Source organism: Rhodanobacter soli, assembly GCF_040548735.1.
GTDB classification, from domain to species: Bacteria; Pseudomonadota; Gammaproteobacteria; order Xanthomonadales; family Rhodanobacteraceae; genus Rhodanobacter; species Rhodanobacter soli_A.
The window spans coordinates 1,351,174-1,812,546 of sequence record NZ_JBEPSD010000001.1 but is presented as its reverse complement, the minus strand read 5'-3'; the positions used below and the strand labels follow the sequence as shown (position 1 = coordinate 1,812,546).

Sequence of the window (461,373 nt, the reverse complement as noted above, 5' to 3'; positions counted from 1 at the left end):
ACCTGCGACGTGCGGTGCACGCGCGCCTGGTCGACGCGCCGCTGACCTCGCTGGCAGATGCGACATCCGCGGAAATCGCCAACGTCCTCACCCACAATGTCGAGCTCATCGTGCAGGGCTTCAGCGCCCTGCAGCAGTTGCTGATCGCCGCCGTCAGTGCCGCCGTCAGCCTGGGTTTCGCGTTCTGGGTCTCGCCGCCGCTGATGCTGGCGGCGCCGGTACTGGTGGCGCTGGGGCTGCTGGCGTCGCGCGCCTACGGCCGCGAGCAATCGATGGTCGCTCGCCAGTACGTCGTCGACATGACCCGGCTGTTCTGGCACAGCGAGGATTTCCCGCGGCGCCTGCGCCACGTCCGCTCGTTCGAGCGCGAGGCGGCGGAGAAGGCGAGCTACGGTGCCATTTCCGCCCGGTTGTGCCACGGCTACCGGCGCCAGCTGGAGCTGGTGGCGTCCGGACGGCTGATGCTCGAACTGCTGGCGGCGGCCGGGATCGCCGCATTGTTCGTGCTCGCGCATCGCTGGCACGGGGTCGAGCAGTCCGCGCTGATCGCGGTGTGCCTGCTGCTCGGGCGCCTGCTGCCCTACCTGGTGACGACGCGGCAGAGCTTCCAGCAGCTGCGCTCGGCGGCGCCGGCCTTCGAGCTGTGGCAGCGCTACGTGAGCCTAGCGCCGGTGCACCCGTCCGCGGCGCGGTCAGGCGCCGGCGCTTCAGGCGCTGCGCTGCACATCGAGCGGATGCGGTTGACGCCGCCGCCCAGCGGGCTCGAAGTCGGCGAACTGGTGCTGGCGCCCGGCGAGCTCACCTTGATCTGCGGCGACTCCGGCATCGGCAAGAGCAGCCTGGTCGACGTGCTGGCCGGCATGATGGCGCCCGAGGTTTTCGTGGCGCGCCGCGACGGCCGGCCGCTCGATTTCGACGCGTACCGCGAGCTGGTGCGCCACGGCGCCTACGTCAGCCAGAACGTGCGGCCGTGGCAGCATTCCGTGCGCGAATGCCTGCTGTGGGCAGCGCCCGACGCCACCGACGCGATGTTGCGCAGCGCGCTGGTCGATGTCGGCCTCGACAAGCGGCTGGCCGATTCGCCGCACGGGCTGGATACCGCACTGCACAGCGCGTCGAGCCGGCTTTCCGGCGGCGAACTGCAGCGGCTGCTGCTGGCCCAGGTCATCCTGCGCCGGCCGTTCCTGGCCGTGCTGGACGAAACCACCAGCGCACTCGATGCCGCCTCCGAGACCGCGGTTCTCGCGACGATCAGGCGCCGCCTGCCGCAGACCATCCTGATCGCCGTCTCGCACCGGCCCGGCGTGGCCGCGATCGCCGACCAGCGCCTGACCATCGGCAACGACCTCGTCGCCACGGTGGCCGGAAGACCGGCCTGTGCTGCGGTGGTGGCCGGTTCAGCCGGGCGCTTCGAATAGGCATCGCCGGCAGTTGCTCTTCATTTTGAAGCGCCGCCGCCTCATTTTTGCGGCGGCTTGAGCAGCAGCGGCACGAACTCGCCCACGGCCGCTGCCAGCAGTTCGCGATCCAGATCCGGTTCACGGGTTTCCCGCACCTTCAGTCCCTCGACCAGGCATTGCAGAAGCAAGGCGCGAGGCGGGGCCACCTCGGCGGGCAATCCCTGTCCGCCGGTGTCGCGGGGGCGGGTCAGCCATTCGATCAGGCCCGCACGCAGGGTGGTGTCGAACTCGTCCAGCGCCGCTGCCACCGTGGGGTCGCGGGTGGCTTCTGCGGAGATCTCCAGCAGCAGCGCCGCGTTCATGCCGTGCTCCCGGTGGGCGTTGGCCGTGCCGTAGCGCGCCGCGATTTCCGCCGGCAGATCGACCTTCCGGTTGAGGCTGAGGTCGTCGCGCAGCAATTCCAGTTGCTGTTGCACGATCGCCAGGATGATCGCGTTCTTGTTCTCGAAGTAGCGGTAGATGAGTCCCGCGCTCATGCCGGCGGTCTCGGCGATGCTGGCCATGCTCGCGCCGTGGAAGCCGTGCTCGATGAAGCATTGCTGCGCGGCGAGCAGGATGCGTTCGCGTTGCACCTCGATGCGGGCTTCGGTCTTGTTGCTGCGGGGTTTTTCGTTCATCGTTCCTTACTCGTTCCAGCCGCCTCCGAGCACCCGGTACAGCGCGATCCGGTTGGTCTGCTCAGCCAGTTGCACGGCCACCATGCCACTTTGCGCAGCGTACAGTGTCCGCTGCGCATCCAATTGCGTCAGATAGCTGTCGCGGCCGGCCAGGTAACGCGCTTTCGACAGCGCCTCCGCCTGCGTGGCGGCCTCGACCAGGGCCTGCTGGGATTGTCGCTGGCGGGCGAGGGTGGTGGTCAAGGCCAGTGCGTCTGCCACTTCGCGAAAGCCGGCCTGGATGGATTTCTCGTACTGCGCCAGCGCGATATCACGATCGACCTTGGCCACCCCGAGACGGGCGCGAAGCCGCCCGCCCTGGAAGATCGGCAGGTTGATGCTGGGGGCGAAGCTCCAGACATGGGTGCCGCTTTCGAACAGGCCCGACAGTTCGCCACTGGCGGATCCAATGCTGCCGGTCAAGGTGATTGAGGGGAAGAACGCGGCGCGTGCCGCACCGATGTTGGCGTTGGCGGCGAGCAACTGGTGTTCGGCTGCCTGCACGTCCGGGCGCCGGAGCAGCACGTCCGAGGGCAGCCCCGCCGGCAATGGTGCCAGGCCGGTGATCCCGCTGGACATGCCGCCGGGCAGCAGGGCCGTTTCCACCGGTGCCCCAACCAGCAGGTTCAGTGCGTTCGTGTCCTGCGCGACTTGCCCGGTATGCCGGTCGACGTCGGTGCGAGCCGCCTCGACTTGGGTGCGCACCTGGCTGACGTCCAGTGCGGACGCCGAGCCGGTCTGGTGGCGCTTTTCGGCAAGGTGCAGTGACTTCTCGTGGGCCTCGAGCGTCGCCTGGGCCAGCTGCAGCAGCTCCTGGTCCGCGGCCAGCGTCAGGTAGGCGTTGGCGACCTCGGCGATCAGGCTCAGTTGCGCGGCGCGCCGGGTTTCCTCCTGCGCGAGATAACCCTGCAGGGCAGCCTCGCTCAGGTTGCGCACGCGGCCGAACAGGTCGAGTTCGAACGCGGCCAGGCCGACGCCGGCGGTGTAGGTCTGCGATACCGGGATGTCGCCGCCGGTGCGCTCGAGCGTGGCGCTGGCGCCCAGCGAGGGCAGACGGTCCGCGCGCTGGATGCGGTACTGCGCCCGTGCACGTTCGACATTGAGCACGGCGACGCGAAGGTCGCGGTTGTTGGCCAGCGCGCGGGCGACGAGTTCCGCCAGGTGGGGGTCGACGAAGAAATCGCGCCAGCCGATATCGGCCGCCTGCGCCTCATGTGCTGGCGAAGAGGTCGTGCCGGAAGCCTCCGTGACATCGGCCGTGGTTGCCGTGGTGCTGGGTGGCAGCGGCCATTCCAGCGGAGTCCGTGAGTCGGCCGTGGGGAGCGGCGGCACCAGCGTGGCACAGCCGCCGGCGAATACCGCAACGGCCAGCGCGAGCGAGGTCAGGATGGGCTTGCTCATGGGGTCGGTGCTCCAACGGAGGTGGTGGCTTCCGAGGGCTGTTTCTTTCCGCCGAATACGCGCTGCACCACCACGAAGAACAGCGGAATGAAGAACACGCCGAGCAGGGTGCCGACGGCCATGCCGCCCAGCACGCCCGTGCCGATCGCGCGCTGCGCACCGGAGCCGGCGCCAGCAGCGATGGCCAACGGCAAGACGCCGAGGCCGAAGGCCAGCGAGGTCATGATGATCGGGCGCAGGCGGTCGCGGACCGCGTGCATGGTGGCGGCGATCAGCTCCATGCCGCTTTCCAGGTTGGCCTTGGCGAACTCGACGATCAGGATCGCGTTCTTGCTGGTCAGGCCCACCGTGGTGAGCATCGCCACCTGGAAGTACACGTCGCGTTCCATCCCCGCCAGCGTGTTCGCCAGCGTCGCGCCGAGAATGCCCAGCGGGGCGACCAGCAGCACCGCGGTCGGCACCGTCCAGCTCTCGTACAGCGCGGCCAGACACAGGAACACGATCATCAGCGACAGCGTGTACAGCAGCGGGGTCTGCGAACCAGCCTGGCGCTCCTGGTAGGAGAGCGCGGTCCACTCGATGCCGAAGCCGGGTGGCAGTTCGCTCACGATCCGCTCGATCTCGGCCATCGCATCGCCCGAGGACACGCCCGGCGCGCCCTGACCCTGGATTTCCATCGCCGGCACGCCGTTGTAGCGCTCCAGGCGCGGCGAACCGTATTCCCAGTGCGAGCCGGCGAAGGCCGTGAACGGCACCATCTCGCCCTGCGCGTTCTTCACCGACCAGCGCCTGAAGTCCTCCGGCACCATGCGGGATTCCTGTTCCGCCTGCAGGTAGACGCGCTTGACGCGGCCGCGGTCGATGAAGTCGTCGATGTACTGCCCGCCCCAGGCGGTGGCGAGGGTGGCGTTGATGGCGTCCATTGTCAGGCCCTGCGCCACGGCCTTCTCCTTGTCGACGTCGACGCGCAGTTGCGGGGTGTCTTCCTGGCCGTTGGGACGCACCGCCACCAGCAGCTTGCTCTGCGCCGCGGCGCCGAGCAGCTGGTTGCGCGCGGCCAGCAGCGCCTCGTGGCCATGGTTGGCGTTGTCCTTGAGGAAGAACGCGAAACCCTCGGCCGTGCCCAGTTCCGGCATGGCTGGCGGTGCGAACACGAAGGCCATCGCGTCCTTGATCTGCATCAGCGCCCCCATGCCACGACTGGCCACGGCGTCCGCGTGCAGTTCCGGCGCGGTGCGCTCGCTCCAGTCCTTGAGCTTGATGAAGGCCATGCCGTTGTTCTGGCCCATGCCGGCGAAGCTGAAACCCTGCACGCTGAAGACGGACTCGACGGCGCCCTTCTCGTTCTGCAGGAAGTGGTTCTCGATCTTCTCGATCGACGCCATCGTGCGCTCCTGGGTCGCGCCGGTCGGCGTCTGCACCAGCGAGAACAGCACGCCTTGATCCTCGCCCGGCAGGAACGAGCTGGGCAGGCGCACGAACAGCACGCCCATCACCACCACCATGGCGGCGAAGATCGCCATGAACCGTTTGGGCCGGGCCAGGATACCGTTCACGCCGCGCTGGTAGTTGCCGCTGGTGCGGTCGAAACCGCGGTTGAACCAGCCGAAGAACCGGCCCGATAAGCCCTTGTGGGCCACGTGGTGCTCGCCCTTCTTCAGCGGCTTGAGCATGGTCGCGCACAGCGCCGGGGTCAGCACGATCGCCACCAGCACCGACAACGCCATCGCCGAGACGATCGTCGCCGAGAACTGCCGGTAGATGATGCCGGTCGAGCCCGACATGAACGCCATCGGCACGAACACCGCCGACAGCACCAGGCCGATGCCGACCAGCGCGCCGGTGATCTGGCTCATCGACTTGCGCGTGGCCTCCAGCGGGGAAAGCCCCTCCTCGGCCATGATGCGTTCGACGTTCTCGACCACGACGATGGCGTCGTCCACCAGCAGGCCGATCGCCAGCACCATCGCGAACATCGTCAGCATGTTGATGGAAAAGCCCAGCGCGGCGAGCACGCCGAAGGTACCCAGCAGCACCACCGGCACCGCGATCGTCGGGATCAGGGTGGCGCGGAAATTCTGCAGGAACAGGTACATCACCAGGAACACCAGCACGATCGCCTCGAGCAGGGTATGGACGACATTCTTGATCGACACCTTGACGAACGGCGTGGTGTCGAACGGCGTCACCACCTGCATGCCGTGCGGGAAATTGGGCCGCAGTTCGTCGACGGCCTTTTGCACGCCCGCAGCGGTATCCAGCGCGTTGGCGCCGGTGGCCATCGAGATGGCCAGGCCCGACGCGGGCTTGCCGTTGTAGCGCGTGATGAAGTCGTAGGTTTCCGCACCCATCTCCACCCGGGCGATGTCGCCGAGCTTGAGTACCGAACCGTCGCCGTTGCTGCGCACGAGGATGTCGCGGAATTGTTCGGGGGTCTGCAGGCGGTCCTGCGCAGAGATGGTGGCGTTGAGTTGCTGGCCCTTGACCGCCGGAGTGCCGCCGAGCTGGCCCAGCGAGACCTGCGCGTTCTGCGCGCGGATGGCGGCGATGACCTCGTTGGTGGACAGCCGGTAGGTATCCAGCTTGGCCGGGTCCAGCCAGATGCGCATCGCGTATTTCGCGCCGAACACCTGGATGTTGCCGACGCCCGGCACGCGGCTGAGCGGATCGAGCAGGTTGCTGCCGACGTAGTCGTCGATGTCCTCCTTGGACATGCTGCCGTCCTCGGACACGAAGCCGAGCACCTGCAGGAAGCCCGAGCTGGACTTGGCCACGTTGATGCCCTGGCGCTGCACTTCCTGCGGCATCAGCGGCATCGCCAGCTGCAGCTTGTTCTGCACCTGCACCTGCGCGGTATCCGGATCGGTGCCGTTGTCGAAGGTCAGGGTGATCGTGGCCATGCCGTTGGACGAGCTGTTGGCCGAGAAATAGATCAGGCCGTCCAGGCCCTTCATGTTCTGCTCGATGATCTGGGTCACCGAGTCCTCGACCACCTTGGCCGAGGCGCCGGGGTAGGTGGCGCGGATTTCGACCGTGGGCGGCGCGATAGTCGGATACATCGACACCGGCAGGGTGAAGACGGCCAGGCCGCCGGCCAGCATGATGATGATCGCGATGACCCAGGCGAAGACGGGTCGGTCAATGAAGAAGCGTGCCATGGGGGTGCGCTCCTTAGTGGCTGCCGGCCGCGGTGGCGGCAGGCTCGGCTGTGGTGGCTACGGGCGTATTGCCCTTGGCCGGTTGCGCGGTGGAGGCGCCAGCCTCGGTGGCCTGCACGGGCGTGCCCGGCCTGACCTTCTGCAGTCCCTCGACGATGACACGGTCGCCGGCGGCCACGCCGCCATCGACCAGCCACTTGTCGCCGATGGTCTGGCTGACCTGCACCGGACGGACTTCCACCTTGCCGTCCTTGCCCACCAGCATCACGGAGGTGTTGCCCTTGGGGTCGCGCGCAATGCCCTGCTGCGGCACCAGGATGGCATTGTGGCGCTGGCCATTGCCGACCACCGCGCGCACGTACATGCCCGGCAGGAGCACGTCGTCCGGGTTGGGCACGACCACGCGCAGCGCGAAGCTGCCGGTGGACGGATCGACGGTCACTTCGGAGAAGGCGAGCTTGCCTTCGTGCGAGTACTCGCTGCCGTCTTCGAGAAGAATCTTCACCGGCAGTCCTTCCGTACTGCCCAGTGCGCCGGAAGCCAGGCCCTTGCGCAGGGCCAGCAGCTCGCTGCTGGACTGGGTGAGGTCCACGTAGATCGGGTCGAGCTGCTGCACGGTGGCCAATGCAGATGCCTGGCCCGCGTTTACCAGCGCGCCCTGGGTCACCGTGGATTTGCCGATGCGGCCGCTGATGGGCGCGGTGATGCGGGCATAGCCGAGCGTCACGCCGGTACCGTCGACCACGGCCTGGGCCGCCTTCACGTCGGCCTCGGCCTGGCGCAGTGCAGCCTGGGCGTTGTCGTTGTCCTGCTTGCTGATGGCATCGACCTTGACCAGGTCGGCGCTGCGCTGTGCATGCAGCCGCGCGGTGACCAGCGTTGCCTGAGCACGGGCCAACGAGGCGCGGGCGCTGTTGTTGTCGGCGCGGTAACTAGCGTCGTCGATCTGGTAGAGCTGCTGCCCCTCCTTGACCTCACCGCCTTCGGTGAACAGCCGTTTGCGGATGATGCCGGAGACCTGAGGGCGGACCTCGGCCACGGCGAACGGCGTGGTGCGTCCGGGCAGTTCGCGGGTCAGGGTCACCGGCGCGGACGCCAGGGTGACCACGGTGACGGGGACGGCCACGTCCTGCTGGGGGGGTGCTTTGCCGGCACATGCGGAGAGAAGCAGGGAGGCGGCGATGGCAAATGGAGCCAGGCGTTTGAGACGGGGAGTCATTGGCTGATCCAAGGGGGAATTGGGGTTGCGAATTGTAAAAGAATGAACGATCATTCTTTTATTGTCAAGCGGCTGGGTGCCGGCCGCGTCACCGTGCCGCGAGTACGACAGCATCTTTGTCCAAGGGACGCCGGTCCCTTAGTCACTAGTTCGGCGTGGCCTCGGGGACCCCAAGCTCCCTTTGGCAGGCTGGATCGTTCACTGGCTCAGACCCCAAAACACCAATGTTTGAACAGGGCGGCGAATCCCATTGTTTGAGCATTTGGTATGAACATTGGTGTTCAGATCACGCTGAAGAGCCGTCCGTCCGCTGGATTGGCACCAATTTGCACCAAGACGAGACATTGTCCATGATGGTGCAATGAGCGACCTGGCGTGGCGGACGTGGGCGGAGCAGATGGCGACCGGGCTGGCCCTGGTCGACGCGGACTTGCGCCTGCGCTGGCTCAACCCCGCGCTGATCGAATGCCTGGCGCTGGGCTTCCGCAGCGTGGCGGGGCAGCCGCTGGGGCTGCTGCTGGACGACGCGGACGAAGGCATGGCGCAGGCCGCGAAGGTGCTGGCGGAGCAGCGGCCGGCGCACTGGCGCGGGGTGGCGCTGGCCGCGGCCGATGGCCGCGAGATCGGCGCGGACATCGCGCTGCAGCCGTTTGGCGATGGCTTGCTGCTGGAGGTGCACGTGCTGGCCGAGCCGCCGTCGACCGGTTCGCCGCTGTCGGCCACGCTGCGCGGCTTCGCGCACGAGGTGAAGAACCCGCTGGCCGGCCTGCGCGGTGCCGCGCAACTGCTGCAGCGCCGGGTCGACAACGAGGACCTGCAGGCGCTGGCCGGGATGATCATCGACGAGGCCGACCGGCTCGGCGCGCTGGCGAACCGCCTGCTGCATCACGATGGCGCGCCGCAGCTCGGCCCGGTGAACATCCATCGCCTGCTGGAACGGTTGTGCGACCTGCTGCTGGCCGAACCCGCGCCACCGCAGCTGCATCACGACTACGACCCCAGCGTGCCGGACCTGCACGGCGACGCGGACCGCCTGCAACAGGTGCTATTGAACCTTGCGCGCAACGCGTTGGAAGCCGGCGCGCGCACGCTCACCTTGCGCACGCGGGTCGAGCACGGCGCGCGCGTCGGCGAGCGGATGCTGCGCATGGCGCTGCGGGTCGACGTGATCGACGATGGCGCCGGCGTGCCCGTGGCGCTGCGCGACACGCTGTTCCAGCCGCTGGTGTCCGGCCGCGCCGACGGCAGCGGCCTCGGCCTGGCGCTGTCGCGCGAGATCGCCCACGAACACGGTGGCGAGTTGCGCTATGCCAGTCGCCCCGGCCACACGGTGTTCTCGCTGTACCTGCCACTGGAGCGCACGCATGACTGAAGAAATCTGGATCGTCGACGACGACCGCGGCGTGCGCTTCGTGCTGGCCGAGGCGCTGCGCGATGCCGGGCTCGCGGTGCGCGAGTTCGATGCGGTGGCGGGTGTGCGCGCGGCACTGCGTGAAGCGCGTCCCGCGCTGCTGCTCACCGACGTGCGCATGCCGGGCGAGGATGGGCTGGGCCTGCTTGGCGAGCTGCAGGCGCAGGGCATCGGCCCGGTGATCGTGATGAGCGCGTACACCGACGTGGCCACCGCGGCGGCGGCGTACCGTTCTGGTGCGGTCGATTACCTGGCCAAGCCGTTCGACCTCGACCAGGCGGTGGCGGCGGTGCAGCGTGCGCTGGCCAGCGTGGCCGCACCGACGATGGCTGCCGGCCACGCGCTCGCGCCGAACCATGCGTTGCTCGGCGAGAGCGCGCCGATGCGCGAGGTGTTCCGGCTGATCGGCCGCGTCGCCGCCAGCGACCTCAACGTGCTGGTCACCGGCGAAACCGGCACCGGCAAGGAACTGGTGGCGCGCGCGTTGCACGAGGAAAGCGCGCGTCGCGACCGGCCCTTCGTGGCGCTGAACACCGCGGCGATCCCCAGCGAACTGCTGGAGAGCGAACTGTTCGGCCACGAGGCCGGCGCCTTCACCGGCGCCACCCGCCGTGTCGCCGGCCGCTTCGAGCAGGCCGAAGGCGGCACGCTGTTCCTCGACGAGATCGGCGACATGCCGCTGGCACTGCAGACGCGCCTGCTGCGCGTGCTGGCCGGCGGCGAGTTCTATCGTGTGGGCGGGCGCGAGCTGATCCGCTGCAACGTGCGCATCGTCGCCGCCACCCATCAGGACCTGGCCACGCGCGTCGCCGCCGGCCTGTTCCGCGCCGACCTGATGCACCGGCTCGACGTGGTGCGCATCGAACTGCCGCCGCTGCGCACCCGCCGCAGCGACATCCCGCTGCTGGCCCGGCACTTCCTCGCCGCCACCGCGCAGGAGCTGAAACTTCCGCCGAAGCGTTTTTCCAAGGCTGCGCTGAAACTGGTCGCCCAGCGCGACTATCCGGGCAACGTGCGCGAGCTGGAAAACCTGTGCCGACGGCTGGCGGTGATTGCGCCCGGCAGCGAGATCCTGCCGGGCGACCTCGGCAGCAGCACGGACAGCATGCGCGGCGGCGAGTGGACCGACGCGCTGCGCGACTGGGCCGTGCAGGCGCTGGCCGACGGCGAGGCGGACATCCACGCGCGCGCCCGCGCGGCGCTCGACCAGACCTTGCTCAATGTGGCCCTGCAGGCGAACGACGGCCACCGCCAGAACGCGGCGCAAGCGCTGGGTGTGGGGCGCAACACGCTGACCCGCAAGCTGGGCGCCTCACGCACACGGCGCAGCTGAGTCCCCGCGCGTCTTGCGCTTCACCTGTCTCGCGGCCTCTCCCGCAGGGGGCCGGGCGTCAGCCGAGCACGATGCGCAGCCGGTGCGTCCCGCCGTCATCGGCCAGCGGCACGTCCTCGTCGGCGGCCAGCGTTTGGCCGTCCAATTCGGTCTGTGCCACGCCGCGGCAGACCCGATGCGGGTTCTCCACCTCGATCTCGTAGCAGGTGACGCGCTGTCCGCTGCGGTGGCGGTAGCTGAGCCGGAAGCCCGGCCAGTCCTTCGGAATGCACGGCTCGATGCGCAGCCGGTCGCCGCGCAGCCGGAAGCCGAGCACGGCCTCCAGTCCGGCGCGGTACAGCCACGCGGCGGAGCCGGTGTACCAGGTCCAGCCGCCGCGGCCGATGTGCGGCGCGACGGAGTAGATATCGGCGCAGGCAACATAGGGTTCGACCTTGTAGCGCTCCACCGCGGCGGGGCTGTCGGCGTGGCGGATCGGATTGAGCAGGTCGAACAGGCCGCCGGCGCGGTCGCCGTCGCCAAGGCCGGCCCAGGCGAAGATCGACCACACCGCACCGTGCGTGTATTGGCCGCCGTTCTCGCGCACGCCGGGCGGGTAGCCCTTGATGTAGCCGGGGTTCTCCCGGCTGTGGTCGAACGGCGGGGTGAACAGGCAGTGGATCCGGTTCGGGTGATCGACCAGCAGGCGGTCGACCGCGGCCATGGCCTGCGTGGCGTGTTCGCGGTCGCTGCTGCCGGCCAGCACGCTCCAGGATTGTGCGATGGTGTCGATGCGGCATTCGTCGCTTTCGTGCGAGCCGAGTGGCGCGCCGTCGTCGTAGTAGCCTCGGCGATACCATTGGCCGTCCCACGCGCGTTCCAGCGCGGCACGCAGATCGTCGGCATGGCCGCGCCAGCGCTGCGCGCGCGCGTTCTCGCCGCGTCGTTCGGCGTACGGCGCCAGCGCGGCGATCGTGGCGAGCAGGAACCAGCCCAGCCAGCTGCTCTCGCCGCGACCTCCGGCGCCGACCGCGTTCATGCCGTCGTTCCAGTCGCCGGTGCCGATCAGCGGCAAGCCGTGCGCGCCGCGGGCGAGGCTGCTGTCGATCGCGAGCGCGCAATGCTCGTACACGCTGGCTAGCCGGTCGGAGAATCCGGGTTGGAAGAACGTGTCGGTGGCGCCGTCGGGAATCGGCTGGCCGGCGAGGAACGGCAGCACCTCGTCCAGCACGGCCGCGTCGCCGCTCACCTCGACGTAATGCATGGCCACGTACGCCAGCCACAGGCGGTCGTCGCTGACCTTGGTGCGGATGCCCTGACCGCCCGGCGGCAGCCACCAGTGCTGCACGTCGCCTTCGACGAACTGACGGCCGGCGGCACGCAGCAGGTGTTCGCGGGCGAGATCGGGGCGGCTCACGCACAGCGCCATCACGTCCTGCAGCTGGTCGCGGAAACCGTAGGCGCCGCTAGCCTGGTAGTAGGCGGTGCGTGCCCACAGCCGGCAGCTGGCGACCTGGTACAGCAGCCAGTCGTTGAGCAGGATGTCCATCGCGCGATCGGGCGTACGCACCTGCACGGCGTCGAGCAGGCCATTCCATTGCGCGGCGATCTCGACGAGCACGCCATCGATATCGGCCGCGCGATATTTCTCGACCAGCGCCTGCGCCGCGCTGTCGTCGGCGGCCTCGCCGAGCAGGAGCCGCAGGTCGAGTTGCGTGCCCGGCGGTAGTTCGATGCGCACCTGCAGTGCGCCGCAAGGCTCCAGTCCGGCACCGAGGCGGCCGGACAGCGGCGTGCCGTCGCGCAGCGCGAGCGGCTGCGCGACCGTGCCGAGCGGCCCCAGGAATTCATGGCGGTCGCCGGTCATCGAATGCGCGGGCCCGGCCAGGTCGATGAACGCCACGCGGTCGCCGAAGTCGGGCCGCCAGCGGTTGTGCGCGAACAAGGCGCCGGTGCGCTCGTCGCGCGACGTGATCACGAACGGTGCCGGCGTGCTGCCGTTCGCGCCCAGCGCCCATGCGACATAGTGGGTTACCGACAGCCGCCGCGTGCGCGGCGAGCGATTGCACAGGCGCAATCGCGACAGCTTGAGCGGATCGTCCGTCGGCACGCACTGCAGCAGCTCCAGTTCGATGCCGTGTACGTCGTTCTCGAAGCGCGTCCAGCCCTTGCCGTGGGTGGCCGTGTAGTGCGCGCCGGCCACGCGGATCGGCAGCGCGGTGGCGCTCCACAGCACGCCGGTGTCCTCGTCGCGCAGGTACAGCACGTCGTGCGGGCTGTCGCTGACCGGGTCGTTCGGCCACGGCGTCAGCGGATTCTGCTGGCTGTTGAGCGACCACGCATAGCCGCCGCCTTCGGCCGACAGCATGCAGCCAAACGCGGGGTTGGCCATCACGTTCACCCACGGCGCGGGCGTGGGGCGCTGCCCGTCGAGTTCGATCCGGTAAGCGCGGCCGCCATCGACGAAGCCGCCGTGGCCGTTGGCGAACTCCGGCGCATCGGCGCTGGCGGTGACGGCCTCCGCCATGGCGGTCGCGCGGATCGCCGCCGGCGCGGCGAAGGCGGGTGACGATCCGGCCGCGGCCTGCGCCGGCGGCGCCTCGTCCAGCACCACGCGCGCCACCGTCAGCAGGCCGTGGCGCAAATCCTCGCCGATCGCGTCGTCGCGCAACGCGAACAGTTCGGCCTTGGGCAGCTGGTCGTCGGTTTTCAGGCGCGCCTGCTGCGCACTCACCAGCGGATCGAGCGCGGCCTGCCGCACCTCGCCGGCGGCCTGCAGCAGCACCACGTCGACGGCGAATTGCTGGCTGCGCCAATGCTGCTGTGCCTGCAGCACCTCGTTCACGCGCGACAGGTCGTCGGCCTCGCCGAGGCGCAGCAGGATGATCGGCCGGTCGCCGGAGATGCCGGCGGACCACAGCACCGGCGCGCCGCCGTGGCCGCGTGCCAGCACGTCGGGTGCCGCGCGCTGGCACGGATCGTTGTACAGCAGCGCGCTTATCCAGCGGGCGGATCGCGCCGCCTGCGCGGCACCGATGCCGATCTGGGCGCACTCGGCTTCGGCATGTTGGCCCGCGCTGTCGAACAGCCGCGCGGCAGCGCCCGGATCGCCGAGTTGCGTGGTCAGGGCCAAGGCGCCGTCGCGCGAATCGGCCAGTCGCGTCCACAGCAGCAGGGTCACGCTGCTGTCCGGCGCCAGCGTGAAGCGCCGACGCAGGCTGAACACCGGGTCGAGCACGCAGCCGACGGTATTCGACAGCGCGGCGCCCGGCTGCATCGCCTGCGCATGGCGCAGCGTGCGCAGGCGGCCGAGGAAGCGGGCGCGGTCGGTTTCGCATTCGCCGGCATCACCGCCATCCTCCCCGGCGATCTGCAGCGCCTGCGCGGCCCACACTTCGGCCTCGCTGCTGTCGCGCCGCCGCCGCGTGGCCAGCAGCATGTCGCGTGTGGCGTCCCATTCGGTCTGCACGAACATCTTGGAGAACGCCGGGTGCGCGTTGTCGGCGCCGATCGGGCCGAGCACCAGCTCGGCGTACGAAGTCAGCGACAGCATGCGTGTGCGGTCGCCGTGGTTGCTCAAGGTGAGCCGGCGCAGTTCGATGTCGGCTTCCGCGGCCACCGCCACTTCCAGCACGCTGTGCACGCTGTGGTGGCGCCGGCTGAAACGGGCGCGCCCCGCGTCGAACGCGACCGCATCGTCCGGCGTGCGGTTGCCGTACGGCTGCTGGCTGGCCGACCACGTTTCGCCGCCATCCTCGTCGCGCAGCAGCAGGTAGCTGCCCCAGCCGTCGCCGACCGGATCCTCGCGCCAGCGCGTCACGGCCAGGCCGCGCCAGCGGCTGAAGCCGGAGCCGTTCGCACCCAGCATCACGCTGTAGCGACCGTTGGACAGCAGGCAGCGCTGCTCCGCATCGATGCTGCGGGAGGAAGGCGATGACATGGCGACTCCTGTCGACGAAAACCCCAGCGTGCGCCGGGTGAAGCATAGGCGGCGTCAACCCGCGCTTCACCATGCCGCGGAGTAGGATGCATGCGGCATCCATCGGGCGGCGATCCGGCGCCGACGGCGCGGCGACGTATTCCGTGCCCGGGCTGCCCTCACCGCGACAGGCCACGACGAGATCCATGCGTTCCCACCCGCCCAGTCATCCGCTCGAATCCGGCACGCAGCTGCAGCACCTGCAGAACAAGGCGTTCGCCTACTTCCAGTACGAGACGAACCTGCAGAACGGCTTGGTCTCCGACAAGACCGCGCCGGACTGGCCGGCCAGCATCGCCGCGACCGGGCTGGCGCTGAGCTGCTACCCGGTGGCGGTCGAACGCGGCCTGATGAGCCGCCGTACGGCGATCAAGCGCACGCTCGCCGCGCTGCGCTTCTTCCGCGACAGCCCGCAGGGCACCGAACCCGACGCCAGCGGCTACCGCGGCTTCTATTACCACTTCCTCGACATGCAGACCGGCCGGCGCGCATGGCAGTGCGAACTGTCCACGGTGGACAGCGCCTTCCTGTTCGCCGGCATGCTGACCGCCGCCGCGTACTTCGACGACGACACCGCCGAGCAGAAGGAAATCCGCGACACGGCGAACTTCCTCTACCAGCGCGCCGACTGGCCGTGGGCGCAGGCCGCCGACGGCACCATCGGCCACGGCTGGCACCCGGAAAGCGGTTTCATCCCGCATCGCTGGCAGGGCTACGACGAAGGCCTGCTGCTGTACGTGCTGGCGCTCGGCTCGCCCACCCATGCGCTGCCGCCGAGTGCCTATGCGGCCTGGTCGTCCACCTACGAGTGGAAGCGTTGCTACGACATCGACTACCTGTACTGCGGCCCGCTGTTCACCCACCAGCTGTCGCAGGTGTGGATCGACTTTCGCGGCATCCGCGACGCGTTCATGCGCGACAAGGGCATCGACTACTTCGAGAACAGCCGGCGCGCCACTCTGGTCCAGCAGCGCTATGCGACGGACAACCCGCTCGGTTTCACCGGCTATTGCGACCATTGCTGGGGCATCACCGCAAGCGATGGTCCCGGTCCGGCGACACTGAAGATCGACGGCATCGAGCGCCAGTTCCACGACTACGTCGGCCGCGGCGCGCCGTATGGCGTCGACGACGGCACGCTGGCGCCGTGGGCGGTGGTGGCGTCGCTGCCGTTCGCGCCGGAAATCGTGCTGCCGACGGTGCACCACTTCATCCACACGCTGCAGCTGCACGACGCGCATCCCTACGGTTTCAAGGCCAGCTTCAACCAGACCTGGGTCGACAAGCCCGGCCAGCCGCTGGGCGGCTGGGTGTCGCCGTACTGCTTCGGCCTCAACCTCGGCCCGATCGTGCTGATGGTGGAGAACCATCGCAGCGGCATGCTGTGGGAGCTGATGCGCGGCTGCCGCTGGATCGTCGACGGCCTGCGCCGCGCCGGCTTCGACGGCGGCTGGCTGGATGCCGGCAAGCGGCACGCATGAACACGACAACCTTTCCCGTTACGGAGTGAACACGATGGAACTTGGCATGGTGGGTCTCGGGCGCATGGGCGCCAACATGGCGGAGCGCCTGGTGAAAGGCGGCCACAAGGTCAGCGGTTTCGACCCGAACGCGGACGCGCGCAAGGCGGCCGAAGCGAACGGCATCGCGCCGGCGGCCTCGCTGGAAGCGCTGGCCAAGGCGTTGCCGGCGCCGCGCGTACTGTGGCTGATGGTGCCGGCTGGCAAGATCACCGACGACACCGTCAACACCTTGCTGCCGCTGCTGGCCAAGGGCGACACCGTGATCGACGGCGGCAATTCCAACTACAAGGACACGCTGCGCCGCGCGCAGCTGTATGCCGGTCACGGCCTGGGCTACGTCGACTGCGGCACCAGCGGCGGCGTGTGGGGCCTCAAGGAGGGCTACAGCATGATGATCGGCGGCGACGCGAAAACCGTCGAGGCGCTGCGGCCGATCTTCGAGACGCTGGCGCCGGCGAAGGACCAGGGCTGGGGCCGGGTCGGCCCGGCTGGTTCCGGCCATTACACCAAGATGGTCCACAACGGCATCGAGTACGGGATGATGCAGGCCTACGCCGAGGGCTTCTCGATCCTCAAGCACAAGGAGGAGTTCGGCCTCGACCTGCACCAGGTCGGCGAGATCTGGCGCACCGGCAGCGTGGTGCGCTCCTGGCTGCTCGACCTCGCCACCGACGCGCTCGGCAAGAACCCGAACATGGACGGCATCGCGCCCTACGTCGTCGATTCCGGCGAAGGCCGCTGGACCGTGGACGCCGCGCTGGAACTCAACGTCTCCGCTCCGGTGATCACGCTGTCGCTGATGGAACGCTTCCGCTCGCGCGACGACGATTCCTTCGCCGACAAGCTGTTGTCGTCGCTGCGCAACGAGTTTGGCGGGCATGCGATCAAGAAGGAGTAATCGGAGCTGCGCGCGGATGCCTCGATGCTCTTGTAGGAACCCGCTTGCGGGCGATGCTTCTGTTGCGGCTTCAGAGCGAAGAGCTTTCTCTTGTGCGCGTCCAAAAGAGATGTAACCAAGAAAAAACGACACCCCGCTTGGTGCTTGCCTGGCATCGGGCAACCGCTCCTGTGTTGCCTCAACTCCGGCATCCATGCCGATGCCGCGCTACGCGGCCTGTCGACCACGATTCACCGCCGCACAGGGGTCCCGGGTAGAGCCGCGGGCCATCCTGGCCCGCATTCGGTATGCAACCGTTGCGCGGCTGCGAGAGTTAGAGAGCCAAGGTGCCCAACACTCAATCGAGAATGTTGTCTTGCGCTGCTACGAGGGTCTGCTATCGGCCAAGAGAGCCGGTCGCGCACGGACGATTGCGACCGCGGGATGGGTTTGTTGCAAGAATCCGGATCCGGTAAAAACAACCCCCGTTTGCCGGGGGTTGTTCTGGAACGGCTACGGGTGCTGCGTCCTCAGGATTGCCGTTGCTCGCGCCGGCGCAGCTTGATGAAGCCGCCGATCAACAGCACGCCCAAGCCGAACATGCCGAGCGCAGCCGGTTCGGGAACTGCAGCTACAAGTGTAAAGCTCTGGTCGGCCCCCGTTCCCCACGTCCATGTATACGTGCCGGGCGTCACGCCGAGACTGGCGAAGTTTGCGTTGTAATAGGTTGAGGTGCCCAACAGGGCGTCCTCGGAAACGTAGCCGGAAGGCACCCAAAGGTTCGTAATACCGTAATATGAGGAAGAGCCGATGATTCCGACCGTGTCACCGGTATTGACGTCGCCACCCACAATGGTGCCGCTCCCGAAACTCGTGGGTCCCACGAAACCGGTGTAGGTGTCAAGAGCTACATTCGATTGCGACCCAGTCATCGCAAACCCGGAGGATGGCCACAGGGTGGCTCCTCCCGTGAAAGTTCCGTACTCAAATGTCAGGCCGGCCAGCTCAATGGCCCCGCTGCCTGTGGCGACTACATTCGTTCCTTGCTGTACAAGCTTGACGACATACGGCGTTGCATTCGCTGCGCAGGGTGTCAACGCGATGGCCGTCAGCAACGCAAGGCTTGGCGACACAAACCGCTTCAAAGACACGGTCAAGAAATTGCTCATTGGATTTTCTCCTGAGAGTAGGCGTCCCCTACGAGCAGCTCCGGAGCATTTTTCGCGCCATTGTGTTAATCGCCGATTATTCAACTGGTTGCTATTTCACCCATCTTCCAGATAGCTGAAAAGTGTAAAATATTTCAACACGTTTCAGAGTCGTAGACCCACTCGCAGATAGACCACTGCCTTGTTGCGCGTCAGTTCAATTCTGGCCGGTCGGCCGCAACTGCCGGTATCCATCACAAAAGTTAATAGCGTCTCGACGCTTCGCACGGGGTTCGGCCATGGGCTGAACGCTGTCGACTGGCCGGTTTTGGGTCGACGTGCGACGCCGAGGTACGATCCGAGGGGCTACAACAACTCCCCCTGCGGCGGCGCGTAACTCAACCTCCCATCCACGATCCGCGCCGGCGACGTATACGGATGCACCGTCGTGTGCGTGGCATCGACGATGTGGATCACCTCGATCCCGCGCAGTTTCAACACGTCGGCAATGATCGAGCGGTGGCAGCGCCACCACACCGCTTCGGCGCACATCAGCGCGGTGCGCTTGCTGGCGGCCAGCTCCAGCAACTCGGCGAGGCCTTCGGCGAATTCCACGGTGGCGGTGTAATCGGCGTAGCCCTGGAACGAGGCGTTGCGCCATGCGGTGTTCGGCGAACCCGGTTGCACCTTGCGGCGGCCGCCGAGCTTGGGGATCCATTGGTAGGCGATGCCGTGCGCGGGCAGCGTGACGGCCAGCGCGTCGCTGGCGAAATGCGGGTAACGACGCGAGCCGGGGAAGCGCCGCACGTCGGCGATCGCCTCGATGCGGTACTCGGCGAGCAGGTCGAGGAACTCCTCCAGCGCGCGGGTCGAGTGGCCGATGGTCCAGATCGTGGCGGGAGCGTCGGGCATCTCAGTCGATCTTGTGCAGCGCGGCGCCCTTGTGCATGGCGACATGGTCGGTCTTGTCGCTCTTGATCTCGTACTGCGGATCGGCCTCGCTGCAGTGGCGCGTGTGGCCTTTGTAGTCCGTGTCGCGCGTATGCACCTTGATGATCTTGCCGGTCACGTGGCCGGCTTCCGAATTCCAGCGCACGTGATCGCCGACCTTGAAGGGGTGGCTCATGGTGGCTCCTGTGTTGGCAAGCATGGATGCCAATTGAAACAGGTCATGTGTTCAGATCAGGTGGACCCGGATGGGTCGAACAGGTGCGATGGTCGACCCAACCCATCGTTCCAAGTCACTCTGTGCGAATCGCGACCACGGGCGGCACCTTGGCGGCATAGCGTGCCGGCCCCCATACGGCCAGCTGACCGAGCAGCCACAACAGCAGCGCACCCAGTAGTGGCACGTAGAGCGGCATGTGCGGCAGTGGATAGAAGACTTTCATCAAGCCGAGATTCGTCAAGACCGCAAGCAAGACCCCAAGCACGATGCCACCGCCGACGATCAGGAAATTCTCGGCATGGAAGTAGCGCAGAATGTCGCCGGTTGTTGCGCCGAGCGAACGGCGGATACCGATCTGCTTGCGTCTCTGGCTGACCCAGAAACTGCTCAGCCCGACAATGCCGCCTGCGGTAGCCAACAGCAGCAACCCGCTGATGATGCCCATCAGCATGGCCAGGCTATGGTCGGTGGCATAGGCACGTTCACGTGCCTGGGCCATGGTGACGACGCCGTCCTTAGGGTCGAGGATGCGTACGCCACCACGCGCCTGCAGCGCCTTCAGTGCGGCGGCAATCACCGGCTTCATGTCGGTAGCGTCGGCACGCAGCAGATACCACACGCCGTCGGGGTCGACGTAATGCGCGGGGACCAGCACGCTATCGCCATCGGAGGATCGGGTTATGCTGATGGGCCCCTGCAGGCTGGCGAGAATACCCACGATGCGGGTAGGCCCGCCCGGGAAGTAAACCGTCTTGCCCAGGGCTGATTCATCGGGAAACAGCTTGTCGGCCAAGCTGCGCGTGATGATGATGCCAGGCGGGGAGATCTTGTCGTTGGGGCCGAAGGTGGTGATTTCATCCGGTCGAAAATTGCGTCCTTCCACCAGCGATATGCCCAGCGTATTGATCGTGTGTTCGTCGGCCGCATAGATCATGGCGAAAGGCCCGCGCGCCTTCTGGTCCGGCTTGAGCTTCGGCCTTACGGATATGTAGCTGCCATCGCCTGCCAGTGGATACCCGTAACTGGAAAATGCATCTCGCACGCCCGGCACGCGCCGCAGGGTATCGAGGTCAGTACGGATGTTCGCGTCGATCTGGGTGGCATTCTGACCGATCGTCCAGCCGTTGCGGATAACGAAAATATGGGCTTCGTCCGTCCCGGTGGGGCGAGACAGATGGACGATGCGCGTCGCCACGATAAAGAGTGCGTTGGATGTCACCGCCAGCGTCAGCGCCACCTGCAGCACGATGAGCGCGGTGGCCACCTTGTGCCGGCCCAGTGCAGCCATGATGGGGCGCAGCTGCATCAATGCCCTGGTCAATGCCATGACGGGAACCTCAATGGTTGATCTTGATTTGCCAGGCGGGCTGGGTCTGCGCTGCTCGCCATGTGGGGTACAGGGCGGAAACCACTGTGGCAGCCACCGCCAACAGCACGGTCAGTGCGATCAGTGAGGCATCAGCGTGTACGAGGCGCGCAATCTTTGGCTCGAAAAGTCTCCCCACGCCCCACAGGCCAAGCAGCGTCAGCGCCACACCGACCAGGCCGCCGACGAAGCCCATGGTGGCCCCTTCGATCAGGAACTGCCGGTAGATGGCGGCTCGCGATGCGCCAAGTGCGCGGCGAATGCCGATCTCCGGTGCCCGCCGCATGAAGCGGGCGAGCATGAGCCCGATCACGTTGACCAGCACAATCAGCAGAAAGCTGGCAGAGACCAGCATGGACAAGCTCGATGTCCTGGGTGTGACCTCCAGGTACGTCATTCAGTCCGTCAGGTTGCGCAGGCGTATGTTGGGCGCCCACGAGAATCGCCCGAGGCGTTGCTGCTCCCCGGCATAGTGGCGCAGGTATTCGCGGTAGCGATCCGCGTCGGCAGACGTTGCAAGCTCCACCCAGGCGTCGATCCAAGCGCATTCACTGGTCAGGCGGGCATCCCAGCGGGAGGTATCGTAGACCCCCGACTCCGTAGGGCAGCCGCTATAGGTTGTGCTGTCCTTCTGCATGGCGATCCCGCGGGTGAACGGGATATAGATATCCCCCGCGTCATCGAATCCGGTGTTGTCAGAAGTGCCGAGATCAAAGAAGCGTGGCTTGGGGTTCCAGTCCTCCAGCACGCCGGCGATCCTGAAGATATGGCCATCCAGACGAATTGCCTGCCCGACACTGTTTTGGCCGCCAAACAGCTTGTCGTTCAAGCGTCGACTGATGACCACCACGGTGGCGCGCTGCACATCGTCATTCGCGGTCCATCCGCCACCAAAGCGAAAAGGCACATCGAACATGGCGAAGAAATCGGCGGTCACCGCATCGCCACTCATCGACATGGTAGGCGTCGATCCATCATCTGATTCCACCTGCCATGTTGCGGGATAGAGCAACGTTTGCCGGCTGGCCTTGTGGCTCTGCCACAGCGCCATCGCATCGACGTAACTCAGCGTAGGAGGTGGTTCGTTCTGCCAGATGTGGGACGGGCCAAAGTTGTCGACCTGCGGCACGTAAAGCCGCGCGGACTTGGCGGGGAGCGGATCACTCGTGGTCGCACGGAACACGGCATAGGACACCATGCAGGCCGCCACCCCGAACGCCAGCAGCACGATCACCAGCGCCGTCAAAGCCTTGCTTCGTCCACTGCTTCGCAGCGCCAACGCAACGTAATACCCCCACATGAGGCCCCCTATGGCGTCACCCGAATAGTCGACAAATGTTCAGATCTGTCGATCCAAACAATACCTGACCTCATACCGGCTCAATACGTTGACCGATGGTGCAGGGTATATCCACCACGGCGTTGCCGCGTTGCCTGTCGAACGGATCGAGGCGCCAAGTTTCATCACCTGCCATCCGCGGTGATAAAAGTCGTCGTTATGGGGTTGCCGAGTTTGGCGGCTGCGTGCGTTCAGCCGAGCCGCAGCAACTTTCTTACCGCTGGCAGATTGCGCCGGCTGATCTCGGGGCTGAGTTCGCTGCCGTCGAGGCGGGCCAGTACGCGGCCGTCGGCGAGGGTCTTGAGGCCGAGCAGGCGCGGCGGGGGGACGAGGCAGTTGCGGTGCAGGCGGATCAGTTGGTCGGGGTAGGTCTCTTCCAGCTGGCGCAGGGATTCCTCGATCAGCAGTTCGCCGCGGCGGTGTTGCACCACCACGTACTTCTCGTCGGCGAGCAGGCAGATCACTTCGTCCAGTGCGATGCGCACCTGTTCGCCGCGCAGGCGGCCGTGCAGGTACGCGACCGGTTCGCGCGGGGCATCGGCGAGGCGGCGTCGCGCGCGTTGCAGCGCATCGCGCAGGCGTTCGAGCCGTACCGGTTTCAACAGGTAATCGGCCGCGCCGAGCTCGAACGCCACCAGTGCATGCGCTTCGTAGGCGGTGCAGAAGATCACCTGCGGCCGCGCGCGGCCGGCCAGGCGCTGCGCCAGCGCCACGCCGTCGATGCCGGGCATGTTGATGTCGAGCAGCAAGGCGTCCGGCTGCAGTTCGCCGAGCGCGGCGAGTGCGGCTTCACCATCGCCGACGTTGCCGATGACCTCCACGTCGGCACATTCGCCAAGCAGCGCGGCCATGCGCGCGCGCGCCAGCGGCTCGTCGTCGACGATCAGCACGCGCATCAGGCGGATCCTCCCGGCAACTGCAGCAGCACCACGAAGCGGTCGCCCTGCGCGCCGGCCTGCACCTTCGCCAGCGGACCGTAGCGATAGGCGACACGCTGGCGCACGCTGTGCAGGCCATGCCCGTTGCCGGCGGCGGGCGGGGTGGCCGGCAGCGGGTTGATGATCTCGATGCGCACGCCACCGCCGTCGCGCTGGCCGCGCAGGATCACCTCGCCGCCTTCGCGCAGCGGCTGGACGCCGTGGCGCACCGCGTTCTCCACCAGCGGCTGCAGCAGCAGGCGCGGCAGCGGGAAATCGGCGGGCAGGTCGTGCAGGTCGCGGCGCAGGCGCAGGCGCGCGCCCAGGCGCAACTGCTCGATCGCCAGGTAGCGTTCGACCAGCGCAAGCTCCTCGCCCAGCGTACCGTCGTCGGTGTCGTGCTGGCCCAGGGCGGCGCGGAACAGTTCGGAGAGGTCCTCCACCGTGCGTTCCGCGGCGTCGGGATCGACCCGGATCAGCGCCGCCACGGTATTCATGCTGTTGAACAGGAAGTGCGGGCGGATGCGCGCCTGCAACGCCTCGACCTGGGCGCGGGTGACTGCCGCCAGCCGTGCCTGCCACTGCGCCAGCACGTAGAAATAGCGCAGCATGGCGGCGCCGAGCAGGGCAGCGATCAGCACGTTGTCACGCACGAACACGGGCAGGCTGCTGCGCACCAGATGCATCTGCAAGGCGCCGTCGAACCAGTGCGCCACGGCGCTGGCGACCAGCACCAGCAGCAGGATCAGCAGCCACACGCCGACATACGGCAGGTGACCCGGCAGGCGTTGCAGCCATGGCCGCAGCATGCACAGCGTCACCGCCACCACCATTCCCAGCAAGGTCACGAACAGCATGCCGACGCTGTAGGCGGACCAGTCGCGCGGGTCGTCCCGTGCCAGCCACATCATGGTCACCGTCAGCGCGCCCACCACGAGCAGCGCGAACAGCGCGGGCAGCCGACAGAAGTCCGGCAGCGGGCTGTGTTCAGTGCGGCCGCGCGGGCTGCGGCGGGGCGTGGGTTCGCGCATGCCGGCAAGTATGCCGCAGCGCGGTCGCGCTTACGCCAGTCGTCGGCCCAGCCAGTGACGCAGGTCGCCGATCTCCTCGGCGCAGACCGCGTGGGCCATCGGGTAGGTGTGCCAGTCCACCGCATGACCCAGCGCCTGCAGCGCATCGCGCGAGTCGATACCACGCTGCAGCACCACCACCGGATCGGCGCTGCCGTGGCCCCAGAAGATCGGCGTGGCCGCATTCGCGGCGCTGCGTTCGGCGGCGAGCGTGGCGGCGATGGGCAGGTAGGTCGACAGCGCAATGATGCCGGCCAGCTTTTCCGCGTGGCGCAGGCCTGCGGATAGCGCGATCGCGCCGCCCTGCGAGAAGCCGGCGAGGAAGATCCGCTCGCTCGGCACGCCGCGCTCGTGTTCGCGCGCGATCAGCGCCTCGGTGGCGGCGATCGACGCGCGGATGCCGGCTTCGTCCTGCCGCGCGTGCGCGTCGAAGCCGATGATGTCGTACCACGCGCGCATCGACATGCCGTTGTTGATCGTCACCGGCCGCACCGGCGCATGCGGAAACACGAAACGCAACGCCGGCCACGCCGGGTCCACCAGCTCCGGCACGATCGGCGCGAAGTCGTTGCCGTCCGCGCCGAGGCCGTGCAGCCAGAGGATGCTGTAACGCGGGTGGGCGGCGGTTTCGTGTTCGACGGTGGGCAGGGTCATGCGGTACTCGGTGGAATCAGGGAGCGCTGATGATAGTGGCGACGGCACCCGGCTGTAGCGGGCTGTCCAGCGCAACCAGTTGCTCCGATGGAAGCTGGATGCCTGGTTGGGCGGCTTCGGCGTCGGCAGCGGCAGTTTCCTTGCGCACGGCTTCACGCAAGATTTTGACTTGCTCCGGAGTGAGTATTTGATCTCTCAAAGTGAAATTGATCGGTATGCGCACTTGCGTCGCTATCGGCTGACCGTCGGCCTGTTCCGGAATGAAATGCCAGGTCCTGGCGATCTTCAGTGCGGCATTCTTGAATGACGCCGACACCGGCCATTCCGCAAATCGGTCGCTCACCGTCATGTCGGCCAGGCGGCCGTCGGGTTGCACGGTAGCGTTGAGGATAACGAATGCAGCCTGACGCTTGTGCACCGCCTCCCGGGGATATGGGGGTTGCCTGCCGGCCCTATCGAATTTGGGGCCGTTGCCGGCGAAGCGGATGTGCAAGTCGTATTGGCCGCTCGCGTTCGGCAACGCCTGCAACTTGGCGTAGATGAACGTGTGTGCGGATACCGGTTGGCCATTGCGTGTGGCCGGTACGAATTGCCATTGCTTCACCGCGGAAGTCAGTACTGCGGCGATCGATGCTGGTACGTTCTGCTCGACTTGGATAGCGGTGACATGTCCTGTGGTATCTACATCGGCGCCGATCGCGTAAGCCTGTTCGCGCGACTCGGCTGCCCGGGCCGCCAAGGAACCGGTCAACAGAAGCATGCCTGCACAAAGCATGACGTTTTTCATCGCAACACCCTCCCTAGTGAACGCCGGTGCCCCCGCACCGCGCGAGCGAGCATCATGCCGCAGGGGCGGCGCACTGGGTAGCCCGCGCACCGTCACTGCATTTACGGCATGACGTCCAACCCCAGCTCGTGCGCGAAGAAGGTCAGCCCAATCGCGGTGTCGCCGACGCGTTGGCTGAACGGGGCGCCGACGCCGTGGCCGGCGTTCATGCGGGTCAGCAGCAGGATCGGCCGCGTCGACGCGCTGGCGTTCTGCAGCGCGGCGGCGAACTTGCGCGATTGCCACGGTGCCACCCGCGGATCGTTTTCGCCGGTGGTGAGCAGCACCGCCGGGTAGGCGGTGTTCGCCTGCACGTGCTGCAGCGGCGAGTAGGCCAGGGTGGCCTTGAACTGCGCCGGGTCCGCGATGCTGCCGTATTCGGGGATGTTGTACGGGCCGTTGGCGAAGTCGGTCTCGTGGCGCAGCATGTCGTAGATGCCGACGCGCGCCACCACCGCGCGGTAGTCGCCGGGGTGCTGCACGATCTGCGTGCCCATCAGCAGGCCGCCATTGCTGCCGCCGAGGATGCCCAGGTGCGCGCGGTCGGTCCAGCGTGCGTCGATCAGCGCCAGCGCGGCGGCGTGGAAGTCGTCGAACACGTTCTGCTTGTCGAGCTTTTGTCCTTGCGCATGCCACTGCTGGCCGTTCTCGTTGCCGCCGCGGATGTTGGCGTAGGCGAGCACGCCGCCGTGTTCCAGCCACGCCAGGTTGGAACCGATGAAGCCCGGCTTGATCGGGATGTCGAAACCGCCGTAGCTGTACAGGATGGTGGGCCGCGCGCCGTTCGGGGTGGTGCCCGGCAGCGACAGCACGGTCACCGGAATCTTGGTGCCGTCCTTCGAGGTACCGTCGATGCGCTGCACGACGACTTTCGAATAGTCGGCCGCGGGCTTCACCTCGAACACGGTTTTCAGGCTGCCGCTGCGGCCGTCGTATTCGGCCCAGCGCGCGGGCGTGGTCCAGCCGCTGTAGCTGATCAGCGCCTTGTCCTGGCCGGATTCGGAAGCGATCTCGCCGATGCCGATGCCGTGTTCCGGCAGCGGCAGCCGGCGCACGAACTTCGCGTCGGCGCCGTACTGCTCGACCCACCAGTTCGGGCCCCAACTGCGCACCACCAGGAAGCCGTCGCCGAGCGGGGCGATCTGCTGGATCGCACCCTCGCGCTCGGCCAGCACCGGCACGGCCTTGCCGTCGTCGCCAATGGCCACGATCCGGCCGCGCGGCGCGTCCCGGAATGACGCGACAAACAGACGTCCATTCACCCATGCAGCCGTGCGCACGTTCGCGCCGCGGTCGAGCGCGCGCCGGAAGCTTCCGCCGCGCTGCAGGAAAACCTCGGCCGGGCCGCCGTCGCCGTCGTAGGCGAGCACCGCGGCCTGCGCCGTGGCCGGCGCGTTCACCAGCACGTATTCGGCGGTCTTCGAGTAGCCCTTGCCGAACACCACGGTATCCGCGGTGGCGGCCTGGCCCAGCGCGTGGTGCACCAAGGTGGCGTGGAACTGCTCCACCGCCTGGCCGACGGCCGGCGGCGCGAAGCGCACGTAGCTGAAGCCGCGCTCGTCGGCATCCCAGGCCAGGCCCTGCGGCGTGGTGCCGCCGCCGGCCCAGGGCAGGGTGTCGGGCAGGGTCTTGCCGCTGTGCACGTCGAGCACGCGGATGGTGGTCAGCTCGCTGCCGCCCTCGGCGGTGCCGTAGGCAAGGTAGCGCCCATGCGGCGACGGCCAGTAGGCGGTGATCGCGGTGCCGTCGTTGCCGGCGTTCGGATCCACCAGCACTTTCGCCGCACCGTCAGGCCACGCCTGCGCGATCAGCACCGGCTGCGGCTGCGGCGGGGTCTGCTGCAGGTAAAACAGCGTGCCGCCGGCCAGCGTCGGGTCGGAGCGCGTGGTCGAGGTGATCGCAAGTTGCTGCACTCGCGCGGTGAGCACCTTGCCTTGCGGCATCGCCGCCAAAGCGGCTTCGGTGTACGCGTTCTGCGCGGCGGTCCACTGCCGCACCGCCGGGTCGGCCGGATCCTCCAGCCAGCGGTACGGGTCGGCCACGCTGACGCCGTGGAACTCGCTGGATGCAGGATGCCGCGGCGTGGGCGGCGGCAGCGGCTGCGGCTCGCCGATCAGCGCGACTTCGCGCGGCGGCTTCGACGAGGAGTCCACCGGCGGCAGCTGGGCCGCGGCGGCGCTGCCGGCGGCGAGCAGCAGGGTGGCTATGAGGGGAGCGAGGCGCATGGTGGGGATTCCATGGGGAAGACGTAGAAGCAAGGAGAGTAGCAACGCGCCGCCGCCATTGCAGCCGTCGACCTCTGACTTTGGGCAGGGGCACCCGCGTGCCAGCGGCATGCTCGGTTATGCTGGTCTTTTTGCCCGGGGAAGAATCCATGCGCCGATTGCTGCTTGCCGCCCTCGTAGCCTTCACCGCCGCGCCGGCTGTCGCCGCGTCGGCATCGACGCCACTCGACCTGGAAACCGTGATGGCCAACCCCGACTGGATCGGCCAGGCGGTGGAATCGCCGTATTGGAGCGTGGACGGGCGCAGCGTGTACTACTCGCTGAAGCGCGACGGCAGCCCGCTGCGTGACCTGTACCGGGTCGACCCGGCAACGGGGCAGAGCGTGAAGCTCGACCCGGCCGCGCTGGCGCAGGCCGACGGCCCGGCGGTATTCGACCGCGCACACAAGCATGCCGCCTTCATCCTGCACGGCGACGTGTTCGTGGTGGACCTGGCCAGCGGCCGGCGCAGCCAGGTCACGCGCACGCCACAGGACGAATCTGCGCCGCGCTTTTCCGCCGACGGCCGCGCCCTGCAGTTCCGCGACGGCAACGATTGGTACAGCCATGACCTGGCCAGCGGCGTCACTGCGCCCGTGGCGGTACTGAAGTTCGCCGACGATCCGCAGGCGAAGCAGCCGGACGCGCTGGGCGAGCGGCAGCTGGAGCTGTTCAAGACGCTGCGCCAGATCAAGGCCGACAGGCAGGCCCGGCGCGACGAGGACAAGGCGCTGGCCGCCGCCGATCCGGGTCGCGCGCCGCTGCCGTTCTTCCTCGGCGACAAGATCACCCCGGTCGACAGCGAACTATCGCCGGACGGCCGCTGGCTGCTGCTGGTCACCGCGCCGAAAGGCCACGAGGAGGGCAAGGCGCCGGAAGTCACCCATTACGTCACCGACTCCGGCTACGCCGAGCAGAAGGAGACCCGCGTGTACGTGGGCCGCAAGGACCCGGCGCCGCAATCGCTGCTGCTGCTCGACCTGGCCAATCGCCAGTCGTACCCGCTGGCCGCCGACACGCTGCCCGGCATCAAGGACGATCCGCTGAAGGAGCTGCGCGCGCGCGCCGTCGCCGCGCTGCAGAAGGCCGGCAAGGCCGACCAGGCCAAGGCGCTGAAGGCGCCCGAACAGCGCGCCGTGCGCATCATCTCCAGCGCCGATGACGGCGGTGGCGGCGGCATTGTGTGGAGCGACGACGGCCGCAACCTCGCCATCCAGTTGCGCGCGATCGACAACAAGGATCGCTGGATCGCCAGCGTGGACTTCACGAAGCACGCGCTGGTCAACCAGCAGCGGCTCACCGACCACGCCTGGATCAACTGGAACTTCAACGATTTCGGCTGGCTCAAGGATGGCCGCACGCTGTGGTACCTGAGCGAGCAGACCGGCTGGTCGCAGCTCTACGTCAAGCCGCTCGACGGCAAGGCGAAGGCGCTGACCGCCGGCAAGTTCGAGGTGAGCCACCCGCAGCTCAGCGAGGACGGCCAGTGGTTCTACCTGCGCACGAACCAGGTGGCGCCGTACAGCTACGACGTCTATCGCGTGCCGTCCGCCGGCGGCGAGCTGGCGCGCGTGACGAACTACCAGGGCATGGACGACTTCGCCCTGTCGCCCGATGGCACGCGACTCGCCGTGCTGCATTCCTCGCCGTACGTGCTGCCGCAGTTGGCCGTCCAGCCGTCCGCCGGCGGCACGCCGCGCGAGCTGACCAATACCATGAAGGCCGCGTTCAGCGCGCGCGACTGGATCGCACCGAAGATCGTCGAGGTGAAGTCCAGCCACGGCGCCGGCAGCATCTGGGCGAAGTACTACGGCCCGGCGGGCGAGGATTCGTCGCCGAAGCCGGCGGTGATCTTCGTGCACGGCGCCGGCTACCTGCAGAACGTCACGCTGTCGTGGTCGAACTACTTCCGCGAGCAGCTGTTCCACAACCTGCTGGTGCAGCAGGGTTACGTGGTGCTGGACATGGACTACCGCGCCTCCGAGGGCTACGGCCGCGACTGGCGCACCGCGATCTACCGCCAGATGGGCCACCCGGAACTGGAGGACCTGCTCGACGGCAAGGCGTGGCTGGTGAAGCACCACCACGTCGATCCGCAGCGCGTGGGCATCTACGGCGGCAGCTACGGCGGCTTCATGACCGAGATGGCACTGCTGCGCGCGCCGGGCCAATTCGCGGCCGGCGCCGCGTTGCGCCCGGTCAGCGACTGGACGCTGTACAACCACGAATACACCTCGGACATCCTCAACGACCCGCAGCTCGATCCGGAAGCCTATGCGGCCAGTTCGCCGATCGAATACGCGGAAAAACTGCAGGACCCGCTGCTGATCCAGCACGGCCTGATCGACGACAACGTGCTCGCCGAGGACTCGATCCGCCTGTACCAGCGCTTCATCGAACTGCACAAGAAGAACTTCTGGATGTCGCTGTACCCGCTGGAACGCCACGGCTTCGTGCACGCCGATTCGTGGTACGACGAGTACCGCCGCATCGACGAGCTGTTCGAGACGTACGTGAAGCCGGTGAAGGAAGCCACGACGCACTGACTCGCGCGCCATCGACGCCCGTGCAGGCACACACTGTTGCTCCTGCACGCGGTCGCCCGGGAACAAATCGACTGGATGGTTGCCTTGACGGTTCGCACGGCATAGCCTTCGCACACCGCTGCGTTTCGGCCCAGTCACACGGAATGTGGAGTGCGCATGGAAATTACCCCTGGTCAGGATTTCGTGTTCGCGGCCACCGTGGCGCTTCCGCTTCCTGCCGTTGCCTGGTTGGCCGGCGATCCACTGTTCGCGGGCGCCTGGTATTACCTCGCCGCTTCTGCCGCGGCGATCGGCTTGGCGGCGGTTATCTGATCAACCAGGGGATCGTCTGCAACACGGTGATGTGATGCGGACCACTTTCCTGGCCGATCCGGTGACGGAGCGGAGCCTGCTATAGCGGCTACGCGCGATGCGGCCTTACGATTCAAAGGGGGAAAACATGCGCAAGTGGCTGTGGGGTTTCGTGGCGTGCTGCCTGCTGCTGGCCGGTTGCGCCAAGCCGTTGCCGCCGGACAGGCTCGCCTATGCGGGGCAGTGGCGTTCGTCGACGATGAGTCTGCTGATCACCGAGAGCGGCAACGTGAACTACAAGCGGGTGGATGGCGGCGTGAGCAAGTCCGTCAACGGTCCGCTGCAGGCGTTCGAGGGCGACAATTTTGTGGTGGGCATCGGCCCGGTCAAGACCACCTTCGTGGTTTCGATGCCGCCGCACGAGGACGGCGGCGCGTGGAAGATGACGGTCGACGGGGTGGAGCTGACCAAGGTGCCGCCGGGCGAGTGAGCCGGCATAAAAAAACGGCCGCAGCGGGATCGGTTCGATCCAGCGCTGCGACCGGGGGACCGGCAGCATGCAAGGTCGCGGTAGGACGACCTTGCAACCTCGAGGGGAGAGAGTTGCTGCCGGGTTACTTGGCGACCAGGGTGCCGGTCATGCCAGGGTGGAACTTGCAGAAGAACGCGAACGAACCGGCCTTGGCCGTGGTGCGCACGGTGGCACCGGGTTTCAGGTCGATGTCGAAGCTGCCGTCGCGGGCGGTGGCGCTGTGTTCGAAGATGTCGTGATTGACCCATTCGATGATGTCACCGGCGCGTACGCCGGTGGGCATCGGACCAAACACCATCTTGTCGAGCACGATCACGTGCACGGTCCGTGCTTGCGTGGTCGCGGACGCCGTGGCCGGGGTGGCCGCGAATGCCGGCGCGAGGCCCCAGCCAAGAATCAGCAAGCCGGCGACCAGAATCGTGCTGCGGAACATGGTGCGCTCCTTACTTCAGGCTGGCAGCCAGGTGCTCGGCGTGCATCTGGTGTTCGTGGAACAGCTTCGATCCGGTTTCCAGCAGCGACTTCAGCTCCGCGTTCTGCGTGGCCGGAATCAGCGTGCCGTCGAGTGCGGCCAGCACGGCCTTGTGGAACGCCACTTCGTTGGCGGCATAGGCCTTGTCGTAGGCGGCGCCGCTGAGCGCGGCCAGCTTGGTCTGTTCGGCGGCGGCGCCCTTGGCCAGCGACTGGCTGGTGGCGTTGTCGGCCGGGGTGACGCCCAGTTTCTTGGCCAGCGCCAGCGCTTGGTCGTTCACGGCGGCGTGGTCGCGCGCCATTTCCTTGGCGAACTCGATCACCGCCTTGTTGTGCGACTTGCTCAGCGCCTGCTTGGCGGCGGTGACGTCGATCGCGCCGGCGGTGTAGGCGATGTGGGCGATCTGTGCGTCGTTGATCGCGGGGGCGGCCGGCGCCTGCTGGGCGTGCACGCTGGCGAGGGAGCCGAGGCCGAGCGCGAGGACGAGGGCGAACAGGGGCTTGTTCATGAGCAGTGTCTCCTTGGAATGGACGAAGGGCGAGCGAAGCTTGCCGGTGCCCATGAGATGCAGCAGCGGCGCACAGGTTCCGGCGAGTGCGCGGAGTGCAGCGGGAACCTCGAACGCGGCGCCTGCGTCGGATCAGCTGTCACCCCAGCGAAACCTCTCCCATGCTCGAACTCGATCAAACCATCGCTTCAACTGCTGCGCCGATGCCGGCCGGCGAAACTCCCCGCCCCACGCGTGCCGAGGCGGAAGCTGCCGTGCGCACGCTGATCCGCTGGGCCGGCGACGAACCCGCGCGCGAAGGCTTGCTGGCCACGCCGGCGCGCGTGGTGCGTGCGTACGAGGAATGGTTCGCCGGCTACCGGCAGGACCCGGCCGGCCTGCTTAGCCGCACCTTCGGCGAAGTCGGCGGCTACGACGAGTTGGTCATCCTGCGCGACATCCCGCTGCAGTCGACCTGCGAACACCATATGGCGGCGATCCGCGGCGTGGTGCATATCGCCTACCTGCCGAACCAGCGCGTGGTCGGCATCTCCAAGCTGGCGCGGCTGGTCGAGGCGTTCGGCCGGCGCCTGCAGATCCAGGAGCGGCTCACCGTGGAGATCGCCGATACCCTGGCCCAGGTGCTGCACCCGCGCGGCGTGGCGGTGATCGTGCAGGCCAGCCACGAATGCCTGTCCTCGCGCGGCGTGCGCCTGCACGGCGTGTCGATGCAGACCCGGCGCCTGCTCGGCGAATTTGCGCAGGAACCGCGCCGCACCGAGATCCTGGCCACGCTGGCCGGCTGACCCGGGAACCTCGGGCCACCTCGCAGCATCGGATCAGGTGTAAAAGGAGAAAGCCATGTCAGCCCATGCCCATGTTGCACCCGTCGATTACGCCGCGCTGGACGACCACGCGCTGGTGGCGCAGGTCCGCGACGGCCATCGCGAGGCGTTCCGCCACATCATGCAGCGCTGCAACCAGCGGCTGTTCCGCGTCGCGCGTGCGGTGATTGGCGAGGATTCGGAAGCGGAAGACGTGCTGCAGGAATCGTATATGCGTGCCTATCACAAGCTGGATTCGTTCCGTGGCGACTCGACGTTGCTGACCTGGCTGACCAGCATCGTGCTGAACGAGGCGCGCGGCCGGCTGCGCAAGCGCCACACCATGGTCGGCCTGGAGCAGGTCGACGCGGCGGCGGACGATACCCACCAGATCATCCAGTTCCCCTCGAAATTCGGCAGCGAGGATCCGGCGGTGTCCGCCGCCCGCGCACAGATCCGCCACCTGCTCGAACACGCCATTGACGAACTGCCCGAATCATTCCGCACCGTCTACATGATGCGCGAAGTCGAGGAATGCTCGGTCGAGGAGACCGCCAGCCTGCTGGCGATCAAGCCGGAGACGGTGAAGACCCGCCTGCACCGCGCGCGCCGGCTATTGCGCACGTCGCTGCAGGGCACCCTGGCCGCGACCATGAGCGAGGCGTTCCCGTTCATGGGCCAGCGCTGCGCCCGCGTCGCCGACGCGGTGATGGCGCGGCTGGAGGCCGAAACGGCGTAAGGCGTCTTTCAAGCGGCACGCTGGCGCCGCAGCCAGTTCGCCGCCAGCAGCAGCCACGCCAGGATCAGCGCGATCACCAGCCGCTGTTCCAGCCCGCGCGGCATGCCGTGCCACAGCGCATCCACCCAGATCCCCGCGAAGCAGGCCAGCGCCAGCGCGAACGCCGGCGCGAAGCGCGAACGCCAGCGCGGGTTGGCGCGCAGCCACCACGACTGCAACAGCATCGCCACGCTGACGCACAGGAACGCCGTCTGTGCCGCGATGCCGTGCACGAAGCCTTCCAGCGTGGGCGCGCGGCCGGGCAGGTTACTGTGCGCCAGCGCGGTCGCGCACAGGCCGACGCCGGCGCAGACGAACAGCAACCATGGCGCCGCGCTGCGGCGTCCGTCCCGCAACGCAAGGTAGTAACCCGCGCCAAGCGCGGCCAGCGCCGACGCCAGCACGATGTATGCCGCCTGCAGCCAGTGGCCGTAGGCATCCAGCAGGTAGAAGCTGAGCGGGGCGTCCATCCAGTCCAGGTCGCTGCGCAGTACCTGCACGGCCACGGCGACGATGCTGAAGACCAGCAGGCCGGCCAGCGCGATGTTGCCGAGCGCGCGGCTGGTCGAGGCGTTGGGATGCGCGGACGGATCTGGGTTGTCCATGGACCTCACCTGGTGGCGGTTGAGTCGCTCGCGTGGAGATGGCGGCGGCGCGGTCAGCGGGGCGCCGCTGCATCTGGCGAACGGATCCGCTGCAGGCGGTCGGCCAGCGTGGCGCGCGACAACTCGCCGATGTGCATGTCGCGCAGGCGACCGTCGGTATCGAGGAACAAGGTGGTCGGGTAGCCGCGGGCGTTGTAGTGGTTCGACAGCTGCAGGTTGCCGTCGATCAGCACGTTGTCCAGCGCCAGCCGCTGCACCTGCATGAACTGCTTCACCGCGGCCGCCGATTCGCCCTGGTCGGCGAACACGAAGCGGATCTGCGGCATCGCCCGCTGCGCCTCGGCCAGCACCGGCATCTCGCGCCGGCACGGACCGCACCAGGTCGCCCACAGGTTGATCACGGTGGGCTGGCCGCGCAGCTTTTCCAGGGCCACGTCGCGGCCGTCCAGGTCGCTCAGCAGCAGGGCCGGCAAGCCGGGATGGGTGGTCGTGCTCAGCTTGTACGCGACCAGTCCGGCGAACGCCCATGCCGCGATGCCGACGGTCACACCGGCAGCCAGCGGTCGACGCAGTGATGGCTTGCGCCAGCCGATCAGCAACGCCGCCACGACCAGCCCGAGCGCACCGGCGATCGGATCGAAACCGCCGTCGCGGATGTTCAGCATGCTGCTCGGCTGCTGCACGTACTGCGGCCACCAGCCGGTTACGTAAGCGGCACGCGCGCCGAGCAGGCCGAGGCCGAGCGTCAGGTACAACGCATTGCCGGCGTCGGCGTAGCCGCGCCTGGCCAGAAAGCCGGCGGTGGCGAGCGCGGCAATGATGCCGAACAGCAGCGCCAGCAGGGCCGACGAGAGGGCCAGCGGTCCGATATTCAAGTGTTTCCATCCTTGCCGGTGAGGACTCGCGCCGATGGCGCGAACATATGCAAGGGGGAACCTTACCCGGTATCGCGCGGCCAGGCCGTCGTCAGTCCGCCCGGCGCAAGCCGGCTGCCTCGCGCGCCAGCAACTCGATGCCGGCCCAGTCGCCGGCGGCGAGCTTGTCGGCGGGAGTGAGCCAGGAGCCGCCGACGCAGAGCACGTTCGGCAGGGCGAGGAAGTCGGGTGCGCTGCTCAGGCTGATGCCGCCGGTGGGGCAGAAGCGGATCTGCGGCAGCGGGCTGGCCCAGGCGCCGAGCAGCTTGGTGCCGCCGGCCGGCACCGCGGGGAAAAACTTCAGGTGGCGATAGCCGCGTTCGAGCAGGGCCATCGCCTCGCTGGCGGTGGCCACGCCGGGCAGCAGCGGCAGTTCGCTGTCGTCGGCCGCGTCGAGCAGGCGCGGCGAGGTGCCGGGCGACACGGCGAAGCGGGCGCCGGCCTGCAGCGCGGCCTGCAGGTCGCGCGCGGTGAGCGCGGTGCCGCAGCCGACGACGGCGCCTTCCACCTCGGCGGCGATCGCACGGATCGCCTCCAGTGCGGCGCTCGTGCGCAGGGTGACCTCGATCGTCGGAATGCCGCCGGCGACCAGCGCGCGCGCCATCGGCACCGCGGCCTTCGCGTCGTCGATGATCACCACCGGGATCACCGGCGCCAGCCGCATGAGGGTTTCGACTTGCTGCTGCTTCTGTTCGATGAGGCTGGTCACGTGAGGCTCCGTCTTTTTGGCTCCTCCCCCTGCGCGCAGGGGGAGGCTGGGAGGGGTTGCTCGGGCTGGCGGTGAGATCAAGAGCACCCCACCCCGACCCTCCCCTGCACAGCAGGGGAGGGAGTAGAGCTACAGCACGCCGGCGCCGAGATCGGCGTTGGCGGCGGCCTGGCGGAACAGCCCGAACAGTTCGCGGCCCATGCCGCTGTGTTCGCGGGAAAGGTCGGCGACATGTGGCAGGCGCGCGTCCAGTTCGTGTGCTTCGAGCAGGACGTCCAGACGTCCATTCGCCGCATCCAGCCGGATCATGTCGCCGTCGCGGATCTTCGCGATGTTGCCGCCGGCGACCGCCTCGGGCGTGACGTGGATCGCCGCCGGCACGCGGCCGGAGGCGCCGGACATGCGCCCGTCGGTGAGCAGGGCGATGCGGTGGCCGCGATCCTGCAGCAGCGCCAGCGTGGGGGTGAGCTTGTGCAGCTCGGGCATGCCGTTCGCGCGCGGGCCCTGGAAGCGCACCACCGCCACGAAGTCGCGATTCAGCTCGCCGCGCTTGAATGCGCCGGCCACCTCGTCCTGATCGTCGAACACGATCGCTGGCGCCTCGATCAGCAGGCGATCGTCCGGCACGGAGGAGACCTTGATCACCGCGCGGCCGAGGTTGCCCTCGAGCATGCGCAGGCCGCCGTCGGCGCGGAACGGTTCGTCGGTGCCGCGCAGCACGCCGCGGTTGCCGCTCTGCTTCGATACGGGCTGCCAGTGCAGCGTGTCGGCGTCGTCGAGATGCGGGATTTGCGCATAGCCTTCCAGGCCGGTGCCGAAGATGGTCTGCACGTCGCCGTGCAGCAGGCCGGCACCGAGCAGCTGGTCGATCAGGAAGGCCATGCCGCCGGCGGCGTGGAACTGATTCACGTCGGCGTAGCCGTTCGGGTACACGCGCGCCAGCAGCGGGATCACGCCGGACAGCGCGTCGAAGTCGTCCCAGCGCAGCGCGATGCCGGCCGCATGCGCGATCGCCACCAGGTGCAGCAGGTGGTTGGTGGAGCCGCCGGTGGCGTGCAGGCCGATCACGCCGTTGATGATCGCGCGCTCGTCGATGATGTGGCCGAGCGGCAGGAAGGCGTCGCCCAGCGCGCTGTGCGCGGCGACGCGGCGCACCACCTCGGCGGTGAGCGCGTCGCGCAGCGGCGTGTCCGGCGCGGTGAAGCTGGCGCCGGGCAGGTGCAGGCCCATGATCTCCATCAGCATCTGGTTGGAGTTGGCGGTGCCGTAGAAGGTGCAGGTGCCGGCGGTGTGGTACGAGGCCGCTTCGGCTTCCAGCAGCTCGGCCTTGCTCGCCTTGCCGTCGGCATAGGCCTGGCGCACCTTCGACTTCTGCTCGTTCGGGATGCCGCTGGGCATCGGCCCCGACGGCACGAACGCGCCGGGAAGATGGCCGAAGCTCAAGGCACCGATCAGCAGGCCGGGCACGATCTTGTCGCAGATGCCGAGGAACAGCGCGCCGTCGAACATGTCGTGCGACAGCGCCACCGCGGTGGCCATCGCCACCAGGTCGCGCGAGAACAGCGACAGCTGCATGCCGGGTCGGCCTTGCGTGATGCCGTCGCACATCGCCGGCACGCCGCCGGCGACCTGGGCGGTGAAGCCGGCGTCGCGCGCGACCTGGCGGATCAACGACGGATAACGCTCGTACGGCTGGTGCGCCGACAGCATGTCGTTGTAGGCGGTGACGATGGCGAGGTTGGCGCGCCGGCCGCTGCGCAGCGCGGCTTTGTCCTCGCTGCCGCAGGCGGCGAAGCCGTGCGCCAGGTTGCCGCAGGACAGGTGCTCGCGCTGCGGCCCGCTGCGGTCGATCGCGTCGATCCGCCTGAGGTAGGCCGCGCGGGTCTCGCGGCTGCGCTCGCGCAGGCGTTCGGTGACTTCGGCGACAACGGGGTGCAGCGTGGTCATGATTCAAATCCAGAAGTGAGTGGAGAGGAGCGAGAAGTGAGCGGGGGCGCAAGTGGTCGGTGCATTCCTCTCACCTCTCACTCCTCGTCGCTCGCTTCTCGCCTTCATGGGCACCAGTACACCGCCACCGGCACGCGTTGCTGGGTCAGCACCGCGCGCACCGGGTAGTCCCGTGCGGCGCCGAGGCCGAGCCGCGCGTCGGCAAGCAGGTCGCGTTTCTTCTCGCCGGCCACCAGCAGGTACAGCGCGCGCGTTTCCAGCAGCGTCGGCAGGCTCAGCGTGATGCGCGGTTCGCCAGCGCCGGGCGCATGCATCGGCAGCACACGGGCGCGGCCGTCCAGATCCAGTGCCTCGGCCAGGTGGTCGCCGCCGGGGAAGAACGAGGCGGTGTGGCCGTCGTCGCCCATGCCCAGCACCACGGCGTCGAACGGCAGCGGCAGCGCGTCGATGCGCGCGTTGGCGCTGGCCCGCCCGGTTTCGGGGGTGGCGTCGCCGGTGTACAGCGGAATGAACTGCGCAGCGCCGGCGGCGTGCTGCAGCAGCAGCGACTTCACCAGCCGTGCATTCGAACGTTCGTCGGTGTCCGCCACCCAGCGTTCGTCGACCAGGGTCACCTGGACCCTGGCCCAATCGAGTTTCTCGCGCGACAGGCGGGCGAAGAAATCCTTCGGCGTGCTGCCGCCGGAAACCGCCAGCACGGCGTGGCCGCGTTCGGCCAATCCGCTGCGCAGGCGTTCGGCGACGCGTTCGGCCAATGCCATGGCCTGCGCGCGGCAATCGGTGAAGCTGTGCGTGGTGACGTTCAGATGGGTGGTCATGGCAGCTGTCGCGACGGGTCAGGTGTGGCCGCGCGCATCGTGGGGAAGGGAGCGCCAGTCTGCCGCACGCAACGGCGCGGTCGGGTGAAGCGCCGGTAAACGCGGCCTACTCACTGTCCTCGTTCCAGGTGCGGCCATCGCGCTCGATCAGCGCCACGGCGGCGCTCGGGCCCCAGCTGCCGGCGGTGTATGGCCGCGGCGCCTCGCCGCTGTCGGCCCAGGCGGCCAGGATCGGGCCGGCCCAGCGCCATGCCGCTTCCACTTCGTCGCGGCGCATGAACAGGGTGGGGTTGCCGCGCACCACGTCGAGCAGCAGGCGTTCGTACGCATCCGGCTGCTGCACGCCGAACGCCTCGGCGAAGCTCATGTCCAGCGGCACATGGCGCAGGCGCAGGCCGCCGGGGCCGGGGTGCTTGATGGTCAGCCACAGTTTCACGCCTTCGTCCGGCTGCAGCCGCAGCACCAGCCGGTTTTGCGACAAGGTGCCGGCGTCGGGGCTGAAGATCGAGTGCGGCACCGGCTTGAAGGTCACCACGATCTCCGACACCCGGCTCGGCAGCCGCTTGCCGGTGCGCAGGTAGAACGGCACGCCGGCCCAGCGCCAGTTCGCGATCTCCGCCTTCAGCGCCACGAAGGTCTCGGTGTTCGACTTGCTGTTGCCCAGCTCATCCGGATAGCCCGGCACGCTGGCGCCCTCGGCCACGCCGGCGCGGTACTGGCCGCGCACGGTGAGTTGGGCGGCATTGCTGTCGTCGATGGGCTTCAGCGAGTGCAGCACCTTCAGTTTCTCGTCGCGTACCGCGTCGGGCGCCAGCGACGACGGCGGCTCCATCGCCACCATGCACAGCAGCTGCAGCATGTGGTTCTGCACCATGTCGCGCAGCGCGCCGGCACGGTCGTAGTAGGCGCCGCGATGGCCGACGCCGAGGGTTTCGGCCACGGTGATCTGCACGTGGTCGATGTGCCCGGCGTTCCACAGCGGCTCGAACAGCGCGTTGCCGAAGCGCAGCACCAGCAGGTTCTGCACGGTCTCCTTGCCGAGGTAGTGGTCGATGCGGAAGGTCTGCGATTCGTTGAAGACCTTGCCGACCGCATCGTTGATCTGGTTCGCGCTGGCCAGGTCGCGCCCGATCGGTTTCTCCAGCACCACCCGCGAGGCGCCTTCGTTGAGCTTGTACTGGCCCAGCCGGTTGCAGATGTCGACGAACAGTTCCGGCGAAGTGGACAGGTAGAACACGCGGATATGGTCGGGCCGGTTGCCGATGAGGGCGGCGAAATCGTCCCAGCCCTCGTCCTTGCGCGCGTCCAGCGGGCGGTAGAACACCTGCTGCAGGAACACGTCGAGCTGCGCCGCCGCGCACACGCCGATCAGCGCTTCACGCAGCTGCGCGCGGTAGCCGTCGTCGTCCAGCGCCTCGCGGGCGATGCCGACGATGCGGCTGCTGGCCGGGATCTGGCCGTCGAGGAAGCGGTGGAACAGGGCCGGCAGAAGCTTGCGCACGGCGAGATCGCCGGTGCCGCCGAAGATCACCAGGTCGAACGGTTCGACCGATTGGGAGGAAGCAGTCACGCGAACACCTCAGACGATGCCGAATGGCGGGCAGGGCCGGATGGCGCGATACCCGGGTTTTGTCGATGGTACCAGTGAAATACCAGATCGACTACGGGTCTGCATACGAATTCATCGACAGCCCCACGACCTCATTCCCCATACGCAAGCAGGGCAGCGACCTCGGGCTGCCGGGGATGCCTGACCCTGCTTGCACGGGGAGACGACAAGACAAGTCGTTCCGTGGCGCCTCGCCTTTCCGGATGCCGGCCCGGGCACGACTTTCGAGCGGGGCCAGAGGCGGGCTTGCGGCCAGTGGTTCGCTATTGGTATCGTTCGCCGCATGGAAGCTGCCCTCGCCAACGAATACCGCCGGATCTGCCGCGATCCGGCCACGCATCAGCCGCTGGCCTACCTGCGCCTGCGCCGGGCGATCCGCAACATCGTCGAGCACCGCGACATCGAGCCGGGCCAGGCGCTGCCCAGCGAGCGCGACCTGTCGCAGGCGCTGAAGCTGTCGCGGGTGACGGTGCGCAAGGCGATCGCCGGCCTGGTCGAGGAAGGCCTGCTGACCCAGCGCCATGGCGCCGGCACCTTCATCGCCGAGCGCATCGTCAAGCCGATGTCGCGGCTGACCAGCTTCACCGAGGACCTGCGCGAGCGCGGCCTGTCGCCGCGTTCCGAGTTTTTCGAGCGCGGCATCGGCGAGGTGACGCCGGAGGAATCGATGGCGCTGAACCTGTCGCCCGGCTCGCTGGTGGTGCGCCTGCACCGCGTGCGCTACGGCCAGGACGAACCGCTGGCGATCGAGCGCAGCGTGGTGCCGGCCAGCGTGCTGCCCGATCCGCTGCTGGTGCACGACTCGCTGTACGAGGCGCTGGAGAAGCTCAACGCGCGCCCGCGCCGTGCACTGCAGCGGCTGCGCGCGGTATCGCTGAACGCGCAGCAGGCGCGGCTGCTGCACGTCAACGTGGGCAGTGCGGGGCTGAGCATCGAGCGGCGCAGTTTTCTGGACGACGGCCGCGTGGTCGAGTTCACCTGTTCCTGGTATCGCGGCGACATCTACGATTTCGTCGCCGAACTGCAGACCGACTGAAGGATCGATATGGACCCCCGCGACACCTTGATGTACCAGGAGGCGCACGAGTCTGCCGCGGTGGTCGCGCGCCAGTTCGCCGCGAACGAGGCGGTGGTGAGTGCGCTGGCGCGGGAGCTGCGCGCGCAGCCGCCGCGCTTCATCGTCACCTGCGCGCGCGGCAGCTCCGACCACGCCGCGGCGTATGCGAAGTACGTGTTCGAGACCCAGCTGGGCATCGCCACCGCGTCGGCGTCGCCGTCGGTCACCTCGGTCTATGCGGCCGAGCAGCAGTGGCAGGGCGCGCTGTTCATCGCGATCTCGCAATCGGGCAAGAGTCCCGACCTGTTGCGCAATGCGCAGGCGGCGAAGATCGCCGGTGCGCGCGTGGTGGCACTGGTGAATGTCGAGGATTCGCCGCTGGCGGCGCTGGCCGACACGGTGATCCCGCTGCACGCGGGGTCGGAGCGCAGCGTGGCGGCGACCAAGAGCTACATCGCCGCGCTGGCCGCGGTGCTGCACCTGTGCGCGCGCTGGCGCGGCGACGTCGAGCTGGGCGCCGCTCTGCAGGCGCTGCCGGATGCGCTGCGCAGCGGCTGGGATGCGGACTGGTCGGCGCTGAGCGAAGGCCTCGTCCATGCACACAACCTGTTCGTGGTCGGTCGCGGCTACGGCCTCGGCATCGCGCTGGAGGCGGCGCTGAAGTTCAAGGAAACCTGCGGCCTGCACGCCGAGGCGTTCAGTGCCGCCGAGGTGAAGCATGGCCCGATGGCCCTGGTTGGTCCCGACTTCCCGGTGCTGTGCTTCGCCCAGGACGACGACACCCTGGCCGGCACGCTGGCCGTGGCCGACGAGTTCCGCGGCCGCGGCGCACAGGTGTTCGTGGCCGCACCCGGCCGCCACGGCAGCGGCATGCTGCCGGTGCCGAGCGGGTTGCCTGCGCTATGCACGCCGCTGCTGATCATCCAGAGCTTCTATCGCGCCGCCAGTGCCTTGTCGCTACGCCGTGGCTTCAACCCCGACGTGCCGCCGCACCTCAACAAGGTGACCGAGACGGTCTAGGGAATCGCCATGACTACCGCCCTCACCCACGCCCGCGTGCTCGCCGCCGACGGCTGGCACGACGATCTTGCCGTGCTGCTGGAGGGCGAGCGCATCGTCGACCTGCTGCCGCCTGACGATCCGCGCGTGCGTGACGCGCATCAGCACGACCTGCACGGCGCGATGCTCGTGCCCGGCTTCATCGACGTGCAGGTCAACGGCGGCGGTGGCGTGCTGTTCAACGAGGCGCCCACGGTGGAAACGTTGCGCCGGATCGGCGCCGCGCATCGGCGCTTCGGCACCACCGGCTTCCTGCCGACCCTGATCAGCGACCGCGTGGAGGTGATGCGCGCGGCGCTGGCCGCGGTGGAGCAGGCGCTGGCCGAGGGCGTGCCGGGCGTGCTCGGCATCCACCTGGAAGGCCCGTACCTGGCGGCGGCACGCAAGGGCGTGCACGACCCGAAATACTTCCACGCGCCGGGCAGCGACGAGCTGGCGCTGCTGTGCGCGTCGCACCGCGGCGTGCGCCTGCTCACGCTGGCGCCGGACCAGGTGCCGCTGGCCAGCATCGGTGCGCTGGCCGGCGCCGGGCTGATCGTCTGCGCCGGGCACACCGCAGCCGATTACGAGACGATCCGGGCCGCGCTCGCGGCCGGGGTGCGCGGCTTCACCCACCTGTTCAACGCGATGACCCCGTTCGGCAGCCGCGAGCCGGGCGTGGTCGGCGCCGCGCTGGAGGATGCCGACAGCTGGTGCGGCATCATCGTCGACGGCCATCACGTGCATCCGGCCAGCCTGCGCGTGGCGATCGCCGCCAAGCCGCGCGGCAAGATGCTGCTGGTCACCGACGCGATGCCGCCGGTCGGCGCGGATCGTCCCGACTACGTGCTCAATGGCGAAACGATCGTCGTGCGAGACGGCGTCTGCCAGACCGCGCAAGGCGTGCTGGCCGGCTCCGCGCTGGACATGGCCAGCGCGGTGCGCAATGCGGTGCAGCTGCTTGGCTTGCCGCTGGAGGAAGCGGTACGCATGGCCAGCACCTACCCGGCCGAGTTCCTCGGTCTCGGCGAAAGCCACGGCCGCATCGCCCCGGGCTATCGCGCCGACCTGGTGGTGCTTGATGACGACTACGTTGTTCTGCGAAGTTGGATAGGCGGAAGCCCGGAATAGAACGCCATTACGCGGTGCAAAGCCCGAATAGGCGCCGGGTGCAAATTCCCTCCCGCGTCGCTCGCAGAATGTTCAGTCGACGCTCACGCCATAGCCAGCAAGTGCTTGCTGCAGCGGACTCAACTGGGCTGTGTAGCGGCGCCACTGACCAAGGGTGTGGGAGTGAATCGCTTCGCGAACCTGGACACTGCTGGGAGTTGCCACGGGCGCGACGTTGCGCTCTGGATGCAGGCAGCTCTCTTCCATTTCCAGCCCGCAGTGGAGCAATACCTGATGAAGGGTCGTTGCTGGGTCAGTGACCAGCGAAGTATATGAAACGTCGAGCATGACGCTTGGCAAGATGGTCCGCCAATGGTTCGTCAGGCGTACATACTCACCGTAATAGTGCGCAAGGGCATGCTGATCGTAGCAATAGGAGGATGCCATGCCGAACATCACTTTGAGATTGGACCAGCAAACATCCATCGGATCGCGCGTCAGGTGCAGTATCCGCGCCTGCGGCAATGCGCGTCGGATGAACGGCACCATTCGCACGTTGATGGGTAGCTTGTCGATGTAGTACTTGTGCCCCTGTGCCCGCCATTGGGTTTGCTTCAGGTAGCGAGCGCCTAGCTCGGCGAAGTCCACCTCTTCACAGCGGCTGATAGCCGCCAACATGCCTTCCGTGCCCCCGGGCGCAACGTCGGTCACCCAATGGAACTGCCGCTGGAAATCCAGGATCTCACCAGCGGAAACCACGTCCGAGTGACCGGAAAGCATATGGTCGAGCAAAGTCGTTCCCGAGCGGGGCATTCCAACGATGAAAATGGGAATCGGGCCATCGAACCGAGGTACTTGGGTGGCTGTAACCGGAGCGAGCACGTCGGCGCCATGGATCAACGCCTCGGTCAGCGCACTCTCGCCTGCTCTGTCATAGGGATTTATCTCACGCATCAGTACATTGCTGCGCTCCAGTGCAGCCCATGCTTCCTCCTGATGACCCAGGTCGTCATGTACCTTGAAGATCGCCGATTCGAATTCGGCGCGGGCAAACCTGTCGCGGATAGTGATACTGTCCGTCGCCATACCGGCCAGTGAGCCACGAAAGAGTTCAAGATGATTTGACTCCAACGTCTGCTTGCGCAGATTGGCGAGAATGACTGCCGAGTCGCCATGGCGTGGCCAGCGCTGCAGGCATGCCAGCAACACGCTCTCGGCCTCGGCTATCCTGCCCGTGAACTGGTGCAGCATGGCATTGAGATAGTATTCGCTGCTTGTCGTGACACCCAGCGCCACGGCCCGATCCATCGATGTTCGCGCTGCGGATATCTCCCCGAGCATCCAGTGCAGATGAGCCTGCTCGCTGAGCACTTCTGCCGGAGGGTCGGGCGCGCGTTGGAGGTGTGCCAGGCACGCGCGCGCGCCCTGGATTTCGCCATTGATCGACAGATGCCATGCCAGATGGATGATTGTCGGGGCGTCGTTAGGCAGCATCGGCACCGCCTGCAGCAGCTGCGAAGTGGCAGCGCGCATGCGACCTTGTTGGAGAATCACGGCGGCAAGCTCGATACGTAACGGAACGTTTTGCGGCTCACTCTGCAAGAGTGATTCGAGTGCTTTCTGCGCCGCTGTCCACTGCTTGCTGTCAATGAACTCTCGGATTTGTCGAAAAAACGTGGCGCTCGAGACGGAGGTATGGGTGACGTTCATGGGTGTTCCCGGAGGCTGCTCGAATCGACGAATGTAATCCCCAGGCAATCAGATTGCGGCATCGGTTCCAGCAATGGGTGATCGCGGTTCTCCGGTTCAGTGCCATTGCCCATACTGCGGGGTGGCAACGATCCGTGTTGTGGTAGTGGACTCGGTGGCCACATTAAAAAGCCACCGACCCGAAGGTCGGTGGCTTGGTTAGGCCACTTGCAGCCGCTGTCAGCTATCAGTAGTCGTACTGGACCGACAGACGCACCGTGCGCGGCGGCTGCCAATAGATCCCGTCGCCGTAGCTGTTGTTGACGAAGACGGTATTGACACCATCGAATGCACTTTCACCCGCTGCGTCCGTCTGGATCGGCCGCTGCTGGTTCAGTGCGTTGATCACGTCCAGGTTGAAGCCCAGCTTGTGATCGGCAAACGCCGGCGCGTAGTGCACGCCGAGGTTGACCTGCTCGGTCCACGGGGTGTGGCCAGCCTTGCCCGGCGGGATGCGAACACCATGGCACCAGTGGTAGTTGCCGCTGCCGCCGTTGTTGTAGCCGGTCGGGTCGCCGACGCCATCGGTGCCGTAGTAACCCAGGCATTCCTTCGGCGTACCGGACTGGGCCAACAGCGTGCCGGAGACCAGCCATTCAGGGGTGATCTGGTAGGCGCCGCGGAATCGGATCTGGTGCTTGCGTACATTGGCCAGATCGCCGTCCTGGCCGTCCATCAGCTGCCAGCTGTCCCAGTCCTCGGTCTTGGATACGTCGCCCTGGCCGAAGTCGGAGCGCACCTGGCCCTCGGTGTTGCCGAAGCCGCGGCTCCAGGTGTAATCGAGGCGAGCCATCCACTTGCCGTCGAACGGATGCTCCAGGTACAGGTTCAGCGAGCCGATCTTGCGCCGGACGCTATTGATGTAGCCCCAGTCCTTCTGGGTCATCGACACGGTCATGCTGCTGCTGGTGGCGTTCTGCGAGGTCACCAGCATGGTGTTGGTCAGGCCGGGGTTGATCAGGCGGCAGTAGGAGGCGCCGTACAGTGAATTGTAGTAGTCGGCATCAGGATTGTTGGGGTCGACCTTGGCGGGGTCCACGCCCATGGCGATCATCTTGTTGGCGATCTGCCCCGGCTGGCACTCGTCGTCGATCGCCGTCTTCAGGTCGCGCCACATGGCCTTGGCGCCATAGGTCCACTCGTCGTTGAGCTTCTTGTCGAAGCCGGCGATGAACTCATCCACGTACTCCGGCTTCAGGTTGCGCGCGGTGACCTGCTGCGGGTCCTTGGGCAGGCCGTATTCGCCATCCGGCGACGTGGGATCGGCCAGTGGTGCCACGCCCGTCGGCACGCCGTTCGCGTCGATGCCGGTATAGGTGAAGTACTGGGTGAGGTAGGTCGACCGGTTCGCCGCACGCTCGGCCGCGTTGTCCGGCAGCGCGAGGTAGTAGCGGCCCACGTTGCCGTAGATCTTGAACGAGGAGTCGCCATTCACGTCCCAGCTGGCGCCGATGCGGGGCTCCCACTGGTTCTTCTCGTCGACGAACGCCTTGCCCACGTCGTTGTAGTTGGTGAAATGGTCGTTGCGGATACCGATGTTCAGCAGCACGTTGGAACTGACCTGCCAGTCATCCTGCAGGTAGTAGGCCTTCTGGGTCATCGTCATACTGGTGGCCCAGCCGATGGTGCGCTTCTGCACGCGGCCGTTGGGGTACGTGGTGGAGACAGGTGCGTAGCGCCAGTAGTAGTTCACCGCCGGGTTGAACGGATTCTGGTTGTCCGGGCCCTGGTTCTTGGCCCCGTAGCTCATGTTGTCGATACCGACGGCGAGGTCGTGATCGCCCAGCTTGTAGTCGAAGTCGACGCGCAGGCCGTGGGTGCTGTTGCTCGCCTTCGGCGAGGTCCAGGTGGTATTGCCCTGGGCGTTGACGATGCCGTTCGGCCCCGTACCCGGCGGCAGGAAGGCCGGGTTCTGGTTGTAGGGGCGCGAGATGAACGGCAGCGGGCTGGTGTTGCCGTAGACGACCGGATCCTGGAAGTGGGCCTTGCCGTACAGGATGCTCAGCGTGGCCGAGTCGGTGATGTAGCTGGTGAAGTGGCCCAGGTAGAACTGCGCGTTGTCCTTGGTCACATCGTTGTTGTTGGAGAATGCCCCGGACTTCAGCGTGCTGTTGTCGAATTGATAAGTCTTGCCCGCACCGTTGGACTGGTTCTGTTTCAGCGCCGTCAGTTCCAGGACGTTGCTGTCGGTGATGTTCCAGTCCAGCTTGCCGTAGAACTTGGTGTTCTTGTCACGCAGATACTGGACCTTCTGGTTGGCCGCCGATTCCACGTTGGTGATCTGGTCCTTGGTGGTCTCGGCTGCCAGGAACATGAACAGCTTGTCCTGGATCAGCGGACCGCCGACGTAGGCGGAGTAGGTTGTTTCCCACTGCTTATTGTCGTTGCGGTACTGGTTGAGCGTACCCGGCTTGCTTGGATCTTCCAGCTGGTAATGCGTGTAGCCATCCGGGCTGTTCGGGTTGACCACGTCCGCCGGAATCGCCGGATTGCCATAGCGGTTGTTGACCGGGGTTGCCTCGAGGAATCGCGGCTGCCAGACCACCTGGGCACCGAAGTGCCATTCGTTGGTGCCGCGCTTGCCGAGCTGGTTGATCACGCCACCGTCGGAGCGACCGTACTTGGCGCTGTAGCCGCCGGTCAGGGTTTCCTGCTGGTCGATCGCACCATAGGGCAGCGCAAAGCCGCCCAGGTTCTTGTACGGCTCGCCGGTGTTGTAGCCGTTCACGTAGTAGGCGTTCTCGGACACGCTCGAGCCGCCGAAGGCGACTGCGTTGCCGAAGAAGCCGCTGCCCTTCACCGTACCCGGAGCGAGGAGAGCGATGGATTCCGCGTTGCGGCTGATCGGCAGTTTCCGCAGGTCGGCGGCGGTGATGACCGTGCTCGAACTGACGCTGGAGACGTCGATGGCAGGCAGCGCATTGGCCGAGACGGTCACCGCGCTCAGCGACGTCGTTTCGGCGCTGAACGTGACGGCAGTGCCGGCGCCGGGCGCCAAGGACACCTTGCGCGAATCAACGACGGCGCCGTCCTTCTTGAGCGTGACCGTATAGACGCCGACCGGCACGTTGCTGATCTGGAAACGCCCCGAGCTGTCGACAGCCACCTCGCGCGTCAGGCCAGACGCGTTGCTGGCGCTGACGGTTTCGCCCGCGGCTGCCGGCGCCTGGCCGAATATGGAACCCGTGGTGGACTGTGCCATGGCGACACCGCCAAGGCTCATGCTCAGCGCCACCGCGAGAGCGGTGTGGCGCCACCTCGGATTGTGGATTTTGTTATGACTGCTCATTGGTAACGAATCTCCCCAGAGTGAAAGGCCCGAAGGCCAAGTGACGTAATTCGATCAGTTCATCGATAAGCAAGCCGGATGCGTGCTGGCAGCCGCCAATTGTTCCGTCAACCAGGCATAGAGCCTCATGCCTCGCCCTGTATCCACGACATCCAGCAGCTTGCTATCCGAACATAAAGCGACATAAATACTGACGTCAACAAAATCTTTATGATTATCACCAATTAGTAAGAAGTTACGATTTTTGACTCCGTGATCGGTAATAATTTGCGATTATTGTTTCCTTGATTCTCGTTTTAGGATGGAGCATTCGATAATGCTGTCGGTAATCAGAACAATTGGGGGTGATCGCCTGAAAACGCCCTTTTAACGGGGGTTCGATTTGCGTGAACTTCATGCCGGCGGTAGAGTTGCGCGGTTCAGGTGTCCCGACGGCGCGTTGCCGGAAGGATGAAACGGGAAGCCGGTGCGTGGTGTGCGATCACACTGCAAGGCCGGCGCTGCCCCCGCAACGGTAAGCGAGATCACGAGCGGCGAACGCCACTGTGCATGGCACGGGAAGGCGCCGTTCAAGGCATGCGGACGACCGCGCGCCACTCGCCAGCCCGGAGACCGGCCCGAACGATTCCTGGTGGCTCGCGGTGGGCGAGGCCGAACCACGTGTCGGTCGATCCCGCCTGCCCGTCGTTCCGTCTTCCTTCCCCGCTTGCCGTCAGCTCATTGAACACATGAGCCGTGCGCGGGTGCGCGGCGTAGAGGAACGAACATGATGAAGAAGTCCCTGCTGGCAGCGGCGCTGCTCAGTTGCACGGTGGCCGCGCAGGCCGCCGACCAGAGCGATGCATCGGCGCTGGCGCCGGTGATCGTCACCGCCACGCGCACCGCGATCACCGCCGACGAGGCGCTGTCGTCGGTCAGCGTGATCACCCGTGCCGACATCGAGCGGCTGCAGCCGCTGTCGGTGCCGGATCTGCTGGCCGGGCTACCCGGAATGAGCTTCGCCAACACCGGCGGTTACGGCCAGCAGACTTCGTTGTTCATGCGCGGCACCAATTCCACCCATACCTTGCTGCTGGTCGATGGCGTGCGGGTGGCTTCGGTCAGCGCCGGGTTGGCGGCGTTCGAGCAGATTCCGGTCGAGCAGATCGAGCGCATCGAGATCGTGCGCGGTCCGCGCTCGAGCCTGTACGGCGCCGACGCGATCGGTGGAGTGATCCAGATCTTCACCCGCCGGGGTACGCGCGATGGCGGCCTGCAGCCCTCGTTCAGCGTGACCACCGGCAGCAACAACCTGCTGCGCGGCCAGGCCGGACTGTCCGGCGGCAGCGAGCACGCCTGGTACAACCTCGGCGTCGGCGCGCAGTACACCCGCGGCATCAATGCCTGCCGCATCGGCGCCGGCGTGGTGTTCGCCGGCTGCTTCACCGACGAGCCGGACCGTGACGCCTACCGCAACAAGAACCTCAGCGCCAGCGGCGGCTACCGCTGGGACGACGGCGCCGAACTCACCGGCACCTGGCTGCGCAGCCTCGGCGAGATCCATTTCGACGGCAGCTACCAGAACCGCAGCCGCACCCTGCAGCAGGTCGCCGGCAGCACTTTCAGCTTCAATCCGCTGGAAGCGTGGAAGACGACGCTGAGCGTGGGCCAGAACCTGGACCGCTACGACAACTACGAGAACCGGGACTTCGTCGGCTACATCTACTCGCGGCGCAACCAGGCGTCGTGGCAGAACGACCTGAGCGTGGCCAGCAACCAGCTGCTGACCCTGGGCGTCGACTGGCAGGGCGAGCACATCGACAGCGACACCGGCTTCCTCGCCAGCCGCCGCAACAATACCGGCGGCTACGTGCAGTACCAGGGCACGTTCGGCCGCAACGAAGTGCAGCTGTCGGCGCGGCGCGACCACAACGGCCAGTTCGGCAACCACAACACCGGCGCTGCGGCGTGGGGCTACCGCTTCGAGCATGGCCTGCGCCTGTCCGCCAGCTACGGCAGCGCGTTCCATGCGCCCACCTTCAACGACCTGTACTACCCGTACGGCAGCGGCAATCCGGACCTGAAGCCGGAAAAATCGCGCAGCGCCGAACTGGGCCTGAGCCAACAGCAGGGCACGTGGAACTGGGCGTTGAACGCCTACCAGACCCGCATCGACCAGTTGATCGCGCTGGACAGCAACTACTTCCCGTCCAATATCAGCAAGGCGCGCATCCGCGGCGTGGAAGGACAGTTCGGCGCGAACCTCGCCGGCTGGCGGCTGCAGGCCTACCTGGGCTGGCTGCAGCCGCGCAACGAGGACGGTGGGATCAACGACGGCCGCACCCTGCCGCGCCGGCCCGGACGCACCGCACGAGTGGACCTGGACCGGCGCTTCGGCGCATTCGGCGTCGGCGCCACCGTCAACGCGGCCGGGCGCAGCTACGACGATGCGGCCAACCGCCATCCGCTGGGTGGCTACGCCAGCACCGACCTGCGCGCCAGCTGGCATTTCGCGCCGGACTGGCAGGTCGAGGCGCGGCTGGCGAACGTGTTCGACCGCCACTACGAGACCGTCTGGTACTTCAACCAGCCCGGCCGCAGCGCGTTCCTGACCCTGCGCTACAGTCCCGCCGGACGCTGATCCCGATGCCGTGCATGCAGGAGCCCGACAGCGGGTTTCTGCATGCGGGTGGACTTCAGGCACATACACAAGGACTGCGACAACTGGCATAACGTCGGCATGAATGGAACACCCGCAACGTCCCTGGCCGCGCCCCCGGCGCTCCCGCCATGCTTGCGCACCAGGGAGGCCGCTTGAACATCTTCGCACCGCTGGTCCGCCGGCCCGTTGGCACCTCATTGCTTGCGCTCGGGCTGATGCTGGCCGGGCTGTGGTCGTATCTGCTGCTCGGCGTGGCGGCGTTTCCGTCGATCGAGTTCCCCGGCGTGGCGGTGTTTGCGCAGATGCCCGGCGCCAGTGCGCAGACCATGGCCTCGACCGTGGTGGCGCCGCTGGAACGCCATCTCGGGCGCATCCCCGGGGTGCGGCAGATGTCCTCCAGCGCCAGCGAGGGCGGCGCGCAGATCCAGGTCCTGTTCAACATGGACCGCAGTGCCGACAAGGCCGCGCGCGACGTGCAGGCGGCGATCAACGCGGCGGCGCCGGACCTGCCGACCGGCCTGCCGCCGCCCGGATACTTCAAGTTCGACACCTCGCAGATCCCGGTGCTGCTGGTCTCGCTGACCTCCGCCAGTCTGCCGCCGGACCGGCTGTACGACCTCACCGACACCTTGCTGAAGCCGGCGGTGGCGCAGATCCCCGGCGTGGCCCAGGTGCAGGTGAGCGGCGGCACGCCGCATGCGGTACGCATCGTGCTGAACACCAGCGCGCTGGTGGGCATGGGCATCACCGCCAACGACGTGGCGAATGCGCTGCGCGCCGCCAACGTCACCTCGCCACAGGGCACGCTCAGCAACGGCGTCACGCGCATGACGGTGAGCGCCAACGACGCGCTGCACACGGCGCAGGATTTCGCCGCGCTGGTGGTCGCCAGCCACAACGGCGTACCGGTGCGGCTGGCCGACGTGGCCACGATCAGCAGCGGCCAGGAAGACAAGTACGCCGCGGCGTGGTTCAACGGCCAGCGCGCGGTGGTGATGCAGATCAACAAGCGGCCGGAGGCCAACGCGGTGGCCACCGTGATGGCGATCCGTGCGCGCTTGCCCGAACTGCGCGGGCTGCTTCCGGCCGACGCGACGATCACTCCGATCTTCGACTTCACCCCGACCACCCTGTCGGCGCTGCACGAGGTGGAGGTGGCGCTGCTGATGGGCATCGTGATGGTGGCGTTGGTGATGCTGGTGTTCCTGCGCCGGCTGCGGCCCACCGTGATCGCGATGTTCAGCGTGCCGCTGTCGCTGGCCGGCGCGTTCGTGGCGATGTGGATGCTCGGCTTCACCCTCAACATCTTCTCGCTGGTGGCGCTGGTGCTGTGCGTGGGTTTCGTGGTGGACGACGCGATCGTGGTGATCGAGAACATCGTGCGCCACATGGAGCGCGGCGAGCCGCCGCTGCAGGCCGCGCTGCATGGCGTGCGCGAGATCGGCTTCACGGTGATCTCGATCACGCTGTCGCTGATCGCGGTGTTCGGGCCGATGGTGTTCGGCAACAACATGTTCACCATGCTGATGCGCGAGTTCTCGGTGACCCTGATCGCCACCATCGTGATCTCGGCGCTGGTCTCGCTGACGCTCACCCCGGCGCTGTGCGGCGCCTGGCTGGCGCACGAACCCGCGGGCTCGCGCACGCCGGGGCGGCTGGAGCGCCTGGCCGAGCGTTTCGACAACGGCATGCTGCGCATCTACGAGCGCGCGCTGGACTGGGCGATGCACCATCGCCGGATCATGCGCTGGCAGCCGCTGATCCTGCTGGCGCTCACCATCGGCCTGGCGGTCGTGGTGGTGATGACCGCCGGCGGTGGCCTGATGCCGAAGGAGGACACCGGCCTGCTGCAGGTGAGCATCACCGCCGACGCCAACATCTCGCCCACCCTGCTGGCCAGGCGCACGCAGGAGGTGGCGGCGAAGGTCCAGGCCGATCCGGCGGTGCGCGACGTCTCCACCTTCCTCGGCGGCAACAACGCGGGCGGCGCGGTCGGCAACCAGTCCAGCCTGTTCGTCGACCTGAGGCCGCTTGGCGACCGGCCCGGCGACCGCCACGTCGCGGCGCAGGCGGTGGTCGACCGGCTGGACAAGTATTTCAAGAACGTGCCGGACCTGGACGTGTCGCTCAGCGTCAACCAGTTCATCGGCGGTGGTGGCGGCGGTGGCGGCGGCAAGGGGCAATATGCGTTCCAGCTCAGCAGCCTGGACGGCACGCCGCTGCAGCAGCCCACCCTGAAGCTGGCGCGGGTGATGCGCGGCATGAAGCAGTTCCGCAACGTCAGCACCAGCTTCGACAGCATCGGCAAGCAGCAGATGCTGCAGGTGGACCGCAGCGCCGCCGCGCGGCTGCACGTGAGCCTGGCCCAGGTGGACACGGCGCTGGCGAACGCGTTCAGCCAGACGCCGGTCTCCACCATCTACTCGGACATCAACCAGTACCACGTGGTGATCACCGCCAGCAGCGCCGAGTCACTGAGCCCGGCCACCCTGCTCAATACCTATGTGCGCAATTCGCAGGGGCAGATGATCCCGCTGTCCGCGCTGGCAAGGATCCAGCCGCACATCGCACCGGCCACCGTCAACCACGACGACCAGCTCGAATCGGCCGCGATCAACTACAACCTGGCCAAGGGCATCACCCAGGCGGATGGCCTGAAGCTGGTCGACCAGGCGATGTTCGCCGCGCAGCTGCCGCCCGGCGTGCAGAAGAAGTATTCCGGCGACAACAAGAACCTGGTCGATGCGCTGAACAACGCGCTGGTCATGCTGCTGGCGGTGATCCTGGTGATGTACGTAGTGCTGGGCATCCTGTACGAGAGCCTGATCCACCCGCTGACCATCCTTTCCACCCTGCCGGCCGCCGGCATGGGCGCGTTCCTGGCGATGCTGGTCACGCATACCCAGCTGACCCTGATGTCGGTGATCGCGATCCTGATGCTGATCGGCATCGTCAAGAAGAACGCGATCCTGATGGTCGACTTCGCCCTGGTCGCCGAACGCGACCGCGGCATGCCGCCACCGCAGGCGATCCGCGAGGCGGCGCTGGTGCGCTTCCGCCCGATCACCATGACCACCCTGGTCGCGATGGGCGCGGCGCTGCCGCTGGCGATCGGCTTCGGCTACGGTTCGGAGATGCGCCAACCGCTCGGCATCGCCATCCTCGGCGGCCTGTTCGTGTCGCAGCTGCTGACCTTGCTGAGCACGCCGGCGATCTACCTGTGGCAGCACGACCACCGCCAGCGCAAGGCCGCGCGGCGTCAGCTGCGGGCCGAGATCAAACGCCAGCGGATACTGCAGCAGCAGATGCCGGCCTTGCCGAAATAGTCGCGGCGGCCACCCCCTGTCTTCCGGCAGGGTGTGGACTTCAGGCACATACGTCGGGACGTGCCAAAGGGCATAAAGTGGGCATGAACGGAACTCTTGCCCTATCCTCGCCATCCCTGCGCTGCTGCAGTCTGCGTCCGCACCGGTGGACGGAAGCACCATGAACATCTTCGCCCCGCTCATCCGCCGCCCGGTCGGCACCTCGCTGCTCGCGCTCGGCCTGATGCTGGCCGGGCTGTGGGCGTACCTGCTGCTCGGCGTGGCCGCGCTGCCGTCGCTGGATTTTCCCGGCGTCTACGTGGTGGCCAGCCAGCCCGGCGCCAGTGCGCAGACCATGGCGAACACCGTGCTGGCGCCGCTGGAACGGCACCTGGGGCGCATTCCCGGAGTCGACGAGATGTACGGCAACGCCAGCGAGGGCCAGGCTTCGGTGATGGTGCGCTTCACCTTCGACCGCACCGCCGACAGCGCCGCGCGCGACGTGCAGGCGGCGATCAATGCGGCTGCGGTCGACTTGCCCAGCGGCATGCCGTCGCCGCCGCAGTACTTCAAGTTCGACACCGCGCAGATCCCGATCCTGTTCCTCACGCTGACTTCGACCGGCCTGCCGCAGGACCAGCTGTTCGACCTCGCCGACACCATGCTGAAGCCCGCCGTGGCGCAGATCGACGGCGTGGCGCAGGTGCAGGTGTTCGGCGGCACGCCGCATGCGGTGCGGATCGAGCTGGACAACAACGCGCTGGCGGCGAAGGGCCTCACCACCAACGACGTGGCCAACGCGCTGCGCGCGGCCAACGTCACCTCACCGCAGGGCACGCTGAGCAACGGCCGCACGCAGATGACGGTGAGCGCCAGCGACGGCCTGCAGACGCCGGCCGAGTTCGCGCGCCTGCTGATCTCGGTGAAGAACGGCACCCCGGTGCGGCTGTCCGACGTGGCGCGGGTCTACGGCGGCCAGCAGGACGAGTACCAGGCGGCCTGGTTCAACGACGCGCGCGCGGTCGGCCTGCAGATCAGCAAGCGGCCGGAGGCGAACGCGGTGGCCACGGTGGAGGCGATCCGCGCCAGGCTGCCGCAACTGCGCGCCTCGCTGCCGCAAAACGTGACGATGACGCCGGTGTTCGACCTCACCCAGACCACCAAGTCCGCGCTGCACGAGGTGCAGGTGGCGCTGTTGATCTCGATCGTGATGGTGGTGCTGGTGATGCTGGTGTTCCTGCGCCGGCTGCGCCCGACCCTGATCGCCACGCTGAGCGTACCGCTGTCGCTGGCCGGCGCGTTCGTGGTGATGTGGACGCTCGGCTACACGCTCAACACGCTGTCGCTGGTGGCGCTGGTGCTGTGCATCGGCTTCGTGGTGGACGACGCGATCGTGGTGATCGAGAACATCGTGCGCCACATGGAGCGCGGCGAGCCGCCGATGCAGGCAGCGCTCGCCGGCGTGCGCGAGATCGGCTTCACGGTGATCTCGATCACCTTGTCGCTGGTGGCGGTGTTCGCGCCGCTGCTGTTCGGCAACAACATGCTGGTGATGCTGCTGCGCGAGTTTTCGGTGACCCTGACCGCGGCGGTGGTGATCTCCGCGCTGGTCTCGCTGACGCTGACGCCGGCGCTGTGCGCCTACCTGCTGACCCACGAGCCGGAGCGCAGCAAGCCGCCCGGGCGGATCGAGCGGGCGGTGGAGAATTTCGACCGCAACCTGCTGCGCATCTACGCGCGTGCGCTGGACTGGGCGATGCACCATCGCCGGATCATGCGCTGGCAGCCGCTGACCCTGCTCATCCTGACCTTCGCGCTCGGCTTCGCGGTGGCCAAGACCGCCGGCGGCACCTTCATGCCGGACGAGGACACCGGCCAGCTGCAGGTCGACATCAATGCCGACGCCAACATCTCCCCGGCGCAGATGACCGAGCGCACGCTGGCCGTGGCGAAGATCATGCAGGCCGATCCGGCCGTGCTCGACCAGCTGACCATGCTCGGCCGCGATGGCGGCGGCGGTGGCGCGGTGGGCAACAGTGCGCAGATGTTCGTCGACCTGAAGCCGCATGGCAGTGGGCCGGGCCAGCGCGACGAAGGCATCAAGCAGGTGGTCGAGCGCCTGTCGAAGCAGTACGACAAGATGCCCGGCGTGAAGGTCTCGGTCAGCGCCGCGCAGTTCCTCGGTGGCGGCGGCAGCGGCGACGGCGGTGGCCAGTACGAGTTCCAGCTGATCAGCACCAACGGCGACGACCTGCAGCCGTGGGCGCTGAAGATGGTGCGGCAGCTGCGCACCATCAAGGAATTCCGCGACGTCGGCAGCAACTTCGACCAGGTCGGCAAGCAGCAGCTGCTGAAGATCGACCGCGAGGCGGCCGGGCGTCTGCACGTGGGCATCGGCACGATCGACTCGGCGCTGTACAACGCGTTCGGCCAGCGCCAGGTGTCGCAGATCTATTCCGACATCAACCAGTACTCGGTGGTGCTCAGCACCGGCGCGGCGCAGAGCGTGAGCCCGGAGTCGCTGTTGAACGTGCGCGTGCGCAACGAGCAGGGCCGGATGATCCCGCTGTCCGCGCTGGCGACGATCGAGCCGGACATCAGCCCGCTGCGCGTGCGCCACCACAACCAGCTGGAAGCCGCCACGATCAGCTACAACCTGGCCAAGGACGTCACCCAGGATGTCGGCGTGAAGCTGGTCGAGCAGGCCGCCTATGCGGCCAAGCTGCCGGCCGGCATGCGGGTGGATTTCACCGGCGCCAACCAGCGCCTGAAGCAGGCCCAGTCCAACGGCATGGTGCTGCTGCTCGGCTCGATCCTGGCGATGTACATCGTGCTGGGCATCCTGTACGAAAGCCTCGGCCATCCGCTGACCATCCTGTCCACCTTGCCGGCGGCCGGCGCCGGCGCGTTCCTGGCGATGCTGGTGACCCAGACGCAGATCTCGATGATGGCGATCATCGCGATCCTGATGCTGATCGGCATCGTCAAGAAGAACGCGATCCTGATGGTCGACTTCGCCTTGGTCGCCGAACGCGAGCGAGGATTGTCCGCGCCCGAGGCGATCCGCGAAGCCGCGCTGGTGCGCTTCCGCCCGATCACCATGACCACGCTGGTCGCGATGGGCGCGGCGCTGCCACTGGCGATCGGCTTCGGCATCGGCTCGGAAATGCGCCAGCCGCTGGGCATCGCCATCGTCGGCGGCCTGCTGGTGTCACAGCTGCTGACCCTGCTCAGCACGCCGGCGATCTACCTGTGGAATTACGACCGCAAGATCCGCAAGGCCGCGCGCCGCGAGCGTCGGGCCGAGAAGAAGCGGCTCAAGGAGCTCGGCAAGCCTCAGGCCGCGTAGCGATGCGGCTGGTGTGAATGGAAGAGGCGGAGGTAGTTGCACGAGACAACTACCTCCGTCCTTTGTATCCACGACGACGACGGTGGGCTTAGAAAGCCACGTTCAGGCGCGCCGACAGCATCTGCGCCTTGTCGCGTTGGCCCATCTCGTAGTCGTAGCCGAACTTCAGCGTCGTATGCGCCGACAGTGTTGCATCCAGCCCGACACCGAGCAGGCCGCTGTAGCGCGACAGGCCGATGCCGACCAGCGGCTGCCATTGCTCCAGACCAACAAAGCTGGCGTTGAACACGTCGCCATGCGAGGCCAGGGTGCGCTGCCACTGCGCACGCGCGCTGAAGCCCACGGCGCGACCGCCGTCCAGGTTCCAGTGACGGCCAGCGCGCACGCCGAGGCCCGCCTGCCAGCGATCCAGCGTCTGCGCGTTGCTGCGCAGGCCAAAGCCGCCGGCGCCCTGTTCGGCGAAGCCGCCGCGATCGATGCGCGCGTACTGCACGTTGACGAATGGCGTGACGTGGCTGTCGCCACGGCCGAAGTGCAGCCCGCTCTCGCCGTAGGCCACGTTGTAGTTGCCGTTGTACTGGGTCCGCACGCCTTGCACGCTGTCGCCCAGCAGGATCTGCCGACTGACATCCTGCTCGAAATGGCCGAAGCCGACGCGACCCTGCGTGTACCAGTTTCCGTTGAGCCAGCCCGCGTACATCATGCCTTCGGTGCTGCGGCTGTTGTCGTGGTCGAAGCTCTGGTTCAGCCGCTGCTGGCCCCGGCTCTGGCCAAACGCGTAGCCGGCCACGCCGGAATGGCCGATCTGGCGGTCGCTGCCGACCAGCCAGCCGTTCAACTGGAAGCCGACGCCATCGAAGCCGGCGCGCGCCATGTCGCCACCGATGCTGAGGTTGCGCATCCACATGCCGAAGCCGGTGCCCTTGTCGAGCAGGTTGTCGAAGCGATCCGACAACGCGCGGCTGGACGCATCGATGGCCTGGAAGGTCAGCGCCGCGCTGGCGGCGTGCAACCCGCCGGACAGGCTTTGCAGCGAGGCCTGCGCGGCCAGCAGGGTAGGCGACTGCTGGAACTGGCCGGCGGCATGCAGGAAGTCACCCGACACATCGGTGAGATTGCCGGCTGCGATCTTGTCGTCCAGCTGCTCGAAGGCGCCTTGCACGCGCTGTGCGCTGCCGAAGGAGGCAGGGGTGTAGCTCACGCCCTGGCCCGCGGCCGCCGTGGTCACGTTGAGGCCGGTGGTGTCCAGCCACACGCTGTTGGCGTCGTAGTTGATGGTGGTGGCGGTGAACACCACGCCGGCGCCCTTGACCAACTGGTCGAAGGTACCGGTGACGCCGCCGGCTGCCGTAAGTACGTCAGTGTGAGTGTTGCTTACATAGCCACTGTCGGCGCCGGTCACCTCCAGCGTTCCCCCGCTGAGGGTGGCGGTGCCGGTTACATCGAGCTTGCTGCCCAGGCTGACGGCCAATGTGCCAGTGGACGATTGCGAATAGTTGCCCGCTGTCGAATTTCCACCGTGAACAGCCACCGTGCCAGCATTGGAAAGAGTTCCCGCTACACCGGGCGCAGCATCCAGTGTGCCGGCTAGGCCAACGTCGACTATGCCGGAGAGCACCTTTGTTGCCTGCAATCGCCCTCCGTTGATATGGGTTTGGACGACTGATGAAAAATCGTTGCTGTCAATAAGCCAGGTGCCGGCGCCCTCCTTCATGAGGGTTCCGGCAAATATGGTGAGGCCGGTCACGCCATTGGAATAAAGCTCCGGCTGCACACTGTCGCCGTCCAAGGTCAGGGTCGACTGAGCATTCGTGCCCATCAAGAGGTCGCCTTGAATCGAGCCGCCGGCGGTTAGCGTGACATGGTTGGCAGCATCAGGATGCAGCTGAACGTTGCCGATGATGTTGCCGGTATTGACCAAATTCAGCGAGTGGTCCAGGCCGGCTCCAGGATCGTAGATGTCTTTGGCAACGAAAATAGCGCAGGTGCCAAAATTCGAGCAGTCGCCACTCTGTGTACCGTTGGCCTCTATGGTCGAGCCGAGCCCGTTATTCACCACGCCGCCATATTGGAGCGATATAGCAATCGAAGTGCCGGTAATCGTACTGCCGTCAAGGTTATTCACGACACCAGGATTGCCTGAGATTCCGACTGCACCGAACGGACCGGAGGCGCTGATTGCGCTATTCCCTTGGTTTGTAACCGAACCCCCATGTTCCATTACAACGCCGGAGCTTCCGCTGATCGTACTCCCATGGCTATTGGTCACTGTGCCGTCGCTATACATGTTGATAGCCATGCCACTGCTTTCAATAATGGCGCCGTTGGTATTGATGACACTGCCCTGGCCGATATAGAAATCCAATCCCGTACCGCCGCCGTTGGCTTTGATGATGGCGCCATCGTTGACTACGTTTCCGCCTTGCGTCAGCCGCAGGGCAAAACCGTAAAGGCCGTTGCCACTGATGATGCCACCACTTTCATTGACTACCGTGCCGCTGCTGAACAGATGGATACCGGTTCCCCCCCCTTCTATAAGGCCACCAAGGCGGTTGGTAACGGTAATCGAGGAACCAGCCAAAAACAGACCTGTGCCTTGGGAACTGGTGATGCTTCCACCATCGTTGCTCACCGTGATCGTGTCGCCGCCTGAAACGACAACGCCGTCAGAGGTTCCGCTGATGGTGCTTCCAGCCCCGTTGCGGACGATAGCGCCGTCGTGCAGGAGCAACCCCACTGCGCCGCCCGCAATGCTGCCGCCGTCGTGGTTAAGGACCGTTGCAGCGCCAGCTTGGGATTCCACCGGAGCGCTGTCCAGTTTGTCGACAATAGCTCCTGCATTGTCCAGTGTTGCGCCATTGTTCAATAGGACGTGATTGCCCAGCGACACACCACTGTTGACCGTGAGCGTGGCGTTTTTACCAGTGCTGTTATCCACCGTGAGGCTGCCGGTACCAACGGCGCCGTCCGAGACGAGTTCCAGTGTGCCACCTTGCACGGTGGTGCCACCTGTATATGTGTTGACTCCAGAAAGGATCAGTATGCCCTGGCCGGCTTGTTCCAGTGAGCCGCTGCCGCTGACGACGCCGTTGAAGGTCACGTTGTCGCTGCGGTTGAACACCAGCGATCCGTTGTCGATCACGTTGCCGGTGATCGAGCCGGCGGTGCCCCCGTTGCCAAGCTGCAACGTGCCTTGGCTGATCGTGGTGTCACCGGTGTAGGTGTTGGCACCCGTGAGGATCAGCGACCCTGCGCCGGCCTGCACCAACGAACCGCTGCCGCTGACGATGCCGTTGAAGGTCACGTTGTCGCTGCGGTTGAACACCAGCGATCCGTTGTCGATCACGTTGCCGGTGATCGAGCCGGTGGTGCCCCCGTTGCCAAGCTGCAACGTGCCTTGGCTGATCGTGGTGCCACCGGTGTAGGTGTTGGCACCCGTGAGGATCAGCGACCCTGCGCCGGCCTGCCCCAACGAACCGCCGCCGCTGACAATGCCGCTGAAGGTCACGTCGTCGCTGCGGTTGAATACCAGCGAGCCGTTGTTCGTCACATTGCCGATGACCGAACCGGACGTCCCGCCATTACCGAGTTGCAGCGTGCCGCGGCTGATCGTGGTGCCGCCGGTGTACGTGTTGGCACCGGTCAGGATCAACGTGCCCCTGCCGGCCTGCTCCAACGAACCGGTGCCGCTGACAATGCCGCTGAAGGTCACGTCGTCGCTGCGGTTGAATACCAGCGAGCCGTTGTTCGTCACATTGCCGATGACCGAACCGGACGTCCCGCCATTACCGAGTTGCAGCGTGCCGCGGTTGATCGTGGTGCCGCCGGTGTATGTGTTGGCGCCCGTGAGGATCAGCGACCCCGTACCGGCTTGCATCAGCGAACCGGCGCCGCTGACGATACCGTTGAAGGTCACGTTATCGCTGCGGTTGAATACCAGGGATCCATTGTCGATCACGTTGCCGGTGATCGAACCGGCGGTGCCACCATTGCCGATCTGCAACGTGCCGGCACTGATCGTGGTGTCGCCGGTGTAAGTGTTGGTGCCCGTCAGGATCAGAGCACCCGTGCCGGCCTGTTCCAGCGAGCCCTTGCCGCTGACGATGCCGTTGAAGGTCACGTTGTCGCTGCGGTTGAACACCAACAACGCGTTGTTCGTTACATTGCCGGTGATCGAACCGGTAGTGCCGCCATTGCCGATCCGCAATACGCCCTGGTTGATCGTGGTGCCGCCGGTATAAGTATTCGTGCCGGTCAACATCAGCGTGCCGGTACCGCCCTTGATGAGGTCGATCGAGTCGCCGATATCGTCGGACAATACGGTGAGATCGTTGGAACCGACGACGATCTCGCCGCCGGTAAAACCAGTGCTGCCTGCCGGTGGTGGTGTGGGTGATGTGGGTCTGACGTTTGCGCCACCCCCACCACCACAGCCCGATAGTCCAAGTGCCAGCGTCACGGCAAAAGCTATCGCATGCGGCTTAAGCCAGCCGCCGCCGATCCCGTGAATCGGCACGCCCATCCCTTGCAAATTTTCCATGTGCTTCCCCCTGAAGTCGCAATATCCTGCCGCAAGCATTATCGGAATGCCATGCGCGCTGCGGCAGATTCAGGTTTCGGGGTACGGGGCCTCCGGCAATCCTGCGGCACGACGCGTCGGTTTGTTCGTTCCGTGCGATCGTCGCCAGCTTCGGCAGGTGCATGCACACGTCCTTCGGCCACGCGGCGATCAGCGTGATGACGGGAGGACGGAGAGAATCAATCAGCCGGCTGATCTCGGCCGTCTACGACATCAGCGGCTGGAATGCCAGCTACAACTTCCGCGGCCCGCTGACCGGCGAAACCATGCAGCTCACCAGCCGGTCGACCAAGGCGCTGGCCTGCGGCCACGCCCCCGGCTTTACACCCCGCGCGGACTTGCTAAGGTTGAGCCCTTTCCAACGAAGGGACCGCCCATGCGTCTGCGCCCGGCTGCCTTGCTCGCCCCGCTCGTCCTGCTGACCGTGCTGTCATCGCCGCCGCTGGCCGCCGCCGAACTGACCATACCGCCGATTCCGTACCACCAGCGCACCCTGCCGAACGGCTTGCAGGTGATCAGTGTGGAGGATCACGCCAGCCCCAATGTGGCCGTGCAGATGTGGTACCACGTCGGCTCGAAGGACGACCCGCAGGGGCGCTCCGGCTTTGCGCATCTGTTCGAGCACCTGATGTTCAAGAGCACGAAGCACATGCACGCCGAGCAGTTCGACCGGCTCACCGAGGACGTCGGCGGCGCCAACAACGCCTCCACCGGCGACGACGTCACCAACTATTTCGAGGTGGTGCCGAGCAACCACCTGCAGACCCTGCTGTGGGCCGAGGCCGAGCGGCTGTCCAACCTCAACGTGGACGAGGCGAACTTCAAGTCCGAGCGCGCGGTGGTGGAGGAGGAGTACCGCCAGAGCGTGCTGGCCAACCCGTACGGCAAGCTGTTCAACGCGATCGACCCGAAGTCGTACGCCGTGCATCCGTACAAGCGCCCGACCATCGGCAGCATCGAGGACCTGGAGGCGGCCACGTTGCCGGACGTGATCGCGTTCCACAAGACCTTCTACCGGCCGGACAACGCCACCTTGATCGTCGCCGGCGATTTCGACCCGGAGCAGCTGGACGCCTGGGTCGACCAGTACTTCGGTTGGATCCCGAAACCGGCCACGCCGATCCCGCAGGTCACCGCACAGGAGCCCAAGCGCAAGAAGAACCTGCGCTACACCGTCACCAGCGAGACCGCGCCGCTGCCCGCGGTGGCGATCACCTGGCTGCTGCCGCCGGCATCCGACACGGCAGACAGCATCCCGCTGCAGGTCGCCGCCGCACTGCTGTCGCAGGGCGATTCCTCGCGGCTATACCAGTCGCTGGTGTATCGCCACCAGGTCGCCCAGCAGGCCGGCGCAGATGCTGACGGCCGGGTCGGTCCGGGCCTGTTCACCGCCTACGCGATCCTCGCCAGTGGCCATCAGCCGGCCGAGGCGGAGAAGCTGCTGCACGAGGAAATCATCTGGCTGGCGACCCAGCCGATCCCCGCCGCGGAACTGGACAAGGTGAAGACCCAGTTGCTGACCGGCGAGCTGAAGCAGCGCCAGACCGCGCAGGGCCTGGCGTTCGCGCTGGGCCAGGCGGCGCTGATCGACGGCAATCCGGAACACGTCAATACCGACCTGGCCGCGTTGCAGAAAGTCACCGAACAGGACGTGCACCGCGTGCTGCAGAAGTACGTCACCGGCGCGCACAGCGTCACCATCGACTACCTGCCGCAGGCTGCCAAAGGAGAAGTGAAATGAGTCGCCGGATGCATGCCTGCCGTTTGGCCGTCTTTACGGCCACCATTATCGCTTCAAGCATCGCCGCGGCGGCCGACTTTCCGGCCACGCCGCCGGCGCCCGGTCCCGCGCCGCAGCTGAGCGTGCCGACACCGTCGGCGCAAACCCTGGCGAACGGGTTGCAGGTGGTCAGCGTGCGTCGCGCCGGTCTGCCGCTGGTCACCGCGCAGCTGGTGCTGCGCAGCGGCGGCGAGATGGATCCGCCGCCGCTGGCCGGCCTGGCCGACCTCACCGCGAGCCTGCTGACCAAGGGCGCCGCCGGCAAGACCGCGCCGCAGATCGCCGCCGCCGCCGAGGCGCTGGGCGGTTCGCTGGATGCCGCGGCCGGCTGGGACGAAAGCGCGGTCGGCATCACCGTGACCACGCCGAAGTTGTCGCAGGCGCTGGGCCTGCTGGCGGAAGTGGTGCGCCAGCCGGACTTCAGTGCGGCCGAGTTGAAACGGGCGCAGGCGCAGGCGATCGACGACCTGCGCCTGATGCTGAGCCGGCCCACCGCGCTGGCTTCGCTGGCGGCCAGCCGCGGCGTGTTCGGCGACGGCGCCTACGGCCATTCGCGCGGCGGCACGCCGGCCTCGATCGCGCGGATCGGCCGCGCCGACGTGCAACGGCTGCATGCGGCGCTGTACCGGCCGGACAACGCGATCCTGATCCTCGCCGGCGACATCACCCCGGCGCAAGCGCAGCAGCTGGCGCAGGCAAGCTTCGGCGACTGGCCGAAGCCGGCCACGCCGTTGCCGGCGCGGCCGGCGGGCAAGGCCGCCAGTCAGCTGCCCGCGGTCCTGCTGATCGATCAGCGCGGCGCCGGCCAGGCCGGCGTGGTCGCGGCACATGCGGCGCCGTCGCGCGGCGATGACGGCTACTACGTGGGCACGGTCGCCAACGCGGTGCTCGGTGGCTCGTACTCGGCGCGCCTGAATGAGGAAATCCGCATCAAGCGCGGCCTGTCCTACGGCGCCAACAGCCGGCTGCAGCCCTTGCGCGACGCCGGCCTGTGGCTGGCCTCGGCGCAGACCAAGAACCCGTCCGCGGCGTCGGTGGTCGAGTTGATGCTGGGCGAGTTCAAGCGGCTGGGCAGCACGCGGGTTTCCGCCGACGAACTGGCCGCGCGCAAGGCCACACTGATCGGCGGCTACGGCCGCAGCCTGGAAACCACCAGCGGACTGGCCGAACAGGTCGGCGAGCTGGCGGTGTACGGCGTGCCGCTCGACGAGATCGGCCGGTACATCGCGCAGGTGCAGGCGGTGACGCCGAAGCAGATCGAGAAGTACGCGGACAAGCATCTGGATGCCGGCGCCAGCACGGTGGTGGTGGTCGGCGACGCCGCGCAGTTCGCCGCGGACATCCGCAAGGCGCATCCGCAGGCCGCGCTGCTGGAGTCGACCGCGCTGGACCTGGATAGCCCGACCTTGCAACCGGCGGGCAGCAGAAAATAACCGTCTTGACCGTGTCATCACCGAACCCCGGCCATCGTGCCGGGGTTTTTACATCGCGGGGGCAACAATCTGTTGCCGAAATCGCACCAAGAAGGGGGCTTCGCCCGGCATCGGTCATTTTGTAAACTGTGCGGTACATAAAAATGCCCCCACCGCGAGGTTGCCCCATGTCCCTTCGTCCCCTCATCCGCAGCGCACTCGTACTGACCTTGGTCACCGCGGCGTTGCCGGCGGCTGCCACCCGGTTCGAAGTACAGGCCGGGCGCAGCAACTCGAACGGCCACAGTGCGAACACTGCCTTCGTCGAGGCGGTGTTCGCACCGCAGCCGCTCGGCCAGACCCGCTTCACCTGGTCACCGGACGTCTCTCTCGGCTGGATCGACGGTCGCCACGTGGCGACCGACAACAGCCGTTACACAACACGTGACTCGGTAGCGCTGCTTGCCGCCGGCGCACGCTTCCATCTCGGCGGGACCGGTGACTGGTACCAGCCGCTGTTCCTCAGCGAACAACTCGCCGTCACCAACCGCGCCACCCACGCGCTTTCCAGCCACTACCAGTTCGTCAGCACGCTGGGCTGGCAGGCGAAGCATTTCAGCGTGGCGATCCGGCACATTTCCAATGGCGGCCTGCACCGTCCGAACACCGGCGAGACCATGGCGCTGGTCGGCTTCGCCTTCGACATCTGACACTTGCTCAACCGCGGACAAGACAACGGCCCTGAACGGGGCCGTTGTCTTGTCCGGTGCATGCCGGCCGCTTCAGTGGCCGCCGGCGGCCGGTCTGGCCTTCGGCGTGAACGGCGGCCTGGCCAGCCAGATCACGAGGACCAGGGCGATGAAGATCCAGCCCAGCGCGTGGAATACCTCGTTGAACGAGATCTGGTAGCCCTGCTGGGTGATCATGTTGTTGATGATGCTGCCGGAAACCTGCTGGTCGCCCTGGCCGAGCTGGGTCATCGCCGTCTGCGCGGTCGGGCTGTAGGCGGTGATGTGCTCGGCCAGCTGTTCGTGGTGGGTCACCGCGCGGCGCTCCCACAGCAAGGTGGTGAGCGATGCGGAGAAGCTGCCGCCCAGCGTGCGCAGGAAGGTGGCCAGGCCGGAGCCGGACGCGATCTCGTTCTGCTGCAGGTCCGACAGCAGGATGGTCAGCACCGGCATGAAGAACAGCGCCACGCCCAGGCCCTGCCACAGCTGCACCATCGCCACGTGGTAGAAGTCGATGCCGATGAAGAAATCCGAGCGCATGAAGCAGGTCAGGCCCATCACCACGAATGCCGCCGCGGCCAGCAGCCGCAGATCCATGCGCGGCCCGTACTTGCCGACGACGAAGGTCAGCAGCACCGGGATGATGCCCAGCGGTGCGCTGGCGTAGCCGGCCCAGATCGAGGTGTAGCCGAGGTTGCGCTGCAACCACAGCGGCACCATCAGCGCGATCGCGAAGAACGCCGCGTAACCGAGGACCAATGCAATCGTGCCGACGGTGAAGTTGCGGTGGCGGAACAGCTTCAGGTCGACGATGGGATCCTTGTCGGTCAATTCCCAGATCAGGAAGATCGCGATGCTGATCGCCGAGACGATGCTGGTGACGATGATGAAGGTGGAGTTGAACCAGTCCTCGTCGTTGCCCTTGTCCAGCACGATCTGCAGCGCCCCCACGCCGATGATCAGGGTGATCAGGCCGACGTAGTCGATCTTCGGCCGCTCGGTCTTCTCCACTTTCCCGCGCAGCTGGTTCGCCACCACCATGCTGGCGAAGATGCCGATCGGCACGTTGATGAAGAAGATCCACGGCCATGAATAGTTGTCGGTGATCCAGCCGCCGAGGATCGGGCCGGCGATAGGCGCCACCACCGTGACCATCGCCAGCAGCGCCAGCGCCATGCCGCGCTTGGCCGGCGGGTAGATGCCGATCAGCAGGCTCTGCGTGATCGGGTACATCGGCCCGGCCACCGCGCCCTGCAGCGCGCGGAACAGGATCAGCATGCCCATGCTCTGCGAGATGCCGCACAGGAACGAGGTCAGCGCGAACAGCAGCGTGCAGGCGGTGAACAGGCGTACCTCGCCGAAGCGGCGGGTGAGGAAGCCGGTCAGCGGCAGCGCGATCGCCATGCTCACCGCGAACGAGGTGATCACCCAGGTGCTCTGGTTGCTGCTGACGCCGAGGTTGCCGGCGATGGTCGGCAACGACACGTTCGCGATCGTGGTGTCCAGCACCTGCATGAACGTGGCCAGCGACAGACCGATCGTGCTCAGGGCCAGGTTGGGTGGGCGGAATTCGGTGGTCATCGGGATCGGTCGGTGAGTGGGTCCGTCTTGCTCCTCCCCCTGCCATGCAGGGGGAGGTCGGGAGGGGGTTGGGCTCTTGACTCAAGATCAAGAGCGGACCCCTCCCCAACCCTCCCCTGCAAGCAGGGGAGGGAGCTGCTGGTGGTTACCTGCCGCCGGCCATGTTGGCGTGGACGATCTGCGTGATCGCCGCGTCGGCCTTGGCCAGCTGCTGCTTGTACACGTCGGTGCTGAAGGCCGGCTGGGTCGGCGACTGCCGGGCCAGGGTCGGGCCGCTCTGATCGTGCAGGCTGACATCGACGGTCAGCGACATGCCCAGCCGCAGCGGGTGCTTGTCCAGCTGGGTCGGGTCGTCGAACACGATGCGCACCGGAATGCGCTGCACGATCTTGATCCAGTTGCCGGTGGCGTTCTGCGCCGGCAGCAGCGAGAACGCGCTGCCGGTGCCGACGCCAAGGCTCTGCACCTTGCCCTTGTATTCCACCGCGGTGCCGTAGACGTCGGATTCGATCGTCACCGGCTGGCCGATGCGCATGTGGGTGAGCTGGGTTTCCTTGAAGTTCGCGTCCACCCACACGCCGTGCAGCGGCACCACCGCCATCAAGGCGGCGCCGGGCTGCACGCGCTGGCCGACCTGCACCGAGCGTTTGGCCACATAGCCGTCCACCGGCGCGATCAGAGTGGCGCGTACGTCGTTGAGGAAGGCGGCGCGCAGGCGGGCCGAAGCGGCCTGCACGTCCGGGTGCGAGGCGACCACGGTGTCGTCGACCAGCACCTTGCTGGTCTGGTACTGCTGCTGCGCCGCGATCAGCGCGCTCTCGGCGCTGGTCAGCGCGTCGCTGGCGTGCGACAGCTCCTCGGCCGAGATCGCGCCGGACTTCGCCAGCGCCACGCGCCGGTTGTAGTCGGCGCGCGCCTTGTCCACCGCGGTCTTGCGCGCGGCCACGTCGGCCTGGGCGCCGTTCACGCTGGAATACAGGCCGCGCACCTTGCGCACGGTGTTGGCGAGGTTCGCCTTCGCCTCGGCCAGCGCCACGTCGGCGTCGCTCGGGTCGAGCTGCACCAGTACGTCGCCGGCATGCACGAGGTCGCCGTCATCGGCGCCGATGCTGACCACGGTACCGGGCACCTGCGGAGTGATCTGCACCACGTTGCCGTTGACGTAGGCATCGTCGGTGCCCTCGTACCAGCGGCCGTCGAGGAAATACCACAGCGCCCAGCCGATCACGGCGAGCACGACCACGATGCCGAGCAGGCGCAGCAGCAGCCCGCGCGGGTTCTTCTTCGGCGCCGTCGTGTTCGGCGCGGCCGTATTCGGCGAGGGAGCGGCCGCCGTGCTTTCGGCCGCGGTTGGATTCTGGCTGGACATGGGGCTGCCTCAGGAACGTGATGGGGTGGAAGACGGGGTGTCGGCCTGCGGCTGGAAACCGCCGCCGAGGGCCTGGATCAGCTGCACCGAAAGATCGACCTGCTGCGCTTCGAGCGCGGCGGTGCCGCGCTCGGCGGCGAGCAGCTGCTGGCGCACGCTGAGCGCTTCCAGGTAGCTGCCGACGCCGGCCTTGTAGCGCTGCTCGGCCAGCTGCCAGGCCTGCAGGGCGGCATCCTGCGCGCGCTGTTGCGCGTCGATCTGCTGCTGCAGCGACTGCAGTGCGGACAAATCATCGGCGACCTGGTTGAGTGCGCCGACCAGGGTCTGGTTGTACTGCGCCACGGCGAGGTCGTATTGCGCATCCTTGCCGGACAAGTTCGCGCGCAACCTGCCGCCGTCGAAAATCGGCAGGCTGAGCGACGGCCCGAACTGGTAGAACCGCCCCGGCAGGCTGAACGAGTTGCCGCCGCCCATGCTGATCACGCCGGCCATCGCGCCGATGCTGATGTTCGGCAGGAATTCGGTCTTCGCCGCCTTGATGTCCTTGCCGGCGGCCTCGACGCGCCAGCGCGCGGCGACCAGGTCGGCGCGGTGGCCGACCAGATCCAGCGGCAGGTTGGACGGCACCGCCAGTTCGGCCGGTCGCAGCAACTGCGGCCGGGCGATCTGCAGCCCGCGATCCGGACCCTTGCCCAGCAGTACCGACAGCGACGAGCGCGCGGCATCGACCGCGCGGCTGGCCAGCGCCACCTGCTGCTCGGCGCTGGCCACTTCCGCATCGCCTTGCTTGAGCTGGATCTGGTTGTCGATGCCGGCGGCGACGCGCTGGCGGGTCAGTTCACGCGACTGGTTCGCGCGCTTCAGCTCACCGGCGGCCAGGTCCTGCTGGGTGAACGCGTAGCCAAGCTGCGCATAGGCGCGGGCGACGTTGCTGGAAAGTTCGATGCGTGCGGCGCGGGCATCGACCTCGGCGGCGCGCGCCTGGCCCACCGCGGCTTCCCACGCGGCGCGCTTGCCGCCCCACAGGTCCAGATCCCACTTGAAGCTGGCGTAGCCGTACTTGGCCATCGCGAAATGCGCCTTGTCGCCGAGCAGCGCGGCCGGCGGCCGGGCACCGGCGACCGCGGCGCCGCCATTCACGCTGGGTCCGCGTGCGGCATCGGCGATGCCCGCCTCGGCTTGCGCCGCGCGGGCGCGCGCATCGGCGACGCCGAGACCGGGGTTGTCCCGCAGCGCTTCGCCGATCAGCGCGTCCAGCTGTGGATCGCCCAGCCCGCTCCACCAGTCGGTGGATGGCCACGCGGCCGCGGACAGATGGGCGAGGCTGCGTTCGGCCTTCAGCGTGGCCGGATCGATCGGCGTGCCGTCCGGGTGCAGGCCGCCGCTGCTGACGCAACCGGCCAATGCGAGGGTCAGGGCGGCGGCAGCCGCAAGTAGATGCAGACGCATGGAAAGGTCCAGGGTGGAAAGGGTCAGTTCTTGTCGCGAAGCGCGTGCAGCACGCGCTCCAGGTACTCGTGCAGTTGTGCCTGTTCGGCTTCGTCCAGCGAGCGTTGGGCCGCCGCCAGCACGCGCTCGTTGCAGCCGGTCAGCTCCTGCCACAGCGCGTTGCCGGCGTCGGTCAGCTCGATCCGCAACGCGCGGCGATCCTGCTCATGCGGGCGACGGCGCAGGTAGCCCTTGCGTTCGAGCTGGTCGAGCTGGCGGGTCATCGCGCCGCCGTCCAGTTCGACCGAACGGGCCAGCTCGCTGGCCGACATCGGACCGAGCCGGGCCAGCCGCTTGAGGATCAGGAACTGGGTGAAGCGCAGGTCGAGGTGTTTGGCCGCCAGCTCCGCCTCCATCGCGCGCACGATCTCCGCGCGCACCAGACCAAGCAGGATGCCCAGGCTTTCCTTGGGGGTGGTGAAAGCAAGCGATTCGGTGTTCATGGCCGCGCATTCTATTGCCCAAAGTATATTTGTCAAGGCAAATATATGCTGGCATGCATTTGCTTTGGCAAGATGTCAGGCAGCGCGCATCCGATGGGCTTGCAGTTCGTCGTGCACCAGCGCGCGCAACGCCGGGTCGCGGATGGTGAACAGTTCGAACACGCCCAGCGCCTGCAGGGTCGGCAGTTGCGCCAGCAGGCGAGGTTCGGCTTCGCGGCGCACCGATTCCGGGGTGGCCGGATCCAGCATCAACTGGGCGTGCACCACGAAATCGGTGAGCGCATCGGTGCGCGAGGCGTGAACAGGGGTGGGGACGGGGAGTAACGACATGTCGGTCTCCTGCATGGATTGACACAAGGACGTTTGCGCGCAGCGCGCTGTGACAGGCTGTTGCAGTACGGGCTGGCGGCTGGGAAGGTGCGCCGCGGACTGGCTGACCGCATCGCCGACGTCACGGTCACGTGCGGGCACATGACTTGGGGGACAGGCGACGGTAGGTCGCTGCCGCTAGGATGGGAAGGCAGTCCCCACTGCTGGTACTCCCACTACCACCCGGGCATGTCCATGAGCACATCCATGCAACGCACCGAGCTGAAAGCCTTCCTGCGCGCGCGCCGCGCCGCGCTCACGCCCGAGGCGGCCGGCCTGCCGCGCGGGCCGCGCCGGCTGACGCCGGGCCTGCGTCGCGAGGAGGTGGCGACGCTGGCCCAGGTCGGCGTCACCTGGTACACGTGGCTGGAGCAGGGCCGTGCGATCAACGTGTCGGCCGCGGCGTTGACGCGGATCGCGCGCGCGTTGTCGCTGTCGCCGACCGACGAAGCCTACCTGTTCGCGCTGATGGGGCTGACCCGCACCGACGTGCCGGAACACCACTTCAACCTGCCGCCGGTGATGCACGAGGTGCTGGACCTGTACCAGGCGCCGGCCTTCGTGCTGGACACGGTGTTCAACGTGCTGGCGTGGAACCGCATGGCCGAATGCCTGTACGACTTCGGCGATTTCAGCGGGCCGTTCGCCGACAACCACCTGTGGAACGCGTTCATGAACCCGGCGCGCCGCCGCTTGTATCCGGATTTCGAGAACGGCGCGCTGAACCTGCTTGGGATATTCCGCATGAACCAGGCAGCGCACCCGGAAGATCCGCGCTTCCACCAGCTGATCGAGGCGCTGAACGCGGCCAGCCCGGAGTTCGTCGAGCTGTGGCAGCGCTGCCACACTGCACCGCTGAGCGCGATCACGGTGCCGTTCTTCCATCCCGAGTTCGGCGACCTCAGCATCCACTCGATGCGCCTGCCGATCCGCGACAGCGACCACGTCGACCGCGCCACCGCGTTCTTCTTCGCACCGGCGAATGCCGCGACCGCCGCAAGTTTTGCGCGCGTGGCCCGGCGCCTCGCCGCGGAGCAGGCCACGCAACCGGCATGACGCGGCAACCGGTCGCGCAGGGGCGATAATCCCCACCTTCGTACCCACAGGAAGCATGACCATGCACCCCTACCTCGGCGCCTTGTGCGGTGGCGTGCTGATCGGTCTCGCGGCGGTGCTGCTGATGGCGGCCCTCGGTCGCATCGCCGGCGTCAGCGGCATCGCCAGCGGCCTGGTCGTGGGCGGCGCGAGTGACCGCACGTGGCGGTTGGCCTTTGTGCTGGGTCTGCTGGCCGGGCCGCTGCTGCTGTGGTGGCTGCGCGGCGACAGCGGCATCGGCGCACCGCAGGTGGGGCTGCCGTGGATGGCGCTGGCCGGCTTGCTGGTCGGCATCGGCACGCGGCTCGGCGGAGGCTGCACCAGCGGGCATGGCGTCTGCGGCATCGCGCGGTTGTCGCCGCGTTCATTGCTGGCGACCGCCGTCTTCATGGCGTTCGGCATCGCCACCGTATTCGTGTTGCGGCACCTGCTGGGAGTAGGCGCATGAGAGCGTGGATCGCGTTCGTCGCCGGGCTGCTGTTCGGTCTCGGCCTCAGCCTCGGCGGCATGACCCAGCCGGCCGTGGTGCTCGGCTTCCTGGACATTTTCGGCGCGTGGGATCCGCGCCTGGTCTTCGTGATGGCCGGCGCCGTGCTGACCACCGCGGTCGGCTACCGGCTGCTGCTGCGGCGCCCGCGCCCGTTGCTGGTCGAACGGTTCCAGTGGCCCGTGTCGCGCCGCATCGACGCCCGGCTGGTGGGCGGCGCCGCCCTGTTCGGCATCGGCTGGGGCATCGCCGGCTACTGTCCCGGCCCGGCGCTGGCCTCGCTCGGCGCCGGCGCGCCCGCGCTGCTGGTACTGGTGGCCTGCATGATCGCGGGCTGGTGGCTGGCCGCGCGCCTGTTGCCTCCCGCCGGAGGACACTGAGATGCATCGCCCCGAGGTGCAGGCATTCTTCGACGAAGCCAGCCATACCTTCAGCTACGTGGCGTGGGACCCGACCACGGGCAGGGCGGCGGTATTCGACAGCGTGCTCGACTACGACGCCGCGTCCGGGCGCACCGGTCACGCCTCGGCCGATGCGCTGATCGCGTTCGTGCGGGCGCAGGGGTTCGGCGTGGACTGGGTGATCGACACCCACGTGCACGCCGACCACCTGTCGGCGGCGCCGTACGTGCAGGCGCAACTGGGCGGCCGGCTGGGCATCGGCGAGCACATCCGCGAGGTGCAGGACACGTTCGGCCAGCTGTTCAACGCGGGCCCCGGCTTCAGGCGCGACGGCAGCCAGTTCGACCACCTGTTCAAGGACGGCGAGCGCTACATGATCGGCGGCATCGAAGCGGTGGCGATGCACACGCCCGGCCACACGCCGGCGTGCATGACCCACCGGGTCGGCGACGCGGCCTTCGTCGGCGATACCTTGTTCATGCCCGACTACGGCACCGCGCGCTGCGATTTCCCCGGCGGCGACGCGCGCACGCTGTACCGCTCGATCCAGCGCATTTTCTCATTGCCGCAGGAAACCCGGGTGTTCCTCTGCCACGACTACAAGCCCGCCGGCCGCGACGTGTTCGCGCACGAAACCACGGTCGGCGCCGAGCGTCGCGACAACATCCACGTGCATGACGGCATCGGCGAAGACGACTTCGTGCGCATGCGCAACGCGCGCGACGCCAGTCTGGCGGTGCCGGCGCTGCTCCTGCCGGCGGTGCAGGTGAACATGCGCGCGGGCCAGCTGCCGCCGGCCGAGGACAACGGCGTGCGCTACCTGAAGATTCCGCTGGATGCGTTTTGAGCGGGCGTCGATGCGGCGGCAGCCTGACGGCCTGCCGTCGTCGGAGTGACCGATGATCTACGTCCTGCTCAGCGTGCTGTGCAGCGTGCTCGTGTCGGTGCTGCTGAAACTGGCGCGGCGCGCCGATATCGACGTGGGCCAGGCGATCGCCTGGAACTACGTGGTGACCAGCGTGCTCACCGCGTTGCTGCTGCAGCCTACGCCGGCGAGCCTGCGCGAACCCGGTGTGCCGTGGCTGGCGCTCGCGGCGCTGGGCATCCTGCTGCCGACGATCTTCCTGGCGCTGGCAGCGTCGGTGCGGCATGCCGGCATCGTGCGCAGCGATGCGGCACAGCGATTGTCGCTGCTGCTATCGCTGCTGGCCGCGTTCGCGCTGTTCGGCGAACAGCTCACGGCGCCCAAGGGCATCGGCATCGCGCTGGGCCTGCTCGCCCTGCTGTGCATGGTCTGGCGCAGCGGGCATGGCACGGCGGAGCGCGGCACCGCCGGCTGGCTGTATCCGCTGCTGGTGTTCGCCGGTTTCGGCGTGATCGACATCCTGTTCAAGCGTGTGGCGCAGGCCGGCGTGCCGCTGGGCGCATCGCTGCAGGCGATGTTCGCACTGGCCCTGCTGGTCGCGTTCGCGCTGCAGCTGTGGCGGCGCATGCAGGGTCAAGCCCGCTTCACCGCGCGCAGCGCGCTGGCCGGCTTGCTGCTCGGGCTGGCCAACTTCGGCAATATCCTGTTCTACCTGCGCGGCCATCGCGCCCTGCCGCAGCATCCCGCGCTGGTGTTCGCCAGCATGAACCTCGGCGTGGTGGCGCTGGGCGCGCTGGTCGGCCTGCTGCTGTTCCATGAGCGGCTGAGCCGGCTCAACCTCGCCGGCGTGGCGCTGGCGCTGCTGGCGATCGGGGTGATCGCGCGCGGCTGATCGTCCGGCGGCAGTGACTTCCGGGCTATGAAATCCCGTCGTCGTGGCGCCTATGCTGCGGTTTCCCGGGGCGAAGCTGCCTCAGTCATCGAGGATCGCCCATGCGCAAGCTTCTCCTCACCGCGGCGCTTGCCGCGCTGCTGCTCAGCTCCGCCGCGATTGCCGGGCCGGACAAGAAGGATGACAAGAGCAAGCCGGAGCCGAAGTCCGACGCAGCGCTGGTCGAGCCGCAAGCGTCGAACAGCGAGGGTTCGGTATCGGTCGAGGGGCATCGCGTCGACTACAAGGCGGTGGCCGGCACGCTGGTGCTGCATGGCAGCGGCGACAAGGAGGACGAGCCGCAGGTCAGCATGTTCTACGTGGCGTACTTCAAGAAAGGCGTGGCGGCGACGAAGCGGCCGGTCACCTTCATCTACAACGGCGGCCCCGGCTCGGCCACGGTGTGGCTGCACATGGGCGCGTTCGGGCCCAGGCGCGTGGTCACCAGCGACGACGGCCACACGCCGGCGGCGCCGTACGGGCTGGTCAAAAACGATTACAGCCTGCTCGATGCTTCCGACCTGGTGTTCATCGACGCGCCCGGCGCCGGCTTCAGCCGGCTGATCGCGGATGACGGGGACAAGGACAAGCGCGACGAGCAAATGAAGGAACGCAAGAAGGCGATCTACGGCGTCGACGGCGACGGCCATGCCTTCGCGCAGTTCATCACCCGGTTTTTGTCGAAGTACGACCGCTGGAATTCGCCGAAGTACCTGTTCGGCGAAAGCTACGGCACCACCCGCTCGGCGGTGCTGGCGAACATCCTGGAGAACGAGGACAGCGTCGATCTCAACGGGGTGATCCTGCTCTCGCAGATCCTCAGCTTCGACACCAGCATCGACGGGCCGGAGTTCAATCCCGGCATCGACCTGCCGTACGAACTGGCGCTGCCGACCTTCGCCGCCACCGCGTTCTACCACCACAAGCTGCCGCAGCAGCCGGCCGCACTGGAGCCGTTCCTGCGCGAGGTGGAGCAATACGCGATGGGCGACTACGCGCAGGCATTGATGGCCGGCTCGCGCCTGGACGATGCGCGCAAGCAGGCGGTGGCGCAGAAGCTGCACGAGTACACCGGCCTGCCGGTGGCCTACCTGCTGAAAGCGGACCTGCGCGTGACCGGCGGCATGTTCGAACACGAGTTGCAGACGGACGGCGACATCACCACCGGCCGGCTGGACAGCCGCTTCTCCGGCCCGGCGATCGATCCGCTGAGCAAGGACTCCGAATACGATCCGCAATCCTCGGCGATCAGTTCGGCCTACGTGGCCGCCTTCAACGACTACGTGCGGCGCGACCTGAAGTTCGGCCAGGGCCGGCAGTACCGGCTGTTCGCCGACATCAAGCACTGGGATTTCTCGCACAAGGCGCCCGGCGTGCACGGCGAGGCGTTGCAATCGTCGACCAACGTGATGCCGGACCTGGCCATGGCGATGAAGACCAATCCCAACCTGAAGGTCTATCTCCACGGCGGCTACTACGACCTGGCCACGCCGTACTTCGCCGCCGACTACGAGATGCACCACCTGCCGATCCCGGCCAGCCTGGAACGCAACATCAGCTATGCGTGGTACCCGTCCGGGCACATGGTGTATGCGCACGAGGCGTCGTTGAAGCAGCTGCACGACAACGTGGCCCGCTTCATCGGAGAGACCGACAACGTCAAGTAGCCGGCTTGCGCCTTCCGCCGGCGCCGCGTCCGGACGGTGCGGCGTGCCGTGGCGCGGTGGAGCCGCGTACCACCAGCTCCGGGCTGAAACCCTCGTTGCGGCTGTCGATCGGCTCGCCGTTGGCTTCGCGCTGCAGGTCGCCGATCAGCCGCTGCGCGGCGTGCCGCGCGATGTCCTCGGTGGCCTGGCGTGCGGTGGTCAGCGCGGGCCACGACTGCTTGGAGAACGGGCTGTCCTCGAAGCCGGCGATGGAGAGTTCGTACGGCACGTTGATGCCGTCCGAATGCGCCGCAGCGAGTACGCCGGCGGCGATCTCGTCGTTGGAACCGAAGATCGCGCTGGGGCGGTCCTTCAGCGCCAGCAGTTTGCGCGCGCCGCGGAAGCCGTCGTCGAAGGTGTAGTCGCCGGTCACGATCAGCTTGCGGTCGAGCGCGATGCCGTAGTCCTTCAGCGCGTCCTCGTAGCCCTGGTAGCGCTCGACGCTGGAGCGGTGCCCGCTGCCGCCCCACAGGAAGCCGATGCGCTGGTGGCCGAGCTGGATCAGGTGCTCGGTGATCGCGTAGGCGGCATCGCGGTCGTCGACGTAGACGCAGGGCGAGCCGTCCTGCGGGTCCTTGCGCGCGGAGATGATCCGGATGAACGGGACCTTCGCCGCACTCAGCGCGTGGATCAGCGCCGGCTGCTCGGACATCGGCGGCGCCAGCACCAGCCCGGCCAGCCGCGAGCGGTGCACCAGCTCGCGCAGTTCCTCGGCCAGCTTCGGCGAGGACGAGTCGCACGGATGGATCTGCAGGCCGAAGCCGTTGCTGCGGCACGCCGACAGCACGCCGCGCTGCAGGTTGATGATGTAGTGGGCGTTCGGGTTGTCGTAGACCAGGCCGATCGCGTAGGCACGCGTGCTGCGCAGGCTGCGCGCGGACGGGTCGGGCTGGTAGCCGAGCGCGTCGATCTCGCGCTGCACCTTCTCGCGCGTGCGCGCGTGCACCGAAGGCTCGTTGTTGATCACGCGCGAGACGGTCTTCAGCGAGACGCCGGCCCGTTCTGCGACATCCTTGATGGTGGCGCTGCGCACCCGCTGAACCTCGTGTATCGAAAGGGTTGATCGCCGGTCGCGCCATCGTGCCGGCGGCGCCGCACGCGTCGGTGCGGCGGCGTGTGCATCCTAGCTCAGTTCACTGCGCCTGGTGCTGGCCGACCCGGTGGCCGGCCAGTCCGTAGTACAGGATGTACAGGTAGCACGGCACCATCAGCAGCGCGAACGCGAGCTGGAAATCGACGTGCTGCTTCAGGTGCACGAACAGCTGCGGCACCACCGCGCCGCCGGCGATCGCCATGATCAACAGCGCCGAGCCGCGTTCGGTGAGGCTGCCCAGGCCCTTGATCGCCAGCGGGAAGATCGCCGGCCACATCATCGCGTTGGCGAAGCCGAGCGCGGCGACGAAGCCGACCGAGACGTAGCCCTGGCTGAGGTAGGCGCCGACCGAGAACAGCACGCCGAGCACCGCCGAGATCGCCAGGTAGCGCTGCTGCGAGACGAAGCGCGGGATCAGCAGCAGGCCGGCGACGTAGCCGATCAGCATGCCGCTGAGGGTGAATGCGGTGAAGATCTTGGTGCGCTCCAACGGCAGGTGGAAGCCGGCGCCGTAGGTGCCGATCGCATCGCCGGCCATCACCTCCACGCCGACGTAGAGGAACAGGCACAGCACGCCCAGCCACAGGTGCGGGAAGCTGAAGATGCTGCCGTGCTTGTGCCCGATCGCCCGTTCGCTGTTCGCGCCGTCGGGCCGGATTTCCGGCAGCGACGAACGCGCGATCCAGATCGCCAGCAGCACCAGCAGGCCGGCCATGACCATGTACGGCAGGTGCACCTTGCCGGCGAACGCGTTGAGCAGGGCTTCGCGCGCTGCCGGCGTCGGCGCCGCTTCGACCTGCTCGCCGAACGTGCTGATGCCGCTGAGCACCAGTGCGCCGAACGCGAACGGGGCGATCACGCCGGCGGCCTTGTTGCAGATGCCCATGAACGCGATGCGCTGCGCCGCACTGTCGATCGGCCCGAGGATGCTGATGTACGGGTTCGACGCGGTCTGCAGCAGCGACAACCCGGCGCCGATCACGAACAACCCGGTCAGCGCGCCGGCGAACTCGCGCCAGCTGACGAACTGGCCGAACAGCACCGCGCCGATCGCCATCACGAACAGGCCCAGCGCCATGCCCTTCTTCATGCCGGTGCGGCGCAGGATCAGCGAGGCGGGCAGCGAGAACACCAGGTACGACACGTAGAACGCCGACGGCACCAGGAAGGCGTAGACGTCCTCGACCTGGAACGCCAGCTTGACGAAGGTGATCAGCGGCCCGTTGAGCCAGGTGACGAAGCCGAAGATGAAGAACAGCAGGCCGATGATCAGCATCGGGCCGAGGTGGGTGCGATCGGACGGCGCTGCCGCCAGCGTGGTTGCCATGGATGGTTCTCCCCGGAGTCGCCGTGCCGCACCGGTCGGGTGACCGGGACAGGCAGGAATGTCTCTTTAATTGCCGAAAAGTGCAACGTTGTCAATCCATCGGCTGGGTCGGTCCTCGATGCGCGGTCGTGGCCGCGGCTTTCGCACCGCCATTGCGAGCCATCATTGTGGCGCCGCAGCAGACCGCGCCATGGCTGCACGATGGCCCATGCATGCGCCGTACAAAGCCATCTACGCGGCTTCGTGAGGAACGGCTCAGGAGTGTCATGGCAGTTATGCTGCGTCGCCACATCGAATGTCCGGGAAATTGTGGCGGACCCGGTTGACAACGTTGTCATTTCGACAGCAGACTCCGCCCGAATCAGGCCGTACCCGGCTCGTGCCAGCACGGTCGGTTCGGGGAGTCACCGGCCACGGGAGAACGCAGTGGGGGAAGTTGCAAACCAGCGTCATGCGGCGGCAGCGTCGGCGACGGCCGTTGCCGAGGCATCGGCAACGAACGGGGCCGGTGCGTCAGGACCGGGTCCGCAGCAGCCGTTCCTGGCCGCCGACGTCGGCGGCACGCATGCGCGCATCGGCCTGGTCGTCGGCAACGCGAACGGCCGCCGCCCGGTCAGCGTGCTGCACTACCACCGCTACGGCTGCGCCGACTGGTCCAGCCTCACCGCGATGCTGCAGGATTTCGTCGCGCAGCTGGCGAGCACGCCGCATGCGGCGCTGCGCGGCGAGCTGCGTCATTGCGCGGTGGCCTGCGCCGGCTACGTGCTGGACGACGCGATCGTCAACGGCAACCTGCCGTGGCCGGTGTCGATCCGCGACATTCGCGACGGCCTCGGCATCCAGCGGCTGGCGGTGATCAACGATTTCGAGGCGGTTGCCTACGCCACCCAGTTCATCGCGGCCGACGAGACCCGGCCGATCATCGAGACCGCGCAACCGGCGGCCAGCGGGCCGGCGTTGGTGATGGGGCCGGGCACCGGTCTGGGTTCGGCGGTGTTGCTGCCGGGCCATCCGCGCGCGCAGGTGCTGGCCACCGAGGCGGGCCAGGTGTCGCTGGCGCCGGGCAACGAGCGCGAGATCGAGATCCTGCGCCTGTTCCGCCGCGAGCGTGCGCACGTGTCGTTCGAGGATGCGCTGTCCGGCCCTGGCCTGCTGAAACTCTACGGCGCGCTGTGCGAACTGCAAGGCAGCCCTTCGCGCCTGCTGACCCCGGCCGAAATCACCGCCGCCGCTCTGGACGGCAGCGATGGCGCCGCGGTGGAGGCGCTGGAAGTGTTCTGCGGTCTGCTCGGCAGTTTCGTGGGCGACCTGGTGCTGCTGTACGGCGCCCGCGGCGGAGTCTACCTGGCCGGCGGGATCCTGCCGCAGATCCAGCCGTTCCTGCTGTCCAGCAGCTTCGCCGAACGCTATTTCAACAAGGGCGTGATGCGCGCCTATCTGCAGCAGGTTCCAGTACGACTGATCGAGCACGGCCAGCTTGGTGTCATTGGCGCCGCAGGCTGGTTTCTGGATGAGCGTCCAGGAGAGTGAGATGAATGCCATCCGGCGACATGGCGCCAAGCCAAACCACTACACAACGTCCGCGACCGTCGTCATGCCGGTCTTGATTCGAGCCAGCCTCTGAGGGGAGGAGATCATGAATTACCACAAGACATTGCTAGCCGCGAGCATCATCACCGGTCTGTGCGTATCCGGTGCGATCTATGCGCAGGACAACCAGGCGAATACCGACAACCAATCCAGCCAGGACCAGGCGAAGGAGAAGCAGGCCAGGACCCTGAGCACGGTGATCGTCACCGGCATCCGCAACAGCGAGGCCGAGTCGTTGGCGCTGAAGAAGGATGCGGCCTCGCACGTCGAGGTCGTCACCGCCGAGGACATCGGCAAACTGCCGGCCAAGAACGTGGCCGACACGCTGCAGCGCCTGCCCGGCGTCAACATCAGTTCGTCCAGCGCGAGCGAGGGCGGCTTCGACGAGAGCGATCGCGTCAGCCTGCGCGGCACCGCGCCGAGCCTCACCCAGACCCTGGTCAACGGCCACGGCGTGGGCACCGGCGACTGGTTCGTGCTGAGCCAGGTACAGACCGTGGGCCGCAGCGTCAGCTACACCTTGCTGCCGTCGGAGATCGTCAGCCAGGTGGTGGTGCACAAGACCTCCGAGGCCAGCATCGTCGAAGGCGGCAGCGCCGGTTCGGTGGACATCATCACCCGCAAGCCGCTGGAGTTCGCCAAGCCGGTCACGGCCGAAGCCTCGATCGGTGGTGTGTATTCGGATCTTCCCGGCGACACCAAACCGCAGTTCAGCGGCCTGTTCAACTGGAAGAACGACGCCAACACCGTCGGCGTGCTGGTGCAGGGCTTCTACGAGAAGCGCAGCCTGCAGCGCAACGGCCAGGAGGTGGTGGGCGGTTACCTGCCCACGACGGTCGGCGGCAACACTGTCTATTACCCGAACGAAATCGGCGCGGTGCTGTTCACCCAGCAGCGCGAGCGCAAGGGCGGCGTGATCGACTTCCAGATCAAGCCGACCGACAACCTCACGCTCGACCTCAACGGCTTCTACTCCAAGCTCAAGGCCGACAACTACAACCGCAACTACATGATGTGGGCCAGCAGCGCGCTGGCGAACGGCGGCGTGCTCACCGCCAACTCGATCCAGAACAACGTGGTCACCAGCGGCTCGATCGCCGGCGGCACCGGCGCCTACGGCGTGTACGACCAGATCTCGCGCCCCGGTGCGGCTTCCGAGTCGAAGTACCTCACGCTTAGCGCGAACTGGCGCGCCACCGACCATCTCACCTTCACCGGCCAGATCGGCACCACCCGCGGTACCGGCAGCAGCCCGACCCAGGACGTGATCGAGCTGGGCACTGCCGGCGGCGCCGGCGCCAGCTGGGACATGCGCGGCCTCGGCAAGCCGATCAACTGGACGCTGGGTGGCGACAACACCTCGCCATCGGGCATCCTGCCGGCAGCCGGCTGGATCTTCGGCGGCCAGGGCATCAAGGTGAAGGACAAGGAGGACTGGGCGCAGTTCGACGGCGAGCTCAACTTCGACGACGGCGCGATCACCTCGCTGCAGTTTGGCGCCCGCTACGCCAAGCACACGCGCGAGAACCCGTTCGAGGTCGCGCAGGGCCCGAACTGGGCCTCCGACTGGCAGAATCCGGCCGCCTACCCGACCGGCACCTACAGCAGCTATCCGGGCGGTTTCAACGGCTCGCTCGGCGGCAGCTTCCCCGGTCCGATCTGGTACTGGACGCCGGCCCAGCTGGCGCAGATCGACGCGCAGTTCGCCAACCGCGATCCGGTCTCGCGCTTCTACTTCAACGACGTCTACAAGGTCGAGGAGAAGGATTCGGCCGCCTATGTGCAGCTGAACTTCGATTCCGGCATCGCCAGCGGCAACGTCGGCGTGCGCTACGTGCAGACCAAGGAGAACATCGGCTACACCAGCACGGCGCCCGATGCGGAAGCGACCACGGTCACCGGCCCGATCACCGGCTCGGCCTTCGGCGACTATTACTGGAACACGTACAAGCACGACTACGGCAAGTTCCTGCCCAGCGCCAACCTCAAGCTCGCCGTCACCGACGACCTGCTGCTGCGCTTCGCCGCGTCGCAGACCATGACCCGTCCGGACTACTCGGCGCTGGCGGGCTACGTGTCGGCCGATGACCTTACCCACACCGGCAGCGGCGGCAATCCGCAGCTCAAGCCGCTGATCTCGAGCAACTTCGATGCCGCCGTGGAGTGGTACTTCGCGCCGCGCGGCCTGCTGTCGGCCGGCGTGTACGCGATGAACCTGAAGGACTACGTCAACTTCGGCAACGAGGTGCGCACCTTCAAGGACATGCAGGCATCCGCCGCCGCGGGCACCGACGTGTTCAACAACTACCTGATCAGCGTGCCGCGCAACGTCAACGGCCAGGTCCGCGGCGTGGAGCTGAACTACATCCAGCCGATCGGCGACAACTTCGGCGTGCAGGCCAACTACACCTACGCCGACGGCCATGCCACGGGCGACAAGCCGCTGCAGGGCACCTCGAAGAACACCTACAACCTCTCCGGCTACTTCGAGAACAAGCGGTTCAACGCCCGCATCAGCTACACCTACCGCTCGCAGTTCTATGCCGGCGTGAGCCGCACCGACACCTACTTCCAGCAGGGCATCGGCAACCTCGCCGCGTCGTTCGGCGTGCAGCTCACCGACTGGATGTCGCTGTCGCTGGATGGGATGAACCTCAACAAGCCCAAGCTGAAGTACTACACCCAGAACGCGGCCTACGGGAAACAGCCGTATGCGTTCTACGACAACGGCCGCCAGTACTACCTGAGCCTGCGCTTCAAGCTCTGAACCGTTTCACCATGACGCGAGCCATGGACGGCTTCGCACTTCTCCCCAACGCGGGCCCGGGCAAAAGTTGTCGGGCCCGTTTTTTTGCTAGCGTGGTGCACGCACCGCCACGGAGATTGCCGATGACACGCCGCTTGATCCTGCTGGGCTGGGCAGCCATGGCGATGGGACTGGCCGGGTCCGCCCATGCCGCCGCACCGCCGGTGCCGTTGCTGCCGTTGCCGGCGCAACTGCGCGTCGACGCCGGCCATTTCACGGTCGACGCGCACACGCCGGTCGTGCTCGCCGACGACGCGGCCTCGACCCGGCGCACGGGCGCCTGGCTGGTCGACCTGGTCGCGCGCACGCGCGGCCTGCGCCTGCCGCTGAAACACGGCGCGGCCACGGCGCATGCGATCGTGCTGCGGATCGACCCGGCGGCGCCGGTGGCGAACCGCGAAGGCTACGCGCTGGACGTCACGCCGGAAGGCATGCGCATCAGCGCGCGCGATGCCGCCGGCCTGTTCTACGGCGCGGTGACCGCATGGCAATTGCTCACGCCGGATGCGCAGCATGGCGCGGTGCAGGTGCCTGCGCTGTCCATCCGCGACCAGCCGCGCTTCGCCTGGCGCGGGCTGATGCTGGATTCCGTGCGGCATTTCCAGACGGTCGACGAGATCGAGCGCCTGCTCGAGCAGATGGCCCAGCACAAGCTCAACACCTTCCACTGGCATCTTACCGACGACCAGGGCTGGCGCATCGAGATCAAGCGCTACCCCGAGCTCACCCGCGTCGGCGCGTGGCGCACGCCGCCGGATGCCGGGCACGACGGCGAGCCGCAGCGCTACGGCGGCTTCTACACCCAGGACGACATCCGCCGCGTGGTGGCCTATGCCGCCGCACGCCACATCACCATCGTGCCGGAGATCGACATGCCCGGCCACGCGCAGGCCGCGGTGGCCGCGTATCCGCGGCTCGGTGTCACCGGCAGGCAACCCGGGGTTTCCACCGACTGGGGCGTGAACCCCTGGCTCTACAACGTCGACGACGACACCTTCACCTTCATCGACAACGTGCTCGACGAAGTGATGGCGTTGTTCCCGTCGACCTACATCCACGTCGGCGGCGACGAGGCGATCAAGGATCAGTGGCAGGCCTCGCCCGCGGTGCAGGCGAAGATGCGCGCGCTGGGCATCACCAGCGAGGACGCGTTGCAGGGCTGGTTCATCGACCGTGTCGGCCAGTACCTCGACAAGCACGGTCGCAAGCTGATCGGCTGGGACGAGATCCTCGAAGGCGACAACCTGCCCGCCGACGCCACCGTGATGTCCTGGCGCGGCACCGACGGTGCGATCAAGGCCGCGCTGCTCGGCCACGACGTGGTGCTGTCGCCCGCGCCGGGCCTGTACTTCGACCACGTGCAAGGCGGCCTTGCCGACGAGTACGCCGGCCGCCTCGGCGTGGAATCGCTGAAGGATGTATACGCCTTCCAGGCCGTGCCCGGCGTGCTGAGCGCCACGCAGGCGAAGCATGTGCTGGGCGTGCAGGCCAACCTGTGGACCGAGCACATGCCCACGTTCGGCCACGTCGAGCACGCTGCCTTCCCGCGGCTGGACGCGCTCAGCGAAGTGGCCTGGTCGCCGCCCGGCGCGAACCACTGGCCGGGCTTCCTGGCCCGCCTGCCGGCCCAGCTCGGGCGTTACCGTGCCCAGCACGTCAACGTCGCCGACAGCGCCTTCGCGGTGGACATCGCCACCGACCGCAACCTGGCGCTGGCCACCGGCAAGGCCACGGTGACGCTGTCGAATCAGACGGACTTCGGCACCCTCCATTACACGCTGGACGGCAGCGCACCCACGCCTGCCTCGCCGCGCTACACCGCGCCGTTCAACGTGACCCTGCCGATCCGCGTGCGCGCCGCCAGCTTCGCCGCCGACGGCAGCCGGCTCGCCGCGCCGCGCGAACGCGTGCTGGATCGCGCCGCCCTGCTCAGCTTGCCCGGCAGCACCTTGCCGAACTGCCCCGGCAGCGATTTCCGCCTGCGCCTGCAGCCCATGCCCGACGCGAAGGGTACCCAGCCGGCGTACGCGGTGAACGTGTTCGACGCCTGCCAGCTACTTCCGGCCATCTGGATGGATGGTGTCACGGCGATCCATGTCGATGCGGTGCGCCTGCCGCGCAACTTCGCGCTGGCGCACGAGCAGAAGCTGGTGGTATCGCGACAGCACGCCACGCCGTTCGGCGAACTGGTGGTGCATGCCGACCAATGCGACGGGCCCGTGCTGGCCAGCATGCCCTTGCCCGATCCCGCGCGCAGCGCGCGCAACTTCACACTGACCGCAGCGTTGCCGGCGCAACAGGGAGAACATGCGCTGTGCCTGATCTACACCGCGCCGATCGACGGGCCGCTGTATGCGATCGGCAGCGTGGCGTTGGAGCCATGAGTTCCGAATGGCGAGCGAGTCACACTGCTCCCTCCCCTGCGCAGCAGGGGAGGGTTGGGGTGGGGTTCGCTTTTGATCTTTCCGGCGACCCTGAGCTACCCCCTCCCTACCTCCCCCTTGCAGGGGGAGGGATCACGGCGCTTTTGCGCTTTCTTACAGCATGAAGCGCCTCGCCTCCCTCGACGCCCTGCGCGGCTGCACCGTGGCGGCGATGCTGCTGGTCAACGATCCGGGCGACTGGAGCCATGTCTACGCACCCTTGGAACACTCGGCCTGGAACGGCTGCACGCCGACCGACCTGGTCTTTCCGTTCTTCCTGTTCGTGGTCGGCGTGTCGGTGGCGCTGGCGATCCTGCCGCGGCTGGAGCAGGGCGCTTCGCCGGCCGCGTTGACCCGCGCCGCGATGTGGCGTGCCTTGCGCATCCTCGCGCTGGGCGTGGCGATCAATGTTGTGGCGGCGTGGCTGCTGCCGCACGCGCACCTGCGTTTCCCTGGCGTGCTGCAGCGGATCGCGCTGTGCTTCGCCGGGGTGGCGCTGTTCGCGGTCTACACGAAATCGCGCACGCAGTGGCTGGCGATCGCGGCGTTGCTGCTCGGTTACTGGGGATTGCTCCTGCTCGGCGGTTCGCTGGAGCCGTGGGCGAACATCGCCAGCCGTGTCGACAGCGCGGTATTCGGCCGCTTCGTCTACCTGATCGATCCGGCGACCGGTCGCGGTCACGATCCGGAAGGTCTGCTCGGCACGTTGCCGTCATTGGCCAGCACCTTGCTGGGTCTGCGCGCCGGTTGCTGGCTGCGCCGCGAAAAATTCCGGGCGCTGCTGCTGGCCGGCATCGCCTGCCTGCTGCTTGGCGCGTTGTGGTCGCTGTGGCTGCCGTTGAACAAGAACCTGTGGACGCCGTCGTTCGTGCTGTGGACGGCCGGCTGGGCCACGCTGGCGCTGCTGGCTTTCCACTGGCTGATCGATCGGCGCGGCTGGCCCGCGCTGGGCCGACGCTTCGGCGTCAACGCGATCGCCGCCTACGCCGGCTCCGAGCTGATGCAGATCCTGCTGCCCGCGCTGGGCTGGCAGGAGCCGATCTACCAGCACCTGTTCGCCGGCTGGATGACGCCGTGGTTCGGGCCATACGCGCCGTCGCTGGCGTTCGCCGCAGCCTTCGTGATGCTGTGGTGGTTGATCGTGTGGGCGATGGATCGGCGCGGCGTCCATTTCAAGCTCTAGCGACGCCGGCGCCCCGCAAGCAGCCCATGCCGTCAGCGTGCGGCGGCCGGCATTTCCGGCAGCGAGGGCGGATAACGCAGCAGGGCATGCTTTGCCAGCTGGGTGTCGGCAGCCGACAACTCGACCAGCGCGGCGGGCTTGCCGCCGACCAGCGCCGCGATCGGCACGCCGTCGCGGTACAGTACGCGCGAACCGGCCAGCGCCGGCACCTTGTCGCCGATCAGCACGGTGCCGACCAGGTTCAGCGGGTCGCTGCCGCTGAGGCAGACCAGTTCGCCGTCGTCGGCGCGCTGACGTATCGCGCGCAACGGTGCGATCGCCTCGGGCAGGGCGAACTGCTCGCCGACCAGGCCTTCGACGAAGCGCCCGCCGCGGATTTCGCCGCGCGCCTCCAGCCGGTGGTACACGCGCAGCAGTTCGCGCCACGACGGCAGCCACGGCGCTTCGCGCTCCAGCAGTTTCCAGAACACCACGCCGTAGCGGCGCAGCAGGGTGCGGGCGATGTGCTCGATCGCGTCGGGATCAAGAGCTTCACCCCCTCCCGGCCTCCCCCTGCGCGCAGGGGGAGGGGCAAGAGCGGCGCCTGTACTCCCTCCCCTGCTTGCCCGCAAAGGACTTCCTTCGGTCGCAGGGGAGGGTTGGGGAGGGGGGCTCTTGGTACGTGCGAGCGACCAACGCCCCGCATCCTCGATGCCGCCGAACTGGTGCCGGCGCAACCGCCGGTGCCGCGCGCCGTCGCGCTTCGCTGCGGGCAGCAGCAACGCGCGCAGGCCGGCGAAGCTGTCCGCGCTGACCCGGCCGGCAGCGACCAGCTCGCCCAGCGCATCCTCCAGTTCAGTGCGCAGAAGGTGGGCGATATCCAGCAGTTCGTCGAAGAACAATGCGCCGTGTTCGCGCAGCGCGTCAGCGACGGCCTGCGCGCGCGAGGACAGCAGGATCTCTTGCGGGTCGCACGCTACAACAGACGTCCAGACGGCCATTCCACGGCGTGGCAGCAGCACGATCGGCGTGCTGCGCACCGGGCCGCCGCCACCACCGCTGCCGGTGCGCAGGCGCGCCCAGCCGATCCGACCGGCGCGGCACAGCTCGTCCAGCCAGTGGATCGAGTAGTCCTCGACGCGCGCTGGCAGAATCTCCGATTCCCACGCGCCGGCCGCGGCCTCGTAGCCTTCCAGCTGCGCCAGCGTGGCCACCAGCGCGTCCGGCCCGCTCAGCCGGGTCGTCGCCGACACGTGCTGCCAGTCGAACAGGAAGCGCATCAGCGCGCGCCGGCTGACCGGCTCGATCTCGCGGCGCAGCCGGCCGATGGTGTAGCGGTGGATGCGCGCCAGCAGGTGCCGCTCGCACCACTCGGTGTCGCTGGCGTCGGCGGTGAAGCGGCCCTGCATCACGTAGCCTTCGGACTGCAGCCGCAGCAGCGCCTGCTCGACTTCGCCGGCGTCGGCGTGGATGGATTGCGTCAACCCGTTCGCGGTGACCGGGCCGAGCCCGCCGAGGCGATGGCGCACCAGTTCCCGCAGCGCGTCCTCGCGCGTCCAGGACTGCGCGGCGTATTCGGCGGGTGCGGCGATCGGCGGCTGCATCGGGGCGGCGGGATGCAGTACCTGCCACAGCGGCAGCTGCTCGGCAGACGTCCACACGTCGCCGAGCCGGGTGGCGCGCTTCGCCTTCGCCAGCGCCTGCAGCCGCTCGTTCCAGCCGGGGTTGGCGGCGGCTTCATCGGCGGTGACGAAACCCAGCAAGGTCAGCGCCTCGTGCATCTCGTCGGCGTCGCGTACCTGTGGCCAGGCTTCTTCGCGTACCGCGGCGATCGCGTCGGGGTCGAGCCGGCCCAGATCGTCGGCGCTGTCGGCGTCGTTCCAGCGACGGGTCTGCACGGCCTGGGTGCGGCGCTCCTCCAGCGGCGCGTCGTCGAGGAAGGCGTACGGGGCAGCGTTCAATACTTCGGCGGCGAGCGGGCTGGGTGCGGTGAGGTCGCGCGCCACGATGGCGATCTCGCCGGCTTCGAGCTTGCGCAGGATCGCCAGCAACCCATCCATGTCCATCGCCTCGCGCAGGCAATCATGCATGGTCTGGTTGACCAGCGGGTGATCCGGCACCTCGCGTTCGCCCACGATGTTTTCCAGGCAGGCGACCTGGTCGGGAAAGACCGCGGCGAGAAGGTCCTCGCTCTTCATGCGCTGCAGCGGCGGCGGCGTCTTCTTGCCGCCGGTGAAGCGTGGCAGCGCGAGCGCGGTCACCGCATTCCAGCGCCAGCGCGCGGGGAACAGCGGCGCATCGAGCAGCGCCTGCACCAGCACGTGCTCGGCGGTGTTCGAGTGCAGGTAGTGCGCCACTTCCTCCAGCGGAAAGCTGTGGCTGGTCGACAGCGACAACACGATCGCATCCTCGGTCGCCGCCGCCTGCAGTTCGAAGTTGAACTGGCGGCAGAAGCGCTTGCGCAGCGCCAGTCCCCACGCGCGGTTGATGCGGCTGCCCCACGGCGTATGGATCACCAGCTGGGTGCCGCCGGACTCGTCGAAGAAGCGCTCCAGCACCAGCGTGCGCTGGCTCGGCAGCACGCCGAGCGCAGCCTTGGCACGGGCGAGGTATTCGACGAGTTGCTGGGCGGCGGGGTCGGGGAGGCCGAGGGTGTTCCGAAGCCATTCGAGCGCGGCCTCTTTGCTCCCCTCTCCCTTCGGGAGAGGGGTTGGGGGTGAGGGTACGCTCGGAGCGTGGGAGTTCATGGCTTCGCCCGAACCCTCACCCCCACCCCTCTCACCCGCAAGGGGACTCCCTGACGGTCGCCGGGGGGAGAGGGGCTCAAGCAAGGCGGAAATTTCCTCGCGCAGGCGCGACACGCCGAACGACAACTCGTCGCTGCGCCCCGGCGCCTCGCCCAGCCAGAACGGAATGCTCGGTGGCGCGCCGTGCGCGTCCTCCACACGCAACCGGTCGCGCTCGACGCGCTGGATACGGTAGCTGGTGTTGCCGAGCTGGAAGATGTCGCCGGCCATGCTCTCGACCGCGAAGTCCTCGTTCACCGTGCCCACGATGATGGCCTGCGGTTCCAGCACCACCTTGTAGTCGGCGGTGTCGGGAATGGTGCCGCCGGAGGTCAGCGCGGTGAGACGTGCGCTGCGTCGTGGGCGCAGCTGCCGGTTCACCGCGTCGCGATGGATGTAGGCCGCGCGCGGCCCTTGGCGGGTGGTGAAGCCTTCGGCCAGCATGCGCACCACCGCGTCGAAATCGGCGCGCGCGAGATCGCGGTACGGATACGCGCGGCACACCAGCGCGTACAGCGCGTCCTCGTCCCACTCGGCGCAGGCGACTTCGGCGACGATCTGCTGCGCCAGCACGTCGAGCGGCTGCGGCGGCATCACCAGCGCGTCCAGCTCGCCGCGGCGCACGCAGTCGAGCAGGGCGGTGCATTCGATCAGGTCGTCGCGGGTGGCCGGGAACAGCCGCGCCTTCGGCGTGCCGTCGATGCTGTGGCCGGAGCGGCCCGCGCGCTGCAGGAAGGCGGCGATCGAGCGCGGCGAACCGAGCTGGCAGACCAGGTCGACCTCGCCGATGTCGATGCCCAGCTCCAGCGACGCGGTCGCCACCAGCACCGCCAGCTCGCCGCGCTTGAGCCGCTGCTCCGCATCCAGCCGCAGCTCCTTCGCCAGGCTGCCGTGATGCGCTGCCACGACTTCCTTGCCCAGCCGCTCGGACAAATGTCGCGCCGCGCGCTCGGCCATGCGCCGCGTGTTGACGAAGACCAGGGTGGTGCGGTGCGCCTGCACCAGCTGGGCGAGGCGATCGTAGACCAGCTCCCAGCTGTCGTTCGACATCACCGCTTCCAGCGGCACCGGCGGCACTTCGATGGCGAGGTCGCGCGGGCGGGCGTGGCCCACGTCGATGATCGTTGCTGTGCTCCCTCCCCTGCTCGCAGGGGAGGGTTGGGGTGGGGTGCTCTTTGCTTCATCAAGATCAAGAGCTTTACCCCCTCCCAACATCCCACTGCTAGCAGGGGGAGGAGCAAGAGCGGCGTTCTCGCCGGCACCGACCAAAAAGTCGGCGACCATCTCGATGGGCTTCTGCGTCGCCGACAAGCCGATCCGCAGCAGGCGCCGCTGGCACAGCGACTCCAGCCGCTCCAGCGACAACGCCAGATGCGAACCGCGCTTGCTGCCGGCGATGGCGTGGATCTCGTCGACGATCACCGAGCGCACGCCGGACAACATGGAACGGCCCGAGGCCGAGTCCAGCAGCACGTACAGCGACTCCGGCGTGGTCACCAGGATGTGCGGCGGCTGCTTGCGCAGCAGGTTGCGTTCGACCTGCGGGGTGTCGCCGGTGCGCACGGCGGTGCGGATCGCCACGTCGGGCAGGCCGAGCTTTTCGAGCTCGGCGCGGATGCCTTCCAGCGGCGCTTCGAGGTTGATGTGGATGTCGTTCGACAAGGCCTTCAGCGGCGACACGTAGACCACCGTGGTGGCATCGGCCAGCACGCCGCCATGCGCGACGCCCTCGCGCACCAGCGTGTCGATCGCGGCGAGGAAGGCGGTGAGCGTCTTGCCCGAGCCGGTCGGCGCGGCGACCAGGGTGTGCTGGCCGGCGCGGATCGACGGCCACGCGGCGGCCTGCGCCGCGGTGGGCGCGGGAAAGGCGGCGCGGAACCAGTTCGCGACGGCGGGGTGGAAATCTTGCAGTGGCATGTATTCGGGCCCGCAAGGACAGGGCAAGGGACGCATCTTAGATGGGGACGGATCGGGTTGCTGGCAATGGATCGGGACCCGGCGCTTTCGCCGCCGCCACCCTTGTATGACAATACGGCTACGTACCGTTGCCTTTCCAACTGGGGAAAACCTGATGTCCGTCGCCCGCCCGCCGCGTTCCGCCGTGCTTGCCTTGTCGATCACGCTCGCTCTTGGTCTGCCGGTTTCCGCCGTGCTGGCGCAGGAAGCGGCCACGCCGGCCAAGACGCCGGCGACCAAGACCACCGAGCTGCAGACGGTGAACGTCACCGCCTCGAAGCGGGTGGAGAACATGCAGAAGGTGCCGATGGCGCTGACCGTGCTGACGCCGGACAAGCTGGAGGCGTTCGGCCAGTCCGGCGACACCGTGCTGCAGCTGGCCTCGCGCGCGCCCAGCGTGTACGCCGAGACGTCCTACGGCCGCGAGTTCCCGCGCTTCTACATCCGCGGCCTGGGCAACAGCGATTTCGACCTCAACGCCTCGCAGCCGGTGTCGATGGTGTACGACGACATCGTGCAGGAGAACCCGATCCTGAAAGGCTTCCCGCTGTTCGACCTGGCTCAGGTCGAGGTGCTGCGCGGCCCGCAGGGCACGCTGTTCGGGCGCAACTCGCCGGCCGGTGTGATCAAGTTCGAGTCGGTGCGCCCGAGCCAGGAGACCAGCGGCTACGCCCGCGTCTCCTACGGCTCGCTCGGTACCGCCAACGCCGAAGCGGCACTGGGCGGCGCGCTGGGTGGGCACTGGTCCGGCCGCATCTCCGCGCTGGCGCAGCACCGCGACGGCTGGATCGACAACACCTTCACCGGCCAGAAGAACGTGCTGGGCGGCTACAACGACCGCGCCGTGCGGCTGCAGGCGCTGTACGAGAACGGCGGCTTCAGCGCGCTGATCAACGGCCACGCGCGTTGGCTGGACGGCAGCGCGATGGTCAACCGCGCCAATGCGATCGAACTGGGCGATCCCAGCTTCGTGCCCGGCTTCGACCGCGACAAGGTCTCGCAGGACGGCCGCAACAAGCAGCACCTGTTCAGCTGGGGCAGCAACCTGCACTTGGCGTGGAACCTGGGCGACACCACCTTCACCTCGATCACCGGGCTGGAGCGCGCCACCACCTACAGCCTCGGCGACGTCGACGGCGGCTACGGCGCGAGCTTCCACCCGCCGATGGGCCCGGGCTTCATCCCGTTCCCGGCCGAGACCGCCGACGCGCTGCCGCACGATCGCCAGATCACCCAGGAATTCCGCCTCGCCAGCAACGGGCAGGACAAGCTCAACTGGCAGGTCGGCACCTACTATTTCGACGAAGACATCGCGATCAGCAACTTCGACTACGCCACCTTCAACAACCACGCCCTGGACGGCTACGCCACGCAGACCCAGCGCACCAAGGCGTGGGCGGTGTTCGGCTCGGCCAACTACCAGCTCGCCGACGATTTCGAGGTGCGCGCCGGCGCGCGCTGGTCGCACGACTCGCGCGACTTCAAGGTGGACCGGGTGATGTCGCCGATCGGCGGCGGCCCGCTGCTGCAGACCGCGCAGCCGCACGACGCGCGCTGGAGCGGCGACCTCACCGGCACCTGGACGCTCAGCCCGAACGTCAACGTGTACGCACGCATCGCCAACGGCTTCCGCGCGCCCAGCGTGCAGGGCCGCGTGCTGTTCGCCGACTTCATCTCGCAGGCGAAGCCCGAGACGATCACCAGCTACGAGCTGGGCGTGAAGACCACCGGCATGGACAACCACGTGCGCTTCAATGCGGACGTCTATACGTTCAACATGCACAACCAGCAGCTCACCGCGGTGGGTGGCGACATCAACGTGACGCGCCTGCTGAACGCCAGCAAGACCCAGGGCTACGGCGCCGAGTTCGACCTGGAAGCCTACCTCACGCCGAACTTCGTGCTCACCGCCGGCGGCAGCTACAACCACACCGAGCTGAAGGACCCGAACCTGGCGGTGGCCGTGTGCGGCTCCGGCTGCACCATCCTCGACCCGCTCAGCGCCAACGGCAACGCGCTGGTCTACGGCAACACCCTGCCGAATGCGCCGAAGTGGATCGGCACGCTCACCGCGCGCTACGGCATCCCGTACGGCGACAGCGGCGAGTTCTTCGTCTACACCGACTGGAACTACCGCAGCGAGGTGAACTTCTTCCTGTACGACTCGGCCGAGTTCAAGGGCAAGCCGCTGCTGGAAGGCGGCGTGCGGCTCGGCTACAACTGGGACTACGGCCGCCGCGAGATCGCCCTGTACGGCCGCAACATCACCGACAAGCAGGCGATCACCGGCGCGATCGACTTCAACAACCGCACCGCGTTCGTCAACGACCCGCGCATCATCGGCGTGGAATTCCGCGCCGAGCTGTAAGGGCCCGTTCAGGACCTGCCCGTGCCCCGCGCGGCGGGGCATGGGCATCCCGCCCGCGCCGCGCCCTGCGCATGCCATGCAAGCGGCGCGCGGTCATGCCAAGATGCATGCCGGCCGCTGCTCGCGAGGATGCCGAGGGGAGTCCGCGGGTGGCCGCCTCGGCTTGGGGCAAAGGAAACCTATGCGTACACGGTGCGAGGGAGCGATCCGCCGGCTCGGCATGCTGGTGCTGCTGTCCGGCCTGGGCTTGGCGGGCGTGTCGGCGGCACGGGCGGCCAGCCTTGATCCCGCGATGCTGCCAAAGATCCAGGCCGCCACCTTCGAGGTGGTGCAGGCCAAGCCGACCAGCGATCCGCTGACCTACGAGAGGCCGCTGCCGCTGGATCTGCTGCCTTACCAGGAGCGTACCGACAAGTACTATTCCATCGGCACGGCGTTCGCGATCGGCCACAACCGCTATGTCACCGCTGCCCACGTGCTGCTGGCCGGGGCGGACAGCCTGTGGGGGCCGCCCGAGCTGCGCGACGCCACCGGCCGCGTGTACCCCATCGGCAAGATCGAGAAATTTTCGCTGGGCAAGGATTTCGTGGTGTTCACGCTGGCGCAGCCGCCGGCGGGCGACGCGGCGCTGGAGATCGACGCCACTCCGGCGCTCAACCAGGTGGTCTACGCGGTCGGCAACGCGCTGGGCACCGGCGTGGTGATCCGCGACGGCCTGTACACCTCCGACACGCCGGAGCAGCAGGACGGCGCCTGGAAGTGGATGCGCTTCTCCGCCGCCGCCTCGCCCGGCAACAGCGGCGGCCCGCTGCTGGACAAGGACGGCAAGCTGATCGGCGTGGTGCTGATGAAGTCGGCCAACGAGAACCTCAACTACGCGCTGCCGATCCGCGAGGTGCTGGACGCACCGGCCGGCCGGGCCGTCATGGAGTCGCGCCTCTCCTACCAGCTCGACCTGTTCGACACGATCCAGAACGGCCAGCTCAAGGCGCAGTTCGCGCTGCCCGCCGGCCTGGGCGATTTCTACCACGAATTCCAGTCGCGCATGGACACCAACAGCGATGCGCAGCTGAAGGCGCTGCTCGCCAAGGAGTCCGCCAACCTGTTCCCGAACGGCGCGGGCTCGGCACGCCTGCTGCACCAGCAGACGCAACTGAACGGCTTTCCCACGCTGATCGTGCGCGGCAGCGACGGCGAATGGCAGCGTGTCGGCGAGCAGACGCGGTCTTTCGCGCTGGACGGCAATGGCTACGTGGCCACCGGCGGGGTCGCGCGCAACGGACTGGTCCGCCTGCGCCGGCCCGACGGGATGGCCGCGGCGACGTTCTACGGCGACGCGAAGTCGCGCATGGACCTGCTGGCGCGAACCGGCATGTTCCAGCGCGCGGTCGCCGGCGAGAAGGTGAAGATCACCTCGCTGGGCAAGCCCGTCCGCGAATCGACCCACATCGACCGCTGGCAGCGATCCTGGCGCATCGGTGTGTGGCCGCTGCCTTATGCGAACGCCTTCGTGGTGACGTACTCGCTCCTGGTGCCGGACGGCAGCGTGATGCTGGTGCGCTTTGCGCCGCCCGCCCACGAACACGACACGATGCTGGACCTGGACGAGATCAGCAGCTTCGTCTACGTCACCTACCAGGGCACCCTCACGCAGTGGAAGGATTTCCTCGGCAACCCGGCACTGCAGCCGGCCACGTTGAAGGACATCCGCATCGACTTCGACTACGACCGCCGCTTCAGCTACGCCTCGCCGCGGGTGGCGTTCTCCTATCCGTCCACCCTGCAGCCGGTCAAGCCGGACAACCTGCTGTGGCTCGGCTTCCGCTTCTTCCTGGACGACGGCAAGCCGGTGTGGGACGTGGGCGACGTGGACATCTGGAAGGACTCGGCCTCCGACGACCACAACAATGTCAACGTCCAGCGCTACGCCGCCCCGCCGCCCGGGCTGGACGAGGACCTGAGCAGCCGTTGGCGCAAGCTGGCGGAACGGCAATATCCCTACAATGCCGTGGCGCGCTACGAGAACGACCTGATGATGATCAATGCCGTGGTCGCCCCGGCCGGCGCGGCCGGCCAGCCGTCCACGGTGCTGTACACCGCCTTCTACGGCACCGCGGGCACCCAGCCCCAGGCCGATATGAAAGGCAAGCTCGACCTGCTGACGAAGGACATGCGGGTCACGGAACATTGATGGATGCACAGGCGCGGATCCCGGCCAACCGGAATCCGCGCCGGCCCATACGGCAGGCGCGGCGGCGCCGGACCAGAGAAACGGACGCAAAACCACCCATGCACGCGGCACTGCAGAACCGTCCTGCGGACGGCACCGAACACACGTCCTGGCTCGACCTGGCCGACGGCCAGCGGCTGTTCCTGCGCGACTGGCCGCTGCCGCAGGCGCGCGGCGCGGTGCTGATCGTGCACGGGCTGGGCGAGCACGGCGGCCGCTACCGGCGCCTGGCGCAATGGTTCAACCAGCGCGGCTACGCCGTGCGCGGCTACGACCAGCGCGGCCATGGCAAGACCCCGGGACGGCGCGGCGGCCTGCGCCACGGCGACGACCTGCTGGAAGACCTCGCTACCGTCTTCAACGATTACGCCAACGGCCTGCCGCATCCGCCGCTGCTGCTCGGCCACAGCATGGGTGGGCTGGTTGCCCTGCGTGCGGTGCTGGACGGCCGCATCACGCCACCGGCGCTGGTGCTGTCCTCGCCAGCGCTGCGCAGTTGGGAATCGCCGGGGATGATCCGCCTGGCGCGGGTGCTCAGCCGCATCGCGCCGAACCTGCCGCTGCGCAACGGGCTGGATTTCGACCAGCTCTCGCACGACCGCCAGGTGGTCGCCGACTATCGCAGCGACCCGCTGCGGCACGGCTGGATCACGCCGCGGCTGGCCGACTTCATCTTCCGCGACGGTGCGAGATGCATCGCCGATGCCGCCACGCTGCCGCTGCCGACCCTGCTGCTGGTGGCCGACAGCGACGGCCTGGTCGACCCCGCCGGCAGCCGCGCGTTTGCCCGCAAGGCAGCGTCGAGCGGGCAGCTCACCACGCGCTTCTTCTCGACGCTATACCACGAGCTGTTCAACGAAGCCGAGCCGGGGCGCGGCCAGGTGCTGATGCAACTGGCCGACTGGCTGGGTCGGCAGACGCTGTCCGAGCGGCATTGACGGCGAGCAAGCCGCAGCGTCCGCCCGCGCGCCCGATCCGCGCCACCAAGCCGCCATGAATTCCGGCGATACTCCCACGCAGACCTACAGGGAGAAGGTTTCATGTCGCGTCGATCGTACGAGTGCCTTTCGCGCCGAGTCTTGTCGCGTGTCCTGATCACCCTGCTGCTGGGCCTGCTGCTGGCGGCCTGCCACCGCGGTCCCGACAACGGCAAGCCGGCCCTGCAGGGCGCGCCGGCCGGCAGCGCTTCCGCGCCGGCGCAGGCGAAAGCGGAGTTCGCACTGGTCTCGGCCAGTTCGCAGACCAGCGACTCGCGCACCGCGCTGACCCTGCGCTTCAACGCCACGCTGGCTTCGGCGCAGGCGTTCGACACGCTGATCGCGGTGACCGGTCCGAACGGCGAAGTGGTCAGCGGCAGCTGGAGCCTCGACAACGACGGCAAGACGCTGCGCTTCCCGTTCGTGCAGGCGAACACGCGCTATGCGGTGCAGCTGAAAGCCGGCCTGCTCGCCGCCGACGGCCGCACCCTCGGCCACGCGGTGAAGCACGATGTGTATTCCGGCAACCTGCCGGCGGCGGTCGGCTTCGCCTCGCACGGCAGCGTGCTGCCGGCGCGCGGCACCCGCGGCCTGCCGCTGGTGTCGATGAACGTGCACGACGCCGACGTGGAATTCTTCCGCGTGCGCGACGACGCGCTGTCCGACCTGTTCTGCGCGTACCCGCGCAACGGCCACCGCGACAGCTACGAACTCGACCACGACGTCGCCTACTACAACAGCTGCGGCGAGGGCGACGAGCGGCGCAGCCGCATGCCGATCACCGAGATCGCCGATTCGGTCTACGCCAACCACTACACGCTGGGCGGCGAGCCGAACGAACGCACCGTCACCTACCTGCCGGTGCAGAACATCAAGGAGCTGGCCCAGCCGGGCGTCTACATGGCCGTGGTCAAGGCCGGCGGCACGTTCAAGGACGGCTACGACACCGCCACCTTCTTCGTCAGCGACCTCGGCCTGCACCTGCGCGTGTATCGCGACAACGTGCTGCTGCACGTCGCCTCGCTGCGCGACGGCACGCCGGTGAACGCGGTGGATATCGAGATCCGCGACGCGGCCGGGCGCAGCAAGCTCAAGGCCACGACCGGCGCCGACGGCAACGCGCTGCTCGCGTACAAGGTCAAGGCCTCCGACGTGCTGGTGGCGCGCCACGGCAAGGACGTCTCGGTGCTGCCGTTCAACCGGCCCGCGCTGGACGTGTCCAACTTCGACATCAGCGGCCGCAAACAGGCGCCGTTCGAGGTGTACGCCTGGTCCGGCCGCGACCTGTACCGGCCCGGCGAGACGCTGCGCGCCTCGGCGCTGCTGCGCGACGACGACGGCAAGCCGATGAAGGCGCAGTCGCTGTTCGTGCGGGTGAAGCAGCCGGACGGCCGTACCCTGGTGGAAAAGCGGCTGGAGCCGCAGCAGCTCAACTACTTCGAGCTGAGCCAGGCGATTCCCGCCGATGCGCCGACCGGCCTGTGGCAGCTGGAATTCCGCCTCGATCCTTCAGCCAAGGAGACCGTGCAGGCGTTCCCGTTCCACGTCGAGGAGTTCCTGCCCGAGCGGCTCAAGGTCGAGCTGTCCAGCCCGCAAACGCGGCTGGCGCCGGGCGAGCCGCTGAAGCTGAAGGTCGCCTCCAGCTACCTGTACGGCGCGCCGGCCGACGGCAACCGTTTCACCGCGAAACTGCTGGTGGCGCCGGAAGTGCATCCGCTGCCGAAGATGGCCGATACTTTCTTCGGCAACCCGCTGGTCGAGCTGCCGAAGAGCGCCGACGACGTGGTCGACGCCAAGCTCGATGCGCAAGGCGCGCTGGAGCAGGACGTGGCGTTGCCCGATGACGTCAAACCGGTCGCGCCGCTGGCGGTGACCCTGTCCGGCAGCGTGTACGAGAGCGGCGGCCGCGCGGTGACCCGGCTGCTCAAGCGCACCTACTGGCCGGCCGACGCGCTGGTCGGCGTGCGCCCGCTGTTCGATCCGAAGCAGGGCGCCGAGAGCGAAAGCCCGGTAGGTTTCGAGATCGTGCGTGCGAATGCGAACGGCGAACTGGTCGCCGGCGCGCATCTGAAGGTGCGCCTGCAGCGCGAATTGCGCGATTTCTACTGGCTGTACGAGCGCGATGGCGGCTGGCAGTCGAACGCGAACCAGCGCCTGCAACTGATCGAGGAAAAGGACATCGACGTCGCCGCCGGCAAGTCGGCCCAGGTGGAATTCCCGGTGCAGTGGGGCAGCTACCGGGTCGAGGTGTACGACCCGGCCACCAAACTCACCACGGTGTTCCCGTTCTTCGCCGGCTACAGCTGGGACGACGAGAACCTGGGCAAGGAGGCGCGCCCGGACAAGGTCAAACTGCAGCTGGACAAGGCGCGCTACCGCGCCGGCGATACCATGAAGGTCACGGTGACGCCGCCGCAGCCCGGCCCCGGCGTGTTGCTGGTGGAATCGGATCATCTGCTCTACACCAAGAACATCGACGCGAAAGCGGGTGCCGACTTCGAGATTCCGGTCACCAAGGAGTGGGAACGCCACGACGTCTACGTGACGGCGCTGGTGTTCCGCGGCGGCGAGGCGGCCGAGCACACCACGCCAGCGCGCGCGATGGGCGTGGAATACGTGGCGATGGACCGCAACGACCGGCGCATCCCGCTCAAGCTCGACGCGCCCACATTGATGCGTCCGGGCAACCCGCTCGAGGTCAGCGTGCAGGCCACCGGTCTGGCCGGGCAGAAAGCCTTCGTCACGCTGTCCGCGGTAGACCAGGGCGTGCTCAACATCACCAATTACCCGGTGCCCGATGCGTGGGCGTGGCTGTTCGCCAAACGTGCCTTGAGCGTGGATGCGTACGACCTGTACAGCCGCATCATCGAGGCGATGGACGGCGCCGAGGCCAAGCTGCGCTACGGCGGCGACATGAGCGGCGCGGCGCTGCCCAAGGCCACGCGGCTCAACCCGAAGGTGCAGATCGTCGACCTGTTCAGCGGCCCGGTGGCGTTCGACACACAGGGCAGGGCCACGCTGCACGTCGACGTACCCGACTTCAACGGCAGCCTGCGCCTGGCCGCCCTGGCCTGGACCGACAGCCGCTACGGCAACGCCGACGGCACGGTCACCGTGCGCGCGCCGCTGGTGGTCGAGCCGAGCACGCCGCGGGTGATGGCGGCCGGCGACAAGGCGGTGATCAGCCTCGACCTGAAGAACCTTTCCGGCAAGGACGGCACGGCCAAGGTCAGCGTCAAGGGCGGCGGCCCGATCACGGTGGACAAGGCCGCGCAGAGCGTGCCGCTGAAGGACGGCGCCGGCACCACCTTGCATATGCCGGTCACCGCCGGCGCGGGCGCGGCGGTGGCGACGGTGGACATCCACGCCGAGCTCAACGATTACAGCGTGGACCGCCACTTCGAATTCGCGGTGCGCCCGGCCTGGCCGGAAACGGTGAGCACCACGCCCATGGCGCTGGAGGCGGGCAAGCCCGAGCGCTTCGGCGCCGCCGCGATTGCCGGCCTGCTGCCGGCCACGGTGAACGCGCGGATCACCCTGAGCACCTTGCCGCCGCTGCCGTATGCGGCCGCGCTGCGCGACATGCTGCGCTACCCGTACGGCTGCATCGAGCAGACCACCAGCAAGGGCTACGCCGCACTGATTCTGGACGGCCAGACGGCCAAGGCGCTGGGTGCGCAAGTGATGAGCGACGACGTGCGCAAGGCCGCGGTGGACGGCGCGCTGTCGCGGATCGCCTCGTTCCAGGCCAGCAACGGCCACTTCAGCTTCTGGGGCGGCAGCAGTCCGATCGTCACCTTCACCACGCCGTACGTGGTCGACTTCATGCTGGACGCGCGCGACGCCGGCTTCGCGGTGCCGCAGGACGTGCTGCAGAAATCGCTGCAGCGGCTCAACGACGACCTGCTTGCCGGCGGCCATCCGTACTACGAGTACGAGCAGCACGACCACCTGCGCATCGCCGACGAGGCGTACTCCGGCTTCGTGCTGGCCCGCGTCAACCGCGCGCCGCTGGGCACGCTGCGTGCGATTTTCGACAATGAACGGCAGAAGCTGGTCGCGCCGCTGCCGCTGGTGCATCTGGGCATCGCGCTGAAGCTGATGGGCGACAACGAGCGCGCGCAGCAGGCTATCGACGAGGCGTTCGCGTGGAGCAAGGAACGTCCCTGGTACGTCGGCGACTACGGTTCGGACCTGCGCGACCTGGCCTTGATGGTCGCGCTCACCCATACCTACGGCATGAGCAAGCCCGCCTACGACGCCAAGCTGGTCGACTGGGCGCGCAACGCCAGCGCGAACGTGCGCCAGCGCCAGCAGCAGGACAAGGATTACCGCTGGTCGTGGTCGTACCTGAGCACGCAGGAGCAGGCCGCGATCGCCCGCGTGGCACGCGCGTTCGATGCGAAGAGCAATGCGCCGCTGGCCGCCACGATTACCGTGAACGGCAAGACCGAGGCGGCGCCGGACCAGCGCGTGTGGAGCCGCGCGCTCAGCGTGGCCGAGCTCGACGCCGGGGTCAGCGTGCAGCCGACCAGCGACGCGGCGATCTTCGCCACGCTCGACGTGGCCGGCATCCCGCGGCAGGCACCTGCGGCCGACGACAGCCAGATCGACGTGCGGCGCAGCTACTTCACCACCGACGGCAAACCGTGGACGGGCAGCCAGCTGAAGGAGGGCGACACGCTGATCGTCGAACTGAGCATCGAGGCGCGCATGAACGTCCCCGACGCGCTGGTCACTGATCTGCTGCCCGGCGGCCTGGAGGTGGAGAACCTCAACCTCGGCGGCGCGCAGTCGTGGTCCGGCGTGGTGATCGACGGCATCGAGCTGGACCAGCACGCCGCCGCCGCGCAGATCGTGCACGAGGAATACCGCGACGACCGCTACGCCGCCGCGCTGAACCTGAGCCGCGGCGACCAGGCCCGCGCGTTCTACCTGGTGCGCGCGGTGACGCCGGGCACGTACACCGTGCCGCCGCCGCTGGTGGAGGATATGTATCGTCCCGCGGTGCGCGGCATCGGCAAAGTCGAGCCGGCCAAGATCACCGTGGTCGAGCCGTAACGTCGCTCTTGCTCCTCCCCCTGCTTGCAGGGGGAGGCAGGGAGGGGGTAAAGCTTTTGACCTTCGCTTCGGCATGACGAAGAGCACCCACCCCAGCCCTCCCCTGCGTTGCAGGGGAGGGAGCAAGGCAGCCGGCCCGCATCATGACAGCGACCACTTCCGCCACGCCGCTCAACGCCACGCGTCGCTTTCGCGTGTGGCGCTGGCTGCGCGCGGCACTCGTCGTCGTCGGCGTACCGCTGCTCGTCGCCGTCATCCTCGACCGCCTGTTTCCCCTCCATCTGCCCGCCCCCGACACCGGCAGTACCGTAGTGCTGGCGCGCGACGGCACGCCGTTGCGCGCGTTTGCCGACAGCGACGGCGTATGGCGCTACCCGACCACGGCGAAGCAGGTCTCGCCGCTGTATCTCAAAGCACTGCTGACCTACGAGGACCGCTGGTTCTACCGCCATCCCGGCGTGAATCCTTATGCGCTGCTGCGCGGTCTCGCCGGTGGCCTGCGCCATGGCCGCATCGTCTCGGGCGGTTCCACCTTGACCATGCAGGTGGCGCGGATCATCCAGCCGATCCCGCACAGCTTCCGCGGCAAGCTGGTGCAGATCTTCCGCGCGCTGCAGCTGGAAGCGCATCTGAGCAAGGCGCAGATCCTCGACCTGTACCTCAACCACGCGCCGTTCGGCGGTCCGATCGAAGGCGTCGAGGCTGCTTCGTGGGCGTACCTGGGCAAGCCGGCCAGCCGGCTGTCGCACGCCGAGGCGGCGCTGCTCGCGGTACTGCCGCAATCGCCCAGCCGGCTGCGGCCGGACCGCCATCCCGAGGCGGCACGCGCCGCGCGCGACAAGGTGCTCAAGCGCATGCGCGACCTCGGCGGGTGGAGTGCGGCCGAGGTGCGCGACGCGGCGATCGAACCGGTGGTGGCGCGTTCGTTGCGCGCGCCGTTGTCCGCGGCCCTGCTGGCCGAGCGCCTGCACCGTCAGCAACCGCAGGCACGGCGCATCGCCAGCACGATCGACGCGAACCTGCAGCGCGCGGCCGAGGATCGGGTCAGCGCGTACCTGTCGCGCCTGCCGGCACACACGTCGGCGGCGCTGCTGGTGGTCGACAACGCGACGCTGGAAGCGCGCATCTACGTCGGCACCAGCGACTTCGCCGATCTGCAGCGGCACGGCTACATCGACATGGTGAACGCGCCGCGCTCGCCCGGCTCGACCTTGAAGCCGTTCCTGTACGGCCTGGCACTGGACGACGGCCTGATCCACTCGCAGAGCCTGCTGGTCGACGCGCCGCAGGACTTCGGCGGCTACAAGCCGGGCAATTTCGATGAAGCGTTCAGCGGCCCCGTCAGCGCCGCCGAGGCGCTGCAGCGCTCGCTCAACGTGCCGGCGGTGGATGTGCTGGATCGGGTCGGGCCGAACCGCTTCGTTGCGCGGCTGGCCAACGGCGGGGTCGATCTCGGCCTGCCGGCCGGTGCGCAGCCGAACCTGTCGATCATCCTCGGCGGCGCGTCCACGCGGCTGGAAAACCTGGTCGGCGCGTACACCGCGTTCGCCAACGGCGGCATCGCCGGCACGCCGCGCTACACGCTGGAACAACCCGCGCGCCCGCGCCGGCTGCTGTCGCCCGGCGCGGCGTGGATCATCCGCGACATCCTCGCCAGCAACCCGGCCGACGTCGAAGGCGGTCCGCTCGCCGGCGCGATCGATCGGCACGCCACGGTGGCCTGGAAGACCGGCACCAGCTACGGCTACCGCGACGCCTGGTCGATCGGCGTCACCGACCGCTGGACGGTCGGCGTGTGGATCGGCCGTCCGGACGGCACGCCGTCGCCCGGCCAGTACGGCGCGGTGACCGCCTTGCCGCTGCTGTTCCAGATCGTCGACATGCTGCCCTCGCGCGGCGGCCGCGCGCGGGCGCAACCGGCCAGCGTGAAGTCGGTCGGGATCTGCTGGCCGCTCGGCGGCGCGGTCGCCGCCACCGATCCCGCGCTGTGCCGCCAGCACCGCAGCGCGTGGGTGCTCGACGATGCGTTGCCGCCCACGTTTGCCGAACGCGACCTCGGCGCGTGGTCGTCCGGCCTGCTCACCTTGCGCGTGAATGCCAGAGGCCAGCGCTTGAGCGGCGCCTGTCACGCCAGCCACGAGCGCACGATCCAGCTGGCGCGCTGGCCCGCGCTGGCCACGCCATGGTTGAGCGCGGACGACCGCGCCAACTCCGCACTGCCGCCGCTTGCGCCCGGCTGCGCCGCCGACTCGCTGGACCGCGCCAATCCGATTCGCATCGCCGGCCTGGGCAACGGCGTCACTCTGCGCCGCGCACCGAACAGCGAGCAGCCGCTGCGCGTCACGCTGCACGCGCTGGGCACGCAGACCACCGTACAATGGTTGCTCAACGGCCGCCTGCAAGGCAGCAGCGAAGCCGATGCCGCGATCGCGATCAGCCTGCCGCGGGCCGGCGACTACCGCATCACCGCGCTCGCTCGTGACGGCGCCTTCGCCACCCTCGCGCTGCGCGTGGTGGGGCCGTCGTCATGACCTCGCCGAGCCTGCGTCGGGGCAGGGTTCGCTTAAGAAAGAACTAAGCGGCCGCTGCCAGGATGGCGGCATGCACCGTGCCGTCCATCCGCAACGCATCCCCGCGACGAGGTCGTGCCGCGTCTCTGCTTTCCGGATGACGGGCGCTGTCGTGGTCGCACTGGTCGTGTCGGCTTGCGCCAGCTACGCGCCGTTGCCGCTGGACCGGGGCGAAGGTGCGGCCGGCGTGGCGCAACTCGTCGCGCCTGCCGCCGACATGCCGCTGCCATCGCTGGCGACGCATCGCTTCGATCCCGCCGACGGGCTGGACGTGACCGAGACGGCGATGCTGGCGGTGGCGAACAGCCCGGCGTTGAAGCTCAAGCGCGACGAACTGGGCGTGGCCCGCGCGCAGGCCTTCGCGGCCGGGCTGCTGCCCGATCCGCAGCTGAGCCTGGGCGAAGATTTTCCGACCCATTCCGGCGGCGGCCTGAGCACGGCGTTCAACCTCGGACTCGGCGAAGACATCGGCGCCCTGCTGACGCGCTCGTCGCGCCAGGCGGCGGCGCGCAGTCAGGCCGGGCAGGTGAACCTCGACCTGCTGTGGGCGGAGTGGCAGACCGTGGCGCAGGCGCGATTGCTGTTCGACCAGGTGCTGAACCTGCGCGCGCAGCAGGCGCGGCTGGCCAGCGAACAGGCGGCGCTGGACCAGGTCGGCGGCCACATCCATGCGGCGCTGGCCGCCGGCAACCTCACCTACGACAGCGCCAGTGTCGGCCTCAATGCCGCCGCGGACGTGCGCAAGCAGCAGGCCGACAACACGGTCGCCCTGCACCAGGCCGACAGCGACCTGCATGTGCTGCTCGGGCTTGCGTCGACGGCACCGCTGGAGCTGGTTGGCGCGCCGTACCGGGTCACGCCCACGCCGGCGCAGTTGCAGCAGGCGCTGGCCGACCTGCTGCACCGGCGCCCCGATCTGCTGGCGCTGCAGGCCGGCTATCAAGCGCAGGAAGCCAAGCTGCGCGGCGCGGTGCTGGCGCAGTTTCCCGCGTTGACCCTCGGCGTCAACAGCGCGCGCGACACCAGCGCCATCTACACCCATGGTTTCAGCCTCGGCATCACGCTGCCGCTGTTCGATCGCAACCGCGGCAACATCGCGATCGAGCGGGCGACCCGACAGCAGTTGAAGGACGACTACGCGTCACGCGTGCTGACCACGCGCAGCGACATGCAGCGGCTCGCCGCCGATCTCGCCACGCTGGATCGGCAGCACCGCGCCCTGACCGTCCACGCAGAACAACTGGCCGATGCCCGCCGTGCCGCCGAGCAGTCGTGGCGGCACGGCCTGCTGGACTGGCCGACCTGGCTGGCGATCCGCAGCCGGTCGCTCGCCGCCGATCTCGACCTGCTCGCCGTGCAACAGCAGCAGGCCACGCAGTCGATCGCGCTGGAAGCGTTGCTCGGCAACACCGATTTCGACATCGCCACCCATCCTGTTTCCGCACAGGCGTCCACGCCATGAACCGATCGTTGCTCCTGCCGCTGTTGTGCCTGCTGCTGGCCGCGTGCAGCCACGGCGCCGCCGATGACGAAGAAGCGGCGCCGGCCAAGGGCCAGGTGGCGGTGACCACCGCCACGCCGGTGCAGCAGATCTTCCACGACAGCGTCGAGGCGTGGGGCAGCGCGGCAGGCGATCCGCAGCGTGCGCGCGCGATCAGCCTCGCGCACGGCGGCCAGGTCGTGACGCTGCATGTGGCGGCCGGGCAGAGCGTGCGGCGCGGACAGCCGTTGCTGACGATCGCCCCCGATCCTGCCGCGCGCAGCGCATACCAGCAGGCGCAGAGTGCGCTTAGCCTGGCCAGCGGCGAACTCCAGCGCACCGAACAGTTGGCGGTGCAACGGCTGGCCACGCAGTCGCAACTGGCGACCGCGCGCAAGGCCTTGGCCGACGCGCAGGCCGCGCTGGCGGCACAGCGCGCGCTCGGTGGCGGCAGCGCGCAGGAAACCGTCGGCGCACCGGCCGATGGCGTGGTCAATGCCCTCAGCGTGGGGCTGGGCGAGCGCTTCGCCGCGAACGTACCGCTGCTGAGTTTCACCCCGGCCCATGCGCTGGTTGCGCAACTCGGCGTGCAGCCGGAAGACGGTGCAAAGCTGCATGCCGGCATGCCGGTGCAGTTGCGCAGCGTGTATGGCGACAAGGCGAGCTTCGTCGGCGGCCTGCGCATGATCGGCCAGTCGATCGACCCGCAGACCCATCTGCTCGGCGCCCAGGTCGAACTGCCGGCCGAAGCCGGCGCCGCGCTGGTGGCCGGCGCGGCGCTGGACGCGCAGATCCGCACGGCCGATTTCAGCGCGTGGGCGGTGCCGCGTGCGGCGGTGCTGCACGATGAACGCGGCGACTACCTGTTCCAGGTGGTGCAAGGTCATGCCAAACGCGTCGCGGTGACACTGCGCAGCCCGGAGGGCGATCCCGTCGGCGTGCAGGGTCCGCTCGATGCGCAGGCGAAGGTGATCGTGCTCGGCGCCTACGAACTGGCGGACGGCGATGCGGTGCGGGAGTCCGCCCGGTGAGCATCACCGCATGGATGCAGCGGCATCGGCGTTCGCTGCTGTTCCTCGCCCTGATGCTGGCGATCGGCGGCATCGCCAGCGCGCTGCTGATGCCGGTGGCGCTATTCCCGAACGTGGCCTTCCCCCGCGTGCAGGTGTCGCTGGATGCGGGTGACCGCCCGGCCGACCAGATGGCGATCGAGGTGACCACGCCGGTGGAGGAGGCGATCCGCCGCGTGCGCGGCGTGCGCGACGTGCGCTCCACCACCAGCCGCGGCAGCGCCGAGGTGGCGGTGACCTTCGACTGGGGCGCGGACATGGCCGCGGCGCTGCAGGAAGTGAATGCGGCGGCCGGGCAGATCCTGCCGCAGCTGCCGGCCGGCACCCAGCTCAGCACCCGGCGGATGGATCCCAGCACATTCCCGGTACTGGCCTACAGCCTGCGCTCGCACATGCAGTCGCCGAGTGCGCTGCATGACCTGGCCGAGTACCAGCTACGTCCGCTGCTGAGCGGCATCGGCGGCGTGGCCCGGGTCGAGGTGCAGGGCGGCGAGGTGGCCGAGTTCCACGCCGATGTCGATCCGGGCAAGCTGCGCGCGCAGCAACTGAGCCTGGCCGACGTGGCCACAGCGGTCAGCCATGCGGCGACGATCCAGGCGATGGGCCGCGTCGCCGATCACTACAAGTTGTACCTGCTGCTGGCCGACAACCAGCCGAAGACGCTCGCCGCGCTGCGCGGCATCGTGCTGCGCGCCGGGCCCGGCGGCGCGGTACGGCTGGGCGACGTGGCCGCGGTCAGCCTCGACCACGTGCCGCAGTGGATCCGCGTCAACGCCGACGGCCAGGACGCCGTGCTGTTGCAGGTCTACCAGCAGCCCGACGGCAACAGCGTGCAGATCGCACAGGAAGTGAAGCAGCGGCTGGCCGACTATGCGCCGCAGATGCCGGCCGGCGTGCGCATCGCCAACTGGTACGACCAGACCCAGCTGGTGACCGGCGCGGCGGCCAGTGTGCGCGATGCGATCCTGATCGGCATCGTGCTGGCCGGGCTGGTGCTGTTCGTGTTCCTGCGCAATACGCGGGTGATCTTGGTCGCGCTGATCGTGGTGCCGGCGGTGCTGGCGATCACCGTGCTGCTGCTGTCGGTGCTCGGCATGAGTTTCAACATGATGACGCTGGGCGGCATGGCCGCGGCGGTCGGCTTGATCATCGACGATGTGATCGTGATGCTCGAACACATCATGCGCCGGCTGCACCCGGACGAAGGCGAAGGCGAATTGCACGAGCGGATCGCCGCCGCGGCGTGGGAGTTCACCCGCCCGCTGACCGGTTCCAGCGCCGCCACCGTGGTGATTTTCCTGCCGCTGGCATTTCTGTCCGGCGTTACCGGCGCGTTCTTCAAGGCGCTGTCGCTGACCATGGCCAGCGCGCTGGTCATTTCGTACCTGCTGACCTGGATCGCAGTGCCGCTGCTCGCCGAGCGCTTCCTCGACGAGGGTCATCGGACCGAACGCCCGCCGGGCCGTTTCACCCGGCGCATGATGCAGGGCTACCAGAACATTCTGCAGCGCTGGTTGCGGCGGCCGTTGCGGGTGCTGCTGCTGGTGCTGCCGCTGCTGCTCGTCGGTGGCCTGGCCTTTACTCGCGTCGGCACCGGCTTCATGCCGCAGATGGACGAAGGTGGTTTCATCCTCGACTACCTGTCGCCGCCTGGCACCTCGCTGCAGGAAACCGATCGCCTGTTGCGTCAGGTCGAGGCCATCATCCGCGCGAATCCCTACGTGGACACCTATTCGCGGCGCACCGGACTGCAGCTCGGCGGCGGCCTCACCGAGGCGAACCAGGGCGACTTCTTCGTGCGTCTGAAAAGCGGCTCGCGCCCCGATACCGAGGCGGTGATGGAGCAGGTACGCGGCGAGGTCGAGCAGCACGTGCCGGGTCTGGACATCGAGCTGTCGCAGCTGATGGAGGACCTGATCGGCGACCTGGTGGCGGTGCCGCAGCCGATCGAGATCCAGCTGTACGGCGACGACCCGGCGCAGCTTTCCGCCACCGCCGGCAAGGTCGCCGCGGCGGTCGGCAGGATCGGCGGCGTGGTCGGTGTGCGCAATGGCATCAATCCGGCCGGCGATGCGCTGACCGTGCGGGTCGATCCGGCCAGGGCCGCGCTGGAAGGGCTCGATCCGGCCAGCGTCACCGACCAGGTCGCCGCGGCGATCAACGGCACCGTGGCGGCGCAACTTCCCACCGACGGCAAGGTGGTGGGTGTGCGCGTGCGCCTGCCGACTTCGGCACATCAGCGGCTGGAGCAGGTCGCCGCGCTGCCGATCCGCGCCGGCGACGGCCATCTGCTGCCGCTGTCGCGGGTGGCCACGCTGCAACAGGTGCAGGGCCAGCCGCAGATCACCCGCGACAACCTGAAACGGATGGTCGCCGTGACCGGGCGCATCAGCGGGCGCAGCCTCGGTGCCACCATCGCCGACGTCAAGCGCGTGCTGGCCCGGCCGGGATTGCTGCCCAAGGGCATGTATTACCAGCTCGGCGGCCTGTACCAGCAACAGCAGCAGGCGTTCCGCGGACTCAGCATCGTGCTGCTGGCGGCGATCGCGCTGGTGTTCGCCCTGCTGCTCTTCCTGTACGAGAGTTTCCGGGTGGCGCTGGTGATCCTGGCGATGCCGTTGCTGGCGATTCCGGCGGTGTTCGCCGGGCTGTGGCTGACCGGCATCGAGCTCAACATCTCGGCGATGATGGGCATGACGATGATCGTCGGCATCGTCACCGAAGTGGCGATCTTCTACTTCTCCGAACTCGAACAGGCCGCCGCCGGCATGCCGCTGCACGAGGCGTTGCACGAGGCGGGCCGGCATCGCACGCGGCCGATCCTGATGTCCACGTTGGCCGCGATGCTCACCCTGCTGCCGCTGGCGCTGGCGCTCGGCGAGGGCTCGCAGATGCAGCAGCCGCTGGCGGTGGCGATCATCTCCGGCCTGCTGGTGCAGGTGCCGCTGGTGCTGCTGCTGATGCCGGTGCTGTACGCGCTGCTGCGCCGCCGCGATGGGCAAAAGGCGGCCGGCTAAGGCCCGCATAAGCGATCGCGCACATGCTGGCCGCCGTCCCTCTTCATCCAAGGTGCCGACCATGCCACGACTGATTCGCAAGCTGCTGCCCGCTGCGCTGCTGGCGCTGGCCACGGTCCCGCTGGCATGCGCGGCGGCGTCTTCACCACCGCCCGCCCGGCTGCTGTCGCGGCTGGCGCTGGGCGGCCCGGGCGGTTGGGACTATCTGGCTTTCGATGCGCCCAGCCGTCACCTGTTCGTCAGCCGCGGCGACCGCGTGCTGGTGATCGACGTCGATGCCGGCAAGCAGATTGGCACGATCGCCAACACGGCGGGTGTGCACGGCATCGCCTTCGCCAATGATCTGCACCGCGGTTTCGTCAGCGACGGCAGGAGCGCCTCGGTGACCGTGTTCGACCTGGCTTCGCTGAAGACCGTGGCGACGATCACCGGCACCGGCCAGAATCCCGACGCGATCCTGTACGACAGCGCTTCGCACCACGTGCTGACCTTCAACGGCCGCAGTGCCAGCGCCAGCGTGATCGACCCGGCGAAGCAGGCGGTGATCGGCAGCATCGCGCTGCCCGGCAAGCCGGAGTTCGCGGTGGCCGATGGCGCCGGCCACGTCTACGTGAACATCGAGGACAAGGCCGAGTTGGTCCAGCTCGATTCGATCCACGACAAGGTGCTGCAGGTGTGGTCGCTGGCGCCGTGCGCATCGCCGACTGGGCTGGCCCTCGACAACGCGCACCATCGCCTGTTCTCGGTATGCGACAACCGCACGATGGCCGTGCTCGATGCCGTCGACGGCCACCACGTGGCCGACGTGCCGATCGGCGACGGCCCGGATGGCGTGGTGTTCGACCCGGCCGAGGCGATGATCTACAGCGCCAATGGCGAGAGCGGCACAGTCACCGCCGTGCACGAGGACGACCCCGACCACTACCGCGTGACCGCGACCATTCCCACCCAGGCCAGCGCGCGCACGCTCGCGCTCGACCCGAAGCTGCACCGGCTGTATCTCTCCGCGGCGCGGCTGGGCGCCACCCGGCAGGCCAATGGCCGCCGCACGATCGAGCCGGACAGCTTCGCCGTGCTCACCGTCGGGCGGCCTTAGAGCACGCTTCTCAGGACTGCAGCGAAATCGCCACGCGAACGCGCAGGCCGCTGCCGTACGGCGAGTCGAGCAGTTCGATCGTGGCATCGTGCAGCTGCGCCGCGCGCTGCACGATCGACAGGCCCAATCCGTAGCCGTCGCCGCGGCTGCCGGCTTCGCGGTGGAAGCGGGCGAACACGCTGGCGCGGCGTTCGGCCGGAATGCCCGGGCCATCATCGATGACGTCGATCAGCGCCACGCGCTCGCCCTGCTCGATCGACAATTGCACCTGGCCGCCGGCTGGTACGTGACGCAGTGCGTTTTCGAGCAGGTTGCGCAGCAGGGCCGCGAGTGCGGCCTCGTAACCCTGCACGGACACCTGCGGTGTCAGGCGCGCAAAGCTCAGCTCCACGCCGCTGTCGGCAATCACCGGCGACAGCTCCTCGATCACGCCCATCGCCACGGCCACCAGGTCGACGCGGCAGCGCTGGCTCGACGCCGCGCCTGCTTCCAGCCGGGCCAGCGCCAGCAGTTGTTCGATCCGGCGCGCCAGCCCGGCGATGCCGTGCTGGGCGTTGCCCAGGCCGGTCTTCAGCTCGGCCGGATCGGTGGTGGTCATCGCGCTTTCGAGGTTGATCATGGCGCTGGCCAGCGGCGTGCGCAGTTCGTGCGCCACGTCGGCGCTGAAGCGGCGCTCGCGTTCCAGCGCATCCTCCAGTCGCGCCAGCTGGCCGTTCAGCGCGGCCAGCACCGGCTGCAATTCCAGCGGCGCATCGGGCAGCTGCACCGGTTCATGGCTGCCCGGCTTGCGCGCCGAGAGGGCGCGGGTCAGCGCTTCGAGCGGGCGCAAGCCGCGCCGTACCGCCCAGCCCACCAGCAGTGCCAGCAAGGGCAGGCCGATCAGCAGCGGCAGGCTGTGCTCCAGCCATACCGCGTGCATGATGTCGTGGCGACTGTCGTAACGCTCGCCGGTGCGGATCACCACGCCGTCGGCCATGTCGCGCAGGGTGAAGACGCGCCAGCGGTAGCGCCCCTGCTGCACGTCCCGGAAATCCGCATCGCCGGCCACCGGTGGCGGCAGGGCGGCGAGATTCGCGGTAGCCAGCAGCGTGCGGCCGACACGGTCGAATACCTGGAAGCCGACTTCGGACTCGTAGGTGTTCCGGTGCCGCTTCGGCGGGCTGGTGTGGCTGGCTTCGATCGGCACCAGCGTGTCCGTGTCGTCGCGTCCCTGCAGGGCCTGCATGTCGGCATGCTTGATCAGCACCTGCAGGGTATGCGCCGACTGCGCCAGCCGCCCGTCGGACAGCTCGTCCACCTCGGTGATGGTGCGACGGAAGCTGAGCACGCCCAGCGGCAGCAGCACTGCCAGCAGCACGACGATGATCAGCAGGCGCAACCTGCCATGCAGGCTGGCCGGCCTCAGCGGGATCGCCAACCTCATTGGGGCTCCCGCGGAATCATGTAGCCGAAGCCGCGCACGGTCTGGATGGTGTCGAAGCTCAGCTTGCGGCGCAGCGTGTGCACCAGCACTTCCAGCGCGCTGCTGCCGACCATGTTGTCGAGGCCGTACAGCGAGTTCTCCAGGTTCTCGCGGCGCACCAGCCGGCCGGCGCGTTCCATCAGGATCTGCAGCAGGGCGAACTCGCGCTTGGTCAGCTCGACCCGCTCGCCGCGGAAGCTCACCTCGGACGTGCCCAGGTCGAGGCTCAACGCACCCGCGTCGATGCGGTTGGCGGCCAGGCCCTGCGCGCGCCGGGTCAGCGAGCGGATGCGCGCGCCCAGCTCCTCCAGGTGGAAGGGTTTGACCAGGTAGTCGTCGGCACCGGCGTCGAGGCCGCGCACGCGGTCGTCCAGCGCATCGCGCGCGGTCATCACCAGTACCGGGGTCTTGACGTGCAGGCGGCGCGCCTCGACCAGCACGTCGAGCCCGTCCTTGCCGGGCAGGCCGAGATCGAGCAGGACCAGGTCGGCGGTCTGGTCGCGCAGCGCGATCAGCGCCTCGCGCCCATCGCGCAGCCAGCTGACGGTATAGGCGAGGCGTTCCAGCGCGCGCTGGATCGCCGCGCCGAGCTGGGGATCGTCCTCGACCAGGATGATGTGCACGGACAGGCTCCTTCGATCGCGGGGACTACACGGCGATGCGACTCGTGGAGAGATTATCCGGTCATCCGCTTACGAAGTGCTTAAGCTCGCCGGGAAGAGAGGTTGCGGACACTGGCGCATTTGCCGATCGGTCGGGCCGGCCTATAGAATCGAACGAAGCGGTGTGAGGTCATTCGGGCGATCGCAATGATTGCCCGCGCCAGGGTACGCACAGGCGTTTCATCCGCCGAGGCGTGCAAACGCTCATGAAGTGCCGGGGTGTCTGCCCCGGTTGCCGGAGACACCGACAACCTTTCGACTGAGCGCAGTGACTGATGCCTGACAACGCCCTGCCAAGCGCCATCATCTGCCTTCCGTTCGTGGCCAGCGTCGTGGTATTCCTGCTGCGTGGCCGTGGCCGCAGCCACAACCTGGCGGCGTGGCTGATGACCGCCACGGCGCTGCTCGGTCTGCTGCTTTCCCTCTGGCTGTACCCGGCGATTGCCGCCGGCGACGTGCTGCGCCAGGTGATCCCGTGGGTGCCGGGGCTGGGGCTGGATCTGGTGTTCCGGGTGGACGGCTTCAGCTGGCTGTTCATGCTGCTGATCTGCGGCATCGGTACGCTGGTGGGCCTGTACGCCCGCTACTACATGTCGCCGGACGATCCGCTGGCGCGCTTCTTCGCGCTGCTGCTGGCGTTCATGGGTTCGATGCTGGGCATCGTGATGTCGGGCAACGTGATCCAGCTGGTGTTCTTCTGGGAGATGACCAGCCTGTTCTCGTTCCTGCTGATCGGCTACTGGTACCGCGGAACTTCGGCGCGCGACGGCGCGCGGATGGCGTTGATCGTCACCTCCGGCGGCGGCCTGTGCCTGTTCGCCGGCGTGCTGCTGCTGGGGCATGTCGTGGGCAGCTACGACCTCGACGTGATCCTCGCCGCGGGCGATACGGTGCGCGCGCATGCGCTGTATACGCCGACGCTGCTGCTGATCCTGCTTGGCGCGTTCACCAAGAGCGCGCAGTTCCCGTTCCATTTCTGGCTGCCGCAGGCGATGTCGGCGCCGACGCCGGTATCGGCCTACCTGCATTCGGCCACGATGGTGAAGGCTGGCGTGTTCCTGCTGGTGCGTTTCTGGCCGGTGCTGGGCGGCACCGATCAATGGTTCTGGATCGTCGGCGGGGTGGGCCTGGTGACGCTGATCCTGGGCGCGTACTCGGCGATGTTCGAGCAGGACCTGAAAGGCGTGCTGGCCTACTCGACGATCAGCCATCTGGGCCTGATCACCATGCTGGTCGGCCTGGGCAGCGCGCTCGGCGTGGTCGCCGCGATCTTCCACATCGTCAACCACGCCACCTTCAAGGCCTCGCTGTTCATGGCCGCCGGCGCGGTCGACCACGAGGCCGGCACGCGCGACCTGCGCAAGCTCGGCGGGCTGCGCCGCCTCATGCCGGTCACCGCCACGCTGGCGCTGATCGCCGGTGCGGCGATGGCCGGCGTGCCGCTGCTGAACGGTTTCCTGTCGAAGGAGATGTTCTTCGCCGAGACGCTGGCCGCCCGCCAGGGCCCGTTGCTCGACGTGGTCTCGGTGGTGATCGCGGTGGCCGCCAGCGCGTTCGGCGTGACCTACTCGATCCGCTTCGTGCGTGGCGTGTTCTTCGGCCGCGTGCCCGCCAGCTTGCCGCGCGAACCGCACGAGCCGCCGCTGTGGATGCGTTTCCCGATCGGCTTCCTGGCGCTGGCCTGCCTGCTGGTGGGCATGCTGCCGGCGCGGGTGATCGGCCCGTCGCTGCGCGCGGCGGCAAGCTCGGTGCTGGGCGCCGGCCACCTGCCGGACTACAGCCTGGCGGTATGGCATGGCGTGACCACGCCGTTGCTGATGAGCATCTTCGCGTTCGTGGCGGGCTGCCTGCTGTACGTGCGCCTGCGCGGCTATTTTGCCGGGTGCGAGGTGGCGCCGCTGACCGGGCGGCTCAGCGGCAAGCGCATCTTCGAGCGTGTGCTGGCCGTGCTCGCTGCGGATATCCCGCAGTGGATCGAGCGCCGCTATCCGAGCCGCCGGCTGCAATCGCAGCTGCTGTGGATCGTGTTGCTGGCGCTCGTCGCCGGCACGCTGGCCGCGACCAGCGCGCCGTTCGGCTTCCATCCGCGCTGGTCCAGCGTCGACCCGGCGTTCGCGCTGCTGTGGCTACTCGGCGCGGCCTGCGCGATCGGCGCGGCGAGCCAGGCCAAGTTCCATCGCCTCGCCGCGCTGGTGCTCACCGGCGGCGCGGGGCTGGTGTCGTGCGTGAGCTTCGTGTGGCTGTCGGCGCCGGACCTGGCGGCGACCCAGCTGCTGGTCGAGGTGGTCACCACGATCCTGATCCTGCTCGGCATGCGCTGGTTGCCCAAGCGCATCGAGGGACTGGCGCCGGAGAGCCGCATGCATCGTTTCCGGCGTCGCCGCGACGTGCTGATCGCGATCGTGGTCGGCCTCGGCGTGGCCAGCCTGGCCTATGCGGCGATGATGCATCCGGTGGCCGACTCGATCTCGCGCTTCTTCCTCGAGCGCGCGTACACCGAGGGCGGCGGCCGCAACGTGGTCAACGTGATCCTGGTCGACTTCCGCGGCTTCGACACGCTGGGCGAGATCAGCGTGCTGGCGATCGTGGCGCTGACCGTGTTCGGCCTGCTGCGCCGTTTCCGTCCGGCCGCCGAAAGCATCAACGTGCCGCTGCAGCAGCGCCGGCAGGTCATGCCGGATGCGGGCGAAGCCGGTGGCACGGTCGACCATTCGCTGACCGACTACCTGATGATCCCGGGCCTGATCATCCAGCTGATGTTCCCGGTGATCCTGCTGTTCGGCTTGCACCTGTTCCTGCGCGGACACGACCTGCCGGGCGGCGGTTTCGTCGCGGGCATCACCGTGGCTGTGGCGCTGATCCTCTTGTACATGGCGCGCGGTGCACGCTGGGTGGAGGCGCACCTGCGCGTGCTGCCGGTGCGCTGGATCGGCGCCGGCCTGTTGCTGGCGGTGGGCATCGGGCTGGGCTCGCTGGCGTTTGGCCGTCCGTTCCTCACCTCGTATTTCCGCTACGCGGAGCTGCCCGTGCTGGGCAAGCTGCCGCTGGCCTCGGCGGTACTGTTCGACCTGGGCGTGTTCAGCGTGGTGGTGGGCGCCACCACGCTGCTGCTGATCGCGCTGGCACACCAGTCGCTGCGCCGCCCGCGCCAGGCGCCCGCGACCGAGACGGGAGGGCAGGGCTGATGGAACTGGTCCTGGCCGCCGCAATCGGCATTCTCGCCGCCTCCGGCGTGTGGCTGCTGCTGCGCCCGCGCACGTTCCAGGTGATCATCGGGCTGACCCTGATCTCCTACGCGGTGAATCTCTTCATCTTCTCGATCGGCGGCCTGCGCACCGGCGCCGACCCGGTGCTGCGCGACGCGGCCGGCGACATCGCGCAGTACGCCGATCCGCTGCCGCAGGCCCTGGTGCTCACCGCGATCGTGATCGGCTTCGCCACCACCGCGCTGTTCCTGGTGGTGCTGCTGACCTCGCGCGGGCTCACCGGCAACGACCACGTCGACGGCGAGGACGGCACGCCGTGAGCGACCACCTGATCATCGCGCCGATCGTGCTGCCGCTGCTGGTCGCCGCGCTGCAGCTGCTGGTGGGCGAGAGGCGCCGGCGCACGGTGCTGGCGTTGAGCGTTGCCTCGTGCGTCGTGCTGGTGCTGCTGGCCGCGGCGCTGATGCTGGCCGTGGCCGACGACGGAGCGCTGGCGGCGGTCTACCGCATCGGCGACTGGCCGGCGCGCTTCGGCATCGTGCTGGTGGCCGACCGGCTGTCGGCGCTGATGGTGCTGCTCGCCAGCGTGCTCGCGCTGACGCTGTTGCCGTACGCGCTGGGCCGTTGGCAGCATCGCGGCGGCCACTTCCAGCCGCTGCTGCAGTTCCTGCTGATGGGCCTGAACGGCGCGTTCCTCACCGGCGACCTGTTCAACCTGTTCGTGTTCTTCGAGGTGCTGCTGGCGGCGTCCTACGGCCTCGCCTTGCACGGCTCGGGCGCGCGCCGGGTCAGCGCGGGGCTGCACTACATCGCGGTCAACCTGACCGCCTCGATGCTGTTCCTGCTCGGGGTCAGCCTGATCTTCGGCGTCACCGGCACGCTGAACATGGCGGCGCTGGCCGAGCTGATCCCGCACGTGCCCGAGCGCACCCGCGCACTGCTGCATGCCGGTGCGGCGATCCTCGGCGTGGCGTTCCTGATCAAGACCGCGATGTGGCCGCTGGGCTTCTGGCTGCCGCGCACGTATGCGGCCGCGTCGCCGGCGGTGGCCGCGATGTTCGCGCTGATGACCAAGGTCGGCATCTATGTATTGCTGCGACTGAGCCTGCTGCTGTTCGGCGACGGCGCCGGGCCGGCGTCGAGCCACTTCGGCAGCGGCTGGATGCTGTGGGGCGGCGTGGCCACCGTGGTCGCCGGCACCGTCGGCATGCTGGGCGCGCGCGACCTCGGCAAGCTGGCCGGCTACAACGTGCTGATCTCCTCCGGCACCCTGCTCGGCGCGATCGGCCTGCAGCTGCCGGCGGTCACGGCCGGCGCGCTGGCCTATCTGGTGATCTCCACCCTGGCCATCGCCGCGTTCTTCCTGGTCGCCGGCCTGCTCGCCTCCGACGGTGACGACGACACCGACGACAGCTTGAGCCTGGAACCGTACGAGCAGCTGGGCGAAGTGTCGGCGGGCGAAGGGCTGTACGCGAAGGAGGACGAGAGCCGGGTGGTGATCTCCGCGCCGATCGTGCTGCTGGGCGGCAGCTTCTTCGCCTGCGCGCTGCTGCTGGCGGGGTTGCCGCCGCTGTCCGGTTTCCTGGCCAAGTTCGCCATGCTGGCGCCGATGCTCGAGGCCGGCCCGCGCGTGGGCGCGATCGTATTGTTCACCCTGGTCATCGTGGCCGGCTTCTGCACGGTGATCGCGATGTGCCGCGCCGGCATCCAGATCTTCTGGGTCGAACCCGAGCGGCTGTTCCCGAAGGTGCGCCTCAGCGAGACCGCATCCATCCTGGCCCTGCTCGGCCTGTGCCTGCTGCTGACCGTGCTGGCCGAGGCGCCGTTGCGCTACCTGCGCGACACCGCGCGGCAGATCCATACGTCGGCCGCGTACATCCACCAGGTGTTGCCGGCCGCGGAGGCGCCGCCATGACCCGGCGCTGGTTGCCGTATCCGATCCTGTCCGCGCTGCTGCTGCTGATCTGGCTGCTGCTGAACCAGAGCGTCGCGCCCGGCACGATCCTGCTCGGTGCGCTGCTGGGCATCGCGCTGGCGAAGGTGTTGGGCCTGCTGCGCCCGCCGAAGGCGCGCGTGCGCAACTATCCGCTGCTCGGCCTGCTGTTCGTGCGCGTCGTCTACGACATCGTGCGCTCGAACATCGCCGTGGCCCGGATCATCCTGCGCCGCGACAGCCGCATGCAGTCCGGCTTCGTGGCGATCCCGCTGACCCTCACCGACCACTATGGCCTCGCCGTGCTGGCGTGCATCATCACCTCCACGCCGGGCACGATCTGGGTCAGCTACGATTCCAGCGTGAACATCCTGCTGATCCACGTGCTGGACCTGGTCGACGAGGCAAGCTGGATCGACTCGATCAAGCAGCGCTACGAGCGCCCCCTGCTGGAGATCTTCCAATGAGCCACAGCCTGCTCGGCGCCGCCATCATCCTCGCGCAGATCCTGCTGCTGCTGGCGATGAGCTTCTCGATCATCCGCATGGTGCGCGGGCCGCGCGCGCAGGACCGCGTGCTGGCGCTGGACGCGCTGTACGTCAACGCGATGATCCTGCTGCTGACCATCGGCATCCGCAGCGGCAGCATGCTCTACGTCGAGGCGGGCCTGATCATCGCGCTGCTCGGCTTCGCCGGCACGGTGGCGCTGTCGAAATTCCTGATGCGCGGGCAGGTGATCGAATGAGCCATCTCGACGCCCTGCCGCCGTGGGCGGCGATCCTGGTGGCGGTCCTCGTGCTGCTGGGCGCGCTGCTCGCCTTCGTCGGCTCGCTCGGCCTGCTGCGCCTGAAGAATTTCTACAAGCGCGTGCACGCGCCCACGCTGGGCACCACGCTGGGCACGTTCTTCATGCTGGCCGCCTCGATCACCTGCTTCTCGGTGCTGCACGGCCGGCCGATCTTCTACGAGATTTTGATCGGCGTGTTCCTCACCCTGACCACCCCGATCACCCTGATGCTGCTGGTGCGCGCCGCGCTGTACCGCGACCGCGAGGAAGGCTCGGCCGACGTGCCGCAGGCATCGCCGCACGAGTGAGCGCGGCATCCCCAATGTCCGGGGGCAGCGCGTCGGCATCACCAGCCAACGCCGTGACGAACAGCTTGCTACGCATCGAATCGTCCACCAGTGGCATCCTTGCCATACCGGCAATGTGCGGCAGGCCATCTGTCGCCGGTCGATCACGGATCCATCGGCCTCGCCTGCTTCCCGTGCTGAAAAGCATGAGCGGTGCTTTCCCGCATGGCCCGGCATGCGGCCGGGGCTAATCGCCGGCTTCCGCTTGCTGGCCTTTCGCGGCATCCAGCTGCTCGCGATTGCACCAGCCCCTGTGCCAGGCAAGAGCCATCGTGGAGCCGTGCTCGTAAGGACACTTCTCCCGCGGCTCACCGCAATCGCGTGCGTAATGGCCCTCGATCCAGGCCTGCAGCGGATACTGCATCCCGCTTTCCTTGACCATGCTGGCGTCCTCAATGGGCGTCGTGGAACCTTGGGTGAGGTCGGCGTGCCGAAGTTTCAATCATGAAAAAGCCCGCCGAAGCGGGCTTGGATCCATCTGTGCCGGGGGTTGGCTGGGACGGTCGCCTCACGGCGATTAGGTTAACTGTACAGAGTGAAGCGGTTCACATTTTTTCATTTCACGACCACATGAATCGTGATGTCCATCACGCTTCGAGAGTCATGGCTGCAATGGCTCACGGCTGCCGCGGCATGCCAGCGGTCCGGGCGCGATGTGAGAGGAGCGTGCACCCCATGCGGGTGCCGCTTTGATGACCCGGTGATTTTTTTCCGGAAAGCTATATTTGGCCACGCGCGTAAAGCATAATTTGGCCGCTGCATCGCGTGAATCCACAACCCGATAAGTAGCTGGCCGTTGACTCCAATATCGACTGGCGTAGCATATGCTTCACATCTTGGGACAGACCCGAGAATCCATTCGCCGTGAGGGAGCCTCATGGATTTTGAGTACCTGGTCTTCATTGGCCGTTTCGAGCCCTTCCACGTCGGCCACGCGGCCGTCGCCCGTCATGCGCTGGGCCACGCGAAGAAGCTCATTTTCCTGGTCGGTTCCGCCGACACCCCTCGTTCGCTGCGCAATCCATGGACCGTCGCCGAGCGCGCGGTGATGGTTTGCGCTGCGCTGGAAGACGTGTCAGAACGGCTGATCGTCCTGCCGTTGCGCGATCACCTCTACAACGAAGCTCATTGGATCGCCGCCGTACAACGGGCCGTCGCGGAAGCCGTCAAAGGTGATGGCGGGGCACCGGATGCACGCATAGGGATGATTGGCCGAGAGAAAGATGCCAGCAGCTACTACCTGCAGGAATTCCCGCAGTGGCCTCTGGTGCATCTCCCCCATTCCGAAACGCTCCCCGCGACAGAGCTTCGTCGCTACTTGTTCGAGGCCGCCGACGAAGCGGGTCGCGGTGCGTTGCGCATGCTGCAAGCCAACGTACCAGCACCGGTCTTCGAGATGCTTGAAGCCTTCCGCAAGAATGCTGCTGTGTATGGGCAACTGGTGGCAGAGCACCGCTTCATCCAGAACTACCGCGCTGCCTGGTCTGCCTCGCCGTATCCCCCGACGTTCGTCACCACCGATGCCGTCGTCGTGCATTCGGGTCACGTACTCCTGGTGCGTCGTCGCGCCGAGCCGGGTAAGGGGCTTTGGGCATTGCCCGGTGGCTTCGTGGGCCAGGACGAATCCATCCTAGCCTCCTGTTTGCGTGAGCTGCGCGAAGAAACTCGCCTCAAGCTTCCGCTGCCGGTGCTCAAAGGGTCGATCAAGGGCCAGCACGTATTCGATCACCCGGAGCGATCACAGCGCGGGCGCACCATCACCCACGCGTATCACTTCGACTTCCCCGCCGGTGAGTTGCCGGCCGTGAAAGGTGGCGACGATGCCGACAAGGCCCACTGGTTTCCCGTGAGCGAAGCATTGGAGATGGGGCCACAGCTGTTCGAGGACCATCTGGCCATTCTGGAGTTTTTCCTGGGTCGAGGTTGATATCTCGCCCATCCCGCCAGCGGATAGACCGCTGGTTTCCCACGACGCGAAGGAGCTTCCGTCATGCAATCACTCACGTTAGCGGTATCTACAAATAGCCAATCCATCGAGGACATGAAGCGACCCACGGTTAGGGAGCACGCCATGGACGCGGTGTGGGAGCACGGAACACGCATTCACGCTCGGGCCTTCGCCAAGGTCTGCGTGCGCAACCAACTCATCTAACCAGGGGATACGATCATGTTCGGTTATCGCTACGTCAAAGCCAGTCCCAGCACTTATGTCATCCAGTACAAGAACGGCAAAGCCGTGCGCGAAGGCACCGGCCTCACGTTCTGGTACTTCGCGCCCAGCGCCACGCTGGTCTCGATCCCGCTGGAAAGCGTGGATACCCCCTTCATGTTCCAGGAAGTCAGCAGCGACTTTCAGGTCGTCACCGTGCAGGGGCAGGTCACCTACCGCGTGTCCGCTCCGACCACGCTGGCCAGTCTCATGAACTTCACGCTCAAACCCGATGGTACCTATGCCTCGGAAGACCGGACCAAGTTGCCGCAACGAGTGGTCAATGCCGTGCAGGTGCAGTTGCGTTCGGTGCTGCAGGGTCAAACACTGCAGGAACTGCTGCGCGGTTCAGATCATCTGGTCCAGGTCGTGCGCCAAGGCCTACAGCGCGCCGATGGCCTTTCCAGCCTTGGACTCGAACTGGTCAATCTGTCGGTCCTTGCGGTGAAGCCCAATCCGGAGACGGCCCGAGCGCTCGAAGCCCAGGTCCGCGAGCAGATCCTCAAGCAGGCGGACGATGCAACCTACGTGCGCCGCAATGCCGCGATCGAGCAGGAACGTGCGGTCAAGGAAAACGAGCTCAATACCGAGATCGCGGTCGAGACCAAGAAGCGCCAGATCCGCGAAACACAGTTGGAAGCCGAGCAAGCCGTGTTGGCCAAACGCCAGGCAATCCAGGATCAGGATATGGCCGGTAGGATTGCCCTGGAAGACAAGAACAAGAGCCTGACCTCCTTGCGTGCTGCGAATGCGCAGACTGAAGCCGATGCCAAGGCCTATGCGGTGGCGGCCACCATGAAGGCAGTACAGGGCATCGATCCGAAGGTGCTGCAGGCTCTGATGGTCGGACAGGCCGACCCCAGCGTGCTGATTGCGCAGGCCTTCCAAGGTTTGGCTGAAGGTGCCGGTCGGATTGGCGAACTCAACATCTCGCCGGATCTGTTGCAGCAGCTGACGCAGCCGCGAGCCAAGTTACCGGCCAAGGCCTGACGCCATGGATGCGCTGAACCAGCGGATCGTGCTGGTGACTCGCAAGACGCGGCTGGAGGAGTTGATCGTGCGCTTCAACACGATCGAACAGGCGCGCTTCTACGTCGAGCATCTGAGTGCGGACTTTTCGGACTATGAGGCGGAGCATCGCGTCTATCTAGGCGCGGTGCAGACGGCCGAGGCGACCTTGGGTCGCTTCGGCCGTGTTCAGCGACTGGATCGTGGCTTCTTATCCAACTACCTCTTTGCGCCCGATGCCTTGGTCGTGGTGCTGGGACAGGATGGCTTGGTCGCGAACACGCTCAAGTATCTCAAGAGTGCGCAGCCGGTCATTGGGGTCAATCCGGACCCCGCTCGATGGGACGGGGTTCTCCTTCCCTTCGAGGTTGAAGATCTGTCGGCTATAGCGAAGGAGGTTATTGCCGGGAAGCGGTCGCTGAATCGCGTCACGATGGCGCGCGCGAGCTTGAGCGATGGGCAGGAGCTTTATGCGGTCAATGACCTTTTCATCGGTCCGCGATCGCATGTATCCGCGCGCTATCAGATACAGCAAGGGGGTCGATCCGAAACGCATTCTTCCAGTGGAATCATTGTGTCGACTGGGTTGGGCTCAACGGGGTGGTTTCAGAGCCTGTTGGCCGGTGCGGCCGGCGTTGCCGGGCACGCACTCGCAGAGCCGGCACAGGCCATGCGAGAACATGGATTTGCATGGGATGCTGCTCATTTGCAGTTTACGGTACGCGAACCGTTCCCCAGTCGCACGACACAAGTCGAGTTGGTTTTCGGGCAAGTGACTCATAAGGAGCCATTGCAACTCGTCTCGCAGATGGCAGGCTACGGCGTGATCTTCAGTGATGGGATCGAAGCCGATTTCCTAGAATTCAATGCCGGGATGACTGCGACCATCAGCGTAGCGGAAAGGTACGGGCAACTGGTGAACTGATGGGCCTCGCATGAGACGTGGGTATCCACAATCTATTATCGCTTTCCGGAGATACTGAAGGCGATGTGCCAATGCGGATTAGGCCGCAACCGTACCGCTCGGTGCTCATTCTTTCGATCTCAGAAGCCAGTCGCAATTCGTGCGACCACTACATCTTAGTTTGGTCGCCGCAGTAGAGAGGGTCACCGAAGCCTGGGCGCTCTTCGGGATCCAAGCTCGGGAGGCCACGTTCAATGGAATCCAGGCTTGGCGTCAAAGGCACATCAAGCTGCTGTCACGGAAAGGGCTCTTGGCGGATTTGATGCGCGAAACCGGCATCCCCAAAAATGTGCTATGAGACGCCATTCAGCAATGGTGGCTTCCGGCGCTGAGAGCGCTCGAGCCATAAGTGGCTGTCTAGCGAGGCCCCGGTCCGACTATGCTTTCTGGAAATCATAAGTTGGCCATTCAGGCCAAACTATGGTTTCCAGAACAAACACCTTGACGATCAAATGTGGTGGGCCCACCAGGATTCGAACCTGGAACCAAGGGATTCGCGTATTCCGGAGGTTTCCCTCCGGCGCGGACTATCTCTTCACCCTTCGCCCGTGGCGGATGGGGTGCGGGACGCTCGAGCCTGTGATCAAGGGCGCTGAAGCCCTCAGGTAGTCTCTGCACCTTCCGGCGGTGTACCGCCGGCTTGGCTCAGGGTTGCCACCGGCCGCGTTGCGCGCCGCTGAGGTTTCCCTGAATTCATCCCGTTCCCGTCCACGCATTCCTGCATGGCGGCACCTTTCGATGAGTCCCCTGCTCTAACCGTTGAGCTATAGGCCCACAAGCGATGAATGGTAGAGGAGTTGCCGGAGGCGTGCCAGCGCGAGAACAGCCCGGGGCGTCCCCGCGATTGCTGCGCGTCACCGGCGGCGGCGTGCCACAAGTCGTGTGGTGAAGCGATGGCCCGGGGCGTAGGCTGGTCACCCCCCAAAACCGGAGCATGCACATGAACACCGAAGCGATCGCGAAACGGTTGGTCGAGTTGTGCCGTGAAGGCAAGTACGAGGAGGCGCAGCGCGAGCTGTATGCCGAGGATGCGGAGAGCATCGAGCCGGAGGGTCTGCCGCCGGGCGCGCTGGGGAGCGTCAAGGGGTTGGCGGCGATCTACGAGAAGGGGCGCCAGTTCAGCGCGATGATCGAGGACGTGCATGGCGGCAGCGTGAGCGAGCCGGTGATCGCGGAGAACTGGTTCAGCATCGCGCTGGCGATGGACGTGACGATGAAGGGCCGCGGCCGGATGAACATGAGCGAGATCGGCGTATACCGCGTGCACGGCGGCAAGATCGTGCGCGAGCAGTTCTTCTACGACGTTGGCTGAGCCCGTCTCCGTAAAACGAAGAAGCCCCGCGTCGGCGGGGCTTCTTCGTCATGCCGGCGTCGCAGGTTACTCGACGTCGAGGAACGAGCGCAGCTGTTCGGAGCGGCTCGGGTGGCGCAGCTTGCGCAGCGCCTTGGCCTCGATCTGGCGGATCCGCTCGCGGGTGACGTCGAACTGCTTGCCGACTTCCTCGAGGGTGTGGTCGGTGTTCATGTCGATGCCGAAGCGCATGCGCAGCACTTTCGCTTCGCGCGGGGTGAGGCCGGCGAGCACGTCGCGCACGGTTTCCATCAAGCCGGTTTCGGTGGCCGAGTCGACCGGCGAGCTGGCGTTGCCGTCCTCGATGAAGTCGCCCAGGTGGGAATCCTCGTCGTCGCCGATCGGGGTTTCCATCGAGATCGGTTCCTTGGCGATCTTCAGCACCTTGCGGATCTTGTCCTCGGGCATCTCCATTTCCTTGGCCAGTTCTTCCGGCGTGGCCTCGCGGCCGAACTGCTGGAGCATCTGGCGGGAAATGCGGTTGAGCTTGTTGATCGTCTCGATCATGTGCACCGGGATGCGGATGGTGCGCGCCTGGTCGGCGATCGAACGGGTGATCGCCTGGCGGATCCACCAGGTGGCGTAGGTCGAGAACTTGTAGCCGCGACGGTACTCGAACTTGTCGACCGCCTTCATCAGGCCGATGTTGCCTTCCTGGATGAGGTCGAGGAACTGCAGGCCACGGTTGGTGTACTTCTTGGCGATCGAGATCACCAGGCGCAGGTTCGCCTCGACCATTTCCTTCTTGGCGCGACGGGCTTTCGCCTCGCCACTGGCCATGGCGCGGTTGATGTCCTTGATGTCGATCAGCGGCAGGAACAGCTTGCGCTCGATGGTGGCGAGCTTCTCCTGTTCGGCGTCGATCGCCTCGCGGTAGGTCTTGATGTTCGGCGACCACTTCTGGCGCTTGCGGCTCAGCTCGGCCACCCACTCGAGGTTGCCTTCGTTGCTGGGGAACGCCTTGATGAACTCGGCCTTGGGCATCTTCACCTGCTTGACGAAGATGTCCATCAGCACGCGCTCGTGGTGGCGGATGTCGTTGACCACCTCGCGCAGCTTGCGCACGAAACCGTCGATCAGCGCGGACGGCAGCTTGAGCTTGAGGAACTCCTCGGCCATCTGGTCGCGCAGCTTGACGATCTTCTTGTCGGTGATGCTGGCGGCCTTCGGCGCGGCCTTCTGGAACTTGGCGTAGTAGTCGCGCAGCAGCTCCATGCGGCGCTTGACCTCTTCCGGATCGGGGCCGGTGGGACCGGCTTCTTCCTCTTCCTCGGTGGCGGTGTCGTCGTCGTCGGTATCTGCGTCGTCATCGCCGACTTCGGGCTCGGGCGCCAGCAGGGCGGCGGCTTCCTTTTCCTTGCGGGCGAGGTCGGCGGCTTCCTCCAGGTCGAGGAAGCCGGCCAGGATTTCGCTGAGGCGGCGCTTGCCGTCCAGGTGCTGGTCGTATTCCTCCAGCAGCAGTTCGATGGTCAGCGGGAAGCTGGCCAGCGCGGTCTGTACCTGGCCGAGGCCTTCCTCGATGCGCTTGGCGATGGCGATCTCGCCCTCGCGAGTGAGCAGCTCGACCGTGCCCATCTCGCGCATGTACATGCGCACCGGGTCGGTGGTGCGGCCGACTTCGGCGTCCACCGCGGACAGCAGCGCCACGGCTTCCTCTGCGGCGGCTTCGTCGTCGGTGCTGCTGCCGGCCTTGTCGGCCAGCGGGTCGGCATCCGGCGCGGCGTCGTGCACTTCGATGCCGACGCCCTTGAGCACCGCCATGATGTCTTCGATCTGCTCCGGGTCGACGATGTCGTCGGGCAGGTGGTCGTTGATCTCGGCGTAGGTCAGGTAGCCCTGCTCCAGGCCCTTGGAGATGAGCGCCTTGATTTCAGACTGTTGCTCGTGGGGAGCTTTGCTATTCATTAACCGACCGCCGCAGGGTTCAAGAACCGGACATTATAGCGATGTGCTGCTTTTTTGACCAGTTTTCAAGTGAGAAAAGGTTTCGACCTGACACGCAAAAATCGCGCCAGATCGCGGTGTTGCCGTGCCTTGCTGGCGCCGGCCGCGTCTCGCACGCCATGTGTCCGTTCATCCGGTGTCGAGCCAGAAAGTCACCGGGCCGTCGTTCACCAGCTGGATCACCATATGGGCGCCGAAGCGTCCGGTTTCCACCCCCGGCGGGTGTGCGGCGCGCGCCAGTTCCAGCAGCCGTTCGAACCAGCGCCGGCCGTGCTCGGGCGGTGCCGCGCTGGTGAAGCTGGGGCGCATGCCGGAACGGGTGTCGGCGGCGAGGGTGAACTGGCTGACCAGCAGCAGGCCGCCGCCGGTGTCGGCGAGCGAGCGGTTCATCTTGCCGTTGGCATCGGCGAACACGCGATAGCCGAGCAGGCGTTCCAGCATGCGCTTCGTCTGCGCTTCGCCGTCGTCCGGCTGCACCGCCACCAAGGCCAGCAGGCCGGGGCCGATCGCGCCGACCGTTTCGTCGCCGACACTGACGCTGGCGGACAATACACGCTGGATCAGGGCAATCATGGGCGCACGATGGTGGCGAGGCGCCTAGCTTACGGCGCCATCGCGGCCGGTGAAAGACGGCCGGCCGCCGACACGGCTCGGTGCCGCGAGGCCGCCTCCCGTAAACTGCACGGATGCGTATCGACATGTACCTCGTCTACCTCCTGTTGCGCCTGCTGGCGCTGCTGCCGTTGCGCGCGCTGCACGGCATCGGCGGCGGGCTGGGCCGCCTGCTGCTGTGGCGCGGCGGCCGCACGGTGCACAACACCGCGGTGAACCTGCGCATCGTGCGGCCGCAGTTGGACGAGGCGGCGCAGGCGACGCTGCTGCGCGAGGTGATGGCCGAGGGCGGCAAGTCGGCCAGCGAGATCGTCAAGGTCTGGGGCGCCGGCGCCGAGCGCGCGCTGGGGCTGGTGCGCGAGGTGCGTGGTGAGGCGCTGCTGGACGCTGCGCTGGCAGCGGGCAAGGGCGTGATCATCGCTGCACCGCACTTGGGTTGCTGGGAGCTGCTGAATTACTGGCTGTGCCGCAAGACGCCGATGGCGATCCTGTACCGGCCGCCGCGGATCGCCGCGATCGAGGGCCTGCTGCGCAAGGTGCGCGGCGCGCTGGCGCCGGAGCAGGTGCGCGCGGACGGCGCTGGCGTGCGCACGCTGTACAAGCGGCTTGCCGCGGGCGGCACGGTCGGCATCCTGCCGGACCAGAAGCCGCGCGCGGGCGAAGGCCAGATCGCACCGTTCTTCGGCCGCGAGGCGCTGACCATGGTGCTGCTGCCGCGACTGGCCGCGCGCACCGGCGCTACCGTGCTGTACGCGTTCGCCGAACGCCTGCCGCAAGGTGCCGGTTATTGCATCCACCTGCTGCCGGCGCCGCAAGGGCTGGCCGCTGCCGACCTCGCCGTCGCTTGCACGGCACTCAACCAGGGCGTGCAGGATTGCGTCGAGTTGGCCTTCGCGCAGTATCAGTGGCAGTACAAGCGCTACTCGGCGGACGGCCTGATCAGCCCATACGATCGCGAGCAGGGGTAGGCCGCGCTTCTAGGATTGAGGCTTTTCCAACCGGCGCAGGAATACGCCCATTTCCTTTTCGGCCTGCTTGTCGCCGCGTTGCGCGGCGGCGGCGATGCCGCTGCGCCAGGCATCGACCGCAGCGGCCTCGTTGCCGCTGGCCAGGCAGGCCTTGCCGAGCAGTTTCCACGCCGCCGAATAGGTCGGATCGAAATCTAGCGCGCGCCGCAGCTCGTCGATCGCCGCGCCGTTGTCGCCGTCGGCCAGCAAGGCACTGCCCAGCGAGAAGCGCAGCAGCGCGCCATCGCGCGGGCCGCCGCACTGCTTGCGCAGGCTGGCGATCAGGTCGGCGTTCATAGCTGGGTGCGGTAGCGCCAGTCGTCGGCCGGGTAGACCCGGGTCGGCTGGGCCGGTTCCGGCGGGGTGTGTCCGGCGCGCAGGTCGGCCAGCGAGACGGCCGGCCAGACCACCAGCCACGACGAGCGGAACGGCTGCACCAGCAGGGCGTAGCGCATGGCGTTCGCATCCGGCTGGTCCACGCGCACCACGACCAGGCCATCGGGATGGGCGTGGGCAAAGTCCTGCAGGGCCTGATCCTGCACCACCTGGTTGCCGAGAAGTTCTTCGATCGGCCGGGTCAGCCGGCCCTCGAAATGGAACTGGCCCTCGTAGTTGCCGAGGAAGGCGATCGCCCGGTTTGCCTGTTCGGCGGCACCGAGCAGGTGGGCGGTGGGACGCAGGTCGTAGCGTGGCCACAGGGTCAGCGTGAACAGGGTATTGAGTGCGAGCACGCCGATCAGTCCGGCCACGGCCAGGCGACGCAGCTCGCCGCGGCCGCGCAGCAGCAACAGGCCGCCCAGCAGCAGGAATACCACGCTGAAATAGCGGCTGTAGGGCGCTGCGGCATCGGCCCATTCACCATGCAGGTGGTTGCCGGCCACCAGCAGCGGCAGCATGAACAGCGCCGCGGCGAACACGATGCCGCCCACGCCCAGCGGCCAGGTGCCGAGCCAGCCGTTGTAGGCCAGGTTCGGCCGGCGCTCGCGCAGCACGGCGATCGCACCGGCCATCAGCAAGGCGATGCCGCCGAGTTCCGGCAGCGGGTAGTACAGCTGCTTGCCGCTGATCAGCGAGAGCGCGATGAAGGTGGGCAGCAGCCAGCACAGCGCGAAACGCAGGCCCGATTCCAGCGGCCGGCGCAGGCCGGCCACGGCCAGCCACATGCGCGGCCAGCCGCTGAACGGGAACAGCATCACCGGTAGCCACAGCAGGTAGAACCAGATCGGCTCGGCGTGGTTCTGCAGGTCCTTGCCTTCGGCCAGCTTGTCGACCACGCGGCCCGCGGTCTGGGTGAAAAACAGCCGTTGCCGGTATGCCTCGCCGCCGGAGAACCCAGCCGGCAGCGCCCAGGCCAGCAGCATCGCGCCGCCGAGCAGCAACGCCAGCACGCCGCGGCCGTACCAGCGCGCGCGGTGCTGGCCGGCCCAGTCGTTCCACAACGGGCCGAGCAGCCAGGGGAAGATGATGTGCAGCAGCATCACCGGGCCCTTGGTCAGCAGCCCGAAGCCCACGCACAAACCGAACAGCAGCCAGCGCGGCTCGCTGCGGTGCGATTTCGGGGTCAGGCACAACAGGGCCGCCAGCGTCCACACCGCCAGCAGCACGTCGTACATGATCTGCAGGCCGAACAGGAACGCGTAGCCGAACGCCAGCAGCATCCACGGTGCGGCCTTGGCCATCCACGGCCGGTCCGGGAACAGCCGTCGTGCCAGCAGCGAGACCAGTACCAGTTGCACGCCGCCGAACAGCACCTCGAGCACGCGCGGCCAGACGTCGTTGACGCCGAACGCGAACCAGCCGCCCTGGATCAGCCAGAACAACAGTGGCGCCTTCTCGCTGTAAGGCTGGCCGTTGATGTGCGGCACCAGCCAGTGGCCCTGGTTCCACATTTCCCAGGCGACCGCCAGGGTACGGGTGGAATACAGCGGCATCGGCCCGTGCGAGAAGATCGCCAGCAAGGCCACGGCGGCCCACAGCGGCAGCCAGGGCCACGTGGCGCGCAGGTGTTCGGAACGGCGGTAGGAGCTGGATGGCACGGGCAGACTCTTGGGAGGCCAGAGGGGATTCTAGCCTGCGCGATGTGCGCGCAAGGCGACCTGCCGCACTCTTAGGCTCGTCCCCAGTAGCCGATGCGGCGGCGGATCTTCAACTTGCGCCACAGGTTCAATGGCTTGCGCCGGCGATTCTTCGCGCCGCGGGCGATGAAGGCGTCGATCGCATCCAGCACGCGTTCGCTGGAGCGGCCGTCGCGGTACGGATGGATCGCGTCGGCATAGTCGCGGATCGCCTGCAGCAGTTCCGGCGGCCGCGCCAGCGCGCGCGCGATCGCGCTCTCGAACTGCGCCGGGTCGTCGATGTCGATCAGCTGCGGGCCGGGCCGGCGGTTTTTGAACGTCACCACCGGCTTGCCGGTGAGCAGGAACTCGTTGAGCGCCGAGGAGGTGTCCGAGCACATCAGGTCGACCTGCGGGAACAGCTCCAGGATGTTGTCGTTCTCGGCGAAGGTGAGGTACTCGTTCTGCAGCGCCTTGAACTTCGCGGTGGTGTCCGGATTCATCTTCGGATGGAAGGTGACGATCCAGCGCCAGCGGCCGTCGCGCGACAGCCGCTTCACTTCCTCGTACAGCGTTTCGGCCGCGCTCCACGACGGCGAGAAGGTGGAGTGATACAGGATCACCGGCGGCTGGCGCACCGGCGGCAGCGGGCCGGTGATCTGCTGCATGAAGGGGTCGAGCTTGGGGAAGCCGGTTTCGGTCACGCTGAAGTGGCCGAGCTTGTCGGCGATCGCCTGGAACTGCGCGGTGTCGCGCGGGCCGGTGGTGCAGTACAGGTCGAAGAAGCCGCGCACGTAGATGTGCCGCGGCTTGCCCGCATCGAAGCCGTGGAAGGTCTCGACCTTCACGCCGGGGAAGAAATGCGGTACCGCATTGGACGAGGTGATCACCGCGATCGGCTGCCACGCGCGCACCTCGGTCACCGTGAGCAGGCGCTCGCCGGCGACCAGATCCTCCGCGCCGGGGCCGTCGAAGAACCAGGCCGCCTCGTCGCCGCGGGCACGGATGGCCTCCTGCAGCGGGCGCAGGATCGCCAGCGCGTAACGCTCGGAGCCGTAGAGGAGGTAATGCTTTTTCGTGGGCATGCTTGGTCGGGAATTGTCGGTTTGCAAAAAAGGTTCTGGCGAGTCCCACACCCTCACTTCAATCCTCTCCCGGAGGGAGAGGAGGCAAAGGTGCCGTGCGGGTTCGCCTGATCATGCCGCGTGGTGATCCTGTGTTCAGCGATCTATGTGATGTTTGTTCAATAAATCGGTTGCGGACGCGACCGATTCGGGATTGTTGACCATCTCGTAATAGCGCATGCGTTTGTACAGCGCGTAGCTGGCGGCGGTCTGCGCGATCAGGAAGCCGCGCCAGCCGTCCAGGAAAGCCAGCCGGAACACATAGTCCTTGAGAAAGGCCAGCGCGTACACGAACGGCGCCTGCCACATCCGCACCGGCTTGCGCCGGTCCAGCCAGTCACGGCATTTCAGTTCGGCGTAGCGCAGCACCTTCAGCTGCTTGTGCGGCAGGGCCGGGTTGTTGACGTGGTTGAACGGTGCGCGCAGGGTCGGCGCCGCGCCGTCGAAGCGCAGCGACTCGTGCACCCGTGCGTCGCTCCAGCGCGCCCGTCCGCGGTGGTACAGCCGCGCCAGCTTTTCGCCCACGGCCGGGCGGTACCAGCGCATCGGCCGGCCCATGTAGATCGTGCTGCGGCGCAGGTACGCCGCCGGCGCGGCGCCGGCCATCAGCGCCGGCAGGCGCTGCTGCAGTTCCGCGGCGAGTTCCGGGCTGAGGTATTCGTCGGCGTCGAGCACCAGGATCCAGTCGTGGCTGCACTGGCTGCTGGCGAAATTGCGCTGCGCGCCGAAGCCGAGCCAGTCCTGATGCAGCACGCGCGCGCCGTGCGCCTGCGCGATCGCCACCGTGTCGTCGTCGCTGCCGGAATCGACCACCAGCTTCTCGGCCGCGAACGGCACGCTGTCCAGGCAGCGCGCGATGCTCTCGGCCTCATTGTGGGTGATCACGGCGAGGGTCAGCGGGAACGTGGGCATGGGCGGATTCTAGCCGAAGCCCGCGACCCGCCCGCGTGTCCATTCAGCCGGATGGGTCGCAGCTTTGCCCTGCAATCCATGACAAAATCCACCTGCGCCGGTTGATCTCGGTCAAGCGTGCATCGCACCTTCCTGCAATGGCACCGAACGGCAGCTCATGAAACGCATCCTCGTCACCGGCGGTGCCGGCTTCATCGGATCGCACCTGTGCGATCGCCTGCTCCACGACGGCCACGACCTGCTGTGCGTGGACAATTTCTTTACCGGCAGCAAGCGCAACGTGGCGCATCTGCTGGCACATCCGTATTTCGAGCTGATGCGGCACGACGTGACCTTCCCGTTGTACGTGGAGGTGGAGCGCATCTTCAATCTCGCCTGCCCGGCCTCGCCGGTGCACTACCAGCATGATCCGGTGCAGACCACCAAGACCTCGGTGCATGGCGCGATCAACATGCTGGGGCTGGCCAAGCGGGTGAAGGCACGCATCCTGCAGGCCTCGACCAGCGAGGTCTACGGCGATCCGGAAATCCATCCGCAGACCGAAGGCTACTGGGGCAGGGTCAATCCGATCGGCATCCGCAGCTGCTACGACGAGGGCAAGCGCTGCGCTGAGACGCTGTTCTTCGACTATTACCGCCAGCACGCGCTGGACATCAAGGTGGTGCGCATCTTCAATACCTATGGCCCGCGCATGCACCCGAACGACGGCCGGGTGGTGAGCAATTTCATCATGCAGGCGCTGCATGGCGAGGACATCACCATCTACGGTGACGGCAGCCAGACCCGCAGCTTCTGCTATGTCGACGACCTGATCGAGGCGATGGTGCGGATGATGGAGTCCGAGCGCGGCTTCACCGGGCCGGTGAACATCGGCAATCCGGTCGAGCACACCATGCTGGAATTGGCCGAGAAGGTGCTGGCCCTGGTCGGTGGCCGCTCGAAGCTGGTGTACCGGCCGCTGCCGTCGGACGACCCGCGCCAGCGCCAGCCGGACATCGGCGTGGCCCGTGACCAACTCGGCTGGCAGCCGACGGTGGCGCTGGAGGACGGCCTGAAGGAAACCATCGGCTACTTCCGTCGCCTCCTGCAGGACGGTGCGGCGGCATGACCAGCTTCGCGGTCGTCGTCACCAACTACAACTACCGCGACTTCGTCGGCGCGGCGGTCGACAGTGCGCTGGGGCAGGCCCGCGCGGCCGCGCAGGTCATCGTGGTGGACGACGGCTCCAACGACGGCTCGCAGGCTTACCTGCGCGAGCGTTATGGCGACGATCCGCGGGTCACCCTGGTATGCGGCGAGAACGGCGGCCAGCTGGTGGCGTTCCAGCGTGGCGTGGCGCAGGCCCGCGCCGACGTCATCTGTTTCCTCGATGCCGACGACCGTTGGGAGCCGGGTTACCTGGCACGCCTCGGCGAGCTCTATGACAGCCGCCGCGATGTCGACTTCGTGTTCTCCGACATCCAACTGTTCGGCGACGAGCGGCGCTGGATGGGCTATGCCGAGCAGTCATGTGACCTCGGCTTCACCGCGATCAGTACTTACATGTCGATGCGTTGGTACGGCGCGCCGACCTCGGCGTTGTCGATGCGCGCGCTGTGGGCGCGCCGCACGCTGGAGCTGCCGGCGGAGCTGGGTCATACATGGCGGCTGTCCGCCGACAACTGTCTGGTGTTCGGTGCCAGCGTGCTGGGTGCGCGCAAGTACTACCTGCGTACCGGTGCGGTGCATTACCGTATCCACGGCAACAACGGCTGGTGGGGCAGGCAGACGCCAGCCACTCAGTACCTCAACCGGTTCCGCTCGCGCTGCCTGATCGAGATCTACGCCAGGAACATTGGCCTTGACGAGCGCTGTCTGGAGAGCGTCAAGCATGAGTTCCGCACCAAGCCGGATCCCTCCTGGCGCGAAGCTCGACACTACGCGAAGCTGGCGCGGTTGCGCCGTGGTTCGTGGTTGCGCAACCAGCAGCGTGCCGCTTCGATCCTGTGGTCGGCCATCCGGCAACGTCGACGCGCGCCGAAAACGCAACGAAATACAGACTGAGCGAGAGCGCCGTGATGCGGATCAGCGTTGCCGTGATCACCTACAACTGGCCCGAGGCGCTGGAACGGGTGCTGCGCGCTTTGGCGGCGCAGACCGAACTTCCGTATGAGGTGATCGTCACCGACGACGGTTCGGGGCCGGCCACGCGTGAACTGCTGGAGCGCGTGGCGGTGGACTATCCGGTGCGCCTGGTGCACCTGTGGCAGCCGGACGAGGGCGCGCGCATGAGCCGCGCGCGCAACCGCGCGATCGCCGCCGCGCAGGGTGATTACGTGATCCTGCTCGATGGCGACATGCTGGCCGAGCGGCATTTCATCGCCGACCATCGCGCGTTCGCGCGCAGCGGCTGCTTCGTGCAGGGTTCGCGCGTGCTGACCGACGCCACGCTGACCTTGCGCATGCTGCACGAAGGCATGGCGGCGCCGGATTTCTTCAGCCGCGGCATCGAGCGGCGCCGGCATACCTTGCGCCTGCCGCTGCTGGCGCGCTGGTACGCCCGGCCCGGCACCAAGCAGCGTGGCATCAAGAGCTGCAACATGGCGTTCTGGCGTGACGACCTGCTGCGCCTGAATGGCTTCAACGAGGCGATGACCGGCTGGGGCCGCGAGGACACCGAACTGGCCGTGCGCGCCTTCCATGCCGGCCTGCTCCGACGCGAACTGCGTTTCAGCGCGCTGGCGACGCATCTTTACCATCCCACCCGCAAGCATGTCGTGGACAACCCGAACGACCGTATCGTGGACGACACGCGGGCGCGCGGCCTGGTTCGTTGCGAGCGTGGCGTCGACCAGCACCTGGCCGAGTTCGTGCATCCGCCTGCCGACTTGCGCGCGCTTCCCGCTCAGGAAAGCTGACGCAGGGCGGCGTCCAGCCGTGCGGCGAAGGCCGCCTCGTTCGACTCGAACCATGCCCGCGCTCGTTCGCCCAGGCCTGCGCATTCGTGCCCGGGCATCGCCAGCAGCCGCGCTATGGCGGCTTCCAGCGCCGCCTCGTCGAAGCGGTGCAAGGTGGTCAGGTTGAACGGCCCGATATCATCGGCCTTGACCAGGACGCCGCGTGCCGGGGTGACCAGTTCGTTCATCGGCGGCGCGTCGCAGGTGATCACCACCGCCTTGCAGCTCATCGCCTCGACGAGATAGTGGCCCCAGCCTTCGGTTTCCGACAGGCACAGGTGGAACAGGTGCGCGTTCTGCAGCTGGCGGATCTCGTGCACGTCGGTGGAATAGCCCACCCGGTGCTCGATGTTGGCGGGAGCGGGTCCGCTCAGGCGGGTCGCGGAGCGCGGCGACTGCAGCACCAGCAGTTTCGGCCATTCCGGATGCCGTTGCCACAGCGCCAGCAGCCGCTGCGTGCCCTTCATCCGGCTGGCGCCGGCCAGATGCAGGAAGGTCGGTTGCCGCGGGACTTCCGGCAGAAGACAGTCGGTGCTGCGGAAGCCGATGTGCAGGGCGCGGCAGCCGCGTGCGGTGAACAGCTCCATGGCGTAACGGGTCTTGCACAGGATCGCGTCGTAGCGGGCCAGGTAGCGCTGGCTGCGCGGCGACAACCACTCCGGATTCGGCACCAGCAAGTTCAGCCGGGCCAGCCCGAACCAGTCCGGGCGCACGTGCTCCAGCGCGATGTTGATGTCGTACGGCGTGGCGCGCGGGTCGGCGCGGCGCAGGCGTTGCCACCACATGCGCGCATGCAGCAGCAAGGCCTTGCTGCGGCCGTCATGCCGGTGCGGACCGAGCGTGGTCACGTGGACCTGGTGGCCGAGCGCGACGAGCGTCGAGGACAGCAGCCGGATATCGTGGCTGAGACCGCGCTGGTTGTCCCACGCAAGCAGATTGATACGGGCCATGGCGAATCGACGTCAGCGGGGCGGAGCGTTGTGCAGCAGACGGCCGATGCTGAAGGCCAGGCCCAACACGAGGAACAGGTAGAGCGATTGCGGCATCGCCCGATAAAACACATTATCGCTGAACGCACATAGACCATACATGCCGATCACCATCAGTCCGGCCGCGGCGGCCGTGGCCACCGGCTCCTGCGCATGGTTGAGGTGGCGGGCAAAAAAGACCAGCGGTACGGCGAGAAACAGCAGCAGCACCAGCAGCGCGGGCAGTCCGCCGGCCACCAGCGATTCGAGGTATTCGCTGTGCGGGTGCACGTACTTGGCGATCAGTGGGCTGGCGTTGCCGACGGCAACCTGCTCGCGCACGTAGACGCCGAACTGGTCCAGGCCGATGCCGGCCAGCGGGTGTTCGAGGAAGGCCTGCCACGCGGCGCGCCACATTTCCAGGCGTTCGCCGACGGCGCCGGCGGCGTCGCTGCTGTTCCCGGTATTGAAGCTGGCGATCTCGGCCGGGACATCGGTCAGCCGCTCGACCATTTCGTGGTGAAGGGTGGCGGTGATCGCCAGCATGCCGAGCACGGTCACGGCGAACAAGGCCAGCATGCGACGCCAGCGCCGCGAACGCATGGCGTACCACAGCATCAGGCCGAGGTAGATCGGGGCGAACGACAGCAGCGGGCCACGGCTCTGGGTCAGCACCGCGCCATACAGGCCGACCACCACTGCCGCGACATGCAGCCAACGATCGCCGCGCCGGGTGCCCGGACGCAGCGCCTGCAGCATGGACAGCAGCGCCAGCACCAGCAGGTACATTGCAAACTCGACCGCGGCCCAGTCGCCCCCGTTCAAGCCGTACGGGCGGTCGGCGCCCAGCACGTAGCGCTGGTACAAGCTGGCCGCACCGAGCAGCAAGGTGGTCAGGCTGAAGCCGATCGCGATCACGCGCGGCTTCAGCGGCAGGGTGAAGACGGCCGCGATGCCCAGGAACAGCAGCGTCTGTGCCGGCAGGTCGAGAGTGGTCCAGTCGAGCCGGTGTCCGAGGAAGTTGCCGATGTCGTACAGCAGACGCAGCGCGCAGGCGGCGGCCACCGGCCACACCAGGCGGCAGGCGTGTCGGGTTTCCGCGCGGGTGACCAGCAGGATCAGGCCAGCCACGAACAGCAGCACCATCGGCACGGTCTTGAGCCGTCCGGATACGGCGAAACACAAGGGCATGACCGCCAGCAGCAGTGAAGCCGTCCAGATCTGCCATGAAGCCGGGTGTTCACGCACGTGAGGAGCCTGTCGAACCATGTAATCCCTGTCTGGCAATGCTAACGGGCCAGCGTCGTCGACATGGCTTGCGTGCGGGGCATTGTAACGCGAAGGTTCATCTCCTTTATGGTGCGCCGTTCCATGGGCCTGTGCATACATGGAACTCGCCGCCGCTCAGGGCGCGTCGTCGGCCTGCTGGTTCGCGCTCACGCCGGGCGTGCAGCCGGGCGCCACCGCGCCGAGCTGGAACATCCACCATTCGCGGCGATTGGCGTGGCCGACATGGATGGCGCGCCGGCGGTCCACGCAGTGGCCCATTGCGTCGTCGAGGCTGAAGATCCAGCGCCGTGCCGGATCCTGCCGCAGCCAGGCGATAGCGTCGGCGTACTGCTGCGGCCATGGTTTCAGGAAGCCGAATTCGGCGACCGGCCCCTGTGCCATCAGCAGGTTCTGCTCTTTCCAGGCGAGCAGGCCGATGCCGGCCTCCGGCCCGGCGACGGCACGCGCCTGCGCCATCACGTCGTGCGCGGAACGGTCGCCGTTGAGCATCGGGTAGCCCCACAGTCCGTATACCGCCCACAGCACGCCGGCGAACAGCAGCCAGCCCAGCGGCGCGCGGCGGATCCGGGTGAATGCGGCGATCAGCAGGCCGGCGGCGCCGATGCCGAGCAGCATCCACCAGATCTGCGGGTCCAGACTTTGTTCGATCCTGATCGCCCACGTCGGATGCCGGTGGATCGCCAGTGCGGCCGCGACCGTGAGTGCCCCGGCCAGCAGCGCGGTCAGCGCGAACACCGCGATGCGCACCCCGCGCCGGCGCAGCAGGCCGGGCAGCAGCGGCGCCAGCGCCAGTGCGGTCATCGGCAGCGCCGGCAGGATGTAGACGTCGCGCTTGCCCGGGCTGAACGAGAAGAACAGCAATACCAGCAAGATCCAGCCCAGCGGCAGCAGGAAGCGCGCATCGCGCCGCTGCAGCCGGCGCCACCATGCCGGCAGCGCCCACGGCAGCAGCAGCGACAGCGGCAGCCAGTCGGCCACGATGATGCCGAGGAAATAGAGCGGCGAGTGGATGTGCCCGGTCGGCGTGGCATAACGATGCACGGTCTGCCCGAACAGGATGTTCTGCACGTACTCGGCATGCTGCGGATCGCCGTCGGCGTGCGCGACCAACAGCATCGGCAGCAGCCAGCCCAGGATCGGTACGAAGAACAGCGCCAGGCCGCCGGCCCAGCGCCAGCCGCCGGTGGGCAGCGCCAGCGGGTGCCAGTGGCCTCGGCGTGCGACCAGGTACGGCACCAACATCAGCAGCGCCAGTACGCCGACGCCCTTGGTCGCCACGCCCACGCCGGCGAAGAAGCAGCCCGCGGCGAACCAGCGCCATGACGGCCCCAGCAGCAGGTGGCGCAACAGGCCGTAGTTGGCCAGGGTGATCCAGCCCAGCAGTAGCGGGTCGATCTGCGCGTTGCGCATCTGGTAGGTGAAGTGGATGGTGACCAGCAGCGTGGCCGCGGCCAGCAGCGCGCTGCGGTGGTTCCACAGCCGGCGCGCCAGGTCGTAGACCAATGCCAGCGCTCCCAGCGCGGCGGCCAGCGACGGCAGCAGGAAGGCGATGCGCCAGTTGTGGGTGAGGTAGTAGCTGAGCGCCTGCAGCCACATGAACACCGGCGGCTTGTCCGGGTACAGCTCATGGCCGCGATGCGGAAACAGCCACTGGCCGTGCTCGACCATCAGCCGCGCCACCAGCGCGAAGCGCGGTTCGTCGGACGGCCACGGATCGCGCAGCCCGATGCCCAGGCCGAGCAGCAACAGCGCGAACACGCCGAATAGCAACAACTCCCGGCGGGCGCTGCGCAGCCATAGCGGGCGGGCCTGGGACAGAGGTACGCAAGGCTTCACGGTCGGAAATGTCCCGTCAGCAGCGATCAATGATGGCGCGCATCATAGCCCGACGAACGGAACGTCCTGGTGTGCGCGGCGACGCGGCAAGATGGCATGGGCGCCCGAGTATTGGCTTAGCGCGGCTTCTGCACCACCGCGTAGTACATGCCGTCCAGATCGCCGTCGCCGGGAAGGATCTGCCAGCCGATCGCGGCGGCCTGTCCAACCGGCAGGGTGAACGGCAGCGCCTGGGCCTCGGGTTGGGCCGCCAGCCATTCGACCACGATCGCCTCGTTCTCCGCGCGCAGCACCGAACAGGTGATGTAGACCAGCCGTCCGCCCGGCGCCAGCAGCGGCCACAGCGCGGACAGGATGCGGCGTTGCTGTGCGTGCATCGCAGCGATGTCGCTCTCGCGCCGATGCAGGCGCACGTCCGGCCGGCGGCGCAGCACGCCGGTGGCCGAGCACGGCGCGTCGATCAGGATGCGGTCGAACGGTTGGCCGTTCCACCAGCCCTTCGGTGCGCCGGCGTCGCCGATCACCACCTTGGCGTTCAGGCGCAGCCGCATCAGGTTCTGGCGGATGCGTTCGGCGCGCGCGGCGTCGAACTCCAGCGCGGTCAGGTCGATGTCGGCGCGCTCGAGCAGGTGGCAGGCCTTGCCGCCAGGGGCGGCGCAGGCGTCCAGCACGCGCAGGCCGTCATGCAGGTCGGCGAGGTCGGCGGCCACTTGTGCAGCGCCGTCCTGCACCGCGAACAGGCCGTCCTCGAAGCCGGGCATGCGGGTGACGTCGGCGCTGTGCGGCAGCACCAGCGCGTCGCTCAGCCACGGATGCGCCGTCGCCGCATAGCCGGCGGCCTGCAGCCGATCGAGCAGGGTGGCGCGTTCGCTGCGTTGGCGATTGACCCGCAGCATCAGCGGCGGCTCGCGGTTGTCGGCGAGCATCACGGTCTCGGCCTGCTGCGGCCAGTCGCGTTGCAGCGCGTCGGCCAGCCAGGCCGGATGCGCATGGCGGGTCTGCGGCTTGGCATCGAGCTTCGCCAGCAGGCTTTCGCGTTCGCGTTGCCAGCGCCGCAATACGGCATTCACCAGCCCGGCCAGTTGCGGGCGCTTCAGCACACGCACCGCCTCGACCGTGGCGGCCACCGCCGCGTAGTCCTGCAGTTCGAGGATTTCCAACTGGACCAGGCCCAGCACCAGCAGCGCGTGCACGGCCGGATCCTTGTGCCGCAGCGATTTTTCCAGCAGGCCGTCGACCGCCGCGTCGAAGCGCAGCCACCAGCGCGCGCCCTCACTGAGCAGGGCCATCAGCAGGGCGCGGTCACGCGGATCGGCCAGGCGCGGCGCGTTGCGTTCCATCACGTCGCGCAACGAGGCGCCGCGCAGGGCGACTTCGGCCAGTCCCCTGGCAGCCAAGGCGCGGGTATCGGCCTTCATCAGCTGTGCCGCAATTCAGGGCGGGCGTTGAGGTAGTCGATCGCGCCGATGCGCTTGCCGCCCGCGCGCTGCACCGCGGTGACGCGCAGGGCGCCCGAGCCGCAGGCCAGGTCGATGCCGTCGCGACCGGCGGCCAGCACGCGGCCCGGCGCGGCATGGTGATCGAGTTCGATCGCATGGGCGGCCCAGATCCGCAACGGCTCGCCGGCGATCTCGCCTTCGGCCACCGGCCACGGGTCGAACGCGCGCACCTGGCGTTCCAGTTCGAGCGCGGGGCGGCTGAAGTCGAGCTTCGCTTCGGCCTTGTCCAGCTTGTGCGCGTAAGTCACGCCGTCTTCCGGCTGCGGCGTGGCGACCAGCGCCTCGCCGGCCAGCGTGCGCCGCAGGCCTTCGGCCAGCGCTTCTGCGCCCAGCATGGCGAGACGGTCGTGCAGCGAGCCGCCGGTGTCGTCGCGGCTGATCGGGGTGCGTCGTTCGAGCAGCACCGGACCGGTATCCAGGCCCGCTTCCATCCGCATCAGGTCGACTCCGCTTTCGCGGTCGCCGGCCAGGATCGCACGCTGGATCGGCGCGGCGCCGCGCCAGCGCGGCAGCAGGCTGGCATGCACGTTCCAGCAGCCGAGCCGCGGGATCGCCAGCACCTTGCGCGGCAGGATCAGGCCATAGGCCACCACCACCAGCAGGTCGGGGCGGTAATCGGCGAGCGCCTGCTGCACGTCGGCGGACTTCAGCGATTCGGGTTGCTCGACCGCGATGCCGGCAGCCAGCGCGGCCTGCTTGACCGGGCTGGGCGTGAGCTTGCGGCCGCGACCGGCGGGGCGGTCGGGCTGGGTATAGACGGCCACCACCTCGGCGCCGCTGGCGCGGCAGGCATCGAGGCAGGGTACGGAGAATTCCGGGGTGCCGGCGAAGACCAGCCGCAAGCCTGGGCTACTCAAGCCGGCCTTGCTCAAGCACCGATCGCCTGCTTGCGGTGCTTCTCCAGCCGTTTCAGCAGCAGGTTGCGCTTCAGCGGCGACAGGTAGTCGACGAACACCTTGCCTTCCAGGTGGTCCATCTCGTGCTGGATGCATACCGCCAGCGGGCCTTCGGCCTCGACGATGGTTTCCTTGCCGGTCACGTCCTGCGCCTTCACCTTCACCTTCAGCGCGCGGGTGACGTCGGCGTACAGGCCGGGGAACGACAGGCAGCCTTCCTGGTAGACCTGCGAGCCGTCCTTTTCCAGGATCTGCGCGTTGATCAGCGCCAGCGGCTGGTTGCGTTCGTCGCTCATGTCGGCGACCAGCACGCGCTGGTGCACGTTGACCTGGGTGGCGGCGAGGCCGACGCCGTTGGCGGCGTACATGGTCTCGAACATGTCGGCGACGAACTGCTCCAGCTTCGCGTCGAACACGGTCACCGGCGCGGCGCGGGTGCGCAGGCGGGGGTCGGGGAATTCAAGGATGGAAAGAATGGACATGGCATCACCTCGGCGCCGAAAGTGCGGGCGATTTGGTAAAAAGCCACCCTCGGCGCCATCTAGAATGTGTCTCATTGTACGTCGGCAAGCGTCCGAGTACAGACGATTTTTGCCAACTCGCGCCTGTTGCGCGCGTTAACCATTCGGTTACACTCGACCGAGCATCTGGGGAAGGGGGATTCCCACCAATGATCAAGAAAATTATCGTGTTGCTGGCCGGCATGCTGGTCACCGTGGCCGTCTATGCGGCCGGTGCGCAACTACGGGCCGATCATCCCGACAGCTATACCGTGCGCCGGGGCGACACGCTCTGGGACATCTCCGCCAAGTTCCTGTCCAAGCCGTGGCTGTGGCCGGAGATCTGGCAGGCCAATCCGCAAGTGCGCAACCCGCACCTGATCTACCCCGGCGACGTGCTCAACCTGTCCTTCATCAATGGGCCGCGCGTGGGCTTGCAGCCGAGCGTGCATCGCGAAGGCGAGGCGGTGCCGGCGATCCCGCTGTCCGAGCTGAAGATGTTCCTGAAGGACATGCGCGTGATGAACTCGGAGGAGGTCAGCTCGGCGCCGTACGTGGTCGGCCTCGAGGAAGCGCGCCTGCGCGGCGCCGTCGGCCAGAACATCTATGTGCGCGGCCTGCAGGGCGAGCCGGGCCAGCGCTGGGCGATCGTGCGGCCGAGTCACGTGTTCCGCGGTTTCGATCAGGACGATGCGGCCAGTGCCGATCTGGTCGCCCACGATCTGGACAGCAACGCGGCGATGGTTCGCTCGCCGTGGCGCGAGGATTCCCGCAACGACGGCCACTACGGCAAGGGTGACGACCTCGGCGTCGAGGTCAGCGTGATCGGCACCGCCGAGACGCTGCGCACGGGCGATCCGGCGACCCTGCTGCTGCTCAACGCCACCCAGGAAATCCGCAGCGGCGATCGCATCATGCCGCTGGACGAGTCGCCGTACGACGCCTACTACTACCCGCATGCGCCGAAGTCGGTGCCGGCCAACGCCAAGGTGATCGGCTTCGCCGACGCGATGGACGCGGCCGGTCCGCGCCAGGTGGTGATGCTGTCGATCGGTGCGAAGGACGGCGTCGACAACGGCCAGACCTACACCATCTTCGAGCCGGGCGAGACGATCCACGACGACGTGGCCAGCAACAGCTGGAACCGGAGCTTCGGCGAGAGGGTCAAGCTGCCGGACGAATACGTCGGCCACGTGATGGTGTTCCGCACCTTCGACCGGGTCAGCTACGGCCTGGTGATGGACGGTCTGCGCCCGGTGCACGTCGGCGGCCGCCTGGCCATGCCGGAATAATCGCCGGCAGGCATCACGGCGGCATCTGCCTACAGGACGGCGCGGCTCCCACCGCGCCGTTTCCTTGGGCGCCTGCTGCGTAAACTGCGGCCATGCTCATGGACGATCTGGATGAATTGCGCGCGTGGCTGATCGCCTTGCGCACGCCCGGCCTCGGCCCGGGCGGCCTGCGCGAGCGGCTGGATGCAGTCGGTGGCGATATCCGGGTGGCGCTGGCGCAACTGCGCCGCCACGCCGCCCCGCTCGGCGAGTTGGCCCAGGCCTGGCTGGCCCGGCCCGACGAGGTGCAGCTGGCCGCCGATCTGGCCTGGCTGGCCGAACCCGGGCACCGGCTGCTGCGCTCTACCGAGGCGGATTTCCCGCCGCAGCTGGAAAACATCCCGCAGCCGCCGGCCGTGCTGTTCGTGGTCGGCGACGCCAGCCTGCTGCTGTATCCGCAGGTGGCGATCGTGGGTGCGCGCGGCGCCAGCGCGGCAGGCCTCGCGCATGCCCGGGCATTTGCCCTGGCTCTGGCCGATGCCGGTTTCGCGATCACCAGCGGCATGGCCGACGGCATCGACGGCGCTGCCCACACGGCCGCGCTGGACGCCGGCGCGAGAACTCTCGCGGTGGTCGGCACCGGGGCGGATCGGGTGTATCCGCGCAAGCATCATGCGCTGGCCCGGCGGATCGCCGCGCACGGCGTGCTGGTCAGCGAGTTTCCGCCCGGTACGCCCGCCCGCCCGGACCACTTTCCGCGCCGCAACCGGATCATCTCCGGTCTGGCGCTGGGTACCCTGGTGATCGAGGCGGGCTTGCGTTCCGGCTCGCTGATCACCGCCCGGCTGGCCGCCGAACAGGGCCGCGAGGTGTTCGCCCTGCCCGGCTCCATCCACAACCCGCTGGCTCGCGGCTGCCACCGATTGATCCGCGACGGCGCCCGGCTGGTCGAGACCGCGACGGAGATTGTCGAGACATTGACGCCGGCAGCGCGCATGCTTGGTGGCGAACTGGCTGCCCGGCTGGATGCAGTCGGTGGCGAGACGCTCGGGCCGGCGCAGGCCGAGGGTGGCGCCGATCTGGCCTGCGCGCATTCCGGAGAGTGGGGCGATTCCGAATACCGGCGACTTTTGGCCGAACTTGGCCATGCACCAACGACGTTGGACGAACTTGTGCAACGTACCGGGCAGTCGGCTGCCGCCCTTTCCGCGATGCTGCTGATGCTGGAACTGGAGGCCAGGGTGGAACCTCTGCCGGGCAACCGCTACCAGCGATTGCCCGACGATTGAGCCGCTGCGGGGCGGTGTCTGCAGCGTAGCCGGGCTTGACAGTCGTTGGCGCGGCGTGGTTTCAACTATATATATGCCCGGCACGGAAGCGCCGGTGATTCACTTTCGGATATCCAGCTTCATGGCAAAAAACCTGCTCATCGTCGAGTCACCGGCCAAGGCCAAGACGATCAACAAATACCTCGGCAAGGACTTCCAGGTCCTCGCCTCCTACGGTCACGTGCGCGACCTGAAGCCGAAGGAGGGCGCGGTCGATACCGAACACGGTTTCGCCATGGCCTACGAGGTCATCGAGCGCAACGAGAAGCACGTCGATGCGATCGCCAAGGCGGCCAAGCTGGCCGACGACATCTATCTGGCGACCGACTTGGATCGCGAAGGTGAGGCGATCAGCTGGCACATCAGCGAGATCCTGAAGGAGCGCGGCCTGACCAAGGGCAAGCAGATGCACCGGGTGGTGTTCTCCGAGATCACGCCGAAAGCGATCAAGGCCGCAGTGGCCGCGCCGCGCCAGCTGTCGCACGACCTGGTCGACGCGCAGCAGGCCCGTCGCGCGCTGGACTACTTGGTCGGCTTCAACCTGTCGCCGGTGCTGTGGCGCAAGGTTCAGCGCGGCCTCTCGGCCGGCCGCGTGCAATCGCCGGCGCTGCGCATGATCGTCGAACGCGAGGACGAGATCGAGGCGTTCAAGGCACGCGAGTACTGGACCATCGAGGCGCAGCTCAAGCACGCCGAAGGCGACTTCACGGCACGCCTCTCCAAGCTCAACGGCAAGAAGTTCGAGCAGTTCGACCTTACCGACGAGGCCGGCGCGCGGGCCGCCCGCGACGCCTTGAAGCAGGCCGCGCGCGGCCGCCTCACGGTCAGCGAGGTCAGCTCGAAGGAACGCAAGCGCCGCCCGGCCGCGCCGTTCACCACCTCCACCCTGCAGCAGGAGGCCGCGCGCAAGCTCGGCTTCACCACCAGCCGCACGATGAAGGTGGCGCAGGGCCTGTATGAAGGCGTCGCACTGGGCAGCGAGGGCAACGTCGGCCTGATCACCTACATGCGTACCGACTCCACCATGCTCGGCGACGATGCCATGGCCGAGCTGCGCCAGCTGATCGCCCGCGACTTCGGTGCCAAGGCGCTGCCGGACGCGCCGCAGGTGTACAAGACCAAGTCGAAGAACGCGCAGGAAGCGCATGAGGCGATCCGCCCGACCTCGGCGATGCACACGCCGAAATCGGTGGCGGCCTTTCTCAACGACGACCAGCGCAAGCTGTACGAGCTGATCTGGAAGCGCACCGTCGCCTGCCAGATGATCCACGCCACTCTGAATACCGTCACCGTGGAATTCGCCGTGCGCGGCGTGGCCGGCGGCGATGCCGCGTTCCGCGCCAGCGGCACCACCGTGGTCGATCCGGGCTTCCTCGCCGTCTATGAAGAAGGCCGCGACCAGAAGAATGCCGAGGACGACGACGAAGGCCGCCGCCTGCCGCGGCTGGCGGTGGACGAGCAGGTGCCGCTGCACGAGATCGTGGCCGACCAGCACTTCACCGAACCGCCGCCGCGCTATTCCGAGGCGAGCCTGGTCAAGGCGCTGGAAGAACACGGCATCGGCCGCCCGTCGACCTACGCCAGCATCATCCAGGTGCTGCAGAACCGCGAGTACGTGTTCCTCGACAACCGCCGCTTCAAGCCCAGCGACGTCGGCCGCGCGGTCAGCAAGTTCCTCACCCAGCACTTCACCCGGTACGTCGACTACGACTTCACTGCGAAGATGGAGGACGAGCTGGACGCGGTCAGCCGCGGCGAGGAAGCCTGGGTGCCGCTGATGGAGCGCTTCTGGCTGCCGTTCAAGCAGCAGGTGGACGAGAAGACCGAGTCGGTCGACCGCAGCGAGGCGACCGGCGCGCGCGAACTCGGCAGCGACCCGAAGACCGGCAAGCCGGTTTCGGTGCGCCTGGGCCGGTTCGGGCCGTACGCGGCGATCGGCACCAAGGACGACGAGGAAAAGCCGACCTTTGCCTCGTTGCGCCCCGGTCAGAGCATGCACACGATCACCCTGGCCGAGGCACTGGAGCTGTTCAAGCTGCCGCGCCAGCTGGGCACCGCGCCGAACGGCGACGAGGTCAGCGTGGCGATCGGCCGCTTCGGTCCGTTCGTGAAGCAGGGCAGCACCTATGCCTCGCTGAAGCCCGAGGACGACCCATACACGATCGAGCTGCCGCGCGCCCTGCAGATCGTGCAGGAAAAACTCGAGATGCTGGCGAACCGGCTGATCCTCGACTTCGGCAACGGCGTGCAGGTACTCAACGGCCGCTATGGCGCGTACATCACCGACGGCGAGAAGAACGCGCGCATCCCGAAGGAGCAGGAGCCGAAGGAGCTGACCGAGGCGCAGTGCCTGGAACTGCTGGCGGCCGCGCCGGCACGCAAGCCGGGCCGCTTCGGCAAGAAGGGTGCGACCAAGAAGGCGGCCGTGAAGAAGGCGGCGCCGGCAAAAAAGACGGCGGCGAAGAAGGCTGCCGGCAAGAAGACCGCAACGAAAAAGACCACGGCGAAGAAGACGGCGGCAAAGAAGGCCGCCGCGAAGAAGGCGGCTGCAAAGAAGCCCGCGAGCAGCAAGGCCGGGGCCTGAGTGCTGCAGCGCTTCACCCTCGCCGAACTCGACGCCGCTGCCGCGCTGCTGCGTGGCGGCGGCGTGCTGGCCTATCCCACCGAGGCGGTGTTCGGCCTCGGCTGCGATCCGCATGATCAGGCTGCGTTCGAGCGGCTGTTCGCGTTGAAGCAGCGCCCGGCCACCCAGGGCGTGCTGCTGATCGCCGCGGACTTCGCCCAGGTCGAACGCTACATCGAGCTGGCCGCGGTGCCGGGCGAGGTGCTGCTGCAGGTGCGTGCGAGCTGGCCCGGTCCGCATACCTGGATCTTTCCGCGCTCGGCTGACGTGCCGTCGTGGGTTGCCGGCGCACACGCCGGCGTCGCGCTGCGGGTCACCGCGCACGAACCCGCCGCCGCGTTGTGCCGGGCGTTCGGCGGCGCGCTGGTGTCGACCAGCGCAAACCCGCACGGCCGACCGCCGGCGCGGGCGGCGCCGACCGTGGCGGAGTACTTCGGCGATGCGCTGGACGGCCTGCTGGACGCTCCCTTGGGGGGCCAGTCCAGTCCCACGATGATCCGCGACGCGCTGTCGGGCGCTATCATTCGCGCCTGAGCGTCCGGGGGAGCGCGCCGGCTCATGCGCCAGCTGAACCGCCGCGGGATGCCAACTGCCGTCATTCACGCCGCCGTTCATGGTGCGGCGCGATCCTGCGAGGGCATGACGAATCGAAGATCAGGGAGACTGCGGCTTGGCCATCGTTTACGACACCTACCAGCGTGAGGCGCCGCCGCGACTGCCGTTGCTGGACGCGGCCGACCCCGCACGGATCGTGGCCTGGCGCCACGGCGAGCCGGTGAACGCGGCTCGCTTCCTGGCGCAGGTGCAGGCGGTGGCCGCCGGTTTGCCCGCTGCTCCCGCCGCGGTCAATCTGTGCGAGGACCGCTATGCGTTCCTGGTCGCGTTCTGCGCGATCGCGTTGCGCGGCCAGACCAACCTGTTGCCGTCGTCGCGCGCGCCGCAGGCTGTGGACGAAGTGATGGCGGCGCACCCGGGCTGCTACGCGCTGGGCGAGCAGGCGCTCGATCCCGCGCCGTGCGGCTACCGGCAGCTGCCGTCGCTGGATGCCGCACCGCCGCTTGAACTCGATGCGGCATGGCCATCGATTCCGGCCGGGCAGGTGGTGGCGATCGGCTATACCTCCGGTTCCACCGGCACGCCCAGCGCGAACCTGAAGACCTGGGGCAGCTTCCACGCCAGCAACGCCGGCAACCTGGCGATGCTGCGCGCGGTGGTCGGGCCGCGCTTCGAGATCGTCGCCACGGTGCCGCCGCAGCACATGTACGGCATGGAGATGTCGGTGCTGCTGCCGCTGCTGGGCGGGGCCGGCGTGCATGCCGGGCGGCCGTTCTTCCCGGCCGACGTGGCCGCCGCGCTGGCCGAGGTGCCGGCGCCGCGGGTGCTGGTGACCACGCCGGTGCACCTGCGCGCCCTGGTCGAGTCGGGCATCGCGTTGCCGTCGGTCGCGGCGATGCTGTCGGCCACCGCGCCCTTGCCGGTCGAACTGGCCCGGGCTGCCGAGCAGCGCTTCGGCGCGCCGCTGCTGGAAGTGTTCGGTTCCACCGAGACCTGCGTGTTCGCCAGCCGCCGTCCCGCGATGGACGAGGACTGGTCACTGTACGAGGCGGTGAGCCTGCACCCGCAGCCGGACGGCACCGCGGTGGAAGCGCCGCAACTGGACGCGCCGGTCACCCTGGCCGACATCGTCAGCCTGTCCCACGGCGGTCGCTGTTTCCGCCTGCGCGGCCGCCATGCGGACATGCTGGAAATCGCCGGCAAGCGCGCCTCGCTGGGCGATCTCAGCCGGCGCCTGCTGGCCATACCGGGCGTACAGGACGGCGTGGTGTTCCAGCTCGACGACGGCGACGCGCTCGGCGTGCACCGCATTGCCGCGCTGGCGGTGGCGCCGGGGCTGGATGGACACACGATAGTCGACGCGCTGCGCCGCGCGATCGACCCGCTGTTCCTGCCGCGCCCGTTGAAGCTGGTCGAGGCGTTGCCGCGCAACGAAACCGGCAAGCTGCCGCGCGCAGCGCTGCTGGCACTGCTCGGCCAGCACGACGGGTGAGTTTCTAGCTGCCTTGCGGCAAGGCGCCCAGTTGCGCCAATAGCTGCTTCGCCAGCGGCACCCGCTTGGCCGCGTCGCCCGGGGCAGGCAGGTCGATGTTCATCGCGAAGAACCAGCGGCGCCCTGCGTGCTCGACCCAGCCGACATACCAGCCCAGATCGTCGTTCGCGCTGTTCTGCGCGGCATGCGTGCCCCAGCCGGTCTTCGCATGCAGTACATAGGCGGGCGCCGATTCGGTGATGCTGATGCGGCGCACGATTTCCTGCGCACGTGGCGAGAACGGCAGCCTGTCGTCGGCCAGGCGGCGCAGGAAATCGATCTGCTGTTCGGCCGAGATGCGCAGCGCGCCGCGCAGCCAGAACGTGTCGATGCCGCCGCTGATATCGCGATTGCCGTAGCCGGCCCGGTCGATCCATTGCTGCATGCGCCGCTCGCCGGCACGGCGCGCGACTTCCTGATAGAACCAGACGGTCGAATAGCGCATGCCGCTGGCCAGGCTGTTGTCGCGGTTCCATTCGACGACGGGCGCGTCCTTCAATCCGCGTACCTTGCCATCCCAGCGGATCACTTCGAACTCGTCCTTGACCGCGCCGCTGTCCAGCGCCACCAGTGCGTTGAACAGCTTGAAGGTGGATGCCGGAAGAAAGGCCTGGCGGGCGCGTGCGGCGTCGGACACATGCCAGACATCGGCCTTCTCGTCGTAGACCAGCAAGGTGCCCTTCACCCCGGCTTGGGCAAAGCTCGACTGCCAGGACGGATGTTCGCGCCAGGCCGCGGCGTGACCCGGCGCGCTGAGCACGAGGAGGGCGAGAAACAGCCAGGGCGGCAAACGGTGGACCATCGGAATCTCCTTGCGCGGCGGGCAGCCGTCGTCGTCGGGTGAGCCTAGCCGCCCATTGCGCCGGCGGAAGGACGTGAATCTGGCCGTCTGCGGGCAGCGTAGCCGGTACAATGTCGCGCTGCGCCGGATGGCGCGCCTCACACGGAGCAGCGCAATGAAGGTCCTCGTCATCGGCGGCGGCGGTCGCGAACACGCGCTGGCGTGGAAGCTCAGGCAATCCTCGCAGGTCGACGAAGTGATCGTGGCGCCCGGCAACGCCGGCACTGCGCGCGAGCCGGGCGTGCGCAACGCCGACGTCGCGATGAATGATCTCGATGGCCTGCTGCAGCTGGCGAAGCGCGAAAAAATCGGGCTGACCGTGGTTGGCCCCGAGGTGCCGCTGGTGGCCGGCGTGGTCGACAAGTTCCGCGCCGCCGGCCTGCGCATCTTCGGGCCGCGCGCGATCGCCGCGCAGCTGGAAGGCTCCAAGGCGTTCGCCAAGGATTTCCTGCAGCGGCACAACATTCCCACCGCGCACTATGCGGTGTTCACCGAACTGAATCCGGCGCTGGCGTACGTGCGCAAGCATGGCGCGCCGATCGTGATCAAGGCCGACGGCCTCGCCGCCGGCAAGGGCGTGGTGGTGGCGCTGACCCTGGCCGATGCGGAACTGGCGCTGCACGACATGCTCGGCGCGCACGCGTTCGGCGAGGCCTCGGCGCGGGTGGTGATCGAGGAATTCCTCGACGGCGAGGAAGCCAGCTACATCGTGATCAGCGACGGCAGCCACGCGCTGCCGATGGCTTCCAGCCAGGACCACAAGCGCCGCGACGAGGGCGACCTCGGCCCGAACACCGGCGGCATGGGCGCGTATTCGCCGGCGCCGGTGGTCACGCCGGAAGTCGAGCAGCGCATCCTGAAGGAAGTGATCGAGCCGACCCTGCACGGCATGGCGGCCGAGGGCGCGCCGTTCATCGGCTTCCTCTACGCCGGCCTGATGATCGACAAGTCGGGTGTGCCGAAGGTGATCGAGTTTAACGTGCGCTTCGGCGATCCGGAAACGCAGCCGATCATGCTGCGCCTGAAGTCGGATCTGGTCGAGTTGATCGACGCCGCGCTGGACGGCCGGCTGGAGCAGGCCCGGGCGCGCTGGGATGCGCGCCCGGCGATCGGTGTGGTGATGGCGGCTGGCGGTTATCCGGGCCGGGTGCGCTTGGGCGACGTGATCGACGGCCTCGACGCGCCAGCGGGTGCCGACGTGAAGGTGTTTCATGCCGGCACCCGACTCGACGCGGCGGACCGCGTGGTCACCGCCGGGGGCCGCGTGCTGACCGTCTGCGCCCTGGGTGACGACATCGCGGCGGCGCGCGAAAGTGCCTATGCCGCAGTCGCCCGGATCCGTTACGACGGCGCGTTCTGCCGCCGTGACATCGCGCACCGGGCCCTGCGGCGCCCTTGATGTGGCCGCTGTTCCGGGCAGCGTACGCCGGCGCATGGTAGGCCATTGGATGGCTTGACTTTTCCGTGCCGCCTTTTTTGGGCTATGCTTGGAACTTCCCCCGCGTAGAGTCGTGGCGCAGAGCGCCTGAACGACCTCGTGCTTGTTTTCACGTTGATGAGGTTTTCCCATGCGCAAGACGGTTTTGTCGCTGATGTCGGTCGCGGCACTGGCACTGGCGGGTTGCAACAACGCTTCCCATCCGTCGCAGCAGACGGACTCCACTGCGCCCGCCGCCGCGAACACGGCCGCTGCCGCTCCCCAGATCCCGAACCAGGTAAGCGGCACGATCTCGCTGCGCGCCGGCACGCCCGCGCCGTCGGCGAACGCCACCCTGGTGCTGAACCTGGTCGACGTGTCGTCCACGGCCGTGGGCTCCGCCCCGCTGGCCAGCAAGACGGCGCCGGCTGGCTCGTTCCCGCAGTCGTTCACGCTGACCTTCAATCCGGCCGAGGTGAAGCCGAACGACCTGTACGTGATCCAGGCGAATCTGACCGACGGCGACCGCAAGTATTCGATGCCGATCCAGGCGCCGGTGCTGGCCAAGGGCAGCAAGAACGATGGCGTGGCGATCGAACTGGTGGCGGAGCAGACCCCCAGCGAGAAGGTCCTGGCCGATTTCGACGAGGCCAAGGCGCAGATCGGCGGCATGAAGATCAGCCACGGCACCAAGCTGGAGGCCAACGATTCGCGTGGCTGGCAGCTGTTCCGCCAGGCCGGTGAAGTGAAGTTCATCCGCGAGGAAGTCGACTACGGCGACAAGGGCTATACCAGCACCGATTACGCCTACAAGAACGGCAAGCCGTGGGCGATCGTGCAGGAGACCAAGGCGAACCGCGACGGCAAGCCGAGTGCGGTCGACCGTGCCGGCTGGAGCGATGACGGCACGCTGGTGCTGAAGCAGCACCAGGTCGGCAGCGACGTGCAGGCGCTCGATCCCGCTGCGGCGGCGACGATGAAGAAGCAGGCCATGGCCATCCTCAGCATGGCGACCGGCGGCAAGAACAAGTAAGTCGCCATAGCGTCCGCGTCTTCCCGCGTCCGGCGGGAGGTCCACAAAAAAGCCGTCCGCATCAGCGGACGGCTTTTTTTACGGCTCGGCCCGGGGGCCGAGCCACGGGCTTGCCGGATCAGAGGGTGATCCGTACACCCATATTGACGCTGTTGTACTTCTGGCTGTTGTCGCTGAAGCGACCGCTATAGCCGATCCAGCTTTGCACGCTCGGGGTGAGCTGGGCGGACAGGCCCAATGAAGCGGTGCCCCAGCTCTTGTCCGGACTGAAGCCGGGCAGGGCGAACGTGCCGTTCATGCTGGTGAGGCCTGCGCTGACCATGCGTTGATCGGCCTTGCTGTCATGGTTCCAGCCCAGCTCGACATACGGCGACATCAGCAGGTTGTTGACCTGCCACTGGCCGCGCAGGCGCCAGCCCAGCGTGGACAGCAGGGAGTCGCGCTGCTGCCGGCCGAACCACATCGCGCTGCTGTCGCCGCCGTTCTCGCTGTAGCCGCTGATCTTCACGGTCTGCCAGTCGAGGGTGGCGAAGGGCCCGGTCTGCAGCTTGTCGGCGAGATCAAACCACCATCCGCCGGTGAGCCCGCCGCCCAGATGCGAGCCGTCGGCCTTGCCGGTTTCGGTACGCTGCATGGTGCCGATGCTCATGCGGCGTTCGATGTCCTTGAAGTTGGATTGACCGAAGTTGACGTAGCCGCCCACGTAGCCGCCACCGTTGCGGTAGCCGAGATAGCCCAGGCCGCTGATGTCCTGCAGCTTGTAGCCGCCGCCACCGGAAAAATCGGCGTTGTGCTGGCCGATGCCGAGAGCCACGCCCGCCGTGACATGCTCGCCGGCAAAGAGGTTCGCGCCCAGCGTGAAGTTGAAATTGTCGCTGGTGGTGCGTGGGGAACTGTCACTGGCGTCGAAGCGTTGCTGGCCGTAATCAATATTGACGAAGGCGCGGGTATCGCCATCCTTGCCCTCGGTCAGCATCTGGTCGCGGATCACGCGGTTCTGCACGGTGCTGGCCGCCAGCGGCGCTTCGCCAAGCAGCGAAATCTGTTCCGGCGCGTGGATCACCGACAGCACGTACTGGCTGAGCATCGCGTGGGCGGCGGTGGTCGGGTGCACGCCGTCGGCGAACAGGTAGGTCTGGTCGGTGCCCGACGCATAGGTGTACGGCAAGCCCGAGCCCTGCGGGCCGCATTGCACCGAGCTGGAGCCGGCGCCGCAGGCCGGGGCGGTGACGTTGCTGAAGCCGTAGGCGGACGGGTTGGCGATCACCTCGTTGAGCAGGGCGTAGGTGTTCACCGGGATGATGTTCAGGCCATTGTTGCTGAGCTGGCCGAGGCCGCTGCTGAGCACGCCGTTGTAGAGCACGGCGAGCTGGCTGGCGCCGGCCTGGGCGGCCGCACCGCCGGCGGCAGCCGAAGGGGTCTTGCCGAGGTCGGGGAGGTTGTACACCACCACGTAGCGGGCACCGGCCGCCTGCAGGCCACCGAGCAGGCCGAGTTCGGTCTGCGCCGCGTTGACGGCACCGGCGGCGATCGCGTTCGGATCGGTCAGTGCGCTGCTCAGGTAGAAGATGTCGTTCGCGCCGCCCCAGACCTGGTACAGGGCATGGGAATCGGCCTTGCCGCCGTTCGCGCCCAGGTACATCTGCAGCTGTTGCGGAATGGTCGGTACGGCAGCCACGTTGTTGACGAAACCCGCGCCGCCCCAGGCGAAGTCGGTACCGCCGGCAACCGACGGGGCCAGCGTGAAGCCGAGGCCAGCCGCCACGTTCTCCGCCGCGGTGGTGCCGGGATTGGTGGTGAAACGCAGCGGCGGCTGGATGCCGGGCGCGGTGGCCAGCGAGATGTTGCCGCCGTCGCTGAGACTGTCGCCGAAAACAATGACGTTGCTGAAATCGGTGGCTGCAGCGGCCGTGCTGAACAGCAAAGTGGTGGCGATGGCGCCTGCCAGGTGGCGGATACGAAGCATGCTGACACTCCTGGACCGGGATGGCCCTGTTAGCTGGATGTTACGTTACGGCATTCCATACGGAACCGCATGCTGCAGTGCACCGCCGCCGCATGCGAGGCTGCACGGGCGTTCAGCGCTTGATCGCGCGCGTCAGTGCATCGGCGAACGCGCTGTTGGCCGGAGTGGGCGCGGGCTTCGGGGCAGTGCCACCCGGACGCGGGCCGCGGGTATCGCGCTGGCCGCCGCGAACATCGCCGCCGCCACCCGGGCGGCCGGCGCGCGCCTGGCCCGGTTCGTCGTCCAGGCGCATGCTGAGGCCGATGCGCTGGCGCGGCAGGTCCACTTCCATCACCTTGACCTTGACGATGTCGCCGGCCTTCACCGCGTCGCGCGGATCCTTGACGAAGGTGTGCGACAGCGCCGAGACGTGCACCAGGCCGTCCTGGTGCACGCCGATGTCGACGAACGCGCCGAACGCGGCCACGTTGGTGACGCGGCCTTCCAGGATCATGCCGGGCTTGAGGTCCTTCACGTCCTCGACGCCTTCGGCGAAGCTCGGGGCGACAAACTCCGGACGCGGGTCGCGACCGGGCTTTTCCAGTTCCTTCAGGATGTCGCGCACGGTCGGCACGCCGAACTTTTCATCGGTGAACTGCTCGGGCTTGAGGCCGCGCAGGAAGCCGCTGTCGCCGATGATGTTGCGCACCTCGCGGCCGCATTGCGCGATGATCCGTTCGACCACCGGGTACGCTTCCGGATGCACCGCGCTGGCATCCAGCGGATTGTCGCCGCCGGACACGCGCAGGAAGCCGGCGCACTGCTCGAACGCCTTGTCGCCGAGGCGCGGCACCTTCAGCAGCGCCTTGCGGTTCGGGAACGGACCGTTCGCGTCGCGGTGCTTCACCACGTTCTCGGCCACCGACGCCGACAGCCCGGCCACGCGCGACAGCAGCGCGGCGGAAGCGGTGTTCACGTCCACGCCGACGGCGTTGACGCAGTCCTCGACCCGCGCGTCCAGCGCGCGCGCCAGCTTGATCTGGTTGACGTCGTGCTGGTACTGGCCCACGCCGATCGCCTTCGGCTCGATCTTCACCAGTTCGGCCAGCGGGTCCTGCAGGCGGCGCGCGATCGAGACGGCGCCGCGCAGGCTCACGTCGAGTTCCGGGAATTCCTTCGCGGCGAGTTCGGAGGCGGAATACACCGAGGCGCCGGCCTCGCTCACCACGATCTTCGACAACTTCGCGTCGGCCAGCTTCTTGATCAGCTCGCCGGCCAGTTTGTCCGTCTCGCGCGAGCCGGTGCCGTTGCCGATCGCGATCAGATCCACGCCATGTTGCTTGCACAGCTTCGCCAGCGACACCAGCGATTCGTTCCACTGCCGGCGCGGCTCCAGCGGGTAGATCGTGTCGGTGGCCAGCAGCTTGCCGGTGGCGTCGACCACCGCGACCTTGCAGCCGGTGCGGATGCCCGGGTCCAGCCCCATCACCGTCTTCGCGCCGGCAGGGGCGGCCAGCATCAGATCCTTCAGGTTGTCGCCGAACACGCGGATCGCCTCGTCCTCGGCGCCTTCGCGCACGCGGCCGAACAGGTCCAGGGTGAGGTGCAGGTGCAGCTTCACGCGCCAGGTCAGGCGCACCGTCTCGCGCAGCCACGCATCGGCGGCGCGGCCGCGGTTGTGGATGTCCGCGTGGGCGGCGACGCGGCCTTCGCCCTCGGCGTGGCCCTGCTCGCTGTCGGCGGCGGGGGCGAGCTCGAGTTCGATCACGCCCTCGTTGCGCGCGCGCATCAGCGCCAGCAGGCGGTGCGAGGGGATCTTCGCGATCGGCTCGACGTGGTCGAAGTAGTCGCGGAACTTCGCGCCTTCGTTCTCCTTGCCCTCGACCACCTTGGCGCGGATCTGTCCCTGCGACCACAGCCAGTCGCGCAGCTCGCCGACCAGGTGGGCATCCTCGGCGATCGACTCCATCAGGATTGCGCGCGCGCCGTCCAGCGCGGCACGCACGTCGGCGATGCCCTTGTCCGCGTCGACGAACGCTTCGGCGAACGTCTCCGGCGACAGCGTGGGATCCTCGCGCAGGCCCAGCGCCAACGGCTCCAGTCCGGCCTCGCGCGCGATCTGCGCCTTGGTGCGGCGCTTCGGCTTGAACGGCAGGTACAAGTCCTCCAGCCGTGCCTTGGTGTCGGCGGCGAGCAGGTCGGCCTTCAACGCATCGCCGAGCTTGCCCTGTTCCTCGACGCTGGCGAGGATCGCCGTGCGGCGTTCTTCCAGTTCGCGCAGGTAGCGCAGGCGTTCTTCCAGCAGGCGCAACTGGGTGTCGTCGAGGCCGCCGGTGACTTCCTTGCGGTAGCGCGCGATGAACGGCACGGTGGCGCCGCCGTCCAGCAGGTCGACGGCCGCCTGCACCTGTTCGGTTCTGGCGGCGATGTCGTTGGCGATGCGTTGTTCGATGCTGAGCATGAGCGGCTTTCAATTCCTTGCGACGGCGCGTGGCGCCGGGTGAAGAGGGTCAAGCTGTCGATGATAACAAGTGGCTGCGGGCGCGCCGTCGCGCAAACGAGAACGGCGCCGCGGATCGACCGCGGCGCCGTGGCGAGGTTGCTGGATCAGGCGCTGAACGAGTTGCGGTTGCCGGACGATGCCTGCGTCGGCTTGAACTCGCTGGCGCGGCCGTTCAGTACCAGGGTGTCGCAGATCATGTCGTGCAGGCCCTGCTTGCGCTGGGTCCAGGCGACCATGAGGAAACCGATGCCCAGAATGATGGCGCTGAGGATCTTGGCGAAGTAGCGGCCCAGCGCGCGTGGGAAGCTGATCCGTTTGCCCTGCAGGTCGGTGACCCGGATGCCCAGCGCCAGCTTGCCCAGCGTGCCTTGCCAGGCCGAACTTTCGCACAGGGCGAAGTACAGCACGCCCATCACCAGGATGAGCAGCATCGCCGGCCACATCGTGGAGTAGTAATGCATGTTGGCTGCCATCATGGCATCGGGGTTGCCCACCGCATCCAGGCTGGCCTGCTTCAGCGCCGCCTTGGCGGCATCGCCGCCGAACGCCTTCTCGATCAGCATCTGCGGGATGTACAGGATGATCCCGTCGAGGATGTAGGCAGCCACGCGCTTCCAGAAGCCGGCATGATCCTCCAGCGCCGCGGCGGTGGTCTGCGGCAGCAAGGGGGCGGTGGGTGCAGCGTAGGGGTTGCTGGCGGCGGGTGGCGGCGCGGGCGGCGTGTCGGGAAACAGTACCGACAACGGTTGCCAATCGGCGAGGCCCTCGTACCAGGCCAGATCCTGCGGGCTTACCTGGCCGCTGCGCAGCCACTGGCGCACGTCGTCTTCCTGGTAGGGGCCATGCCGTTCGCCGTCGCGGCCGATCCAGATCTCCATGCTTGCGCTCCCGTCTTGGTCAAGGTGCGCATGATGCCATGAGCGGGTTGCCGCGCGGACAGCTCAGGCGGCGTCGCGGCGCTTCAGGTGCACCAGCAACAGCGAGATCGCCGCGGGGGTGATGCCGCTGACGCGCGCGGCCTGGCCGACCGTGGCCGGCAGCGAACGCTTCAGTTTCAGCAGTACTTCGGCCGACAGCCCGCGCACCTTGTCGTAGTCGAAGCCGGCGGGAATCGCCAGGTGCTCGTGGCGGCGCTGGCGTTCGATTTCCTCGCGCTGGCGCTCGAGGTAGCCGGCGTATTTCACCTGCACCTCGACCTGCGCGGCGACGTCGGCGCGCTGCACCGGCGGCCCCAGTTCGGGAACGGCGGCGAGCGTGGCGTAATCGAGTTCGGGCCGGCGCAGCAGGTCGATGGCGCTGGTCTCGCGACTGACCGCGATGCCGAGCTGGCGCTCGACCGCCGCGCCGCGCGCGTTCGCCGGGGTCACCCACAGTGCGCCCAAACGCTGCAGCTCGCGCTCCACGGCCTCGCGCTTGGCACGCAGGGCGTCGAAGCGCGCTTGCGGTACCACGCCGAGTTCGAAACCCTTCTCGGTGAGGCGCAGGTCGGCATTGTCCTCGCGTAGGTGCAGCCGGTATTCGGCGCGTGAGGTGAACATGCGGTACGGCTCGATCGTGCCGTTGCTGGTGAGGTCGTCGATCAGCACGCCGATGTACGCCTCGTCGCGGCGCGGATACCACGGTGCCTTGCCCTGCACCGCGAGCGCGGCGTTGAGGCCGGCGATCAGGCCCTGCGCGGCGGCTTCCTCGTAGCCGGTGGTGCCGTTGATCTGGCCGGCGAAGTACAGGCCGGGGATCGCCTTGGTCTCCAGCCACGGGTGGAGTCCGCGCGGATCGAAGTAGTCGTACTCGATCGCGTAGCCGGGGCGGGTGATGTGGGCGTGTTCAAAGCCCTTGATCGAATGCACCAGGGCCAGCTGCACGTCGTACGGCAGCGAGGTGGAGATACCGTTCGGATAGATCTCGAACGTGTCCAGCCCTTCCGGCTCGATGAAGATCTGGTGCGACGACTTCTCGGCGAAGCGCACCACCTTGTCCTCGATCGACGGACAGTAGCGCGGGCCGACGCCCTCGATCTGGCCGGTGTACAACGGCGAACGATCCAGCGCGCCGCGAATGATCTCGTGCGTCTGCTCGCTGGTGTGGGTGATCCAGCAGCTGACCTGGCGCGGGTGCTCGTCGCGCGAACCGAGGTAGGAGAACACCGGCGCCGGCGCGTCGCCGGGCTGCTCTTCCAGGCCGCTGAAGTCGATGCTGCGCAGGTCGATGCGCGGCGGCGTTCCGGTCTTCAGGCGGTCGGCGGCGACCGGCAGCTCGCGCAGCTTCGTCGCTAGCGTGCTGGCCGGCGGATCGCCGGCACGGCCTCCGGCGTACTGCGCCTGACCGATGTGGATCTTGCCGGCGAGGAAGGTGCCGGCGGTGAGTACGACGGTCGTCGCGCCGAACGACAAGCCCATCTGGGTGACCACGCCGGTGACGCGGCCGTGCTCGATGATCAGGTCGTCCACCGCCTGCTGGAACAGCTCGAGGTTCGGCTGGGTTTCCACCGTGTGGCGGATCGCCGCCTTGTACAGCGCGCGGTCGGCCTGGCAGCGGGTGGCGCGCACGGCCGGCCCCTTCGATGCGTTCAGCGTGCGCCACTGGATGCCGGCGCGATCGGCGGCGTGCGCCATCGCCCCACCGAGCGCGTCGATTTCCTTGACCAGGTGGCCCTTGCCGATGCCACCGATGGCGGGATTGCAGCTCATCTGGCCGATCGTCTCGATGTTGTGGCTGAGCAGCAGCGTGCGCGCACCGGCGCGCGCGGCGGCCAGCGCGGCTTCGGTGCCGGCGTGGCCGCCGCCGATCACGATGACGTCGTAGTGGGTCGGATGGCGCATCGAACTGACCTGAGCGTGCAAAAAGTGACGAAACGGGGCGCCATGGTAACGCCATCAACGCCTTGCGAGCCGATCGGATCGGATGGCACGTTTCCTGCTTCCAAGAACCAGCACTTTCAGGGGCAGACGCTGCGCGACCACGCGCGCCGAGATCGGACGGACAGGGGTTCGATCGCGTACCAGGAAAGGAAGCAAGACGGCACCCTTCGGGGTGCCGTCGCCTTTTGTGCGCCAGGAAAGTCCGCCAAACCCCACAAAGACAAGGCCCCGCGGCTTGGTGGCCGCGGGGCCTTGTGCTGATAGATCTGGCGTCCGGCGGTCTCAGGAACAGGGGGAATCCAGGATGACCGTATTGCCGGACGCCAGAAACCGGAAACCATCTGGCGATGAGCAGCGGCTGCTGCCGTAAACGCAGGTCGATATTCACCGCAAATGCGTGAACATGGGGTGACTGAAAAGGGATTTTGTGCCCGATCGCGGCAGCAGATGACGTGCAGCGTCAGTCGTGTGATGAAAAGCGTGAATCAGCCGTGATTGGCATCACACATTGGCATGGCGGTTGCATCTCCTTCGTTACCGACCAGAGGAATACGCCATGGACATGAGCTTCGATTTCCAACCGGTTTATCCGCATCATGACCTGCTGGTCGAACTTGGCCAAGTCGAGATGGCCATCGACGGCTTGAGCGAGCGCGAAGACAGCGAGCGCGAGACGCTGCAGCCGAACCTGGAGTCGCGCATGCAGAGCCTGCTCGATGCACTCGATCATCTGGCCGTCTGAATGAAACATCCCGCCCGTGTGCGTGGCGATACCGCTACGCACACCAGGCGACTACGCGGAACAGGCTCAATGCCGCCGCGTTCGATCAGTGGTTCAGCACGCTGCCGATGATTTCGGCCAGGTTGCGGGAAAGCCCGCGATGCCCGGCCAGTTCCACGATCGCCGCACGCGCGGCCTCGCGCCGCTGCGGTTCCAGGCGCTGCCAGCCGTTGAATGCCGTGGCCAGGCGTGCCGCGACTTGCGGGTTCAACGCATCCAGCGCCACCAGCCGTTCGGCCAGCAGCCGGTAGCCGGCGCCGTCGAGGCGGTGGAAACCGCTGGGGTTGTTGCGCACGAAGGCGCCCAGTAGCGACTGCACCCGGTTCGGGTTCTTCAGCGTGAACGCGGCATCGTGCTCCAGTGCGCGCACGCGATCCAGCGCGGGTTCGCCCGGCAGCTGCGCCTGCACCGCGAACCACTTGTCCAGCGCCAGCGCGTTGTCGGCATGGCGTTCGCGATAGTCGTGCAGCGCCGCGCCAACTTGTGCGGCATCGTTTCGCACCAGTACGGCCAGCGCGGCGAGACGGTCGGTCATGCCGGGCGCGTCACGGTACTGTCCGGCCGCCAGTTCGCAGGCGCCGTCGTGGTCGAGCAGCGCCAGCAGCTCCAGCACGCGGCGCTTGAGCCGGCGACGTGCCTGGCTGATCGCATCGAGTTCGATCGTGGTATGCGCAACCAGCGCCGCGTAACGCTGGCGCAGGGCGAGGGCGCCCAGCCGCTCCGCCAGCCGCTGCTGCAGCGTCTGGCGCAGGCTGTGGATGCGCTGCGGATCGATCGCGCTTTCGCGCTCGGCCAGTTCGACCTCGCCCGGCGGCGTCAGCAGGTCGGCCAGCAGCGCGTCGTCGATGGCGGCGTTGTCGAACAGCTTGGCCAGCGCATCGCACCAGGCTTGCAGGGCGATGGCAGCGGTGCCGTCGCGCAAGTCCTCGTAGGCGCGCGCGGCGAGTTGCTGGCCGGCCTCCCAGCGGTTGAAGCCGTCGACGTCGTGGGCCAGCAGCAACGCCAGCTCGTCCGGCGTGTAGTCGCATTCCAGGATCACCGGCGCGGAAAACCCGCGCAGCAGCGAGGGTACCGGCGCAGTAGCGACATTGGTGAAAACGAAGTTCTGCTCGGCCTGGGCCAGCACCACCACGAGCTCGTTGCCCGTTTTGGACGTCTGGCCGTCCAGATGCAGCGGCAGCATGTCGCCGTGGGGTGTGAACAGCGCCAGCTTGACCGGGATCGGCAACGGTGGCCGGGCTTCCGTGCCGTGGTTGCCCGGCATGTGCTGGGCCAGGGTCAGGGTGTACTCGTGCCTGGCCGCATCGTAATGGCCGTGCGCCTTCAGCCGCGGCGTGCCGGCCTGGCCGTACCAGGCGAGGTAGGGCGTGAGGTCGGTACGGTTCGCCTCGCCCAGCGCGGCGAGGAAATCCTCGATCGTGGCGGCGCGGCCGTCGTTGCGCGCGAAGTAGCGGTCCATGCCGCGGCGGAAGCCATCCCGGCCCAGCGCGCCGGCCAGCATGCGCACCAGCTCGGCGCCTTTCTCGTAGACGGTGGCGGTGTAGAAATTGTTGATCTCGCTGTACTGCGCCGGGCGCACCGGATGCGCCAGCGGGCCGGCGTCCTCGGGGAACTGCGCGCGGCGCAGCAGGGCGACGTCCTCGATGCGCTTCAGCGGCGCCGAGTTCATGTCGGCCGAGAAGCTCTGCTCGCGGAACACGGTCAGCCCTTCCTTCAGCGACAGCTGGAACCAGTCGCGGCAGGTGACGCGGTTGCCGCTCCAGTTGTGGAAGTACTCGTGCGCCACCACCGCCTCGACGTGGCGGTACTCGTCGTCGGTGGTCGAGTCCGGTTCGGCCAGCAGGCACTTCGCGTTGAAGATGTTGAGGCCCTTGTTCTCCATCGCGCCCATGTTGAAGTCATGGGTGGCGACGACGTGGAACACATCCAGGTCGTAGTTGCAGCCGTAGGCCTGTTCGTCCCAGCGCATCGAACGTTCCAGCGCGTCCATCGCGTAGTGGCAACGGTCGATCGCGTCCGCCTCGGCCCAGATCTTCAGCTGCACGGCGCGGCCGTCGGCGGTGACGTAGTCGCGCTCGATCTTTTCCAGCCGTCCGGCGACCAGGGCGAACAAATAGCTCGGCTTCGGATGCGGGTCGATGAAGCGCGCCCAGTGCCGGCCGCCCTCCAGCTCGCCGGCGCCGTCCGGGTTGCCGCCGGCCAGCAGCACCGGAAAGCGCGCGCGGTCGGCGCGCAGGGTGACCGTGTAGCTGGACAGTACGTCGGGCCGGTCGGGGAAGAAGGTAATGTGGCGAAAACCCTCGGCCTCGCACTGGGTCAGCAGGAAGCCGGCCTCGCGCGAGCCGGACAGGTACAGGCCTTCCAGCGCGGTGTTCGCGGCCGGGCGCAGCCGCACGCGGGTTTCCAGCACGCTGCCGTCGCGGGCGCCGTCGACTTCCAGCACGTTGCCGGCGTAGCGGTACGCCGTGGCGGGCAGCTGCCGACCGTCCAGCCTGATCGACAGCAGCTGCAGGTTCTCGCCGTCCAGTCGCAGCGGCGCGTCCTGCGCGGGGTCGCGCCGCAGCAGCAGGCCAGCGGTCACTTCGCTGGCGTCGATGCCGAGGTCGAAATCCAGCTCGACGGTCTCCACCCGCCAGGCGGGCGCGCGGTAGTCGCTGAGGCGGATCGACGCTGAAGGCTGTTGAGGGAGTGCGTGCATGGGAGAACGACGACGGGGATGGGGACTGTTCAGGTTAACATGGGGTGTTTCAACGGCAGGAGAACCCCCGTGAGTGCGACGCGATATGCCGCCGGGCGCAGCCGCCTCGGCGGGCAGGACATCGTGGTGCTGGCCGATGCCGACGGCAGTCGGCGAATCCGCATCGCGCGGCATGGTGCGGCCCTGCTCGGCTTCGAGGTGGTTTTCGCCGGTGCCGCGCGCGACCTCGCCGATGGTTATCGCGACGCGGCCGAAGTGGCCGCGCGTCCCGGTTCGCGCTTCGCGATCATGGTGCCGTTCGCCGGGCGGATCGCCGATGCGCGTTACCGCTTCGACGGCCAGCCGCAGGACCTGCAGCCCGGCGTCGCCGGCGCCGCGCGCGCCAGCCGGCATGGTTTCGTGCGCGACGCGGATTTCGACATCGCCGCCTTGAGCGCCGACGACAGCAGCGCGCAAGTCACCCTGGCCACGTCCGCGATCCGTCCGCAGCCGGGTTATCCGCACGCGATCGACCTCGCCGTGACGTACACCCTGGATGCCGGCGGCCTCACCCTGGAAGCGCGCATGCGCAACGTCGGCGACAGCGCGGCGCCGTGCTTCTTCGGTTGGCATCCGTATTTCCGCGTGGCCGCGGGCGAGGTCGATGGCTGGCAGCTGCAGATTCCCGCGCAGACCCTGATCCGCACCGGCGCCGACCTGATCGCGCTGGCCGGGACGGAGGCGTACGTGGCACTGGACGATGCGCCGGCGCTGGATTTCCGCGAACCACGGCGGATCGGCGACAGCATCCTCGACCAGGGCTATACCGACCTGGAGGCGGACGCCGACGGCCGCATCCGCACCCGCCTGCGCGATCCGGCCAGCGGTTTCGGCATCGCGGTCTGGCAGGAATCCGGCGTGATGCACGCGTTCACCGCCGACACGGTGAGCCGCGATGCGCGCCGTGCGGTCGCGCTGGAGCCGATGGAATGCATGGCCGATGCGTTCAACCGGCCCGAGTGCGCCGAGGCGGTGCGCCTGGAGCCCGGTGCCGAACGCCGTTTCCGTTGTGGTGTGGAGATCGAATCGTGATGAATGCATTGCCCAGTTTCGAACAGGTCCGCGACGCCGCCGCGCGCATCGCGCCGCACGCGCGGGTGACCCCGGTGTTGCGCAGCGCGGCGCTGGATGCGCTGGCCGGTGCCGAGCTGCACTTCAAGGCGGAACACCTGCAGCGCGGCGGCGCGTTCAAGTTCCGTGGCGCCTGCAACGCGGTGTGGTCGCTCAGCGACGAGCAGGCCGCGCGCGGCGTGGTCACGCATTCCTCCGGCAACCACGGCAACGCGCTGGCGCTGGCCGCCGCCACGCGCGGCATCGCTGCGCACGTGGTGGTGCCGGAAGGCGCGGTGCGCGCCAAGCTCGAGGCGATCGAACGCGCCGGCGCGATCCTGCATCGCTGCGCGCCGACCCAGGCCGCGCGCGAGGCGATGTGCGCCGAGGTGCAGCGCGCCACCGGCGCGGAGCTGGTGCATCCGTATGCCGATACCCGGGTGATGGCCGGGCAGGGCACGCTGGTGCTGGAACTTCTGCAGCAGGCGCCCGGGCTGGATGCGCTGATCACGCCGGTCGGCGGCGGCGGCTTGGCCAGCGGCGTGGCGATCGCCGCGCATGCGATGAACCCGGCCTTGAGCCTGTTCGGTGCCGAGCCGCTGGGCGCCGACGACGCGGCGCAATCGCTGGCGCACGGCACGCGGGTCACCACGGTGGTGCCCGACACGGTCTGCGACGGCCTGCGCGCGCTGGTGGGCGAGCGCAACCTCGACGCGCTGCGCACGCACCACGTGGAAGTGATTACGGTCAGCGACGCTGAGACCATCGCCGCGATGCGGCTGCTGTGGACGGAGCTGAAGCAGGTGGTGGAAGTGTCCAGCGCCACCGTGCTGGCGGCGATCCTCAAGCAGCCGCAGCGCTTTGCCGGCCGGCGCGTCGGCGTGGTGCTCACCGGCGGCAACGTGGACCTGCAGGCCCTGCCCTGGTGAACCCGCGGGCGGATCAGCCCGGCGCGGATTCCGCCATGGCGTTGTCGCTGGCCGGCGCGTCGAGGGTGACGGCCGGCGCATGCCGCGCGAGGGTGTGCAGGTCGAGCTGGCCGACCGGGATCGGCGTGTAATCCGCGCCGAAGGCCACTTCTCCCGGCCGCCAGCCGGCGGGCTGGTGCACGGCGACCCAGAAACGTTTCAGTGCGGCCCAATGCAATCCGACCAGGCCGTGGTCGTTGTCGGCGTCGACGATCGGGTCGCCCACGCCGGTCGGTCGCGGCGGCTCGCCGTACAGCGCCGTGCCGAATAGCACGTCCCACACCGAGAGGACCTGGCCGTAGTTGCAGTTGTGCAGCGTCGGCCGCTCGGGATCGACCAGCATGTGGTGCAGGCGATGGAACTTCGGGGCGACGAAGATGCGGTCGAACACGCGGCCGAAGCCCAGCCGCACGTTCGTGTGCGAGAAGTTTTGCACCAGTTCGCCGATCAGCATCAGCCAGGCGAATTCGTCCGGGTCCACGCCGATCGCCAGGCCCACCGTGGCGAGGATCATCGACTGCAGAAAGCCGTCGACCAGGCTGCCGCGGTCGTTGGTCCAGCAACTCATCTGGCGCGTGCTGTGGTGCATGCTGTGCAGCGCCCACCACCACGGGATCGCGTGCTGGGTGCGGTGCATCCAGTAGTACACGAAGTCGTAGATCACGTAGTAGACGGCAAACAGCACGTAGGGATGCTGGTCGAGCCACGGCACCCAGTGCGTCAGCGCCAGCGCCGAACCGGTGCCGGTATCGACGGCATCGCCGCCACCGCCGAGCAGATGGCTGAACGGCATGAGCACCAGGTAGGTGAACAGCGGGAAGATGCCCAGCAGCATCAGCAGCGTGTAGTTGCGGTCGACCCGGGTCAGCCGGCGGTCGCTCCACCGCTCGGCGGGAAACCAGGTTTCCAGCGGACGGAAGACCAGCCCGATGATGCCCACCTGCAGCGTGGCGATCAGCAGCGAGGCGGCGATGTCGTCGGGGTTGCCGCTCAATCCGCCCAGGTGCAGCGCATCCAGCAGGGGCACGACGGCATGGCCGCTCAGCCAGCCGACCAGATGGGCCCACCACTGGGACAGGTCGAACATCGACGCCTCGGCGAATCCGTCAACGATTCATCATATCGCCGCCGCGAAAGCCGGATGCTGAATAGTTCAGCGTGCTCCCTGGTGGCGGCGTGCGCCGACGCCGCTGACCGCGAGCAATCCCAGCAGCACGAACACGATGCCGACCAGCTCCATCGCCGAGGGCTGCTCGTGCAGGATCAGCCAGGCCAGCAGCACGCTGACGATCGGCACGCCGAGGCTGGAGACGCTGGCGACGGTGGTGGACAGCCGCTGCAGCACGATCGACCACAGCCACCAGGCCAGGCTGGAGGCCAGCAGCACGCTGTAGGTCAGCCCGCCGATGAACGCCCAGTTCCACTCGATCGCGCGCTCCGGCACCGCCAGCGCGAGGAGGCCGAGCGCCATGCCGCCCAGCAGCATCTGCCACGCAGTGAGGTTGAGCACCGAGGGCGCATGCCGGTGGAACATGCGCTTGCTGAGCACGGTGCCGGCTGCCCAGGCGACGCCGCCGGCGATCGCCAGGGTGGTGCTCACGATGCTGCCCATGTCATGCCACGGCTCGATGATGCACAGCAATCCGACTGCGGCCAGCGCCAGCCCCAGCCAGTGCCGCGCGGTCGGGCGGTCGCCCAGCAGCAGCCACGCCAGCAGTACCGCCCAGAACGGCATGGTGTAGGCCAGCAGCGCGACGTGGCCGGCGCCGCCGTCGAGCAATGCCCATTGCTCCAGCCCCTGGAACGCGGCGGTCTGGCACAGGCCGATCAGCAGCGTGGGCAGCAACGGCGGCGGCCGCAGCGATTGCCGCGACAGCAGCAGCGCGGCGAACAGCACGGCGGCGCCGAGCAGGTAGCGCAACGCGGCGAAGTGGAACGGCCCGGCGTACGCCAGCACCTGTTTCATCACCACCCAGCTGTAGGCCCAGATCAGGATGGTGGCGAGCAGCGCGGACAACGCGCCGCGTGATGGCGAGGGCGACATGGGAAACCGGAGCGGGGTGGGGCGACAAGTCTAGCGGGGTCGGTTACGTTGTGCGGCACCGTACGACCATCCGCCGATCATGACCAAGACTGCCGAACCATCACGTTGCCATTGGGCCGCCAACGGCGACCCGCTGATGCGCGACTACCACGACACCGAGTGGGGCACGCCGCTGCACGACGACCGCGCGCTGTTCGAGTTCCTGTGTCTCGAGGGTGCCCAGGCCGGTCTGTCCTGGCGCACCGTGCTGGCCAAGCGCGACAACTACCGCAAGGCCTTCCACCACTTCGAGATCGCCCGCGTCGCCGCGATGACGGATCGCGAGCTGGAAAAGCTGCTGCTCGATCCCGGCATCATCCGCAACCGCCTGAAGGTCGCCTCCACCCGCGACAACGCCATTGCCGCACTCCGCGTTATCGAAGAGTTCGGCAGTCTAGACGGCTATCTATGGTCGTTCGTCGACGGCAAGCCGCTGCGCAACCGCTGGCGCAGCCAGGCCGACGTGCCGGCCAGCACGGAACTGTCCGACCGCATGAGCAAGGCGCTGAAGAAGCGCGGCTTCCGCTTCGTCGGCACCACCATCTGCTATTCGCTGCTGCAGGCGACTGGCATGGTCAACGATCACCTCGTCGGTTGTTTCCGGTACGGCGGGCAGCGCTAGGCAGACCGCGGAGCAAGAAGTTTCGATCTCTGCCGGATGCGGGCGGCGACGTGCCGCAAATGTCGAGCCGTTCACACAATCGAACGAAACCATGGTGGCCACTGTTCAGCGCGTGAAATGCATGCTGAACGGACGCGTCGTCATCGCTTGTGTGCCGTGCATGCGTAACGCAAAGATGCGCGCGGAGACGTCGCCGCATGTGAAGGGACACAGGGGCATGGAAGAAACACATCGCGTCGTCTCGCCAGGCATTCCGCCACCGTTGCATCCTTCGGAGCCGTCCCATGAAATCCCCTCATTTGAAATCCACGCTGATCTGCCTCGCGGTACTCGGCGCACTGTCCGTTGCACCGGTGATGGCGCAGACAGCCACGCCGCCGGATACGTCGGTCTCCACCCATAACGAATCGACCCGGCTGAGCACCGAGTTCGCCGACTTCGCCGGTTCGGACACCAATTCGCAGGCGCTCGTCACCGGGTTGCGCGACGGCACCGCGGTCACGCTCGACGACGTGACCACGAACGCCGATGGCACCACAACCACGACGAGCACCACGTTCACGCCTGCCACCGGCCAAATGGGCTACGGCAACGTGAAGATCGCGCTGTCGCTGGCCGAGGCGACCCTCGCCAAGAGCGGTATCACCGACCCGACGGCAGCCGAGATGGCTGCCGCGCTGAACGGCGGTACGCTGGTGCTGGCTGACGGCATCAGCATCGATCTGAACGGCGTGCTGGCCCAGCGCGCCGCTGGCGAGGGCTGGGGACAGATCGCCAAGGCCGACGGTTTCAAGCTGGGCGACGTGATGCGTTCGCCGAAGGCGGTCGGCAGTGCCGCCGCGAACGGAAACACGCACGCGCATGTGGAAAAGGTCGAGTTGGCCAAGGTGCATGGCGTCGATCGTCCGAGCAAGCCCGAGCATGTGGCCAAGGTCGACCGCCCTGAACGCCCGAGCCGGCCGGATCGTCCCGAGCGTCCCGAACGCCCCGACCATCCCGACCATGCGGGCCGCCCGGGCGGCTGAGTCCGGTTTCATCAACACGCGATAGTCCCTGCAGGCCCGGTGTGATGCCGGGCCTGCTGCCATCCTCTTTTCAGCAAGGAACCTTTCATGCGTAACCCACAACACTGGATGATCGTCGGCGGACTGCTGCTGATCGGTGCGCCGGTGGCCCATGCCGCCACGACGGACAGCGGCCGCTTCAGCCTTTCGGCGGGCGCCGATTACAGCAGCGGCAAGTACGGCACCGACACCACCACTGACATCTGGTCGGTACCGGTGGCGGCGGCATACCAGACCGATCGCTGGACGTTCAAGCTCACCGTGCCGTACATCAACATCAGCGGTGCGGGCAACGTGATTCCCGGCGTGGGCAAGGTGAACAACGGCAACCCGAAGGGGCGCGGTCGCGGCAACGGCGGCGGCACGACTCCCGCGCCAGGCACCGCCGCCAGCGGTTCGGCCTCGGGCCTGGGCGACATCACGGCGTCGGCCGGCTACGAGTTGTTCGGCAGCGCCGACCGCACGTTTGGGCTGGATCTTACCGGCAAGGTGAAATTCGGCACCGCCGACGAGAACAAGGGCCTGGGTACCGGCAAGAACGACTATGGCCTTTCGCTGGATACCTACAAGGTCAGCGGCGACTGGACCGCGTTCGGCGGCGTGGGCTGGATGAAGTACGGCAGCTCGCAGTACATCCAGCTGAAGAACGGCTTCAACGCGAACATCGGCGCCGACTACAAGCTTGGCGCCAGCGACAACATCGGCGCCTACTACTACTACCGCGAGCGGATCGCCGATACCGGCGCCTCGCAGAGCGAACTCACCGGTTACTGGAACCACAAGTTCAACGACAGCCTGCGCGTGCAGGCCTATGCCCTCGCCGGCTTCGCCGACGGCAGTCCGGACTACGGCGCGGGTGCGTCGCTGAAGTACAGCTTCTGATCGACCGGGCTCCGTGCGCGACATCGCACGGAGCCCTCATGCCGGTGTGCGCTATTTGCGTCGCGAGCCGCGCAGGCTGTCGATCGAGAAGCTGGCGATTTCGCCGCCGGGGACGCGGCGTGGTTGGCCCACGGGCGGGCCCCAGGCGTGCGCACTGACCACTTCCCAGCTGGCTGGGATGCGGCCGTCCACGCGCATGGCTTCGTAGGCGGCCAGCATGCGCCGGTAGCGGCTCTTGCCGGTGAGGCCGCGCGCGCGCGCGCGGTCGGCGTTGGTGGCGCCGAGGCCTTGCAGTTCTTCCAGCAGCTTGCGCGGCTCGCTGTAGGTGAGGGTGTAGCGGAATACGTCCAGCACCGGGTCGCGCAGGCCGGCGTTGAGCATGGCGTCGCCGACGTCGTGCATGTCGAGGAAGCGGCCCACGTGCGGCTGCTGGTCGGCCTCGGCCCAGGCCGCGCGCAGTTCCTTCAGGGTGTCCGGGCCGAAGCTGGAGAACGCCATGAAACCGCCGGGCTTCAGCACGCGCATGCATTCGCCGAACAGCGCGGGCAGGTCGTCGACCCACTGGAAGCACAGGTTGGAATGCAGCACGTCGACGCTGTGGTCGGCCAGCGGCAGGTGGGTGGCTTCGGCGCACACGCGCATGAACGGCTTCAGCCAGCTGTTGTGCTGCTTCGCCGCGCGCAGCATCGGCAGCGCCAGGTCGAGTGCGATCACCTCGGCCTTGGGATAACGCTGCTTCAGCAATGCGGTGCCGCGACCAGTGCCGGCGCCGACGTCGACCACGCGCTGCGGCGCCTCCAGGTAGAAATCCAGGCGATCGAGCAGGGCGGCCTGCACCTCGCGTTGCAGCGCGTCGTGCTGTTCGTAGCTGGTGGCGGCACGGCCGAAGTGGCGACGTACCTGTTTGGGGTCGAGTTGGAAGTCGCTCATCGCGCCTGCTCAAGAGGAAGGGGCGCCAGCAGCGGTTGCAGCGCCTGGGCGACTGCATCGGCGTGGCCGAAGAACGGTGCGTGGCCGGCTTGCTGGATCTCGGTATAGCTGCCGCCGCACTGGCTGGCCGACCATTGCATCGCCTGCGGCGGCACCAGCCGGTCGCGGCGGCCGCTGATCCAGGCGCTGGGCACGGCGAGGTCGGGCAGGCCGGCGCGGCGATCGCTGGTTTCCAGGATGCGGATGCCTTCTTGCAGCACGCGCAGGTCGGGTTCGCCGCGGGCGAACACCAGCTCGCGCAGGTGGCGCAGTTCGCCGCGCGGGTCGGTGCTGCCCATCGCCTCCAGCGCCAGGAAGCGCTCGATGGTGGCGTGGTAGTCGGTTTCCAGGTCGCTGGCCAGCTGATGCACCAGCGGGCCGTCGGCGCCGTGCGGCCAGCCCGCGTCGCGCACGAACTTCGGCGTGGCGCACAGCATCGCCAGCCCGCGCACCTGCCGCGGCAGCTCCAGCGCGGCGGTCAGCGCGATGGTGCCGCCCAGCGACCAGCCCAGCCAGAACGCCGGCGGCGTGACCCTGGCGATCGCCGCGGCGCAGGCGCGCGGTTCCAGCGGCAGCCCGCAGTCGCGCGACCGGCCGTGGCCGGGCAGGTCGACCACGTACATTGTGCATTGGTCTTCCAGCGCCTCGACCAGCGGCACCAGCACGCCGCCGTGCATGGCCCAGCCGTGCAGCAGCACCAGCGGCAGCGGGCCGCGGCCGCGCTGGTCGACGTACAGGCTCATGCGCCGGCGTCCTGCGCGGGCAGCAGCCGTTTGTCCACGGCGCCGCGCCCGTCGAACACGAAGCAGTCGCCCTGCCAGTGCGCGCCGCCGGTCTGTTCGAGGTACTTCAGGATGCCGCCGTCGAGTTGGTAGACGTGCTCCATGCCGAGGTCCTGCATGTGCAGCGCGGCCTTCTCGCAGCGGATGCCGCCGGTGCAGTACGAGACGATGGTCTTGTCCCGGTAGCGCGCGCGGTCCGCGGCGATCGCAGCGGGGAAGCCGGTGAAGCTGGCGAGGCGGTAGTCGATCGCCTGCGGGAACTTGCCGAGGTCGGTCTCGTAGTCGTTGCGCGTATCCAGCAGCAGCACCTCGCGGCCGTCGTCGTCGTGGCCCCGGTCCAGCCAGCGCTGCAGGGTGGGCGCATCCACCGCCGGTGCGCGGCCGCCTTCGGGGCGGATGGTGGACAGGCGCATGGTGATGATCTCGCGCTTCAGGCGTACGCGCAGGCGGCCGAACGGCACGCTGTCCGACGACGATTCCTTCGGCGCGACGTCGGCGAAGCGCGGATCGTCGTGCAGCGTGGCCATGAAGCCGTCGATCTGCCCGCGGCTGCCGGCCAGGAACAGGTTGATGCCTTCCGGCGCCAGCAGGATCGTGCCCTTCAGTGCCAGCGCTTCGCAGCGCGCGAGCAGCCGCTCGCGCAGCGCGGGCAGGTCGTCCAGGCTGATGAACTTGTAGGCGGAGATGTTGACGATCGACATGCGGGGGAATCGGCAGAGCAGGCGGCGATTATACGTGGTCGCCCGGGAGCGCCTGCCGCGCCGGCGGCAGATGCAGTGTTTCCAGTGCGCCCAGCAACCGGTCGATGTGGGCTTCCTCGTGCGCCGCCGACAGGGTGATGCGCAGCCGCGCCTGGCCGGCGGGCACGGTCGGCGGACGGATCGCGGTCACCAGCAGGCCTTGCCGTTCCAGTGCCTGCGCCGCAGTCAGCGCAGCCTCGGAGCTGCCCAGCAGCAGTGGTTGGATCGCGCTGGCCGATGCCGCCAGCGGCAGGCCGAGTCCGGCGGCGCCGTGGCGGAAGCGGGCGATCAGCGCGGCGAGCTTTTCGCGCCGCCATCCTTCGGACTGCGCCAGTTGCACCGCTTCGAGCGCGGCGGCGGCCAGCGCCGGCGGCATCGCGGTGGTGTAGATGTACGGGCGTGCGAACTGCACCAGGCCGTCGATCAGCGCGGCCGGGCCGGCGATGAAGGCCCCGCTGCAGCCGAGCGCCTTGCCCAGCGTGGCCATCAGCAGCGGCACCTCGTGCTGGCCCAGGTTCGCGGCGTCGAGGCTGCCGGCGCCGTGCTCGCCGAATACGCCGAGGCCGTGGGCGTCGTCGACCATCAGGGTGGCGCGTTCGCGTGCGCACAGCAGCGCCAGCTCGCGCAGCGGCGCGACGTCGCCGTCCATGCTGAACACGCCGTCGGTGGCCAGCAGGGCGGCCGCGTCGGGATTCGACGCCAGTTGGCGCGCCGCCGCCGCCACGTCGGCGTGCGGATAGCGCTTCAGTTCGGCGCCGCTGAGCTTCGCGCCATCGAGCAGGCAGGCGTGGTTGAGCTTGTCCTGCACGCAGACGTCGCCGCGTGCCAGCAGCGCCTGCAGCACGCCGAGGTTGGCCATGTAGCCGGTGGAGAACAGCAACGCGCGCTCACGCCCGGTCCAGGCGGCCAGCGCTTCCTCCAGCTCCGCGTGCGCGGTGCGGTGGCCGCAGATCAGGTGCGCCGAGGTGCTGCCAACGCCTTCCTCGCGCGCCGCGCGGGTGAGTGCGCCGATCAGTTGCGGGTGCTGCGCCAGGCCGAGGTAGTCGTTGCTGCAGAACGACAGCAGGCGCCGGCTGCCGCTTTCCAGCCATGGGCCGTCGGCGTGGTCGATCGTGCGCAGCCGGCGCCGCAGCTTGGCGTGCTCGCGTTCGGCGGTGTAGGTGGCGAGACGTTGCAGTAGGTCGGGGCGGGGCATGAATCAGTGTACTGCGCAGGGCGAAGAGCACCCCCTCACCTGAAGGACTTCCTGCGGTCGCCAGCCTCCCCCTGCTGGGCAGGGGGAGGAGCCAAGCCGAAGCTGCGCGCCTTGCTCCCTCCCCTGCTCGCAGGGGAGGGTTGGGGTGGGGTGCTCTTACGCCGCCGCACAGCTTTGCCCGCAGCCGGCAGCGTCATCCTCGACGATACCCGCGTTCCCGACGACCGCCAGCGGATGCAGGTCGAGCCGGCGGAACAGCGCGCGGTCGTGTTCGACGTCGGGGTTGCCGGTGGTCAGCAGCTTCTCGCCGTAGAAAATCGAGCCGGCGCCGGCGAAGAAGCACAGCGCCTGCACCGCGTCGTCCATCTGCTGGCGGCCGGCGGACAGGCGCACGATCGACAACGGCATCAGGATGCGTGCCACCGCGATTGCGCGCACGAATTCGAACGGATCGAGCGGCTCGGCGTCGCCCAGCGGCGTGCCGGGCACCGGCACCAGCTGGTTGATCGGCACCGAGTGCGGATGCTCGGGCAGGTTGGCCAGCGCCTGCAGCAGGCCGGCGCGCTGCTCGCGCGTCTCGCCCATGCCGACGATGCCGCCGCAGCAGGTCTTCAGGCCGGCGTCGCGCACCTGCTCCAGGGTTTCCAGGCGATCCCGGTATTCGCGGGTGTGGATGATCTCGCCGTAGAACTCCGGCGCGGTGTCGATGTTGTGGTTGTAGTAGTCGAGGCCGGCGTCTTTCAGCGCCTGCGCGTGGCCGTCGCCGAGCAGGCCCAGGGTGGCGCAGGTCTCCAGGCCCAGCTCCTTCACCGCGCGCACGATCGCGGCGACCTTGGGGATGTCGCGATCCTTCGGGCCGCGCCAGGCCGCGCCCATGCAGAAACGGCTGGCGCCGGCGGCCTTGGCGGCGCGGGCGCGTTCCAGCACGTCGTCGGTGTCCATCAGTTTCTGCGCGGCCACGCCGGTGTCGTAGCGCGCCGCCTGCGGGCAGTAGGCGCAATCCTCGGGACAGCCGCCGGTCTTGATCGACAGCAGGGTTGACACCTGAACCGCGTTCGGATCGTGGTTTTCGCGGTGCACCGAATGTGCGCGATGCAGCAGCTCGTTGAACGGCAGCGCGAACAGCGCAGCCACCTCGGCGCGGCTCCAGTCATGACGGATGGCGATGTCGGCCATGGATCGGCAACTCCCTGACAAGAATCGCGAGAGTGTGGAAGTCGCTCCGGAGCGTGTCAACTCGATACTTTGACGAATGGTTGACGGGACGCGGATGCATTTCTACCGCTACCATCGCCCGCTCAGTGGGATCACCTGATCGGGGAGTGCGGCGGGATGAGCGAAGGGCAAGGCAGTACCGGCAACGTGCTCGCGGCGATCTGCAGTTTCTTCATCCCGGGGCTGGGCCAGCTGGTGCAAGGGCGGTTGCTGAAGGCGATCATCATGTTCGTGCTGGCGGCCGTGCTGTGGATCGTGTGGCTCGGTTGGCTGGTCCACCTGTGGTCGATCCTCGACGCGGCGCTGTACAAGCCGGCCCGCTGAGCAGGGCATCGGCATGGACGCACTGCTCACCCCATGGCGGCGGTTGCAGCGTTTCGTGCTGCCCTTGCGCTGCCTGCTGTGCGGCGCCCGCGGCGCCGACGGCATCGACCTGTGCGCCGACTGCGCGGCCGAGTTGCCGCGCAACCGCAGCTGCTGCGCACGCTGCGCCTTGCCGCTGGCCACGCCCGCGGCACTGTGCGGCGAGTGCCAGCGTCGCCTGCCGCCGTGGGATGCGGCGTGGGCGCCGTTCCGCTACGGCTGGCCGCTCGACCGGCTGGAGTCGCGCTACAAGTTCGGCGCCGACCTCGCCGTCGGCCGCGTGCTGTCGATGCTATGGCAGCGCGAGCCGTGCCCGATCCGGCTGCCGCAACTTCTGCTGGCCGTACCGCTGCACCACAGCCGGCTGCGCCGGCGCGGCTACAACCAGGCGCTGGAGCTGGCCCGCTCGCTGGCGCGCGCCTCCGGCGTGCCGCTGCACCACGACGCGCTGCTGCGCCGGCGTTCCACCGCGGCGCAGACCGAACTCGACGCGATCGCCCGCCGCCGCAACGTGCATGGCGCTTTCGCCCTGCGCGAAGGCATGGCGCTGCCCGCGCACGTGGCGATCCTCGATGATGTGATGACCACCGGCGCCACCCTGGCCGAATGCACCCGCGTGCTGCGCCGTGCCGGCGTGCAGCGGGTGGACGTGTGGGCGCTGGCGCGGGCGCCGTCGCCGCGCGATTGACGGTGCCCGATGAGTTGCTAGCGCACCGCCAGCGCCAGCACGATGCCGATCCATACCGCCAGGCCCAGCCAGTTGTTGTGGCGGAACGCGGCGAAGCAGGCGTCGCGGAGGCGGTCGCGGATCAGCCACAGCTGGTAGCCGAACAAGCCGGCGGCGATCAGCAGGGCCAGCCAGTACGGCCAGCCGAGCCCGGCGCGCTGGCCGACGAACAGCATGGCCAGCAGGAAGGTGCCCATCAGCATGCCGAGGATCGGCAGGTCGGCGTCGCCGAACAGGATCGCGGTGGACTTCGCGTTGGCCTTGATGTCGTCGTCGCGGTCGACCATCGCGTACTCGGTGTCGTAGATCACCGACCACAGGATGTTGCCGATGAACAGCAGCCAGCCCACCGGCGGCACCGTGCCGGCCACCGCCGCGAACGCCATCGGGATCGACCAGCCGAACGCGGCGCCCAGCACGACCTGCGGCAGATAGGTCCAGCGCTTGGTGAACGGGTAGACCGCCGCCAGTGCGGCACCGGCGAAGGACAGCTCGATCGTCAGCCTGTTGGTGAACAGCACCAGCACGAACGCGAACGCCAGCAGCGCGGCGAACACGAGCAGCGCCTCGCGCGGCGTCACCCGCCCGGAAGCGATCGGCCGGCCGGCGGTGCGCGCCACCAGCGGGTCGAGCTTGCGGTCGGCGTAGTCGTTGATGGCGCAACCGGCCGCGCGCATCGCGAACACGCCGAGGGTGAAGACGATCAGCAGCTTCCACGGCGGGAAGTCGCTGGCCGCCAGCCACAGCGCCCACCAGGTCGGCCACAGCAGCAGCAACGCGCCGATCGGGCGATCCATCCGGGTCAGCACCAGGTAGTCCCGGGCTTTCTCGCGATAGCGTGTCGGCAGCTTCTGCAGCAGCCAGTCCAGTATCCGCGTGGCGCGGGTCGAGCTGTCGGCCGGGCGCACCGGTCTGGCGGCGGTTTTCGCCGGGCCGGGCCGTGGCCGGACGGCGGAGGAAGGCGCGGCGCTGCGCCGCGAGTGCTTCTTGCGGGATGGGGGAGCCATGCGCGGAAGTCTAGCGCGCCATGCCGCTTCGAACCGCGCGGTGGATCACTGGCCAGCTAAAGTCCGGTGCCCGGCAGCCGATATGGCCTATGGGCGGTACCGTTCGGGGTAACGCCAAGCATGCGCCGTACGAAGCCCAGGGCCGCCGGTGCCTGGAGCGTTGATGGGCGGATACGAAACCACCGAAGAGGGCTCCGTTCTGTCGCGCGATGCGCCCGCGGCGGACGACGGCGCCGCCGCCATGTCTGCGCCGGCGGTGGCGGAGTCAGCGGCGGCGAGCCCGTTCGTGCATTCGCGCCTGCTCGATTCGGTGGCGTCATTCACCCACCACCGCGACATCGCCGCGCTTGACCACAGCCTGGTGCTTTCGCTGGCCGAACTGACTTCGGCGCACCGGGTGGTCCTGGCCAAGCGGGCGACCGACGGCGCGTACGTGGAAAGCATCGTGCGCTGCGTGCCGGACGCGCAGGGCGCCTACCAGCTGCAGGCGGACGATCCGGACCGGGTCGATCCGGCGCTGAAGCTGTTGCATCGCTGCATGCACCGGCTGGAAGTGCAGATGGAAAGGGTGCAGAGCGTGCACCGGCTGGTCGTGCCGATCCTGCGCGATGGCCGCGCGATCGGTGCGCTGCAGCTGGACAGCGACATGCCGCCGGCCACCAGCCGGCCGCTCGCCGACGGGTTCGCCCGCATCTATGCCAACTACACCGGCCTGCTCCATGAAAGCGAGCGCGACAAGCTGACTGGCCTGTACAACCGGCGCAGCTTCGAGCGCCAGCTGCAACGGTTGTTGCACCAGCGCGAACAGGCACTGCGCCAGGCAGCCATGGCCAGACCGGAGCCGAGCGAGCAACACGGCATGCTCGCCGCGGGGCCGCCGCAGGTCTGGCTGGCGATCCTCGACATCGACCACTTCAAGCGCATCAACGACAATTACGGACATATCTATGGCGACGAGGTGATCCTGCTGCTGGCCCAGCAGATGCGCGCCTGTTTCCGCCGCGGCGACGTGCTGTTCCGCTTCGGCGGCGAGGAGTTCGTGATCCTGTTCGGCGCCACCGAGCAGGCCATCGTACACACCGTACTGGAGCGTTTTCGCCGGCGCATCGCCGAGCACGTGTTTCCGCAGGTGGGCAGCGTCACCGTCAGCATCGGCTATGCCGGGGTCGGCCGCCACGATTACCCGGCGAGTGCGCTGGACCGTGCCGACAAGGCGCTCTACTTCGCGAAGCAGCACGGCCGCAACGGCACCTACGGCTACGAGAACCTGAGCGCGCGCGGCCTGCTGGGGCGCGAGATGGCGGCAGGAAGCATCGACCTGTTCTGAGCCGTCAGCTGCGCAGCAGCAGCCGGTAGGCCGGGTGTGCGCTCTCGTCGACCCAGGGGTAGCCCAGCGTGGCGAGGAAGCGCCGGAACAGCGGCTGCTCGGCCGCGGGCACCTGGATGCCGACCAGGATGCGGCCGTGGTCGGCGCCGTGGTTGCGGTAATGGAACAGGCTGACGTTCCAGTCCGGGTGCAGCTGGCCGAGGAAGCGGGTCAGCGCGCCGGGGCGCTCGGGAAATTCGAAGCGGTACAGCAGCTCGTCCTGCGCCAGCGGCGAGCGGCCGCCGATCATGTGGCGCAGATGCAGCTTGGCCAGCTCGTCGTCGGTGAGGTCGAGCACGTCGAACTGCTGCGCGCGGAAGGCGGCGATCAGTGCCTCGCGCTCGTCGCGGCTGGCGATCTGCACGCCCACGAAGAGATGCGCGGAGCACGCGTCGCCGATGCGGTAATTGAACTCGGTGATGGCGTGCCGGCCCAGCGCGGCGCAGAAGCGGCGGAAGCTGCCGCGTTCCTCCGGGATCGTCACCGCGAACACCGCCTCGCGCTGCTCGCCGACCTCGGCGCGTTCGGCGACGAAGCGCAGGCGGTCGAAATTCATGTTCGCGCCGGAGACGATCGCGACCAGTGCGCCATCGCCGGCGCCGTGTGCAGCGACGTACTGCTTCAGTCCGGCCAAGGCCAGCGCGCCGGACGGTTCCGGCACGCTGCGGGTGTCCTGGTAGATGTCGCGGATCGCGGCACAGATCGCATCGGTGTCCACCCGCAGCATCGCGTCCACATGCTGCCGGCACAGCGCGAACGTGAGCGCGCCGACCTGCTTCACCGCGGTACCGTCGGCGAACAGGCCGACCTCGGGAAGCACCACGCGTTCGCCGGCGTCGAGCGAGCGCGCCATCGCGTCCGAATCCGCCGCCTGCACGCCGATCACCTGCACCTCGGGCCGCAGCGCCTTGATGCACGCGGCCACGCCGGCGAGCAGGCCGCCGCCGCCGACCGGCACGAATACCGCCTGCAGTGGGCCGGGATGCTGGCGCAGGATCTCCAGCGCGATCGTGCCCTGGCCGGCGATCACCGCCGGGTCGTCGAACGGGTGCACGAACACCGCGCCATGCTCGGCCTGCAGTTGCGCGGCCGCCGCCTGTGCGTCGCTGTAGGAATCGCCGGCCAGCACGACATCCACCATCGCGCCGCCAAAGCGGCGCACCGCGTCCACCTTCAGCTGCGGCGCAGTCACCGGCATCACGATGGTGGCGCGGATGCCCAGCTTCGCCGCGGCCAGCGCCACGCCTTGCGCATGGTTGCCGGCCGAGGCGGCGATCACGCCGCGCGCGCGCTGTGCCGCATCCAGCTGCACCATGCAGTTGTACGCGCCGCGCAGCTTGAACGAGAACACCGGCTGCTGGTCCTCGCGCTTGAGCAGCACGCGCTGGCCCAGCCGCGCGCCGAGCAGCGGTGCCGTTTCCAGTGCCGATTCGTGCGCCACTTCGTAGACGCGCGCGGCGCGGATCTGTGCCAGCAGGCCGCCGCTCGCCACCGCATCGTCATCGGTGACCTGTGGCGCAACGGCATTCATGCAGCGAGAGCCGTCGCCGGATGCGCCACCTGCAGCACGTCGACCAGCTTGCGCGTCTGCTGCAGGATCTGGCCGAGCGCGTCGTCGTCGCATTGCAGGCTCAGGGTCAGACGCGACACGGCCGGATCGTGCGTGGCGGCGACGGTCAGCGTGTCGATGTTGTAGCCGCGCGCGGCGAACAGCCCGGCCACGCGCACCAGCGCACCGGCTTCGTTTTGCAACAGGATGGACAAGGTGTGCTGCATGATGGCGCTCTCCTAGAACATGTGCGGGGTGGGCGCCTCGTGCGCGACCGGCGCCGCGCGCGAGGGGATGAAATCGCCGGTGATCATCTGCGCATAGCTGGCGCCGGGCCCGACCATCGGGTACACGCCGGCGTCCGGGTCGATCATCACTTCGAGGAAGGCCGGGCCGTCGAAGGCGAGGAAGTCGGCGATCGTCGCTTCCAGTTCGTCCACGCGTTCCAGCCGCCGCGCCCATTCGAAGCCGTCGGCCTGCGCGGCGCGCACGAAATCCTTCTTGTGCAGGCTCTTGTCGGACGCGGCGAAGCGGCCCTTGAAGTACAGCTTCTGCCACTGCCGCACCATGCCGTCGCCGACGTTGTTGAGCACCACGATCTTCAGCGGCAGGCCATAGGTGGTGACGATCTCCAGCTCGCCGATGTTCATGCGGATGCTGGCGTCGCCGTCGATGTCGATCACCAGCTTGTCGCGGTGCGCGAACTGCGCGCCGATCGCCGCGGGCAGGCCGAAACCCATCGTGCCCATCGAGCCGGAGGTGAGCCAATGCCGCGGCGCGCGGAAGTCGAAGTACTGCGCCGCCCACATCTGGTGCTGGCCGACGCCGGTGCTGACGATGGCGCGGCCCTGGGTGTGGCGGTTGATCGCTTCCAGCACCGCGTACGGCTGGATCAGCGCGCTTGCGCGGTCGTAGTTCATCGCATGCACGCGTTTCAGTTCCGCCACGTGCGCATGCCATTTCGTCAGCGATGGCTTGAAGCCGTGTGCGCGGCCGTACGCGGTGAGGCGTTCCAGCGCGCGCTGCAGCGGGCCGACGTGATGCCAGTCGACGCTCTTCACCTTGCCGATCTCGGCCGGGTCGATGTCGATCTGCGCGATGAACTTCGCGCGCGGCGCGAACTTGTTCGGCACGCCGGCCACGCGATCGTCGAAGCGTGCGCCCAGCGCCAGCACGAAGTCGCAGTCCTCCACCGCGTAGTTCGCGTACGCCGTGCCGTGCATGCCGAGCAGGTGCAGTGCCAGCGGGTCGGTGCTGTCGAAGCCGCCCAGGCCCATCAGGGTGGTGGTGACCGGCAGGCCGAAGGCATCGACGAACGCGCGCAACGCCGCGGATGCCTCCGCGGCGATCACGCCGCCGCCGGCGTAGATCAGCGGGCGCTGCGCCTGCATCAACGCGGTGAAGAACGCCGCGCAATCGGCATCGCTCAGCGTCGCCTGTTCCACCGCGCGCAGCCGCGTGCGGTAGCCGCTCAACGCCAGTTCGCCGCGGCCATGCCAGGCCAGCGCGGCGTTCTGCACGTCCTTCGGCACGTCCACCACCACCGGCCCGGGCCGGCCGCTGCGGGCAAGGGTGAACGCGGTGCGCACGGTGGCTTCCAACTGCGCGGCATCGGTGACCAGGAACACGTGCTTGGCGCAGGCACCCATGATGTTGCTGATCGGCGCCTCCTGGAACGCATCGCTGCCGATCGCCGCGGTGCCGACCTGGCCGCAGATGACCACCAGCGGGATCGAGTCGGCCATCGAGTCGCGCACCGGCGTCACCATGTTGGTGGCGCCGGGGCCGGAGGTGACGATGGCCACGCCGACCTTGCCGGAGGCGCGCGCGTAACCGGCCGCCATGAAGCCGGCGCCCTGCTCGTTGGCCGGTACCACCAGCGGCATGCTCTCGCCGCCGTCGGCGCGCGGATGTCCGGCGTTGTAGCGGAATACCGCGTCGTACACCGGCAGGATCGCGCCGCCGGAATAGCCGAACATCACGTCGACGCCTTCGTCGGCGAGCACCTGCACGATCACTTCGGCGCCGCTCATGCTCTGGCCGGCCAGCGGATGCCGGTCGGTCGTGGTTTCGGCTTTCAGTGCTGGTGCATTCACAAGATAAATTCCCCAGGGATTCGATGCCGTGCTCCCTCCCCTGCAAAGCAGGGGAGGGTTGGGGAGGGGTTGCTCTTGCTCGAAAGTCAAAAGCGCCACCCCCTCCCAACCTCCCCCTGCTGCGCAGGGGGAGGAGCCAAAAGAGCGTCAGCCGGCTTTCTTCAACGGCGCGACGGCGGCAGGTGCCGTGTTCGGCTGCAGCCACGGCATCCGTGCGCGCAGCTTCGCGCCGACCTGCTCGATCGGATGCTCGAGGTCGGCCTGCTTCAGGCGCTTGTAGTTCGGCAACCCGGCCTGGTACTCGGCGATCCAGTTGCGCGCGAAAGTGCCGTCCTGGATGTCGGTGAGGACTTCCTTCATGCGCGCCTTGGTGCCGGCGTCGACCACCCGCGGACCGCTGACGTAGTCGCCGTACTGCGCGGTCTCGGAGACGAACTGCAGCATCTTCGCCAGGCCGCCCTCATAGAACAGGTCGACGATCAGCTTCAGTTCGTGCATCACCTCGTAGTAGGCGATCTCCGGCTGGTAGCCGGCCTCGACCAGGGTCTCGAAACCCTTGATCACCAGTTCGCTGGCGCCGCCGCACAGCACCGCCTGCTCGCCGAACAGGTCGGTCTCGGTCTCTTCCTTGAAGTCGGTCTGGATGATCATCGCGCGGCCGCCGCCGATGCCGTCGGCGTAGCCCTTGGTCTTTGCCTCGGCCTGGCCGCTGACGTCCTGGTGCACGGCCCAGATGCACGGCACGCCGCGGCCGCGTTCGTACTCGCTGCGCACCAGTGCGCCGGGGCCCTTCGGCGCGACGAGGATCACGTCGATGTCGGCGCGCGGTTCGATCTGCTTGAAGTGCACGTTGAAGCCGTGCGCGAACAACAGCGCCGCACCGGGCTTGATGTTCGGCTCGATCGACTCCTTGTACAGCGTCGGCTGCACCATGTCCGGCGTCAGCACGGCGACGAGGTCGGCGCCTTTCACCGCCTCGGCCGGCTCGGCGACCTTGAAGCCGTCGGCCTTGGCCTTGTGCCAGGTCGGGCCGTTCGGACGCAGGCCGACCACCACGTCGAGGCCGGAGTCGCGCAGGTTCAGCGCGTGCGCGCGGCCCTGGCTGCCGTAGCCGAGCACGGCGATGCGGGATGGGGCGAGGGTGTTGTTGCTGCTCATGCGGTGACTCCCTGGTGGGTTTCGGTGTGGACGGATGTCGGGGTGGAGACGGTGGAACCGGGATGCGTGGTGGCGCCGTCGGAGGCGGAGCCGACCAGCAGGGCGTATTTGGCCAGCGCGCCGCGGCTGACCTTCGGTGGCGGCGCCTGCCAGAGCGCACGGCGCGCGGCGAGGTCGGCGTCGGTGGCGATCTCGCGCCGCGCCGCATCGATCACGATGCGGTCGCCTTCGTGCAGCAGGGCGATGGGCCCGCCGCGCGCGGCTTCCGGCGCGATGTGGCCGACCATGAAGCCGTGGGTGGCGCCGGAGAAGCGGCCGTCGGTGATCAATGCCACGTCGTCGCCGAGGCCGCGGCCGATCAGCGCGGCGGTGACGCCGAGCATTTCGCGCATGCCGGGGCCGCCGGCCGGGCCTTCGTTGCGGATCACGATGACGTCGCCCTTGGCGATGTCGCCGGCCTGCACCGCGGCGAACGCCTGCTCCTCACCCTCGTAGACGCGGGCGCGGCCTTCGAAGTGGCTGGCGCCCTTGCCGGCAAGCTTCAGGATGCAGCCTTCCGGGGCGAGGTTGCCGTACAGGATCGAGTAGCCGCCGCGTGGCTTCAGCGGTGCGCTGACCGGATGCACCACGTCCTGCGTTTCGGCGCGTGGCGCCGCGGCGGTTTCGGTGAACAGCGAACGGCCGGTGACGGTGGGCGTGTCCTCCAGCATGCCGGCGGCGATCAGTTCCTGCGCCACCCGCGCGCTGCCGCCGGCGCCAAACAACTCGACCGCGGTGTAGCGCCCGCCGGGCAGCAGGTCGGCGATCACCGGCGTGTGCGCCGAAGCCGGTTCGAAATCCTCCAGCGACCACTCGACGCCGGCTTCGCGCGCGATTGCCAGCAAGTGCAGCACCGCGTTGGTGGAACCGGCGGTGGCAGCGACCATGCGCGCGGCGTTGCGCATCGAGGTGCGCGTGATCAGCTCGCGCGGCGTGCGGTTCTCGCGTAGGCATTCCATCACCAGCTCGCCGCAGCGGAACGCGGCGGCGCCCTTGGCCGGATGGGTGGCGGGAATGTCGTTGTAGCCCATCGGCGACAGGCCCAGCGTGGACAGCACCATCGCCATCGTGTTGGCAGTGAACTGGCCGCCGCAGGCACCGGCACCGGGGCAGGCGTCGCGCTCGACCGCGGTCAGTTCCTCGTCGCTGATCTTGCCCGCGCCGTGCGCGCCGACCGCCTCGAACACCTGCTGGATGGTGATCGGATGGTTGTCATGGGTGCCGTGCGCGATCGTGCCGCCGTACAGCGCCACGCCGGGAATGTTCAGCCGCGCCAGCGCCATCGCCGCGGCGGGGATGGTCTTGTCGCAGCCGCACAGCACCACCATCGCGTCCAGGCAGTGGCCGTCCACCGCCAGCTCGATCGAGTCGGTGATCACCTCGCGGCTGATCAGCGACGAGCGCATGCCCGGCGTGCCCATCGCGATGCCGTCGGTCACCGCGATGGTGTTGAACTCCACCGGCGTGCCGCCGGCGGCGCGGATGCCGGCCGCGGCCTCGACCGCGAGCTCGCGCAGGTTGAGGTTGCACGGGCTCACGTTCGACCAGGTGTGCACCACCGCGACCAGCGGCCGCGCGATCGCCTCGTCGTCGAGGCCGGTGGCGCGCAGCATGGCGCGGGCGGGTGCGCGGTCGGGGCCGCTCTTGATCAGGTCACTGCGCATGAAGAAAGCTCCGAAGGACAGAATCCCTCTTGGGGGAGACAAATCGGCAGGAATGCCGATTTGCACGGCGCCAGCCGCCCGAAGGGTGAGGGCCATGGATGGCCCGAATGAAAGAAAAGCGCCCCCTGCGTGCGAGGGAGGTGGCTGGACGGGGCGGGGATCGGCGCCATCGCGGCGTGCACGAACCGTCCTGTGCCGGGAGCACGCAGGGGGCGGCAGAAAATGCGGACACGTCCATGTGCCCGCTGGGGAAACCTGGCTGCATCAGCCGCATGCGCGTGCTCCGCAGAAGAACGCGGCGGCGGTGTCGGCGTGATCCTCGATCGCCGCGAGCACCGCATCGCGCACCTCGCCGGTGCCGGCGCTGCCGCCGATGTCGCGGCTGTGCGGACCGTGGCGCAGCACCTGCTCGACCGCCGATTCGATCGCCACCGCTTCGGCTTCCAGGCCCAGCGAGTGGCGCAGCAGCAGCGCGGCGGAAAGGATCGCGCCGACCGGATTGGCCACGCCTTGGCCTGCGATGTCCGGCGCCGAGCCGTGGATCGGTTCGTACAGGCCGGCCTTGCCGTCGCCCAGCGATGCCGATGGCAGCAGGCCCAGCGAACCGGCCAACGCGGCGGCCTCGTCGGTGAGGATGTCGCCGAACAGGTTCTCGGTGACCACCACGTCGTAGCGGTTCGGCTGGGTCAGCAGCAGCATTGCCATCGAGTCGACCAGCTGGTGCTCGAGCTTCACGTCCGGATACTCGGCGGCGATGCGCTGCACCGTGCTGCGCCACAGCCGCGAGGTCTCCAGCACGTTCGCCTTGTCCACCGAGGTGACATGGCGGCGGCGGTCGCGCGCCAGTTCGAACGCGCGGCGCACCACGCGCTCGATCTCGGCCACGGTGTACCTGCATTCGTCGGTGGCGGCGTCGGCGCTGCGCGTCTTCGCGCCGAAGTAGGCGCCGCCGGTGAGTTCGCGCACGAACAGCACGTCGACGTGCTTCAGCCGGTCGTTCTTCAGCGGCGACAGGTTGGCCAGCGACGGATGCACCTGCAACGGGCGCAGGTTCGCATACACGCCGAGCGCGGCACGCAGCGCCAGCAGGCCCTGCTCGGGGCGCACCGGCGCGTTCGGGTCGGACCATTTCGGACCACCGACGGCCCCGAGCAGCACCGCATCGGCAGAGCGGCAGGCGGCCAGCGAGGCAGCCGGCAAGGGTTCGCCGGTGGCGTCGATCGCGATGCCGCCGATCAGCTGTTCCTCGAACGCGAACACGTGCTCGTAGCGCGCGGCCACGGTCTTCAATACGGCCACCGCGGCGGCGGTGACCTCGGGGCCGACGCCATCGCCGGGCAGGGTAACGATGCGTGCCTTCATGCCGCTTGCTCCTGATGCTGTTGTTCGTAAGAGGTGATCCCATCGCTGTGCTGCAGCAGGTAGCCGAGCTGGTCGACGCCGTTGAGCAGGCAGTGCCGCGCGAACGGTTCCAGACGGAACGGGATGCGGCCGCCGTCGGGCAGCGCGATGTACTGCTCGCGCACGTCGATCGCCAGCTCGATGCCCGGGTGCTTGAGCAGCCAGCGGTGTTCCAGTTCGTCGATGACGATGGCCAGCAGGCCGTTCTTCAGCGCGTTGCCGCGGAAGATGTCCGCGATCTCGCTGCACAGCACCGCGCGGATGCCGTAGTCCAGCAACGCCCAGGGCGCGTGTTCGCGCGAGGAGCCGCAGCCGAAGTTGCGTCCGGCGACGAGGATCGAGCAGCCGCGCGCTTCCGGCCGGTTGAGCGGAAAGACGGAATTGTCGCTGCCGTCGGCCTGGTAGCGCCAGTCGTGGAAACACAGCTTGCCCAGTCCCTCGCGGGTGGTCGTGGTGAGGAAGCGCGCCGGGATGATGCGATCGGTATCGATGTTCTCGTCGGCCAGTACGGCGGTGCGGGAGTGGAGGCGGGTGATGGGTTTCATGCGGCTTGCTCCTGCGTCGCGTACTCGCGTGGATCGGCGATGCGCCCGGCGATCGCCGACGCGGCGGCCGTGGCCGGGCTGGCCAGCACGGTGCGCGCGCCCTTGCCCTGGCGACCTTCGAAGTTGCGGTTGGAGGTGCTCACCACCAGCTGGCCCGGTTGCGCCAGGTCGCCGTTCATCGCGATGCACATCGAGCAGCCCGGCACGCGCCACTCGGCGCCGGCGGCGGTGAACACGTGGTGCAGTCCTTCGCGCTCGGCGTCGCGGCGCACCGCCTCGGAGCCGGGCACCACCAGCATGCGCACGCCATCGGCAATGCGCCGGCCATGCAGCACGCGGGCGGCTTCGCGCAGGTCGGACAGGCGCGAGTTGGTGCAGCTGCCGACGAACACCACGTCGACCGGCGTGCCCTGCATCGGCTGGCCGGCCTTGCTCTGCATGTAGTCGAGCGCGCGGCGTTCCTGCGCATTCGTGGCGGCCGGCACCGGTGCGTCCATCGCGATCGCCATGCCGGGATGGGTACCGTAGGTGACGGTGGGCTTCACCGCGCCGGCGTCGATGCGCACTTCGCGGTCGTAATGCGCGCCGTCGTCGCTGCGCAGCGCACGCCACTTCGCCACCGCCGCGTCCCATGCCGCACCCTGCGGCACGCGCGGGCGGCCTTTCAGCCAGGCGAACGTGGTCTCGTCCGGCGCGATCAGCCCGGCGCGCGCGCCGGCCTCGATGGACATGTTGCAGACGGTCATGCGCTCGTCCATCGTGAGCGCCTCGATCGCCGCGCCGCGGTATTCCAGCACGTAGCCGGTGCCGCCATCGACGCCGATCGTGCCGATGATGTGCAGGATCAGGTCCTTCGCGCCCACGCCCGGCGGCAGCTGGCCGTCGACGTGGATCGCCATGGTCTTCGGCTTGCGCTGCAGCAGGCACTGCGTTGCCATCACGTGGCCGACTTCGGTGGTGCCGATGCCGAACGCCAGCGCGCCGAATGCGCCATGGGTGGAGGTGTGGCTGTCGCCGCAGACGATGGTCATGCCGGGCTGGGTCGCGCCCAGCTCGGGGCCGATCACGTGCACGATGCCGCGGTCTTCACTGTCCCAGCCGTGCAATTCGACGCCGAACTCGCGGCAGTTCGTTTCCAGCTGTGCGACCTGCGCCTGCGCCTCGGCGTTCGCATACGGGCGGCTGCCGTCGGCGTTGGTCGGCAGGGTCGGCGTGGAATGGTCCAGCGTGGCCAGCATGCGGTCGGGCCGGCGCAGCGGCAGCCCGCGCTCGCGCAGTTCGCTGAATGCCTGCGGCGAGGTCACCTCGTGCACCAGGTGCAGGTCGACGTAGAGGACGGCCGGTGTGTCGGCGGTTTCGGGTACGACGACATGGGCGTCCCAGACTTTTTCGAAGAGGGTCCTGGCCATCACGCAGCCTCCTGCGCCGTGGCTTCGCTGTGCACTGGCGTTAGCCAGGACCAGCGATCCTCCGTGCGGCCGTCGAACAGGCCGAAGAATGCTTGCCGCAGCTGCTGCGTGACCGGGCCAGGTGCACCCTTGCCGATCGCCTTGCGATCGACCGAACGCACCGGGGTGATCTCGGCAGCGGTGCCGGTCATGAACACTTCGTCGGCGGAATACAGCGCTTCGCGCGGCAGGTCGCGTTCTTCCACCGCGATGCCGAGATCCGCAGCCAGGGTGATCACCGCGTCGCGGGTGATGCCGGCCAGGATGCCGGCGCTGGACGGCGGCGTGAGCAGCCGGCCGTTTTTCACCAAGAACAGGTTCTCGCCGGCGCCTTCGCTGAGCAGGCCGTTGTGGCCCAGCGCGATGCCTTCGTCGTAGCCGTTGCGGCGCGCCTCCAGACCGATCAGCTGGCTGGACAGGTAATTGCCGCCCGCCTTGGCCCAGCTGGGCAGGGTGTTCGGCGCGGGGCGATGCCATGACGACACGCACACGTCGGCGCCGCGCTCGGCCGCTTCGCCCAGGTAGGCGCCCCAGGCCATCGCCATGATCGCCACCTCCACCGGTGCGCCGTCCTTCGCCAGCACGCCCAATCCGCCGGCACCGCGGAACACGATCGGCCGCACGTAGGCCGATGGCATCGCATTGGCACGGATCAGCTCCAGGCAGGCGGCGTTGATCTCGTCCTCGCTGTAGCCGATCTCGATCTCGTACACACGCGCCGACTCGAACAGCCGGCGGGTGTGCTCGGCCAGGCGGAAGTAGGCCGGGCCGTGCGGCGTGGCGTACACGCGCTCGCCCTCGAACACGGACGAGCCGTAGTGCAACGCGTGCGTGCTGACGTGGGTGGTGGCCTCGGCCCACGGCTTGATGCGGCCGTTGTGCCACAGGAATGGCGTACTCATGCGGTGGTCTCCTTGTGCGCACGTCCATGCGCAAGCGCGCGCGCGGCCATGGAAGGCCGCTTGTTGATTTGCTGGTCTGACGCAGATTGGCGGGCGATCCGGTTGACGATGACCAGCGCGGCCAATGCGGTGGCCTCGACGATGTCGGTGCTGCTGCCGTGGCCGCGCCAGTCGCGGGCGGCGTGGCGGGCGCTCAGTTGGGCGTGGCCCTGCGCATCGCCGCCCTCACCCATGGCGTCGATCTGGAAGCGGGTGAGTTCCAGCGGCGTGCCGGTGGCGCGCTCGATCGCGCGCAGCACCGCGTCGACCGGGCCATCGCCGATCGCCGCCTCGCCGATCTCGTGGCCGTCGTCGTGGGCCAGCTTCACCGAGGCCGACGCGCTGCCGCCCAGGTGCGAGCTGGTGTGCAGCTGCACGATGCGCCACGGGCCGGTGGCGTGCGGGTCGTGTCCCAGCGCCAGCGCTTCCAGGTCCTCGTCGTGCAGCTCGCGGCCGTGGTCGGCCAGCGTCTTGAAGCGGGTGAAGATGTCATCCAGCGCCGCATCGTCCGGCGTGTAACCGAGTGCCTGCAGGCGCTGGCGCAGCGCGGCGCGGCCGGAGTGCTTGCCCATCACCAGGCTGGTCGCGGCGATGCCGACGTCCTGCGGCCGCATGATTTCGTAGGTGCCGCGATGCTTCAGCATGCCGTGCTGGTGAATGCCCGACTCGTGCGCGAACGCGTTGGCGCCCACGATCGCCTTGTTGCGCGGCACCGCCTGGCCGGTCAGCTCGGTGAGCAGGCGCGAAGCGGGATACAGCTGGCGGGTATCGATGCGGGTGTCGACGCCGAAGTGCGGCGCGCGCACCTTCAGCGCCATCACCACTTCCTCCAGCGCGGCGTTGCCGGCGCGCTCGCCGATGCCGTTGATGGTGCACTCCACCTGGCGCGCGCCGGCGCTCACCGCGGCCAGGCTGTTCGCCACCGCCATGCCGAGGTCGTCGTGGCAATGGCTGGAGAAGATCACCTTGTCCGCGTCGCGCACGTGCTGGCGCAGGTAGCGGAACAGCTCGACGATCTCGGTCGGCGTGGTGTAGCCCACCGTGTCCGGCGCATTGAGCGTGGTGGCGCCGGCGGCGACCGCGGCGCTGAACACTTCGGCGAGGAATTCGGGCTCGGTGCGCAGCGCATCCTCGGCGGAAAACTCCACCTCGTCGCAGAAACCGCGGGCACGCTCGATCGCCCGCACCGCGGTGTCCAGCACCTGCGCCTTGCTCATGCCCAGCTTGTGCTCGCGATGCAGCGGGCTGGTCGACAGGAATAGGTGGATGCGCGAGTGGCGCGCCGCCTTCAGCGCGCGCGCCGCGCTGTCGACATCGCCGTCCTGGCAGCGCGCCAGCGCGCATACCGTGGTGCTTCTCAGCGCCCCGGCGATTTCCGCAACTGCAGCAAAATCGTCCGGCGAAGCCTGCGGAAAGCCCGCTTCGAGGATGTCCACGCCGAGCGCCTCGAGCTGCTGCGCCATGCGCAGTTTCGCGCGCCGGTCCATCGAGAAACCGGGCGCCTGTTCGCCGTCGCGCAAGGTGGTGTCGAAGATCCGCACGCGTTCGGCGACTACGTCGTCGTCGCTGGCGGGGGCATTGTACTGGTCGGGGTTTTTCATCATGGCTCCGCTGTGTGGGCGTCGCCGAAGGCACAAAAAAACCCCGCATCCGTTACCGGGTGCGGGGTTCTTTGGGTGTTTTCAGGTTTTCTTATCTACCTGGACACATGCCCTCAGCCCGCACCTCCGTTGGTAATAAGGAGTACGAGTACGAGGGTAATAAGGAGCGTGCCGCCGAGCTGCAGCAGGCCGTCGACCGTCGCGAGACGGTTCATTTCGGCGATGCGGCAATGGCTGCTGCGCTGCGACATGAAACCGACCTTAGGGCACTTCACACGGTGGCGTCAACAGTTTCATTTGAAATCAGTCGATCGACGTGCTTTGGACGTCCAGATGTCCAGATGAAATGACGGGTCACGATGCTGCGGGACCCGGTCTTCAGCACGGGCCAGGCCAGCCTTGTCCGCGATCCTTGCCCGGGCAGCCTCAGTGCTGGTTGTCTGGCGAAACGTTTGCGCCCAGTTTTGCCTCGATTTGCTCATATTCGATCAGCATCTGGTCGGCCAGCGCGTAGTCTTTTTTGGCCAAGGCAGACTGGAGCATTGACGCGATCTCCTGACCGCTCCTCCCGCGTAGGGATGCGTGGTGGGAGTTTTGCGCGAGGTTCGGTTGATAAGCGTTCGCCACGGCCTGGGCCGCTTGCGGCGACATGCCAAGGGTTTGCCAGGCCTCCGCGAGTTTGGCGCGAAGCTTGGTCAGATTGGCCACGGAATTGACATAGGTCTGACGGTCGTTGCGCTGCAAGGCATTGGTAGAACTCTGCTGATTGCGCATGTCGTTCTGCTGGAGGTTGTATGCAGATTGCGACTGCGCCAGCGCGTTCTGTGCGTAAAACGCGGTGGATGTCAGTGTGACAAGCATGCAAGCGACGAGCAGTCTTTTCATATGGTGATTCCCCTTGGGTTCGAAGCGTCGATCGAGTATTGAAGGCGAGAGCGAATCGGCTTCTGCAGATCGTCGTTCCCGCGCATGTTCCGCAGTGTTGCCGCCCGATTTCCGGGCACCCGCACGATGGATGCGGATGCCTTCCCCCCCGCGCTATCGCGCAACGGCTTCCCGACGCGACGGATCAGTGCTGGCCATCCGGCGAGGCGTCCGTACCTAGCCTCATCTTCTTCGTCTGGAAATCGATGAGCGTCTGGTTGGCCAGCAGGTAATCCTTCTTGGCCAGCGAGGACTGGATCAGCGCGGCGATCTCCTCGTCCGACTTGCCCTGCAGGGAAGCACGTCTCGAGTTCAACGAGAAGTTCGGCTGATAAGCCGCCGCGACTGCCTTGGCTGCCGGGGGCGATAGCCCGAGGGCTTGCCAGGCCTCGGCGAGTTTGCTGCGCAGCTTGTTCAAGTTGGCCAGGGAATTGACCGAAGTCTGGTGGTCGTTGTGTTGCAGATCGTTGTACCACTTTGCCCGCATGCGGGACTCGTTCTGCTGGATGTTGTATGCAGATTGCGAGAGCCTGCTTGCGTCAGAGCCCTTCTGCGCGTCCGATTCTTGCGCATGCAGCGCGGGCGCGATCAGCGCGATCAGCACGAAAGCAACGGTCACCTTGTTCATGGGTAATCCCTCCATAGACGAATGAGCGGTACCGGCGAGCCGGCGCGGGACTGATCGCCCCCCTTGTTGGCAGCCGATGGGGCTGGGAAAGTTCGCGGCTGCGGTGAAAAAAACTAGACCCGGAAGTATTCAAATGCAAGCGGTCTGGTACGCAAGAACGCGGGTTCTGCCAGAGGTGTCCGGGCTCAAGGACTGGAAGCGCTCTCCCGCTGCTCAGAAAGGGACGGCCGTACATGCATCTGCATGTTCTCGCAGCCATTGCTTCAACGCAGCATCGTATGCCACCAGGGCTTCCGCCGACGCAGATCGTTCGAGCATCAACGCCAGGGCTGTCGGTACCGCCAAGCCATGGCCGAGCAGAGGCTCCAGCACCGTTTCGAATTTGGCTGGATGAGCAGTGGCGACCACCGCCCAAGGGTGTTCGCGATGTGCAGCTTCGCGGTCGAGCAGGGCAAACGCGGTGGCGGTATGCGGGCAGACGACCTCACCATGCTCACGGGCGTGGTTGAGTGCGGTGGCGCGGATGGTGTCGTCGTCCACGCTCTCGGCGCGCAGCGTCTGGCGCAGTTGCGCTTCGTCCGGGAATGTCCAGCGCAGGCGTTCGAAATTGCTCGGGGCGCCCACGTCCATCGCGTTGGCCACGGTGGCGACTGCTTCGCGCGGACGGTAGTCGGCGCCGGCGAAGAACTCGGGCAGGGTGGCGTTGGCGTTGCAGGCCAGCCGTACTTCGCCGATCGGCAGGCCCAGTTCACGTACCCACAGGCAGGCCAGCGCGTTGCCGAGGTTGCCGGTGGGCACGATGAAACTCAGCGCTGTGCCGTGTTCGCGCCACCAGCCCAGCGCGGCGTGCGCGTAGTAGCTCATCTGCGGCAGCAGCCGGCCCAGGCTGATGCTGTTCGCCGAGGACAGCGGGTGCTGCGCCTGCAGTGTGGTGTCGTTGAGCGCGGCCTTGACCATGCGCTGGCAGTCGTCGAAACGACCGGCCACACGCAGTGCCGTGACGTTGTCGCCGAAGCAGCCGAGTTGATGTGCCTGTCGCGGCGAAACCAGTCCGTCCGGATAGAGGATCACCACCCGCACGCCCGGCTGGCGATGGAACGCTGCCGCCACCGCGGCGCCGGTGTCGCCCGAGGTGGCGACCAGGATGGTCAGCGGCCGCGCATCGGCGCGCGGCAGCCGGCGCAGGCAGGCGGCGAGGAAGCGCGCACCGAAATCCTTGAAGGCCGACGTGGGACCGTGGAACAGTTCCAGCATCGTCGTATGCGGATGCGCCGGCAGTGCGCGCAGCGGCGCGTCGAAGGCGAATGCCTCGGCGCAGATCGCGGGTAACTCATCGGCCAGCGCATCGCCGGCGAAGAACGGCGCCAGCAGGGTGGCCGCGGTGTCGGCCAGCGAGCCGTGCGGGTCGAACGCGGCCGGGTCGAGCGTGGGCAGCCTTTCGGGCACGTACAGTCCACCGTCAGGCGCCAGCCCGGCGGCGATCGCCTGGCTGATCGGCACGGTGGAACCGGTGCTGCGAGTGCTGTGATAGCGGATCGGCTCGCTCATGGCCGAACCTCGTCGAGCGAGTCGATCAACGCGGCTGCGGGCCCGTCGATCGGCGACACCCAGGCATCGCTGCCCAGCCCGGCATCGGCGAACGCCGCCTGCATTGCCACGCTGGCCGCTTCGGCATCGCCGCGGTTGTCGTACCAGCCGAACACGCTGGGGCCCGCGCCGGAGATGCTGGCGCCGAGCGCGCGGTGGTCGAGCGCGGCCTGCTTCACCTTGGCGAAATTCGGGATCAGCGGCGCGCGGCGTGGTTCCACCAGCACGTCCTTCAGGCCCTCGCGTACCAGCGCGGCATCGCCGCGGTAGCAGCCGGCCAGCACCAGGGCGAGGTTCGAACTTTGCGCCACGAACTCGCCCAACGCGTAGTGACCGGCCAGCGCCGCGCGTGCCCGGCGCGTTTCCAGCACCACGTGCGGATGTACCAGCGCGCAATACCATGCAGCCGGCACCTCGATGCGCAGAAGCCGTTCGTGGGTGGCCAGCACCAGGCCGCCGAGCAGCATCGAGCCGAGGTTGTCGCCGTGGCGGCTGCCGCTGGCCACGGTCTCGCCATCCAGCGCGAAGCCGTACAGTGCCTCGCGCGGCAGCGGCTGCGCCAGCAGCGCGTTGGCGGCGACCAGTGCAGCCACGCAGGACGCGGCCGAGCCGCCCATGCCCGAGCCCAGCGCGATGCCCTTGTGCAGTACCAGCTCGAAACCGTGCTGCAGGCCGAGCGCCTTGCGCAGCGAGAGCAGCGCCGTGCCGGCGGTGTTCGCGCGCGGGTCGGTGGGCAGGTCGGTGATGCAGCCGCGGATGGCCGCGATGCGCACCACCGGCTCGTCGATGCGGCGCACCTCGGCGCGGTCGCCGGCACCGGCCACGCTGTGGCCGAGCAGGTCGAAGCCGACCCCCACGTTGCCGACGCTGGCAGGCGCGAAGGCGCAGGCGACTTGCGGGGGTTTGGCGCGGCGCGATGAAGCCATGACGGGTTCCAGCAGGGAGGAGTTCATGCGCGCGCCTCCAGCGACTCGGCGATACGCAGCAGATCGGTGAACACGCCGGCGGCGGTCACTTCCGGACCGGCGCCGGGGCCTTGCACCGACAGCGGATTATCGCAGTAGCGGCGGGTGGTGAACTGCACGATGTTGTCAGTGAGCCGGGTATGCGCGAACGCGTGGGTGGCGGGCAGCACCAGCAGCCGCACGCTGGCGTGGCCATGCCGGTCCAGTTGCGCCACGTGGCGCAGCACGCCGCCTTGGGCATGCGCCTCGGCCAGTTTCGCGGCCATCGGCGCATCCAGCTCGTCCAGCCGCTGCATGCATTCGTCCAGCGGCAACGCGTCCAGCGCGGGTGGCACCAGGCCTTGCAGGTCCACGTCTTCCAGCGACAACTGCCAGCCCGCCTCGCGCGCCAGGATCACCAGCTTGCGCGCCACGTCGAGGCCGGACAGGTCGTCGCGCGGATCGGGTTCGGTATAGCCCAGCGCATGCGCTTCGCGCACCAGCGCGGAGAACGGCTGGCGGCCGTCGTGGCGGTTGCACAGCCACGCCAGCGTGCCGGAGAGCATGCCGTCGACCGCGAGCAGCTCGTCGCCGGTATCGAGCAGGTCGCGCAAGGTCTGCACCACCGGCAGCCCGGCGCACACGGTGGCCTCGTAGCGGAAGCGCGCGCCGCTGGCGCAGGCCGCGCGGATCGCCTGCCAGCGCGGCAACGGTCCGCTGCCGGCGAGCTTGTTCGGCGTCACCACATGCAGGCCGGCGGCCAGCCAGCGCGGATAGTGCGCGGCCACCTCGTCGTTCGCGCTGCAGTCGATCAGCAGCGCATGCCGGCCATCGTCGCCGCGCACATGGTCGGCGAAGGCGTCCAGATCGTTCGGTCGCCAGATCTGCGCGCCGCCGTGGCGGCCATTGAGTTCGGTGTCGTCGCAGTCCAGCCACATGCGTTTGCTGGCCACCACGCCGCGGAGTTTCAGCTCCAGTCCGCTGTCGCGGAGCAGCCGCGGTTGCGCGGCGCGCAACTGTTCCAGCAAGGCGCTGCCGACGCGGCCGGGGCCGATCACGCCCACCGCCAGCACGCGTTGCCGCCGCAAGGCCGGCATGGCGAAATTGAATGACGGCGGCAGCTCGGCAAGTTGGGGCGCACAGATGTTCACGATGACCTCCTGTTGAGGCCCGTGCTCGCTGGCGGATCGGCGTGTGCTTGGGGAGTGCACCGGCCCGCCTCTGTCGAGGGCGGGGCCGTTGCGTAGTGAAGAACCTAGTCGCGCACGGACACCCACCCCGACCGAGTGGTAATCGTGGTCGTGGTGGTGGTGGCGAAGGAACGGTGGATGACGCCGGCCGGCAATGGCGCATACCCGGCGGAGACCGGGGCAAGGCGCATGCGTGCTGGCGTGGAAAGCGGCGACATGGGTTCGACCTTAGAGGGAAGGTTGCGCTGCGGTCAACAGATTCATTTGCAACTTTTCCGCCGGGAGGCGCCGCGCCATCACGCTGCGGCAGGTTGTCGCGATGCCGTATTTGCCGCCGGTCCGCGCTGACCCGTGCGCCTACAATCCCCGGATGATCAGGTTGGATTCATTGCGCAAGCGGTGGCGCGGACATGTGCTGCGCGTGGCCACCGTGCTGTTTGCCTTCGGCGCGTGCAGCACGGCGGCCGCCCAGACTGGCGCAGCGCCGCTGGTGCCCGACACCATGCAGCAGCGCGTCGCGGCATGCACCAGCTGCCACGGCGTGCACGGCGAGGGTTCGCCGGACAGCGTGGTGATTCCGCGTCTGGCCGGCAAGCCGGCGGGCTACCTGATCCAGCAGCTCGAGTATTTCCAGACCGGCCAGCGCCGGCACGCGCCGATGGAATACGTGGTGCGCCAGCTGAGCCCGGCGTACCTGCGCGACATCGCCGAGTACTTCGTGCAGCAGGACGTGCCCTACCGGAAGCTGCCGGTACCGGCGGTGTCCGCGGAGATCCTGCGGCGCGGCGAGCAACTGGTGCTGCGCGGCGACTCGACCCGCGGCGTGCCGTCGTGCGTCAGCTGTCATGGCGGCAAGCTCACCGGCGTGGAACCGATGATGCCGGGCCTGATGGGCCTGTCGTACGGCTACCTCAGCACCCAGCTGGTGTCGTGGCGCACGCGCCAGCGCGCGGCCGAAGGGCCTTATTGCATGGGCGTGGTTGCCAACCGCATGCGCGAATCGGACATCACCGCCGTATCCGCGTGGCTGGCCAGCCACGCGCCGCCGGCCGACATGCATCCGGAACCGGCCAGTGCGCAGACCGAACCGTTGCCGGGCTGGTGCGTGATGGGCAAGAGCGGAGCGGGCCCATGAAACGGTGGCGACGCGGAGGGTGGCTGCTGGCGTTGCTGGTGATCGTCGTGCTGGGCTGGCGGTACGTCGGCCGCGCTGGTCAGCAGGCGTCGTCGCCCGCGCAGCGCGAGGCGGATGCCGCCGCGCTGCACGATCCGGCGCGGATCGCCCGCGGCGAATACCTGGCCACGGTCGGCGACTGCGCCGCCTGCCACACCGCGCGCGACGGCCAGCGCTACGCCGGCGGCCGCTCGCTGGGCACGCCGTTCGGCGATGTGCCGGCACCGAACATCACGCCCGATCCGGAAACCGGCATCGGCGCATGGAGCTTCGATGATTTCTGGAATGCGCTGCATCTGGGCACGGGCCGCCAGGGCGAGCTGCTGTATCCGGTGTTCTCGTACACCTCGTTCACCAAGGTGACCCGCGATGACGCGCTGGCGATCTTCGCCTACCTGAAGTCATTGCCGCCGGTGCATCGGCTGGATACCGAACTGGGATTGGGCTTTCCCTACAACGTGCGCAGCAGCCTGGTCGCCTGGCGCGCGCTGTACTTCAAGCCGGGCGAGTACCGGCCCGACCCGGCGAAGTCCGAACAGTGGAACCGCGGCGCCTACCTGGTGCAGGGCCTGGGTCACTGCAACGAATGCCACACCACGCGCGACGCGCTCGGCGGCATCGAGCAGAGCCGTCACCTCACCGGCGGCCAGATCCCGCAACTGGACTGGTACGCGCCCGACCTCAGCACGCAACCCGGCGGCGGCCTCGACGGCTGGAGCGCGCAAGACATCGTCGATCTGCTGAAGACCGGCCAGTCGGGCAAGGGCAGCGCGTTCGGGCCGATGGCCGACGTGGTGCGCCTGAGCACCCAACACATGACTGACGCCGACCTGCAGGCGGTGGCCGTCTACCTGCAGTCGCTGCCGCCGCGCGCGCAGCCCGCGCCGGCACCGTTCAAACGGACGGCCAGCCACGAGCAGGGCGGCAAGCTCTACGCGCAGCGCTGTGCCGACTGCCACGGTGCGGACGGTCGCGGCGTGGCCGGCGTCTACCCGCCGCTCGACGGCAACACTTCGGTCACCGAACCGACCGGCATCAACGCGATCCGCAGCGTGCTGCTCGGCGGCTTCGCCCCGACCACCGCCGGCAACCCGAAGCCCTACTCGATGCCGCCGTTCGCGCAGCAGCTGAACGACGAGGACGTCGCCGCGGTGGTCGGCTATATCCGGCAGTCGTGGTCGAACAAGGCCGGGCCGGTGAAGCCTGCGGATGTGGGCACGTATCGGCATACGCCGATCGATTGAGCGCTGCAGGAGTTTCGGCGAGGCCGCGAGGTATTCCATCCTCTGCTCCCAGGGGAGGGTTGGGCTGGGTTCGCTCTTGATCTTCCTAAGGCCACCTGGCTTCCGCGCCCTGCGGACATCCTGTCCGCAAGGTTCGCGTGCGGGTTACGGGGTTGTCGACAGTCCATCGGGCAACCGCTCCTGCGTTGCCTCAACTCGGGCATCCTGCCCTCGCCATGGACTGACGCCAAACTTGTTCGCATGCATGCGAACCACCCCGCGGGCTGATCCCTCCACCCGCCGCCGCTTCAGAGGAGCCACGGGTAGAGCAACGCGCATTCTGCGCGTACTCGGTACGCCGCCGCGTTGCGGCGGCGAAGGGCGATAGGCTGCGAACCAATCCCGCAATTTCGACGTGCCGCCAGGCTGTCGCAAGGGGCCGCGATCGGTCAGAGGCGGACGTTCGTGCCCTCCCAACCGGGACCGGTGTCGCCCGGAACCCTCTTGCAGCCAATACATGAAGATCATATGATGCGCATCATATGAGAAAGACTGCCGCCAAATCCAAGGAAGTCACCCACGACCGCATCGTTGACGCCGCGGCGCGCGCGATCCGGCGTAGCGGCTACAACGGCACCGGCGTTGCCGACATCATGAAAGACGCCGGTCTGACCCATGGCGGCTTCTATGCGCATTTTCCGTCGCGGGAAGCGATGCTCGCCGAGGCTGCCGACCGTGCCGGTAGTGAAAGCGTGGCGATGATGGAGCGTATTGCCGCCAAGTTGCCACAGCAGCAGGCGCTTCCGGCCATGCTGCAGGCTTATCTCTCCAAGGAACACCTGGAAGGGATCGAAACCGGTTGTGCGGCTGCCGCGCTCGGCTCGGAGATGCCGCGCCAGACGCCGGAGGTCAGGCGCGCCGCCACGCGTCGGATCAAGGAGATGATCGATCTTGTCGCCCGCCACTCACCCGACTGGGGGCAACCAAGTGCGCACGAACGTGCCCTCGTCACTGTCGCGACGATGGTTGGCGCATTGATGCTGGCGCGCGCCGTCGATGAACCAAAGCTCTCCGACGGGCTGCGCGAGTCTGCGCTGAGGCATCTCGCACTTACCTGAAATCGATTCGAACCAAGTTCATTCGTTCGCCAATTAATATGATGTTCGTCATATTGCGTTCTTTGCCGACCAATCTACGAAAGAGAAGCATCATGAAAGCATTCATCACTGATCGGTACAGCAAGCAGGATCCGATGCGGCTGGGCGAGATGCCGGAGCCCGAGCTTGGCGACGACGATGTGCTGATCGAGGTCCACGCCGCAGGTTTGAACCAGCTGGATTCCAAGATCAAAAGCGGTGAATTCAAACTGATCCTGCCATACCGCATACCGTTGGTACTGGGCCATGACGTGGCTGGCGTTGTGTCCCGCGTTGGATCGCGGGTGCAGCAATTCAAGGTAGGCGACGAAGTGTATTCGCGTGCGCCTGATCACCGCATCGGCACGCTTGCGCAGTTCATTGCCGTGAACGAAAGCGCCGTCGCGCGCAAACCCGCCAGCCTCAGCATGGAAGAAGCGGCATCGATTCCGCTGGTCGGTTTGACGGTGTGGCAGGCCCTGGTTGAAAAGGCGAACCTGAAAAAAGGTCAGAAAGTCTTCATCCAGGCCGGCTCGGGCGGCGTGGGCACCTTTGCGATCCAGCTGGCGAAGCATCTGGGCGCCATCGTCGCCACCACCACAAGCACGGCCAATGTCGATTGGGTGCGGCGCCTCGGTGCCGATATCGTCATCGACTACAGGAAGCAGGACTTCGAAAGCATCCTGCATGGCTACGACGTGGTCCTGAACAGCCAGGACGGCAAGACGCTGGAGAAATCCCTGCGCATCCTGAAACCCGGTGGCCAGCTCATCTCCATCTCCGGCCCACCCGACCCCGCATTCGCGGCGGACATCGGCGCGCCTGGCTTCGTGAAACTGATCCTGCGTTTGTTGAGCTCCGGCGTGCGTCGAAGGGCAAAACGTCTCGGTGTCGACTACTCCTTCCTTTTCATGAAAGCCAGCGGCGGCCAACTGCGTGAGATCACTCCGCTCATCGACGCCGGCGCGATTCGTCCGGTGGTGGACAAGGTGTTTCCGTTCGAATCGACCAACGAGGCCATGGCCTACGTCGAAGCAGGCCGCGCGAAGGGCAAGGTCGTCATCAAGGTCAAGTGAGTTTGTCCGTTCCAGTGTTGCCTGAAAGCCAGGCAGCTGAATTTTTTTCCCGTTATCTGGAAATTCCAATGAAGATTGAAAACGCCACCGTCCTCGTCACCGGTGCCAATCGCGGCATCGGCCTGGCATTCGCACATGAGCTGCTCGCCCGCGGTGCGCGCAAGGTGTACGCCGGCGTGCGCGACACCTCCGTCGCCCTCCCTCCCGGTGTTCAGGCGCTTCGACTCGACGTCAATCAACCGGTCGACGTGGCGGCCGCTGCCGCATTGGCGTCCGACGTGACGTTGCTGATCAACAACGCTGGTATCGCCCAACCCGGTGGCTTTCTGGCCCCGGACAGCGAAGAGGTCACCCGACGCATCTTCGAAACCAACTTTTTCGCGATGCTTCGCTTGAGCAAGGCGTTTGCACCGATCCTCAAGATGAATGGCGGCGGCGCCCTGCTCAATGTGCTGTCGGTTGGCTCGTGGGTGAACGGTGGCGAGCTGGCCGCCTATTCGGCCAGCAAGTCGGCCGCATGGTCGCTCACCAATGCCTTGCGCAACGAACTGGCCGCACAGCACACGCAAGTGCTTGCCCTGCACATGGCTTATGTCGACACCGACCTCACCCGCGGGCTGGATGCACCGAAGTCCACTCCAGGGGAGATCGTCAGGCGTGCGCTCGATGGCCTCGAGGCCGGCCTCGATGAAGTTCTTGCCGATGATCTGACTGTGCAGGTCAAGCATGGGCTGACGGCAGCCAGGCCCAGCTACCTGCCGCAGACCTCCTGAGGTCGAACGCTGTCAGCCAACCATCCAGCCCTTTACTTACTCAAGGACCGTCATGCTTTTCGAACCTCTCGTCACCGCTTCCCTGCAACTTGCCAATCGTGCCGTGATGGCGCCGATGACGCGCAGTCGCGCCGTCGATGCCAACACCCCCAACGCCTTGATGGCCGAGTACTACGGCCAGCGTGCCTCGGCGGGCCTGATCATCACCGAGGGTACCTCGCCGTCGCCAAATGGCCTCGGTTACGCGCGCATTCCCGGACTCTTCAACGAAGCACAGGTGCGTGGATGGAAGGCCGTCACCGACGCGGTGCACGCCAGGGGCGGCAAGATCTTCGTGCAGCTGATGCACACCGGTCGCGTGACGCACCGGGCGAACCTGCCTGCCGGCGCGGAAGTGCTCGGCCCGATGGCTGATGCCTGTCCCGGCGAGATGTACACCGATGCGCAGGGCATGCAACCACACAGCACGCCGCGCGCGATGACCGCAACCGACATCGCCCATGCCGTCGACGAATATGCGAACTCAGCTCGACTGGCCATCGAAGCGGGATTCGATGGCGTCGAGTTACATGCTGCGAACGGCTATCTGATCGAACAGTTCCTCAACTCCCAGGTCAATCAGCGCACCGATGGCTACGGTGGCAGCATCGAGGGCCGCAATCGCTTCGCGCTCGAAGTCGCGCATGCGACCGCTGCTGTCATTGGCGCCCATCGCGTCGGGATCCGGCTGTCACCCTACGGCGTGTTCAACGGCACCGGCGCGTTCCCCGACGTCGAGGCTCAGTACCTGGCACTCACCCAGGAGCTGTCGAAGCTGGACTTGTTGTACGTCCACTTGCTCGACCATTCGGCGATGGGTGCGCCATCGGTACCGGCCGAGTTCAAAGCACGGCTTCGCGCGGCATTCCATGGTTTGTTCATCCTGGCCGGCGGCTTCGATCGGGCCGGTGCCGAGGCTGCGCTCAAGGCAGGCCAGGCCGATCTCATCGCCTTCGCCCGCGCGTTCCTCGCCAATCCCGACCTGGTGGAGCGCATGCATGCCGATGCGGCGCTGAATGACATCAACATGGCTACCTTCTACACCCCCGGCCCGACGGGTTACACCGACTATCCGGCACTCGTGGCCTGATCTTCGACGACGCTGGCGCTCAGGTCAGTGCGGTGAAACGCGACTGGCCGAACGCTCCACATGAACACCACCGCGCGGCTTCGGCCCTTCGAGCCGTCGCGGCGCAATCAGCGCCTTCCCTGTTCAACACTCCTGCGAGGTCAGCCATCCATGTTTACAGCGGAACACTTCAACCGAATTGGCATCGATCACTTGCCCGGCAGCCTCGGCATCGTCATCACCCACGTCGGTGCGTCCGAAGTCCGTGCGGAGCTACCTGTAAAACCTTCCCTGATGGCACCGAGCGGCTTTCTTCACGCGGCCAGCGTGATAGCCCTTGCGGATACATCAGCGGGATACGGTTGCGTTGCGAGCTTGCCGGAGGGAGCCTCGGGCTTCACCACGGTTGAGCTGAAGTCCAACCACCTCGGCACCGCGACCGAGGGGACGATCGAGTGCGTTGCCACCGCAGCGCATCTGGGAAAGACGACTCAAGTCTGGGATGCCACGGTGACGCACCGCGAATCCGGCAAAACCATCGCGCTGTTCCGATGCACGCAGATGGTGCTTTACGCAGCTAAACGCGCTTGACGCAATGCGCACCTGAAACCCACGAGCGAAGGTCCGCTTCGGGCGGCGGAAGCGGACGCTGCCATTCCTGCTTATTGCGATCCTCAGCGCGACAGGTCGATCCCGTAAGTCGCCGTGCCGTCGCCGTGATCCTTCAGCTGGCGGATGTGATCGAGTCCGGCCTTACGCGCCACGTCCTGTTTGCCGCTGGCATCGGTGAACACGACCGGTCCACGGGTCTTCATCGGCGCGAAGTTCCATGAGGTGGGTTCGAGGTCCTTTGCGCTGATCTGCTTCCTGCTTTCCAGCCATTTGGCCAGGATTTCGCGGGTGCCGTCGGGGGCGGCCAGCACGATGTTGCTGCCGTCGAGGCCGGGGAAGTGGCCGCCGCCGTTGGCGCGGTAGTTGTTGGTGACCACGACGAAGGGCTGGCCCGGTTCGACCGGCTTGCCCTGGAAGGTCAGCGTGGTGATGCGCTGGCCGACCGGCTTCGAGACGTCGATGACGTAGCGGATGCCGCCCTGGATCTGGTCGAAGTTGTAGCCGGTGTAGCGGCTGTTGATCAGGGCCTGTTCGCCGGCCTTCGTCGGGTCGATGCGGTTGAAGCGTTCGGCGGATTTTTCCAGCCAGGCTTTCAGGCCGGCGCCGTCGGTCTTCACCGCGGCCAGCGTGTTCGGGTAGAAGTACAGATCGGCGGCGCTGCGCAGGGTGAGCGGGCCGGGCGCGACGTCGGTGTAGTCGTCGGGTCCGCCGAAGCCGGTGCGGAATGCGGCGGCGGCACCCAGCACCGGCACGCCGGCCAGCTCGGGATGCGAACGCGACAGTTCGGTGCGCACGTAGTCGATCTGGGCCGCGTTGACCGGCGCCAGCGCGGTCATGTTGCCCTCGTCGGCGAAATAGCTGCTCATGCGCAGCGTGCTTTCGCCGATCGGCGTGTTGACGTAGGCGATTGCCGCCTCGTGCGCTTGCTGCACCAGCGGCGCGATCGCCGGGTCGGCCGGCACGCACTCGACAGCTTGCGGACCCGACTTGTTCGGGCCGCCCGGTTTGCTGCAGATGCGCCGCACCTCGCTGTGGCTTTCCTCGCGGTCGACCACCCAGCGGCCGTCCTTGCGATCCAGCACCAGCCGGATCACGCCCAGGTCCTTGCCGAAGAAGTCCGCCATCACCGCTGGCACGCCGCGCACCAGGCCGCGCTGGGCGTCGACCTCCTTCAGGCCGGCGTAGCGCGGGCCGGGAAATTCGGCGTGCGAGTGGCCGAGCAGCAGCGCGTCGATGCCGGGTACGCCGGCCAGGTACCAGCCGGCGTTTTCCATGTCCGGGGTGTACGGCGCGGTGTTCAGGCCGCCGTGCAGGATCGCCACGATCAGGTCGGGATGCTGCGCCTGCAGTTCCGGCAGGTACTTATGCGCGGCTTCGACCACGCCGCTGACGGTGACCTTGCCGGCCAGGTGCTGCTTGTCCCAGTCCATGATCGGCGGCGGGGTGAAGCCGATGATGCCGACCTTCAGCGGCACGCTGAGCTTGCTGCCGTCGGCCGTATACGCCTCGATCTGTCTGGTCACCACCGTCCACGGCTTGAAGATCGGCTTGCCGTCGCGCGCGCTGTAGACGTTCGCCAGCACCAGCGGAAAGTGCGGGCCGGCACAGTGGTCGCTGCGGCCGCCGTCCACGTTCATCGGCGTGCCGGTGACCTGCGACAGGAAGCCCAGGCCGTAGTTGAACTCGTGGTTGCCGGCGGTGCCGCCGTCGTAGTCCATCGCGTCCATCGCCTTGTAGACGGCCAGCTCCTGCGCGCAGGTCACCGGCTTCACCAGCGCCTGGTAGTCGGCCAGCACGCTGCCCTGGATGGTGTCGCCGCTGTCGAACAGGAAGGTGTTGGGGAACTCGGCGCGGGCGCGGCGGATCAGCGTGGCGGTGCGCTCGTAGCCGAGCGAGGCGTCCGGTTTCAGCTTGTAGTAGTCGTAGCTGAGCACGTTCGCATGCACGTCGGTGGTTTCCAGGATCGCCACGTTCGCGCGCGCGCCGTCGGGCGTCCTTCCGGCCGCCCAGGGCAGGCTGGAGCAGCCGGCGAGCAGGGCGGCACCGAGGGCGAGCAGCGGGGTGGCGAACGGGGTCAGGCGAGGCGGCATGGCGGTTCCGTGGGACGTGCGGGTTCAGATCGCGAAAGCTAGCAGATCGGGGTGGCCGGGTGCTTGCACGCCGTCACCGGGAACGGCCTTCGCTCCGCCCGCCACGCCAAGCCCAACGCCAGTGGAACAGCGCGTCGGGGTGCCGGTACGTTGCCGCTGCAAGACCGTAAGATGGCGTTCCAGTGACATCGGTCCTTACGGGGGGACTCTCCAGCCATGCGTCGAATGTCGTTGCGCCCCACGCGGGCAGGTGCGGTGGTGCTGTGCGCGCTGCTTTTCTTCGCCGCCTGCATCGCGCTCACCGCCTGGCAGGAGCCGCTGCCGCTGCAGCGCGGCTTCATCGCGGGGCTGATGCTGTGCACGTTCGGCGCGCTGCTGTTCGCGTTCGGCCGCTTCGCCACGGCGCTGCTGGTCGGCGGCGGACTGTTCCTGCTGCTGAAGTCCGTGGCGGAATTGAAGCTGCGCTACCTCGACTCGCAGCTGATGCCGTCGGACTTCATCTATTACGTGCGCACCAGTCTGCTCGACACGCTGCGCCACTATCCGCACCTGTACACGGTGGGGATCGGCCTGTGCGTGCTGCTGCCGCCGCTGCTGTACCTGGTGTGGCGCTGGGACTGGCACGTGCTGCCCTCCAGGCCGCGGCCGCGCCGCGCCGCCGGCATGCGCATTGGGGGTGCCGCACTGTGTACGCTGGCGTTCTGGCTGTGCATGCTGCCCACCGGACCGTTTGCGCAGGTGCACTCGCGCAACGCGTGGCAAAGGATGTCCGACGATGCGCAGCTGACGAATTTCTTTGTCAACCTGCACGACGCTGACGTGGAGCTGCCGGCGATGGCCAGCGATGCCGTGGCCGAACGGGACTGGGGCGCGACCGCGCCGGGCAGCCTGGGCAGCATGCCGCCGCCGTACCCGGACATCGTGCAGGTGCTGGAGGAAAGCACCTTCGACCCGTCGATCTACGACGCCTGCAACGTGCCGCAGTGCCGGGTCGCGATGTTCCGGCCCGACGCGCGCACCCGTGCGCATGGCGTGTTGCGCGTGCACACGTTCGGCGGCGGCACCTGGGTCAGCGAGTTCGCCGCGCTGACCGGCATGCCGCAGGACATCTTCGGCTCGGGCGGCATGTACGCGCCGTACGTGCTGGCGCCGAACGTGCACGATGCGCTGGCGCTGCAGCTGCGCCGGCTCGGCTACCTCACCATCGGCATCTACCCGACCAGCGCCAGCTTCATCAACGGGCGCAACGCGTACCAGGCCTACGGCTTCGACCACCTGTACGGCGCCGACGAGCTGGGCCTGGAGGAGTGGGAGGAAAGCGACGCGCAGATGTTCGCCGCGGCGAAGCGCATCTACGACCAGGTCCGCAAGCCGGGGCAGCCGGTGTTCATCATGATCCTGACGCTGAACCAGCACGGTCCGCACGACCACCAGCCGATGGCGACGCTGCCGCGGCCCTTCCGCAACCTGCTGCGCGGGTTGCCGGCGAACACGGCGCTGAACTTCGATACCTACCTGTCGCGCCTGCACGATTCCGACCTGGCGATGCGCGCGCTGGAGCACGCCTTCCTCGATCGTCCGCAGCCGACCGTGCTGCTCCATTTCGGCGACCACCAGCCGTCGTTCAACGGCCAGATCCGCAACCTGTCGCGCCGGTTGCCGCCGGCACTGCAGCCGTACCAGCACTACCTCACCTACTACATGCTCAAGAGCAACTTCGCCGGCCCGCCGCTGCCGGCGTACCCGATGCTCGACATCGCGTTCCTGCCCAGCATGGTGCTGCAGGCGGCGGGCCTGCCCACCGACGCCTATTTCACCGCGGCCAGCGGGCTGCGCGAGCGCTGCAACGGCCTGTACAGCGACTGCGCCGTGCCGGGTCTGCTGGCGTCCTACCACGCGTGGACGATCGGGCGGCTGCACGTGTACCAGTGAGGGAGCCGCCGCCGGTCGCGGCTGACCCGCAGCGGCAGTTTGCGCCGCCGGTGGCCATCGCGGCGGGCGGATGGATCGTCCGCATGCCGCGTGCTGCGGGGATCGACGCCACTGGCAGAACTCTTGCTTGCATCAGGCATGAGCGAGCGCAAGCCAAAACGCCTCGAAACCCTCGACGCCAGCCTGGAGCGGCGAATGGCCGACTGCGGCCTGTCGAACGACACCCGGCAATTCCTGCGCGACCTGCATGCGGCCGAGAAGCAGCTCAACGATGCGTTCCAGCGGGCCCATCAGGGCGGCGCGCTGGAAGCACGGGTGAGCGCGGTGTACCGCAGGATGTACGGCAGGGGTTGAACGCGGCCGCGCCGTTGCCACGGAACGTTCGCATGCCTCGGCTATGATCGCTGGCGATCCGCGTGGACGTCCACGCGATGCCAGGAAGATCCGCATGCCCCGTTTCCCTTCCCCCGTACGCCCGTTCCTGCTGGGCGCCGCGCTCTCCACGCTCGGCGCCTGCGCCAGCCAGCCACCGATGACGTCGTCGACGGCACCGGCGGCGATCGCCGTGCCGGCGATCCAGCGCCCGCAGGGCGAGACGCCGCAGTGGTGGTTCCGCAGCGGCGCGGCGCAGGCGGCGCTGGCCTCCGCCCAGGCGAACGCGGGCGGCCAGCGCGCGAAGAACGTGATCGTGTTCCTCGGCGACGGCATGAGCATCCCCACCATCGCCGCCGCACACGTGCTGGCCGGCCAGCGTGCCGGCGTGGATGGCGAGAGCTATCGCCTGAGCTTCGAGCGGTTTCCGTTCAGCGCGCTGTCGCGCACCTATGAAACCGACCAGCAAACCCCCGACTCGGCCGGCACCATGACCGCGATCATGACCGGCGTGAAGACCCGCGCGGGCTTCATCGGCGTATCGCAGGTGCCGCGCCGGCAGGACTGCGCCGGCACGCGCGGGCAGGAACTGGTCAGCGCGCTGGAGTTGGCCGCAGCGGCCGGCATGAGCACCGGCGCGGTCACCACCACGCGGATCACCCACGCCACCCCGGCCGCTACCTACGGCCACCTGCCCGAGCGCAACTGGGAGGTGGACGCCGACCTGAGCGAAGCGGCGAAGGCCGCCGGCTGCAAGGATTTCGCCGCGCAGCTGATCGACTTCCCGGTCGCCGGCGGACTGACCGTGGCGATGGGCGGCGGCCGTACCGAATTCATGCCGGCCGGCGCGGACGATCCGGAGTATCCGACCCGCGTCGGCCAGCGCCTCGACGGCCGCAACCTGATCGGCGAATGGACGTCCAGCCATCCGGACGGCAAGTACGTGTGGAACGCGGCGCAGCTGAAGGCGCTGGACCTTTCGCGCACGCCGCGCCTGCTCGGCCTGTTCGAGCCTTCGCACATGAACTACGAACACGAGCGCCCGCGCGACAAGGCCGGCGAGCCGAGCCTGGCCGAGATGACGGCCAGCGCGATCGAGGTGCTGAAACAGAACCCGAACGGCTTCTTCCTGATGGTCGAGGGCGGCCGCATCGACCACGCGCTGCACGCCGGCAACGCCTACCGCGCGCTGGACGAGACGGTCAGCTTCGCCGCCGCGGTGCAGGCCGCGCTGGAGCACACCGACCCGGCCGAGACGCTGATCGTGGTCACCGCCGACCACAGCCACACGCTGACCTTCGCCGGCTATCCGCGCCGCGGCAACCCGATCCTGGGCAAGGTCACCGGCGCCACCGACAGCTACGACGACGAAAGCGCGCCGGGCCTGGCGCGCGACGCCACCGGCCTGCCGTACACCACGCTCGGTTTCGCCAACGGCCCCGGCTATACCGGCGCCAGCGACCAGCAGCCGGAAGGCAGCAAGCGCTTTCCGCACAACCCGCGCGAATACAGCGCGATCGGCAAGGGCCGGCCCGACCTGCGCGAGGTCGACACCACCGATCCGGATTATTTGCAGGAGGCGATCCTGCCGCTGAAAAGCGAAACCCACGGCGGCGAGGACGTGGCGATCTTCGCCACCGGTCCCGGCGCCGCCGCGTTCCACGGCGAGCTGGAGCAGAACGTGATCTTCCACGTGATCGTGCAGCACGCGCCGCGGCTACGCGCCGAGCTGTGCAAGCTGGGCAGCTGCAATGCCGACGGCGTGCCGGTGGAGCGGCCGACGCGGCAGGCATGGCTGCAGCAGGCCGGAGCGGCCGCCCGCTGAAAGCGTCGCGCCGGCAGTTGCCCAGGCTATGATCGGGCGACATTCGCCTCCCGGATCGTGCATGTCCGCCGTCACCCTCGACGCTGCGCGCGCAGCGTACCCGCGCCTGCTCGCGCTCGCCACGCTGGGCGCCGCGATGGCCGCCATCGCCGGCGCGCTGCTGGCCGCCGCCGATCCCGGCCAGGGCTGGCGCTGGCTGCACTGGTCCGGCAAGCCGCTGGCCACCGCGCTGATCTTCGTGCTGGCGTGGCGCGCGCGTCCGGCGCAGTCGCCGCGCTACCGGCGTTTGATCCTGGCCGGCATCGCCTGTTCGCTGCTCGGTGACGTGTTCCTCATGTTGCCGGGCGATCTGTTCGTGCCGGGACTCGTGGCGTTCCTGTGCGGCCACCTGTGCTTCATCGCCGCCTTCCTCGGCGACAGCCGCTTCGGCGCGCGGCCGCTGCTATTGCTGGCCTGCCTCGGCTACGGCGCGGTGAACCTCTACCTGCTGTGGGATGCGATCGGTGCGCCGTTGCGCGTGCCGGTGATTGTGTACGTGCTGGTGCTGGCGTGCATGGGCGGGCAGGCGCTGGTGCGGGCGCGGCTGTTCGCGCAGCGCAGCGACGCGCAGGCGCCGGCCGCGCGGCTGGCGGCGGCCGGCGCGCTGATGTTCCTGCTCAGCGACAGCCTGCTGGCGTGGAACCGCTTCCACGGCGCGATCCCGTGGTCCAGCCTGTGGGTGCTGTCGGCGTATTATCTGGCGTTGTGGTGGATCGCGCGCTCGGTGCAGCGCGTCGGCACGGCGATCGAGGCGGGTGCAGCGCAGTGAATACGCAGGAACTCATCATCACCTGGGCCACGCCGGTGTTCTTCCTGCTGATCGGGATCGAACTGCTGGTGGCGAAGCTGCGCGGGCGCGAGGCGTATGCCAGCAACGACGCGGTCAACAGCATCGGACTGGGGGTGATCTCGCAGCTGATCGGCGTGTTCAGCAAGCTGCTGACGATCGGCATCTATGCGTGGTGTGTCGAACACCTGGCGCTGTTCGCGCTGCCGGAGGACAGCTGGATGGTGTGGGCCGGCGCGCTGCTGCTGTACGACTTCTGCTACTACTGGCTGCACCGCTGCGGGCACCGGGTGAACATCCTGTGGGCCGCGCACGTGGTGCACCACCAGAGCGAGCGCTACAACCTCTCCACCGCGCTGCGCCAGACCGGCAGCGGCGTGCTGCTGGGCTGGCTGTTCTACCTGCCGCTGGCCGTGCTCGGCGTGCCGCTGAAGGTGTTCGTGATCGTGGCGCTGATCGACTTGCTGTACCAGTTCTGGGTGCACACCGAGCAGATCGGCCGGCTCGGCTGGTTCGACCGCGTGTTCTGCTCGCCGTCCAACCATCGCGCGCATCATGCCGTGAACGACCGCTACCTCGACCGCAACTACGGCGGCATCCTGATCGTGTGGGACCGTTTGTTCGGCAGCTTCGTCGAGGAAGACGACACCGACCCGCCGGTGTACGGCACGCGCTCGCCGCTGCGCAGCTGGAACCCGCTGTGGGCGAACGCCGAGGTGTACTGGCATACCGCGCTGGACGCGTGGCATGCGCGGCGCTGGCGCGACAAGCTGCTGGTATGGCTGAAGCCGCCGGGCTGGCGCCCCGCCGACGTGGCGGCGCGCTACCCGAAGCCGGATTTCGTGCTGCCAAGCGAGCGCTTCGACCCGCCGCTGCCGCGGCCGCTGAAGCTCTACGTGCTGCTGCAGTTCGCGCTGCTGTTGGGTATGACCACGCAGTTCCTCGGCATGGCCGGTACGGCCAGCCTGCCGGCGTTGCTGGGCTATGCGGTCTACCTGGTCGCCGGCCTGTGCGTGATCGGCGCGCTGATGGAAGGCCGGCGCTGGGCGCCGTGGGCGGAAGGCGTGCGCGTGCTGGCCACGGCCGCGGTGCCGCTGCTCGGCGGGCGTTGGTTCGGCATCGGCCATCTGGATGGCCATATCGCGCTGGCGATCGCGGTGGTGTTCGGGCTCAGTGCGATGGCGCTGCCATGGCTGCGCCCCTCGTCGGCCGGCGCCGCCGCTCCCGCTGGATCCGCAGCCGCTTCGCTGCGGTAGGGTCGGCACCGTCCTTCGGCTAAAAGCGGCGCGCGGTGCCCGCCCTGGCGGATTTGCGCGGCATTTCGGCGGTCCGGCAGCTGCCGTGTTGCACCGCGCTGTGTGCCTGCCCATGCATTCGCTATGATCGCCGCTTGCTTAACTCAGGGGCAGGCGATGGGATTCTTCAGCAAGCTGGTGCGCCACAAGACGGTCGAGCAGTTGCAGGCGGAGGCCGGTACGCGTGGCGATTTCCGCCGTGTGCTGGGCTTGTGGCAACTCACCGCGATCGGCATCGGCGGCATCATCGGCGTGGGCATCTTCGTGCTGGCCGGCCAGCAGGCGGCGATGAACGCCGGCCCCGCGGTGGCGATCAGCTTCCTCATCGCCGGCTTCGGCAGTGCCTGCGCCGCGCTGTGCTACGCCGAGTTCGCCGGGCTGATCCCGGTCACCGGCAGCGCCTATACCTACGGCTATGCGGTGCTCGGCGAGTTCGCCGCCTGGATCATCGGCTGGGACCTGCTGCTGGAGTACGCGCTGGTGGTCGCGGTGGTGGCGATCGGCTGGTCCGGCTACGTGCAGGTGCTGCTGAACTCGGCCGGCGTGCACCTGCCAGAGTGGGCGCAGCAGAGCATGAGCGCGCAGACCATGGAGTACTACCTGCAGCAGCTGTTCGGCCTGCACGGTTCGACGGCGATCGCCGGGCCCAGCGACGGCCACCGCTTCAACGTGATCGCCGCGGCGGTGTCGCTGGCGGTCGCCGTGCTGCTGACCGTGCGCACCGAGTGGGGCGCGCGCTTCAATACCCTGGTGGTGGCGATCAAGGTGATCGGCGTACTGCTGGTGGTGCTGGTCGGCGTGTTCTACATCGACACGGCGAACTGGCATCCGTTCATCCCGGCGCGCGTGGTCGACGTCAGCACCGGCATCGGCCACTTCGGCTGGCAGGGCGTGCTGACCGGCGCCAGCGTGGTGTTCTTCGCGGTGTTCGGTTACGACACGTTGACCACCGCGGCGGAAGAATCGAAGAATCCGCAGCGCGACCTGCCGCGCGCGGTGCTGCTGTCGCTGGGGATCGCGATGGTGCTGTACATCGCGGTGTCGCTGGTGCTCACCGGCATCTCCCACTACAGCAAGCTCGGCGGCGAGGCCTCGGTGTCCGACGCGTTCGAATCGATCGGCCTGCACTGGCTCAGCATCACGATCGCGGCGGCCGCGGTGATCGGCGTTACCAGCGTGCTGTTCGCGTTCATGCTGGGCGCGGCACGGATCTGGTTCGCGCTGGCCCGCGACGGCCTGCTGCCGACCTGGTTCGCCAAGGTCAGCCCGCGCTTCGGCACGCCGGCGCGGCCGACCCTGATCCTGGGCGTGTTCACCGCGCTGGTTGCCGGATTGCTGCCGATCGGCGAGGTGGCCGAGCTGGTCAACATCGGCACGCTCAGCGCCTTCATCATCATCTGCGCCTCGATCATGCTGCTGCGCGTGCGCCGCCCGGACCTGCAGCGCAACTTCAAGACCCCGGCGGTGTGGTTCACCGCGCCGCTCGGCATCCTGTTCTCCGTCGCATTGATCTACGGCCTGCCGTGGATCACCTACGAACGCTTCATCGTCTGGATGGTACTGGGCTGCGTGATCTACTTCGCCTACGGCATCCGCCGCAGCAAGCTGGCGTCGTCGAATCGGGGCTGAGCTTCACCAGAGTCAGGCGCTGACGACCCGGTCGCGGCCGTCGCGCTTGGCCTGGCGCATGGCCTGGTCGGCGCGGACCAGCAGGGTCTCGATCGCCTCGTCGGCGTGGTTGCGTTCGGCCACGCCGATGCTCACGGTCAACGGGCCATCCGGGCGCTGGACTGCGTGCATGGCCAGCCGCAGTTGTTCGGCGCGCGCGGCGGCCTGCTGCAGGTCGAGACCGGGCAGCAGCATCGCGAACTCCTCGCCGCCGATGCGGCCGATCAGGTCGCCCTGGCGCATCTGCCTGCGCATCACCGCGGCCAGCGCGACCAGTGCCGCATCGCCTGCGGCATGGCCGTGGTTGTCGTTGAGCGGCTTGAAGTGATCGGCATCCAGGTACAGCACGCACACCGGCTGCTGCCGGCGACGGATGTCGCCCAGCGCGAGCCGCGCCAGTTCGAGAAAACGGTTGCGCAGCAGCAGGCCGGTGAGGCCGTCGGTGTTGGCCTGCTCGCGCAGCTGGCGCTCCAGCCGGAACTGCTCAAACAGGGTGCGCGCCATGAACGCACGCAGCACCGTGGACAGCGCGATCGCGATCGTCATGTAGACCAGGTACTGGAAGGTCTGCGCGCTGTCGATGCGGCCGAACAGCAACATCGGCAGCGGCCCCAGCGCGCACAGCAGCATGGCCGCGATGAAGTCCCAGCGGGCCAGCCAGATCACCGACGACGCCACCGGCAGCAGCAGCCCGGGCAACACCACGGACTGCCCGCGCATGTCGCCGAAGCCGTTGAGGTTGATGCCGATCTCCAGCAGCAGGACGCACAGCAGGGTCAGCACGCTGAGCAGCCGCGGCTGCCGCACATGCCGGGTCCACGAGGTCACCAGCAGCAGCGGTACCAGCGGCGCGAGGCGCAGCCACAGCGGCAGCGGTGAGTGGCGCACCAGGGTGCTGGCGACGACCGCCACCAGATAGGCGAGCGCGCCAACCAGCATCAGGGCGTGGATCATCGGCCCCATCTGCAGCGCCAGATAACGGCTGTACTCGCGACGCTGGTCCGGGTCGTCGGCAAGCCGGAGGCTTTTGAACAGGGCGTGCATGCGGTTCCCGCGGGCGGAGAGTGAGGGTGTCAGCGCAAGCCGAGCAAGATGGATGCCAGGTCGACGCAGTCGGCTGGACCGGTTCATGTGCAAGCCATGGTCGTGACCTTCGGCAGGGGTGAACCCCGGTGTTGCCGGTCTAGCATCGACGCCTCGAATTCCTGTCGCGGCAACTTTCCGCGACGCGGATTCCCGGAGCCTGCCTGGTCCTGTCCGCCTCGCCCCGTGGAATACGGCTCGAGCGGCAGCATCCGCCAGGCTTCCCTTTCCCACCCCGGAGAACGCATTGAAAGCCACCCGCCTCGCTTCCGCCCTCGCCGCTGCCGCTTTCGGCCTGGCCAGTTTCGCTGCGCTTGCCGATGTCCCGGCGCCGCAGGATGTGCCGTACCAGGGCACCTTGAAGATCAATGTGGACGCTACCGACGTGGCCCACCGCATCTTCCGCGTGCACCAGGTGATCCCGGCGCAGGCCGGTCCGCTGACCCTGCTGTATCCGCAGTGGCTGCCGGGCAACCATTCGCCGAACGGCACGATCGACAAGATGGCCGGGCTGGTGGTGAAGGCGAACGGCCAGGTGCTGCCGTGGACGCGCGACCCGCTGAACGTCTACGCGTTTCACGTCGACGTGCCGCAGGGCGCCAGCAGTGTAGAGGTCGAATTCCAGTTCCTGTCGTCGCAGGACCAGCGCCAGGGCCGCGTGGTGATGACGCCCGAGATGCTCAACCTGCAGTGGAACTCGGTGACGATGTATCCGGCCGGCTACTTCGCCCGCCAGATCAACACCGAGGCCAGCGTGAAGCTGCCCGCCGGCTGGCAGGCCGGCACCGCGCTGGAAGTGGCCTCGAGGGATGGCGACACGCTGAACTTCAAGCCGATCAATTACGACGACCTGGTCGATTCGCCGATCTATGCCGGCAAGTACTTCAAGCGCATCGACCTGGATCCGGGCGCCAAGGCGCCGGTGCACATGAGCATCGTGGCCGATGACGCGAAGTACCTGGAGATCAAGCCGGAGCAGATCAAGCCGTTCCGGAACCTGGTCCAGCAGATGTACAAGATGTACGGCGCGCACCACTACGACCACTACGATTTCCTCGTCTCGCTCAGCGACAAGATGAGCGGCAATGGCCTCGAGCATCATCGCTCCAGCGAGGACGGCACTTCGGCCGACTTCTTCACCGAGTGGAAGAAGAACGCGCTGGCCCGCGACCTGTTCTCGCACGAGTTCAACCACTCCTGGAACGGCAAGTACCGTCGCGGCGCGGATCTCGCCACGCCGAACTTCAACGTGCCGATGAGCGACACCCTGCTGTGGGTCTACGAAGGCCAGACCCAGTTCTGGGGCCAGGTGATGGCCGCGCGTTCGGGCCTGTGGGACACCGAGCAGGCGCACGACATGTGGGCCTTCACCGCCGCCACCTACGACAAGGGCCGCCCCGGCCTGGCCAGCTTCCGCAACGTGCAGGACACCACCAACGACCCGATCATCGCGCAGCGCCGCCCGTTGCCGTACCGCAACTACCAGGCCAGCGAGGACTATTACTCGGCCGGCCAGATGATCTGGCTCGACGTCGATGGCCAGCTGCGCGAGCTGAGCGGCGGCAAGAAGAGCATCGACGACTTCGGCAAGGCGTTCTTCGGCATGGAGAACGGCAAGTGGGACGTCAACACCTACACCTTCGAGGACGTGGTCAAGACGCTCAACGGCATCGCGCCGTACGACTGGGCGAAGTACCTGCGCACGCGCCTCGATGGCCATGGCCCGCTGATCGGCGGCATCGCGTCGCACGGCTGGAAACTGGTCTACACCGACAAGCCGTCCGAAGCGGTGAAGGCGATCGAGGCGCGCCGGCATAGCGCCGACCTCACCTATTCGCTGGGCGTTTCCATCGGCAAGGGCGGCAGCATCGGCGACGTGCTGTGGGACGGCCCCGCGTTCAAGGCCGGCCTGTCGCCGAGCATGACGGTGATCGCCGTCAATGGCCGCGACTATGACGCCGACGCGCTCAAGGAGGCGGTGACCGCCTCGGCGAAGGACAAGAGCCAGCCGATCGAGCTGCTGGTGAAGAACTTCGACGAGTACAAGACCGTCCGCATCGACTATCACGACGGTCTGAAGTACCCGCATCTGGTCCGCGACACCAGCAAGCCCGACACGCTGACCACGCTGCTCAAGGCACGCTGAGGCAAGCCTGCATCGGCCCTCCCGGCACCGCTCGGGAGGGCCGATCGCGTTTCCGCTGCCGGTCCACCCCCCGGCGGCAACTCGGCTATACTGCGCTCCCCGCGGTGCCGGCCTCCGGCCACAGCTCCGCGCGCGGCCATACATGCGCCCGTAGCTCAGCTGGATAGAGTACTGCCCTCCGAAGGCAGGGGTCGTGGGTTCGAATCCCGCCGGGCGCACCATTTTCCTGTGGCATCTGCATGTCTGGACAAATCACCATAAAGTGTCACTTTTGACGCTTTATGCGGTTTCGGGTTCTGACACGAATTGCCGTTTTTTCGTTAAGAAACAGGCGTGTCCGGCGATGAAGTGACCGCGGCTGAAGCGGATTTCGGCGGATATGCCGCGCTGCACCAGCACATCCCACGGATGAGTTCGGAAACGCACAACAACGCCACATCGTGTGGCCGAGCATGGCTGATCGGTCAGCAAGCACTCGTTAGTCGGCGTGAGGTTGGATTGTCGACTCCCCGTAATCTCACTCTACCCATAACCAGAGGTTTCCGGGCAAACCAGCCCCCAAAGAGGCCCCCGCTTATGTGCTCGTTCAAGCCGATGCTTGCACTCTCAACCGTGGCTTTGTACGTCTGCACGACGCTGCCGCCGCAGGTAGATTGCCGAGCCCGCCCGAGATGCTGATGCGGCCGCCGCTGGCACCGCGCTCTACCGATACCGGAACCGTCGTCGCCAACTACCAAACCTGCCACGAAACGTCGAGCAGTCGAGGGCGTTGCAGGCATGGATCAGGGAAACGCAAATGACTACGCAATGAAATGGTTCTAGTCACTGCGAAGCAGCCATTCGACTTGGCGTCGCGCAGAAGCAATTACCTGACTGAAGAGTCGAGCGTCGACATTCGGCTCGCGATTTTCTTTGGGAAAATCAGGCGATAGGCGTCCTCCAATCAGAACCACCCGAATCGACGAAGTGATGTGCTTGGTGAAGTCGTGTCGGTACTCGATGGCTTGCTTGTAGTCGTCATAATTCAAGCTATGGTCGGGGCGCTTGAACTCGATCAGCAGATACTCTCCACTAAGATTCTGGTTCAGCAGCAAGTCTGGACGTTTGTCGGCATTCTTTCCCTTGTATGTCGTGTTGAGGACATCTTCAATCTGCCTCTTTAGCGTGATGTTCGAGCTGAAGAGGGAGTACTCCGGCCCGAACACCCACAGACTCAACTCCAGCGATTTGTGCATCGCCGCTTCCGTCGTAGCGGGATCGCGCGCCAATGCCTCCAGTTGGTCAAGGAACGTCTGTCGCGCAGCGGCTTGCGCGACAAGAAACGCCATCTCAGCCAACCCGAAGTCGTTCAGGCGGTCCGCAATGGTCGCCACTTCACCCTGCGATGCATCGGCTATGTGTTCCAGCAAGATGCGGTAGTCGGACCGCTCCAGCGCATCCAGCAACACGCCAACGATGGGTTCGATCTTGCTCGGCGGTTCGTCGTAATAGCGCTCAAGAATTTTTTTGATGGACTTGTTGGCGAAATCACGCTTGTGCTCCGGCAAGCTCGCCAAACGTTGCTGAATCGCTTTCTGCATTCGCGCTTGCGCAAGCTGGAGTTCCTTCCCGTACTTTTCTTTCGCCGCCGAAATAAGGATCGGCTGAATGAAGGCCTCAACCGCCTTCAGTTTTTCGCTGTTCTCTACCAGAGAATCCCATCCGGCGGTGACGTGATCGAGAAGTCCATCCGCATCCACTTCGCCGTACATCTTCTTCAACAGCTTCGGCGGAAAATACTCGTGTCCCTCCAGTCCAAAGAAGCTGGGCGAGCCGACCGCTTTGCCACCGACGCGAAGCGTGACTCCGGGCTGGCGCAAGCCTGCTTTGCCGTCGAAGATCGAAAGGCGCAGTTTGACATCGCCAACGTCAGGCAGTGCCGTCTGGTGTTCCGAGTAACTTCCTTGCACGTCGTCGACGTCAAGCCGCTTTTCATCCACGATAACGGCAAAATCGTCATGCCTTCCGTAGTCCTGCAAGAGCACCTGCCGCAAGCGATTTGGGTCAGGATAAGCCAATCCTTGATGGAGTTCGCTCAGCGTGATGACCGTGCAGTGGATGTCCGGATCGCAATCCTCGCTGTGAAGGGCGATATCGAGGTGTTCGATATCCTCCACGTTGCCTATGGCATCCAGACGCAGGGCGATGCGGCAGAGTTTCCCCCGCGTGCTCGTCTCCAAGGTCATCACCGAAGCGGCCATGAACCCGGCGAACTTGCCGATTCCTTTACGCCCCTTAACCTGGCGATTCTTCCCGGCAGTACGCTCACCTCGCGCGGAGCGCCTATCCTTGGCAATGGTGAGGTAGTGCCGCCGCAGTTCTTCCTCCGTCATGCCGGTGCCATCGTCTCGCATGACGATGGGATCGCCGCTCAAGGGTTTCGGTAATTGAATGCTGACCTGATCCGCGTCGGCATCCCAAGCGTTGTCCACCAGTTCCTTCAGCGCACGCTCGGTCGATCTATATTCCTGACTCAGCAGCGTGGCGAGACGGGAATCAACTTGGAATCGAAGCTTGGCAGCGCTCATGGTGGCTCCTATAGCAACATTCGATAGCGACGGTTGTCAGCGTCGGTGGATTTCATGATCCGATATTCCATGCCGCTCGCCACCGCGATCTGCTGGGCGAAGTCCTTCTTGGCCTGCACCACGGCATCCTCGATTTGGTTGTCGGCTTTCACCTCGACGATGACGTACTTAAGGCTGCCGTCCGGCTCTTCGCGCTGGAAGATGAAGTCGGGGTAGTAGCTGCGCACGGTGCGCGAGTCGGGGTCGATGTACTGGATGAAGAAGTCGGACTGGCCGTGGGTCAGCATCCCGGTGAAGTAGATCTTCTTCACACGCTGCTCGCGCAACAGATCCCAGAACAGCCAGTTCTCCGACCCTGAGTCGAAGCAGTAGGTGTCGAGGTGAAAGCTCTTGGCACGTTCCGCGTCATTGATCTGCGTGTCGTTCATCCGAACGATCTTGTCCTTGGCTGCTGACACCTCGTAGTAACCGTTCGGGGGCATCTTTATCAGATCGACCTCGTACTCGTCCTTCCTCTCGTACTCATCAAGGTCAAACAGCAAGCGGAACAGGCGCGGGATGATCTCGTCGTAGAGCAGCTCGTTGAACTCGTTGATGATGGCCACCAGTTCGCCGGTGCCATCCTTGGTCGCGTCGAGCAGTGCCTCGATCTCCAGTGGGCTTCGGTTGAGATAGCGGGACACCTCAGCCACCAATGTCATGGGCGAGAAGATGCGCTTCTCGCGACGGGAGGTCAGGTCGAAGGTGCGGCTGCCAGAGGCGCGCGCCGCATCGGCGATGGTCAGGCCGTCTTGCTGTGTTTCGATCAGGCGGTATTTTTCAATCAGCTCGTTCCACTTCTCCCGGATGGATCGCTCGGGCATCAGTTCCTGCCCTTTAACTGGCTGCTTCTCGCGCATCTGGAAGAGCTTGCGCACGCGCACCAGCTTGATCTTGACCGGCGGCTCAACCACGCGTACTTCCACGCGTTCCTTGTCTTTTCCAGTCTTTTGCAGCTCGTCGGCGCTGATGCGGAAGTTCTGCTGCAGCTCGTCGTTCAGCGTATTGAGGTTGTCGCCTGAGAGGAATACGTGGCCGGTGTGCTGGGCCTCGCCTATGGCACGCAGGCATCGCATCGTGGCTTGCAGCACAAACACCTTGGACTTGGGCTCGCGGAACAGGCCTACGCCGAACAGTGAACGGCAGTTCCAGCCTTCTCGGCCCTTGTTGACCAGCAGGATGAATTGCTTTTCCGAGCCTTCGGTGTCCAGCCGGTTGAACTCGCGGATGTCGTCGTTGGTAGTGAGCTTGTCGTCGCCCACGTTGACCAGGATGCGCGAGGTCGGGATGCCATGCTTGAGCAACGCGCGCTCTACTGCCGGACGCAGTTCGCCAGTCAGCTCGTCGATGGTGGCCGCAAAGAAGGCCAGCTTCGGGGAAAGCCCTTCGGGTCGCAGCCCATCCGTCTCCTTCAAGAACTCTTCGATGGCGATGTCGACAAACTCGTCGGTACGGGTGTTGGTGTAGCCGTGCAGCGTTACCTTCTTGAGGAAGCCCTTGTCGATGGCCGCCTTCAGGCCGTAGGCGTAGACCACCTCGGGCAACACCTCGCGCCCCACATAGGGCGTGCCGGTGTAGTTGTAGCAGGCCACCACGCGTGTGCCCGCCGCGTTCAGGCTGGCGGCCAGAATGTCGATGGTGGTGCGCAGGCTGGTGTCTGTTTCCTTGGCTCCCACGCCCATGTCCTTGGCCAGCGCCTTGCCGAAGGCATGGTGGGCCTCATCCACGTAGATGCCGAGCTGTTCCAAACGGCGCAGCTTCTCGAAGCGCTGGTTGGTGGTCAGTTCGCCCTCTTCCTCGGGCTGATCGAAGCTGTAGAGGTCGGCGGCGTCAGCATAGACGCCGGTGGCGGTGAGGGTTTCGCCGGTCGAGTCGAACAGCTTGGCAGCAGGCGTTTTCTCCTTGTGCTGGCGCTTGAGGATGATCTTCTGCGTGTTGGAGACGATGATGTTGAAGCGCGAACGGTCCAGCGTATCCAGCGAGGTGCCCGCTTCTTCGAGGTAGTGGAAGCGCAGGTGCGTGGTCAGGAAGTTGACGTACTCCGGCGGCACCACGCGCGTGAGGTCGAACGCCTCGATCTCCTTCAAAGACTGCAGCACTGTCTTGTCCGGTGCGAACACCAGCGCGTTGTGGCAATAGCGTGCATCCTTCTCGAATTTGTTGCCCAGAAGGAACTCGTAGAAGATGCAAGTCGCCATCAGGATGGTTTTGCCGGTGCCCATCGTCAGCGCGAAGATGTAGTTCGGATAGGTGCGCGAGTTCTTGCGCATCTTCTCGAACAGCACCTTGTACGAGTTCAGCTCCAGCCCGTCGGACTCGCCAAACTGGAACATCTCCTGCCCAGCGGTACCGAGAAAAGAGCCGAACTTGCGGCCCTCGAACTTGCCGCTGCGTTCGTACCACGCCTTGAAAATCTCCTCGACCTTGGCGTTGTCGAGAAACTCCTTGAGGAAAACGTAGGTTTCCAACGCCTCGAACTGCGGCTGGCGCAGAAAGGCCTTCGGGTTCTTCTCCGGGTTGTTGAAGTCGAGGTACTTGCGCGTCAGCTCGCGGTAGCTCTGACGCAGCTTGCCCCGGTTGTCCTTGTGGAACTGCCAAAGAAAGCGGAAGAAGGCGAAGTCCAGCGACGCGCTGGCGCTGCTGACCCCGTTGTCGCTGGCCTTGGCTGCGCGCTTAGTCGCCATGGCTCACGCTTCCTTCCCAAGACTCCGAGAGTAGGTCGGTAATCTTCACGCGGATGGTGCCCGCATCCTGGGGAACGATGTATGCACCCTTGACCAGATCGTTCTTGCCGGGGATGTCCACCACCGCTGGTTGCAGCACTGCGCCATCGTAGTTCCAGTCGATCAGCACCGACTCGACCAGCTCCTTCCAGTCCTCGACTGACTCCTTCTGCAGCGAGAGCTTCTGCAGCAGGTTCATCGGGTAGAACTTCTCGATGCGCAGTTCGCCCTTCTTGATGGCAACCTTGGCCTGCGAGTCGCGCTTGAACTCCAGGTCGGCCTTGTCACGCAGAATATCCACCACCTCGACGTCGATCTTGAAGGGCTTGGCGGCCAGTTCCAACTGCGCGGCCAAATCCGGCTCGTGGCCCATGCAGACGAGGGTGATCTTCTCGACCGGGCGGTTGGAGCTCTCGTTCTGCTTGCGCTCCCAGGCCTTGTAGTCGAAGCCTGCTATCAGTTCATTGAGGTCGGCGCGCGTGGCGATGCGGTTGACGGGCATGATCTTGACCATGCGGCCGTCCTTTTCTCCGTCGAATACGGTGCTGAACTCCAGCTTCTGCACCTCCAGCGCCTCGATCAGCAGTTCCTTGGCCTGAACGGGGTTGCGAAACACGTCGTAGTGATTGACGTTGTAAATTTCAAATCCCGCATAGCAAATTCCTTCTGCTTCTAGAGTCTTTTTGCGTAGTTGTTCGGCGGCTTTCAGAAGCCTAGCCGTCGTAGTCTGCACTGATCCAAGATTTATATCTGCACCCAAAAATCTACGGCCCATCTTCAATGCAACAGCTTGAGCTGTACCAGAACCCATGAAGCAATCAAAGACCAATCCACCAGGTTTTGTGGACGCAGATATCAGCTTGTAAAGCAGTTCCTCAGGCTTTTGCGTTGGGTAGTCCGTTCTGTTGTCGGACGATTGATTCTCAATGTCGATGAAGAAGTAGTCGTTGGCGACTTTCCCGTCCCGTAGATAGTCACGAACAACAAGCTCAGGGTGTGTCTTTTCCCAGTCTGGATCAACATCTTTCGCCCCCTTGACCGGACTTCCTTTCAGAAATCGACCGTTTAGTCGATACCTGCCATTTTCATCTTCCAGCCTGTACTTTTTGATCGTAGCCTCTGAGAGCGGTTCGATGACCATTTCATCGTTCCAGTTGTACACTGGATCTTTGTTCTTCTTGTAGAAATGGATGTCGTGATGGCTTCTTTTCCAAGAGGTTTTTATGGAGCTACGGGTTCCGAACATCCAAACTATGGAATTCAGGAAGTTATCCTTTCCGAATACCTCATCAAGCAAGCAACGAAGTTCGTGAGATTTTCTGTAGTCGCAGTGCAGGTATATTGCCCCCTCCTCCGAGAGCAGTTCCCTCATAAGAATGAGTCTCTCAAACATGAACTGGAGATACTCATCGTTGTTCCAGATGTCGGAATACTGCTTCTCCTCAAACGAGGTGTTGCTTGATTCAACGTCTCTTTGCTTGACTTGAATCTTCTTTCGATAGTCAGCTTTCGAGTCAAACGGCGGATCGATATAGATCAGGTCCACCTTGCCCCGGAACTCCTTCAGAAGGTGGCTCATCACCTGCAGGTTGTCGCCCCAGAAAATCTTGTTGCGCCAGCCGTCCACTTCTTCGCCGTGAACTTCCTTCAACTGCGCCGGGTAATACTGCGTCGAGGTGAACGGGCGCTTGCCTCGCCAGTTGAGCATGGGGTAGCCCTTGATCGGCTCAAACTCGTATTTCTCGACGTTGGTGGTGCCGCCATCGGACGTGGCCAGCTGCAGGCTGTCCTGCGCAGGTGTGTTCTTGCTCATTTGTCGTTGTTCCTGAATTTCCAATTCTTGTTGTCGCAGTAGGCGCGCATATCGCAGCTCTGGCACAACTTGGCCGGACGTGCGGCGATCTGGTAGTCCTGCCGCTCGATACGCGCCACGATGTCGTCGAAGCGCGCGATGGTCTTGCCGATGGCGCGGTCGTCCTTGGTGAACGACACGTAGGGGTTCCCGCCGTCTTCGCCGGTGTAGTACAGATGCATCCGGCTGACCTTCTGGCCGGTGCGCTCTTCCACCAAGTGGGCGTATACCTCCAACTGGTGCTGGTACTGGCGCAGGCGATCCCGCTCCTTCTCCATGTCGGGCTTTTTCTCCGACTTGAAGTCGATGATCTCGACCGTGTCGTGTTCGCCCCGAATCAGGTCGACGCTACCCTTGAGGATGTATTGCTCCTTGATGAGCGAGATCTCGACCTCGGCCTCCTTGATGCGATCCCAGTGGCCGTTCTCGCGCTCGAAGTAGCGCATCACGTGCAGCAGCGCGGCCTGCTGCGAGCTGGGCGCAAGGTAGACGCGCTCCTTCTTCGAGAGCATGGCGTAGTTGGTTGAAAACCACCCCTCGATGGCCTCACGACTGAGAGTAGCCTCCTCACCGCGTAGCACCGTCTTGTGAATGTCCTCAATGGTTTGGTGAACCAAAGTACCGAACAGCATCGGGCTCTCGCGGATGGCTGCGAACTCCAGATCCTTGAAGAAGCGGTACTGCTCCGCGCAGTTTTCGTACACAGTGATGTCCGAAGTGAACGAATACTCGCGCTTGAGGTTGATCTGCTTCATGGGCTCGAAGGTGAGCCCCGAAAGGTCAATATCACGCCAGTTCGGCAGCTCGTAGAACATCCTTTCGAAATACTTGGAAGGCGACTTGCCCAGGCCTCGCCCTTGTCGCTCCTGCGCGGCCAGCACCAGCAGGTTCTGCGCGCGCGAAAACGCGGTGTAGAACAGCCGCCAGAAGTCGAAGTTCTTGATGTGGTCGAGTGGCTCAAACCGTTCCTTGGAAAGGTAGCCGCCGTCTTCCAGCAACACGTCGAGCGCGCCGTACTGCTTGCGCGGCACCGCCTCCAGCGAGCCGCACACCACCACCGGAAACTCCAGCCCCTTGGACTGGTGGATGGTCAGGAACGAGATGCAGCCTTTGGGTGCATACTCGGCCTCGTCCTCGTATTCGCCGATCCCGCCGTCCTGCAAGAAGCGCAGAAACTGGTTGAACAGGTCGCGCAGGTTCTTTTCTAACCACTCGGGATTGAGCACGCTGACAAAGTGCAAGTATTCGAACTTGGTGAGCAGCTTTGAGAAGGTGCCGAGGTTGCGCGCCGCGCGCCCCTTGTCCACGCCTTGTACGGATTCATCGGTGAGGAAGCGCGAAAACAGCGGGAACTGCAGCAATTGGTAGAACAGGCCGGAGAAGGCGTAGTCGGTGTTCTGTGTGAGCACCGCGTGGCGCTTGGCCAGAGGACGCGCCCAATCCAGTAGTGGCCTGTTTTCCGGTTTGCGCAGCTCGTCGGTGAAGGGCTTGAAGCAGAGGTGGTCGTAGTAGTCCCAGATCGGCAGCGTGACGCCTTCGGCCCACGCCCGCACCTTGGAGAACTGCGGGAACAGGAAGATCAGCGCGCCGATCATCAGGCGGATTTCCGAGCGCTCGAAAAACATATTCGAGCGGGGCGAGAATACGGGCACGCCCTGCGCTTCGAGGAAGCGCGCCAGCGCCACCACCTTGTCGTTCTTGACCGAGCGGAACAGAAAGGCCACCTGGCTCCAATCCGCAAGCTGGCCTGAAGCCTTCAGGCCGTTGAGGAAGGCCAGCACCTCGGCATGCCAGTTGGCGGTGTCCCCCTTGTCGTCGCTGGCGGCCAACCGCACCGCCGTGGGGGGGTCAGGGAAGTCGTCCTCGCGTGGCACGATCTGCTTGGCGAAGCGGAAGACGCGGGTGCCGTCGTCCCACTGCTGTTCCTTCATCCACTCGTTGTAGAAGCGGATGATATCCGGGTGCGAGCGGTAGTTGACGGCGAGCCTGACTTGCTTGCACTGGCCGCCATCGAACAGCGCCGGGAACTCCAGAATGTTGCGAATGGTGGCCCCGCGAAAGCGGTACAAGCCCTGGTCGTCGTCGCCCACCACGCACAGATTGCGACGCTCTCCCGCCAGCAACAGGAGGATGCGCTCCTGAATGGTGTTGGTGTCCTGGTACTCGTCCACCATCAGGTGGGTGAGTTTGTCGCGCAGTTGAGCCAGCACCTCGGGGCGTTTTTCCAGCAGTTGCAGGGCCTCGTACTGGATGCCGGAGAAGTCCAGCGAGTTGTACTCGTTCAGCAGCTCCTGGTACTTGGCAAAGCAGGCGGCCAGCGCACGGATTTCCACTTCCGTGGCCGCCGCCAGCGTGGCCGCATCGAGCGCTTCCTCGCCAACCTTGTTGAGCCACTTGAGCAGATTCTCCGACTGTGCCCAGCGGCCCGTTTGGTCATCACCCATGACGAGCTGGGCATCGGGCAGCGAGCGGAAGTCTTTGATGTGCTGGTAGAGGAAGTACTGCTGGTCGAACTGGTCGAACAGCGTGAAGCTGCGCTTGAGCCGGGTAAACTCGCGGTAATCCTCCAACATCCGTAGGCAGATGGAGTGGAAGGTCCCGAGGTACATCTCGTTCAAATTGAACTGAATGTTCAGCTCGGCCAACCGATTGGAGATGCGGGTGGTCAGCTCGCGTGCGGCCTTGTCGGTGAAAGTGACGACCAGCAGCGACTCCGGCGCGACTCCCATGTGGGTAATGAGGTAGACGATGCGCTCGACAAGCGTGAAGGTCTTGCCCGATCCTGGTCCGGCAATAATGAGCACCGGGCCATCGGTGGCAAAGATGGCTTCAAGCTGCTGAGGATTGGCCTTGGACTGGAGGGCAGTGGCGCTGGAGGTCATTCCGCCCCCGCGCCGTCGTCCATCATCCCTTCGCCGATACGGCTGGCAATCCACTCATCCAACTCGCCGCGACGAAAACGCCAGGTGCCGCCGAGCTTGAACGCCGGGAGCTTGCCGCTCGCCGCGAGGCGATAGACCGTGCGCTTGCCTGCCTTCAGGTAGGCGGCAACCTCGTCAATCGTGAGGATCTCGTCCGGCTGGTCGTTCATCCGCCCTCCTAATCTCATTTGCGCTGTGCTTGGTCTGTGCCGAATCTTGTCATGATACTTCCCGATTGTGCAGACTTGAGCAAACTTGGCACTGAAAAATGTGCCTGACTGAAGGGGGAGTGACGGTGACATCCAAGTACGAGGCAATTTGTGAGGAGAACCGGGAGAGCTACGGCACCAAAGGGGCCCAGAAGTCCGGAAAGCTGGCTGCTGGCCTGTACGACGACCGCACCCACTTCATCTTCGAACTGCTGCAGAACGCCGAGGATGCCTTGGGCAGGCGCGGCGACTGGCACGGATCACGCAAGGTTGCGTTCACCCTGACCCCGACCCGCCTGATGCTCTCGCATTTCGGCAAGCCGTTCGACGAGGCCGACGTCCGAAGCGTCTGCGACATCGCCGAGAGCACCAAGAACGAGTCGTCCATCGGGCGCTTCGGCCTCGGCTTCAAGTCTGTCTACACCGTCACCGATCTTCCGGAGATTCACTCTGGCGAGGAGGACTTCGCCATCGAGAACTACGTCTTCCCGAAGCGGTTGGCACGTTCGGTACGCGCGGCTGACGAGACGCAGATCGTCCTTCCCCTGAAGCCGGAGGACGCGAGCGCAGCGCAGGACATCATGGCAGGGTTTCGCCACTTGGGCCCGGGTGCGCTGCTGTTCCTGCGCCACATTGACGAAATCAACTGGAGCGCCGAGGGTGGCGCATCGGGGTTCTATCTGCGCAACGCCCCCGAATCGCTCGGATCCAATGTCCAGCGCATCACGGTGATCGGTAAAGAGGATGATCGGCCGGAAGTCGACCAGAACTGGCTGGTGTTCTACCGCGACGTGTTTTCTGCCGAGGAGCAGAAGGTAGGGCGGGTGGAAATCGCTTTTTCACTGGTTGCGGTAAAGGACGCCCCTGGTCGCTGGGCGGTGCAGCCGCTGGCCAAGTCGCCGCTGGTGGTTTTCTTCCCTACGGTGGTTGAGAGCCACCTTGGCTTTCTCGTGCAGGGGCCGTACCGCACTACGCCAAGCCGCGACAACATTCCGCCCGGCGAGCCGTGGAACCGGCATCTGGTCAAGGAAACATCCGGCCTGCTGGTGGAAGCGATGCGCTGGATGAGGGACAAGGCAATGCTGGATGTCGCCGTGCTACGCTGCCTGCCGCTTGACCGCGAGAAATTCCCAAAGGAATCTCGTTTCGCCCCGATGTTTGATGCCGTCCGGCAGGCGTTTCAGGACGAGGAGCTGCTTCCGACCTTCGACGACGGGCATGCCACCGCCCATCAGGCCAAGCTGGCGCGAACGCAGGAGTTGCGCGAGCTGTTCAGCCCGGAACAGGTTGCGGCGCTGTTCGGTTCGGAGGTCGCCGCTTGGCTGTCCGGCGACATCACTCAGGACAAGGCGCCCGAGATCCGCCAGTACCTGATGCGCGAACTCGATATCGACGAGATCACGCCGACAAAGCTGGTGCCGAACCTGACCAAGGAGTTCCTTGAGGCGCAATCCGACGAGTGGGTATTGCGGCTGTACGAATCCCTGAGTGGCCAGGAGAAGGCACTGCGTCGCCATCTGGACACTGTTCCGCTCATCCGCCTCGATGACGGTACGCACGTCGTTGCTCGCGAGAACGGAAAGGCCAAGGCCTTCCTGCCCAGCGCCATTGCCACCAGTTTCCCGACGATGCGCCGCGCGGTGTGTGCGACACCCGAGGTGCGCTTGTTCCTGATCTCGCTGGGCATCACCGAACCCGACCCGGTGGATGACGTCGTCTGGAACCTCCTGCCGAAGTACCAGCAGCAAGAGGTGGATGTGGGAGACGAGGCCTACGCGGCCGATATCGAGCGCATCCGTGCGGCCTTCAACATCGACTCAACGGCGCAGAAGGAAAAGCTCCGGTCAGCCCTGCGCGACACCACCTTTGTGATGGTGGTCGACACTGGCGATGGCAAAGCTTACGTCGCCAAGCCCGGCGAGATCTACATCGCCACCGACCGCCTGCAGCAGCTCTTCGCCGGTGTGCCAGACATCTTGATCGTCGACAACGAATACGACTGCCTGCGCGGTGAAGACATCCGTGACCTGCTGGTGTCGTGTGGCGCAAGCCGCTACCTCATCCCGCAAGCAACACCGTCGGGACTGGGGCATGCCGAGAAGGCGCAGATTCGCAGAGAAGCAGGCCTTGAGCGTGCAAGCTGGGAAAGCCAGCCAGAGGACTTCACCCTTCGTGGGTTGACCCAGCTGCTGGAGTTCTTGCCCACGCTGAAGCCCGAGGAGGCCGCAGCCAGAGTGAAGGTGCTGTGGGAGGCGTTGGCTGATCTGGAGGCGCGCGGGACTGCCGCCTTCTACGGCTCCTACAAGTGGGGCTACTCCCGCGAGGCAAAGACCGCCCGATTCGACGCCGCCTTCGTCCGGACGCTCAATCAGGTCGCCTGGGTGCCGAATGGCGACGGCGAGCTTGTTCCTCCGGGGCTCGTCGTGTTCGACACCCTCGGCTGGAAGCCCAACCCCTTCCTCCTGACCAAGATCACCTTCAAGCCGCCGATCATCGATCAGCTTGCCAAAGAGGCAGGCATCGATCCGGCGATTCTCGATCTGCTACGAAGAGACCCCGCTATCGTTGCCGAGCTGACGTCCCGACTGAGCGCGAATCCAACGCCAGAACCGGAGCCATCGCCAGCGCCCGAGCCGGAGGCCGACGAGCGGCCCGACGGCGACGTGTACGACGGTGCGAAAGATCTGTACGGCGATGACATGCCGGATATCCCGCCCGGCACCCCTGATCCGGACGGCGGTGACGGCGTGGGCACAGGTGCGGGAAGTGGTGGTCAAGGGCGCTCTGGCACCGGGACTTCGCGCGGCGGTGGCCAGGGCAATGGAGGTGGCCACGGCACCGCTGGTGACAAGGGCGGCGGCAAAGGCGGCGGTCAAGGAAAGAGGACGCCTGGCCACGTAGGCGGGCGTCCATTCGTCTCCTACGTCGGCACGCATCCCGATGATGATGGCCCCGATCCCGATGGCCTCGATCAGGCGGCACGGATGCAGATCGAAGGGCGTGCAATCGACCTGATCATTGGTCTTGAGCCAACGCTGTGCCGCACTCCGGATGGCAACCCGGGTTTTGACCTCTTCGAGGCCGACAGTGGTGGCAGGCAGATTCGCTGGGTCGAAGTGAAGTCGATGACGGGCACCTTGAAAGATCGCCCCGTAGGACTGTCATACAGGCAATTCGACTGCGCACGCGAAAAGGGCGATGCGTACTGGTTGTACGTGGTCGAGCGCGCAACCGATCCAGCACAAGCCCACGTACTCAGAATTCAGAACCCCGTCGGCCACGCCCGGACGTTCACGTTCGACCACGGCTGGAGTGACATAGCACGAACTGATCCGCCCAGTTGACGTACCACGCGACCAAATCATCGAATTCACGCTCTATGATCTGAAATTGAAACCTGCCACCCCGGTGTGAAGCTGTGCGGAAGTCGCCTTGAGATACGCGCTACTGACACGGCCCCGGCGTCGGTACGTGATGCCAAGGAGACCTGGTGGCGCGCCCACGCCCAAACGGTTTTTTGCTGCACGCATCGATGACACGCTTGCCGCCCATGCGCCTGCAGGCGATGAAGACCCAATGGGGCAGTTGCTCGCCGACAGGAAAGATCACACTCAATCTGTGGCTGCTGAAAGCGCCACGTGACTACATCGATTACGTGATCTTCCACGAGCTGTGCTATCTCAAAGAGCACAACCACAGTCCGCGACTTTTCAAGTTGCTGTATCGGCACGTGCCGACATGGCGGCAGCGCAAAGCGTGACTGGATGAACTCGCCGAGGTGATTCTGAACGCGTAGCTTCGGCAAGCTTTCGGGTGTGGTGCTGCCATCAATTCCCGAAGATCTGCACGCCACCGTTGCAAATTTGGTCGAGTGACTCATCCGGTGTCAGGAATCTCATGTCGAGCGGCAGCGCGAGCTCAAGTGCCTCTGTTTTGAATGCGAGCGTAATCAGCTGGAGGAGGCGCTCCCGATGTGCCTTGGCAGCCACGATGGTGAGGAGCAGGATGACTGCTGTGCTATCGTCTTCACGATGCAGCTCCGTCAGGAAAGCCGTCTTTACCGTGGCCTCCTTCTCAAACAGATTGCGTAGGATCATGTTTAGCGCAACCGTCGACACAGATGGTTGCCCGATCAGGACCTCGGTCTCCGCCGGTATCTCGCTCTTGGTGAAGCTGCCAAGCGATCTTCCCTCCAAGATGGCCGTGATCTCCGGCGGGTAGAGCGCGATCGCATCCACGTTCGGGTTGAGCATCAGCGAGGCACCTCGAGTCAGTTCGAACAGATCTCGGCCAGACATCGCCATGATGAGGGCTACCTTGTTCGCTGCCTCTTCTGCTTGCCCCTTGTCACTGAAGAACGGCAGCATGGTCTGTCCGTTGTCGGGGCGTATGAATTGAATGAAGCGCATGACGCCCTCAGGTGGGCTCTCCATAGGGACATGGGCGTAAACCGTCGCATCGAGCGATGCGTTGAAGAAAGCGTTTTGTGCGCACTCAGGATTTGTTCCTTGCGGTGGAGCCTTTGCGGCAGCCAACAGGCGTGCAAGCGTGTCGGGCGTTGTTTTAGCCATTATTCAACCTGCTGTTGGGATGCGCATAAACGGGTCGATTCAGTGATTGATCCGAATAAAGACTGTAGCGATGTGTACCACTTGTTAGTGGGGTTCGCGACATACGGTCATCTTGGCCAAGGCAACACGCAAAGCCGATCGCGCGACTGCTTTCGGAACATGGATTTCCCTCATCATCTGAGCAACGGCATTCATCCGATGCAATCGCTTTCCAGATCGTTGCAACTCCTCCAGAAGCCTCGCGACATAGCTGCATGCCACGCTAAATCTCGTGTTCTTAGCGGTATCAATGCGGAGTCTGCGCTCGTCACCGTAGGTCTTGCAGAGTTTCGAGTAGTTGCGATGAAAGCTGGAGACGCTCACCCTGTTTTCCAAACATATATCCGCCAAGGGTGGCAGCGTAGTCGTGCGAGGAAGTGTCAGTAACTTGTGCAGGGTTCGTATACAAAGCCGATAACCACGTTTGTTGAACGCGCGTCGGCGCGGAGGCCTGGGGGTGTCAATGTCAGACTCGAACAAGCTTGGAGAAACGGCCTCACCCGGTCGTAGGAGGATGTCCATCGGCGTTGTCCCCCAACGTGCTGCCATATCAAAGATGGTCACCAAGCGATGGCCCTGCACTCGCAGCTTCAATGCTTCCTTTGATACCGGTCGCCGATATCCCTCTGTAGGAGCATGCGATACAACCTTTGTAATAAATGTCGTAATGACATCCGGCGAAACATCTGCAGAAGTTGGAGCTGCGATGTGCTCAAGCACCTTCAACATCTGCGCCTGGCACCACGCCTCCCAATGCGTGCGGTCATCTTGCACCGCGGCACACATCTTTAGTGCGAACCCGCACTTGATACACAGTTTGCGAGTGGGGCCAATGCGCCAGTCAATTTGGTAGCAGCCGCATCGAGCGCAACGGTCGATGAGTCTTGCCTCGTGTAGGGGGCAATGCGTTATTTGTGGGATCCACCACGCGAGTGGTTCGATAATTACGTCGTCTTGTTGCGCATAGCAAATTGGGCACCATCGACGCCTTTGCACGCACGATCCAGTTTGATTTCGGCTGAGAACGTCTCGAAGACGCAGCAGGGTTCCACACGTAAGGTGACCGGCACCAGTCAGCCTTTCCAACCGCTGAACTACGACGGCGGTTCGACCTGAGTGTGCACAAAATATACGCGGATAGAGATCGATGCTCTTGAGCTGCGGGGTGTCGTCGGTGCGTAGATACACGGAGTCATTGCACAACACCTTGGCCAGTTGTTTCGGCGTAACTTGGTGCACATCGGCTAGCCGACAGAAGTAGGACATTAGAGACTCGACGAGGGGCGTGCCGAGGCCGTGCAGGCGGAGAGGAGCGAGTATTGTTCTCATAGTTGGGGGCCACAGGGGTCGCGACCCGGATTGCGTCGGCCGGGGCGTTTGGTTCCACGCTTCTTCGGAACCGCCCTCGTGGCGTTGGGAAACTCACCCCTGATTCGCGCTTCGCCCATCTCGATCTCATGCCTAAGGCGATCCATCTGAACCGAGGTGTACCTGGCTACCTCCATATCGTGCCAACGTAATACATCCCTGCCTTGAGCCAGGGCTGCGAGTTTCGCGCGCTCGAATAATCCATCTACCTCGCCAAAAACACCTAAGGTCCAGGCCAGGATGTCCTTCGCATGCCGATCCAGCATGTGCGGCTCTTCGAAAGTGAGTGTCTTCGAATACATGCGAAGCACGGCAAAGAATGCATTGCGATCGTCTTCGATGTCTTCATCGTACCGCCGCAGGTGAATAAGGCGGCAACGTCGATTTAGTTGCGCGCTATGATTCCATATCTCAAGCAGATCGTAGGTTCCAAAGAGGAAGATGATGATTCCGAGCTTCTCGGCTAAAATCTTCAAGCTCTCAAGATGATCGGATGGGCTGCGATTTATGTGGGTGAGGCACATGCTCTGGGCTTCGTCTACGAAGATCGCTTGCACATGTACAGCCTCCGCCAAGTATTCAAACGCACGCCTGATCTTTGTCTCCGTCATGGGAACCCGAATCGTGCTCCAAAACTCTTCGCCTAGAAAAGCCAGTTGTTCCGGTGTCATCGCTTTTGCTTGCTGAGTTCCTGCTAGGACCCCTACACGCCTGAAGGGGTCGCCTACCTGATCCAGCAGGCGGCTATGGAAGTCCTTCGACGAGAAGTAGCCGCTTTCCGCATTTGCCGCCAAGACAGAAACGAGCGGGATCTGATTTCTAGAAGAGTAGTCATCTGTCCGGTACGAAGTCCTCTCAAGATGGATTCTGAGCGTGGACTTTCCCGCGCCCGTTGGTCCAACCACGAATATTAGAGTGCCCTTCGATGCGTGCGTTATGCATACTTGAGCCTCCCGATTCCACACCTGAAAGTGCGCGTGTTCCAGTGTGCCGTTCAACAGCATGGCTTTGGCCCTCTTCGTATCAGTGCACGAACGAAATGTCGGTATACCGATCAAGGTTGACTGATTCGGCTTGAGGATGATTGGGGGCGGGAGGTGGTGGTGTGGCGTCGTCTGTCATGCCGCCGCTCGCTTTTTCACATGCGGCAGCTGCGGCATGGGAGGCCTCGAGTTGCTCCACCCGCTTCGCGATACGCTCGTGGCTTCGACGCCCTTCGTCGCGAGACGTCCTACTGTTGCTGCGCACTCTGTGGTGTTCGAAGAATCGACCTTCCACCGAAAGCGGCACAATTGCATTGTGGTCACGTGAATGCGTGACAAACCATTTGCCCTTCCACTTGACATACAGAGTGCTGGGCGGATCAGGGTCGAGGCGGGCCTCCTCGAACCTGAAGGGACGTCGGACCTCATCGAGTTCGTCCGACCAGTACTCCCGATAGCCACAACGCAATCCCTTGTGCTTACCAAGTTCAACGTTCACGGGTACTGACGTAGCGATCAAGAAGGGAAGATCGAGAGTTATAGGATGGCCGACTTGGCCGTACTCCAATTCGCCGCGATACCACAGGTCGTCGGGACATCCATCAGCAACCCCATGCGTTACCTTGTTGAACTCCTCAAATTCGAAATATCGAAATTCCCTAATGATGACCTCCAGCTCTAGTCGCGCCGTCGCTCGACTCTTTTTGGTGCCGGAGGCCGATCGGCTGCGCTGATCAGCCCAGGTGGCACCCGCAAGCCGATTGGCGATGCGAAAATTGATTTGCTTCAACGCAGACTCTACGAGACCGTCGAACCGAGGCGCACTGGCGGGGCGTGAATACTTGGTCGAGCTGGACGACGCCAGTAGTTGCTCCCAGAGGATTGATCCATACTCGGATCCTCGATCCTCGAATATATACGCAGGCACGCGTCCCTGCCGCTTGGCCAAGTCTCGAAACGCAAGGGATACCGCGAATCGATCGGACTTGCCAAAGCCGAGCCATGCGCCTAGAGCGCGAGTTGTTGCCTCATCGTAAAAAACGTAGAGCCATGGTGGCTCACAGAATTTGGCTAGCTCGAAGCTGCTCCAGACACGAGCATCAAACTGTGTGCTGTCGATATGGCCGATCAGGCCCGGGATCTCGCAGCGAAGCGTCGCGTATTCGGCAGATACGGGTGGGCGAATGGAGTGGTAGCCACGCATGCCAAGGCGGCCATAGGCAACTTGCTCGGGTGCGACCTTTGCGCATCTTGCGCGTAACGTGCTCTTGGAGATTCTGGGTACGTCCTGCTTCGTGCAGGCATTGTCCACGTGGCCTAGGAGCTGCGACTTGTCCTTACAGAGGCCAGAGATCCAATGCGTCTTGACTACATCCTCAATGATGCGCTCCTGATCCGGAGTCAGTCGTGGCACGCGATTTCCGCGCGCCGAGAACCGCGGTAGGCATGCAGCAACAGGATGGGTACCCAGGGGAGACGCGTCCGAGAGCCGCTGGAGGTAGCGATATTCATTGCGGGTGGGTTTCCGCACCCCAGCGAGGACCTCCTGGATTCCGGCGTATATCACGGTCGCGTGCTCGAGCTCATTGGGCGTAGCACGGAGCAACGCTGCGAGATCCGTTTCGCTACCCTCGTCGGGCATAGCACGGTAGCTCTGCAAAAGGCGCGCCTGAAATTCCTCGGCCTCGGCACGGTCCGTGAAGACTCGGAACCTGTCCTGCTGGGAAAGGAGTTGCGCCTTCAACGCACCAAAGATCTTGGAGCGTGCCAAGAGCTGATAGATTGCGGCTGGCTCGGGTCCGCGCTTAGCGCTACAGAGCTCATGGATGGTCGGCGACCCACGCAGCTTCTCCAAGACGCGTCGACAGGCGTCATCCGAAAACTCCGCAGAGTGGCCGAGTAGCAAGGCGTGGAGGAACTCGAGATTGGCCAAGTAACGTGGTGCGGTGTCGTCCGCCACGTAGATTTCATGAGGCAGGCCAAGCTTCTCGGCTGCGATCGTGGCTGGGATGAATCGCGGTATGCCTTCCGAATAACTCCACTCCTCTGGCTTATTGGCTATGTTCTCTTCCAGTGCGGTATGTGGTTTGCACTGGACAAGCGCTGGCCCATGCTTCCGTAGCACCAGGAAGTCGGGTGTGTAGTTGGCGACATGGGTGCCTTTAGCGCCCTTGTCGCGCCGAAGCTGGAGCGGCATGGGTTGATCCCATACTTCCAGGACGTCAAGGGAGAGCTCCGACTCGTAGACAAACAGCGCTTCGCACGTGCGGCTTTCAGCCTGGACCGTCAGGCCGATTCCTTTGCTTGGAATGCGAGCACACACGTTGCCGCGGGCTGTGTCGCCGACACGTCGCGCAGGTGGCCCCGCGCGCACGACTGATATGTACTCCACGGCCGCCGCGCACAGCTTGGCCTGCGCGCAATAGACTGCAAATTCGGTCGAGCTGAGCATGCTTTTTCAGCACGCGCCGGCCCGTTGCCGCCGAAGTTCGGCAGTTGAATATTTCCGCGACGGAGAGTAGGGTCACTGCGTCAGGCCAGAAATCTGACGCGTTGCAAAGAGCCCGAGTCATCAGCTTGGGCTTTTTTGTGGCCATTTCTTTCGCCGTACCTTGGTCGGCGGTAGCGTGTGAGCGCTAGCTGGCCTCCTCTTCGGTCATGGCTCCTGCGTTGAGGTCCGGGACGGCTCCAGCCGTTCGGTCAGGACTATTTCGATGTCCGCTAGCCTGGCGAGAAGGCGGCGACTTCCCAGACGATAGAGACACTGGCAAGGTGTCGCGCTGATAGGCCTGCCGCACGGTGCCAGCCGATGGATAGTTCGGCAGGTTGGCGATTTGCTGCGCCGTGATGAGGGGCCGCTGCTCCAGGATCGCCAAAAACTCAGCGACCGCACGCGCCGTAGCAAACCATCCCCGCCGCATCGGCAACTGGAACATGGGGATGGCGAGATTCCCGCGCGCCCGTGCCTTTCGGACGGCCTGAACGGTGGGGTAGCGCAGGAGACGCGCAAGATCCGCCTGCGTGAGGAGTGCGCCGAAATCTTCGCGCAGCCCATCTTCGATGCGCTGGGCAGATTGTTCGGTGGTCGCCTGCGGTCCAGTATCCGGCATGAGTATCGCGGAGTCGACTTAAGTCTCGCAGAGTATCGCGCAAGGCATACGCGACGCGGTGTGTCAATTTTGGCCCGTTTGAACTGTGGAAACTTGACCCATGCGCCTTAGCCCGATCGACACCATCCGGAAGATCACAGGGGAGCCCAAGGACGTGGCCCAAGCCGTGGAGCGGTTGCGAACTACTGTTTGGCTCGACGATGCTTACACTCAGGCGGGGTGCGCGTCCTGGCCAGAGTTCGACAAGAAGTATGTGGAACGAGGTCGAAGTCGATCGAACTTAGGTGAGAAGTGGCGAAAGGGAACCGTTGTACCTGGGCTTTACTCGGCGAAGAAGCTGAATGAGCAGCTTCCTGGGACTTTGGCCGTGTTCAAGTCACCGGTGTGGGCGCTGTTGGAGAACCGCCCCTTCAGCAAGCCAGAAATTGGAAGGGTCATGAGTGACTATCGTCCTGGAGAGGCGAGCGGACTCCCCTTCTTCTGGTTGTTCCCAAATGATGAGGCTCGCTGGAAGCAAGGGCGTTGTGCTCCAACGTTAACCATGAGCGACACTGGGGGCCTCGTCCACCGCGGAGATATGTGGGGATTCATAGCGCTCTTGTGGACGATGCGGTACGCAGAAGCTGATGGAGACCAACAGCTACATCATCGAGCGTCTCAGGATATGTATCGAGCCATGCCAATGGCCATCCGAGAGCCATGGCTTGCGAATCATGCGGCTGCATTGATCGAGCTAACGGAATCTATCCGGGCAAGGAGCTTGTACTCCTTCTACCTCTTCGATGTTGACTTCGATGTCATCAAGCGACAGGCCGCGGATCCAACGTATGAGCCAGTTCGTGAACTTAGGCGCAGGGACCCCGTGACCGGGCGCTTTCAGGAGGTAGAGGACCCAGTGCTCCCAGCTCAAATCATTCCGGGCAGGGAGCGGGCTCTCATGGCGCGATCACGGCCTGAGTGACTGGCCCATCTCCGGCTCTGCCTAGCCCATCGCATTGATGCTGCGCTTTTAGATTGCCTCCGCTCTGCGTGCACCGGTGTGACTGCATCACTCGGCTGATACGTGCTGACCAACTCGCCGACCGATATGATCAGCCGCAGGCTGACGCCGACCGACTGGAACCGACGGCGGATTCAATCGGAGGGTCGGCGGGGATTCATACAAAAGCCGGCAATTGCCTCGATAACGCATTGAATCTGCGAGGTCTTGGAACCATGCGGAACGGTCGATTGGTTGTGCCGCGTATCGCAACGCGCTACACTTAAGCATGATCATAGGCTTCCGTCACAAGGGATTGGAAACCCTCTACCGGACTGGCTCCGCTCGTGGCGTGCAGGCGGCGCATGCGCCCAAGCTCGGTCGCATTCTGGCCGCTCTCGATGCCGCTGCAAGGCCGGCCGAACTGAATCAGCCGGGCTACAAGTTGCATCCTCTGAAAGGGACGCTCAAAGGCCACTGGTCAGTGTGGGTGAACGACAACTGGCGCGTCACGTTCCGGTTTGTCGGCCAGGACGTCGAGCTGGTTGATTACCAGGACTACCATTGAACGAGGTTACCGCCATGATGAAGAATCCTCCGCACCCCGGCGAGCTGCTGCGCGAAGACGTGCTTGCGCCACTCGGCATTGAGGTTACCGATGCCGCGCAGCGGCTTGGCATGTCGCGCACGACGTTGTCGCGCGTAATCAACGGCAGGGCCGGCATCAGCCCCGATCTGGCGCTCCGATTGGAGCGGGCGGGCGTCAGCACGGCACGGTTCTGGATGACGCTGCAGACCAACTATGAGCTAGCTCAAGCCGCGCAGCGAAAGCAGCCGAAGGTGCAGTCTCTACAAGACGCGGCGTAATACGCCAGTGGCTGCGTGCACGGCTTGTAGGCGTCAAGGCGGGGTAACTCTGGCCAACATGCGGTTCCGATGGTTGCTGCCCGGGAGTATCAGATTTCCGGCTTCGCCAGTTGATGCTCATAGTACGGTCGCACACGCCGGTCGAGAATGGCGTAAAGACTGGGGAGGTCATTCGGATTCGGGTCGAGCCACGCGTCGATGTCCTTCTCCTGGATCGGAATGGGGCATCGGTCGTGACCTGCCTCGACGACTTCCAAGGGCGGATCGTCGGTGATGGCCGCGAATGTGTAGAAGCCGGGATCGTCACCGGCAGCCTCGATATAGGTCCAGAGACAGGCCACAAAGAGATTTTCACGGGTCGCTGGCGTGAACAGGATTTCCACGCTCTGCTCGCGTTCCCCTGGCGCCAACTGTCGCCCCTGCAAGTTGTGGAGGTAAACGCTTTCGTAGAATCGGTCGACAACCATGATTCCGTGTTGGTGGCCGAAGACCTTGCGCCACATCGTCGACAGCTTGTCTCGCCGTGCGTTGTAGGTGCCGGGCTTCTCTATCTCATCGGCTTCCGTCCAGCCGGGCAAGCGGCACCAATATCGCATGGGCACCACGGAGCGTTCGCCCGTCGCCGGGTCGCGGATCATCACCGGGGCGACGTAACCCGGCCAGATCCGGTCGACGCCATCAGCCGGCGCGGGCGAGGCCATGTCGTCGAGTTTCTTCTTGCCGGCGTCGATCTTGTTGGTCGCAATGCGGCGATCGTTCTCGGCCTTCTTGGTCGGTTTGGCGGATACCAGCTTGGCGTTGGCGTCGACCAGGCGCGCTTCCTGGACACCGATATCGGCAGCGATCAGGGCAATCGCTTCCGCGTCAGCCTCGCGCGCCATCTCGACCGTGCCCATATCCAGCGAGCCGCTGGTGGCGTCGGTCATGGCGCGGCGCATGGCCTTCGGCACGACCTTCATCCAGTTGCCCTTTTTCTTCGTCCAGCCGGCGAGCTTGGTGAACTCCTTGATGTTGAGCTTGCCGCCGAAGCGTTCGTATTTTCGGAAGTCAGCCCAGATTTGCGCGCTGTAGCACATGGGATTCTCCACTGATTGGCGGACAGGATACCGGCGGCGAGTCTCGCAGACGCCATGTGACGAGCCGATGGAGCCCGACGCCAGCAACGGGCCGCTAGATAGGCCATCCCCTACACGCGCCGACGCTCGCCGCCGATGCCGGCCAAGTCTCCGTCCGTGCAATCTATTAGCGCCCCGTTAGTCAGGAACAAACCGACCGGACGTCCGGCACTGCCGACATCGCAAGGTCAGGCGGAACCGACGAACCGGGGCTTCTTCATGGTGGGCTTTCATCCCCCGAAAGTCTCAACCCTTCGCGCCTGAACTTCAGGCGCTGCTTTTTTAGAGAGGCGGCCATGCTCGAAGTCCATCCCGCACCCGACGGCTTCACCGTGTATGACACCGACGCCGGCGAAGCCGTGATCAAGTTCGCCAGTCGCGCGGAAGCGGATGAAATGATCGCCACGCTCCAGATTGCGGACGTGCATGCCAAGCTGCAACAGTGGGTACCGGATGCAGTCTCGCTGTCGTACTAACGATTCCAGTAGGGGGCAATCGTCGCTCAGTTGGTTACAGCGAATGACTGCTGGCAATCGTTCTAGGCGGACGGCTTCGCGCGCCGTCGCCTTCCGACCCATTTGAGTCGGTCGCGAACGTCCGCTCTGGGGGCGTCTAATTTTTCGGTATTTTTCCGGGAGTAGCGGCAAAAATCGTGGCCGTGCGAGTAGACCCGATGCGATCGCTGCATTGCTCGGGCCTGCCGACGCGAGGCGTGGGCGTAGCGTTCGCTGCTCCAGTGGGTCGACATCGTCAGCCATTCATCGATCCAAGGGACTCAGGACCCCGCTGGCGCTGCGATTGAGGACGTGGGTATAGATTTGGGTGGTGGCGACATCTCTGTGCCCGAGCAGCTCTTGGACAGTCCGGATGTCATAGCCCATTTCGAGCAGGTGGGTCGCGAACGAATGCCGCAAGGTGTGCGCGCTCAATGACTTGACGATGCCCGCACGAAGACGCGCCGCCTTCAGTCCGCGCGTCAGGATGGCGTCGTCGAAGTGATGACGACGCTCGACGCCATCGTTCGGATCGATCGACCGCTGTACGGACGGAAACACGTACTGCCAGCCGAAGTCACGCGCTGCCGATGGATACTTGCGTGCCAGTGCGTACGGCAGGGACGCTGCGCCAAACCCCGCAGCCAGATCGGCAGCATGCAGCATCTGTGCACGTTCGATTTCACGCTGCAACGGCTCGACCAGCGATTTGGGCAATACGGTGTGGCGATCCTTGGCTCCTTTGCCACCACGGATCGTGATCTCGTTGCGCGCGAAATCCACATCCTTGACGCGCAGCCGCAGGCATTCCATCAGGCGCATGCCGGTGCCATAGAGAAGGCTTGCCAGGAGCTGTGGCCGGCCTTCCATGTGTGCCAGCAGGGATCGCGCCTCGTCTTGCGATAGCACCGTCGGCACGCGCTTTGGCCGCTTGGCGCGCACGACACCCTCCATCCATGGCAACTGGATCCCAAGAACCACCCTATACAAAAACAGCAGGGCCGACAGCGCTTGGTTCTGGGTGCTGGCCGCGACCTTTCGCTGGACGGCAAGGAGTGACAGGAACGCCTCAACTTCCGCCGCGCCCATCTCGCGCGGGTGACGCTTGGCGTTGGCCAAGATGAACCGCCTTATCCAGCTGATATAGATCTTCTCGGTGCGTAAGCTGTAGTGTTTAACCCGCATGTGTCGGCGAACTTCGTCGAACAAGCGGGGAGCAGGTGGAGTCGGAAGGGGTCCGGATATCCCCGCGGATTGTGGTGGATAAGACATAGCACCCCGGATAAAAAGGTTTGTGTGGCAGCGTATCGACGATGCCGCCTCCGGGGGTATCAGATAAGAGCTTGATCTCGTGTAGGATTACGGTGGAAAAGGGCCGCACAGGGAAGCTGAACATCCAGTGCATATCGCCGTATCAAGGCACTACTGAAGCGTTAGGCCATGCGAAAAACTCTTCTCGCGTTAATCATCCTTATCGCAACGAGCTGTTCCAACAGTCCGTTTCGAAATGCGCCGCCGCAAGAGTCCGCTAGCCTCAGCCTCCCTAAGTCCGCCGATACATTGGCACCAAACCGGCTTGGCGGTATTTTCGCAATAGACGGGCGCTCCGTCGCGGCAGAAAGCAGAAATATTGTCTTTCTCTCACCAAGCTCACACAAGATCAGTTTTCTCTGCCCTGGCTGGATGTACGTCGACGGTTTTCCAAGCCTGCGGCACAAATTTTCCGTTGGCAAAAAGTACGAGCTATCCTGTTCCAGTGGCGCCGTCGAAATCAGGTTGCTTGGCGGCGCCTAACATTTCGTTCAAGGCGGACGGCTACGCCGCCGCTTAACTCCAGCGTTAGGCAGCAATAGGGAATCACATGGACACAGGGACAAAGCAGTTGCTGAATCGCTGGGAGTCGCTACGTTCGGGAGCGGGGTTGGCCCGTGCAACGTCAGTTGCCCGCGCGCTCTGGCTTCTTGGTTTAGCTCTCTTCCTCGTTGTTGTCATTGGTCTCTACTGCATGCTTCCTCCTATCGTTCTCGTTGCAATTTCGGCCGTCATGGGCTGGGTCATCGCTGAGCGCAACGCCCTCAAATCGCGCATAGCTCAGTGGCCTACTTTTGCAAGCTATATCGATTGGGCACGGGTTAGTAATGACCTCGGTGGCAAATAGGTTGCCTAACAATTCGTTCAAGGCGGACGGCTTCGCCGCCGCTTAACTCCAGCGTTAGCCGGTAGCTCGTTGTTGTTCTTCGTCGCGTGTGTTTCGCCCAGCTTCGCGCTGACTTGCCGTCTCTCGCCGCAGCAGCATTCCGCGCGGCATCGCGGCAAGTCCTCAGCCTTCAGAGCTGGTAGTTTGTGGGGGTCGGTTGCATCACGTTCTGCGCTTGTCCACGCAACAATTGGCCCAGGCACACCTCGTCGCAACCGTCTAACTTCTCATTCAAGCGGACGGCTGCGCCGCCGCTTAATTCCAGCGTTAGACCTGTGAACCAGACACCGTCGCACATTGAGATAGATAGGCCTCTGAGCATCGACGAGCGTGCCGTTGTTCAGTGGCTCCTTGAGCACGGCAATGGGGACAACACGACGTTCCTGGAGCAACTTGGGCAGGCGCGAGTTGCGCGTCTCTGTGGTTGCGGCTGCGCAAGTATCGACTTTGCAGTCAACGGCAAACATCCTCAACAGTTCGCCATGCGCACCTTATCGGACTATCAGTGGCGTGACGACCATGGCCACCTATTCGGCGCCTATGTGTTCGAGCAAGATGGTTTGCTAGCTGGACTAGATTTGTGGTCAATCGACGGTCAGAGCACTCCAAATGCCATGCCTCCTATCGAGCATTTGGTTCCACTTGGCACCGCACAGGTCTAACATTTCGTTCAAGGCGGACGGCTACGCCGCCGCTTAACTCCAGCGTTAGGCCTCAAGAGGGGAGTCTAGGCAATGCGCAACAAGATCTTTGGCGGCATAGGCATTCTGTGGGGTGGCGCGCTTCTTTTTCGCTGGCTCACATCGGGTACCTCCGACGTCGGTTCATCTGCGTATCAGTCGGGTCAGTCTGCTGCCGTTATCTTCGGTGCACTCATGCTCGTAGCTGGGCTGTACTACTTTTTCCGCAAGCCAAACTAGTCGTTGCTTTAACGGCAACGCACTTTTTCAACGCGGTGTTGCGGCCTAACATTTCGTTCAAGGCGGACGGCTTCGCCGCCGCTTAACTCAGGCGTTAGGCCGCATGAGCAAAGACCTCAGCAATGTGCATGTTCTTCTTGGTCAGCTTATCGACGGCTGGTGCGAGCGGCGCGCGCTCAATCCGCTCCGAGTCATCTTGTCGTGCTACCCACTCACGAACGGTTTCACGGAGGATTGGGTATTACTCGCAACGAGCTTAAAGACCATTCGTGTTCAATTCGCGAACGACCTTGCCACTGACGAGCTAGAGCAAGTTATCGAGCTTCAGCATCTTGCCGAGTCGGCTGCCTACCGGTGATCATGCTGCCTAACAACTCGTTCAAGGCGGACGGCTTCGCCGCCGCTTAACTCAAGCGTTAGCTCGGCAGGGGCCACAACGTGTACCAAGAAGGCGAAGTGACCATCGCGAGGTGCGGCACCTGTGGAGAGTCTTTCCCCGTATTCACGTTTTGTGCTGACACGGACATGCTGACGGTCGGTTGCATTGCGCTAACTGCCCCTGGGCACAGACTAGCGCTTACGATGCAGCGCCCCAACGAGCGCCTAAGCGAAATCGAGGCAAGAGTTGGTCGCGGGTATAAGGTCGTCGGAATAAGGTATGTCGATAGCAGTCCTGTTGCGCATGGGATGTCCTTCCAGGAATTCCGTAAGCTGTATCATCCGCCAGAGCCGGTCTATCGCTGCATTTCTTGCGGCTCCGACTCCTCGCACGAGCGGGGGGAGACCAAAGAACAGTTCTTAACCCACGGTCACATCGAAGTTTGCGAATAAGAGCTAACATTTCATTTAAGCGGACGGCTCTGCCGCCGCTTAATTCCAGCGTTAGAACTGAGGTGAGACATGGATGTGACATACGACCATGAGAGATTCTCCAAGTATCAGGATCGACTGGTGGATCTTCTTTTGAAGACCATTTATGGCAGCCTCGTGGAATCCGGGATAGCAGATCCGCAGCTGTTGAGTAGCGCAACCCATGCAACGGCGTTCGGGGTTGCCGCGCTAATCGATGGATGTACAAATACATCAATCGACGACGATCAATTCACTCCCTTTCTCACATTCAAGGTGCCGGACATGGAAGCGGCTCTGCACGGCGAAGGTTCTTGGATGCATGAGTGCCTCGATGAGGATGCAATTGATGCAATGTGCGGTTTGCCTGCAGCGTTCTAACATCTCGTTCAAGGCGGACGGCTTCGCCGCCGCTTAACTCCAGCGTTAGGTGCCTATGACCGATTCCGAGAAAAGCAGACGCATGGCGCTACGACGAGATGCAAGCAACCGTGCGCCCGCCGCACCAAAAGTTGCTAAGTCCGGCGCGTCATATCTAGTGGCACATGCGTGCTTCGACTGTTGTAAAAGCTTTAAGGCGGCCCCCCGTGATGAATCCGTCGTCTGTGCAAATTGCGGCGGCGAGCTTCACCAGATGGGTAGGTCCTTTAAGGCACCTCCTGTCAAAGACACTGAGCAATGGGCCAAGGTCAGGGCGCTGTACAGCGCAGGCTTTCGCTTCTCTAGCTACCGCAGCCACTCTTGCGCGCCGCTCCCTGCAAAATTATCGCAAGTCGCCGCTTTCGTGGCCGAGCACCCCGACCATCCAATGCGGGTAGCGGCACCTAACAGTTCGTTCGAGGCGGACGGCTTCGCCGCCGCTCAACTCAAGCGTTAGGTGCTTATGGACGTGCAAGGAACTCTCGGCCGTCTCTGGGATGTAGACCCAGAGTTAGTGATGGGCGTTTCTATTTTTGTAGTGCTCGTATTACTTTCTGGCCTGTACCAGCTTCGTGCCGGAGAAAAGCTTCAGGATGTTAGTCGCGACGTCGGCAAAATTATTTTCGGCATGGGAGGCATCATCATTGCAGTAGCTATCGTGGGTGCTGTATTTGCCTTTGTCGCAATAATTATTGCTGGCCTTCTTGGCGTAGGCCGGTAAACGCACCTAACCAATCATTCAAGCGGACGGCTTCGCCGCCGCTTAACTCCAGCGTTAGTGCCCATGAAGACTCTTCTACTCGCCCTCACCATCGTTGCTTTAGCTTTGCCAAGCTACGTGTTGGCATGTAGTCCAGCTAATCCGAACGAGTCGATGGCGCTTGAATCAAAGGGTCTTTTCGTTGGCACAGCTATCAGCTCTCGCTGGTCTGATGAGCGCCCGCACCTAAAGGTGAGGGTAAAAGTCATTGAGGTTCTTCGCGGAAATGCTTCTGGTACGATTTTCGCCATCTCGCCCTGTGCTCTTCCTATCAACGATGGCGAGCGAGTCGTTGTCGTTCAATATGAGGAAGGCAAATATGACTACGATCAAGTAGTGTATCCCGCTGAAATGGCCGAAAAAGTATTCCGGGCGGGCCTACGTGCTGGGCACTAACCACTCGTTCAAGGCGGACGGCTACGCCGCCGCTTAACTCAAGCGTTATGCGCGGTCGGACAAGTGCTTGTTGCAGTGCAACGCACGGCGCCGCAACTGCCCATGTCGATCGGCAAAGCCCGCTTCGGGCAGCAACTCGTTTGCGCCGTCGCATCATGTGTTGCGCGGTTGCTCGATTCGGCGCCTTTACCTTCGGCTGGGCGAGCTCGCCGCCTGATCGCCTGGCGTCCATCGAGTGATTCCCGTCCACCATATCTTCCGGGCTAAGATCGCTTCAGCTGCAGCGCTTCACCGGCTCTCCGGGCTGCATAACTATTCATTCAAGCCGAAGCCGCTTCGCGGCTCGGCTTAATTCAGGCGTTAGTCGGTAGCTCGTGGTGGTTCTTCGTTGCATGTATTTCGCCCAGCTTCGCGCGGGCTTGTCGTCCGTCGCTGCAGCAGCATTTCGGGCGGCATCGCGGCAAGTCTTCAGCCTTTAGAGCTGGTAGTTTGCGGGAGCCGGTTGCTCATCGTTCTTCGCTCGCCCAGGCCAACAGCCTCGCCCAAGCGCAGCTCGTCGCAACCGTCTAACATCTCATTCAAGCGGACGGCTGCGCCGCCGCTTAATTCCAGCGTTAGGCCTGCGTCCGGGAGATCAGCTCGCATGCTGCTAAACATCGACAAGCCCCTCCGCTGTTCGACGCTTCACGACGAAACTTGCTCACACGTTCCCAAGCCTCATGGCACAAGGTTCAAGCCACTTGGCACGCTGGGGCGAGACGGTGGCTGGTTCTCGGTTTCATCCGTCAGTCAAGCCAAGAAGGTTGCGGCACGTGAATTTCCGAGTGGCACGTTCAAGCCGTGTCAGTATTGCCAAGGGTCCTGACACGCATGCAGGCGCGCAGGCCTAACATTTCGTTCAAGGCGGACGGCTTCGCCGCCGCTTAACTCCAGCGTTAGCTTCTGGCATATGATCCTGACCAAATGTCCAAATTGTGATTCCCGGATCGACTTCTCTGCTTGGGATCTTGTTCCGGGCCGCGGCTCACCGGCATCAACGAAATGTAGCTCTTGTCGCTTCAACATTCGCCTCCCTTATTGGTGGCATTGCTTATCGCTGCTCTCAGTTATTGCTCTGGCTGCCGTAGCCGCTGGTGCAGCCGGCATATCTTCGCCGTTTTCCTTTTTCCCTTTCTTTCTTGCTACGTTCCTTACATTAATCATCGCGGTAAATGCATTTTTCATATCCATCGGTGGCCAGCTCGTAGTTGGCAGCTAACATCTCGTTCAAGGCGGACGGCTACGCCGCCGCTTAACTCCAGCGTTAGAACTCAATGGCCGCTTCGCGCAAAATTGTTCTTCATTCACTGCACGGCTATCGCCCGGAACTCGATGCCGTCGTGACGCAATGGATCCATGAGCGCGTCGGCTATGTTGGGGTTGTTGGCGTTGATGCATCAAGGATCGAGGACATCATCGATGATCTGTGTGTTGGGGATGGCTCAAACTCATACTTCATGCTCACAGCGTCCCACGGCCCAGACGAGACACTTCAAGACGCTATCTTTCTTGCAGAGCAAATTTCAGGTGAGCTCGCCGGCGATGTACACGTCGTTGAGTTCTAACATTTCATTCAAGCGGACGGCTACGCCGCCGCTTAATTCCAGCGTTAGGGGCCACTCATGGAACGGAACGGTTTGGCCTACCTCTTCATCGCTCTGCTCTGGGCCGTCTGTCTTCCGTCCGTCGCTCACTCGAACCGCGAGCATCCGGCGCAAGTGTCGGTTTGCCAGCTCACACATTTCGGCCCTGAACACGATGGGCGTGCCTACGAAACCTCGGCGTTTTATTTCACTGATCTTCGCCACGGCGCTTGGCTCATAGATCCAGAAAACTCAAACTGCTGGGTGCAACTCGGCGTCCAACAAAGCGACACCGATGGCTCTGTAGCTCACTTCATGCAAGCCTTGGTTGACGGCATCATGCGCAACGGTCCCGGTACAAAGCGGGCGCTACGAACAGAACTTGTGTTCCATTGGGTTAAAGCTGATCCGCAAGGTACTCTTGCACCACTTGGAAACCTTGGTCGCAAAAGGCATGGTCGAGTTAAGGCGGATGTTCAGCTCGGCCCCTGTCGTCGCGGCCCCTAACCAGTCATTCGAGGCGGACGGCTTCGCCGCCGCTCAATTTCAGCGTTAGGCCCTTGCTTGGTTGTTCTCGCGCAGCGGGTGCTTCGGCCAAGCCTTCGCCAGCATGCAATCCTTCGCGCCTGGCCGCTGGCTTTACAGCGCTGCGGCAAGCTCCTGGCATCCAAAGCTGCTAGCTTGCGTCCGGTGGGGGTCGCGCTCTTTCTGGCACAGTCGCCCAAGCATGGCGCGGCGCAAGCCCCTAACTCTTCATTCAAGCGGACGGCTTCGCCGCCGCTTAATTCGGGCGTTAGAGCCCCAATGAGATATCTGCAGCAACTTGCAAAAATAGAACTGGTTGCGCTCGCCGCGCTGGCGATTTTTGCGCTGGCATTCGCGTGCTTCTCCGCGGCGCAGGCATCGTTCGCGACTAATCCACTTTTTGGCGTCTTCGGCACAGGTGAGGTCGTCTTCGTCTATACGATCGTTACCGGTAGCTTGCCCGTCCTTCTCTTAGTCGCTCCGCTCTACTTCGTCCTTTGCCACTTTCATAAGGCAAGTTGGCTTTCCGTCCTTATCATCGGTATTGCGCCTGGCTGTGTCGCACTTTTCATCGCAATAGTTCCCGCTCTTTGGGCATTGCCCTGCGGAGCCTTTGTTGCAGCGTTTACTCATGCCATCTGCGGGCGGGGCTCTAACCCGTCGTCCAAGCGGACGCGCGTACCGCGCGCCGCTTAACTCCAGCGTTAGGCCCGCAAGGAAATTCAACGAATGCTTGTGTACTCGGAGCTTGGCAAGCAAGAGACTCGGCGCATGCAGCTACTCGGCATCCCGACGGTCATCGTCGTTGTTGCCTGCTCCATGACCATGGGAGCGCTCTGGAGCATTCTGTTCGCATTCGTAGCACTCATTCCTTACTCGTTCTTCTACACCAAGGCATACGCCGCGGTAGCTGCACGCAATGCATCACCGCCCGATTGGCGGTTCTACATAGGCGTGGTTCTGGTGCAACTTGTCTTCATCGCACTACTGGTGGCTCGCGCGCGGGCCTAACATCTCGTTCAAGGCGGACGGCTACGCCGCCGCTTAACTCCAGCGTTAGGCCTCATGGAAAGAAACTCGCCCGCTTCATCCCTCCGGACTGTAATCATCACGCTGCTCGTGTGGCTATCAATATGGCCAGTCATTGGCTCCACACTGAGCTTCCTGGGAGCGATTCCTACGCGCTGGCCTGCACTTGTCTACTTCGCCAATTCGGCAATGCAGTGGCGCGTTGTGTTCCTTCTTGCCGGTTGTGTAGCGCTCGGCTCTGCGTGGCTCGTGCACAAGCGAAGGATGGTTCCAGCGCTGGCGACTGCCGTTGTTTTTGCGGCGCTGTACATTCCAACCTTCCCCATTGTTTGGGCACAACGTACCATCGCCATGGGCGTCGCCGCTGTTCCAGCGCTGCTCATCGGCTACTCGCTAATCAAGTCGCGCCGGCGTGAGGCCTAACATTTCGTTCAAGGCGGACGGCTACGCCGCCGCTTAACTCCAGCGTTAGGCTTGCCCATGGAATTTGTCGCGACATTGATGGAAACCGCCGCAGCCGACACGGATGTTCTCCGGTCACTTGATCGCAATGGCGACCATTTCTCTATGTTCCGCGACGTAGACTTTCTTCTAGTGGCACCCGACGCAGAAAGGGCAGTCCTCGTTGCGTCTTTCGTCAACGATCACAGCTATGGCAAGGCTGTCCTTCAAGACCCTGCGTCCGTTCTTGTCACTATCAACATGCCTGTCGAGCAACCCATTGCTCTGTGCGTGTCAGGCTTTTTCTCGTGTCTCGCACAGCTATTTGGCGTCGAGTACGATGGTTGGGGGTGTGTGGCGCAGGCGCAAGCCTAACCACTCGTTCGAGGCGGACGGCTACGCCGCCGCTCAACTCAAGCGTTAGGCGCCTTTGCAGGTCAATCGCATGCCAAGCCCTCAATATCTGATTGCCCACGCCTGCTTTGACTGCCGCAAGAGCTTCAAGGTCACGCCTCGTCCAGACTTCACCGCAACCTGTCCTAGCTGCGGCGGCCAGCTCCATGAGATGGGCCGGTCATTCAAAGCTCCTCCCGCAAAGGACACGGAGCAATGGGCCAAGGTCCAAGCGCTGTATAGCGCGGGCTTTCGCTTCTTCAGCTACCGTAGCGTTGACGCTCCTCCGTTGCCCGCCAAGCTCTCGGAGGTCGAGGCATTCATCCACAACAACCCGGCGCATCCACTCCGCGTGGCGGCGCCTAACAATTCATTCAAGCCGAAGCCGCTTCGCGGCTCGGCTTAATTCAGGCGTTAGGCCGCAGTCATGCCTTTAAAGAATCCCGTCATTTTTACGATTCTGGTGCTTGCTGTGTTGCTTGCCGCAGGCATCGTCACGTATATCTATGGCTTGCCCCTGCTGCAAGGATCTCAGGTGGGTTGCCAGATCGGCGGAGGCATCAAATCATTTGGTTGTTCTACCTCGTTCGGATTCTTCATGGTCTGGGTTTTAATTGTGGTCGGCTTTGCAATTGGTGCAATCTGGACAAAATTTGGTCAACAATAAGCACGTGTTCGGCCTCACCGATTCTAGGGGTTGCGGCCTAACATCTCATTCAAGCGGACGGCTGCGCCGCCGCTTAATTCCAGCGTTAGGCCGCAGATGTGCCCTTAAAGAATCCCATCATCTTTACGATTCTGGTGCTTGCTGTACTGCTCGGCGCCAGCATCGTCACATATATCTATGGCATGCCCCTGCTGCAAGGATCTCAGGTCGGTTGCCAAGATGGCAGCGGCGGTGGCCTCCGAGCCTTTGGTTGTTCCACATCATTCAGTACGTTCATGTTCTGGGTTGTTGTCGTTGTCTCCTTGGCAATCGGCGGCATCTGGAGCAAATTTGGTCGGCAATAAACATGTGTTCGGTCTCACCGAATCTGGCGTTGCGGCCTAACATCTCATTCAAGCGGACGGCTTCGCCGCCGCTTAATTCCAGCGTTAGGCCTCAAGAGGGGAGTCTAGGCAATGCGCAACAAGATCTTTGGCGGCATAGGCATTCTGTGGGGCGGCGCGCTTCTTTTTCGCTTGCTCACATCGGGTACCTCCGACGTCGGTTCATCTGCGTATCAGTCGGGTCAGTCTGCTGCCGTTATCTTCGGTGCACTCATGCTCGTAGCTGGGCTGTACTACTTTTTCCGCAAGCCAAACTAGTCGTTGCTTTAACGGCAACGCACTTTTTCAACGCGGTGTTGCGGCCTAACATTTCGTTCAAGGCGGACGGCTTCGCCGCCGCTTAACTCCAGCGTTAGGTGCTCAAATGCAGCGACTCCGGACGATCCAGTTCACTGCTCTTCTTGTATTCAGCATGCAACCGTCTGCGGCGAACCCAGCCACGGAGCTCAATTGGTCGTCCGTCCATCTGGAGGGAATGACCTTGCAGCTCGTATCTCCAAAAGCCAAAGGAGACTCCGAAGAGCTCCACTTCGGCAAAGGCACTATGTCGGCAACGTACTGCAGCGGAGGTATGTGCACCGGGCCACTCACCGTCTGGAAGATCGAGAACAATCGCCTAAAGGTTGGCTACGCCCCCACCGAAGGCGACGTGCTTGTCGAGTTCACTGCCAAGAAGCTTGTTCTTCGGCACCCCGACGGAAAAGTCTTTGTCTACTCAATCATCTCGCAAAGCGGCACCTAACTATGCGCTCAAGCGGACCGTGCGGGATGAAGTTTCCGGTGCAATCATGCGTTGCGGCCCGCACGGCCGCTTAGCTTAGGCGTTAGGCCTCTAGATGAGCGACGACACAAGCAAATACCTAGCTGGTTTCGATCTGTCTCGACTTCCGGAACATGCAGGCCCGGTGCTAGTCGCGCTCGGTCAGTTCAATAGCGGCAAGCCAGTTACCTCCAGCTGTTCCAAGTGTGGCACGCCAATTTCAGTAGAGCCTCGCGGCAATCCCCCCTGTGCGTGGGTACACTCCTGTCCTTGCGGCACATGCAATGGATCATTTCGTGGGCTCTAGCATTGCCACAGGCCCGCAGCCATGCTGTTCTGCTGCGAGGCCTAACAGTTCGTTCAAGGCGGACGGCTTCGCCGCCGCTTAACTCCAGCGTTAGATGGCAGGGACGAGACAATGACTAAGTTCGGATCGTGGATGGTTTCATCTCTGCCACGCTTCATATCGGCAGCCGGGATAATTTTTGGCACGCCACTGGCCGTCGGGTTTATTGTCACGGCCTACAATCGTGGCGAGCTTACAGTTCGCTTCCTTGCACTTATCCTTATTGTTAGCGCGGTGTCAGGCATGGTCTGGGCCTTTGCAATGTGGTGTCCAGTGCGCGCGCTAGTCCGAAAGGGGATGCGGTAGAATTGCAGGAGTGGTCTTGGTGTAAAGAGCAGCCCGCACCCACTTTCGCTGCTCAGCGCATCTAACTACCCGTTCAAGGCGGACGGCTACGCCGCCGCTTAACTCCAGCGTTAGACGCTAAAACGGGTACTCCATGCGATCCAAATACCTTTCAATCCTGGGTCTCATCTTGCTTATTGCACTGCTCTACTTGCCTGCACGTTTCGCGCTCACCTTCCAGCTTTTTGGCTATCCGGTTAACTCGCCAACCGCTGGCTGGCTTGGTCCAACACCACGTAATGCTGGTCAGTGCGCCTTGGACATTGGCAAGGTCAATTCTTGGCGTTGTACCGACACATCTGTGTTTGCAAAGCACCACTTCGGATGCCAGTTGTGGCTGCGTATCTTCGGCTACTCTGGCGTCTAACATTTCGTTCAAGGCGGACGGCTACGCCGCCGCTTAACTCCAGCGTTAGGCCAAACCGCAGCATGGACACCCTTGTTCCAATTTGCTTTGTAGCGCCATGGCTCGTTTTCGCCGCTAAGCTTGTTCAAGTGTCCCTCTACGAGTGGCGTGTGCAGCTATTCGCGGAGCTGCCACCATTTGCGTTCTCCGAATTACGGCGACGCATCAGGCAGAGAAGGGGTATCGATGCCATCTACAATCAACTAAAGGCATCAGAGATCCGCTGGCTTCTTATCACCGCTTGTTGGTGGCTGCTATCCTTCGTTGGGCTCCTGGTCTTTGCACTTCTGCATGCGCACTGAGGCAGGCCTAACCACTCATTCAAGCGGACGCGCGTACCGCGCGCCGCTTAACTCCAGCGTTAGGCCGCTATGAGGCATATTCGAATCATTGAGATTCCTCCTGGTGAAGCTCCAGAGCGGGTCCGCGCGGCTTGGGTAGGGGTGACCATCCAGCTTGCTGACATCCCAGAGCCACAGCCAAGTATTTGGTCCACGACCGGAGTTCTAGGCAGGGATCACGGTTTGCTGGCTAGGTTCAAGAATCTCTTTGGCGTACCGGTCGCCGAGCAACCCAACGTGGCCTATGTTGTCGACGTTATCGCTGCCATTGAGTCTCTGCGCGCACAATCACCGTCTGCCGCTGCGTGGTGGGAGCGCCACACTCCGCACCTGCTCAAACTGGGCAAAAGGTTCTGTTTTGCCGCGTCGTGCTGTGAGGAAACCGCACATGGTGACGCGGCCTAACATCTCGTTCAAGGCGGACGGCTACGCCGCCGCTTAACTCCAGCGTTAGACCTCACAACATGACTTTCCTGCGCGTGCTGGTCTTGATCATTGCCCCTCTCATCGTCAGCGCTTGTGCTAACCCGAGGTTGGCCGCAACCGTCGCAAAGCCCGCAGTTCCGCAAACGGCAGCTGAGTGCGGCGCGCGCGGTGGCAACTGGACAACGCTTGGTTTGTCATATCCGGGCAAGCCAAAAGTCTGCGACCTCAAGACCACAGATTCCGGCAAGGTTTGCTCGGACTCCAGCGAGTGCCAAGGCTCCTGCCTCGCACCTGAGCGTGTCGTGAGTGGCATCCATGCAGTTGGCACCTGTTCCGCGCACGTGTCCAACTTCGGCAACATCAGGCTCGTCGAGCATGGCAAAGTCGAGTCACTCAACGTAGAGTGAGGTCTAACATCTCATTCAAGCGGACGGCTACGCCGCCGCTTAATTCCAGCGTTAGACACCACATGAAAGTTCTGTACGCCGCCCTTGCCCTCGCTATTGCTGGTTGCGCTACTGTCGATCCAGCGCAGATCAAGATTGCTGTCGAGCCAGTCACACAGATTTGCGGCGCATCAGACCGAGAGGCCCCTATCCGCATGACAGTGCACAACGATAGCAAGGGAAAGTTACGGATCTGGATTGACCCCACGTTGCATCAACCTCCATACGACATCAGCTGGCTTAGCTACAAAATACTCGACGGTGGCGGGGCCACCGATTGGGAACATGGCCCAGGTGGTCATGGCCCCATGCCGCCGGACACATTGTCTATTGGTCCCGGCGACTCGGCTGAAATCGTGGGTTCGCTATACGGCTTGGTGCCCGCAGACTATCCCAAAAGTTTCATGATCCAATTTAAGGATTTGGATGACCACACGTTTGTGTCGAGTTCCTTCAAAGCATGCAAAGCAAAGTAGCCGCGCCTACACCCGAGCTCGGTCGCTCGGTGGCGTCTAACCAGTCATTCGAGGCGGACGGCTACGCCGCCGCTCAATTCCAGCGTTAGGCCTTATGACAGACTTTGACGAAGTTCTAGCTGCAGAGCGAGCCAAGGACGGCGAGGCATTGCGCCAAGCGTTGTCGAAAGCAAAGGTTCCAGCGTCCATCTTGATGAGGCTCCTGCTAGACGACTGGCATGACCTGCATGAGGATATTGTCTTTGACCTCGGGCTCCTTGGGGAGCCAAGTGCTGTTGAGGCAATTCAAAAAGCCATCGATATTCCGTTCGGCCATCTGGTTGAGTGGGGCAACCTTCATGCATTTCAGCGTAAATGTGCCTACGCTCTGGCTCGCATAGGCACTGAGCAGTCGCGGGTAGCACTCGAAACACTTGCTCGCAGCACGGACTCCTACATCCGTGAGTACGGCGAGGAGGGCTTGTCAAAGTGGCCTCTTCCATTTCGCGGATAAGGCCTAACATCTCGTTCAAGGCGGACGGCTTCGCCGCCGCTTAACTCCAGCGTTAGGCTTCTATGAAATGGATCGCAACAACGTGGCTATGGATTCGTCGGCTCTTCTGCTTCTTATTTGCGGCGTTCTTAGCCGGCGGAGCTGGCCTTACGGTATGGCGCTACTTCCACGGGAGTGTGCCGTTATCAAACGTTTTTTATAGTCTCGCGGCGGTAGGTGTTGCTGCTTGGTTCGTGTGGCTTGGCGTCTATGGTGCTTCGACAGGTAGCAGCGGCTTGTTCATCGTCGACGCTGAAGCCTCGAAGCAGATGCACAACACAAGAAAGCGTCGTTATGGCTGGCGTTGGTAGCGTCCGCCTAACATCTCGTTCAAGGCGGACGGCTTCGCCGCCGCTTAACTCAAGCGTTAGGCGTCAAAAACATGCGCACATGGGTAATCGTGAGGTGGGTAATAATTGTCGCGTCAGCGGCTGGTGCACTGTTCACACCACTTCGCCCTCAGGCGTTACCCCCAATCGACTGGGATTCGTTACTGGCCATCTTCCTATTCTGTATCGTTGGCATGGTCTTTGTTCTCGGACTTCAAGTGTTCAATCCGCGCTCCGCAAAGGAGTGGTTCCGCGCTTCATGGCAACTCAACCCTTTCAATTTTCATCAACCTCTTCAATTCTTCCACCTAGGCGCCTACGCGTGCTTGGCGTCAGGCTTGGTGGTTTTGGCTCGTCTAGCCATCTCGCAGGTTCCGTTCTATGTCGAGGCCTTGGTGCCTATAGCTATGGCTGTCGGGGTACTTCTCGGCATCCAAATTGTCACGTTGGTCTTTCGTGCCAAAATCGAACATCGCGCCTAACAGTTCGTTCAAGGCGGACGGCTACGCCGCCGCTTAACTCCAGCGTTAGGTGCCATGCCAAAGTGTTTCGTAATCGAGGACGAGAGCCACGCTGAGCAAGTCAGCGAGCATGAGTCTTTAGACAATGCATGGGGCGCTTTGCGCCACTTAGCAACGATCCCTTGGGATCACGAGCCCAACGTTGCTCCATGCAAGAGCTGGCAAACCTGCGGGCGTAGCTACGAGATCATCGAGTACGAGACCTCCACTCAACCTTGGCAGGAGCTGCGGCGAGTTGCTGGTCTGTCGGTAAGTGCAAAGGGTGTAATTTGGGGGCAAGAGGCGCCAGCTCGTGGCACCTAACCATTCGTTCAAGGCGGACGGCTTCGCCGCCGCTTAACTCCAGCGTTAGGCCCCTTATGGAAAAGATGTCGCACGCCGAGTGCATCGAGCGGACAGCTTCGCCGCCGCTTAACTCAAGCGTTAAATCTCACGGCAATGGCTGCTTTTCGGCATGCATTTGTAGCAGGCGACCGGCCGTTGTTGGCAGGTTCCGGCCGGTTGCGGCCGATGGCATCTCGCAGATCAGGATGCCGGTGCACCGATCATGATCAGTTGGTTCTAGTGAGCAACTTCATCGGTGCGCGCACGCCCTCCTTTGACGATGGTCAACAGCCAATTCAGTTCACTTCAGGCCAAGCAATGCGGGTGGAGTGGCGCAGAGGGCCGTAGCGACATCCTTCAATCCACGAAATCTCAGGAGACGCCAGCCCGAGACCGAGACCGGATGGATGCTTGAGAAGCGCCATCGCCGAGATGTCCTCGATCGTCGGGAAGTGACGTGCGATCATCACAGCATGCTGCCGGATGTCTAAGGGAAGCCTATTGTCTCGAGCAAGTTCGATCAGGAAGCCACCTGCCCATAGGAGTGCCCTGGTTCTTTCGTCTGGCATTGTCACGGCCGATCCTCACGGAGCTGTTTTGGATTCAGCATCCTCCATGCCTGTCGCACGGGCTAGGACGGGAATGTCGCGCCAAGCGACAGGATCGGGCAGCCCAAGTTGCCGCTGACGTGACGACCTCGTGTGTGTTGTCACGTTATGTGGCCCTGAACCGCATCGTTTTTGTCAAAGCGGTGGGTCTGCTGACACCTTATGCTTACCGGTAGCGACAGTTTTTGAGAATTTGTCCATGTCCCATGGCGTTATGCGCCATGGCGTCGCTGCGCGTCCGCCACGTTCCTTTATGCTCCGTGGAATGCCCACGCCTGCCGCCGCTGCCGCCGAGAAACCGCTTGCCGCCAGGGTGCTGGTGATCGGCCATCGCGGCGCCAGCGCGCTGCGTCCGGAGCACACGCTGGCTTCGTATGCGAAGGCGATCGCCGACGGCGCCGACTTCGTCGAGCCGGACCTGGTGATGACGAAGGATGGCGTGCTGGTGACGCGCCACGAAAACGAGATCGGCAGCACCACCGATGTGGCCGACCATCCCGAGTTCGCCGCGCGCAGGACCGGCAAGCTGATCGATGGCAGGCAAGTGACCGGCTGGTTCAGCGAGGACTTCAGCCTGGCCGAGCTGAAGTCACTGCGCGCACGCGAGCGGCTGCCGAAGCTGCGCAGCACGCGGTACGACGGCCAGTTCCCGATCGCCACGCTGGACGAGGTCATCGACCTCGTCGCCGCCGAATCGACGGCACGCGGGCAGGTGATCGGGATCATCCCGGAAATCAAGCACGGCACGTATTTCCGCACGATCGGCCTGCCGCTGGAGGACAGGCTGCTCGCCGCGCTGGCCGCGCACGCCTACACCCGCACGGCGCCGGTGGAGATCCAGTCGTTCGAGGTCGGCAACCTGAAGTACCTGCGCGGCAAGCTCGGCGACGGCATGCACGGCAATATCCGCCTTCTGCAGCTGCTCGGCGACGCGGTGGAGCAGCCGTACGACGTGGCTGCTGCAGGCGGCAAGCTGACCTATGCGCAGATGATGACGCCGGCCGGGCTGCGCGGGATCGCCGGTTATGCGGATGCGATCGGGCCGAACATCCGCGCGATCATCCCGCTGGCGTCCAACCGCACGCTCGGCGCACCCACCAGCCTGGTGCACGACGCGCATGCTGCCGGCCTCGAGGTGCACCCGTACACCTTCCGTCCCGAGAACCATTTCCTGCCGCCCGACCTGTGGCAGGGCGCCGACCCGCGCCACGTCAACCAAGCCGGTGCCATCGCCGAAATCCGCCGCTACCTCGCCACCGGCATCGATGCGTTCTTCACCGACGATCCGGCGATCGGGCGCAAGGCGCTGGACGGGCGCTGAACCATGCAAAAAGGCGCCTGCCAGGCGCCTTTTTGCATGCATGCCGGATCGAGCGAAGTCAGCTCTTCCTGATCGCGAAATCCTGCTTCGCCACCGGTTTGCCGTCGAGCGAGATCTCGACCTTGTACTTGCCTTCCGGCCACAGGTCGGGGTTCTGCACCTTGAACGTGGTGACGGCGGGGCCGTCGGTGGCGATCGACTGGCTGATGCTGCTGACCAGCTGGCCCTGGCCTTCCAGGTAGCTCCACTTCGCGTTGAGCGTGGCGCCGCCGCTGCTGCCTTCGGTGGCGACGCTGGCGTAGATGGTCTTGTCGTTGGTGGCGAAGCTGTTGCTGGCGCGGGTTACCTGGTGCTCGGCGTTCACCGCGCTGCCCAGGGTCAGCTTGGCCACCGTGAGCGGCGCGGGTGTGGCGGCCGGTGCTGCCACCGAGGCGGCGCTCGCCACGCTGGCCGTACCGGCCGGGGCTGCGCCGGCCGGCGGCAACGCTGCCGCCGTGCCGGCAGGTGCGGGCGCCGTCGTCGCTGACGCCGGTGCGGTGCTGGCCGGGGCCGGCGTACCGGCCGGCGCCGGTTCGTTCTTGCCGCAGCCGCCGAGCAGCAGCAGGCCGGCCACGGTGGCGCTGTACAGCACGGTGAAACGCATGGATCGTGTCATGGGAACTCCGGTGTCGATGACGTGGCAGGCCGCTCCTTGGCCCTGGGTCAGAACATCGAGGCTAGCGCCACCGATCTGAAGCGCCGATTACCGGCGGAAATCGCCGGGTCCGGACTTTCACGCGGCGACGACGCGTGGCGCTACTGCCGAACCGTGCGCGGATTGCCGGGCGTGGCCGGCGTGCTGCTGCGGAACGGGTTGATGTCCAGCCCGCCGCGGCGGGTGTAGCGCGCGTACACGCTGAGCTGACGCGGCGCGCAGCGCTGCGTCAGGTCGACGAAGATGCGTTCCACGCATTGCTCGTGGAATTCGTTGTGGGTGCGGAAGGAGACCAGGTAGCGCAGCAGGCCGGCGTGGTCGATCGGCGCGCCATGGTAGGCGATCTGCACGCTGCCCCAGTCGGGTTGTCCGGTGACCGGGCAGTTCGAGCGCAGCAGGTGCGAGACCAGGGTTTCCGCCACCGGCGTGGCGGCGATGTCGGCCTGCAGGAAATCGGCGTTCGGCGGGCCGTAGTGGTCGATGGCGATGTCCTGGTCGTCGAGCAGGCGTCCATCCAGGTCGATGACGGGAAGCGCAGCGGCGCATGCGTCGCGCAATTGCACGTTGACCACCGCGCCGGCCGCCGCGGACAGGTCGTGCATCAGGGTGGCGGACAGCGTCGCGGCGTCCGCGATGCGCTCCTGCGCGAAGCCGTTGAGGTACAGCTTGAACGACTTCGATTCGATGATGTGCGGCGAGGATGCCGGCACGTGGAACTCGGCCAGCGCCACCTGCGGCTTGCCGCGCAGGTCGAGCCACGACAGCTCGTAGGCGTTCCAGATGTCCACGCCATGGAACGGCAGCGTTTCGGCCACGCCGATCTCGGCGCGCTTGTCCGCGCGCGGGATCGGAAACAGCAGGCGCGGATCGTAGCGGTCGGCGTAGGCGGTGTCCTTGCCGAGCGGGGAGTGTTCGGGGGTGCTCATGCGGTGAAGTTTAGCTGTTCTTCCGCTTCGGCCCTTAGCTCCTCCCCCTGCGTGCAGGGGGAGGTTGGGAGGGGGTTGCTCCGAGTTGCCGCAAAGTCAAAAGCACCCCACCCCACCCCACCCCTCCCCTGCAGAGCAGGGGAGGGAGCACGGCGTTACATGTTCACCATGTGCATCATAGCGTCGGCGTAGCGATTGCCGACGGCGGCGTCGGGAGGAAACACCGCGTCGATCGCCGCGAGTTCGGCGGCGCTGAGCCGCACGTCGAGCGCACCGAGGTTTTCGTCCAGCCGGCTGCGTTTGCGTGTGCCGGGGATGGCCAGCACGTCCTCGTCCTGCGCCAGCACCCAGGCCAGCGCCAGCTGCGCGGGCGAGCAGCCCTTGTCGGCGGCCAGCGTTTTCACCTGTTCGACCAGTTGCAGGTTGCGGGTGAAGTTGTCGCCCATGAAACGCGGGCTGCCGCGGCGGTAGTCGTCGGCGTCGAAATCGTCCGGCGAGCGGATCGCACCGGTGAGGAAGCCGCGGCCCAGCGGCGAATAGGCGACCAGGCTGACGCCGAGTCTGCGGCAGGCGGCGAGCATGCCGTTCGTTTGCGGGTCGCGCGTCCACAGCGAGAACTCGCTTTGCAACGCGGCGATCGGGTGCACCTTGTACGCACGTTCCAGCGTGGCGCCGGAGGCCTCGCTCAGGCCGAGGTAGCGCACCTTGCCGGCGACAACCAGTTCGGCCATCGCGCCGACGGTCTCCTCGATCGGCACGCCCGGGTCGACGCGATGCTGGTAGTACAGGTCGATGGTATCGATGCCGAGCCGCTGCAGGCTGGCGTCGCAGGCCGCGCGCACGTACTCCGGGCGGCCGTTGACGCCGCGCGCCTGCGGGTCGTCCGGGTTGCGCACGATGCCGAACTTGGTGGCGACGAAGGCCTGCTGGCGGCGCCCCTTGATCGCCTTGCCCACCAGTACCTCGTTGGTGTGCGGGCCGTACATGTCGGCGGTGTCGAGCAGGTTGAGGCCGCGGTCCAGTGCGTGGTGGATGGTGGCGATCGATTCGGCGTCGTCGTGCTGGCCGTAGAACGCGCTCATGCCCATGCAGCCGAGGCCGAGGGCGGAGACCTGGGGGCCCGGCTTTCCATGAGGATTCTTGCCGAGAGTGCGGGTCTGCATGGTTGTCGCTCCGGTGGGTGAAAGGAGGGTGCATGGTGCGCCGCGACGGCGAGTGGATAAATGCTCAATAATGGCCATCACCATTTCAAAACAAGCAACAATGCCATGGACCGACTCGAAGCCATGCGGCTGTATACGCGGATCGTCGAACTGGGCAGCTTCACCGCCGCGGCGGATGACCTGAACCTGCCGCGCGCCACCGTCACCCACGCGATCAAGCGGCTGGAGGCGCGGCTGGGCGCGCAGCTGCTGCAGCGGACCACCCGCCGCGTGCGCGCCACCCGCGACGGCGAGACCTATTACGGCCATTGCCTGCGCCTGCTGGCCGACGTGGACGAGGTCGAGACGGATTTCCGCGAGGCGCGGGTGCAGCCGAAGGGCCGCTTGCGCGTCGACCTGCCGGCGACGTTGGCGCGCCTGCTGGTGATTCCCGCGCTGCGGGATTTCTTCGCGCGGTTCCCGCAGATCCAGCTGGACATCGGCACCGGCGACCGCTTCGTCGACCTGGTGCGCGAAGGCGTGGATTGCGTACTGCGCGTCGGCGAACTGGGCGATTCGGGCATGGTCGGACGCCGCGTGGCGACGCTGGAACAGGTCACCGTGGCCAGCGCTGCCTACGTGCGCCGGCATGGCCTGCCCGATTCGCTGGCCGCACTGCAGGACGGCCACCTGGCGGTGAACTGGGTTTCGCCGACCACCCACCGGGCCGAGCCGCTGGAGTTCATGGTCGGCCGCAAGCGGCGCGAAGTCGTGCTGCCGGGCTGCGTCAGCGTCAGCGGCGTGGATGCCTACCTCGGCTGCTGCGAAGCGGGCCTGGGCATCGCGCAGATGCCGCGTTACCGCATCGTCGATGCGCTGAAGAGCGGTGGGCTGCGCGAGCTGCTGCCGGCACACCCGCCGCCGTCACTGCCGATGACCATCCTGTACCCGCAGCAGCGGCAGATGCCGGCACGGCTACGGGTGTTCGTGGACTGGCTGGTGGAACTGACGACGGGGCAGCGCTGAGACTCTGACGCTCCTCTCCCTGCGCACCCGGGTGGGATTGCCCGGGCCGGCGAGGAGCTGAAGATCAAGAGCGAACCCCTCCCCTGCTTGGCAGGGAAGGGAGCGATCAGGACGCGCGCGGCGGGCCGGGGCGCGGTGCGCTGGTGCCCAGGGTGTCGCTGGTCAGCGGCGCGCCGGCGGTGATCAGGGCGCCGCGCTGCTCGGCCAAGGGCAGGCGCAGCATGCAGTCCTCGAAGCCGGCCAGTTTCTGGAACACCGGCAGCGCCTGCACCTGCGCCACCAGCGCGGCCATCCGCGGCCAGCGTTCGGCGTCGATCGCGTAACGCACGAACGAGGCGGTGCGGAAGAAGCTGGCGAGGCTGATGTCGGCGATCGACAATGCGCCGAACACGAAGCCTTCGTCCGGCAGCTGGCGTTCCAGGTAGTCGAGCGCGGCGGGAATCTCCACTTCGCGCGCATGCTGCACCACGGCCTCGTTGGGCGCCTCGCCGAAGACGTGGCGCTTGATCGCGAGTTGGTGGAACAGCCGCCAGATCAGCCCGTCGGCCAGCCGCGTGTCGGCGTACTCCTCCAGCCAGCGGGCGCGGGCGCGGTCGGCGATGTCGCGCGGATAGACCGACGGCGTGGGCTGCTGGTCTTCCAGATACTGGCAGATCACCGAGGAGTCGCTGAGCACCAGTTCGCCGTCGACCAGCACGGGCACGCGGCGCAGCGGGCTGAGCCGGGTGAATTCGTCGTTGCCGACGAACGGCGCGATCGGGTCGACCTCGTATTCCAGCCCTTTCAACTCGAGGCATACCAGTACCTTGCGCACATAGGGCGAGAGGTAATTGCCGATGATTCTGAGGCGCTGCGGCATGACGCGGCTCCGGGAACACGGAGGCCGCAGCGTGCGACGGCCGGCGCAGGCCCGTCAAGCAGGGCCCGCGCCGGTGTTCAGCCGGCGGCATCCGGTAGCGCGGGGATCGCCGTGGGCGAGCCGTTGGAATCCAGCGCGATCATCACGAAGCGGCCGGTGGTGCAGACCCGGCGGTCACCGCTGAGCGGGTCCTCGGCGGTCATTTCCACCTCGACGTGCATCGAGCTGCGGCCGACCTTGACCACGCTGGCGACCAGTTCGACCAGCTGGCCGGTACGTACCGGCACGCGGAAGTTCACCTCCTCCGAGCGCGCGGTGACCACAGTGCGCCGTGCGTAGCGCGAGGCCACGATGAAGGCGGCCTTGTCCATCCACGCCAGCGCCTGGCCGCCGAACAGGGTGCCGAGGTGATTGGTGTGGTCGGGGAAAACCATTTCCAGCAGGCGGGCTTCGATCGGGGCAGGGGACATCGGGGTCGCTTCTGTGGGTGGACGGGGCAGGTTGCATGCTGTCCATGCGGTGGCGCATTTTGCGGGATGGGCGGGGTCATCGGGACCAATGGCAGGGGTGCCATCGGTCATGCTCACGTTAGCATCGGGTGTTCGGGTGCATCTGGGCCAGGGTCGGCAACCGCAGAAATCCGCTTTCGCAAGGGGAACGCAACATGGGCTTGAAGATCAACAGTTCGCGCGTGCTTGGCGCGCTGGTCATGGGAACATTGTCCGCCGGCGTCGCCGCGCAGGGACGTACGCTGAGCGCGAACGACTACGCGCGGGCGGAACGCTTCATGAGCTACAACACCGCACCGCTGGTCGATCACGCGGTGCAGAAGGTCGAATGGCTGGACGACGGCCACTTCTGGTATGTCGACCACGATGCCGGCGGCGATCACTTCGTTCGCATGGATGCGGCCAGCGGCAAGACCGCGCCGCTGTTCGACCAGGCGAAGCTGGCCGCCGCGCTGGGCAAGGCCGGCGACAAGCCGGTCGATGCGAAGAAGTTGCCGGTGACCGGCTACGAGGTACGGCCGGACGGGCGGGTCGATATTGCCGTGCGCAGCAAGCACTACGTGTGCGACCTCGCCGCCGCCGAGGCCAGCTGCGTCGACCGCGCCTCGCTGGTGAAGACCGGCAAGGAGCCGGGCGCGCTGTCGCCGGACAAGAAGAGCGAGGCGTTCATCCGCGACTGGAACCTGTGGCTGCGCGACGTCGCCAGCGGCAAGGAGACCCAGCTCACCACCGACGGCGTGGAGAACTTCGGCTACGCCACCGACAACGCCGGCTGGAAGCACACCGACAACGCGATCGTGGAGTGGTCGCCGGATTCGAAGCGGATCGCCACGTTCCAGCAGGACCAGCGCAAGACCGGCGAGATGTACCTGGTCAGCACCAACGTCGGCCATCCGAAGCTGGAGAAGTGGAAGTACCCGCTGGTCGGCGACAAGGACGTGACGATGATCGAGCGCGTCATCGTCGACGTGGCGGCGAAGGAGGTGCTGCGCCTGCAGATGCCGCCGGACCAGCATCGCTCCACCCTGTGCGACGACGTCAGCTGCGGCCCCGACGGCGGCTGGGACGACGTGAAGTGGGCGGCCGACGGCAAGACCCTCGCCTTCGTCTCCACCTCGCGCGACCACAAGCACGAATGGTTCCGCGTCGCCGACGCGAGCACCGGCAAGGTGCGCACGGTGTTCGAGGAAGTGGTGCCGACCTACTACGAGAGCGGCAACGGCGCGGTGAACTGGCGCTACCTGCCCGAGACGAACGAGGCGATCTGGTTCAGCGAGCGCAACAACTGGGGCAACCTGTACCTGTACGACCTCACCAGCGGCAAGCTCAAGCGCGCGATCACCAAGGGCGACGGCAACGTTACCGAGGTGCTGAAGGTCGATCCGAAGACGCGCACGGTGTGGTTCCGCGGCGTCGGCCGCACCGCGGGCGTGAACCCGTACTACCAGCAGTTCTTCAAGGTCGGCCTGGACGGCGGCAAGCCGGTGCTGCTGACGCCGGAAGCGGCCGACCACACCGTCACGCTGTCGCCGGACGGCAAGTCCTTCGTTGATGCGTATTCCACGCCGACCACGCCGCCGGTCACTGTGCTGCGCAGTGCGGACGACGGCCGCAAGCTGGCCAGCGTGGCGACTGCCGACATCTCGCGGCTGAAGGCCGCCGGCTGGGTGCCGCCGATCCCGTTCACGGTGAAGGGTCGCGACGGCAAGACCGACCTGTACGGCATGATGTTCAAGCCGACGAACTTCGACCCCTCGAAGAAATACCCGATCATCGACTACATCTACCCGGGTCCGCAGACCGGCTCGGTGCGCGGGCGCAGCTTCTCCTCCGCGCGCGCCGACCACCAGGCGATGGCGGAACTCGGTTTCATCGTGATCGCGCTCGACGGCATGGGCACGCCGTGGCGTTCGAAAGCCTTCCACGACGCCTACTTCGAGCACGTCGAGGACAACACCCTGCCTGACCAGGTGCTCGGCCTGAAGGAACTCGGCAAGAAGTATCCGTGGATCGACCTCGACCGCGTGGGCATCTGGGGCCACTCCGGCGGCGGCAACGCCACCGCGGCCGCGATGTTCCACTACCCGGACTTCTTCAAGGTCGGCTGGGCCGAAAGCGGCAACCACGACAACCGCAACTACGAAGACGACTGGGCCGAAAAATGGCAGGGCCTGCTGGTCACCGACAAGGACGGCAAGACCAACTACGACGCCCAGGCCAACCAGAGTTTCGCGAAGAACCTCAAGGGACGGCTGATGCTGGTGCACGGCACGATGGACGACAACGTGCCGCCCTACCAGACCCTGCTGGTGGCCGACGCACTGATCAAGGCGAACAAGGATTTCGACCTGCTGCTGATCCCGAACGTCCACCACGGCTACGCCGAGGCCACTCCGTACGCCACCCGCCGGCGCTGGGACTATTTCGTGCAGCATCTGGCCGGCAATACACCGCCGGTGGAGTACAAATTGAAGGCGTGGCCCTGGCGCTGAGCGGTTGCGAGTTATGTGAGGTACCGCTGTCTTGGTCCCTCTTCGCTTGCGGGGTGGAAGTAGAAGCAACACGCCCGGTTCCTCCCCCTGCGCAGCAGGGGGAGGACAGGAGGGGGGGACGCTCTTGATCTTGGGCTTGATGAAGAGCGACCCCACCCCAGCCCTCCCCTGCGAGCAGGGGAGGGAGCAAGGCGATGCGTTGGGTCTTGCTGGAGGTCAGGGGAGGAGGCTCCGAGGTTCCCCTCAGCGCAGGCTGGTCGGCTTCGCGACACCTTTGGCGATCGCTTCGTCGAGCAACTTGCCGATCTGCTGACTGGCCTGGCTGGTGGCCTGTTCCTGGCGCTTGCCGAGTGCTTCCTGTTGCGCGCCGAGCGCTTCCTGCTGCTTGCCCAGTTCGGCCTGCTGCCGGCCCAGCGCCGACTGTTGCTGACTGAGCTTTTCCTGCTGCTGATCGAGTTCCTGCTCGCTGGCTTCCAGCCTGGTACGGTTCGCCTGCGTTTCCGCGGGGCGTTCATGCTGGCTGGATGGCGCGGCGAGCATGGCTTGCCGGCTGGCCAGCATCGCGCGCTGGCCGGCGAGCTGCCCTTGCCTGGCGCCCAGCGCGCCCTGCTGCGCGCCCAGGGCTCCCTGTTTGCCGCCGAGCGCGCCCTGCTTGCCACCCAGTTCGCCTTGTTGCTTGGCCAAGGCGTCGACCGGCGCGTAGGCGGCCTTGGCGCGTTGCACGTAGGCGGGATCGTCGATCAGGTAGGCCTTGTCGCCTCGGCGAAACCACATCATGGGCTTGCCGTCCCGCTGCAGGCGCTTCGCGGCGGCGAGGTCGACGTCGCTGCCGTTGACGATGGCCGCATCGCCATCGAGCAACGCGAAGCCTTCGCTGGCGTCGGTGTGGATGGCGACGTTGGCGTAGTGGGCGCGCAGGCCACTGACGTCGTGCGGCGGGGCGGGTGGCGGCGGTGGCGGTGCCGGCGGCACGGCAGGAACGGCGGGAAGTGGTGCCACCGGAGGGGCCGGCGGTGGCGGGGGTGGTGGCGGCAGCAGGCTTGCCTGCGTGGAAGCCGGCGAGGCGGGGGCGCTGTCCGCGCCGGCCGCCGTCACGCGATAGGGCAACACGCCGACGAGGGCGATCAGTGCGACGAGCAGCCAGCCGCGCGTGCGCGACGGCGGCTGGTTCACGGTTTGCTGCAACATGGTCAGTCGCCTCTTGAGGTTGTGGAAGGACGGGGAAGCGCCGGCGAGGCCGGCGTGCATCGGTTGCGCCACGCCGAGGCGCAGCAGCAGGCGGCCGTAGTCCTGCGGCGCGGCGTGGTCCTGCTGCATGACCTGCGCATCGCATGCCGATTCGCGGTTGAGCGCGTATTCGCGCATCGCCCAGCGCACCAGCGGGTGGAAGCAGAACAGGCACTGCGCGATCGCCGGCACCCACGCCAGCCACAGGTCGCCGCGGCGCAAGTGGGCCAGTTCGTGCGCGATCGCCATTGCTGCTTCGTCGGCGCTGAGCGCGTGGCCGGCCGGCAGGAGCACGGTGGGCCGCCACAGGCCGGTCACCTGCGGCGAGACGATCGCGTCCGAGACGCGCAGCCGCGGGCAGCGGCGCAAGCCGAGCTGCCGCGCCTGGCGTGCGCAAAGCATCTGCAGCGCGGCGTCGTGCAGGGCTTGCGATTCGCGCAGCATGCGGCGTGCCCGCCGCCACTGCCGCAGCGCGATCAGCGCCTGCAATAGCACGACGGCCAGCCACGCCAGGGCGACGCCGGTGCGCCAGGACAGTGCTGGCGTTGCCGGCGAAGCGATCGATGGCAGCGCGGCGTGGGCGGTCGCCGTCGTGGCGAAGAACGCCACGGGCAGCGCGGTCGGGCCGGTCGCTTCGAGCGGTGCGGGCGACAGCAGCGGAAGCTCCAGCGGCGCGTGCCACAGCAGGCCCAGCAGCAGCTGTGCGCCGACCAGCCACCACAGCATGCAGCGCATCGCCGCGGACAGGCGTGGCCATAAACGGCCGGCCAGGTAGACGGCGCAGATCAGCAGTCCCGCCTGGATGGACGTCCAGACCAGTCGCGTCAGCAGGATGTCCGAAAGATGGTCGAGTGCGTCCATCTCACGACTCCTTGCGCCGCGATTGCAGCTGCGCCACCAGCGCCTCGAGCTCGGCCAGCTCGGTATCGGAGACCTCGGCACGCTCCGACATCCAGGCCACGAACGGCGACACCGAGCCGCTCAGCGTTTTCTCGACGAAGCTGCCCACGGCGCTGCGCATCACCTCGCCCGGACCGGTGGCGGTGCTGTAGCGGAACATGCCCTTGAGCTGCCGGCGTTTGAGATAGCCCTTGCCGCGCAGGCGCTCCATCATGGTCAACACGGTGGAGCGGGCCAGGCCGCGCGGCTCGCCGAAGCTCGCCGCCACCTCGCCTACCGAGGCAGAGCCACATTCGTCGATGTGATGCAGCAGCGCCAGTTCCTGGTCGCCGATGGAGGGTTTGCGCATGGTTGCGGCACCGAGTGACTACAAGTGTAGTCAACGTACGCCATGACTACACGTGTAGTCAATAGGTCGCTGGTCATGGTGCCGGGCCGAAGGGCTCGATGGCGGCCCGAAAAAAAAACCGGCACCGAAGTGCCGGTTCTCGCGTGCTGCGTGCGGGCCGCTCAGAACGTGTAGCGCAGCGTCAGCATCGCCGACCAGCGCGACACCACGCGGCTGGGGTCGTAGAAGCCGCCGTCGTAGACCTGCAGCTGCTGCGGCTGGTAGTTGCCGCTCTTGTCGGTGGGCAGCGTGTACACGTACTGGCCCTGCGCGTTCACGCCGGCGTAGCTGGCGAGGTTGCGGGTCGGGTAGATGCCGGTGTTGCTTACCTGGCCCCAGTCCTTGTTCAGCAGGTTGAGGAAGTTGTACACGTCCAGGCGCAACTCGCCCTTGTTGCCCTTGAAGATGCCGGGCAGCTCCTGCGAGAAGCTCATGTCCAGCTCGTTCACCCAGGCGGTGCGGGCGCCGTTGCGGTTGGCGATCTGCCCGCGGTGGGCGTTCAGGTACTTCTCGCTGGCAAGGAAGGCCTGGAACTGGTCGATCAGCTGCTGGCTGGTGCCCGCGGCGTAGGCGACCTTCGGGTCGTTGATCGCCGGGATGTAGGCCGGATCCCAGCCGGAGACGCTGTCGCCGTTGGCGTCGTTGCTGAACACCCAGGTGTACGGCGTGCCGGTGTGGCCGCTGTAGAACGCCGACACCTGCGTCTGGTAGTCGCCGAAGAACGCATGCTGCCAGGTCAGCGAGGCCTTCAGCGTCTTGGCCACGTTGTAGTTGGAGGTGGCCTCGACGTTGGAGTTCGGGTTCAGCCGGGCGACGCGCTGGTAGCCGTTGTAGGCGATCGTGTCGGTGCCCGGGTCGACGTCGGTGGCATGGTTGAAGGTCAGGCTGAGGTTGCCGAACCAGTTCGCCGAGAAGGGCTTGTTCAGCGCCAGGGTGAGGCTATCCGACTTGCCCTTGTGGGTATTGGTGAGCAGGGTCGACTGCGTGCTGAAGGCGCGGTTCTGGTTGGCCAGCGCGTCTTTCGAGACCGGCGCCTCGCCTGGCATCTTCCAGAACTGCTCGCGGCCGTCCGGCAGCACGCCCGTGGGTGCGCCGAAGTTCACCGCCTGGTAGAGGATGCCGTCGCGTACCTGGATGTGCTGGTACTCGGCCGACGCGGTCAGGCCCCACCACGGCAACTCGCGATCCAGCGCCAGGCTGGCCTTCCACACGGTGGGCAGGCGGAAGTCCTTGGCGATGGTATCGATCGAGCCGGCGCCACCGCCGGCCGGGATGTTCTGGTTGAACGGATCCGGACTGAATGCCGCCTGCGATGGATCGAACGTGTTGTAGGAGAGCAGGGTGATGCCGTTGTTCTGGTACGGGTTGGTCATCCACACCGTGGGCGGCGAGGTCTGGAACAGGCCGACGCCGCCGCGCAGCTGGGTCTTGTAGCTGCTGTCGAACAGGTAGTTGAACGACAGGCGCGGCTCGACCACGCGGTTGCGCGAGCCCACCGTGTAGTTGTTCGGGTAGCCGAAAGCCTGTTCGAACGCGGCGTTGTAGACCGGCGGGGCGCTGGAATGCGGGATGTCCACGCGCACGCCGTATTGCACCGACAGCTGCTCGTTGACCTGCCAGGTGTCCTGCAGGAACGGGCTGTACTGGCTGTACGTCCACTTGCCGGCGATGTCGTTGAGCGTGTAGCCGGGCGCCGGGTGGAACAGGATGTACGAGTTGTAGTTGCCGGCGGCGAAGTTGTCGATGCCCCAGAAGTTGTACTGGCCGAATTCGGTCTGCCCGAACAGGTTGTTGATCTTGTTGCTCTGGTAATCGATGCCGCCCTTGATCGCATGGTCGCCGGCGTAATAGGTGCCGGCGAGGAACACGCTGAACTTCTTCGTATCGATGTGGTTGTAGTGGCGGAAGCGCTCCTCGCCCAGGTTCACCGACGGGCCCTTGCCGGTCGGCGAAAGGTTCACGTTCACCGCCGGCTGCTGCCAGGGCGCGGCGGTGTCCTGGACGAACTTCTGGAAGCCGACCTTGGCTTCGGTGGAGAAGCTGTCGGTCCAGTCGTCGAACAGATGGGCGACGTAGTTGTTGGTGGTGATCGTCTTGGTATAGGTGTAGCTGGTCAGGCCCACGCTGTTCGGACTGTTGCCGCCCACCGCAGGCAACAACTCCTTGGTGCGCTGGAAGGTGAAGCTGGCGCGGTGGTTGTTGGTGATGTTCCAGTCGATCTTGCCGAGGTAGCGCTTGTCGTCGTAGGTCAGTCCGGTCGGGCCGCCGAACGTGCCCGGGGTCAGGCCCAGTTGCTTGGCCGCGTCGATGATCTTCTGCAGGTCGCCCGGGGAAACCTTGTTGCTGGTGGACGGGCCGTTGCCCAGCGAGTCGTCCAGCCCGTTGGCCGAGTCGGCGCCGATGCCGGTGGTCTTCTCGTGCTCGGCCGAGATGAAGAAGAACAGCTTGTCCTTGATGATCGGGCCGCCGACGTTGAAGCCGTAGGTGGTGTCCTTCTGGTAGCCCTTGTAGTGGTAGCCCGGATTGTCGCTGGGCAGCCAGCCGGCGTCGCCGACCAGGTGGTTGGCGTTGCGGTAGGCGTAGTACACCGCGCCATGGAACTGGTTGGTGCCGGACTTGGTCACCGCGTTGACGTCGGCACCGACCACGTCGGAAGACGTGTCGTAGTTGGCGGTGGAAATGTTGTATTCGGCGATCGTCTCGGGCGAGATCGGCGACTTCTGGTAGGGCAGGCCGTTTGCGTTCAGGCCGAACGGATCGCCCTGGGTCACGCCGTCGACGGCGATGTTGTTGTAGCGGTTGTTCATGCCGGAGGCGGAGATCGCGCCGGTGCCCTGGTCGGTCACGGTGACGCGCGGGTCCAGGCGCACCACGTCGTCGATCGAGCGGTTGCCCTGCGGAGTCGCCTGCAGCTGGCGCTGCGAGATGTTGGTCGACAGCCCTTTGTTGTCCGAGGAAAAGGTCTGCGCCAAGGTCGAGGCGCTCACGGTGACCGCACCGAGGTTGCGCGCCTGCTGCTCGCCGGCGCCCATGCTCAGGTTGATCGACGAGGGCTGGCCCAGCTGCAGGAACACGTCGTTCTGCTCCACCGCGGCCATGCCGGTCTTGGTCGCGGAGATCTCGAACGGACCGCCCACGCGCAGCCCTTGCGCCGCGTAGCGGCCATCGGCGTCGGTGGTCACCTCCTTGGTGGTGCCGGTCGGCTGGTGCACGATCGTCACCGTGGCGCCCGTCACGGGCTGGCCATTAGCGTCCAGCACACGACCGCTGACGCCGGACGTGGTGATGTTCTGGGCAGCGAGCGGCGCCATGGCCAGCAACGAGGCGATGGCGAACGGCAGCACTCTGACGCGGATGGGAGTAGTCATCGGTGATCCTTGAGTGTGGACGGCGGCGGGGGAGAATCGCCGTGCCCGGTCGCCAGGCACCGGGCCTGGCGGCATCGGATCGTCGATGGTTTTCCCCGGTTCGGACGAGCGCAGCTGCAGGGCGTGCTGCCTGCTGGCTGCGGATCGGCGCGTCATTCTAATCCCGCCTTATGACAAACCGGCACCGTCCGGGGGAAGGCTCTTCACCGCGGTCGCAAGGATTTGCGGATCGGCTCAGAACGCCATGTCGAACGCCACCTCGCCCTGCACGCCGACCTGGTAGGCCGAGACGCGGCGCTCGAAGAAGTTGGCCAGTTCCTGCACGTCCTGCAGGTCCATGAAGTCGAACGGGTTCTTCGCGCCGTACTTTTTCGGCATGTCGAGCTGGGCGAAACGCTGGTCGGCGCAGTATTCCAGGTACTGGCGCATGTCCTTCACCGACATGCCGGCGACGCCGCCGGACAGCACGTCCTCGGCGAACTGGGTCTCGCAGGCGATCGCGTCCTCCATCATCTCCTCGACCTGCGCGCGCATGGCGTCGTCGAACAGTTCCGGTTCCTGCGCACGCACGGTGCGCACCACTTCGAACGCGAACGCCATGTGCCCGCTCTCGTCGCGGAACACCCAGTTGGTGCCGGCGGCGAGGCCGTGCAGCAGGCCGCGCGAGCGCAGGTAGTAGACGTAGGCGAACGCGGCGTAGAAGAACAACCCCTCGATGCAGGCGGCGAAGCAGATCAGGTTGAGCAGGAACTGGCGGCGATGGTCGCGCGTCTCCAGCCGGCGCAGGTCCTGGATCGAGTCGATCCACTTGAAGCAGAACGCGCCCTTCTGCCGGATCGACGGGATCGTCTCGATCGCCGCGAACGCGCCGTTGCGCTCGGCGGGGTCGGGGATATAGGTGTCCAGAAGGGTGAGGTAGAACTGCACGTGCAGCGCTTCCTCGTACAACTGGCGCGACAGGTACATGCGCGCTTCCGGTGCGTTGATGTGCTGGTACAGGTTCAGCACCAGGTTGTTCGACACGATGGTGTCGCCGGTGGCGAAGAACGCCACCAGGCGCTGGATCAAGTGACGGTCGGCGGCGGACATCTTCGTGTTGAGGTCGCGCGTATCCATCGAGAAATCCACCTCCTCGACGGTCCAGGTGTTCTTGATCGCGTTGCGGTACATCTCGTAGAAGTCGGGGTAGCGCATTGGGCGCAGGGTGAGTTCGAAGCCGGGGTCGAGGATGTGGGCGTTGCAGATGGGTTGGGCGGACATGGAATTCCTTCGATTCAAAGCTTGCGCGCATAGGCGTCATGCACGAAGCGGCTGACATAGGTGGCGAGGCCGCGGCCGGCACGTGCGAGTTGCTGCATGTTCACGATGTGCTCGCGGCCGGTGGCCTCGTCGGTGTATTCGTAGACTTCGCCGTTGACGAAACGAACGCGGATGAAGCCGTCACCGCATTCGTACGCGGTGACGCCGGAGTGGCCGTCGAGATTCCGGTAACGCTTCATCGCGATACCTCATGGCGCTATTGGCAGGCCTCGCAATACTCCGGGTTCTCGAGTGAACAAAACACCGCCGCGGCGGCTTCGGCCTGGTTGGGCACAGCCGACACCGTGGTCTTGGCGATCTTCGTGGCCGGCCTCGAGCGCAGGTAATACGTGGTCTTGATGCCGGCCTTCCACGCGTACATGTACATCGAGCTCAACTGGCCGATGTTCGGGTTTTCCATGAACAGGTTCAGCGACTGGCTCTGGTCGATATAGGCCCCACGAGAAGCCGCCAGGTCGATCAGCGATTTCTGCGGCAGCTCCCACACGGTGCGGTAGATCTGGCGCAGGCGTTCGGGGATCGCCGCGATGCCCTGGATCGAACCTTCCGCCAGCTTGATCGCGTCGCGGATGTCGGACGTCCACAGTCCCAGCGTCTTCAGTTCGTCGGCCAGATAGCGATTCACCTGCAGGAAATCGCCGGACAGCGTCTCGCGCTTGAACAGGTTCGATACCTGCGGCTCGATGCATTCGTAGCAGCCGGCGATCGAGGCGATCGTGGCGGTGGGTGCGATCGCGATCAGCAGCGAGTTGCGCAGGCCGTGCTGCTTGATCCGTTCGCGCAAGGCATTCCAGCGTGCATCGTCGTGTGGCATGGCGCTTGGCCAATGATCGAACTGCAGCTCGCCGTTCGCGGCGCGGCTTTCGGCGAAGCCGGGGTGTGCGCCTTCGGTCTCGGCCAGTTCGCACGACTGCGACAGGGCGTTGAAGTAGATCTCCTCGGCGATGCGCGTGGACAGCGCCAGTGCCTCGGCCGAATCGAACGGCAGCCGCAGCTTGAAGAACACGTCCTGCAGGCCCATCACGCCGAGCCCGACCGGGCGCCACTTGATGTTGGCGGTACGCGCGGTCTCGATCGGATAGTAGTTGAGGTCGATTACCCGGTTGAGCTGGCGCACCGCAGCGCGCACGGTGGCGGCGAGCTGGTCGAAGTCGAACGCATGGCTCCCATCGGCGGCGCGGACGACGTGCCGCGCCAGGTTCACTGAGCCCAGGTTGCACACCGCCGTCTCGGTCGCCGAACTCACTTCCAGGATCTCGGTGCACAGGTTGGAAAGGTGGATCACGTTTTCCGGTTTGGCCGTCTGGTTGCTGGTGGCGTTGCAGCGGTCCTTGAACGTCATCCAGCCGTTGCCGGTCTGCGCCAGCGTACGCATCATGCGGGCGTACAGCTCACGTGCCTTCACGGTTTTCACGGCGAGGCCATCGGCTTCGGCCTTGCGATACGCAACATCGAACGCCTCGCCCCAGCTGTCGACAAAGTGCGGTACCACTTTGGGGTCGAACAATGACCACCCGCCGTCGTTCTCGACCCGGCGCATGAATTCGTCGGGAATCCAGTTCGCGATGTTGAGGTTGTGCGCGCGGCGGGCATCGTCGCCGGTGTTGTCGCGCAGTTCGAGGAAATCCTCGATGTCGGCATGCCACGATTCCAGGTAGACGCAGGCCGCGCCCTTGCGCTTGCCGCCCTGGTTCACCGCGGCGACCGACGCATCCAGCGTCTTCAGCCACGGCAGCAGACCATTCGAGTGGCCGTTGGTGCCGCGGATCAGCGAGCCGCGCGAACGCACCCGCGAATAGGCCAGGCCGATGCCGCCGGCGAACTTGCTGAGCTTGGCCACGTCGGCGTACTTGTCGTATATCGACTCCAGCGAATCGACCGGCGAGTCGAGCAGGTAGCAAGAACTCAACTGCTCGTGCGCGGTGCCGGCGTTGAACAGGGTGGGCGAGCTGGCGATGTATTCCAGCGACGACAGCAAGCGGTAGAGTTCGAGCGTTTCGCCGATCTCGTTGCCGCCCAGCGCGCAGGCGATGCGCATGAAGAAATGCTGCGGCGTCTCGATCACGAAGCGCTGCTGCGGATGGCGCAGCAGGTAGCGGTCGTACACCGTGCGCAGGCCGAAGTATTCGAAGCGGCGGGTGGCCAGCGGGTCGATCGCGTCGTTGAGCTTGCGTGCGTTGGCGGCCACGAAATCGCGCAGGCGGGCGTTGAGGATGCCGAGTTCGGCACCGCGCGCGATCGACTGCGAGAAACTCTGGATTTCCTGGCCGCTGACTTCCTTGTCGATGTAGGCGCCGAGCAACCGGGCGGCGAGCTGGCCGTATTCGGGTTCCTCGGCGGTCAGGCCGGCGGCGGTGCGGATGGAAAGCTGGTCGAGTTCCTGCGTGGTGGCGCCGTCGTACAGGCCGCCGATGGTCTTCAGCGCCACGCGCAGCGGATCGACGCCGTGCAGGCCTTCGGCGCTGCGCGTCACCGCGCGCACGATCTTGTTGACGTCGACGGTTTCCTGGCCGCCGTTGCGCTTGGTCACGCGCATCTGCGCAGGGTTGTGCGGCGGGGTCAGTGCGAACGCGGTTTCGGGTGCGGGCGTTTCGCCGATGGCGGCGGGCGAAGCGGCGCGCGCGATGGTGCGCTCGCCTTCGGTGGTATCGAGGGGTTGCATGGCTGGTGGCTCCCGGCATGGACATCAAACGCCTGCTCCCGCGCGCAGGGCCTGATAGCGATGGATTCCGGAGGCGGCGCGCAAGCCGGGCGCCGGGCGGCGACCTGCTCCACGACGCACTTCCCCGCGGAAGCCGTCACTACGCACCGGGACCTGTTCGTCCCGGTGTGCCGGCAGGTCTTCGGACTTGCGGACATGGATCTGGCGATCCGCCTACTCGCTCCCGCTTCCCAGCCGCCGAGGGCCAGTGCATGTGGGTGCTTTCGTTTCCGCTTTACCGCTGCGGGGCAGTTCCGGATTCACACCGGATTCCCTTTTAAGCCCGACCGATGTCGCATCTGGTCGGGCACCGACGCACACAACATATCGGGTGACCTGGGCAGGGTCAACCCAACAAGTTGTGCATAAGTCGTGGTGGAGGCCGCTTGCGGCGAATGCCGGTAAGGGTCGCGGCGGGATTACAGGGCGTCGAGATCCAACTCGCCGGTGCGGATGCGGATTACCTGTTCCAGCGTGCTGACGAAGATCTTGCCGTCGCCGATCTTGCCGGTGCGGGCGGAGTTCTGGATCGCTTCCAGCACGCGGTCGAGCTGGTCGTCGGCGACCGCCACTTCCAGCTTGATCTTGGGCAGGAAGTCGACCACGTACTCGGCACCGCGATACAGCTCGGTGTGGCCTTTCTGGCGGCCGAAACCCTTCACTTCGGTGACCGTGATGCCCTGTACGCCGACTTCGGCCAGCGCTTCACGCACATCGTCCAGCTTGAATGGCTTGATGATCGCCACGACCAGCTTCATGGGTGGTTCCTTGAAAGGCATCGGTTATGCCGAAGGTGCATTTTGCCTGTCCGGCGGGGCATTGTCGCACTGAGAACGGCACGTGTAGGACAATCCCTACAGTTTTTGACGGAGCATACCGATGGCGCGCCCGATTTCCCTTCACCTAGTATTTACCTCGACGAGCTCGAGGCGCTATCCATGATGGATAGGCAGGATATCGACAAGATTGCCCTGCGACTTGTGTCGTTGGTACCGCCAGGGGTGGCACAGGCGCATCAGGATTTGCGAACCAACTTCCAGGACGTTCTGGCGCAGGGACTGCGCCGCCTCGACCTGGTCACCCGCGAAGAATTCGAAGTCCAGTCCCAGGTACTGGCGCGTACCCGCGCCAAGGTCGACGAATTGGAGCGACGCGTGGCCGAACTGGAGGCCACGGTGGCTGCCCGCGCGGGTCAGTGACAACCACCTCCCGGGAGCCGCCTCCGATCCGTCACCCTCACCCCGAGAACGATCGGAGGCGGTTATTTATTAGCACTGCTGGATGGAGTCGCTTGATGATCGTTTCTGTCAGCGACCCATCCTCCATGCGCCAGCGATCAGCGGCCGCATGAGTCTTGCCGTCACCCTCAGCCGCGCCCAGGAAGGGATCGCCGCACCGCAGGTGATGGTCGAGGTACACCTTTCCGGCGGCTTGCCGTGCACCAATATCGTCGGCCTGCCCGAGGCCGCGGTGCGCGAGGCGCGCGATCGCGTGCGCGTGGCGATCCAGAACACCGCCTTCGAATATCCCGGCCGTCGCGTCACCGTGAACCTGGCGCCAGCCGAGTTGCCCAAGGATGGCGGCCGTTTCGACCTGCCGATCGCGCTGGGCATCCTCGCCGCCAGCGGCCAGGTGCCGCGCGAGAAACTGGATGACTGCGAGTTTCTCGGCGAGCTGGCGCTGACCGGTTCGCTGCGCAGCGTCTCCGGCGTGCTGCCGGCGCTGTTGCGCGCGCGCGCGCGCGGGCGCCGCGTGGTGGTGCCGCTCGAGAATGCCGCCGAAGCGGCGCTGGTGCCGGACGTCGACGTGCGCGTGGCCGACACCCTGGCCGAGGTGTGCGGCTGGTTGCGCGGCGCGCACGAGCTGTCGATGCCGGTCGGCATTCCCAGCAACGGCGGCGCCGACGACGGGCCGGACCTGGCCGACGTGCGCGGCCAGTTGCAGGCGCGGCGCGCGCTGGAGATCACCGCCGTCGGGGGCCATCACCTCCTGCTGGTGGGTCCGCCGGGCACCGGCAAGACCATGCTGGCCGAGCGCCTGCCCGGCCTCCTGCCGCCGCTGTCGGAATCGGAGGCGCTGGAAACCTGCGCCGTGCTGTCGGTGGCCGGGCAGGTGACCGACCTGGCGCGCTGGCGCCGGCGTCCCTTTCGCGCGCCGCACCACACCGCGTCGGCGGTGGCGCTGGTCGGCGGCGGTTCGTATCCGCGCCCGGGCGAGATCTCGCTGGCGCACAACGGCGTGCTGTTCCTGGACGAGCTGCCCGAGTTCAGCCGGCACGTGCTGGAAGTGCTGCGTGAGCCGATGGAATCCGGCCACATCATGATTTCGCGGGCGGCGCGGCAGTCGACCTTTCCCGCCCAGTTCCAGCTGGTCGCGGCGATGAATCCCTGTCCGTGCGGCTACGCCGGCGACCCGCGCTGCCAGTGCACGCCGGACCAGATCCAGCGCTACCGCGCGCGCATCTCCGGGCCGCTGCTCGATCGCATCGACCTGTGCGTGGAGGTGCCGCCGGTGCCGCTGGCGGAGCTGGGGACGCCACGCCATGAACGCGACGAGGATTCCGCCACGGTGCGCGCGCGCGTACTCAAGGCGCGCCGGCAATCGCTGATGCGCGCAGGCCGACCAAACGCCGAGATCAGCACGCGCGAGCTGGAGCGTGACTGCGCGCTGGGCCCTGCCGAGCGGCGCTGGTTCGAGAGTGCACTGGAGCGGTTGGGCCTGTCCGCCCGCGCCTACCATCGCGTGTTGCGGGTGGCCCGCACGATCGCCGACCTCGACGGCGGCGCCGCCCTGCTGGAGCGCGAACACCTGGCCGAGGCGCTGCAATACCGCCGCTTCTGAGTTTCGCCTGCCGGCTGGACGTCTCCACCGGTGCATGCTTCGATAGCGGCCTGATCCCTCCAAGGACTGCGATGACTATCGAGCTGGGCCTGATGCTCGCCGGCATGCTGATGATCGGCTTCCTGGCGCAGTGGCTGGCATGGCGGGTCAAGCTGCCGGCGATCCTGTTCCTGCTGCTGGCCGGTATCGTGCTGGGCCCGGTCGGCGGCGTGCTCGATCCGGACAAGCTGCTCGGCGAGCTGCTGTTCCCGAGCGTGTCGCTGGCGGTGGCGCTGATCCTGTTCGAGGGCAGCCTGACCCTGCGTTTCCACGAGTTGCCGGGGATCGGCAAGGCGGTGCGCGGGCTGGTCAGCTACGGCGCGGTGGCCTCGTTGCTGTTGCTGGCGCTGGCCGCGCATCTCGTCGCCGGCCTGGCCTGGCCGATCGCGCTGCTGTTCGGCGCGCTGGCCTGCGTGACCGGGCCGACGGTGATCGCGCCGATGCTGCGCACCCTGCGCCCGAACGCGCGCATCGCCAACACGCTGCGCTGGGAAGGCATCGTGATCGATCCGCTGGGCGCGCTGTTCGCGGTGCTGATCTACGAGGCGATCGTGTCGCGCCAGGAAGGCCACACCATCGGCATCTTCGTGGCGACCATCGGCTGCGGGGCGGTGATCGGAGCGCTGTCCGCCTGGCTGATGGCGTTCTTCCTGCGCCGCCAGATGATCCCCGAGTACCTGCAGAACTACGCCGTGCTGGCCGCGGTGCTGCTCGCCTTCAGCATATCCAACACGATCACCCACGAGTCGGGGCTGCTGGCGGTGACGATCATGGGTATCGCGCTGGGCAATCTGCGTGGCGTGCACATCGACGACATCCTCGATTTCAAGGAAAGCCTCACCACGGTGCTCGTCTCGTTGTTGTTCATCCTGCTGGCGGCGCGGCTGCGCTGGCCGCTGCCGGACGGCATGCTGGGCGCGGGCATCGCCCTGTTCGTGATCGCGCAGCTGGTGGTGCGGCCGCTGACTGTGGCGATCTCGAGTTTCGGCAGCGGGTTGAATTGGCGCGAGCGTACGCTGATCGGCTGGGTGGCGCCGCGCGGCATCGTGGCGGCGTCGGTGTCGGCGCTGTTCGCGCTGCGCCTGGACGCGCTCGGCGTGGCCGGTGCCGAGGCGCTGGTGCCGCTGGTGTTCACCCTGATCATCGGCACGGTGATCCTGCAGAGCGCCACCGCGCGGCCGCTGGCGATCTGGCTGAAGGTGGCCGAGCCAGAGCCGCGTGGCGTGCTGATCTTCGGCTCGGACCAGGTCGCCCGCGCGATCGGCAAGGCGCTGGACGAGGCCGGTTTCCGCGTGGTGCTGGCCGACGACGACTGGGACGGCATCCGCCAGGCGCGGATGGATGGATTGGCCACGTTCTTCGGCAACCCGGCGTCGCCGCATGCCGAACGCCACCTCGACCTCACCGGCATCGGCCGGCTGCTGGCGGTCTCCACCCACCGCGAGCGCAACTCGCTGGCCTGCGTACACTACCGGCAGGAATTCGGGCGCGCGAAGGTATACCGGCTGCGCAACCTCACGCCGCAGGAAAACACCGACCGCGCGGCGCTGGCCGGCAGCCTGCTGGCGCCACCGCTGTTCGACGAGGAGATGACCCACGGGCGCTTCGCCGAGATGATGCGTGACGGCTGGCGGATAAAGGCGACCCGGCTCAGCAACACGTTCGACTGGCCACACTTCATCGAACAGTACGGCTCGAACAGCGTGCTGATGTTCGGCGTGGAGGAGAAGGGCGCGTTGCGGGTGGCCTCGGCCAAGCGCGAGCTGGAACCGAAGCCGGGCTGGACGGTGATCGCGCTGGTGCCGCCGATGGGGGTGTAGGAACGCACCCTGTGCGCGACGCTCTTCATGATGTGAAGAAGAGCATCGCGCACAGGGGCTGTGTGCTTACGCTGCCGAGGCCTGCTTGAACTGTGCCTCTTCGGTCGAGCCCTTCAGCGCGGTGGTCGAGGACTGGCCCTGCTGGATCGCCTGAGTCACCTGGTCGAAGTAGCCGGTGCCCACTTCGCGCTGGTGCTTGACCGCGGTGAAGCCGCGTTCGGCGGCGGCGAATTCCCTTTCCTGCAGTTCCACGAACGCGCTCATCTGGCGACGCGCATAGCCGTGCGCCAGGTCGAACATGCCGTAGTTGAGGCTGTGGAAGCCGGCCAGGGTGATGAACTGGAACTTGTAGCCCATCGCACCCAGCTCCTTCTGGAAGTTGGCGATGGTGGCGTCGTCCAGGTTCTTCTTCCAGTTGAAGCTGGGCGAGCAGTTGTAGGCCAGCATCTTGCCGGGGAATTTCGCGTGGATCGCCTCGGCGAAGCGACGCGCATCGTCCAGGTTCGGCTTGCTGGTCTCGCACCAGATCAGGTCGGCGTACGGCGCGTAGGCGAGGCCGCGGCTGATCGCCTGGTCCAGCCCCGGGCGCACGCGGTAGAACCCTTCGACGGTGCGCTCGCCGGTGATGAAGGCCCGGTCGTTTGCGTCGATGTCCGAGGTGAGCAGATCGGCGGCGTCGGCGTCGGTGCGCGCCACCAGCAGGGTCGGCACGCCGGCGACGTCGGCAGCCAGGCGCGCGGCGTTCAACTTGTCGACCGCCTCGCGGGTCGGCACCAGCACCTTGCCGCCCATGTGGCCGCACTTTTTCACCGAGGCCAGCTGATCCTCGAAGTGCACGCCGGCGGCGCCGGCCTCGATCATCGCCTTCATCAGCTCGAACGCGTTCAGCACGCCGCCGAAGCCGGCCTCGGCGTCGGCCACGATCGGCACCAGCCAGTCGCAGTCGTCCTTGCCTTCGGCGTGGTGCAATTGGTCGGCGCGCAGCAGGGTGTTGTTGATCCGCTTGACCACCAGCGGCACCGAGTTGGCCGGGTACAGCGACTGGTCGGGATACATCTCGCCGGCCACGTTGGCGTCGGCGGCGACTTGCCAGCCGCTCAGGTAGATCGCCTGCAGGCCGGCCTTGACCTGCTGCATCGCCTGATTGCCGGTGAGCGCGCCGAGCGCATTGACGAAGTCCTCCTGGTGCAGCGATTTCCACAGCCGCTCGGCGCCGCGACGGGCCAGCGAATGCTCGACCGCGACGGTGCCGCGCAGGCGCACCACGTCCTCGGCGGAGTAGTTGCGCTGCACGCCGGTCCAGCGCGGGTTGTTGTGCCAGTCCAGGGTGATCTGTTCGGCGGTGGGCAGGGTGGTCTTCATGGCGTGGCTCCGTAGCGAAGGTCTGGATGGCTCGGTTCGAGCAGATCAGGCGAGCTGGTCGTAGGCGGGCAGGGTGAGGAAGTCGCCGAGTTGATCGGCGTGGGTCATCGCGCCGAGCAGTGCGGCAGCAGCGTCGGCGCGGGCGGTACCGGGGTGCTGGCTGTCGCGCAGGCGATGGGTGTGTGCGGCGACCGCGTGATCGAACAACGCAAAGTCGATCGGGGCGTGGTCGGGGAACTGCAGATCACCGTGATGAAGCCACTGCCACAACTGCGCGCGGGCAATCTCGGCGGTGGCGGCGTCCTCCATCAGGTGGTTGATGGGCACGCAGCCGAGGCCGTCCAGCCAGGCGGCGGTGTAGCGCAGGCAGACCTCGACGTTGTTGTCGAAACCGGCGCGGCTGATCGTGCCGTTCGGTGCGGCGAGCAACTGTTCGCGGGTCGCCTGCACGTCCTTGCGCAGTACATGCAACTGGTTCGGCGCGGGCATGTACCGGTCGAAGATGTCCTGCGCCACCGGCACTAGCGCCGGGTGCGCGACCCAGGTGCCGTCGTGGCCGGCCTGCACTTCGCGCAGCTTGTCGGCACGCACCTTGGCCAGCGCCGCCTCGTTCGCCGCGTCGTCGCCCTTGATCGGGATCTGCGCGGCCATGCCGCCCATCGCGAACGCACCGCGGCGATGGCAGGTCTGGATCAGCAGCTCGGAATAGGCCTTCAGGAACGGCGCGGTCATCTGCACCTGGCCGCGCTCCGGCAGCAGGCGATCGCGATGGCAGCGCAGGGTTTTCAGGTACGAGAAGATGTAGTCCCAGCGGCCGCAGTTGAGGCCGACCGCGCGGCGGCGCAGCGCATGCAGGATTTCGTGCATCTGGAACGCCGCCGGCAGCGTCTCGATCAGCACGGTAGCCTTCATCGTGCCGACCGGCAGTTGCAACTCGTCCTCCGCCGCGGCCATCACCGCGTCCCACAGCGCGGCTTCCTCCATGGCCTCGAGTTTCGGCAGATAGAAGTACGGGCCGCGGTCGCGGCTATGCAGCGCGCGTGCGTTGTGGAATACGAACAGGCCGAAGTCGACCAGTGCGCCGGCCATCGGCTCGCCGTCCACGCTGAAGAACTTGTCGTGCAGGTGCCAGCCGCGCGGACGCACCACCAGCACGGCGGGTTTGTCGTTGACGCGATAGCTCCTGCCCTCCGGCGAGGTGAACGCGATGGTGCCGTTAACCGCGTCGCGCAAATTGACCTGGCCGTCGAGCTGGTTCGCGAAGGTGGGCGCCGAGGAATCCTCGAAGTCGGCCATGAACACCTTCGCGCCGGAGTTCAGCGCGTTGATGATCATCTTGCGCTCGACCGGGCCGGTGATCTCGACGCGGCGGTCCTGCAGCGCGGCCGGGATCGGCGCCACACTCCACTCGGATTCGCGGATTGCCAGCGTGTCGGCGCGGAAATCCGGCAGGCCGCCGGCGTCATAACCCGCCTGGCGCTCGCGCCGGGCTTGCAGCAGGCGCCGCCGGGTGGCGTCGAAGCGGCGCTGCAGCCGGGCCAGGAAACCCAATGCCGCGGGGGTCAGGATGCTTTCGTAACCGGCGAGGTTGGCGTGGATCTCGATGCTGCCGGTATCGAGTCGTTCCTGCGGTACTGCCATGGGAGTCGCTCCGTGTCGTGGATGACTCGAAGCTAGGGAAGAATCATGTATTTGACAAAGTGAATGTTTCAATCATTACTATGAGCATGTCCAATGTTTCTTCCAACTAATTGAATAAATTCGATGAAAAGGCCTGGCGATACACTGAACAAGCCGAAGAAATCGCGCCGCAACGCAACAAAAAAGCGTGCCGTTGGCGAGCATGCCGACGAAGCGGGCGGTCGCTTCTATTACAAGGGCAACCGCCACAAGCAGCTGCGCGCATTTGTCAGCGTGGTGAAGCTGGGCACGCTGACCCGCGCCGCCGAGGCGCTGTACCTGTCGCAACCCACGATCAGCCTGCAGTTGCAGGCGCTGGAACGGGAACTCGGGATGAGCCTGCTCGAACGCCGGCGCCGGCGCATCAACCTCACCGATGCGGGCGAGGCGCTGTACGAGCTGGCGCGGCCGCTGGTCGAGGGCTGGGACACGCTGGATCGCGACTTCCAGGCCAGGGTAAAGGGCTTGCAGGCCGGCCGGCTGACCATCGCCGCCGGCACCTCGACCATCCAGTACCTGCTGCCCGAACTGGTGCGCCGCTATCGCGAGCGCTTCCCCGCGGTGCAATTGCAGCTGGCCAACGTCACCGGCAAGGATGGCCTGGCCTTGCTGCGTGCCGACGATGCCGACTTCGCGGTCGGCTCGATGCTCGACGTGCCGAACGACATCGCGTGGGCACCGGTGCACCACTACGATCCGATGCTGATCATGCCGCCGGACCATCCGCTGGCCGCGAAGGACAAGATCACGCTGGAGGATATTTCGCCCTACGGCCTGATCCTGCCGCCGCAACGGCTGTCCACCTATCGGCTGGTCGACCTGGTGTTCCAGCAGCAACAGGTGCCGTACCACGTGGCGATCGAGGTCGGCGGCTGGGACGTGATCAAGGAGTACGTGGCGATGGGCATGGGCATCTCGGTGGTCACCGGCATCTGCATCACCGCGGCCGACCGGAGCCGCCTGGCCGTGCGCAACATGAAACAGTTCTTCCCGCAGCGCAGTTACGGCGTGGTGATGCGCAAGGGCAAGTTCCTCAGCGCCGAGGCGCGCGCCTTCATCGACCTGATCCGCCCGGGCCTGTTGACCCATCGCGACTACGACGAGTCGGGGCACTCGGCACGCTGAGTTGCGGCTGTGCCCGCCGGGGTCAGTGCGCCGCCTTCGCGATCAGCGCATCCAGGTGCATCGCCCGGGCGAGCGCGACCGAACCGTCGTACGACAAGTGTCCCTCGTCGCGGTACAGCAGAGTGCCGTCGAGTTCGGTACGGCATCGCCTGTCGTCGCACAGGAACGGATCGAACGACACCACCTCGACATCGGCCCGTGCGTGAACCTGCTGCAGGAACGCGAAGACCTCACGCTTGCTGGCATGGTATTGCGCCAGCGGGATGTTGCAGTCGATGAGCCGGCCGAACAGCGTGCGGCTGCGCGCCTTGCGTTCCAGGCAATGGGTGTAGTCGAAGCCGGTGCTCGGCGGTGGCGCCACGATGACCACGCGCCGGCCCAGCGCCCGGATCCGGGCGATCGTGGCGACCAGCGTCTCCAGCGCGGTCCCGGCATCCGGCTGTTCCACCCGCACTTGCCCGTGGACCACATGCAGCATGCGCCGCGCCGGGTCGAAGTACTCGTAGAACGGACTGGACAGCACCACGGTGCGGATCTCCGGATGCGCGGTGAGGTACGCGATCACCGAGTCGTTGAAACTCAGGCAGCGCTCGGCGAACTCGCGGGTGTATCTCCCGTAGACCTGGGCCAGCCCCGGCAGCGGACCGCAGGCGCTCTTGGTGGCCTGCAGTACGCCGCCGGGCATCGTCGCCGCCAGCCCGGGCACCAGGTGCATGGCGAAGGAATCGCCCCAGACCATGGTCGCCGGGTGCGCCGCGTTGCTGCAGCGCATGGTGTATTCCAGGTGTTGGTAGGCTTCGCAGACCTTGTCGAAGCCGACGTTGTCGCGGCGCAGCCAGGCGTAGTCGATGGCCGGTCCGCGTATCTCGTGGGTGCCGGTGCGCGCGGCGAGGGTGAGCGGCACCAGTGCCAGGCACAGTGAAACGGCGAGTGCGGCCAGCGACCAGTGCCGTGGCGAGCGCAGCTCGAGCCGACGCACCGGCAGTTCCACGCCGCGGTACAGGGCGAAGCCCAGCAGCAGTGCCAGCGCGACCGCAGCGGCCAGCACTTGCGGAGCCGGCGTGCCGAAGGACGGGTCGCCGGCATAGACGTTGTTGAGCAGGGCGAAGACCGGCCAGTGCACCAGGTACAGCGAGTAAGAAGCATCGCCGACAGCGGCCAGCGCGTTCGGGATCGGGCGGTCCTGCAGTTCGTCGTGCCGGCGCAGGATCACCACCAGCGTCGCCACGCAGACGATCGCGATGTTGGCGAAGTTGGGCGCGGGCAGCGGCCAGATCGGGATCACGAACAGCGCCGCCAGCGCCGGCAGGAACAGCAGCGACACCGCTCGCCGCCGCCGTGGACCCTGCGCACCGGCCAGCGCCGCGAGCGAGCCGATCGCCAGTTCCCAGGCGCGCGTGGGCAGCAGGTAGAACGCCGCATCGGGCCGCGAGTAGGTCAGCGCGACGCACAGCGCGAAGCTGGTGGCCAGCACCACCAGGCTGCCGGCGAACCACCAGCGTCGCGGCACCAGCAGCAGCGCCGCGGGCAGCAGCAGGTAGTACTGCTCCTCGACCGCCAGCGACCAGACGTGCAGCAGCGGCTTGAGTGCCGCGGTGCCCGCGAAGTAGCCGGTCTGCTGCAACAGCACGAAGTTGCCGGTGAAGCTCACCGCGCCAGCGAGTTGCCGGGTGAAATCCTGCCACTCGCTGGCATCGAGCAGGAAGAACGCGGCTGCCGCGGTCACCGCGAAGGTGACGTACGCGGCCGGCAGCAGGCGCTTGGCGCGGCGGAAGTAGAACGTGGCGAAGCGGAACCGGCCGTGGCCGATATCCCTGGCCAGCATGTCCGTGATCAGGAAGCCGGAAATCACGAAGAAGATGTCCACGCCCAGCCAGCCGGCGCCGATGAAGCCGGCGCGGGCGTGCTGCAGGATCACCAGCAGCACCGCCAACCCGCGCAAGGCCTGGATGTCGGTGCGGAACGGCTTCTTGCCCGGAGCCACTCGCATCCGACCGACAGCCCCGTCAGAACCGGCGGGTCAGGGTGAGCCCCCAGGTGCGGCCCTCGTACGCGCCGGTATTCAGCACCCGCTCGCTGTAGCCGGCGTTCACGCTCAACTGCCACGGCGAGAAGATGCCGACGACCAGCGATGCGTTGATGTCGTTGGCACGGCGCCATGAAGTGAAGGTCTCGTCGCGCTGCCGGCCCAGACCGGCCTGGATCGACAGCCCGGCGTTCTCGCCCAGCCCGACATAGCTGAAGACGGTCAGCGCGTAGCGTCGATAGCTGTCCGGCGCGTAGTAGCCGTGGCCGGGATTCTCATCGAACGACAGATGCTGCGTGATCGCGCCGAGGTCGAGCATGAAACCCGGCTTGCGCACCACCGCACGGCGCAGCGCGGCATCCCAGCCCACGCTGGCGTTGCTGTCGCTGTAGTGGTTGCGGCGCAGCCACAGGTCGCCGGTCCAGTTGAAGTCCGGTGTCCACTGCGCATGCCCGGCGATGCCGGTTCGATCCAGCCCCAGCGATACCGAGCGCGCCGAGGCGGCGAGACGGTCGTGGTCGGCCAGCAGGTCGATCCGGAAGCTGTCGCTGAAGCGCTGGTCGAGGCCCAGCCGCCACGGAGTCAGGCCATCGCCATCGATGGAGGAATGGCCCACCGCAGCGCTCAGTTCGGTATACAGCGAGGGCGCGTAGCGCACCCCGAACAGTCCGCGGTTCTCGGCGATCGAGCGGCCGCCGGCAACGCTGGCGAAGGGGCTGGCCAGCGGCGAGCGATAGTCCCAGCGCCCCAGTTCCAGCGTCCAGCGCAAGGCCTCGCCCTGCGCCAGCTCGGCGCGCAGCGTCGGTTGCGAGCTCACCAGGTCGTCCGAATCGGAGCCGCGCTGATAGCCCAGCGCAACGAAGGAATCGGTGTGGATGCGCACCGAGCGCTCCAGGTCGCGCGCATCCTTGCCGTCCGGCCTGGCGCGTTTGACCGCTTCGACATAGGGCAGTGCTTCGCGTGGTCGCGCCGACTGCCTCAAGGCGATGGCCTGGGTGTAGTTGGGCAGCAGGCCGTCCGGATCGGCGGCCAGCGGCGCCGCGTTGACCTGCTGCGCCGCGCGGATCCAGCCGCCCCACGCCAGCACCGATGCGAGCACGACCTGGCCCTCGCTGGTGCGGGTGGCTTCCGGATGGGCGTCCAGCACGCGTTTGGCGCCGGCATAGTCGCCATTCCAGGTCAGGTAGCGCGCCAGGTCGAGCACGGCGGTCTGGTCGCCGGGGTGCTGCGCCACGTACTCGCGCATCGTGTGCGTGGCGGCATTGGTGTGGCCCGACCACATCAGGTTTCGCGCCTGCGTGTCCAGGGGCTGCATGGCGGGGGTCTGCGCCCATGCGCCGGCTGGCGCCGCCAGCAGCGCGCCGAGGAGACAGGCGAGGGGTTTCATTTGCGCCATTTGCGGTTCCCCGTAATCCACAGGTCGATGGCGAACTGGCCGATCGTGCGGATCTCGGTCAGCATCAGGAAGTAGCGCAGCGGCGTCACCAGCAGGCCCTTGCCCAGCACCTTCCAGCGCTCGCCGCGGGAGATCACGGTCAGGACGATCAGCGACAGCGCCGATTCCGCCAGCAGGGTGATCAGCAGCGGTTCCCACCAGCGCAGCAGGGCCATCACGATCAGCGCGGTGGGGAAGCCGATCTTCTCGATCGCGGACATGAAGATGATCCAGCCCAGCGGACGTCCGTAACGCTTCGTGACTTCCTCGCCGAAGGCCTGCCGGTACGGCTCCTGGATCTTGCGCATCTCCTGGATGTGCTGTCCGTACTCGCCTTGCTTTTCGTCACGGCGCCGGCGCATGCGCGCGAACGCCTTGAACGGACTGCGCACCAGCGCATCGAAGTAGAAGCAACTCTGCAGGAACGAAGACGACCACAGCGAGACCTGGCGCGGCAGCTGCGTGGCCAGCGGTTCTTCCGAGCGTGCCGTCACGTCCAGCAGCTGGGTGTTGCGGTAGCCCTGATTGATCAGGGCGAAGCCGATGAAGATGTCTTCGGAGTTGGTCAGGTTGTCGCCGAACTGCGGCTCGTAGCGATCGAACAGGTCCTTGACGTATTCGCGGCGGTAAGCCACCGCGCAACCCACCGGGTTGGTGATGCCGCCGAAGAACACCACCTGGCCGTGGAACACGAAGCCCTGCAGGAAGCGGTACAGGCAATCGCGGTAGATGTTGGTCAGGCCCCACCACATCAGCTGCAGCCGGCTGCGCGCGGCCTTGGGGTCGACGAACGGCGCGCCGGCCAGCACCGTGGCGTATTCCGGCGTCTCGGCCAGGGTGCGGCGGTCCACCAGGCGCATCGGCAGCACACGGCCGCAGACCGAGGCGATCCCGGCGCCCTTGTAGAGTTCCTCGACGCAGCGGGCGATGTAGTCGGGCGACTCCAGGAAGGTGTCGCCGTCGAGGATGAACTCCACGTCCGCGTCGAATTCGCGCGCCTGGCGCTTGATCGTGGGCGTCTTGCCGATCGACGACTGGCGCCGGATCACCTGGACATCGAGCCCCAGCCGCTGCGCCACCTGCTCGGCGCAGCTGGCCGTGGCATCCGTGCTGCCGTCGTCGACCACGATGATATTGCGCGGCTTGAGCGTCTGCCGCGCCACCGAGACCAGGCAGTGGGTGATGTTCTCCGCCTCGCGGTAGGCCGGGATGACCACGTCCACCACGGCCGCGCGCCAGTCGTGGGTGGGGGTCGGTACGGTCCGGTCCGGACCACGCAGCAATCCAATGACGCTGAGCAGCGCGTTAGGACTGATGACAAACCAAGGGGCGGTGGCCATGTTCGGTCCCTGTGAGGGCGATGCGTCGTTCGCGGATGAGCTCGTCGAGCGTGTCTTCCAGCGTGTAGCGGTGCTGGAAATCGGTGAGCGTGCGCAACCGGATCAGGTCCGGCCGGCGCCGCTGGATGTCTTCGAAATCCTCGCCGTAGGCCTGCAGGTACGGCACGTGGCTGATCGGCGAGTCGCTGTCGGCACGCTCGCGGATCAGCTCGGCCAGTGCGTTCATGCTGATCTCGCGGTCGTTGCCGACGTTCGCCACCAGCGCGTCGCCGCCCTCGCGCGAAGCGAGCAGGTCGAGCGCGCGCACGTTGTCGCGCGCATCGCAGAACGAACGCGTCTGCTCGCCGTCGCCGTACACCGTGATCGGCTCGCCGCGTACCGCCTGTTCCACGAAACGCGGCACGACCATGCCGTAGCGTCCGGTCTGGCGCGGCCCGATGGTGTTGAAGAAACGCGCCACCACCACCGGGATGCCGAACTTCTGCGAGTAGGACAGGGCCAGCGCCTCGTCGGCGATCTTGCTGACCGAATAGTTCCAGCGGGTGCCCGCCCGGGTGGACACGCTGAGGTCCATGTCCTCGGTCAGCAATTCCGCATGGCGGTGGCCGTAGACCTCGGAGCTGGAGGCGACCACCACCTGCGGTTGCCAACCACTGGCGGCGATGGTGCGGAACAACCGTTCGCAGGCGGCGATGTTGGTGGCGAGCACGCGCGTCGGTTCGGCGATCACGCGGTACACGCCGACCACGGCGGCGAGATGGTAGACGCGGTCTGCCCAGGCGGCGGCCTGCTGCAGCAGTGGCCAGGTGAGCATGTCCGCCTCGTCGAAGCGGAAGTTCGGCGACGCCTCGAAAGGCGCCAGGTTGGCGCGCAAGCCGGTCGACAAGTCGTCCACCACATGGACCTTGTCCCCTTGCGCGAGGTGCAGCGCTACCAAATGGGAGCCGATAAAACCGGCCCCGCCCGTAATTAATACGTGCATGTTCGGATTCCCCTAGTGCATGCCTGCGCCCTGTTACGGGTCGCAATTCATAATGTGATATGTATCACATTTCCAGTACATATTGACAAGCACGTGCCGTGCCAAGGGGAAAATCTATGCTAGGTGCGGATTTGCACCCGGCATGTTGTCTTGCAGTCGCGGGGAAGGGAGAACGGGAGGGTTCAAACGGGTCAGGAAAGGACAAAGAACGTCGCTGGCCGGGGCATCTCACCATCGTCACGGGTACGGTCCAACCGCTGCGGCGCAATGCGGGCCCCGACCTCATGCCGGAATTCGGTGGACGCGGGCGATCCGGCCGGCCCCGGTTTGCGAGTGGCCGGCGGGTGTACGAGGCCCGGAGGTGAAAGCGCGGGAGCGGGTCAGACGTCGCGGTGCTTGCCCTTGAACGGCGCGTAGAACGCGCGCAGGCGGACGAGGTCAGCGTCCATGTCGGCGCTGGTGTCGAACAGCGGGCCGAGCTGGATGGTCTTGTCGGGATAATGGAACGCGACCGGGAAGATCGGCACGCCGGCGTCGTGGGCGATGCGCCAGAAGCCGCTCTTCCAGCGCTTCACCGGCTTGCGTGTACCTTCCGGCGCGATGCCCAGCCACAGCCGGTCGCGCTGGCGGAACTGGTCGATCATCTGTTCGACCACGCCCTTGGCGGCGCCACGGTCGATCGGCATGCCGCCAAGCCGGCGCAACAGGCCGCCGAGCGGCCAGAAAAATAGCTCCTGCTTGCCCATGAAGTGCACGTCGGCACCGATCGCCACCTTGATCAACAGGCCCCATACGCCGTCCCACCAGGACGAGTGCGGCGCGGCGATGAGCACCAGTTTCGGCGTATCGGGAAATGCGCCGACCAGGCTCCAGCCGGCCATGCGCAGCATGGCTCGGCAGGTGCGGCGTTGCCATCCGTCGCGCAGTTGCGGCATCTGCAACGGCAATTGGGCGGGGGTCGGGAGATGGCCCTTCATTCGAGCTCCGGTTTACGCGAACGGGTCTGCTTGATCCGGCCGCGCTGCTGCTTGCCGACCAGCCGGCGCTCCTTCGAAGCGCGGGTGGGTTTGGTGGCGACACGTTTCTTCGGTGGCACCAGCACGCCGCGGATGATCTCGGCCAGCCGTTCGCGCACGTCGTCGCGGTTGCGCGCCTGGTCGCGGAAGCGGCGGCCCTGGATCACCAGCACGCCTTCGGCGGTGAGCCGGCGATCACGCCGCGCCAGCAGGCGCGCGCGGATTTCCTCCGGCAGCGACGGTGAGTTGACCACGTCGAAACGCAGCTCCACCGCACTCTCGGTGCGGTTCACGTGCTGCCCACCGGGGCCGTCCGCACGCAGGAAGCGCTCGACCAGTTCGGATTCGGGCAGGGAGAGGGTGCGGCTGATGGTCAGCATGCGGGGAGTGTAGAGGGCCAGAAGTGAGTAGGTGAAGCGAGGAGCGGGAAGTGAGAGAAAAACGGCCGTGTGTCCGGCCCCTGCTTTCTTCCACTTCTCACTCCTTTTCACTCACTCCCGGCAATGCCCAGCCGAAGCGTCGAAGCAGCCCGACATACGCATCGTCCAGCGGCGCCTCGATATCCATCGCGGCACCCGTGACCGGATGCGCGAAACGCAACCGCCATGCGTGCAGCAGCATCCGGTGGCAGCCGAAGTGCTGCTTGTACAGCCGGTTGTGGTCGCCGCGACCGTGCTGGCAGTCGCCGATCACCGGGTGATGGATGTGCGCCAGGTGTTTGCGGATCTGGCGGAAGCGGCCGCTCTCCGGCTCGGCCAGCAGCAATGCGTAACGCTGCTGCGGATACCGGCCCAGCGCGATTGGCACCTCGGTCGTGGCCAGCCGCCGGTAGTGCGTGCGTGCCTCGCGGCGCGGGCCGGTTTCGCGCGAACCGGGCAACGGGTAGTCGACCACGCCTTCCGCCGGCTCCGGCCAGCCGCGCACCACCACCAGGTACTGCTTGTGCACCGCGCGGCCCATGAACTGTTCGCCCAGCGCGGCGGCGACCGCCTTGCTGCGCGCGACCAGCAGCACGCCGCTGGTGGCGCGATCGAGCCGGTGCGCCAGGTACACGCTGTCGCCGACCTGCTCGCGCAGCAGGTCGATCAGGAACTCTTCGGCGTTGCCCACCATCTTCGAACGATGCACGGCCAGACCGGCGGGCTTGTTCACCGCGATCAGCGCGTCGTCCTGGTAGAGAATCTCGATCATGGTTTGGTTCTGCGCGGGAGCGCGCCTGATGCGTTCCTGCAGGTCAGCGTGAGCGCGGCCAGCCGAGCGCGAATGCCAGCAGCCCGGCGATGCCGGCGCACAGCGGCGGCCAGATGCCGTGTTGCGGCGCCGATGTCCACAGCAGGGCCGCGCCGATCAACAGCGCGCCGCCGAGCAGGCTGCAGGCGAGCAGCTTGTGCTGGCGCTCGGCGTTGTCGTGCATCAGCTTGAGCGCCGCCGGGTCGCTCAGCGCGCGCTGTTCGCCGCGGCCGATCTGGCGCAACGCCTCGCGTACCAGCTCGGGAAATTCCGGCGCGTGGTGCAGCCATTCGGGCAGCCGCTTGCGCACGTCACGCAGGGTGCGAAGCGGGCTGTAGCGTTCGCGCAGGATGCGCTTGAGCACCGGATGCGCGACCGCCCAGATGTCGATCTCCGGGTCGAGCATGCGGCCGACGCCCTCGATGTTGAGCAGGGTCTTCTGCAGCAGGATCAGCTGCGGCTGCAGGGTCAGCTCGAAGCGGCGCGCGGTCTGGAACAGCTTCACCACCAGCTCGGCCAGCGAGATCTGCGACAGCGGGCGGGTGAAGTACGGCTCGCACACCGTGCGCACCGCGGCTTCCAGTTCGTCCAGCCGCACGTTGGCGGGCATCCAGCCGGCGGCCACGTGCAGTTGCGCGATGCGTGCGTAGTCACGCTCGAACAGCGCGATGAAGTTCTGCGCCAGCCAGTACTGGTCGGCCTCGGGCAGCGAACCCATGATGCCGAAATCCAGCGCGATGAAACGCGGCTCGCCGGTGCGCGTGGGGTCGACCCAGATGTTGCCGGGGTGCGCGTCGGCGTGGAAGAAATTGTCGCGAAACACCTGTTCGTAGAACACCCGCACGCCCTTGGCCGCGAGCGCCTTGCGGTCCAGGCCGGCGGCGTCGATCGCGGCGATGTCGTCGCTGCTGATGCCGTGCACGCGCTCCAGGGTCAGCACGCGCGCACTGGTCAGCTCCCAATGCACGGCCGGCACGTAGAGATCCACACCGCTGTCGAAGTTGCGCTTGAGCAGGCTGGCGCTGGCGCCTTCGCGCTGCAGGTCCAGCTCGTTCTCCAGCATCTTCTCGACTTCGGCAACGACGTCCAGCGGGCGGATCTTGTCGGCGTTCGGATGCCAGCGCTGGGCCAGCTCGCCGAGCGAGCGCAGCAGCTTCACGTCGCGGGCGATCTGCGCGTCGATGCCGGGACGCAGCACTTTCACGACCACCTCGCGGCCATCGTGCAGGGTGGCGGCATGCACTTGTGCGATCGAGGCGGACGCCAGCGGTGTTTCGTCGAATTGGGCGTATAGACGGCCAATCGAAAGTTTCAGTTCCTGCTCGACGATTGCACGCGCCTCGCTGCCCGGGAACGGCGCAACCTGATCCTGCAGCAGGGCGAGTTCGTCGGCGATGTCGGCCGGCACCAGGTCGCGGCGGGTCGACAGCACCTGGCCGGCCTTGACGAAGATCGGCCCCAGTTCGGTCAGTGCATGGCGCAGGCGGGCGCCGCGCGGCAGGCCGTGGATGTCGATGCGCGGGCGCGCCACCAGCGGCCGCAGCAGTTTCAGCGGACGGTACAGGTGGGCGGCGTCGACCAGTTCGTCGAGCCGGTACGCCAGAAGCACCGAGGCGACCCGCAGCAGGCGCGGCACCACTTTCAGCGGCGTCACGCGGCGTTGCCCTGCAGGCGTTGCATCAGCCGTTGCACGCGCGCTTCCAGCCGCTCGCTGCGCTCGCGCACGTCGTCCACGCCATCGAGGAAGCCTTCGACCTCGCCTGGCGCCATCGCCACGCGCGCTTCGTCGCGCAGCCAGTCGGCGCTGTCCTCGGTGAGATGGCTGGCGGTTTCACGGGCGTGGGCGACCCCCTTGCGCACGGCCTTGGCCAGCGGCACGCCGAGTACGTCGCCGAAGCTGCGCGCGAACGCTTCCTCGAAATCCGGGGCGAACTTGCTGGCCAGTTTTTCCAGCCGGCGCGCCAGCTCGGCGTCGCCGGCGATCTCCACCTTGCCCGGCGCGATGCCGTCGTCGTCGCGGCGGAACAGCATCGCCAGCAGGCTGCCCGGCGTGGCAGCTACCTTCAGCTGGCTGTCGTCCTGCGGAGGGCCGACTTTCAGGCGCGCCTCGTCGACGCTGACGGCCAGCGCGAGTTCCGGTCCGCGCAGGTGCAGTTGCACGCTGCGGCCGTTCAACGCGGCCAGCCTTTGCTGCGTGTCCGGATCCAGCGACAAGGTGTGGTTCAGCGCGGTTTCCAGCGCACGGCCGGCGAGCTTGCGCAGCGGTTGCGGCAACCAGGAGTTGGGAGTGGCGGCGTTCATCCGCCGATTGTAGCCCGCCGGCCGGGCTCAGACGTCCGCGGCGCCGGGGAAACCCAACTGGCGCCAGGCTTCGTAGACGGCCACGGCGACCGTGTTCGACAGGTTCAGGCTGCGGCTGTCCGGGCACATCGGCAGGCGCAGGCGTTGTTCGGCAGGAATCATTTCCAGCACATCGGCCGGCAGCCCGGCCGTCTCGCAGCCGAACAGCAGCGCGTCGCCGTCAGTAAAGCGGGCATCGATATGCGCGACCCGGCCGCGGGTGGTGAAGGCGAACACGCGCGGCGTGCCGATCGCGTCGAGGCAACTGGCCAGGTCGTCGTGCACGGCGACGCTGGCGTACTCGTGGTAATCCAGCCCGGCGCGGCGCAGTCGCGCATCGTCGAGCTGGAAGCCGAGCGGACGGATTAGGTGCAACGCAGCGCCGGTGTTCGCGCACAGGCGAATCACGTTGCCGGTGTTCGGCGGGATCTCGGGACGGAACAGGATGACGTGCAGCATCCCGCCATTATCGCGTGTCCGTGCCGATCCGCGTCGATTGCTCAGCCACCGAGCTGCGGGCAGACCACGCCGTCCGGCGGCAACGCGCAGCTGGTCGGCGCGGCCAGCAGGATCGCGCCGACGCCGCCATGGGTGGCGAGCTGGACGGAGGCCGGGGTGGTCGTCACCATCGCGCCGAAGATCAGGCCGCAGACCGCCAGGCAGGCGATGAACAGGCCGCGCAACATCAAGGTCTCGAATTTCATGGTCATGTCTCCGACGAGTGGGGGGAAGTCCCTGTACGCCTGTGGAGCAATCCCCGTGCCAAGCACGAGGCGTGGCACAAGTAATTGATTTCGTTGATGCATGATCCCGAGTTCGGTGACTCGAACATTGTCCGCGGACAGCCGTCCGCCCGCCATCGGACAGCCGGACACCGCGCCGCCGGCGTCGGCCCGACCGTGTCGCAAGTCATTTGCGATGGCTGCGGGGCGCCGCTAGCCTGCGTGGACTCATCCGTGAAACAGGAGGTTCACCGTGGCAAAGAAACCACTCGCCCTGCTCATCGCCGGCCTGCTGGCCTTTATCGGCGGCATGCCGCTGGTGTTGGCCGTGCCCGATACCGCTGTCGCGACCGCGGCAACGCAGCAGATCCCCGAACTCGCCTACACCCGCTTCACCTTGCCGAACGGCCTCACCGTGGTGGTGCACGAGGATCACAAGGCGCCGGTGGTGGCGGTGAGCGTGTGGTACCACGTCGGCTCGTCCTACGAGCCGAAGGGCAAGACCGGTTTCGCGCACCTGTTCGAGCACCTGATGTTCCAGGGCTCGGAGAACCACAAGGACGAGTTCTTCAAGCCGTTCGAACTGGCCGGCGCCACCGACCAGAACGGCACCACCTGGCTCGACCGCACCAACTATTTCGAGACCGTGCCGACCAGCGCGCTGGACATGGCGCTGTGGATGGAATCGGACCGCATGGGCCACCTGCTCGGCGCGATCGGCCAGGCCCAGCTCGACGAGCAGCGCGGCGTGGTGCAGAACGAGAAGCGCCAGGGCGAGAACCAGCCGTACGGCCGCGCCAGCGAGCTGATCCAGGCCGAGGCGTTCCCGGCCAACCACCCGTACCACCACGACACCATCGGTTCGATGGACGACTTGAACGCCGCCTCGCTGGCCGACGTCAAGCAGTGGTTCCGTGGCTACTACGGCGCCGCCAACACGGTGGTGGTGCTGGCCGGCGACATCACGCCGGCGCTGGCGAAGGAAAAGATGCTGAAGTACTTCGGCGACATCGCCGCCGGCCCACAGGTACCGCGGCCGCAGCCGTGGGTGGCGCCGCGCAACAGCTCGACCCGCGGCACGATGACCGACAACGTGGCGCAGACCCGCATCTATCGTGAGTGGAACGCGCCGGGACGCGGCACCACCGACGAGAACCTGCTGGAACTGGCCGCCGCGGTGCTGGGCGGCAGCAAGACCTCGCGGTTGTACCAGCGGCTGGTCTACCAGGACAAGTTGGCCGATGACGTCTCGGTCGAGGTGGAGCAGCATGTGCTGGCCAGCTTGTTCAACCTGCAGGTGGACGTGAAGAAGGGCGCCGACCCGGCGAAGGTGGAGGCGGCGATCGCCGACGAGTGGCAGAAATTCCTGAAGAACGGCCCGACCGCCGACGAGCTGGCGCGGGTCAAGACGGAAACCCGCGCCTCGTTCGTGCGCGGGCTGGAAAAGGTCAACACGCAGGCCTCGATCCTGGCCCAAGGCCAGCTGTACCGCAACGATCCCGGCGCCTATCTGAAGGACTTCAAGGAATACATGGCGGCCACGCCGGCGCAGGTCAGCGCGGTGGCGAACCGGTGGATCGCCAGGGGCGACTACACGCTGACCGTGGTGCCGGGCGAGGTCGAGGCCACCGACATGGCGAACGTCGCCGGCCGTGCCGCGGCCAGCGGCGCGCCCGCGCCGGTGCTCTCGCCCAAGGGCGACTACCGCACGGTGAAGAGCGACGTCGACCGCAGCAAGGGCGTGCCCGCGGTCGGTACGTTCCCGGACCTCAGCTTCCCCGCCTTGCAGCGCGGCAAGCTGGACAACGGCGTCGAGGTGATCCTGGCCGAGCGCCACACGGTGCCGGCGGTGCAGCTGCAACTACTGTTCGGCGCCGGCTACGCGGCGGACCAGGGCCGCAAGCTGGGCACCTCCAGCTTCACCATGGCGATGCTGGACGAGGGCAGCAAGGCGCTCGACTCGGTCGAGATCGCCAAGCGCAAGCAACGGCTCGGCGCGATGATCGCCAGCGGCTGCGGCCTGGACTACTGCAACGCCACGCTCAACGCGCTGGACGACCAGCTGAAGCCGTCGCTCGACCTGTTCGCCGACATCGTGCGCAACCCGGCGTTCCGCGAGGCTGACATCAGCCGCCTGCGCGGCCAGTGGCTGGCCGGCATCGCCCAGGAAAAGAGCCAGCCCACCGGCATCGCGCTGCGCACCCTGCCGCCGCTGCTGTACGGCAAGGGCCATGCCTACGCGATCCCGTTCACCGGCACCGGCACAGAAGCGTCGATCACGTCGCTGAGCGCCGCCGACATGCGCGCGTTCATGGGCGACTTCATCCGCCCGGACAACATGCAGATCCTGGTGGCCGGCGACACCACGCTGGACAAGATCATCCCGCAGTTGAACGCGGCGTTCGGCAACTGGAAGGCGCCGGCCGGCAAGGTGCCGGCGAAGAACATCGGCAAGGTCGCGCCGCCGCCGCAGGTGCGCGTGTACCTGGTCGACCGCCCCGGCGCGCAGCAGAGCCTGATCCTCGCCGGCAGCCTGGCGCCGTCGACCGAGGCGCCGAACGACCTGGAAATCCAGACCATGAACGGTGCGTTCGGCGGCACCTTCACCTCGCGCCTCAACATGAACCTGCGCGAGGACAAGCACTGGGCCTACGGCGCCTTCAGCTTCCTGCAGAACGCCCAGGGCCAGCGCCCGTTCATGCTGTACGCGCCGGTGCAGACCGACAAGACCGCGCCGTCGGTGGCCGAGATGCTGAAGGAGGCGAAGGGCGTGATCGGTGACAAGCCGCTGACCGCGCAGGAGATCGGCAAGATCAAGGTCGGCGACGTGCGCAGCATGCCGGGCGGCTACCAGACCACCTCGGCGGTGATGGGTGCATTGCAGGGCATCGCGCTGTACAAGCGGCCGGATGACTATGTGCAGACCCTGAAGTCTCGCATCGAGGCGCAGACGGATGCCTCGGTGGAAGCGGCGGCGAAGGAGATCATCCATCCGGACCAGCTGACCTGGGTGATCGTCGGCGACCTGGCGAAGATCGAGGCGCCGATCCGCGCGCTGAACCTCGGCCAGGTGCAGGTGCTCGACGCCGACGGCAAGCCGGCAGCCGGCAAACCGGCGAAATGAGCCGGCGTGCGGCGCCGGCTTTCACGGCGCCGCACATTATGCATCGGTTGCAGGACGCGCTGGCGTCCTCGCGTTAGGATGGAGGCCGGGCCGGCGACGGCTCGGCCTCTTTCAGTCAAAGTCACCGCTGCGGAGCTACCCATGCGCAAGACCCTGTTGTTGCTCGTCCCCGTCCTCCTGCTCGGCGCCTGCAGCTGGGGCATCACGTTGGACGACGCGGCAAAAAGCGTGCGCACGGCGTGGAACGGCGACGTATCCGCCTGCCGCGACCTGGGCAAGGTCACCGTCTCCGTGATGGAACGCGTCGGTCCGGTCGATCGCAACGACATCAAGGTGCGCGACGAGCTGGAAGTGCTGGCCCGCAACGAGGCCGCCAAGATGCACGCGGACACCATCAAGCCGCTGGCCGAGCCGGCCGACGGCTCGCAGCCGTGGGGCGCCTACCAGTGCGGTGCGAACAAGGTGCCCTCGGCGCGCTCATCCGCGCCGGCCAGTTCGACGCCGGGCAACGCGCAGACGTTCCCGATCCAGGGCCACTGACACCGGGGATTTCAGCCCACCTCGATCCAGCCGCGTGCCCGTGCGATCCGCAGCGAGGTGCCAAACGCACTGCTGAGCACCTGCAGGCGGGTGAGGATGCGCAGCGCATCTTCCCCCGTGGCGATCCGCGGGCGGCCGCGGGTCTCGTTCTGGCGCACGGCGTCGTCGCCCCGTTCGTTGAGCACGACCGGCACCAGTTCGAGCTGGCGCAATCGTCCGTCACGGTAGTGCAGGTGCGCGATGGCGCTTTCCCAAACCTCCACGGGGTAATGGCCGGGGGCGGTGCGCGAATGGAAGATCAGGCTGCCGAGGCAATAGAAGATCGGCGCGTCGTGATGCAGCTCGATGCCATGCAGCAGCGGTGCCCCGTGCGCGAAGAATGCGCTGGCTCCTGCGTCGATGCAGGATCTGGCGAAGCGGCGGGTCCATTCGCGGGTCACGCGCATGTCGTCGACCCAGTCATGATTGTGCAGGCAGGCGACGACGCGGGCCGAACCGGCGGCATCGCGGATCGCTGCATGGATGCGCTCGACATCCTCGTTTTCCGGTTGGTCAGGTGCGGCGAGTCGCAATTCGTTGATGCCAGGCTGGTTGGCGGTAGCCGCGGCGCCGTCGCGGATCTTGCCGGTGGCCATGGCAATCAGGGCCACCGGTTGCCCGGCGGTGGCCAAGCGCGCCGCGCGGCTGGCGTCGGCAAGATTGCGGCCGCTGCCGGCAGCATGAAAACCGGCCTCACGTGTTGCCTGCAGTGTCGCCAGTATGCCGTCGCGGCCGAAATCGCCGGCATGGTTGTTGGCCAGCGCGAGCATGTCGAAACCGAGCGTGCGCAGGCAGCGCAATTCGTCGATGCCTGCCTCGTGCAGGAATACGCCATCGCGCGTCGGCGCCCCGGATGCGCGGGTGCGGATCGCTGTCTCCAGGTCGGTCATGGCGACGTCGCCGCGACGGATTTCCGCGATGACGGCGGCGAGCCCGGGGTAGGCGTCGGCGCACAGATCGTGGGCAATCAGAGCCTGCCCGGTCAGCGTCAGGGTCTGCACTGGCGAGAGGCGTTTCGCTCCGCACAGCAACAGCACTGGCGCGGCTGCCAGCCCGGCCATGAGCCGACGGCGCTGATGATTGCAGGACTCGGTCATGGTGCCCCCGTGATGGCCAGGAAAACGGTACCGGACGAACGCCAGGCCTGCGCATGCCTGCCGTGGCGACGTCATGGTTGCGTGGGGTATTCGCCACGTTGTTCGTGCCTAGCAACACATGCCGGGCAGGCCGGATGCAAGCGTATTCACCAGCATGGGAAGCTCATATCAAAAACGCATGGATGCATTACATGAACCGATAGGATTGCATAAGTCCTCCACGCATGAATTACTCGGAATCATGCCCGCGATGGGCTTGCAGACAAGTTGATGCCGATTCCTTGGGAGGGGTGATGAACGAGATGATGAATAATGGGGCGACGCGGCGCGGCATGCGCCGGAGTTTGATGATGGTGGCGATCGCCGGGGCGCTGGGTGCAGGTGGCGTCACGCTGCCCGTCAGCGCGCAGGAAGCGAACGCCAGTGCCGTCGATTCCAGTGAGGCGAAGACGCTGGAAGCGGTCAGCGTGGTCGGCTCGCGCATCCGCCGCAAGGACGAGACGGCGGCGAGCCCGGTGTTCACGATGGAGCGCAGCGAGATCGAATCGACCGGCGTGGTTTCGGTCGGCGAACTGTTGCAGGAGCTGCCGTCGGTCGGCTCCAGCTTCAACTCGACGGGCTCCGGCGGTACCAGCCATGGCTCCAGTTCGCTGAATCTACGCAACCTGGGCGCCAACCGCTCGCTGGTGCTGGTCAACGGGCGTCGCTGGGTGAACGGCGCGGGTACCCGCGGCTTCCGTGACTTCGTCGATCTCAACACGATCCCGCTGGCGGCGGTGGAGCGCGTCGAGGTACTGCTGGACGGCGCCACCGCCATCTACGGTGCCGACGCGATTGCCGGCGTGGTCAACATCATTACCTACAGCAGCTTCGACGGACTCAAGTTCAGTTCCTATGTCGGCACCACCGACAAGGGCGACGGCTTCACCCACAACGAGGATTTCCTGTGGGGCAAGTCGGGCGACTGGGGTTCGGCGCTGGTATCGGCGACGGTCGCGTCGAGCAAGGAGATTCTTGCCGGCGACCGCGACTTCTCCAACGCGCCGCTGCAGGGCTTGAGCCGCAACACGCCGGCGGGCCGCTTCAAGAACAGCACGGCGGTGGGCAGCTTCGGTACCAAGGCGTTCGTGCGCGACGGCAGCGGCGGTTACCGCCTGGACGTGCCGGCCACCGATGTCTACAACGAGACGCCCGACACGACCCTGATCGGGCCGCTGGATCGCGCCGGCCTTTACGGCCAGTTGCGCTTCCATCTCGGCGACTCCGTCACGTTCGTGACCGAGGGCCTGTACAACACCCGCGAGTCGAGCCAGCGTTTCCCGGCAGCCACGCCGCGCATCCGCGGCGGCGACGGTATGACGATTCCGGCCGACCACCCGTACAACCCATTCGGGGTGCCGTTCCAGGGCAACGGCACCAGCTTCGAAGTGGTGCGGATGATCACCGAGCTGGGTCCGCGCATCAACACGCAGAACGTGAACACGATGCGTCTGGCCGCGGGTTTCGAAGGAGACTTCACCAACGGCTGGTCGTGGAACAGCTTCTATACCTACGCGCAGAACAAGGCGAAGTGGACCTCGGCCAACCAGATCGACCTGGACAAGGTGGCGCTGGCGCTGGGTCCGAACGATCGCTGCGTGGCCAACGGCTGCGTACCGCTGAACATTTTCGGCGCGATCACCCCGGACATGGCCGACTATATCCGCGCCAATGGCGTGGACCGCAATGGCACCAAGCAGCATGACTTCACCGCCAACCTCACCGGGGATCTGTTCGCGCTGCCGGCCGGCATGCTGGCGTTCGCGGCGGGTGTCGAGTACCGCAAGGAATCGGGCTTCGACGAGCCGAGTGCGTATTTCAACCAGACGCCGGAATTCATCAGCTACAGCCGCAAGACCACTTCGGCGCCGCGCCTGCCGACAAGCGGCTCCTACGATCTGAAGGAGGCCTACGTCGAGTTCAACGTGCCGCTGCTGGCGGACCTGCCGTTGGTGAAGCAACTGGAACTGTCCGCGGCCACGCGCCACTCGCGCTACAGCACCTTCGGCGGCACCACCAACAGCAAGCTCGGCCTAGTCTGGCGTCCCTGGGACGACCTGATGGTGCGCAGCACCTGGGCGCAGGGCTTCCGCGCTCCCTCGATCAACGAGCTCTATGCCGGCCTGCGTCAGACCAACCTGCCGGCCATCGATCCGTGCAACGGCGGCGGTGCCGGCAAGCCCGGTTGCGTCGGGGTGCCTGCCAGCTACGACCAGAGCAATTATTCGGGCGGCTCGATCCTCTCGACCGTGGGCGGCAACCCCGACCTGCAGCCGGAAACCTCGGTCAACCGCAGCACCGGTTTCATCTATACGCCGGGCTTCGCCAAGGGCCTGAGCTGGTCGGTGGACTGGTACGACATCGACCTGAAAGAGGCGATCTCCAGCTTCGGCTCGCAAAACCTGCTCAACCTGTGTGCCAGTACCGGCCAGCGCTGCAATCTGGTCACGCGCGACAGCAGCGGCGAGATCGTCAACCTCATCGACGGTCCGATCAACCTGAACCGGCTCAAGGCCAGCGGCGTCGATACGACCTTGCGCTACCAGTTGCCGAAGATGGCCGCGGGCAACTTCGACCTGATGTTCAACGCCGCCTATCTCAGTGCGTTCGACCGCTACGACACCCTGCCCAACGGGCAAGTGCGGGTGGCGACGCGGGCCGGCAAGTCGGACATCGCGCGCGAAAGTTTCCCGCGCTGGAAAGCCAATACCAGCCTCGACTGGTCGCGCGGCCTGTGGTCGGCGAACTGGAGCATGCACTACATCGGCAACACCGACGAGGGTCCGGCGCCGGGATACGGCCGGATCCCGGTGCAGCTGACGCATGACGTGTGGGGCGCGTATACCCTGCAGTCGCAGCCGGTGACGTTCACCGTGGGTGTGCAGAACCTGTTCGACAAGGAACCGCCGTTGTCCTATGTCAATGGCGGCGACCTGAACTTCGACATGAGTACCTACAACCCGCGTGGCCGCTTCATTTACGTGAAGGCGGCAATCAACCTCTGAGGCAAGCGCCGGCGGTGTCTGTGCGATACGGGCGACCGCCGGTGCCGTGAGGCTTCATCAAACACATGGAAACTCCCGGCATGGCCAAGAGCCCCGTCACTGGCGACAAACCCGCAGGCCGTCCCTGCCGCGCGATCGACGTGCACCCGGTGCTGATGCTGCTGTCCGTGTTGCTGCTGTGTGCGGTGCTGACCTATGTGCTGGACTCGGGCGCGTTCCAGCGCGTCGATGGGCGGGTGGTGCCGGGAACGTACATGGTGGTCGAGAAGTCCCGCGACTGGTTGCACCTGCTCGGACTGGGCGGCGCCAGCGAACTGGCCCGGCCGGCCGGCCTGGTCACGGTGCTGCAGTCGATCCCGCTAGGCCTGGTCCGCAACGCGCCGCTGATCTTCATGGTGATGTTCGTCGGCGGCATGTTCGGCGTGTTCAAGCAGACCGGCGCGCTGGACGCCGGACTGGACCAGCTGGTGCACCGCTCGCGCGGCAACATCTACCTGCTGGCGCCGGTGCTGATGTGCGCGCTGGCGGCGGGCAGCTCGTTCCTCGGCTTGATTTCGGAATACCTGGTGGTGTTGCCGGTGCTGCTGTCGATGGCCGAGCGGCTACGGCTCAACGGGTTGTACGCGGTGGCCATGCTGCTGATCGCGGCCAAGATCGGCTACATCGCCTCGGTCAGCAACCCGGTGGTGCTGCCGATCGCGCAGGGCATCGTGCAGGTGCCGATCTTCAGCGGCTTCGGCATGCGCCTGGCGGTGCTGGGAATCTTCCTGCCGATCGGCGTTGCCTACCTGCTGTACCGCATCCGCCGCAGCGGCTTCGTCAAGGCGGATTTTGCGGCCGATGCACGGCCCCTGTCCGGGCGCCACATGGGCGTGCTGCTGCTGCTGGGCCTGGCGATCGTGCTGATGGTCTACGCCGGGCGCACTTGGAGCTGGCACTACAACGAACTCAGCGCGTTCTATCTGGCGGTCACCGCGGTGCTTGCCGTGGTCGGCGGCCTGGGCGCGCGCGCCAGCGCGGACGCCTTCATCGACGGCATCAAGGGCATGATCCTGCCATCGCTGCTGATCGGCCTGGCCGGCGCCATCCACGTGCTGCTGCAGCAGGCGCAGATCCTCGACACGGTGGTCAACGGGATGGCCGGACTGATCCACGAGCAGTCGTCGTGGATCGCGTCGCTGGCCATCATGTTCACCGAGGCGGGCCTGGATGTCCTGATTCCGTCGACCTCGGCCAAGGCCGCGATCAGCATTCCGATCCTATGGCCGATCGGGCAGCTGTCGGGTCTGCACGGCAACTCGGTGGTGCTGGCCTACCTGTTCGGCAACGGCCTGATGGCGATGGTCAGCCCCACCTCGGGGCTGATGCTGGCGATGCTGGCGATGGCGAAGGTGCCCTACGGCCAGTGGGTGCGTTTCATGCTGCCACTGACCCTGGTGCTGACCGCGGTGGCGATGGTGTTTTTGTTGATCGCCACGCGGGTCGGTTATTGAGCATGGCAATCGACAGCGGCATGAAGCACGCATGTGTGAGCAGTGTTGACGGCGTGGCGGCAGGTCTGGGCAAAGGCCCGTACGCAGTGAGCCTCAGCCAGGATGTGATGGTGGCAATGCGCGATGGCGTGCAACTGGCCGTCGATCTGTATGTGCCGGTGGCGGCGGAAGGTTCTGTCGCACTGCGTTGGCCGTGCCTGCTGGAGCGCACGCCGTACGACAAGTCCGGCACTGCGCAGTCGGACGTCGTGGCGGGGCAGCCGCTGCCGCTGTCGAAACCGCAGATCGCGCACTGGTTCGCCAGCCACGGTTTCGTGGTGGCGATGCAGGATTGCCGCGGCCGCTACCGTTCGCAGGGCGTGTTCACCAAGTACACCAACGAGGCCGAGGACGGCTACGACACGCTGGCATGGCTGGCGGCGCAGCCGTGGAGCGACGGTCGCGTGCTGACCCAGGGGCTGTCGTACTGCGCGCACGTGCAGACCGCGCTGGGCAGCCTGGCGCCAGCGGCGCTGACGGCGCAGTTCGTCGATTCGGGCGGGTTCTCCAACGCCTACCAGGGTGGCATTCGCCAGGGCGGTGCGTTCGAACTCAAGCAGGCGACCTGGGCGTACAAGCACGCGCTGCTGAGCCCGCGCACGCAACAGGACCCGGTGCGCAAGGCGGCGCTGCAGGCGCAGGACATTCGTGCCTGGTTCCGGCGCATGCCGTGGGCGCGCGGCGACTCGCCGGTCAGCGCCGCGCCGGAGTACGAGGACTACCTGTTCGAGCAGTGGGAACACGGCGATTTCGATGCGTACTGGCAGCAGGTCGAGCTGTGCGGTGAGCGCCATTACGACCGCTATGCCGACGTGCCGATGGTGCACATGTCGAGCTGGTACGACCCGTACGTACGCACCGCCACCGACAATTACCTCGGCCTGTCGCGGCGCAAGCGCGGTCCGGTGCACCTGGTGATGGGGCCGTGGATCCACGGCCGGCGCTCGCAGACGCATTCGGGCGATGTCGACTTCGGACCGCAGTCGACCCTGGATGCCGCCTTCGGCGGTTCGTTCTACCAGTTGCGCCGCGCGTGGTACGACCATGTGCTGGGGCGAAACGGTGATGATCCGTTTGCGCGCGGCCGGGTATCGATCTTCGTGATGGGTGGCGGCAGCGGCCGGCGCAACGCCGATGGCCGGCTGGAACATGGCGGACGCTGGCTGCATGCCGACGACTGGCCGTTGCCCGGCACCACCACGCGGGCGTTGCACCTGCACGCCGATGGCCGGCTGGATGCCGCGCCGACGACGGATCCGCACGCGGCGCTGGACTATGTCTACGATCCGGCACGGCCGGTACCGACCATCGGCGGCACCATCACCTCGGCCGAGGAGATCATGCCGCCGGGCGCGTTCGACCAGCGCGATGACGCACGCTTCTTCGGCTGCAGCGGCAGCGGCCGCGATATCGGCGAGCGCGATGACGTGCTGTGTTTCCGCAGCGCGCCGCTGACGCAGGATGTCGAGATCGCCGGCAGCATTCGTGCGCGGCTGTTCGTGTCGTCCGATTGCGTGGACACGGACATCACGATCAAGCTGATCGACGAGTACCCGCCCAGCGCGGACTACCCGCAGGGTTTCGCCATGAATCTCAGCGACGGCATCCTGCGCCTGCGCTACCGGGATTCGTGGGAGCAACCGCGCCTGCTGGTGCCGGGGGAAGTGGTCGAGGTCGAGGTCGAGGCCTTCGCCACCGCCAACCGGTTCAGGCAGGGGCACCGGATCCGGCTGGACGTGTCCAGCAGCAACTATCCGCATTTCGATCTCAACCCGAACACCGGTGCCGCGCCGGGCCGCTGGTGCGAGGCGCGGGTGGCGCACAACCGCGTGCACATGGATCGCGCGCATCCGTCGCAGTTGCTGTTGCCGGTGTTGCCGCTGCGCGAGGGCGACTGAGCGCGGTGCCGGCTGCCGTCGCGATCGTGTACGTTCACAGGCAGCCGATTCGTAGCCGCCAGGTGCCGCCCAGCCATGAAACTCGACAATATCAAGACTCTGGAAGCCTTCCGCGAGATCATCCAGCTCGGTTCGGTGACTGCGGCGGCGCGCAGCCTGGGTTTCAGCCAACCGGCGGTCAGCCGGCTGCTGGCGCAATTCGAGGCCGAGCTGGGTTTCAAGCTGTTCCATCGCAGCAAGGGCCGACTGCTGCCGACCTCGCAGGCGCTGATGCTGTTCGAGGAGGTGGACTTGGCCCTGCAGGGCGTCGAGCGGATCAACGTGCTGGCCAAGGACATCCGCCAGACCAATGCCGGGCAACTGCGCGTGGTGGCGCCGCCGAGTTTCGCCGAAGGGCCGCTGGTGAAACTGGTCGCCACCTTTCTGACGCTGCATCCGAAGATCCACATCAATATCGATTCGCGCACCCGGCCGACCGTGATGAACTTGGTCGCGACGCGCACCGCCGACTGCGGTTTCGGCAAGCTGCCGCTGGATCATCCCGGTATCCGCCTGCGGCCATTGATCAGCAGCCCCACGGTCTGCGTGTTGCCGCCGGCGCATCCGCTGTCGGCGGGCAGGCGCGCGATCGGCGCCAGGGAGCTGGCCGGCGAACCGCTCATTCTGGTTGGCCACCGCGGTGGCGACACCCGCATGCGGATCGGCCGGGCATTCCAGCAGGCCGGGGTGCATCCGAATGTGCGGCTGGAGACCCACAACGTCGGCGCGGCCTGTGCACTGGCGGCCGAGGGCATCGGCATCGCCATCGTCAACGAGCTGTTGTCGCGCCGCTCGCTGTGGACCGGCGTGTGCATCCGCCGTTTCGCGCCGGTGATCGAGCAGGAGTACGTGTTCATGTCGTCGGCCAATGTGCGCGAGACGCCGTTGACCGAAGCGTTCTATCTGCATTGCCGCGCGGCGTTGTCGGGGCGGGCGCGGTCGAAGCCGCGCGAGCCACGCCCGGCATGATGCCGTAGCCGTGGTCGGCTTTCCCATCCACCCAGGAGTACCGACCCGAATGATCCGAGCAGGGCTGTTCCCGATGTTGGCGATGCTGACGGCGAGCGTGGCGGCGCAGACGCCACCGGCTTACCGGCAGCCGCCTACGGAGATCCTGGCGCTGGCGGATGCGCCGGCGGCACCGGAGGTGATCAGCGACAGCCGTCGTGCAGTCCTGGTGTTGCTGGAACAGGACGCCTATCCGCCGCTGGCCGAGCTGTCCGCGCCGGAACTGCGCCTGGGCGGGCTGCGCATCGATCCGCGCACGCACGCCGCCAACACCATCACGCTCAGCGACAACCGGCCGGTCCGGCTCGCCTACAGCCGCGGGCTGGCGTTGCAGCGGGTCGATGCGGCGGGTCCCATCCCGGTCAACGGGTTGCCGCCGCGGGCGCGGCTGGCGTACTTCACCTGGTCGCCCGACGAAACCCGTCTGGCCTTTACCCACACCGCCGACGAGGGTGTCGAGATCTGGGTGCTGGATCTGGCCAGCGCCAGCGCGCGCCGGCTCACCGACGCGCGCGCCAACGCCAGCCTGGGCAATCCGATCACCTGGTTCAAGGACGGTCGTGCGCTGCTGGTGCGGATGTTGCCGAAGTCGCCGCGGGCGCTGACCGACTCGCAGGTGGCGATCCCGGCAGGGCCGATCGTCAGCGTCAGCGATGGCAGCAAGGCATCGAACCGCACCTATCAGGACATGCTGGCGGGCCCGGTCGACGACGCCAACTTCGAGGCGCTGACCACTTCGGTGCTGGTGCGGGTGCCGCTGCAGGGCGCGGCCAGCCGCTGGGCCGGGCCGGGCATGTATCGCAGCACGCAATTTTCGCCGGACGGGTCGTATCTGCTGGCCGACTCGTTGCAACGACCGTTCTCGCACAGCGCGCCGCTGGACCGGTTTCCCGCACGCCACGACTTGCTCGATCGTGATGGCAAGCCGGTACTGACGGTGGCGCAGGTGCCGCGCAGCGACAACCTGCCGCGCGGGCGCATGGCGGTACGTGAAGGACGGCGCAGCCTGGGCTGGCGTGCCGACGCCGCGGCGACCCTGGTCTGGGTCGAGGCTCTCGATCGCGGCGATCCGGCCAGCCCGGTCGCGTTCCGCGACGGGCTGTATGGCTGGGCGGCACCGTTCAACGCCGCGCCCCGCCTCCTGCTGAAGACGGTCAACCGCTTCAAGAGCGTGCTCTGGGGTGACGACGGCCATGCCGTCGTCGACGATGAATGGTGGAATACCCGCGAGACCCGCACTTACGTGTTTTCTCCGGCGCATCCGGCGCCGCCGCGGTTGCTGTTCCAGCGTGATGCGCAGGATCGTTATGCCGACCCGGGTCGCTTTTCGATGATTCGCAATGACCAGGGCGAATCGGTACTGCGCCTGGACGGCGGTCGCGCCTGGCTGGTCGGCGAGGGCTACGGTGCCGAGGGGCAGTTCCCGTTCGTCGACCGGATCGATCTGGCGACCGGGCAGCGCCAGCGCCTGTACCGCTCGGCCTTGCGCAACCGCGCCGAGACCATCGTGGAGCTGGCCGGCACCGCAGCCGCCACCGCCCTGGTGCGGATCGAATCGCCCAGCGATTACCCCGACTACTACCTGCGTACTCTGGCGACGACCGCGCCGCCACGGCAGCTGACCCGCTTTGGTGCGCCCTACCCATCGCTGCGCGGCGTGCACAAGCAGGTGCTCGACTATCGGCGCGCCGACGGTGTGGGATTGAGCGGCGTGCTGTATCTGCCGGCAGGCTACGACCGCCGCGGCAAGGACAAGCTGCCGTTGCTGATCTGGGCCTACCCGGTCGAATACAAGGACAAGGACAGTGCCGCGCAGGTCACTGCCAACCCGAACCGTTTCATCCGGCTCGACTTCAAATCGCCGGTGTACTGGGTCACTCGTGGCTATGCGGTGCTCGACCAGGCCGCCTTCCCGATCGTCGGCGCGGGCCGGAGCGAGCCCAACGACACCTACCTGCCGCAGTTGCTGGCCAACGCCAGGGCTGCGATCGATGCGGTCGATGCGCTCGGCTATATCGACCGGCGGCGGATCGCCATCGGCGGCCATTCCTACGGCGCGTTCATGGTCGCCAACCTGCTCACCCATACCGACTGGTTCGCCACCGGCATCGCGCGCAGCGGTGCCTACAATCGCACGCTGACCCCGTTCGGCTTCCAGCGCGAGGAACGCACCTACTGGCAGGCGCCCGAGGTCTATCAGGCCATGTCACCGTTCCTGCACGCCGAGCGAATGAAGACGCCGCTGCTGCTGATCCATGGCCAGGACGATGGCAACGCCGGCACTCACACCATGCAGAGCGAGCGCTATTTCGACGCGCTGAAGGCGCTGGGCGCGCCCGCGCGACTGGTGCTGCTGCCGCGTGAAAGCCACGCCTACCGTGCGCGCGAGTCGGTACTGCACGTGCTGTGGGAACAGGACCAGTGGCTGGAGCGCAACGTCCGGCAGCGACCCGACGGCTAGGTATCCGCGTCGGGTCAGGGCCCATCCGCGTCGGCGACTATACGGCTACTTCGAAGAGACCCGGCTGCCGGGATTGCACGTGGGCGACCCGGTCGACATCCGCCTGATGGCCGGCGTCATGAAGTCACCGGCAACGACCTGCTGGCCGACGTCAATTCCACCTTCAACAGGGTGCAACTGGCCCGGCGTGCCGGTCCGCATTGCGATCGACACCAGCCGCCTGCCCGACAACGCCCTGATCGCCGCTGGGATGACCGTCACCATCGAGGTGCGGTGCGCGCGGCCGGCAAGCAGCAGCGGTAGGCGTACCGTGCGTGGTTTGCGATGATGCGCGCTGTCGTCTGCCGATCTCGCCATGAACAAGTTGATCGCCGCACCGGGTCGTCTCGCGCGCCGCATGCTGCCGTTCCGGCGCAAGCCGGAGATGCATGCCGAGCTGCCGTTTTTCGCGGTGCCGGCCGACGCCATCGCCGTGCTGCCCGATCCGGCCGCGTTCCGGCAGACGCTGCTGCGCCTGATCGCGCAGGCCAGCCGGCGCATCGTGATCGTGACGCTGTACCTGCAGGACGATGACGGCGGGCGCGAGGTGCTCGACGCGCTGTATGCGGCGAAGGCGCGGCAGCCGGCGTTGCAGGTATCGGTGTTCGTCGACTGGCATCGCGCACGGCGCGGCCTGATCGGCAAGCAGAAGAGCGAAGGCAATGCGGGCATGTACCGCGAGTACGCCGCGCGGCTCGGTCCGGGCGTCGACATCTACGGCGTGCCGGTGCAGAACCGCGAGCTGTTCGGCGTGCTGCACCTGAAGGGCTTCGTGATCGACGACGCCGTGCTGTACAGCGGTGCCAGCCTCAACGACGTCTACCTGGTGCGGCATGGGCGCTACCGGCTCGACCGCTACCACCTGCTGCAGCATCGCGGCCTGGCCGATGCGATGGCGGGCTTCGTGCAGCGGCACTTTGTCGAAAGCGCGGCGGTGCGTCGACTGGACGTGGCGGGGATGCCGTCCACGAAGGTGCTGCAGCCGGCGATCCGCGAGTTCCGCCACGATCTGCAGCGTGCCGTGTACGAGATTCCGTGCGACACGCTGGATGCCGGCGAGGTGGCGGTGACGCCGCTGCCCGGCTTCGGCCGCAGCGACAACACGCTCAACGAGGCCTTGCTGGCGCTGCTGCGTGGCACGCGCCAGCGCGTGATCCTGCTGACGCCGTACTTCAATCTGCCGCGGCCGGTACGCATCGTGCTGGGCCAGCTGCTGCGGCGCGGCTGCCGCATCGACATCATGGTCGGCGACAAGACGGCGAACGATTTCTACATTCCGCCGGGGCAGCCGTTCAAGGCCATCGGCCTGTTGCCGTATCTGTACGAGAACAACCTGCGCCGCTTCGCGCGGGCGCACCGCCGGCAGGTCGACAACGGCCAGCTCAACCTGCACCTGTGGCGCGACGGCGACAATAGCTACCACCTGAAAGGCCTGTTCATCGACGACGACGTGGCCGTGCTGACCGGCAACAACCTCAACCCGCGTGCGTGGTCGCTGGATCTGGAGAACGGCCTGGTGCTGCGCGATCCCGCGCACCTGCTGCAGGCGAAGCACGAAGCGGAGTGGGCGGCCTTGCGCCGGCATGCCACGCGCCTGGCCGATTACCACGCGCTGGAAAGCCCGCGGCGCTATCCGGCCGAAGTGCGCCGGCTGCTGCGACGATTGAATCGCACGCGGCTGGACCGGTTGGTCAACCGCCTGCTGTGACGTTCAGCCCGCGGCGAGCCGGTTGAGCCGCATGCCCAGCCAGTTCGCCACGTTCGGCCATTCGTCGGCGAGGATGCTGAAGCAGACGGTGTTGCGCAGACTGCCGTCGGTGCGACGCTTGTGCGCGCGCAACACGCCTTCGCGCTGCGCGCCGAGGCGCTCGATCGCGCGCTGCGAATCCTCGTTCAGTTCGTCGGTGTGGAAGGCCACCGCCACGCAGCCCAGCGTCTCGAACGCGTGCTCCAGCAACAGGCGCTTGCAGGCGGTGTTGAGATGGCTTTTCTGCCAGCGTTTGGCGTACCAGGTGTAGCCGATCGCCAGGCGCGGCAGCGCGACGTCGATCTCGTAATAACGGGTGCTGCCGACGATCTCGCCGCTGCCGGTTTCGCGCACGGCGAACGGCAGCATGTGTCCTTCGGCCTGGCCCTGCAGAGCTTTTTCGACGTAGTCGCGCGCCTGTCCCGGCGGCGGCACGCTGGTGACCGTGAGGTTCCACAGCTCGCCGTCGGCGGCGGCGGCTTCCAGTGCCGGTACGTGGTCCAGGCTCAATGGCTCCAGCACGACATGGTCGTCGTGCAGGCGGATCGGGGCGAACGGGGTCATGGGCAATCCGGCGTGGCGTTCAGGCGTCGAGGTCGGGGATCAGCTTGCTCTCGAGCCGCGCGATGTTGTCTTTCAGCAGCAGCTTGCGTTTCTTCAGCCGGGTCAGCTGCAGTTCGTCGCGGCCGATGGCCGAGGCCAGCCGATCGATCGCCGCGTCGAGGTCGCGATGCTCCATCCGCAACTCGGCCAGGAGATGGACGATCTCGGCGTGATCCTGAACCTGCATGGCGAGCGGCTGCTGGGGGCGATTTCCCTAGTTTAACGCTGTTTGCGGGTCGGTAGCGGGGCGCGTGGCCCGCTACAATGGAGGTTCTTTATCGTCCGATCGGCCGTCATGTCCGTCCAGCTCGAGATCCCCCGTCCACCCGTCGCCGAGGCCGGCAAACTGGCTAGGCGCCTGCGCCGCCAGGTCGGGCAGGCGATCGGCGATTTCGGCATGATCGAGGACGGCGACAAGGTGATGGTGTGCCTGTCCGGCGGCAAGGACTCCCACACCTTGCTGGACATCTTGCTGCAGCTGCAGGCGAAGGCGCCGGTACGCTTCGAGCTGGTCGCGGTGAACCTCGACCAGAAGCAGCCGGATTTCCCCGAGCACGTACTGCCGGATTACCTCACCGCGCGCGGCGTGCCGTTCCACATCATCGAGCAGGACACCTACAGCACGGTGACGCGGGTGATCCCCGCGGGCAAGACCATGTGCAGCCTGTGCTCGCGGCTGCGCCGCGGCGCGCTGTACACCTGGGCGGCGGCCAACGGCATCACCAAGATCGCGCTCGGCCATCACCGCGACGACATTCTCGCCACGTTCTTCCTCAACATGTTCTACCAGGCGCAGCTGAAGGCGATGCCGCCGAAGCTGCGCTCGGACGACGGCCGCCACGTGGTGATCCGCCCGCTGGCGTATTGCCGCGAGAGCGACATCGCCGAATACGCGGCGCAGCGGCAGTTCCCGATCATCCCGTGCAACCTGTGCGGTTCGCAGGACAACCTGCAGCGCCAGGCGGTGCAGCGCATGCTGGCCGCGTGGGAACAGCAGCAGCCCGGGCGCAGCGAGAACATCTTTCGCGCGCTGACGCATGTGTCACCCTCGCATCTGGCGGATCGCCAGCTGTTCGATTTCGCGCTGGGCGCGTCGTCTGCCGCGGCCTGGCCTGCCGACGCGGCGGATGAGACCGCGAACCCGCAAGCTTGAACATTCCGCCCACCCTTCCACTGTCTGTCGAGTAACCGCCGTGTCCTTCTTTGCATCCGTTGAAATGGCCCCGGGCGATCCGATCCTGGGCCTCACCGAGACCTACGTGGCCGATCCTCGCCCGGGCAAGATCAATCTTGGCGTGGGTGTCTACGTCGACGAGCAGGGCCGCATCCCGCTGCTGCCGAGCGTGCACGAGGTGGAACAGGCGCTGGCCGCGGCGGCGAAGCCGCGCGGCTACCTGCCGATCGACGGCCTGGCGGCGTACAACCGGCTGACCCAGCAACTGGTATTCGGCGCGGAATCGCCGCTGCTGGCGGCCGGCCGCGTGGCCACCGCGCAGACCATCGGCGGCAGCGCCGCGCTGCGCGTGGCGGCCGACCTGCTGAAGCAGGTGGCCGGTGCGGGCGCGAAGGTCGCGATCAGCAGCCCCAGTTGGGGCAACCATCATGTGGTGTTCCGCACCGCGGGTTTCGAACTGCTGGAGTATCGCTACTACAGCGCGGCCAGCCACGGCCTGGATGTCGCCGGCATGCTGGAGGACCTGGGCAAGCTGGAACCCGGCACCGTGGTGCTGCTGCACGCGTGCTGCCACAACCCGACCGGCGTCGACCTGGATGCGGCGCAGTGGCAGCAGGTGATCGGGCTGCTCAAGGAGCGCCGGCTGCTGCCGTTCGTCGACATGGCCTACCAGGGCTTCGACCAGGGCACCGAACAGGACGCCACCGCGGTGCGCCTTCTGGCGGCGTCCGGCATCGAGGCGTTCGTGGTCGCCAACTCGTATTCCAAATCGTTCTCGCTGTATGGCGAACGCGTCGGCGCGCTGTCGATGGTCGGTGCCGATCGCGGCGAGGCCGAGCGGCTGCAGTCGAAGATCAAGCAGGTCATCCGCACGATCTACTCCAGCCCGTCCACGCACGGTGCCGCGCTGGTCGCCGGCGTGCTCGGCAGCGCCGAGCTGCGCGCGCGCTGGGAACAAGAGCTGGGCGGCATGCGCGGGCGCATCCACGCGATGCGCGCCGGTTTCGTCGACAAGCTGGCCGCGCTCGGCGCGGCGGATTTCGGCTTCATCAACCGCCAGGCCGGCATGTTCTCCTACTCCGGCCTGAGCAAGGCCCAGGTGCATCGGCTGCGCGACGAGTACGCGATCTACGCACTCGACAGCGGGCGCATCTGCGTGGCCGCACTGAACCAGGCCAATCTCGATACCGTGGCCGCGGCGGTCGCTGCCGTCACCCGCTGACATCCATGACCGTCATCCCGGCGAAAGCCGGGATCCAGCGTCTTTGGCTCCCATCAAGGCCCTGGATTCCGGCTTTCGCCGGAATGACGGCGAAACCCCCTGCCTCCCGCAGCACTGACCCGGATTCCTGAATGTTCTTTCGCAACCTCACGCTGTTCCGTTTTTCCCCCGCCGTCGCCGATGACCTGAAGCGCCTCGACGAAGCGCTGGCCGAGCATCGGCTGCGCCCGTGCGGGCCGCTGGAAATGTTCACCAAGGGCTTCGTGCCGCCGGTCGGGCGCGGCGAGCATGAGCCGCTCACGCATACGGTGAAGCACTGCACGTTGCTGACCGTGGGCGGCGAGGACAAGCTGCTGCCGGCCGCGGTGATCAACGACGAGCTGCATCGCAAGGTGCAGAAGATCGCCGAGGAAGAAGGCCGCAAGGTCGGCGGCCGCGAGCGCAAGCGGATCAAGGAGGATCTGCTGACCGAGCTGCTGCCGCGCGCCTTCGTGCGCAATTCCCGGATGTCCGCCTACGTCGACAGGAAACACGGCTGGCTGGTGCTGGACACCTCCAGCCGCAAGTCGGCCGAGAACGCGCTGACCCAGATCCGCGAGGCGCTGGGCAGCTTCCCGGCGGTGCCGCTGGCGCCCGAGGAAGGCCCGCGCGTGCTGATGACCGACTGGCTGTCCACCGGCAACCTGCCGGCTGGCCTGACCCTGGGCGACGAGTGCGAGCTGCGCGACCCGGCCACCGCCACCGGCGCGATCGCCCGCTGCCGCCGGCAGGACCTGGATGCCGAAGAGGTCAAGGAGCACCTGCGCAACGGCAAGCAGGTGTTCATGCTGGGCCTCACCTTCGACGACCGCATCAGCTTCGTGCTGGGCGAGGACCTGATCGTGCGCAAGCTGAAGTTCCTGGACGTGGTGATGGACGAGCTGGGCGACAGCCAGCAGGACGCCCAGGCCGAGCTGGACGCCGGTTTTGCCCTGCTGACGCTGGAGCTGGAGCGCCTGCTGGGCAAGCTGGAGGAATGGTTCGGCCTGCCGCGCCCGGCCGATAGCTGAACGAAAAATCCATACCGCCGCGACGTCCGGCGCGCCATACTGGGTGTCCGGCCGCTTGCGGGCGGCGGATCCCCACTCTTTGATCGGAACGGGCCAGGCGAGAAGCAGGCAGGATCATGGCGCAGCATCTGGAAGGCGATTGGCTGGAACTGGCAACGGTGGGCGGCAGCATCATCCGGGTGCTGAAGACCGCCCATCCGCGCGCGCGCCGGCTGCGCCTCACGGTGACGCCGCAGGGCGCGCGGGTGACCTATCCGCTTGGCACCCATCCCGCCCAGGTCAGCGCGTTCCTGCGCAGCCACGCCGAATGGCTGGAACAGAAGCTCGACGAACTGAACCTGATCGTGAAGCCGCTGCCGCCGCTGCGCGTAGGCTATCCGTGCAGCTTTCCGTTACGCGGCGAGACGGCCGAACTGGACTGGGCCGAAGGCACCTATCCGAAGATCGAGCCGCACGCGACCGGCCTCACCCTGGTGATCCCGCGCCCGCACACCCGCGCCTTGCCGATCGCCCGCGGCCTGCTCGCCTCGCACCTGGAAACGCTGATCCGCCGCGACGTCTCGCGCTGGCTGGCCGGCTACGTGCCGCAGCTCGGGCTGGCGCCCACCGCGCTGAAGATCCGCCCGATGAAAAGCCTGTGGGGCAGCCTGGACACCCGCGACCGCATCAACCTGGACCTCGCGTTGGCGCTGGCGCCGCCGGCCGCCTTGCGCTACGTGCTGGTGCACGAGCTGTGCCATCTCAAGGTACGCAACCATTCGCCACGATTCTGGAGCCAGGTCGAAAGCCTGCTGCCCGGCTGGCGCGAACAGCGCGACTGGCTGCGCCAGCACGGCGCGATCCTGAAGGCCGAACTCGACCGCCTGGTCGACGACCTGGCCGACTGACGCCAGCGTGCGGCCGGCTCAGTGGTTTCTGGGCTGGCGCACGTACTTCGTGCCCAGCAGCACGTCCCACAGCGGCGTGGTGACCCCGAAGTTGCTCTCGGGGTGATAGTGGTGCACGTGGTGGGCACCGGCCCAGCGCCGCAGCAGCGGTTGCTTGAAGCGCACGTGGTGGATGATGAAGTGGCTCAGGCCGTAGACGATGTAGCCGAAGGTGATCGCACTGGCCAGCAGCAGGGCGAAACCGGTCGGCATGACCAACACGAACATGCCGGCCAGCGCCAGCAGCACCGCCGCCGGCAGGAAGAACGGCAGCGAGTCGTAGCCCAGCGGCCGCGCGTGATGCATGTCGTGGCCCTGCGCGAACAGCGGAATGCGCGTGTGGAACATCCAGCGATGGAAGAAGTATTCGATGAAGCTGAAGGCGAACAGGCCCAGGCCGAGTGCCAGCAGCGCGGTCAGCGGGCCGTCCGCGTGCCTGCGCCAGCCCAGCACCAGCAACAGCAGGCACAGCACGCCGTCCACGCCAAGCTCGGCCCAGTAATTGGTGCGGGTGGCGGACATCCGCATGATGGCATCCACACCGGTACGCCAGAGGCTCTGCTTCATCGGTTGCTGCACCATTCCGCTTTCATGCACGTGGGCACGCCAGACAGCGGCGTCACGCCGGCATTCTCCCATGTTGTCATGCACAATTCACAAAAGTGTGCTTGGCATACAAGGGGTATTCAGTATCGGCAGATGACCTGCCCGCGCGGCCGTGGTTCAGTGCGACAGCGCGAAGCCGGTGAGGATTTGTGCGGTCTGCTCGGGCTTTTCCAGCATCGGCATGTGGCTGCAGCCGTTGATGGTGCTGGTGCTGATCGCGCTGGCGCCGGTCAGGCCGTTGCGCAGGCTGTCCAGCGCGGAGATGTCCACGATGCGGTCGTCATGGCACCACAGGCCGAGCACCGGCATGCTGAGCTGGCCGAGCCGGTTCTGCACGGAAAGATATTGTCCGGGTTCGCGCAATTCGTCGAAGGTGCGCTCGATGAAGGCATGGTCGCGCTGGTTGCGCTTCACCAGCACGTCGACGAAACGGCCGGGCAGGTCGAGCGGTTTCTCGAATGCCAGCGACGTGGCGCGTTCGAAACCGGCGCGGTCGTCGTACACGAACGGGTTCTTGCCGGCCAGCGCGTCGCTGTCGAACGCGTTCTGCCTGCCCTTCAGGCCGAACGAATCGAGCAGTGCCAGAGCGGCCACGTGCTCGGGATGTTCGCTGGCGTACACGCCGGCGATCGCGCCACCCACCGAGTGGCCGACCAGCAGGAAGCGCTGCAGGCGCAGGGTCTGCACGAACGCATCGAGGCGCCCGGCCTGGGCGTCGATGTTGTAGCTGGCGCCGGGCACCCGCGAGGAGTCGCCCCAGCCGGGCAGGTCGGGGATGATCAGGTGGAAGTGCGGGGTCAGCAGCTTGGCGGTCTTCAGCCAGACGTTCTTGTCCGCGGCGAAGCCGTGCAGCAGCACGATGGTCGGCCCCTGGCCGCCTTCGTAATAGACCCAGTGCGTATCGCCGGCCTGCACCGAGTGTTGCTCCAGGTGCGCCGCCATCACCTCGCGCGTGACGTTCGCCCGCAGCAGCCACTGCGGCGCGAACAGGTAGCTGCCGCCCAGCACGATGGCCAGCAGCGCGGCCAGCCAGCCCAGGAATTTCAGCCGGCGCAGCAGCATGCGTTTCCAGAGCGGGGTGGTGGTGTTCGTTGATGGCGGCATGATGGTTTCTTGGTGGGTCATGGCGGGAACGCTCCCTCCCCTGCCTTGCAGGGGAGGGCTGGGGTGGGGTGCTCTTGATCTTGAGAAAAGATCAAACGCCTACCCCCTCCCAACCTCCCCCTGCCTTGCAGGGGGAGGAGCTGCAATTACTTCGCCTGCTTCGCCTTGGCGATGATCCCTTCTACCACCTGCTGGGTCAGCGGGTGGTAGCCGGCCCTGGCCTTGGCGTAGACCTGCTCGGCATAGGCCAGGCCTTCCGGCGTCTTCACGAACGCCTTGTACAGCGGCGTGGTCAGGTAGATGCGGCCGATCCGGGTCATGTGTTCGGCGGCGGCCGTCCACACGGACTTGTCGCCGGCGGCGATCGCATGGCTGTACCAGCGCATGCCGATTTCCGCGTTCGGCGTGCCGGTGAGATGCCAGGCGGCGTCGAGTTGCTGCAGTTTGTCCAGCGGGGCCACATCGGGCAGGCGATCAAGGAAGTACATCCATTCCTGCGTGTTCCAGCCCTTGGCGTCGAGCTTGCCGGCGGCCAGTTTGCCCGCGAGGAAATCCGTGCGTTCGCGGTCGATCGCGTTGAAGCGCGGCGAATCGGGCAGCGGCGCGTCCTTCGGGATGCCCTCGCCGTAGACCCAGGCCTTCACTTCATCCCAGCCCATCTTGCCGGGATACTTTTCGATCAGGTTCGGCTTCATGTAGTCGAGCATCTGCTCGGTGGTGATGCTCTGGAACGCGAAGTGCTGGAAGTAGCCCTTCAGGTACGCGTCGAAGTGGTCGCGGCCGAAACGCTGCTCCAGCGTGCGCAGTAACCACGAGCCCTTGTCGTAGGCCACGTCGGACAACGCATCGTCGGCGCCGATGCCGCGCGGATCGGGCGCCAGCTTCTGCGCGTTGGCGGCCATCGTGCCGATGCTCTTCTGCAAGGCGCGGGCGGACAGCAGCGCCTCCTCGTCGGCCAGCGCCTTGCCGTACACCGCCTCGGTGATGCGCCCCTGCACGTAGGTGGTGAAGCCCTCGTTGAGCCATATGTCGCGCCACGCGGCGCTTGTCACCAGGTTGCCCGACCACGAGTGCGCCAGCTCATGCGATACCAGCGAGACCAGGCTCTTGTCACCGACCAGCACGGTCGGCGTGGCGAAGGTCATGTTCGGGTTTTCCATGCCGCCGAACGGGAACGACGGCGGCAGCACCAGAATGTCGTAACGGCCCCATGCGTACGGGCCGTACAACTGCTCGGTGGCGGCGATCAGCTTCTCGGTGTCCTCGAACTCGTGAGCGGCCTTGTCGACCACCGATGGTTCCGCATAGACGGCCGAACGCGGCCCGGTCTCCTTCACCGCGAGGTCGCCCGCGCTGATCGCCAGCAGGTAGGACGGGATCGGGTGCGGCTGCTTGAACGCGAACTTGCCGTCCAGCGGATGCTTCGCGTCGTTGATCGCGCTCATCACCACACGCACGTCCTTCGGCGCGGTGACGCGGGCGTCGTAGGTGAAACGGATCGCCGGCGAATCCTGCAGCGGCACCCACGAGCGCGCGTGGATCGACTCGGACTGCGAGAACATGAAGGGCAGCTTCTTGTCCGCCGTCTGCGCCGGCGTCAGCCACTGCAGGCCGGACGCCTCGGGCGACGTGGTGTAGACGATGCGCACCTGCGCCGGATGCTTCGGCGCGGCGATGGTCAGCTTGCTGCCCAGCACCTTGTCGCGCGGCGCCAGCGCGTATGTCAGCGGGGTGGCCTTGCCGTCGCTACCGAGCGCCTCGACCTTGGCGATCTTCAGGTCGCGCGTGTCCAGCACCAGCGACTGCGCCTTGGCATTCTTCCAGTCCAGCTTCAGCGTGGCCTGGCCATCGAGCTGCTTGCGCGGGAAATCGATCGTCAGGTCCAGATCCAGATGCGTCACGCGCACCTGGTCGGGCTGGGCGTAGGAGTTCGGGTCGTTGGCGTACGCAGCCAGCGGCAGCATCAGCGTGCCGAAGGCGAGGGCGGGCAGCAGGCGCATGGGGAAGTCTCAGGCTGGAAAACCCCGAGTATGCCATTGCTGCGGTGGCGGCCGCCTGTGACAAAAGCTCAGGGCAGTTCGCGCGACGAATGCGGATCGATCGCGTACGGATGCATCTCGGCGAGGAAGCCCGGCTGCGCCTCCACCCGCGCCACCCACGCGCGGAATTGCGGGTACGCCTGCAGCGACAAGCCGGCTTCCTCGGCGCGGCTGGCGTAGGCGAACAGCGCGATGTCGGCGATGCCGTAGTCGTCGCCGGCGATGAACGGCCGCGTCGCCAGTTCGCTCTCCAGGATGTCCAGCGTGCGCACGGCGGCGGTGCGTTTCGCCTCGATCATTTCCGCCGAGCGCCGCGCCAGCTTGCCGGTCAGCGTCCAGTGGCGCAGCGCGCCGATCACCGACTCCACCCGCTCCTGCTCGAAGCACAGCCATTGCAGCACCTTGGCGCGCCCGAACGGATCGCCCGGCAGGTACGGCGTGCCGTCGGCGAGGTACACGAGGATCGCATTCGACTCGGCCAGCACGCGGCCGTCTTCCAGCTGGATCGCCGGCACCGTGCCGGTGGGGTTGATCCGCCGGTAGGCCTCGCTCCGACCCTCGCCCTCGAAGATGCTCACCGGCACCGTGCGATACGGCCGGCCGAGGTGATGCAGCAACTGGCGCACCTTCCAGGCGTTCTGCGAAGGCAGGTAGTCGAACAGGGTGAGCATGGGCGGCTCCGGTAGTGGCAGGTGTCCAGTGTGGTCGCGGTGTTTCCCCGCGACCATCCGGTTCTTGCGCCCGATTCATGGATGACTGCTCAGCAGTACCGGTCCGCCAGCCGGTCGGTGGCCTCCACCAGCTGGTCGACGATCGCCGGGTCGGTGGCGCTGTGGCCGGCCAGCACCACGTGCAGGTGCGCTTCGGGCCAGGCCTGGCTGAGGTCGTACGCGCTCGCCATCGGGCAGATGATGTCGTAGCGGCCGTGCACGATGGTGGCGGGGATGTGGCGGATACGCTCGATGTTGCGCAGCAGCTGGTCGGGTTGCAGGAAGATCGCGTGGCGGAAGTAGTGCGCCTCCATCACGGCCAGGCTGACTGCCTTGTGCGGGTCCTCGAAATCGCCGCCGGCGTCGGGGTCGTGCAGCAAGGTGGTGCTGCCGCCTTCCCACGCGCTCCACGCCTGTGCGGCGGCGAGCCGGGTCGCCTCGTCGTCGCTGGTCAGGCGGCGCCAGTAGGCCTCCAGCATCGAGTCGCGTTCGGTCTCGGGAATGAACGCGAGGAAGCGCGCCCAGCGCTCGGGGAAGATCTGCGAGGCGCCGCCGTCCACTTCGTTGAACCAGCGCAGTTCCTGCGGCCGGCCCAGGAAGATGCCGCGCAGCACCAGGCCGAGCACGCGCTCGGCATGCGTCTGCGCGTAGGCCAGCGCCAGGGTCGAGCCCCAGGAACCGCCGAACACTACCCAACGCTCGATCCCGAGTTGCTCGCGGATCGCCTCGATGTCGGCGACCAGGTGCCAGGTGGTGTTGTCGGTGAGTTCGGCGAACGGGGTCGACTGCCCGGCGCCGCGCTGGTCGAACAGCACGATGCGGTAGCGCGCCGGATCGAAGAAGCGGCGGTGGTAGGCCGAGAGGCCGGCGCCCGGTCCGCCATGCAGGAACACCACCGGCAGGCCGGCGGGGTTGCCGCATTCCTCCACGTGCAAGGTATGGATCGCGTCGACGGCGATGCGGTGGGTGCGGTACGGCTCGATCTCGGGGTACATCTCGCGCATCACGGGCATCCTCGTGTGGATTTATCGGAAGGGGCGAACTTGGCGGCGAGAGCTTGACCCCTCCCCAACCCTCCCCTGCAAGCAGGGGAGGGAGTTTGTCGTGTCAATCGAATTGCAGGGCGGCGGTGAGGTCGCCCGGTGGCGGGCCGCCGGCGGCGATCATCGCTTCCTCGCGCAGCTTGAGGCCGGCCAGTTTCTGCAGGCCGAAGCGGCGGGTGATGAAGCGCAGGATCGAACCGGTGTCGTAGATGGTGTGGTCGACGTGACCTTTTTTCGCGAACGGCGACACCACCAGCGCGGGGATGCGTGTGCCCGGCCCCCAGCGGTCGCCCTTCGGTGGCGCCACGTGGTCCCACCAGCCGCCGTTCTCGTCGACGGTGATCACCACCAGCATGTTCGGCCACAGCGGGCTGGCCTGCAGCGCTTCGACCACCTGCGCCAGGTGCCGGTCGCCGGCGTCCACGCTGGAATAGCCGGCGTGCATGTTGAGATCGCCCTGCGGCTTGTAGAACGTCACCGGCGGGAGCGTGCCGGCCGCCGCTGCGGCAAGGAAGTGGTTGCTGTCGACGCTGCCACCGACGCCGGCGTCGCGCAGGTGCTGCCGGCGCGCCGGCGTGCCGGGTGCGAACTGGCGGAAGTAGTTGAACGGCTGGTGGTGCACCTGGAAGTTCGGCACTTCCGGGAACGCGCGATGGTCGCCATCGCCATGGCCGTCCAGCGCCAGCTGCCAGCCGCCGGCGTACCAGGCCCAGTCGACGCCGGCCTCGGACAGCGCGTCGCCGATGCTGCGGTGGGTCTGCGCGGGCAGGGTGTTCGGGCTGTCGGGATCGGCGAAGCGCGGGTCGCGCTTGTCGTGGCCGAACGCCGGCGCGTAGGCCGGGCCCATCGTGTTGACCGCCCAGAAGTCGGGGGTGAGCGCGTCGCGCGCGGCGAACTTCGCGCGGCCCTGCATCGCGCTGGCCGGCGAATCCTCGGCCAGCTTCGGACGGATGCCGGTGGGGTCGTCGCCTTCCACCACGGCGATCTGGAATTTCGCCGGGCTGCGGTCCGCATGTGGATAGAACGGCGGCTGCGCCGCGGCGAGGTACTGGTGGTTGAGGAACGAGCCGCCGAAGGCGCCCATGAAGAAGTTGTCGCACAAGGTGTACTGGCGGGCGAGCTGCCACAGGCGCAGGTTCGCGGCGCCATCGGCGTAGTGGCCCATCACCATCGCGCCGGTATTGCCCCAGGCGACGAAGCCGTCGTTGCGGCCGCCGTTGATCTGCAGCTGGTTCTCGTAGAAGCGGTGCACCAGGTCGCGGGTGATCACGCCGTGCGGCAGCGCTGCGCCGTCGGGCGTACGCAGCGCGAACGGGCGGTTCGGCAGGCCGGTGATCGCGTGTTCGTCGAGCTGGTAGCGGCGGCCGTCCACCACCTGCGCGTGCGGCGCCAGCCCGCCCCAGACCGGTGGCAGCGACTGCAGCAGGCGGCCATCGCGGTCGCGCTGGCGGTAGGCGGGCGAGTCGAGCGCCTGCAGCGGCTGGGCCAGGCCGGGAAAGCCTGCGAACAGGTTGTTGAAGCTGCGGTTCTCGGCGTACAGCACCACCACGTGCCGGATGTGCCGGCGCAACAGCGCGTCGAGCGCCGCGTCGGTGGCCGCGGGTGCCGGCGAGCGTTCGCCGAACGGCTTGCAGCCGCCGAGGGTGAGCGCGGCGCCGGCCAGCGCGATGCCGCCGAGCAGGCGCCGGCGCTCGGGGTTGGGCGGCGCGTCGTCGGGCGTATCCGGGAACCTGTTCTTGTCGGACTTGTCGTTGTCGGTCATCGGAGCAGTCGGTGGGGAACGGGGATCAATCGTCCGACATGGCGCGCGCAGCATTCCACATCGCGCGGGTCAGCGGGCGGTTCTCGTGCGGCGTCTGCAGCACGATCAGGGTGGTGGTGCTGGTGCTGGCGCCGGTCTTCAGCAAGCGGTCGAGCACCGATTCGAGATGGCCGATCGACATGGCCACCACATGCAGCAAGGCCGAATCCTCGCCGGCCAGGCGGCGGCATTCGAGTACCTCGGGGATGTCTTCCACCAGGACGCCGATGCGCGCGCAGGTGATGCCGTCGCAGCGCAGCCGGATCATCGCGCTGATACCGTAGCCCAGCCGCTTTGGGTCGACCGTGGCGCGGTAGCCGCTGATCACGCCGGCTTCTTCCAGCCGCTTCACCCGCTCGGCCACCGCCGGCGCGGACAGGCGCACCTTGCGGCCCAGTTCGGCGTAGCCCAGGCGCGCATCCTGTTGCAGCGCCTCCAGCAACTGCCAATCCTTGCCGTCCAGTTCCGGCTTTGACTCCATGACTTTCGATTCCATGGCGGAATACCTCGTCGATTGTTTCGATCGTTGGCGAAACATGGTGAAAACGATCCGGTGCATTATTCCGCGGCGCGACCGGCAAGACTAGGATGCGCACTTCCCCGCTCTGGAATCCGTCCCCATGGATACCGTTGAACGTCTCGATGGCCGCGCCCTGCTCGCCATCGCGATTGCCCTGCTGACCTGGTCGTCGGCCTACGCCGCGATCGCCTATGCCCTGCCCGCGTTCACCCCCGGCGAGGTCGCGTTCGCGCGGCTGCTGATCGGCTCGCTGTGCTTCGCCGCGTTGCTGCTGGTGAAGCGCGTGCCGTTGCCGGCGCGGCGCGACTGGCCGCAGCTGGCGCTGCTCGGCGTGCTCGGCCTCTCCGTCTATCACCTGTGCCTGAATTACGCCGAGACGCGGATCGCCAGCGGCACCGCCTCGATCCTGATCTCGCTGGTGCCGGCCGCCACCGCGGCGGTGTCGGCGTTCTGGTTGCGCGAGCGGCTGACGCTGCGTACCTGGATCGGGCTGGCGGTGGCGCTGATCGGCACGGTGCTGGTGGTGCTGGCCAGCGGCCAGCGGGTGGAGGTCGATCCACATGCCTTGCTGGTGCTGGTCTGCGTGGCCGTCTCGGCGATCTTTTTCGTGGGCCAGAAGGCCCTGTTCGCGCGCAGCAGCATGGTCGGCGTCACCGCGTTTGCGATGTTCGCCGGCACGCTCGGCACGTTGCCGTTCGGCTGGCATTTGCCGCAGGCACTGGCAGCGGCATCGTGGCCGCACATCGGCGCGCTGCTGTGGCTGGGCATCGCACCCACCTTCATCGGCTACCTCGCCTGGAACATGGCGGTGAACCGCGCCTCGGCGTCGCGGGTCAGCAGCTTCATCTACCTGTCGCCGCCGATCGCGCTGCTGATCGGCTGGCTGTGGCTGCACGAGGTGCCGAACGCGCTGATCCTGGTCGGCGGCGCGATCACCGTCGGCGGGGTGGTGCTGGCGAACGCGCGGCGTCGTGCCGCGCCGGCAGCGATCGTTCCGGTCAAGCCGGTCGAGGCGTGCGAACGATGCTGAGGAACGCATGATGGATCGTCTTTTCGACTTGGCGCGGCAGGCTGCGCAATTGGAACAGGCCTGGCGGTCGAAGCGGCTGGCGCGCGTCGGCGACGCCAGCCTCAAGCTGATGCGCATGGATGCGCAAGCCTATCCGGACGAAGTGCATGCGTACGCCGAGGGCCTGCTGGTGCTCGACGGCGAAATGCACCTGAACGTGGCGGGCGAGGCAGTCACGGTGAGTGCGGGCCAGCTCTACATGGTGTCGGCTGGCGTATCCCACGCGGTTCGGCCGGACAGCCACGGAACCCTGCTGATCATCGACGCTTGAACGGTGATCAGTTCAGCCGGGTGAGCTGCAGCACCTGCGGGTCGTCGGCATGGTCCAGCAGCAGGCGTTGCACGCGACCCTGCCAGGCCTGCGCGAAGGCCGCGCGCTGCTCCGCCGTGGCGGCGGGGTGGAGTGCGCCGACCATCAGTTCGCGCAGGTTCGGCGCCGCCGGCACCGTGGCCAGGTCCAGTTCCACCGCCACGGCAGCGCCGTTGTCGCGGCGCCTGAACTGCACCGCGCCGGCACCCGAGGAAGTCGAGAAACCCAACAGCGACTGCCGTACGAAGCGGCCGCCGATGCCGTGGAAGCCGTTGCCGGCCGCGGCGCCGGTGACCAGGGTCAGTACCTGGGCGATGACGCCGGTGACGCCTTCGTCTTCGGCGGCCGGCATGCGCACCGCGACGCCACCGCGCTCGGCCGGCTCGTCCGGATACAGCGCGCGCAGCGCCGTGCGCGCCATCAGCCAGGCGCCGGCCACGGTAGGACAGGAATGTCCGGCCAGGCGTACCGCATCAAGGTAGGAATATTCCAGCAAGCCGTTTTCGGCGGCGCCGAGGAAGGCCGCCAGCGGATCGCGCATGCGGATGCGCGGCGCCTGGTCGTAGAACGCGGGGTAATTCATGCGCCAGGGCCGCTCACTCGACCGGCAGGCCGGTGATGCCGAAGTCGATCACCACCGCGTCGGCATCGCGCTGGCGATAGGTCACCGTGAGGTGGTCGCCGAGGCGCTCGCGCAACTGGGCGATCAGCGGGATCGGATCATGGTCGTTGACGAAGCGCATCGTCTCGCCCGAGCGCAGCACGCCGATCGCCCCGAAGATGGCCGAGTGGCGGAAACGCCTCGCCACGCCGCGCGCGTCGAAGAGGTGCACGTTCTGTTCGGAAGCGATATCGATGGACATGGTGCGGGCTCGCGGGAAAGGGAGCCCAAACATACGCCGCGCCGTGCGGCCGGCCACTGATCTGGATCAGGGCGGTGGCAATGACGACTCGGCCGGGTGCCGGCGGAACGCTAGAACTTGTACGCGCGATGGATCGCCACGACGCCGTTGGTGAGGTTGCGCACCTCGACGCGGCCGAAGCCGGCGCGTTCCATCATACCTTTCAGGGTTTCTTGATCGGGATGCTTGCGGATCGACTCGGCCAGGTACTGGTAGCTGCCGGCGTCGCCGGCGAACAACTGGCCCAGCTTCGGCAACACCTTGAACGAGTGGAAGTCGTAGAGCTTGCCGAACAGTTCGTTCTGCACTTTCGAGAACTCCAGCACCAGCGCGCGGCCGCCGGGCTTCAGCACGCGGCAGATGTCGGCCAGGGCCTTGTCCTTGTCGGTGACGTTGCGCAGGCCGAACGCCATGGTCACCGCGTCGAAGCTGTTGTCCGGGAACGGCAACGCCTCGGCGTTGAGCTGGGCCCAGCGCAGGCCGGAGACCAGGCCGCGGTCGGTGAGGCGGTCGCGGCCGACGCCGAGCATCGCCGCGTTGATGTCGCCGACCACCACCTCGCCCTCGTCGCCGACCACCGGTTTCATCAGCGCGGCGATGTCGCCGGTGCCGCCGGCCAGGTCCAGCACGCGGTCGCCGCGGCGCACGCCGCTGACCGCCACGAAGTGGCGCTTCCACAGCCGGTGGATGCCGAACGACATCAGGTCGTTCATCAGGTCGTAGCTGCGCGCGACCGAGGTGAATACCTGGCCGACCAGCTTCTGCTTGTCGCCCACCGGCACGTCGCGGAAGCCGAAGTGGGTGACTGGGGCCGGGATGGTCTTGGGCTGCTCGTTGTTCATGGGCGCATGCTACAGGATGGGTCCGGCGAGCCGGGTCAGTCGGGGGTCTTGGCGGCGCCGTCCGATGCGGCCGGATGCTGGTGCAACTGATGTTCGGCGGCGACGTGGCGTTCGTGCAGTGCGGCGTCGTCGCTGTCGGCGGGGACGTGGTCGGGCGTGGCGGGGTCTTCGTGGATTTCGTTCGCGCCCGCTTCCTTGTCGTTGCCGCCGGGAGTGATCTTCAGGATCGAATGGCGCACCTCGCGCGACAGGATCACCCGCGCGTCGCGCACCATCCCCTCCAGCGCGCTGTCGTAGTCGAGCTTGCCGGCATCGTCGGTCCACACGATGCGGCGCTCGCGCAGCTTCTGGATGAATCCGCGGAACAGCGCCTTGTCGAAGAACTCCGGCGCGGACAGTTCGTTGAGCAGGGAGAGCCGCTGCGCGGTGAGCGTGCACGCGTTCTCGAGCTCGGCGCCGGTCATCGTGTGCGGGCCGTTCTTGGCCAGCGCGGCGATGGTGATGTAGTAGCGCTCGAACGCCTGGATCAGGCTGCGCGCGATCACCTTGAGCTGGAAGGCGCCGTCGTCCTGGCCGGGGCTGCGCTCCAGCACGCGGCCGTCGTTGGAGGATTCGAGCAGGCCGCGGCGCACGAAGAAGTCGATGGTGGCCTGCAGTTGCGCGGCGAAACCGTCGGTGTCCCACGACAGGAACAGTTCGCCCTGGATGAACGGGTAAATGATCCGGCCCAGCCGCAGGATCGAGGAGCGCGACATGCGGCGGTTGTTGAGGAAGCAGCACGACACCCAGGCGGCGGTGGCGGTGAGGTGCAGCACGTTGTTGCGGAAGTAGCTGAGCAGCACCGCGCGCTCGCCGGTGGCGGTGAGCACGTCGCCCAGCGGGTGCTGCACGCGCTGGATCCAGCCCATCTGCTCGCCGTAGGCGATGATCGCGGCCGGGTTCATCGGCGTCAGCGTGACCCGGTCGGAATACGGCAGCTCCTCCAGCATCGTCTTGCTCAGCTCGAGCTGGGTCAGCAGGTCGCTTTCGGCCATCGCGTGCTTCGGCGTGGCCAGCAGGGCCAGCGCCAGCAGGTTGATCGGGTTGACGTCGGCGGCGCGGTTGATGTTGATCTGGATCTGCTCGGCGAGGCGGTCGGTGACCGCGCCCAGCCATTCCGGCTTCGCCTCGGGATCCGCGCCGGCGGCGCGCCAGTCGTCGCTGGCCGCATCCAGCAGCGGGGTCAGCTCGATCGGCTCGCCGAAGTTCAGCGCCACGTGGCCGTAGCGCTGGCGCAGCACCTTCAGGCCGCGCACCAGGCCGATCAGGGATTCCTTCTCCTTCGGCTGCCCGCTGAGTTCGCCCGCATACGAGGCGCCCTCCATCAGCTTCTCGTAGCCGATGTAGACCGGCTGGAACAGCACCGGCCGGCGCGGCGCGCGCAGGAACGCGCGCACCGTCATCGCCAGCATGCCGGCACGCGGCGCCAGCAGGCGGCCGGTGCGCGAGCGGCCGCCTTCGATGAAGTACTCCATCGGCACGCCGCGGTCGATCAGCTGCGCCACGTACTCGTTGAACACCACCGAGTACAGCGCGTTGCCCTTGAAGCTGCGGCGCAGGAAGAACGCGCCGCCGCGGCGCAGGATCGGCCCGATCACCGGCAGGTTGAGGTTCACGCCCGCCGCGATGTGCGGCACCACCACGCCGGACACGTGCAGCTGGTAGCTCATCAGCAGGTAGTCGGCGTGGCTGCGGTGGCAGGGCACGTAGATCACTTCATGGCCGGGCGCGGCGGCGCGGGCCTTGTCGAAGTGGTGCATCGAGATGCCGTCGTACAGCTTGTTCCAGAAGTTGCCGAGCAGGAACGAGGCCGAGCGCACCACCGGGTGCGAGTAGTCGGCGGCGATCTCCAGCGCCAGCTGGTGCGCCTTGCGCCAGGCCTTGGCGTGGCTGATCTTTTCCTTGGCCGCACTGGCGGCGATCGCCGCGCGCACCGGCTCGGCATTCAGCACCGCATCGACCACGGTGCGCTTGTGCGACAGGTCGGGTCCGATCACCGCGGCGCGGATGCGGTGGAAGTGGGTGCGCAGCACCCGCGCCACCTTGCGTGCGAAGCGTTCCGGGGTGATCCCGCCGGATTCGTCCAGCGTCTGCCGCAGCGACACCGGCGTGGAGAAATGCACCACCGTGTCGCGTCCGTTCAACAGTAGCGCCAGCATCCGGCGGAAGCGGCCCACCATCACCCAGTTTTCCGAGAACAGCACGCGGAACCAGCCGCTGTCGCGACTCGGTGCGCGGCCCACGTAGATCGACACCGGCACGATCTGGATGTCGCGCTCGGGCATGCCTTCCAGCGAGTGCACCAGTTGCCGCATCGGTTCATTCGGGTTGCGCTTGCGGTTGCGGCCGAGCAGCCTGCCGTCACGCCGGGCCAGCGCGAACACCGAACGCCGCCGGCGGGTACCGGCCAGCGGCTGCATCGGGTTGGGCAGGCCGGCTTCGCGACAGGCGCGCTGCAGGATCAACGCGTCGGAAAAGCCGTCGCGCTCGATCACGTAGCAGACCGGCACGCCGGCCTGCAGCAGGGAGGTGGGTTCCGCCGGGTCGCGGCGGATGCGCACCCATGGCTGCAGCAACTGGCCGGCCAGGTTGAACCACCAGGGGGCGCGTTGGCGGGCAGGAGAGTCCGCGGTGGTAGTCATTTGCATCCGTCTATTCTAACGGCTGCGTCGCTCAGTCTTTCGTTACGGCGCTGCCGGCGCTGGCGGGCGCACTGGCGGTGGCCGCCTGCTGCAGCTGCTGGTGCGACTGGCGCGCGTTCTGCAACAGGTCCTCGCTGTACCAGCGGCCGTTCTCCTGCATCAGTTTCGACTCGGTCGACAGCGGCTTGCCGAGCAGGGTGTAGTCGATCCTCACCACGGCGTGGCCGTTGCTGCTGGACACGGGGGTGAGCTTGACCGAGTTCAGCGTGTCGTCCACCGACAGGCCATAGATCGCCAGCAACTGCTTGAGGCCGCCATAGGCGGTGGCGTACTTGCCCATGGTGGTGTCGAAATCCATCGTGCGCATCTGCTCGGGACTCTTCAGGTCCAGCTTGCGTGCCGTCGCCACCGCCACGCCGACCGCCTGCTTCGCCCTAGCCTGGTCGAACCACGGTGTCTGCCGGGCCCACGGCAGGAGCACGTCGAGCACGCCGCCCGCCTGGGTCTTCTGCGTCTCGCTGAGGGTGCGGCTCTGCGCGACGGCGCTCTTCAGCATGGCGTCGCCGACGCTGATCAGCACGGGCAGCTGGTCCTTGTACTGCTGCTCCATCGTGGCCAGCTTCGGCTGCAGTTCGGCGTACAGCTTGTTCTCCGCGTCTGGTCCGGTGAGCTTTTGCATCGCCTCGTTGAAGCGGGCGCGATCCTCGGCGCTGATCGGCTGCGCATCCCGCTGCTGGAGTTGCCAGTCGGCGCGCATGTTGGCGTAGTCGGCCGGCGGCAGCGCATGCTTCCACAGGCCGTTGAAGTCGCCGGCCTTGAGCAGGTCGACCGAGGCCTGCAGCGCCGCCTCCGGCGTGCTGCCGCCCGGTTGCGCGGAATCGTCCTTGCCGTGGCAGGCGCCCAGCAGCAATGCAGCGAACAACGGCAGCAGCGCGTGGCGGAAGAGGAAAGGGAGGCGCATCGGCGAACTCTCGCGGTGGGTGGTGGCGGAAGAGGGCGCGCCACGGGCGGGGTGATCGCGCAGGGTAAGGGTCGCAGCGGCATCGAAACAAGGGCGAGGCGCAAGTTTTCGCGATGCCACAAAAGAAAACCCCGCGGGCACGGGGCCTCGCGGGGAAATCCGGCAGAGCCGGAAGGGAAATGGCCTTGCCTGCAAAGGTTTGGGTCAGCAGGTGTTGGCAGGCGAAATATTACTTGCTCGTTAAAGCTAAGGCAATGCTTTTGTTTTGTAGTGTAATTTATTGTTTTAAATAGAAATGTATCATTGAGCACGCAATGCCTCGATCTTCTGCCGGCGCCGTTGTTCGGGTGCGGCGCTCCAGTCGTTGTTGAACAGCGCCGGCTCCCAGGAGCCATAGGTGGGGTTGGGCAGCACGAACCAGCGCGTGCCGATCCACGGCAGGTAGTCGGCGACAGCCTTGCGGCGGCCGTCGGCAGTATTGGCGAGGACGTCGACGAAATCGCCGATCTGGTCGCCGAACTGCATCAGTACGCGGTAGTGCCGTGCGACCAGTTGGCGGCGGCAACCCTTCTCGCTGCCGGCCTGCTCGCAGCCGTCCACTACGGTGCCCAGGCCCAGGAACGATTGCGGACCGCTGACAGGGAAGCCGGCCTTGCGCAGGTTCGCCAAGGTGGCCTGGTCCAGATCCTTGGCGCGGTTGGAGATGTAGATCACCGCGACGCCGTGCTTCGCGGCGAACCGGGTGAACTCGACCGCGCCGGGCAGCGCCCGGGCGTTTTCCTCCCGGCACCAGGCCGCCCAGTCGGCCTCGTTGTATTCGTGGTTGCCCTGCACCATGCGCGCGGCGAACGGCGAGTTGTCCAGCACGGTCTCGTCGATGTCCAGGATCACCGCCGGCTTCAGGCCGCGCAGCGGCGTGGTGCGGTCGCCCTTGCCCAGCGCGTCCCAATGCCGGTCGTGCAGTGCGGCCAGCAGGCGTGCCTGGGCGTCGCGGTAGGTCTGCAGGTAGATCAGGTCGTGCTCGATCGCGGTCTGGCTCCACGCCACGGCATTGAGGTTGTCGTTGGCGGCCACGGCCGCCGGCGCCGTCGAGGCGGCCGGCACGGCCGGCGCCACAGCCACCGGTTGACGCGGCGTGGTGGCACAGCCGGCCAGCAGGGCGAGCGCGAGCAGGGTCGTGGGCAGGCGGAATGACATCGGGAAATCCTTGGACAAGACGAAGCGAACAGTGAACGGAGTTTACGACAGCCCCGTGGCAGGGCTGGCAGCAAGCGCGGGCTGCTGACAGACTGGCGGCCCGCACCCACGGCTTCATCCCGCATGGATTCTCCCTTGCCCGCGCTGCGCGAGCCTTCGCCGGCCATCCGTTACGCGAGTTACCTGCTGACGGCCGCGGCCCTCCTGCTGATCGTCGAGATCCACCTGCTGCCGGCACTGCTGGCCGGCCTGCTGGTGTTCGAGCTGGTGCAGGCGATGGTCCCGCTGCTGGGCCGGCGCATTTCCGGCGACCGCGCGCGGGTGGTGGTGGTGGCCGTGCTGGGCGCGGTCGTGGTGGGCTTGCTGATCCTGCTGATCCTGGGGGCGATCAGCCTGTTCCACAGCGAGATCGGCAACCCCCAGCTGCTGTGGCAGCAGCAGCTGATGCCGCTGGTGGAGAAGGCGCGCCAGCAGCTGCCGCCGATCCTGGTGAACAACCTGCCCGACAGCGTCGACGACCTGCGCGTGGGCGCGATCGAGCTGGCGCGCAAGCATGCGGCCACCCTGCAGCTGGCCGGCAAGGGCGCGGTGCGGGTGTTCGTGCACATCATCATCGGCCTGGTGCTGGGCGCGATCGTGGCGCTCAGCCGGACCCGGCCGGCGCACCAGATGGGTCCGCTGGCGGGGGCACTCAGCCTGCGCTGCCAACGCCTGGCCGAGGCGTTCCACAACATCGTGTTCGCGCAGATCAAGATCTCGCTGATCAACACCTTGTTCACCGCGATCTTCCTGCTCGGCGTGCTGCCGCTGATGGGCATCCACGTGCCGCTAGCCAAGACGCTGGTGGTGGTGACCTTCGTGGTCGGCCTGCTGCCGGTGATCGGCAACCTGATCTCCAACACCGCGATCGCCATCGCGGGGTTGTCGGTCTCGCTGGGCGTGGGCATCGCCGCGCTGGTGTTCCTGATCCTGATCCACAAGCTCGAGTACTTCCTCAACGCGCGCATCGTGGGCACCCAGATCCGTGCCCGCGCGTGGGAGCTGCTGGTCGCCATGCTGCTGATGGAGGCCGCGTTCGGCCTGCCCGGCGTGATCGCCGCGCCGATCTACTACGCGTACCTGAAAAGCGAGCTGGAAGCCGAGCAGCTGTTGTAACGGCCGCTCGCGGGCTGTGCCGGGCTCCGTCGCGAAAGCTTGCTTCGCAACGGCGCCTATGCTGCACTCGGAAACCATCGCCATCGTGGCGCAAGGGGCGAAAATCCGGCATGCGTCTGCGCCATATCGAACTGTTTCACGCCGTGCTGACCACCGGTAGCCTGACCGGTGCGGCCGACCTTCTGAACATTTCGCAGCCAGCCGCCAGCAAGGCCTTGCAGCATGCCGAGCACCAGCTCGGCTTTGCCTTGTTCAGCCGCGTGCGCGGGCGCCTGCAGCCGACCCAGGAAGCGCTGCTGCTGCGCCATCGCGTCGAGAAGATCATCCAGGACCTGCACGACCTGCAGCGCCTCACCGCGAACATCGGCCGCGCGGAAAGCTATCCGTTGCGGGTGACGTGCACGCCGACGCTGGCGCAGGCGCTGGTGCCCGACGCGACCACCCTGTTGCGCAAGGCTTTCCCGGGCACGACCGCGGAACTGTTCACCCAGCACTCGGCGGAAATGTGCGAGTCGCTGATGCTCCACGAAGCCGACATCGGCCTCACGCTGCAGGACGCCGGCCACCCGGGGTTGCGCCAGGAGCCTCTATGCCACGGGCAGGTCATGGTCATCGCTCCGCCCGGCTGGTGGTCGCCGGCGGAACTGGCGCAGCCGTTGCCGGTCGCCGCGCTGGCCGGCCAGCCCATGATCGGCATCGCGATGCAGGACGCGCTGGGCCGCATGCTGCAGAGTCACCTGACGCAAGTGGTGCCGGCGCCGCAAACCTCGGTCTGGGTACAGACCTATCAGCTGGCGTATTCCCTCGTCGCGCAAGGCGAGGGCCTGGCCCTGGTCGATCCTTTCACGGCATCGCGAGGCAGCGGGGAAACCGTGCAGACGCGTCCGCTGAAGCTGCAGCTGGACATTGTGCTTTATGCGGTCTACCGCGTGGACAGCCCGCTGAATCCGGTGCAGAAGCGTTTCCTGGACCTGGTGCGCCAGCTTGCCCAGCAGATGCTGGCACCGGCCTGAGGCGAAGGCGTCGCGCCCCGTTCGCCACTGAAGCGTCCACAACCTTCAGTTATGCCAAGTGCCCGTCTTTTCATTGGTGGCTTTCGCGTGCCCGTGCCTATGCTCAACCCCGTGCTGCGAAGGGTGAGCGAATGTCCGACCGAAACGCGCCGCGACCATGTGCAGAGTCAGCCTGCGGGGCAAGACCGTACCGCAGCGTCTTTCAGCCATGCCGGCCCGTTTTCCCGGTGACGGTAGCCACGCAGGACGGTGACGCCGCGATCGCCAGCGGGGACTGGTTCGCGGTCGAGGCAGGCTTCAGGAACATCTACAGGGGTACATCCGCCGACGGGCAGCGCCATGCGAGCGCCTTGGCCTGCGGCGGTCTTGTTGCGGCAAAACACTTGGGGGGAATTTCATGAACAAGCGTCCCGGTCGGATCACGTCGACCTCGCTGGCTGCTGCGATACTGCTTGCACTCACCCACACCGCGGCGGCGCAGAATGCGAGCCCGCCCGCGACACCGGCCGATGCAGCGGCCAAGACATCGACCGAGGCACAGACCAGGGTGAAGAACCTGGGCCCGGTGGTGGTGACCGGTACGCGCGCCGGCAACCGCACGGAAAGTTCGTCGCTGACGCCGATCGACGTGATCTCCGCCGACGTGCTGAAACAGACCGGCACGATCGACCTGACCCAGGCGCTCGAACGCGCCATTCCCTCGCTGAACTTCCCGTTTGCGCCCGCGTCGGACACCTTCGCGTTCCAGCGGCCGTTCGAACTGCGTGGGCTGTCGCCGGACCAGGTGCTGGTGCTGGTGGACGGCAAGCGCTGGCATCCTGGCGCGCTGGTGTTGAGCCTGGGCCAGATCGGCCAGGGCTCGCAGGGCATCGATCTCAACACGATCCCGCTGTCGGCGATCGACCACATCGAAGTGCTGCGTGACGGCGCCTCCGCGCAATACGGCTCCGACGCGCTTTCCGGCGTGGTCAACATCATCCTGAAAAAAGGCGCCAAGGGTGGCGACGTGCAGCTCAGCGGCGGCCAGTTCTCCGCCGGCGATGGCCGGCAATGGCAGGGCGCGGCGAATTTCGGCATTCCGCTGGGTGGCGAAAGCGGCTGGCTGCGCATCACCGCCGAAAACAGCAACCAGAGCCCGAGCAACCGCGCCGGCGTGGACCGTCGCCCCGGGCTGGCCCAGCTCGGCGTGAAGTTCCACTACGGGACGGTGGCTTTCAGAAACCAGAACCTGTTCCTCAACACGCAGTACGACATCAGCCCCGGCGTGCAGTTCTACGCGTTCGGCCACTACGGGCGCCGCGTCGGCGAGCCGCGCGGTTTCTACCGCTACGGCAGCAACACGCCTTATCCGAACAACCCGCTTATCGGCATGGTCTATCCCGACGGCTTCCTGCCGCGCGAGCATGGCGTCTCCACGGATACCTCGCTGGTCGCCGGGTTGCGCGGCACCTGGAATGACTGGCGCTGGGACATCAGCGGCAACTATGGCGGCAACCGCGTTTCCTACAGCACGCAAAACTCCACCAACTACGCGATGCTGAACGACTTCGGCAGCAGCCCGACCAGTTTCCACGACGGCATCCTGACCGCGAAACAGCAGACGTTCGACATCGACATCTCCAGGGAGATCTCGTTCGGCTGGCTGCCCAATCCGCTGACGCTGTCCTTCGGCACGCAATGGCTGCGCCAGAGTTACGACGTGACGGCTGGCGACTTCGGTTCGTACTATGTGGGCACGTCCGGTGTCCGCGGCGGCGCGCAGGGCTTTGCCGGCTGGGGTCCGCAGGACGCCATTTCGGTGGACCGGCATGACGTCGCCGAGTACCTGCAGCTGGAAGGCAACCTGACCGAGCGGTTCGGCTTCTCCGCCGCCGTGCGTCACGAGGACTATTCGGACTTCGGCACCACCACCTCCGCCGCCTTGTCCGGCCGCTTCGACTTCACCGACTCGTTCGCCCTGCGCGGCAGCGCCTCGACCGGGTTCCGCGCTCCGGGACTGGGCCAGCAGCACTACTCCGAAACCACGTCGGCCTCTTTCGGCGCCGGCAATTCGCTAGGGCTGCCGCCGGGCATCTACCTGCGCGGACTGGTGCCGGTGGACAACCCGCTGGCGCGGCTGCTCGGCAGCGAACCGCTGGAGGCGGAGAAGTCGCGCAACTTCACCGCGGGCGTGGTGTGGAATCCCACCAACGAACTCAACATGTCGTTCGATGCCTACCAGATCACCGTCACCAATCGCATCGCGCTGTCCAGTTCGCTCTCGCTGTCGACGCCGGCGGTGAAGGATTACCTGGCGGCCAACGGCGTCACCAACCTGCAGTACAGCGGCCTTTCCTACTTCACCAATGCCGGCACCGTGCGCACGCAGGGTGCCGATGTGGTGACCAGTTATCGCAGCGATTTCGGCGACAACGGCAACCTGCTGTCGACACTCAGCTACGGCTACCACAAGAACAAGGTCACCGACGTCAAGCCGAACCCGGCCGTGCTGGACTCGCTGGGCGTCATCTTCCAGCGCCTCAACCGCAGCGCGATCAAGGGCCTGCTTGCGGACACCGCGCCGCGCAGCAAGCTGATCCTCAACGAGACCTACAACATCGGCCCCTGGGCCTTCAACGGAACACTGACCCGCTACGGCCGGATCACCTCGTACGGCTCGACCAGCTACCTGGACGACACCGTGTACCCGCACAAATGGCTGCTCGATCTGGCGGTGAGCTACAACCGCGATCGCTGGACGTTCACCGTGGGCGGCGACAACGTGCTCAACACCTACCCGAAGAAGGTCCCCGTGGGTGACGACCAGAACGGCGCGTTCCCGTATTCGTCCAGTTCGCCGTTCGGCTTCCAGGGTGCGTTCGTGTACGGCAAGGTGCAGTACCACTGGTAAGTGCTGGCCCGACACGACGAAAGCCCCGTTCCGCAGCGGGGCTCTCGTCGGTCGGGTCGTGGTCTGACCAGGCCCGCGTGCATCGCAGGCAGCCGCGTGCCACAACCGCCAGCTATGCCATGCCATCGTCTTTTCATTGGTGGCGCGCGGCTGCCTGTGACTATGCTCGAACCCCATCGTGGAGGGTGACCCAATGATCGAACGAAACACGCCGCACGGCGATGCCGTGACCACCTGCCGCCCGCCGGCGCACGGCAGGCTGCGCTGGCATGGCATCCTGCTGGCGCTGGCGATCGGCAGCTTCGGCATGCTGGCCCACGCGCAGGACACGGCGGCGGACAAGACCGCGGCGGTAGCCAGCGCCAATGCGCTGGCTACCGAGGCCGGTTTCGAAGTCCTCGCGCGCGGCGGCAACGCCGTGGACGCCGCGATCGCGGTGGGCGCGTCGCTGTCGGTGGTGCAGCCGGAGGCTTCGGGCATGGGTGGCGGTTTCCTCGCCGTGATCCACGATGCGGCCACCGGCAAGGACACCTTCATCGACGCACGCGAGATGGCGCCGCAGGCAGTCAGCGAGAAGGACTACCTGAAAGCGGACGGCACGCCCAACCGCGACACGTCGCTCAACGGACCGCTGGCTGCCGGCATCCCCGGCTTTCCTGCCGGCATCGCCTACATGGCGGGCAAGTACGGCAAGCTGCCGCTCGCGGTGTCGCTGAGTCCGGCGATCCGGCTGGCCGAAGAAGGCTTCCATCCCAGCGGTGCGCTGGTCCGCTCGATCGGCCACAAGGCCGATGTGCTGCGCCGTTATCCGGCCTCGTCCGGCAAGTTCATGCCAGGCGGCAAGATGCCCCAGGAGACCGGCATCTTCCGCGATCCAAACCAGGCGAAAACCCTGAAGGCGCTGGCCGAAAAAGGTGCGGACGGTTTCTACAAGGGCGCGGTGGCGAAGGAACTGGTGAAATCGGTGCGTGCCGCCGGCGGCACCTGGACGCTGGCCGACCTGGCCAGCTATCGGGCGAAAGAGCGCCAGCCGATCGAGCTGACCTACGCCGGCTACAAGATCGTCACGGCACCACCGCCGTCCTCCGGCGGCGTGGCGCTCGCCGAAATGCTGAACATCCTTGCGCCGATCGATCTCAAGAGCATGGATGAGGCCCACCGCATCCATTACCTCGTGGAGGCGATGCGCCGCGCCTTCCGCGACCACAACGAATACCTGGGCGATCCCGACTTCGTGAAGATGCCGCTGGACATGCTGCTCTCGCCTTACTACGCCGACGGGCTGCGCCAGAGCATCCTGCCGGACCAGGCGACCAAGTCGGCGTGGCTGCCGTCGGTGCATGCGAAGGATCCGGGCATGCACACCACGCACTACTCGATCATCGACAAGGACGGCAACATGGTGTCGATGACCGCCACGGTCAACACCACGCTGGGTTCCAGCTTCGTCGCCGGCAAGACCGGCATCCTGCTCAACAACGAGATGGATGATTTTGCCCTGGTCTCGGGCCAGCCCAACGCGTTCGGCCTGATCGGCGGCAGCGCCAATGCACCGGTCGGCGGCAAGCGGATGCTGTCGTCGATGACGCCCAGCATCGTGGTCGGCAAGGATCGCCTGGCGGTGATCGGCTCGCCCGGCGGCTCGACCATCATCACGCAGGTGTTCGAAGGCATCCTCGCCTTCATTGACGGCAAGAATGCCGGCGAGATCACCGCGCAAAAGCGCATCCACCATCAGTTCCTGCCCGACCGCGTCGATATCGAGAAGGGCAGCGACATCCCGGCCGACGTGCTGGCGAAGCTGAAGGCCATGGGTTACGAAATCAACGACAAGGAATCGTGGGGCAACATGAACGTCGTGGTCTGGGACAAGACGACCAACACCAAGACGGCGGCCAGCGACCCGCGCAATCCCAATGGCTTGGGCAAGGTCGAAACCATCCATTGATCCATGGGCCGGCATTGCCGGGAATGAGGGCAGCGTGGCCGGGGCGAACCGAGGGATCGCCGGGCCACCCCCGCGCCGACGGCATGACCTGCGCCGTACGGATCCACCCGGCGCGCCGGCTATTCCAGGGCAGGCTCAGGCGTTTCGGCGCCGCCCGAGCCTGCCCATCCGTACAACCCGTCGCCACCGGTGGGAACGGTCGGCGCGGAGATCCCTCATCTGGTCGACGGCGTGGCCGTCACGTGGAGTAAGCCTTTCATGCCAAACCATGGCGATGCGACCCTGCCTGCCCATTGGGGGCCGCCTTATCTGTTGTACCTGGGCAATCCGGCCGACGATCTGGCCATCAAGACGGCCAGGGGCGTGGCCTGGTGGCGCCCGGAATGGTGCGTGGGCCAGTACCGTCACCCCGACTGCAAGCTGACGCTGGGTCTGCCCGACATCGGCATGGCCGAGGCCAGGGCCCGCGGCGCGAATACCATGATGATCGGTACCGCGAACGCCGGTGGCGTGATGGCGCCGGAGATCGTTGCCGACGCCATCGCGGCGCTCGACGCCGGCCTCAACGTGGTCGCCGGCCTGCACCAGAAGCTGCGCGCGAATGCGGACATCGTGGCGGCCGCGCAGCGCAACGGCCGCGTGCTGTTCGACGCGCGCGATCCCGCGCCGGGCATTCCGGTCGGCACCGGTCGCCCGCGCGCCGGTAGACGGCTGCTTACGGTGGGCACGGACTGCTCGGTCGGCAAGATGTACACCACGCTCGCGCTGGAGCGGGCCATGCGTCAGCGCGGTTGCGCGGCGGATTTTCGCGCCACCGGCCAGACCGGCATCTTCGTCGCCGGCGCGGGCGTGCCGGTCGATGCGGTGGTCGCCGATTTCATCTCGGGCGCCGTCGAATGGATTTCGCCGGCCCGCAGCGACGACGGCTGGGACCTGATCGAGGGCCAGGGTTCGCTGTTCCATCCTTCCTACGCCGGCGTGTCGCTCGGCCTGCTGCATGGCGCCCAGCCCGACGCGCTGGTGTTGTGCCACGAACCGACCCGGCGTCACATGCGCGGCCTGCCCGGTTACCCGCTGCCCGAGTTGCGGCACTGCCTGGAAGCCAACCTCGCCGCTGCGCGCCTGACCAACCCGGCCGTCAGGGCGGTCGGCGTCGCGCTGAACACTTCCGGCATGCCGGCGCCGGAAGCGCTGGCGGCCTGCCAGCGGATCAGCGACCTGCTCCAGCTGCCCTGCCAGGACCCGGTCAGCATGGGTGTCGAAGCCATCGTGGACAACCTGCTCGCATGCTTCGCGAACTGAGCATCACGCAGCGCAGCTTCCCGCTGGTGGCGCCTTTCCGCATCGCGCGCGGGGTCAAGTACGCCGCCGACGTGGTGACGGTCGAACTGCGCCAGGCGGACCGCATCGGGCGCGGCGAATCCGTTCCCTACGCTCGCTACGGCGAATCGGTGGCGTCGGTGATCGACGCGATGGAGGCGTTGCGCGCCGAACTCGTCGCCGGCATGGGGCGGGACGAACTGCAGGCGCGACTGCCGGCGGGCGCCGCACGCAATGCCCTGGACGCCGCGATGTGGGATCTCGAGTCGCAACTCAGCTCGGTGCCCGTATGGGTGCAGCTGGGGCGCCCGCCACGGTCCACGCTGGTCAGCGCGATCACCGTCGGCATCGACACGCCGCAGCGGATGGGGCAGGCGGCGTCCCGCATCGCCGGCGCCGGACTGATCAAGATCAAGGTCGACGCGGACGATCCGGCGGCGCGGATCGAGGCCGTGCGGCGGGCGGCGCCCTTCGCCCATCTCATCGTGGACCCCAACGAAAGCTGGAACATCGAACTGCTGCGCGACATGCAACCCATGCTGGAGCGCGCGGGCGTCGACTTGCTGGAGCAGCCGCTGCCGGCGGACGCGGACGACGCCTTGCTGGGTTTCTTCAGCCGCATCCCGATCTGCGCCGACGAGGCCTGCCACGTGACGGCGGACCTGCCGCGGCTGCGCGACCGCTACCAGGCGGTCAACATCAAACTGGACAAGACCGGCGGCTTGACCGAGGCTTGGCGCCTGCTGCGGGCCGCGCGCGTCGATGGTTTCAAGATCATGGTCGGTTGCATGGTGTGTTCCTCGCTCGGCATCACGCCGGCGCTGGAGATCGCGCGCGAAGCGGAGTTCATCGACCTGGACGGCCCGCTCTGGCTGCAGGACGACTACCCCGACGGCGTGAGCCTGCAGGGAGGCTTCCTGCTGCCGCCCTTGCCGGCATTCTGGGGCGGATGAGGGTGATCGCCGCGCGCGCATCTGCAGGCCGGCGAACCACCGCGGACGAGAGGGCGCCCGCGTGCTGATGCTCGACCCGGTCCAGACCGTGGCCTGTGGCGGCCTGTTCCTGATCGCCGGGTATGCGATCCGCGCGCGGGTGCCGCTGCTGTCGCGCTTCAGCATTCCGGCGCCGGTGATCGGCGGCCTGCTGGTGGCGCTGGCGCTGCTCGCCTGCCGCCAGTGGAAGGTCACGCCGGTGCACTTCGATACGGCGTTTCAACAGCCGCTGATGATCGCGTTCTTCACCGCCATCGGCTTCAACGCGAGCACGTCCCTGCTCAAGGTCAGCGGTCGCCAGATCGTGCTGTTCCTCGGCCTCGCCACCGGCCTCGCCGTGGTGCAGAACCTGGTCGGCATCGGGCTGGCCACGGCGTTCGGGCTGCCGCCGCTGTTCGGCGTGATCACCGGCTCGGTCACGCTCGCCGGCGGGCCCGCCACCGGCCTGGCGTTCGCGCCGCTGTTCACCCAGGCCGGCGTGCAAGGCGCACCGAGCGTGGCGCTGGCCAACGCGATGGCCGGCATCATTTGCGGCTCGGTGATCGGCGCACCGCTGGCGACGATGCTGATCGAGCGCCTCAAATTGCGCACGCCTCAATCTCTGGACGTGGCCGGGAGTGCGCCGGCGATGCCGCCACCGGCGCCCGCCGCTGCCGCGGCAAACGCCGCCAGCGCCGAGGAGCAGACTTATGCAGGGCTCAGGAGCTTCGTGCTGATCCTGCTGGCCATGGGTATCGGCGCCTGGATCAGCGGCGGGCTGGGCGCGCTCGGCCTGACCCTGCCCAGCTACATCGGCGCCATGCTCGTGGGCGCGCTGATCCGCAACGTCGACGACCACCTCGGCTGGTTCGGCCTGTCGTTGCGCAGCATCGACATCATCGGCAACGCCTCGCTCTCGCTGTTTCTCGTCGTCGCGCTGATGAACCTGCATCTATGGGACCTCACCGGGCTGGCCATGCCCTTGCTGGTCAACTTGGGCGTGCAGTCGATCGTGGTCGTGGCCTTCTGCTGCTGGCCGCTGTGGTGGCTGATGGGGCGCGACTACGATGCCGCCGTCATGGCCAGCGGCTTCGTCGGCTTCATGCTGGGGACGACGGCCAACGCCATGGCGGTGATGAGTTCGCTGACCGAGCGCTTCGGGCCGGCGCCGCGCGCTTTCCTGGTGGCGCCCATCGTGGGCGCGTTCCTGATCGACTTCACCAACGCCATCGTCATCACGTTCTTCATCAACGGCTGGAAATGACGCAGGGATATCGAAGGCCGAGCGCCCAGGCTCGCGTGTCGCCGGAAGCGGTGGCGACGGGCGAGAAGCTCAACCGCCCGCCAGCATCGCCTTGATCCGTGCCATGTGCGACTCGGCGGTTTCGCGGGTCACTTCCTTGTCCGCTTCCGGGTCCTTGCCCTGCCAGTGCAGGTCGGCCTGCGGCAGCTCGTGCAGGAAGCGGCTGGGCTGGTTGCTGTGGACGTCGCCGTAGCGCTTGGTCTTCGCCGACCACGACAGCGTCAGCAGTTCCTTGGCGCGGGTGATGCCGACGTACATCAGCCGGCGTTCCTCGTCGACGCGGCCCTCGTCCAGCGCGCCCTCGTGCGGCAGCGTGCCGTCCTCGCAGCCGACGATGAAGACGAAGCGGAACTCCAGGCCCTTGGCCGCGTGCAGGGTCATCATGCGCACGGCGTTGCCCGGTTCGTCGCGGTCGGCGTGGCTGAGCAGGGCCAGTTGCGAGGCGAGGTCACCGGCCGTGTTGCCGCCCTTCTGCATCGCGCGGAACCAGTCGGCCAGTTCCTTCAGGTTGCCCAGCTTGCGCTCGCGTGTGCCGGCGTCGGGTGTACTGGCGATGATCTGCGCGACGTAGCCGGTGCGTTTCAGGATCAGCTCGACCAGGTCGGCGGCGCTTTCATGCAGCGACGCACTGCGCAGTTCGTCCAGCAGGTTCGCGAACGCAGCCAGCGCGGCGGCCGGGCGCGGGGTGAGCTGGCGCAGCACACCATCGCTGCGGGTGGCGTCGAGCAGGGACGAGTGGCGCGACTGCGCGATCTGCCCCAGCTTCTCCAGCGTGGTCGCGCCGATCTCGCGCTTCGGCACGTTGACCACGCGCAGGAACGCGGCGTCGTCGCTGGGATTGGTCAGCAGGCGCAGGTAGCACAGCACGTCCTTCACCTCGGCGCGGTCGAGGAAGCTCAAGGCGCCGGTAAGGTGGTACGGAATGCGCGCCAGGCGCAAAGCCTTTTCAAGAACCCGCGCCTGGAAGTTGCCGCGGTACAGGATCGCCATGTCGTCCCAGCGCGCCTTGTGCCTCTCGGCCAAGGTGGTGGCGATCGCGGCGACGCGCTCGGCCTCGTGCTCGGCCTCCTTGCACTCGAGCACGCGGATCGGCGCGCCTTCCGGGTGCTCGCTCCACAGCTTCTTTTCGTGCAGGTGCGGGTTGTGCGCGATCAGCGCATTCGCCGCGCGCAGGATGCGCTTGCCGCAACGGTAGTTCTGTTCCAGCTTGATCACACGCAGGTTCGGCCAGTCGCGGCCGAGCTGGTCGATGTTCTCCGGATTCGCGCCGCGCCAGGCGTAGATCGACTGGTCGTCGTCGCCCACGCAGGTGATCCCGCCGCGCTCGCCGGCCAGCACCTTCAGCAGGCGGTACTGCGCGTCGTTGGTGTCCTGGTACTCGTCCACCAGCAGGTAGCGCAGGCGCTCGCGCCACGCCTCGCGGCATTCGGCGTCGCTTTCCAGGATGCGCAGCGGCAGCCGGATCAGGTCGTCGAAATCCACCGCGTTGAACGCGGCGAGGCGTTGCTGGTACATGTCGTAGATGGTCGCCGCTTCCAGCTCGCGCGGGCTGCGCGCGGCAGCCAGCGCTTCCTCCGGCGACAGCCCGCCGTTCTTCGCGCGACTCAGGAGGTTGCGGATGCCGAACAGCACGTCGGGCTTGGCGCCGGTCGGCGCCAGTTCCTTGACGATGCCCGCACTGTCGTCCGCATCCAGCACCGAAAAACCGCGGCGCAGGCCGGCACGGGCGTGTTCGATCTGCAGGAATTTCAGCCCCAGCGCGTGGAACGTGCTCACCGTGAGCGCGGCGGCATCCTCGCTGCTGACCAGCTTCGCCACGCGTTCGCGCATTTCGCGCGCGGCCTTGTTGGTGAAGGTGATCGCGGCGATCTTCGACGGCGCCAGCTTGCGGCGCTGGATCAGGTAGGCGATCTTCTGGGTGATCACGCTGGTCTTGCCGGAACCGGCGCCGGCGAGCACCAGCAGCGGGCTGTCGCAGTGTTCGACGGCGGCCAGTTGTTGCGGATTGAGCATGGATCGGGAGACAGGACGAGGCGGTGGTCGATGGTAACAGAGCACCACTGGCGCACCGGCCGGCTTCGGCCATAATCGGCCGCACGACAGTCAGCGGGGAGCGGCATGGCGGAGCAGGAAGTCGAGCAGTGCGACGTGGCGGTGATCGGCGGCGGCCCCGGCGGCAGCACCGCGGCGGCGCTGCTGGCGCGCCGCGGCTACAAGGTGATCGCGCTGGAGAAGGCGCACCACCCGCGCTTTCATATCGGCGAATCGCTGCTGCCGATGAACCTGCCGGTGTTCGAGCGGCTGGGCGTGCTGGACAAGGTGCGCGAGCTGGGCGTGTTCAAGCCCGGCGCGGATTTCGAGGCGGACAACGCGCGCGGCTACAACACCTACGCGTTCGCCCGCGCGATCGGGCAGAGCCCGCCGCATGCGTACCAGGTATGGCGGCAGGATTTCGACAGGATGCTGTACGGGCACGCGCGCGAATCCGGCGCCGACGCACGCGAAGGGCATGAAGTGCTGCGCGTCGAGCAGCGCGGCCCGCGCGAGAGCTGGCTGGACGTGCGCACCGACGATGGCCGCGACTACGCGATCCAGGCGCGCTACGTGGTCGACGCCAGCGGCCGCGATGCGCTGCTGGCGACGAAACGCAAGCTGCGCCGGCGCAACGACCAGCACCAGAGCGCGGCGATCTTCGGCCACTTCCGCGGCGCCGCGAGGCGCGAGGGCGAGGATGCCGGCAACATCAGCATCTACAGCTTCGCGCACGGCTGGATGTGGATGATCCCGTTGCCGGACGGCGTGATGAGCGTGGGCGCGGTATGCCGGCCGGATTACCTCAGGCAGCGCAAGGGCCGCACGGTTGAGTTCCTGTTCGACACGCTGAAGCTGAGCCCGGCGCTGTGGGCGCGCGTGCAGCACGCCGAACTGATCGACGACGAGGTACGCGTCACCGGCAACTATTCCTACGACGCCAGCCGCATGGGCGGGCCGGGCTGGGTGCTGGTAGGCGATGCGTTCGCCTTCCTCGACCCGGTATTTTCCTCCGGCGTGTATCTGGCGATGAGCGGCGCGGAGCAGGCCGCCGCGGTGGTCGACCAGGCACTGCGCGAACCGCGACGCGAGCCGGCCCTGCTGCGCCAACTGGAGAAACGCCAGCGCGCCGGCATGGCGCGTTTCTCGTTCTTCATCTACCGCTTCAACGGCCCGGTGATGCAGCAGATGTTTCGCCAGCCGCGCAACACCTGGCAGCTGGAGCAGGGCGTGATCTCGATGCTCGCCGGCGACCTGTTCGACACGCCGAAGGTGCTGCGGCGATTGCAGCTGTTCAAGCTGGTCTACGCCATCTGCTTCCTGCGCGACTGGCGCCGCAGCCGCGCCGAACACCGCTACCGGCTGGCCCAGGCGCGCGCGCAGTTCACCGGCGGCAACACGCCTCTGGACAAGGCCTGACGCGCGCTCCCCCCCCCCGGCGCGCAGGGGAGGGCCGGGCGGGGTGCTCTTGATCTTCAAGCAAGCCCAGACTGCGACACGGCGCACAGTAAACACCATCATCAGTAGCTAAGCCCATGTCGTCGAGGAGTTTCTGGTTGCGGAGAATCGCGCTATCTAAATAGCCATCCGCGTTACAGGGGAATCAAATGGACTTTGTTCGGTGTGTGTCGCTAGCGCTTTGCATCAGCGTGTGTGGTGTCGGATCGGCATCCGCCTCCGGCGGATCCACAGGAGATGGAAGCTCGCAAATGGGACCCGCAAGGGCCTCAAGTTCGCACGGTGCGCTAACCTCAGCAATGGCCGTGTTCCCAAATCACGCGCAAGTGCCTTCGCAGCAACTATCCGCAAATACAGCGAGCACATCGACCACATACTACGGTGCGCCGTACTACTCACCTCAATTTTTTACCGGTTATTACAGCAGCCTTGCGGCCGCGGCTAACGCATATTGGGTGTCTTATCAGCACTACTGGGGTGTCTATCCACCTAACTGCTCTTTTTCATGGGCGCCTATAGACGGCACCACCGGCGGAACGTTCGCTCTGATGTATCAAAGGGGTAGCAATTGTTATGGAGGTCCTGAGGGCCTTCTGGGAATAGCCTATCCGTACAGTCCAGCCAAAAACGCTGGCAGCGGCGCTGGTTGCGATGGCGGCGAAGGAAGTGAAGAGGCGAGCGGCAGTAGGCCTTCTTCAAGCTCCTCCTGTGCGGCTAAAAAGGGCGCGCCTATGGCCGGCGACCCAATCAATGCCTCAACCGGTAGCAAGTACTTGCAAGATGATGATTATTCTGATGGCAACTGGCTGACATTTCGTCGTTTTTACAACAGTATGGGCAGTGTGGCATCTACCGCGATGGGCGTTGATTGGCGACATAGCTTTGATCGCTCACTGCAGCTATCGAACACGGGCTCTAGGCCGGGGGCAATTCTCCCACCCAATGCAGCGGTGATGTTCCGCCCGGATGGCAAACAAGAGACATTCAAGAAGGCCAATGGTCTGTGGACAACCGATCCGGACATCCCGGACACCCTTATCGAGACCGACAATGCCCAAGGTGTGGCGACGAGCTATACCGTTTTTGTCGCAGCGCTACGCCACTTCGAGACCTACGACGCTACAGGCATGTTGCAGGCGGTCACCGATGGGAGCGGTCAAGGCATCACGCTGACCTACAGCACCACATTGACCGCCCCCGCTATTGCGCCCTGGCCGGGACTACTGTTGACCGTGACAGATCCCAAGGGTCGCCAGCTCAACTTCATCTATAACAGCAACGGCAATGTCTCTCAGGTAATGCAGCCGGACGGCGGCACGCTGACCTACACCTACGATGCAAGTGGCAATCTGCTCTCGGTCCAATACCCCGATACCAAGACACGTCAGTATGTCTACAACGAATCGTCGCTGACAGGCGGCGTAAATCTACCCAATGCGATGACCGGCATCGTGGACGAAGCTGGCGTACGCTACGAGAACACGACCTACGACAGCACCGGTCGCGCTACGTCTTCCAGTTTTGCGGGTAGCGTGGGCACCACCCACATCACCTACAACAGCAACGGCACATCGACCGTGCAATACCCGCTCGGCCACAGCGCCACGATGGGTTTCACCACGGTGAACGGGCTGATCCGGGTCAGCACTCTCGACCAACCGTGTGGCCCGCAGTGCGACCAGCCGTGGAAAACTCGTACGTATGATGCCAACGGCTACCCGTCCGCGTACACCGACTTCAACGGCAACGTCATGACATCGACTTACGATGCCAAAGGCTTGCTCGATCAGCAGGTAGATGCTTCTGGCAGCACGAATCAGCGCACCACGAATACGACGTGGGACACCACGCTGCGCGTTCCGCTGCAAAGCACCATCGTCGATGCGAGCGGCACCACGGTAGCCAAAACCGCCTGGGTCTACAACACTGCCGGCCAGCCATTGGCACGTTGCGAAATTGATCCGGCCCAAGCTAGTAGTTACACCTGCGCGACCACCGGTACGCCGCCGGTCGGTGTACGCCGCTGGACCTACAGCTACTGCACGGCCATTGATACCACCCAGTGTCCGATCGTGGGTTTGCTGCTTGCCGTGGACGGTCCGCGCACCGAGGTGGCTGACGTCACCACCTACGCGTATTACCTGACCGACAGCACCACCGCGCATCACGGTGATCTGCAGTCAGTGACCGATGCCCTGGGCCATACCACCACCTATCTGACTTACGACGGTGCCGGCCGCGTCACCAGCCTGCAGGACGCCAACGGCGTAGTCACCGACCTGACCTACACGCCGCGCGGCTGGCTGGCTTCACGCAGCGTGGCAGGCGCCACCACGACGCTGACCTACACGTCATACGGCGCCGTGGCTTCTCTCACCGACCCCGACAACGTCACCACCACGTTCACCTACGATGCCGCCCATCGCCTCACCGACATCACCGATGCGCAGGGCAACAGCATCCACTACACGCTCGACGCCGCCGGCAACAAGACCGGGGAGGAGACCCGCACCAGCACCGGTACCGTGACACGCAGCCTGTCGCGCAGCTACAACGCGCTGGGCCAGCTCACCGCGGTCATGGATGGCCTCAACCATACCGTCTTCAACGCCAGCTACGGCGACAGCTACGACGGCAACGGCAACCTAGTGCACAGCGCCGATGCGCTGGGTGTCCAGCGCCAACAGGGCTTCGATGCGCTGAACCGGCTGGTCAGCACGATCGACAACTACAACGGCACGGACACCGCCACCCAGGACACCACCAGTACGCTGGCCTACGATGCGCTGGATCGCCTGGAGGGTGTGAGCGATCCCGACGGCCTGGGCACCCTCTACGGCTACGACGGCCTGGGCAACCGCACCTCCGTGCTCAGCCCCGATACCGGCACCAGCACCGACACCTACGACGCTGCCGGCAATCGCCTCGTCCATACCGACGCCAAGGGCATCGTCAGCACCTCGACCTACGATGTGCTGGATCGCCTGACTGGCGTCAGCTATGCCGACAGCACTCTCGACGTGGGCTACCACTACGACGAAGCCGATACCGTCACGGGCTGCAGCAGCTCGTACCCGCTGGGCCGCCTCACGCGCGTCATTGAAAGCGCGGTGACCACGGTTTACTGCTACGACGCCCGCGGCAACGTCACCCGGAAAAGCCAGGTCCAGGGCACGACCACCGACACCACCAGCTATGCCTATACGCTGGCCAATCGGCTGAGCGGCATCAGCACCCCCAGCCAAGCCACCGTCAGCTACACGCGCGACAGCAACGGTCGGATCAGCGGCGTGCAGGTGACCCCCGCCGGGGCAAGCACGGCACCGCCGGCCGTGGTCAGCAACGTGGCCTACCTGCCGTTCGGGCCGGTCAGCAGCTACACGCTGGGCAATGGCCAGACCGTCACGCGCACCTACGACGCCAACTATCAGCTGACCGACCTGACGAGTCCGGCGTTGGCGCTGCATTTCAACCGTGACGCGATGGGTAACATCATCGCGCTGGGCAATGCACCCGGCGCCAACCCAGCCACAGAAACCTATAGCTACGATCCGCTGCAGCGACTCACGGCAGTCGCCGATGGGGGCACGACGCTGGAAAGCTACAGCTACAACAAGACCGGCGACCGCCTGAGCAAGACGGCCAGCGGCCTGGCGGCGGGCGCGTACCTCTACACCAGTGGCACGCACCAGCTCGCCAGCATCGGCAATGCGCCACGCGTGAATGACGCCAATGGCAATACCACCGGCAGCGTGGTCGGCGGCGAGACTTTTGGTTTTGGTTACAACGGGCGCAACCGGCTGACCGTCGCGCAGCGCAATGGCCAGACCGTAGGCACCTATACCTATAACGCCTTGGGGCAGCGTATCGGGAAAGTGGCCACCTTCCCGCAGGCGGTGACCGAGCGTTATGCCTATGACGAAGTCAGCCAGCTGATCGGCGAGTACGGCACGACCAATAGAGATTACGTGTGGCTGGGCGACATTCCAGTAGCGGTGATAGACAACACCACCAATGGCAGCGTCACCACCAGCACGGTGAACTATGTGATCGCCGATCAGCTGGGCACGCCGCGAGCGGTCAGCGACGGCACGGGCACGGTGATCTGGCAATGGGTCTATCAGGGCAATTCGTTGGGAGAGCAGCAGCCGACTTCGGCGACTGGGTATGCGCTGGATCTTCGCTATCCCGGTCAGTACTACGATGCGGAGTCGGGGACGAATTACAACTACTTCCGGACATATGAGCCAGCGACGGGACGGTATCTGCAAAGTGATCCGATTGGGCTGGCAGGTGGCATATCGACTTATGTCTATGTGGGTAACAATCCGCTCAGTAATGTCGATCCGCTCGGATTGCAGGAGTTACTATTTCGGATAGGCCGGATAGGTGGCCTACTTTCTGAAGAGCCGCTGGTTCCTCGGCCATTGATCGAACCGGTCAAGCCGCTTCCGCCAGGGGCACCCACTCCCCAACTTCCTGAGGATTTTCCGAAGATTCCCACAGATCCCACGCAGTGTCCCGGCAAAGGTTGGGAGTGGCGTGGGGCTCCAGGCTCCAAGCCAGGCGATCCAAATGGTGGATGGTACAATCCTGAAAAGCATTGGACCTTGCACCCCGATATGGACCATCCAGAACCCATTCCGCCGCATTGGGATTGGGTCGACGAGAACAAAAGTCAAATACCGAATTTTTCCACAAGCACCTCCAATCGATCCCCTTCATCCGCCGATAACTTAATGACTTCGCATATTCCAGCCGCATTAGTGAGAGCTGCTTCCTCGCAGGAAGCAGCTCTTAAGACCCTAATTCGTGCAAGTGCCCTGACTCTCTTTTCCGATATGACGGAAGAAGCTCTTGTTTCTGTGTTAGCCGACATACGGCTTCTTGTTCATGCGGAAGTCGGCGATATGGCGCGCGGACTTGACCTCTCGAGGGCGCTTGAGCACTCTCCAACTATCACGTCTGGTGACGGAGTAGTTGCCCTCTTGACTGGAGCAAACGAAGTTGATGCCTATCTCTCTTCGGTATTGTCGCTATTGATGCGTGACCATCCTGAAGCAGAGCTCCTGGTTCCCCACGCCTATGCAATAGAGTCCGAAATCGATTCGCTGGTAGCCCGAAATCACATCCAGATGCGCTTCCAAGCAGGGCATGTTTACTACTGTTTCGATGCCATGAACAGCACACCTGAATCCATTAATAAGTCACTCGGTTCGAGTATTGCGATGTATTCAGTTGCTTGGGTTTTTAGCGGCGCCGGTTACGACTGCAAACCGATTTTGGCAATCGCTCCAGTATTTGATGGCGATGGATGGGCGTTGGCGGGATCACTCGACACGATATTCCCCGCGCTAGGTTCACGAATACACTGAACTTAGTGGCGAATTCAATTCTAAAATGCACACTTGATTCGGCAGGGCGGGCCAAGGCGGGTAGCCTGCACAGCTTCGCCGCCAATTGGAACTGCATATGACTTTTGCGAAGGATTGTGCGAACTCCATGAGTGCAAGGAACAGCAATACGGCAATACGATATGCTTGTTCGGCGGCGATGCTTCTGGCGTCTGCCATGGTTGTCGGCCTGCAGTTTTTATATACCGGCGGTCAGATATGCCATGCTGCCATGATGGTTTATAAGGTAGGAGGATTTGTCCCGCATCTGATTAGTTTTGGCAGGTTCGGTGTTTTGCTTTACCTGGTTGTAGCCGTGGCTGTTGCCATGGGACTTTCGGTGTTCATCAGGCGCCGAGGTGGTGCGCGGCATGCGAAGGTCGCGACGTGCCTTCTCGTCCTTTCGCTGGCAAGTACCCTTTCTTTTGTTGTCTTGATCGTCATGCCAAGTTCGGACGTCGTATTCAGGTCGTGACCAGGCGAACCCTCGTGCCATAGGGCGCTTTGATCTTCCGGTAGGCCAGAGCTTTCCTTGCCGGGGACTCCCTTCGGGTGCAGTTAGAAGCGTCGACCCATGGCCGCGCTATTATGCAAAGTCTTCAACCGAACGCTCCCCATGGCCAAGCTCTATTTCTATTACTCGGCGATGAATGCCGGCAAGACCACCACCCTGCTGCAGAGCGCGTACAACTACCACGAGCGCGGCATGCGCACGCTGATCCTCACGCCGGCGCTCGACAACCGCTTCGGCGATGGCGTGGTGGCCTCGCGGATCGGCCTGAAAGCGCATGCACGGCGCTTCCGCGGCGACGAGAACCTGCTGGCGCTGGTGGAGGCCGACATCGCATCGCATGGCCCGCTGCACTGCGTGTTCGTCGACGAGGCGCAGTTCCTCGCCAAGCCGCAGGTGTGGCAACTCAGCGACGTGGTCGACAAGCTCGGCATCCCGGTGCTGGCGTTCGGCCTGCGCACCGATTTCCGTGGTGAACTGTTCGAGGGCAGCCGCTACCTGCTGGCTTGGGCCGACGAGCTGCAGGAGATCAAGACGATCTGCCACACCGGGCGCAAGGCCACCATGGTGGTGCGCGTGGATGAACACGGCCGCGCCGTCACCGACGGCCCGCAGGTTGAGATCGGCGGCAACGAACGCTATGTCTCGGTGAGCCGCGCCGAGTTCAAGAAGATCAGCGCGGGCCACGGCCGCATCGAGCTGCAGCAGACCGTGCTGCCGCTGGGTGAACGCGAATGAACCGACCCATCAAGGAACCTGCATGAGCGAAGCCATCACATCCGTCAGCTGGCCGCGACCGTACTGGCAGCCTGGCGAAGACGAGGCCGTGCTGCAGTTCTACGTGTTCGGCAAGTTCGAGCCGGAGCTGTTGATCCCGTCGCCGCGCTACGGCAGCCCGGGCCTGCCCGCGGGCGTCGAGATCCAGCGTTTCCAGAACGCGGTGCTGCGCCAGTGGGAGGGCTACCCGCTGAACGGCGCGCTGGGTCAGTTGGTCAAGGAGGACACGCCCGAGGCGTTCGAGGACGCGCGCATCGCGCCGGAGGTGCTGGTGGTGCGCGGCGTGCTGAAGGACGGCGCCAGCCTCGACTACCTGCGCGACACGCTCGGCGTGCTGGCCGGCATGCTCGACGTGGGCGGCACGGCCATCCTCGATCCGCAGGTCCTCACTTTGTTCGACGCGGCGCACTGGCGCCGCCACTACCTGGTCAAGGACGGCGCGCCGCCGCGCCACCATGTGCTGATCCTGCGCAGCAGCGAGGCGGCCGCCGACCGCTCGTGGATCCATACCCGCGGCATGCGCAAGTTCGGCCGTCCGGACATCAGCCTGCGCAACGTGCCCGACCGCGATGTCGACCGCGCCGGCGTGCTGTGCGAGCGGCTGGTCGAACTGCTGTCGCTGGGCGCGCACTTCAGCGCCGGCCAGCCGCTCGAGGTCGAGGGCTTGCCCGACGGCCTGGTGGCGCAGCCGGGTGGCAGCCTCGACGATCCCGAGTTCAACAACACCCACGTCGAGTTCCGCTGGCCGGAGTGACCCGCCGGTTCATCGCTGGCAGTGCGGTCAAGCGAGTAGGGCGGGCAATGCCCGCCGCCTTTGGCGTGTGACGTGCACGAAACGGAGCAGGCGGGCAGTGCCCGCCCTACATTCTCGGCCGGCAGCGGTTTCGTCACCCATCCCTAGCGCTGACAGTGCGGACACCAGAACGTCGAGCGCTGCCCCAGCGTGACCTGCCGGATCGGCGTGCCGCAGACGTGACACGGTTCGCCCGCGCGGCCGTAGACCATCAGTTCGCGGAAGAAGTAGCCGGGTGCGCCGTCGGGGTTGAGGAAATCGCGCAAGGTGGTGCCGCCGCGTTCGATCGCCCAGGCCAGCAGGCGTTTCACCTCGGCGGCCAGCCGTGCGTAGCGCGCCCGCGAGACGCTGCCGGCCGGCTTGCGCGGATCGATGCCGGCGCGGAACAGCGCCTCGCTGGCGTAGATGTTGCCCACGCCGACGACGACCGCGCTGTCCATCAGGAACAGCTTCACCGCCGCGGTGCGGCCGCGCGAGAGATGCCACAGCAGGTCGCCGTCGAATGCGTCGGTCAGCGGTTCCGGACCCAGCTTCGCCAGCAGCTCGTGCGTCTCGCCCAGCGGCTGCCACAGCAGGCAGCCGAAGCGGCGCGGGTCGGTGAAGCGCAGGATGCGCGGCGCCTGCGCCAGCGTGCGTTCCAGCGCGATGTCGACGTGGTCGTGCTTGCCCACCGGCGCGTCCGGCGGCAGCACGCGCAGCACGCCGGACATGCCCAGGTGCAGCAGTGCGCTGCCGATCCCGGTGCGCAGGAGCAGGTATTTCGCGCGACGCTCCACCGCGTCGATGCGCTGGCCAGGCAGCAGCTCGCTGATTTCCGGCGGGATCGGCCAGCGCAGGTCGGGCCGGCGCAGGATCACGCCGGTGACGCGGCGGCCGATCAGGTACGGCGCGATGCCGCGGCGGGTGGTTTCGACTTCGGGCAGTTCAGGCAAGTTGTTGTCCCGCGGCTCAGTGCAGCTCGGTGGTCGCCGTCGCCGGCGAGCGCGGCACGTAGCGCGACGATACCAGCGCGATCCGCTGGCCCACGCGCACGTAGTGCTGCGGCCCGGTGACCGAGCTTTCGCCGAACTCCAGTTCCTGCCCATCCAGCACCAGCACTGCCCGCGGCGGTGCCAGGCCGATCTTCGCCGGCTCGAAATCGCTGGCCGGGCGCCAGCTCAGCACGTGCGCCGCGGCGGTATCGGCCAGGTCGCTGAGCCGGGCGTCGATGGCGCGCGCCGGCGTGCCGTCGGTACGCCACCAGTGGCCGCCGCGCTTTTCGTAGTGCAGGGTCGGCGCGCCGGGCAAGGTCAGCGCAATGCGGCTGATGCCGGCCGGGTCGAGCGTGGTGAGGTTGCCGGTCTCGTTGCGCGCGTCATGCTGCCATTGCCAGCCGGCCAGCAGGGACAAGGCCAGTACGGCGAGCAGCAGGAACAGGCGTTGGCGGGTGCCGCGTTTCATCGTTCAGCGGCGCCGCCGGCGCCATGCGATCAGGCCGCCGATCAACAGCAGCAGCACGGGCAGTGCGACCAGGAAGCCGAAGCTCAGCGCGTTCAGTTCGGTTTGCGAAATCTGCAGCAGCCGGTCCGGCGCGCCGCGTGGCGGCAGCTCGACCAGCTTGTCGTCGCCGAGCAGCCAGTCGAACACGCGCTCGCCCAGCGCGCGGTTGCCGCCGTTGCCGAGGAAGGTATTGGACAGGAAATCGCCGTCGCCGATCACCACCGCGCGCTGCTCGCTCTTGTCCGGGCTGGGCGACAGCCGGCTCAGCGCGAAGCCGAAGTCCAGCGGCCCCTTCAACTCGCCGGCGTCGGCGTCGAAGCGGATGTCCGAGGGCTTGCCGTTGTCGATCGGCTGGAACTCGGTCCAGCTCTGCGCGCCGGAGCGCAGAAACGGTTTGACCGCCCAGCCGCCCTGCGTCGACTGCGCCAGCGCGGACACCTGCGGAAACAGCGTGGTCAGGGTGAAGCCGCGGGTGATCGCCTGCGGCGGGTAGTCGCCCAGCGCGATCAGGCGCGGGTCGTGCAAACCCAGCGCCGCGCCGGAGCCGTCGACCAGCACGCCGGGCAACACGCGCACGCCGAGCGCGTCGGCCAGCGGCTTGAGGCCGAGGTCGTCGTTCGCCGGTTCGCTCAGCCACAGCAGGTTGCCGCCATTCTGCACGTAGGCGACCAGCGCCTGCACCGCGCCCGGCGGCAGCGTCAGGCTGGGACTGGCCAGCACCAGCAGATCGGTGTGCTCGGGCACCGCCGTCACCTGCGCGAAGTTCAACGGCACCGCACGCATGCCGCGCGCTTCCAGCTGTGCCATGAAGGTACCGAGGTCGGCGTTCGCCTGGCCGTCGGCGCGGCGCTCGCCGTCGCCGGTGACGAAGGCCACGATGCGGTCGCTGCCACGCAGCAGGCGCTCCAGCGCATTGGTGAGGCTGCGTTCGGACAACTCGTCCAGGCGTTGCTCGCGATCCTTGTAGTGCAGGATCAGCGCGCCATCGACGGTGATTCCCAGCTCGCGCATCTTGGCCGGGTCCAGCTGCGGGTCGACGAAGCGCAGGCTGAGGTCGGGCTTCACCGCCTGGTAGCGCTGCAGGAACCCGGCCACGGTCTGGCGCAGGTCGCCCTGCGGGTTCGCATAGCTGACGATTTCCACCGGGCCGTCGAACCTGGCCAGCACCGCGCGGCTTTCCGCCGACAGGCTGGTGCGGCCATTCGCGGTCCAGTCGGCCTGGTGCGCGTAGCGCGTGCTGAGGTAGCCGATAGCTGCGGCCGCCAGTATCAGCAGCAGCGCGAACAGCCAGCCATCCAGACGTCTGAATAGGTGGCGCATCAGCCGCGCTCCCTGTCGGCGTTCAGCCGGCGCGTGGCCAGCGCCAGCGCCAGTGCGATCAGCAACGCGAACCACACGATGTCGGTGCTGGAGACCAGTCCGCGCAGCAACGGCTGCAGGTGCGTGCTCATCGCCAGCCAGTTGATCGCGCCGCCGTTGATGCCGGCCATCTGCGCGCCCAGGTTCACGCTCCACAGCGCCAGCGCGATCACCAGTGCGGCGGCGGCGGCGAGCGCCGGGTGCGAGGCGAAGCTCGAACAGGCCACGCCGATCGCGGCCAGCGCGGCCAGCATCAGTGCCAGGCCCAGCGTGGCGGCGGCCAGCTTGCCCCAGTCGAAGTGCGTGGCGTGCATCAGCGCCAGCGGCATCGCCAGGGTCAGCGCCAGCCACAGCAGCAGCCAGCCCAGCACGGCCACGTACTTGCCCAGCACGATGCGCGAGGCCGGCACGCCGGCGGCGAACAGCAGCGGCAGGGTGCCGTTGCGGCGTTCGCCGGCGATCACCGACATGCACAGCAGCGGCACCACCAGGAACGCCAGTTGGGCGAGCTGGCCCAGCAAGGGCACGCCGACCAGGTCGATGAAGCCGGGCCCGTCCGGCAACGCGGCGCGCTGGATCTGCCCGGCCAGGAAACCGCCCAGCAGCAGGGTGAAGTTCCATGCCAGCCAGGCCAGGGTCAGCGCCGCCAGTACCCAGGCTAGCGGGCGTACCAGCAGCCGGCGCCATTCCAGTCGCGTCACGGCGACGGTGCTCATGAAAGCGCGGCTCATGCGGCGCGCGCCGATTCGGTGCTGCCGTTCATCGCGATCCCGAAAAAGGTTTTCTCCAGCGCGGCATGGTCGTCGGCGTGCACCGCGCCATCGTGACGCAGGGTGCCTTCGTGCAGGATCGCCACGCGATCGCAGACCGCGGTCACCTCGGCGAGCAGGTGGGTGGACAGGATCACCGCGGTGCCGCCAGCGGCCTGCTCGCGGATCAACTCGCGCAGCGCGGCGACTTGTACCGGATCGAGCGCGTTGGCCGGCTCGTCCAGCACCAGCAGGGCGGGACGATGCAGCAGCGCGCAGGCCAGGCCCAGCCGCTGGCGCTGGCCTTGCGACAGCACGCCGGCCAGGCGCCGGGCCAGCGGCTGCAGCTCCAGCCGCTCGACGATGGCGGTGCGCGCCTGGCGCAGTGCGGCGCCGGCCAGCCCGCGCAGGCGGCCATGCGCGTCGAGATGCTCCTCGACGCTGAGCTCGGCCCACACCGGCGCGCGTTCCGGCAGCCAGCCGATCTGCGTGCGGGCCAGTTCGGGGTGTTCCAGGAAATCCTCGCCGTTCAGCTCGATGCCGCCGCTGTCGGGGCGCAGCGCGCCGGCGATCATCGACAAGGTGGTCGACTTGCCGGCGCCGTTCACGCCCAGCAAGCCCATCACCTGGCCGCTTTGCAGGCTCAGGCTCAGGTCCTGTACCGCAGTGCGGCCGGCGCGGCGGCGGCTGAGCCGGTCCAGTTGCAAGATAGTCCTGGGTGAATCGGGAGCATTCGGAGTCATTGCGTGATTGTCACGGCGCCCCCATGGTTAAACAACAGGCGCCGGCCGCGGACGCGAATAACGTCACCTTAGCGCCCCACTCTTGACCGACTGCTATGATTCGTGGTCAACACCATGCTGGCGGGTACGGAAACCCCTGATTTAGACTGATTTATCCCTCACCCGGTGCTATCCATGCTGAACGCGGTACTCAATTTCCTCAACGATGGTCTCACCGGCGCAAGCTGGGGCCAGATGCTGGTGTATCTGCTGGTCATGACCCAGCTCACCATCTTCACGGTGACCCTGTATCTGCACCGCAGCCAGACCCATCGCGGCGTGGATTTCCACCCGGTGCTGGCGCACTTCTTCCGTTTCTGGGGCTGGCTCACCACCGGCATGGTCACGCGCGAGTGGGTGGCGGTGCATCGCAAGCACCACGCCAAGGTCGAGACCGAGGAAGATCCGCACAGCCCGATGATCTACGGCATCAAGAAGGTGTTCTGGGACGGCGTCTCGCTGTACCGCGACGCCTGCGAGTCGAAGCAGGACATGGAGCAGTACGGCCGCGGCACCCCGGACGACTGGGTCGAGCACAAGGTTTATGGCGCGCATCCGTACTGGGGGCCGACCCTGATGCTGCTGATCAGCATCGCGCTGTTCGGCGTGATCGGTGCCGCGCTGTGGGCCGTGCAGATGATCTGGATCCCGTTCTGGGCTGCCGGTTTCGTCAACGGCATCGGCCACTGGGCTGGCTACCGCAATTTCGAGAGCGCCGACACCGCGCGCAACCTGATCCCGTGGGGTTTCTGGATCGGCGGTGAAGAGCTGCACAACAATCACCACGCGTTCCCCAGCTCGGCCAAGTTCGCGCTGCGCAAGTGGGAATTCGACATCGGCTGGGCGGCGATCTGCGGCCTGCGCGCCGTCGGCCTGGCCAAGGTGCTGCGCGTGGCGCCGTCGCTCGACGTGCGCCCGAACGTGCGCCTGCCCGATGCGGAGACGCTGAAGGCCGTGCTCACCCACCGCTTCCAGGCGATGACCGACTACTACCGTGGCGTGATCCTGCCGACCATCAGCGACGAGGCACAGCACGCCGGCGAAAGCATCAAGTCGATGCCCCGCCGCATGCGCCTGGCGCTGGCCGACGGCGGCCGCTGGCTGGACAACGAAGGCCGCGACCGCATGCAGGCGGTGCTGGCCAGGCGGCCGACCCTGAAGACCGTGTGCGATTTCCGCAATCGCCTCGCGGCCCTGATGGAGCAGCGCGGCGCCGAGCAGGCGCTGAAGGGCCTGCAGCAGTGGATCCATGAGGCCGAAGAGAGCGGTATCCGCTCGTTGCAGGAATTCGCGCAGCGGCTCAAGGGCTACAGCGTCGCGACTGCCTGACCCTCGCGGCATAAGTCATGCACCAGCAAAACCCGCCCGATGGCGGGTTTTGTTTTTGAGAGAGTTGGACCACTGGGGAAGTGGATGAGCCTGCGCGTATTGCTGATCGGTGCCAGCGGCGTATTCGGTTCGCGCATTGCTCGCCAGCTGGCCGGCGATCCGCGTTTTCGCCTGACGCTTGCCGGCCGGCAGTTGGGCAGCCTGACTGCGCTGCGGGAAAGCCTGGGTGATCCGTCGGTGCAGCTGGCCGCACTCGACGTGGTGGCGGGCGGACTGGCCGAAGCGTTGGCAGCGCTGCGGCCGCAACTGGTGATCCACGCCGCCGGTCCGTTCCAGGCGCAGGACTATCGGGTGGCCGAGGCCTGCCTTGCCTGCGGCAGCGACTATGTCGATCTCGCCGACGGCCGTGATTTCGTCAGCGGCATCGGACGTCTGGACGGCCAAGCGAAAGCGGCCGGCCGCCTGCTGGTCAGCGGTGCATCCACGGTGCCGGCGCTCGGCAGTGCGGTGGTGGATGCCTTGCTGTCGCGGTTCCGCGCGCTGGAAACCATCGAGCACGCCATCAGTCCGGGCAATCGCACGCCGCGCGGCGATGCCACGGTGGCGGCGATCCTCGGCTATTGCGGTCGCCCGCTGCGGCTGTGGCGCGACGGCCGCTGGCAGCGTGGTCATGGCTGGATGTCGACGCGTCGACAGACGTTTCCTTTCGGCCGGCGCTGGGTCGGCCTGTGCGACGTGCCGGATCTGGAATTGTTCCCGCTGCGCTATCCCGGCGTGCGCGGGGTGGCGTTCCGCGCCGGACTGGAACTGCGCCGCTTGCACTTCGGCACGCTGGCCGCGGCATGGCTGGTGCGGCTGGGCGTAATCCGCGACCTGGCGCGGCATGCACCGAGGCTGCGCCGGATCAGCGAGTGGTTCCTCGGCGCCGGCAGCGACGTGGGCGGCATGGTGGTGGAGCTGGCCGGCCGCGATAGCCAAGGCAAGCCGCTGCGATTGCGCTGGTCGCTGAGTGCGGCGGCGGGCGATGGCCCGCGGATTCCCGCCACGCCGGCGGTGGTGCTGGCGCGCAAGCTTGCCGATGGCGCGTTGTCCCCGCGAGGCGCGATGCCGTGCATGGGCCTGTTCACGCTGGACGAGGCCCTGGCTGCGCTCGATGGTTACGCGGTCGACACGCAGCTGGAGGTGCTTACGGCATGAAGCGTGCGCGCTGCTCCGGCGCGGGCAGGAAACAGGCGCGGCTTTGTCCGAAGATGCGGTAGCGATGGCGGGCGACGAAGCGGTACGTCGGGTCGCGCAGCCAGCGCGGCACCAGCCGCATCGCGCGGCCCAGCCAGCGCCAGCGGCGCGCGCCCAGGCCGTGCAGCACCTGGGCGATCGCGTCGCTGTCGGTGTAACCGCGGCCGCCTTCCACCAGCAGGAAGGACAGCGGCGACTCCGGATCCAGGCCGTGCGCGAGCAGCAAGGCGCGGCCGCTGTCGGATTGCATCGAGGCAAAGTGGTAGCGCGCTGCGCGATCGTGTTCCAGCAGGAAACGCACCCAGCGGCTGCACAACAGGCAGACGCCGTCGAACACGATCACCGGCGATGGGTATTCACTGCTCATCGGGCAATGGCTCCAGCCAGCCTTCGTAGGCGATCAATTGCCCCAGCACGGGCAGGCGCACATCGACGCTGAAATGGTAGCGGCCGTCGTGCATGCCGCTGCGCGAAAGCACGTGGCCGCGCAAGGCGCGCGGCATCGGCATGCCGAACACATGCAGGCTGCGCAGCTGCCAGTCGATCGTGTCGCCGTCGCGACGCAGCGCGAAACCCAGGGTGGCGGCGCCCAGCCGTTCGTACAGCAAGGGTGAGCCAGCGCGGCGATCGAGCACGGATTGCATGCGTCGGCCGGTGAAGCGGCGGGTCCACACCTCGCATGTGCCGTTGCGTTCGATCGTCAAGGCCAATGCCTGCCGCGGAGCCGGCGCAGGCAGGCCGAGCAGGCGGCGCAGGCAGCGTGCGGGGAAATGGCTGGCGCCGGCGACGTCGGCCGTGCCGTTCGCGCGCAGCATCGGTGCGGCTCCGTGCATCGCCCGTACGACGGCGGGCAATGAGCGCCAGGCGTCGTCGCCGAGCAGGGTGGGGAACAGGGCGAGGGAGGTCATCCGGGGATGATGCGGGATAGACAGGCTTCGGGCAAAAGAAAACCCGCCGGGCGGCGGGTTTTCCTGGAGGAATCAAGATCGCTGTTGCGGATGCAGTGGCAAGCAAAGCAAGAGCAAGAGCAAGAGCGATCCCTGCCTTCGCAGGGATGACCAAATGGCTAGCCACGCGCTGCGCGCGTGGGCCATTTGGTCACTTGATCTTGCCTTCCTTGTAGATCACGTGCTTGCGCACGACCGGGTCGTACTTCTTGAACTCGAACTTTTCCGGCGTGTTCTTCTTGTTCTTCTGCGTGGTGTAGAAGTGGCCGGTGCCGGCCGAGGAGATCATGCGGATCTTGTCTTGCGATTTGTTAGCCATGGCTCAATCCTCAGACCTTGTCGCCGCGGGCGCGCATCTCGGCAATCACGGCCTCGATGCCATTCTTGTCGATCGTGCGCAGGGCGTTGTTGGAAACGCGCAGCTTGATCCAGCGATTCTCGCTGGGAACCCAGAAACGACGCTCATGCAGGTTCGGCAACCAGCGGCGACGGGTACGGTTGTTGGCGTGCGAGACGTTGTTGCCGCTCTGCACACCCTTACCGGTGACTTGACATACACGGGCCATGACGACCTCCGTAATTCTTGATTGACACCCGTTGGCCAGGGTGAGATCGGCCCAGCGGCGCCATGCGCCACGCGATGCTGGAGTTGTCGCAACGCATGGTCGTGAGGTCCGTACCGCGTGGCGGACCGCCCGGAAGCACCGGGTCGACAGAGGCGAGCCGCGTATTCTCGCAGAAAAACAAGGCTATGCGCAATCTTCCCGGGTTCCGTGGCTGTCTTTCGGCGTGCGCGCCGCGGGGATGTATGGAACAATCGTCCTCTTTTTATACACACGACCCAGACCCGAGGAACTCCCGATGGCACAAGAGATCACCAACGACCAGGCCAACGGCCAGGCCAGTCAGCCGCAGCTGGTGATGCAGAAGATCTACGTGAAGGACGTGTCCTTCGAGGCGCCGAATGCGCCGCAGATCTTTCAGGAGATCGACGAGAAGGACCAGCCGCAGGTGCAGCTGAACCTGGGCCAGAAGGCCTCCGACCTCGGCAACAACCTGTACGAAGTGGTGCTCAGCCTCACCCTCACCTGCACGATCGGCCAGCGCACCGCCTACCTGGCGGAAGTGGAGCAGGCCGGCCTGTTCGGCATCGCCGGTTTCAACGAGATGGACCACGCCGGGATCATCGGCAGCTATTGCCCGAACCTGCTGTTCCCGTATGCCCGCCAGGTGATCTCCTCGCTGGTGCTGGAAGGCGGCTTCCCGCCGTTCCTGCTGCAGCCGATCAACTTCGACGCGCTGTTCGCCGAGCAGCAGCGCCGCGCGATGGGTGGCGACGACGCCCCGGCCACGCTCAACAGCTGAGCCGTGTCCATGGCTGAAAACCCGAAGCTGACCGTCCTCGGGGCCGGCTCCTGGGGCACGGCGCTGGCGGCGTTGAGCGCGCGCAACGGCGTGCCGACCACGTTGTGGGGGCGCGACCGCAAAGCGTTGGCGGCGCTGGCGGCGAGCCGCTGCAACCAGCGCTACCTGCCCGATATCGAGCTGCCCGCGGAGCTGATCTGCGAAAGCGACCTGGCCCGCGCCGTGCATGGTGCCGGCATCGTGCTGATCGTGGTGCCCAGTCACGCGTTCGCCGCGATGCTGGCCGAGCTGGCGCCGCTGCTCGACGCGGATACCGCAATCGCCTGGGCGACCAAGGGCTTCGAGCCGGGCACCGGCCGCTTCCTGCACGAACTGGTGGCCGAACGGCTGCCCGGTCACCCCGCGGCGGTGGTCACCGGCCCGTCGTTCGCCAAGGAAGTCGCTGCCGGCCTGCCCAGCGCGGTCACCGTGCACTCGGACGACGCGGCATTCGCGCAACAGCTGGCCACGCTGCTGCACGCGCCGAACCTGCGCGCGTATTCCGGCGGCGACGTGCTCGGCGCCGAACTCGGTGGCGCGATGAAGAACGTGCTGGCGGTTGCCACCGGCATCGCCGACGGCATGCAACTGGGCTTGAACGCCCGCGCCGGCCTGATCACCCGCGGCATGAACGAGATGCTGCGCCTGGGCATGGCGCTGGGCGCGCGGCCGGAAACGCTGATCGGCCTGTCCGGTCTCGGCGACCTGGTGCTCACCTGCACCGGCGACCTTTCGCGCAACCGCCGGCTCGGCCTCGCCCTGGGCCAGGGTGTGGCGATCGACGACGCGGTGCGCCGGATCGGCCAGGTGGTGGAAAGCATCCTCACCGCCGATGAGGTGGCGCGGCTGGCCGACAAGCATGGCCTGGACCTGCCGATCAGTGCCGGCGTGCGCGCCGTGCTGCACGGCGAGGTCACTCCCGTGGAAGGGCTCAAGGCGCTGATGGCGCGCGAGCAGAAGCCGGAATATCCGCAAGGCCTGTTCGGTACCGCCTGAACCATTCGTTGCGCATCCGGGTCGCTGCGATCCGGCTGCGCTTTCGACAGTCGCATCCTGCCCCTGCGCTGCTAAGCTCAATGTTTTGGTCGTCGCAACGGACCGCATGCGCATGCAGCAACCGGACGAAAAACAGCAAGCCGCCCCCACGCCGCCCGGCGAGGACGAAGCCCTGCCGCAGGCATGGCGGCGGTTGCTGGCTGCGCCGAAGCCGGCCGTGACCGACGATCACGGCGTGCTCGGTTTCTTTCTGGAAGTGATGCCGGAAGAAGGCGCCGCGTTCGCCCGACTGGACGTGGCGCCGGTGCTGCTGGCGGTGGTCGAGCATGGCCGCTACGCGCGACCGGCGCCGCTGGACAGCCGGCATCTGGCGCAGTCGTCGCTGCAGCCGCATGAGCAGCGCCTGGCCGCGACCATGCTGGGATTGCCGCAGAGCGTGCGCAAGGGCCGCAGCTATGCGCGCCTCGGCGGCCACGTCGGCGACACCTTGCTGGCCGAGGTCCTGGACACCGCGCCGTGCTTCCTCGGCGGCCTGGCCGGCCTGCGGCTGTCGCGCGGCAAATCGCACCAGCTCAACTGGCACTGGCAGATGGAAGCGGACGGCAGCCAGCGCCTGTTACCGGTGCTGCCGCATAGCCAGCGCCTGCTGCGCATCGACGGGCTGTGGTACCTCGATGCCGAGCGCGCCACCGTGGGCCGTTTCGATGCCGCGACCGAGGAAACCCGCTGGCTGGAATTGCCGCCGCTGAAACACGAGCACGGCCGTCGCCTGCGCAACCGCCTGGCGGGCAGCCGGCTGGCCACGCGGGTGCCGTTGCCGATGGTGTTCGGCGAGGTGCGCCGTTCGGAATTGGCGCCAAAGCCGGTGTTGACCCTGCACGCGCTGACCCGGCACGCCCGGCTGGCCGCCGGTACGCCGCCGCTCGGCTACGCGCGGCTCGCCTTCGATTACGCGGGCGAACGCCTGCCCGGCCGCGGCGGCGAGCCGCTGGTGCGGCGCGTGCGCAACGGCCAGTTGGTCGAGATCATCCGCCGCCGCGCCGAGGAACTCAGCGCGATGGAGCAGCTCGAACGCGCCGGGCTCACCCCGGGCGTCGATACCGAAGGCCTGCCGTGGGACGTGGCCGAAACCCTGCCCGACGACGCCTGGCTGTTTCCCGGCACCGGTTACGCGGGCGCGCTGGAGGTCAACACGCCGGCGCGCTGGCTGGCGTTGCGGCCCAAGCTCGAGGCGGAAAATTTTCAGGTCGAATACGCGCCGAGCTTTCCGTTCGAAGTGCTGGAAGGCCCGGTGCGCTGGTACGGCCAGGCCGTGGAAGACGCCGACGACCATGCGTTCGACCTGGAAATCGGCATCGAACTGGACGGCCAGCGGCACAACCTGCTGCCCGCGGTGGCGCAGGCGCTGGCCGAGCATCAGTTGAACCTCAGCCCGGCGCCGAACGAGCCGGAAGACGCGGTGTGGTACGCGCCGGTCGATGCGCGCCGGCGCGTGCCGGTGCGCCTGAAGGAACTGCGCGGGCTGCTGGCGCCGCTGGCCGAATACCTGGAGAAGCCGCGCAAGAAACTCCATCTGCCACGCGTGCAGGCTGGTCGCCTGGAAGAACTCGTCGCGGCGATGCCCGGCGGCAGCACGCTGGAGGCGGCGGAGCCGCTGCTCGGCTTCGCCGCGCGCCTGCGCGACGCCGCCGAACGCGCCAGCGACGCGGTGCCCGAGGGACTCACCGTCGAGCTGCGGCCGTACCAGCGTGAAGGCCTGCGCTGGCTCAACGCGCTGGCCGAAGCCGGCGTCGGCGGCGTCCTGGCCGATGACATGGGCCTGGGCAAGACGCTGCAGCTGATCACCCATCTGCTGTCGCTGAAGCAGGGCGGCGCGCTGACCCAGCCCGCGCTGATCGTGGTGCCGACCAGCCTGATCCCGAACTGGCAGTCGGAGATCGCGCGCTTTGCGCCGATGCTGCACGTACTGACGCTGCACGGCCCGCAGCGCGCCGAGGAATTTGCCCAGCTCGGCGCGCAGGACATCGTGCTCACCAGCTATGCGCTGTTGCCGCGTGATGTGGTCACCTTGAGAAAACAGCCGTTCGCGCTGATCGTGCTGGACGAGGCGCAGCAGGTGAAGAACCCGCGCACGCAGGCGCGCCGCGCGCTGCTCAGCTTGCGTACGCTGCGCTACGTCTGCCTCACCGGCACGCCGCTGGAAAACCATCTGGGCGAGCTGTGGTCGCAGATCGACCTGGCCGTGCCCGGCCTGCTCGGCGACGAGGGCGCGTTCCGCCGCTACTACCGCGTGCCGATCGAGAAGCAGCACGACGAGGAATGCCAGCAGCGGCTGAACCTGCGCCTGGCGCCGTTCATCCTGCGCCGGACCAAGGCACAGGTGGCGAAGGAATTGCCGCCGAAGACCGAGATCACCCGCCGCGTGGTGCTGGAAGGACGTCAGCGCGAACTCTACGAAGGCCTGCGCCTGTCGCTGGCGGAGGAACTGCGCGAGGTGATCGCGCAGCGCGGCATCGCGCACTCCGGCATCGTGGTGCTGGACGCGCTGCTGAAGCTGCGCCAGGTCTGCTGCGACCCGCGCCTGGTGAAACTGGAAGCCGCGCGCGGCGTGCATGAATCGGCCAAGTTCGAACTGCTGATGGACATGCTGCCGGCGCTGCTCGACGAGGGCCGCAAGGTGCTGCTGTTCTCGCAGTTCACCGGCATGCTGAAACTGATCGCAGCCGAGCTGGATCGCCGGCGCATCCGCTACGTCACGCTCACCGGCGACACCCGCGACCGCGCCGAGCCGGTGCAGCGCTTCCAGAACGGCGAGGTGCCGCTGTTCCTGCTGTCGCTGAAAGCCGGTGGCGTCGGACTCAACCTCACCGCGGCCGACACCGTGATTCACTACGACCCGTGGTGGAACCCCGCCGCCGAGGCGCAGGCCAGCGACCGCGCGCACCGCATCGGCCAGGACAAGCCGGTGTTCGTGTTCCGCCTGATCACCTCGGGCACGGTGGAAGAGCGCATCGAGGAGCTGAAGGAACGCAAGGCCGAACTGGCCGCCGCCGTGCTCGAAGGCGGCGGCAGCCGCGAGAAGCTCAGCTTCGACGAAGGCGACCTGGACGCGCTGCTGGCGCCGGGCTGAACCCGCGCGTCACGACGACGGCGGCAGGCGCGTGCGCAGCAGCGCGTCCACCGACTGCTGCCATTCCGGCGAACCGGGTTTCGACTGCGGCGCCTCCTGGCCCAGCTTGTTCTGCACCGCCCGGTTCCATTCGTCCGAACCGCGATCCGGGCCGTGGCCGTCGTCGCTGATGTTCAGCGACCGATCGACCCACGCATACCATTCCGGGGAACCGAGTGCGGCGTTCGTCGGTGCCGGCTGGCTGGTGGTGCCGGATTGCGGTGGTGCCGGCGAGGGCGAACACGCGGCGAGCAGCAGGGCGAGCGGCAGGCTGGCGACGAGGCGGCGCATGGAAGGCTCCGTGGGCGATTGATCACGAGCCTACTGCGGGTGCGCGCATGGATGATTAATTTTTCATGATGCGCGGCAGCGCGGTTCAGCGAGGGTGGCGGCGGCTCAGTCGCGCGCCGCCACCTCGTCGATGTGCCGCAGCAGGTCGGCCGGGTCGTCGTACACGCGGAACGCGCCGGACTGCTGCAGCTCGGCGTGGCCGTAGCCGCCGGACAGCAGGCCCACGCCGAGCGCGCGGGCACGCTGCGCGGCGAGCATGTCCCACACGCTGTCGCCGATCACCAGCGACTGCTGGATGTCCACGCCCAGCCGTGCGGCGGCGGCGAGGAACAGGTCCGGGTCGGGCTTGGCGTGGCGCACCTGGTCGCGCGTCACCACCGGCACCTTCGCCGGGTCGACGCCGAGCGCCTCCAGGTTGGGCGCGGCGGTTTCCATCCGTCCGCTGGTGGCGATCGCCCACGGGATATTCTGCTCGTCGAGGTAGGCCAGCAGTTCGCGCGCGCCGGGCAGCGGCCGCACCGAGCCCTGCGCGTGCTGCCGGTTGAACGCCTCGGCATGCCATTGGCGCAGGCGGTCGAGGCGGTCCGCGGTGATCTCCAGCCCGGTCTCGCGCAGCAGGATGTTGGCGAACAGCCCGCCGCTCATACCTATCTTGCGGTGGATGCGCCACACCGACAGTTCCACGCCTTCCCGGTCCAGCGCCTCCTTCCACGCCAGCACGTGCTGGTAGACGCTGTCGATCAGGGTGCCGTCGAGGTCGAACAGGAAGGCGGTGTCGTGGCGGGGCATGGGGGTTCTCCGTGGAGGCTGCGTCAACGCAGCAGATCGATCTTGCGCAAGCCGCGCCGGATCGCGTCGAGGTTGCCGCCGGGCGGCCAGCCGACCACGGTGTCGACGACAGTGCCGTGATCGAGGAAGTAGAACGCCGGAGTCTCGAAGCGCTCGACCATCGGCAAGGCGGCGTTGTCGTAGGCGATGCCGAGCCGCAGCGCAGGGTGCGCTTCGTTCCATTCGCGCACGGCATCGAAGGCGGTGACCTCGCTGGGCGGCGCCACCCATTGCCCGTACTCGCGGAACAGATCGCGCAGCAGCGGGTCAGCCTCGATGTCGCGCGCGGCGTTCGCGGCAAAATGGCAGCCGGTCGAGGCCAGCACGATCACCTGCGCCGGGGCGCGGATATTGAAGCGGAAGCGCACCAGCTCGCGCTTGCGCGTGCCCGGCGTGGCGACCCACAGGCTGGGCTGGCCGTTGCGGATGCGGCTGAAGGAACGCATCAACGGCGGCGGGTTGCGTTTGATTGCGGGATGGGCGGCGAGCAATGCGCGGGCCTCGTCGTCGCGATGCGCAATGAGCAGCGCGTCGTAGAAGTCGCTGGCGTGTGGGCGGTCGATGCGGTGGCGGCGCTGCAATTCGGCGAAATCGCGGCGCATGTCGGCGAGGTAGTCCGGCTGGCCGGTGGCCTGGAAGGCCAGCGCCGCCGCGCGGAAGAGGAGTTCCGCGTCGCGGTCGCCGAGCGCGCGCCGGCGCGCGTCGGCCTGCGCCGGCGCGAATTCCGCGGCGTAGCTGTGCGCGACGGCCTGCACCTGTGTAGTGCCGCCGTCGGCGCGTTCGGCGGCCAGCAGACGAGCGTAGGCGGGTTCCAGCGTGCTTGTCGCCGTGTCGTCCGTGGCCGGGCGCGGCGTGGTGAGCGCATCCAGGTCGACGGCGTAGTTTTGCGCGCCGAACAGGCGCAGCAGGGTATAGGCCTGCTCGCGGGTGAGTTCGTAGCGCAGATCGGCGAGGCTCATGCCGCCCAGGCCGTGCTCGCGGTACACCAGACTGTCGAGGAAGCGGCGCCGCGCGCCGGACGTGATCCAGCTCAGCGGCGAGTTCGCCGGCGGCGTGTCGCGTTGATAGGCGTCCAACTCCGCGCGCGAGGCGATCGGCTTGACCGGAATGGCCGGCGCCGCGTTGCGGGTGACGCCGGCGTCCGACGAGGGCGCCGCCAGCGCCGCGAACGGCAGCGCTGGCGCCAGCAGGAAGAGCAGGCGGGTGATGGCGGTATACGGCGTACGCATTTCTCGCATTCCATCGGAAGGATACGCGTCAACCCGTGGCGTCGCAGCGGGCTAGCGCGATGGCAGCAAGGACCGCCCCGACTCCAGCACCGCCAGCGCCGCCGCGCCCAGCAGCCCCGGCTCGGGATTCATGATCGCCTGGGTCGGCACTTTTTCCATGATGTCGCGGAAGCGGCCCTTGGCTTCGAAGCGTTCGCGGAAGCGGCCGCGTTCCAGCCACGGCAGCAGGATCGGAATCAGGCCGCCGGTGAGATACACGCCGTTCCAGGCGCCGAGCGTGAGCACGAGGTCGCCGGCGACGCTGCCGAAGATGCCGGCGAAGGTTTCCACGGTGCGGGTGCACAGCGGGCAACTGTCGTCCTTGGCGCGGGCGGTGATGTCTTCGGGTTTGAGGTCCTCGGGCTGGGCGCCGACGATGTGGCAGATCGCGTCGTAGAGGTTCACCAGGCCCTGGCCGCAGATCAGCCGCTCGTTGGAGACGCGCCCGTACTTGTGGTTGAGGTAGTCGAGGATGGCGATGTCTTCCGGCGAGTGCGCGGCGAAGCCGGCGTGGCCGCCCTCGGTCTGCAGCACGCTGCAATGGCCGCCGCGCACCAGCAGGCCGCCGACGCCCAGGCCGGTGCCCGGCCCGACGATGGCAAAGGTCTGCTCGGCCTCGGCGCCGATGACCGGCCGCGCCAGCTTGCCGACGTCGACCAGGTCGTCGCCCTGCAGCAAGGTCACCGCCATGCTCTGCGCCGCGAAATCGTTCACCAGATGCACGTATTCCAGGTCGAGTGCGGCGGCGGTCTGGTGCGCCGAGATCGCCCAGGGATTGTTGGTGACCTTGACCGTCTCGCCGTCGACGATGCGGCCGGCGGCGGCCACGATGGCGCGGCGCACTTCAAGCCCGGTGTCGGCGAGATACTGCTTCGCGGTGGCGACCAGCGAGTCGTGCTCGGCCACGCGGTAGCGCCGGATGCTGTCGGTGAGCAGGGGCTTGTCGCGTGCAGGATCGGCCACCCCGAAACGGACGTTGGTGCCGCCGAGATCGACGAGCAAGGTGGGGGCGCTGCTGGACTGGCTCATGTAACTTCCTGGCGACGTGAAGCGCCAAGCCTGCCGACGTAACGGCGGTTAGTCCAGTGTTTTGCTGACCGTACGGCGCGGAATGTGCCGCGGTATCCATCGGTGGCCGGCCGCCAGACCGTGGCAAAGTGTCCGGCAGCGACGGGTGCGGCACGCAGCGGCGTAAAATGTCCCGATATCGCCCCACGAGATTCCGCCATGAGCTTCCCCGCTACCCGCATGCGCCGCATGCGCCGCGACGCCTTCTCCCGCGCCCTGATGCGCGAGCACACCCTGTTGCCGAGCGACCTGATCATGGTCGCGTTCGTGATCGAGGGCGAAGGCCAGCGCGAGCCGGTGCCGTCGATGCCGGGCGTGGACCGGCTGTCGATCGACGAGCTGCTGAAGCTGGCCGGCGAGTGCGTGCGCCTGGGCATTCCGGCGCTGGCGCTGTTCCCGTCGCCCGGTGCCGACGTGAAGTCGCTCGATGCCGCCGAGGCCTGGAATCCCGACAACCTGATGCACCGGGCCACTCGCGCGCTGAAGGCGAAGCATCCCGAGCTGGGCCTGATCGGCGACGTGGCGCTGGACCCGTACACCACCCACGGCCAGGACGGCCTGATCGACGGCGACGGCTACGTGATGAACGAGCCCACCGTCGAAGCGCTGATCAGGATGTCGCTGGCCCAGGCCGAAGCCGGCATGGATTTCGTGGCGCCGTCGGACATGATGGACGGCCGCATCGGCGCCATCCGCGACGCGCTGGAAGAAGCCGGCCACATCCACACGCGCATCCTCGCCTACTCGGCGAAATACGCTTCCGCGTTCTACGGCCCGTTCCGCGACGCGGTCGGTTCGTCGGCGAACCTCGGCAAAGGCAACAAGCACACCTACCAGATGGACGTCGGCAACAGCGACGAGGCACTGCGCGAGATCGAGCTGGACCTGCTCGAAGGCGCCGACGTGGTGATGGTGAAGCCCGGCATGCCCTACCTCGACGTGCTGCGGCGGGTGAAAGACACCTTCGGCGCGCCGACCTTCGTCTACCAGGTCAGCGGCGAGTACGCGATGCTGAAGGCCGCCTCGCAGAACGGCTGGCTGGACGAGAAGGCCGTGGTGCTGGAATCGCTCACCGCGTTCAAGCGCGCCGGCGCCGATGCCATCCTCACCTACTACGCGATCGACGCCGCACGGTGGTTGCGCGGGGAATAGGCCACTGGCTTTTGGCATCGGCTTTCGGTTGAAAGCCGATGCCGTTGATGGCCGAGCTGCACATCACGCGTATTGCGCGATACCGTTGCCGAACGACCAGTTCTCCTTCGCCACCTCGACCAGGTTGATGAATACATCTTCGGGACGCAGGCCCGGATCGTTGGAGAAATTCTCCGCGACGCGCCGGTACAGCGCCTGCTTCTGTTCCACCGTGCGGCCGCTGTTGCAGGTGATCTGCACGATCACCAGATCGTCGCTACGGGCGATGCCGAGATAGTTCGGGTCGTAGTCGAACTCGTCGGCGTCGTGCTGGCTGACCAGGATGAAGCGGTCGTTCTCCGGCACGTTGAAGGTTTCGCGCATGGCCTGGTAGATGCCGTGGCGCAGAGCGGCGATGTGGCCGGGCGACTTGCCGCGGCGGAGCGAGATGCGAACCAATGGCATGGCGACTCTCCACGAGAATGGAACATGGTAGATGGGGGCGAACGGTGCGCGCCCAACTCCCATCGGTTTCTGAGGTTGAGGCGTGCGCGCAGCCGAAACCCGAAACGCCATTCCAGCGCGATTGTGACGGGTACGGCAACAACGCCGAGAGCGAAACGCACGGACGCTGCGGACCGTGGCCGAACCAAACCGGGGCAGCCGCGCGATACCATGTGCCATTGGCGGCCGTGCCAGGAGACATCCGGCATGCGTCCGCCACGCGAATAACAGCCCATCCGCTGTGCCCTTGTTTCTCGATCCGCCATTCCGAGTCCGCCAGCCATGACACCCACGCGTCTTGAAATCACCCGTCCCGACGACTGGCATCTGCACCTTCGCGATGGGGACGCGCTGGCCTCGGTGGTCGCCCACACCGCGCGGCGTTTTGCGCGAGCCATCGTGATGCCGAATCTGAAGCCACCGGTGACGACGGTCGCGCAGGCTGAAGACTATCGCGGGCGGATTCTTGCGAGCCTGCCGGCGGACTCGCGTTTCCAGCCGCTGATGACGCTGTACCTCACCGAGGAAACGCCTGCCGACGAGATCGCCCGCGCGAAGGACAGCGACAGCGTGTTTGCGGTGAAGTACTACCCCGCCGGCGCCACCACCAATTCGCAATCCGGCGTGCGTGAGCTGTCGCGGGTGTACCGCGTGATTGAAGCGATGGAGAAGCACGGACTGCCTTTGCTGCTGCATGGCGAGGTCACCGATCCGGCCATCGACATCTTCGATCGCGAACGGGTTTTCATCGAGCGCCATCTGATGCCGCTGCAGGCGCGGTTTCCGGGTTTGCGCATGGTGCTGGAACACATCACCACGCGCGATGCGGCCGAGTTCGTCCGCGGCGCGCCGGCCAACCTGGCGGCCACCATCACCGCGCATCATCTGCTGCTCAACCGCAACGCGCTGTTCGAGGGCGGCATCCGCCCGCACAATTACTGCGCCCCGATCCTCAAGCGGGAGACGCATCGCGCCGCCCTGCTGCAGGCGGCCACCAGCGGCGATGCGCACTTTTTCCTGGGCACGGACAGTGCGCCGCATCCGCGCGAGGCGAAGGAATCAGCCTGCGGGTGTGCAGGTCTGTACACGGCCCACGCGGCGCTGGAGCTGTATGCCGAAGCGTTCGAGCAGGCCGGCCGGCTGGATCGGCTTGAGGCGTTCGCGAGCTTCCATGGCCCGGACTTCTACCGGCTACCGCGCAACCAGGAGCGCATCGCGCTCGAGCGCACGCCATGGGTCGTGCCGGACGAGTATCCGCTGGCCGGATCCACCTGCAAGCCCATGCGCGCCGGCGAGTCGGTAGCGTGGTCGCTGGTGGAAACGGCTGCGTCCTGACGACCTTCCTCAGTACGCAAACTCGCGGAACACCGGATCGACGCTGCCGTTCCACGCGCCGTGGAACAGCTCCAGCTTGCGTTCGGCCGGGGTCTGGTTGGCGTGCACGATCTCGATCATCGGTTCGAGGAAGATGCTCTCGTCGGCGCCGTTCCGGTTGAGTTTCGCGCGGCGCTTGAGGCCGTGGCCGGCGATCTTCAACGCCTCCTCGGCGAGGTCGCGTACCGTGCCGCCGCGGAACGGCAGCTTCAGCGCGTGCTTCGGCACGCCGTCGCGCAAGGCATGGCGTTCCTCGCGGCTGAAGTCCTTGACCAGGTCCCATGCCGCGTCGAGCGCCTCGTCGTCGTACAGCAGGCCGACCCAGAACGCGGGCAGCGCGCACAGCCGGTTCCACGGGCCGCCGTCGGCGCCGCGCATCTCCAGGTACTGCTTCAGGCGCACCTCGGGGAAGGCGGTGGTGAGGTGGTCGGCGAAGTCCTTCATGGTGGCGTGGACGCCCGGCAGCGTGGGCAGCTCGCCGGCGAGGAAACGCTTGAAGTCCTGCCCGGCAAGATCGATGTACTTGCCGTCCTGGTAGCTGAAGTACATCGGCACGTCGAGGATGTAGTCGACGTAGCGCTCGTAGCCAAAGCCGTCGGCGAACACGAAGTCGAGCATGCCGGTGCGGTCCGGATCGGTGTCGGTCCAGATGTGCGAGCGGTACGATAGATAGCCGTTTGGACGTCCTTCGGTGAACGGCGAATCGGCAAACAGCGCGGTGGCGATCGGCTGCAGCGCGAGGCCGACGCGGAACTTCTTGATCATGTCCGCTTCGGACGAGAAATCCAGGTTCACCTGCACCGTGCAGGTGCGCGTCATCATGTCCAGGCCGAGCGAACCGACCTTGGGCATGTACTCGCGCATGATCTTGTAGCGGCCCTTCGGCATCCACGGCATCTCGTCCCGGCGCCACTTCGGCTGGAAACCCATGCCGAGGAAGCCCAGGCCCATGCCGTCGGCGACCGAGCGCACTTCCTCCAGGTGCGAGTTCACCTCGCAGCAGGTCTGGTGGATGGTTTCCAGCGGTGCGCCGGACAGCTCCAGCTGACCGGCCGGCTCCAGCGTGATCGAGGCCTTGTCGCGCGACAGGGCTACCGGGTTCTCGCCTTCGCGCGCCACGTCCCAGCCGTAGCGGGTGGCGATGGTTTCCAGCAGCAGCTTGATGCCGCGTTCGCCCTCGAACCTGGGCGGGCGCAAGTCATCGGTGCGGAAGCCGAACTTCTCGTGCTCGGTGCCGATGCGCCACGCTTCGCGCGGCTTCTCGCCGGCGGCGAGGTAGTCGGCAAGCTGCTGGCGGCCCTGGATCGGGGTGCTCTTGACGGCACTGGGTATGGACACAAGCAAAGCCTCGCTGGGTGAGGCTCTGACTATGGAGGCGCCACGGAGCCACGAAAAGGGGTTGACGAGAAATAATTGTACGTGGCGGTACAGATGGCGGCGTGGCGCCTGTTAGTTGAATCGCCGAACGGGTGTCCGGGAGCCGTTGTCAAAGGCTAGAAGCGCTGGCCTTGTCAAGTTCAGGGCAGCTCAGTTGGGCGACCAGATCATCGGGCAGCTTCTGGCGGCGACCTATCTCGGCATCGCTGGGCAATGTCCTCTTCGGCCTGTGATGTTTGGCCTGGTAGGCATCAAGCCGTTGCTGGCGGCTTCGATATTCGGCGCAGGGATCGGCGCCATGGTCGAGCAAGAGCTTCACCATGGCCGCGTTGCCTTGGACGATGGCCGTAGTCAGCCCATCGGCGGATTCGCCCACTGTGCTCGAGGGGGCGGCGCCGTTATCGAGCAGACGTTTGACAATGACCGGGTCATCAGCGGTCACCGCCATGGCCATGACATCGTTGCTATTCGGTATCCGTGCCTTCAGGTTGGCGTGGTGATCCAGCGCGACGTCGAGTGTCGCCAGGTCGCCGCACTGCGCGGCGATGGTTGCCGCGGGGCCGTCGAGTCGGCCGTCGAACAGGAAAACAGCATCCAGTTCACGTGCTGTCTTCGGAGCTGGGTCGACGGTAGCCCACTTGGGATCCTTCTTCACTTCCGCCAGGAGCTCATCCCGAACCTCGCGCTTGAGATCGGGCAGCGCTCCCTGACCATCGACCAAGGCACCGCCGTCCAGCAGGCCGGCCACCATTGCGGGATTTCTGGCGTAAGTCGCGATGACCAGGGCGGATTGCCGCCAACGGGCAGCGTCCGCGGTATCCATAGCATCCAGTTGTTGGCGCACCTGCGCCAACTTGCCGTCGATCACATTGACGATAAGCGCGTTGACGGCGGGTGGCGCATCGAAGGCATCGTGAACGGCGAGCGTGCGCGCCAAGGCGGTCTGAGCTGGGCAAATGAGGGTCAGCGGGGGGTGAGGTTTTTCAACGCCCTTGGCGGTGCCCCCTAGCAGAAATCCAGCGACCAGCAGAGCTATGCGAGGCAGCATGTGGATGTTCTCTCTGAGCCAACCATCATTGCAGGCTAGCAGGGATCGGGGGTGCTCTTGACGGCACTGGGTATGGACACGGGCAAAGCCTCGCTGGGGGAGCCGACACTATGGGGACGGCGCAAGGCGACGAAAGGGGGCGTCGTGGGATGCGGGATCGGAACCTCATTGGAGCAGCATCGCCCGGATGGCGCCTTGAGCTGGATCAGGCATGTGACCCCGCAGGGCGTTAACCGCCGACTGTCATTCTGCGGTCGCGAGAAGCATCGGAGCCGCCCCCATTCCGCCTTTCCGGCGTTTCATCGGTGGAAGGAATTGTCGCCGGGTCTGCCCGCCGTGTCGGGTTGCGAGCGGTGCATCCGTCGGATGCGGCAGCCCGCTCGGCGATCGGGCATCGTGCCCGGCTTCGTCAGCGGGCGAAGTCCGGGAACCAGCCGCGAAGCCGCCGCTTAAGCGACAGCGCCGGCGCTTCCACCGCGTGCCATGAGCACCAGGCGAGCAAGAGGGTGGCGATGCCCGCGACGCTCGCTGTCGCCAGGTAGGAGGGCGTCGCCGGCCACAGGCGAACCGTCAACTGCTGCACGAAGTATGCGTATAGATAGGTGCTGTAGGACAGGTCGCCGAAGCGGGCCGCGGAACGCAGTCCCGGAGTGCTTTGCCGTCCGAACCACAGGGTCAATGGCACCATCACGGCCCACTGCGCCAGTCGCGCGTGTTGCAGCAGTGCGGCGGCAAGCAGGCAGGCCGCTACGGCACCGGCCATGAGCAGGCGCCGACCACTGATTTCGGCGGCGAACTGGCGCGAGCCGACGCCGGCCAGGAAGAAGGCCGTGTAGAAGTAGCAGAGGTTGTCGAAGGCGTTGTCCCGGGAATGTCCGGGTAGCGTCTTGGCGTACATCACGGCGACCACGGCCAATGCCAACAGGGTGAACACCCGCCGCCGCAGGCCGATGGCGCCGAGCACGGCCACGTACGCGTAGCACTTCGCCTCGAGCGGAATCGTCCACCAGCTGCCGTTGACCGCCGACAGGCTGGCGTTGGCCGGTATCGTGCCGAACACGCCGGGCAGCGTGTAGTACGGGCGCAGCTGGGCGTTGAAGGTGATGAAGCGGCGTGTCTCGCGGCCGAAGTATTCATGCAGCGGCAGTGAAGTGACCGCCGCACCGGCGACCGCTATCACGATAGTGGCGACGATCAGCGCCGGCCAGATGCGCAGGAACCGGCGCATGGCAAAGCGCATGACGTGCGGGTCGTGATACCAGCTCTCGGCCACCAGGTAACCGCTCATGATGAAGAACATCGCCACCGCGATGGAGCCGAGCGTCATGCCGTCCGCCAGCGTGGATTCGTGCATGCCCAGAAGCACGAACTGGTGGGAAACCAGCACCATCAGCGAAGCGACGAGTCGCAGCCCGTCGAAATTGTTGGCGTGGTCGCCGCCGGACGGCGAAGGACGGGAAGTGACCATGACGAAGATCCTTTTCGCTGGCGAATACCCGAGGGTTGCCGATGCCGGATGGCGGAAAGAAACAGGGCCGGCGTAGCCGGCCCTGCTCTCAGCGCTTCATCGAGTTGAAGAACTCGTCGTTGGACTTGGTGTTCTTCATCTTGTCGAGCATGAACTCCATCGCGCTCAGTTCGTCCATCGGGTGCAGCAGTTTGCGCAGGATCCAGATCTTGGCCAGCATGTCCGGATCAATCAGTAGGTCCTCGCGGCGGGTGCCGGAGCGGTTGATGTCGATCGCCGGGTAGACGCGCTTCTCGGAGATGCGGCGGCTCAGGTGCACTTCCATGTTGCCGGTGCCCTTGAACTCCTCGTAGATCACCTCGTCCATCTTGCTGCCGGTTTCGGTCAGCGCGGTGGCGATGATGGTCAGCGAGCCGCCTTCTTCCACGTTACGCGCGGCGCCGAAGAAGCGCTTCGGGCGCTGCAGGGCATTCGCGTCCACGCCGCCGGTGAGCACCTTGCCGGAGCTGGGCACCACGGTGTTGTAGGCGCGGGCGAGGCGGGTGATCGAATCGAGCAGGATCACCACGTCCTTCTTGTGTTCGACCAGGCGCTTGGCGCGCTCGATCACCATCTCGGCGACCTGCACGTGGCGCACGGCCGGCTCGTCGAAGGTCGAGGAGATCACCTCGGCGCGCACGGTGCGGGCGATTTCGGTCACTTCCTCCGGGCGCTCGTCGATCAACAGCATGATCAGATGCGCTTCGGGGTGGTTGTAGGTGATCGCCTGGGCCACGTTCTGCAGCATCATCGTCTTGCCGGATTTCGGCTGGGAGACGATCAGGCCGCGCTGGCCCTTGCCGATCGGCGCGATCAGGTCGAGGATGCGGCCGGTGATGTCCTCGCTCGAACCGTTGCCGCGCTCCAGCTTGAAGGCCTTGCGCGGGAACAGCGGGGTGAGGTTCTCGAACAGCATCTTGTTCTTCGACGCCTCCGGCGGATCGCCGTTGATGTCGTCGACGCGCAGCATCGCGAAGTAGCGCTCGCCTTCCTTCGGGTGGCGCACGCGGCCGGTGATGTAGTCGCCGGTGCGCAGGTTGAAGCGGCGGATCTGGCTGGGCGACACGTAGATGTCGTCCGGGCCGGCCAGGTAGGACTCGTCGGCCGAGCGCAGGAAGCCGAAGCCGTCCTGCAGGATTTCCAGCACGCCTTCGGCCCAGATGCCGCCGCCGGAGCGGGCGTGCGCCTTGAGCACGTTGAAGATCACGTCCTGCTTGCGCGCGCGGGCGACGCCTTCGTGCACGCCCAGCGACTCGGCGAACTCCAGCAACTGGATCGCGTTCTTGCGCTTCAACTCGGTGAGGTTGATCACCCGGTCGTTGCTGCCCGGATCGGCGTTGTCGTCGTCCACCGGCAGGCCGTTCGGGTTGGGCCGCGGATGGCCGCCCTGCGGGCGACCCTGCTGCTGGTTCGGGTTGCCGCCGCGCTCGTTGCGGCGCCGGCGGCCACGGCCTTCGCGACCTTCGCGGCCGGCGTTGTTGTTCGGGTTCTGGCCCTGGTTCGGGTTCTGCGCTTGCGGCTGACCCTGGCCTTGGCCCTGATCCTGGTTCTGGCCTGGCTGGGAGGCGGATTCGCGCGGCTCCTGCGCGGCACGCGGTGCGGGCGAATCGCTGGCCGGCGCGGGCGTTACCGGCAGGCTGGCCTGTACCGGGGCGGGCGCCGGCGGCATGGCACGTTCGGTTGCCGCGGGGGCAGGCGCCGGTGCCGCGGAAGCAGGGTTCTCGGCATGGGCCGCCGCGATCGCTGCGGCCGTGCGGCGCGGCGCGCGGGGGCGCGGCTCGGGCTTGCCTTCGGCAACAGGCTTGGTATCGGCGCTCTTGGCGTCGTTCGGAATGTTGTTATCGGTATCGGACACGGGCAATCCTCGCAGGGCGCCGTTGAATTACAGGAGGGAGGGTGTGCGTCGCGCGGAAGGCGCAAGGGGACAGGACTGTCCCGACGGACGCGTTGAATCTAGCACCCGCTGCGCATCGGCGTAAAGCCTCGTGAGCCGGCCGTACTCAGCCGAGCCGGCTCAGTGCAGCGGGTTTGCATCGGGTGGATCAGATGGCCTTGTCGATCATCTGGGTCAGCTGGCCCTTGCTGACGGCGCCGATCTGGGTCGCCTCGACCTTGCCGTTCTTGAACACCATCAGGGTCGGGATGCCGCGCACGCCATAGGCTCGCGGGGTCTGCTGGTTCTGGTCGATGTTGACCTTGACGATGCGCAGCTTGCCTTCGTACTGCTGGGCGATCTCGTCCAGCATCGGCGCGATGGCCTTGCACGGGCCGCACCATTCCGCCCAGAAATCCAGCAATACAGGGGTTTCGGATTTGAGCACCTGCTCGTCGAAGGCGTCGTCGTTCACATGGGTAATCAGGTCGCTCACCGGGGATCTCCGTGGCTGGGGGCGCAAAACTGGCAGGTGCAGAACAATGGGGTGACCGCGGCGGAAAAACAAGGAGTGAGGACGGGCGGGGCCGTCATCGGCTACACTCAGGCGCCCACGAAGCGCGGGTTGGGCAGGAGGAGGGCGGCAAGCCTTCATTCCAGCGCAACTCCGGGCACGATTCAAGGGCGGCTTGCACAGCCGCCCGTCAGACCGCCGGCAACTACGGCGTCGCCAGCCGCGGCGCGACCTTGTTGACCCTGACATTGAGCCGCTTCGCCGCGCATAGCGCACCCGTCCTGCACCGCTTTCGCGCCGATATCCGGCGCCTGGAGCCAGGTGCAGCGCATCACGCCGCCGTCAGGCAAGGTCAACCATCCGCATATGTCACAAACCGTACTCACCGACACTTTCTTCGCCAACTTCGATCTTCATCCGCTGCTGCAGCAGGGCCTGGACGACAGCGGCTTCACCCGCTGCACGCCGATCCAGGAAATGACCCTGCCGCTGGCGCTGTCCGGGCGCGACGTCGCCGGCCAGGCGCAGACCGGCACCGGCAAGACCTGCGCCTTCCTGGTCGCGCTGATGAACCGCCTGCTGACCACCCCGGCGGTGGCCGACCGCAAGGATTCGGACCCGCGCGCGCTGGTGATCGCGCCGACCCGCGAACTGGCCATCCAGATCGAGAAGGACGCCAAGGCGATCGGCCGCCACACCGGCCTGCGCAGCGCGCTGATCTACGGCGGCGTCGACTACGACAAACAGCGCCAGCAGCTGAAGGACGGCTGCGACATCATCATCGCCACCCCCGGCCGCCTGCTCGACTACCACAAGCAGGGGGTTTTCAGCCTCAACAGCGTCGAGGTGATGGTGATCGACGAGGCCGACCGCATGTTCGACCTCGGCTTCATCAAGGACGTGCGCTTCATCTTCCGCAAGCTGCCGCCGCGCGAACAGCGCCAGGTGCTGCTGTTCTCCGCCACGCTGAGCCATCGCGTGCTGGAGCTGGCCTACGAGCACATGCACGAGGCCGAGAAGCTGGTGGTGGAGAGCGACAACGTCACCGCCGACAAGGTGCGCCAGCTGGTCTACTTCCCGGCCAAGGAAGAGAAGATGCCGCTGCTGCTGAACCTGATCGACCGGCACAAGCCGAGCCGCAGCATCATCTTCGTCAATACCAAGGCCGCCGCCGAGCGCATCACCGAGCGCGTCAAGCGCCATGGCTGCCGCGTCGGCGCGATCTCCGGCGACGTGCCGCAGCTGAAGCGGCAGAAGCTGCTGCAGCGTTTCCAGGACGGCCAGCTGGACATCCTGGTGGCCACCGACGTGGCCGCGCGCGGCCTGCACATCCCGGCGGTCAGCCACGTCTTCAACTACGACCTGCCGCACGAGGCCGAGGATTACGTGCACCGCATCGGCCGCACTGCGCGGCTTGGCGCCGAGGGCGACGCGATCAGCTTCGCCTGCGACCTGTACGCGATGTCGCTGCCGGACATCGAGACCTATATCGGCCAGAGCATCCCGGTCGCGCAGATGGATCCGGAGCTGCTGGTGATGCCGAAGCCGCGCGAGGTCGATCCCGAATTCGCCGCGAACGCCGCCGCCGACAGCGCCGCGTTCGGCGACGTGGTGCCGCCGCGTCCGGGCGAGAAGCCGCGGCGCAGCGGTGGTCCGGGCCGCAGCGGCGAGCGCAGCAGTAGCAGCCGCGGCGCCGCGCGTCCGCCGCGCGAACGCAAGCCGGCCGCGGCCGACGGCAGTGCCGTCGTCGCGACCGAGCAGCCGGTCGCCGTGGCCGTGCACAAGACCGACGCGGCGCCGTCGGCGGATGGCGGCACGGCCGGCGAAGGCGCGCGCAAGCCGCGGCGCCGTCGTGGCGGTCGCAATCGCCGGCGTGAAGGCGCACCGGCCGATGGCGTCGAGGCAACCGGCCACCAGGCCGCGGTGGCCGAGGGCAATCGCGCGCCGCGGGGCGAGCGTCGCCCGCCGCGCGAGCGCAATGCGGCCGAATCCGGCGGCACCGTTCACAGCCGGCCGTCGCGGCAGGTCGCGGTGACCTCGGGCAAGCCCAGCGAGAATGCCCATGCGAAGAAGCCGGGCCTGTTCCGCCGCCTGACCCGGTTGTTCACCGGCCGCTGAGCGTCATGATCGCCGCGGGCTGAACCGCGGCGATCAGAGAAGTCCGCATCTTGCGGCCGGCTTCCCTTATCCTTGCGGTTGATACGACGACACGCAGGCTCGGGGACGCTCGGTGATCCATTTCGATCAAGTCAGCAAGCGCTACGAGGGCGGCCATGAGGCGCTCTCGCAGCTTTCCTTCGAGGTGCCGACGGGCGAGATGGCCTTCGTCACCGGGCATTCCGGCGCCGGCAAGAGCACCTTGCTCAAGCTGCTGGGACTGATCGAGCGGCCCTCGCACGGCGTGATCAGCGTGGACGGCCGGAGCCTGGCCAAGATCCGCCACAGCGGCATCCCGAAGTGGCGCCGGCATGTCGGCATGGTGTTCCAGGATCATCGCCTGCTGCTGGATCGCAGCGTGTTCGCCAACGTCGAGCTGCCGCTGGCGATCGGCGGCATCGCCCGCGCCGAACGTGCCCGGCGGGTGCGCGCGGCGCTGGAGAAAGTCGGCCTGCTCGCCTACGAGCGGCAGCTGCCGGCGACGTTGTCCACTGGCGAGCAGCAGCGCGTGGGCATCGCCCGCGCGATCGTGGCGCGCCCCGCGCTGCTGATCGCCGACGAGCCCACCGGCAACCTCGACCCGCAACTGGCGGTGGAGATCATGGGCCTGTTCGGCGAGTTCCAGCAGGTCGGCACCACCGTGCTGATCGCCAGCCACGACCTGCCGCTGATCAAGCGCATGAAGAAGCGCGTGATCGTGCTGGATCATGGCCGGCTGGTGGCCGACCTGGCCGCGCAGGAGGTGCTGTGAACACGGTGCCGGAAACCCTGCACGTGCCCGCGGATGCGCCGCAGCGCAATATCCACAGCCGCGGCAACCGCTTCGCCAGCTGGCAGGAGCATCACCGCTGGAGCGCGGCGTCCAGCCTGCGCCGGCTCGCCTCGCGTCCGTTCGGCAGTTTGCTCACCATCGCGGTGATGGGCTTGGCGCTGGCCTTGCCGCTGGCGTTCTACCTGTTGCTGGGCAATGTGCAGCAGCTCGGCCGTGCCTTGGGCCAGAGCCAGGCGATCAGCGTGTTCCTGCAGCCGGGCCAGACCGCGTCGCAGGCACAACTGCTCGCCCAGCAACTGGGCGACCGCCCCGAGGTGGCCGCGGTGGTGGTGAAGACGCCGCAGCAGGGCATGGACGAACTGGCGCAGATGCAGGGCTTTTCCGGCGCCCTGCAGACGCTGGACGACAACCCGCTGCCGTACGTGCTGCAGTTGCAGCCGCGTGCGGGAGTGAGTGCGCTCGCGCTGGAGCAGATGGTGGCCGACGTGCGTACGCTGCGCAGCGTCGACTTGGTGCAGGACAGCGGCAGCTGGCGGCAGCGGCTGGACGCCTTGCTCGGCGTGGGCAATCGCGTGGTGCTGGTGCTGGCTTCGCTGTTGGCGCTGGCGGCGCTGCTGGTGGTCGGCAATACGATCCGGGTGGACATCGCCAGCCGCAGCGAGGAGATCGGCGTGCTGCTGCTGGTCGGCGCCAGCGGCGCGTTCGTGCGCCGGCCTTACCTGTACGCCGGAATCTGGTATGGCCTGTTCAGCGGCATCCTGGCCGCGTTGCTGGCGGTGCTGATCGAGCTGGCGCTGGCCACGCCGGTGGCGCAGTTGAGCCAGGCTTATGATGGCAAGCTGCAGGTCGGCGGCTTGCCGCCATGGCTGTTGCTGGCCGTGCCGCTGGTCGCCGCGGCGCTGGGTTGGCTCGGCGCGCGACTGGTCAGCGCGTGGCAATTGCGCAAGGCGATATGACGGTCTTGCGCCGGGGTGACGTGAATCGCAGCCGCCGGTGCCGTATCCGGTGCACTATCCCCAGTTGCGGCGGGTGCAGGGGTGCACCCGCAGGTTCATCGGCGAAGGACTGCCACGAGTCGGGTGGGTGAGTTAGGGAATGAGTACGAATATCAGCAGCCGTCTGCTGACCGACGCACCGCGGGTGCTGGTGGTCGACGGTTCGCGCGTGGTGCGCCAGTTGATCACCCGTGTGCTGCAGGCCGAGCTGCCGGGCGTCGAGGTAGTCGGCTGCGGCAGCGGCACCGAGGCGCAGCAGATGCTTGGCGATGGCGTGTTCGATTTCATCACCATCGCGCTGCGCCTGCCCGACATGGACGGGCTGGAGCTGGCGCGCTTCGTGCGCGAGTCGGCGCCGCAGGCCTACGTGCCGATCGTGGTGGTCTCCGGCGACGTGGATGACCGGCTGCACCGCCGCTCGCTGGGCGAACACGTCACCGACTATTTCGACAAGGCGCTGGGCTTCCAGGCGCTGGCCGAGTTCATCCGCGGCTACGTGCGGCCGGACGCCGCCGCCGAAGGCGTGGTGCTGTACGTCGAGGACAGCCGCGTGGTGGCGCTGGCGACCCGCCGCATGCTGGAGAAGATCGGCCTCACCGTACGCCACGTGGTCAGCGTGGAGGATGCGCTGGCCTTGCTGGAAACGTCGAAGGCGCAGGGCGAAGTGGGTGCCGACGTGGTGCTCACCGATGTCAGCCTGAAGGGCGAGCTCACCGGCGGCGACCTGCTCGAGCACATCCGCGGCGCGTTCGGCTACGGCAAGGGCCGGTTGCCCGTGCTGGTGATGACCGGCGACGAGAATCCGGCCAACCAGGCCGCGCTGATCAGGGCGGGCGCCAACGACCTGGTCGAGAAGCCGGTCGAGGAAAGACTGCTGGTCACCAAGCTGCTGTTCCAGCTGCGCGTGGCGAAGCACGTGCGCGGGCACACGGCCGAGGCATGAGCGACGCGGCGCAGATCAAGCTGGAACCGTCGTGGAAGGCGCGCATCGGCGACTACCTGCTGCGCCCCGACATGCAGGCGCTGGCGGCGTTCCTGCGTGCGGAGAAGCAGGCCGGCAAACGGATCTACCCGCCCGGTTCGGAGATCTTCGCGGCGTTCGATCACACCCCGTTCGACGCGGTGCGGGTGGTGATCCTGGGCCAGGACCCGTACCACGGCCCCGGCCAAGCGCACGGTCTGTGCTTCTCGGTGCGTCCCGGCGTGCGGGTACCGCCGTCGCTGGAGAACATCTTCAGGGAGATCCAGCGCGACCTCGGCATCCCGCGGCCCGACCACGGCTGCCTCACGCCCTGGGCCGATCGCGGCGTGCTGCTGCTCAACAGCGTGCTGACGGTGGAAGAAGGTCGCGCCGGCTCGCACCAGGGCAAGGGTTGGGAGGGCTTCACCGATGCGGCGATCGATGCGCTCAACCGCGAGCGCCAAGGCCTGGTGTTCCTGCTGTGGGGTTCGTACGCCCAGCGCAAGGGCCAGCTCATCGATACCCGGCGGCATGACGTGCTGAGCTCGGTGCACCCGTCGCCGCTGTCGGCTCATCGCGGCTTCCTCGGCTGCGGCCACTTCTCCGCCGCCAACCGCTACCTGGAAGCCCACGGGCAGCCGCCGGTCGACTGGTCATTGCCGCCGAAAGCCGCATTGCAGAGCGGTTTCACGCCCGCTTGAATGCGCTTTTGCCAGCCTCATATCGGGCTGGATGAGACGCTGGACAAGGGCGGCCAATATCTATACCATTTAGTTCATTAAAGCGCGGAACCAACCCCGCGCTTTAGCACTCCAACTACCCGAGTGCTAAACTTTGACGTCGTTTCAGGAGGTTCCACCCATGTCTCAAGCCTTGGTGACCGCCAACTTCCCGCTGCCGAGCGTCGTCGGCAGTCTGGATGCCTACATTTCCGCGGTCCATCGGATCCCGGTGCTGAGCTCTGAAGAAGAGCAGGCGCTGTCGCGCGACTACCTCGAAGAGGCCAACCTGGCCGCGGCGAAGAAGCTGGTGCTGTCGCACCTGCGCTTCGTGGTGCACGTGGCGCGTGGTTATTCGGGTTACGGCCTGCAGCTGGCCGACCTGATCCAGGAAGGCAACATCGGCCTGATGAAGGCGGTCAAGCGTTTCGACCCGGACCAGGGCGTGCGCCTGGTCAGCTTCGCGGTGCACTGGATCCGTGCCGAGATGCACGAGTTCATCCTGAAGAACTGGCGCATCGTGAAGGTCGCCACCACCAAGGCGCAGCGCAAGCTGTTCTTCAACCTGCGCAAGAGCAAGAAGCGCCTGGGCTGGATGAACGCGGCCGAGGTGAGCACGGTGGCGAAGGACCTGGGCGTGCCCGAGGCGACGGTGCGCGAGATGGAATCGCGCCTGTCCGGCCGCGACATCGGCTTCGAGGCTCCGGTCGATGCCGACGACGACGCCAAGCCGGCACCGGCGGCGTTCCTGATCGATGACGGCGCCGACCCGTACGAGAACGTGTCCGACGAGGATTACGCCGACAACCAGATGCAGACGCTGACCGATGCGCTGGGCCATCTGGACCCGCGTTCGCGCGACATCATCCAGCGTCGCTGGCTGGACGACAGCAACAAGGCCACGCTGCAGGACCTGGCCGACGAGTACGGCGTGTCCGCCGAACGCATCCGCCAGATCGAGGCGAATGCGATGAAGAAGATGCGCGGCCTGTTCGCCACGGCATGACGTGAGTCCCTCGCAAGAGAGCAATCGACGGCCCTGCGGGGCCGTTTGCTTGTGGGTCAGGGGCTTCCGGGTGGCGGTTCAGGGCTGTCGTCCGGTATGTCGCCGCCGCTGACGATGCGCGCGTGCCGCTGGTGCGTCCAGTACGCCCACGCCCAGTCCAGCATCACCACCAGCCGGTTGCGGAAACCGATCAGGAAGTAGATGTGCGCCAGCAGCCACACGGACCAGGCGGAGAACCCGGAGAGTTTCAGTTTTCCGAATTGCGCCACCGCCGCCATCCGTCCGATCGTGGCGAGCGAGCCGTCGTCACGGTAACGGAACGGCGGCCGTTCATCGCTACCTTGCAGGCATGCGCGGATCATCGCGCCGACATGCCGGCCCATCTGCTTGGCGGCCGGCGCCACGCCGGGCACCGGCTTGCCGTTGGCCTGGACCACCCCGGCGAGATCGCCGATGACGAAGACCTCCGGGTGCCCGGGCAGGCTCAGGTCGGGCAGCACCTGCACGCGGCCGGCACGATCAAGCGCGGCGCCAAGCAGGCGCCCTACCGGCGAGGCCGCCACCCCGGCAGCCCACAACACGGTACGCGCGGGTAGCCGGCGCTCGCCCAGCTTGACGCCGTCCGCATCGATGCCGGTAACGGCGACACCCGTGTGCACTTCCACGCCGAGGCGTTCGAGTTGCCCGCGCGCCTTGTCCGACAACGTCGGATCGAAGGCGGGCAACAGGCGCGGCCCGGCTTCGATCAGGCGTACCGAGGCGCGGCGCGGATCGCTGTGGCGGAACTCGCGCGGCAACGTATGGCGGGCCAGTTCGATCAGCGTGCCGGCCAGCTCGACGCCGGTGGAACCGCCGCCGACCACGACGAAGTTGAGCCAGGCCTGACGACGTGCGGGGTCGGTTTCGCGTTCGGCGTGCTCGAACGCCAGCAGCACGCGACGGCGGATCAGGAAGGCGTCGTCCAGCGTCTTCAGGCCCGGGGCGTAGCGTTCCCATTCGTCGTGCCCGAAATAGGCGTGGGTGGCGCCGGTGGCGACCACCAGGAAATCGTAATCCAGCGAACCATGTGCGCATTGCACCCGGTGCGCCGCCAGGTCGATCCCGGTCACTTCGTCCAGCAGCACGCCGAGGTTGCGTTGGCGGCGCAGGATCTGCCGCAGCGGTGCGGCGATCGACGGTGCCGCCAGACTCGCGGTGGCGACCTGATACAGCAACGGCTGGAACAGGTGGTGGTTGCGCCGGTCCAGCAGGGTGACCCGCACGGACGCGCCGTCCAGTCGCCGTGCCGCCGCCATGCCGCCGAAGCCCCCGCCGAGGATCACGACATGCGGCAGGCTGGCGCTGGCGTTGTCGGCAGCGGCGTGCAATCTGTCAGCGCCGAACGGCGGCAGGCTGGCGCAGCGCCATGCCCTTGAGCACGTTCAGTGCCTGCGACAGCGCGTAGTCGCTGGTGGCCAGCTTGGCATCGGCGGCGCTGCCGTCGTCGTTGATGTCGGTAGCGGCCTTGGCGTTCTCGTTGGCCAGGTGGTTCGGCAGGTCGGCCTCCGAGCTGATCAGCACCGGGCCGCGGTCGGACGGGTTCACGGTGAGGTCGGCCAGCGCGATGTCGGGCTTGATGCCCTCGGCCTGGATCGACGTGCCGTTCGGCGTGTAATAGCGCGCCGTGGTGATCTTCACCGCATGCTCGGCATCCAGCGGCAGCACGGTCTGCACCACGCCCTTGCCGAACGTGCGCTGGCCCATGACCAGTGCGCGGCGGTTGTCCTTCAGCGCACCGGAGACGATCTCGGCGGCCGAGGCGGTGCCGTTGTTGGTCAGCACGATCATCGGGGCGCCGCCGAGCTGGTCGCCCGGATGCGCATTGAAGCTCATGTTCGCGTCCTGCAGGCGGCCGCGGGTGGTGACGATGGTGCCGGCGTCGAGGAAGTCGTCGCTGACGCCCACGGCCGCGGTGAGCAGGCCGCCCGGGTTGTTGCGCAGGTCGAGCACGGCGCCTTTCGGCGCGCCGTTCTTCGCGATCAGCTGCCCCAGCTTCTGTTCCAGGTCGCCGGCGGTGTCGTCCTGGAACTGGCTGATCCGCACGTAGACGTAGCCAGGCTCCAGCTCGCGCACCTTGACGCTGCTGATCGAGATGTTCTGGCGCACGAGATGCAGGTCGATCAGCTTGTCGCTGTTCTGGTGCACGATGGTCAGGTCGATCTTGCTGCCCGGCTTGCCGCGCAGCTGCTTGAACATCTCGTCCACGTTCTCTGCGTCGATCAGCGTGCCGTTGATCTTGACGATGCTGTCGCCCGGCTTGATGCCGGCGCGCGCCGCCGGGGTGTCGTCGATCGGCGAGACGATGCGCAGGCCGCCGTCGACCTGCAGCACCTCGATGCCGAGGCCGCTGTACTCGCCGGTGGTGTCCTCGCTGAGCTGGGCCAGGCCGTCCTTGTCCAGGTATTCGCTGTGCGGGTCGAGGCCGCTGAGCATGCCGGTGATGGCGGCCTTCATCAGGGTCTTGTTGTCGACCTTCTCCACGTACGCCTGGCGCACCACTTCGTAGACGCGGCTGAAGTTGCGGATGTCATCCAGATCCACCTGGTCGGTGGAGCTGGCGCGGGCCGGTGCGTCGGCGCTGCTGTTGGTGGCCGGCAGGTCGACCGGCGGCGCTGCCACGCTGGCGGCAGCGGCCGGTGCGCTCTGCGCGCGGGCATCCGGCGTGGCCAGCAGGAACGGAACGGCCAGCAGCAGGGCTGCCATGCCGATCGTCGGGCTAGAAGGGGAAAGACGCATCGTGTGACTCCGTACAGCAGACAGCGCCGCGCCGGAGCGCGGCGGAAAAATGTGGTCAGGCATGAGACAACCAGATGCCGGGGTAATTCAGCGTTAACCCGTTCCTAGCCTGCGATGCGGCGGCGAGCGCGTCAACGGCGCTGGCTCAGCCAGCTGCGCGGATCGACCGGCTGATTGTTCCGGCGCAGCTCGAAATAGACGCCGGTGTTGGCGCCGGTGGGCGGGCTGGCGGTGCCGATCGCCTGGCCCGCTTCAACCTGATCGCCGACGTCGTGCAGCAGGGTCTCATTGTTGCCGTACATGCTCATCCAGCCGTTGCCGTGGTTGAGGATCAGCAGCATGCCGTAGCCGCGCAGGAAGCCGGCGTAGATCACCCGGCCGCGCGCCACCGCGTGGATCTCGCTGCCGCCGCTGGCCTTGATCAGCACGCCGTTGCCGTAGCTGTTGACCACGCCGCTGGCCGGCCACGGCAGGTTGCCGCGGATGTTGGCGCCGGCGCCGCCGACTTCGAGCGGCGGTGGCGGCTTGCGCCCGGGGTGCTTCCTGATCGCCGCGGCCCGTTCGGCGGCGGCGCGGGCGGCGGCTTCGTCGATCGCCTTCTGCAGCTTGTCGAGCAGGTTGTTGAGCGATTGCGCGTTCTGCTTCAGCGCGGCCAGCCGCTGCGCCTGGTCCTTGTACTGGGCGTCGGTTTCGGCGGCCAACTTCTGCTGCGCGGCGCGCTGTTTGGCCAGCGCGGCCGCCTGCTGCTCGCGCTGGGTCCGGGTCGCCTGCAGAGCCCGCTGTTCGGCGGTGATCGCATCCTCCAATTCCTGCAGTTTGGCCAGGTCGGCCATCAACCGTTGCACGCGTTGCACGCGGTCCTGCTGGAAGTACTTCGAGTAGATCAGCGCGCGCGCGATGCGCGCCACGTCCTCGTCGCCCAGCAGCAGGCGCAGGTCCGAGCCGTGGCCGAGCGCGTAGGTGGCGCGCAGCAGGTCGGCGATCGCGGCACGCTGGCTGTCCAGCGTCTGCTTCAGCGCGGTGCGCTGTTGCTGCAATTGATCCAGCTGCTGCTGCTTGGCAGCCAGCTCGGCATCGGTCTGGCGTACCGCGCGCGCTGCACCGGCCAGCGCGTTGGCCTGCTTGGCCAGTTCGGCGTTGACGCTGTCGCGCCGGGCCGCGGTGTCGGCCTGCTCCTTGGCGAGCGCCTCCATCTTGTGGCGCAGCTCGGCCAGCTTCTGCTTCGCCTCGGCCTGTTCGCTCTTGCTGTCCTGGCGTGCCTGCAGCGGAGTGATGGCCAGACAGCCCAGCAGTGCGGCGAACATCAGGCAGTGGACGGGGCGGGCGGCGAAGCGGGCAGGTTTGGGCATGCGGCCGATTATCCCCGAGCGGAGCGGGCACGGCGAGACGGCTGCCGCTCCCGGCATCGCCGGATATCCGGGAAAGCGCGCCCCCGGCATGTTGGCAAAGTGGCGCGCCTTGGTCCGGAATATGCATGAAATACATCATGAAATTAGGCACTTGAGCGTGAATTAGGGAAGTGTTAAACCGCGTTTGCGAAGGCCTTCCCCCGCTCGTGGCCTTTCGCCGGTTGCAGAAGCTGGCTTCCCCCACCCCAACTGCCTGCTTCTCCATTGCCCGATCGATCCGAGCGACTCGCGATTGCTCCGCAAGTGGAGGTTATGTCCATGAAACGTACGCTTGTCATTTCGCTGGCGGGCCTGGCCCTGTCCCCGATAGCTGCAGCCCTTGCGCAAAGCGCACAGCCCACCGACACCCCGCAGACCCAGACCCAGACCGCTACGCAGAATTCGCAGGCTACGCAAAACCCGCCTGCACCCACCGGCCAGAACGTGCAGGAGTTGCAGTCCGTCACGGTGACCGGCTCGGCGATCCCGCGCGTCGACCTGGAGACGCCCTCGCCGGTCACCGTGATCACCGCCGCACAGATCGAACGCAGCGGCCTGAAGACCGTCAACGACGTGGTGCGCGCGATATCCGCGGACAACAGCGGTTCGATTCCCACGGCCTTCACCGCGGGATTCGCCGCGGGTTCCGCCGGCGTCGCGCTGCGCGGCCTGACCGTGAACTCGACCCTGGTGCTGATCGATGGCCGCCGCTCGGCCAATTACCCGCTGGCGGACGACGGCCAGCGCACCTTCGTCGACCTCAACACGATCCCGGTGAACGCGATCGAGCGCATCGACGTGCTGAAAGACGGCGCCTCCTCGCTGTACGGCGCCGACGCGATCGCCGGCGTCGTCAACATCATTCTCAAGCATGACTTCAAGGGGCTGCAGGCGACGGCCGATGTCGGCACGTCGCAGAAAGGTGGCGGCACCACGCGCCGCGCCACCCTGCTGTTCGGCGGCGGCGATCTCGCGAAGGACGGCTGGAATGCCTATGGCAGCATCGAGGCGCAGAACGACAATCGCATCTGGGCGCGCGACCGCGGCTATCCGTACAACTCCACCGACCTCAGCCGGATCGGCGGCAGCGACGCCACGAACGGCCAGCCCGGTTTCAACGCCGGCTCGATCTACGGCATGGTCCGGCCGGCCGTGCTCGGTCCGAACGGACCGGGCGGCATGCTGACCGGCACCGCGGTCGACGGCTCGCTGTGGCAGCCGCTGCGCCCCTGCGGTCCGGACACGACACCGGTGACCAATGACCTCGGCAGCGGTTGCGAGCAGAACTTCGTCAGCCAGTACACCGACCTGCAGCCGAAGGAGAAGCGCCTCGGCGCCTACGGCCGCCTGACCATCAAGGTCGGTGATACCAGCGAGGCCTATCTGGGTGCCAGCGTGTACAGCAACAAGACCGAGGTCGCCGGCGCCCCGCCGCAGATCCGCGCGGGCACGCCGGTCAACACGCGTTCGATCGTCCTGCCGGTGACCCTGCCGGACGGCTCGGACAATCCGAACAATCCGTTCGACCAGCCCGCGCTGATCACCTATGCGTTCGGCGGCATCCGGGGCGGCGCGAAGCAGGACAACAACAACACGCGTCTGGTCGGCGGCATCCACGGCACCATGGGCGAATGGAATTACGACAGCGCGCTGGTGTTCAACCACAACGACTTGACCGTCGACAACTATGGTTTCCTCAACTACAACAAGCTGGTCCAGGTCGTGAACGACGGCAGCTACAATTTCCTCGATCCGTCGCAGAATTCGCCGCAGCTGCTCGCCGAGCTGGCGCCGGTGCTGCACAAGAAATCGACCACCGACCTGCAGTCGATCGACTTCCACGTTTCGCGCCCCCTGGTGGACCTGCCCGGCGGCTCGCTGGGCTTTGCCACCGGCGTCGACGTGCGCCACGAGGAGCAGCACGATCCGGATCTGAACCCGGGGCTGCAGGCCCAGGGCCTCGGTGTGGCGCATACCTTCGGCAAGCGCACCGTGTCCGGCGCCTACGCCGAGCTCGACGCGCCCTTCCTGGAATCGCTGGAAGTCGATGCCTCCGGCCGCTTCGACCACTACTCCGACTTCGGCAACAACTTCTCGCCGAAGATCGGCTTCAAGTGGAAGCCGACCGAATCGCTGGCGGTCCGCGGCACCTGGTCCAAGGGCTTCCGCGCGCCGAGCTTTGCCGAGAACGGCTCCAGCGAATCGGAGGGCTTCGCTACCTACACGGTGCCGGACGACTATGCCGCGGCGCACGGCAACAACGCCTATGTGCGGCCCTACGGACTCGCCTACGACACCATCGGCAACCCGAACATCAAGCCGGAACGTTCCAAGAGCTGGACCTTCGGCGTGGTCTACCAGCCGATCGAGCAGCTGAGCGCCTCGCTGGACTACTACGACATCAAGAAGACCGGCGTGATCGGCCAGCAGGACACGCAGGCCGTTCTCGATGCGTACTTCGCCGGCCAGCCGCTGCCGCCGAACTCGGCCGTCATCGCCGACGTCCCCGACCCTGAGCATCCGGACCTGCTGCCGAAGCCGGTCGTGGTGATGGCGCCGTACGTCAATCAGAACTCGCTGCAGACCAAGGGCATCGACCTTGACCTAATCGGCAATTTCGATCTCGGCGCCGGCGCGAAGCTGCGCAGCGAGTTCAGCGCCACGCGCATCTTCGAGTGGAACCTGACCCTGCAGGACGGCACGGTGGAGCGCTTCGTCGGCACGCATGGGCCGTACGCGCTGTCCTCGGGCGCGGGCACGCCACGCGACCGCGCGTCCTGGTCGAACAGCCTCAGCTTCGGCAAGGCGACCGTCACCGGCACGTTCTACTACACCAGTGCCATCACCATGACCGCGCCGGACAACGGCGAGGGCTGCATCTCGGTGGACGACAACGGCAACCCGTTCCCGCCGAGCTGCCATGTGGCTTCGTTCACCACGTTCGACCTGACCGGAAGCTACGACTTCAACGACCACTTCGCGTTGACCGCATCGATCCTGAATGCCTTCAATCGCGAAGCGCCGTTCGACCCGAGCAATTACGCAGGCAACAACTACAACCCGACCTGGGCGCAGGCCGGCATGGTCGGCCGGTTCTACACGGTGGGAGTGAAGTACAAGATGTAAACCCGACCGGCCGATGCGGAGGCTTCGGCCGGCGAGGCACGTGCGCCGGGCAACCGGCGCGCGTGCCTCGTGCAACGGCCATGTGGCGCGGTCCGCCGGCTGCGGCAAACGTTAAGAAGTCTAGACGTCCATTCCCCTCTTTGACGCGACGCAACAATTGTGTTTTAGTCGGAGCCGATCCTGCGCAAACGATTGGTGCCCTCGGCATCGCGGCGACCTGCGCAGCCCGGAGGGGTAGATGGCGGCAAGCGGCTCGGCGACGTTGTACGACCCGGCTTTCGAACACGACAGCTGCGGCTTCGGCCTGGTTGCGCAGATCGACGGGCGCGCCAGCGCTGCGCTGGTCGACACCGCGTTTGCCGCGCTGGCGAAACTTTCCCATCGCGGCGGCGTGAATGCCGACGGCATCAGCGGCGACGGTTGCGGCGTGCTGATCCATCGCCCGGCGGACTGGCTGCGCGCGCTGGCGGCAGCGGACGGCATCGTGCCGGGCGAACGCTTCGCGGCGGGGCTGGTGTTCCTCGACCCGGCCGGTGGCGAAGCGGCCGCGATCGAATTCGAGCGGCACCTGGCCGAGACCGGCCTGGCGTTGGCCGGCTGGCGCGACGTGGCGATCGATGCCGAGGCTTGCGGCCCGCTGGCCAGCGCCACCTGCCCGCGCGTGCGCCAGGTGTTCGTGAACGCCGCAGCCGGGATGGACGACGACGCGTTCGAACGCGCGTTGTTCCGCGCACGACGGCGCGCCGAGACCGCGCTGGCCGGCGACCCGCAGTTCTACGTGGTGAGCCTGTCCGCCCAGGTGATCGGCTACAAGGCGATGGCTGCGCCGGGCCGCCTGCGCGAAGTGTTCGCCGATCTCACGCATCCCGCGCTGGCCAGCGACGCTGTGGTGTTCCACCAGCGCTTCTCCACCAACACCACGCCGCAGTGGCGGCTGGCGCAGCCGTTCCGGCTGCTCGCGCACAACGGCGAGATCAACACCATCCGCGGCAACCGGCGCTGGATGCAGGCGCGCGAGGCGGTGCTGCGTTCGCCGCGGGTCGACCTTACCGACATCGGCCCGCTGGTGCGCCAGGACGGTTCCGATTCGGAAAGCCTCGACAACGCGCTGGAAGTGCTGCTGGCCGGCGGCCTCGACATGCTCACCGCGATGCGCGTGCTGGTGCCGCCGGCGTACGCGGCGCGCGAAGACCTGGACGAGGACCTCACCGGCTTCTACGAGTATTACGCGCTGCACAGCGAACCGTGGGACGGCCCGGCCGGGCTGGTGATGTGCGACGGCCACTACGCGGCGTGCACGCTCGACCGCAACGGCCTGCGCCCGGCGCGCTGGGCGCTGTCCGACGACAACCATCTGATCGTCGCCTCCGAGGCCGGCCTGTGGGACCTGCCGCCGTCGCGCGTGGTGGCGAAGGGCCGGCTCGGTCCTGGCCAGATGCTGGCAGTGGACTTCGCCGGCAAGCGCCTGCTGCACGACGCCGACATCGACGCGATCAACAAGAGCCGCGCGCCGTTCCGCGACTGGCTGCGCGCCGGCGTCAGCTATCTCGAATCGGACCTGATCGATCCCAGCCTCGCCGCCGAGCCGCTGCCGGCCACGGTGCTGCGCCGCTACCAGAAGCTCTACGGCTTGAGCCGCGAGGAGCGCGAGAGCGTGCTGAAAGTGCTCGCCGAAACCGAGGCCGAGGCCACCGGCGCGATGGGCGACGACACGCCGATGGCGGCCATGTCGCGCCAGGTGCGGCCCCTGTTCGACCGCTTCCGCGAAGGCTTCGCCCAGGTCACCAATCCGCCGATCGACCCGCTGCGCGAGCGGCTGGTGATGTCGCTGGTCACCCAGTTCGGCCGCGAAGGCAATTTGTTCGAACTGTCGGCCGACAACGCGAAGCAGATCCTGCTGAACTCGCCGATCTGCTCGCAGCGAAAATTGCGCCAGCTGCTGGCCCTGCCGCAGTTCGTCAACGCCACCGTGCAGATCGACCTGTGCTACCGGCCCGAGGAAGGCCTGGAAGCGGCGCTGCGCCGGTTCTGCCGCGAGGCGGAGCAGGGCGTGCGCAACGGCGCCGGCATGGTCTTCATCACCGACCGTTATCCGAACCGGGACACGCTGCCGGCGCACGCGCTGCTGGCGGTGGGCGCGATCCACGCACACCTGATCGAGACCGGCCTGCGCTGCCAGTGCAACCTGCTGGTGGAAACCGCCACCGCGCGCGACGCGCACCAGTTCGCCTGCCTGATCGGTTTCGGCGCCACCGCCATCTATCCGTGGCTGGCCTACCAGAGCCTGTTCGAGCTGGGCCGCGACGGCCACATCAAGCGCGGCGACGGCACCCCGCGCGAGATCGGCCGCAGCTACCGGCGCGGCATCCGCAAGGGCCTGCTGAAGATCCTGTCGAAGATGGGCATCTCCACCATCGCCGGCTACCGCGGCGCGCAGCTGTTCGAGATTGTCGGCCTGGCGCCCGAAGTGGTGGCGTTGTGCTTCGCCGGTACGCCTTCGCGGATCGGCGGCGCCGGCTTCGCCGATCTCGAGCACGAAGCGCGCCTGCTCGCCGCCGAGGCCTGGAACGAGGCGCAGCCGCTGCGCGCCGGCGGCATCTACAAGTTCGTGCACGGTGGCGAGTACCACATGTACAACCCCGACGTGGTCGACACGCTGCAGGCCGCCGTGCGCAGCGGCGCGATAGCCGACTACCGCCGCTACGCGCAGCACGTCGACGCGCGTCCGCCGTCCGCGCTGCGCGACCTGCTGCTGCCGCAGGCGGCCGGGGCCGCCATTGCGCTCGACGAGGTCGAGCCGGTCGAGGCCATCCTCAAGCGCTTCGATTCGGCCGGCATGTCGCTCGGCGCGCTGTCGCCGGAAGCGCACGAGGCGCTGGCGATCGCGATGAACCGGCTCGGCGGCCGCAGCAATTCCGGCGAAGGCGGCGAAGACCCGGCGCGCTACGGCACCGAGAAGACCTCGAAGATCAAGCAGGTTTCGTCCGGCCGCTTCGGCGTCACCGCCGAATACCTGATCAACGCCGAGGTGCTGCAGATCAAGATCGCGCAGGGCGCGAAACCCGGCGAGGGCGGCCAGCTGCCCGGCCACAAGGTCGACGCCACCATCGCGCGGCTGCGCTACGCCAAACCCGGCATCGGCCTGATCTCGCCGCCGCCGCACCACGACATCTACTCGATCGAGGATCTCGCGCAGTTGATCCACGACCTGAAGGAAGTGAACCCGACCGCGCTGATCTCGGTGAAGCTGGTCTCGCACGCCGGCGTCGGTACCGTCGCCGCCGGCGTGGTCAAGGCCGGCGCGGACCTGATCACCATCTCCGGCCACGACGGCGGCACCGGCGCCAGCCCGCTCACCTCGATCAAGTACGCCGGCACGCCGTGGGAACTGGGCGTGGCCGAGGCGCAGCAGACCCTGCGCCGCAACGGCTTGCGCGGCCGCGTGCGGCTGCAGACCGACGGCGGCCTGAAGACCGGCCTGGACGTGATCAAGGCTGCTCTGCTCGGCGCCGAGAGTTTCGGTTTCGGCACTGGCCCGATGGTGGCGCTGGGCTGCAAGTACCTGCGCATCTGCCACCTCAACAACTGCGCCACCGGCATCGCCACGCAGAACGAGACGCTGCGCCAGGACCATTTCATCGGCCTGCCCGAGATGGTGATGAACTACTTCCGCTTCGTCGCCGAGGACGTGCGCGAACACCTGGCCAGGCTCGGCGTGCGCAGCCTCGGCGAGCTGGTCGGGCGCAGCGACCTGCTGCGCCAGGCCGAAGGCAGCACGCCGGTGCAGAAGCAGCTCGACCTGTCGCGGCTGATCGCCGAGGACGGTCTCGGCGTCGCCGTGGACAGCGCCTGTACCTTGCCGCGCAACCCCATGCGCGACGAAGCGGCGCTGGCCACGCGCATCGCCCACGATGCCGCGCCATTGGTCGAGTTGGGCAGTGGCGGCACGTTCCGTTACGCGATCGCCAACACCGATCGCGCGATCGGTGCGCGCCTGTCCGGCGACGTGGCGCGGCGCTGGGGCGACCACGGCATGCCCGAGCCGATCACCCTGCAACTGGAAGGCAGCGCCGGGCAGAGCCTAGGCGCGTGGAACGCCGGCGGCGTGCAGATCGAACTCACCGGCGAGGCCAACGACGGCGTCGGCAAGGGCATGGCCGGCGGCCGCATCATCGTGCGGCCTTCGCCGGAGTCGCCGTTCGCCAGCCAGGACGCCTCCATCCTCGGCAACACCTGCCTGTACGGCGCCACCGGCGGCGAGCTGTTCGCCGCGGGCCGTGCCGGCGAGCGCTTCGGCGTGCGCAATTCCGGCGCGCTGGCGGTGATCGAGGGCGCCGGCGACCACTGCTGCGAATACATGACCGGCGGCGTGGTCGCCGTGCTCGGCGCCTGCGGACTGAACTTCGGCGCCGGCATGACCGGCGGCTTCGCCTACGTGCTCGACCTCGAACGCAACTTCGTCGATTGCTACAACCACGAGCTGGTCGATATCGTGCGCATCTCGCCCGAAGGCATGGAACACCACATGCAGCACCTGCGCGGATTGATCGCGCGCCACGCCGAACTCACCGGCAGCGCCTGGGCGCACCACCTCCTGAGCGATTTCCGCGGGCTGCTGCAGCGCTTCTGGCTGGTCAAGCCGAAGGCGGCGAGCCTGGCCGCGCTGGCCGACGAATTGCGGAGGGCGGCATGAAGAACTTCGCTGCTCAGCTTTCGCTCCTCCCCCTGCATGCAGGGGGAGGTTGGGAGGGGGTGAAGCTTTACGCCCTGGTGCGCAAGATCAAAAGCGAACCCCTCCCCAACCCTCCCCTGCAAGCAGGGGAGGGGGTACAGGCCTGCCGCAACAGGGGGAACGCATGAGCGACAAACTGTTCCGCTTCCTCGACCTGCCGCGCCAGCCACCGAAGGCGGTGCCGGTGGCGATCCGCGTGCTTGGCTATGGCGAAATCAGCGGCGACTTCGCGCCGCCCGCGGCGGTGGGCCAGGCCGAGCGCTGCCTCGACTGCGGCAACCCGTATTGCGAGCACGCCTGTCCGGTGCACAACTACATCCCGGACTGGCTGAAGCTGGTGCAGGATGGACGCCTGTTCGAAGCCGCCACCCTGATGCACGAGACCAACCCGCTGCCGGAGATCTGCGGCCGCGTGTGTCCGCAGGATCGCCTGTGCGAAGGCGCCTGCACGCTGGAGCAGGGCGGTTTCGGCGCAGTGACGATCGGCAGCATCGAGCGTTCGATCACCGACGAGGCGTTCCGCCAGGGCTGGCGACCGGACCTGTCCGGCGTGGTGGAGACCGGCCGCCGCGTGGCGGTGGTCGGCGCCGGCCCGGCCGGCATGTCGTGCGCTGACCGGCTGCGCCGCGCCGGCATCGCGGTGGACGTGTTCGACCGCCAGCGCGAGATCGGCGGCCTGCTCACCTTCGGCATCCCGCCGTTCAAGCTGGACAAGACGGTGATCCATACCCGCCGCGAGGTACTCGAAGGCATGGGCGTGCGCTTCCACCTCGACGTGGAGATCGGCCGCGACATCGCGTTCGAACAACTGCTGGCCGACTATGACGCGGTGTTCCTCGGCACCGGCGCCTACACCTTCGTCGACGGCGAACTGCCGGGCCGCGAGCTCGACGGCGTGCACGACGCGCTGCCGTTCCTGATCGCGAACGCGAACCGCCTGCTCGACGACCAGCCGGTGCCGCCCGCGCTCGACCTCAACGGCAAGCACGTCGTCGTGCTTGGCGGTGGCGATACCGGCATGGACTGCAACCGCACCTCGGTGCGCCTCGGCGCCGCCTCGGTCACCTGCGTGTACCGGCGCGACGAGGCCAGCATGCCCGGCTCGCGCCGCGAGGTCGGCTACAGCCGCGAAGAAGGCGTGAACTTCCTGTTCCATCGCCAGCCGCTGGCCTTGCTCGGCGAGCAGGGCAAGGTGCGCGGCGTGCGCCTGGTCCATACCGAAGTGGGCATCGACACGCATGGCCGCGCACGACTGCAGCACGTCGAGGGCAGCGAGACCGAGCTGCGCGCCGACGTGGTGATCCAGGCGTTCGGCTTCCGCCCCAGCCCGCCGGCGTGGTGCGCGGAGCATGGCATCGAACTGGACGCCGGCGGCCGCATCGTGGCCGGCGGTGCGCAGCGGCTGCCGTTCCAGACCGGCCATCCGAAGATCTTCGCCGGCGGCGACAACATGCGCGGCGCCGACCTGGTGGTGCGCGCGGTGCACGACGGACGCGAAGCGGCCGGGTCGATCGCGCGGATGCTCAGCGAGCTTCCCCTGGCCGCAATGGCCTGTGTGGCGTAGGTTGCGCGCATGTGCCTGATCGCGTTCGCCTGGCATGCCCATCCGCGCTGGCGCCTGCTGCTGGCGGGCAACCGCGATGAATTCCACGCGCGGCCCAGTGCGGCGCTGGCGCGCTGGGACGACGCGCCGATCGTCGGCGGGCGCGATCTCGAGGCCGGCGGCACCTGGCTGGGCGCCACCGACGGCGGGCGCTGCTGCGTGGTGACCAACGTGCGCGATCCGCGCGACCCGCAACTCGGCACCTCGCGCGGCCTGCTGGCCACCGATTATCTCCGTGGCGACGCCGATGCCGCCACGCACGCGCAGCAACTGCTGCGCACGGCGGCGGACTATCGGCCGTTCAACCTGCTCACCTTCGATGCACGCGAGGCGTTCTATCTCGGCAACCGCCCCGAGCCGCGCGCGCAGGCGGTCACTTCCGGCGTGCACGGCCTGTCGAACGCCGACTTCAACACACCGTGGCCGAAGGCCCGCGCGCTGATGCAGCGGCTGCAGCAATGGATCGATGCCGGCGGCGATGCGGATTTCGCGCCACTGTTCGAGGCGCTCGCCGACGAGCGGGAGGCGCCGGAGGCGCAGCTACCGGATACCGGCGTGGGACTGGAGCGCGAGCGCTGGCTGTCGTCGGCGTTCATCCGCGGCGAGCAGTACGGCACCCGTGCCAGCACCGTGGTGGCGATCGGCCACGACGGAGGTGGCGTGATCGCGGAGCGTCGCTTCGGGCCGAACGGCCGCTTCCACGGCGAGACGATGCTGCGCTTCGGCGAACTGGCGCTGCAGCGCTAGCCCGACGCCTACGCATGCGATCGGCATCGGCGGCTGCCGGCGCCGCTGGCCGCTGGCTAGCCTGTCGCCGAGTCCACGGAACGGAACGGGCACATGCACAAGGGGTGGTTTTCGCTGGTCGCTGGCATCGCGCTGTCCATCGCCGGCGTGACGCGTGCGGCCGATTGTCCGGATTGGTCGCCGGCGCGGGCGCGGCAGGAACTCGCCGCGCTGCATGACCGGCTGGACGGCTGGAACCACGCGTACCGCGTCGAGGGCCAGTCGCCGGTGAGCGATGCGGTCTACGACCAGGCCATGCAGCGCCTCGCCGCATGGCGGCGCTGTTTTCCCGCGCAAGCACCGGCGCCGCTGGCGCACCTCGCCGACGCCAGCGGCCGGATACGTTCACCGGTGGCGCAGACCGGCCTGGCCAAGCTGCCGGACGCCGCGGCGGTCGGTGCATGGATGCACGCGCACGGCGACCGCGACCTGTGGGTGCAGCCGAAGGCCGACGGCGTGGCGGTCACCTTGCTGTATGTGGACGGCCAGTTGCGCCAGGCGAGCAGCCGCGGCGACGGCCTGCACGGCTCGGACTGGACGGCGCTGGCCCAACGGATCGACGCGATACCGAAGCGGCTGCCGCACGCACCGGCGCGCGTGGTTTTGCAGGGCGAGCTGTACTGGCGCCTGCCCAGCCACGTGCAGGCCGACGATGGCGGCGCCAACGCGCGATCGGCGGTGGCCGGCGCGCTGGCGCGCGATACGCTGGATGCCGACAGCGCGGCGCAGATCGGCCTGTTCGTATGGGACTGGCCCAGCGGCCCGGCCGACATGCCGTCGCGGCTGGCCGGCCTTGCAGCCATGGGGCTGGCCGACAGCGTGGCGTATACGCGGCCGGTCGCCACGCTGGATGACGTGAAGCAGTGGCGCGAGCAGTGGTACCGCCACGCGATGCCGTTCGCCGCCGACGGCACGGTGCTGCGCCAGGGCCATCGGCCGCCGGCCGCGACCTGGCAGGCGGCACCGCCGGACTGGGCGGTGGCGTGGAAGTATCCGGCCGCATCGGCGCTGGCCGAGGTACGCGCGGTGGACTTCACCGTGGGCCGCAGCGGCCGCATCACGCCGGTGCTGGAACTGGAGCCGGTGCAACTGGACGACCATCGCGTGCAGCGGGTCAGCGTGGGTTCGCTCAAGCGCTGGCAGCAGCTCGACATCCGCCCCGGCGACCAGGTCGAGGTGGTACTCGCCGGGCTGACCATTCCGCGCCTGCAGTCGGTGGCGTGGCGCACGCAGCGGCGCGCGCCGGTGACGCCGCCGGATCCGCGGGCGCACGGCCCGTTGAGTTGCTGGCAGGCCACGCCCGGCTGCGAGCAGCAGTTCCGCGCGCGGCTGGTGTGGCTCGGCGGCCGGCAGGGGCTGCAGCTGGAGGGGCTCGGTGCGGATACCTGGCAGGCCCTGATCGATGCCGGACTGGTCCATCGCCTGCTCGACTGGATGAGCCTCACGCCGGAACGACTGGCGACCGTGCCCGGCTTGGGCGCCGGTCGCGCGGCGGCGCTGGCGCAGACCTTTGCCGATGCGCGCGATCGCCCGTTCGCGCGTTGGCTGCAGGCGCTCGGCGTGCCGTCCGGCGTCGCAGCCGGGCTGCCCGACTGGGCCGCACTGAGCGCACGCGGCGCGAGCGACTGGCAAGTGCTCGCCGGCATTGGCGCCGGTCGCGCGAACCAGCTAGTGGCGTTCTTCGCCTGTCCCGAGGTGCGCGCCCAAGCGGCACGCCTGCACGCCGCCGGCGTGCAGGGTTTTTGAGCGTCAGCTCTTCAATTCGCCGTCGTGGTAGTACCAGCGGCCGTCCTCGCGCACGAAGCGGCTGGTCTCGTGCTGGCGCTGTGCGCGGCCGCCGCCGAGGCGGTAGCGGGCGACGAACTCGACGATGGCGTGGTGGTCGTCGATCGCCTGTCTGCGCCGCACTTCCAGTCCCAGCCAAGTCGGCGGCGGTTGCTGCGCGGCCAGCCGCAACGAGGCTGGCCGCGTGTCGGGATGCCAGCTGGCAAGCAGATAGTCCTCACGCTTGAGCACGTAGGCGCTGTAGCGCGAGCGCATCAATTGTTCGGCCGTGGCGGCGGCAGCGCCGTCGTGCAGTGGCCCGCAGCACTGGCTGTAGCCGGCCGGGTTGCCGCAGGGGCAAGGGGTCAGCGTGTCGATCGACTTCATGCCGCCTTTGTACCCGGTTCGGCGCGATTGTGCAGGCCCCCGTGCAGGCGGGTACTCAGCCGTGCCTGCGCCGCCACACGCGGCAGCGGTTGTTCGCCGGCATCGCGATGTCCGCGAGCAAACGGAAGCCGGCGGCGTCGGCCAGTGCGTCGACGGCTTCGGCGTCGCGGATCGCCATGTGCGCGCCGCGTGCCTTGAGCCACTGGTCGAACGCGGCATTGCTCTCGCTGCTGTAGCGGCCCTGCGCGTTGAACGGGCCGTAGATGACCAGGACCGCGTCGTCGGTGGTGATCGCGGGCAATTGCGCGAACAGCCGCTGCACCTCCGGCCAGGCCATGATGTGCAAGGTGTTGGCGCTGAACACGGCGTCAAACGGGCCCGGCGGCCAGGTGTCGTTGACGTCGAACTCCAGCGGTGCCGGCGTGTTCGGCAGCGCGGCCTCATCCAGCCAGGCGCGGATGCCGGGCAGGTTCTCCGCGCGATCGGAGCTTTGCCAGGTCAGCCAGGGCAGCGCCGCGGCGAAATGCACCGCGTGCTGGCCGGTGCCGCTGCCGATCTCCAGCACATTCCGGCGATCGGAAAAATACTCGCGCAGCACGCCGAGGATCGGTTCGCGATTGCGCTCGCTCGAAGGCGAGTGAGGTTTGATGGCCATGGTCAGGGCAACGGGAGTCGATCGCTTTCCGCATCGCGAGCGACTTCCGCTCGACGAATCATCTGTTGAACTGCGGGAACCGCGTGCATCGGAACGAGGGTGACATCGGGGTGGTCGTGCGCAAAGACACGGAACACTTCATCCGCAAAGGCCTGGCCGATGCTGGTTACCGCTTCGAAGTCGAGTACCACGGTGCGGAATCGCTCTACCCGTTGCATCAGGCGCTTGGCTTGCGAGCGCGAGATCAGGTTCTCGTCGCCAACCCTGGCCAGCCTGACCGGGACGACCGTCTTGGCAAAGGTGTAATCGTCCGGTCCGCTGGAGTACTGGTCGAAAATTTCCTTGGCCGTCCTGGTCGTGTCGGTCCCGATTTCCATAAGCACCGTCGTGCCATGGTTGACATGGCGCATGTCGATGTCGAAAAGCAGATCGTCGCCCGCTCCATCGTCATGGTCGAAGACCAGATCGCCGGAAGCGATCTGGAAACGGTCGAACATGCGCGAAGTGAAAAACACACCTTCGCCGGAATGGCGCCTTGGATCGGTGGTCAACTTTCCCTTTGAAAGCTCAAGCAGTGCCAGCCGCTCGTCGGGAAGATCCAGTGCGCGAGTGATCTTGCGGAAAATGCCGACTCCATCGTCCGCCACCATCATGGCAACCTGGCGGTCATTGCGATCCAGGAGAACCCTGAGGTGTTTCCCTTCGGAGTGATCGATGGCGTTGTTGACCATTTCGGTCAAGCCGTGGTGGCTGATGTCGACGATGTTTGCCGGCAGGCCTTTCAGCAGTGGCGCGATATCACGTGCCCATACGCGATCCTCAGCGAGACCGTGCAGCAGATGGCGAAAAGTGGCGCGGCGGGAGGTGCCGGGACGGTAGGTTGGTCGCGTTGTTCCGACCTTGGCCAGATAGCCTTCGCCGATCAGCGCGCGCGCGCGCGTGGCTACGGCGGCGCGGCTGAGTCCCAATGCGTCGGCGACGACGCGCACCAGGTCGTTGGGATGGCTCTGGACCTGGGCCAACAACGAGGCATCAATTTCCGCGGAACGGCTGGGTCGGGCCATGGGGGCACCATAAAGTATGCGGTGCCTATTGGATAGTTATCCGGTCCCATTGTAAAGTTATGAATGGCTTGGGGCCTTCAAATTAGCGGGATGCCGGCCTGAAGGGCGGAGCCGGTGTCAGACCGGATGACCGCGCAGCACGCGCGCCGGCAGCATCAGCAGGGCGCCGAGGAAGGCGAACACGGCGCTCACGGTGATGCCGACCAGACGCAGCGGCAGCAACAGCAGCCACACGATCGGGTACAGCACCAGCGCCAGCAGCGCGAGCGGCCAGCAGAACACCAGCAGCAACAGCCAGAGCAGGAAACCGGTCATGCGTCGGTCCTCGCGGGTGGGGAGTGCGGCGAACTCTAGCGCAGATCGGCACGCGTGCGCAGATGACTCCCGACACCCCCGCGGCATCGGTTCATGCCATCGGATTGACGCCGATCAGCCACAGGTGCAGCCACAGCGCGAACACGGCCCAGGCGGCGATGCCAATCACAGCGACCAGCACGTCGCCTTGCAGCGTGCCGGCCGGATAGACGGTGCCCGCCGCGCGGTCGCGTCGACGCGACACGATGAACAGCGCCACCGCCCACAGCAGGAAGGCGCCGAACAGCAGCACGTCGTGCAGCATGCCGGTGGCCAGCAGGTGGCCGAACGCCCACACCTTTACGCCGAGCAGCATCGGGTGGCCGAATTTCGCCTTGAGATGGTTGCGCGGGACATAGGCGGCAGCCACCAGCACGAACGCGACCAGGGTGAACAGCGCGTTGGCGTGGCGCAAGGCCAGCGGCGGCACGTAGAGCAGCACGGCGTGCTGGCGCGCCAGGCCGAAGCCCCAGCAGATCAGCGCAAAGCCGATCAGCGATACCAGCGTGTACAGGCCTTTCCAGCGCCACTCGCCCAGCCGCGCCAGCTGTCGGTTGCGCCAGCCGTCGGCAAACAGGCGCAGCGAATGCACGCCAAGAAAGATCAGCAGGCCGAGGATCAGGATGGACATGAAGTTCGCCTTGCTCAGGTGGGTGGCCCGAGTATAGGCGAGCGCAGCGGCCGATCAGCTGGCGCGAGGCTTGACCCGGACGACCAGCGCCAGCGCACCGTCGCACAGCGTGAGCGGATCGACCGCGCGCGGCGGCGGTCGCCATGCGTCGCCGACGTGCAGGCGACCGCCGGCGGTGTCGATCGAGCCGCGGGCACAGAAGACCAGCACCGTCGCCGGGTCGGGCCTGCGCGTTGCCGGTTCGTGCCACGGCAACACCTCGCCGCGCGCCTGCGCGCGCCGCACCATCAGGTTGAAATCGCGGGTAGGGCCGCCGGCGAGCGCCACGTCCACCTTCGCCTCGCCGGCAAACGCGAACGGCACGAACGGCGTGGTCAGCGCGTGCACACGACCGTCGTCCAGCTTCATCGTGAAGCCGGCACCGTCGAGCAGCACGATCTGCCGGTCGATGCCGGGGAACGCGGAGAACGGCGCGGCGCTGTCGACTTCGGCCACGCTCACTCGCCACAGGAAACCGTCGCCGCCGTCGACGGACGGCTGGACGGCTATTTCGCGGGTGCGGCCCAAGCCGTTTTTCCATGGTTGCGAGGGACAATCGGCCAGGCGGATGATCATGCGGTCCTCTCGATGATGCGCTGGAACGGCGGCAGCGCCTTCAGCATGCCGCTGCCGTAGCGCTTGGTGACCACGCGGCGGTCCAGCAGCACGATGCGGCCGCGGTCGGTCTCGTTGCGGATCAGGCGGCCGCAGTACTGGGTGAGCAGGCGCGTGGCCTCGGGGATGCTGACTTCGATGAACGGGTTGCGCCCGCGCGATTCCAGCCACTCGGCGTAGGTGGCTCCGACCGGGTCGGTGGGTACCGCGAACGGCAGCTGGGTGATCACCACCGTCTCGCACAGCTTGCCGGGCAGGTCCAGGCCCTCGCCGAACGAGGCCAGCCCGAACAGCGTGCTGCCCTTGCCGGCCTCGATATCGGCGCAGTGTTCGGCGACCAGCTGCGACTTGCCCAGCGAACCCTGCGCGCGCACCTTGCGCACCTGCGCAATCGGCAGCTTCTGCAACACGCGGTCGAGCTTCACGCGCGAGGTGAACAGCACCAGGTTGCCGGCGTCCCAGTCGAGGTTCTCGGCCAGCCATTCGCTGATTTCCTCGGCGTGCGCTTCGCGCGCATCCGGTAGCGTGCGCATCGCCGGCACTTCGAGTCGTGCTTGTGAAGCAAGGTCGAACGGCGAGGGCAGGCTCAGGGTCACCGCATCGTCGGGCAGGCCCACGGCGTCGGCGAAGCCACGGAAGTTGCCGCCCGCGCTCAGCGTGGCCGAGGTCATCAGCACGCCGCTGGCGTTGCCCCACAGCACGCTGCGCAGCAGCCCGGCGGCAGAGACCGCCGAGGCATGGCAGACCAGCTGCTGGTCGGCACCCAGCGTGACCCAGCGCGCCAGCGGCGGCGCGTCGTCCGGATCGTCGCTGGACCACGCGCGCCAGCAACTGGCCTGCTTGCCGATGCGTTCCAGCGCGATGCCCAGCTCGCGCGACAGCGCTTCCTGGGTCGGGCCGCCGTCGGTCATCTCGACCACGGCGCGGCGCACCGCACCGAGCCAGCGCTGCACCTCGCCGGTGCACAGGCTGAGCCCGCGCGCGTGTTCCATCCACGATTCGGGCAGTTGGCCCAGCGAGCCGCGGTACATCGGTTCGGTCTCGGCCGGATCGGGCAGCCAGCCGAGGCGGATTTCCTTTTCCAGTTCCTCCAGCGCATCGCTGAGTTCCTGCAGCTTCGCGTCGCCGGCATCCAGCGTGAGCTTGCCCAGGGTTTCCTTGTCGGTGAGCGAGTAGGCCGCGTGCACCTGCCGGCCGAGCCGGCTGAGCTGGCGCACGGTGGCGGTCATGTAAACCTCGGCTGCGCCGCGGTCGATCGCCTTGCCCGGCACGTGATGGCCTTCGTCGAAGATGTACAGCGTTTCGTCCGGCCGCGGCAGGATCACTCCACCCCATGCCTGGACACCGCCGCCTTCGTCCTCGCCCGGCATGGTGAGGTCGGCCAGCACCAGGTCCTGGTTCGCCACGATGATCTCGGCGTCATCCACCGCGCGGCGCGCAGCGAAGAAGGGGCAGATCATGAACTGGCCGCACTTGCGGTTGGTGCAGCCGCCGGCGCTGGTGGTGATCATCGGCCGCAGCAGGTCGCTGACCGGCTCCGGCGCGCTGTCCATGTCGCCATCCCACTCGTTGCGGTCGAACGCGTTGCGCAGTTTCGCCAGTGCCTGCTTGTCGCGCGCCTGCGGCGGCTTCGTCCACAGCACCAGATCCGCGTCGAAGCCGGCCAATCCCATCTGCGCGGTGTCGTTGATGCTGTTCGCCGCCATCATCAGGTTGCGCGGGCACAGGTAGCGGCCGCGGCCCTTGGCCAGCGCCACCTTCGCCTCGATGCCGTTGAGCTGCAGATACAGCGGGATGTCGCGCTGTACCAGCTGTTCCTGCAGCGCCACCGTGGCGGTGGCGATCAGCAGCTTCTTCTTCTGGAAACGCGCCACTTCCACGCCGGCGATCAGGTAGGCCATCGACTTGCCGGTGCCGGTGGGCGCCTCGATCACCGCCACCCCGCCGGCCTGGCCGAATGCCTTGGCCACTTCGGCGATCATCCGCCCCTGCGAGGCGCGCGCGCGGAAGCCGGGCAAGCCATCCTTCAGGCGTGCATAGGCGGCGCGGATGGCGTCTTTGGTGGTGTCGGCGAGCATGGACGGATCAGAAACCTGTGCTGCGGATGGCGCGTGAAGCCGCGTGAAGCATGGCGGCGGCCGACGGCGCCGGGCCGGTCGGTGCAGTCGGGCAGTTTATCGGTATTGCGCGTTCGCCCGCATGGGGGCAGGCTCAGCAAAGCCCGACGCCCGCGTGGCGCACCCCTTGGAGGGGAGCCCATCGGCGTTGGCGGGCCCGCGCCAGGGGGAGCTCCATCGATGAAGCATGCCGATGCTGTTGAGCCGATGCCGCACGACGGATCGTTGCAGCTGAGCTGGTTGGCCCGGCTGATCGTTGCGCATACGCCGGAGGAGGTGGCCGAGGCGATCGCTGCGCTGGCCCAGGCCAGACCGGGCTGCGTCGCTGCCAGCGTGCTGTGGGGACTGGATGGTATGGCGGCCGCGCCCGGCGTGGCGACGGCGCCGTTCGCGGCAGCTGACGGACCATGGCTGGCTGCTGCCAACCATGGGGAAGGGCCGCATTGGCATCCGGACCGCCAGCGCGTGGCGATCCGGCTGTGCGCGAAGCCCGAGCCGGCCGTGTTGCTGCTGCAACTGCAGCCCGCGCATGCCGATGGGGGGTTCTTCGCGGAACTGGAGGTGCCGTTGCAGCTGGCCGGCCAGCACCTGCGGCGGGCGCTGGAGTGGGCCGAACTGCAGGACTCGCACGAGCAGCTGGAGCGTTCGGAGAACCTGCAACGCGCGCTGTTCGCGATCTCCGACCTCGCCGGCTCCGAGCGCGACATGCCGGACATGTTGCGCGGCATCCATGCCATCGTCAGCACGCTGATGTACGCCGAAAATTTCTTCATCGTGCTGCACGACGCGGCGCGGAGCACGATCCGCTTCCTGTATTTCGTCGATGTCGAATCACTCCCTCCGTTCGAGATTGGCCATGACCTGCCGTTGAGCGTGATCGAGCACTCGCTGACCTGGTATGTGATCAGCGACGGCAAGGCACGCATGGGCGATGCCGAGGAGCTGCGCAAGCAGGTGACCGGGCCGGTGACGCTGATCGGCCCGGACAGCTACGACTGGCTGGGCGTGCCGATGCTGCGCGACGCCCAGCCGTGTGGCGCGCTGGTGGTGCAGAGCTACCGGCCGGACGTCGGTTTCAGCGACGAGGACCTGACGCTTCTGGAGTTCGTCGGCAGCCACATTCTCACCGCACTGGAGCGCAAGCAGGGCAAGGAAGACCTGGAGCACCGCGTGCAACTGCGCACCCAGCAGCTGGCCGAGGCTAACCGTGGCCTGCAGCTGGAGATACTGGAACGGCAGCGCGCCGAGCACCTGCAGGCCGCGCTGTTCCAGATCGCCGAGCTGGCCACGGCGGACATCGACCAGGATGCGTTCTATCGACGCGTGCACGCGGTGGTCGGCGAGCTGCTGAATGCGGAAAACTTCTTCATCGCCTTGCTCTCCGACGACCGCCTTCGGCTGACGTTTCCCTACTCGGTGGACGCGGTGCTGGCGCCGCCGGCCGAGCGCCCATTGGGCCGTGGCCTGAGCGAGTACGTGCTGCGCCTGGGGCGGGCGTTGCGCGTCGACAATGCCGACATCGAGGAACTCGACCGGCGCGGCGAGATCGCGCCGGGGCGGATGGGCTCGCCGGCGATGTGCTGGCTGGGCGTGCCGCTGATCGTGGCCGACGAGGTGATCGGCCTGGTCACCGTGCAGAGCTACCGGCCCGAGGTGGTGTACGGTCCGGCCGACCAGGAACTGCTCAGCTTCGTTGCCTCGCAGATCGCCAACAGCCTGACCCGGCGCCGTTCCGCCGAATCGCTGAAGCGCGCCTACGAGCAGCTCGAACACCGGGTGGAAGAGCGCACCCTGGCCTTGCGCAAGGAAATCATCGAACGCGAGCGCATGCAGGACCAGCTGCGCCACCAGGTCATGCACGACTCGCTGACCGGCCTGCCGAACCGCAGCTACCTGCGCGACCGCATCGATCGCGTGCTGGCCACCATGCGGCGCGAGCCGCAGCAGCGCTGCGCACTGCTGTACCTGGATGTGGACCGCTTCAAGATCATCAACGACAGCCTCGGCCACCTGGCCGGTGACGACGTGCTGAAAGAGGTGGCGACCCGCATGGCCAGTTGCGTGCGCCATCCCGATCTGGTGGCACGCTTGTCCGGCGACGAGTTCGCCATCCTGCTGGAACAGGACGACCTGCCGCAGGCGGCCACGACCGTGGCGCAGCGCGTGCTGGACGCACTGGGTGCGCCGATGCTGGTCGCCGGCAAGGAGCTGCAGGTGACCGCCAGCGTGGGCATCGCGATCGGCGACGATCACTACGCGGCGGCCGACGAGGTGCTGCGCGACGCCGACATCGCGCTATACCGGGCCAAGGAACTGGGGCGCAAGCGCTTCGAGCTGTTCGACGAGACGCTGGCGAAGAACGTGGTCGACGTGCTGGCGTTGGAGGGCGAGCTGCGCCAGGCGCTGCTGCACGATCAGTTCGAGCCGTACTTCCAGCCGATCTGCGCGCTCGACGGTACCGGCCAGGTGCTCGGCTACGAGGCGCTGATCCGCTGGAACCATCCGCAGCGCGGCGTGCTGCGGCCGGGCGATTTCCTGAAGATCGCCGAGGACAGCGGGCTGATCGAGTCGATCGACTGGCGCATGTTCGAACTCAGCTGCCGGCAGCTGCTGCGGCACGGTGGCGGCGACACCTTCATGACGGTGAATGTCTCGGCGCTGCACCTGCGCCATGCGGACTTCGACCGGCGCCTGATCCAGCTGCTGGAACGCACCGGCCTGCCGCCGTCGCGGCTGGTGGTCGAGGTCACCGAAGGTGCGCTGCTGGACAATCCGGAGCGCGTGCGCGCCACGCTGGAACGCCTGCGCACGATCGGCGTCGGCGCGGCGCTGGACGATTTCGGTACCGGCTACTCCTCGCTCAGCTACCTGCATTCGCTGCCGCTGCGCATCCTGAAGATCGACCGCGCCTTCGTGCAGGAGCTGGACAAGGGCGCCAACACCTCCAGCACCACGGTGGTGGCGGCGATCCTGGCGCTGGCGCGCGCGCTGAACATCCAGGTGATCGCCGAGGGCATCGAAACCGCGATCCAGCACGGCGCGCTGATGGCGATGGGCTGCGAGATGGGCCAGGGTTACCTGCTCGGCCATCCGGCGCCGATCGCACACTGGCTGGAGCCGCGTGCCGTCGACGCGTGAGTGCGGGGTTACGCGCTGGCGACGATCTGCCGCAACGCCTGCTCGAACGCTTCCGGCGGCTGCCCGCCGGAAATCAGGTGCTGGCCGTTGACGATGGTCGCCGGCACCGAGTGGATGCCGCGGCTCTGGAAGAACTGCTCCTGCGCGCGCACCTCGTTGGCGAACTCGTCGCCGGCGAGAATTTGCCGTGCGCGTTCGGCATCGAGGCCCGCTTCGGCAGCCAGCCGCTGCAGCGTGTCGTGCGCGCCCACATCCTCGCCATCGGTGAAATAGGCGCGAAACAGAACCTGCTTCAGGGCGAGCTGGCGCCCCTCCAGCTCGGCCCAGTGCAACAGCCGATGCGCGTCGAAGGTGTTGTAGACGCGGCTGCGCCGATCCATGTTGAACGTGAAACCGAGCGCCGCGCCACGCGCGCGGATCGCCTCCCGGTTCGCCATGACCTGCTCGACCGAACTGCCGTACTTGCGTGCCACGTGCTCGGTGGAATCCTCGCCTTCGGGTGCCATCTGCGGGTTCAGCTCGAACGGCTGGAAGTGGATCTGCGCGCTGACCTCGCCATCCAGCTTCGCCAGCGCCCGCTGCAGCGAAGCCAGGCCGATCGCGCACCATGGGCAGGAGACGTCGGAGACGAAGTCGATACGAAGCGGAGCGGACGTGGCTGGCGTGGACATCGGGATACCCTCATCAGGAGCGGGCAGCACGGGCGCGCTGCGGACCCGATTGAAATATGGCCGCACCGCGGTGAATCAATCATCGGCGCAGTCTCAGCTTGCAGTGATGCTCAGCGCCACTGCCTCGGCAATCTTGATGCCGTCCACCGCGGCCGACAGGATGCCGCCGGCGTAGCCGGCGCCTTCGCCGGCAGGGTACAGGCCGCGGGTGTTGAGGCTTTGCAGGCTGTCGTCGCGCTTGATGCGCACCGGCGAGGAGGTGCGCGTCTCGACGCCGGTAAGGATGGCGTCGTGCATCGCATAGCCCCTGATCTGCCGCTCGAACGCGGGCAGTGCCTCGCGGATCGCGGCGATCGCGTAGTCGGGCAGGGCGCTGTCGAGGCTGCCCAGCACGACGCCGGGTTTGTAGGAAGGTTGCACGTCGCCGAATTCGCGCGAGGCGCGGCCGGCCAGGAAGTCGCCGACCAGTTGCGCCGGGGCGCTGTAGTTTTCACCGCCGAGCACATAGGCGTGGCTTTCCAGCGCGCGCTGCAGGGCAATGCCGGCGAGCGGGCTGCCGCCGCCTTCACCAGATGTGGAGTCGTAGGGCGCGAAGTCAGACGGGTCGATGCCGACCACCACCGCCGCGTTCGCGTTGCGCTCGTTGCGTGAGTACTGGCTCATGCCGTTGGTCACCACGCGACCGGGCTCGCTGGCGGCGGCGACCACGGTGCCGCCGGGGCACATGCAGAAGCTGTACACCGAGCGGCCGTCTTTGCCGTGATGCACCAGCTTGTAGTCGGCCGCGCCGAGGGCCGGGTGGCCGGCCTGCGGGCCGAAGCGGGCGCGGTCGATCACCGACTGCGGATGCTCGATGCGGAAGCCGATCGAGAACGGTTTGGCCTCCAGATACACGCCGCGCGCATGCAGCATCTCGAAGGTGTCGCGCGCACTGTGGCCGAGCGCGAGCACCACGTGGTCGGCACGGATCTGTTCGCCGCTGGCCAAGGTGACGCCGCGGATCTGCTGCTGGCCATCCGCGCACGGCTCCAGCAGCAGGTCGTCGACGCGCTGGCTGAAGCGGATCTCGCCGCCCAGCGATTCGATCGTGGCGCGCATGTTCTCCACCATCGTCACCAGCCGGAACGTGCCGATGTGCGGCTTGCTGACGTAGAGGATTTCCTCCGGCGCACCCGCCTTGACGAACTCGGTCAGCACCTTGCGGCCGTGATGCAGCGGGTCGCGGATCTGGCTGTGCAGCTTGCCGTCGGAAAACGTGCCGGCGCCGCCCTCGCCGAACTGCACGTTGGATTCGGGATGCAGGTTGCGCTTGCGCCACAGATCCCAGGTGTCCTTGGTGCGCTCGCGCACTTCCTTGCCGCGGTCGAGGATGATCGGGCGGAATCCCATCTGCGCCAGGATCAACCCGGCGAACAGCCCGCACGGACCGAAGCCGACCACCAGCGGGCGGTGTTCCGGCCGTGACGGGGCCTTGGCCACGAAGTGGTAGTCGGTGTTCGGCGTGGGTTGCACATGGGGGTCGTCGGCGAAGCGCTGCAGCAGTTCGGCCTCGCGCGGGGTGTCGACGTCCAGCGCGTAGATCAGCGTGATCGCGCCGCGCTTGCGGGCGTCGTAGCCGCGCCGGGCGATGCTGTAGCCGGTGAGCGCGGCGGCTTCGATGTGCAGCCGCTTGAGGATCGCGGCGGTGAGTGCGGCCTCGCCGTGATCGAGCGGCAGCTTGAGGTCGGTCAGTCGCAGCATGGGGGTCCGGGGCGGTCGATCGGCGTGGAGGGGCATTGGCCCGGCCAGCTATTGTCGACGCGATGCTGCTTGCCGGACAAGGCGCGCGTCAGCCCGCCAGATCGTTTGTCGCCTTCCGGTGCGCGCCAGTGCTCGCACATCCGGCACTCGCGGAGGTGACCCGCTGGGTCAGTTCAGGCCGCCAGCATGGTCAGGATCTGTTCGCCCGTGGCACGTGGATGCAGCAGCAGGTAGCGCGTGCCCATGCCTTTGTCGTGCCGGCGGGCGGCCGCAATGCACGGTTCGCCGTCGACAGCGGTTACGCATGGAGCCGGGCGGCGCTGGTCCCACAGGCGCCGGAGGACCAGGCCGTGTTGCGGGCCACCGACGATGATGCATTTGATCTGTTCCATGATGTTTTTGCTCGAGAGGCTGGGAGGAGTCACCTCCACGCAAGCAGGAGCCAGGCCATGGGTCAGCGGTGAAATGTGGCACGCATCACAGTTCGGTCATTTGGCGGGGCGACCCTTCCCCGGGCCACCCCGCCATGCCGGTTCAGGCGTTGCCGATGAAGTCGGACTTGCCGATGTCGGTGCCGGCCTCGCGCAGGATGTCGTAGGCGGTGGTGCAGTGGAAGAACAGGTTCGGCAGGGTGAAGTGCAGCAGGTAGGCCTGGCCTTCGAAATTCATCTCGCCGTTGCGCATCTTCAGCTGGATCGCGCGGGTCTCGCTGCCGTCGATCTGCTCCGGCTTGAAGCTCTTGATGTACTCGATCGAGCGCTCGATGCGGCTGTAGGCCTGCTCCAGCGTGGTCTCGTTGTCCTCGAAGCTCTGCGGCTCCACGCCGGCGAGGCGGGCGGTGCCGCGGGTGGCCATGTCGCAGGCGATCTGGATCTGCTTGATCAGCGGCAGCATGTCGGGGATCAGCCGGGTCTGCAGCAGCACTTCGTCGCTGACGTTCTTCGACTTTGCGTGTTCCTCGCCCTTTTTCAGCACCTGGGCGAGATTGCCCAGCGCGCGGACGAAAACGGGAACGGCGACCTGGTACATCGAGATGGTCATAGGTGATCTTCCTGTGGTGGGTGAGGGGGTTCGGATGGATGGGCGGTGGCGAGCGGGGGCAGGTCGCCGGGGAACACGGCGGGGCCGACCTCGATGGGCTGGGGCCTGGCGGTGGCCGGCAGGTGGCGGGTGACCCGGGCCGCGATCAGCATGCCGACCAGCATCAATGCCGCGGAAAGCACGAAGGCTACACCGGGCAAGTGGATGGGCGAAGACGGCGCGATCGACAGGGCGAAGACCTGGGCGAACAGATACGGCCCGAAGATGCCGGCGAAACTGCCGAGGCTGCCGATCGCACCCTGCAGCCGGCCTTGCTCGGAGGGATCGACCTGCTGCGTCATGATCGACTGGATCGGCGGCATCGCCAGCCCCCACAGCGCCAGCAGCGGGATGCCGAGCAGGAACGCCCAACCGACATCGGCGACGCCCATCACCATGAAGGCGCCGACGCCGAACAGCATGCCGGCCAGCAGCACGCGGCGCTCGCCGAAGCGCGGCGCCAGCTTGCCGGTGAGCACCGCCTGCACGAAACCGTCGCAGGCGCCGACCAGCATCAGCACGTAGCCGACCGCCTGCGGACCCCAGTGGTAGCGGTAATCCGCGTACAGCACGAATACCGTCTGCAGCACGTAGTGCGCCAGGTAGACCAGGAACAGCACCACCGCCAGGCCGAGCACCTGCGGGTAGCGGCGCAACAGCTTCAGCGAGCCGAACGGGTGCGCGCTGTGCAATTCGAGCCGGGTCGTGCGGCGCTCCTTCGGCAGCGACTCGGGCAGGATGAAGCAGCCGTACAGGAAGTTGCACAGCGCCAGGCCGGCGGCCACCCAGAACGGCAGCCGCAGCGCGATGCCGCCGAGGAAGCCGCCCAGGCCGGGCCCGATGATGAAGCCGAGGCCGAACGCGCTGCCGAGGATGCCGAACGCGGCGGCGCGCTTCTCCTTCGGGATGATGTCGGCGATGTAGGCATTGGCGGTGCTGAAGCTGGCAGCGGTCATGCCGAGCAGGATGCGCGCCGCGAACAGCAGCCACAGCGTGGGCGCCAGTGCCAGCACCACGAAGTCCACCGCCAGGCCCAGGTTGGAGATCAGGATCACCGGCCGCCGGCCATAGCGGTCCGACAACGCGCCCTGCACCGGCGAGAACACGAACTGCACGATCGCGAACACGGTGCTGAAGATGCCCACCCACCACGCCGCCTTCGCGATGCCGCCGCCGGCCAGCTGCTCGATCAGGTGCGGCAGCACCGGGATGATGATGCCGAACGCCAGCATGTCCAGCAGCACGGTGACGTAGATGAAGGCCAGCGCGGCACGGTGGCGTGGTGCGGCGGGAGTCGGCGACGGGTCCATGGGCATGGCGAAGCGATGGGAGAGGCACGATAGCCGAACGACGACGGTGCGGCATGTGCATCTGGTCAGGTATCGCACAGCCCACCGGTCCGGCGCCGCGCTGCACACGACCCGCCGCGCGGGGCGCCGGGGTGTTGCATGGCGCGATACCATGGGCAATCCCCTCGTCAAGGAATTGCCATGGTCCGACGTCTGCTTCCCGTATGCCTGCTGCTGGCGCTGGCCGCCTGCTCCTCCAACCACGACGCTCCCGCCACGGCACCGGTGTCGAAGGAGGAACTTGCTCCGGCGCCGACCGGCAGCGCGGCCGTGGCGCCGGCGGCGTCGACCGACGCCAGCGCCAGCGCGGCGGTGCAGAAGCACCTGGCCGACTACGCCACGGTGAAGCTCAGTGCCGACCTGTCGAAGTTTGACGCGAGGCAGAAGAAGATGATCGCGCTGCTGATCGAGGCGGCCGACAGCATGAACACGATCTACTGGCAGCAGGCATGGGGCGACAAGGATGCGCTGCTGCAGAAGATCGGCGACCCGGCTACGCGCGAATTCGCCGAGATCAACTACGGTCCGTGGAACCGGCTGGACAACGACAAGCCGTTCGTCGACGGCATCGGCGCACGCCCGGCCGCTGCGCAGTTCTACCCGGCCGACATGACCAAGGCCGAGTTCGAGGCATCACCGCTGAAGGACAAGACCGCGTTGTACACCTTGCTGCGCCGCGACGCGCAGGGCCAGCTGATTACCGTGCCTTACCACGAGGCGTACAAGGCCGAGTTGGAGAAGGTCGCCGGCCTGCTGCGTCAGGCGGCGAAACTGGCGAAGGATCCCGGTTTCAGGAAATACCTGACGCTGCGCGCCGATGCCCTGCTCAGCGACGACTACCAGCCCAGCGACTTCGCCTGGATGGACATGAAGAACAACCCGGTCGACATCGTGATCGGCCCGATCGAGACCTACGAGGACCAGTTGTACGGCTACAAGGCCAGCTACGAATCCTACGTGCTGATCAAGGACCAGGCCTGGAGCAAGAAGCTGGCGCGCTTCGCCAAGTACCTGCCCGAACTGCAGCGCGGCTTGCCGGTGGCCGACCGGTACAAGGCGGAGAAGCCCGGCTCCGATGCCGACCTCAACGCCTACTTCGCGGTGTATTACGGCGGCGACGCCAACGTCGGCGCCAAGACCATCGCGATCAACCTGCCCAACGACGAACAGGTGCAGCTGAAGAAGGGCACCCGCCGGTTGCAGCTGGAAAACGTGATGCAGGCGAAATTCGACCAGATCATGCTGCCGATCGCGAAGGAGCTGATCGCCGAGGACCAGCAGCGCAATCTCACCTTCGACGCGTTCTTCCAGAACACCATGTTCCACGAAGTGGCGCACGGCCTCGGCATCAAGAACACGCTGGACGGCAAGGGCACCGTGCGCAAGGCGCTGAAGGACCAGGCGTCCAGCTTCGAGGAAGGCAAGGCCGACATCCTCGGCCTGTACATGGTCAGCAAGCTGGCGGAGAAGGGCGAGCTGGACAAGTCGAAGCTGATGGACAACTACGTCACCTTCCTCGCCGGCATCCTGCGTTCGGTGCGCTTCGGCGCCAGCGACGCGCACGCCAAGGCGAACATGGTGCGCTTCAACTTCTTCAAGCAGCAGGGCGCGTTCACCCGCGATGAAAACACCGGCCGCTACCGCGTCGACTTCGACAAGATGACCGCGGCGATGAACGCGCTGTCGGCCAAGCTGCTGACCATCCAGGGCGACGGCGACTACGAAGCCGCGAAACAGCTCACCGACCAGCTGGGCGCCGTCGACGCCCAGCTCGCCGGCGACCTGAAGCGACTCGACCAGGCGCACATCCCGGTCGACATCCGCTTCGAGCAGGGGCTGGACGTGCTGGGGTTGAAGAAACCCTGAGGCGCATGCGTCACGTCGCCGCGTCGATCCACGCGGCGACGTCGGCCGGATGTTCCAGCTGCAGGTGGTGGCCGCCGTCGAGATGGCTGACGGTGATGTTCGCCACGCATGCGGCGCGGGCCTGCATGAGTGCGCCGGGCAGGTATGAGGTGGTCGGTTGCGCCAGCAGCAGGGCGGTGGGCGCGGCGATGCCGCGCAGCAACGCGTGCACCTGCGTTTCGGCCAGGCGCACGGCGCTGGGGCGGGTCAGCCGCGGATCGCTGCGCCAGCGCCAGCCGCCATCGGTTTCGACCAGACCACGCTCGACGATCGGCCGCGCCAGCTCGGCGGGCAGCCCGCTGGCCATGCTGCGTGCGGCGACCGCCTGGGCGACGTCGCGGAATATGCGCAGCGGCTTGCCGTTGTCGCCACGCGGCGCCAGCGCATCGCGGAAGCGCTGCAGCGTGTGCGAGCCGTCGTCGCCGAGCGGGCCGAGGCCCTCGATCAGCAGCAGGCGCTCGATCCGCTCGGGCGAGGCGGCGGCGACCAGCGCGGCGATGCCCGCACCCAGCGAGTGGCCGAGCAAGGTGTAGCGATCCAGCTGCAATGCGTCGGCGGCGGCCAGCACGGCCTGCACGTAGTCGACGTAGTGGTAGCTGGCGCCGGCGGCGAGATGGCCGGAATGGCCGTGACCGGGCAGGTCCAGCGCGATCACCCGGTAGCGTGCGGCCAGTAGCGGCGCCAGACGGGCGAAGCTGCCGGCGTTGTCGAGCCAGCCGTGCAGGGCCACCAGCGACGGCAACGTCGCGTGGCCCCACACCTGCGCGTGCAGTGCGAGATGCGGCAGGGCGATGCGCTGCTCGGCCGCTGCGCTCACCCGACGGATTCCGGCCAGCCCTGCAGATGCCTGCGCACCAGCGCAGCGAGGCTGTCCACCTGTTCGACGCTGTCGTTCAACGCGGGGATGTAGCGCAGCGCCTCGCCACCGGCCGCGGTGAAGAAGTCGCGGTTCTGCATCGCGATCTCCTCCAGCGTCTCCAGACAGTCCACCGCGAAACCGGGGCAGGCCACGTCGAGCTTGCGTACGCCGTCGGCGGCGAGTCGGCGCACGGTGGCGTCGGTGTACGGCTGCAGCCAGCGCTCGCGACCCACCCGCGACTGGAAGCTGACGATCAATTCGTCGTCGCCCAGCTGCAGCCGCTCACGCAGCAGTTGCGCGGTGCGTTGGCATTGTTCCGCGTAGGGATCGCCCAGCCGCACGTAACGTTCGGGAATGCCGTGGAACGACAGCAGCAGTTTCTCGCCGCGGCCGTTCGCCGCCCACCAGCGCTCGATGCTGGTGGCCAGCGCGTCGATGTGGCCGGGGTCGTCGTGGTAGTCGTTGACGATGCGCAGCTCCGGCGGCCAGCGCAGGTGCTTGAATGCGTCGGCGACCGCGTCGATCACCGAGCCGGTGGAGGTCGCCGAATACTGCGGATACAGCGGCAGCACCAGCAGCCGGCGCACGCCTTCGCGCTGCAGCTGCCCGATCGCATGCGCCACCGACGGTTCGCCGTAGCGCATCGCCAGCGCCACCCGCAGCGTGCCGGGTTGCTGCCGGTCCAGTGCGTCCTGCAGGCCGGCCGCCAGGGCCTCGCTGCCGTAGCGCAGCGGCGAGCCGCGTTCGTTCCAGATCCGCGCGTAGGCATGCGCCGAGCGCCGCGGCCGCACGCGCAGGATTACCCCGTGCAGGATCGGCCACCACAGCCAGCGCGGGTAGTCGATCACCCGTGGATCGCCCAGGAATTCAGCCAGATACGGCCGCACGGCGCCGGCGGTGGGAGCGGTTGGCGTACCCAGGTTGACCAGCAGCACGGCTGCCTGAACGGGCTGAACGGACGGCGCATCGGAATGGCCGGCAACGCCGGTATAGTTGCTGCTGCGTGGCATCGTGACAGTCGTGGCCATATCAGCCGTGGAGTCTGCCACAAGCCCGGCGCACTGCGTTGCGCCGCGCCCTTCCCCGAACCCGTGTGGAGCTGCCCATGTTGAAGACATCCGTGCAACGTCTGCTGCTGACCGGCCTGGCCCTGCTGCTGCCGGCGATGGCCGCACACGCCGAGGATCCGCCGCTGGTACGCGCCACCAACGCCGTGCGCGTGCTCAACGACATCATGCAGGCGCCGGACAAGGCGATCCCGAAGGATCTGCTGCAGAACGCCAGGGCGATCGCGGTGATCCCGGACATGATCAAGGCCGGCTTCATCTTCGGCGGCCGCCGCGGCGAAGGCCTGATCTCGGTGAAAGGCGCCGACGGCACCTGGTCCAATCCGAGCTTCATCACCATGACCGGCGGCAGCGTGGGCTTCCAGGCCGGCGTGTCGTCGACCGACGTGATCCTGGTGTTCCGCACCCAGCGCGGCGTGGATTCGATCGTCAACGGCAAGTTCACCCTCGGCGCCGACGCGTCCGCCGCGGCCGGCCCGGTCGGGCGTACCGCCACCGCCGCCACCGACGCGCAATTGAAGGCCGAGATCTATTCCTACTCGCGCACCCGTGGCCTGTTCGCCGGCGTGGCGCTGGACGGTTCGGCGCTGCGTATCGACTATGATGCGAACGCGGCAGTGTATGGCGCGGGCATCACGCCGCGGCGCATCTTCGAGGGCGGCGTCAGCAACGTGCCGGCGCCCGTGGTCGACTTTCGCGACCGGCTCGAAGAGTACACTTCACGCTGATACGGAAAGGCCGGTGCGCGCTGCGCGACGGGTTTCCGGTTCCATCCGTTTTCGAGGTAGCACATGAGCATCTGGCATCTGGTAATCCTGCTGGTCGTGGTGGTGGTGATCTTCGGCACCGGCAAGCTGCGCAACATCGGCTCCGACCTCGGCAATGCCATGCGCGACTTCAAGAAAGGCCTCAGCGGCGACGAGGACGAGGTCAAGCGCAAGGAAGAAGCCGACCGGCTGCGTGCCGATCCGCCGGCCAGCCCCGCTGACAAGGCGACGCAGAGTCAGCGCGACTCCAGCGACCCGAAGTAAGCCGCGGCGACGGGCGGGTTGCGGCGATGATCGAGATCAGCTTCGGCAAGCTGGTGCTGCTCGCGCTCATCGCGCTGATCGTGCTCGGCCCGGAGAAACTGCCGGGCGTGGCGCGTACCGCCGGCGCCCTGCTGCGGCGCATGCGCAGCGGCTGGGACGACGTGCGCGCCGAGGTGGAACGCGAATTGCAGATCGAGGAAATCAAGCGCAACGCCCGCGAAGTCGCGGCGCGGGCGGAGGCGGCGCAGACGGAACTGGACGCCACGCTGCAGCAGGTGCGCGACCTGCAGAACGCCGCGCCTGCGCGCGATGAAACGGTGGCGGACGAGGTGGCGGCGGTCACCGGTCCCGCCACCGAAGCCACGGCCGCGGACGAGCCGGACAACGCCACCGGCGACCTGTTCGCCGGCATGAGCGGCCCGGCCTCGACGGCACCGAAGGAGCCGCCGCATGGCCACGCCTGACCCCGGGATCGACCTGCAGCAGGGGCTGTTCTCGCACCTGCTGGAGCTGCGCACGCGCCTGCTCAGGGCCTGCGCCACCGTGCTGGTGGTGCTGCTGGCGCTGGTGCCGTTCGCCAACCGCCTGTACACGGAACTGGCCGCGCCGCTGGTGGCGCGGCTGCCCGAGGGCGCGCACCTGATCGCCACCGAGGTCGCCAGCCCGTTCGTCACGCCGCTGAAGCTGGCGTTCTACGCGGCACTGTTCATCAGCATGCCGATGATCCTGTACCAGCTGTGGGCCTTCGTCAGCCCGGGCCTGTACAAGCACGAGAAGCGCCTCGCCCGTCCGCTGCTCGCCGCGGCGCTGGTGCTGTTCTACATCGGCTGCGCGTTCGCCTATTTCCTGGTGCTGCCGGCGGCGTTCCGCTTCCTCACCGCGATCACGCCGCAGGGGGTGGAGATGATGACCGACATCACCCACTACCTCGATTTCGTGATGCTGATGTTCTTCGCGTTCGGGCTGTGCTTCGAGGTGCCGGTGGCGGTGGTGGTGCTTGCCGCGATGGGCATCGTCGACGTCGACAAGCTGCGTAGCAGCCGGCGCTACGCCATCGTCGGCGCGTTCGCGATCGCCGCCTTCATCACCCCGCCCGACATCACCTCGATGATCATGCTGGCGGTGCCGATGTGCCTGCTCTACGAGCTGGGCGTGCTGGCGGTGCGCTGGCTGGTGAAGCCGGGCTCGCTGAAACCGGACGCGAGCTGAGCGCGCTTCTGCACGGCCGGTTCAATACAGGTCGATCGGGTCGACATCCAGCGACCAGCGCACCTTCCGCGCCGCCGGCAGCGCGATCAGCGCCAGCTGCCATGAGCGCAGCATGCCGTGCAGCGTGCGGCGGCTGGCCGCCTCTAGCAGCAGCTGGCCGCGATGCCGGCCCGCGCGCAACGGCATCGGCGCGGGCATCGGCCCGGCGATCTGCAACTGCGCGTTGGTCGGCAGCGCGGCATGCGCCGCGGCGAGGAACGCATCGACCTGCTCGCGCTGCGGCGCCTCGGCACGCAGCAGCACCTGGTGGCTGTACGGCGGCAGCTGGATCAGCCGGCGCTCGGCCAGCAGCTCGCGCGCCGCGGCGGCATAACCCTGTGCCAACAGGCTGCGCAGCAGCGGGTGTTCCGGCTGGTGCGTCTGCAGCACCACGCGGCCGGGCTTGCGCGCGCGGCCGGCGCGGCCGGCCACCTGCACCACCAGCTGCGCCAGCCGCTCGCCGGCGCGGAAATCCACGCTGTGCAGGCCCTCGTCCACGCCCACGATCGCGACCAGGGTGAGGTTGGGCAGGTCGTGGCCCTTGGCCAGCATCTGGGTGCCGACCAGGATCGCTGGCTGGTCGTCGCTGAGCGTGGCCAGCAGTTGCTCGAACGCGTCGCGGCGGCGGGTGGTCTCGCGGTCCACGCGCAGCACGGGCACCTGCGGGAACTGCGCGAGCAGCGCTTCCTCCAGCCGCTCGGTGCCTTGGCCCTGCGGTTTCAGGTCGCCGGCGCCGCAAGTCGGGCAGGCGGCGGGCAGGCGCTGGCGATAGTCGCAATGGTGGCAGATCAGCTGGCGCCGGCCCGCGTGCAGGGTCAGCGGGCGGTCGCAGCGCGGGCAGCCGGCGTGCCAGCCGCAGGCGTGGCACAGCAGCACCGGCGCGTAGCCGCGGCGGTTGCGGAATACCAGCGCCTGTTCGCCGCGCGCCACCGTATCGGCCACGGCGCCGAGCAGCGCCGGCGACATGCCGTGCTCCAGCCGCTGCGCGCGCATGTCGATGATCTGCACCTGCGGCGGCCGCACCGCACCGGGGCGCGCGCGCAGGTGCAGGGTGCGGTAGCGGCCGGCCTCGGCATTCGCCAGCGATTCCAGCGACGGCGTGCCCGAGCCCAGCAGCACCGGCACGCCGAGCGCGCGGGCACGCACCAGGGCCAGGTCGCGGGCGTGGTAGCGGAAGCCTTCCTGCTGCTTGTAGGCGCTGTCGTGTTCCTCGTCGACGATGATCAGCCCGGCCTGCGGCAGCGGCGTGAACACCGCCGAGCGGGTGCCCAGGATCACCCGCGCGCTGCTGGCGCGGGCACGCAGCCAGGCGCGCGCGCGATCACCTTCGGACAGGTTCGAGTGCAACACCTCGACGATCACCCCGAGCCGCTCGCGCAGGCGCCGCACGGTCTGCGGGGCCAAGCCGATCTCCGGCACCAGCAGCAGCGCCTGCTTGCCCTGCGCCAGCACCTGTTCGATCAGCGCCAGGTAGACCTCGGTCTTGCCGCTGCCGGTGACGCCATCCAGCAGGAACGGCTGGTACTGGCCGAGGCTGGCGCTCACGGCGGCGACCGCCTGTTGCTGTTCGTCGCTGAGTTGCGGCGCCAGCGAGGGTGGCAGCGGACGATCGGGCGGCGGTCGTTCGCTGGGCTCGAGCAGGCCGGCTGCGGCCAGCCGGCGCGCCGCATCGCGCCAGCCGGGCTGGCGCTCGCTCAACTCCTGCGCACTCAACGCGCCGGCCGCCAACAAGTCCAGCAAGGCCTTGCTGCCGCCGCGGCGGCTGCCGGCATCGTGCGCGCTGCGGCCGGCGCCGGTGAGCGACCAGTATTCGTCGCCGATCGGCGGCAGCGGCTTCGCCTCGCGCAGGGCCAGCGGCAAGGCATTGGCGTAAGCCTCGCCCGGCGCACCGAGCCAGTAGCCGGCGGCCCAGGCCAGCGTCTGCATCAGTTCGGGGTCGAGCAGTGCGTCGTCGTCGAGCAGGCGCAGCACCTGCTTCAGCCGGCTGCTGCCGACCGCCGCCTCGGCGTCGATCGCCACCACCACGCCGACCAGCTTGTGGCGGCCGAACGGCACCAGCACCCGGCTGCCCACGCAGGCCTCGCCCGCCGCGGGCGGCAGGTAGTCGAACAGGGTTGGCAGGGGTACCGGCAGGGCGACGCGAAGGACGGCGGGCATGAGCTACCTCGTGGCGGCCCAGTGTAACTGCGGCGTCCGCGGGGCCTCATGTTTCGATAGCTGCGATGCCGGGGGAGCCACGTCGAGCGAGTTGCGCGAACTTGCTGCCCGGTTATCGAGGAGTCGCGGGTAAGTGGCTATCCCCGGGAGGTTTTTGCGCTTATCCACAATAGCTGTGGATAAGTCTGTGGATGCAGCGGGGAGGGGGTGCCTCAAAGCGCGTCGTGGCGCCTTTCACGACAGCCTGACGAGGTTTTGGTCACGTAAAAAAAGCTTTTTCCTTCAATGACCTGCAAATGGCATCCAGCCGCAGTTCACACAATTGACAAGCCGACACCGGTTGCCTTGACAAGCTCATGACGCTGTGCAAAACCCGCCACGCCACCGGCCGGCAAGCGGCCTCAGTGGGCCAGGCCCAAGGCCGCTGCGACCGTCAGCGCGAGCATCAGCAGCCAGAAGTAACACCAGCCAATGAACCAGAATTTCAACAGGGTCATCGGCCAGCCCTGGTGGTAGATCCGCTTCTGCATGATCAGCAGATAAGTCGGGATCCACAGCATGAGCACGGCTTGTATCCAGCCCAGTGCGTAGCCGGTCCAGGCGGCATGAGGCCGTAGCCAGGTCGACAGCATGCCGGTCACGGTGATCAGCATCACGCCGAGGAACATGAAGGCGTGGCTGTGCAGGGCCACGGTCAGGTGTTCCATGTACAGCCGCCGGCGGAATACGTAGAACAGCTTGAGCAGGCCGGCGAATACCGGAATCAGCACGAACATGGTGGCCGGCAGTGCGCCGAACGCGCCATTGATCATCCGCTGCTTTGCTTCGGCGCGGGTGGACGGGTCGCCGTCCTTGAACGTTCGCCAGTTGTGCTGGATCTGCTGGCCCAGCCGGGTCAGCCTGGCGTTGGCCGCCTCCGGCAGCCAGCTGATGTGGATCGGCTGGGGCTCGTGGTCCTGGGCTCCGCTGGCCCGGACGGCGACCGCGAGATTCGCGGCGACGGAGGCGGCCGGTATCGGGGCGGCGCCAAGTTCGATCAGGCGCTTGTTGGCCTGCTGCTGCATGTTCTCGGCAGCCAATTGGAGCTGCTGTTGCGGCAGCACGCCATACGCGGCGATGTGCGGCAGGGTCTTGAGCTGACTCTTCAGTACCTTGCGCACTTCCTTCGGGGTGTCGGCATCGCTGAAAGCCTCGCCGGTCACGGTCACCGTGGGGCCCTGGTGCGCCGCCACCTTGACGGAGATCTGGTCGATCGCCAGATGAACCACGAAGAACGACAGCAGGCACAGCACGAACATCAGCCGGAACGGCGCGATGTAGCGCACCCGCCGGCCGGCGAAGTATTCCAGGGTGAGGAAGCCGGGCTTGAGCAGCAGCGGCGGCAGCGTATGCACGATGCGGCCGTCGATGTGCAGCACCGTCTCGACGGTTTCCTCGAGCATGTGGTGCATCGGCTTCAGCACGCTGTGGATCGATTGCCCGCATTCGTGGCAGAACTCGCCCTGCATCCCGGCGCCGCAGTTGGCGCAGTGCAATCCTTCGTAGCTGGTCAGCTGCTTCATCGAGGTTCCCGTTCGGTGCAGCGGGGAATCTTCGCACAGGACGGTGGACCGGCGGTCGTGACGAATGGCTCAGGTAGAATGTGCGGCCCTGGAGTCTGCTGTGCCCATGAAACCCTTTCGTCCCGAGCGTGCTCACTTGTTCCACGAGGTGCGCGCCACCGTACGTCTCGCGCTGCCGCTGATCGCGGCCCAGCTGGCAGCGGTCGGCAGCAACGTGATCGACGCGGTGCTGGCCGGGCACGTCAGCGCGCACGTGCTGGGTGCGGTGGCGGTGGGCGCCAGCATCTGGTCGCTGGCGATCGTCAGCGGCATCGGCATGATGATGGCGGTGCCGCCGTCGGTGGCGCAGCTCGACGGCGCGGGCCGGCGCCACGAGGTCGGCGCGGTATTCCGCCAGGCGCTGTGGCTGGCGCTGGGCATGGGCGTGGTGCTGTGGTTCGCGGTGCGGCACGCGGAGCTGCTGATCGAGCTGATCGGGGTGACGGCGAGCCTGCGCCACGACGTGCAACGCTTCCTGCTGGCGATCAGCTGGGGCGCGCCGGCGCTGACCTGCTACTTCGCACTGCGCGGCCTGTCCGAAGGACTGTCGCTGACCCGGCCGTCGATGTACTTCAGCCTTGGCGGCCTGGTGCTGCTGGTGCCGCTGGGCTACGTGCTGATGTTCGGCAAGCTCGGCATCCCGCCGCAGGGCGCGCACGGCTGCGGCGTGGCCACGGCGATCGTGCTGTGGCTGGAGATGCTGGCGTTCGGCGTCTATGTGATCTTCCGGCGCAATTACCGCGGGCTGGGCCTGTTCGATCGTTTCGAGTGGCCGGACCTGCGCCGGATCGGCCAGCTGGTGCACATCGGCCTGCCGATGGCGGTGACCTTGCTGGCCGAGGCCGGCCTGTTCGTGGCGACCGCGCTGATCATCGCCACGCTGGGCGAGGACGTGATCGCCAGCCATCAGGTGGCGATCAACATCGCCTCGCTGTTCTTCATGATCCCGCTCGGCCTGGCGATGGCGATCACCGTACGCGTGGGCAATGCGGTGGGGCGCGGCGACGAACGCGGTGTGCGCTACGCCGGCTTGTGCGGAATCGGCCTGACCCTGGTGACGCAGGTGTTCTCCGCCGGCCTGATGCTGGGCTTGCCGCATTTCATCGCCACGCTGTACACGCATGAGCCGAAGGTGATCGCGCTGGCTGCGCAGCTGATCATGCTGGCCGGGCTGTTCCAGTTCTCCGACGGCGTCCAGGTCGCCGCCAACGGCGCGCTGCGCGGCCTCAAGGACACCCGCGTGCCGATGGCGATCACCCTGTTCGCATACTGGATGATCGGCATGCCGGTGGGCTGGTGGCTGGCCTTCCATCACGGCATGGGCGCACGCGGGATGTGGATCGGCCTGATCGCCGGCCTGTCGGTGGCCGCCGTGATGCTGTTCACCCGCTTCTGGCGCAGCGCGTGGAAACAGCGCTGGCGCCGTCACATGCCGATGACCGCGCCGGCCTGACCGGCTACGCTTGACCCGACGATTCCGGATATCCACATGACGCTGCCACCACCGCCACCGCCACGCCGCAACGGTTTCTGGGCCTTCCTGCGCGCGCTCGGGCGCGGCATCAACATGCTGCGGCTGGTGATCATCAACCTGGTGTTCTTCGGCGTCCTGTTCGTGCTGCTGTTGCTGCTGACCGCCGGCGTGGCCGGCAGCCGGATGGAACGCGCGGTGCAGGACGACAGCGTGCTGGTGATCAAGCCGCAGGGCCAACTGGTCGAGCAGTACAGCATCGAGCCGCTGCAGCGCGCGCTGGCCGGCTTGTCCGGCGAGCAGCCGAAGCAGGTGCAGGTGCGCGACCTGGTCGGCGCGATCGACGCGGCGGCCAAGGACAAGCGGATCAGCCGCATCCTGCTGCTGCCGGACGAGCTGCAGGGCGGCGGCTTTGCCGCGTTGCGCGAGGTGGGCGCGGCGCTGGACCGCTTCCGCGCGGCGGGCAAGCCGGTGGTCGCGTGGGCGGTGAACCTGGACCAGGGCCAGTACTACCTGGCCGCGCATGCCGATCGCCTGCTGGTCGACCCGCAGGGCGGCGTGCTGATCACCGGACTGGCCAACTACCGCCTGTTCTACAAGGACCTGCTGGACAAGCTCGGCGTCGACGTGCACCTGTTCCGCGTCGGCGAGTTCAAGAGCGCGGCCGAGCCGTACATCCTCGACCACGCCTCGGCCGAGGCGAAACAGGCCGACAGCTACTGGATGGGCGGCCTGTGGGACGGCTACCTCGCCGAAGTGGCGCAACTGCGCAAGCTGGACCCGGCGGCGCTGCGCGACGACATCGACAACCTGCCGCAGCACATCGCCAGCACCCAGGGCAACCTGGCCCAGCTGGCGCTGAACCAGCACCTGGTGGACGGCCTGGCCACCCGCGGCGAACTGATCGCGATGATGCGCAAGGAAGGCATCCCGGCCGACCGGAAAGGCCACAGCTTCCGCCAGGTCGACTTCGCCCGCTACGCGGCCGGCGTGCCGCGCGACGGCGACCTGTTCGCGCCGGGCGTGGCGATCGTGGTGGCGGAGGGCGAGATCGCCGGCGGCAAGCGCGCGGCCGGTTCGATCGGCGGCGAGTCCACCGCGGCGCTGATCCGCAGCGCGCGCGAGGACCGCAAGACCAAGGCATTGGTACTGCGGGTCAACTCGCCCGGCGGCGAGGTGTACGCGGCCGAGCAGATCCGCCGCGAGGTCGAGCTGACCCGCCGCGCGGGCATCCCGGTGGTGGTGTCGATGGGCGACGTGGCGGCCAGCGGCGGCTACTGGATCGCGATGAACGCGAACCACATTTTCGCCGAGCCGAACACCATCACCGGCTCGATCGGCATCTTCGGCATGTACTACACGGTGCCGAACACGCTGGCCAAGCTCGGCATCCAGAGCGACGGCGTCGGCACCGGGCCGATGGCCGGCGCGTTCGACATCAGCCGTCCGCTCGATCCGAAGGTCGGCACGGTGATCCAGGCGATCATCGACAAGGGTTACCGCGACTTCGTCGGCAACGTGGCGAAGGCGCGCGGCAAGAGCTACGAGGCGGTCGACGCGATCGCGCAGGGCCGGGTGTGGACCGGCCAGCAGGCGCTCGAACGCGGCCTGGTCGATCGGCTCGGCGGGCTGCAGGCCGCCGTCGCCGATGCGGCCAGCCTGGCCAAGCTGGGCAAGGGCTACCCGGTGCGCTACGTGGAGGCGCCGCTGGGCGGCTTCGAGCGTTTCCTGATCGGCCTCAACCAGACCGCCAGCGTGCACGTGCTGCGGTCGTGGGGCGTGCGCCTGCCGAACTGGTTCGCCCAACTGCCCGCGCTGGCGCCGGAACTGCAGCTGTTGCGCAACGCGAAGGCCGGTACGCCGAACATCTACGCGGACTGCCTATGCAGCCCGCGTTGAAGCGGGTCCGTCACTGAGCGGAAACGGACCTTACTGTTCCTGCGCCTCGATCTGCTTGCGCTGCTCCTCGGCCTGCTTGTCGACGACCTTCTGCACGTCCTTGGCGCGCTGCTCGTCCGCCTTCAGCGCGTCGAACGGCGTGGCGGTGTCGGCCGCCGCCGGCTTGGCCTGGGGTTCCGGCGGCTTGCTGGAACAGGCGCCGAGGGCAAGGACGCAGAGCAGGAGCGGCAGCGGCTTCATGGCGGTTCTCGCGCGTGGTCGAAGTGCCGAGTGTCCCGCCATGCACGTTCGCAGGCAAGGATCCGCGGCGCGTCACTAGGCGCCGCCGGAACGACGTTTTAAGCTGCGCCCATGAACAGCCGTCCCGACACCTGGCAGCTGCAAGGCCATACCGCCCTGATCACCGGTGCCAGCAAGGGCATCGGCTACGCCACCGCGCGCGAACTGGCCAGCCTCGGCGCCGACCTGCTGCTGGTGGCGCGCGACGAGGATTACCTCGAGCAAGTGCGGGTGGAGCTGGCCGATGAATTCGCCGATGTCGAAGTGCTGGCATTCGGCGCGGACCTGGCCGAGGCGGAGGAGCGCCTGGCGGTGTTCGACTGGATCGCCGACCTGGCTGCGCCGGTGTCGCTGCTGATCAACAACGCCGGCGGCAACCGGCCCATGGCCACGCTGGACTACAACACCAGCGAGGTGCGCGCGGTCTTCGAGCAGAACCTGTTCTCCGCATTCGAGATGTGCCGGCTGGCGCATCCGCAACTCGTGCAGCACGCGAACGCGGCGATCGTCAACGTGGGCTCGGTCTCGGCGATGACGCACGTGCGCACCGGCTCGCCCTATGGGATGAGCAAGGCGGCGCTGCACCAGCTCACCCGCAACCTCGCCGCGGAGTGGGCGGTGGATGGCATCCGCGTCAACGCGGTGGCGCCGTGGTACATCCGCACCCAGCGCTCGGAACCGGCGTTGGCCGACGCCGATTACCTGGACGAGGTGCTCGAGCGCACGCCGTTGAAGCGGATCGGCGAGCCCGAGGAAGTGGCCGCCGCGATCGCGTTCCTGTGCCTGCCGGCGGCCAGCTACATCACCGGCCAGGTGCTGGCGGTGGACGGCGGCTTCATGAGCTACGGTTTCTGAGCGGCCTCAGCAGTGGGTCAACTGCGCCTGCAGCTCGTCGTCGCGGCGTTGCAGCGGCGGCCGGTCGCTCTTGAACGCGCGCTGCAGCTTGCGCGCGTTCTGTTCCTGCTCGTCGCGCAACTCGCTGCAGATCTCCGGCACGCTCATCGGCCGGCACCGGTCCTGCACCCATACGTAGTTGTTGGCGACCAGCCCGGCACTGACCCGGCCGCGGTTCGCCTCCGGCGCGGAGATGCCGGCGTGGTTCGGTGATCCGTAGACCTCGCCCAGCGGCGTCGACAGCGCGCCGAGCATGCCCAGCGGTGCGCGGAACGGTGGCGGATTGCCGTTGCGGCTGACGTAGAGGCTGCCGTCGACGGCGTGCCTGCACTGGTACAGCTGGACCAGCGGCACGCCTGGCGTGGATGGCGGGGCGGGCGCCGCCACGGGCGGCGGGCGGTCGGGCCTGGTGACTACGCTGGTCGGCGGCGGCGCGGTCGTGTCGTCCGGCAACTGCAGGGTCTGCTGCCGCTGTGTCTTCGCGCACGGCGTGTCCTGATAGATCACTCGGCCATCCGCGCCGCTGCACTTGTATACCGTGCCGGCGACGGCCGGTGTGCCGGTCACGGCAAGCAAGAGCAGCAGGGCGCTCGGGTGCGGCATGCGGCGGCCATCCTCAGAACTCGGCGACATGTTCCTCGGCGGCGAAGCCGATCGTGACCGCGCCTTCGCCCACGTTGACCATGCCGGTGATGCTCATCGGCGCCTCCATCAGCTCGACGCCGCATTCCTCGCAGGCCTGGCGCAATTCGGCATAGCCGGGCAGATGCGACAGCACGGCGAGGTCGCCGCCGTAGCTGGCGCACACCAGCGGTACCAGCAGCCCGGCGCGCACCCGTTGCGCGGCGTAGCCGAACAACGCTTCGGCGCCCTGCTCGAAGCCGCGCACCTTGCCGACCGGGCCGGTCTCGCCGCGGAAGCAGCGCAGGATCGGCTTGATGTCCAGCGCCGAGCCCAGCATCGCGCTGACCAGGCCGACGCTGCGGTCGTTCTTTTTCTTGGCGCGGGCGCGCAGGTAGTACAGGTCGCGCGGCAGCATGTAGCCGTAGGTGTGGTTCGCGAGATGGGTAAGCCGTTCGCGGATCGTGGCCGGCGGCTCGTCGGCCGCGATCAGCCGGGCCGCCTCGTAGATCACCGGCGCGGCTCCGGCGAAGATGTTGCGCGTGTCGATCACACGCATCATGAACGGACCCGGCACGCCGGCCTGCTCGCGCACCTGGCGATAATTCTTCAGGATGCCGAAGCTGGCCTTGTTGACGTGTTCGTTGATCGGGCTGCGGGTGGCGGTGATGGTCAGGCAGAACACGCAGTCCTGCTCCAGCACCAGCTTCTCCAGGAACAGCTTCTGCACCTCTTCCACCGGGCAGGGTTCGGTTTCCGCCGAATGGCTGCGGCTGCCCAGGCGACGATCGATGAAGCGCTGGATCTCGGCCGGTTTGCGGTCGTCCATGAAGACTTCGCTGTTCACCCGCACGGTGATCGGCATCACCGCAATATCGTGCTTCTGCAGGAACGCCTGCGAAAGATCGCAGGCCGCATCGATTGCCAGACCCATCCGCATCACCTGATCCCCCGATCATGAATGGCAGCCGAAACATAGCATGGGGGGCCGTGGTGGCGGTGTTTGCCGGGTGGCCGCACGGCGAGGCGGGAAGCTGGCGGGTGGAGGGGCAGCCACCTAAGATGGCGCAACCTCATCTGGCATCTCGCCGGCGTGGCGTCGCCGGTAACGCAATCGGATATCGCTTCGCAATGAAGAACAAGCAGGAAATCGTCTCCAACTGGCTGCCGCGCTATACCGGCACGCCGCTCGAACAATTCGGCGAACACATCCTCCTGACCAACTTCGGTCACTACGTGGAATTGTTCGCGCAGTGGCACGGGGTGGAAGTGCAGGGCCGCGACCGGCCGATGCCGAATGCCACCGCCGACGGCATCACCCTGATCAACTTCGGCATGGGCAGCCCGAACGCCGCCACCGTGATGGACCTGCTCAGCGCGATCGAGCCACGCGCCGCGTTGTTCCTGGGCAAGTGCGGCGGGGTCAAGAAGAAGAACCAGCTCGGCGACCTGGTGCTGCCGATTGCCGCGATCCGGGGCGAAGGCACCAGCAACGACTATCTGCCGCCGGAGGTGCCGGCGCTGCCGGCGTTCCAGCTGCAGCGCGCGGTCTCCACCATGATCCGCGACCTCGGCCACGACTACTGGACCGGCACGGTGTACACCACCAACCGCCGCGTGTGGGAACACGACGACACGTTCAAGGATTATCTGCGGCGCACCCGCTGCATGGCGGTGGACATGGAGACGGCGACCATCTTCGCCGCCGGCTTCGCCAACCGGATCCCCTGCGGCGCCCTGCTGCTGGTGTCCGACCAGCCGATGATCCCGGAAGGGGTGAAAACCGAGGCGAGCGACCGCAGCATCACCTCGCAGTTCGTCGAGGCGCACATCAAGATCGGCATCGAGGCCCTCAAATTGGTGCGCCGCAACGGACGCAGCGTGAAACACCTGCGTTTCGAGGCGGACGGAGACACAGAATAGTCGCGATCCGGCGGCTGGGTCGGCTGATGGAGGCCGGTTTGCCCTCCGATAATCCAGGCAGCAGCCTGCCAGGGCAGCCTGAATCGACACCCAAACGTAAGTTTCTACAGTACAAAATTTGTTGACAGTATGTAAATGAAGCGTAATAAGTACGCATCAGACCGAGCTGCATCAAGTGCAATGACAGGATTGGCTCTGCACCGGGGTGGGACTAATGGATGGGCAGGTGTGCCGCGTGTTAACGCGGCGTTGTTGCCTGTCGCGGTATCGACCCGGACCGGGAGTTCCGTGAGTCAGAGGTTCATTGGTTTGGGAGGTGGGCCGAGGTTGAGGTTTTGGGGCGGGAATTATCGAGGCCCAAGACAGCAGCCAATCGGAGGGTCTTAAATTAATCGGGAGGGTGTTTTCATGAAACTTGGGGTCAAGAAACTTTCTTCGGCAGTCCGCCTGGCACTCTCGCTGGGTGCGGTCATCGCGGTAGGCGTATCGGGCACTGCACTTGCCCAGGACTCGGGCGCGCAGGATCAGTCCACGCAGGATCAGCAACCAAATCAGAAGGCACCCACTACCCTGCAGACCATCGTGGTCACAGGCTCGAATATCCGTCGCGTCGACCTGGAAACGTCCAATCCGGTGGTTGTCATTGACCGTGCGGCGATTCTGGCTACCGGCAAGTTAACCCTGGGCGATCTGGTGCAGCAGCTCCCGGCAATGACCGGCGGTGCTGTCAATCCGCAGGTCAACAACGGCGGCGGTACGGGTTCGTCGAGCATCAATCTGCGCGGCTTGGGTTCGCGTCGCACGTTGATCCTGGTTGATGGTCGTCGCCTGCTGAGCAAGGACCCGAACGCCGTTCCAGTCGACGCGATCGAGCGCATCGAAGTGCTACCCAACGGTGCTTCGGCAACCTACGGTTCGGACGCCATCGGTGGCGTGGTCAACTTCATCCTGCGCAAGGACTACCAAGGCGCCACGTTCACAGCCAACGTGGGCGAGTCCGACCGTGGCGACGGTGATCAGAGTGGCTACAGCTTCACTTTCGGACAGACGTCCGACAAGGGAAGCATCATGGCCGGCGTCAACTACAACAAGCAGGACGGCGTATTATCGGCCGCGCGCGGCTTCGCCAAGGATGCGCTGACCCTCTCTGGCAGCCAGGTCGTCATCGGCGGTTCGTCGTCCACGCCGGTCGGTCGTATCCAACTGCCGGTCAGCATGCAGGGCGCCTTCGGCTGTTCTAACGTGTCGCTGAACCCGGGTGGCAACAGTCAGGTGGTCACCACGGCCAATTACCACTGCTATGGCAACGCCGACAAGTACAATTACGCGGCGATCAACCTGATCATGACCCCGCAGGAGCGTACCGGCGGGTTCATCAACGGTTCGTACAACCTCGGTGAGCACGTCTCGGCCTACCTGGAAGCGATCTACCAGAAGACGTCGGCCAGTTTCCAGTTGGCGCCCGCGGTCTATGGCACCGATACGACGGGCGCGTCGCTTGACATGAATAATGCGTTCAATCCGTTCGGCGTACCGTTCGGGACCACTGGCAACCAGTTCCGCTCGCGGCTGACCTCGAACGGCCCCCGCATGGCCGGGATTGGCAGGACGGACGCCCAGATCAACACCGGTTTCAGGGGCGACTTCACGGTCTTCGACAAAAACTGGACCTGGGACGTCGGCTTCAACTACGGTCATCAAAGCATTGTCACCACCACTGGTGGCCTGGTGGATCAGGGGGCGCTGTATACAGGCGCCTCCACGCTGAACGCGGACGGTACGGCGTCGTGCCCTCCCGGTGTCAGCACGGTGGCCTGCCAGTTCAATCCGTTCGACATGACCGCCCCTGGTACCGTTGCGGCAATCAAGGCGGCCAATGTGACGGCCCCCAGCAATAACTTCGTGATCCAGAAGACCTGGCACGCCGGTATCAATGGTGAGGTGTTCAGCCTGCCGGCAGGCGCCGTACAGTTGGCGGTCGGTGCGGAATATCGCAAGGATTATCAGCACGCCACCCCCGCTCCGCAGTTGCAGATCGATAATTCCACAGGTACCTGTGTCTTGGGCAGCCAGTGCCTTACCGCGGTGCAGGGCGGTTACAACACCAAGGACGTCTACGCGGAAGCGTTCATTCCGGTCCTCAGTGATTTGCCGGGTGTGAAGTCGCTGAATGTCACCGTCGGCGACCGTTATTCGAGAATCCAGGGTTTCGGCAGCACGAACAACATGAAGGTGGCGTTGGAGTGGCGGCCGATCGACGATCTGTTGCTGCGTGGCTCGATGGAAGAGGTGTTCCGCGCGCCGTCCCTCACCGAGCTCTTCACGGCGGGCTCCGACGCGCCGTTGATCCACAGTGACCCGTGTGACGGCTATACCGGCGCGCCGGCCGGTTCGCCACTCGCCCAGGCCTGTCAGTTCGTACCCACCGATGGCTCGTTCCGGGACGTCGCCGTGGCGACGCAGACCCAGGCGAGCACGGTTGTACAAGGTGCTCGCGTGGCCGGCTTCCCGGTCAAGCCGGAACATGGCAAGACCTTCGACCTTGGCTTGGTCTACAGTCCGTCGTATGTGTCGGGCTTGTCCACCAGCATCGACTTCTGGCATGTGAACCTGAACGACACCATCACCAACGTGGGCCTGCAGAGTCTGCTCAACCTATGTGCCGCCGGTTCGACCCAGTATTGCCAGTACATTCACCGTAATCCCAACCCTGGCGCCAATCAGGGTCAGTTGCTGCAGTCCACGGTTGAGCCATTTGGCAACTTGGGCAGCGTGAGCACCGGCGGCGTCGACTGGTCGGCAAACTACAAGCTGCCGCAGTTCAGCTTCGGTCAGTTCAGCATGGGCATCAACGCCACCTACCTGAAGTACTTCAACCAGCAGACGGCACCGGGTGTGGCAGGTAACGTGACGTACCACGATGCCGGTCATCTCCTGCCGTTCGGTTCCGCACAGGCCTCCGCCTGCCCGGATGCCGTAGGTGTCTGCCTGTTTCCGCGCTGGCGTGGGCAAGGGTTTGTGGATTGGCAGATGGGCGGTTGGAATGCTTCGTGGCGCATGCGCTACATCGGCCGGTTCCAGAATGGCGGCCCGGCTTTTACGCTGCAGGACACGTTGCCGAACGGAGAGAACGGTAGCGTGCTCAAGTACGGCGCAACGGTCTACAACGACGTGTCAGTCGGCTACAACATCGCACTGCTGAACACGCGCGTGGACTTTGGCGTGAACAATGTGTTCGACAAGCAGCCGCCCATGCTGTACGCGAACAACACGCTCAATGCCAACAGCGACCCGAGCGACTTCGACTTCATGGGCCGCTACTACTACGCTCGCGTGACGGTCAAGTTCTAAGTCATCGACTCAAGCGCTAACCTGAGGGCCGCGTGACGTTTACGCGGCCCTTTTTTGAGCTCATGAACGCCCATACCGTTTCCCAGATTGCCGCCGCGATAAACGCCGGCCACCCCGCTCGCGCAGAACAACTGTGCCGGCAGGCATTGCCCGAATTCCCGCAGGATGAGGATCTGCTGTTGCTGCTGGCCATGAGCCTGCATGCCCAACAGCAGCTGGCCGCCGCCCGGTCGATCTATGCCGAGCTGACACGGCTGGCCCCGGCGAGCAGTCTGCACTGGAACAATTACGCCACCGTGCTGGCGGATGCCGGCGCGCACGACGAGGCGCAGGCGGCCTATGCAAAGGCGATCCAGCTGGACCCGACCAATCCGCTGCCCAAGAGCCAGTTGGGGCTTTTGCTGATCGAGCAACACGATTATCTGGCCGCACGTGACGTGTTGCTTGACCTCGTTGCGCTGGATCAGGAGTCGGTACAGGCACGTATTCAGGCCGCCAGGGCGTGCTGCCTCAGTCAGGATATCCGGGGTGCCGGCGACTTGCTCAAACCCTGGCGCCACTGGTTGCCGCTGAACGACGACGGGCTGCAACTGGAGCTGGCGCAGGTACTGACGCTGCGGAACGATGTGCCCGCAGCGGCTGAGCTGCTGGAGGACCTGATTGCCCGCCGGCCTGCTCACCCGAAAGCACGGCTCCTGCTGGCCAGCGTGTATGAGCGGTTCAATCGGTTGGCGGACGCGGAGGCGATGGTGTCGCCGATGGTTCGCATGGCGGCGGACTGGACTGACGCCATGCGCAATGAGGCGGACCATCTGCTGGCCACGCTGGCATTGCGCCGGAAGGACCTGGTCGGTGCGAGGCAGCTGCTGGAGCTATGCGGGCCACAGGGCGACGACGATTATGCCCATTATTTCCAGCTGGCTTCCGTGTACGACAAGCTGGGCGATACCACGGCGGCGATGGGCGCCTTGCGCGAGGCGCATCGCCTGGAGGCGCGGGAGCGGCGGTTCGAATCGCTGGAGCATTTCACGCCTGCTGCGCCGGCCATGCCGACGGATGCTCCGCGGGTGTCGGCCGAACAGTATGCTCGCTGGCCGCAACTGATCGCGCCCGAGGCGCACGATTCGCCAGTCTTTGTGGTGGGTTTTCCGCGTTCGGGCACCACCTTGCTCGAGCAGATGCTGGATGCGCACCCGGGTTTGCAGTCGATGGACGAGAATCCATTCTTCAATAACCTGGCCGATACGCTGCGCCAGCACGATCCACGCATCCTGGACGACTTCGGCGTACTGCGGCAGTTCGATTGTGACGAACTGCGCAAGCGCTACCACGCGATGGTCGCCGAGCGCATAGCACGGCGGTGGGATGCACAGCTGGTCGACAAGAACCCACTGAACATGCAGTGGTTGCCGATGATCCATCGACTGTTTCCGGCGGCAAAGATCATCTTCGCGCTACGTCATCCCTGCGACGTGATTCTCAGCTGCTATATGCAGAATTTCCGCTCCAGCGGCCTGGCGGCAGCCTGCAATACGCTCACGCGGCTGGCGCACGCCTACGTGGAGATCATGACGTGCTGGCTGGAAGAGGTGAGCATTCTGCAGCCGGACATGATGGTGTCGCGCTACGAAGATCTCGTGCTGGACTTTCCGCAGCAGGCTGCGCGCATCGCACAGTTCCTGGAACTGGAGGATGCCGTTCCCATGCTGAGCTTCGACCAGCATGCACGCAGCAAGACGTATATCGGCACGCCCAGCTACTCGCAGGTGATCGAGCCGGTGAACCGGAAAGGACTGGGACGCTGGCATCGGTACCGCAGCGAGTTCGAGCCGGTCCTGCCGATCCTCGAACCCATGCTGCGGCATTGGGGCTACGACACCGAGATGTACAGCAGCTCGCCTGCGAATTAGCCGGCAGCGCTGATCGGGACAACCGCGCGGCGTGGCAAAGTTGCCCCGCCAGGGGGTTATGGCAAGGGAACCCGCAGTAGTTCCGGCAGGTAAGCTGCGTATTCGCGCCAACGTCCGGCGGAGCGGGTATGCACCGGCTGGCGCGCCTGCCATGCACTGGCGGTACTGATGCCGTGTGGCTTCTGCATCGGGTCGGAAGGGCTCATGGCCGGCAGTCCCAGCCAGTCGATCAGCGCTGCCACGATGTCATCCGGTGCTGTCACCAGGTCTTCGTAATGGACGGTGCGAAATGCTTCCGGGTAGCGTGCGCTCCAGTGCATGGCCAGGCGGCGGCAGCCCCGTATCAGCGCGCTGATGTCGCCGAAATCGTAGGCATAGTCGTGGGCCTGGTCATGAAAGGACTGAGACCAAAGCGACAGTGCCGTGTCGCGCGCGTGGCGCTGGCAATGAATGATCCGCGCGTTGGGCCACAATGCCATGATCAGGTCGACATGCAGCAGGTTCAGCGGCTGTTTGTCGATGAACCAGTGCGCGTCGCCATCGTCCTGGCGCAACTGCGCCGCGTAAATGGCGGCGGCCTGTTCGTAGGGGTCCTGCTGGCTGGCGGTCGTCAGCGAAAGCCGCTGCGCCAGCGCCTTGAGCCAGCCGAGTTCGCCGCGGTTGCGGACCTGCGGGTGACGTGCGATCAGTTCGGCCAGCAAGGTGGTGCCGGAGCGTGGTACGCCGACGATGAAGATCGGCGTCCAGTCGGCGGGTGCGGGCAACGTGAACGGATAGGGCTTGGCTGCGAGGCGTGCCTCGACGGAGCGGTTCCACTGTTTGCGCGACCATGAACCGGCGGCGTGTGCGAGCGTGTTGGCCTCGCGCAGATAGCTTGCCGCCTGGGCATAGTCGGCGATGTCGTCATGCGCCTTGCCGAGGGCGAACAATGTGGTGATGCGCGTCTTGTCGCTCAGCCCGGGTCGATTCAGCACCTCGCGAAACAGCGCGAAGTCCGGATGGCTGGAGTCCTGATAGCGTTGCAGGCCGGACAAGCCGATCGGGATATTCCATTCGACCGCCACGGGACTGTGGGCAAGCGCAAACTCATAACGTTCGCGCACGCGCTCGAATTCACCCAGCTGGATGCCCAGCATGCCGGCGTAGGCATGCATGCGCGGGTCGGTCGAGCCGGCAGCGAGCTCAGCTTCGCAAATCACGGCGGCATCCTGCGGGCGGCCATAGTCGTCAAGCATCTCCACCGCCTGGATCACGGTGTCCGTATCGTGCGGGCCGTGCTCGAACAGCTGTCGCATCGATTGTGCCGCCGCCTGCATGCGGCCCTGCTCGCGTAGCAGCCGGACCAGCAGGAACGTGGCGGCGACATGGGCGGGATGCTGCGCCAGCCAGTCGCGCAGCAACGCCTCGGCTTGTGTTTGCTGCTGCATTTGCCAATGCAGCCCGGCCAGACCAACGCGCACTTCTCCCGATGCGGGATAGCGCCGTGCCGCCGCCGAGAAAACGGCCAGCGCGCCGGCCAGATCGGCGCGCAGGGCCAGCGCGCGACCATGCTCGAGCCACTCCTGCTCCGGCGCTTGCTCGAGCGCGACGAGGATTGCCGTGCTTGTCGCCGATGCTGTCATGGCTGCCACGACGGCAGGTCAAGTGCCTTCCTGAGCGGGTCGAGCAGATTTCCGTAAAGATGTGCGCGTGCCGTGTCCCGGCGCAACGGCTGGTGCACCTGGGTGGCACTGGGTGAGCGTACCTCGCGCCGGTTCTCGTGGAAGTGCAGACACGCGTTCTCGAATGGCAGCCGGCAGAAATCCAGCAGTTCACGGATATGCGCTTCCGGCTCGGCCAGCAGCACCTCGTAGCGGTGCTCGTGCACCGAAGCGGGATGCAGCGCGGTCCAATGCTGCACACTGCGGTCGAAATCGCGCCAGAAGCTGGCCAGGTCGGCGAAGCTGCGCGTGTAACCGTTGCTGCTGTCCAGTGGTTGCCGGTAGCACGAGAAACACGTTTCCAGCCGGTCGCGCCGGCAGACCACGATATGAGCGGCCGGCAACATGGCGCGGATGGCGCCGATGTAGATCCAGTTGTTGGGCAGCTTGTCGGTGAAGATGGGACGCCGGCGTCGCCAGTGCGCGGTGCGTTCCAGGTAGCGTCGGCCGAGTCGTTCCCAGTCGGACGGTTGCATATGGTCGACCCACTGCGGAAACGGCTTGCCGCGGCGACGCGATTCCTCGGCCAGCACGTGCGGCAGATCGGGCAATTCGCCGGCGCCTTCCACCGACGAATGCGAAGCCAGGATCTGTTCGACGAGGGTAGAGCCCGCGCGCGGCAGGCTGACGATGAAGATGGCCTCGCGGCCAAGTGGTTCCATCGCGCCGGCAGGTGGTGGATCGAACGCAGCAGTGATGGCCGCGACGCTGCTGGAGAACGCTTCGGCATTCCAGTCCTGGCGGCGGCGCGCAATGGCATTGGCCTGTTCCAGTGCGGCAAGTGAAGCGGCGTAGTTGCCGGCATCATCGAGAGCCTTGGCCAGGGCAAAGCCGATCGTGATGCGGTCGTTGTCGTTGGTCGCGGGAAGCTGCAGCGCAGCGCGCATGCGCTTGATGTCTTCTTCGGTGAAGCGCTGTGTCCTGAGGTCGGCCAGTCCCCACCAGGCGATCCCGGCCGCGGGGTGCTGGGCGATCAGTTGGCGGTATTCGGCGGCCGCTTCTTCGAGCTGCCCTCGCGTGCGCAGTATGTCGGCGAGCAGCGCCCGCGCGGCGATATGGTCGGGTGCGAGCGAGACGGTCCGTTGCAGCGCCTCCACAGCTTCGTCGTTGCGCACGGATTTGGTCAGCATAACGCCGAGGTTGAACCAGGCGATGGCCAGGCCTGGCTGGAGCTTGCAGGCAACGCGCAACGCATCGATCGCCAATTCGTAGTCGCCCGCTGCGCCCAGCAGCGATCCGAGGGTGTTGTGATAGAGCGGATCCTGCGGGCGTTGCGCCAGCGCCCGGCGCATCACGCGCAAGGCATCGAGGTGTTGGCCGCGCAAGTTGTGGATACCTGCCAGCAGCCGCAGCACTTCGGGATGGTCCGGGTACGCCGCCAATGCATGCGACAGTTGCCGATCGGCCTCGTCCAGATGGCCACCGTCGAGCGCCTGTCCCGCAGCCAATACATGTTGGATGACGACGGGGCTCAGCCCGTGCAGACGTGGGTTCATCGAGGTCTCTGATCAGGACGTGGTTTCTGCGGTGCGGCATCCTGCGAATACAGGGAATGGGCGCGCTGTCTCTCGAACCTCATTATTATGCTTGGTACGCACCGTCAGCGAGGCTGACTGACGTTTTTCTTCCTGAACAGAACCCGTTTGGCGGTAATCAGACGATGAACAGCGAGCTTCATGAGGGTGCTGTGGCCTTGCGCGAAATGGCGCACAACGGACTGCAGCGTGGTGATCCGGTACTGGCCGAGCAGCACTTTGCGCGGCTGCTGGAGATGATTCCCGGTGACGTCGAGGCGCTGCAGTTCGTCGCCAGCCGCCATCTGATTCGCGGGGATGCCATTCGTGCCGTGGCCATGCTGCTCGCGGCTGATCAGGCGCATCCGGATGATGCCAATACGCTGCACCAGTTGGGTGCCGCGCAGATGGCCGCCGGGGATCTGCCCGGCGCAGTGGGCAGCCTGCAACGTGGAACGGCGCTGGCGCCGCACATGTTTGTGGCGCGTCTTCGCCTGGGTATGGCGCTTGAAAAGCTGGGGGAAACGCACCGTGCACTGGTGGCTTATTTCGGCGCGGTAAACGCTGCCCAGGCACAAGGCCGCTGGCTTGGCGATGCGAACACAGCACCCGGTCTGCGCGATGCGGTCAGGCATGCGATTGGTTTCATCGATGCCGGGCGCCGGCAGCTTTTCGATCAAGTGCTCGAACCCCTGCGGCAGCGTTACGGTCGCTCCGAACTTGCACGCGTGGAGGATTGTCTGTCCATTTATCTCGGCGAAAAGGCGATGACCCCGCCCGATTCGCGGCAGCGACCGAAGTTCCTCTATTTCCCGAGCGTGCCGAGCCAGCCGTATTACCCGCGCGAGCGTTTTCCGTGGCAGGCGGAACTGGAGGCCAACACTGCCGTGATTCGCGAGGAGCTGCGCGCCGTGCTGTCGCAGCCGCAGGACCTCGAACCGTTTCTGCAGACGGATTCGCCACAGGACGCGGCCGACCTGGTGCGCTCCTCCGGTACCCGGGCGGCCTGGGATGCGTATTTCTTCCATCGCCACGGCGAGCGCTACGACGCGCATTGCGCGCGCTGTCCGCAGACGGCCGCACTGCTCGACGCGCTGCCGCTCGTGTACGTGCGCGAACACTCACCGGAAACGTTGTACTCGGTGCTGCGGCCCGGCACGCATATCCTGCCGCACCGTGGCGTCACCAACACCCGACTGGTCACGCACCTGCCGCTGATCGTGCCGCCCGATTGTGCCTTGCGCGTTGGCGGAGAAATCCATGCGTGGCAGGAGGGACGCTGTGTGACCTTCGATGACACGTTCGAGCACGAGGCCTGGAACAACAGTGGCGAAACGCGGGTAGTGCTGATTCTCGACAGCTGGAATCCGGATCTCAGCGAGGCCGAACGGGCAGCCGTGAATGATCTGGTCGGGGCGATCGGCGATTTCAACCGGGAGAGCGAAGTACTTACCCCCAAGGGTTGAGCCTGACACTAGGCATGATCCGGCGGAACGGAGAGCGCCCTTCCAAGGGCGCTCTCCGTGCTTCGTCGAGTACCGGACGAAAGCCCTTTCGGATCAGTAGCGAGGCACGCTGGAATCCACCTCGCTGGCCCACGCATCCATGCCGCCTTCCACGTTGTAGATGTTGCTGAAGCCGTGCGCGGCGAAGCGTTCGGCCATGGCGCGGCTGGACATGCCGTGGTGGCAGATGAAGGCCAGCGCGGTGTCCTTCGGCAGGTTGGCCAGGCTCTCGTAACCTTCCTCTTCCAGCACCCGCGCCTGCGCCAGCGGTGCGGCCTGGGCGCGGCCGGCGGCGGGGCGCACGTCGATCAGGGTGATGTCGTTGGCGGCCAGCCGCTGCTTCAGCTGCTGCACGCTGAGCGGCTTGATCTCGGTGGCGCCGGGGAATTTCAGGCTCAGGCCCTCGCCCTGCACGGTGGAGACCCAGTCGATCACGATGCCCTTGGCGCGCTGTGCGCTGGCCGGGTCGAAATGCACTTCGAGGCCGTTCGCATGGGCCACGATGTCGTGCTCGCCGGCCGGCGCCAGCTGGAAGCCGGCGCTGTGGTCGGGACCGATCTCCAGATGCAGTGCCACGCCTTGCGCATTTGCGGTGCCTTGGCGAATCGCCTCGGCGGCGGCGTCGGTGATGGTGATTTCCGGCGGGGTCCGGTCCGGCGCGGCGACGCCGAACAGCTGGTGCAGTTCGCCGCTGCCGTACATCTGGCGGATGATGTCGGCGCCGCCGACCAGTTCACCTTCCACGTACAGCTGCGGGATCGTGGGCCAGTCGCCGTAGGCCTTGATGCCCTCGCGGATCTCCGGATCGTCCAGCACGTTGACCGTGTGGTACTCGGGCAGCAATTCATTGAGCGTGTTGGTGGCCGCGGCCGAGAAGCCGCACATCGGCTGCTGGCGGTTGCCTTTCATGAACAGCACCACGCGGTGGTCCTTGAGCAGGGTTTCGATACGTTCGCGGGTGGCGGCGTCGAGAGACATGGGGAACTCCGGCAAAGAAGGCTTCAATGATACGCCGTCCGATATGCGGGGGACTTGCCGGCCTTCAAGGTTGCCCCCGCTCAGGCGGCCCGGTGCAGCTCGCCCAGGTGGCGCCGGCGGGCGCCCAGCGGCGCCAGCGCCAGCACCGCGGCGGGCGAGGGCCAGACCAGTTCGCGGCTGGCGCGACCCAGCGCGGTGGACTGCTCGCTCCAGTGGATCAGTTCCATCGCACCGGTGTGATCCTCGACCAGCGCGGTGCAATGCTCGACCCAGTCGCCGTCGTTGAGGTAGAGCACGCCGGCCAGCTCGCGCACGTGGCCGAAGTGGATGTGCCCGCAGATATGCCCGTCGAAGCCGCGTTCGCGCGCGTCCGCGGCGACGCGTTGTTCGTACGCGCGGATGTACGCCAGCGCCTTGCCGACGTGCGACTTGAGGATGATCGACAGCGGCAGATACGGCAGCCGCAGCCGTCGCCGCATTGCATGCAGCCGGCGATTGCCCCAGCAGATGAGTCGATGCATCGCCTCGCCGAACTGCTGCATCCAGCGGCGGCCGATCCGCTCGGGGTCGAACTCGTCGCCGTGGCTGACCCGGTAGCGGCGACCATCGGCGCCGACGTGCACCGCATCCAGTGCGATCCGCACGCCGCCGAAGTTCTGCCCGTGCAGGCCGCGCATGGGCGCGTCGTGGTTGCCGGGGATGTAGACGACGTCGACGCCACGGCGCGCCAGTTCCAGTATCTCGGCGATCACCGCGCTGTGTTCGGCATGCCACCAGTGGCGCCGGGACAGCGCCTCCAGGTCGACGATGTCGCCCACCAGATAGAGCTTTTCGCAGCGCAGCTGGCGCAGGAAGTTGAGCAGGTAGGCGGCCTTGCAGTCCGGCGTGCCCAGATGCACGTCGGAGATGAAGGCGCTGCGGCAGTGCAGGCTGGTCATGGCCGATCCCAGGTGGTTGCCCGGGGCGCCAGTGTGCAGACGTCACGTCACCGTGCGATGGCGAACAGGTTGCAGCGCGGTTGCGGCTAGGAGCGAAGTGCCGCGCGCACGGCCGGTTCGATCGCTTCCACCCACAAGGCGTACTGCGCCGCGGAAGGGTGCAGGCCGTCGTCGGCGAGCAGCTCGGGGTGCTGGCGCGAGGTGCCGGTGATGTCGACGAAGCGGGCGCCGGCGCGTTCGGTTTCAGCGTGGGCCAGCGCGTTGTAGGCGTCCAGCTCGGCGGCGATGCGTGCGCGGTCGCGGCCCTGTTCGCGGGCGAAGCGGGTGACGCCCCAGTCGGGGATCGACGCCACCACCACGCGCGCGGCACGGCCGCCGGCCAGCACGATCGCGCGATCCAGCAGGCCGGCGAACTGTTCGCGGTAGTCGTCGGCCGGGCGGCCGCGGTACTGGTTGTTCACGCCGATCTGCAGCGTCACCAGGCCGTAGGGCGGCATCAGTGCCGCGGCATCCATGCCTTGCGCCAGTTCGTCGGTGGTCCAGCCGGTGACGGCAACGATCCGCGGCTCGTCGATCGGCATGCCGCCGTGGCGCAGGCGCTGCACCAGCACGGCCGGCCAGCGCTCGTGCGCGGCCACCGCCTCGCCGATGGTGTACGAGTCGCCGAGGGCGAGATAGGTCGGCACGGCGAGGTTCAGGCCACCGCGGCCGTGGACGGCGACTGCTCGCGCGCCATGCGCGCCAGCACCCGTTCGGTCCGCACGAACACCTCGCGCAGTTGTGCGGGCGGCGGCAGCAGGGTCAGCCGGAAGTGGCGGCTGCGCGGCACGTTGAAGCTGCTGCCGGGCACCACCAGCACCGATTCCTCCTCCAGCAGGCGCAGCGCGAAGGCCTCGTCGTCGAAGCTGGCGAGGCGGTCGGCACGCACCTGCGGGAACGCGTACAGCGCGCCGTCCGGGGCCACCAGTTCCAGGTAGTCGCTGGCGGCGACGCCTTCCAGCACGACCTGACGCGCCTCGTGCAGGCGCCCGCCGGGAGCGGTCAGCGTGCCGATCGTCGGCGCATCCTGCAGCGCCGGCAGCACCGCCCATTGCGCGGTGACGTTCGCGCACAGGCGCAGCGCGGCCAGCAGCTGCAACGCGTCGCGATAGGCCGCGCTGCGCGCGACATCGCCGGACAGGCTCATCCAGCCGACCCGGTAGCCGCAGGCGCGGTGCACCTTGGACAGGCCGCCGAAGCTGAGGCAGGGCCACTCGCCGGCCACCTCGGCCAGTGGCTGGAAGCTGGCGCCGTCGTACAGGATCTCGTCGTAGATCTCGTCGGACAGCAGCAGTAGGCGGTGCTTTGCCGCGATCGTCACCAGCCGTTCCAGCAGCGCGCGCGGATAGACCGCGCCGGTCGGGTTGTTCGGGTTGATCAGCACCAGGGCGCGGGTGCGCGGCGTGATCAGCGCCTCGATCTCGTCCGGATCGGGCAGGTGGCCGTGGCGGGCGAGGCAGCGGTAGTAGCGCGGCTGGCCGCCGTTGAGGATGGTGGCGGCGCTCCACAGCGGGTAGTCCGGGCTCGGCAGCAACACCTCGTCGCCGGCCTGCAGCAGTGCGCGCAGCGACAGGTCGATCAGTTCGCTGACGCCGTTGCCGATGAAGATGCGCTCGGGCTCGGCTCCCTGGGCGCCACGCGCGCGCTGCTGCGCGGCGATCGCCTCGCGAGCGAGTTCCAGGCCTTGTTCGTGGCCGTAGGCCTCGCTCTCGTGCAGGTGGCCGGCGATCGCCTCGCGCAGGTGCGCCGGCGCCGCGAAGCCATAGCGGCCGGGGTTGCCGATGTTGAGCTTGATGATGTCGAGGCCGGCAGCCTCCAGCTCGCGCGCGCGCCGGGTCAGCGCGCCGCGGATTTCGTAGCGCACGTCCGCCAGGTGCGCACTGGGTGTGATCGAGGCCAACGCCGGTGTCCTTGTGCAGGTTGAGGTCGACAGGCGGCCGTGCCGCCGGCGGCTTGATGCTAGCAGCGTGGTGCAGTGCAGCGCGAGCATCTTTTGGGCCGGATTCCGGTTCATCGTCGGGCAATCTTCAGGCAAGGCATAATCACCGGACCGTGCCGACCTAAGAGCCTGTTCATGATCTCCGGGTGCCTCGCGTTGTCGTTGAGTGGCCGCCAGGTGGTAGTGCGTGGCGCAGCGCCTGACTGGCCGTCAGGTCAAGCCGCGCGCTGCCGCATGGCGGCCACTCAACGACAACCCTTCGGGCCGGGTCTGTTTGCCCGCACGCCGGCGTCATCACTCGGTCGTGTACGGACGTACACTCCCTCGCTCTTCCTTGGCCTGCGAGCAAACAGCTCCCGGCGCGTGGCGCCCGGAGATCATGAACAGGCTCTTACCCATGAGTGATGCCAAAACGATCGAACGCCTGCGCCGCATCGGCTGGCGCGGTGATGCGCTGCCGGCCTCCGGTTTGCGCCTGGCGCGGGTCGTGGCCCAGCATCGCGCCGGCTATGAGCTGCACGACGGCGAAACCCTGTTCGGCGCGCAGCCGGACGGGCGTTTCCTCAAGCGCGGCATCGACCCGTCCGAGCGGCCGGTGGTCGGCGATTTCGTCGAGGTCGAGGCGGGCAAGCCGCCGCACATCGTCAACGTGCTGGCGCGGCGCACGGTGCTGTCGCGCGCGGCGGCCGGCGAGCGCTACGAGCGGCAGCTGATTGCCACCAACATCGACTACGTGCTGGTGCTGACCGGACTGGATGGCGACTTCAACCCGGCGCGGATCGAACGCTACCTGTCGCTGACCGAGGATTCCGGCGCGCAGCCGGTGGTGCTGCTGAGCAAGCTGGACACGCGCGAGGACGCCGCGGCGCAGATCGAGGCGCTGCGTGCGCGGCTGCCCGCCGCGACGCCGATCCATGCACTGAACGGCAAGGACCCGGCCAGCGTGGCGCAACTGGCGGCGTACCTGCAGCCGGGCGACAGCGCGGTGCTGGTCGGCTCCTCCGGCGCCGGCAAGTCCACCCTGACCAATACCCTGCTCGGCACGGCACGTATGGCCACCGCCGAAGTACGCAGCCACGACAGCCGCGGCCGCCACACCACCACCCATCGCGCCCTGCTGCAGTTGCCCAGCGGCGGTTGCCTGATCGACACGCCGGGGATGCGCGAGCTGAAGCTCACCGGCGAGGAAAACCTCGACCTGTTCGCCGACATCGAGGCACTGGCCGAGCAATGCCGTTTCGCCGATTGCGGCCATGGCAGCGAGCCGGGCTGCGCGATACAGATGGCGCTCGACAGCGGCGAACTGGCGCCCGGGCGCTGGCGCAACTTCCTCAAGCTGCACGACGAGCGCGAGGAGCAGGCGGCGACGCTGGAAGCGCGCCTGCGCCGGCAGCGCGGCGGCCGGCCGATCGAACGGCCGCACGGCCATCGCGGGCAGCGCGAGCGGGACTGAGCCGGCGCGTCCGGCTTGCGCACGAGGCGCGTCAAAGCATCTAGTATCGCGGCATCGTCGTAGCGGAGCGCAGGCATGCGTCGGTTGTCGTCGTCATATTCCCAGCCGGGAGGCCGTACCGGCTCGTCGTGCGGGGCCGCGCGATGAACGCGTCGGACGCTACCGTCGCGCCCGAGCTGCAGCGCTATGCCGTGCTCGACCAGCGCCTGCTGGCGGCAGTGCGCGGCATCCACATCCTGCCCACGGTGGCGTGGCCGGCGTCGCTGGAAAGCCGCATGATCGAGGCCTACGACAAGGGTCGCTTCGCGTTGCCGGACGTGAGCTACACGCGGCCGGACCTGTCCGCGGCGCGCGCCGAGCTGGCGGCGATCGAGGCGGCGGCGGCCGAGGGCGCGGAGATCGACCCGCTGGGCGACTACCTGCGCCGCACCGCCGAATCCTGGCGCATTGCCGCCGAGATGCTGGAATCGGTCGGCACGGCCGGCGTCACCGCGCCGTCGATCGCGCTGTATGGACGTCCGGACGACATGATCCCCGGCAGCCGGCGCAGCAACCTCGATGCGGCGCGCTACTTCGTCGAATTGTCCGACGAGCTGGGCGCGGACCTGCTGGCCGACGACAGCAGCGTGAACGTGCCGGCCGACGTGCTGCGCAGCGACCTCGCCGCCACCCTGGACGAGTTCTTCGGCGCCGGCACGATCAACGTCGAGGTCGATCCCGAGCTGACCGCCAAGGCGGCCGCCGGCGCCACCCGCATCCGGCTGCGCGGCGGCGCCAGCTTCAGCGAGTACGATCGCCACCAGCTGCTGGCGCACGAGGCGTTCGTGCATTCGCTGACCGCGCTGAACGGCCGCCGGCAACCGCTGCTGGCCTCGCTGGCGCGCACCTCGCCGCGGGTCACCGCGACCCAGGAAGGGCTGGCCGTGTTCGCCGAACTGATGTCCGGCGCGATCGACATCACGCGGCTCAAGCGCATCAGCCTGCGCATCCTGGCGATCGACATGGCGCTCAGCGGCGCCGACTTCGTCGAGGTCTACAAGTACTTCAGCGCCTGCGGGCAGAGCACGGCGGACAGCTTCCATTCGGCCCAGCGCGTGTTCCGCGGCGTGCCGCTGGGCGGCGGCGCGGCATTCGCCAAGGACAACGTCTACCTGTCCGGCCTTCTCACCGTGCACACGTTCTTCCGCCTCGCCCTGAAGCGGCGGCGGATGGATCTGCTGCGCCACCTGTTCGCCGGCAAGCTGACCCTGCACGACGTCGTCGCGTTGCAGCCGCACTTCGAATCCGGCGCGATCCTGCCGCCGCGCTGGCTGCCGCCGTGGATGCAGCACGTGCATGGATTGGCCGGCAAGCTGGCGTTCTCGGTCTTCATCAACGGCATCCAGTTGAACCGGGTGCATGGCGACGAACTGCTGCAGAGCGTCTAGGAGCGCGGCGTAGCGTCGCAAGAACGGGCCGGCGCAGGCCGCCCCGGTGCTAACATCACGGGAAGTCATCCGCCGCGGCGGATGGACTTCCCTTCACCGACAAAACGTATCCAATGAGCCTCCCCGAAGAACTGCGCCTTGCTGCCCTCGAATATCACCGTCTGCCGCGCCCCGGCAAGATCAAGGTCACCCCGACCACCTCGCTGCTGACCCAGCGCGACCTGTCGCTGGCCTATTCGCCGGGCGTCGCCGCGGCCTGCGATGCGATCGTGGAGGACCCGACCACGGCGGCGGAGTACACCGCGCGTTCCAACCTGGTCGCGGTGATCACCAACGGCACCGCGGTGCTGGGCCTGGGCAACATCGGGCCGCTGGCGGCCAAGCCGGTGATGGAAGGCAAAGGCGTGCTGTTCCAGAAGTTCGCCGGCATCGACGTGTTCGACATCGAGATCGACGAGAACGACCCGGACAAGCTGGTCGACATCATCGCCAGCCTGGAGCCCACCTTCGGCGGCATCAACCTGGAAGACATCAAGGCGCCGGAGTGCTTCATCGTCGAGCGCAAGCTGCGCGAGCGGATGAAGATCCCGGTGTTCCACGACGACCAGCACGGCACCTCGATCATCGTCGGCGCGGCGCTGATCAACGCGCTGGTGGTGGTCGGCAAGAAGATCGAGGACATCCGCGTGGCCACCACCGGCGCCGGCGCGGCGGGCATCTCCTGCCTCGACATGCTGGTGGCGCTGGGCGTGAAGCCGGAGCACATCCTGGCGTTCGACCGCCACGGCGTATTGCACAGCGAGCGCACCGACCTCGACCCCGACAAGCAGCGCTACGCGCGCGACACCAAGGCACGCACGCTGGCCGAAATCGTCGAGGGCGCGGACGTGTTCCTCGGCCTGTCCGCCGGCGGCATCCTGAAGCCGGAGATGGTCGCCACGATGGCCGCGCGGCCGATCATCTTCGCGCTGGCCAACCCGAACCCGGAGATCACTCCGGAAGAGGCCAAGGCGGTGCGGCCGGACTGCATCATGGCCACCGGCCGTTCGGACTACCCGAACCAGGTCAACAACGCGCTGTGCTTCCCGTACCTGTTCCGCGGCGCGCTGGACGTGGGCGCCACGGTGATCAACGAGCCGATGAAGATCGCCTGCGTACAGGCGATCGCGGCGCTGGCGCGGCGCGAGTCGTCCGACGTCAGCGCGCGCGCCTACGGCGGCAAGCCGCCCAGCTTCGGGCCGGAGTACCTGATCCCGCAGCCGTTCGATCCGCGCCTGCTGCTGCAGCTGCCGCCGGCGGTGGCGCAGGCGGCGATGGACTCGGGCGTGGCGACGCGGCCGATGGCCGACTTCGCCGAGTACACCGATCGCCTCACCAGTTTCGTGTTCCGTACCGGCCTGCTGATGAAGCCGGTGTTCGAGCGGGCCAAGTCCGCCCCCTGCCGGCTGGTCTACGCCGAGGGCGAGGAGGAGACCGTGCTGCGCGCGGTGCAGGTGGTGGTCGACGAAGGCCTGGCCAAACCCATCCTGATCGGCCGCCCGGAAGTGATCGAGAAGCGCATCAAGCGCGCCGGCCTGCGCATCAAGCTGGGCGTGGACGTCGAGATCTGCAACATCAACAGCGACCCGCGCTTCGACGACTACTGGCAGCACTACCACCGCTTGATGCAGCGCCGCGGGGTGACGCCTTCGATGGCCAAGGCGGTGGTGCGCTCGCGGCCCACCGCGATCGCGGCGCTGATGGTCGAACGCGGCGAAGCCGACGCGATGATCTGCGGCCTGGTCGGCCAGTACCAGGGCAAGCTGCGCTACATCCGCGACATCATCGGCCTGGACGCCGGCGTGGTCGAACCGTCGGCGATGGCAGCGGTGGCCACCGACAAGGGCACGTTCTTCTACCTCGATACGCATGTGCAGGACGATCCCTGCCCCGAGCAGGTCGCCGAGGCCACGCTGCAGGCATCGATCCGGCTGAAGCTGTTCGGCATCACGCCGAAGATCGCGTTGCTGTCCGGCGGCAACTTCGGCAGCCGCGACACCTGCGGCGCGAAGAAGATGCGCAAGGCGCTGGAGCTGATCCGCGCCCGCGCGCCGCGGCTGGAAGTGGAGGGCGAGATGCAGTCCGACGTGGCGCTGACGCCGGCGCTGCGCGAGAAGCTGTTCCCGAACTCGCGGTTGGAGGGCAAGGCGAACGTGTTCGTGTTCCCGAACCTGGACGCGGCCAACATCGCCTACAACATGACCCGCATGCTCAGCGACGGCGTGGTGATCGGGCCGATCCTGATGGGCGTGGCCAAGCCGGCGCACATCCTGATGCCGCAGTCGACCGTGCGCCGGGTGGTGAACATGAGCGCGGTGGCCTGCGTCGAGGCGCAGATCCGCGCGGCGAACCGCCCGCAAGGCTGACCGACCCGGCCGCCCCGACCGGGGGCGGCCGATCCGTCGCCGGCAGCCCCGCCGCCGTGCGCCGCCGCATGGAATCTGCATTGGCGACCCTCGGGCCCAACGGCTAGACTTGGACGTTGATCCCGCTGCAATCCCCCGGCGGCGGGTACCCCCTCAAGCATGAGCGCTGCAACGGCGCCGCGGAGAATCTTCATGGATCAGCTCGACGACATCCTCAACCAGGACATCGACCCCACCGAAACCCGGGAGTGGATCGACTCGCTCGACGCGGTGATCCATCACGACGGCACCGAACGCGCGCATTTCCTGCTGGAGAAGATGGTCGACACCACCCGCCGTTCGGGTGGCTACCTGCCGTTCAACCCGACCACCGAATACGTCAACACGATCGCGCCCAGCCAGGAAGCGAAGAGCCCCGGCGACGCGGCGATGGAATGGCGCATCCGTTCGCTGATCCGCTGGAACGCGATGGCGATGGTGGTGCGTGCGAACCGCAAGCCGGGCGAGCTGGGCGGGCACATCGCCAGCTTCGCCTCCAGCGCCACGCTGTACGACGTGGGCTTCAACCATTTCTGGCGCGCGCCGAGCGCCGATCACCCGGGCGACCTGGTCCTGCACCAGGGCCATTCCAGCCCGGGCATCTATGCGCGCTCGTTCCTCGAAGGCCGCTTGGCCGAGGACCAGCTCGACCTGTTCCGCATGGAAGTGGCCGGCCATGGCCGCGCGCTGTCGTCGTACCCGCACCCGTGGTTGATGCCGGACTACTGGCAGGTACCGACGGTGTCGATGGGCCTGGGGCCGATCCAGGCGATCTACCAGGCGCAGTTCTTCAAGTACCTCGAACACCGCGGGCTGGTCCCGAAGAGCGACCGCAAGGTCTGGTGCTTCATGGGCGACGGCGAATGCGACGAGCCGGAGTCGCTGGGCGCGATCTCGCTGGCCGGCCGCGAGGGCCTGGACAACCTGATCTTCGTGATCAACTGCAACCTGCAGCGGCTGGACGGTCCGGTGCGCGGCAACGGCAAGATCATCCAGGAGCTGGAAGGCGTGTTCCGCGGCGCCGGCTGGAACGCGCTCAAGGTGGTCTGGGGCAGCTACTGGGATCCGCTCTTGGCGCGCGACAGCAAGGGCGTGCTGCGCAAGCTGATGATGGAAACCGTCGACGGCGAGTACCAGGCGTGCAAGGCGTTCGGCGGCGCGTACACGCGCGAGCATTTCTTCGGCAAATACCCGGAGACGCGCGAGATGGTCGCCAACCTCAGCGACGACGACATCTGGCGGCTGAACCGCGGCGGCCATGACCCGCACAAGGTGTACGCGGCCTACCACGCGGCGGTGAACACCACGGGCATGCCCACGGTGATCCTGGCCAAGACGGTCAAGGGCTATGGCATGGGCGCGGCCGGCGAGTCGCAGAACCCGACCCACCAGCAGAAGAAGCTGGACGACGAGTCGGTGCGGCATTTCCGCGACCGCTTCCAGATCCCGATTGCCGACGACAAGCTGCATGACGTGCCGTACTACCACCCGGGCAAGGACTCGCCGGAAGTGCAGTACATGCTGGAGCGCCGCCAGGCGCTCGGCGGCGCGCTGCCGCAGCGCCGGCGCAAGGCGGACGCCAAGCTGAAGGCGCCGGAACTGGCCGCGTTCGAGCAGATCACCAAGGGCACCGGCGAGCGCGAGATCTCCACCACGATGGCGCTGGTGCGCGGCATCAACCTGCTGCTGCGCGACAAGCAGCTGGGCGAGCGGATCGTGCCCATCGTCGCCGACGAGGCGCGCACGTTCGGCATGGAGGGCATGTTCCGCCAGATCGGCATCTACGCGCCGTTCGGCCAGAAATACAAGCCGCAGGATTCCGACCAGCTGCTGTACTACCGCGAGGACCAGAAGGGCCAGGTGCTGCAGCAGGGCATCAGCGAGGCCGGCGGCATGGCGTCGTGGATGGCGGCGGCGACCAGCTACTCGGTCAGCAACCAGGCGATGCTGCCGTTCTTCATCTATTACTCGATGTTCGGCTTCCAGCGCATCGGCGACCTGTGCTGGGCGGCGGGCGACATGCGCTCGCGCGGCTTCCTGGTCGGCGGCACCTCGGGCCGCACCACGCTGAACGGCGAGGGCCTGCAGCACGAGGACGGCCACTCGCACCTGATGGCCGGCGCAGTCCCGAACGTGAAGTCGTACGACCCGACCTTCTCGTACGAAGTGGCCGTGATCCTGCAGGACGGCGTGCGCCGGATGATGCAGGAGCAGGAGGACATCTACTACTACGTCACCGTGATGAACGAGAACTACAGCCACCCCGACCTGCCCAAAGGCAGCGAGGAAGGCATCATCAAGGGCATGTACCTGTTCAAGGATGGCGGCAAGCCGAAGAAGGGCGAGCCGCGCGTGCAGCTGCTTGGTTCCGGCACGATCCTGCGCGAGGTGATCGCGGCGGCCGAATTGCTGGAGAAGGACTTCGGCGTGAAGTCCGACATCTGGTCGTGCCCCAGCTTCATCGAGTTGCGCCGCGACGGCTTCGACGCCGAGCGCTGGAATCGCCTGCATCCGGAAGCGAAGCAGCGCGTGCCGTACGTCACCGGTCTGCTCGACGGGCGCTCCGGCCCGGCGATCGCCGCCACCGACTACGTGCGCGAGTACGCCGACCAGATCCGCGCGTTCCTGCCTGACGGCATGCGCTACACCGTGCTGGGCACCGACGGCTTCGGCCGCTCGGATACCCGCGCGCACCTGCGCGAGTTCTTCGAGGTCGACCGCTACTGGATCGCGCACGCGGCGCTGGCCGCGCTGGCGAAGGACGGCAAGATGAACGCGAAGGACGTCAGCCGCGCGATCAAGGAATACAAGCTCGACCAGGACAAGCCGAATCCGCTGACGGTGTGATTCCGCCCGCCTCGCCGGCGCCATGCCGGCGGGGCGCGCTCAGCGCGACAGCACTTCCTGGATCGCCTCCAGGTCGTGGCCGCGGGTTTCGATGCCGCTGCGCGCAAGCATCCAGCCCGCTGCCGCCAGTGGCAGCGCGATCAGCACGGCCGACAGCATGAAGTGGTCGAACAGGCCGGCCACGCCGAGTCCCGCGCCGAGGATGCCGCCGAACTTCGAACAGGCGGCGATCAGCCCGGCGCCGCTGCTGCGCAGGTGCACCGGATAGATTTCCGCCGCGTAGGGGATCAGCGTGGCGATCACGCCGCTGATGCTCAGCAGCAGCGCCACCGTGCCGAGCGTGGTGAGCATGGTGGAGCGCAGGTCGGCCAGGTCGATCGCGAAGAAGAACAGCAGGGCGCAGGTCGCCATGCCGGCGAACAGCACCAGTGTGCGGATGCTGCTCCAGCGCTGGTAGAACCACACGACGATGACGATGCCGGGCAACGCGAGGATCGCCGAGCGCGCCAGCAGCGCGCTGCTGGCCTGGGCGTCGATGCCCAGCTTGACCAGGTTCGCCGGCAACCACAGCAGGAAGCCGAAGTTCACCAGGCCCCAGCCGATCGCGCACATCGCCAGGCCCCAGGTGATGTGCGCATGCCGGCCGCGCAGCAGACGGCGCAAGCCGATCCGCGCCGGCTCCTTCGCCGCCGGCGCGGCTGCGGGCTGGTCGTGCGCCACGGGCAGATCCGTGGCCAGCGCCCCGCCGGAGAAGCGCTGCAGCACGGCGCGCGCCTGATCCTCCAGCCCGGCCAGCGCGAGGAAGCGCGGCGATTCGGGAATGTAGCGGTTGAGGAATACGATCAGCGCGCCGGTCGGCAGGTTGAGCAGCCACAGTGCGCGCCAGCTGAAGGCGGGCTCGAACAGCGTCGCCGCGCCCGAGGCCAGCAGATAGCCGGCCGAAGTGCCGACTCCGCCCAGGGCGACCAGCAGCCAGCCGCGGTGCGCGGTGGGGATCGTCTCGGCCATCAGGGTGAAGGTGATCGGCAGCATGCCGCCGGCGGCGGCGCCCATCATGAAACACATCACCAGGTTCCAGCCGAACGCCGGCATCGCGCCGCAGATCGCCGTGCCCATGAACATCAGCGCGGACAGCAGGATCGTCGCGCGGCGGCCGAACAGGTCGCCGAGGCGACCCCACACGATCGAGCCGACCGTGGTGCCGATCAGCGCCGACAGCGCCAGCCATCCCGCGACCGAACCGCTGATCCCGTACTCGGCCGACATGCCCGGCATGACGAAGCCGATCGTCGCCGGTTTCATCACGTCCACCGCCAGTGCGATGGTCAGCACGGCCACCAGTTTCCAGTGCTCGCGGTTGAGCGGCACGTGGTCGGCGACGTGGAACGGCAGCGGGCTGCGCCCGGCGTGCAGCGTGCGTCGCATCTGCTCCAGGCGCGGCATCAGGCCGTAACCGGCCAGCAGCACGCCGAGCGGTACCAGCGCCATGCCGACCAGCATCGCGTTGTCCATCGGCATGCCGGCGAGGTGGTAATGCATCGGCGCGGCCATCGCCAGCATCGGCAAGTGCGCCAGCACGCCCGCGACCACCGCCGCGCAGCCCAGCCAGAACGCCACGGGGTGATGGAAGGTGATGTCTCTTGGGCGCATGGGTGACCGCCGCGGCACGAGGCGGCCAGCTTAGCAGCGGCAAGGCGATGCCGGTGGTGGCGGTGGGCCGCCCGACGAACCGCCCGGCGCGGGTCTTCGTCGGTGCAAGTGCGCCCTGATCAGACGGGCGTCAGGCGTTCATTCGTCGTCGCTGCGAAACGCGCGGCGCAGCAGCAGGAAGGCGCCGATGGTGCCGGCGACGATCGCCACCGTGGCAGCCGGGTGGCGATTCACCTGGCGGCGCAGGCGACGGTAGTGGTAGTTCGCCTCGTCGGCGAAATCCTCGGCCGCATGCGCCAGCCGACGGCTGTAGGAATCGCCGCGCTGGCCGAAACGTGCGCGCAGTTCGCGGCTGCGGTCGTACAGGTGATGCGCGCGTTCGGCCGCGCCGTCGGCGTAGCGTCGCACGCGCTCGCCGGCTCGCTCGCCGGCGTCCTGCAACTGACGCTGGATCTCATCACGGTTGCGCATGACTGTTCTCCTCAGGCTGGCGTCACAGGCTGCCAGCGTCGCCGTGAGCAGGGCGTGGACAGCGGCGCGCGGCCGCGTCGCCCATTCAGCCAAGGACGTATTCGCCGCCCTGTCGCAGCGCGCGTTGCCAGGCGGGCCGTGCATGGATGCGGTGCAGGAACGCCAGCAGCGTCGGGTAGCGTTCATCCAGTCCGCCACGGGCAGCGAACGCTTCCAGCGGGAAGCTGAGCTGGATGTCGGCGACGCTGAACGCATCGCCGCCGAACCATGCGCTGTCGCCCAGTTCGCCTTCCAGATAATCCAGGTGCAGCTTCAACTGCGGGTCGACGAAGCTGCGCTGCACTTTGCGCGCGATGCCGTGTGCCACCGGCTTCACGAAGAACGGTGCCGATGCGCGTTCGACCTGGTTGAACACCAGCTTCAGCAGCAGCGGCGGCATCGCCGAGCCTTCGGCGTAGTGCAGCCAGTAGTTGCAGCGCAGGCGCGCTGGCGTGCCGTGCGCGGGAATCAGCGTGCCGGCGCCGTAGCGGTCGGCCAGGTATTCGATGATCGCGCCGGACTCGGCCAGGGTCAGTTCGCCGTCGGTGATCACTGGCGACTTGCCCAGCGCATGCACCGCGCGCAGTTCGGGTGGCGCCAGCAGGGTCTTAGGATCGCGTTGGTAGCGTTTGATCTCGTACGGCAGGCCGAGTTCTTCCAGCAGCCACAGGATGCGCTGCGAGCGCGAGTTGTTGAGATGGTGGACGGTGATCATCGTGAACTTCCCGCAGTCGGGAACGGCGTGTCCATGCGGATGAATTCACGCCGAATCGGTGCGCTGCACAAGCGCCGGATGATCCAGCCGAACAGAACGCTGAAGCCAACCGCCATGATTGCGCTGAAAACCTGGATGACCAGCAAGAAGCCATGCATGCCGCTGGCGAACTGTGCGGGGGCGTCAGGCGGCAGCTGCATGGCTTGTTGCATCGATCCCATTACCCACCACTGCAGCACCAGGCCAAGCAATTGGTAGACGATGGCGAAAGCCATCACGCCGATGAACAGCCGACGCCCCCAATTGCGGCGCAACAGCAGGCCGATGGCAGCAGCCAAGGTGATGATCGATAGCAGCAAGAACCCGCGGAACAGCCAGATCATGTGCGTAACCATCCAGTCCATCGGCACCGGCATGCCTGGTGGCAATGGCTGGGTCGCCACCTGTTGCTGCATGGCCGGCTGGAACACCAGCTGGAACATCAGGTTCTGCAGCAGGCCGATCAGAGTGCCGAAACCGGCGAGGCAGACGAAGATCCAT

The 461,373-nt window shown here is 66.8% G+C and carries 363 protein-coding genes, 1 tRNA gene and 2 riboswitches (2 of these 366 cut by a window edge); of the genes, 176 read left to right on the top strand and 188 right to left on the bottom strand.

Features of this window, described 5'->3' with window-relative positions:
• A protein-coding gene (locus ABIE04_RS08150; RefSeq protein ID WP_354548485.1) for an ABC transporter ATP-binding protein crosses the window boundary here: on the top strand, positions 1-1,418 show its 3' portion. 331 nt of this gene lie to the left of the window's left edge; the window shows 1,418 of its 1,749 coding nt (coding positions 332-1,749); its start codon lies beyond the left edge, outside the window; its stop codon occupies positions 1,416-1,418.
• A gap of 41 nt (positions 1,419-1,459) precedes the next feature.
• On the opposite strand, the gene ABIE04_RS08145 is transcribed toward ABIE04_RS08150, so the two are convergent.
• From ABIE04_RS08145 to ABIE04_RS08130, 4 genes are read right to left on the bottom strand one after another with little or no spacing between them, the layout of a single operon-like run.
• Positions 1,460-2,077, bottom strand: a complete 618-nt coding sequence (locus ABIE04_RS08145; protein WP_354548482.1) for a TetR/AcrR family transcriptional regulator — start codon at positions 2,075-2,077, stop codon at positions 1,460-1,462.
• A gap of 6 nt (positions 2,078-2,083) precedes the next feature.
• Entirely contained in the window at positions 2,084-3,517 is a 1,434-nt protein-coding gene (locus tag ABIE04_RS08140) for an efflux transporter outer membrane subunit (protein ID WP_354548480.1), read from the bottom strand.
• A complete protein-coding gene (locus ABIE04_RS08135) occupies positions 3,514-6,675 on the bottom strand; it encodes an efflux RND transporter permease subunit (protein ID WP_354548478.1) in 3,162 nt (1,053 codons plus the stop codon). Before ABIE04_RS08135 ends, ABIE04_RS08140 begins: the two co-directional genes overlap by 4 nt.
• A 13-nt stretch (positions 6,676-6,688) precedes the next feature.
• Positions 6,689-7,894 carry an efflux RND transporter periplasmic adaptor subunit gene (locus tag ABIE04_RS08130; protein WP_354548476.1) on the bottom strand — a complete coding sequence of 402 codons (1,206 nt, stop codon included), beginning with the start codon at positions 7,892-7,894 and terminating at the stop codon, positions 6,689-6,691.
• A 361-nt stretch (positions 7,895-8,255) separates the two neighbouring features.
• Here ABIE04_RS08130 and ABIE04_RS08125 point away from each other — a divergent pair, with 361 nt between their 5' ends.
• Both ABIE04_RS08125 and ntrC read left to right on the top strand, forming a co-directional pair.
• Entirely contained in the window at positions 8,256-9,266 is a 1,011-nt protein-coding gene (locus ABIE04_RS08125; protein WP_354548473.1) for a two-component system sensor histidine kinase NtrB, read from the top strand.
• Positions 9,259-10,638 (top strand): nitrogen regulation protein NR(I), encoded by a 1,380-nt coding sequence (gene ntrC, locus ABIE04_RS08120; protein ID WP_354548471.1) that lies wholly within the window; start codon positions 9,259-9,261, stop codon positions 10,636-10,638. Before ABIE04_RS08125 ends, ntrC begins: the two co-directional genes overlap by 8 nt.
• A gap of 58 nt (positions 10,639-10,696) precedes the next feature.
• Here the strand turns inward: ntrC and ABIE04_RS08115 are convergent, their stop codons facing one another.
• A complete protein-coding gene (locus ABIE04_RS08115) occupies positions 10,697-14,557 on the bottom strand; it encodes a GH36-type glycosyl hydrolase domain-containing protein (RefSeq protein WP_354548469.1) in 3,861 nt (1,286 codons plus the stop codon).
• A 185-nt stretch (positions 14,558-14,742) separates the two neighbouring features.
• Between ABIE04_RS08115 and ABIE04_RS08110 the strand changes: the two genes are divergently transcribed.
• Together ABIE04_RS08110 and gnd are read left to right on the top strand one after the other, a co-directional pair.
• On the top strand, positions 14,743-16,077 hold the full coding sequence (locus ABIE04_RS08110; RefSeq protein WP_354548466.1) for a glucoamylase family protein: 1,335 nt from the start codon (positions 14,743-14,745) through the stop codon (positions 16,075-16,077).
• Between the two features lie 34 nt (positions 16,078-16,111).
• On the top strand, positions 16,112-17,017 hold the full coding sequence (gnd, locus tag ABIE04_RS08105; protein ID WP_354548464.1) for a phosphogluconate dehydrogenase (NAD(+)-dependent, decarboxylating): 906 nt from the start codon (positions 16,112-16,114) through the stop codon (positions 17,015-17,017).
• Positions 17,018-17,526: 509 nt separating this feature from the next.
• On the opposite strand, the gene ABIE04_RS08100 is transcribed toward gnd, so the two are convergent.
• The 11 genes from ABIE04_RS08100 to ABIE04_RS08050 all read right to left on the bottom strand — a co-directional run bounded on the left by ABIE04_RS08100 (position 17,527) and on the right by ABIE04_RS08050 (position 27,709).
• Positions 17,527-18,165, bottom strand: a complete 639-nt coding sequence (locus ABIE04_RS08100; protein ID WP_354548461.1) for a PEP-CTERM sorting domain-containing protein — start codon at positions 18,163-18,165, stop codon at positions 17,527-17,529.
• Between the two features lie 345 nt (positions 18,166-18,510).
• Complete coding sequence (locus tag ABIE04_RS08095) at positions 18,511-19,056, bottom strand: DUF488 domain-containing protein (protein ID WP_354548459.1); 546 nt, start codon at positions 19,054-19,056, stop codon at positions 18,511-18,513.
• Position 19,057: 1 nt separating this feature from the next.
• Entirely contained in the window at positions 19,058-19,270 is a 213-nt protein-coding gene (locus tag ABIE04_RS08090) for a DUF2945 domain-containing protein (protein ID WP_354548457.1), read from the bottom strand.
• 115 nt (positions 19,271-19,385) lie between these two features.
• Positions 19,386-20,639, bottom strand: a complete 1,254-nt coding sequence (locus ABIE04_RS08085; protein WP_354548455.1) for an ABC transporter permease — start codon at positions 20,637-20,639, stop codon at positions 19,386-19,388.
• A 10-nt stretch (positions 20,640-20,649) separates the two neighbouring features.
• The gene (locus ABIE04_RS08080) at positions 20,650-21,033 is read right to left on the bottom strand and encodes an ABC transporter permease (RefSeq protein WP_354549829.1); all 384 of its coding nucleotides are present in this window, start codon (positions 21,031-21,033) and stop codon (positions 20,650-20,652) included.
• A gap of 42 nt (positions 21,034-21,075) precedes the next feature.
• Positions 21,076-21,978, bottom strand: a complete 903-nt coding sequence (locus ABIE04_RS08075; protein WP_354548453.1) for an ABC transporter permease — start codon at positions 21,976-21,978, stop codon at positions 21,076-21,078.
• Between the two features lie 230 nt (positions 21,979-22,208).
• On the bottom strand, positions 22,209-22,913 hold the full coding sequence (locus tag ABIE04_RS08070) for a LytR/AlgR family response regulator transcription factor (RefSeq protein ID WP_354548451.1): 705 nt from the start codon (positions 22,911-22,913) through the stop codon (positions 22,209-22,211).
• Positions 22,913-23,965 carry a sensor histidine kinase gene (locus ABIE04_RS08065; RefSeq protein WP_354548449.1) on the bottom strand — a complete coding sequence of 351 codons (1,053 nt, stop codon included), beginning with the start codon at positions 23,963-23,965 and terminating at the stop codon, positions 22,913-22,915. Before ABIE04_RS08065 ends, ABIE04_RS08070 begins: the two co-directional genes overlap by 1 nt.
• 30 nt (positions 23,966-23,995) lie before the next feature.
• A complete protein-coding gene (locus tag ABIE04_RS08060) occupies positions 23,996-24,658 on the bottom strand; it encodes an alpha/beta hydrolase (protein WP_354548447.1) in 663 nt (220 codons plus the stop codon).
• A 16-nt stretch (positions 24,659-24,674) separates the two neighbouring features.
• On the bottom strand, positions 24,675-25,445 hold the full coding sequence (locus tag ABIE04_RS08055) for an energy transducer TonB (RefSeq protein ID WP_354548445.1): 771 nt from the start codon (positions 25,443-25,445) through the stop codon (positions 24,675-24,677).
• A 101-nt stretch (positions 25,446-25,546) separates the two neighbouring features.
• On the bottom strand, positions 25,547-27,709 hold the full coding sequence (locus tag ABIE04_RS08050; protein WP_354548443.1) for a prolyl oligopeptidase family serine peptidase: 2,163 nt from the start codon (positions 27,707-27,709) through the stop codon (positions 25,547-25,549).
• A gap of 149 nt (positions 27,710-27,858) precedes the next feature.
• Between ABIE04_RS08050 and ABIE04_RS08045 the strand changes: the two genes are divergently transcribed.
• The 3 genes from ABIE04_RS08045 to ABIE04_RS08035 all read left to right on the top strand — a co-directional run bounded on the left by ABIE04_RS08045 (position 27,859) and on the right by ABIE04_RS08035 (position 31,075).
• Positions 27,859-30,294 (top strand): S9 family peptidase, encoded by a 2,436-nt coding sequence (locus ABIE04_RS08045; protein WP_354548441.1) that lies wholly within the window; start codon positions 27,859-27,861, stop codon positions 30,292-30,294.
• Positions 30,295-30,450: 156 nt separating this feature from the next.
• Positions 30,451-30,606: a hypothetical protein gene (locus tag ABIE04_RS08040; protein WP_354548439.1), complete on the top strand. Its 156-nt coding sequence runs from the start codon at positions 30,451-30,453 to the stop codon at positions 30,604-30,606.
• Between the two features lie 127 nt (positions 30,607-30,733).
• The gene (locus ABIE04_RS08035) at positions 30,734-31,075 is read left to right on the top strand and encodes a hypothetical protein (protein ID WP_354548437.1); all 342 of its coding nucleotides are present in this window, start codon (positions 30,734-30,736) and stop codon (positions 31,073-31,075) included.
• Positions 31,076-31,199: 124 nt separating this feature from the next.
• Here the strand turns inward: ABIE04_RS08035 and ABIE04_RS08030 are convergent, their stop codons facing one another.
• Both ABIE04_RS08030 and ABIE04_RS08025 read right to left on the bottom strand, forming a co-directional pair.
• Positions 31,200-31,550 (bottom strand): cupredoxin domain-containing protein, encoded by a 351-nt coding sequence (locus ABIE04_RS08030; protein WP_354548435.1) that lies wholly within the window; start codon positions 31,548-31,550, stop codon positions 31,200-31,202.
• A gap of 10 nt (positions 31,551-31,560) precedes the next feature.
• The gene (locus ABIE04_RS08025) at positions 31,561-32,097 is read right to left on the bottom strand and encodes a DUF4142 domain-containing protein (RefSeq protein ID WP_354548433.1); all 537 of its coding nucleotides are present in this window, start codon (positions 32,095-32,097) and stop codon (positions 31,561-31,563) included.
• Between the two features lie 161 nt (positions 32,098-32,258).
• On the opposite strand from ABIE04_RS08025, the gene folE reads away from it, so the two are divergent.
• Both folE and ABIE04_RS08015 read left to right on the top strand, forming a co-directional pair.
• Complete coding sequence (folE, locus tag ABIE04_RS08020; RefSeq protein WP_354548431.1) at positions 32,259-32,882, top strand: GTP cyclohydrolase I FolE; 624 nt, start codon at positions 32,259-32,261, stop codon at positions 32,880-32,882.
• 55 nt (positions 32,883-32,937) lie between these two features.
• On the top strand, positions 32,938-33,639 hold the full coding sequence (locus ABIE04_RS08015; RefSeq protein WP_354548429.1) for an RNA polymerase sigma factor: 702 nt from the start codon (positions 32,938-32,940) through the stop codon (positions 33,637-33,639).
• An 8-nt stretch (positions 33,640-33,647) separates the two neighbouring features.
• Here the strand turns inward: ABIE04_RS08015 and ABIE04_RS08010 are convergent, their stop codons facing one another.
• The 6 genes from ABIE04_RS08010 to zwf all read right to left on the bottom strand — a co-directional run bounded on the left by ABIE04_RS08010 (position 33,648) and on the right by zwf (position 40,241).
• Positions 33,648-34,283, bottom strand: a complete 636-nt coding sequence (locus ABIE04_RS08010; protein ID WP_354548427.1) for a DUF998 domain-containing protein — start codon at positions 34,281-34,283, stop codon at positions 33,648-33,650.
• A gap of 53 nt (positions 34,284-34,336) precedes the next feature.
• Positions 34,337-35,158 carry a TlpA family protein disulfide reductase gene (locus ABIE04_RS08005; protein WP_354548425.1) on the bottom strand — a complete coding sequence of 274 codons (822 nt, stop codon included), beginning with the start codon at positions 35,156-35,158 and terminating at the stop codon, positions 34,337-34,339.
• A gap of 91 nt (positions 35,159-35,249) precedes the next feature.
• The gene (locus ABIE04_RS08000; RefSeq protein WP_354548423.1) at positions 35,250-35,906 is read right to left on the bottom strand and encodes a bifunctional 4-hydroxy-2-oxoglutarate aldolase/2-dehydro-3-deoxy-phosphogluconate aldolase; all 657 of its coding nucleotides are present in this window, start codon (positions 35,904-35,906) and stop codon (positions 35,250-35,252) included.
• 129 nt (positions 35,907-36,035) lie between these two features.
• A complete protein-coding gene (edd, locus tag ABIE04_RS07995) occupies positions 36,036-37,853 on the bottom strand; it encodes a phosphogluconate dehydratase (RefSeq protein WP_354548421.1) in 1,818 nt (605 codons plus the stop codon).
• Between the two features lie 104 nt (positions 37,854-37,957).
• Complete coding sequence (gene pgl / locus ABIE04_RS07990; protein WP_354548419.1) at positions 37,958-38,671, bottom strand: 6-phosphogluconolactonase; 714 nt, start codon at positions 38,669-38,671, stop codon at positions 37,958-37,960.
• A 106-nt stretch (positions 38,672-38,777) separates the two neighbouring features.
• Positions 38,778-40,241 (bottom strand): glucose-6-phosphate dehydrogenase, encoded by a 1,464-nt coding sequence (gene zwf, locus ABIE04_RS07985; protein ID WP_354548417.1) that lies wholly within the window; start codon positions 40,239-40,241, stop codon positions 38,778-38,780.
• Between the two features lie 322 nt (positions 40,242-40,563).
• Here zwf and ABIE04_RS07980 point away from each other — a divergent pair, with 322 nt between their 5' ends.
• Genes ABIE04_RS07980 through nagA form a run of 3 tightly spaced genes read left to right on the top strand, consistent with a single transcriptional unit; the run spans position 40,564 to position 43,506 of the window.
• Positions 40,564-41,316 carry a GntR family transcriptional regulator gene (locus tag ABIE04_RS07980; RefSeq protein ID WP_354548415.1) on the top strand — a complete coding sequence of 251 codons (753 nt, stop codon included), beginning with the start codon at positions 40,564-40,566 and terminating at the stop codon, positions 41,314-41,316.
• Positions 41,317-41,325: 9 nt separating this feature from the next.
• Entirely contained in the window at positions 41,326-42,357 is a 1,032-nt protein-coding gene (locus ABIE04_RS07975) for an SIS domain-containing protein (RefSeq protein ID WP_354548412.1), read from the top strand.
• 9 nt (positions 42,358-42,366) lie between these two features.
• The gene (gene nagA / locus ABIE04_RS07970; RefSeq protein WP_354548410.1) at positions 42,367-43,506 is read left to right on the top strand and encodes an N-acetylglucosamine-6-phosphate deacetylase; all 1,140 of its coding nucleotides are present in this window, start codon (positions 42,367-42,369) and stop codon (positions 43,504-43,506) included.
• Positions 43,507-43,578: 72 nt separating this feature from the next.
• Here the strand turns inward: nagA and ABIE04_RS07965 are convergent, their stop codons facing one another.
• Both ABIE04_RS07965 and ABIE04_RS07960 read right to left on the bottom strand, forming a co-directional pair.
• Complete coding sequence (locus ABIE04_RS07965) at positions 43,579-45,195, bottom strand: tetratricopeptide repeat-containing sulfotransferase family protein (RefSeq protein ID WP_354548407.1); 1,617 nt, start codon at positions 45,193-45,195, stop codon at positions 43,579-43,581.
• Between the two features lie 226 nt (positions 45,196-45,421).
• The gene (locus ABIE04_RS07960; protein ID WP_354548405.1) at positions 45,422-48,436 is read right to left on the bottom strand and encodes a TonB-dependent receptor; all 3,015 of its coding nucleotides are present in this window, start codon (positions 48,434-48,436) and stop codon (positions 45,422-45,424) included.
• Between the two features lie 491 nt (positions 48,437-48,927).
• Positions 48,928-49,158, top strand: a riboswitch (cobalamin riboswitch).
• 134 nt (positions 49,159-49,292) lie between these two features.
• On the opposite strand from ABIE04_RS07960, the gene btuB reads away from it, so the two are divergent.
• From btuB to ABIE04_RS07945, 3 genes are all read left to right on the top strand, one after another.
• On the top strand, positions 49,293-51,143 hold the full coding sequence (gene btuB / locus ABIE04_RS07955; RefSeq protein ID WP_354549827.1) for a TonB-dependent vitamin B12 receptor: 1,851 nt from the start codon (positions 49,293-49,295) through the stop codon (positions 51,141-51,143).
• 173 nt (positions 51,144-51,316) lie between these two features.
• Complete coding sequence (locus tag ABIE04_RS07950; protein WP_354548403.1) at positions 51,317-54,490, top strand: efflux RND transporter permease subunit; 3,174 nt, start codon at positions 51,317-51,319, stop codon at positions 54,488-54,490.
• A gap of 160 nt (positions 54,491-54,650) precedes the next feature.
• On the top strand, positions 54,651-57,818 hold the full coding sequence (locus ABIE04_RS07945) for an efflux RND transporter permease subunit (protein ID WP_354548400.1): 3,168 nt from the start codon (positions 54,651-54,653) through the stop codon (positions 57,816-57,818).
• 88 nt (positions 57,819-57,906) lie between these two features.
• Here the strand turns inward: ABIE04_RS07945 and ABIE04_RS07940 are convergent, their stop codons facing one another.
• On the bottom strand, positions 57,907-62,358 hold the full coding sequence (locus ABIE04_RS07940; protein ID WP_354548398.1) for an autotransporter-associated beta strand repeat-containing protein: 4,452 nt from the start codon (positions 62,356-62,358) through the stop codon (positions 57,907-57,909).
• Positions 62,359-62,773: 415 nt separating this feature from the next.
• Here ABIE04_RS07940 and ABIE04_RS07935 point away from each other — a divergent pair, with 415 nt between their 5' ends.
• The 3 genes from ABIE04_RS07935 to ABIE04_RS07925 all read left to right on the top strand — a co-directional run bounded on the left by ABIE04_RS07935 (position 62,774) and on the right by ABIE04_RS07925 (position 66,299).
• Positions 62,774-64,138, top strand: coding sequence for a M16 family metallopeptidase (locus ABIE04_RS07935; protein ID WP_354548396.1), 1,365 nt, complete (start codon positions 62,774-62,776; stop codon positions 64,136-64,138).
• Positions 64,135-65,610, top strand: a complete 1,476-nt coding sequence (locus ABIE04_RS07930; RefSeq protein WP_354548393.1) for a M16 family metallopeptidase — start codon at positions 64,135-64,137, stop codon at positions 65,608-65,610. Before ABIE04_RS07935 ends, ABIE04_RS07930 begins: the two co-directional genes overlap by 4 nt.
• Positions 65,611-65,777: 167 nt before the next feature.
• Positions 65,778-66,299: an acyloxyacyl hydrolase gene (locus ABIE04_RS07925; protein ID WP_354548391.1), complete on the top strand. Its 522-nt coding sequence runs from the start codon at positions 65,778-65,780 to the stop codon at positions 66,297-66,299.
• Between the two features lie 72 nt (positions 66,300-66,371).
• Here the strand turns inward: ABIE04_RS07925 and ABIE04_RS07920 are convergent, their stop codons facing one another.
• From ABIE04_RS07920 to ABIE04_RS07900, 5 genes are all read right to left on the bottom strand, one after another.
• On the bottom strand, positions 66,372-67,898 hold the full coding sequence (locus ABIE04_RS07920) for a DHA2 family efflux MFS transporter permease subunit (protein WP_354548389.1): 1,527 nt from the start codon (positions 67,896-67,898) through the stop codon (positions 66,372-66,374).
• A gap of 145 nt (positions 67,899-68,043) precedes the next feature.
• Complete coding sequence (locus ABIE04_RS07915; protein WP_354548387.1) at positions 68,044-69,267, bottom strand: HlyD family efflux transporter periplasmic adaptor subunit; 1,224 nt, start codon at positions 69,265-69,267, stop codon at positions 68,044-68,046.
• A 9-nt stretch (positions 69,268-69,276) separates the two neighbouring features.
• The gene (locus ABIE04_RS07910; RefSeq protein WP_354548385.1) at positions 69,277-70,716 is read right to left on the bottom strand and encodes an efflux transporter outer membrane subunit; all 1,440 of its coding nucleotides are present in this window, start codon (positions 70,714-70,716) and stop codon (positions 69,277-69,279) included.
• A gap of 23 nt (positions 70,717-70,739) precedes the next feature.
• On the bottom strand, positions 70,740-71,198 hold the full coding sequence (locus ABIE04_RS07905; protein WP_354548382.1) for a MarR family winged helix-turn-helix transcriptional regulator: 459 nt from the start codon (positions 71,196-71,198) through the stop codon (positions 70,740-70,742).
• 75 nt (positions 71,199-71,273) lie between these two features.
• A complete protein-coding gene (locus ABIE04_RS07900; protein WP_354548380.1) occupies positions 71,274-71,528 on the bottom strand; it encodes a hypothetical protein in 255 nt (84 codons plus the stop codon).
• 246 nt (positions 71,529-71,774) lie between these two features.
• Here ABIE04_RS07900 and ABIE04_RS07895 point away from each other — a divergent pair, with 246 nt between their 5' ends.
• The 6 genes from ABIE04_RS07895 (at position 71,775) to ABIE04_RS07870 (ending at position 77,013) form a co-directional block, all read left to right on the top strand.
• Positions 71,775-72,623: a helix-turn-helix transcriptional regulator gene (locus tag ABIE04_RS07895; RefSeq protein WP_354548377.1), complete on the top strand. Its 849-nt coding sequence runs from the start codon at positions 71,775-71,777 to the stop codon at positions 72,621-72,623.
• 61 nt (positions 72,624-72,684) lie between these two features.
• Positions 72,685-73,110 (top strand): YeeE/YedE family protein, encoded by a 426-nt coding sequence (locus ABIE04_RS07890; RefSeq protein WP_354548375.1) that lies wholly within the window; start codon positions 72,685-72,687, stop codon positions 73,108-73,110.
• On the top strand, positions 73,107-73,529 hold the full coding sequence (locus ABIE04_RS07885) for a DUF6691 family protein (RefSeq protein WP_354548373.1): 423 nt from the start codon (positions 73,107-73,109) through the stop codon (positions 73,527-73,529). The genes ABIE04_RS07890 and ABIE04_RS07885 overlap by 4 nt, the downstream gene beginning before the upstream one ends.
• 1 nt (position 73,530) lies before the next feature.
• Positions 73,531-74,397 (top strand): MBL fold metallo-hydrolase, encoded by an 867-nt coding sequence (locus ABIE04_RS07880; RefSeq protein WP_354548370.1) that lies wholly within the window; start codon positions 73,531-73,533, stop codon positions 74,395-74,397.
• A 52-nt stretch (positions 74,398-74,449) separates the two neighbouring features.
• Positions 74,450-75,307: an EamA family transporter gene (locus tag ABIE04_RS07875; RefSeq protein WP_354548368.1), complete on the top strand. Its 858-nt coding sequence runs from the start codon at positions 74,450-74,452 to the stop codon at positions 75,305-75,307.
• A gap of 101 nt (positions 75,308-75,408) precedes the next feature.
• Positions 75,409-77,013, top strand: coding sequence for a S10 family peptidase (locus tag ABIE04_RS07870; RefSeq protein WP_354548366.1), 1,605 nt, complete (start codon positions 75,409-75,411; stop codon positions 77,011-77,013).
• Here the strand turns inward: ABIE04_RS07870 and ABIE04_RS07865 are convergent.
• Together ABIE04_RS07865 and ABIE04_RS07860 are read right to left on the bottom strand one after the other, a co-directional pair.
• The gene (locus ABIE04_RS07865; protein ID WP_354548363.1) at positions 77,006-78,085 is read right to left on the bottom strand and encodes a LacI family DNA-binding transcriptional regulator; all 1,080 of its coding nucleotides are present in this window, start codon (positions 78,083-78,085) and stop codon (positions 77,006-77,008) included. The two genes, ABIE04_RS07870 and ABIE04_RS07865, sit on opposite strands and share 8 nt — an antisense overlap.
• Positions 78,086-78,185: 100 nt before the next feature.
• Entirely contained in the window at positions 78,186-79,472 is a 1,287-nt protein-coding gene (locus ABIE04_RS07860; RefSeq protein ID WP_354548361.1) for a sugar MFS transporter, read from the bottom strand.
• Between the two features lie 426 nt (positions 79,473-79,898).
• Here ABIE04_RS07860 and glk (ABIE04_RS07855) point away from each other — a divergent pair, with 426 nt between their 5' ends.
• From glk (ABIE04_RS07855) to ABIE04_RS07840, 4 genes are all read left to right on the top strand, one after another.
• A complete protein-coding gene (gene glk, locus ABIE04_RS07855) occupies positions 79,899-81,002 on the top strand; it encodes a glucokinase (protein ID WP_436410359.1) in 1,104 nt (367 codons plus the stop codon).
• A 106-nt stretch (positions 81,003-81,108) separates the two neighbouring features.
• Positions 81,109-83,829 carry a TonB-dependent receptor gene (locus ABIE04_RS07850; protein WP_354548359.1) on the top strand — a complete coding sequence of 907 codons (2,721 nt, stop codon included), beginning with the start codon at positions 81,109-81,111 and terminating at the stop codon, positions 83,827-83,829.
• Positions 83,830-83,951: 122 nt separating this feature from the next.
• Complete coding sequence (locus ABIE04_RS07845; RefSeq protein ID WP_354548356.1) at positions 83,952-86,252, top strand: beta-N-acetylhexosaminidase; 2,301 nt, start codon at positions 83,952-83,954, stop codon at positions 86,250-86,252.
• A gap of 160 nt (positions 86,253-86,412) precedes the next feature.
• A complete protein-coding gene (locus ABIE04_RS07840) occupies positions 86,413-87,474 on the top strand; it encodes an acyltransferase family protein (RefSeq protein ID WP_354548354.1) in 1,062 nt (353 codons plus the stop codon).
• Between the two features lie 32 nt (positions 87,475-87,506).
• Here ABIE04_RS07840 and ABIE04_RS07835 read toward each other — a convergent pair whose 3' ends face one another.
• Complete coding sequence (locus tag ABIE04_RS07835; protein WP_354548352.1) at positions 87,507-92,156, bottom strand: DEAD/DEAH box helicase; 4,650 nt, start codon at positions 92,154-92,156, stop codon at positions 87,507-87,509.
• Positions 92,157-92,310: 154 nt separating this feature from the next.
• On the opposite strand from ABIE04_RS07835, the gene ABIE04_RS07830 reads away from it, so the two are divergent.
• From ABIE04_RS07830 to ABIE04_RS07790, 9 genes are all read left to right on the top strand, one after another.
• On the top strand, positions 92,311-94,563 hold the full coding sequence (locus tag ABIE04_RS07830; RefSeq protein ID WP_354548349.1) for a TonB-dependent receptor: 2,253 nt from the start codon (positions 92,311-92,313) through the stop codon (positions 94,561-94,563).
• Between the two features lie 181 nt (positions 94,564-94,744).
• Complete coding sequence (locus ABIE04_RS07825) at positions 94,745-96,754, top strand: S1 family peptidase (RefSeq protein ID WP_354548347.1); 2,010 nt, start codon at positions 94,745-94,747, stop codon at positions 96,752-96,754.
• Between the two features lie 98 nt (positions 96,755-96,852).
• Entirely contained in the window at positions 96,853-97,731 is an 879-nt protein-coding gene (locus tag ABIE04_RS07820; RefSeq protein ID WP_354548345.1) for an alpha/beta hydrolase, read from the top strand.
• Positions 97,732-97,833: 102 nt separating this feature from the next.
• Positions 97,834-102,831 (top strand): alpha-2-macroglobulin, encoded by a 4,998-nt coding sequence (locus ABIE04_RS07815; RefSeq protein ID WP_354548342.1) that lies wholly within the window; start codon positions 97,834-97,836, stop codon positions 102,829-102,831.
• Positions 102,832-102,971: 140 nt separating this feature from the next.
• Positions 102,972-105,362, top strand: a complete 2,391-nt coding sequence (pbpC, locus tag ABIE04_RS07810; protein WP_354549823.1) for a penicillin-binding protein 1C — start codon at positions 102,972-102,974, stop codon at positions 105,360-105,362.
• A gap of 136 nt (positions 105,363-105,498) precedes the next feature.
• Positions 105,499-106,863: a TolC family protein gene (locus ABIE04_RS07805; protein ID WP_436410358.1), complete on the top strand. Its 1,365-nt coding sequence runs from the start codon at positions 105,499-105,501 to the stop codon at positions 106,861-106,863.
• Positions 106,860-107,912 (top strand): efflux RND transporter periplasmic adaptor subunit, encoded by a 1,053-nt coding sequence (locus ABIE04_RS07800; RefSeq protein ID WP_354548338.1) that lies wholly within the window; start codon positions 106,860-106,862, stop codon positions 107,910-107,912. The genes ABIE04_RS07805 and ABIE04_RS07800 overlap by 4 nt, the downstream gene beginning before the upstream one ends.
• Positions 107,909-110,968: an efflux RND transporter permease subunit gene (locus tag ABIE04_RS07795; RefSeq protein ID WP_354548336.1), complete on the top strand. Its 3,060-nt coding sequence runs from the start codon at positions 107,909-107,911 to the stop codon at positions 110,966-110,968. Before ABIE04_RS07800 ends, ABIE04_RS07795 begins: the two co-directional genes overlap by 4 nt.
• A gap of 61 nt (positions 110,969-111,029) precedes the next feature.
• The gene (locus ABIE04_RS07790) at positions 111,030-112,064 is read left to right on the top strand and encodes a YncE family protein (protein WP_354548334.1); all 1,035 of its coding nucleotides are present in this window, start codon (positions 111,030-111,032) and stop codon (positions 112,062-112,064) included.
• 10 nt (positions 112,065-112,074) lie between these two features.
• On the opposite strand, the gene ABIE04_RS07785 is transcribed toward ABIE04_RS07790, so the two are convergent.
• Positions 112,075-113,487 (bottom strand): sensor histidine kinase, encoded by a 1,413-nt coding sequence (locus ABIE04_RS07785; protein ID WP_354548331.1) that lies wholly within the window; start codon positions 113,485-113,487, stop codon positions 112,075-112,077.
• Positions 113,484-114,149 carry a response regulator gene (locus tag ABIE04_RS07780; RefSeq protein ID WP_354548329.1) on the bottom strand — a complete coding sequence of 222 codons (666 nt, stop codon included), beginning with the start codon at positions 114,147-114,149 and terminating at the stop codon, positions 113,484-113,486. Before ABIE04_RS07780 ends, ABIE04_RS07785 begins: the two co-directional genes overlap by 4 nt.
• A 314-nt stretch (positions 114,150-114,463) precedes the next feature.
• Here ABIE04_RS07780 and ABIE04_RS07775 point away from each other — a divergent pair, with 314 nt between their 5' ends.
• The 6 genes from ABIE04_RS07775 to mnhG are packed head-to-tail and all read left to right on the top strand — an operon-like array spanning position 114,464 to position 120,422.
• The gene (locus tag ABIE04_RS07775) at positions 114,464-117,373 is read left to right on the top strand and encodes a monovalent cation/H+ antiporter subunit A (protein WP_354548327.1); all 2,910 of its coding nucleotides are present in this window, start codon (positions 114,464-114,466) and stop codon (positions 117,371-117,373) included.
• Positions 117,373-117,714: a Na+/H+ antiporter subunit C gene (locus ABIE04_RS07770; RefSeq protein WP_056388487.1), complete on the top strand. Its 342-nt coding sequence runs from the start codon at positions 117,373-117,375 to the stop codon at positions 117,712-117,714. The genes ABIE04_RS07775 and ABIE04_RS07770 overlap by 1 nt, the downstream gene beginning before the upstream one ends.
• Positions 117,711-119,309, top strand: a complete 1,599-nt coding sequence (locus ABIE04_RS07765; RefSeq protein ID WP_354548323.1) for a monovalent cation/H+ antiporter subunit D — start codon at positions 117,711-117,713, stop codon at positions 119,307-119,309. The genes ABIE04_RS07770 and ABIE04_RS07765 overlap by 4 nt, the downstream gene beginning before the upstream one ends.
• Entirely contained in the window at positions 119,306-119,794 is a 489-nt protein-coding gene (locus ABIE04_RS07760) for a Na+/H+ antiporter subunit E (protein WP_354548321.1), read from the top strand. Before ABIE04_RS07765 ends, ABIE04_RS07760 begins: the two co-directional genes overlap by 4 nt.
• On the top strand, positions 119,791-120,072 hold the full coding sequence (locus ABIE04_RS07755) for a K+/H+ antiporter subunit F (protein ID WP_354548318.1): 282 nt from the start codon (positions 119,791-119,793) through the stop codon (positions 120,070-120,072). The genes ABIE04_RS07760 and ABIE04_RS07755 overlap by 4 nt, the downstream gene beginning before the upstream one ends.
• Positions 120,069-120,422 carry a monovalent cation/H(+) antiporter subunit G gene (gene mnhG, locus ABIE04_RS07750; protein ID WP_354548316.1) on the top strand — a complete coding sequence of 118 codons (354 nt, stop codon included), beginning with the start codon at positions 120,069-120,071 and terminating at the stop codon, positions 120,420-120,422. The genes ABIE04_RS07755 and mnhG overlap by 4 nt, the downstream gene beginning before the upstream one ends.
• A 226-nt stretch (positions 120,423-120,648) precedes the next feature.
• On the opposite strand, the gene ABIE04_RS07745 is transcribed toward mnhG, so the two are convergent.
• On the bottom strand, positions 120,649-120,843 hold the full coding sequence (locus ABIE04_RS07745; protein WP_354548314.1) for a ribosome modulation factor: 195 nt from the start codon (positions 120,841-120,843) through the stop codon (positions 120,649-120,651).
• Between the two features lie 495 nt (positions 120,844-121,338).
• On the opposite strand from ABIE04_RS07745, the gene ABIE04_RS07740 reads away from it, so the two are divergent.
• The 4 genes from ABIE04_RS07740 (at position 121,339) to ABIE04_RS07725 (ending at position 125,954) form a co-directional block, all read left to right on the top strand.
• Entirely contained in the window at positions 121,339-122,388 is a 1,050-nt protein-coding gene (locus tag ABIE04_RS07740) for a bifunctional nicotinamide-nucleotide adenylyltransferase/Nudix hydroxylase (protein WP_354548311.1), read from the top strand.
• Positions 122,389-122,628: 240 nt separating this feature from the next.
• Positions 122,629-123,660 (top strand): SPFH domain-containing protein, encoded by a 1,032-nt coding sequence (locus ABIE04_RS07735; protein WP_354548309.1) that lies wholly within the window; start codon positions 122,629-122,631, stop codon positions 123,658-123,660.
• Positions 123,661-123,664: 4 nt separating this feature from the next.
• Positions 123,665-124,603 carry a sugar kinase gene (locus tag ABIE04_RS07730; RefSeq protein WP_354548307.1) on the top strand — a complete coding sequence of 313 codons (939 nt, stop codon included), beginning with the start codon at positions 123,665-123,667 and terminating at the stop codon, positions 124,601-124,603.
• A 979-nt stretch (positions 124,604-125,582) separates the two neighbouring features.
• A complete protein-coding gene (locus tag ABIE04_RS07725) occupies positions 125,583-125,954 on the top strand; it encodes a SnoaL-like domain-containing protein (RefSeq protein ID WP_354548305.1) in 372 nt (123 codons plus the stop codon).
• Positions 125,955-126,020: 66 nt separating this feature from the next.
• On the opposite strand, the gene rpoD is transcribed toward ABIE04_RS07725, so the two are convergent.
• The gene (gene rpoD, locus ABIE04_RS07720) at positions 126,021-127,898 is read right to left on the bottom strand and encodes an RNA polymerase sigma factor RpoD (RefSeq protein WP_214556102.1); all 1,878 of its coding nucleotides are present in this window, start codon (positions 127,896-127,898) and stop codon (positions 126,021-126,023) included.
• Positions 127,899-128,066: 168 nt separating this feature from the next.
• Positions 128,067-128,510 carry a D-aminoacyl-tRNA deacylase gene (gene dtd / locus ABIE04_RS07715; protein ID WP_354548302.1) on the bottom strand — a complete coding sequence of 148 codons (444 nt, stop codon included), beginning with the start codon at positions 128,508-128,510 and terminating at the stop codon, positions 128,067-128,069.
• A 113-nt stretch (positions 128,511-128,623) separates the two neighbouring features.
• On the opposite strand from dtd, the gene ABIE04_RS07710 reads away from it, so the two are divergent.
• Positions 128,624-129,517: an LpxL/LpxP family acyltransferase gene (locus ABIE04_RS07710; protein ID WP_354548300.1), complete on the top strand. Its 894-nt coding sequence runs from the start codon at positions 128,624-128,626 to the stop codon at positions 129,515-129,517.
• A 9-nt stretch (positions 129,518-129,526) separates the two neighbouring features.
• On the opposite strand, the gene ABIE04_RS07705 is transcribed toward ABIE04_RS07710, so the two are convergent.
• The 4 genes from ABIE04_RS07705 to ABIE04_RS07690 form a co-directional block, all read right to left on the bottom strand.
• Entirely contained in the window at positions 129,527-129,853 is a 327-nt protein-coding gene (locus tag ABIE04_RS07705; protein ID WP_354548297.1) for a tetratricopeptide repeat protein, read from the bottom strand.
• Positions 129,850-131,592, bottom strand: coding sequence for an ArnT family glycosyltransferase (locus ABIE04_RS07700; RefSeq protein ID WP_354548295.1), 1,743 nt, complete (start codon positions 131,590-131,592; stop codon positions 129,850-129,852). Before ABIE04_RS07700 ends, ABIE04_RS07705 begins: the two co-directional genes overlap by 4 nt.
• A gap of 71 nt (positions 131,593-131,663) precedes the next feature.
• Positions 131,664-132,695 carry a CDP-glycerol glycerophosphotransferase family protein gene (locus ABIE04_RS07695; protein WP_354548293.1) on the bottom strand — a complete coding sequence of 344 codons (1,032 nt, stop codon included), beginning with the start codon at positions 132,693-132,695 and terminating at the stop codon, positions 131,664-131,666.
• 135 nt (positions 132,696-132,830) lie between these two features.
• The gene (locus ABIE04_RS07690; protein ID WP_354548290.1) at positions 132,831-133,646 is read right to left on the bottom strand and encodes a glycosyltransferase family 2 protein; all 816 of its coding nucleotides are present in this window, start codon (positions 133,644-133,646) and stop codon (positions 132,831-132,833) included.
• Between the two features lie 157 nt (positions 133,647-133,803).
• On the opposite strand from ABIE04_RS07690, the gene ABIE04_RS07685 reads away from it, so the two are divergent.
• From ABIE04_RS07685 to ABIE04_RS07675, 3 genes are read left to right on the top strand one after another with little or no spacing between them, the layout of a single operon-like run.
• On the top strand, positions 133,804-134,754 hold the full coding sequence (locus tag ABIE04_RS07685) for a UDP-glucuronic acid decarboxylase family protein (RefSeq protein WP_354548288.1): 951 nt from the start codon (positions 133,804-133,806) through the stop codon (positions 134,752-134,754).
• Positions 134,751-135,689 (top strand): glycosyltransferase family 2 protein, encoded by a 939-nt coding sequence (locus tag ABIE04_RS07680; protein ID WP_354548286.1) that lies wholly within the window; start codon positions 134,751-134,753, stop codon positions 135,687-135,689. Before ABIE04_RS07685 ends, ABIE04_RS07680 begins: the two co-directional genes overlap by 4 nt.
• A gap of 14 nt (positions 135,690-135,703) precedes the next feature.
• Positions 135,704-136,543: a glycosyltransferase family 2 protein gene (locus ABIE04_RS07675; RefSeq protein ID WP_354549821.1), complete on the top strand. Its 840-nt coding sequence runs from the start codon at positions 135,704-135,706 to the stop codon at positions 136,541-136,543.
• Here ABIE04_RS07675 and ABIE04_RS07670 read toward each other — a convergent pair.
• The 6 genes from ABIE04_RS07670 to def form a co-directional block, all read right to left on the bottom strand.
• Positions 136,531-137,532 (bottom strand): glycosyltransferase, encoded by a 1,002-nt coding sequence (locus ABIE04_RS07670; protein WP_354548284.1) that lies wholly within the window; start codon positions 137,530-137,532, stop codon positions 136,531-136,533. The two genes, ABIE04_RS07675 and ABIE04_RS07670, sit on opposite strands and share 13 nt — an antisense overlap.
• Before the next feature lie 12 nt (positions 137,533-137,544).
• The gene (locus tag ABIE04_RS07665; RefSeq protein WP_354548281.1) at positions 137,545-138,798 is read right to left on the bottom strand and encodes an O-antigen ligase family protein; all 1,254 of its coding nucleotides are present in this window, start codon (positions 138,796-138,798) and stop codon (positions 137,545-137,547) included.
• A gap of 156 nt (positions 138,799-138,954) precedes the next feature.
• Positions 138,955-140,676 carry an ArnT family glycosyltransferase gene (locus tag ABIE04_RS07660; protein WP_354548279.1) on the bottom strand — a complete coding sequence of 574 codons (1,722 nt, stop codon included), beginning with the start codon at positions 140,674-140,676 and terminating at the stop codon, positions 138,955-138,957.
• Between the two features lie 116 nt (positions 140,677-140,792).
• Positions 140,793-142,094: a 16S rRNA (cytosine(967)-C(5))-methyltransferase RsmB gene (gene rsmB / locus ABIE04_RS07655; RefSeq protein ID WP_354548277.1), complete on the bottom strand. Its 1,302-nt coding sequence runs from the start codon at positions 142,092-142,094 to the stop codon at positions 140,793-140,795.
• Positions 142,094-143,032, bottom strand: coding sequence for a methionyl-tRNA formyltransferase (gene fmt / locus ABIE04_RS07650; protein ID WP_354548275.1), 939 nt, complete (start codon positions 143,030-143,032; stop codon positions 142,094-142,096). Before fmt ends, rsmB begins: the two co-directional genes overlap by 1 nt.
• A gap of 11 nt (positions 143,033-143,043) precedes the next feature.
• Positions 143,044-143,553 carry a peptide deformylase gene (gene def / locus ABIE04_RS07645; protein ID WP_354548272.1) on the bottom strand — a complete coding sequence of 170 codons (510 nt, stop codon included), beginning with the start codon at positions 143,551-143,553 and terminating at the stop codon, positions 143,044-143,046.
• Between the two features lie 188 nt (positions 143,554-143,741).
• On the opposite strand from def, the gene ABIE04_RS07640 reads away from it, so the two are divergent.
• The 5 genes from ABIE04_RS07640 (at position 143,742) to ABIE04_RS07620 (ending at position 150,840) form a co-directional block, all read left to right on the top strand.
• On the top strand, positions 143,742-144,863 hold the full coding sequence (locus ABIE04_RS07640; protein ID WP_354548270.1) for a LysM peptidoglycan-binding domain-containing protein: 1,122 nt from the start codon (positions 143,742-143,744) through the stop codon (positions 144,861-144,863).
• Positions 144,864-144,955: 92 nt separating this feature from the next.
• Complete coding sequence (gene dprA / locus ABIE04_RS07635) at positions 144,956-146,131, top strand: DNA-processing protein DprA (protein WP_354548267.1); 1,176 nt, start codon at positions 144,956-144,958, stop codon at positions 146,129-146,131.
• Positions 146,132-146,252: 121 nt separating this feature from the next.
• Positions 146,253-148,754, top strand: a complete 2,502-nt coding sequence (locus ABIE04_RS07630) for a DNA topoisomerase I (RefSeq protein WP_354548265.1) — start codon at positions 146,253-146,255, stop codon at positions 148,752-148,754.
• Positions 148,755-149,327, top strand: a complete 573-nt coding sequence (locus ABIE04_RS07625) for an L-threonylcarbamoyladenylate synthase (RefSeq protein ID WP_354548263.1) — start codon at positions 148,755-148,757, stop codon at positions 149,325-149,327.
• Between the two features lie 136 nt (positions 149,328-149,463).
• On the top strand, positions 149,464-150,840 hold the full coding sequence (locus tag ABIE04_RS07620) for an AMP-binding protein (RefSeq protein WP_354548261.1): 1,377 nt from the start codon (positions 149,464-149,466) through the stop codon (positions 150,838-150,840).
• A gap of 4 nt (positions 150,841-150,844) precedes the next feature.
• Here ABIE04_RS07620 and blaOXA read toward each other — a convergent pair whose 3' ends face one another.
• Positions 150,845-151,681, bottom strand: coding sequence for a class D beta-lactamase (blaOXA, locus tag ABIE04_RS07615; protein WP_354548259.1), 837 nt, complete (start codon positions 151,679-151,681; stop codon positions 150,845-150,847).
• 154 nt (positions 151,682-151,835) lie between these two features.
• Here blaOXA and purD point away from each other — a divergent pair, with 154 nt between their 5' ends.
• Positions 151,836-153,119: a phosphoribosylamine--glycine ligase gene (purD, locus tag ABIE04_RS07610; RefSeq protein WP_354548257.1), complete on the top strand. Its 1,284-nt coding sequence runs from the start codon at positions 151,836-151,838 to the stop codon at positions 153,117-153,119.
• A 169-nt stretch (positions 153,120-153,288) separates the two neighbouring features.
• Positions 153,289-154,170: a YbaY family lipoprotein gene (locus ABIE04_RS07605; protein WP_354548255.1), complete on the top strand. Its 882-nt coding sequence runs from the start codon at positions 153,289-153,291 to the stop codon at positions 154,168-154,170.
• Between the two features lie 118 nt (positions 154,171-154,288).
• On the opposite strand, the gene ABIE04_RS07600 is transcribed toward ABIE04_RS07605, so the two are convergent.
• From ABIE04_RS07600 to mnmG, 4 genes are all read right to left on the bottom strand, one after another.
• Positions 154,289-156,136 (bottom strand): autotransporter domain-containing protein, encoded by a 1,848-nt coding sequence (locus ABIE04_RS07600; RefSeq protein ID WP_354548253.1) that lies wholly within the window; start codon positions 156,134-156,136, stop codon positions 154,289-154,291.
• Between the two features lie 112 nt (positions 156,137-156,248).
• Positions 156,249-158,576, bottom strand: a complete 2,328-nt coding sequence (locus ABIE04_RS07595; RefSeq protein ID WP_354548251.1) for a Tex family protein — start codon at positions 158,574-158,576, stop codon at positions 156,249-156,251.
• A 146-nt stretch (positions 158,577-158,722) separates the two neighbouring features.
• The gene (locus ABIE04_RS07590) at positions 158,723-159,496 is read right to left on the bottom strand and encodes an RDD family protein (protein ID WP_354548249.1); all 774 of its coding nucleotides are present in this window, start codon (positions 159,494-159,496) and stop codon (positions 158,723-158,725) included.
• 63 nt (positions 159,497-159,559) lie between these two features.
• Positions 159,560-161,437: a tRNA uridine-5-carboxymethylaminomethyl(34) synthesis enzyme MnmG gene (mnmG, locus tag ABIE04_RS07585; RefSeq protein ID WP_354548247.1), complete on the bottom strand. Its 1,878-nt coding sequence runs from the start codon at positions 161,435-161,437 to the stop codon at positions 159,560-159,562.
• 595 nt (positions 161,438-162,032) lie between these two features.
• Here mnmG and ABIE04_RS07580 point away from each other — a divergent pair.
• The gene (locus tag ABIE04_RS07580) at positions 162,033-162,218 is read left to right on the top strand and encodes a hypothetical protein (protein ID WP_354548245.1); all 186 of its coding nucleotides are present in this window, start codon (positions 162,033-162,035) and stop codon (positions 162,216-162,218) included.
• Between the two features lie 85 nt (positions 162,219-162,303).
• On the opposite strand, the gene pepN is transcribed toward ABIE04_RS07580, so the two are convergent.
• On the bottom strand, positions 162,304-164,955 hold the full coding sequence (pepN, locus tag ABIE04_RS07575; RefSeq protein ID WP_354548243.1) for an aminopeptidase N: 2,652 nt from the start codon (positions 164,953-164,955) through the stop codon (positions 162,304-162,306).
• Positions 164,956-165,024: 69 nt separating this feature from the next.
• Between pepN and ABIE04_RS07570 the strand changes: the two genes are divergently transcribed.
• Complete coding sequence (locus ABIE04_RS07570) at positions 165,025-166,026, top strand: aldose 1-epimerase (protein WP_354548240.1); 1,002 nt, start codon at positions 165,025-165,027, stop codon at positions 166,024-166,026.
• Positions 166,026-166,973: a pyridoxal-phosphate dependent enzyme gene (locus ABIE04_RS07565; protein WP_354548236.1), complete on the top strand. Its 948-nt coding sequence runs from the start codon at positions 166,026-166,028 to the stop codon at positions 166,971-166,973. The genes ABIE04_RS07570 and ABIE04_RS07565 overlap by 1 nt, the downstream gene beginning before the upstream one ends.
• A 13-nt stretch (positions 166,974-166,986) precedes the next feature.
• Here the strand turns inward: ABIE04_RS07565 and ABIE04_RS07560 are convergent, their stop codons facing one another.
• Positions 166,987-168,099, bottom strand: a complete 1,113-nt coding sequence (locus tag ABIE04_RS07560; RefSeq protein WP_354548234.1) for a sterol desaturase family protein — start codon at positions 168,097-168,099, stop codon at positions 166,987-166,989.
• A gap of 66 nt (positions 168,100-168,165) precedes the next feature.
• Positions 168,166-169,056 (bottom strand): DMT family transporter, encoded by an 891-nt coding sequence (locus ABIE04_RS07555; RefSeq protein ID WP_354548228.1) that lies wholly within the window; start codon positions 169,054-169,056, stop codon positions 168,166-168,168.
• Positions 169,057-169,135: 79 nt separating this feature from the next.
• On the opposite strand from ABIE04_RS07555, the gene ABIE04_RS07550 reads away from it, so the two are divergent.
• The 3 genes from ABIE04_RS07550 to ABIE04_RS07540 all read left to right on the top strand — a co-directional run bounded on the left by ABIE04_RS07550 (position 169,136) and on the right by ABIE04_RS07540 (position 171,663).
• Complete coding sequence (locus tag ABIE04_RS07550) at positions 169,136-169,717, top strand: DNA-3-methyladenine glycosylase I (RefSeq protein WP_354548223.1); 582 nt, start codon at positions 169,136-169,138, stop codon at positions 169,715-169,717.
• Between the two features lie 284 nt (positions 169,718-170,001).
• Positions 170,002-170,742, top strand: a complete 741-nt coding sequence (locus ABIE04_RS07545) for a hypothetical protein (protein WP_354548220.1) — start codon at positions 170,002-170,004, stop codon at positions 170,740-170,742.
• Positions 170,743-170,829: 87 nt separating this feature from the next.
• On the top strand, positions 170,830-171,663 hold the full coding sequence (locus ABIE04_RS07540; RefSeq protein WP_354548215.1) for a transporter: 834 nt from the start codon (positions 170,830-170,832) through the stop codon (positions 171,661-171,663).
• A 51-nt stretch (positions 171,664-171,714) separates the two neighbouring features.
• Here ABIE04_RS07540 and bioC read toward each other — a convergent pair whose 3' ends face one another.
• From bioC to bioB, 5 genes are all read right to left on the bottom strand, one after another.
• Positions 171,715-172,593 (bottom strand): malonyl-ACP O-methyltransferase BioC, encoded by an 879-nt coding sequence (gene bioC, locus ABIE04_RS07535; protein ID WP_354548211.1) that lies wholly within the window; start codon positions 172,591-172,593, stop codon positions 171,715-171,717.
• Positions 172,590-173,375: a pimeloyl-ACP methyl ester esterase BioH gene (gene bioH, locus ABIE04_RS07530; RefSeq protein ID WP_354548207.1), complete on the bottom strand. Its 786-nt coding sequence runs from the start codon at positions 173,373-173,375 to the stop codon at positions 172,590-172,592. Before bioH ends, bioC begins: the two co-directional genes overlap by 4 nt.
• A complete protein-coding gene (locus ABIE04_RS07525) occupies positions 173,372-174,115 on the bottom strand; it encodes a sulfurtransferase (protein WP_354548204.1) in 744 nt (247 codons plus the stop codon). Before ABIE04_RS07525 ends, bioH begins: the two co-directional genes overlap by 4 nt.
• A 28-nt stretch (positions 174,116-174,143) precedes the next feature.
• Positions 174,144-175,349, bottom strand: coding sequence for an 8-amino-7-oxononanoate synthase (gene bioF / locus ABIE04_RS07520; protein WP_354548201.1), 1,206 nt, complete (start codon positions 175,347-175,349; stop codon positions 174,144-174,146).
• A gap of 156 nt (positions 175,350-175,505) precedes the next feature.
• Positions 175,506-176,525 (bottom strand): biotin synthase BioB, encoded by a 1,020-nt coding sequence (gene bioB / locus ABIE04_RS07515; RefSeq protein WP_354548198.1) that lies wholly within the window; start codon positions 176,523-176,525, stop codon positions 175,506-175,508.
• A gap of 156 nt (positions 176,526-176,681) precedes the next feature.
• Here bioB and ABIE04_RS07510 point away from each other — a divergent pair, with 156 nt between their 5' ends.
• Together ABIE04_RS07510 and ABIE04_RS07505 are read left to right on the top strand one after the other, a co-directional pair.
• Entirely contained in the window at positions 176,682-176,888 is a 207-nt protein-coding gene (locus ABIE04_RS07510) for a hypothetical protein (protein ID WP_354548195.1), read from the top strand.
• Between the two features lie 13 nt (positions 176,889-176,901).
• Positions 176,902-177,615, top strand: a complete 714-nt coding sequence (locus tag ABIE04_RS07505; protein ID WP_354548192.1) for a ComF family protein — start codon at positions 176,902-176,904, stop codon at positions 177,613-177,615.
• 17 nt (positions 177,616-177,632) lie between these two features.
• Here the strand turns inward: ABIE04_RS07505 and ubiA are convergent, their stop codons facing one another.
• Complete coding sequence (gene ubiA / locus ABIE04_RS07500) at positions 177,633-178,562, bottom strand: 4-hydroxybenzoate octaprenyltransferase (protein ID WP_354549819.1); 930 nt, start codon at positions 178,560-178,562, stop codon at positions 177,633-177,635.
• Positions 178,563-178,824: 262 nt separating this feature from the next.
• Here ubiA and ABIE04_RS07495 point away from each other — a divergent pair, with 262 nt between their 5' ends.
• The gene (locus ABIE04_RS07495; protein ID WP_354548188.1) at positions 178,825-179,988 is read left to right on the top strand and encodes a GGDEF domain-containing protein; all 1,164 of its coding nucleotides are present in this window, start codon (positions 178,825-178,827) and stop codon (positions 179,986-179,988) included.
• 4 nt (positions 179,989-179,992) lie between these two features.
• Here the strand turns inward: ABIE04_RS07495 and ilvA are convergent, their stop codons facing one another.
• The 16 genes from ilvA to ABIE04_RS07415 all read right to left on the bottom strand — a co-directional run bounded on the left by ilvA (position 179,993) and on the right by ABIE04_RS07415 (position 197,703).
• Positions 179,993-181,558 (bottom strand): threonine ammonia-lyase, biosynthetic, encoded by a 1,566-nt coding sequence (gene ilvA / locus ABIE04_RS07490; RefSeq protein WP_354548186.1) that lies wholly within the window; start codon positions 181,556-181,558, stop codon positions 179,993-179,995.
• On the bottom strand, positions 181,555-181,803 hold the full coding sequence (ilvN, locus tag ABIE04_RS07485; protein ID WP_354548184.1) for an acetolactate synthase small subunit: 249 nt from the start codon (positions 181,801-181,803) through the stop codon (positions 181,555-181,557). Before ilvN ends, ilvA begins: the two co-directional genes overlap by 4 nt.
• A gap of 12 nt (positions 181,804-181,815) precedes the next feature.
• Positions 181,816-183,609, bottom strand: coding sequence for a biosynthetic-type acetolactate synthase large subunit (ilvB, locus tag ABIE04_RS07480; RefSeq protein WP_436410374.1), 1,794 nt, complete (start codon positions 183,607-183,609; stop codon positions 181,816-181,818).
• Positions 183,610-183,819: 210 nt separating this feature from the next.
• On the bottom strand, positions 183,820-184,830 hold the full coding sequence (gene ilvC, locus ABIE04_RS07475) for a ketol-acid reductoisomerase (RefSeq protein WP_354548177.1): 1,011 nt from the start codon (positions 184,828-184,830) through the stop codon (positions 183,820-183,822).
• On the bottom strand, positions 184,827-186,533 hold the full coding sequence (locus tag ABIE04_RS07470; protein ID WP_354548174.1) for a dihydroxy-acid dehydratase: 1,707 nt from the start codon (positions 186,531-186,533) through the stop codon (positions 184,827-184,829). Before ABIE04_RS07470 ends, ilvC begins: the two co-directional genes overlap by 4 nt.
• 264 nt (positions 186,534-186,797) lie before the next feature.
• The gene (gene leuB, locus ABIE04_RS07465; protein WP_354548172.1) at positions 186,798-187,895 is read right to left on the bottom strand and encodes a 3-isopropylmalate dehydrogenase; all 1,098 of its coding nucleotides are present in this window, start codon (positions 187,893-187,895) and stop codon (positions 186,798-186,800) included.
• Positions 187,892-188,479, bottom strand: coding sequence for a 3-isopropylmalate dehydratase small subunit (gene leuD / locus ABIE04_RS07460; RefSeq protein WP_354548169.1), 588 nt, complete (start codon positions 188,477-188,479; stop codon positions 187,892-187,894). The genes leuB and leuD overlap by 4 nt, the downstream gene beginning before the upstream one ends.
• Positions 188,476-189,888 carry a 3-isopropylmalate dehydratase large subunit gene (leuC, locus tag ABIE04_RS07455; protein ID WP_354548165.1) on the bottom strand — a complete coding sequence of 471 codons (1,413 nt, stop codon included), beginning with the start codon at positions 189,886-189,888 and terminating at the stop codon, positions 188,476-188,478. Before leuC ends, leuD begins: the two co-directional genes overlap by 4 nt.
• Positions 189,888-190,829: a branched-chain amino acid transaminase gene (locus ABIE04_RS07450; protein WP_354548162.1), complete on the bottom strand. Its 942-nt coding sequence runs from the start codon at positions 190,827-190,829 to the stop codon at positions 189,888-189,890. Before ABIE04_RS07450 ends, leuC begins: the two co-directional genes overlap by 1 nt.
• On the bottom strand, positions 190,826-192,469 hold the full coding sequence (locus ABIE04_RS07445; RefSeq protein WP_354548158.1) for a 2-isopropylmalate synthase: 1,644 nt from the start codon (positions 192,467-192,469) through the stop codon (positions 190,826-190,828). The genes ABIE04_RS07450 and ABIE04_RS07445 overlap by 4 nt, the downstream gene beginning before the upstream one ends.
• A 113-nt stretch (positions 192,470-192,582) precedes the next feature.
• Complete coding sequence (locus ABIE04_RS07440) at positions 192,583-192,720, bottom strand: hypothetical protein (RefSeq protein ID WP_157616925.1); 138 nt, start codon at positions 192,718-192,720, stop codon at positions 192,583-192,585.
• 175 nt (positions 192,721-192,895) lie between these two features.
• The gene (locus ABIE04_RS07435) at positions 192,896-193,354 is read right to left on the bottom strand and encodes a hypothetical protein (RefSeq protein ID WP_354548154.1); all 459 of its coding nucleotides are present in this window, start codon (positions 193,352-193,354) and stop codon (positions 192,896-192,898) included.
• Positions 193,355-193,538: 184 nt separating this feature from the next.
• Positions 193,539-194,021, bottom strand: a complete 483-nt coding sequence (locus tag ABIE04_RS07430) for a hypothetical protein (protein WP_354548149.1) — start codon at positions 194,019-194,021, stop codon at positions 193,539-193,541.
• Between the two features lie 213 nt (positions 194,022-194,234).
• On the bottom strand, positions 194,235-195,569 hold the full coding sequence (thrC, locus tag ABIE04_RS07425; protein ID WP_354548147.1) for a threonine synthase: 1,335 nt from the start codon (positions 195,567-195,569) through the stop codon (positions 194,235-194,237).
• Positions 195,566-196,561, bottom strand: a complete 996-nt coding sequence (locus ABIE04_RS07420) for a homoserine kinase (protein WP_436410357.1) — start codon at positions 196,559-196,561, stop codon at positions 195,566-195,568. The genes thrC and ABIE04_RS07420 overlap by 4 nt, the downstream gene beginning before the upstream one ends.
• Positions 196,558-197,703, bottom strand: coding sequence for a homoserine dehydrogenase (locus ABIE04_RS07415; protein WP_354548142.1), 1,146 nt, complete (start codon positions 197,701-197,703; stop codon positions 196,558-196,560). The genes ABIE04_RS07420 and ABIE04_RS07415 overlap by 4 nt, the downstream gene beginning before the upstream one ends.
• A gap of 144 nt (positions 197,704-197,847) precedes the next feature.
• Between ABIE04_RS07415 and ABIE04_RS07410 the strand changes: the two genes are divergently transcribed.
• The 8 genes from ABIE04_RS07410 (at position 197,848) to ABIE04_RS07375 (ending at position 204,823) form a co-directional block, all read left to right on the top strand.
• Positions 197,848-198,090 (top strand): hypothetical protein, encoded by a 243-nt coding sequence (locus ABIE04_RS07410; RefSeq protein WP_354548138.1) that lies wholly within the window; start codon positions 197,848-197,850, stop codon positions 198,088-198,090.
• 22 nt (positions 198,091-198,112) lie between these two features.
• Complete coding sequence (locus tag ABIE04_RS07405) at positions 198,113-198,877, top strand: c-type cytochrome (protein ID WP_436410356.1); 765 nt, start codon at positions 198,113-198,115, stop codon at positions 198,875-198,877.
• Entirely contained in the window at positions 198,874-200,160 is a 1,287-nt protein-coding gene (locus ABIE04_RS07400) for a cytochrome c (protein WP_354548133.1), read from the top strand. Before ABIE04_RS07405 ends, ABIE04_RS07400 begins: the two co-directional genes overlap by 4 nt.
• Positions 200,161-200,681: 521 nt before the next feature.
• Positions 200,682-201,257 carry a TetR/AcrR family transcriptional regulator gene (locus ABIE04_RS07395; RefSeq protein WP_354548129.1) on the top strand — a complete coding sequence of 192 codons (576 nt, stop codon included), beginning with the start codon at positions 200,682-200,684 and terminating at the stop codon, positions 201,255-201,257.
• A gap of 92 nt (positions 201,258-201,349) precedes the next feature.
• Positions 201,350-202,351 (top strand): NADP-dependent oxidoreductase, encoded by a 1,002-nt coding sequence (locus ABIE04_RS07390; protein ID WP_354548124.1) that lies wholly within the window; start codon positions 201,350-201,352, stop codon positions 202,349-202,351.
• Positions 202,352-202,419: 68 nt separating this feature from the next.
• Entirely contained in the window at positions 202,420-203,124 is a 705-nt protein-coding gene (locus ABIE04_RS07385; RefSeq protein WP_354548119.1) for an SDR family oxidoreductase, read from the top strand.
• Positions 203,125-203,176: 52 nt separating this feature from the next.
• Positions 203,177-204,253, top strand: coding sequence for an alkene reductase (locus ABIE04_RS07380; RefSeq protein WP_354548114.1), 1,077 nt, complete (start codon positions 203,177-203,179; stop codon positions 204,251-204,253).
• A gap of 60 nt (positions 204,254-204,313) precedes the next feature.
• Positions 204,314-204,823 carry a PaaI family thioesterase gene (locus ABIE04_RS07375; protein WP_354548110.1) on the top strand — a complete coding sequence of 170 codons (510 nt, stop codon included), beginning with the start codon at positions 204,314-204,316 and terminating at the stop codon, positions 204,821-204,823.
• 83 nt (positions 204,824-204,906) lie between these two features.
• Here the strand turns inward: ABIE04_RS07375 and ABIE04_RS07370 are convergent, their stop codons facing one another.
• Positions 204,907-206,934, bottom strand: a complete 2,028-nt coding sequence (locus tag ABIE04_RS07370; protein ID WP_354548106.1) for a bifunctional 2',3'-cyclic-nucleotide 2'-phosphodiesterase/3'-nucleotidase — start codon at positions 206,932-206,934, stop codon at positions 204,907-204,909.
• A 216-nt stretch (positions 206,935-207,150) separates the two neighbouring features.
• Between ABIE04_RS07370 and ABIE04_RS07365 the strand changes: the two genes are divergently transcribed.
• The 6 genes from ABIE04_RS07365 to ABIE04_RS07340 all read left to right on the top strand — a co-directional run bounded on the left by ABIE04_RS07365 (position 207,151) and on the right by ABIE04_RS07340 (position 214,813).
• Positions 207,151-208,866 carry a sulfatase-like hydrolase/transferase gene (locus ABIE04_RS07365; RefSeq protein WP_354548101.1) on the top strand — a complete coding sequence of 572 codons (1,716 nt, stop codon included), beginning with the start codon at positions 207,151-207,153 and terminating at the stop codon, positions 208,864-208,866.
• 138 nt (positions 208,867-209,004) lie between these two features.
• Positions 209,005-209,220, top strand: coding sequence for a hypothetical protein (locus ABIE04_RS07360; RefSeq protein ID WP_354548097.1), 216 nt, complete (start codon positions 209,005-209,007; stop codon positions 209,218-209,220).
• 94 nt (positions 209,221-209,314) lie between these two features.
• Positions 209,315-211,063 (top strand): alkaline phosphatase, encoded by a 1,749-nt coding sequence (locus tag ABIE04_RS07355; RefSeq protein ID WP_354548093.1) that lies wholly within the window; start codon positions 209,315-209,317, stop codon positions 211,061-211,063.
• Positions 211,064-211,124: 61 nt separating this feature from the next.
• Positions 211,125-211,871, top strand: a complete 747-nt coding sequence (locus ABIE04_RS07350; RefSeq protein ID WP_354548089.1) for a lysoplasmalogenase — start codon at positions 211,125-211,127, stop codon at positions 211,869-211,871.
• Positions 211,868-213,145 carry a sterol desaturase family protein gene (locus tag ABIE04_RS07345; protein WP_354548086.1) on the top strand — a complete coding sequence of 426 codons (1,278 nt, stop codon included), beginning with the start codon at positions 211,868-211,870 and terminating at the stop codon, positions 213,143-213,145. Before ABIE04_RS07350 ends, ABIE04_RS07345 begins: the two co-directional genes overlap by 4 nt.
• Positions 213,146-213,301: 156 nt before the next feature.
• A complete protein-coding gene (locus ABIE04_RS07340) occupies positions 213,302-214,813 on the top strand; it encodes an amino acid permease (RefSeq protein ID WP_354548082.1) in 1,512 nt (503 codons plus the stop codon).
• Positions 214,814-214,825: 12 nt separating this feature from the next.
• Here ABIE04_RS07340 and ABIE04_RS07335 read toward each other — a convergent pair whose 3' ends face one another.
• Entirely contained in the window at positions 214,826-215,896 is a 1,071-nt protein-coding gene (locus ABIE04_RS07335) for a GGDEF domain-containing protein (protein WP_354548078.1), read from the bottom strand.
• A 286-nt stretch (positions 215,897-216,182) separates the two neighbouring features.
• Between ABIE04_RS07335 and ABIE04_RS07330 the strand changes: the two genes are divergently transcribed.
• Positions 216,183-218,081 (top strand): M61 family metallopeptidase, encoded by a 1,899-nt coding sequence (locus ABIE04_RS07330; RefSeq protein WP_354548073.1) that lies wholly within the window; start codon positions 216,183-216,185, stop codon positions 218,079-218,081.
• A 144-nt stretch (positions 218,082-218,225) separates the two neighbouring features.
• A tRNA-Arg gene (locus tag ABIE04_RS07325) sits at positions 218,226-218,302 on the top strand.
• Positions 218,303-218,899: 597 nt separating this feature from the next.
• Here ABIE04_RS07325 and ABIE04_RS07320 read toward each other — a convergent pair.
• The 5 genes from ABIE04_RS07320 to mads1 are packed head-to-tail and all read right to left on the bottom strand — an operon-like array spanning position 218,900 to position 228,353.
• Positions 218,900-220,648, bottom strand: a complete 1,749-nt coding sequence (locus ABIE04_RS07320) for an ATP-binding protein (RefSeq protein ID WP_354548069.1) — start codon at positions 220,646-220,648, stop codon at positions 218,900-218,902.
• An 8-nt stretch (positions 220,649-220,656) separates the two neighbouring features.
• Positions 220,657-223,371 carry a TnsA endonuclease N-terminal domain-containing protein gene (locus tag ABIE04_RS07315; protein ID WP_354548064.1) on the bottom strand — a complete coding sequence of 905 codons (2,715 nt, stop codon included), beginning with the start codon at positions 223,369-223,371 and terminating at the stop codon, positions 220,657-220,659.
• Complete coding sequence (locus ABIE04_RS07310) at positions 223,361-225,223, bottom strand: site-specific DNA-methyltransferase (protein ID WP_354548060.1); 1,863 nt, start codon at positions 225,221-225,223, stop codon at positions 223,361-223,363. Before ABIE04_RS07310 ends, ABIE04_RS07315 begins: the two co-directional genes overlap by 11 nt.
• Entirely contained in the window at positions 225,220-228,144 is a 2,925-nt protein-coding gene (locus ABIE04_RS07305) for an ATP-dependent helicase (protein ID WP_354548055.1), read from the bottom strand. The genes ABIE04_RS07310 and ABIE04_RS07305 overlap by 4 nt, the downstream gene beginning before the upstream one ends.
• Positions 228,141-228,353: a methylation-associated defense system helix-turn-helix domain-containing protein MAD1 gene (mads1, locus tag ABIE04_RS07300; protein ID WP_354548051.1), complete on the bottom strand. Its 213-nt coding sequence runs from the start codon at positions 228,351-228,353 to the stop codon at positions 228,141-228,143. Before mads1 ends, ABIE04_RS07305 begins: the two co-directional genes overlap by 4 nt.
• A gap of 125 nt (positions 228,354-228,478) precedes the next feature.
• Between mads1 and ABIE04_RS07295 the strand changes: the two genes are divergently transcribed.
• Both ABIE04_RS07295 and ABIE04_RS07290 read left to right on the top strand, forming a co-directional pair.
• A complete protein-coding gene (locus tag ABIE04_RS07295; protein ID WP_354548046.1) occupies positions 228,479-231,736 on the top strand; it encodes a sacsin N-terminal ATP-binding-like domain-containing protein in 3,258 nt (1,085 codons plus the stop codon).
• A 146-nt stretch (positions 231,737-231,882) separates the two neighbouring features.
• Positions 231,883-232,152: a M48 metallopeptidase family protein gene (locus ABIE04_RS07290; RefSeq protein ID WP_354548041.1), complete on the top strand. Its 270-nt coding sequence runs from the start codon at positions 231,883-231,885 to the stop codon at positions 232,150-232,152.
• Between the two features lie 67 nt (positions 232,153-232,219).
• Here ABIE04_RS07290 and ABIE04_RS07285 read toward each other — a convergent pair whose 3' ends face one another.
• The 5 genes from ABIE04_RS07285 to ABIE04_RS07265 form a co-directional block, all read right to left on the bottom strand.
• Positions 232,220-232,963 carry an enhanced serine sensitivity protein SseB C-terminal domain-containing protein gene (locus ABIE04_RS07285; protein WP_354548037.1) on the bottom strand — a complete coding sequence of 248 codons (744 nt, stop codon included), beginning with the start codon at positions 232,961-232,963 and terminating at the stop codon, positions 232,220-232,222.
• Positions 232,964-233,047: 84 nt separating this feature from the next.
• A complete protein-coding gene (locus tag ABIE04_RS07280; protein WP_354548032.1) occupies positions 233,048-234,331 on the bottom strand; it encodes a TniQ family protein in 1,284 nt (427 codons plus the stop codon).
• Positions 234,328-235,374 carry a TniB family NTP-binding protein gene (locus ABIE04_RS07275; protein WP_354548027.1) on the bottom strand — a complete coding sequence of 349 codons (1,047 nt, stop codon included), beginning with the start codon at positions 235,372-235,374 and terminating at the stop codon, positions 234,328-234,330. Before ABIE04_RS07275 ends, ABIE04_RS07280 begins: the two co-directional genes overlap by 4 nt.
• 19 nt (positions 235,375-235,393) lie before the next feature.
• Positions 235,394-237,805, bottom strand: a complete 2,412-nt coding sequence (locus tag ABIE04_RS07270) for a Tn7 transposase TnsA N-terminal domain-containing protein (RefSeq protein WP_354548023.1) — start codon at positions 237,803-237,805, stop codon at positions 235,394-235,396.
• A 184-nt stretch (positions 237,806-237,989) separates the two neighbouring features.
• Entirely contained in the window at positions 237,990-238,463 is a 474-nt protein-coding gene (locus ABIE04_RS07265; protein WP_354548019.1) for a hypothetical protein, read from the bottom strand.
• Between the two features lie 1,268 nt (positions 238,464-239,731).
• Between ABIE04_RS07265 and ABIE04_RS07260 the strand changes: the two genes are divergently transcribed.
• Positions 239,732-240,010, top strand: a complete 279-nt coding sequence (locus ABIE04_RS07260; protein ID WP_354548014.1) for a type II toxin-antitoxin system RelE/ParE family toxin — start codon at positions 239,732-239,734, stop codon at positions 240,008-240,010.
• A 14-nt stretch (positions 240,011-240,024) separates the two neighbouring features.
• Positions 240,025-240,309, top strand: coding sequence for a HigA family addiction module antitoxin (locus ABIE04_RS07255; RefSeq protein ID WP_354548010.1), 285 nt, complete (start codon positions 240,025-240,027; stop codon positions 240,307-240,309).
• 89 nt (positions 240,310-240,398) lie between these two features.
• Here the strand turns inward: ABIE04_RS07255 and ABIE04_RS07250 are convergent, their stop codons facing one another.
• Positions 240,399-241,385 carry an SOS response-associated peptidase family protein gene (locus tag ABIE04_RS07250; RefSeq protein WP_354548005.1) on the bottom strand — a complete coding sequence of 329 codons (987 nt, stop codon included), beginning with the start codon at positions 241,383-241,385 and terminating at the stop codon, positions 240,399-240,401.
• 335 nt (positions 241,386-241,720) lie between these two features.
• On the opposite strand from ABIE04_RS07250, the gene ABIE04_RS07245 reads away from it, so the two are divergent.
• Positions 241,721-241,900: a hypothetical protein gene (locus tag ABIE04_RS07245; protein WP_354548000.1), complete on the top strand. Its 180-nt coding sequence runs from the start codon at positions 241,721-241,723 to the stop codon at positions 241,898-241,900.
• A 282-nt stretch (positions 241,901-242,182) separates the two neighbouring features.
• Here ABIE04_RS07245 and ABIE04_RS07240 read toward each other — a convergent pair whose 3' ends face one another.
• Positions 242,183-243,190 (bottom strand): integron integrase, encoded by a 1,008-nt coding sequence (locus ABIE04_RS07240; protein ID WP_354547995.1) that lies wholly within the window; start codon positions 243,188-243,190, stop codon positions 242,183-242,185.
• 1,200 nt (positions 243,191-244,390) lie between these two features.
• Here ABIE04_RS07240 and ABIE04_RS07235 point away from each other — a divergent pair.
• The 18 genes from ABIE04_RS07235 (at position 244,391) to ABIE04_RS07150 (ending at position 256,559) form a co-directional block, all read left to right on the top strand.
• Complete coding sequence (locus ABIE04_RS07235; protein WP_354547991.1) at positions 244,391-244,777, top strand: DUF6984 family protein; 387 nt, start codon at positions 244,391-244,393, stop codon at positions 244,775-244,777.
• A gap of 72 nt (positions 244,778-244,849) precedes the next feature.
• The gene (locus ABIE04_RS07230) at positions 244,850-245,035 is read left to right on the top strand and encodes an LPXTG cell wall anchor domain-containing protein (RefSeq protein ID WP_354547986.1); all 186 of its coding nucleotides are present in this window, start codon (positions 244,850-244,852) and stop codon (positions 245,033-245,035) included.
• Between the two features lie 103 nt (positions 245,036-245,138).
• Positions 245,139-245,393, top strand: a complete 255-nt coding sequence (locus tag ABIE04_RS07225) for a hypothetical protein (RefSeq protein WP_354547981.1) — start codon at positions 245,139-245,141, stop codon at positions 245,391-245,393.
• A gap of 542 nt (positions 245,394-245,935) precedes the next feature.
• Entirely contained in the window at positions 245,936-246,265 is a 330-nt protein-coding gene (locus ABIE04_RS07220) for a hypothetical protein (protein ID WP_354547976.1), read from the top strand.
• A 502-nt stretch (positions 246,266-246,767) separates the two neighbouring features.
• Positions 246,768-247,025 carry a hypothetical protein gene (locus ABIE04_RS07215; protein WP_354547972.1) on the top strand — a complete coding sequence of 86 codons (258 nt, stop codon included), beginning with the start codon at positions 246,768-246,770 and terminating at the stop codon, positions 247,023-247,025.
• A gap of 63 nt (positions 247,026-247,088) precedes the next feature.
• On the top strand, positions 247,089-247,460 hold the full coding sequence (locus ABIE04_RS07210; protein WP_354547968.1) for a hypothetical protein: 372 nt from the start codon (positions 247,089-247,091) through the stop codon (positions 247,458-247,460).
• A gap of 1,313 nt (positions 247,461-248,773) precedes the next feature.
• Positions 248,774-249,064, top strand: coding sequence for a hypothetical protein (locus ABIE04_RS07205; protein ID WP_354547963.1), 291 nt, complete (start codon positions 248,774-248,776; stop codon positions 249,062-249,064).
• Positions 249,065-249,121: 57 nt separating this feature from the next.
• The gene (locus tag ABIE04_RS07200) at positions 249,122-249,589 is read left to right on the top strand and encodes a hypothetical protein (RefSeq protein WP_354547959.1); all 468 of its coding nucleotides are present in this window, start codon (positions 249,122-249,124) and stop codon (positions 249,587-249,589) included.
• A 297-nt stretch (positions 249,590-249,886) separates the two neighbouring features.
• Positions 249,887-250,303, top strand: a complete 417-nt coding sequence (locus tag ABIE04_RS07195; protein WP_354547954.1) for a hypothetical protein — start codon at positions 249,887-249,889, stop codon at positions 250,301-250,303.
• 75 nt (positions 250,304-250,378) lie between these two features.
• Positions 250,379-250,618 (top strand): hypothetical protein, encoded by a 240-nt coding sequence (locus ABIE04_RS07190; protein WP_354547950.1) that lies wholly within the window; start codon positions 250,379-250,381, stop codon positions 250,616-250,618.
• Between the two features lie 54 nt (positions 250,619-250,672).
• Positions 250,673-251,059, top strand: coding sequence for a hypothetical protein (locus ABIE04_RS07185; protein ID WP_354547946.1), 387 nt, complete (start codon positions 250,673-250,675; stop codon positions 251,057-251,059).
• A 57-nt stretch (positions 251,060-251,116) separates the two neighbouring features.
• Positions 251,117-251,452 (top strand): ribonuclease E inhibitor RraB, encoded by a 336-nt coding sequence (locus ABIE04_RS07180; protein ID WP_354547941.1) that lies wholly within the window; start codon positions 251,117-251,119, stop codon positions 251,450-251,452.
• 445 nt (positions 251,453-251,897) lie between these two features.
• Complete coding sequence (locus ABIE04_RS07175; RefSeq protein WP_354547939.1) at positions 251,898-252,137, top strand: hypothetical protein; 240 nt, start codon at positions 251,898-251,900, stop codon at positions 252,135-252,137.
• A 455-nt stretch (positions 252,138-252,592) separates the two neighbouring features.
• Entirely contained in the window at positions 252,593-252,778 is a 186-nt protein-coding gene (locus tag ABIE04_RS07170; RefSeq protein WP_354547937.1) for an LPXTG cell wall anchor domain-containing protein, read from the top strand.
• A 217-nt stretch (positions 252,779-252,995) separates the two neighbouring features.
• A complete protein-coding gene (locus ABIE04_RS07165) occupies positions 252,996-253,262 on the top strand; it encodes a hypothetical protein (protein ID WP_354547935.1) in 267 nt (88 codons plus the stop codon).
• Between the two features lie 1,920 nt (positions 253,263-255,182).
• The gene (locus ABIE04_RS07160) at positions 255,183-255,551 is read left to right on the top strand and encodes a hypothetical protein (RefSeq protein WP_354547932.1); all 369 of its coding nucleotides are present in this window, start codon (positions 255,183-255,185) and stop codon (positions 255,549-255,551) included.
• Positions 255,552-255,613: 62 nt separating this feature from the next.
• Positions 255,614-256,066 (top strand): hypothetical protein, encoded by a 453-nt coding sequence (locus ABIE04_RS07155; RefSeq protein ID WP_354547930.1) that lies wholly within the window; start codon positions 255,614-255,616, stop codon positions 256,064-256,066.
• A gap of 94 nt (positions 256,067-256,160) precedes the next feature.
• Positions 256,161-256,559 (top strand): hypothetical protein, encoded by a 399-nt coding sequence (locus tag ABIE04_RS07150; protein ID WP_354547927.1) that lies wholly within the window; start codon positions 256,161-256,163, stop codon positions 256,557-256,559.
• 1,509 nt (positions 256,560-258,068) lie between these two features.
• On the opposite strand, the gene ABIE04_RS07145 is transcribed toward ABIE04_RS07150, so the two are convergent.
• A complete protein-coding gene (locus tag ABIE04_RS07145) occupies positions 258,069-258,341 on the bottom strand; it encodes a BPSL0761 family protein (protein WP_354549813.1) in 273 nt (90 codons plus the stop codon).
• Positions 258,342-258,645: 304 nt separating this feature from the next.
• On the opposite strand from ABIE04_RS07145, the gene ABIE04_RS07140 reads away from it, so the two are divergent.
• Complete coding sequence (locus tag ABIE04_RS07140) at positions 258,646-259,701, top strand: glycerophosphodiester phosphodiesterase (RefSeq protein ID WP_354547925.1); 1,056 nt, start codon at positions 258,646-258,648, stop codon at positions 259,699-259,701.
• A 58-nt stretch (positions 259,702-259,759) separates the two neighbouring features.
• On the opposite strand, the gene ABIE04_RS07135 is transcribed toward ABIE04_RS07140, so the two are convergent.
• The 3 genes from ABIE04_RS07135 to ABIE04_RS07125 form a co-directional block, all read right to left on the bottom strand.
• Positions 259,760-260,356, bottom strand: coding sequence for a hypothetical protein (locus ABIE04_RS07135; RefSeq protein WP_354547923.1), 597 nt, complete (start codon positions 260,354-260,356; stop codon positions 259,760-259,762).
• Between the two features lie 140 nt (positions 260,357-260,496).
• Positions 260,497-261,321 carry an NADPH-dependent 7-cyano-7-deazaguanine reductase QueF gene (gene queF, locus ABIE04_RS07130; protein ID WP_354547921.1) on the bottom strand — a complete coding sequence of 275 codons (825 nt, stop codon included), beginning with the start codon at positions 261,319-261,321 and terminating at the stop codon, positions 260,497-260,499.
• 155 nt (positions 261,322-261,476) lie between these two features.
• A complete protein-coding gene (locus ABIE04_RS07125; protein WP_354547919.1) occupies positions 261,477-262,484 on the bottom strand; it encodes an aldo/keto reductase in 1,008 nt (335 codons plus the stop codon).
• Between the two features lie 105 nt (positions 262,485-262,589).
• Here ABIE04_RS07125 and ABIE04_RS07120 point away from each other — a divergent pair, with 105 nt between their 5' ends.
• Entirely contained in the window at positions 262,590-263,489 is a 900-nt protein-coding gene (locus tag ABIE04_RS07120; protein WP_354547917.1) for a LysR family transcriptional regulator, read from the top strand.
• A gap of 106 nt (positions 263,490-263,595) precedes the next feature.
• Here the strand turns inward: ABIE04_RS07120 and ABIE04_RS07115 are convergent, their stop codons facing one another.
• Positions 263,596-264,348 carry a glutathione S-transferase family protein gene (locus ABIE04_RS07115; protein ID WP_354547915.1) on the bottom strand — a complete coding sequence of 251 codons (753 nt, stop codon included), beginning with the start codon at positions 264,346-264,348 and terminating at the stop codon, positions 263,596-263,598.
• A gap of 77 nt (positions 264,349-264,425) precedes the next feature.
• Positions 264,426-264,818: an acyl-CoA thioesterase gene (locus tag ABIE04_RS07110; protein ID WP_354547912.1), complete on the bottom strand. Its 393-nt coding sequence runs from the start codon at positions 264,816-264,818 to the stop codon at positions 264,426-264,428.
• A 194-nt stretch (positions 264,819-265,012) separates the two neighbouring features.
• Between ABIE04_RS07110 and ABIE04_RS07105 the strand changes: the two genes are divergently transcribed.
• Positions 265,013-267,349 carry a S9 family peptidase gene (locus ABIE04_RS07105; RefSeq protein ID WP_354547910.1) on the top strand — a complete coding sequence of 779 codons (2,337 nt, stop codon included), beginning with the start codon at positions 265,013-265,015 and terminating at the stop codon, positions 267,347-267,349.
• A gap of 243 nt (positions 267,350-267,592) precedes the next feature.
• Here ABIE04_RS07105 and ABIE04_RS07100 read toward each other — a convergent pair whose 3' ends face one another.
• The 7 genes from ABIE04_RS07100 to glnK all read right to left on the bottom strand — a co-directional run bounded on the left by ABIE04_RS07100 (position 267,593) and on the right by glnK (position 278,011).
• Positions 267,593-269,437: a M56 family metallopeptidase gene (locus ABIE04_RS07100; protein WP_354547908.1), complete on the bottom strand. Its 1,845-nt coding sequence runs from the start codon at positions 269,435-269,437 to the stop codon at positions 267,593-267,595.
• A 1-nt stretch (position 269,438) separates the two neighbouring features.
• Entirely contained in the window at positions 269,439-269,825 is a 387-nt protein-coding gene (locus tag ABIE04_RS07095; protein WP_354547906.1) for a BlaI/MecI/CopY family transcriptional regulator, read from the bottom strand.
• Between the two features lie 161 nt (positions 269,826-269,986).
• On the bottom strand, positions 269,987-273,232 hold the full coding sequence (locus ABIE04_RS07090; RefSeq protein WP_354547904.1) for a TonB-dependent receptor: 3,246 nt from the start codon (positions 273,230-273,232) through the stop codon (positions 269,987-269,989).
• 234 nt (positions 273,233-273,466) lie between these two features.
• Positions 273,467-274,492 carry a ribonucleotide-diphosphate reductase subunit beta gene (locus ABIE04_RS07085; RefSeq protein WP_354547901.1) on the bottom strand — a complete coding sequence of 342 codons (1,026 nt, stop codon included), beginning with the start codon at positions 274,490-274,492 and terminating at the stop codon, positions 273,467-273,469.
• Positions 274,493-274,506: 14 nt separating this feature from the next.
• Positions 274,507-274,731: a hypothetical protein gene (locus ABIE04_RS07080; protein ID WP_354547899.1), complete on the bottom strand. Its 225-nt coding sequence runs from the start codon at positions 274,729-274,731 to the stop codon at positions 274,507-274,509.
• A gap of 17 nt (positions 274,732-274,748) precedes the next feature.
• Positions 274,749-277,214: a ribonucleoside-diphosphate reductase subunit alpha gene (locus ABIE04_RS07075; protein WP_354547897.1), complete on the bottom strand. Its 2,466-nt coding sequence runs from the start codon at positions 277,212-277,214 to the stop codon at positions 274,749-274,751.
• A 155-nt stretch (positions 277,215-277,369) separates the two neighbouring features.
• A riboswitch (cobalamin riboswitch) is annotated at positions 277,370-277,583 on the bottom strand.
• Between the two features lie 89 nt (positions 277,584-277,672).
• Positions 277,673-278,011: a P-II family nitrogen regulator gene (gene glnK / locus ABIE04_RS07070; RefSeq protein ID WP_354547894.1), complete on the bottom strand. Its 339-nt coding sequence runs from the start codon at positions 278,009-278,011 to the stop codon at positions 277,673-277,675.
• Positions 278,012-278,191: 180 nt separating this feature from the next.
• On the opposite strand from glnK, the gene ABIE04_RS07065 reads away from it, so the two are divergent.
• From ABIE04_RS07065 to ABIE04_RS07055, 3 genes are all read left to right on the top strand, one after another.
• Positions 278,192-278,452, top strand: a complete 261-nt coding sequence (locus tag ABIE04_RS07065; protein WP_056389254.1) for an accessory factor UbiK family protein — start codon at positions 278,192-278,194, stop codon at positions 278,450-278,452.
• A 148-nt stretch (positions 278,453-278,600) separates the two neighbouring features.
• Complete coding sequence (locus tag ABIE04_RS07060; RefSeq protein ID WP_354547892.1) at positions 278,601-280,094, top strand: YifB family Mg chelatase-like AAA ATPase; 1,494 nt, start codon at positions 278,601-278,603, stop codon at positions 280,092-280,094.
• Positions 280,095-280,165: 71 nt separating this feature from the next.
• Positions 280,166-281,953 (top strand): cation:proton antiporter, encoded by a 1,788-nt coding sequence (locus tag ABIE04_RS07055; protein WP_354547889.1) that lies wholly within the window; start codon positions 280,166-280,168, stop codon positions 281,951-281,953.
• A 66-nt stretch (positions 281,954-282,019) separates the two neighbouring features.
• Here the strand turns inward: ABIE04_RS07055 and aceA are convergent, their stop codons facing one another.
• The gene (gene aceA / locus ABIE04_RS07050; protein ID WP_354547887.1) at positions 282,020-283,315 is read right to left on the bottom strand and encodes an isocitrate lyase; all 1,296 of its coding nucleotides are present in this window, start codon (positions 283,313-283,315) and stop codon (positions 282,020-282,022) included.
• Positions 283,316-283,360: 45 nt separating this feature from the next.
• Entirely contained in the window at positions 283,361-284,956 is a 1,596-nt protein-coding gene (gene aceB / locus ABIE04_RS07045) for a malate synthase A (protein ID WP_354547884.1), read from the bottom strand.
• 123 nt (positions 284,957-285,079) lie between these two features.
• Here aceB and ABIE04_RS07040 point away from each other — a divergent pair, with 123 nt between their 5' ends.
• Positions 285,080-286,120, top strand: coding sequence for a LysR family transcriptional regulator (locus ABIE04_RS07040; protein ID WP_354547882.1), 1,041 nt, complete (start codon positions 285,080-285,082; stop codon positions 286,118-286,120).
• Positions 286,121-286,142: 22 nt separating this feature from the next.
• On the opposite strand, the gene ABIE04_RS07035 is transcribed toward ABIE04_RS07040, so the two are convergent.
• The 11 genes from ABIE04_RS07035 to ABIE04_RS06985 all read right to left on the bottom strand — a co-directional run bounded on the left by ABIE04_RS07035 (position 286,143) and on the right by ABIE04_RS06985 (position 297,193).
• The gene (locus ABIE04_RS07035; RefSeq protein ID WP_354547879.1) at positions 286,143-288,110 is read right to left on the bottom strand and encodes an acyltransferase family protein; all 1,968 of its coding nucleotides are present in this window, start codon (positions 288,108-288,110) and stop codon (positions 286,143-286,145) included.
• A 16-nt stretch (positions 288,111-288,126) separates the two neighbouring features.
• On the bottom strand, positions 288,127-289,533 hold the full coding sequence (locus tag ABIE04_RS07030; protein WP_354547877.1) for a tetratricopeptide repeat protein: 1,407 nt from the start codon (positions 289,531-289,533) through the stop codon (positions 288,127-288,129).
• Complete coding sequence (locus tag ABIE04_RS07025) at positions 289,530-290,921, bottom strand: glycosyltransferase family 2 protein (RefSeq protein WP_354547875.1); 1,392 nt, start codon at positions 290,919-290,921, stop codon at positions 289,530-289,532. The genes ABIE04_RS07030 and ABIE04_RS07025 overlap by 4 nt, the downstream gene beginning before the upstream one ends.
• On the bottom strand, positions 290,887-291,903 hold the full coding sequence (locus tag ABIE04_RS07020; RefSeq protein ID WP_354547872.1) for an NAD-dependent epimerase/dehydratase family protein: 1,017 nt from the start codon (positions 291,901-291,903) through the stop codon (positions 290,887-290,889). The genes ABIE04_RS07025 and ABIE04_RS07020 overlap by 35 nt, the downstream gene beginning before the upstream one ends.
• Before the next feature lie 380 nt (positions 291,904-292,283).
• Positions 292,284-292,880 carry a 1-acyl-sn-glycerol-3-phosphate acyltransferase gene (locus ABIE04_RS07015; protein WP_354547870.1) on the bottom strand — a complete coding sequence of 199 codons (597 nt, stop codon included), beginning with the start codon at positions 292,878-292,880 and terminating at the stop codon, positions 292,284-292,286.
• Positions 292,877-293,299, bottom strand: a complete 423-nt coding sequence (gene arfB / locus ABIE04_RS07010) for an alternative ribosome rescue aminoacyl-tRNA hydrolase ArfB (RefSeq protein WP_354547867.1) — start codon at positions 293,297-293,299, stop codon at positions 292,877-292,879. Before arfB ends, ABIE04_RS07015 begins: the two co-directional genes overlap by 4 nt.
• A 97-nt stretch (positions 293,300-293,396) precedes the next feature.
• Positions 293,397-294,110: a pseudouridine synthase gene (locus ABIE04_RS07005; RefSeq protein WP_354547865.1), complete on the bottom strand. Its 714-nt coding sequence runs from the start codon at positions 294,108-294,110 to the stop codon at positions 293,397-293,399.
• 43 nt (positions 294,111-294,153) lie between these two features.
• Positions 294,154-295,803, bottom strand: coding sequence for a ubiquinone biosynthesis regulatory protein kinase UbiB (gene ubiB, locus ABIE04_RS07000; RefSeq protein ID WP_354547863.1), 1,650 nt, complete (start codon positions 295,801-295,803; stop codon positions 294,154-294,156).
• Complete coding sequence (locus ABIE04_RS06995; RefSeq protein ID WP_354547861.1) at positions 295,800-296,450, bottom strand: ubiquinone biosynthesis accessory factor UbiJ; 651 nt, start codon at positions 296,448-296,450, stop codon at positions 295,800-295,802. The genes ubiB and ABIE04_RS06995 overlap by 4 nt, the downstream gene beginning before the upstream one ends.
• A gap of 27 nt (positions 296,451-296,477) precedes the next feature.
• Complete coding sequence (gene trmL / locus ABIE04_RS06990; protein WP_354547859.1) at positions 296,478-296,948, bottom strand: tRNA (uridine(34)/cytosine(34)/5-carboxymethylaminomethyluridine(34)-2'-O)-methyltransferase TrmL; 471 nt, start codon at positions 296,946-296,948, stop codon at positions 296,478-296,480.
• 41 nt (positions 296,949-296,989) lie between these two features.
• Positions 296,990-297,193, bottom strand: a complete 204-nt coding sequence (locus tag ABIE04_RS06985; RefSeq protein ID WP_354547857.1) for a hypothetical protein — start codon at positions 297,191-297,193, stop codon at positions 296,990-296,992.
• Positions 297,194-297,464: 271 nt separating this feature from the next.
• Here ABIE04_RS06985 and ABIE04_RS06980 point away from each other — a divergent pair, with 271 nt between their 5' ends.
• Both ABIE04_RS06980 and ABIE04_RS06975 read left to right on the top strand, forming a co-directional pair.
• Complete coding sequence (locus ABIE04_RS06980) at positions 297,465-300,335, top strand: M16 family metallopeptidase (protein ID WP_354547854.1); 2,871 nt, start codon at positions 297,465-297,467, stop codon at positions 300,333-300,335.
• Between the two features lie 141 nt (positions 300,336-300,476).
• Positions 300,477-300,875 carry a DUF4156 domain-containing protein gene (locus tag ABIE04_RS06975; RefSeq protein ID WP_354547852.1) on the top strand — a complete coding sequence of 133 codons (399 nt, stop codon included), beginning with the start codon at positions 300,477-300,479 and terminating at the stop codon, positions 300,873-300,875.
• Between the two features lie 11 nt (positions 300,876-300,886).
• On the opposite strand, the gene ABIE04_RS06970 is transcribed toward ABIE04_RS06975, so the two are convergent.
• A complete protein-coding gene (locus ABIE04_RS06970) occupies positions 300,887-302,011 on the bottom strand; it encodes a CapA family protein (protein ID WP_354547849.1) in 1,125 nt (374 codons plus the stop codon).
• Positions 302,012-302,304: 293 nt separating this feature from the next.
• Between ABIE04_RS06970 and ABIE04_RS06965 the strand changes: the two genes are divergently transcribed.
• From ABIE04_RS06965 to pssA, 7 genes are all read left to right on the top strand, one after another.
• Entirely contained in the window at positions 302,305-305,055 is a 2,751-nt protein-coding gene (locus ABIE04_RS06965; protein WP_354547847.1) for a TonB-dependent receptor, read from the top strand.
• A gap of 80 nt (positions 305,056-305,135) precedes the next feature.
• The gene (locus ABIE04_RS06960; RefSeq protein ID WP_354547844.1) at positions 305,136-306,548 is read left to right on the top strand and encodes a hypothetical protein; all 1,413 of its coding nucleotides are present in this window, start codon (positions 305,136-305,138) and stop codon (positions 306,546-306,548) included.
• Positions 306,549-306,583: 35 nt separating this feature from the next.
• The gene (locus ABIE04_RS06955) at positions 306,584-308,485 is read left to right on the top strand and encodes a CocE/NonD family hydrolase (protein WP_354547842.1); all 1,902 of its coding nucleotides are present in this window, start codon (positions 306,584-306,586) and stop codon (positions 308,483-308,485) included.
• Between the two features lie 75 nt (positions 308,486-308,560).
• A complete protein-coding gene (locus ABIE04_RS06950) occupies positions 308,561-309,493 on the top strand; it encodes a LysR family transcriptional regulator (RefSeq protein WP_354547839.1) in 933 nt (310 codons plus the stop codon).
• Between the two features lie 49 nt (positions 309,494-309,542).
• Entirely contained in the window at positions 309,543-311,993 is a 2,451-nt protein-coding gene (locus tag ABIE04_RS06945; RefSeq protein ID WP_354547837.1) for a S9 family peptidase, read from the top strand.
• 79 nt (positions 311,994-312,072) lie between these two features.
• Entirely contained in the window at positions 312,073-312,321 is a 249-nt protein-coding gene (locus ABIE04_RS06940; RefSeq protein WP_354547835.1) for a hypothetical protein, read from the top strand.
• Between the two features lie 27 nt (positions 312,322-312,348).
• Entirely contained in the window at positions 312,349-313,740 is a 1,392-nt protein-coding gene (gene pssA / locus ABIE04_RS06935; protein WP_354547833.1) for a CDP-diacylglycerol--serine O-phosphatidyltransferase, read from the top strand.
• A 3-nt stretch (positions 313,741-313,743) separates the two neighbouring features.
• Here pssA and ABIE04_RS06930 read toward each other — a convergent pair whose 3' ends face one another.
• Positions 313,744-314,343: a GNAT family N-acetyltransferase gene (locus ABIE04_RS06930; RefSeq protein WP_354547831.1), complete on the bottom strand. Its 600-nt coding sequence runs from the start codon at positions 314,341-314,343 to the stop codon at positions 313,744-313,746.
• Between the two features lie 19 nt (positions 314,344-314,362).
• A complete protein-coding gene (locus tag ABIE04_RS06925) occupies positions 314,363-314,569 on the bottom strand; it encodes a YdcH family protein (protein ID WP_056388232.1) in 207 nt (68 codons plus the stop codon).
• A gap of 108 nt (positions 314,570-314,677) precedes the next feature.
• Here ABIE04_RS06925 and ttcA point away from each other — a divergent pair, with 108 nt between their 5' ends.
• The 4 genes from ttcA (at position 314,678) to ABIE04_RS06905 (ending at position 318,714) form a co-directional block, all read left to right on the top strand.
• Positions 314,678-315,535 carry a tRNA 2-thiocytidine(32) synthetase TtcA gene (ttcA, locus tag ABIE04_RS06920; protein WP_354547828.1) on the top strand — a complete coding sequence of 286 codons (858 nt, stop codon included), beginning with the start codon at positions 314,678-314,680 and terminating at the stop codon, positions 315,533-315,535.
• A 40-nt stretch (positions 315,536-315,575) separates the two neighbouring features.
• Positions 315,576-316,778, top strand: a complete 1,203-nt coding sequence (locus ABIE04_RS06915) for an amino acid aminotransferase (protein WP_354547825.1) — start codon at positions 315,576-315,578, stop codon at positions 316,776-316,778.
• Positions 316,779-316,909: 131 nt separating this feature from the next.
• Positions 316,910-317,827: a recombination-associated protein RdgC gene (locus ABIE04_RS06910; protein WP_354547822.1), complete on the top strand. Its 918-nt coding sequence runs from the start codon at positions 316,910-316,912 to the stop codon at positions 317,825-317,827.
• A gap of 116 nt (positions 317,828-317,943) precedes the next feature.
• The gene (locus ABIE04_RS06905; protein WP_354547820.1) at positions 317,944-318,714 is read left to right on the top strand and encodes a M48 family metallopeptidase; all 771 of its coding nucleotides are present in this window, start codon (positions 317,944-317,946) and stop codon (positions 318,712-318,714) included.
• A gap of 18 nt (positions 318,715-318,732) precedes the next feature.
• Here the strand turns inward: ABIE04_RS06905 and ABIE04_RS06900 are convergent, their stop codons facing one another.
• The 7 genes from ABIE04_RS06900 to ABIE04_RS06870 form a co-directional block, all read right to left on the bottom strand.
• Positions 318,733-319,320: a sterol desaturase family protein gene (locus ABIE04_RS06900; protein ID WP_354547817.1), complete on the bottom strand. Its 588-nt coding sequence runs from the start codon at positions 319,318-319,320 to the stop codon at positions 318,733-318,735.
• A 156-nt stretch (positions 319,321-319,476) separates the two neighbouring features.
• Complete coding sequence (locus ABIE04_RS06895; RefSeq protein WP_354549810.1) at positions 319,477-320,421, bottom strand: alpha/beta fold hydrolase; 945 nt, start codon at positions 320,419-320,421, stop codon at positions 319,477-319,479.
• 188 nt (positions 320,422-320,609) lie between these two features.
• Positions 320,610-322,463: a M1 family metallopeptidase gene (locus ABIE04_RS06890; protein ID WP_354547815.1), complete on the bottom strand. Its 1,854-nt coding sequence runs from the start codon at positions 322,461-322,463 to the stop codon at positions 320,610-320,612.
• 68 nt (positions 322,464-322,531) lie between these two features.
• Entirely contained in the window at positions 322,532-323,173 is a 642-nt protein-coding gene (locus ABIE04_RS06885; RefSeq protein ID WP_354547813.1) for a glutathione S-transferase family protein, read from the bottom strand.
• Between the two features lie 89 nt (positions 323,174-323,262).
• The gene (gene pip / locus ABIE04_RS06880; RefSeq protein WP_354547811.1) at positions 323,263-324,216 is read right to left on the bottom strand and encodes a prolyl aminopeptidase; all 954 of its coding nucleotides are present in this window, start codon (positions 324,214-324,216) and stop codon (positions 323,263-323,265) included.
• 103 nt (positions 324,217-324,319) lie between these two features.
• The gene (gene acpA, locus ABIE04_RS06875; protein WP_354547809.1) at positions 324,320-326,017 is read right to left on the bottom strand and encodes an acid phosphatase; all 1,698 of its coding nucleotides are present in this window, start codon (positions 326,015-326,017) and stop codon (positions 324,320-324,322) included.
• Between the two features lie 25 nt (positions 326,018-326,042).
• Positions 326,043-326,537, bottom strand: a complete 495-nt coding sequence (locus ABIE04_RS06870) for an Lrp/AsnC family transcriptional regulator (RefSeq protein WP_354549808.1) — start codon at positions 326,535-326,537, stop codon at positions 326,043-326,045.
• A gap of 139 nt (positions 326,538-326,676) precedes the next feature.
• Here ABIE04_RS06870 and ABIE04_RS06865 point away from each other — a divergent pair, with 139 nt between their 5' ends.
• Complete coding sequence (locus tag ABIE04_RS06865) at positions 326,677-327,606, top strand: DMT family transporter (protein ID WP_354547807.1); 930 nt, start codon at positions 326,677-326,679, stop codon at positions 327,604-327,606.
• 7 nt (positions 327,607-327,613) lie between these two features.
• Positions 327,614-327,916 (top strand): cupin domain-containing protein, encoded by a 303-nt coding sequence (locus ABIE04_RS06860; protein ID WP_354547804.1) that lies wholly within the window; start codon positions 327,614-327,616, stop codon positions 327,914-327,916.
• Positions 327,917-327,923: 7 nt separating this feature from the next.
• On the opposite strand, the gene ABIE04_RS06855 is transcribed toward ABIE04_RS06860, so the two are convergent.
• From ABIE04_RS06855 to ABIE04_RS06830, 6 genes are all read right to left on the bottom strand, one after another.
• Positions 327,924-328,538: an FmdE family protein gene (locus ABIE04_RS06855; protein WP_354547802.1), complete on the bottom strand. Its 615-nt coding sequence runs from the start codon at positions 328,536-328,538 to the stop codon at positions 327,924-327,926.
• A 13-nt stretch (positions 328,539-328,551) separates the two neighbouring features.
• A complete protein-coding gene (locus ABIE04_RS06850; protein ID WP_354547800.1) occupies positions 328,552-328,818 on the bottom strand; it encodes a DUF2249 domain-containing protein in 267 nt (88 codons plus the stop codon).
• Positions 328,819-328,928: 110 nt separating this feature from the next.
• Positions 328,929-329,699: a bifunctional demethylmenaquinone methyltransferase/2-methoxy-6-polyprenyl-1,4-benzoquinol methylase UbiE gene (gene ubiE / locus ABIE04_RS06845; RefSeq protein WP_354547798.1), complete on the bottom strand. Its 771-nt coding sequence runs from the start codon at positions 329,697-329,699 to the stop codon at positions 328,929-328,931.
• A gap of 35 nt (positions 329,700-329,734) precedes the next feature.
• On the bottom strand, positions 329,735-332,380 hold the full coding sequence (gene plsB / locus ABIE04_RS06840) for a glycerol-3-phosphate 1-O-acyltransferase PlsB (RefSeq protein WP_354547797.1): 2,646 nt from the start codon (positions 332,378-332,380) through the stop codon (positions 329,735-329,737).
• A gap of 31 nt (positions 332,381-332,411) precedes the next feature.
• Complete coding sequence (locus tag ABIE04_RS06835; RefSeq protein ID WP_354547796.1) at positions 332,412-333,341, bottom strand: hypothetical protein; 930 nt, start codon at positions 333,339-333,341, stop codon at positions 332,412-332,414.
• A gap of 300 nt (positions 333,342-333,641) precedes the next feature.
• Entirely contained in the window at positions 333,642-334,538 is an 897-nt protein-coding gene (locus ABIE04_RS06830) for a 5'-nucleotidase, lipoprotein e(P4) family (RefSeq protein WP_354547795.1), read from the bottom strand.
• Between the two features lie 123 nt (positions 334,539-334,661).
• On the opposite strand from ABIE04_RS06830, the gene ABIE04_RS06825 reads away from it, so the two are divergent.
• The 7 genes from ABIE04_RS06825 to gltS all read left to right on the top strand — a co-directional run bounded on the left by ABIE04_RS06825 (position 334,662) and on the right by gltS (position 345,099).
• Positions 334,662-335,693: an AI-2E family transporter gene (locus ABIE04_RS06825; protein WP_354547794.1), complete on the top strand. Its 1,032-nt coding sequence runs from the start codon at positions 334,662-334,664 to the stop codon at positions 335,691-335,693.
• Between the two features lie 110 nt (positions 335,694-335,803).
• Entirely contained in the window at positions 335,804-336,706 is a 903-nt protein-coding gene (locus ABIE04_RS06820; protein WP_354547793.1) for a LysR family transcriptional regulator, read from the top strand.
• A 397-nt stretch (positions 336,707-337,103) separates the two neighbouring features.
• Positions 337,104-339,596: a TonB-dependent receptor plug domain-containing protein gene (locus tag ABIE04_RS06815; protein WP_354547792.1), complete on the top strand. Its 2,493-nt coding sequence runs from the start codon at positions 337,104-337,106 to the stop codon at positions 339,594-339,596.
• A gap of 307 nt (positions 339,597-339,903) precedes the next feature.
• Positions 339,904-341,544 (top strand): gamma-glutamyltransferase, encoded by a 1,641-nt coding sequence (gene ggt / locus ABIE04_RS06810; RefSeq protein WP_354549806.1) that lies wholly within the window; start codon positions 339,904-339,906, stop codon positions 341,542-341,544.
• 258 nt (positions 341,545-341,802) lie between these two features.
• Positions 341,803-342,846 (top strand): N-acetyltransferase DgcN, encoded by a 1,044-nt coding sequence (gene dgcN / locus ABIE04_RS06805; RefSeq protein ID WP_354547791.1) that lies wholly within the window; start codon positions 341,803-341,805, stop codon positions 342,844-342,846.
• Positions 342,831-343,817 (top strand): N-acetyl-D-Glu racemase DgcA, encoded by a 987-nt coding sequence (gene dgcA / locus ABIE04_RS06800; protein ID WP_354547790.1) that lies wholly within the window; start codon positions 342,831-342,833, stop codon positions 343,815-343,817. The genes dgcN and dgcA overlap by 16 nt, the downstream gene beginning before the upstream one ends.
• Before the next feature lie 67 nt (positions 343,818-343,884).
• Positions 343,885-345,099, top strand: coding sequence for a sodium/glutamate symporter (gene gltS / locus ABIE04_RS06795; protein WP_354549804.1), 1,215 nt, complete (start codon positions 343,885-343,887; stop codon positions 345,097-345,099).
• A 69-nt stretch (positions 345,100-345,168) separates the two neighbouring features.
• On the opposite strand, the gene ABIE04_RS06790 is transcribed toward gltS, so the two are convergent.
• Complete coding sequence (locus ABIE04_RS06790; RefSeq protein WP_354547789.1) at positions 345,169-347,151, bottom strand: UvrD-helicase domain-containing protein; 1,983 nt, start codon at positions 347,149-347,151, stop codon at positions 345,169-345,171.
• Positions 347,152-347,256: 105 nt separating this feature from the next.
• Here ABIE04_RS06790 and ABIE04_RS06785 point away from each other — a divergent pair, with 105 nt between their 5' ends.
• The 5 genes from ABIE04_RS06785 to ABIE04_RS06765 all read left to right on the top strand — a co-directional run bounded on the left by ABIE04_RS06785 (position 347,257) and on the right by ABIE04_RS06765 (position 356,062).
• On the top strand, positions 347,257-348,588 hold the full coding sequence (locus tag ABIE04_RS06785; RefSeq protein WP_354547788.1) for an NAD(P)/FAD-dependent oxidoreductase: 1,332 nt from the start codon (positions 347,257-347,259) through the stop codon (positions 348,586-348,588).
• A 494-nt stretch (positions 348,589-349,082) separates the two neighbouring features.
• Positions 349,083-354,002: an RHS repeat-associated core domain-containing protein gene (locus tag ABIE04_RS06780; RefSeq protein WP_354547787.1), complete on the top strand. Its 4,920-nt coding sequence runs from the start codon at positions 349,083-349,085 to the stop codon at positions 354,000-354,002.
• 97 nt (positions 354,003-354,099) lie between these two features.
• Complete coding sequence (locus ABIE04_RS06775) at positions 354,100-354,495, top strand: hypothetical protein (RefSeq protein WP_354547786.1); 396 nt, start codon at positions 354,100-354,102, stop codon at positions 354,493-354,495.
• Between the two features lie 141 nt (positions 354,496-354,636).
• Positions 354,637-355,269, top strand: coding sequence for a thymidine kinase (locus tag ABIE04_RS06770; RefSeq protein WP_354547785.1), 633 nt, complete (start codon positions 354,637-354,639; stop codon positions 355,267-355,269).
• A gap of 22 nt (positions 355,270-355,291) precedes the next feature.
• Entirely contained in the window at positions 355,292-356,062 is a 771-nt protein-coding gene (locus tag ABIE04_RS06765) for a hypothetical protein (protein WP_354547784.1), read from the top strand.
• A 143-nt stretch (positions 356,063-356,205) separates the two neighbouring features.
• On the opposite strand, the gene mutM is transcribed toward ABIE04_RS06765, so the two are convergent.
• The 5 genes from mutM to ABIE04_RS06740 are packed head-to-tail and all read right to left on the bottom strand — an operon-like array spanning position 356,206 to position 360,431.
• Entirely contained in the window at positions 356,206-357,033 is an 828-nt protein-coding gene (gene mutM / locus ABIE04_RS06760; protein ID WP_354547783.1) for a bifunctional DNA-formamidopyrimidine glycosylase/DNA-(apurinic or apyrimidinic site) lyase, read from the bottom strand.
• A gap of 16 nt (positions 357,034-357,049) precedes the next feature.
• On the bottom strand, positions 357,050-357,541 hold the full coding sequence (locus ABIE04_RS06755; protein ID WP_354547782.1) for a hypothetical protein: 492 nt from the start codon (positions 357,539-357,541) through the stop codon (positions 357,050-357,052).
• A gap of 3 nt (positions 357,542-357,544) precedes the next feature.
• Entirely contained in the window at positions 357,545-358,900 is a 1,356-nt protein-coding gene (locus tag ABIE04_RS06750; RefSeq protein ID WP_354547781.1) for a GldG family protein, read from the bottom strand.
• Positions 358,900-359,670: an ABC transporter permease gene (locus ABIE04_RS06745; protein WP_354547780.1), complete on the bottom strand. Its 771-nt coding sequence runs from the start codon at positions 359,668-359,670 to the stop codon at positions 358,900-358,902. Before ABIE04_RS06745 ends, ABIE04_RS06750 begins: the two co-directional genes overlap by 1 nt.
• Positions 359,667-360,431, bottom strand: a complete 765-nt coding sequence (locus tag ABIE04_RS06740; protein ID WP_354547779.1) for an ABC transporter ATP-binding protein — start codon at positions 360,429-360,431, stop codon at positions 359,667-359,669. The genes ABIE04_RS06745 and ABIE04_RS06740 overlap by 4 nt, the downstream gene beginning before the upstream one ends.
• A gap of 174 nt (positions 360,432-360,605) precedes the next feature.
• Here ABIE04_RS06740 and ABIE04_RS06735 point away from each other — a divergent pair, with 174 nt between their 5' ends.
• Both ABIE04_RS06735 and ABIE04_RS06730 read left to right on the top strand, forming a co-directional pair.
• Entirely contained in the window at positions 360,606-361,799 is a 1,194-nt protein-coding gene (locus ABIE04_RS06735) for a DesA family fatty acid desaturase (RefSeq protein WP_354547778.1), read from the top strand.
• Between the two features lie 84 nt (positions 361,800-361,883).
• Positions 361,884-362,996 (top strand): saccharopine dehydrogenase family protein, encoded by a 1,113-nt coding sequence (locus ABIE04_RS06730; RefSeq protein WP_354547777.1) that lies wholly within the window; start codon positions 361,884-361,886, stop codon positions 362,994-362,996.
• Here the strand turns inward: ABIE04_RS06730 and ABIE04_RS06725 are convergent.
• The 4 genes from ABIE04_RS06725 to rpmB form a co-directional block, all read right to left on the bottom strand.
• Positions 362,986-363,402: a thiol-disulfide oxidoreductase DCC family protein gene (locus ABIE04_RS06725; RefSeq protein ID WP_354547776.1), complete on the bottom strand. Its 417-nt coding sequence runs from the start codon at positions 363,400-363,402 to the stop codon at positions 362,986-362,988. The two genes, ABIE04_RS06730 and ABIE04_RS06725, sit on opposite strands and share 11 nt — an antisense overlap.
• The gene (locus ABIE04_RS06720; protein WP_354547775.1) at positions 363,392-363,943 is read right to left on the bottom strand and encodes a DUF4166 domain-containing protein; all 552 of its coding nucleotides are present in this window, start codon (positions 363,941-363,943) and stop codon (positions 363,392-363,394) included. Before ABIE04_RS06720 ends, ABIE04_RS06725 begins: the two co-directional genes overlap by 11 nt.
• Positions 363,944-364,133: 190 nt before the next feature.
• The gene (gene rpmG / locus ABIE04_RS06715; protein ID WP_007513765.1) at positions 364,134-364,301 is read right to left on the bottom strand and encodes a 50S ribosomal protein L33; all 168 of its coding nucleotides are present in this window, start codon (positions 364,299-364,301) and stop codon (positions 364,134-364,136) included.
• 10 nt (positions 364,302-364,311) lie between these two features.
• A complete protein-coding gene (rpmB, locus tag ABIE04_RS06710; protein WP_056388163.1) occupies positions 364,312-364,548 on the bottom strand; it encodes a 50S ribosomal protein L28 in 237 nt (78 codons plus the stop codon).
• 295 nt (positions 364,549-364,843) lie between these two features.
• Here rpmB and secB point away from each other — a divergent pair, with 295 nt between their 5' ends.
• From secB to ABIE04_RS06695, 3 genes are all read left to right on the top strand, one after another.
• Entirely contained in the window at positions 364,844-365,347 is a 504-nt protein-coding gene (gene secB, locus ABIE04_RS06705; RefSeq protein WP_354547774.1) for a protein-export chaperone SecB, read from the top strand.
• Positions 365,348-365,356: 9 nt separating this feature from the next.
• Positions 365,357-366,382 carry an NAD(P)H-dependent glycerol-3-phosphate dehydrogenase gene (locus ABIE04_RS06700; protein ID WP_354547773.1) on the top strand — a complete coding sequence of 342 codons (1,026 nt, stop codon included), beginning with the start codon at positions 365,357-365,359 and terminating at the stop codon, positions 366,380-366,382.
• 112 nt (positions 366,383-366,494) lie between these two features.
• On the top strand, positions 366,495-369,512 hold the full coding sequence (locus ABIE04_RS06695; protein WP_354549802.1) for a DEAD/DEAH box helicase: 3,018 nt from the start codon (positions 366,495-366,497) through the stop codon (positions 369,510-369,512).
• A gap of 9 nt (positions 369,513-369,521) precedes the next feature.
• Here ABIE04_RS06695 and ABIE04_RS06690 read toward each other — a convergent pair whose 3' ends face one another.
• The 4 genes from ABIE04_RS06690 to glk (ABIE04_RS06675) form a co-directional block, all read right to left on the bottom strand.
• The gene (locus tag ABIE04_RS06690; RefSeq protein WP_354547772.1) at positions 369,522-369,842 is read right to left on the bottom strand and encodes a hypothetical protein; all 321 of its coding nucleotides are present in this window, start codon (positions 369,840-369,842) and stop codon (positions 369,522-369,524) included.
• Between the two features lie 105 nt (positions 369,843-369,947).
• On the bottom strand, positions 369,948-370,631 hold the full coding sequence (locus tag ABIE04_RS06685) for an HAD family hydrolase (protein WP_354547771.1): 684 nt from the start codon (positions 370,629-370,631) through the stop codon (positions 369,948-369,950).
• Between the two features lie 23 nt (positions 370,632-370,654).
• Complete coding sequence (locus tag ABIE04_RS06680; RefSeq protein WP_354547770.1) at positions 370,655-371,899, bottom strand: hypothetical protein; 1,245 nt, start codon at positions 371,897-371,899, stop codon at positions 370,655-370,657.
• Positions 371,900-371,950: 51 nt separating this feature from the next.
• Positions 371,951-372,967: a glucokinase gene (glk, locus tag ABIE04_RS06675; protein WP_354547769.1), complete on the bottom strand. Its 1,017-nt coding sequence runs from the start codon at positions 372,965-372,967 to the stop codon at positions 371,951-371,953.
• A gap of 198 nt (positions 372,968-373,165) precedes the next feature.
• On the opposite strand from glk (ABIE04_RS06675), the gene hemB reads away from it, so the two are divergent.
• Positions 373,166-374,158 carry a porphobilinogen synthase gene (gene hemB / locus ABIE04_RS06670; protein ID WP_354547768.1) on the top strand — a complete coding sequence of 331 codons (993 nt, stop codon included), beginning with the start codon at positions 373,166-373,168 and terminating at the stop codon, positions 374,156-374,158.
• Between the two features lie 63 nt (positions 374,159-374,221).
• Here the strand turns inward: hemB and ABIE04_RS06665 are convergent, their stop codons facing one another.
• A complete protein-coding gene (locus ABIE04_RS06665; RefSeq protein ID WP_354547767.1) occupies positions 374,222-374,602 on the bottom strand; it encodes a tautomerase family protein in 381 nt (126 codons plus the stop codon).
• A gap of 321 nt (positions 374,603-374,923) precedes the next feature.
• On the opposite strand from ABIE04_RS06665, the gene pyrC reads away from it, so the two are divergent.
• Positions 374,924-375,976 carry a dihydroorotase gene (gene pyrC / locus ABIE04_RS06660; protein WP_354547766.1) on the top strand — a complete coding sequence of 351 codons (1,053 nt, stop codon included), beginning with the start codon at positions 374,924-374,926 and terminating at the stop codon, positions 375,974-375,976.
• Positions 375,977-375,985: 9 nt separating this feature from the next.
• Here pyrC and ABIE04_RS06655 read toward each other — a convergent pair whose 3' ends face one another.
• From ABIE04_RS06655 to trxA, 5 genes are all read right to left on the bottom strand, one after another.
• Complete coding sequence (locus ABIE04_RS06655) at positions 375,986-377,353, bottom strand: glutamate--cysteine ligase (protein ID WP_354547765.1); 1,368 nt, start codon at positions 377,351-377,353, stop codon at positions 375,986-375,988.
• Positions 377,354-377,501: 148 nt separating this feature from the next.
• Positions 377,502-378,440, bottom strand: a complete 939-nt coding sequence (locus tag ABIE04_RS06650) for an ankyrin repeat domain-containing protein (protein WP_354547764.1) — start codon at positions 378,438-378,440, stop codon at positions 377,502-377,504.
• Positions 378,441-378,849: 409 nt separating this feature from the next.
• A complete protein-coding gene (locus ABIE04_RS06645; protein ID WP_354547763.1) occupies positions 378,850-379,908 on the bottom strand; it encodes an acyltransferase family protein in 1,059 nt (352 codons plus the stop codon).
• Positions 379,909-379,996: 88 nt separating this feature from the next.
• Complete coding sequence (rho, locus tag ABIE04_RS06640; protein WP_354547762.1) at positions 379,997-381,802, bottom strand: transcription termination factor Rho; 1,806 nt, start codon at positions 381,800-381,802, stop codon at positions 379,997-379,999.
• Between the two features lie 187 nt (positions 381,803-381,989).
• Positions 381,990-382,316, bottom strand: a complete 327-nt coding sequence (gene trxA / locus ABIE04_RS06635; RefSeq protein ID WP_056388135.1) for a thioredoxin TrxA — start codon at positions 382,314-382,316, stop codon at positions 381,990-381,992.
• Positions 382,317-382,700: 384 nt separating this feature from the next.
• Here trxA and ABIE04_RS06630 point away from each other — a divergent pair, with 384 nt between their 5' ends.
• The 6 genes from ABIE04_RS06630 to rpoH all read left to right on the top strand — a co-directional run bounded on the left by ABIE04_RS06630 (position 382,701) and on the right by rpoH (position 388,944).
• Positions 382,701-384,452 carry a DEAD/DEAH box helicase gene (locus tag ABIE04_RS06630; RefSeq protein WP_354547761.1) on the top strand — a complete coding sequence of 584 codons (1,752 nt, stop codon included), beginning with the start codon at positions 382,701-382,703 and terminating at the stop codon, positions 384,450-384,452.
• 112 nt (positions 384,453-384,564) lie between these two features.
• A complete protein-coding gene (ftsE, locus tag ABIE04_RS06625) occupies positions 384,565-385,242 on the top strand; it encodes a cell division ATP-binding protein FtsE (protein ID WP_214555940.1) in 678 nt (225 codons plus the stop codon).
• On the top strand, positions 385,239-386,219 hold the full coding sequence (gene ftsX, locus ABIE04_RS06620; RefSeq protein WP_354547760.1) for a permease-like cell division protein FtsX: 981 nt from the start codon (positions 385,239-385,241) through the stop codon (positions 386,217-386,219). The genes ftsE and ftsX overlap by 4 nt, the downstream gene beginning before the upstream one ends.
• Before the next feature lie 139 nt (positions 386,220-386,358).
• Positions 386,359-387,201, top strand: a complete 843-nt coding sequence (locus ABIE04_RS06615) for a response regulator (protein ID WP_354547759.1) — start codon at positions 386,359-386,361, stop codon at positions 387,199-387,201.
• Positions 387,198-387,920 carry a uracil-DNA glycosylase gene (gene ung / locus ABIE04_RS06610; protein WP_354547758.1) on the top strand — a complete coding sequence of 241 codons (723 nt, stop codon included), beginning with the start codon at positions 387,198-387,200 and terminating at the stop codon, positions 387,918-387,920. The genes ABIE04_RS06615 and ung overlap by 4 nt, the downstream gene beginning before the upstream one ends.
• A 160-nt stretch (positions 387,921-388,080) precedes the next feature.
• Complete coding sequence (gene rpoH / locus ABIE04_RS06605; protein ID WP_354547757.1) at positions 388,081-388,944, top strand: RNA polymerase sigma factor RpoH; 864 nt, start codon at positions 388,081-388,083, stop codon at positions 388,942-388,944.
• Positions 388,945-389,000: 56 nt separating this feature from the next.
• On the opposite strand, the gene ABIE04_RS06600 is transcribed toward rpoH, so the two are convergent.
• From ABIE04_RS06600 to ABIE04_RS06590, 3 genes are all read right to left on the bottom strand, one after another.
• Positions 389,001-390,311 (bottom strand): NAD(P)/FAD-dependent oxidoreductase, encoded by a 1,311-nt coding sequence (locus ABIE04_RS06600; protein WP_354547756.1) that lies wholly within the window; start codon positions 390,309-390,311, stop codon positions 389,001-389,003.
• Between the two features lie 4 nt (positions 390,312-390,315).
• Positions 390,316-391,686, bottom strand: coding sequence for a S41 family peptidase (locus ABIE04_RS06595; RefSeq protein ID WP_436410355.1), 1,371 nt, complete (start codon positions 391,684-391,686; stop codon positions 390,316-390,318).
• A gap of 164 nt (positions 391,687-391,850) precedes the next feature.
• The gene (locus ABIE04_RS06590; RefSeq protein ID WP_354547754.1) at positions 391,851-393,068 is read right to left on the bottom strand and encodes a murein hydrolase activator EnvC family protein; all 1,218 of its coding nucleotides are present in this window, start codon (positions 393,066-393,068) and stop codon (positions 391,851-391,853) included.
• A 318-nt stretch (positions 393,069-393,386) separates the two neighbouring features.
• Between ABIE04_RS06590 and ABIE04_RS06585 the strand changes: the two genes are divergently transcribed.
• The 5 genes from ABIE04_RS06585 (at position 393,387) to ligB (ending at position 405,100) form a co-directional block, all read left to right on the top strand.
• Entirely contained in the window at positions 393,387-396,233 is a 2,847-nt protein-coding gene (locus tag ABIE04_RS06585; protein ID WP_354547753.1) for a TonB-dependent receptor plug domain-containing protein, read from the top strand.
• Between the two features lie 238 nt (positions 396,234-396,471).
• Positions 396,472-400,926, top strand: coding sequence for a glutamate synthase large subunit (gene gltB, locus ABIE04_RS06580; RefSeq protein WP_354547752.1), 4,455 nt, complete (start codon positions 396,472-396,474; stop codon positions 400,924-400,926).
• Positions 400,927-401,089: 163 nt separating this feature from the next.
• Complete coding sequence (locus tag ABIE04_RS06575; RefSeq protein ID WP_354547751.1) at positions 401,090-402,529, top strand: FAD-dependent oxidoreductase; 1,440 nt, start codon at positions 401,090-401,092, stop codon at positions 402,527-402,529.
• Between the two features lie 9 nt (positions 402,530-402,538).
• Positions 402,539-403,315, top strand: coding sequence for an NRDE family protein (locus tag ABIE04_RS06570; RefSeq protein WP_354547750.1), 777 nt, complete (start codon positions 402,539-402,541; stop codon positions 403,313-403,315).
• A gap of 93 nt (positions 403,316-403,408) precedes the next feature.
• Complete coding sequence (gene ligB, locus ABIE04_RS06565) at positions 403,409-405,100, top strand: NAD-dependent DNA ligase LigB (protein ID WP_354547749.1); 1,692 nt, start codon at positions 403,409-403,411, stop codon at positions 405,098-405,100.
• Positions 405,101-405,103: 3 nt separating this feature from the next.
• Here ligB and ABIE04_RS06560 read toward each other — a convergent pair whose 3' ends face one another.
• From ABIE04_RS06560 to dinG, 7 genes are all read right to left on the bottom strand, one after another.
• On the bottom strand, positions 405,104-405,505 hold the full coding sequence (locus tag ABIE04_RS06560; RefSeq protein WP_354547748.1) for a YchJ family protein: 402 nt from the start codon (positions 405,503-405,505) through the stop codon (positions 405,104-405,106).
• 55 nt (positions 405,506-405,560) lie between these two features.
• Entirely contained in the window at positions 405,561-406,160 is a 600-nt protein-coding gene (locus ABIE04_RS06555; protein WP_354547747.1) for a DUF938 domain-containing protein, read from the bottom strand.
• Between the two features lie 2 nt (positions 406,161-406,162).
• Complete coding sequence (locus ABIE04_RS06550) at positions 406,163-407,224, bottom strand: STAS-like domain-containing protein (RefSeq protein ID WP_354547746.1); 1,062 nt, start codon at positions 407,222-407,224, stop codon at positions 406,163-406,165.
• Between the two features lie 117 nt (positions 407,225-407,341).
• Positions 407,342-407,539: a hypothetical protein gene (locus tag ABIE04_RS06545; RefSeq protein WP_056388106.1), complete on the bottom strand. Its 198-nt coding sequence runs from the start codon at positions 407,537-407,539 to the stop codon at positions 407,342-407,344.
• 91 nt (positions 407,540-407,630) lie between these two features.
• Positions 407,631-408,209, bottom strand: coding sequence for an NnrU family protein (locus ABIE04_RS06540; protein ID WP_354547745.1), 579 nt, complete (start codon positions 408,207-408,209; stop codon positions 407,631-407,633).
• A 54-nt stretch (positions 408,210-408,263) separates the two neighbouring features.
• On the bottom strand, positions 408,264-408,824 hold the full coding sequence (locus ABIE04_RS06535; RefSeq protein ID WP_354547744.1) for a HutD/Ves family protein: 561 nt from the start codon (positions 408,822-408,824) through the stop codon (positions 408,264-408,266).
• Positions 408,821-410,941 carry an ATP-dependent DNA helicase DinG gene (dinG, locus tag ABIE04_RS06530; RefSeq protein WP_354547743.1) on the bottom strand — a complete coding sequence of 707 codons (2,121 nt, stop codon included), beginning with the start codon at positions 410,939-410,941 and terminating at the stop codon, positions 408,821-408,823. The genes ABIE04_RS06535 and dinG overlap by 4 nt, the downstream gene beginning before the upstream one ends.
• A 219-nt stretch (positions 410,942-411,160) precedes the next feature.
• Between dinG and ABIE04_RS06525 the strand changes: the two genes are divergently transcribed.
• Positions 411,161-414,118, top strand: coding sequence for an EAL domain-containing protein (locus ABIE04_RS06525; RefSeq protein WP_354547742.1), 2,958 nt, complete (start codon positions 411,161-411,163; stop codon positions 414,116-414,118).
• A gap of 8 nt (positions 414,119-414,126) precedes the next feature.
• Here ABIE04_RS06525 and ABIE04_RS06520 read toward each other — a convergent pair whose 3' ends face one another.
• The 5 genes from ABIE04_RS06520 to ABIE04_RS06500 form a co-directional block, all read right to left on the bottom strand.
• Complete coding sequence (locus ABIE04_RS06520) at positions 414,127-414,789, bottom strand: DsbA family oxidoreductase (protein ID WP_354547741.1); 663 nt, start codon at positions 414,787-414,789, stop codon at positions 414,127-414,129.
• A 93-nt stretch (positions 414,790-414,882) separates the two neighbouring features.
• Positions 414,883-416,529, bottom strand: a complete 1,647-nt coding sequence (locus tag ABIE04_RS06515) for an NAD(P)/FAD-dependent oxidoreductase (RefSeq protein ID WP_354547740.1) — start codon at positions 416,527-416,529, stop codon at positions 414,883-414,885.
• 173 nt (positions 416,530-416,702) lie between these two features.
• On the bottom strand, positions 416,703-416,921 hold the full coding sequence (locus ABIE04_RS06510) for a hypothetical protein (RefSeq protein WP_354547739.1): 219 nt from the start codon (positions 416,919-416,921) through the stop codon (positions 416,703-416,705).
• A gap of 142 nt (positions 416,922-417,063) precedes the next feature.
• Positions 417,064-417,570: a DUF1993 domain-containing protein gene (locus ABIE04_RS06505; protein ID WP_354547738.1), complete on the bottom strand. Its 507-nt coding sequence runs from the start codon at positions 417,568-417,570 to the stop codon at positions 417,064-417,066.
• On the bottom strand, positions 417,567-418,919 hold the full coding sequence (locus ABIE04_RS06500; RefSeq protein ID WP_354549800.1) for a TCR/Tet family MFS transporter: 1,353 nt from the start codon (positions 418,917-418,919) through the stop codon (positions 417,567-417,569). The genes ABIE04_RS06505 and ABIE04_RS06500 overlap by 4 nt, the downstream gene beginning before the upstream one ends.
• Before the next feature lie 180 nt (positions 418,920-419,099).
• Between ABIE04_RS06500 and ABIE04_RS06495 the strand changes: the two genes are divergently transcribed.
• Complete coding sequence (locus ABIE04_RS06495; protein ID WP_354547737.1) at positions 419,100-420,824, top strand: dipeptidyl-peptidase 3 family protein; 1,725 nt, start codon at positions 419,100-419,102, stop codon at positions 420,822-420,824.
• 10 nt (positions 420,825-420,834) lie between these two features.
• Here the strand turns inward: ABIE04_RS06495 and ABIE04_RS06490 are convergent, their stop codons facing one another.
• Positions 420,835-421,680: an alpha/beta fold hydrolase gene (locus tag ABIE04_RS06490; protein ID WP_354547736.1), complete on the bottom strand. Its 846-nt coding sequence runs from the start codon at positions 421,678-421,680 to the stop codon at positions 420,835-420,837.
• Positions 421,677-422,732 carry a ferrochelatase gene (gene hemH / locus ABIE04_RS06485; RefSeq protein ID WP_354547735.1) on the bottom strand — a complete coding sequence of 352 codons (1,056 nt, stop codon included), beginning with the start codon at positions 422,730-422,732 and terminating at the stop codon, positions 421,677-421,679. Before hemH ends, ABIE04_RS06490 begins: the two co-directional genes overlap by 4 nt.
• A 95-nt stretch (positions 422,733-422,827) precedes the next feature.
• On the opposite strand from hemH, the gene ABIE04_RS06480 reads away from it, so the two are divergent.
• The 4 genes from ABIE04_RS06480 (at position 422,828) to tatC (ending at position 425,029) form a co-directional block, all read left to right on the top strand.
• Entirely contained in the window at positions 422,828-423,517 is a 690-nt protein-coding gene (locus ABIE04_RS06480) for a lipid-binding SYLF domain-containing protein (protein WP_354547734.1), read from the top strand.
• A gap of 63 nt (positions 423,518-423,580) precedes the next feature.
• Complete coding sequence (locus ABIE04_RS06475; RefSeq protein WP_354547733.1) at positions 423,581-423,820, top strand: twin-arginine translocase TatA/TatE family subunit; 240 nt, start codon at positions 423,581-423,583, stop codon at positions 423,818-423,820.
• A gap of 26 nt (positions 423,821-423,846) precedes the next feature.
• Positions 423,847-424,284, top strand: a complete 438-nt coding sequence (gene tatB / locus ABIE04_RS06470) for a Sec-independent protein translocase protein TatB (RefSeq protein WP_354547732.1) — start codon at positions 423,847-423,849, stop codon at positions 424,282-424,284.
• The gene (tatC, locus tag ABIE04_RS06465; protein ID WP_354547731.1) at positions 424,271-425,029 is read left to right on the top strand and encodes a twin-arginine translocase subunit TatC; all 759 of its coding nucleotides are present in this window, start codon (positions 424,271-424,273) and stop codon (positions 425,027-425,029) included. The genes tatB and tatC overlap by 14 nt, the downstream gene beginning before the upstream one ends.
• A gap of 21 nt (positions 425,030-425,050) precedes the next feature.
• Here tatC and ABIE04_RS06460 read toward each other — a convergent pair whose 3' ends face one another.
• Together ABIE04_RS06460 and ABIE04_RS06455 are read right to left on the bottom strand one after the other, a co-directional pair.
• Positions 425,051-427,225 carry a primosomal protein N' gene (locus ABIE04_RS06460; RefSeq protein ID WP_354547730.1) on the bottom strand — a complete coding sequence of 725 codons (2,175 nt, stop codon included), beginning with the start codon at positions 427,223-427,225 and terminating at the stop codon, positions 425,051-425,053.
• Positions 427,226-427,626: 401 nt separating this feature from the next.
• A complete protein-coding gene (locus tag ABIE04_RS06455; RefSeq protein WP_354547729.1) occupies positions 427,627-428,787 on the bottom strand; it encodes a DUF3667 domain-containing protein in 1,161 nt (386 codons plus the stop codon).
• 106 nt (positions 428,788-428,893) lie between these two features.
• On the opposite strand from ABIE04_RS06455, the gene ABIE04_RS06450 reads away from it, so the two are divergent.
• Both ABIE04_RS06450 and sppA read left to right on the top strand, forming a co-directional pair.
• A complete protein-coding gene (locus ABIE04_RS06450) occupies positions 428,894-430,279 on the top strand; it encodes an MATE family efflux transporter (protein ID WP_354547728.1) in 1,386 nt (461 codons plus the stop codon).
• A gap of 36 nt (positions 430,280-430,315) precedes the next feature.
• Positions 430,316-432,196: a signal peptide peptidase SppA gene (gene sppA / locus ABIE04_RS06445; protein ID WP_354547727.1), complete on the top strand. Its 1,881-nt coding sequence runs from the start codon at positions 430,316-430,318 to the stop codon at positions 432,194-432,196.
• 30 nt (positions 432,197-432,226) lie between these two features.
• On the opposite strand, the gene ABIE04_RS06440 is transcribed toward sppA, so the two are convergent.
• Positions 432,227-432,436 carry a hypothetical protein gene (locus ABIE04_RS06440; protein ID WP_354547726.1) on the bottom strand — a complete coding sequence of 70 codons (210 nt, stop codon included), beginning with the start codon at positions 432,434-432,436 and terminating at the stop codon, positions 432,227-432,229.
• 111 nt (positions 432,437-432,547) lie between these two features.
• On the opposite strand from ABIE04_RS06440, the gene ABIE04_RS06435 reads away from it, so the two are divergent.
• The gene (locus tag ABIE04_RS06435) at positions 432,548-433,330 is read left to right on the top strand and encodes an SDR family oxidoreductase (protein ID WP_354547725.1); all 783 of its coding nucleotides are present in this window, start codon (positions 432,548-432,550) and stop codon (positions 433,328-433,330) included.
• Positions 433,331-433,336: 6 nt separating this feature from the next.
• On the opposite strand, the gene ABIE04_RS06430 is transcribed toward ABIE04_RS06435, so the two are convergent.
• Entirely contained in the window at positions 433,337-433,972 is a 636-nt protein-coding gene (locus ABIE04_RS06430) for a DUF4124 domain-containing protein (RefSeq protein WP_354547724.1), read from the bottom strand.
• 13 nt (positions 433,973-433,985) lie between these two features.
• Positions 433,986-434,930, bottom strand: a complete 945-nt coding sequence (locus tag ABIE04_RS06425) for a DegV family protein (RefSeq protein ID WP_354547723.1) — start codon at positions 434,928-434,930, stop codon at positions 433,986-433,988.
• Between the two features lie 191 nt (positions 434,931-435,121).
• On the opposite strand from ABIE04_RS06425, the gene ABIE04_RS06420 reads away from it, so the two are divergent.
• The 3 genes from ABIE04_RS06420 (at position 435,122) to ABIE04_RS06410 (ending at position 441,174) form a co-directional block, all read left to right on the top strand.
• Positions 435,122-435,913, top strand: a complete 792-nt coding sequence (locus ABIE04_RS06420) for an AMP nucleosidase (protein ID WP_354547722.1) — start codon at positions 435,122-435,124, stop codon at positions 435,911-435,913.
• Positions 435,914-436,321: 408 nt separating this feature from the next.
• Complete coding sequence (locus ABIE04_RS06415; RefSeq protein ID WP_354547721.1) at positions 436,322-439,264, top strand: TonB-dependent receptor plug domain-containing protein; 2,943 nt, start codon at positions 436,322-436,324, stop codon at positions 439,262-439,264.
• A 62-nt stretch (positions 439,265-439,326) separates the two neighbouring features.
• Entirely contained in the window at positions 439,327-441,174 is a 1,848-nt protein-coding gene (locus ABIE04_RS06410; RefSeq protein WP_354547720.1) for a tetratricopeptide repeat-containing sulfotransferase family protein, read from the top strand.
• Between the two features lie 56 nt (positions 441,175-441,230).
• Here ABIE04_RS06410 and ABIE04_RS06405 read toward each other — a convergent pair whose 3' ends face one another.
• Entirely contained in the window at positions 441,231-442,796 is a 1,566-nt protein-coding gene (locus tag ABIE04_RS06405; protein ID WP_354547719.1) for a tetratricopeptide repeat-containing sulfotransferase family protein, read from the bottom strand.
• On the bottom strand, positions 442,793-444,370 hold the full coding sequence (locus ABIE04_RS06400; RefSeq protein ID WP_354547718.1) for a tetratricopeptide repeat-containing sulfotransferase family protein: 1,578 nt from the start codon (positions 444,368-444,370) through the stop codon (positions 442,793-442,795). The genes ABIE04_RS06405 and ABIE04_RS06400 overlap by 4 nt, the downstream gene beginning before the upstream one ends.
• A 206-nt stretch (positions 444,371-444,576) precedes the next feature.
• Here ABIE04_RS06400 and ABIE04_RS06395 point away from each other — a divergent pair, with 206 nt between their 5' ends.
• Positions 444,577-445,854 (top strand): aspartyl/asparaginyl beta-hydroxylase domain-containing protein, encoded by a 1,278-nt coding sequence (locus ABIE04_RS06395; RefSeq protein ID WP_436410373.1) that lies wholly within the window; start codon positions 444,577-444,579, stop codon positions 445,852-445,854.
• Positions 445,855-445,947: 93 nt separating this feature from the next.
• On the opposite strand, the gene grxD is transcribed toward ABIE04_RS06395, so the two are convergent.
• The 4 genes from grxD to ABIE04_RS06375 all read right to left on the bottom strand — a co-directional run bounded on the left by grxD (position 445,948) and on the right by ABIE04_RS06375 (position 449,748).
• Complete coding sequence (gene grxD / locus ABIE04_RS06390) at positions 445,948-446,871, bottom strand: Grx4 family monothiol glutaredoxin (protein ID WP_354547716.1); 924 nt, start codon at positions 446,869-446,871, stop codon at positions 445,948-445,950.
• Positions 446,872-446,951: 80 nt separating this feature from the next.
• The gene (locus ABIE04_RS06385) at positions 446,952-447,809 is read right to left on the bottom strand and encodes a UDP-2,3-diacylglucosamine diphosphatase (protein ID WP_354547715.1); all 858 of its coding nucleotides are present in this window, start codon (positions 447,807-447,809) and stop codon (positions 446,952-446,954) included.
• Positions 447,810-447,895: 86 nt separating this feature from the next.
• On the bottom strand, positions 447,896-448,495 hold the full coding sequence (locus ABIE04_RS06380) for an SGNH/GDSL hydrolase family protein (protein ID WP_354547714.1): 600 nt from the start codon (positions 448,493-448,495) through the stop codon (positions 447,896-447,898).
• Between the two features lie 8 nt (positions 448,496-448,503).
• Positions 448,504-449,748, bottom strand: a complete 1,245-nt coding sequence (locus ABIE04_RS06375; protein WP_354547713.1) for an aminotransferase class I/II-fold pyridoxal phosphate-dependent enzyme — start codon at positions 449,746-449,748, stop codon at positions 448,504-448,506.
• 436 nt (positions 449,749-450,184) lie between these two features.
• Between ABIE04_RS06375 and rsgA the strand changes: the two genes are divergently transcribed.
• The 4 genes from rsgA (at position 450,185) to aceE (ending at position 457,958) form a co-directional block, all read left to right on the top strand.
• The gene (gene rsgA / locus ABIE04_RS06370; protein ID WP_354547712.1) at positions 450,185-451,240 is read left to right on the top strand and encodes a ribosome small subunit-dependent GTPase A; all 1,056 of its coding nucleotides are present in this window, start codon (positions 450,185-450,187) and stop codon (positions 451,238-451,240) included.
• Between the two features lie 143 nt (positions 451,241-451,383).
• On the top strand, positions 451,384-452,667 hold the full coding sequence (locus tag ABIE04_RS06365) for a flavohemoglobin expression-modulating QEGLA motif protein (RefSeq protein WP_354547711.1): 1,284 nt from the start codon (positions 451,384-451,386) through the stop codon (positions 452,665-452,667).
• 113 nt (positions 452,668-452,780) lie between these two features.
• On the top strand, positions 452,781-455,072 hold the full coding sequence (locus ABIE04_RS06360; RefSeq protein ID WP_354547710.1) for an NADP-dependent malic enzyme: 2,292 nt from the start codon (positions 452,781-452,783) through the stop codon (positions 455,070-455,072).
• Positions 455,073-455,264: 192 nt separating this feature from the next.
• A complete protein-coding gene (gene aceE, locus ABIE04_RS06355; protein WP_354547709.1) occupies positions 455,265-457,958 on the top strand; it encodes a pyruvate dehydrogenase (acetyl-transferring), homodimeric type in 2,694 nt (897 codons plus the stop codon).
• Positions 457,959-457,997: 39 nt separating this feature from the next.
• On the opposite strand, the gene ABIE04_RS06350 is transcribed toward aceE, so the two are convergent.
• The 4 genes from ABIE04_RS06350 to ABIE04_RS06335 all read right to left on the bottom strand — a co-directional run.
• Positions 457,998-459,608, bottom strand: a complete 1,611-nt coding sequence (locus ABIE04_RS06350) for an MFS transporter (RefSeq protein ID WP_354547708.1) — start codon at positions 459,606-459,608, stop codon at positions 457,998-458,000.
• A gap of 138 nt (positions 459,609-459,746) precedes the next feature.
• On the bottom strand, positions 459,747-460,079 hold the full coding sequence (locus ABIE04_RS06345) for a hypothetical protein (protein ID WP_354547707.1): 333 nt from the start codon (positions 460,077-460,079) through the stop codon (positions 459,747-459,749).
• 85 nt (positions 460,080-460,164) lie between these two features.
• Positions 460,165-460,833, bottom strand: coding sequence for a glutathione S-transferase family protein (locus ABIE04_RS06340; protein WP_354547706.1), 669 nt, complete (start codon positions 460,831-460,833; stop codon positions 460,165-460,167).
• On the bottom strand, positions 460,830-461,373 hold the 3' portion of the coding sequence (locus ABIE04_RS06335; protein WP_354547705.1) for a hypothetical protein. The gene runs 56 nt beyond the window's last position; 544 of the gene's 600 nt are visible here — the last part of the coding sequence; the start codon falls outside the window, past its right edge — the gene reads right to left on this strand; the stop codon is at positions 460,830-460,832. Before ABIE04_RS06335 ends, ABIE04_RS06340 begins: the two co-directional genes overlap by 4 nt.

What these genes read in the sequence shown, in the direction of transcription:
- mads1 (WP_354548051.1), bottom strand. Translation starts at nt 228,353, where the DNA reads ATGAACGACCAGCCGGACGAGATCCTCACGATTGACGAGGTTGCCGCC.
- bioF (WP_354548201.1), bottom strand. Translation starts at nt 175,349, where the DNA reads ATGCCCCGCCCCGACCTACTGCAACGTCTCGCCACCTACACCGCCGAA.
- ABIE04_RS07800 (WP_354548338.1), top strand. Translation starts at nt 106,860, where the DNA reads ATGAACCGATCGTTGCTCCTGCCGCTGTTGTGCCTGCTGCTGGCCGCG.
- ABIE04_RS07060 (WP_354547892.1), top strand. Translation starts at nt 278,601, where the DNA reads ATGAGTCTTGCCGTCACCCTCAGCCGCGCCCAGGAAGGGATCGCCGCA.
- ABIE04_RS07160 (WP_354547932.1), top strand. Translation starts at nt 255,183, where the DNA reads ATGACTTTCCTGCGCGTGCTGGTCTTGATCATTGCCCCTCTCATCGTC.
- tatB (WP_354547732.1), top strand. Translation starts at nt 423,847, where the DNA reads ATGATCGAGATCAGCTTCGGCAAGCTGGTGCTGCTCGCGCTCATCGCG.
- ABIE04_RS06985 (WP_354547857.1), bottom strand. Translation starts at nt 297,193, where the DNA reads ATGAAATTCGAGACCTTGATGTTGCGCGGCCTGTTCATCGCCTGCCTG.
- ABIE04_RS07350 (WP_354548089.1), top strand. Translation starts at nt 211,125, where the DNA reads ATGTCCGCCGTCACCCTCGACGCTGCGCGCGCAGCGTACCCGCGCCTG.
- ABIE04_RS07820 (WP_354548345.1), top strand. Translation starts at nt 96,853, where the DNA reads ATGCACGCGGCACTGCAGAACCGTCCTGCGGACGGCACCGAACACACG.
- ABIE04_RS07285 (WP_354548037.1), bottom strand. Translation starts at nt 232,963, where the DNA reads ATGGCTAAAACAACGCCCGACACGCTTGCACGCCTGTTGGCTGCCGCA.
- ABIE04_RS07190 (WP_354547950.1), top strand. Translation starts at nt 250,379, where the DNA reads ATGCAGCTACTCGGCATCCCGACGGTCATCGTCGTTGTTGCCTGCTCC.
- ABIE04_RS07145 (WP_354549813.1), bottom strand. Translation starts at nt 258,341, where the DNA reads ATGCCAGACGAAAGAACCAGGGCACTCCTATGGGCAGGTGGCTTCCTG.
- ABIE04_RS07695 (WP_354548293.1), bottom strand. Translation starts at nt 132,695, where the DNA reads ATGCCCACGAAAAAGCATTACCTCCTCTACGGCTCCGAGCGTTACGCG.
- ABIE04_RS07085 (WP_354547901.1), bottom strand. Translation starts at nt 274,492, where the DNA reads ATGTCCGCCCAACCCATCTGCAACGCCCACATCCTCGACCCCGGCTTC.
- ABIE04_RS06555 (WP_354547747.1), bottom strand. Translation starts at nt 406,160, where the DNA reads ATGGCCATCAAACCTCACTCGCCTTCGAGCGAGCGCAATCGCGAACCG.
- ABIE04_RS07065 (WP_056389254.1), top strand. Translation starts at nt 278,192, where the DNA reads ATGATGGATAGGCAGGATATCGACAAGATTGCCCTGCGACTTGTGTCG.
- ABIE04_RS06595 (WP_436410355.1), bottom strand. Translation starts at nt 391,686, where the DNA reads ATGGCAGCCCTGCTGCTGGCCGTTCCGTTCCTGCTGGCCACGCCGGAT.
- ABIE04_RS07405 (WP_436410356.1), top strand. Translation starts at nt 198,113, where the DNA reads ATGATCAGGTTGGATTCATTGCGCAAGCGGTGGCGCGGACATGTGCTG.
- ABIE04_RS07925 (WP_354548391.1), top strand. Translation starts at nt 65,778, where the DNA reads ATGTCCCTTCGTCCCCTCATCCGCAGCGCACTCGTACTGACCTTGGTC.
- ABIE04_RS07740 (WP_354548311.1), top strand. Translation starts at nt 121,339, where the DNA reads ATGGATTTTGAGTACCTGGTCTTCATTGGCCGTTTCGAGCCCTTCCAC.
- ABIE04_RS07905 (WP_354548382.1), bottom strand. Translation starts at nt 71,198, where the DNA reads ATGAACACCGAATCGCTTGCTTTCACCACCCCCAAGGAAAGCCTGGGC.
- ABIE04_RS07690 (WP_354548290.1), bottom strand. Translation starts at nt 133,646, where the DNA reads ATGCCCACGTTCCCGCTGACCCTCGCCGTGATCACCCACAATGAGGCC.
- ABIE04_RS07590 (WP_354548249.1), bottom strand. Translation starts at nt 159,496, where the DNA reads ATGGAGATCTGGATCGGCCGCGACGGCGAACGGCATGGCCCCTACCAG.
- ABIE04_RS07685 (WP_354548288.1), top strand. Translation starts at nt 133,804, where the DNA reads ATGAAACGCATCCTCGTCACCGGCGGTGCCGGCTTCATCGGATCGCAC.
- ABIE04_RS08030 (WP_354548435.1), bottom strand. Translation starts at nt 31,550, where the DNA reads ATGTTCCGCAGCACGATTCTGGTCGCCGGCTTGCTGATTCTTGGCTGG.
- ABIE04_RS07940 (WP_354548398.1), bottom strand. Translation starts at nt 62,358, where the DNA reads ATGGAAAATTTGCAAGGGATGGGCGTGCCGATTCACGGGATCGGCGGC.
- ABIE04_RS07135 (WP_354547923.1), bottom strand. Translation starts at nt 260,356, where the DNA reads ATGACACGATCCATGCGTTTCACCGTGCTGTACAGCGCCACCGTGGCC.
- ttcA (WP_354547828.1), top strand. Translation starts at nt 314,678, where the DNA reads ATGTCCGTCCAGCTCGAGATCCCCCGTCCACCCGTCGCCGAGGCCGGC.
- ABIE04_RS07440 (WP_157616925.1), bottom strand. Translation starts at nt 192,720, where the DNA reads ATGTCGCAGCGCAGCAGCCATTGCCGCATCGCCGAAATGAACCGTCTC.
- ABIE04_RS06755 (WP_354547782.1), bottom strand. Translation starts at nt 357,541, where the DNA reads ATGAAACGCGGCACCCGCCAACGCCTGTTCCTGCTGCTCGCCGTACTG.
- ABIE04_RS07185 (WP_354547946.1), top strand. Translation starts at nt 250,673, where the DNA reads ATGGAAAGAAACTCGCCCGCTTCATCCCTCCGGACTGTAATCATCACG.
- ABIE04_RS07195 (WP_354547954.1), top strand. Translation starts at nt 249,887, where the DNA reads ATGAGATATCTGCAGCAACTTGCAAAAATAGAACTGGTTGCGCTCGCC.
- ABIE04_RS06735 (WP_354547778.1), top strand. Translation starts at nt 360,606, where the DNA reads ATGCTGAACGCGGTACTCAATTTCCTCAACGATGGTCTCACCGGCGCA.
- ABIE04_RS08145 (WP_354548482.1), bottom strand. Translation starts at nt 2,077, where the DNA reads ATGAACGAAAAACCCCGCAGCAACAAGACCGAAGCCCGCATCGAGGTG.
- ABIE04_RS08115 (WP_354548469.1), bottom strand. Translation starts at nt 14,557, where the DNA reads ATGTCATCGCCTTCCTCCCGCAGCATCGATGCGGAGCAGCGCTGCCTG.
- ABIE04_RS07845 (WP_354548356.1), top strand. Translation starts at nt 83,952, where the DNA reads ATGACACGCCGCTTGATCCTGCTGGGCTGGGCAGCCATGGCGATGGGA.
- ABIE04_RS07805 (WP_436410358.1), top strand. Translation starts at nt 105,499, where the DNA reads ATGACGGGCGCTGTCGTGGTCGCACTGGTCGTGTCGGCTTGCGCCAGC.
- ABIE04_RS07030 (WP_354547877.1), bottom strand. Translation starts at nt 289,533, where the DNA reads ATGAAACCCCTCGCCTGTCTCCTCGGCGCGCTGCTGGCGGCGCCAGCC.
- acpA (WP_354547809.1), bottom strand. Translation starts at nt 326,017, where the DNA reads ATGACCGACAACGACAAGTCCGACAAGAACAGGTTCCCGGATACGCCC.
- ABIE04_RS07170 (WP_354547937.1), top strand. Translation starts at nt 252,593, where the DNA reads ATGCGCAACAAGATCTTTGGCGGCATAGGCATTCTGTGGGGCGGCGCG.
- ABIE04_RS07980 (WP_354548415.1), top strand. Translation starts at nt 40,564, where the DNA reads ATGGAAGCTGCCCTCGCCAACGAATACCGCCGGATCTGCCGCGATCCG.
- ABIE04_RS08125 (WP_354548473.1), top strand. Translation starts at nt 8,256, where the DNA reads ATGAGCGACCTGGCGTGGCGGACGTGGGCGGAGCAGATGGCGACCGGG.
- ABIE04_RS06895 (WP_354549810.1), bottom strand. Translation starts at nt 320,421, where the DNA reads ATGCTGCTGCGCCGGCTGAAATTCCTGGGCTGGCTGGCCGCGCTGCTG.
- ABIE04_RS06550 (WP_354547746.1), bottom strand. Translation starts at nt 407,224, where the DNA reads ATGGCCCGACCCAGCCGTTCCGCGGAAATTGATGCCTCGTTGTTGGCC.
- ABIE04_RS06615 (WP_354547759.1), top strand. Translation starts at nt 386,359, where the DNA reads ATGAGTACGAATATCAGCAGCCGTCTGCTGACCGACGCACCGCGGGTG.
- bioC (WP_354548211.1), bottom strand. Translation starts at nt 172,593, where the DNA reads ATGAGCGACTTCCAACTCGACCCCAAACAGGTACGTCGCCACTTCGGC.
- mnhG (WP_354548316.1), top strand. Translation starts at nt 120,069, where the DNA reads ATGAGCCATCTCGACGCCCTGCCGCCGTGGGCGGCGATCCTGGTGGCG.
- ABIE04_RS07340 (WP_354548082.1), top strand. Translation starts at nt 213,302, where the DNA reads ATGGGATTCTTCAGCAAGCTGGTGCGCCACAAGACGGTCGAGCAGTTG.
- ABIE04_RS08035 (WP_354548437.1), top strand. Translation starts at nt 30,734, where the DNA reads ATGCGCAAGTGGCTGTGGGGTTTCGTGGCGTGCTGCCTGCTGCTGGCC.
- aceE (WP_354547709.1), top strand. Translation starts at nt 455,265, where the DNA reads ATGGATCAGCTCGACGACATCCTCAACCAGGACATCGACCCCACCGAA.
- ABIE04_RS06720 (WP_354547775.1), bottom strand. Translation starts at nt 363,943, where the DNA reads ATGACCTCCCTCGCCCTGTTCCCCACCCTGCTCGGCGACGACGCCTGG.
- ABIE04_RS07825 (WP_354548347.1), top strand. Translation starts at nt 94,745, where the DNA reads ATGCGTACACGGTGCGAGGGAGCGATCCGCCGGCTCGGCATGCTGGTG.
- ABIE04_RS06360 (WP_354547710.1), top strand. Translation starts at nt 452,781, where the DNA reads ATGAGCCTCCCCGAAGAACTGCGCCTTGCTGCCCTCGAATATCACCGT.
- plsB (WP_354547797.1), bottom strand. Translation starts at nt 332,380, where the DNA reads ATGACTACCACCGCGGACTCTCCTGCCCGCCAACGCGCCCCCTGGTGG.
- ABIE04_RS08100 (WP_354548461.1), bottom strand. Translation starts at nt 18,165, where the DNA reads ATGAGCAATTTCTTGACCGTGTCTTTGAAGCGGTTTGTGTCGCCAAGC.
- ABIE04_RS07105 (WP_354547910.1), top strand. Translation starts at nt 265,013, where the DNA reads ATGGGCTTGAAGATCAACAGTTCGCGCGTGCTTGGCGCGCTGGTCATG.
- dprA (WP_354548267.1), top strand. Translation starts at nt 144,956, where the DNA reads ATGCTCATGGACGATCTGGATGAATTGCGCGCGTGGCTGATCGCCTTG.
- ABIE04_RS07945 (WP_354548400.1), top strand. Translation starts at nt 54,651, where the DNA reads ATGAACATCTTCGCCCCGCTCATCCGCCGCCCGGTCGGCACCTCGCTG.
- ung (WP_354547758.1), top strand. Translation starts at nt 387,198, where the DNA reads ATGAGCGACGCGGCGCAGATCAAGCTGGAACCGTCGTGGAAGGCGCGC.
- ABIE04_RS06415 (WP_354547721.1), top strand. Translation starts at nt 436,322, where the DNA reads ATGAAACTTGGGGTCAAGAAACTTTCTTCGGCAGTCCGCCTGGCACTC.
- ABIE04_RS08010 (WP_354548427.1), bottom strand. Translation starts at nt 34,283, where the DNA reads ATGGACAACCCAGATCCGTCCGCGCATCCCAACGCCTCGACCAGCCGC.
- ABIE04_RS07445 (WP_354548158.1), bottom strand. Translation starts at nt 192,469, where the DNA reads ATGAAAAACCCCGACCAGTACAATGCCCCCGCCAGCGACGACGACGTA.
- ABIE04_RS07555 (WP_354548228.1), bottom strand. Translation starts at nt 169,056, where the DNA reads ATGTCGCCCTCGCCATCACGCGGCGCGTTGTCCGCGCTGCTCGCCACC.
- ABIE04_RS07760 (WP_354548321.1), top strand. Translation starts at nt 119,306, where the DNA reads ATGACCCGGCGCTGGTTGCCGTATCCGATCCTGTCCGCGCTGCTGCTG.
- ABIE04_RS07315 (WP_354548064.1), bottom strand. Translation starts at nt 223,371, where the DNA reads ATGGCGACTAAGCGCGCAGCCAAGGCCAGCGACAACGGGGTCAGCAGC.
- leuB (WP_354548172.1), bottom strand. Translation starts at nt 187,895, where the DNA reads ATGAAGGCACGCATCGTTACCCTGCCCGGCGATGGCGTCGGCCCCGAG.
- ABIE04_RS07100 (WP_354547908.1), bottom strand. Translation starts at nt 269,437, where the DNA reads ATGGACGCACTCGACCATCTTTCGGACATCCTGCTGACGCGACTGGTC.
- ABIE04_RS06460 (WP_354547730.1), bottom strand. Translation starts at nt 427,225, where the DNA reads ATGCCCGCCGTCCTTCGCGTCGCCCTGCCGGTACCCCTGCCAACCCTG.
- ABIE04_RS06790 (WP_354547789.1), bottom strand. Translation starts at nt 347,151, where the DNA reads ATGCTCAATCCGCAACAACTGGCCGCCGTCGAACACTGCGACAGCCCG.
- ABIE04_RS06910 (WP_354547822.1), top strand. Translation starts at nt 316,910, where the DNA reads ATGTTCTTTCGCAACCTCACGCTGTTCCGTTTTTCCCCCGCCGTCGCC.
- ABIE04_RS08135 (WP_354548478.1), bottom strand. Translation starts at nt 6,675, where the DNA reads ATGGCACGCTTCTTCATTGACCGACCCGTCTTCGCCTGGGTCATCGCG.
- ABIE04_RS06365 (WP_354547711.1), top strand. Translation starts at nt 451,384, where the DNA reads ATGAACGCGTCGGACGCTACCGTCGCGCCCGAGCTGCAGCGCTATGCC.
- ABIE04_RS06410 (WP_354547720.1), top strand. Translation starts at nt 439,327, where the DNA reads ATGAACGCCCATACCGTTTCCCAGATTGCCGCCGCGATAAACGCCGGC.
- ABIE04_RS07540 (WP_354548215.1), top strand. Translation starts at nt 170,830, where the DNA reads ATGCGTAACCCACAACACTGGATGATCGTCGGCGGACTGCTGCTGATC.
- ABIE04_RS07435 (WP_354548154.1), bottom strand. Translation starts at nt 193,354, where the DNA reads ATGAAAAGACTGCTCGTCGCTTGCATGCTTGTCACACTGACATCCACC.
- ABIE04_RS08050 (WP_354548443.1), bottom strand. Translation starts at nt 27,709, where the DNA reads ATGCGCCTCGCTCCCCTCATAGCCACCCTGCTGCTCGCCGCCGGCAGC.
- pepN (WP_354548243.1), bottom strand. Translation starts at nt 164,955, where the DNA reads ATGCACGCACTCCCTCAACAGCCTTCAGCGTCGATCCGCCTCAGCGAC.
- ABIE04_RS07755 (WP_354548318.1), top strand. Translation starts at nt 119,791, where the DNA reads ATGAGCCACAGCCTGCTCGGCGCCGCCATCATCCTCGCGCAGATCCTG.
- pyrC (WP_354547766.1), top strand. Translation starts at nt 374,924, where the DNA reads ATGACACCCACGCGTCTTGAAATCACCCGTCCCGACGACTGGCATCTG.
- ABIE04_RS06850 (WP_354547800.1), bottom strand. Translation starts at nt 328,818, where the DNA reads ATGTCCATCGATATCGCTTCCGAACAGAACGTGCACCTCTTCGACGCG.
- ABIE04_RS06585 (WP_354547753.1), top strand. Translation starts at nt 393,387, where the DNA reads ATGAAACGTACGCTTGTCATTTCGCTGGCGGGCCTGGCCCTGTCCCCG.
- ABIE04_RS07270 (WP_354548023.1), bottom strand. Translation starts at nt 237,805, where the DNA reads ATGCTCAGCTCGACCGAATTTGCAGTCTATTGCGCGCAGGCCAAGCTG.
- ABIE04_RS07545 (WP_354548220.1), top strand. Translation starts at nt 170,002, where the DNA reads ATGAAATCCCCTCATTTGAAATCCACGCTGATCTGCCTCGCGGTACTC.
- ABIE04_RS07885 (WP_354548373.1), top strand. Translation starts at nt 73,107, where the DNA reads ATGAGAGCGTGGATCGCGTTCGTCGCCGGGCTGCTGTTCGGTCTCGGC.
- pgl (WP_354548419.1), bottom strand. Translation starts at nt 38,671, where the DNA reads ATGACCACCCATCTGAACGTCACCACGCACAGCTTCACCGATTGCCGC.
- ABIE04_RS07095 (WP_354547906.1), bottom strand. Translation starts at nt 269,825, where the DNA reads ATGCGCAAACCCTCCATCGGCGACCAGGAACTGGCGCTGCTGCATCAC.
- ABIE04_RS08055 (WP_354548445.1), bottom strand. Translation starts at nt 25,445, where the DNA reads ATGAAAAACGTCATGCTTTGTGCAGGCATGCTTCTGTTGACCGGTTCC.
- ABIE04_RS06450 (WP_354547728.1), top strand. Translation starts at nt 428,894, where the DNA reads ATGAAACCCTTTCGTCCCGAGCGTGCTCACTTGTTCCACGAGGTGCGC.
- ABIE04_RS07115 (WP_354547915.1), bottom strand. Translation starts at nt 264,348, where the DNA reads ATGCCGCAGCGCCTCAGAATCATCGGCAATTACCTCTCGCCCTATGTG.
- ABIE04_RS06745 (WP_354547780.1), bottom strand. Translation starts at nt 359,670, where the DNA reads ATGAGCCGCGCTTTCATGAGCACCGTCGCCGTGACGCGACTGGAATGG.
- rpoH (WP_354547757.1), top strand. Translation starts at nt 388,081, where the DNA reads ATGTCTCAAGCCTTGGTGACCGCCAACTTCCCGCTGCCGAGCGTCGTC.
- ABIE04_RS06835 (WP_354547796.1), bottom strand. Translation starts at nt 333,341, where the DNA reads ATGCGCCTCCCTTTCCTCTTCCGCCACGCGCTGCTGCCGTTGTTCGCT.
- dgcA (WP_354547790.1), top strand. Translation starts at nt 342,831, where the DNA reads ATGCTTCGCGAACTGAGCATCACGCAGCGCAGCTTCCCGCTGGTGGCG.
- ABIE04_RS06965 (WP_354547847.1), top strand. Translation starts at nt 302,305, where the DNA reads ATGAACGAGATGATGAATAATGGGGCGACGCGGCGCGGCATGCGCCGG.
- dtd (WP_354548302.1), bottom strand. Translation starts at nt 128,510, where the DNA reads ATGATTGCCCTGATCCAGCGTGTATTGTCCGCCAGCGTCAGTGTCGGC.
- ABIE04_RS07275 (WP_354548027.1), bottom strand. Translation starts at nt 235,374, where the DNA reads ATGCTGTTGAACGGCACACTGGAACACGCGCACTTTCAGGTGTGGAAT.
- ABIE04_RS06690 (WP_354547772.1), bottom strand. Translation starts at nt 369,842, where the DNA reads ATGCGCCGCCTCGTCGCCAGCCTGCCGCTCGCCCTGCTGCTCGCCGCG.
- rsmB (WP_354548277.1), bottom strand. Translation starts at nt 142,094, where the DNA reads ATGAAGGCCGATACCCGCGCCTTGGCTGCCAGGGGACTGGCCGAAGTC.
- rpmG (WP_007513765.1), bottom strand. Translation starts at nt 364,301, where the DNA reads ATGGCTAACAAATCGCAAGACAAGATCCGCATGATCTCCTCGGCCGGC.
- ABIE04_RS07900 (WP_354548380.1), bottom strand. Translation starts at nt 71,528, where the DNA reads ATGTCGTTACTCCCCGTCCCCACCCCTGTTCACGCCTCGCGCACCGAT.
- ilvB (WP_436410374.1), bottom strand. Translation starts at nt 183,609, where the DNA reads ATGAGCGGCGCCGAAGTGATCGTGCAGGTGCTCGCCGACGAAGGCGTC.
- ligB (WP_354547749.1), top strand. Translation starts at nt 403,409, where the DNA reads ATGCACAAGGGGTGGTTTTCGCTGGTCGCTGGCATCGCGCTGTCCATC.
- ABIE04_RS06950 (WP_354547839.1), top strand. Translation starts at nt 308,561, where the DNA reads ATGAAACTCGACAATATCAAGACTCTGGAAGCCTTCCGCGAGATCATC.
- ggt (WP_354549806.1), top strand. Translation starts at nt 339,904, where the DNA reads ATGCTGGCCCACGCGCAGGACACGGCGGCGGACAAGACCGCGGCGGTA.
- ABIE04_RS07505 (WP_354548192.1), top strand. Translation starts at nt 176,902, where the DNA reads ATGGACGCACTGCTCACCCCATGGCGGCGGTTGCAGCGTTTCGTGCTG.
- ABIE04_RS06695 (WP_354549802.1), top strand. Translation starts at nt 366,495, where the DNA reads ATGCAGCAACCGGACGAAAAACAGCAAGCCGCCCCCACGCCGCCCGGC.
- ABIE04_RS08090 (WP_354548457.1), bottom strand. Translation starts at nt 19,270, where the DNA reads ATGAGCCACCCCTTCAAGGTCGGCGATCACGTGCGCTGGAATTCGGAA.
- ABIE04_RS07965 (WP_354548407.1), bottom strand. Translation starts at nt 45,195, where the DNA reads ATGAACGTCACCCATACCTCCGTCTCGAGCGCCACGTTTTTTCGACAA.
- dinG (WP_354547743.1), bottom strand. Translation starts at nt 410,941, where the DNA reads ATGCTCGCCGACACCACCAAAGACGCCATCCGCGCCGCCTATGCACGC.
- mnmG (WP_354548247.1), bottom strand. Translation starts at nt 161,437, where the DNA reads ATGCGCCATCCGACCCACTACGACGTCATCGTGATCGGCGGCGGCCAC.
- ABIE04_RS06385 (WP_354547715.1), bottom strand. Translation starts at nt 447,809, where the DNA reads ATGACCAGCCTGCACTGCCGCAGCGCCTTCATCTCCGACGTGCATCTG.
- ABIE04_RS06430 (WP_354547724.1), bottom strand. Translation starts at nt 433,972, where the DNA reads ATGCCGCACCCGAGCGCCCTGCTGCTCTTGCTTGCCGTGACCGGCACA.
- dgcN (WP_354547791.1), top strand. Translation starts at nt 341,803, where the DNA reads ATGCCAAACCATGGCGATGCGACCCTGCCTGCCCATTGGGGGCCGCCT.
- ABIE04_RS07890 (WP_354548375.1), top strand. Translation starts at nt 72,685, where the DNA reads ATGCACCCCTACCTCGGCGCCTTGTGCGGTGGCGTGCTGATCGGTCTC.
- ABIE04_RS06645 (WP_354547763.1), bottom strand. Translation starts at nt 379,908, where the DNA reads ATGGTCACTTCCCGTCCTTCGCCGTCCGGCGGCGACCACGCCAACAAT.
- ABIE04_RS07380 (WP_354548114.1), top strand. Translation starts at nt 203,177, where the DNA reads ATGCTTTTCGAACCTCTCGTCACCGCTTCCCTGCAACTTGCCAATCGT.
- sppA (WP_354547727.1), top strand. Translation starts at nt 430,316, where the DNA reads ATGACGCTGCCACCACCGCCACCGCCACGCCGCAACGGTTTCTGGGCC.
- ABIE04_RS06545 (WP_056388106.1), bottom strand. Translation starts at nt 407,539, where the DNA reads ATGACCGGTTTCCTGCTCTGGCTGTTGCTGCTGGTGTTCTGCTGGCCG.
- ABIE04_RS06665 (WP_354547767.1), bottom strand. Translation starts at nt 374,602, where the DNA reads ATGCCATTGGTTCGCATCTCGCTCCGCCGCGGCAAGTCGCCCGGCCAC.
- ABIE04_RS07265 (WP_354548019.1), bottom strand. Translation starts at nt 238,463, where the DNA reads ATGCCGGATACTGGACCGCAGGCGACCACCGAACAATCTGCCCAGCGC.
- ABIE04_RS07165 (WP_354547935.1), top strand. Translation starts at nt 252,996, where the DNA reads ATGACCTTGCAGCTCGTATCTCCAAAAGCCAAAGGAGACTCCGAAGAG.
- ABIE04_RS06495 (WP_354547737.1), top strand. Translation starts at nt 419,100, where the DNA reads ATGGTCCGACGTCTGCTTCCCGTATGCCTGCTGCTGGCGCTGGCCGCC.
- ABIE04_RS07565 (WP_354548236.1), top strand. Translation starts at nt 166,026, where the DNA reads ATGAATGCATTGCCCAGTTTCGAACAGGTCCGCGACGCCGCCGCGCGC.
- ABIE04_RS07705 (WP_354548297.1), bottom strand. Translation starts at nt 129,853, where the DNA reads ATGAACGCCGACCTGATCGCCAGCCTGCGCAAGCAGTGCGGCGGCCCG.
- ABIE04_RS07975 (WP_354548412.1), top strand. Translation starts at nt 41,326, where the DNA reads ATGGACCCCCGCGACACCTTGATGTACCAGGAGGCGCACGAGTCTGCC.
- ABIE04_RS06925 (WP_056388232.1), bottom strand. Translation starts at nt 314,569, where the DNA reads ATGCAGGTTCAGGATCACGCCGAGATCGTCCATCTCCTGGCCGAGTTG.
- ABIE04_RS06825 (WP_354547794.1), top strand. Translation starts at nt 334,662, where the DNA reads ATGGATTCTCCCTTGCCCGCGCTGCGCGAGCCTTCGCCGGCCATCCGT.
- ABIE04_RS07830 (WP_354548349.1), top strand. Translation starts at nt 92,311, where the DNA reads ATGTCCGTCGCCCGCCCGCCGCGTTCCGCCGTGCTTGCCTTGTCGATC.
- ABIE04_RS06785 (WP_354547788.1), top strand. Translation starts at nt 347,257, where the DNA reads ATGGCGGAGCAGGAAGTCGAGCAGTGCGACGTGGCGGTGATCGGCGGC.
- ABIE04_RS07790 (WP_354548334.1), top strand. Translation starts at nt 111,030, where the DNA reads ATGCCACGACTGATTCGCAAGCTGCTGCCCGCTGCGCTGCTGGCGCTG.
- ABIE04_RS06395 (WP_436410373.1), top strand. Translation starts at nt 444,577, where the DNA reads ATGGCGCACAACGGACTGCAGCGTGGTGATCCGGTACTGGCCGAGCAG.
- ABIE04_RS06730 (WP_354547777.1), top strand. Translation starts at nt 361,884, where the DNA reads ATGAGCCTGCGCGTATTGCTGATCGGTGCCAGCGGCGTATTCGGTTCG.
- ABIE04_RS06885 (WP_354547813.1), bottom strand. Translation starts at nt 323,173, where the DNA reads ATGCTCACCCTGTTCGACTACCTGCCTTCGCAGAACGCCTGGAAGGTG.
- ABIE04_RS08040 (WP_354548439.1), top strand. Translation starts at nt 30,451, where the DNA reads ATGGAAATTACCCCTGGTCAGGATTTCGTGTTCGCGGCCACCGTGGCG.
- ABIE04_RS07910 (WP_354548385.1), bottom strand. Translation starts at nt 70,716, where the DNA reads ATGCGTCTGCATCTACTTGCGGCTGCCGCCGCCCTGACCCTCGCATTG.
- rsgA (WP_354547712.1), top strand. Translation starts at nt 450,185, where the DNA reads ATGAGTGATGCCAAAACGATCGAACGCCTGCGCCGCATCGGCTGGCGC.
- ABIE04_RS06630 (WP_354547761.1), top strand. Translation starts at nt 382,701, where the DNA reads ATGTCACAAACCGTACTCACCGACACTTTCTTCGCCAACTTCGATCTT.
- purD (WP_354548257.1), top strand. Translation starts at nt 151,836, where the DNA reads ATGAAGGTCCTCGTCATCGGCGGCGGCGGTCGCGAACACGCGCTGGCG.
- ABIE04_RS06420 (WP_354547722.1), top strand. Translation starts at nt 435,122, where the DNA reads ATGAAGAACAAGCAGGAAATCGTCTCCAACTGGCTGCCGCGCTATACC.
- ABIE04_RS06590 (WP_354547754.1), bottom strand. Translation starts at nt 393,068, where the DNA reads ATGCCCAAACCTGCCCGCTTCGCCGCCCGCCCCGTCCACTGCCTGATG.
- def (WP_354548272.1), bottom strand. Translation starts at nt 143,553, where the DNA reads ATGTCCATTCTTTCCATCCTTGAATTCCCCGACCCCCGCCTGCGCACC.
- ABIE04_RS07080 (WP_354547899.1), bottom strand. Translation starts at nt 274,731, where the DNA reads ATGAAGCGTTACCGGAATCTCGACGGCCACTCCGGCGTCACCGCGTAC.
- thrC (WP_354548147.1), bottom strand. Translation starts at nt 195,569, where the DNA reads ATGAGCGAGCCGATCCGCTATCACAGCACTCGCAGCACCGGTTCCACC.
- ABIE04_RS06900 (WP_354547817.1), bottom strand. Translation starts at nt 319,320, where the DNA reads ATGAAGCAGAGCCTCTGGCGTACCGGTGTGGATGCCATCATGCGGATG.
- btuB (WP_354549827.1), top strand. Translation starts at nt 49,293, where the DNA reads ATGAAGAAGTCCCTGCTGGCAGCGGCGCTGCTCAGTTGCACGGTGGCC.
- ABIE04_RS06750 (WP_354547781.1), bottom strand. Translation starts at nt 358,900, where the DNA reads ATGCGCCACCTATTCAGACGTCTGGATGGCTGGCTGTTCGCGCTGCTG.
- ABIE04_RS08045 (WP_354548441.1), top strand. Translation starts at nt 27,859, where the DNA reads ATGCGCCGATTGCTGCTTGCCGCCCTCGTAGCCTTCACCGCCGCGCCG.
- ABIE04_RS07730 (WP_354548307.1), top strand. Translation starts at nt 123,665, where the DNA reads ATGGATGCGCTGAACCAGCGGATCGTGCTGGTGACTCGCAAGACGCGG.
- ABIE04_RS06650 (WP_354547764.1), bottom strand. Translation starts at nt 378,440, where the DNA reads ATGCTGCCTCGCATAGCTCTGCTGGTCGCTGGATTTCTGCTAGGGGGC.
- ABIE04_RS06685 (WP_354547771.1), bottom strand. Translation starts at nt 370,631, where the DNA reads ATGCCCCGCCACGACACCGCCTTCCTGTTCGACCTCGACGGCACCCTG.
- ABIE04_RS07710 (WP_354548300.1), top strand. Translation starts at nt 128,624, where the DNA reads ATGCGTATCGACATGTACCTCGTCTACCTCCTGTTGCGCCTGCTGGCG.
- rpmB (WP_056388163.1), bottom strand. Translation starts at nt 364,548, where the DNA reads ATGGCCCGTGTATGTCAAGTCACCGGTAAGGGTGTGCAGAGCGGCAAC.
- ABIE04_RS07930 (WP_354548393.1), top strand. Translation starts at nt 64,135, where the DNA reads ATGAGTCGCCGGATGCATGCCTGCCGTTTGGCCGTCTTTACGGCCACC.
- rpoD (WP_214556102.1), bottom strand. Translation starts at nt 127,898, where the DNA reads ATGAATAGCAAAGCTCCCCACGAGCAACAGTCTGAAATCAAGGCGCTC.
- ABIE04_RS07090 (WP_354547904.1), bottom strand. Translation starts at nt 273,232, where the DNA reads ATGACTACTCCCATCCGCGTCAGAGTGCTGCCGTTCGCCATCGCCTCG.
- ABIE04_RS08070 (WP_354548451.1), bottom strand. Translation starts at nt 22,913, where the DNA reads ATGCGCGTGCTGATCGTCGACGACGAGCCGCTGGCGCGCGCGCGCATG.
- ABIE04_RS06815 (WP_354547792.1), top strand. Translation starts at nt 337,104, where the DNA reads ATGAACAAGCGTCCCGGTCGGATCACGTCGACCTCGCTGGCTGCTGCG.
- ABIE04_RS07400 (WP_354548133.1), top strand. Translation starts at nt 198,874, where the DNA reads ATGAAACGGTGGCGACGCGGAGGGTGGCTGCTGGCGTTGCTGGTGATC.
- ABIE04_RS06860 (WP_354547804.1), top strand. Translation starts at nt 327,614, where the DNA reads ATGATGGATCGTCTTTTCGACTTGGCGCGGCAGGCTGCGCAATTGGAA.
- ABIE04_RS07935 (WP_354548396.1), top strand. Translation starts at nt 62,774, where the DNA reads ATGCGTCTGCGCCCGGCTGCCTTGCTCGCCCCGCTCGTCCTGCTGACC.
- ABIE04_RS06770 (WP_354547785.1), top strand. Translation starts at nt 354,637, where the DNA reads ATGGCCAAGCTCTATTTCTATTACTCGGCGATGAATGCCGGCAAGACC.
- ABIE04_RS07735 (WP_354548309.1), top strand. Translation starts at nt 122,629, where the DNA reads ATGTTCGGTTATCGCTACGTCAAAGCCAGTCCCAGCACTTATGTCATC.
- ABIE04_RS06975 (WP_354547852.1), top strand. Translation starts at nt 300,477, where the DNA reads ATGCGCAAGACCCTGTTGTTGCTCGTCCCCGTCCTCCTGCTCGGCGCC.
- ABIE04_RS08080 (WP_354549829.1), bottom strand. Translation starts at nt 21,033, where the DNA reads ATGCTGGTCTCTGCCAGCTTTCTGCTGATTGTGCTGGTCAACGTGATC.
- ABIE04_RS07835 (WP_354548352.1), bottom strand. Translation starts at nt 92,156, where the DNA reads ATGCCACTGCAAGATTTCCACCCCGCCGTCGCGAACTGGTTCCGCGCC.
- gltB (WP_354547752.1), top strand. Translation starts at nt 396,472, where the DNA reads ATGGCGGCAAGCGGCTCGGCGACGTTGTACGACCCGGCTTTCGAACAC.
- ABIE04_RS06560 (WP_354547748.1), bottom strand. Translation starts at nt 405,505, where the DNA reads ATGAAGTCGATCGACACGCTGACCCCTTGCCCCTGCGGCAACCCGGCC.
- ABIE04_RS07020 (WP_354547872.1), bottom strand. Translation starts at nt 291,903, where the DNA reads ATGCACGTATTAATTACGGGCGGGGCCGGTTTTATCGGCTCCCATTTG.
- ABIE04_RS06500 (WP_354549800.1), bottom strand. Translation starts at nt 418,919, where the DNA reads ATGGACCCGTCGCCGACTCCCGCCGCACCACGCCACCGTGCCGCGCTG.
- ABIE04_RS08075 (WP_354548453.1), bottom strand. Translation starts at nt 21,978, where the DNA reads ATGTGGGGGTATTACGTTGCGTTGGCGCTGCGAAGCAGTGGACGAAGC.
- bioH (WP_354548207.1), bottom strand. Translation starts at nt 173,375, where the DNA reads ATGAGCCTGTACGTCGACCAGCGCGGCCGCGGCCCGCTGCCGCTGGTG.
- glk (WP_354547769.1), bottom strand. Translation starts at nt 372,967, where the DNA reads ATGAGCCAGTCCAGCAGCGCCCCCACCTTGCTCGTCGATCTCGGCGGC.
- ABIE04_RS06725 (WP_354547776.1), bottom strand. Translation starts at nt 363,402, where the DNA reads ATGAGCAGTGAATACCCATCGCCGGTGATCGTGTTCGACGGCGTCTGC.
- ABIE04_RS06570 (WP_354547750.1), top strand. Translation starts at nt 402,539, where the DNA reads ATGTGCCTGATCGCGTTCGCCTGGCATGCCCATCCGCGCTGGCGCCTG.
- folE (WP_354548431.1), top strand. Translation starts at nt 32,259, where the DNA reads ATGCTCGAACTCGATCAAACCATCGCTTCAACTGCTGCGCCGATGCCG.
- ABIE04_RS07360 (WP_354548097.1), top strand. Translation starts at nt 209,005, where the DNA reads ATGAGCGAGCGCAAGCCAAAACGCCTCGAAACCCTCGACGCCAGCCTG.
- ABIE04_RS07075 (WP_354547897.1), bottom strand. Translation starts at nt 277,214, where the DNA reads ATGCAACCCCTCGATACCACCGAAGGCGAGCGCACCATCGCGCGCGCC.
- ABIE04_RS06400 (WP_354547718.1), bottom strand. Translation starts at nt 444,370, where the DNA reads ATGAACCCACGTCTGCACGGGCTGAGCCCCGTCGTCATCCAACATGTA.
- ABIE04_RS07745 (WP_354548314.1), bottom strand. Translation starts at nt 120,843, where the DNA reads ATGGTCAAGGAAAGCGGGATGCAGTATCCGCTGCAGGCCTGGATCGAG.
- ABIE04_RS06680 (WP_354547770.1), bottom strand. Translation starts at nt 371,899, where the DNA reads ATGCGTACGCCGTATACCGCCATCACCCGCCTGCTCTTCCTGCTGGCG.
- ilvC (WP_354548177.1), bottom strand. Translation starts at nt 184,830, where the DNA reads ATGAGCAGCAACAACACCCTCGCCCCATCCCGCATCGCCGTGCTCGGC.
- ABIE04_RS07150 (WP_354547927.1), top strand. Translation starts at nt 256,161, where the DNA reads ATGACAGACTTTGACGAAGTTCTAGCTGCAGAGCGAGCCAAGGACGGC.
- ABIE04_RS07680 (WP_354548286.1), top strand. Translation starts at nt 134,751, where the DNA reads ATGACCAGCTTCGCGGTCGTCGTCACCAACTACAACTACCGCGACTTC.
- ABIE04_RS07670 (WP_354548284.1), bottom strand. Translation starts at nt 137,532, where the DNA reads ATGGCCCGTATCAATCTGCTTGCGTGGGACAACCAGCGCGGTCTCAGC.
- ABIE04_RS07245 (WP_354548000.1), top strand. Translation starts at nt 241,721, where the DNA reads ATGCTCGAAGTCCATCCCGCACCCGACGGCTTCACCGTGTATGACACC.
- ABIE04_RS06830 (WP_354547795.1), bottom strand. Translation starts at nt 334,538, where the DNA reads ATGTCATTCCGCCTGCCCACGACCCTGCTCGCGCTCGCCCTGCTGGCC.
- ABIE04_RS07600 (WP_354548253.1), bottom strand. Translation starts at nt 156,136, where the DNA reads ATGCTTCGTATCCGCCACCTGGCAGGCGCCATCGCCACCACTTTGCTG.
- ABIE04_RS07430 (WP_354548149.1), bottom strand. Translation starts at nt 194,021, where the DNA reads ATGAACAAGGTGACCGTTGCTTTCGTGCTGATCGCGCTGATCGCGCCC.
- ABIE04_RS07675 (WP_354549821.1), top strand. Translation starts at nt 135,704, where the DNA reads ATGCGGATCAGCGTTGCCGTGATCACCTACAACTGGCCCGAGGCGCTG.
- ABIE04_RS07395 (WP_354548129.1), top strand. Translation starts at nt 200,682, where the DNA reads ATGAGAAAGACTGCCGCCAAATCCAAGGAAGTCACCCACGACCGCATC.
- ABIE04_RS08065 (WP_354548449.1), bottom strand. Translation starts at nt 23,965, where the DNA reads ATGCGCGAACCCACGCCCCGCCGCAGCCCGCGCGGCCGCACTGAACAC.
- glnK (WP_354547894.1), bottom strand. Translation starts at nt 278,011, where the DNA reads ATGAAGCTGGTCGTGGCGATCATCAAGCCATTCAAGCTGGACGATGTG.
- ABIE04_RS07220 (WP_354547976.1), top strand. Translation starts at nt 245,936, where the DNA reads ATGGATGTGACATACGACCATGAGAGATTCTCCAAGTATCAGGATCGA.
- ABIE04_RS07850 (WP_354548359.1), top strand. Translation starts at nt 81,109, where the DNA reads ATGAATTACCACAAGACATTGCTAGCCGCGAGCATCATCACCGGTCTG.
- ABIE04_RS07385 (WP_354548119.1), top strand. Translation starts at nt 202,420, where the DNA reads ATGAAGATTGAAAACGCCACCGTCCTCGTCACCGGTGCCAATCGCGGC.
- ABIE04_RS06870 (WP_354549808.1), bottom strand. Translation starts at nt 326,537, where the DNA reads ATGGAGTCAAAGCCGGAACTGGACGGCAAGGATTGGCAGTTGCTGGAG.
- ABIE04_RS08085 (WP_354548455.1), bottom strand. Translation starts at nt 20,639, where the DNA reads ATGGCATTGACCAGGGCATTGATGCAGCTGCGCCCCATCATGGCTGCA.
- arfB (WP_354547867.1), bottom strand. Translation starts at nt 293,299, where the DNA reads ATGCTGACCATCAGCCGCACCCTCTCCCTGCCCGAATCCGAACTGGTC.
- ABIE04_RS07120 (WP_354547917.1), top strand. Translation starts at nt 262,590, where the DNA reads ATGGACCGACTCGAAGCCATGCGGCTGTATACGCGGATCGTCGAACTG.
- ABIE04_RS06970 (WP_354547849.1), bottom strand. Translation starts at nt 302,011, where the DNA reads ATGACCGAGTCCTGCAATCATCAGCGCCGTCGGCTCATGGCCGGGCTG.
- ABIE04_RS07230 (WP_354547986.1), top strand. Translation starts at nt 244,850, where the DNA reads ATGCGCAACAAGATCTTTGGCGGCATAGGCATTCTGTGGGGTGGCGCG.
- ABIE04_RS07205 (WP_354547963.1), top strand. Translation starts at nt 248,774, where the DNA reads ATGGCCGCTTCGCGCAAAATTGTTCTTCATTCACTGCACGGCTATCGC.
- ABIE04_RS06765 (WP_354547784.1), top strand. Translation starts at nt 355,292, where the DNA reads ATGAGCGAAGCCATCACATCCGTCAGCTGGCCGCGACCGTACTGGCAG.
- ABIE04_RS07860 (WP_354548361.1), bottom strand. Translation starts at nt 79,472, where the DNA reads ATGGCAACCACGCTGGCGGCAGCGCCGTCCGATCGCACCCACCTCGGC.
- grxD (WP_354547716.1), bottom strand. Translation starts at nt 446,871, where the DNA reads ATGTCTCTCGACGCCGCCACCCGCGAACGTATCGAAACCCTGCTCAAG.
- ABIE04_RS08060 (WP_354548447.1), bottom strand. Translation starts at nt 24,658, where the DNA reads ATGACCCTGCCCACCGTCGAACACGAAACCGCCGCCCACCCGCGTTAC.
- ABIE04_RS06525 (WP_354547742.1), top strand. Translation starts at nt 411,161, where the DNA reads ATGAAGCATGCCGATGCTGTTGAGCCGATGCCGCACGACGGATCGTTG.
- ABIE04_RS07390 (WP_354548124.1), top strand. Translation starts at nt 201,350, where the DNA reads ATGAAAGCATTCATCACTGATCGGTACAGCAAGCAGGATCCGATGCGG.
- ABIE04_RS06820 (WP_354547793.1), top strand. Translation starts at nt 335,804, where the DNA reads ATGCGTCTGCGCCATATCGAACTGTTTCACGCCGTGCTGACCACCGGT.
- ABIE04_RS07880 (WP_354548370.1), top strand. Translation starts at nt 73,531, where the DNA reads ATGCATCGCCCCGAGGTGCAGGCATTCTTCGACGAAGCCAGCCATACC.
- ABIE04_RS07125 (WP_354547919.1), bottom strand. Translation starts at nt 262,484, where the DNA reads ATGCAGACCCGCACTCTCGGCAAGAATCCTCATGGAAAGCCGGGCCCC.
- ABIE04_RS07175 (WP_354547939.1), top strand. Translation starts at nt 251,898, where the DNA reads ATGCCTTTAAAGAATCCCGTCATTTTTACGATTCTGGTGCTTGCTGTG.
- edd (WP_354548421.1), bottom strand. Translation starts at nt 37,853, where the DNA reads ATGACCACGCTGCACCCCGTTGTCGCCGAAGTCACCGAACGCCTGCGC.
- ABIE04_RS08025 (WP_354548433.1), bottom strand. Translation starts at nt 32,097, where the DNA reads ATGAACAAGCCCCTGTTCGCCCTCGTCCTCGCGCTCGGCCTCGGCTCC.
- ABIE04_RS08110 (WP_354548466.1), top strand. Translation starts at nt 14,743, where the DNA reads ATGCGTTCCCACCCGCCCAGTCATCCGCTCGAATCCGGCACGCAGCTG.
- ntrC (WP_354548471.1), top strand. Translation starts at nt 9,259, where the DNA reads ATGACTGAAGAAATCTGGATCGTCGACGACGACCGCGGCGTGCGCTTC.
- ABIE04_RS07470 (WP_354548174.1), bottom strand. Translation starts at nt 186,533, where the DNA reads ATGCGCAGTGACCTGATCAAGAGCGGCCCCGACCGCGCACCCGCCCGC.
- ABIE04_RS06855 (WP_354547802.1), bottom strand. Translation starts at nt 328,538, where the DNA reads ATGAATTACCCCGCGTTCTACGACCAGGCGCCGCGCATCCGCATGCGC.
- ABIE04_RS06425 (WP_354547723.1), bottom strand. Translation starts at nt 434,930, where the DNA reads ATGCGGATGGGTCTGGCAATCGATGCGGCCTGCGATCTTTCGCAGGCG.
- ABIE04_RS06945 (WP_354547837.1), top strand. Translation starts at nt 309,543, where the DNA reads ATGATCCGAGCAGGGCTGTTCCCGATGTTGGCGATGCTGACGGCGAGC.
- ABIE04_RS06475 (WP_354547733.1), top strand. Translation starts at nt 423,581, where the DNA reads ATGAGCATCTGGCATCTGGTAATCCTGCTGGTCGTGGTGGTGGTGATC.
- ABIE04_RS07785 (WP_354548331.1), bottom strand. Translation starts at nt 113,487, where the DNA reads ATGAGGTTGGCGATCCCGCTGAGGCCGGCCAGCCTGCATGGCAGGTTG.
- ABIE04_RS06700 (WP_354547773.1), top strand. Translation starts at nt 365,357, where the DNA reads ATGGCTGAAAACCCGAAGCTGACCGTCCTCGGGGCCGGCTCCTGGGGC.
- ABIE04_RS07375 (WP_354548110.1), top strand. Translation starts at nt 204,314, where the DNA reads ATGAACACCACCGCGCGGCTTCGGCCCTTCGAGCCGTCGCGGCGCAAT.
- ABIE04_RS07605 (WP_354548255.1), top strand. Translation starts at nt 153,289, where the DNA reads ATGCGCAAGACGGTTTTGTCGCTGATGTCGGTCGCGGCACTGGCACTG.
- ABIE04_RS07640 (WP_354548270.1), top strand. Translation starts at nt 143,742, where the DNA reads ATGATCAAGAAAATTATCGTGTTGCTGGCCGGCATGCTGGTCACCGTG.
- ABIE04_RS07960 (WP_354548405.1), bottom strand. Translation starts at nt 48,436, where the DNA reads ATGGCACAGTCCACCACGGGTTCCATATTCGGCCAGGCGCCGGCAGCC.
- ABIE04_RS06515 (WP_354547740.1), bottom strand. Translation starts at nt 416,529, where the DNA reads ATGCTGCGACTGACCGACCTCAAGCTGCCGCTCGATCACGGCGAGGCC.
- ABIE04_RS06345 (WP_354547707.1), bottom strand. Translation starts at nt 460,079, where the DNA reads ATGCGCAACCGTGATGAGATCCAGCGTCAGTTGCAGGACGCCGGCGAG.
- ABIE04_RS07305 (WP_354548055.1), bottom strand. Translation starts at nt 228,144, where the DNA reads ATGACCTCCAGCGCCACTGCCCTCCAGTCCAAGGCCAATCCTCAGCAG.
- ABIE04_RS07155 (WP_354547930.1), top strand. Translation starts at nt 255,614, where the DNA reads ATGAAAGTTCTGTACGCCGCCCTTGCCCTCGCTATTGCTGGTTGCGCT.
- ABIE04_RS08130 (WP_354548476.1), bottom strand. Translation starts at nt 7,894, where the DNA reads ATGACTCCCCGTCTCAAACGCCTGGCTCCATTTGCCATCGCCGCCTCC.
- ABIE04_RS06865 (WP_354547807.1), top strand. Translation starts at nt 326,677, where the DNA reads ATGGATACCGTTGAACGTCTCGATGGCCGCGCCCTGCTCGCCATCGCG.
- nagA (WP_354548410.1), top strand. Translation starts at nt 42,367, where the DNA reads ATGACTACCGCCCTCACCCACGCCCGCGTGCTCGCCGCCGACGGCTGG.
- queF (WP_354547921.1), bottom strand. Translation starts at nt 261,321, where the DNA reads ATGAGCACCCCCGAACACTCCCCGCTCGGCAAGGACACCGCCTACGCC.
- ABIE04_RS06905 (WP_354547820.1), top strand. Translation starts at nt 317,944, where the DNA reads ATGGCGCAGCATCTGGAAGGCGATTGGCTGGAACTGGCAACGGTGGGC.
- ilvN (WP_354548184.1), bottom strand. Translation starts at nt 181,803, where the DNA reads ATGCAGCACACCTTGTCCATCCTGTTGCAAAACGAAGCCGGTGCGCTG.
- tatC (WP_354547731.1), top strand. Translation starts at nt 424,271, where the DNA reads ATGGCCACGCCTGACCCCGGGATCGACCTGCAGCAGGGGCTGTTCTCG.
- ABIE04_RS06435 (WP_354547725.1), top strand. Translation starts at nt 432,548, where the DNA reads ATGAACAGCCGTCCCGACACCTGGCAGCTGCAAGGCCATACCGCCCTG.
- ABIE04_RS08140 (WP_354548480.1), bottom strand. Translation starts at nt 3,517, where the DNA reads ATGAGCAAGCCCATCCTGACCTCGCTCGCGCTGGCCGTTGCGGTATTC.
- hemB (WP_354547768.1), top strand. Translation starts at nt 373,166, where the DNA reads ATGAGCTTCCCCGCTACCCGCATGCGCCGCATGCGCCGCGACGCCTTC.
- trmL (WP_354547859.1), bottom strand. Translation starts at nt 296,948, where the DNA reads ATGCTGCACGTCATCCTGTTCCGTCCCGAGATCCCGCCGAACACCGGC.
- ilvA (WP_354548186.1), bottom strand. Translation starts at nt 181,558, where the DNA reads ATGAATGCCGTTGCGCCACAGGTCACCGATGACGATGCGGTGGCGAGC.
- ABIE04_RS07225 (WP_354547981.1), top strand. Translation starts at nt 245,139, where the DNA reads ATGAGCAAAGACCTCAGCAATGTGCATGTTCTTCTTGGTCAGCTTATC.
- ABIE04_RS06930 (WP_354547831.1), bottom strand. Translation starts at nt 314,343, where the DNA reads ATGACCCCGTTCGCCCCGATCCGCCTGCACGACGACCATGTCGTGCTG.
- ABIE04_RS08015 (WP_354548429.1), top strand. Translation starts at nt 32,938, where the DNA reads ATGTCAGCCCATGCCCATGTTGCACCCGTCGATTACGCCGCGCTGGAC.
- gltS (WP_354549804.1), top strand. Translation starts at nt 343,885, where the DNA reads ATGCTCGACCCGGTCCAGACCGTGGCCTGTGGCGGCCTGTTCCTGATC.
- ABIE04_RS07335 (WP_354548078.1), bottom strand. Translation starts at nt 215,896, where the DNA reads ATGCACGCCCTGTTCAAAAGCCTCCGGCTTGCCGACGACCCGGACCAG.
- ABIE04_RS06540 (WP_354547745.1), bottom strand. Translation starts at nt 408,209, where the DNA reads ATGTCCATCCTGATCCTCGGCCTGCTGATCTTTCTTGGCGTGCATTCG.
- ABIE04_RS07370 (WP_354548106.1), bottom strand. Translation starts at nt 206,934, where the DNA reads ATGCCGCCTCGCCTGACCCCGTTCGCCACCCCGCTGCTCGCCCTCGGT.
- ABIE04_RS07280 (WP_354548032.1), bottom strand. Translation starts at nt 234,331, where the DNA reads ATGAGAACAATACTCGCTCCTCTCCGCCTGCACGGCCTCGGCACGCCC.
- ABIE04_RS07015 (WP_354547870.1), bottom strand. Translation starts at nt 292,880, where the DNA reads ATGAAGGGCCATCTCCCGACCCCCGCCCAATTGCCGTTGCAGATGCCG.
- ABIE04_RS07495 (WP_354548188.1), top strand. Translation starts at nt 178,825, where the DNA reads ATGGGCGGATACGAAACCACCGAAGAGGGCTCCGTTCTGTCGCGCGAT.
- ABIE04_RS06340 (WP_354547706.1), bottom strand. Translation starts at nt 460,833, where the DNA reads ATGATCACCGTCCACCATCTCAACAACTCGCGCTCGCAGCGCATCCTG.
- secB (WP_354547774.1), top strand. Translation starts at nt 364,844, where the DNA reads ATGGCACAAGAGATCACCAACGACCAGGCCAACGGCCAGGCCAGTCAG.
- pip (WP_354547811.1), bottom strand. Translation starts at nt 324,216, where the DNA reads ATGCGCGAGATGTACCCCGAGATCGAGCCGTACCGCACCCACCGCATC.
- ABIE04_RS07875 (WP_354548368.1), top strand. Translation starts at nt 74,450, where the DNA reads ATGATCTACGTCCTGCTCAGCGTGCTGTGCAGCGTGCTCGTGTCGGTG.
- ABIE04_RS07180 (WP_354547941.1), top strand. Translation starts at nt 251,117, where the DNA reads ATGGAATTTGTCGCGACATTGATGGAAACCGCCGCAGCCGACACGGAT.
- ABIE04_RS06575 (WP_354547751.1), top strand. Translation starts at nt 401,090, where the DNA reads ATGAGCGACAAACTGTTCCGCTTCCTCGACCTGCCGCGCCAGCCACCG.
- ABIE04_RS07005 (WP_354547865.1), bottom strand. Translation starts at nt 294,110, where the DNA reads ATGATCGAGATTCTCTACCAGGACGACGCGCTGATCGCGGTGAACAAG.
- ABIE04_RS06405 (WP_354547719.1), bottom strand. Translation starts at nt 442,796, where the DNA reads ATGACAGCATCGGCGACAAGCACGGCAATCCTCGTCGCGCTCGAGCAA.
- ABIE04_RS07510 (WP_354548195.1), top strand. Translation starts at nt 176,682, where the DNA reads ATGAGCGAAGGGCAAGGCAGTACCGGCAACGTGCTCGCGGCGATCTGC.
- ABIE04_RS06480 (WP_354547734.1), top strand. Translation starts at nt 422,828, where the DNA reads ATGTTGAAGACATCCGTGCAACGTCTGCTGCTGACCGGCCTGGCCCTG.
- leuD (WP_354548169.1), bottom strand. Translation starts at nt 188,479, where the DNA reads ATGAAACCCATCACCCGCCTCCACTCCCGCACCGCCGTACTGGCCGAC.
- ABIE04_RS07630 (WP_354548265.1), top strand. Translation starts at nt 146,253, where the DNA reads ATGGCAAAAAACCTGCTCATCGTCGAGTCACCGGCCAAGGCCAAGACG.
- ABIE04_RS07915 (WP_354548387.1), bottom strand. Translation starts at nt 69,267, where the DNA reads ATGTCCAGCCAGAATCCAACCGCGGCCGAAAGCACGGCGGCCGCTCCC.
- ABIE04_RS07840 (WP_354548354.1), top strand. Translation starts at nt 86,413, where the DNA reads ATGAAGCGCCTCGCCTCCCTCGACGCCCTGCGCGGCTGCACCGTGGCG.
- ABIE04_RS07560 (WP_354548234.1), bottom strand. Translation starts at nt 168,099, where the DNA reads ATGTTCGACCTGTCCCAGTGGTGGGCCCATCTGGTCGGCTGGCTGAGC.
- blaOXA (WP_354548259.1), bottom strand. Translation starts at nt 151,681, where the DNA reads ATGGTCCACCGTTTGCCGCCCTGGCTGTTTCTCGCCCTCCTCGTGCTC.
- bioB (WP_354548198.1), bottom strand. Translation starts at nt 176,525, where the DNA reads ATGGCCGACATCGCCATCCGTCATGACTGGAGCCGCGCCGAGGTGGCT.
- ABIE04_RS07200 (WP_354547959.1), top strand. Translation starts at nt 249,122, where the DNA reads ATGGAACGGAACGGTTTGGCCTACCTCTTCATCGCTCTGCTCTGGGCC.
- ABIE04_RS07255 (WP_354548010.1), top strand. Translation starts at nt 240,025, where the DNA reads ATGATGAAGAATCCTCCGCACCCCGGCGAGCTGCTGCGCGAAGACGTG.
- ABIE04_RS07525 (WP_354548204.1), bottom strand. Translation starts at nt 174,115, where the DNA reads ATGTCGATCGTCAACATCTCCGCCTACAAGTTCATCAGCCTGGACGAC.
- ABIE04_RS07035 (WP_354547879.1), bottom strand. Translation starts at nt 288,110, where the DNA reads ATGCGAGTGGCTCCGGGCAAGAAGCCGTTCCGCACCGACATCCAGGCC.
- ABIE04_RS07450 (WP_354548162.1), bottom strand. Translation starts at nt 190,829, where the DNA reads ATGAGTACGCCATTCCTGTGGCACAACGGCCGCATCAAGCCGTGGGCC.
- ABIE04_RS06440 (WP_354547726.1), bottom strand. Translation starts at nt 432,436, where the DNA reads ATGAAGCCGCTGCCGCTCCTGCTCTGCGTCCTTGCCCTCGGCGCCTGT.
- ABIE04_RS07355 (WP_354548093.1), top strand. Translation starts at nt 209,315, where the DNA reads ATGCCCCGTTTCCCTTCCCCCGTACGCCCGTTCCTGCTGGGCGCCGCG.
- ABIE04_RS07240 (WP_354547995.1), bottom strand. Translation starts at nt 243,190, where the DNA reads ATGTCTTATCCACCACAATCCGCGGGGATATCCGGACCCCTTCCGACT.
- ABIE04_RS07550 (WP_354548223.1), top strand. Translation starts at nt 169,136, where the DNA reads ATGACCAAGACTGCCGAACCATCACGTTGCCATTGGGCCGCCAACGGC.
- ABIE04_RS06960 (WP_354547844.1), top strand. Translation starts at nt 305,136, where the DNA reads ATGGCCAAGAGCCCCGTCACTGGCGACAAACCCGCAGGCCGTCCCTGC.
- ABIE04_RS07815 (WP_354548342.1), top strand. Translation starts at nt 97,834, where the DNA reads ATGTCGCGTCGATCGTACGAGTGCCTTTCGCGCCGAGTCTTGTCGCGT.
- ubiE (WP_354547798.1), bottom strand. Translation starts at nt 329,699, where the DNA reads ATGAACAACGAGCAGCCCAAGACCATCCCGGCCCCAGTCACCCACTTC.
- leuC (WP_354548165.1), bottom strand. Translation starts at nt 189,888, where the DNA reads ATGGCCAGGACCCTCTTCGAAAAAGTCTGGGACGCCCATGTCGTCGTA.
- ABIE04_RS07320 (WP_354548069.1), bottom strand. Translation starts at nt 220,648, where the DNA reads ATGAGCGCTGCCAAGCTTCGATTCCAAGTTGATTCCCGTCTCGCCACG.
- pssA (WP_354547833.1), top strand. Translation starts at nt 312,349, where the DNA reads ATGAACAAGTTGATCGCCGCACCGGGTCGTCTCGCGCGCCGCATGCTG.
- ABIE04_RS07215 (WP_354547972.1), top strand. Translation starts at nt 246,768, where the DNA reads ATGGACGTGCAAGGAACTCTCGGCCGTCTCTGGGATGTAGACCCAGAG.
- ABIE04_RS07775 (WP_354548327.1), top strand. Translation starts at nt 114,464, where the DNA reads ATGCCTGACAACGCCCTGCCAAGCGCCATCATCTGCCTTCCGTTCGTG.
- ABIE04_RS06535 (WP_354547744.1), bottom strand. Translation starts at nt 408,824, where the DNA reads ATGATCATCCGCCTGGCCGATTGTCCCTCGCAACCATGGAAAAACGGC.
- ABIE04_RS07725 (WP_354548305.1), top strand. Translation starts at nt 125,583, where the DNA reads ATGAACACCGAAGCGATCGCGAAACGGTTGGTCGAGTTGTGCCGTGAA.
- aceA (WP_354547887.1), bottom strand. Translation starts at nt 283,315, where the DNA reads ATGAAGACCACCCTGCCCACCGCCGAACAGATCACCCTGGACTGGCAC.
- ABIE04_RS07055 (WP_354547889.1), top strand. Translation starts at nt 280,166, where the DNA reads ATGACTATCGAGCTGGGCCTGATGCTCGCCGGCATGCTGATGATCGGC.
- ABIE04_RS07250 (WP_354548005.1), bottom strand. Translation starts at nt 241,385, where the DNA reads ATGTGCTACAGCGCGCAAATCTGGGCTGACTTCCGAAAATACGAACGC.
- ABIE04_RS06455 (WP_354547729.1), bottom strand. Translation starts at nt 428,787, where the DNA reads ATGAAGCAGCTGACCAGCTACGAAGGATTGCACTGCGCCAACTGCGGC.
- ABIE04_RS06350 (WP_354547708.1), bottom strand. Translation starts at nt 459,608, where the DNA reads ATGCGCCCAAGAGACATCACCTTCCATCACCCCGTGGCGTTCTGGCTG.
- ABIE04_RS07140 (WP_354547925.1), top strand. Translation starts at nt 258,646, where the DNA reads ATGCCCACGCCTGCCGCCGCTGCCGCCGAGAAACCGCTTGCCGCCAGG.
- ABIE04_RS06520 (WP_354547741.1), bottom strand. Translation starts at nt 414,789, where the DNA reads ATGTCCACGCCAGCCACGTCCGCTCCGCTTCGTATCGACTTCGTCTCC.
- ABIE04_RS07595 (WP_354548251.1), bottom strand. Translation starts at nt 158,576, where the DNA reads ATGCTCAGCATCGAACAACGCATCGCCAACGACATCGCCGCCAGAACC.
- ABIE04_RS06995 (WP_354547861.1), bottom strand. Translation starts at nt 296,450, where the DNA reads ATGAACGCCGCCACTCCCAACTCCTGGTTGCCGCAACCGCTGCGCAAG.
- ABIE04_RS06505 (WP_354547738.1), bottom strand. Translation starts at nt 417,570, where the DNA reads ATGACCATCTCGATGTACCAGGTCGCCGTTCCCGTTTTCGTCCGCGCG.
- ABIE04_RS07870 (WP_354548366.1), top strand. Translation starts at nt 75,409, where the DNA reads ATGCGCAAGCTTCTCCTCACCGCGGCGCTTGCCGCGCTGCTGCTCAGC.
- ABIE04_RS07580 (WP_354548245.1), top strand. Translation starts at nt 162,033, where the DNA reads ATGGACATGAGCTTCGATTTCCAACCGGTTTATCCGCATCATGACCTG.
- ABIE04_RS07040 (WP_354547882.1), top strand. Translation starts at nt 285,080, where the DNA reads ATGAAAAGGCCTGGCGATACACTGAACAAGCCGAAGAAATCGCGCCGC.
- ABIE04_RS07895 (WP_354548377.1), top strand. Translation starts at nt 71,775, where the DNA reads ATGCAACGCACCGAGCTGAAAGCCTTCCTGCGCGCGCGCCGCGCCGCG.
- ABIE04_RS07260 (WP_354548014.1), top strand. Translation starts at nt 239,732, where the DNA reads ATGATCATAGGCTTCCGTCACAAGGGATTGGAAACCCTCTACCGGACT.
- ABIE04_RS07920 (WP_354548389.1), bottom strand. Translation starts at nt 67,898, where the DNA reads ATGACCACCGAATTCCGCCCACCCAACCTGGCCCTGAGCACGATCGGT.
- ABIE04_RS06775 (WP_354547786.1), top strand. Translation starts at nt 354,100, where the DNA reads ATGACTTTTGCGAAGGATTGTGCGAACTCCATGAGTGCAAGGAACAGC.
- ABIE04_RS07025 (WP_354547875.1), bottom strand. Translation starts at nt 290,921, where the DNA reads ATGGCCACCGCCCCTTGGTTTGTCATCAGTCCTAACGCGCTGCTCAGC.
- ABIE04_RS07110 (WP_354547912.1), bottom strand. Translation starts at nt 264,818, where the DNA reads ATGTCCCCTGCCCCGATCGAAGCCCGCCTGCTGGAAATGGTTTTCCCC.
- ABIE04_RS06890 (WP_354547815.1), bottom strand. Translation starts at nt 322,463, where the DNA reads ATGCGCCTGCTGCCCGCCCTCGCCTTCGGCACGCTGATGCTGCCGCTG.
- gnd (WP_354548464.1), top strand. Translation starts at nt 16,112, where the DNA reads ATGGAACTTGGCATGGTGGGTCTCGGGCGCATGGGCGCCAACATGGCG.
- ABIE04_RS07310 (WP_354548060.1), bottom strand. Translation starts at nt 225,223, where the DNA reads ATGAGCAAGAACACACCTGCGCAGGACAGCCTGCAGCTGGCCACGTCC.
- aceB (WP_354547884.1), bottom strand. Translation starts at nt 284,956, where the DNA reads ATGGCAGTACCGCAGGAACGACTCGATACCGGCAGCATCGAGATCCAC.
- ABIE04_RS07770 (WP_056388487.1), top strand. Translation starts at nt 117,373, where the DNA reads ATGGAACTGGTCCTGGCCGCCGCAATCGGCATTCTCGCCGCCTCCGGC.
- ABIE04_RS07420 (WP_436410357.1), bottom strand. Translation starts at nt 196,561, where the DNA reads ATGAACTCCTCCCTGCTGGAACCCGTCATGGCTTCATCGCGCCGCGCC.
- ABIE04_RS06510 (WP_354547739.1), bottom strand. Translation starts at nt 416,921, where the DNA reads ATGGAACAGATCAAATGCATCATCGTCGGTGGCCCGCAACACGGCCTG.
- ABIE04_RS06740 (WP_354547779.1), bottom strand. Translation starts at nt 360,431, where the DNA reads ATGACTCCGAATGCTCCCGATTCACCCAGGACTATCTTGCAACTGGAC.
- ABIE04_RS08095 (WP_354548459.1), bottom strand. Translation starts at nt 19,056, where the DNA reads ATGCCCGACGCTCCCGCCACGATCTGGACCATCGGCCACTCGACCCGC.
- ABIE04_RS07365 (WP_354548101.1), top strand. Translation starts at nt 207,151, where the DNA reads ATGCGTCGAATGTCGTTGCGCCCCACGCGGGCAGGTGCGGTGGTGCTG.
- hemH (WP_354547735.1), bottom strand. Translation starts at nt 422,732, where the DNA reads ATGCCACGCAGCAGCAACTATACCGGCGTTGCCGGCCATTCCGATGCG.
- ABIE04_RS07210 (WP_354547968.1), top strand. Translation starts at nt 247,089, where the DNA reads ATGAAGACTCTTCTACTCGCCCTCACCATCGTTGCTTTAGCTTTGCCA.